Origin of the sequence: Halioglobus sp. HI00S01 (genome assembly GCF_001635445.1) — a bacterium.
Lineage (GTDB): Bacteria > Pseudomonadota > Gammaproteobacteria > Pseudomonadales > Halieaceae > Halioglobus > Halioglobus japonicus.
The window spans coordinates 1-416,294 of the sequence record NZ_LWEE01000062.1 but is presented as its reverse complement, the minus strand read 5'-3'; the positions used below and the strand labels follow the sequence as shown (position 1 = coordinate 416,294).

At 53.0% G+C, this 416,294-nt stretch carries 403 protein-coding genes, 14 tRNA genes and 1 pseudogene; 79 read left to right on the top strand and 339 right to left on the bottom strand.

The annotated features are described in order from the left end of the window. Nucleotides 1-90: 90 nt before the first annotated feature. Complete coding sequence (locus A3709_RS12470) at nt 91-471, bottom strand: hypothetical protein (RefSeq protein WP_156507742.1); 381 nt, start codon at nt 469-471, stop codon at nt 91-93. A 288-nt stretch (nt 472-759) separates the two neighbouring features. Between A3709_RS12470 and A3709_RS12465 the strand changes: the two genes are divergently transcribed. Genes A3709_RS12465 through A3709_RS12450 form a run of 4 tightly spaced genes read left to right on the top strand, consistent with a single transcriptional unit; the run spans nt 760 to nt 7,143 of the window. Then, nucleotides 760-3,099 (top strand): RND family transporter, encoded by a 2,340-nt coding sequence (locus A3709_RS12465; RefSeq protein ID WP_066054967.1) that lies wholly within the window; start codon nt 760-762, stop codon nt 3,097-3,099. A 2-nt stretch (nt 3,100-3,101) separates the two neighbouring features. Beyond that, nucleotides 3,102-5,096, top strand: a complete 1,995-nt coding sequence (locus A3709_RS12460; RefSeq protein WP_066054964.1) for an SDR family NAD(P)-dependent oxidoreductase — start codon at nt 3,102-3,104, stop codon at nt 5,094-5,096. Nucleotides 5,097-5,100: 4 nt separating this feature from the next. Next, a complete protein-coding gene (locus tag A3709_RS12455; RefSeq protein WP_197484168.1) occupies nt 5,101-5,937 on the top strand; it encodes an outer membrane lipoprotein-sorting protein in 837 nt (278 codons plus the stop codon). Between the two features lie 12 nt (nt 5,938-5,949). Continuing rightward, nucleotides 5,950-7,143: a hypothetical protein gene (locus A3709_RS12450; protein ID WP_066054961.1), complete on the top strand. Its 1,194-nt coding sequence runs from the start codon at nt 5,950-5,952 to the stop codon at nt 7,141-7,143. A 60-nt stretch (nt 7,144-7,203) separates the two neighbouring features. On the opposite strand, the gene A3709_RS12445 is transcribed toward A3709_RS12450, so the two are convergent. The 17 genes from A3709_RS12445 to A3709_RS12360 form a co-directional block, all read right to left on the bottom strand. Then, nucleotides 7,204-7,848, bottom strand: coding sequence for an SGNH/GDSL hydrolase family protein (locus A3709_RS12445; protein WP_082850090.1), 645 nt, complete (start codon nt 7,846-7,848; stop codon nt 7,204-7,206). Nucleotides 7,849-7,940: 92 nt separating this feature from the next. Then, nucleotides 7,941-8,522, bottom strand: coding sequence for a hypothetical protein (locus A3709_RS12440; protein WP_066054956.1), 582 nt, complete (start codon nt 8,520-8,522; stop codon nt 7,941-7,943). A gap of 977 nt (nt 8,523-9,499) precedes the next feature. After that, nucleotides 9,500-10,564, bottom strand: a complete 1,065-nt coding sequence (locus A3709_RS12425) for a M12 family metallo-peptidase (RefSeq protein WP_066054946.1) — start codon at nt 10,562-10,564, stop codon at nt 9,500-9,502. A gap of 185 nt (nt 10,565-10,749) precedes the next feature. Then, nucleotides 10,750-11,328, bottom strand: a complete 579-nt coding sequence (locus A3709_RS12420) for a hypothetical protein (protein ID WP_066054943.1) — start codon at nt 11,326-11,328, stop codon at nt 10,750-10,752. A gap of 10 nt (nt 11,329-11,338) precedes the next feature. Further along, entirely contained in the window at nt 11,339-11,857 is a 519-nt protein-coding gene (locus tag A3709_RS12415) for a hypothetical protein (RefSeq protein WP_066054939.1), read from the bottom strand. A gap of 75 nt (nt 11,858-11,932) precedes the next feature. Beyond that, a complete protein-coding gene (locus A3709_RS12410) occupies nt 11,933-12,115 on the bottom strand; it encodes a hypothetical protein (RefSeq protein WP_066054937.1) in 183 nt (60 codons plus the stop codon). Nucleotides 12,116-12,240: 125 nt separating this feature from the next. Next, nucleotides 12,241-12,753 carry a hypothetical protein gene (locus tag A3709_RS12405; RefSeq protein WP_066054934.1) on the bottom strand — a complete coding sequence of 171 codons (513 nt, stop codon included), beginning with the start codon at nt 12,751-12,753 and terminating at the stop codon, nt 12,241-12,243. 83 nt (nt 12,754-12,836) lie between these two features. Beyond that, entirely contained in the window at nt 12,837-13,196 is a 360-nt protein-coding gene (locus A3709_RS12400; protein WP_156507740.1) for a hypothetical protein, read from the bottom strand. Between the two features lie 11 nt (nt 13,197-13,207). Further along, nucleotides 13,208-13,843, bottom strand: coding sequence for a hypothetical protein (locus A3709_RS12395; RefSeq protein ID WP_066054929.1), 636 nt, complete (start codon nt 13,841-13,843; stop codon nt 13,208-13,210). Between the two features lie 2 nt (nt 13,844-13,845). Continuing rightward, nucleotides 13,846-14,013 (bottom strand): hypothetical protein, encoded by a 168-nt coding sequence (locus A3709_RS23300; protein ID WP_156507739.1) that lies wholly within the window; start codon nt 14,011-14,013, stop codon nt 13,846-13,848. A gap of 68 nt (nt 14,014-14,081) precedes the next feature. Beyond that, a complete protein-coding gene (locus A3709_RS12390) occupies nt 14,082-14,525 on the bottom strand; it encodes a hypothetical protein (protein ID WP_066054926.1) in 444 nt (147 codons plus the stop codon). Next, a complete protein-coding gene (locus A3709_RS12385) occupies nt 14,525-14,764 on the bottom strand; it encodes a hypothetical protein (protein ID WP_066054923.1) in 240 nt (79 codons plus the stop codon). Before A3709_RS12385 ends, A3709_RS12390 begins: the two co-directional genes overlap by 1 nt. A gap of 232 nt (nt 14,765-14,996) precedes the next feature. Further along, entirely contained in the window at nt 14,997-16,745 is a 1,749-nt protein-coding gene (locus A3709_RS12380; RefSeq protein WP_066054920.1) for a hypothetical protein, read from the bottom strand. A 227-nt stretch (nt 16,746-16,972) separates the two neighbouring features. Next, on the bottom strand, nt 16,973-18,343 hold the full coding sequence (locus A3709_RS12375; protein WP_156507738.1) for a DNA cytosine methyltransferase: 1,371 nt from the start codon (nt 18,341-18,343) through the stop codon (nt 16,973-16,975). Between the two features lie 152 nt (nt 18,344-18,495). Then, on the bottom strand, nt 18,496-19,008 hold the full coding sequence (locus A3709_RS12370; RefSeq protein WP_066054915.1) for a DUF559 domain-containing protein: 513 nt from the start codon (nt 19,006-19,008) through the stop codon (nt 18,496-18,498). Next, complete coding sequence (locus A3709_RS12365) at nt 19,005-19,709, bottom strand: hypothetical protein (RefSeq protein WP_156507737.1); 705 nt, start codon at nt 19,707-19,709, stop codon at nt 19,005-19,007. The genes A3709_RS12370 and A3709_RS12365 overlap by 4 nt, the downstream gene beginning before the upstream one ends. Nucleotides 19,710-19,730: 21 nt before the next feature. After that, complete coding sequence (locus A3709_RS12360) at nt 19,731-19,994, bottom strand: hypothetical protein (RefSeq protein ID WP_066054909.1); 264 nt, start codon at nt 19,992-19,994, stop codon at nt 19,731-19,733. Between the two features lie 111 nt (nt 19,995-20,105). On the opposite strand from A3709_RS12360, the gene A3709_RS12355 reads away from it, so the two are divergent. Further along, entirely contained in the window at nt 20,106-20,765 is a 660-nt protein-coding gene (locus A3709_RS12355; RefSeq protein WP_066054907.1) for a hypothetical protein, read from the top strand. 22 nt (nt 20,766-20,787) lie between these two features. On the opposite strand, the gene A3709_RS12350 is transcribed toward A3709_RS12355, so the two are convergent. Further along, nucleotides 20,788-22,734: a PcfJ domain-containing protein gene (locus tag A3709_RS12350; RefSeq protein WP_156507736.1), complete on the bottom strand. Its 1,947-nt coding sequence runs from the start codon at nt 22,732-22,734 to the stop codon at nt 20,788-20,790. 473 nt (nt 22,735-23,207) lie between these two features. Here A3709_RS12350 and A3709_RS23295 point away from each other — a divergent pair, with 473 nt between their 5' ends. After that, on the top strand, nt 23,208-23,657 hold the full coding sequence (locus A3709_RS23295) for a hypothetical protein (RefSeq protein WP_156507735.1): 450 nt from the start codon (nt 23,208-23,210) through the stop codon (nt 23,655-23,657). A 1-nt stretch (nt 23,658) separates the two neighbouring features. On the opposite strand, the gene A3709_RS12340 is transcribed toward A3709_RS23295, so the two are convergent. From A3709_RS12340 to A3709_RS12300, 9 genes are all read right to left on the bottom strand, one after another. Then, nucleotides 23,659-24,159 (bottom strand): thermonuclease family protein, encoded by a 501-nt coding sequence (locus A3709_RS12340; RefSeq protein WP_066054998.1) that lies wholly within the window; start codon nt 24,157-24,159, stop codon nt 23,659-23,661. A gap of 351 nt (nt 24,160-24,510) precedes the next feature. Continuing rightward, nucleotides 24,511-25,041 (bottom strand): hypothetical protein, encoded by a 531-nt coding sequence (locus tag A3709_RS12335; RefSeq protein WP_156507734.1) that lies wholly within the window; start codon nt 25,039-25,041, stop codon nt 24,511-24,513. Nucleotides 25,042-25,141: 100 nt separating this feature from the next. After that, nucleotides 25,142-25,768 carry a hypothetical protein gene (locus A3709_RS12330; RefSeq protein ID WP_066054895.1) on the bottom strand — a complete coding sequence of 209 codons (627 nt, stop codon included), beginning with the start codon at nt 25,766-25,768 and terminating at the stop codon, nt 25,142-25,144. Between the two features lie 185 nt (nt 25,769-25,953). Further along, nucleotides 25,954-26,496: a hypothetical protein gene (locus A3709_RS12325; RefSeq protein ID WP_066054892.1), complete on the bottom strand. Its 543-nt coding sequence runs from the start codon at nt 26,494-26,496 to the stop codon at nt 25,954-25,956. A 1-nt stretch (nt 26,497) separates the two neighbouring features. Further along, nucleotides 26,498-27,505: a hypothetical protein gene (locus tag A3709_RS12320; protein WP_066054890.1), complete on the bottom strand. Its 1,008-nt coding sequence runs from the start codon at nt 27,503-27,505 to the stop codon at nt 26,498-26,500. Nucleotides 27,506-27,644: 139 nt separating this feature from the next. Continuing rightward, nucleotides 27,645-27,881: a hypothetical protein gene (locus A3709_RS12315; RefSeq protein WP_066054887.1), complete on the bottom strand. Its 237-nt coding sequence runs from the start codon at nt 27,879-27,881 to the stop codon at nt 27,645-27,647. Between the two features lie 198 nt (nt 27,882-28,079). Then, nucleotides 28,080-30,206: a peptidase domain-containing ABC transporter gene (locus tag A3709_RS12310; protein WP_066054884.1), complete on the bottom strand. Its 2,127-nt coding sequence runs from the start codon at nt 30,204-30,206 to the stop codon at nt 28,080-28,082. Beyond that, nucleotides 30,206-31,438: an HlyD family secretion protein gene (locus tag A3709_RS12305; RefSeq protein WP_066054881.1), complete on the bottom strand. Its 1,233-nt coding sequence runs from the start codon at nt 31,436-31,438 to the stop codon at nt 30,206-30,208. Before A3709_RS12305 ends, A3709_RS12310 begins: the two co-directional genes overlap by 1 nt. A gap of 154 nt (nt 31,439-31,592) precedes the next feature. Continuing rightward, the gene (locus A3709_RS12300; RefSeq protein ID WP_066054878.1) at nt 31,593-32,495 is read right to left on the bottom strand and encodes a hypothetical protein; all 903 of its coding nucleotides are present in this window, start codon (nt 32,493-32,495) and stop codon (nt 31,593-31,595) included. A 523-nt stretch (nt 32,496-33,018) separates the two neighbouring features. On the opposite strand from A3709_RS12300, the gene A3709_RS12290 reads away from it, so the two are divergent. Next, the gene (locus A3709_RS12290) at nt 33,019-34,062 is read left to right on the top strand and encodes a hypothetical protein (protein ID WP_066054872.1); all 1,044 of its coding nucleotides are present in this window, start codon (nt 33,019-33,021) and stop codon (nt 34,060-34,062) included. A 1,212-nt stretch (nt 34,063-35,274) separates the two neighbouring features. Here A3709_RS12290 and A3709_RS12285 read toward each other — a convergent pair. Then, the gene (locus A3709_RS12285; RefSeq protein ID WP_082850087.1) at nt 35,275-36,384 is read right to left on the bottom strand and encodes a ParB N-terminal domain-containing protein; all 1,110 of its coding nucleotides are present in this window, start codon (nt 36,382-36,384) and stop codon (nt 35,275-35,277) included. After that, nucleotides 36,381-37,646 (bottom strand): AAA family ATPase, encoded by a 1,266-nt coding sequence (locus tag A3709_RS12280; RefSeq protein WP_066054866.1) that lies wholly within the window; start codon nt 37,644-37,646, stop codon nt 36,381-36,383. Before A3709_RS12280 ends, A3709_RS12285 begins: the two co-directional genes overlap by 4 nt. A 976-nt stretch (nt 37,647-38,622) precedes the next feature. On the opposite strand from A3709_RS12280, the gene A3709_RS12270 reads away from it, so the two are divergent. After that, nucleotides 38,623-39,975 carry a replication initiation protein gene (locus A3709_RS12270; protein ID WP_197484165.1) on the top strand — a complete coding sequence of 451 codons (1,353 nt, stop codon included), beginning with the start codon at nt 38,623-38,625 and terminating at the stop codon, nt 39,973-39,975. 139 nt (nt 39,976-40,114) lie between these two features. Here A3709_RS12270 and A3709_RS12265 read toward each other — a convergent pair whose 3' ends face one another. From A3709_RS12265 to A3709_RS12250, 4 genes are all read right to left on the bottom strand, one after another. Next, entirely contained in the window at nt 40,115-41,650 is a 1,536-nt protein-coding gene (locus tag A3709_RS12265) for a replication initiator protein A (protein ID WP_066054857.1), read from the bottom strand. 793 nt (nt 41,651-42,443) lie between these two features. Continuing rightward, nucleotides 42,444-42,863, bottom strand: a complete 420-nt coding sequence (locus A3709_RS12260; protein WP_066054854.1) for a hypothetical protein — start codon at nt 42,861-42,863, stop codon at nt 42,444-42,446. Nucleotides 42,864-43,027: 164 nt separating this feature from the next. After that, entirely contained in the window at nt 43,028-43,702 is a 675-nt protein-coding gene (locus A3709_RS12255; protein ID WP_066054851.1) for a hypothetical protein, read from the bottom strand. Then, entirely contained in the window at nt 43,699-44,337 is a 639-nt protein-coding gene (locus A3709_RS12250; protein ID WP_156507733.1) for a hypothetical protein, read from the bottom strand. The genes A3709_RS12255 and A3709_RS12250 overlap by 4 nt, the downstream gene beginning before the upstream one ends. Before the next feature lie 165 nt (nt 44,338-44,502). Here A3709_RS12250 and A3709_RS12245 point away from each other — a divergent pair, with 165 nt between their 5' ends. Beyond that, a complete protein-coding gene (locus A3709_RS12245; protein WP_066054845.1) occupies nt 44,503-45,195 on the top strand; it encodes a hypothetical protein in 693 nt (230 codons plus the stop codon). A 106-nt stretch (nt 45,196-45,301) separates the two neighbouring features. Beyond that, entirely contained in the window at nt 45,302-45,694 is a 393-nt protein-coding gene (locus tag A3709_RS12240) for a hypothetical protein (RefSeq protein WP_066054842.1), read from the top strand. Nucleotides 45,695-46,413: 719 nt separating this feature from the next. Here A3709_RS12240 and A3709_RS12235 read toward each other — a convergent pair. The 9 genes from A3709_RS12235 to A3709_RS12195 all read right to left on the bottom strand — a co-directional run bounded on the left by A3709_RS12235 (nt 46,414) and on the right by A3709_RS12195 (nt 59,721). Further along, nucleotides 46,414-46,959 (bottom strand): hypothetical protein, encoded by a 546-nt coding sequence (locus A3709_RS12235; RefSeq protein WP_066054839.1) that lies wholly within the window; start codon nt 46,957-46,959, stop codon nt 46,414-46,416. Between the two features lie 561 nt (nt 46,960-47,520). Beyond that, nucleotides 47,521-50,985 (bottom strand): exodeoxyribonuclease V subunit beta, encoded by a 3,465-nt coding sequence (locus A3709_RS12230; protein ID WP_066054836.1) that lies wholly within the window; start codon nt 50,983-50,985, stop codon nt 47,521-47,523. Nucleotides 50,986-51,120: 135 nt separating this feature from the next. Further along, a complete protein-coding gene (locus A3709_RS12225) occupies nt 51,121-52,281 on the bottom strand; it encodes a TonB family protein (RefSeq protein ID WP_197484164.1) in 1,161 nt (386 codons plus the stop codon). Between the two features lie 108 nt (nt 52,282-52,389). Beyond that, complete coding sequence (locus A3709_RS12220; RefSeq protein WP_066054830.1) at nt 52,390-55,050, bottom strand: PD-(D/E)XK nuclease family protein; 2,661 nt, start codon at nt 55,048-55,050, stop codon at nt 52,390-52,392. Nucleotides 55,051-55,121: 71 nt separating this feature from the next. Beyond that, complete coding sequence (locus A3709_RS12215; RefSeq protein ID WP_156507732.1) at nt 55,122-56,033, bottom strand: hypothetical protein; 912 nt, start codon at nt 56,031-56,033, stop codon at nt 55,122-55,124. An 87-nt stretch (nt 56,034-56,120) separates the two neighbouring features. Further along, a complete protein-coding gene (locus A3709_RS25035; protein ID WP_066054825.1) occupies nt 56,121-56,561 on the bottom strand; it encodes a DUF805 domain-containing protein in 441 nt (146 codons plus the stop codon). Nucleotides 56,562-56,817: 256 nt separating this feature from the next. Continuing rightward, a complete protein-coding gene (locus tag A3709_RS12205) occupies nt 56,818-57,141 on the bottom strand; it encodes a hypothetical protein (RefSeq protein ID WP_066054822.1) in 324 nt (107 codons plus the stop codon). Between the two features lie 120 nt (nt 57,142-57,261). Next, a complete protein-coding gene (locus A3709_RS12200; protein WP_066054819.1) occupies nt 57,262-57,594 on the bottom strand; it encodes a hypothetical protein in 333 nt (110 codons plus the stop codon). Between the two features lie 3 nt (nt 57,595-57,597). Next, the gene (locus A3709_RS12195; protein WP_066054816.1) at nt 57,598-59,721 is read right to left on the bottom strand and encodes an ATP-dependent helicase; all 2,124 of its coding nucleotides are present in this window, start codon (nt 59,719-59,721) and stop codon (nt 57,598-57,600) included. A gap of 209 nt (nt 59,722-59,930) precedes the next feature. Between A3709_RS12195 and A3709_RS12190 the strand changes: the two genes are divergently transcribed. From A3709_RS12190 to A3709_RS12180, 3 genes are read left to right on the top strand one after another with little or no spacing between them, the layout of a single operon-like run. Next, nucleotides 59,931-60,386, top strand: a complete 456-nt coding sequence (locus tag A3709_RS12190) for a hypothetical protein (protein WP_156507731.1) — start codon at nt 59,931-59,933, stop codon at nt 60,384-60,386. After that, entirely contained in the window at nt 60,370-61,122 is a 753-nt protein-coding gene (locus A3709_RS12185; RefSeq protein WP_066054810.1) for a hypothetical protein, read from the top strand. Before A3709_RS12190 ends, A3709_RS12185 begins: the two co-directional genes overlap by 17 nt. Beyond that, a complete protein-coding gene (locus A3709_RS12180; protein WP_066054807.1) occupies nt 61,115-61,780 on the top strand; it encodes a hypothetical protein in 666 nt (221 codons plus the stop codon). Before A3709_RS12185 ends, A3709_RS12180 begins: the two co-directional genes overlap by 8 nt. 12 nt (nt 61,781-61,792) lie before the next feature. Here the strand turns inward: A3709_RS12180 and A3709_RS12175 are convergent, their stop codons facing one another. After that, nucleotides 61,793-63,223, bottom strand: coding sequence for a HipA domain-containing protein (locus A3709_RS12175; protein WP_066054804.1), 1,431 nt, complete (start codon nt 63,221-63,223; stop codon nt 61,793-61,795). Beyond that, nucleotides 63,216-63,653 carry a hypothetical protein gene (locus tag A3709_RS12170; protein ID WP_066054801.1) on the bottom strand — a complete coding sequence of 146 codons (438 nt, stop codon included), beginning with the start codon at nt 63,651-63,653 and terminating at the stop codon, nt 63,216-63,218. Before A3709_RS12170 ends, A3709_RS12175 begins: the two co-directional genes overlap by 8 nt. Nucleotides 63,654-64,008: 355 nt before the next feature. Between A3709_RS12170 and A3709_RS12165 the strand changes: the two genes are divergently transcribed. From A3709_RS12165 to A3709_RS12155, 3 genes are read left to right on the top strand one after another with little or no spacing between them, the layout of a single operon-like run. Continuing rightward, nucleotides 64,009-64,860, top strand: a complete 852-nt coding sequence (locus tag A3709_RS12165; RefSeq protein WP_156507730.1) for a hypothetical protein — start codon at nt 64,009-64,011, stop codon at nt 64,858-64,860. Next, nucleotides 64,853-65,548: a hypothetical protein gene (locus tag A3709_RS12160; protein WP_156507729.1), complete on the top strand. Its 696-nt coding sequence runs from the start codon at nt 64,853-64,855 to the stop codon at nt 65,546-65,548. The genes A3709_RS12165 and A3709_RS12160 overlap by 8 nt, the downstream gene beginning before the upstream one ends. A 17-nt stretch (nt 65,549-65,565) precedes the next feature. Further along, on the top strand, nt 65,566-66,129 hold the full coding sequence (locus A3709_RS12155; RefSeq protein WP_066054792.1) for a hypothetical protein: 564 nt from the start codon (nt 65,566-65,568) through the stop codon (nt 66,127-66,129). 7 nt (nt 66,130-66,136) lie between these two features. Here A3709_RS12155 and A3709_RS12150 read toward each other — a convergent pair whose 3' ends face one another. Next, nucleotides 66,137-67,042, bottom strand: a complete 906-nt coding sequence (locus A3709_RS12150) for a chemotaxis protein CheB (RefSeq protein ID WP_066054789.1) — start codon at nt 67,040-67,042, stop codon at nt 66,137-66,139. Between the two features lie 488 nt (nt 67,043-67,530). Between A3709_RS12150 and A3709_RS12140 the strand changes: the two genes are divergently transcribed. Then, nucleotides 67,531-69,855 (top strand): TonB-dependent receptor, encoded by a 2,325-nt coding sequence (locus A3709_RS12140; RefSeq protein WP_066054783.1) that lies wholly within the window; start codon nt 67,531-67,533, stop codon nt 69,853-69,855. A 114-nt stretch (nt 69,856-69,969) separates the two neighbouring features. Here A3709_RS12140 and A3709_RS12135 read toward each other — a convergent pair whose 3' ends face one another. After that, nucleotides 69,970-71,487 (bottom strand): hypothetical protein, encoded by a 1,518-nt coding sequence (locus tag A3709_RS12135; RefSeq protein ID WP_156507728.1) that lies wholly within the window; start codon nt 71,485-71,487, stop codon nt 69,970-69,972. A gap of 178 nt (nt 71,488-71,665) precedes the next feature. On the opposite strand from A3709_RS12135, the gene A3709_RS12130 reads away from it, so the two are divergent. Then, complete coding sequence (locus A3709_RS12130; protein WP_066054777.1) at nt 71,666-72,139, top strand: hypothetical protein; 474 nt, start codon at nt 71,666-71,668, stop codon at nt 72,137-72,139. Between the two features lie 265 nt (nt 72,140-72,404). Here the strand turns inward: A3709_RS12130 and A3709_RS12125 are convergent, their stop codons facing one another. Then, nucleotides 72,405-72,611 carry a hypothetical protein gene (locus A3709_RS12125; protein ID WP_066054774.1) on the bottom strand — a complete coding sequence of 69 codons (207 nt, stop codon included), beginning with the start codon at nt 72,609-72,611 and terminating at the stop codon, nt 72,405-72,407. A 158-nt stretch (nt 72,612-72,769) separates the two neighbouring features. Here A3709_RS12125 and A3709_RS12120 point away from each other — a divergent pair, with 158 nt between their 5' ends. Then, nucleotides 72,770-73,549 (top strand): site-specific integrase, encoded by a 780-nt coding sequence (locus tag A3709_RS12120; protein WP_066054771.1) that lies wholly within the window; start codon nt 72,770-72,772, stop codon nt 73,547-73,549. Nucleotides 73,550-73,925: 376 nt separating this feature from the next. Here the strand turns inward: A3709_RS12120 and A3709_RS12110 are convergent, their stop codons facing one another. From A3709_RS12110 to A3709_RS12065, 10 genes are all read right to left on the bottom strand, one after another. Then, nucleotides 73,926-74,696 (bottom strand): PRTRC system ThiF family protein, encoded by a 771-nt coding sequence (locus A3709_RS12110; RefSeq protein ID WP_066054765.1) that lies wholly within the window; start codon nt 74,694-74,696, stop codon nt 73,926-73,928. Beyond that, nucleotides 74,693-75,370 carry a hypothetical protein gene (locus A3709_RS12105; RefSeq protein WP_156507727.1) on the bottom strand — a complete coding sequence of 226 codons (678 nt, stop codon included), beginning with the start codon at nt 75,368-75,370 and terminating at the stop codon, nt 74,693-74,695. The genes A3709_RS12110 and A3709_RS12105 overlap by 4 nt, the downstream gene beginning before the upstream one ends. A 66-nt stretch (nt 75,371-75,436) precedes the next feature. Beyond that, the gene (locus tag A3709_RS12100) at nt 75,437-76,480 is read right to left on the bottom strand and encodes a hypothetical protein (RefSeq protein ID WP_066054759.1); all 1,044 of its coding nucleotides are present in this window, start codon (nt 76,478-76,480) and stop codon (nt 75,437-75,439) included. A gap of 162 nt (nt 76,481-76,642) precedes the next feature. Beyond that, entirely contained in the window at nt 76,643-76,852 is a 210-nt protein-coding gene (locus tag A3709_RS12095) for a hypothetical protein (RefSeq protein WP_066054756.1), read from the bottom strand. Beyond that, nucleotides 76,849-77,376: a hypothetical protein gene (locus tag A3709_RS12090; RefSeq protein ID WP_066054753.1), complete on the bottom strand. Its 528-nt coding sequence runs from the start codon at nt 77,374-77,376 to the stop codon at nt 76,849-76,851. Before A3709_RS12090 ends, A3709_RS12095 begins: the two co-directional genes overlap by 4 nt. 83 nt (nt 77,377-77,459) lie before the next feature. Beyond that, nucleotides 77,460-77,834: a hypothetical protein gene (locus A3709_RS23290; RefSeq protein ID WP_156507726.1), complete on the bottom strand. Its 375-nt coding sequence runs from the start codon at nt 77,832-77,834 to the stop codon at nt 77,460-77,462. Nucleotides 77,835-78,250: 416 nt separating this feature from the next. Beyond that, the gene (locus A3709_RS12080) at nt 78,251-78,550 is read right to left on the bottom strand and encodes a hypothetical protein (RefSeq protein ID WP_156507725.1); all 300 of its coding nucleotides are present in this window, start codon (nt 78,548-78,550) and stop codon (nt 78,251-78,253) included. Nucleotides 78,551-78,555: 5 nt separating this feature from the next. Next, nucleotides 78,556-80,013: a DUF2779 domain-containing protein gene (locus A3709_RS12075; protein ID WP_197484163.1), complete on the bottom strand. Its 1,458-nt coding sequence runs from the start codon at nt 80,011-80,013 to the stop codon at nt 78,556-78,558. A 143-nt stretch (nt 80,014-80,156) separates the two neighbouring features. Beyond that, nucleotides 80,157-80,555 carry a hypothetical protein gene (locus tag A3709_RS12070; protein ID WP_066054741.1) on the bottom strand — a complete coding sequence of 133 codons (399 nt, stop codon included), beginning with the start codon at nt 80,553-80,555 and terminating at the stop codon, nt 80,157-80,159. Beyond that, on the bottom strand, nt 80,556-80,879 hold the full coding sequence (locus tag A3709_RS12065; RefSeq protein ID WP_066054738.1) for a DUF6804 family protein: 324 nt from the start codon (nt 80,877-80,879) through the stop codon (nt 80,556-80,558). Nucleotides 80,880-81,645: 766 nt separating this feature from the next. Here A3709_RS12065 and A3709_RS12055 point away from each other — a divergent pair. Next, a complete protein-coding gene (locus A3709_RS12055) occupies nt 81,646-81,897 on the top strand; it encodes a hypothetical protein (RefSeq protein WP_066054734.1) in 252 nt (83 codons plus the stop codon). A gap of 239 nt (nt 81,898-82,136) precedes the next feature. Here A3709_RS12055 and A3709_RS12050 read toward each other — a convergent pair whose 3' ends face one another. Further along, nucleotides 82,137-83,210 carry a WGR domain-containing protein gene (locus A3709_RS12050; protein ID WP_066054731.1) on the bottom strand — a complete coding sequence of 358 codons (1,074 nt, stop codon included), beginning with the start codon at nt 83,208-83,210 and terminating at the stop codon, nt 82,137-82,139. Nucleotides 83,211-83,432: 222 nt separating this feature from the next. Here A3709_RS12050 and A3709_RS12045 point away from each other — a divergent pair, with 222 nt between their 5' ends. Continuing rightward, nucleotides 83,433-84,857 (top strand): PhoH family protein, encoded by a 1,425-nt coding sequence (locus A3709_RS12045; RefSeq protein WP_066054729.1) that lies wholly within the window; start codon nt 83,433-83,435, stop codon nt 84,855-84,857. 36 nt (nt 84,858-84,893) lie between these two features. Here A3709_RS12045 and A3709_RS12040 read toward each other — a convergent pair whose 3' ends face one another. Then, complete coding sequence (locus tag A3709_RS12040) at nt 84,894-85,364, bottom strand: hypothetical protein (protein ID WP_066054727.1); 471 nt, start codon at nt 85,362-85,364, stop codon at nt 84,894-84,896. 392 nt (nt 85,365-85,756) lie between these two features. On the opposite strand from A3709_RS12040, the gene A3709_RS12035 reads away from it, so the two are divergent. Next, nucleotides 85,757-85,984, top strand: coding sequence for a hypothetical protein (locus tag A3709_RS12035; protein WP_156507724.1), 228 nt, complete (start codon nt 85,757-85,759; stop codon nt 85,982-85,984). Here A3709_RS12035 and A3709_RS12030 read toward each other — a convergent pair whose 3' ends face one another. Both A3709_RS12030 and A3709_RS12025 read right to left on the bottom strand, forming a co-directional pair. Further along, nucleotides 85,985-86,923 carry a hypothetical protein gene (locus tag A3709_RS12030; RefSeq protein ID WP_066054723.1) on the bottom strand — a complete coding sequence of 313 codons (939 nt, stop codon included), beginning with the start codon at nt 86,921-86,923 and terminating at the stop codon, nt 85,985-85,987. Between the two features lie 3 nt (nt 86,924-86,926). Beyond that, the gene (locus A3709_RS12025) at nt 86,927-87,526 is read right to left on the bottom strand and encodes a hypothetical protein (RefSeq protein ID WP_066054720.1); all 600 of its coding nucleotides are present in this window, start codon (nt 87,524-87,526) and stop codon (nt 86,927-86,929) included. A 152-nt stretch (nt 87,527-87,678) separates the two neighbouring features. Between A3709_RS12025 and A3709_RS12020 the strand changes: the two genes are divergently transcribed. Together A3709_RS12020 and A3709_RS12015 are read left to right on the top strand one after the other, a co-directional pair. Continuing rightward, on the top strand, nt 87,679-89,487 hold the full coding sequence (locus A3709_RS12020; RefSeq protein WP_066054717.1) for an EAL domain-containing protein: 1,809 nt from the start codon (nt 87,679-87,681) through the stop codon (nt 89,485-89,487). Further along, entirely contained in the window at nt 89,484-89,957 is a 474-nt protein-coding gene (locus A3709_RS12015) for a hypothetical protein (protein ID WP_066054714.1), read from the top strand. Before A3709_RS12020 ends, A3709_RS12015 begins: the two co-directional genes overlap by 4 nt. 8 nt (nt 89,958-89,965) lie before the next feature. Here the strand turns inward: A3709_RS12015 and A3709_RS12010 are convergent, their stop codons facing one another. Further along, nucleotides 89,966-91,123 (bottom strand): diguanylate cyclase, encoded by a 1,158-nt coding sequence (locus A3709_RS12010; protein ID WP_197484162.1) that lies wholly within the window; start codon nt 91,121-91,123, stop codon nt 89,966-89,968. 185 nt (nt 91,124-91,308) lie between these two features. Here A3709_RS12010 and A3709_RS12005 point away from each other — a divergent pair, with 185 nt between their 5' ends. Then, nucleotides 91,309-93,102, top strand: coding sequence for a GGDEF domain-containing response regulator (locus tag A3709_RS12005; RefSeq protein WP_066054708.1), 1,794 nt, complete (start codon nt 91,309-91,311; stop codon nt 93,100-93,102). Here the strand turns inward: A3709_RS12005 and A3709_RS12000 are convergent. Next, nucleotides 93,095-93,679, bottom strand: a complete 585-nt coding sequence (locus A3709_RS12000) for a hypothetical protein (protein ID WP_066054705.1) — start codon at nt 93,677-93,679, stop codon at nt 93,095-93,097. The two genes, A3709_RS12005 and A3709_RS12000, sit on opposite strands and share 8 nt — an antisense overlap. A gap of 196 nt (nt 93,680-93,875) precedes the next feature. Here A3709_RS12000 and A3709_RS11995 point away from each other — a divergent pair, with 196 nt between their 5' ends. Continuing rightward, nucleotides 93,876-94,820 carry a hypothetical protein gene (locus tag A3709_RS11995; protein WP_066054703.1) on the top strand — a complete coding sequence of 315 codons (945 nt, stop codon included), beginning with the start codon at nt 93,876-93,878 and terminating at the stop codon, nt 94,818-94,820. A 257-nt stretch (nt 94,821-95,077) separates the two neighbouring features. On the opposite strand, the gene recA is transcribed toward A3709_RS11995, so the two are convergent. From recA to A3709_RS23285, 12 genes are all read right to left on the bottom strand, one after another. Continuing rightward, nucleotides 95,078-96,226, bottom strand: a complete 1,149-nt coding sequence (gene recA / locus A3709_RS11990) for a recombinase RecA (RefSeq protein WP_066054701.1) — start codon at nt 96,224-96,226, stop codon at nt 95,078-95,080. A gap of 232 nt (nt 96,227-96,458) precedes the next feature. Beyond that, a complete protein-coding gene (locus A3709_RS11985) occupies nt 96,459-97,235 on the bottom strand; it encodes a hypothetical protein (protein ID WP_066054699.1) in 777 nt (258 codons plus the stop codon). A gap of 190 nt (nt 97,236-97,425) precedes the next feature. Further along, on the bottom strand, nt 97,426-97,896 hold the full coding sequence (locus tag A3709_RS11980) for a hypothetical protein (protein WP_066054696.1): 471 nt from the start codon (nt 97,894-97,896) through the stop codon (nt 97,426-97,428). Between the two features lie 42 nt (nt 97,897-97,938). Beyond that, complete coding sequence (locus A3709_RS11975; protein ID WP_066054692.1) at nt 97,939-98,160, bottom strand: DUF4314 domain-containing protein; 222 nt, start codon at nt 98,158-98,160, stop codon at nt 97,939-97,941. Beyond that, nucleotides 98,153-98,548, bottom strand: coding sequence for a hypothetical protein (locus tag A3709_RS11970; RefSeq protein ID WP_066054689.1), 396 nt, complete (start codon nt 98,546-98,548; stop codon nt 98,153-98,155). Before A3709_RS11970 ends, A3709_RS11975 begins: the two co-directional genes overlap by 8 nt. Next, nucleotides 98,541-98,918 carry a hypothetical protein gene (locus tag A3709_RS11965; RefSeq protein ID WP_156507723.1) on the bottom strand — a complete coding sequence of 126 codons (378 nt, stop codon included), beginning with the start codon at nt 98,916-98,918 and terminating at the stop codon, nt 98,541-98,543. Before A3709_RS11965 ends, A3709_RS11970 begins: the two co-directional genes overlap by 8 nt. Next, nucleotides 98,911-99,534: a hypothetical protein gene (locus tag A3709_RS11960; RefSeq protein ID WP_066054684.1), complete on the bottom strand. Its 624-nt coding sequence runs from the start codon at nt 99,532-99,534 to the stop codon at nt 98,911-98,913. The genes A3709_RS11965 and A3709_RS11960 overlap by 8 nt, the downstream gene beginning before the upstream one ends. A gap of 264 nt (nt 99,535-99,798) precedes the next feature. Further along, the gene (locus A3709_RS11955) at nt 99,799-100,758 is read right to left on the bottom strand and encodes a helicase associated domain-containing protein (RefSeq protein WP_066054680.1); all 960 of its coding nucleotides are present in this window, start codon (nt 100,756-100,758) and stop codon (nt 99,799-99,801) included. A gap of 298 nt (nt 100,759-101,056) precedes the next feature. After that, a complete protein-coding gene (locus A3709_RS11950) occupies nt 101,057-104,161 on the bottom strand; it encodes a hypothetical protein (protein ID WP_066054677.1) in 3,105 nt (1,034 codons plus the stop codon). A 150-nt stretch (nt 104,162-104,311) separates the two neighbouring features. Continuing rightward, entirely contained in the window at nt 104,312-104,512 is a 201-nt protein-coding gene (locus A3709_RS11945; protein ID WP_066054674.1) for a hypothetical protein, read from the bottom strand. Between the two features lie 38 nt (nt 104,513-104,550). Then, nucleotides 104,551-104,805, bottom strand: coding sequence for a hypothetical protein (locus A3709_RS11940; RefSeq protein ID WP_066054671.1), 255 nt, complete (start codon nt 104,803-104,805; stop codon nt 104,551-104,553). Nucleotides 104,806-104,895: 90 nt separating this feature from the next. Continuing rightward, nucleotides 104,896-105,186, bottom strand: coding sequence for a hypothetical protein (locus A3709_RS23285; RefSeq protein WP_156507722.1), 291 nt, complete (start codon nt 105,184-105,186; stop codon nt 104,896-104,898). A 108-nt stretch (nt 105,187-105,294) separates the two neighbouring features. Between A3709_RS23285 and A3709_RS11935 the strand changes: the two genes are divergently transcribed. The 7 genes from A3709_RS11935 (at nt 105,295) to A3709_RS11905 (ending at nt 109,868) form a co-directional block, all read left to right on the top strand. Then, entirely contained in the window at nt 105,295-105,552 is a 258-nt protein-coding gene (locus A3709_RS11935; protein ID WP_156507721.1) for a hypothetical protein, read from the top strand. A gap of 5 nt (nt 105,553-105,557) precedes the next feature. Continuing rightward, entirely contained in the window at nt 105,558-106,241 is a 684-nt protein-coding gene (locus tag A3709_RS11930) for a hypothetical protein (RefSeq protein ID WP_066054666.1), read from the top strand. Next, the gene (locus tag A3709_RS11925; protein ID WP_066054663.1) at nt 106,231-106,968 is read left to right on the top strand and encodes a hypothetical protein; all 738 of its coding nucleotides are present in this window, start codon (nt 106,231-106,233) and stop codon (nt 106,966-106,968) included. The genes A3709_RS11930 and A3709_RS11925 overlap by 11 nt, the downstream gene beginning before the upstream one ends. 48 nt (nt 106,969-107,016) lie before the next feature. Then, the gene (locus A3709_RS11920) at nt 107,017-107,703 is read left to right on the top strand and encodes a hypothetical protein (protein ID WP_066054661.1); all 687 of its coding nucleotides are present in this window, start codon (nt 107,017-107,019) and stop codon (nt 107,701-107,703) included. Between the two features lie 88 nt (nt 107,704-107,791). Next, nucleotides 107,792-108,613 carry a hypothetical protein gene (locus tag A3709_RS11915; RefSeq protein WP_156507720.1) on the top strand — a complete coding sequence of 274 codons (822 nt, stop codon included), beginning with the start codon at nt 107,792-107,794 and terminating at the stop codon, nt 108,611-108,613. Nucleotides 108,614-108,643: 30 nt separating this feature from the next. After that, on the top strand, nt 108,644-109,024 hold the full coding sequence (locus A3709_RS11910) for a hypothetical protein (RefSeq protein ID WP_066054655.1): 381 nt from the start codon (nt 108,644-108,646) through the stop codon (nt 109,022-109,024). Beyond that, nucleotides 109,014-109,868 (top strand): site-specific integrase, encoded by an 855-nt coding sequence (locus tag A3709_RS11905; RefSeq protein ID WP_066054650.1) that lies wholly within the window; start codon nt 109,014-109,016, stop codon nt 109,866-109,868. Before A3709_RS11910 ends, A3709_RS11905 begins: the two co-directional genes overlap by 11 nt. 34 nt (nt 109,869-109,902) lie before the next feature. Here the strand turns inward: A3709_RS11905 and A3709_RS23280 are convergent, their stop codons facing one another. From A3709_RS23280 to A3709_RS11800, 21 genes are all read right to left on the bottom strand, one after another. Then, on the bottom strand, nt 109,903-110,193 hold the full coding sequence (locus A3709_RS23280) for a hypothetical protein (RefSeq protein ID WP_156507719.1): 291 nt from the start codon (nt 110,191-110,193) through the stop codon (nt 109,903-109,905). 76 nt (nt 110,194-110,269) lie between these two features. Next, nucleotides 110,270-110,593, bottom strand: a complete 324-nt coding sequence (locus A3709_RS25030) for a helix-turn-helix domain-containing protein (RefSeq protein WP_197484161.1) — start codon at nt 110,591-110,593, stop codon at nt 110,270-110,272. A 134-nt stretch (nt 110,594-110,727) separates the two neighbouring features. Continuing rightward, a complete protein-coding gene (locus A3709_RS11895) occupies nt 110,728-110,928 on the bottom strand; it encodes a hypothetical protein (protein ID WP_066054645.1) in 201 nt (66 codons plus the stop codon). Between the two features lie 7 nt (nt 110,929-110,935). After that, nucleotides 110,936-111,430: a hypothetical protein gene (locus A3709_RS11890; RefSeq protein ID WP_066054644.1), complete on the bottom strand. Its 495-nt coding sequence runs from the start codon at nt 111,428-111,430 to the stop codon at nt 110,936-110,938. A 593-nt stretch (nt 111,431-112,023) separates the two neighbouring features. Continuing rightward, a complete protein-coding gene (locus tag A3709_RS11880) occupies nt 112,024-114,135 on the bottom strand; it encodes a hypothetical protein (protein WP_156507718.1) in 2,112 nt (703 codons plus the stop codon). Nucleotides 114,136-114,413: 278 nt separating this feature from the next. Continuing rightward, nucleotides 114,414-115,010: an HNH endonuclease gene (locus A3709_RS11875; RefSeq protein ID WP_231871165.1), complete on the bottom strand. Its 597-nt coding sequence runs from the start codon at nt 115,008-115,010 to the stop codon at nt 114,414-114,416. A 483-nt stretch (nt 115,011-115,493) separates the two neighbouring features. Further along, a tRNA-Ser gene (locus tag A3709_RS23275) sits at nt 115,494-115,585 on the bottom strand. 66 nt (nt 115,586-115,651) lie between these two features. Then, a tRNA-Gly gene (locus tag A3709_RS11865) sits at nt 115,652-115,727 on the bottom strand. Between the two features lie 73 nt (nt 115,728-115,800). Beyond that, nucleotides 115,801-117,012, bottom strand: a complete 1,212-nt coding sequence (locus A3709_RS11860) for an RtcB family protein (protein ID WP_066054995.1) — start codon at nt 117,010-117,012, stop codon at nt 115,801-115,803. Between the two features lie 104 nt (nt 117,013-117,116). Next, a tRNA-Glu gene (locus tag A3709_RS11855) sits at nt 117,117-117,191 on the bottom strand. Between the two features lie 10 nt (nt 117,192-117,201). Beyond that, nucleotides 117,202-117,275: transfer RNA gene (locus A3709_RS11850), tRNA-Glu, on the bottom strand. A 32-nt stretch (nt 117,276-117,307) separates the two neighbouring features. Continuing rightward, on the bottom strand, nt 117,308-117,520 hold the full coding sequence (locus A3709_RS11845) for a hypothetical protein (RefSeq protein WP_066054633.1): 213 nt from the start codon (nt 117,518-117,520) through the stop codon (nt 117,308-117,310). Nucleotides 117,521-117,569: 49 nt separating this feature from the next. Beyond that, nucleotides 117,570-117,655: transfer RNA gene (locus tag A3709_RS11840), tRNA-Met, on the bottom strand. An 18-nt stretch (nt 117,656-117,673) separates the two neighbouring features. Further along, a tRNA-Met gene (locus A3709_RS11835) sits at nt 117,674-117,763 on the bottom strand. A 23-nt stretch (nt 117,764-117,786) separates the two neighbouring features. After that, nucleotides 117,787-117,862: transfer RNA gene (locus A3709_RS11830), tRNA-Gly, on the bottom strand. Between the two features lie 6 nt (nt 117,863-117,868). Beyond that, nucleotides 117,869-117,944 (bottom strand) — tRNA-Val (locus A3709_RS11825). Between the two features lie 516 nt (nt 117,945-118,460). Beyond that, a tRNA-Asn gene (locus A3709_RS11815) sits at nt 118,461-118,537 on the bottom strand. A gap of 6 nt (nt 118,538-118,543) precedes the next feature. Further along, nucleotides 118,544-118,629, bottom strand: a tRNA-Tyr gene (locus A3709_RS11810). A 50-nt stretch (nt 118,630-118,679) separates the two neighbouring features. Beyond that, a tRNA-Ser gene (locus A3709_RS23270) sits at nt 118,680-118,771 on the bottom strand. Nucleotides 118,772-118,926: 155 nt separating this feature from the next. After that, nucleotides 118,927-119,001 (bottom strand) — tRNA-Phe (locus tag A3709_RS11805). A gap of 5 nt (nt 119,002-119,006) precedes the next feature. Beyond that, nucleotides 119,007-119,082 (bottom strand) — tRNA-Ile (locus tag A3709_RS11800). Nucleotides 119,083-119,853: 771 nt separating this feature from the next. On the opposite strand from A3709_RS11800, the gene A3709_RS11790 reads away from it, so the two are divergent. Beyond that, nucleotides 119,854-120,273 carry a hypothetical protein gene (locus tag A3709_RS11790; RefSeq protein ID WP_156507717.1) on the top strand — a complete coding sequence of 140 codons (420 nt, stop codon included), beginning with the start codon at nt 119,854-119,856 and terminating at the stop codon, nt 120,271-120,273. A gap of 172 nt (nt 120,274-120,445) precedes the next feature. Then, nucleotides 120,446-121,159, top strand: coding sequence for a hypothetical protein (locus A3709_RS23265; RefSeq protein ID WP_066054624.1), 714 nt, complete (start codon nt 120,446-120,448; stop codon nt 121,157-121,159). Between the two features lie 66 nt (nt 121,160-121,225). Here the strand turns inward: A3709_RS23265 and A3709_RS11780 are convergent, their stop codons facing one another. Further along, nucleotides 121,226-123,052 (bottom strand): DUF885 family protein, encoded by a 1,827-nt coding sequence (locus tag A3709_RS11780; protein ID WP_066054621.1) that lies wholly within the window; start codon nt 123,050-123,052, stop codon nt 121,226-121,228. Between the two features lie 527 nt (nt 123,053-123,579). Between A3709_RS11780 and A3709_RS11775 the strand changes: the two genes are divergently transcribed. From A3709_RS11775 to A3709_RS11760, 4 genes are all read left to right on the top strand, one after another. Beyond that, complete coding sequence (locus tag A3709_RS11775; RefSeq protein WP_066054616.1) at nt 123,580-125,919, top strand: S8 family peptidase; 2,340 nt, start codon at nt 123,580-123,582, stop codon at nt 125,917-125,919. A gap of 198 nt (nt 125,920-126,117) precedes the next feature. Continuing rightward, the gene (locus A3709_RS11770) at nt 126,118-130,689 is read left to right on the top strand and encodes a hybrid sensor histidine kinase/response regulator (protein ID WP_231871170.1); all 4,572 of its coding nucleotides are present in this window, start codon (nt 126,118-126,120) and stop codon (nt 130,687-130,689) included. A gap of 963 nt (nt 130,690-131,652) precedes the next feature. Next, complete coding sequence (locus A3709_RS11765; protein WP_156507716.1) at nt 131,653-141,324, top strand: LPD5 domain-containing protein; 9,672 nt, start codon at nt 131,653-131,655, stop codon at nt 141,322-141,324. Next, nucleotides 141,321-141,521, top strand: a complete 201-nt coding sequence (locus tag A3709_RS11760) for a hypothetical protein (RefSeq protein ID WP_066054608.1) — start codon at nt 141,321-141,323, stop codon at nt 141,519-141,521. The genes A3709_RS11765 and A3709_RS11760 overlap by 4 nt, the downstream gene beginning before the upstream one ends. Here the strand turns inward: A3709_RS11760 and A3709_RS11755 are convergent. After that, entirely contained in the window at nt 141,502-142,860 is a 1,359-nt protein-coding gene (locus A3709_RS11755; protein ID WP_066054606.1) for a bifunctional diguanylate cyclase/phosphodiesterase, read from the bottom strand. The genes A3709_RS11760 and A3709_RS11755 overlap by 20 nt on opposite strands. Nucleotides 142,861-142,871: 11 nt before the next feature. Next, entirely contained in the window at nt 142,872-143,156 is a 285-nt protein-coding gene (locus A3709_RS11750) for a hypothetical protein (protein WP_066054603.1), read from the bottom strand. Nucleotides 143,157-143,287: 131 nt separating this feature from the next. Between A3709_RS11750 and A3709_RS11745 the strand changes: the two genes are divergently transcribed. Together A3709_RS11745 and A3709_RS11740 are read left to right on the top strand one after the other, a co-directional pair. Beyond that, nucleotides 143,288-144,556 carry a GGDEF domain-containing protein gene (locus A3709_RS11745; protein WP_066054600.1) on the top strand — a complete coding sequence of 423 codons (1,269 nt, stop codon included), beginning with the start codon at nt 143,288-143,290 and terminating at the stop codon, nt 144,554-144,556. 154 nt (nt 144,557-144,710) lie between these two features. Beyond that, complete coding sequence (locus tag A3709_RS11740) at nt 144,711-148,118, top strand: ATP-binding protein (RefSeq protein ID WP_156507715.1); 3,408 nt, start codon at nt 144,711-144,713, stop codon at nt 148,116-148,118. Nucleotides 148,119-148,635: 517 nt separating this feature from the next. On the opposite strand, the gene A3709_RS25025 is transcribed toward A3709_RS11740, so the two are convergent. The 14 genes and pseudogenes from A3709_RS25025 to A3709_RS11675 all read right to left on the bottom strand — a co-directional run bounded on the left by A3709_RS25025 (nt 148,636) and on the right by A3709_RS11675 (nt 168,312). Further along, entirely contained in the window at nt 148,636-149,028 is a 393-nt protein-coding gene (locus A3709_RS25025; RefSeq protein WP_369795147.1) for a CFI-box-CTERM domain-containing protein, read from the bottom strand. Then, nucleotides 149,018-151,483, bottom strand: coding sequence for a carboxypeptidase-like regulatory domain-containing protein (locus A3709_RS11730; RefSeq protein WP_066054591.1), 2,466 nt, complete (start codon nt 151,481-151,483; stop codon nt 149,018-149,020). Before A3709_RS11730 ends, A3709_RS25025 begins: the two co-directional genes overlap by 11 nt. A gap of 14 nt (nt 151,484-151,497) precedes the next feature. Next, entirely contained in the window at nt 151,498-152,370 is an 873-nt protein-coding gene (locus tag A3709_RS11725; RefSeq protein WP_066054588.1) for a fimbria/pilus periplasmic chaperone, read from the bottom strand. A 587-nt stretch (nt 152,371-152,957) separates the two neighbouring features. Continuing rightward, on the bottom strand, nt 152,958-153,539 hold the full coding sequence (locus A3709_RS11720; protein ID WP_066054584.1) for a hypothetical protein: 582 nt from the start codon (nt 153,537-153,539) through the stop codon (nt 152,958-152,960). Nucleotides 153,540-153,992: 453 nt separating this feature from the next. Then, the gene (locus A3709_RS24540) at nt 153,993-154,337 is read right to left on the bottom strand and encodes a type IV pilin protein (RefSeq protein WP_231871169.1); all 345 of its coding nucleotides are present in this window, start codon (nt 154,335-154,337) and stop codon (nt 153,993-153,995) included. Beyond that, nucleotides 154,316-154,421 (bottom strand): annotated as a pseudogene (locus A3709_RS23670) (prepilin-type N-terminal cleavage/methylation domain-containing protein); the annotation flags it as partial. The pseudogene A3709_RS23670 and the gene A3709_RS24540, both read right to left, overlap by 22 nt. Before the next feature lies 1 nt (nt 154,422). After that, a complete protein-coding gene (locus A3709_RS11705) occupies nt 154,423-159,216 on the bottom strand; it encodes a PilC/PilY family type IV pilus protein (protein WP_066054574.1) in 4,794 nt (1,597 codons plus the stop codon). Nucleotides 159,217-159,239: 23 nt separating this feature from the next. Then, nucleotides 159,240-159,764 (bottom strand): PilX N-terminal domain-containing pilus assembly protein, encoded by a 525-nt coding sequence (locus A3709_RS11700; RefSeq protein ID WP_066054573.1) that lies wholly within the window; start codon nt 159,762-159,764, stop codon nt 159,240-159,242. 9 nt (nt 159,765-159,773) lie between these two features. Beyond that, on the bottom strand, nt 159,774-160,844 hold the full coding sequence (locus tag A3709_RS11695) for a PilW family protein (protein WP_066054571.1): 1,071 nt from the start codon (nt 160,842-160,844) through the stop codon (nt 159,774-159,776). After that, entirely contained in the window at nt 160,837-161,406 is a 570-nt protein-coding gene (pilV, locus tag A3709_RS11690; protein WP_066054570.1) for a type IV pilus modification protein PilV, read from the bottom strand. Before pilV ends, A3709_RS11695 begins: the two co-directional genes overlap by 8 nt. After that, complete coding sequence (locus tag A3709_RS25020; protein WP_156507713.1) at nt 161,397-161,978, bottom strand: GspH/FimT family pseudopilin; 582 nt, start codon at nt 161,976-161,978, stop codon at nt 161,397-161,399. The genes pilV and A3709_RS25020 overlap by 10 nt, the downstream gene beginning before the upstream one ends. A gap of 209 nt (nt 161,979-162,187) precedes the next feature. Further along, nucleotides 162,188-163,441: a TonB family protein gene (locus tag A3709_RS11685; RefSeq protein ID WP_066054568.1), complete on the bottom strand. Its 1,254-nt coding sequence runs from the start codon at nt 163,439-163,441 to the stop codon at nt 162,188-162,190. A 135-nt stretch (nt 163,442-163,576) separates the two neighbouring features. Next, nucleotides 163,577-165,802: a thrombospondin type 3 repeat-containing protein gene (locus tag A3709_RS23665; protein ID WP_066054566.1), complete on the bottom strand. Its 2,226-nt coding sequence runs from the start codon at nt 165,800-165,802 to the stop codon at nt 163,577-163,579. A gap of 149 nt (nt 165,803-165,951) precedes the next feature. Further along, entirely contained in the window at nt 165,952-168,312 is a 2,361-nt protein-coding gene (locus A3709_RS11675; protein ID WP_066054564.1) for a TonB-dependent receptor, read from the bottom strand. Between the two features lie 1,133 nt (nt 168,313-169,445). Between A3709_RS11675 and A3709_RS11665 the strand changes: the two genes are divergently transcribed. Together A3709_RS11665 and A3709_RS11660 are read left to right on the top strand one after the other, a co-directional pair. Continuing rightward, nucleotides 169,446-171,530: a DUF1631 family protein gene (locus tag A3709_RS11665; RefSeq protein WP_066054560.1), complete on the top strand. Its 2,085-nt coding sequence runs from the start codon at nt 169,446-169,448 to the stop codon at nt 171,528-171,530. Beyond that, the gene (locus A3709_RS11660) at nt 171,514-171,891 is read left to right on the top strand and encodes a PilZ domain-containing protein (protein ID WP_066054558.1); all 378 of its coding nucleotides are present in this window, start codon (nt 171,514-171,516) and stop codon (nt 171,889-171,891) included. Before A3709_RS11665 ends, A3709_RS11660 begins: the two co-directional genes overlap by 17 nt. A gap of 2 nt (nt 171,892-171,893) precedes the next feature. Here the strand turns inward: A3709_RS11660 and A3709_RS11655 are convergent, their stop codons facing one another. The 4 genes from A3709_RS11655 to A3709_RS11635 all read right to left on the bottom strand — a co-directional run bounded on the left by A3709_RS11655 (nt 171,894) and on the right by A3709_RS11635 (nt 176,863). Beyond that, nucleotides 171,894-172,952 carry a LysM peptidoglycan-binding domain-containing protein gene (locus A3709_RS11655; protein WP_066054992.1) on the bottom strand — a complete coding sequence of 353 codons (1,059 nt, stop codon included), beginning with the start codon at nt 172,950-172,952 and terminating at the stop codon, nt 171,894-171,896. Between the two features lie 49 nt (nt 172,953-173,001). Next, on the bottom strand, nt 173,002-173,655 hold the full coding sequence (locus tag A3709_RS11650) for a hypothetical protein (RefSeq protein WP_066054556.1): 654 nt from the start codon (nt 173,653-173,655) through the stop codon (nt 173,002-173,004). 1,109 nt (nt 173,656-174,764) lie between these two features. After that, entirely contained in the window at nt 174,765-175,556 is a 792-nt protein-coding gene (locus A3709_RS11640) for a hypothetical protein (RefSeq protein WP_156507712.1), read from the bottom strand. Between the two features lie 233 nt (nt 175,557-175,789). Further along, the gene (locus A3709_RS11635; RefSeq protein ID WP_066054548.1) at nt 175,790-176,863 is read right to left on the bottom strand and encodes a zinc-ribbon domain-containing protein; all 1,074 of its coding nucleotides are present in this window, start codon (nt 176,861-176,863) and stop codon (nt 175,790-175,792) included. A gap of 209 nt (nt 176,864-177,072) precedes the next feature. Here A3709_RS11635 and A3709_RS11630 point away from each other — a divergent pair, with 209 nt between their 5' ends. The 4 genes from A3709_RS11630 to A3709_RS11615 are packed head-to-tail and all read left to right on the top strand — an operon-like array spanning nt 177,073 to nt 181,933. Further along, nucleotides 177,073-180,483: a diguanylate cyclase domain-containing protein gene (locus A3709_RS11630; RefSeq protein WP_066054546.1), complete on the top strand. Its 3,411-nt coding sequence runs from the start codon at nt 177,073-177,075 to the stop codon at nt 180,481-180,483. Further along, on the top strand, nt 180,473-181,087 hold the full coding sequence (locus A3709_RS11625; protein WP_066054544.1) for a hypothetical protein: 615 nt from the start codon (nt 180,473-180,475) through the stop codon (nt 181,085-181,087). The genes A3709_RS11630 and A3709_RS11625 overlap by 11 nt, the downstream gene beginning before the upstream one ends. A 21-nt stretch (nt 181,088-181,108) precedes the next feature. Beyond that, nucleotides 181,109-181,513: a hypothetical protein gene (locus A3709_RS11620; RefSeq protein WP_066054542.1), complete on the top strand. Its 405-nt coding sequence runs from the start codon at nt 181,109-181,111 to the stop codon at nt 181,511-181,513. Between the two features lie 18 nt (nt 181,514-181,531). Then, nucleotides 181,532-181,933: a hypothetical protein gene (locus A3709_RS11615; RefSeq protein WP_066054540.1), complete on the top strand. Its 402-nt coding sequence runs from the start codon at nt 181,532-181,534 to the stop codon at nt 181,931-181,933. 43 nt (nt 181,934-181,976) lie between these two features. On the opposite strand, the gene rdgC is transcribed toward A3709_RS11615, so the two are convergent. The 4 genes from rdgC to A3709_RS11595 form a co-directional block, all read right to left on the bottom strand. Continuing rightward, a complete protein-coding gene (gene rdgC / locus A3709_RS11610; RefSeq protein WP_197484159.1) occupies nt 181,977-182,963 on the bottom strand; it encodes a recombination-associated protein RdgC in 987 nt (328 codons plus the stop codon). 198 nt (nt 182,964-183,161) lie between these two features. Continuing rightward, a complete protein-coding gene (locus tag A3709_RS11605; RefSeq protein WP_066054536.1) occupies nt 183,162-183,608 on the bottom strand; it encodes a hypothetical protein in 447 nt (148 codons plus the stop codon). A 324-nt stretch (nt 183,609-183,932) separates the two neighbouring features. Next, nucleotides 183,933-184,991, bottom strand: a complete 1,059-nt coding sequence (locus A3709_RS11600; protein WP_066054535.1) for a hypothetical protein — start codon at nt 184,989-184,991, stop codon at nt 183,933-183,935. Between the two features lie 100 nt (nt 184,992-185,091). Beyond that, nucleotides 185,092-185,532 (bottom strand): ClpXP protease specificity-enhancing factor SspB, encoded by a 441-nt coding sequence (locus A3709_RS11595; RefSeq protein WP_066054533.1) that lies wholly within the window; start codon nt 185,530-185,532, stop codon nt 185,092-185,094. A gap of 1,184 nt (nt 185,533-186,716) precedes the next feature. Between A3709_RS11595 and A3709_RS11590 the strand changes: the two genes are divergently transcribed. Further along, complete coding sequence (locus A3709_RS11590; protein WP_066054532.1) at nt 186,717-187,550, top strand: serine hydrolase; 834 nt, start codon at nt 186,717-186,719, stop codon at nt 187,548-187,550. A 24-nt stretch (nt 187,551-187,574) separates the two neighbouring features. Next, on the top strand, nt 187,575-187,967 hold the full coding sequence (locus A3709_RS11585; protein WP_156507711.1) for a FimV family protein: 393 nt from the start codon (nt 187,575-187,577) through the stop codon (nt 187,965-187,967). 25 nt (nt 187,968-187,992) lie between these two features. On the opposite strand, the gene A3709_RS11580 is transcribed toward A3709_RS11585, so the two are convergent. The 9 genes from A3709_RS11580 to A3709_RS11545 form a co-directional block, all read right to left on the bottom strand. Continuing rightward, on the bottom strand, nt 187,993-188,388 hold the full coding sequence (locus A3709_RS11580; RefSeq protein ID WP_156507710.1) for a hypothetical protein: 396 nt from the start codon (nt 188,386-188,388) through the stop codon (nt 187,993-187,995). Nucleotides 188,389-188,492: 104 nt separating this feature from the next. Further along, the gene (locus A3709_RS11575) at nt 188,493-189,113 is read right to left on the bottom strand and encodes an HD domain-containing protein (RefSeq protein ID WP_082850080.1); all 621 of its coding nucleotides are present in this window, start codon (nt 189,111-189,113) and stop codon (nt 188,493-188,495) included. 337 nt (nt 189,114-189,450) lie between these two features. Then, entirely contained in the window at nt 189,451-190,242 is a 792-nt protein-coding gene (locus A3709_RS11570; protein WP_066054528.1) for a hypothetical protein, read from the bottom strand. Between the two features lie 2 nt (nt 190,243-190,244). Further along, the gene (locus A3709_RS23255) at nt 190,245-190,499 is read right to left on the bottom strand and encodes a hypothetical protein (RefSeq protein ID WP_156507709.1); all 255 of its coding nucleotides are present in this window, start codon (nt 190,497-190,499) and stop codon (nt 190,245-190,247) included. A gap of 70 nt (nt 190,500-190,569) precedes the next feature. Further along, nucleotides 190,570-191,040: a hypothetical protein gene (locus A3709_RS23250; protein WP_156507708.1), complete on the bottom strand. Its 471-nt coding sequence runs from the start codon at nt 191,038-191,040 to the stop codon at nt 190,570-190,572. Between the two features lie 50 nt (nt 191,041-191,090). Continuing rightward, the gene (locus tag A3709_RS11560) at nt 191,091-191,600 is read right to left on the bottom strand and encodes a hypothetical protein (RefSeq protein WP_066054524.1); all 510 of its coding nucleotides are present in this window, start codon (nt 191,598-191,600) and stop codon (nt 191,091-191,093) included. 45 nt (nt 191,601-191,645) lie between these two features. Then, entirely contained in the window at nt 191,646-192,746 is a 1,101-nt protein-coding gene (locus A3709_RS11555; RefSeq protein WP_066054523.1) for a DnaT-like ssDNA-binding domain-containing protein, read from the bottom strand. Nucleotides 192,747-192,750: 4 nt separating this feature from the next. Continuing rightward, complete coding sequence (locus A3709_RS11550; protein ID WP_066054521.1) at nt 192,751-193,137, bottom strand: hypothetical protein; 387 nt, start codon at nt 193,135-193,137, stop codon at nt 192,751-192,753. A 923-nt stretch (nt 193,138-194,060) separates the two neighbouring features. Continuing rightward, nucleotides 194,061-195,569: a hypothetical protein gene (locus A3709_RS11545; RefSeq protein ID WP_066054520.1), complete on the bottom strand. Its 1,509-nt coding sequence runs from the start codon at nt 195,567-195,569 to the stop codon at nt 194,061-194,063. Nucleotides 195,570-196,766: 1,197 nt separating this feature from the next. On the opposite strand from A3709_RS11545, the gene A3709_RS11540 reads away from it, so the two are divergent. Beyond that, the gene (locus tag A3709_RS11540) at nt 196,767-197,105 is read left to right on the top strand and encodes a hypothetical protein (RefSeq protein ID WP_066054518.1); all 339 of its coding nucleotides are present in this window, start codon (nt 196,767-196,769) and stop codon (nt 197,103-197,105) included. Between the two features lie 78 nt (nt 197,106-197,183). On the opposite strand, the gene A3709_RS11535 is transcribed toward A3709_RS11540, so the two are convergent. Then, on the bottom strand, nt 197,184-198,872 hold the full coding sequence (locus A3709_RS11535) for a hypothetical protein (protein ID WP_066054517.1): 1,689 nt from the start codon (nt 198,870-198,872) through the stop codon (nt 197,184-197,186). A gap of 616 nt (nt 198,873-199,488) precedes the next feature. On the opposite strand from A3709_RS11535, the gene A3709_RS11530 reads away from it, so the two are divergent. From A3709_RS11530 to A3709_RS11520, 4 genes are all read left to right on the top strand, one after another. Next, nucleotides 199,489-199,677, top strand: a complete 189-nt coding sequence (locus tag A3709_RS11530) for a hypothetical protein (RefSeq protein WP_066054515.1) — start codon at nt 199,489-199,491, stop codon at nt 199,675-199,677. After that, on the top strand, nt 199,678-200,241 hold the full coding sequence (locus A3709_RS11525; RefSeq protein ID WP_066054514.1) for a hypothetical protein: 564 nt from the start codon (nt 199,678-199,680) through the stop codon (nt 200,239-200,241). Between the two features lie 87 nt (nt 200,242-200,328). Further along, on the top strand, nt 200,329-200,562 hold the full coding sequence (locus A3709_RS23245; protein ID WP_156507707.1) for a hypothetical protein: 234 nt from the start codon (nt 200,329-200,331) through the stop codon (nt 200,560-200,562). 13 nt (nt 200,563-200,575) lie between these two features. Next, nucleotides 200,576-200,806: a hypothetical protein gene (locus tag A3709_RS11520; protein ID WP_066054512.1), complete on the top strand. Its 231-nt coding sequence runs from the start codon at nt 200,576-200,578 to the stop codon at nt 200,804-200,806. Nucleotides 200,807-201,579: 773 nt separating this feature from the next. On the opposite strand, the gene A3709_RS11510 is transcribed toward A3709_RS11520, so the two are convergent. From A3709_RS11510 to A3709_RS11490, 4 genes are all read right to left on the bottom strand, one after another. Further along, on the bottom strand, nt 201,580-203,436 hold the full coding sequence (locus tag A3709_RS11510; RefSeq protein ID WP_066054508.1) for a BRCT domain-containing protein: 1,857 nt from the start codon (nt 203,434-203,436) through the stop codon (nt 201,580-201,582). Between the two features lie 1,193 nt (nt 203,437-204,629). Beyond that, the gene (locus A3709_RS11500; protein WP_066054505.1) at nt 204,630-204,992 is read right to left on the bottom strand and encodes a hypothetical protein; all 363 of its coding nucleotides are present in this window, start codon (nt 204,990-204,992) and stop codon (nt 204,630-204,632) included. Nucleotides 204,993-205,000: 8 nt separating this feature from the next. Next, the gene (locus A3709_RS11495) at nt 205,001-205,348 is read right to left on the bottom strand and encodes a hypothetical protein (RefSeq protein ID WP_066054503.1); all 348 of its coding nucleotides are present in this window, start codon (nt 205,346-205,348) and stop codon (nt 205,001-205,003) included. A gap of 1 nt (nt 205,349) precedes the next feature. After that, nucleotides 205,350-205,592, bottom strand: coding sequence for a hypothetical protein (locus tag A3709_RS11490; RefSeq protein WP_066054502.1), 243 nt, complete (start codon nt 205,590-205,592; stop codon nt 205,350-205,352). 350 nt (nt 205,593-205,942) lie between these two features. Here A3709_RS11490 and A3709_RS11485 point away from each other — a divergent pair, with 350 nt between their 5' ends. After that, complete coding sequence (locus A3709_RS11485; protein ID WP_066054500.1) at nt 205,943-206,134, top strand: hypothetical protein; 192 nt, start codon at nt 205,943-205,945, stop codon at nt 206,132-206,134. On the opposite strand, the gene A3709_RS11480 is transcribed toward A3709_RS11485, so the two are convergent. From A3709_RS11480 to A3709_RS11445, 8 genes are all read right to left on the bottom strand, one after another. Further along, nucleotides 206,131-206,529 (bottom strand): hypothetical protein, encoded by a 399-nt coding sequence (locus A3709_RS11480; protein WP_066054499.1) that lies wholly within the window; start codon nt 206,527-206,529, stop codon nt 206,131-206,133. The genes A3709_RS11485 and A3709_RS11480 overlap by 4 nt on opposite strands. 179 nt (nt 206,530-206,708) lie before the next feature. Next, nucleotides 206,709-207,947, bottom strand: a complete 1,239-nt coding sequence (locus A3709_RS11475) for a site-specific DNA-methyltransferase (protein ID WP_066054496.1) — start codon at nt 207,945-207,947, stop codon at nt 206,709-206,711. A 141-nt stretch (nt 207,948-208,088) separates the two neighbouring features. Beyond that, entirely contained in the window at nt 208,089-208,820 is a 732-nt protein-coding gene (locus A3709_RS23240) for a hypothetical protein (RefSeq protein ID WP_066054494.1), read from the bottom strand. Between the two features lie 52 nt (nt 208,821-208,872). Next, a complete protein-coding gene (locus A3709_RS11465; protein ID WP_066054492.1) occupies nt 208,873-209,193 on the bottom strand; it encodes a hypothetical protein in 321 nt (106 codons plus the stop codon). A gap of 214 nt (nt 209,194-209,407) precedes the next feature. After that, a complete protein-coding gene (locus tag A3709_RS11460) occupies nt 209,408-213,760 on the bottom strand; it encodes an AAA domain-containing protein (RefSeq protein ID WP_066054490.1) in 4,353 nt (1,450 codons plus the stop codon). Nucleotides 213,761-213,815: 55 nt separating this feature from the next. Next, a complete protein-coding gene (locus A3709_RS11455; protein WP_066054488.1) occupies nt 213,816-214,307 on the bottom strand; it encodes a hypothetical protein in 492 nt (163 codons plus the stop codon). Next, nucleotides 214,304-215,113 (bottom strand): hypothetical protein, encoded by an 810-nt coding sequence (locus tag A3709_RS11450; protein WP_066054484.1) that lies wholly within the window; start codon nt 215,111-215,113, stop codon nt 214,304-214,306. Before A3709_RS11450 ends, A3709_RS11455 begins: the two co-directional genes overlap by 4 nt. Nucleotides 215,114-215,168: 55 nt before the next feature. Continuing rightward, entirely contained in the window at nt 215,169-216,224 is a 1,056-nt protein-coding gene (locus tag A3709_RS11445; protein ID WP_066054482.1) for a DNA-binding protein, read from the bottom strand. A 154-nt stretch (nt 216,225-216,378) separates the two neighbouring features. On the opposite strand from A3709_RS11445, the gene A3709_RS11440 reads away from it, so the two are divergent. Further along, nucleotides 216,379-217,341 carry a tyrosine-type recombinase/integrase gene (locus A3709_RS11440; RefSeq protein ID WP_197484158.1) on the top strand — a complete coding sequence of 321 codons (963 nt, stop codon included), beginning with the start codon at nt 216,379-216,381 and terminating at the stop codon, nt 217,339-217,341. On the opposite strand, the gene A3709_RS11435 is transcribed toward A3709_RS11440, so the two are convergent. Next, nucleotides 217,338-218,018, bottom strand: coding sequence for a hypothetical protein (locus tag A3709_RS11435; protein WP_066054477.1), 681 nt, complete (start codon nt 218,016-218,018; stop codon nt 217,338-217,340). The two genes, A3709_RS11440 and A3709_RS11435, sit on opposite strands and share 4 nt — an antisense overlap. Before the next feature lie 14 nt (nt 218,019-218,032). Then, a complete protein-coding gene (locus tag A3709_RS11430) occupies nt 218,033-218,224 on the bottom strand; it encodes a hypothetical protein (protein ID WP_066054476.1) in 192 nt (63 codons plus the stop codon). 200 nt (nt 218,225-218,424) lie between these two features. Here A3709_RS11430 and A3709_RS11425 point away from each other — a divergent pair, with 200 nt between their 5' ends. Together A3709_RS11425 and A3709_RS11420 are read left to right on the top strand one after the other, a co-directional pair. Further along, entirely contained in the window at nt 218,425-219,048 is a 624-nt protein-coding gene (locus A3709_RS11425) for a hypothetical protein (protein ID WP_066054986.1), read from the top strand. A gap of 62 nt (nt 219,049-219,110) precedes the next feature. Next, entirely contained in the window at nt 219,111-220,799 is a 1,689-nt protein-coding gene (locus tag A3709_RS11420) for a DUF1631 family protein (protein WP_066054474.1), read from the top strand. Between the two features lie 25 nt (nt 220,800-220,824). Here A3709_RS11420 and A3709_RS11415 read toward each other — a convergent pair whose 3' ends face one another. The 14 genes from A3709_RS11415 to A3709_RS11345 all read right to left on the bottom strand — a co-directional run bounded on the left by A3709_RS11415 (nt 220,825) and on the right by A3709_RS11345 (nt 240,030). Continuing rightward, nucleotides 220,825-222,126: a hypothetical protein gene (locus A3709_RS11415; RefSeq protein WP_066054472.1), complete on the bottom strand. Its 1,302-nt coding sequence runs from the start codon at nt 222,124-222,126 to the stop codon at nt 220,825-220,827. Nucleotides 222,127-222,130: 4 nt separating this feature from the next. Continuing rightward, nucleotides 222,131-222,487, bottom strand: a complete 357-nt coding sequence (locus A3709_RS11410; protein WP_156507705.1) for a hypothetical protein — start codon at nt 222,485-222,487, stop codon at nt 222,131-222,133. A gap of 111 nt (nt 222,488-222,598) precedes the next feature. Continuing rightward, complete coding sequence (locus tag A3709_RS11405) at nt 222,599-223,906, bottom strand: PilT/PilU family type 4a pilus ATPase (protein ID WP_082850076.1); 1,308 nt, start codon at nt 223,904-223,906, stop codon at nt 222,599-222,601. 609 nt (nt 223,907-224,515) lie between these two features. Further along, the gene (locus tag A3709_RS11395; protein ID WP_066054467.1) at nt 224,516-225,007 is read right to left on the bottom strand and encodes a hypothetical protein; all 492 of its coding nucleotides are present in this window, start codon (nt 225,005-225,007) and stop codon (nt 224,516-224,518) included. Beyond that, complete coding sequence (locus A3709_RS11390; RefSeq protein ID WP_066054464.1) at nt 224,997-225,458, bottom strand: hypothetical protein; 462 nt, start codon at nt 225,456-225,458, stop codon at nt 224,997-224,999. Before A3709_RS11390 ends, A3709_RS11395 begins: the two co-directional genes overlap by 11 nt. 6 nt (nt 225,459-225,464) lie before the next feature. Continuing rightward, a complete protein-coding gene (locus A3709_RS11385) occupies nt 225,465-228,575 on the bottom strand; it encodes a response regulator (RefSeq protein WP_231871168.1) in 3,111 nt (1,036 codons plus the stop codon). A 1,378-nt stretch (nt 228,576-229,953) separates the two neighbouring features. Further along, a complete protein-coding gene (locus tag A3709_RS24535; RefSeq protein ID WP_066054461.1) occupies nt 229,954-231,177 on the bottom strand; it encodes a hypothetical protein in 1,224 nt (407 codons plus the stop codon). 30 nt (nt 231,178-231,207) lie between these two features. Then, nucleotides 231,208-233,580, bottom strand: coding sequence for an Hpt domain-containing protein (locus tag A3709_RS11375; RefSeq protein ID WP_066054459.1), 2,373 nt, complete (start codon nt 233,578-233,580; stop codon nt 231,208-231,210). 2 nt (nt 233,581-233,582) lie between these two features. After that, nucleotides 233,583-234,443, bottom strand: a complete 861-nt coding sequence (locus A3709_RS11370) for a protein-glutamate O-methyltransferase CheR (protein ID WP_066054457.1) — start codon at nt 234,441-234,443, stop codon at nt 233,583-233,585. Further along, complete coding sequence (locus A3709_RS11365; protein WP_066054456.1) at nt 234,440-236,584, bottom strand: methyl-accepting chemotaxis protein; 2,145 nt, start codon at nt 236,582-236,584, stop codon at nt 234,440-234,442. Before A3709_RS11365 ends, A3709_RS11370 begins: the two co-directional genes overlap by 4 nt. A gap of 9 nt (nt 236,585-236,593) precedes the next feature. Continuing rightward, nucleotides 236,594-237,145: a chemotaxis protein CheW gene (locus tag A3709_RS11360; protein ID WP_066054454.1), complete on the bottom strand. Its 552-nt coding sequence runs from the start codon at nt 237,143-237,145 to the stop codon at nt 236,594-236,596. A gap of 5 nt (nt 237,146-237,150) precedes the next feature. Then, nucleotides 237,151-237,582, bottom strand: a complete 432-nt coding sequence (locus A3709_RS11355; RefSeq protein ID WP_066054452.1) for a response regulator — start codon at nt 237,580-237,582, stop codon at nt 237,151-237,153. 169 nt (nt 237,583-237,751) lie between these two features. Further along, nucleotides 237,752-239,074: a hypothetical protein gene (locus A3709_RS11350; RefSeq protein WP_066054450.1), complete on the bottom strand. Its 1,323-nt coding sequence runs from the start codon at nt 239,072-239,074 to the stop codon at nt 237,752-237,754. A 182-nt stretch (nt 239,075-239,256) separates the two neighbouring features. Beyond that, nucleotides 239,257-240,030, bottom strand: coding sequence for a hypothetical protein (locus A3709_RS11345; RefSeq protein ID WP_066054449.1), 774 nt, complete (start codon nt 240,028-240,030; stop codon nt 239,257-239,259). 504 nt (nt 240,031-240,534) lie between these two features. Here A3709_RS11345 and A3709_RS11340 point away from each other — a divergent pair. Then, nucleotides 240,535-240,942: a hypothetical protein gene (locus tag A3709_RS11340; RefSeq protein ID WP_066054448.1), complete on the top strand. Its 408-nt coding sequence runs from the start codon at nt 240,535-240,537 to the stop codon at nt 240,940-240,942. 29 nt (nt 240,943-240,971) lie between these two features. Next, entirely contained in the window at nt 240,972-241,289 is a 318-nt protein-coding gene (locus A3709_RS11335) for a hypothetical protein (RefSeq protein WP_066054446.1), read from the top strand. 9 nt (nt 241,290-241,298) lie between these two features. Here the strand turns inward: A3709_RS11335 and A3709_RS11330 are convergent, their stop codons facing one another. The 10 genes from A3709_RS11330 to A3709_RS11285 all read right to left on the bottom strand — a co-directional run bounded on the left by A3709_RS11330 (nt 241,299) and on the right by A3709_RS11285 (nt 254,199). Further along, nucleotides 241,299-244,259, bottom strand: coding sequence for a hypothetical protein (locus tag A3709_RS11330; protein WP_156507704.1), 2,961 nt, complete (start codon nt 244,257-244,259; stop codon nt 241,299-241,301). Between the two features lie 191 nt (nt 244,260-244,450). After that, nucleotides 244,451-244,870, bottom strand: a complete 420-nt coding sequence (locus tag A3709_RS23235) for a hypothetical protein (protein WP_156507703.1) — start codon at nt 244,868-244,870, stop codon at nt 244,451-244,453. A 322-nt stretch (nt 244,871-245,192) separates the two neighbouring features. Next, a complete protein-coding gene (locus tag A3709_RS11320; RefSeq protein WP_156507702.1) occupies nt 245,193-245,612 on the bottom strand; it encodes a hypothetical protein in 420 nt (139 codons plus the stop codon). Nucleotides 245,613-245,623: 11 nt separating this feature from the next. Continuing rightward, nucleotides 245,624-246,160, bottom strand: coding sequence for a hypothetical protein (locus A3709_RS11315; protein WP_066054440.1), 537 nt, complete (start codon nt 246,158-246,160; stop codon nt 245,624-245,626). A gap of 3 nt (nt 246,161-246,163) precedes the next feature. Beyond that, nucleotides 246,164-247,594, bottom strand: a complete 1,431-nt coding sequence (locus A3709_RS11310) for a hypothetical protein (RefSeq protein ID WP_066054438.1) — start codon at nt 247,592-247,594, stop codon at nt 246,164-246,166. Nucleotides 247,595-247,678: 84 nt separating this feature from the next. Further along, the gene (locus tag A3709_RS11305) at nt 247,679-251,374 is read right to left on the bottom strand and encodes a DotG/IcmE/VirB10 family protein (RefSeq protein WP_066054437.1); all 3,696 of its coding nucleotides are present in this window, start codon (nt 251,372-251,374) and stop codon (nt 247,679-247,681) included. Between the two features lies 1 nt (nt 251,375). Further along, on the bottom strand, nt 251,376-252,434 hold the full coding sequence (locus tag A3709_RS11300) for a DotH/IcmK family type IV secretion protein (protein ID WP_082850073.1): 1,059 nt from the start codon (nt 252,432-252,434) through the stop codon (nt 251,376-251,378). Further along, on the bottom strand, nt 252,370-253,107 hold the full coding sequence (locus A3709_RS11295) for a DotI/IcmL/TraM family protein (RefSeq protein ID WP_066054431.1): 738 nt from the start codon (nt 253,105-253,107) through the stop codon (nt 252,370-252,372). Before A3709_RS11295 ends, A3709_RS11300 begins: the two co-directional genes overlap by 65 nt. Continuing rightward, the gene (locus A3709_RS11290; protein WP_066054429.1) at nt 253,107-253,751 is read right to left on the bottom strand and encodes a DotI/IcmL/TraM family protein; all 645 of its coding nucleotides are present in this window, start codon (nt 253,749-253,751) and stop codon (nt 253,107-253,109) included. The genes A3709_RS11295 and A3709_RS11290 overlap by 1 nt, the downstream gene beginning before the upstream one ends. Next, on the bottom strand, nt 253,744-254,199 hold the full coding sequence (locus tag A3709_RS11285) for a hypothetical protein (protein ID WP_156507701.1): 456 nt from the start codon (nt 254,197-254,199) through the stop codon (nt 253,744-253,746). The genes A3709_RS11290 and A3709_RS11285 overlap by 8 nt, the downstream gene beginning before the upstream one ends. A 108-nt stretch (nt 254,200-254,307) precedes the next feature. Between A3709_RS11285 and A3709_RS11280 the strand changes: the two genes are divergently transcribed. The 9 genes from A3709_RS11280 to A3709_RS11240 all read left to right on the top strand — a co-directional run bounded on the left by A3709_RS11280 (nt 254,308) and on the right by A3709_RS11240 (nt 275,326). Then, on the top strand, nt 254,308-255,231 hold the full coding sequence (locus A3709_RS11280; protein ID WP_066054426.1) for a thioredoxin domain-containing protein: 924 nt from the start codon (nt 254,308-254,310) through the stop codon (nt 255,229-255,231). A gap of 144 nt (nt 255,232-255,375) precedes the next feature. Continuing rightward, nucleotides 255,376-256,938, top strand: a complete 1,563-nt coding sequence (locus tag A3709_RS11275; protein WP_066054424.1) for a hypothetical protein — start codon at nt 255,376-255,378, stop codon at nt 256,936-256,938. 320 nt (nt 256,939-257,258) lie between these two features. Next, nucleotides 257,259-266,930, top strand: coding sequence for a hypothetical protein (locus tag A3709_RS11270; protein WP_156507700.1), 9,672 nt, complete (start codon nt 257,259-257,261; stop codon nt 266,928-266,930). Between the two features lie 70 nt (nt 266,931-267,000). Further along, nucleotides 267,001-269,166 carry a DNA topoisomerase gene (locus A3709_RS11265; protein ID WP_066054420.1) on the top strand — a complete coding sequence of 722 codons (2,166 nt, stop codon included), beginning with the start codon at nt 267,001-267,003 and terminating at the stop codon, nt 269,164-269,166. Nucleotides 269,167-269,326: 160 nt separating this feature from the next. Then, entirely contained in the window at nt 269,327-269,797 is a 471-nt protein-coding gene (locus A3709_RS11260; protein ID WP_066054418.1) for a hypothetical protein, read from the top strand. Nucleotides 269,798-269,801: 4 nt separating this feature from the next. After that, entirely contained in the window at nt 269,802-270,614 is an 813-nt protein-coding gene (locus tag A3709_RS11255; RefSeq protein WP_156507699.1) for a hypothetical protein, read from the top strand. A 2-nt stretch (nt 270,615-270,616) separates the two neighbouring features. Beyond that, a complete protein-coding gene (locus tag A3709_RS11250) occupies nt 270,617-271,264 on the top strand; it encodes a hypothetical protein (protein WP_066054414.1) in 648 nt (215 codons plus the stop codon). A gap of 3 nt (nt 271,265-271,267) precedes the next feature. Then, complete coding sequence (locus A3709_RS11245; RefSeq protein ID WP_066054411.1) at nt 271,268-272,662, top strand: hypothetical protein; 1,395 nt, start codon at nt 271,268-271,270, stop codon at nt 272,660-272,662. Nucleotides 272,663-272,887: 225 nt separating this feature from the next. After that, nucleotides 272,888-275,326 carry a type IV secretory system conjugative DNA transfer family protein gene (locus tag A3709_RS11240; RefSeq protein WP_231871167.1) on the top strand — a complete coding sequence of 813 codons (2,439 nt, stop codon included), beginning with the start codon at nt 272,888-272,890 and terminating at the stop codon, nt 275,324-275,326. Nucleotides 275,327-275,379: 53 nt separating this feature from the next. Here A3709_RS11240 and A3709_RS11235 read toward each other — a convergent pair whose 3' ends face one another. From A3709_RS11235 to A3709_RS11205, 7 genes are all read right to left on the bottom strand, one after another. Then, nucleotides 275,380-275,565, bottom strand: coding sequence for an Rmf/CrpP family protein (locus A3709_RS11235; RefSeq protein ID WP_066054408.1), 186 nt, complete (start codon nt 275,563-275,565; stop codon nt 275,380-275,382). 240 nt (nt 275,566-275,805) lie between these two features. Next, complete coding sequence (locus A3709_RS11230) at nt 275,806-277,368, bottom strand: hypothetical protein (protein ID WP_066054406.1); 1,563 nt, start codon at nt 277,366-277,368, stop codon at nt 275,806-275,808. 105 nt (nt 277,369-277,473) lie between these two features. Further along, nucleotides 277,474-278,580 carry a hypothetical protein gene (locus A3709_RS11225; protein ID WP_066054404.1) on the bottom strand — a complete coding sequence of 369 codons (1,107 nt, stop codon included), beginning with the start codon at nt 278,578-278,580 and terminating at the stop codon, nt 277,474-277,476. After that, a complete protein-coding gene (locus A3709_RS11220) occupies nt 278,577-279,278 on the bottom strand; it encodes a hypothetical protein (RefSeq protein ID WP_156507698.1) in 702 nt (233 codons plus the stop codon). Before A3709_RS11220 ends, A3709_RS11225 begins: the two co-directional genes overlap by 4 nt. Before the next feature lie 326 nt (nt 279,279-279,604). Beyond that, nucleotides 279,605-280,657: a hypothetical protein gene (locus A3709_RS11215; protein WP_066054402.1), complete on the bottom strand. Its 1,053-nt coding sequence runs from the start codon at nt 280,655-280,657 to the stop codon at nt 279,605-279,607. Further along, entirely contained in the window at nt 280,654-281,391 is a 738-nt protein-coding gene (locus A3709_RS11210) for a hypothetical protein (RefSeq protein ID WP_066054401.1), read from the bottom strand. Before A3709_RS11210 ends, A3709_RS11215 begins: the two co-directional genes overlap by 4 nt. After that, the gene (locus A3709_RS11205) at nt 281,381-281,983 is read right to left on the bottom strand and encodes a hypothetical protein (protein ID WP_156507697.1); all 603 of its coding nucleotides are present in this window, start codon (nt 281,981-281,983) and stop codon (nt 281,381-281,383) included. Before A3709_RS11205 ends, A3709_RS11210 begins: the two co-directional genes overlap by 11 nt. A gap of 112 nt (nt 281,984-282,095) precedes the next feature. On the opposite strand from A3709_RS11205, the gene A3709_RS11200 reads away from it, so the two are divergent. After that, the gene (locus A3709_RS11200) at nt 282,096-284,495 is read left to right on the top strand and encodes a DotA/TraY family protein (RefSeq protein WP_156507696.1); all 2,400 of its coding nucleotides are present in this window, start codon (nt 282,096-282,098) and stop codon (nt 284,493-284,495) included. Between the two features lie 35 nt (nt 284,496-284,530). Here A3709_RS11200 and A3709_RS11195 read toward each other — a convergent pair whose 3' ends face one another. From A3709_RS11195 to A3709_RS11160, 7 genes are all read right to left on the bottom strand, one after another. Next, on the bottom strand, nt 284,531-284,926 hold the full coding sequence (locus A3709_RS11195) for a hypothetical protein (protein ID WP_066054396.1): 396 nt from the start codon (nt 284,924-284,926) through the stop codon (nt 284,531-284,533). A 200-nt stretch (nt 284,927-285,126) separates the two neighbouring features. Further along, nucleotides 285,127-285,720, bottom strand: coding sequence for a hypothetical protein (locus tag A3709_RS11190; protein ID WP_066054394.1), 594 nt, complete (start codon nt 285,718-285,720; stop codon nt 285,127-285,129). A 591-nt stretch (nt 285,721-286,311) separates the two neighbouring features. Then, on the bottom strand, nt 286,312-287,364 hold the full coding sequence (gene parM / locus A3709_RS11180) for a ParM/StbA family protein (RefSeq protein ID WP_066054391.1): 1,053 nt from the start codon (nt 287,362-287,364) through the stop codon (nt 286,312-286,314). Beyond that, nucleotides 287,357-287,671: an IcmT/TraK family protein gene (icmT, locus tag A3709_RS11175; RefSeq protein WP_066054389.1), complete on the bottom strand. Its 315-nt coding sequence runs from the start codon at nt 287,669-287,671 to the stop codon at nt 287,357-287,359. The genes parM and icmT overlap by 8 nt, the downstream gene beginning before the upstream one ends. A gap of 2 nt (nt 287,672-287,673) precedes the next feature. Next, the gene (locus tag A3709_RS11170) at nt 287,674-288,849 is read right to left on the bottom strand and encodes a type IV pilus twitching motility protein PilT (RefSeq protein WP_066054388.1); all 1,176 of its coding nucleotides are present in this window, start codon (nt 288,847-288,849) and stop codon (nt 287,674-287,676) included. After that, nucleotides 288,846-289,709 (bottom strand): type IV secretory system conjugative DNA transfer family protein, encoded by an 864-nt coding sequence (locus A3709_RS11165; RefSeq protein ID WP_066054385.1) that lies wholly within the window; start codon nt 289,707-289,709, stop codon nt 288,846-288,848. Before A3709_RS11165 ends, A3709_RS11170 begins: the two co-directional genes overlap by 4 nt. Nucleotides 289,710-289,730: 21 nt before the next feature. Then, complete coding sequence (locus A3709_RS11160; RefSeq protein WP_156507695.1) at nt 289,731-290,276, bottom strand: DotD/TraH family lipoprotein; 546 nt, start codon at nt 290,274-290,276, stop codon at nt 289,731-289,733. A 199-nt stretch (nt 290,277-290,475) separates the two neighbouring features. On the opposite strand from A3709_RS11160, the gene A3709_RS11155 reads away from it, so the two are divergent. Beyond that, on the top strand, nt 290,476-291,390 hold the full coding sequence (locus A3709_RS11155; RefSeq protein ID WP_197484156.1) for a site-specific integrase: 915 nt from the start codon (nt 290,476-290,478) through the stop codon (nt 291,388-291,390). Nucleotides 291,391-291,443: 53 nt separating this feature from the next. Here A3709_RS11155 and A3709_RS11150 read toward each other — a convergent pair whose 3' ends face one another. The 55 genes from A3709_RS11150 to A3709_RS10885 all read right to left on the bottom strand — a co-directional run bounded on the left by A3709_RS11150 (nt 291,444) and on the right by A3709_RS10885 (nt 322,936). Beyond that, the gene (locus A3709_RS11150; RefSeq protein WP_066054378.1) at nt 291,444-291,713 is read right to left on the bottom strand and encodes a hypothetical protein; all 270 of its coding nucleotides are present in this window, start codon (nt 291,711-291,713) and stop codon (nt 291,444-291,446) included. Beyond that, entirely contained in the window at nt 291,703-291,999 is a 297-nt protein-coding gene (locus A3709_RS11145; RefSeq protein ID WP_066054376.1) for a hypothetical protein, read from the bottom strand. Before A3709_RS11145 ends, A3709_RS11150 begins: the two co-directional genes overlap by 11 nt. A gap of 489 nt (nt 292,000-292,488) precedes the next feature. Continuing rightward, on the bottom strand, nt 292,489-292,917 hold the full coding sequence (locus A3709_RS11135; RefSeq protein ID WP_156507694.1) for a hypothetical protein: 429 nt from the start codon (nt 292,915-292,917) through the stop codon (nt 292,489-292,491). Nucleotides 292,918-293,189: 272 nt separating this feature from the next. After that, nucleotides 293,190-294,668 (bottom strand): phosphoadenosine phosphosulfate reductase family protein, encoded by a 1,479-nt coding sequence (locus A3709_RS11130; protein ID WP_066054368.1) that lies wholly within the window; start codon nt 294,666-294,668, stop codon nt 293,190-293,192. A gap of 334 nt (nt 294,669-295,002) precedes the next feature. Next, nucleotides 295,003-295,374 (bottom strand): hypothetical protein, encoded by a 372-nt coding sequence (locus tag A3709_RS11125; protein ID WP_066054364.1) that lies wholly within the window; start codon nt 295,372-295,374, stop codon nt 295,003-295,005. A 171-nt stretch (nt 295,375-295,545) separates the two neighbouring features. Continuing rightward, nucleotides 295,546-295,758 (bottom strand): hypothetical protein, encoded by a 213-nt coding sequence (locus A3709_RS11120; protein WP_066054362.1) that lies wholly within the window; start codon nt 295,756-295,758, stop codon nt 295,546-295,548. A gap of 102 nt (nt 295,759-295,860) precedes the next feature. After that, nucleotides 295,861-296,232, bottom strand: coding sequence for a hypothetical protein (locus tag A3709_RS11115; protein WP_066054360.1), 372 nt, complete (start codon nt 296,230-296,232; stop codon nt 295,861-295,863). A 190-nt stretch (nt 296,233-296,422) separates the two neighbouring features. Further along, nucleotides 296,423-296,767: a hypothetical protein gene (locus A3709_RS11110; protein ID WP_066054358.1), complete on the bottom strand. Its 345-nt coding sequence runs from the start codon at nt 296,765-296,767 to the stop codon at nt 296,423-296,425. 17 nt (nt 296,768-296,784) lie between these two features. Further along, nucleotides 296,785-297,282: a hypothetical protein gene (locus A3709_RS11105; RefSeq protein ID WP_066054356.1), complete on the bottom strand. Its 498-nt coding sequence runs from the start codon at nt 297,280-297,282 to the stop codon at nt 296,785-296,787. A 154-nt stretch (nt 297,283-297,436) separates the two neighbouring features. Further along, complete coding sequence (locus A3709_RS23230) at nt 297,437-297,634, bottom strand: hypothetical protein (RefSeq protein WP_156507693.1); 198 nt, start codon at nt 297,632-297,634, stop codon at nt 297,437-297,439. A gap of 521 nt (nt 297,635-298,155) precedes the next feature. Further along, the gene (locus A3709_RS11095; protein WP_066054354.1) at nt 298,156-298,338 is read right to left on the bottom strand and encodes a hypothetical protein; all 183 of its coding nucleotides are present in this window, start codon (nt 298,336-298,338) and stop codon (nt 298,156-298,158) included. Between the two features lie 201 nt (nt 298,339-298,539). Then, nucleotides 298,540-299,025 carry an antirestriction protein gene (locus A3709_RS11090; RefSeq protein WP_066054352.1) on the bottom strand — a complete coding sequence of 162 codons (486 nt, stop codon included), beginning with the start codon at nt 299,023-299,025 and terminating at the stop codon, nt 298,540-298,542. 73 nt (nt 299,026-299,098) lie between these two features. Further along, entirely contained in the window at nt 299,099-299,278 is a 180-nt protein-coding gene (locus tag A3709_RS11085; protein ID WP_156507692.1) for a hypothetical protein, read from the bottom strand. A 49-nt stretch (nt 299,279-299,327) separates the two neighbouring features. Then, nucleotides 299,328-299,621 (bottom strand): hypothetical protein, encoded by a 294-nt coding sequence (locus tag A3709_RS11080; RefSeq protein WP_066054348.1) that lies wholly within the window; start codon nt 299,619-299,621, stop codon nt 299,328-299,330. A 97-nt stretch (nt 299,622-299,718) separates the two neighbouring features. Beyond that, the gene (locus A3709_RS11075) at nt 299,719-300,003 is read right to left on the bottom strand and encodes a hypothetical protein (RefSeq protein WP_066054346.1); all 285 of its coding nucleotides are present in this window, start codon (nt 300,001-300,003) and stop codon (nt 299,719-299,721) included. A 185-nt stretch (nt 300,004-300,188) separates the two neighbouring features. Then, nucleotides 300,189-300,617: a hypothetical protein gene (locus A3709_RS11070; protein ID WP_066054345.1), complete on the bottom strand. Its 429-nt coding sequence runs from the start codon at nt 300,615-300,617 to the stop codon at nt 300,189-300,191. A gap of 13 nt (nt 300,618-300,630) precedes the next feature. Then, a complete protein-coding gene (locus tag A3709_RS11065) occupies nt 300,631-300,960 on the bottom strand; it encodes a hypothetical protein (RefSeq protein WP_066054344.1) in 330 nt (109 codons plus the stop codon). A 6-nt stretch (nt 300,961-300,966) separates the two neighbouring features. After that, a complete protein-coding gene (locus tag A3709_RS23225) occupies nt 300,967-301,110 on the bottom strand; it encodes a hypothetical protein (RefSeq protein WP_156507691.1) in 144 nt (47 codons plus the stop codon). Between the two features lie 149 nt (nt 301,111-301,259). Further along, entirely contained in the window at nt 301,260-301,991 is a 732-nt protein-coding gene (locus tag A3709_RS11060; RefSeq protein WP_066054343.1) for a hypothetical protein, read from the bottom strand. Nucleotides 301,992-302,036: 45 nt separating this feature from the next. After that, nucleotides 302,037-303,311 (bottom strand): ribonucleotide-diphosphate reductase subunit beta, encoded by a 1,275-nt coding sequence (locus A3709_RS11055; protein ID WP_066054342.1) that lies wholly within the window; start codon nt 303,309-303,311, stop codon nt 302,037-302,039. Nucleotides 303,312-303,587: 276 nt separating this feature from the next. Further along, nucleotides 303,588-303,779: a hypothetical protein gene (locus tag A3709_RS11045; RefSeq protein ID WP_066054339.1), complete on the bottom strand. Its 192-nt coding sequence runs from the start codon at nt 303,777-303,779 to the stop codon at nt 303,588-303,590. A 409-nt stretch (nt 303,780-304,188) separates the two neighbouring features. Further along, a complete protein-coding gene (locus A3709_RS11040; RefSeq protein WP_066054338.1) occupies nt 304,189-304,491 on the bottom strand; it encodes a hypothetical protein in 303 nt (100 codons plus the stop codon). A gap of 48 nt (nt 304,492-304,539) precedes the next feature. Continuing rightward, nucleotides 304,540-304,842: a hypothetical protein gene (locus A3709_RS11035; protein ID WP_066054336.1), complete on the bottom strand. Its 303-nt coding sequence runs from the start codon at nt 304,840-304,842 to the stop codon at nt 304,540-304,542. Continuing rightward, the gene (locus A3709_RS11030; RefSeq protein ID WP_066054334.1) at nt 304,839-305,018 is read right to left on the bottom strand and encodes a hypothetical protein; all 180 of its coding nucleotides are present in this window, start codon (nt 305,016-305,018) and stop codon (nt 304,839-304,841) included. The genes A3709_RS11035 and A3709_RS11030 overlap by 4 nt, the downstream gene beginning before the upstream one ends. Continuing rightward, complete coding sequence (locus A3709_RS11025; RefSeq protein ID WP_066054333.1) at nt 305,011-305,214, bottom strand: hypothetical protein; 204 nt, start codon at nt 305,212-305,214, stop codon at nt 305,011-305,013. Before A3709_RS11025 ends, A3709_RS11030 begins: the two co-directional genes overlap by 8 nt. Next, on the bottom strand, nt 305,211-305,396 hold the full coding sequence (locus A3709_RS11020) for a hypothetical protein (RefSeq protein WP_066054331.1): 186 nt from the start codon (nt 305,394-305,396) through the stop codon (nt 305,211-305,213). The genes A3709_RS11025 and A3709_RS11020 overlap by 4 nt, the downstream gene beginning before the upstream one ends. A gap of 479 nt (nt 305,397-305,875) precedes the next feature. After that, nucleotides 305,876-306,082: a hypothetical protein gene (locus A3709_RS11015; protein ID WP_156507690.1), complete on the bottom strand. Its 207-nt coding sequence runs from the start codon at nt 306,080-306,082 to the stop codon at nt 305,876-305,878. Nucleotides 306,083-306,192: 110 nt separating this feature from the next. After that, nucleotides 306,193-306,642, bottom strand: a complete 450-nt coding sequence (locus A3709_RS11010; protein WP_066054327.1) for a hypothetical protein — start codon at nt 306,640-306,642, stop codon at nt 306,193-306,195. Between the two features lie 678 nt (nt 306,643-307,320). After that, the gene (locus A3709_RS11005; RefSeq protein ID WP_156507689.1) at nt 307,321-307,566 is read right to left on the bottom strand and encodes a hypothetical protein; all 246 of its coding nucleotides are present in this window, start codon (nt 307,564-307,566) and stop codon (nt 307,321-307,323) included. Between the two features lie 77 nt (nt 307,567-307,643). Further along, on the bottom strand, nt 307,644-307,880 hold the full coding sequence (locus tag A3709_RS11000; protein WP_066054324.1) for a hypothetical protein: 237 nt from the start codon (nt 307,878-307,880) through the stop codon (nt 307,644-307,646). A gap of 107 nt (nt 307,881-307,987) precedes the next feature. Further along, nucleotides 307,988-308,659 carry a hypothetical protein gene (locus tag A3709_RS10995; protein ID WP_066054323.1) on the bottom strand — a complete coding sequence of 224 codons (672 nt, stop codon included), beginning with the start codon at nt 308,657-308,659 and terminating at the stop codon, nt 307,988-307,990. An 84-nt stretch (nt 308,660-308,743) separates the two neighbouring features. Next, a complete protein-coding gene (locus A3709_RS10990) occupies nt 308,744-309,094 on the bottom strand; it encodes a hypothetical protein (RefSeq protein WP_066054322.1) in 351 nt (116 codons plus the stop codon). A gap of 176 nt (nt 309,095-309,270) precedes the next feature. Further along, nucleotides 309,271-309,735, bottom strand: coding sequence for a hypothetical protein (locus tag A3709_RS10985; RefSeq protein ID WP_066054319.1), 465 nt, complete (start codon nt 309,733-309,735; stop codon nt 309,271-309,273). A 137-nt stretch (nt 309,736-309,872) separates the two neighbouring features. After that, nucleotides 309,873-310,022 (bottom strand): hypothetical protein, encoded by a 150-nt coding sequence (locus A3709_RS10980; RefSeq protein ID WP_231871164.1) that lies wholly within the window; start codon nt 310,020-310,022, stop codon nt 309,873-309,875. Nucleotides 310,023-310,044: 22 nt separating this feature from the next. Further along, complete coding sequence (locus A3709_RS10975) at nt 310,045-310,512, bottom strand: hypothetical protein (protein WP_066054314.1); 468 nt, start codon at nt 310,510-310,512, stop codon at nt 310,045-310,047. Continuing rightward, nucleotides 310,505-310,777: a hypothetical protein gene (locus tag A3709_RS10970; RefSeq protein WP_066054312.1), complete on the bottom strand. Its 273-nt coding sequence runs from the start codon at nt 310,775-310,777 to the stop codon at nt 310,505-310,507. Before A3709_RS10970 ends, A3709_RS10975 begins: the two co-directional genes overlap by 8 nt. Beyond that, nucleotides 310,774-311,148, bottom strand: a complete 375-nt coding sequence (locus A3709_RS10965; RefSeq protein ID WP_066054310.1) for a DUF551 domain-containing protein — start codon at nt 311,146-311,148, stop codon at nt 310,774-310,776. Before A3709_RS10965 ends, A3709_RS10970 begins: the two co-directional genes overlap by 4 nt. Continuing rightward, complete coding sequence (locus tag A3709_RS10960; RefSeq protein ID WP_066054308.1) at nt 311,141-311,461, bottom strand: hypothetical protein; 321 nt, start codon at nt 311,459-311,461, stop codon at nt 311,141-311,143. The genes A3709_RS10965 and A3709_RS10960 overlap by 8 nt, the downstream gene beginning before the upstream one ends. Nucleotides 311,462-312,337: 876 nt before the next feature. After that, nucleotides 312,338-312,868, bottom strand: a complete 531-nt coding sequence (locus tag A3709_RS10955; RefSeq protein WP_066054307.1) for a hypothetical protein — start codon at nt 312,866-312,868, stop codon at nt 312,338-312,340. Between the two features lie 356 nt (nt 312,869-313,224). After that, entirely contained in the window at nt 313,225-313,407 is a 183-nt protein-coding gene (locus A3709_RS23220) for a hypothetical protein (protein ID WP_156507688.1), read from the bottom strand. A gap of 9 nt (nt 313,408-313,416) precedes the next feature. After that, entirely contained in the window at nt 313,417-313,764 is a 348-nt protein-coding gene (locus A3709_RS10950; RefSeq protein WP_066054305.1) for a hypothetical protein, read from the bottom strand. 37 nt (nt 313,765-313,801) lie between these two features. After that, a complete protein-coding gene (locus A3709_RS10945) occupies nt 313,802-314,152 on the bottom strand; it encodes a hypothetical protein (RefSeq protein ID WP_066054303.1) in 351 nt (116 codons plus the stop codon). A 128-nt stretch (nt 314,153-314,280) separates the two neighbouring features. Next, nucleotides 314,281-314,466: a hypothetical protein gene (locus tag A3709_RS10940; RefSeq protein WP_066054301.1), complete on the bottom strand. Its 186-nt coding sequence runs from the start codon at nt 314,464-314,466 to the stop codon at nt 314,281-314,283. A gap of 38 nt (nt 314,467-314,504) precedes the next feature. Then, nucleotides 314,505-314,696: a hypothetical protein gene (locus A3709_RS10935; RefSeq protein ID WP_066054299.1), complete on the bottom strand. Its 192-nt coding sequence runs from the start codon at nt 314,694-314,696 to the stop codon at nt 314,505-314,507. Nucleotides 314,697-314,808: 112 nt separating this feature from the next. Beyond that, complete coding sequence (locus A3709_RS10930) at nt 314,809-315,528, bottom strand: hypothetical protein (protein ID WP_156507687.1); 720 nt, start codon at nt 315,526-315,528, stop codon at nt 314,809-314,811. A 523-nt stretch (nt 315,529-316,051) separates the two neighbouring features. After that, nucleotides 316,052-317,932: a phosphoadenosine phosphosulfate reductase family protein gene (locus tag A3709_RS10925; protein ID WP_066054295.1), complete on the bottom strand. Its 1,881-nt coding sequence runs from the start codon at nt 317,930-317,932 to the stop codon at nt 316,052-316,054. 313 nt (nt 317,933-318,245) lie between these two features. Continuing rightward, nucleotides 318,246-318,674 (bottom strand): hypothetical protein, encoded by a 429-nt coding sequence (locus tag A3709_RS10920; RefSeq protein WP_066054293.1) that lies wholly within the window; start codon nt 318,672-318,674, stop codon nt 318,246-318,248. Nucleotides 318,675-318,924: 250 nt separating this feature from the next. Continuing rightward, nucleotides 318,925-319,080 (bottom strand): hypothetical protein, encoded by a 156-nt coding sequence (locus A3709_RS23215; protein ID WP_156507686.1) that lies wholly within the window; start codon nt 319,078-319,080, stop codon nt 318,925-318,927. A 55-nt stretch (nt 319,081-319,135) separates the two neighbouring features. After that, a complete protein-coding gene (locus A3709_RS10915) occupies nt 319,136-319,879 on the bottom strand; it encodes a hypothetical protein (protein WP_066054291.1) in 744 nt (247 codons plus the stop codon). Nucleotides 319,880-319,954: 75 nt separating this feature from the next. Then, on the bottom strand, nt 319,955-320,368 hold the full coding sequence (locus A3709_RS10910) for a hypothetical protein (RefSeq protein WP_066054289.1): 414 nt from the start codon (nt 320,366-320,368) through the stop codon (nt 319,955-319,957). A gap of 16 nt (nt 320,369-320,384) precedes the next feature. Further along, nucleotides 320,385-320,597, bottom strand: coding sequence for a hypothetical protein (locus A3709_RS10905; protein ID WP_066054287.1), 213 nt, complete (start codon nt 320,595-320,597; stop codon nt 320,385-320,387). Nucleotides 320,598-320,972: 375 nt separating this feature from the next. Next, complete coding sequence (locus A3709_RS10900) at nt 320,973-321,461, bottom strand: hypothetical protein (RefSeq protein WP_066054285.1); 489 nt, start codon at nt 321,459-321,461, stop codon at nt 320,973-320,975. A gap of 8 nt (nt 321,462-321,469) precedes the next feature. Beyond that, nucleotides 321,470-321,727, bottom strand: a complete 258-nt coding sequence (locus A3709_RS10895; protein ID WP_066054283.1) for a hypothetical protein — start codon at nt 321,725-321,727, stop codon at nt 321,470-321,472. A 142-nt stretch (nt 321,728-321,869) separates the two neighbouring features. Next, nucleotides 321,870-322,436, bottom strand: a complete 567-nt coding sequence (locus A3709_RS10890; protein WP_066054281.1) for a hypothetical protein — start codon at nt 322,434-322,436, stop codon at nt 321,870-321,872. A gap of 80 nt (nt 322,437-322,516) precedes the next feature. Next, nucleotides 322,517-322,936 carry a hypothetical protein gene (locus tag A3709_RS10885; protein WP_066054280.1) on the bottom strand — a complete coding sequence of 140 codons (420 nt, stop codon included), beginning with the start codon at nt 322,934-322,936 and terminating at the stop codon, nt 322,517-322,519. 411 nt (nt 322,937-323,347) lie between these two features. Between A3709_RS10885 and A3709_RS23210 the strand changes: the two genes are divergently transcribed. Further along, nucleotides 323,348-323,545, top strand: coding sequence for a hypothetical protein (locus A3709_RS23210; RefSeq protein WP_156507685.1), 198 nt, complete (start codon nt 323,348-323,350; stop codon nt 323,543-323,545). After that, nucleotides 323,538-323,960 carry a dUTP diphosphatase gene (gene dut / locus A3709_RS10880; RefSeq protein ID WP_197484155.1) on the top strand — a complete coding sequence of 141 codons (423 nt, stop codon included), beginning with the start codon at nt 323,538-323,540 and terminating at the stop codon, nt 323,958-323,960. Before A3709_RS23210 ends, dut begins: the two co-directional genes overlap by 8 nt. A gap of 174 nt (nt 323,961-324,134) precedes the next feature. On the opposite strand, the gene A3709_RS10875 is transcribed toward dut, so the two are convergent. The 48 genes from A3709_RS10875 to A3709_RS10635 form a co-directional block, all read right to left on the bottom strand. After that, on the bottom strand, nt 324,135-325,103 hold the full coding sequence (locus A3709_RS10875; RefSeq protein ID WP_066054277.1) for a hypothetical protein: 969 nt from the start codon (nt 325,101-325,103) through the stop codon (nt 324,135-324,137). A gap of 315 nt (nt 325,104-325,418) precedes the next feature. Further along, nucleotides 325,419-325,619, bottom strand: a complete 201-nt coding sequence (locus A3709_RS10870) for a hypothetical protein (RefSeq protein WP_066054275.1) — start codon at nt 325,617-325,619, stop codon at nt 325,419-325,421. Between the two features lie 5 nt (nt 325,620-325,624). Further along, the gene (locus tag A3709_RS10865) at nt 325,625-325,915 is read right to left on the bottom strand and encodes a hypothetical protein (RefSeq protein WP_066054273.1); all 291 of its coding nucleotides are present in this window, start codon (nt 325,913-325,915) and stop codon (nt 325,625-325,627) included. Between the two features lie 9 nt (nt 325,916-325,924). Beyond that, nucleotides 325,925-326,701 carry a hypothetical protein gene (locus tag A3709_RS10860; protein ID WP_066054271.1) on the bottom strand — a complete coding sequence of 259 codons (777 nt, stop codon included), beginning with the start codon at nt 326,699-326,701 and terminating at the stop codon, nt 325,925-325,927. Between the two features lie 142 nt (nt 326,702-326,843). Further along, a complete protein-coding gene (locus A3709_RS10855; RefSeq protein ID WP_156507684.1) occupies nt 326,844-327,065 on the bottom strand; it encodes a hypothetical protein in 222 nt (73 codons plus the stop codon). A gap of 361 nt (nt 327,066-327,426) precedes the next feature. After that, nucleotides 327,427-327,687: a hypothetical protein gene (locus A3709_RS10850; protein WP_156507683.1), complete on the bottom strand. Its 261-nt coding sequence runs from the start codon at nt 327,685-327,687 to the stop codon at nt 327,427-327,429. A 355-nt stretch (nt 327,688-328,042) separates the two neighbouring features. Further along, nucleotides 328,043-328,588: a hypothetical protein gene (locus A3709_RS10845; protein WP_066054264.1), complete on the bottom strand. Its 546-nt coding sequence runs from the start codon at nt 328,586-328,588 to the stop codon at nt 328,043-328,045. 459 nt (nt 328,589-329,047) lie between these two features. After that, entirely contained in the window at nt 329,048-329,536 is a 489-nt protein-coding gene (locus tag A3709_RS10840; RefSeq protein WP_156507682.1) for a hypothetical protein, read from the bottom strand. 242 nt (nt 329,537-329,778) lie between these two features. Continuing rightward, a complete protein-coding gene (locus tag A3709_RS10835) occupies nt 329,779-330,048 on the bottom strand; it encodes a hypothetical protein (protein ID WP_156507681.1) in 270 nt (89 codons plus the stop codon). A 27-nt stretch (nt 330,049-330,075) separates the two neighbouring features. Then, nucleotides 330,076-330,543: a hypothetical protein gene (locus A3709_RS10830; RefSeq protein WP_066054259.1), complete on the bottom strand. Its 468-nt coding sequence runs from the start codon at nt 330,541-330,543 to the stop codon at nt 330,076-330,078. A 217-nt stretch (nt 330,544-330,760) separates the two neighbouring features. Further along, a complete protein-coding gene (locus A3709_RS10825; RefSeq protein WP_066054257.1) occupies nt 330,761-332,575 on the bottom strand; it encodes a DNA cytosine methyltransferase in 1,815 nt (604 codons plus the stop codon). Between the two features lie 251 nt (nt 332,576-332,826). Next, nucleotides 332,827-333,351 (bottom strand): hypothetical protein, encoded by a 525-nt coding sequence (locus A3709_RS10820; protein WP_066054255.1) that lies wholly within the window; start codon nt 333,349-333,351, stop codon nt 332,827-332,829. A gap of 50 nt (nt 333,352-333,401) precedes the next feature. Next, on the bottom strand, nt 333,402-333,545 hold the full coding sequence (locus A3709_RS23205; protein ID WP_156507680.1) for a hypothetical protein: 144 nt from the start codon (nt 333,543-333,545) through the stop codon (nt 333,402-333,404). Nucleotides 333,546-333,639: 94 nt separating this feature from the next. After that, complete coding sequence (locus tag A3709_RS10815) at nt 333,640-334,401, bottom strand: hypothetical protein (protein ID WP_066054253.1); 762 nt, start codon at nt 334,399-334,401, stop codon at nt 333,640-333,642. Nucleotides 334,402-334,619: 218 nt separating this feature from the next. After that, the gene (locus A3709_RS10810; RefSeq protein WP_066054251.1) at nt 334,620-334,832 is read right to left on the bottom strand and encodes a hypothetical protein; all 213 of its coding nucleotides are present in this window, start codon (nt 334,830-334,832) and stop codon (nt 334,620-334,622) included. A gap of 282 nt (nt 334,833-335,114) precedes the next feature. Then, the gene (locus A3709_RS10805; protein WP_066054250.1) at nt 335,115-336,023 is read right to left on the bottom strand and encodes an ArdC family protein; all 909 of its coding nucleotides are present in this window, start codon (nt 336,021-336,023) and stop codon (nt 335,115-335,117) included. Nucleotides 336,024-336,266: 243 nt separating this feature from the next. Further along, nucleotides 336,267-336,440 (bottom strand): hypothetical protein, encoded by a 174-nt coding sequence (locus A3709_RS23200; RefSeq protein WP_156507679.1) that lies wholly within the window; start codon nt 336,438-336,440, stop codon nt 336,267-336,269. Between the two features lie 27 nt (nt 336,441-336,467). Next, entirely contained in the window at nt 336,468-336,914 is a 447-nt protein-coding gene (locus A3709_RS10800) for a hypothetical protein (protein WP_066054248.1), read from the bottom strand. 53 nt (nt 336,915-336,967) lie between these two features. Beyond that, nucleotides 336,968-337,321, bottom strand: a complete 354-nt coding sequence (locus A3709_RS10795) for a hypothetical protein (RefSeq protein WP_066054246.1) — start codon at nt 337,319-337,321, stop codon at nt 336,968-336,970. A 183-nt stretch (nt 337,322-337,504) separates the two neighbouring features. After that, nucleotides 337,505-342,730, bottom strand: a complete 5,226-nt coding sequence (locus A3709_RS10790) for a helicase-related protein (protein ID WP_066054244.1) — start codon at nt 342,728-342,730, stop codon at nt 337,505-337,507. 101 nt (nt 342,731-342,831) lie between these two features. Then, nucleotides 342,832-343,224 (bottom strand): hypothetical protein, encoded by a 393-nt coding sequence (locus A3709_RS23660; RefSeq protein WP_197484154.1) that lies wholly within the window; start codon nt 343,222-343,224, stop codon nt 342,832-342,834. 65 nt (nt 343,225-343,289) lie between these two features. Next, nucleotides 343,290-344,966 (bottom strand): DUF4942 domain-containing protein, encoded by a 1,677-nt coding sequence (locus tag A3709_RS10780; RefSeq protein ID WP_066054243.1) that lies wholly within the window; start codon nt 344,964-344,966, stop codon nt 343,290-343,292. Nucleotides 344,967-345,054: 88 nt separating this feature from the next. Beyond that, complete coding sequence (locus A3709_RS10775) at nt 345,055-345,621, bottom strand: hypothetical protein (RefSeq protein WP_066054241.1); 567 nt, start codon at nt 345,619-345,621, stop codon at nt 345,055-345,057. A 31-nt stretch (nt 345,622-345,652) separates the two neighbouring features. Continuing rightward, on the bottom strand, nt 345,653-346,387 hold the full coding sequence (locus A3709_RS10770; RefSeq protein ID WP_082850068.1) for an XF1762 family protein: 735 nt from the start codon (nt 346,385-346,387) through the stop codon (nt 345,653-345,655). A gap of 184 nt (nt 346,388-346,571) precedes the next feature. After that, nucleotides 346,572-346,648, bottom strand: a tRNA-Arg gene (locus tag A3709_RS10765). 142 nt (nt 346,649-346,790) lie between these two features. Continuing rightward, nucleotides 346,791-347,162, bottom strand: coding sequence for a hypothetical protein (locus A3709_RS10760; RefSeq protein WP_066054239.1), 372 nt, complete (start codon nt 347,160-347,162; stop codon nt 346,791-346,793). Then, on the bottom strand, nt 347,159-347,443 hold the full coding sequence (locus tag A3709_RS25015) for a DUF4339 domain-containing protein (RefSeq protein WP_197484153.1): 285 nt from the start codon (nt 347,441-347,443) through the stop codon (nt 347,159-347,161). Before A3709_RS25015 ends, A3709_RS10760 begins: the two co-directional genes overlap by 4 nt. Nucleotides 347,444-347,549: 106 nt before the next feature. Next, nucleotides 347,550-348,110, bottom strand: coding sequence for a hypothetical protein (locus A3709_RS10750; protein ID WP_066054235.1), 561 nt, complete (start codon nt 348,108-348,110; stop codon nt 347,550-347,552). A gap of 86 nt (nt 348,111-348,196) precedes the next feature. Next, entirely contained in the window at nt 348,197-349,165 is a 969-nt protein-coding gene (locus tag A3709_RS10745) for a hypothetical protein (RefSeq protein ID WP_066054233.1), read from the bottom strand. A 222-nt stretch (nt 349,166-349,387) separates the two neighbouring features. Beyond that, complete coding sequence (locus A3709_RS10740) at nt 349,388-350,866, bottom strand: DNA cytosine methyltransferase (protein ID WP_082850067.1); 1,479 nt, start codon at nt 350,864-350,866, stop codon at nt 349,388-349,390. Between the two features lie 183 nt (nt 350,867-351,049). Then, entirely contained in the window at nt 351,050-351,637 is a 588-nt protein-coding gene (locus tag A3709_RS10735) for a hypothetical protein (protein ID WP_156507678.1), read from the bottom strand. Between the two features lie 410 nt (nt 351,638-352,047). Next, a complete protein-coding gene (locus A3709_RS10730; RefSeq protein WP_066054229.1) occupies nt 352,048-352,563 on the bottom strand; it encodes a hypothetical protein in 516 nt (171 codons plus the stop codon). Between the two features lie 190 nt (nt 352,564-352,753). After that, entirely contained in the window at nt 352,754-353,059 is a 306-nt protein-coding gene (locus A3709_RS23195; protein WP_156507677.1) for a hypothetical protein, read from the bottom strand. Nucleotides 353,060-353,585: 526 nt separating this feature from the next. Continuing rightward, a complete protein-coding gene (locus tag A3709_RS10710) occupies nt 353,586-354,233 on the bottom strand; it encodes an OmpA family protein (protein WP_066054220.1) in 648 nt (215 codons plus the stop codon). A 438-nt stretch (nt 354,234-354,671) separates the two neighbouring features. After that, a complete protein-coding gene (locus A3709_RS23190; protein ID WP_156507676.1) occupies nt 354,672-354,926 on the bottom strand; it encodes a hypothetical protein in 255 nt (84 codons plus the stop codon). Between the two features lie 381 nt (nt 354,927-355,307). Beyond that, a complete protein-coding gene (locus A3709_RS10695; protein WP_066054215.1) occupies nt 355,308-356,786 on the bottom strand; it encodes a CCA tRNA nucleotidyltransferase in 1,479 nt (492 codons plus the stop codon). A gap of 371 nt (nt 356,787-357,157) precedes the next feature. Next, complete coding sequence (gene dnaN, locus A3709_RS10690) at nt 357,158-358,279, bottom strand: DNA polymerase III subunit beta (RefSeq protein ID WP_066054213.1); 1,122 nt, start codon at nt 358,277-358,279, stop codon at nt 357,158-357,160. Between the two features lie 335 nt (nt 358,280-358,614). Further along, nucleotides 358,615-359,868: a ribonucleotide-diphosphate reductase subunit beta gene (locus tag A3709_RS10685; RefSeq protein WP_066054211.1), complete on the bottom strand. Its 1,254-nt coding sequence runs from the start codon at nt 359,866-359,868 to the stop codon at nt 358,615-358,617. Between the two features lie 96 nt (nt 359,869-359,964). Then, nucleotides 359,965-362,787, bottom strand: a complete 2,823-nt coding sequence (locus A3709_RS10680; protein WP_066054209.1) for a ribonucleoside-diphosphate reductase subunit alpha — start codon at nt 362,785-362,787, stop codon at nt 359,965-359,967. Between the two features lie 304 nt (nt 362,788-363,091). Further along, nucleotides 363,092-363,301, bottom strand: a complete 210-nt coding sequence (gene csrA / locus A3709_RS10675) for a carbon storage regulator CsrA (RefSeq protein ID WP_066054207.1) — start codon at nt 363,299-363,301, stop codon at nt 363,092-363,094. A gap of 86 nt (nt 363,302-363,387) precedes the next feature. Continuing rightward, a complete protein-coding gene (locus A3709_RS10670) occupies nt 363,388-363,822 on the bottom strand; it encodes a hypothetical protein (RefSeq protein WP_066054206.1) in 435 nt (144 codons plus the stop codon). A gap of 285 nt (nt 363,823-364,107) precedes the next feature. Next, nucleotides 364,108-364,584 (bottom strand): single-stranded DNA-binding protein, encoded by a 477-nt coding sequence (ssb, locus tag A3709_RS10665; RefSeq protein WP_066054204.1) that lies wholly within the window; start codon nt 364,582-364,584, stop codon nt 364,108-364,110. 42 nt (nt 364,585-364,626) lie between these two features. Further along, nucleotides 364,627-366,234 carry a hypothetical protein gene (locus A3709_RS10660; protein ID WP_156507675.1) on the bottom strand — a complete coding sequence of 536 codons (1,608 nt, stop codon included), beginning with the start codon at nt 366,232-366,234 and terminating at the stop codon, nt 364,627-364,629. A gap of 99 nt (nt 366,235-366,333) precedes the next feature. Next, nucleotides 366,334-366,684: a hypothetical protein gene (locus A3709_RS10655; protein WP_156507674.1), complete on the bottom strand. Its 351-nt coding sequence runs from the start codon at nt 366,682-366,684 to the stop codon at nt 366,334-366,336. A 125-nt stretch (nt 366,685-366,809) separates the two neighbouring features. Beyond that, the gene (locus A3709_RS10650; protein ID WP_066054200.1) at nt 366,810-367,226 is read right to left on the bottom strand and encodes a stringent starvation protein B; all 417 of its coding nucleotides are present in this window, start codon (nt 367,224-367,226) and stop codon (nt 366,810-366,812) included. Between the two features lie 91 nt (nt 367,227-367,317). After that, nucleotides 367,318-369,186, bottom strand: coding sequence for an ATP-binding protein (locus A3709_RS10645; protein ID WP_066054198.1), 1,869 nt, complete (start codon nt 369,184-369,186; stop codon nt 367,318-367,320). 155 nt (nt 369,187-369,341) lie between these two features. Continuing rightward, nucleotides 369,342-369,728 carry a hypothetical protein gene (locus A3709_RS10640; protein WP_066054196.1) on the bottom strand — a complete coding sequence of 129 codons (387 nt, stop codon included), beginning with the start codon at nt 369,726-369,728 and terminating at the stop codon, nt 369,342-369,344. A gap of 270 nt (nt 369,729-369,998) precedes the next feature. Then, the gene (locus A3709_RS10635) at nt 369,999-370,352 is read right to left on the bottom strand and encodes a hypothetical protein (protein WP_156507673.1); all 354 of its coding nucleotides are present in this window, start codon (nt 370,350-370,352) and stop codon (nt 369,999-370,001) included. 315 nt (nt 370,353-370,667) lie between these two features. Between A3709_RS10635 and A3709_RS10630 the strand changes: the two genes are divergently transcribed. Next, nucleotides 370,668-371,342, top strand: coding sequence for an HNH endonuclease family protein (locus tag A3709_RS10630; protein WP_066054192.1), 675 nt, complete (start codon nt 370,668-370,670; stop codon nt 371,340-371,342). Nucleotides 371,343-371,541: 199 nt separating this feature from the next. Here the strand turns inward: A3709_RS10630 and A3709_RS23185 are convergent, their stop codons facing one another. The 22 genes from A3709_RS23185 to A3709_RS10515 all read right to left on the bottom strand — a co-directional run bounded on the left by A3709_RS23185 (nt 371,542) and on the right by A3709_RS10515 (nt 387,944). Next, nucleotides 371,542-371,856, bottom strand: coding sequence for a hypothetical protein (locus tag A3709_RS23185; protein ID WP_156507672.1), 315 nt, complete (start codon nt 371,854-371,856; stop codon nt 371,542-371,544). A gap of 486 nt (nt 371,857-372,342) precedes the next feature. Then, entirely contained in the window at nt 372,343-372,798 is a 456-nt protein-coding gene (locus A3709_RS10620; protein ID WP_066054187.1) for a hypothetical protein, read from the bottom strand. 67 nt (nt 372,799-372,865) lie between these two features. Then, nucleotides 372,866-373,195, bottom strand: a complete 330-nt coding sequence (locus A3709_RS10615; protein ID WP_066054186.1) for a hypothetical protein — start codon at nt 373,193-373,195, stop codon at nt 372,866-372,868. Beyond that, complete coding sequence (locus tag A3709_RS10610; protein ID WP_066054185.1) at nt 373,192-373,566, bottom strand: hypothetical protein; 375 nt, start codon at nt 373,564-373,566, stop codon at nt 373,192-373,194. Before A3709_RS10610 ends, A3709_RS10615 begins: the two co-directional genes overlap by 4 nt. A 74-nt stretch (nt 373,567-373,640) precedes the next feature. After that, entirely contained in the window at nt 373,641-374,237 is a 597-nt protein-coding gene (locus A3709_RS10605; RefSeq protein ID WP_066054183.1) for a hypothetical protein, read from the bottom strand. Between the two features lie 81 nt (nt 374,238-374,318). Beyond that, on the bottom strand, nt 374,319-374,792 hold the full coding sequence (locus A3709_RS10600) for a YpsA SLOG family protein (protein WP_066054977.1): 474 nt from the start codon (nt 374,790-374,792) through the stop codon (nt 374,319-374,321). Between the two features lie 17 nt (nt 374,793-374,809). Next, complete coding sequence (locus A3709_RS10595; protein WP_156507671.1) at nt 374,810-375,460, bottom strand: hypothetical protein; 651 nt, start codon at nt 375,458-375,460, stop codon at nt 374,810-374,812. A 123-nt stretch (nt 375,461-375,583) separates the two neighbouring features. Then, a complete protein-coding gene (locus A3709_RS10590) occupies nt 375,584-376,129 on the bottom strand; it encodes a hypothetical protein (RefSeq protein ID WP_066054179.1) in 546 nt (181 codons plus the stop codon). Nucleotides 376,130-376,140: 11 nt separating this feature from the next. Then, entirely contained in the window at nt 376,141-376,509 is a 369-nt protein-coding gene (locus tag A3709_RS10585; protein ID WP_066054177.1) for a helix-turn-helix domain-containing protein, read from the bottom strand. Nucleotides 376,510-376,554: 45 nt separating this feature from the next. Next, nucleotides 376,555-376,923, bottom strand: a complete 369-nt coding sequence (locus tag A3709_RS10580) for a hypothetical protein (RefSeq protein WP_066054176.1) — start codon at nt 376,921-376,923, stop codon at nt 376,555-376,557. A 3-nt stretch (nt 376,924-376,926) separates the two neighbouring features. Beyond that, nucleotides 376,927-377,169, bottom strand: coding sequence for a hypothetical protein (locus A3709_RS10575; protein WP_066054174.1), 243 nt, complete (start codon nt 377,167-377,169; stop codon nt 376,927-376,929). Between the two features lie 37 nt (nt 377,170-377,206). Next, nucleotides 377,207-377,437, bottom strand: a complete 231-nt coding sequence (locus A3709_RS10570) for a hypothetical protein (protein WP_066054172.1) — start codon at nt 377,435-377,437, stop codon at nt 377,207-377,209. Nucleotides 377,438-377,589: 152 nt separating this feature from the next. Then, entirely contained in the window at nt 377,590-378,087 is a 498-nt protein-coding gene (locus A3709_RS10565) for a hypothetical protein (RefSeq protein WP_066054170.1), read from the bottom strand. Nucleotides 378,088-378,284: 197 nt separating this feature from the next. After that, a complete protein-coding gene (locus A3709_RS10560; RefSeq protein ID WP_066054168.1) occupies nt 378,285-379,100 on the bottom strand; it encodes a hypothetical protein in 816 nt (271 codons plus the stop codon). Nucleotides 379,101-379,217: 117 nt separating this feature from the next. Then, on the bottom strand, nt 379,218-379,763 hold the full coding sequence (locus A3709_RS10555; RefSeq protein ID WP_066054166.1) for a hypothetical protein: 546 nt from the start codon (nt 379,761-379,763) through the stop codon (nt 379,218-379,220). A 360-nt stretch (nt 379,764-380,123) separates the two neighbouring features. Beyond that, nucleotides 380,124-380,312 carry a hypothetical protein gene (locus tag A3709_RS10550; protein ID WP_066054165.1) on the bottom strand — a complete coding sequence of 63 codons (189 nt, stop codon included), beginning with the start codon at nt 380,310-380,312 and terminating at the stop codon, nt 380,124-380,126. Between the two features lie 101 nt (nt 380,313-380,413). Further along, on the bottom strand, nt 380,414-380,734 hold the full coding sequence (locus A3709_RS10545; RefSeq protein WP_066054163.1) for a hypothetical protein: 321 nt from the start codon (nt 380,732-380,734) through the stop codon (nt 380,414-380,416). 56 nt (nt 380,735-380,790) lie between these two features. Next, nucleotides 380,791-381,225: a hypothetical protein gene (locus A3709_RS10540; RefSeq protein WP_066054162.1), complete on the bottom strand. Its 435-nt coding sequence runs from the start codon at nt 381,223-381,225 to the stop codon at nt 380,791-380,793. Between the two features lie 239 nt (nt 381,226-381,464). Then, the gene (locus A3709_RS10535) at nt 381,465-382,100 is read right to left on the bottom strand and encodes an RES family NAD+ phosphorylase (protein ID WP_066054160.1); all 636 of its coding nucleotides are present in this window, start codon (nt 382,098-382,100) and stop codon (nt 381,465-381,467) included. 3 nt (nt 382,101-382,103) lie between these two features. Beyond that, nucleotides 382,104-382,946 carry a hypothetical protein gene (locus A3709_RS23180; protein ID WP_156507670.1) on the bottom strand — a complete coding sequence of 281 codons (843 nt, stop codon included), beginning with the start codon at nt 382,944-382,946 and terminating at the stop codon, nt 382,104-382,106. A gap of 77 nt (nt 382,947-383,023) precedes the next feature. Further along, the gene (locus A3709_RS10525) at nt 383,024-386,302 is read right to left on the bottom strand and encodes a hypothetical protein (RefSeq protein WP_066054156.1); all 3,279 of its coding nucleotides are present in this window, start codon (nt 386,300-386,302) and stop codon (nt 383,024-383,026) included. A gap of 1,009 nt (nt 386,303-387,311) precedes the next feature. After that, nucleotides 387,312-387,944, bottom strand: coding sequence for a hypothetical protein (locus A3709_RS10515; protein WP_066054152.1), 633 nt, complete (start codon nt 387,942-387,944; stop codon nt 387,312-387,314). Nucleotides 387,945-388,272: 328 nt separating this feature from the next. On the opposite strand from A3709_RS10515, the gene A3709_RS10510 reads away from it, so the two are divergent. Then, on the top strand, nt 388,273-390,663 hold the full coding sequence (locus tag A3709_RS10510; RefSeq protein ID WP_066054150.1) for a TonB-dependent receptor: 2,391 nt from the start codon (nt 388,273-388,275) through the stop codon (nt 390,661-390,663). 57 nt (nt 390,664-390,720) lie between these two features. Here A3709_RS10510 and A3709_RS24830 read toward each other — a convergent pair whose 3' ends face one another. The 11 genes from A3709_RS24830 to A3709_RS10460 form a co-directional block, all read right to left on the bottom strand. Beyond that, the gene (locus tag A3709_RS24830) at nt 390,721-390,849 is read right to left on the bottom strand and encodes a hypothetical protein (protein WP_255359734.1); all 129 of its coding nucleotides are present in this window, start codon (nt 390,847-390,849) and stop codon (nt 390,721-390,723) included. A 23-nt stretch (nt 390,850-390,872) separates the two neighbouring features. After that, nucleotides 390,873-391,037, bottom strand: a complete 165-nt coding sequence (locus A3709_RS23175; RefSeq protein WP_156507669.1) for a hypothetical protein — start codon at nt 391,035-391,037, stop codon at nt 390,873-390,875. Beyond that, nucleotides 391,030-391,365: a hypothetical protein gene (locus A3709_RS10505; protein ID WP_156507668.1), complete on the bottom strand. Its 336-nt coding sequence runs from the start codon at nt 391,363-391,365 to the stop codon at nt 391,030-391,032. The genes A3709_RS23175 and A3709_RS10505 overlap by 8 nt, the downstream gene beginning before the upstream one ends. Beyond that, nucleotides 391,362-391,904 (bottom strand): hypothetical protein, encoded by a 543-nt coding sequence (locus A3709_RS10500; protein WP_066054147.1) that lies wholly within the window; start codon nt 391,902-391,904, stop codon nt 391,362-391,364. The genes A3709_RS10505 and A3709_RS10500 overlap by 4 nt, the downstream gene beginning before the upstream one ends. A 206-nt stretch (nt 391,905-392,110) precedes the next feature. After that, nucleotides 392,111-393,103, bottom strand: coding sequence for a DNA cytosine methyltransferase (locus A3709_RS10495; protein WP_231871163.1), 993 nt, complete (start codon nt 393,101-393,103; stop codon nt 392,111-392,113). A 244-nt stretch (nt 393,104-393,347) separates the two neighbouring features. Continuing rightward, nucleotides 393,348-393,734, bottom strand: a complete 387-nt coding sequence (locus A3709_RS10490; RefSeq protein WP_066054145.1) for a hypothetical protein — start codon at nt 393,732-393,734, stop codon at nt 393,348-393,350. 63 nt (nt 393,735-393,797) lie between these two features. Next, entirely contained in the window at nt 393,798-393,998 is a 201-nt protein-coding gene (locus A3709_RS10485; protein WP_066054144.1) for a hypothetical protein, read from the bottom strand. 123 nt (nt 393,999-394,121) lie between these two features. Next, nucleotides 394,122-394,883: a metalloprotease family protein gene (locus A3709_RS10480; protein ID WP_066054142.1), complete on the bottom strand. Its 762-nt coding sequence runs from the start codon at nt 394,881-394,883 to the stop codon at nt 394,122-394,124. A gap of 279 nt (nt 394,884-395,162) precedes the next feature. Continuing rightward, entirely contained in the window at nt 395,163-395,534 is a 372-nt protein-coding gene (locus A3709_RS10475) for a hypothetical protein (protein WP_066054141.1), read from the bottom strand. A gap of 118 nt (nt 395,535-395,652) precedes the next feature. Then, the gene (locus A3709_RS10470; protein WP_197484151.1) at nt 395,653-396,072 is read right to left on the bottom strand and encodes a hypothetical protein; all 420 of its coding nucleotides are present in this window, start codon (nt 396,070-396,072) and stop codon (nt 395,653-395,655) included. Between the two features lie 716 nt (nt 396,073-396,788). Continuing rightward, nucleotides 396,789-397,529 carry a hypothetical protein gene (locus A3709_RS10460; RefSeq protein WP_066054135.1) on the bottom strand — a complete coding sequence of 247 codons (741 nt, stop codon included), beginning with the start codon at nt 397,527-397,529 and terminating at the stop codon, nt 396,789-396,791. Nucleotides 397,530-397,682: 153 nt separating this feature from the next. On the opposite strand from A3709_RS10460, the gene A3709_RS10455 reads away from it, so the two are divergent. Beyond that, nucleotides 397,683-398,033 carry a PilZ domain-containing protein gene (locus A3709_RS10455; RefSeq protein WP_066054133.1) on the top strand — a complete coding sequence of 117 codons (351 nt, stop codon included), beginning with the start codon at nt 397,683-397,685 and terminating at the stop codon, nt 398,031-398,033. A 38-nt stretch (nt 398,034-398,071) separates the two neighbouring features. Here the strand turns inward: A3709_RS10455 and A3709_RS10450 are convergent, their stop codons facing one another. The 15 genes from A3709_RS10450 to A3709_RS10385 form a co-directional block, all read right to left on the bottom strand. Next, entirely contained in the window at nt 398,072-398,365 is a 294-nt protein-coding gene (locus A3709_RS10450) for a MarR family winged helix-turn-helix transcriptional regulator (RefSeq protein WP_197484150.1), read from the bottom strand. Nucleotides 398,366-398,637: 272 nt separating this feature from the next. Beyond that, entirely contained in the window at nt 398,638-399,063 is a 426-nt protein-coding gene (locus A3709_RS10445; protein WP_066054129.1) for a hypothetical protein, read from the bottom strand. Nucleotides 399,064-399,176: 113 nt separating this feature from the next. After that, nucleotides 399,177-399,803, bottom strand: coding sequence for a hypothetical protein (locus A3709_RS10440; RefSeq protein ID WP_156507667.1), 627 nt, complete (start codon nt 399,801-399,803; stop codon nt 399,177-399,179). 164 nt (nt 399,804-399,967) lie between these two features. Then, nucleotides 399,968-401,059 carry a KTSC domain-containing protein gene (locus A3709_RS10435; protein ID WP_066054124.1) on the bottom strand — a complete coding sequence of 364 codons (1,092 nt, stop codon included), beginning with the start codon at nt 401,057-401,059 and terminating at the stop codon, nt 399,968-399,970. A gap of 277 nt (nt 401,060-401,336) precedes the next feature. Next, nucleotides 401,337-402,185, bottom strand: a complete 849-nt coding sequence (locus A3709_RS10430) for an SAM-dependent methyltransferase (RefSeq protein ID WP_066054121.1) — start codon at nt 402,183-402,185, stop codon at nt 401,337-401,339. Between the two features lie 745 nt (nt 402,186-402,930). Further along, the gene (locus tag A3709_RS10425) at nt 402,931-403,470 is read right to left on the bottom strand and encodes a DUF262 domain-containing protein (protein WP_066054119.1); all 540 of its coding nucleotides are present in this window, start codon (nt 403,468-403,470) and stop codon (nt 402,931-402,933) included. Then, nucleotides 403,467-403,904 (bottom strand): hypothetical protein, encoded by a 438-nt coding sequence (locus A3709_RS10420; RefSeq protein ID WP_066054116.1) that lies wholly within the window; start codon nt 403,902-403,904, stop codon nt 403,467-403,469. Before A3709_RS10420 ends, A3709_RS10425 begins: the two co-directional genes overlap by 4 nt. A gap of 80 nt (nt 403,905-403,984) precedes the next feature. Beyond that, entirely contained in the window at nt 403,985-404,194 is a 210-nt protein-coding gene (locus tag A3709_RS23170) for a hypothetical protein (RefSeq protein WP_156507666.1), read from the bottom strand. A gap of 825 nt (nt 404,195-405,019) precedes the next feature. Beyond that, nucleotides 405,020-405,184, bottom strand: coding sequence for a hypothetical protein (locus tag A3709_RS23165; protein WP_156507665.1), 165 nt, complete (start codon nt 405,182-405,184; stop codon nt 405,020-405,022). Between the two features lie 66 nt (nt 405,185-405,250). After that, nucleotides 405,251-405,505 (bottom strand): hypothetical protein, encoded by a 255-nt coding sequence (locus A3709_RS10410; RefSeq protein ID WP_156507664.1) that lies wholly within the window; start codon nt 405,503-405,505, stop codon nt 405,251-405,253. Further along, nucleotides 405,493-405,765, bottom strand: a complete 273-nt coding sequence (locus tag A3709_RS10405) for a hypothetical protein (RefSeq protein ID WP_066054108.1) — start codon at nt 405,763-405,765, stop codon at nt 405,493-405,495. The genes A3709_RS10410 and A3709_RS10405 overlap by 13 nt, the downstream gene beginning before the upstream one ends. Before the next feature lie 136 nt (nt 405,766-405,901). Continuing rightward, nucleotides 405,902-406,495: a hypothetical protein gene (locus A3709_RS10400; RefSeq protein ID WP_066054105.1), complete on the bottom strand. Its 594-nt coding sequence runs from the start codon at nt 406,493-406,495 to the stop codon at nt 405,902-405,904. A 1,069-nt stretch (nt 406,496-407,564) separates the two neighbouring features. Then, a complete protein-coding gene (locus A3709_RS10395; RefSeq protein WP_066054102.1) occupies nt 407,565-408,074 on the bottom strand; it encodes a hypothetical protein in 510 nt (169 codons plus the stop codon). Between the two features lie 74 nt (nt 408,075-408,148). Beyond that, nucleotides 408,149-408,487, bottom strand: coding sequence for a hypothetical protein (locus A3709_RS10390; protein WP_066054097.1), 339 nt, complete (start codon nt 408,485-408,487; stop codon nt 408,149-408,151). Nucleotides 408,488-408,600: 113 nt separating this feature from the next. Continuing rightward, nucleotides 408,601-408,903: a hypothetical protein gene (locus tag A3709_RS10385; protein ID WP_066054095.1), complete on the bottom strand. Its 303-nt coding sequence runs from the start codon at nt 408,901-408,903 to the stop codon at nt 408,601-408,603. A gap of 153 nt (nt 408,904-409,056) precedes the next feature. Between A3709_RS10385 and A3709_RS10380 the strand changes: the two genes are divergently transcribed. After that, a complete protein-coding gene (locus A3709_RS10380; protein ID WP_066054092.1) occupies nt 409,057-409,929 on the top strand; it encodes a hypothetical protein in 873 nt (290 codons plus the stop codon). Nucleotides 409,930-409,934: 5 nt separating this feature from the next. Here the strand turns inward: A3709_RS10380 and A3709_RS10375 are convergent, their stop codons facing one another. Beyond that, on the bottom strand, nt 409,935-410,417 hold the full coding sequence (locus A3709_RS10375; protein WP_082850060.1) for a DUF4124 domain-containing protein: 483 nt from the start codon (nt 410,415-410,417) through the stop codon (nt 409,935-409,937). Between the two features lie 129 nt (nt 410,418-410,546). Here A3709_RS10375 and A3709_RS10370 point away from each other — a divergent pair, with 129 nt between their 5' ends. After that, the gene (locus A3709_RS10370) at nt 410,547-411,155 is read left to right on the top strand and encodes a hypothetical protein (RefSeq protein WP_156507663.1); all 609 of its coding nucleotides are present in this window, start codon (nt 410,547-410,549) and stop codon (nt 411,153-411,155) included. Nucleotides 411,156-411,544: 389 nt separating this feature from the next. On the opposite strand, the gene A3709_RS10360 is transcribed toward A3709_RS10370, so the two are convergent. After that, nucleotides 411,545-412,597 carry a hypothetical protein gene (locus A3709_RS10360; RefSeq protein ID WP_066054087.1) on the bottom strand — a complete coding sequence of 351 codons (1,053 nt, stop codon included), beginning with the start codon at nt 412,595-412,597 and terminating at the stop codon, nt 411,545-411,547. 99 nt (nt 412,598-412,696) lie between these two features. Further along, the gene (locus tag A3709_RS10355; RefSeq protein ID WP_066054084.1) at nt 412,697-413,215 is read right to left on the bottom strand and encodes a hypothetical protein; all 519 of its coding nucleotides are present in this window, start codon (nt 413,213-413,215) and stop codon (nt 412,697-412,699) included. A 623-nt stretch (nt 413,216-413,838) separates the two neighbouring features. Between A3709_RS10355 and A3709_RS10345 the strand changes: the two genes are divergently transcribed. Beyond that, nucleotides 413,839-415,518 (top strand): LysM domain-containing protein, encoded by a 1,680-nt coding sequence (locus A3709_RS10345; RefSeq protein WP_066054074.1) that lies wholly within the window; start codon nt 413,839-413,841, stop codon nt 415,516-415,518. A 23-nt stretch (nt 415,519-415,541) separates the two neighbouring features. Here the strand turns inward: A3709_RS10345 and tmk are convergent, their stop codons facing one another. Continuing rightward, complete coding sequence (tmk, locus tag A3709_RS10340) at nt 415,542-416,171, bottom strand: dTMP kinase (RefSeq protein WP_066054070.1); 630 nt, start codon at nt 416,169-416,171, stop codon at nt 415,542-415,544. Nucleotides 416,172-416,294: the final 123 nt, after the last annotated feature.

The following is a 416,294-nucleotide window of genomic DNA, read 5'->3' as shown; positions in this document are numbered from 1 at the left end:
CATCGACCATTGAATCGGCCAGCGTGCCCTTCCCACAGCCATCTATGCCGGTTATGACTATCCACTTACCAGCGGCTGATTCATTCCCTGTCATGATTCACCCCCATTAGCGCCAAGGACATGAAAGGATGGCATATCGAGGCACGGCGCTGTTGACGGCTTTAAAGCAAAACCGCCGGGCGCCGGTTTCGGCAGCGAAACATGGATGCTAGTGACAAGGACTCGCCCCCTAAGCAGGCGCCCCTCAATCTCAACAGTTGCTCCTGCTGAAAACCCCTCGATATCGCCGAGCAACGCGTTTTCCACTGTACAGTTGCAAACATCTATCTCTTCCCTGAGATCGCCTGATGGCTGCTGGTAACTGAACGATGTCTCTACCCCAAACTGGGTCCACCCTTCAAGCGGCTCCACCTGCTTCACGAGCCCTGACAGCGATACGGTATTTTTCCCTACAGACTTAACAATACGCACGTTCATCTCCTCTGGTATGAGCCCACCATACCTTGCATGCCCAGTAATGCTCAGAGCCCGGAAACAGCTCAATATCATATCTATCAAATGAATTTGCACAGTTACGATCTTGCCCGCAACTTATGCGCCGGCATTTAGGACTTTATTTGCTGTTTTATTGCCGCATCCCGCGTATTTTTCGCCAACGGCGACAGAAATGGCCAACGGCTATTGTTAAACAATTGCGTTGTGTTATTTTCGAAAACGTACCGTTTAGGCCAGAAACCAATTAAAGAACGAGGGCGACACGTGACTAAAGCAATTAACGGGTATGTGGATTTTGTCATCCGAAACAGGGGGGTGCTTTTGCTCGTCCTGCTTGCGGCAACGGTATTCGCATCCATGGGTCTGGGCAAGGTAGCCATCGACAACGACTACCGCAGCTGGGTGGCGCTCGACAACCATGAGCGGCTGGTGCTAAACGACCTCGAAAGAACGTTCGAACGAAACGACAACGTTATTTGGGTACTGACCGGGGCCGACTCGGCCATGGGCGACGACTTCATTGAGGCGTCCCTCTGGCTTACAGAGGAAGCCTGGAAAATCCCACACGTGATTCGTGTTGCGTCACCAACAAGCTACCAGCGCCTACTGGTGGAGGATGATGACATCTACGTGGAAGACCTTGTATCCGGGGACAGCGAGCTGCCGCCTCTGTCGGAAGAACAGCTGAAGGCTGAGCTCTTTGCAGACCCAACCGTGGCAGACAGGCTGCTGAGCCGTGACGAGCGCTCCATCGCCATTATCGCCACCGTTGGCCTACCAGACGTAGGCGAAAACAGCACACTGGAAACCACCACGCCAGCGAAGAAGCTCGCTGCGGAGTTCAAGGAAAGGTGGCCAGACATCACCATTCACACGATTGGCACGCTGATGGTCAACGCGACGTTCAGTGACACAGCATCTCACGACACCACGGTGCTGTTCCCAATCATGTACGGTCTGTTCTTCCTGGGAATCTACGCCTGGATTCGCTCTTTGAAGGTTGTTGCCCTGTGCTTCGGCGCTGTCATCTTGTCGCTCACAACCACAATGGGGATAGTAGGCTGGACGGGAATCGTGATGAACGCCGGCAATTCGTCGGCGCCCACCATCGTGTTGACGCTTGTTTTGGCCAATTGTGTTCATGTGTTCACACTGCTCGTGAAATATATGACGACGGGCGATGATCAACTCACCGCGCTGAAAAAGAGCATGGCGAGTAACTTCAAGCCGATCTTCTTGACCATGCTGACGACTGTTCTGGGCTTCCTCGCGCTGCTTGCATCAGATTCACCGCCCTACCGGACCCTGGGGTTGATGGTCGCAGCAGGGATATTCACTTCGTGGGCGTACCTTATGGTCTTCATCCCGGCCGCGACATCTCTGGTTAAGATCCAAGGCGTCAGCACTGCTCAGGGCTACGCATGGACACGGAAGATGGCAGACCTGGTGATTAAGCACTACCGCGGCTTTGGAATTGCCTTCGGTGCCGTAGCGCTCGCCCTCTCAGCGTGCATGGCCATGATCGTGATCAACGACAACCCCCTTCATTGGGTCGATAAAAAGCACGACTTCCGAAAGGGCTACGACCATGTGGCAGAAAACTTTTTTGGCACCTACGACATGAGCGCCAAGATTCCGGCTCGCGGCCCGGATGGGATCAACGACCCCGAATACATGGAAAGCCTCGAGAAGCTGTGCGCGTGGCTGCGGTCATGGGATGACGTGCGGAACGTCCAATGCGCCACTGAAATCGTCAAACGAGTGAATCAGAAAATTAATGGCGACGACCCCGCGTTCTATCGCATCCCTGAGACTCGCGAGGAAATCTCGCAGTACATACTCCTTTATGAGTTCAGCCTGCCCATTGGTCACTCACTGGACAACGTGGTATCCCTGGATAAGTCGGCAACAAAAGTCGACATCTACATCGGCGATATCGATTTTGCGACGATCCGGGATTACAAGATCCGTGTTGAAGAGTGGATAAAGGCTAACCTCCCAGAGTATATGCACACCGAGGTAGGTGGGCCATCCGTCCTGTTTGCCTACATCACGGATCGCAACATAAGCTCAATGGCAAAAAGCACGCTGCTGGTCTTCGCTGTGATCACAATTTTGATCATGGTGTCACTGCGAGACTGGCGCGCAGGCCCCTATAGCGCAATCACGAATGTGCTGCCCCTTTTGATGGCATACGGTTTCTGGGGTCTTGTCTTCAGGGAAGCAGGACTTGCGATATCTATTGTTGCTGCACTTGGCATTGGAATTATCGTTGACGACACGATTCACTTCCTAAGCAAGTATTTCCACGCCAAAAAGACCATGGGGCTGTCAGCAGAAGATAGCATCAGGTACACCTTCGAGATGGTGGGCCCAGCCTTGATAGGCACATCGCTGATCCTAATGGTTGGCTTTGGGTTCCTTCTCAATAGCAGTTTTGAAATCAACGCAGCCATGGGCGCGTTCACAGCGACAACCGTGCTGTTCGCCATCTTGTCGGACTTCATATTGCTGCCTGCTGTGCTCATCGCCTTCTCGAAGAAACCGGCACCAATAGCAGCGAAAAACTTAAAACAACATACCGAAGCAGGACAAGGAGCTTGATCATGTCTGTCACCAATCTCTACCGGAACAAAGTTGTTGTAACAGGGGCCACTGGCTTTCTCGGAACGCAAATTGTCGATCGACTGCTGACCGAGGGCGGCACCGAGCTTCACCTGGTTGTTCGAAACCAGGAGACCAAATCAGCGGTGGCTAAAATTGGACTCTGGCGCGAATCAGCAGACCGGACATCGTCCTCAATCACGCTTCACAATTTGGATCTGACGCAGGAATTTGAAATTCCAGCAGAAGCTCGTGGCGCAAAACACGTTTTTCATTGTGCCGGGCTTTATGACATGAGCGCACCAGAGGCGTTACTGTTTGATGTCAATGTTAAAGGCACCGAAAACCTCCTGAATGCGCTGTCGCGTGCTGATTTCAAGGGTGTATTCCACCACGTATCTACGCTCGCGGTTGCTGGCGACTACAGTGGGAAATTTAAGGAGGCGATGTTTGATGAAAAGCAGAACTTCAAGCATCCCTACAGCGAGTCCAAGTATGTGTCGGAGCTCCGGGTCCGCGAGGAACGGAACTTCGAAACACGCATCTATCGCCCCGCTGCGATCATGGGAGACAGCAATACGGGTTATGCGGACCGATTCGACGGCCTGTATTACATGCTAAACCCGCTCAAGTCGTTATTGGCAACGATGCCAAAGCTCCTCCCGCTGCCCCTGCCTCGAGGCCTGGCCAAGATGGCGCTTGTCACCGTTGATTTCGCTGCCAACTCCATCGTGGATATCGCGATGTCAGACACAGAGGAAAACACATTCCACATCACGGATGGAAAGAACTACGACATGGCAGACATTGTTAAGGCATATGTCGAGGAAATCGACCCACGCCGGACAATTCTGAGAATTGAATCATGGATGATCATGCCCATGATCGAGCGCTGGATTAAGCCGTTCGCGAAACTCAAGACCATTGACAACCTCCGCGCGTCTTATGAGCGCTTGTGCAACATACCAACCGGGGCGTTCGACGGATTTAATCCGAACCTTACGGTAGATGCCTCTCGTACATTGGCCATTGCTGAATCGAAAGGGAGAAACGTGCCTACCCTCAAGACATACGCAAAGACGACCATGGCCTACTTCAATAGCCAGGAAGAGAATGTTCGCCGCCTCACCAATGAGAAGTATGTTAGCGGTAGAAAGGTCGTCGTGACCGGAGCCTCATCCGGAATTGGTGAGAGCCTAGCCTATCAGCTTAGCGCCATGGGCGCGGAGATTGTGCTTGTTTCCAGAACAGAAAAAGACCTAAACCGTGTCGCGGACCAGATTCAAATTCAGGGTGGCACAGCTCACGTTGTGCAGGCCGACCTGGGTGACAGAGACTCCGTCGCCAATTTGATCGAAACCATCAAGCGCGATCACAGCGACGTAACCATGCTCTTCAACAATGCGGGCGTCTCCGTCAGAAAGAGGATTGATGAAAGGCTGGATCGCCCAGACGATCTGTATCGGACAGCAGAGGTAAATTACCTCGGGCCAGCCTGCCTGATGCTCGGCTTGATCCCTTTGTTTAAGGCAAATGGCCAAGGTCACATCATTAATAGCCTTTCCACGGTAGCCTCTTATCCCGTGCCCCGGTTTGGCGCTTATTCAGCATCGAAGGCAGCGCTGGGTGCATGGTCTCAAGTCACGGCGATTGAGTATATGGCGGACAATATCTATACCACCGATGTCTATCTCCCGCTGGTAAGAACTCGGATGATCGAAGGCACCAGCGAATATCAGGATAGCGATTACAGCTACATGATTGGCCCCGAGAAAGCGGCTAGTGACATGCTGCTCAATCTGAGCCACAAACCGCGAGAGGTAAATTTCGGTCTCAAGGCGCTGCCGGTTGTAAAAGCGGCCGCCCCAGACCTGAACACCGTTTACCTAAATGCGATCTACCGCATGTTCCCAGACGACGACAAAGACGGCGTTGGCGAATACGCGGGGGAGCGCGAAATACTCGGCGCCTACGGCATCAAAAAGATGCCGTTTTAACGGCATGAAAATCAAGGAAGGGGTGATTATGAACATGCTTAGGAAATTTATTTTGGGGGCAGCTGTATTCGGCACTCTAAGCGCCCAGCACAGCTCTGCGGCCTTCGAGGTGACTGGCGCCACCGCTGAGTCTCAGGGCCACGCCCTGGCGGTTGCCCAAAAGGAACAGGATGCGGGATGGGGCACGATGACATCTACGATGACCATGACCCTGAGAAACGGCCGCGGCGGCGAGAGCGTCAGAGTGATACGGTCTCAGGCCCTGGAAGTTCCAGACGACGGTGACCTGTCATTGATCGTCTTCGACAAGCCGGCCGATGTGTCAGGAACTGCATTCCTTACTCACTCCCACATTACTGAGCCTGACGACCAGTGGCTTTACATGACAGCGATCAAACGCGTGAAGAGGATTAACGCGCGCCGCAAATCTGGACCGTTCATGGGCAGCGAGTTTAGCTACGAGGACATGTCATCTTTTGAGGTAGAAAAATTCACCTACCGGTACGAAGGCGAAGAAGACTACCAAGGCAGGCCTCACCACATACTAGAGAGCTATCCGGCCGACCAGTATTCCGGCTACTCCAAAAAAGTGTCGTGGGTCGATGCCGACAATCTCACGGTTTCCCAAGTCCACTTCTATAACAAGGCTGGCGTGAAATTCAAAACGCTTACAGCTACAGATTACTCGCAGTATGAAGGGCGTTATTGGCGCGCAGCCCGCTACGAAATGATTAATCACCAAACGGGAAAGACCACAGAGATCGGATGGGACGACATTACGTTCGGCGTAGACCTGGATAAACGAGACTTCACTAAAAGCGCGCTCAAGCGCGCACGATAACGGGGATTGAATATGAGGGCGCTTGTACAAGGTATTATTGCAATTAGCTTGCTGTTGCTGGCAGCGGCGTCCGGCGCAAGCACTCGCGGCTACATTGCTGGTGAAGCTACGGGATTCCCTGACGAAGGCGCTTTCCCCAACCAAGGGGATGGCGGCGTTTCCGCGAGCATCGAAGTCGAGTACCAGTCTGAATGGAATAATGGTGCTGACAGCTTCACGATTAAGCCGTTTGCCCGATGGGACAGCCAGGATGGCGAGCGGAGCCATGTCGATGTTCGAGAAGCGGTTTGGCTGCATATCGAAGATAGCTGGGAGTCCCGCATAGGGGTATCCAAAGTTTTTTGGGGCGTGATTGAGTCCAATCATCTCGTAGACATCATCAACCAGACAGACCAGGTGGAGGATATACGCCTTGAGGAAAAGCTCGGCCAACCAATGCTTAACTTCACCTATACCGGTTTCGATGGTGCATTAGACTTGTTTGTTCTGCCGTACTTTAGAGAGCGCACGTACCCGGGTGAAGAGGGGCGCTTTAGGGGGCCGGTGCCGGTGAACACTGACGACCCTGTTTACGAGTCGAGCAGGGAAGAAAAACATGTCGACTACTCCGTACGGTGGGCCTCATATTTGGGTGAACTTGAGTACGCGATCGCATTTTTCGACGGCACTATACGGGAGCCGTACTTTCTACAGACTGTTGAAAATGGCAGCTTGGTGGAATTGACGCCTTACTACGTCCAAATGCAACGAGTATCCATTGAGGGAGAATACTTAGTCGGCGACTGGACCCTCAAGCTGGAGGCGCTCTACCAGGATGATGAACTGTTCGAGTACGGCGCCGTTGCAACCGGCTTCGAGTACACGTTCTATGATGTGAAATACAGCGGCGTGGATCTTGGGTTTTTGGCCGAGTATCACTACGACAGCAGGGATGAAGATTCACAGCAAATCTACCAGAACGACACATTCATTGGCGGCCGCATTGAGGTGAATGACACAGCCTCGACCCAAGTAGTTGGTGGCGTGCTTTACGACAATGAATACGGTGGTCAATATTGGACGGTCGAGGGATCGACGCGAATCGGTGAACACTGGAAGGTTTTCTTAAACGCACAGTGGGTGATCGATGCAGGCGAAGAAGACCCCTTGTTGTTCCAGGTTCGAGAAGACAGCTTCGTCCGGGCAGAAGTCCGCCTTTACTTTTAACGCGCTATCGAACCCCCCCGCATCAGACAGGCGACCCCGATGCGGGGACGAAACACAATGCTAACGAACTGTCGTAGCCTTCCCGACAAAACCGGTTGCGCGGTCGTCCTCACTTATACCAAGCTTGTTCTTCACCCACAAAAATTGCTGCCGCTGTAAAGCAAGCGTTTGATGAATTCCATCGAAAGTCATGTTACCGGGATGAGGAATGTCCCAAATTTCAACATTATCATAGCCGGCGGTAACGCCAAGAATTGTGTCACGGTAACTGGGAATAGATTCGTCAAGAGCTGGTGCCGCCTCAAATCGAGGAGGTAGAGCCATATACACAAAACACCCCCGGCCTTGTAGGATTTGTAAAGCGTCAATAAGGCGCGTCCGAAACAGTGGCATTTGAACGTTTGTAAAGGCGTCGTTCGAGCCAAGCCAAATAATTACTTCATCATTGCGGTAACCTCCCCGCCTAGAACAGCGGAGCCATCCTGGCACCTCAAGATCGACCATCCGCTTACCGCCCCGCGCTGTATTTCGAACATGCGCGTAACCCTCTATTGTCAACAAGGTCGCCCAGCTCGCGTACCCAGCGCTGAGTGAGTCGCCAAACACCCAAATACTGCGATGTGGACCTAGCCTGGGTTCTGCGGCTTGTGCCCAAGTTGAAGTTGCAAGACAAAATACGACAAGCCAACACCGAGCGATATGCATAATTTATGCTCCAAATTAAAAGAAAAAGAATAAACTATGCTGTCAACGGTAAATACTGGTTTTACACAGATAGAGCGTGTTTCGAGAGATTTTTAACTAACTGCTATATCGCCCGGCTCATGAAACGGCGATTGAGACAAGACAGCGTCAACGCCATCTGGCAAGAAAACCGTATCCCCCTCAATTTCTGGAGGAAGGAAACCAAATAGGATCGCTTGTTGAACGTGTTCGATAACGGGCTCGGGCAGCGAGTGTGACAAATCAACGAGACCTTTCCCGGTATCGATAACCCGGGCTGGGCCGGGCACACCAGGTACGTAAACGTCATACTGTGCCACGCTAGAGTTGATAGCTTCGCATTCAGCGTGACGGACGGCCTCCGAGATAACCTCGTCGATCCTCTCAAGACTGCATGGGAAGACAATCCCAAAGGTTTTTATGAGCGAGCCAAACCCGTCGCGGACACGAATAAGCACCTTTTTGCATTCATGAACCCACTGATCGGCCATATCGCCAGCCTCAATACTTTTCGCTGGTATAAGCCTGCCTGCAACGACGAATACGATATCGATAACCCCGGCCGTACTACAGGAAATGCCCTGAGCCCAACTCCCCGGTGTCCTCATTTCGCCATCCGCGGTGATCACCTGTTTCAAGTCAACCGAACTGCTCATAGCTCCGCTCCGATCCGAATACCCGACCGCTCGACTGCACACTGGAAATTGCGCGCGGCGATCACGCATCCACGCTCGTGAAGCAATTCCGTATCCAGTAAAAGAAGGCGTGCTGCACACAGCTCATGCGACAACGCATCGTATACGGCTACGTGCTTTGATTTGCGCGTCTGTACGACAGCCGTAAGCTCGTCAATCCAATCCACTTTAACGACAGGTTGCCACCCATGAACTGCTTGGCCGCATATGGCACACATAAAATGCCCTCTCTCGCGATCCTGATATGGCTATGATACGCCTTCACGACGGCTAAAATGGTGTGTCTGTAATACCAAAATTGATGTTCTAAGGCGAAAAACAGAGTTTTAGACTTAAAACCCAAAAGAATCGGAGGGCAGAGGCGGCGTCTAGTCCTGCGGTCGGCAACTTCGCTCAGGTCGGCAGGTCGCGGGTTGAAAAAGGGGGTGGCGTTTAGCAGTCGCGGCTATTCCGGGATTTACATCAGCTGCGGCGGCGAGTATATCCTCTGGCGGAGTGAGTAAATTCTGTGCCGCGCAGTAACGGTCCCTGTCATCACCTTCGCGCAGCACCTCGCCAAGGAGGGATGGAGGACAGCGCCAACTAAACAGTAGTGCATCCCTGACTGCGCGGTCTGTCTCACCGGCGATGATGTACCTTGCTTGGGATGCTGTTAGGTTGGGATTGGACGCAGCGCCCAGCCTGGTATTTGCACACTTAGATTCCAGGCAACGATCAATATCTTTAGGTGACAGAAGAAAGCTCATGGCAGCAATGCGCCTGAGCTCTTCAGAGTTCGACACAAGCGCCGAAAGCACCTCTCGTTTGATGGCGCAGCCCGCTTTAATCTTGTTCGCCACGCTGATTGGATCGCCCTTCATGTCACGCCTATGGGTGTTATTTTTGTTCTATTGTGTCAGAAAACTACAGACACGTCGCCAATTTGCAGCTTTAAACTTTCAATCGAAAATAGGCATCAATGGGGGCGGGATCTCTCGCAGCGTTTCAGATGTGGGATCCTGCTGGCCGTTTAAAGCGCCAAATGCGCCTTGGCTTGAGAAGATTCCGAATTCGCGCTCGTAATAGAGCGCAGCAGTGGCACCGACCATTCGCATCGCTTTCGCGCAGTCACCGCCGCTCTCACTCCCAAGGACCACATCCGGTCTGCTCAAATAAGCGAACGGCGAAGAAAAGACTTCTACCTCAACGTCGTTCGTCTCCTGTCGGTATGCCATGATCGAGTGATAGCCCGAGGCGTCACGGTAGCCGTGCGCAAAAGGCACAAACGAAAAATCTTCGCTCGAATCGTGTGTGCAGCCCATAAAGTGACCAAATTCATGGGGAGCCACCATGCTGTTAGTCCGATAATAATAGTCATCAGAACACAGCGTCACCGCAACAGGCGTCCAGTATTGCGCCAGGCCCAGCGAGCCCACGCCGCACACGCCATCTATACCCATGGCCTCGCTATTTGCAACTATCCAGAGGCCGTCAGAGCGATGACGACGCATCAGTTCTCGAGTTTCCTCGGTATTCGCATATTTGTTCCATACATCGCTTACGGTCGAGAATCCACTGAGGTCAACGTTTTCGATGTGGCTGACGACCACTCGCAAATTGACGCCGGACCGCTCGAGAGCGTTATTAATCTGTCGAATTTCGCGAGTCGCGCGGCGCCAGCCATTGTTAAAGTTTGGTGTTTGACGGTTGTCCACATAGACCACCATGTCAAAGATCGGTGTTCCCGCCACGCCGTAGAGCTCTGCTGGATCACGCAGAGGCGTCATACGGTCGCAGGCCTGGTAGATATTCTCCGAATTGCAGCGGAAGGGCGACGTCGCCGACGGTAACAGCTGCTCCACCAGATCGCGACGCAGTGGCGTCTGGTTATACCAGTGGATGTTGTCGGCCCCCTCGTAGTTCCCCCTGGGCGCGTCAATCGGTATCTCGGCAACAGCGTGGAATGGAGCAAGAGCCGAACATGCGACGGCCGCAGCGGTGATAAATTTTATTAAACGAGACATCGCGTGAACCTCAATATTGACTATCAACGCAATGCTAATGGGCCCCGCTCTCGAAAACTACTAATAACTAGCGATTTTAAGGAAATATGATTCCATATGCCGGGCTCCCTAATGTAGGTCGCCCAGCCGCAAACAATACGGTTTGCTGACCTGCCTTGCCAAAGGGGTGCCCTGCAGCGGGGGCATCAGCTAGCCCAGCGCTCTGGCATGCACCCAACGGTCTCACCCTTTGAATCGACGCAGTCTATCGCCAATGCCTCCGGCTTTCCTGGAGCGAAATCAACGGTAAACGTCACAGCAATCGAATCGCCACCATCTGGGTTGTCCAAGTACACACGCTGGGAGTAATAGCCTCCGGACATCTCACGTCCGCCTGTTTCTGCCACACGCAAAGGGAAGTTCCAGGCCTCAAAAGCCCGCTCCCAGGTCGCATCGCGCTCTTCCGCCAAAGAGGTCTCCGAGCTCGCAACGTCGCTCAGGACAAAAGGCTCATAGCGCACGAACTGAATGTCCGTTACCAGTTCAAGCTCGTCGAGAAAGCGCCACTTTCCAGGCTCTATGGGGCGGGCCTCGCGGATTTCGTCACCGTTGATAGTAATCGAGTGAGGTTTGCCCTGGTGATCAACCCAGCAAGCCACAATGGGACCATCACCGTCCTCGCTCATCTTGACCGTGCTGCAGGGCAGCATTGGGCTATCAGCAATCTGGAACGCATCAGCCTGCATAAAGAGTTGATGTATCAACTGCGTGGTGTGAGACGACATGATTGCTCCCCTATGCGGCCCGCAGGCCAAGCTCGTCAATAATTCGGTCCTGGTCCGCCCACGACATGGGACGCGGCCCAAACTCGTTACATCGGTCTTGTATTGCCTTCAGTGCATCCGCTGGCGCTACCCCTGCCGACAGGCTCTCCAGCGCACTCGTAACCATGCGCTCCAGTTCATAGACCGGCACTGCGGGCGTACCAACGACACATGTCTGTACCAGTTCACCCCCAGCATCGATCCGAATATGCTCATATACCTCTTCGTCACCGTACCGAGCTTCAATCCAGCGTGAAAATGGAATCCGGGCCTCTTTGAGCTTGGACTCGATACCAAACTCGCCATTGGCCAAATCATCAATACCGATCGAGGCGACCTCGCCATCTGTGAATTCGTCGATATGAAGTTTGCCAGCGATGAACATTGCATGCTCGCCGCACTCTTCCGCCCAGTTGTTGCCCAGGATCTCCGCAATGCGAGTCTCGTCTTTGCAAAGGAATGTAAGTCGCGCGTTGTAGGGATCAGCCACAAAGTTTCTCCTCTTCAGTATTGGTCGGTGTTGCTAGTATCCCAGTGTGTCGCGTTTCTGCTCCGTTACCGGAAACTAGGCACCGCGTACCCCCGAGGCGGCAATGACGGCCTCCTGCTCATCCCACGAAATGACATCCTCGTTCTCGCCACGACCAGCCTCATGGAGCAGCGGCTCGAGAACAGCCTCAATAGCCTTCTCCACGGTTTTAAACCCCACTGCCTCGACCCGGTCCTTGCCCTGAGCTACGAGCTCCAAAACGCGCCGAGATGGTGGATACTCCAAATGATGGAGACCAAATGTGGCAGGTCAGTTGAATGTTGCGGTTCGGTGAGGAAGTCGCTTTCCCACTGAATAGGCGCCGCCGCGGTAGCGGGGGTAGTTCAGGCTGATTTCACCAATGTGAGCGTTGTCTCATCGTCCACCTCAATCAGAGGGTGCAGTAATGCGGCCTCGCTGACTCGGCGTACAGGGTCATAGATCGCCTCGCTGATGTCAGCAATGGGGGTGGATAGATTCAATGCAGCGCAATAGCGGTCCTGGGTGCTGAAGTCGTTGGTCCCCCTCAGAACCCTGCCCAATAGTGATGACGGGCAATGCCAGTTCAGTAAGAGCGCCGTGCGAACCTCCTGGGCTTCTTCGTTGAGAAGGACATACAGGGACTGCTGCGGTGTGATGGTCGGATTGCTGGCTGCAGAGCGACGCACCGTCAGGTCATCACTGGACAAGCACTGCGTCAGGGATTGCTGAGATATATGGCAACTCGCCGCCGCCATCTCCCTAACACTCTCAAACTCGCTTTCTAGAGCTTCTTCGACTGTCTCCGAGGTCTCCCTGCCATCCGACAGTACGACCGCCAAATCTAGGTCTCGCTCAAAGGGCTCGGCCCCATCCATGTGTGTACCCTCGCAAATGAGGTTACTGTTATTTCACGAATTCGACCTAATTATCAATAGAAAAGCCGGGAAATACGCAAATATCAGCGATCTTTATACTTTTTCAGTATGTAATCTGGCACATGACTGCAGTGCTCCCAGAACACCTCAAAGGTCACAGGCCCTTGAAAGCGACGGTCCTGGTGGCTCTCGCTTGCAACACTCTCATGATCGCCATGCGGCTTTAGCCAATTCCACAGTTGTGCCGCTGTCTGGAACTGTGCCCCAGAGCGGTACCCCAGATCAGGGCCAACCCGAACGCCAATGACGCGCGTCCTGTCAGCGGCAGAGATCTGGGCCAGCAGGTCTATCAATGGGCTTTTCGGGTCAGCAAGGCGCGGCAGCCTACGGGTGGCCTGGTACTGCATCAGTGCTCGCGGATTGCGAGCAAGGTAGCGGCTCATTTTTCCATCCATCAGATAGATGCCTCTGTCTTGTTGATTAAGGGCAAGCTGGCGGTCATACGATCAATCGTCTCGCCAATTACAGCGCCGGGACCGCGCCCGCCGGTCGCCGGTCTTTGCTGTTCGTCTAACCAGCTCCACGAGTTCATGAAGCGAATTTCATCTCGCGTGACCCAACACGCTCCCCCACCGGCTTCGTCAGGCCGCGGCTTCGAGCAGTACGAGGCCCAGGTGAATCCGAGGGGCTCAAGATCAAAGCGGTTGATCATCCAGTGCAGAAACTCGCCCACATGGTCGACATTCACATACTCTTCACCGGAGATGTATAGCCCTGAGCTTTCCGCATTAGTATAGAAGCCGAGGCTGCCATAGTCATGATCAACCCGCTCAAACAATGTCCTGGCGTCAGCGAGCAGCCTGGGGATGGAGTGGTCTTCAGACAGCGGCAGTATCTCATCCTGCGCCTCAAGAGACCCCAGGAAGCCGGTAAACAGCGCGTCATCACTGAGCCGGTTCTCCTCATAGAATTCGCCGAGTGCACAGTCCGGCATGAACAGATCAACAATGGCGGCGACTGTCGCTGCATAGTCAGCCTGCTCCGCGGTACACGCCACAACCGTGGCAGATTCGAGATAGTAATTAGCCATGATCAGTCCTCCAGGCTCTTCAGAGTGTCGATGATTTCGTGGCCCACTTCTACCAAGCGGTCTTCCACTCGCTTGCGTGATACGCTGCCGAGCTCTTCAGGTGTCCAAATGCTGATTGCATAACCTGCAGAGCGCAGATCAGCGATTGCCTTGCGTTGTTCTTGGGTCATAACCAATGCCTCTTGTGTATGGACACCTACTGTAGCCAATGACGACATACCTGCTGAGACATCGGAAATCAGTCCAGCATAAAGCTGGGGGTGTGAACTTCAACGCCGCCGGTGATGAACGCATAGTGGAGACGGACAGCTTCAAGCCTGCCTATATGCTCATTAACCAACGCCAAAAGGTGCTTGCACCAGAACCGGCCATGAGCTGATGCACCTGGGTGCGTGTGTTCCGTCAGCAGATGGGCGAGTTCATGCAGGACATAGCTCTCATAGCGAGCGAACTTGGGTAGTGAAATAGATCTCTCCTCACTACTGGCATAGCCACGCCTGGTGCCACGACCGTCCTTCACTTTTATCCGCTTGTAGCATTTGTGCGACTGCCAGTAAGGCCCGTTGACGACGCCTTTCACCATTACTCGGATCTCCGGCAATGACATGAGCGTCTGGTCGGCTCTGGGAAACGCTATCGATTCTGCTGCATAGACTTTCTGGCGTTGAAAATCCCTGGCCATTATTTCATCTCCCATTTTAGATTTTTGCGTACACCGATCTCAGGACAACCCTGGCCGATACGGATTGAAACCACGATTTCTTCAATCACTCTTCGTCGTATTCCCTCAGAGACATTGGTGACAAGCTCGATGTCCCTGGGCTGACACAGGACGCTGTGGTGGGTTTCGTTATGGTCGATGTACTCAACCACTCCCACATCGCCGTCGTTGTAGCACTGCACTGAAACGCCTTTATTCATAGGCCCATCTCCCTATCTGACAGGTCTATTGTTGCATTTGGCATTTGCTCAAATCGGCGCAAAGCCTATAAAACAAGGCAAAAATGGCCGTAAACGCCGGGAGTTATGGAAATATCGAAGGGGGTTGACTGCTATAAATGCAGGCTCAAATCGCTATTGAAGACACCTTTCTGATGCTAAGTGAAATAAAAAGCCCCGAAAAATCAGGGCTTTAGGAACTTGAAAAAAAGTTTTAGGCGGCTTTTAGATTGCCTGACTCGTCAACGATGAGAGTAACCTTTTCGCCTGCGAACTCGGCAAGATGACCGCGATGCTCCCCCATGAAGTGGGCGATCACTTGTTCAACCCCCTTAGTCGAAATGAGCTTCCCAGACCACTCGCGCATGAAGTATTCCGTGTCGCGGTAGAGTGCAGAGTCATCGTAGTGATCGTGCTCAGTCAGGTAACTGTTAGCGAACTCGACGATCCGGTAAACGTCCCCTTTGTCGATCCGGCCACCGCGGATACGGAGGAAGTAGGTGATCTGCTCTTCAAATGCGCCGAGATCATCGACCTCGTGAATGTCGTAGGTCTTGGCTTTGAGCGCCTCACCGACGTAGGCACACAAAGGATGATCGTACTCCACGCGACCGTATTGCCCATCCAGGTGCAGGTTAGTGATCAGGGCAACGCGGCCCTCACACTTGTATTCACCGATGTCTCCGATGAAGGGTTCATCCCCGTAAAACTCGGCGTCGATCGCTACAGCAGCTTCGCTGTCATGCTTGGCCGCCAGTTTGCAGGCCCAATGGTCTTCATGCAGTTCCTTGCGGATTACCCAGGCTTCCAGCGCCTGGTGGTATGCGGCCCGCGCCATCTCGGTGTCACAGCAGTATGCGTCGCCATTCTGAACGGCGTCGAACGCTGACCGGGGTAGTACCGGAGCCCCAGAGGCCACTACATCGTTGCGGGATACGGCAGTCCGGCTCCAATTCATGTCGTAGGGCGTATAATGGATGTCACCGGTGTTCGTCATGGAGCAATTCCACAGACGTTTCACTACGCCGTCTGGTAGCCAGTCCACATCGTTGATCAGGCTTAGCAGGCCAAAGTCGCACATTGACTGGTAGTGAACACGAACCCACTCTGCGTTGTTACGTGTATCAAAGTCGCAGGAATTCAGGTAGTTAATCAGCGTCGCCTCGCGCCACGCCTTGTAGGCATCTTTCAGCTTGAGATAAGCGTCAGCCTGCAATCGGGCCCGGTCAGGCATCACAGCGGCATAGTGGCCGGGGTCGAGATGGATGACAGCTCGCAGGCCGCGGCGGGTGGAAGTCCTCGACTGAACTAACTGTCCGTTGAGGTAGATCTCGGCCTCTTCCAGATGGCCAACATCACCATTTTCAAAGACATTGTAAATACGACCAATGCCCTCCACGACCTCATAGTCTTCTGTCACACGGTGGTCATTCGCGCAGCGTTGACCATTGACACGCACCTGAACTGGGAATCCACGGAACAGTCTCTTGATCCGATCAATCTGCAGAGCGCCGTTTCGGTCTTCAAAGCTGCTCAGTTCAACGCCAGAGAGCTGGATCTGAGTGCCTTCGAAATAATGCCAGTCTCGGATGGTGAGTTCGCCGCATGTCAGGGCATGTTGTGAGTTGCCCTCAACAAGCTGGCCTGCACTGCCGACCATGAAGCGTTCTGAGTTGGCAAGGCACGACAGGAAGCCCAAACCGTATGGAATCTGCTCCTGCACGGTCTCATCTTCCCAGTGGCTCTCTGCTTTGTCGAACAGGACGTCAAGATCTGGAATCCCCGTTCCGTTGTCGGCATAGAATACGGTACCGTCTGTATCGACATTGAAGTCTATCAGCGTGGCGTTGGCCCGCATGCCGTTCTGCGCCAGTTCAGTGAAGACGCTGGTTTTACTTTCAAAAAGCAGACTGCTTTTCTCGAAGAAATTGCCCGTATTGAGGCGAAGGGATGTAGTACGCATATTGTTTTTCCGTCCGTTGTTGTCAGCGGAGGATCAGAATATGCCTTTAGGTGAGAGTCGCCGGCGGCAGGGAAACCGTTGGCGTTAATGGCGAACTACTTGAACCACCACGCGCCAGCAGGGTGGGATGCGACAATCCCGGCGGGGTAGGGTCGCCACCACTTTCACCACCCATCGTGCAGGCAGTGTGACCAGCAACTGGCCCGTGGGGAGGGCCGCCAGGGAAACTAGGCGGCCTCTTCCTTAGTCTGGGCGAACGGATGATTGGCCCGAACCAACGCCTCGATCATTGCGGGAGGCACACTGTTTCCCACGAGCCTCATCGCAGCTTTCTGCGTTACCGCATTGCCGTCTGCATCCACATCAAACTGGAATTCGTCGCTGAATCCCTGCCCCCTAAACAGCTCACGCGGTGTCAGCATCCGCATGCTTATGTCCACCAAAGCCTGCCCTTTCACCATAATGATCTCAGGCACATCACAGCCAGCATATTCGCGGATGAAATCTGCCACGGCGACAGCTCGCTGTCGTGTCTCTTCGGTCAACACCGCGACCGCATCGCATCTCGTCAAACTGTGGTGATCGACAGCGGTTATCGTTCCAAGCGGCTTGCGAAGGTCGGTGCCAACAACGCCTGTATAGTGCTTAGCGAGGCAACCCAGCACCAGAGACCCCTGATTGCTGCCAGGGACGATGGTGCCGAATGGGCGCTCAGCACTTCGGCAACGCGGCTCCTGACCTTTACGCTCACCGTAGCGCGGGACAAAATACGGGATAACATCACCGTCTGGCGTTTCTGCTACAAAGAGGTCGTTTTGCTCAAGGATGAAGCGTTTCACGCCTGTGGCGATGCGGCGCAGCGTGTTCTCCGCAAGCGGCCGGCGTACGCCAACAACGCGAGCATCATCTTTCGACATGAAGATACTGTGGGCCGGTGTTGTCCAGTCAATGCACTCAGCGGCAGTACGGTAGGGAATCAGGCCAGGGCCATGTGTCGCGCTGGGCCAGACAATCGGAAGTCCATCACGCCGTGCAACAACGAATAAACGCTTGCGGCTGGTGGGAGCGCCGAAGTCCTGGGCGTTCAGGACGCTCCACTCGACGGTATATCCAAGACTGCGCAGCTTGGCGACCCACTGCTTGAACGTCTCGCCCTTTTTATCTGGGTCGGGTACCATGACGGCATTGCCATTCTCGTCGAACAGCTTTTCGCCGTCTTTCTCAGCCTGAATCAACGGCCCCCAGTGCGACCACTCAACCACGTTCTCAACGGTAAGCAGAGGAACGCCTGTTGTCGCTGCCACACGCGCCACTACCCACGCGAGCCCACGGATTTCTTTCTTGACCGGCTTGCCAGATTTAGCGCGAGAAAAATGCCGGCAATCAGGGCTGAAGTGGATATAGCCAGCCGTACGATTTTTCAGGAGCAGGCGAGCGTCCACCGACCAAACATCACTGGTCAGGGTCTGAGTGGCGGGATGGTTAGCTTTATGCACGCTGAGCGCGACAGGATCGTGGTTGATAGCGTAGTCTGGTTCGACGCCCAATGCCGCTTTGATCCCCTGACAGGCTCCACCTCCGCCTGCGAAATAACTCATTGTAACGCCCCTGTCGAGCCAGAGACTGGATTGAGGGCTTGCTTTGCGCTGAACTGAGGTCATGTCTGTGTCCCGGTTGGTAGATACAGACAACATACCGCCTGGTACCAATGGTGATGACTGGAGGGAAACTGCCTCGCCCGGCCCGGAGGCTACACGCCACCCCCATCATCCCTATATTTATCCCAGCAACTAACGACCAGTGCTACACATTCTTTGAGCTGTTCGTCCGACACGATTTGCGCCGCATAAAAATGCAGGATTCGATAGCCGGCGTGAACGAGAATGTTGGAACGGCGGCGATCAGACTGAAACGCTTCTTTGCGGAAATGCGGGCCGTAGCCGTCCATCTCGCAGATCAACCGACTGGCGGAAGCGAAACCTATATCTGCCCGGAATTTTCGACCCGGCACTAAGTTGCTCTTTTCCCAGATCACCTCATCCTCACCCAGCACAGCCACGAGTGCGTCATACAGCTTTCGCTGGTAAAGTTCTTGTCCAGACAACGTAGCGTGCGTGACGTCTACACCATCCCTTTCGCCAGCCGCCGCTACACGCGCCTTAAAAGCCTTTTCTTGACGCTTGGCGTCCCGCTTTATGGCATCGACCTCTTTGGCCGGGAGTAGTGTTTTCAGGTCTTTGATTGACGGGCGCTTGTTTCTCAAGCTGCGTCCTCACTTGCCCGGGTGGAGGTTTTCACGGACATCGCGAGCCGCGGCGGAAGTTTACAAGGCGGCTCTGTAAACCCTGGGTACGGCCTGCGCCCAAAGGAGACACCCTCGTCGCGCATACCCCCTTCCGGGAAGAAATCTATCGCGCCGTCCTCGATCCGCGGCAGTATGTTTGCCACAACATCACCGCCAATGTTCGCGTAAATACTCGCTGCCGGTAAACCTTCTCGAATTTCAAACGCAGCGTACAGGCCGTCTCCGTCACCACCTATGGGCATTGAGACAAATAACGCCGTCGCGCGATCTTCAACGGACAAGGCAAACGGCTTCGCCTCTTCCGGAGGAAGGGTCTCCCCCTCGGACAAACGCCAGTCATATATTTGGCGATTAAGGCACTGCCGGGTGTCTAGGCTCCATTTTGCCTCGGACAAAATCACCGATCCGCCATCAAGGTGACGGTAGTAGGTGGACTTGTCGGAATCCGTTCCCGTCGGCGACGGCAAATCCCGCGTTACAGTCATCCACAAGCAAGATCTGCTGATGCGAAATTCGCGGCTTTCTTTGCCTCGCCCGAAGTTCGTAGTAAAGACCTTTTCATCCTGATAACGCTCCCCCTCACGAAGGGCAGCAAGCGTCTCGCCATCTGGGCCAATTAAAGCCACCAGGTCGGCGGAATTTCCGTGTGTCATGCTCATCTCCCCAAATACATAAACTGTTTAGCTGTCACAGCCACCTTCCGCGGCGTAAATGTCGATCTTGTCGAGGAGCGCCTGGTCGGCCCACTCGCGAACCTCTTGATTAGTCACATCCCGCCCAACCAGTTCCTCAAGCTCCTGCCACTTACTCGCAAGTGACTCGCTATGCGCGTCGCTTTCAGTTCGGCAAGGCGAGCCATCAGCAATGCCATCTCCGCTGAAAGCCTCCATCAGAAGGTAAAAAGCGCGATAAATCTTGTCATCCAATGTGAATCCGCGTGCCATAAAGCCTCCTCAATATGGAAGTACAGTACCTGCCAGCATAAAAAGTGCATATCGGCGGGAAAAGGACAGATAAACAGCGTCAGCTAAGGCTACCAGCGGTACGATGTAGATATGGACATAGTGAAACAAACGAACGTTGCCCGAAAAATAATCGCCGCATGGAAAGACCCTGCCACATACAAGGAAAAGGGTGTCTGGGCCGGATGTTGGCCGTACCTTTTCGTGGGCATCGCCTGCTTTGCGGCAAATGATGCCGTTAAGGCTGATGCTCTATTGGAGTTCACTGTTTTTACAGTAGCGATGCTTTCGTGCACATTACTCTGTGCAACAATCTACAGCCGCCTTAGCAACGAAGCCATCGACGCCTCGGAAAAGCTTCTCCCCCGCCTAAAAGCACTGTTAATAGGACTGGGGGTGTTTGCCATGAAGAGCGTGATTGTGGCTGCGGCCTCGGTGCCGCACTGGTCGGTCGCCGTGTTGATGTTCTTTCTGCTGACGCTGTATGCACCGATTGCGATTTCTCAAACAAAGCTAGTATCTAGCCTTTGGCAAAGCGCCAAGCTGGTGACTCTTAATCCCGTGGCCGTGTTGCTTCCGATCCTGACCTACCTTTTACTGGCCCTGGCGTTTGGGAGCATCTTCAGCTTGTTATCAGCGTATGCTGGCCGGGACATGGTACTTCCAATCGCGCCCATTCTAGCTGCTGCCTACTCCACCTTGATCGCCCACATCTACACCAAGACCGCGCCAGATAATCTCCGATCCAGTTGACTCGGATGGGAAAATCTCATGTCTAGAATGGTATTGATGGTTCTTCCCGCTTAACGATGCCCCATCTCGCGAGGATTCCGCGAAGCCTGAATCGACCTTTCGAGACAAAACGACGCACCCGAAACCTCCACGCGCGTTTCCGCAATATCAACGCCGCGATTCGTCGAATGTCAGCACTTTGAGAAGTCCTATTTAGCTGACCAACGAGCTTGTCGGCTACCTGCATATGCTCGTGTATGGGCGGCCTGTTGTAAGCACCACGATGCTCCCTCACCGAATAATTGCTGTTCATGCGGAGCACCTCCAGTGTAGACCGGCTACCGTCCTTACCAACCAGCGTGAAAAAGGAACTTGAGTTAAATTGCAGGAATCGGCCGCCTACACAGTGGCCCTGCCTCGAACCCTCTTCGAGATAGTCTGCCCGCGTGATGAGCTGAGTGACGCTCACACCGTCTATCTCGCAGTCATCCGCTGGGAAAACATCCTCTATGAAGGTACGGCTAGCAGTTTCTATTAACGCCTGCCAGTCCAAAAGCCACTGCCCCCGACCTGCCAAAAAATCTACCTGCCCGGACTCGACAAGCCCAATGACGCCGTGATGCTTGCGTCGCTCCAGCCACCGAATGTCGGCAAATATCTGCATCACTTGACGAACATTCAGGTCTGCATCGAGAATGCTCGACAATCCCGTGTGCCTCTGCGTCAGATGAACAAGTCGAAGGTAGTTGCTGGCCTGCCATCCCGTGACCGGATCGCCTTGTTCCGCGCGCTCTATCATCCAGCCCACCACTGACAGCACCTGATCTTCACAGCCGGCCTTATGATGCTGCAGACACTCGGTTAACAGGGCAACAAGCGCCTGTCCCCGCTTCCCTCTGGCAGCGCTACTGGCTGCGGAGGAGAAGAAGGCGCATGCTTCTTCAACCAAGATCCCCCTAACTCGAAGCAGCGCGTGGACAAATTCATCGAGCGCGCGATTGTGCGAACTACTTGACCGCGGCACAAGCTGATGCGCGCGCCGCCACGAATAAAACCCGTGCGTTTTGGTCTCTAAGGTAAAGTAGTTGCAAAAGTCAGCGGAAGCAGCGCCCGCACGCTTCGCGTATTCGTCGGTAAACGAGCATCCCGGCATCCACTGTGAAAACGCCTGTTCTCGTTGCTGCAACGCTGAAATTAGCGATCCGGCAGCGAGCAAAGACTCTTCGACGCCAGCCTCATCTAGGCCGGATAGTGTCGAGAGCTTTTCGGCGAGGCGAATCACAGAGTGCATGGGGGTGCAGAAATTCACGATTTTTAGCTGGCGGCTGCTTAAAAACTGGCAAAACGATTTCGACAGATACAAGCGTCGTGTGGCTAAATCGATACCGGCTTGCACCGCGTTCAGGTCAAAGCCATTGACCACGGTCTCCAGCGACGCATCAAATTCTTCCAAACTGATGTAATTAGTCGCACCATCAGTCCAGGAGCCAACGATTGTATATCCCCCCTTCGTGACGCTCCCGCAACAGAAAGACCCCACTCGCCGCGACGGCAGAAACACCGCAGAACGCATAGCCACGGTTTTCCACTTCCGCAAGACAGAAACATCGCGCCCCGACATAAAGACATCAGCGTCTTTAAAGCGCCCCTGCAACCCGCAGTGAGTCTGCTCAAAAATAGCACTTGCCACCGCCTGCCCGGCCAAATACCCCGTGGATGGCAAGGATGCCCCGGTCTCCCGCTCAATACGACTAAGTACCCTGTCTACGCTGATATTTAGCATTGATTCCATATCCAGAATTATAAGGCGTAGCCAGCATAATCTGGCTGGTAATACCTGCGGCTTCGCGCGGAAAAGACGTTTAACTGATGTTTTCCGGATTTTCACGCCCGCGCGCTTGCCCAATACCTTTACTTCTGTATTGTCAGGGTTGTGGAGGAGCCGGAATGCAAAAAATCGGACTAGACTCGCCATTTTCGGCAGACGCATGGGTCGTGAAGGCCCAAAGGTTGTGTGGCGTCACAAAGAGTGAGGCCCGGCAGATGCTTGCGTTAGCCTGTGGTTACAGCTGCTTCGATGACTTGGTGAAAGAGTGCGGCGAGAGTCGGACAGGTAAAAGAGATGAAGACCTTGCGAGCGCAGAGCTAGAAAAGCGCAGGAAACGCTATGAAAACGCATTTTCGCAGTTTGTCAGCAAGGAGTCAGCCAAGCAGCTAGCGCAACAACTGAGCCCGACAGCCGCCAACCATTTCGGGGCAATGCCGCGCGTCGCGGCGCCATCCCGGAGCGATAGCTTCGGGGAGTCGTTGGCAAAACAACTGGCCGTCGTGCAACCACTGCACCGACTAGGCACAGGCGAGCCTCCCCCGGCAGAAAGGCAGCCGCGACATATCCCGACGTTTGGTCTTATAAATCTGCTTCTAGCGCTGGGATGGTTTGTGACCGACCGCAGGAAGCGTCGCATGAGCGATAAAGCCGTGTTTGAGAAGCACGGGTTGACGCCGCCGCCGCTGTATACGCTCCCCGCGTTGGAGGTGACGCAAACCGGGGATCATTTCGGCATCCCCCTATTTCATGTGCCGTTGGTCTGCGCGCCTGACCAAGCGCGACCCGCACAGATCAATCGAACACTGAACGCGATACATGAAAGCGCGGCGAGAGTCGCCATCGACCATGTAATAGTCGCCTGGGCCACACCGCCTATATCGTCAGCTGATGGCAGCACACTTAACCTTGGGCTAAGGCTTAGGGATGGCGAGTGGGAGCAGGCCATAATAACGCCCGTCGCAGAGTCAGCACGCGAGGTGCAGCGTGCTGTTCAGGAAATTTATGGCGTGGAGGCAAGCACCAATCCATCACAGATTGCTACGCAGAGTATCAGCGAAGACTGGCACACACTGATTACGTCTTAGACTATTGGCGCCGCCAATCCCAAGGCGGAATTCGTTCCGAAGCCGGCAAAGACCATAAGCCAAGGCGATCCTGCCTCGCACGCCGCTCGAGAGCAATCATCCGATCGCCGGCATACCGGCTATAGGCCCAGCAATGCCCCTCCGCCACCAGGTGTTCGTTAAGATTTAGTCCGCCGGCAAAAACAGTGCCTATCGACCGGCCGTAGCGGTCGGTGTCGACAACAGTGACCGTCACGCGTTCGCCGGCCAGTCGCAGCTTCATCTTCGCTTCGTTAGTTGCCCGCTTCCCCCACGGCTGACCATGCCGACCACGCTTGCCGACCTCTGGGCAGTCAATTTCGGCAAATCGAACCTTGTGAGTCGCGCGTCCGTCTAAAACCTCAATGGTGTCTCCATCGAAGACAGAAACCACAACGCCCTCGATAGTGGTGTTGGCAATTGCAGTGGTTGATAGGGCGAGCATCGCTGCCGCAAAACCCCATTGGAAAATTTTCATCATCATCAACTCCCTTATGTGACACCCCCAGTGGGTGATCAGCACACCGTAGTCTTTATTCGAGGTTATGCACGAAGGAAGGAAACTCGCCGCTGGCGGCAAGCATCCTTGCTTACGCGCCAACAGCGACCGGTGCCGAATCTGGGGTCAGCAAAAACAGCGCCCGAGGTCGAACAGTGCCATTGCCCGCAAAGGAATACCACCAACTAGGTTTCGTGAAACCCCAAAAATATACATAAACACGGTGAACTTTAGTAAAAAAAACGACTTTCCCCGTCGCGTGTTGCACCTCGCTTATCGGACGCCGTCACCGCGTAGGCGGGAACGCCATAGCAGTGGCAGCGAACAATCGAGGAACTACAGGCCTAAAGCAGCCACTTCCGAATCGCGAATGATGTTGATTCTGCTCGTGGACGCGAAGTCAGCTGTAGTTGCGTCGATCTGCGTCCACACCCCGTCGACCCATTGATCCAGAGAAAGCGCGTCAGCCACGCACAGCGGCTCGAAGCTGCAGTACCAGTCCGCTGGCCGCTCGCCCCGCTCCTTTGCGGAACGCACCAATGCTCGCTGCAGCTTGTTCGGCATGCGGCAGATTGACTTTGCCTCCTTCCAGGGAATAATAGTGGCGCTGTCAGCGTCAAAAACTAGGCGAAACAAGCCTCCGGCCAGCGTGGCAAACTCGCGCCTCGATGGAAACCCATGAATACCCGGGCCAATGACACGCTTGATGGCTGTCGCTGGGTAGCGGTCTAGATCCCGGCTCAGCCACACCATCGGCCTTTCGCGGCGGCCCACTAGCGTTTCCGGCGACGGACTCGTGCGAATCCTGCCTTCGCTAAGAATGCTCTGCGCATGGCTACCTGGAAAATAGTGCGCGACTCTCTTCACGTGAACCTCCCAAAAACGCCAGGATCAGGCGGGCACCTGTCCCTTGTTGATAACAAAATACGCTCGTAGTAGTCCCGGTGCTTCATAATGCAAAGCAGGGTTACTCAACCGCCACGCCGCCAGTAGGGTCCAGATGCTGATAACCGCGAAGCACATAGGTATCAACCCAGGTACTGTCACAGCCCAAGCAGCGCACCGGCTGGAAGGCCATGTTTCCCTGAACCTCCAGCATGTCGCCCTCAATACTGTCTTCCCGACACACCGGGCAAACGGGCCGATTAATGGGCTCATCAGCGTAGTCGTGCGGGGTCATGTGGTCATGTTCAACAATAAGGAAAAGATAGCTAGTCCCATCAACCTCAATCACAAAAGGCTCATCGAACAGGCATGAGGCTTCGCCAACACGGTCTTCAGCGTCGTGGACAACTATACGCACACCAAAACCCTTACCCAGCTCCAGATCGGTGAGGTTCACAGAAAAGGACAGCGGCCGATCAACGCCAGGCAGGGTCAGTTCGCCTTCAGCCAGAGATCGCTCGTTAAGCCGAAACACTTCGGCGAGGTCCAGGCCGCAATCAGGGTGCAGAGCACATACCGCGTCAGCGAAACGGCGCGCATTAGGGCTAATCGTAATGTGAGTCCAGTTCTGGTCGATAAGTTGGACCTTGGCTGCGGGGTCCCACTTAGGGGCCGGGCTGCGAAACAGATCAAGTTCGTTGGTTTCCATGAGGAAGTCTCCGCGGGTGTCTTTGAGTACCTAAAGTAGCCTGCAACGATAACAATGCATATTTAGTGGAAAAGCCTAGTTTTTGGCGCCCCTATCTCGGGGATCTCCGGCATTCCTGGCAGCACAGCTATATCGCAGGATTGGTTGCAACCTAACAATCGAGGCGAAAACGCGAGGCCCATAAGCTACAAAATGAGCGCCGGCGATGCCGGATCGATAGCCGACCAACACTCACAACTTTGTGGCCACTGACTCTCACAGGTAAGAGCGCTCCACGTATAACCACACTGGTTGCAGGTTGGCCTTCCCTCTTCCTCAATGATCTCTGGCATTTCTGGCAGCACAGCTATGTCGCAGGATTGGTGTTCCGATATGAGCACGCTCTCACCACTTTCCAAGTCTATGCCCAACTGACGTACGACCCACGCCACGTCCTCGTCGCTGTTGCTGAGCGGGCTCTCAGAGTGCGCAACATACACGCTGTCACCGTGTTGGTGTGAGTGAGTCACTGTGTAGAGGTTGAGGTTAGAACCGTTCAGCGCCTCAGCCAGATAGTTCGCTTCCTCCATGCTGAGCGGGTCCACGTCACCAAAGTGGGGAAACATTGCCTTGACGAAGGCCGGGTCACGGTCCAAGACGGTATGCTGGAAGTGGCGAATCGCAGCTATCGCGAATGCGATCTGTCGGTCATCGATAACGACCATTGAACGTTTGCTTTCCGTATTCATGTTAAGCCCCTGCTCTAAATTCTGTTGATGCCAGCGCCGACCGCATCTGCTCTGGCGTGAAATGTTCGCCGGCCATGAGGTATCCGTCATCAGCGGCCTGGCAATCTTTGTCGGTAAAGGCGCTGACGATATCGGCTACCTTTTCTGGCCTTTCCTGCATCAGACGATCAATATGCAGCGGAGACAGCCGCAGGGTTGATGGGTACTGGTATTCACGATTCACATCCTCAGGCATCCCCACCATATACCAGTTCTCCGGAAACGGCCCTTCTCTGCTCGCCTCACAGCCGATCGCCGATTCGATCATTTGCGTGACGCGAGGGCTTTCCGTTAGAAGCGCATCAGCATCGATCTCTCGGGTGTCGATAACGACCTCCAGTGACCGCTTGTATCTAGCTTGCTCCTCGTAGGTGGCGGGCAGAGCGAGCCCGAGCCCGGAATGAATCAATGCGAAGTTGAAGTCGAAGCGCCGGTTATGCAGAAGATACTTTTCGATCTCTGCCGAATCGCAGTCCAACTCTAGCTCGCAATCAGATCCATCGGACTCCATGGCATCCAGCATGATAGCCGGCTGATAGACGTGCTCTCGGGCCAGAACTGCAAGATCAGTTACAAAATCGCCCCCACTCCACTCGCTCAGCAGGCCCTTCTGGATGAGAAGATGAGGCATCGCGGCCAGAATGGGCGCCATGTCAAAGTAGCAACTATGAAGCCCAGTAACCGCTTTGAGTGTCGCCGGTATCTCCGGCGCAAACGCAAGTTCGTCGTCCTCTCCCAACTCAATGAGCCCAGTATCCAACGCGCACTGAATGGCCAGCACCTTGTTCCCGCGGATGGCCTCGGGTACATCTAGCTCGCGGACATCAAACTCGTTTGACTCGTCGCCCCACGGCAGCGTTGAATACCAATAGTCTACGCGCCGCTCGAAGTTGTCATGTTTGTAGGTGTGATAAATTGCGACGCCCCTGTGGCGGGTAAACACTTCGCTTTCAACAAATTGGTAAGGCATTCCTGGTATCTCCGTATCCATGTCGACCTTGTAGCCAAGTCAGACTAACCCTATAGGCAGAGATTGCTGACTACACGGAAACAAGCATAGAGATACAAAAAAGGCCGCTCAAATGCGGCCTTGGTAGGGTCGAAGCGATTTAGTTCATGCGCCTGAAGTTCTGAACGTCCGGGCTTCCGAAGCCCATCACAATAGAGACATTGTCCTTATCTTTCACCATGTCGAGCTTTTCCTTCTCGATTTCCTGAGCGCGATAGGTGAGGTACTCACTGGAAGTAAATGCCATCTGCTCCATGTAGGCCTGGTCAGCCAGAGCCTTGTTCCTCTCGGCGCTTGCACGAGCGAGTTCTGCCGATAGGTTGCCGGGTATAGCCATAGACTGCCGTGGTAAAAACTCTCCAGTGGGACCCAGGCTCCAGCGCTACCGGCATAACACCTTGCTCGCCAAAGGACATCCATGGGTATTTGACGACAACAGCCTCCGCGCCGGCCGGCACCTCGACCTTGGATAAACATCCAGACAGACCGAATCCGATCAAGACGATGAGGACTTTTGATAGGGTGAGAAAATCGTCTATTGATTAGCGACCAACCGCAATTGTTCCCGAAACTCATCTGTTCTATCTACCAGGCCCTCTGGCTCGAAAGACACAAGACGGTCACAAGATGCAATGGTTTCCATGCGGTGGGCTACAACGATACGCGTCATGTTCATGTCCCGTATGGACTGGTTTACGTGCATTTCGTTGTGCACGTCCAAGTGTGACGTCGCTTCGTCGAGAATAATGATTTTGGCCTGACGGTAGAAAGCCCGAGCCAGAAGTATCCTCTGCTGCTGACCGCCAGAGATCATGCCCCCGCCCTCCCCTAATATGGTTTCCATCCCCATGGGCATCGCCTCGATCTCTGGCCAGATGGATGCGAGCTTCGCACACTCTATCGCCCTATCCTCATCCGGCTTCATGTCAGACAAGGTGATGTTCTCGAGGATCGAACCGTTGAATAATTGATCGTCCTGCATCACCGTCGCCACCTGGCGCCGGAGGCTGTGGGTATTGCCTGGCCGAATAGTCACGCCATCAATAAGCACGTCGCCCTCTGTTGCCTCGTATAGGCCCGCCAGAATTTTGACCATGGTGCTCTTGCCGCAACCTGACGGCCCGGCAAACGCCACGCTCTCCCCTGGGCGAATGGTCAGGTTGACACCCCTGAACAAAAACGGGGATGTGGGGGTGTGCTGGAATCCAAGCTCGTGGAGAGTGATTTCCCCATCGGTAACCGCGATCTGTTCGTCAGAGGCAGGCTCCGCACGCGTTTGAACGATGTCCCCCACGCGCTGCAAGTCCACGCTGATTAATTTAAAGGTGAACAGGTTTTCTACCAGAGTGATAATCCGTGACCTGAAGCTAACCGCGTACGCAAGGAAGGCGACCAGAACACCTACCGTTATGCTGCCATCGAGCACTGCTGTTAGTCCGAAGAAAACCACCAACACGTGAGATAGGCCGCTTAGAAGGCTTTCACCAGACACCATCCAGCCGTCCAAGAACCCGAGGCGCACCCCGCTATTGACCGCCTTCCCGTAATAGTTGCGCCAGACACTGCGACGCTCGCTGCCAATAGCGTAGAGCTTAATCGTCTGGATACCACGGATTGACTCTATGAGGTGGGTTTGCTCTTTCGCTGAATTCACGATCTGCTCTTCAGAGCGTCTTTTATATGATCCATAGAGAAAGACGCGTAATCCGACAAGCAGCACTAGCGGCACGATGACCGCCAAAGACAGCGCCGGGCTGTAGGCAATCATTGCCACAAGGACGATGACGCTGAAGGCGCCGTCGACCATGGCCTCAATCAGCGAGGTGGTCATCCGCTCGCGTATGCTGCGGAGCGAGCCAAACCGCGATATCAGGTCACCCATCTGACGACTCTGGAAGTAAGGCAAAGGCAATTTCAGTAGGTGGGTGAACAAGTTGCTCGCCATCTGGAAGTCGAGCAGCGCCGCGGCCTCAACAATAACCCGCGCCCGGATCAGGCTCACCAGGGCATTCAGCGCCGCCAGTCCCGCGAAGGCAAGCCCGAGTGAAAGCAGCAGATTGCCGTCGTCGCTGACCACCACGTGGTCCAGGCCAATCTGCATAAAATACGGCACAGCCAGAGCGCTCAGCTGGATAAATAATGACATGAGGAGAACTTTGCCGAGCGCGGATTTCCAGCCAACAAGATGGCCCCAGAGGTCCCGTATTCGCATGGCGGCTCGCGCATCGACCTTTTGGAAATCATTACCTGGCATGAGCTCCAGAAGCAGACCTGTGTAGTGATCGCTGACCTCGTCGTAAGTCATCACGCGAGTGCCATACCCAGGGTCGATGATATGGAGTTTGCCGCGCACAATCTTATCGAGCACGACGAAGTGTTTCATCTCCCAGTGAAGGATGGCCGGCAACTGGATATCCTCCAGACTCCCAATCTCAACCCGGAGCACTCTCGCTTGCATACCATGGGCATCGGCCGCCTCGCGGATGTCGTGAATCGACATCCCATGCGCGGAAGCACCTACCCTGGACCGCCACTGGTGCAGTTCGAGCTTAAGGCCATAGTGGCCGGCCACCATAGCCAACGCCGCAAGGCCGCATTCTGCGACCTCAGACTGGAGGATTACAGGCGTCTTGCTGGCGCGCAACAGATCAGAAAGCTCCATCAGGCGCGCTCACGTTGCTTCATTAGCGGCTTGACGATGTATTCCCAAAACGGCACATCACGGATCATTATGTCTGACTGCCCCGTCATACCGGGCCGAATCGGATAGCTCTTGCCTTTGTCTTCCACGGCGTATCGCGCCAATTCAGCCTTGACAACGAAATAGTCGCCCTGCGCTATCCCCATGGTGGAGTTGAAGTCTTTAGACAGCGTAACCGTCTCGTCAACATCCGAAATGGTGGCGGCAATGCTCCCGAAGGTTTCGTACGGGAACGAATCAAGCCGCATCCGCACGGTCTGCCCGGGCTCGACGAAACCTACCGCTGCGCTTGGAAGAAGCAGCGTCAGAGACATCGATGTGCCATCGGGCATCAGCGTCAAGAGCTCAGCACCAAGCGGATACACTCCACCGACGTGCCCCTTGTTCGTAAACACCGTTCCACTGATCGGCGCCCGAAGGACCAGGCTCCTCTCGGACTCCATCAGCCCGATCTCTACCTGCAGCTGCCGGGCTCGCGCGTCAATCGCAGCAAGATCAGTGTCGCGCTTTGCTGGGACCTCCAGTAATTGGGATGCCATTTCATCCAGGCTGCCCTCCAAGGTGACGACGTTCATTTTTGCCTGCTCTAGCTGGCTTTCTGCAGATAGAACCCGGGAACGCTGATTCCCAATTTCCAATTCACTAATGCCGCCACGCCCCCTCAGAGACTCGTATCGCCCCAGTACATCCCGCTCGGACGACAACTGTTTGTTATTCACCGCCACAATGCCACGCGATACTTCCACCTGCCGCTTGAGTGACTTCACACTCTCCGAGAGCGCCGCTGTGCGCTGAACATAAAATAACTGTGTGGTTTCGCGCTGTGCTAGCTCGATATCGAGGCGCTGCTGTAGGCCGCGAATCTCAAGTTCGTGCAGTTCATTTGGAATTTCCATCTCAAACAAAACATCGCCCGCCCTCACCTGACTCCCAGCCTTGGTGTGCAATGCAACAACTCGCCCTGCCCGGCTGCTGCTCACCGACACCAGCTGCTCTTCGATATCCACGTAGGCACGCACGGTGACCTTTTCCGAATACGTCCCAAACCAAAGCACGAACCCCAGCCCAATAAGAATAAGTAGCAGACACGCCACAAACAGTGTGGAGCCCTTTCCATCTCTTAGAACGACCTCGCCTTCCAGCTGCAGCGCTCGTTTTTCGAACACCTCCGGGCGAAACAATGATTTATCCATACGCGCCTATACCAACTCGATTGGAAACTTATTTGGGAGAAATGAAGTCTGTCATCCGGCGCTCAATAAATCTATAAAAAATCTGTGCAATTAGGCATAAGTAAGTCAGAGACCAGGCGAGGGCCGGTTGTACGGGAGTACCCCGTTACTTGGACTAACCCGCTAAATCCAGAGTGGTGAGCTTGCAGGCCAGATCAGCCCCGCCGAGAAGTTGCCCTCCAACAAGCCATGCCCCAGACCCGGCGGGATGTGCGGCTTCACCGCTCCGCCTCAACACGGCCGTAACGGCATCCTGCAGATCGTCCATAGCCAACGCCTCTTCAGCATGGGTGCGCGATAACCGGTACAGACCACTACCGCCCACACCAGCATAAGCACCGCGGTGGTCACTAAAAGTCCCTTCCACAGCATCACCTCGCTCTGCACGCTTTACGCCTGCCACGCGTGCAAAAATTTCATTAGCGCTCATCATGCGAGCATCAATGACCCCTACTTCGGCTCCTTCTCGCGGCCCTATCAGCGCCAAGCCGCTGCGAACCAAGCCTTCCCAAAAACACGCGGCCCGGCTCTCACGAAGTCGCTCCATAAAGAACGACACATCAAAATCAATGTTGACGTTAGCTATGCTGGTAGTGCCATCTCGGCATATTGCGGACATCAGACGTGCCGCACGATAGTCATGGAATGCCAATTGCCCGAGAATCAGCTGAGCAAAGCGATCACCACGCCAGGCGTAACTCTCGTATATCGCCAACGTTTCCGGCATAGCACTTCTGAGGAGGCGGCCGGCATCAGCGCGGAAGTTGACCGTAGGGCTGGTCACTTCCACCGGGAAGTCCATGGGACAATCGGATACATCAGCGTCGATTTGACCAGAGTCAATGCCGTACTGGATTTTGTGTATCCAACTGCAGGTCGGAGCCGGCCCGTGCAGAGAAGGGACGTCAACCACCATTCCACCTACGAAATACGTGTGTTCCGCTTCTTCGGCACCCCACTCCCTGGTACGAGTAATCTCCACTCCGCGCCACACACACAACCGTTCGTGTTTCGACATATCCAAACGCCTTGCCTATTTCAAAGTCCAAGCAACGTAGCAAGGCGTCAGCAAGCCGCCGGGAAGAGGGAAATAGGGACGCTACCTATAGAAGGAGGAGTGCACCGCCTGCTAAAGCAATCAGGATCCACCGTCTTGAGTTGGAGCCAAAAAGTGATTTCGGCGCAAGACAGGAAGCCAGGCCAAAAACACTGGCGAACATGGCGGTAGGGTGACCCTCCCCTACTTCCCGTATGTAAATAAGAAAGAAGACTGCTAGGCCTAACTGACCGAGAACCTGTAACCATCCCGGCATATTTTCTCTCCGCTCTCGCAGGTCAACATCTACGCGTATCCTGAGGACACCCACCCTAAGAAACAATAGAAATGACGGGGTTTTCTCAAAAACAGGGCATTTCCCGGAAAGGCGACTCAATTGCCCTTATTTGCGCCCTTTATAGCCCGCTGGGGGTGGTCAAAGCTGCCGAAAAACGCGTAATATGCGAGGACCGTTCCGCGCAGAACGGTCTATGAAGGAGTCTCTATGCCCATACCAACTGGACAGAAAACCCCAACTACAGCACAGAACCTTGAGAGGGCTGAGGCGCTTAGGTCCATCACATACACTATGACGGACGTGGATCCGGACCTGGTCGAGAAGGCTCCGTTCGCTATCAAGGCACACCCTACCCGCGCACAAATCGACGAGATAAAGGATGTAGCGTCAGACTTGGGGACGACCCCGGGGATTAACATAGCGCGATATATCGAAGGACCAGACGGTGAGCAGCGAGTTCAATTGCTTACAGGCATTGAGAGATACGAAGCCGGCCGCGAGGTTCAGCGATTCGCAAAGAAGATCCCACTAAGGGTCATACCTGAAATGAGCGACTCTGACGCCGTCTATTACGCGATTGAATACGCCTACCGAGACCACAAGCATGCGGAGTTCTCTGTTTCCCACGTCGACTATGCCCTCGCCGCGAGAAACGCCATCTCCCATTTCTCTCGTCCTGGCCAACAACTACCCGTCCAGGCGCTCGCAAATGCACTTTGCCTCTCACGTTCCGTCCTTTCCAACCGCCTGCGTCTGCTTACGAAGCTGGATAAAGAGGTGATCGAATTATTGAACAAAGGGCGTATCGGGGCAGATCACGCCAAGATACTCACCGGCGAGAAGAGCGCGATGAAGCAGATTTCCCTGGCCAGGCGAGTCGCAACTGGAGGCATGACGACAAGAAAGCTATATCAAGCAGTTAATCCCAACTACGAGGCGCCTCAACTCGTCAGTCGCCGCCGTAGGGTTAAGAAGACAAAGTTGGGTGACGTAGGCGCCATGGAGCGCAAGCTAGAGGAAACCTACGGCACGCAGGCTCAGATTTCCATCAATACAACTGAAGGCGTGACTGCTGTTGTTGATCTTCGGTTTGTAACATTCGCGGTACTCAAAGGTATCGTGGAGAAGCTGGATGGTGTTATCCAGGACGAAACCGTGATCGAAGGCGATCTCAGTTTCTATGCAAAGAACCCCCGGGACACTGACCGGTTACTTGAGGAACTTGGAGCCACAGAGGACAGCCTAGAGTAGTTAATCCATCTCCCTCCATTGTGGGAGACAATCGTGCAAAATTACAAGAACCCTCCCTCCTATAAACACCGCTGAATCGCCAGACGGTGAAGGCCAAACATGCCGGGACCATACAAGACTTCCCGGGCCGATCACGCAAGACTGTAAAACCCCCGAGAGCACAGGAAGACAACGACATAAAAACAGGCACATAGAACAAAATGCGTATAAATCTCCCGAGTCGGGAGATCTCTGAACGGGTTTCAGCTGGGCAGCAACCAGCCGGGTCGAGCAAAAGAAAAGGGGCGCCAGCGACCCAAATTCACTAATCTCCCGAGTCGGGAGATCTCTGAACGGGTTTCAGCTGGGCAGCAAACATCCAGGTCGAGCAAAAGAAAAGGGGCGCTCCAGCGACCCAAATTCACTAATCTCCCGAGTCGGGAGATCTCTGAACGGGTTTCTGCTGGGCAGCAACCAGCCGGGTCGAGCAAAAGAAAAGGGGCGCTCCAGCGACCCAAATTCACAAATCTCCCGAGTCGGGAGATCTCTGAACGGGTTTCTGCTGGGCAGCAACCAGCCGGGTCGAGCAAAAGAAAAGGGGCGCTCCAGCGACCCAAATTCACAAATCTCCCGAGTCGGGAGATCTCTGAACGGGTACCAGCTGGGCAGCAACCAGCCAGGTCGAGCAAAAGAAAAGGGGCGCTCCAGCGACCCAAATTCACAAATCTCCCGAGTCGGGAGATCTCTGAACGGGTTTCAGCTGGGCAGCAAACAGCCAGGTCGAGCAAAAGAAAGGGGGCGCTCCAGCGACCCAAATTCACAAATCTCCCGAGTCGGGAGTCGTGCAAAATTACAAGAACCCTCCCTCCTATAAACACCGCTGAATCGCCAGACGGTGAAGGCCAAACATGCCGGGACCATACAAGACTTCCCGGGCCGATCACGCAAGACTGTAAAACCCCCGAGAGCACAGGAATACAACGACATAAAAACAGGCACATAGAACAAAATGCGTATAAATCTCCCGAGTCGGGAGATCTCTGAACGGGTTTCAGCTGGGCAGCAACCAGCCGGGTCGAGCAAAAGAAAAGGGGCGCCAGCGACCCAAATTCACAAATCTCCCGAGTCGGGAGATCTCTGAACGGGTACCAGCTGGGCAACAACCAGCCAGGTCGAGCAAAAAAAAGGGCCGCTACAGCGACCCAAATTCCCAAATCTCCCGAGTCGGGAGATTCAGTCTTTTAGCTTGAGTGCGTCTGCCACAGCCTTTTCAACCTCAAGAAATACGTCCTCAGGAATCTCTACAAGATCGATCTTGAAGCGCATCTTGTCTTTTCGGTTTTGGCTGAAAGTGACGGTAGCTCCCCCCTTCCCTGACATCGTCTTCCTGGTGTAATTAGTTTTCGGCCGGCCGCCCTTGTTGCTTTCTGAAGCGGTTTTCTTTTCTTTGGCCTGAGCGATCCGTTCTTTGGCCTGAGCGATTCGTCTCATCAGTTTCTGAAGTTGAACGCCCTTTTCAAACTTACCACGCCCGGACTTTCCAGCATCTTTTGCAGCAGCCGCAACAACATCCTCTACGGTCACACCGAGCTTGCGGGCATGCTGCCAATGTTTGAAAGTTTCAGATCCAGGGCCAAGTCGCAGAGTCTGTGGTGAGTCCATGAGCTGCAGGAACTCGAATGGCAACTGGCCAATGCTGATATAGCGATGAATTTCAGACTCGGAAACGCCCTCCATCACACCAATCTCCTTTAGCGACTTGCCTTTGTATACTCCCTGTTCTCTTTGATATTTCAGGTCCAGACCGCGCTCATATGCGGATATGTCTCTACGATGCATGTTCTCGCCAATTGCTAAAGGACGAACATCAGCGGCAGGTATAACACCAAGCCAGGCCTTCAGTTTGAGTGGCTCTTCTCTTGATTTATTGAGAAAGCGTACAACGTAAAGGCGCGTCTTGCCGTAGATAACCTCGTACTTTGTCTCTCCGCCTTCTTGCACCAATCTTGCCAAGACAGGATCGCGTTGGCCCTCTGTCTCAATGCTTTTGATGAGCGATGCGACGAAAGGATCATTGGGGTCTAACAGTTCGTCACGTCGTGGGTTGGCACCAGAGACAAAACAATCTGCTGGATCTAATTCAGCGCCCGGGCAGTAAACACTGCCGCCGGTAACCGGCAGGGGTATCTCCGTGCCCTTAACGACCAAGGAATCTGACGCCTTAGAGCCGCCCTTACCGCCAGTCATCAAAGGACTTCTCTGTGACCTCGTTGGCTCTGAGGGAGCTGAAGTCGTGTCACCGCTCTCTGGAGCACCAGATAGCGCATCTTTTATTCCTTTCATGCGACGTCCTCCTGTGACCGCCCCTTGCTCCAGCGAGGGATGACCAACTTATCCATGATTTCCTGGGCAACAGAGGAAAAGTTCACCTCAGCCCTCTCCCACTGATCTTTCTTGATCCCCTGCTCCCCCCTCGGCGCCTGAAATACAGTGGCGCCCACCGTAACTAGCTTTCCAACTACTGCGTCGTGCTTAGTGATGATGTTTTCTAGAGCTGCTTCCTGAAAAACGGGCCTTATCATGTCCTCAAGTACCAACTCAGACGAAAGCGTGTTTACAGTCTTGCCTCCCGGCGCAAACTTCGTCGCCAGGAATGAAAGATCCGGAAAGATCATTTGCTCACCGAAGAGGTCGTTCAGTGATTCGAACTGTGTGTGCAACAGCGTCAGGAAGGATATAGTGGAGCAAAAGTCCGGATACTCGGTTGGAGTCGGTACCACCACGCAGTCGGCAGCGAATACTAGGTTAAGTGGGAGCAGGCCAAGCGTAGGGGTTCCGTCAATAACGACGATGTCGTAACGATTGCGGACCCTCGATACTACATCCTTGAGGCGAAGAAACGTTTTTGCTTGGTCGACGACGTTGCCCGTATTGCGGTTCGTGAACATGTGGTTAGCAAGCAGCCACTCCGCATCCTGCAGCGCGAGCGTTCCTGGGATCAGATCAAGGCCGGCTTGGGCAGTGTTAACAATGACGTCGGAAACATCCTCGAGCGGCCGCTCGAGCATAATGTAGGGTGCTACGGAGTTTTCCCACGAAGTATCAACATCCGGCATAATGCCCAGATTTCGAGTCAGGCTGGCCTGAGGATCAATATCGATCGCCAGCACACGATAGCCTTGAGCTGCTGCCCATGTTGTGAAATGCCAGCTGCTCGTCGTTTTCCAACAACCACCTTTAAAGTTTGTGAAAGCAAGAGTAACCGGTTCATCTTCGACGCTCCGTCTTGGGGAGGTGCCAAAGACCTGCTGAGCTTTGCGTACCTGCGCGAGTGTGTAGCCAATCCGCCGGCCTTTTTCATCTCGGTCACCAGGGGGAAGACGCCCAGCGTTCTCGGCCTGGTAGATACGGGAAAGGCTGCCTATACCGATGACCTTAAGCAGTTCATCACCCTTGTAACGCCGTTCTCTCGCGTTCTCCTGGACGTAATTCTTGACGGCTTGAATCTTAGATTCTCCACGGCTAATCCACTGGTCGATCTTCTCCAGCACTTTCTCGTTGTGCGTAGGCGCCTCGGCGCTCTCACTGTATGTATCGTTATCCATTTTTCACCTCGGTCGACATAAAATGCGCCTAGCGCGCAAAAACTTAACCGAGATTAACAAAAAACAGGTAGTGGGACCAAAAAATAAAAAAGCAATTTACCTGAGAGAGATAAAAAGTGAATATAACTGCATGAGAGCGCTAGAAAGTGCCGGCAGGGTGGGTATCAAATGCCATTCAGTTTATTAGGCGCCCATCTGGTTGATGTGTGGCTGGTTTTCCTTCGGGTCGCCGACACGTTAACACGCCCCTTTATTGAGGGCTATGAAAATACACGCCCCACAGACAAGTGGAGGCCGATCGAATACGCCCCATTATTGAGGGCTATGAGAATACACGCCCCACAGACAAGTGGAGGCCGATCGAATACGCCCCATTATTGAGGGCTATGAGAATACACGCCCCACAGACAAGTGGAGGCCGATCGAATACGCCCCATTAGTGAGGGCGAGGTAAGTGCATGCGCCCCATAGTTGAGGGAGTTCATGTGTTGCTGTGGCGAAAAACTGAGCAATATGGATCTGAAAACCTTAAATGAGGGGAGGTGCCGGACGAAATGAGGACGTACACGCGAGTGATTCCACCAATTTTCGGCCAGGGCTTACTGCAATCACTCAAGTATGGGGCGTATCTCCTCAAGTATGGGGCGCATCTCCTCAAGTATGGGGCGCATCTCCTCAAGTATGGGGCATATCTCCTCAAGTATGGGGCATATCTCCTCAAGTATGGGGCGTATTCCCTCACGAGTATGGCGTATGCACTCAGCATCGGGGCGGATGAACTAGGGAATGGGGCGAGTTCCCTAAACTTTGGGGCGAAACAACTAAGTCGTGGGGCTAAAGTGAAAATAAACACAATAAAAACAAAGGGTTGGAGTTGCCCTAAACAAGATAACCAGGGGTAATCAAGTATCAACTAATAAAACCAAGTCAATATCCAGTAGTAAGTATGTATCAATGCCAGAAAGGGGAGATGTGGATGAACGTTAAGCACAATGTTGTGTCACACAGCCAGATTGCAGGTGAGTTCAATAAGGATAATTTGGTTGCTAAATCGAACGCACTAGCACGAGCTCACTCAACACTGTCGAGAAAGGCCCAGTTGTTAACGAACGTCTGTATTAGCCGTCTCAACCCTGGCACAGAAGAGCCGCCTGAAAACACCCTATACAAAGTGGTCCTGTCTGGGCAGGAACTTGCACAGGCTATGGAAGTTAGGATTGATAACTTACATCGAAAAATACCTTTGCTCTGCAGCGAACTCTCGCAGAAGAGCATTTGTGTTAGTCGCGACGATATTTCTTACGAGTGGATTCCGATCGCCTACAAGATCAACTGGGACTCATCAGTAAAAGAGTTTGCCCTAACATTTCATCCAGATCTAAATCGAGACCTTATCGGAATCTTGAAGGGACACTTTGCCATGTGGCCTCTCAGAGAGGAGACAAAGTTTAAATCTCAGTACACAGGGAGGCTTTTCCAAGTGTTGCTGGCCAGTCGTGCCCCGTTGATGATCAAACTGTGGGACCAGGAAGAACCACGCTCGTCATTATTATGGTCGCTAGGTATACGTGACCACCAGGGAGATTACACGGTATCGTCTCTAAAAGAGTGGAGAAGGGTCAGAGAAAAGGTGCTTGAGCCGGCCATTGCAGAAATAAACAACCACAGCAGCATCAATATTTATGAGGTGGATTACTTCAAGAGAGGGCGACAGGTAGTAGCGGTTAAGTTTTCGTACAAGAAGACACAGTTAATCCCGAAAACAGGTAAAAGCGGACTAGAGCTTCTCGATCACCTTAAGATAAACGAAGATCAGAAAAAGAAGATATTGGAAGACTTCACGGAAGAGGTTATCAGAGCAAACACGAAGTACATATTGGAGAGGGTAGGGGAGGGCAACGTTAGATCGCACTATCGCTATGCGAGAAAAATCCTCGAGATTAACGCAGCTCAACTACCAACGGTTGCAAGCCCAATGGCGAAGCAGTATCGGGGAGACAGCAAAGAAGTGCAGCGTGCTTTTGTGGAGCATGTTCTAGCGGCCAATTGGTGGTCTCTAACAGAGCAGGCCAGAACAACAATCGTCGACCTGGATTTCCATCATCCAGTTGTCGAACGCTACTACACAGAATGGAAACTAAGTTGCGAAGCAATAGGCCAGAGCCACGCTATAGATGGTGTAAATCACGAGAAGTTCAGGCAAGAAACCGAGAGTCTGTTCAACGCGGATACTGTACTCGTACCCGGAAGTGCCCTAGCTGCGAAGTCCACGAGAGAAAGGACGCTTGACGAAGATATCCTAGATACGAGTTGGGCCAATGCTGAGTGAGCCAGAATAGGTATGACTTTACGTCGGCCATTACTTATAGAGAGCATGAGTTGGCCTGAGCAACCAATAAAAAGTCCGTGGAGAGTGCTCTCAGATAGGTAAGCAGACAGCTTCCTTAGGGCCGCGCCCTCAACGACACTTAGACAGCTGTGGATAAGCGCCTGTTGTGCGCAGAGCTAGATCCAATCACTGGATCTTCTGCGTCCCAGTACGCGCCGATTATAGGGGATTTACCCCTACCCGCTGCGGGCGTAACTACGACAACATATCCACACAGTGGCACTTCGTTAATTTCACCATCAATCCACGGCACTTGTGAAACGGTCTCGGACCGCTTCTTCAGTATCTTAGTTAGCCGGCGAGTGAATACCTCAGGCGACAGCCTCGGCGCAATCCTCATCCCGAGGTCCTTCATAGACAGCTCAGGCCTAACTTTGTGTGCGGGGGCGCCTGTCTTCTTCCGAGATACCGAATAACAACACCAGGAATAGAGAACGTGGAGCAGACCTTCGCTGAGCTGTAACACCTCGGGGTTATCGATAAAATATTTGACGTCCTTGTCTTTACGAATAAGATTGTTAAATGTGGATGTGCGAAGCACGAAGCGGTAGTAGCGTGGATAACGTATTCGCCTACCATCTACAAAGTCGTAGTCGGTCTGACTATCCAGCTCAACTAAGAATTTAAGGTTGATAGTATCTGGAGCTCGATTTTCAAGCTCATCGATGAGCCCGAAGAAACCGAGGAAGTTTTCCAGGTCACGCCTGGAAAGTTCCGACAGCTTAAATTCATAATTCGTGTTGTAAAGGCGCTCTAAGGCCCCCCTGACCCGAGCACGGTTACCGCCACCGGTGTCCAGATTCATTATTTTAAGCAGCCGCCGGATGTCGAGCCAGAACTCGTTTTTAATCTCCTGCCCAGCCTCTCTTCGCTCATCGATGCTATGGCACACGTAAGTAATCAGTCCCCTTAAGAATTGCTGGTCGTCGATGTGTGATATCTCTTTCGTTGATGACGTGACAACCGAAATCTTGGCGCCCTTGAACGAATACACCGTTTCGAATGAATTGGTATGCTTTTTGTCATGCGCCGACGTTCTCATCAAGGCGCAGCAAAGGTTGTTCCAAAGCGCCTCATGCTGCGCGACATCGACCTCGTCTTTCAAGAGCAGCTGTCCGCCTTGTTCGGAAATGGTGTTTTGGATCTGCTGCAGCGTCCCTTTGTGCTGTTTGTGATCAACGAAATCCGAAGGCTTGTCAGCAGGGAGGCCCATCAGCACGTGCGGCTCGGCCAGAACATAAAGGTTTGATGGCCTTTTTGCGCCTGGCCGACTATACCGGCTCTTTACTAGAACTCCTTTGGATTCCAGCGAGGCGGCCCGTTTTTTGATAACGGATATTGATCCCGGCTCATTAATCTTCTGGAGAAACTCGCTTAGTTCGGCAGCAAATACATGGATCCGTGGGTCGTCGCCAAAATTACAATTAGTGCCGTGTCGTTCAGCATCGCACGTAAGCGCACATTTCAGCACATTTTGAAGAAATATTAGGTCCGGTCCCGCTAGGCAGTCAAACGTAGGAAGCTGATCACGCCAAAAACGATTATCGGCAAACTTTTGGTCAATGAGGAATAGGGATCCGGTAGAAAAGGGCCTATCGCTTGTGATCGAGTACATTCAGTTGCACCTTATAGATTTAATATCGCAAACCAGTTGTGACAAGACATTTTGTAATAGACGACAGGCAAGCTTATCCCTTGTCGCTCAAAATACAACCTTTAAAGCGCTGAATCCTAGTATTATCACATTTAATTTTTTTTCCCGTTATCGTAACAATATGTGTTCCTGACCATTAGGTTGGGTGCTAGTTAGTTTTAATAAACAATAAACAATAAGGGCGAGAGCGATCTGAAAATAAAGCTCTAGAAAACAATCACTTGGAGTTAATTACAGTGGAGCAAACCTAATGGCTACGCCCGAATATAGAAATCGATATTCCCAAAAATGAACAACGCCTGCCTTGCCGCTCGATAAGCTTGTCCAGACCACCATAAAGGCTACGCCTTATAACGACGCTGCATTTGAAAGAGCTACGCCCAAGACTGCTTCTGTTGTAAACAAACTGATCCACAGAAAAAGCGTAAGATATCCACAGGCAAAGGTTAATTAGCCTCCTGGTAAGAGCCGGGAGAAATCCCACAAAAACCAACAGCTACGCCCTATTTGATAAGAGCTACGCCTTATTTTCTAAAAGGTACGCCCCAAAAAATAAAGCTACGCCCTATCTTGCAAATAGCTACGCCCTAACTTGCAAATAGCTACGCCCAATATCGATGCCTGCCCTGGAAATAACCGATCTCCCGGCTGCAAACTCAATATTTATCGCGAATCTCGCGCCAATTCAGCCTGTTTGTCGTCGTTCAGCCGTTTACAGTGACAATTTGGGCGAACCTGACGCAAAATTGTGGCGTTATTCACTGCCTACATTCACGGCAAACTGGGCTCCATCGGCTACTGCTGCGATGGCCTCGGCGTCAGCATGCTGGGCGGCGAACTGTTCAAGGTGAGCTATTCGCTTAGCCATACAGGGAATCGCTCCGCCTGCCTGCATGAGGCGCATAGTTCTGATAGAAATTCCGAGTCCGAACGCATCGGAATCTAAGACAAAGGTGCCGACCCGAAACGCGTCACAATCACAAGGGACCAGATATGTGCCGGCACCGGCGTGCACGATTTCCCAATCTCCACCATCAAAATCAATGCTGGCAGTCCTGGCTTGCTTACAGGCATTCCACCATAAAGCAGTTCGGTTTTTCCTTCCGCCGACAAATCCCAGGTCTTCAGATCGCGACCCTGGGTCAAGGGGGGTCCGTTTGACTTCAGTTTGCATTGCAATAATCTCCTTTTGGCTGTACACGGAATGTATATCAGGAGTGGATATATAGACCTGGTGGCGGGAAAATCTATGTGGTCGAAGGGAGCGCCCGTAAACAATAATCGACTAAAGCGAGCGCGTAATAGTCTCGGTAAAAAACCAGAGTTGGCTAGTTTTTATTAGGGGGTAATAACTTTGTTGCTGGGAAGGCGGGAGGAGCCGGCGCCTAGATCTTCGGTGGATACCAGCCTGGCCGCCCGAGACCTGATGGTTTGTGCCGCGGACAGCTCCGTAAGCTCGCGTACAACCTCGTTTTGGTTATCTGGACCGAAGTGACTGATTGTGTGATCGTAACTGTATTCAGATCGCCATGCCGCTTCGCTCTCGAAAATGTGTAGCGTTCGTGCTGCGTAAACACTGCAAGACGCATTCTTATCATCCCTAAAACGCTCGAACATTCTCTTCATCTGCGCTTCCTGCGCGATATCTATGAAGACGCTGCGAAACTGGACTCCACGCTCTACAGAATATTCTCGAATAGCTTCCATCCCGTTAGGATCTGCGACCATTAATGCGGTCTTCCCGGCGACAAAAGCTGGTGTGAATGCATCGTATTTTAGGCCGTAAAGCTCGCCTTTGATGACGTTGTGCTCGATGAATTGTCCGCGCTCCATATCGGCCGCAAAATCTTCTCGACTGCAAAAGAAGTAGTCAATACCATGGCGCTCCCCATACCTTGGCGGCCTTGTCGTTGTAGAAACCGCATCCTGGAACATGCCCGCGCCAAGTAGCGCCTTTCTTAGGTGGTCTTTCCCAGCCAGCGTCATGCCGCAGATGCAAAGGATTTGGTTCATAATGCGCCTTTTGCTCGCTTCATGGGCCGTGAATCATACGCCGCCAGCGCCTTTCTAATGTGTGGAGCTGGCCGGTTTGAAAACTGACGGCCCTCATCTAAAATCGCTGCCGTTATCGCTTGCGCGCTGTGTTCAAACGTTTCGAATAACGAGGAGGACCTCGCTTTTAACTCATCCGAAGACGATAGAAAGATCCAGCGCGCAATCCGCAGGGCGGTATTTGCATCTTCACTGTAAACAGTTTCATCACGGCCCGGTATGTCTAGAGCCACTCGCTCTCCGTTTGCAAGAGCACCGGCAAGTACGAGGAGCGCGGTGATTATGATGAGTGATTCCCGAAAATCGCTCTCAACATCCACTGTTCCTGGCTCACCGCCAATACTGCTCGCAACAAAAAGAAAATCTGATACATATAGATCAAGCTCTTCGCGAACGGGCGCTGTCTCGATCTTCGAAAGCAGGGCTTCATATATTGGGTCGCACCGGTGATCGTCCAAGCACCGCAGTCCCGCCACCACGGTATAAATAATCCCTGTATTCGCCTTCCAAATCACCATTGAGCTATCTCGATAGAAACTGTTCAGCCAAACTAACACGATAGACGCAGCAAGTTTGCAGCCGGGAAACCCTATCATCATCATAGCCTACGCTAACCAATTCATGGATGAAGTTTCGCGGAAAGGTCTTTATTTGGTGCGTCTATACACCAAAAAAACGATTTATAGGGTTTTTCGACTTACAATAAGATTCAATGGCGGTATAAAAGAAGGTGCCGCAAAAAACTAAGCATTGCTAAGAGCATGAAAAGAGTCGCAGTTTCAGGATCTACACAGACAATTGACGACGCGCTGAGGGGGCTTCTTGATTCCGCGGCTCACGCCAACTTCGATCCTGGAGAAGTTCGCGCCGCGGACGTATCGCTGGCGCTCGATCTCGCCGCGGCCGCCGAAAAGGTACAGTCTACGAGCTACGATAAGGACCACCTGGTAGAGGTGGTTGATGTGATTGCATCTGGCCGCGAGCTCACAGCGCGACTTTCCCCAAGCGAAATGGCGTTCCTTATGCAGGACGTTCAGAGAATGGCCAATAATGCAGCCTTTTCACTGAACGACAGCACCCTAACCTCATCGGTCGCCGGTATTGTGTCCAGGGTAGCGCTGGCACAACCCTTTGAGCGAACTAGCAGCGCCAATGACCCAAACCTCACTGCGGCCATGGTGCTTGCAGGGTCTGCGGCAGCCGGCGCGGGGAAAACGGTACGGTGGGGAGACGTCGTGCCGGCAGATTTATCTGCCGCCGTATCACTCTCGTCACACAATAGCGCTCCCCTTGAAAACATCGTGTCCAGTCGGCTCGCAGAGATGAATCCAATTGCAGAAACCGTGGACCGGAGGAGGGCGGCGGCCTTTGCGGAGTCTCGCGAGGCGCTGCCCGGAGCAAAGCTCGACGAAGCACCTATGACGAGTAAACCGTCTTTCGGACCGGAAATGTAGCGAAAACAACGATATACCGTAGGAAATATATCGAAAAAGCTTGTAACCAAATCGCAAAACAGTGAACATTTAACTAACGGCTACGCCTTAACTTTTCGGAGAAAACATGCAGCTAGATCTGGTGGCAAGTAAAATTGATGCCGCTCTTGGGCCGAGCCTCCCTTTCACAGATCGGCCAGTCACCCAGGCGGAAATCGATGTCTTGGACGGAGTGTTTCAGAATGACGGCTTCATCGACTTCCAGCAAGATGAAGCCAATAGGATCATCGTAAAAATGTATCTATTAAATGCCGTCACGCTGGGTATGCTTAGCGCAGAGCAGTTTGCTGGCGCGCTTGATCGACTGTCGAAAACAAATGACCTAACCGGCCTGGCTTTACGAATGGTAATGAGCAGCGTCGAAGATGCGGCTGATGTCGTATCAGAGGGATTGGAGCTCGATCGCGTCCGCCAAGGCGACGAACCCTCACACCTGAAGTTGGTTAACGCCGGCTCATAATCCATCCGGGGCGCTCCACGCGCCTCTTTTGCGTGCCTTATCACCGTTAAACTGCGGTTTTATCCGAAAAACGAAAAAAAATAACGTGCGAAAGCACAGCCCGTGGCCCTGCGCGTTCAAAAAATGGAAAGAGGCGGCCTCGAAAAAACTGGCTAGAAGCGTGGAATGGCTTAAAAAGATACAAAAAAGATGAAAAAACGGCGCATTTATAATAAACACTGAGAGAATGAGCGGAGCGCATTGAACGCTTTCGACGCCAAAGGTATAACTTTAAGACTGCGGCAAAAAAGCCGCCTTTGGTGCCTAACTAAAAAAGGCGTCAGTCTAAGCTAGCCAGGGGTCAAAAATGCCAATAAAGACACAGGAACGTAAGTCTCCAAGAAAATTCGACAACTACGCCTTAATAGAAGGGGAGAAAATCCCCGTACCAGCGGAATCGAGATACTACATGCAGGATAAGCGCGGAATGTGGTATTGCGCTACAAGGAAACCTCGCATTGCCGACAACGACTGGACGCCGAACAAATCCCCAATTATGGTGCGCAATGACAAGGGCCACCAAGTATGCGTGAAAACACCATGCGCAAAACCCTGGCAAGAAACATGGTCGGCTACCATTTCAGAAAGCTAGATTCCAGTAGCTGGACGGCGAGAAAATAGGGTCTGTGGACGGTCGTCACCGTCCATCTTAACGCATTTGGTTTGCAATACGGTGAAGGCTAAGCAGCGACCGTCTCTGGATTGTCTTGGTAGCTACGAGCCCACTCAGAAATTTCTTGCTTGGACGCGACCAAGATGTCCAGAAATCCGTCCTCAAGCGCAGAAAAAGCTCCCTGCCATTCTGCAGAATCACAAATGACTGCGACACGGTCCCTCATTGACACCTCGGCGGCATCCATATTGAGTGGGTCGAAATCTGAGTCGCGGTAACCTTCCGTGAGGACTTTGTTGACTACAAAAGTATTCGAAAGGTCCTTGAGTTCACCCTGAAAACGCCGAAGAACTCCCTCTAATTGACTGCGGATTTGAGCATCTTCGCAAAGAAAGCCCGGGTCCTGAATCACGTTGTTGATCCAGATGGGGAGCGAATCTTGGAAAGCGGCCCTTGCTTCATCGTCTGAAGACTCGACAATAGTTGGAGCCCACTCTGGCACGACTCGTTTCATCTGTAGCGCGGCTCGCGTTCTATAACCGTACGGCGCAAATGCTCCTATCCTTGCTCCACAAAGTGCAACGTGGACGAGATGAAAACCTGTTCCGTTCATACCTACCTCCTGCAGTTAGAACACATTATACGCGCCTCACGCCAACTAGAGCACAGTTTGCGCCTGAAAAAAGACAGAAAAAGAACACAAAAAAGCATCCCGCGTTAATATAAAAGATATCCGCAAAACTCGAGAGGAAGGGCACAGTTGTATGAAATTGAGGCGGACTCTATTAATGCTGATCATATTGGCAGCCACCGGTTGTCGACAAGAAGAGACCATAGTTGTGACAGACCCAATGCTGGTTCCAGGTGACGGGAGGGGGCCTTGGCTGCTCGTTACTTCTGATGGGAAAAAGGTTACGACACCGAGGGTAAGGCTCCAAAACGGAAAGGTGGTTGACGATTCCAGATCAGTCTATGTCTCGAACCAAAGCGCACTGCAGACGCGCTCCGGTAATCCGTTAAAAGACAAGAACGGCCAGGCCCTGATATGGGCTGCCGATGGCGGGATAATAAACAAACAAGGCCGAGCGATACGCGCGTACGACTACCTTAACGTTCAGAATCAAGTCATGCCACCGGGCACCACCTTCCGTATCGAACGGAAGGGGGAGTTCAGTCAGGGTTCTCGCCGCGCTTCGACGTTGAAATCTGTACGCCCAGCTGGGACCGGTATCAACTGATTGGTCGGAATGTTGTAAATAAAACCACTCGCCGGCTGATCAAAAAACTCTTTAACGGCGAAGACATAAGCGTCGAGCTGATCTTGGTGTGCCCCCACCAAGCGTTGCAAGAATTCACTATTGGACTCACCCTCATCTGGCGTTTCGGTCTTATAGTCCACCACGTGCCAAGCATCATCCTTTTGGAATATCCTATCTATCCTCAGTTGCTTCGCTTCTGTGGGCGTCTTAATGTAAAAGCATTTTTCCGAAAAACAGGCCCCTTCAGGCGCAAGCACCGACCTACCAGTGTCGGAATCTACAACACCAAGAATCCATCCTTGAATCTTTTTGACGCAATCGCGGGACACAAACCGCGGCACACCCAAACGCTCCAGCTGAGCTCTCCATGCGCCCTCAAGACTTGCAATTCTCTCCCCAGTCCAGTCATCTAGCTGCTCCATCGAAACAGTTTCTAAAATACTGTGCGTTAGTATGCCAATTGCAGCTCCGAAGCTTGTCGAATAGCTGAAGGTAGGGACCTCGTCGTTATTACCGCGGTTAACGCCCCGGTATTTTTCTAGCAGACAATCATCATCGAATCCGCGTACGACATCATACTCCGCAAGCCTCTGTTCTGAGGGGGTCGAGTCGGCTTCAGCGAAGGCATCATCAGCAACCACAGGACCAGAGACGAAATCATCTTTCACGCCATCCCAGATGACGTCCAGCAGTACGCGTGATGACGGGTCTACTGGATCACCGTCTTTGAGGTCGATCGAGCCGCTCAAATACAAACCAGTCTTGGCGCGCGTACACGCCACGTAAAGCAACCGCCGTTTTTCGAAATCTGATCGCTTTGATTCCTGCGACTTGATGAAAGCATTGAGGCCAGTGTCTGCCCCATCCACAGCCGCACTCGGGCTAAAGAGCTTGCAGGTGATGCCAGCTTTTGTTTCATAGGTATCGAGATAAAGCAGGGGTTTTGAATTTGGTCTCGGCAGCCTATTAAGGCCCGGAATGAAAACGTGATCAAACTGGAGGCCCTTCGCTTTGTGCATTGTTAAGATCTGCACAGAATTTCCCCGGCTAACTCGCTGGCGTGAAAATAGCTTCCCGATCGCCTCGTCAAAGCGAGCAATGCTGAAAGTCTTTAGCGTGAACCGCTCAAGAACGCTAAAAAAATCTTCCACATTGGCTAGCCTGAAGTGATCACCACCGAGAACAGAAGGGCCGTTTAGCGCGAGCCAAGCCCCTCGAACAAGGTCGTGTAACGACTTTCTGTCACGCTGCCCCATCGTCTGCTCCATAACCTGGACAAACACGTCAAGACGCCTTAAGGACTCAGGGTTATGATTGCCTAGTCGTGTTCTAACCGATTGAGATCTGAGTTTTGTCCAGATCGTCTTCTTCTCTACGCGATCAGCGATAATTTGAAGGTCGGCTAAACTCAGGCCAACAAGCGGGCTTCGGAGAGCCGCTAGCCACGCCGTTGTATCGCCGGGATGACAAATGGCTCGAGTCATGGAGGACATATCCTGAATTTCTCGTGCACCATCGAGTTTGTCGATTTCCACAGCAGAGTAGGGGACACCATTAGACTTAAGAGAAGAAATGACTTCTCTGAGGCTTCCCCTGGACCGGACGAGAATGGCGATAGATTCGTCTGGCTTTTCGCTCAGTAAACGTTTGGCAGAATCAGCCAACCATCGTCCTTCGTTATCATTGGCCGAGTCGCCGTCAAAAAGAGTGGTACTAACGACAGACGCATCGTCAATCGGATTAAATGCGGTCGACGGGCTATACGGAATCGCGCCCAGGTTCCGGATGCTCTGCTCCGGGAAAGCGGGTTGGAAAACTCGGTTGACCCAATTCACAATATTGGCGCTGCTCCGAAAATTGTCCGTCAGCTGAAGTGTTTCAAGACGAACATCCCCGATACCCCGGGCCTCAGCGTCTACAAAAAGACCTACTTCAGAGCCCCGGAAGCCATAAATGGATTGCATTGCATCGCCTACCAGGAATAAGGATCGTCCGTCATCCGGGACCCAGCCTTCTACCATTGACTCGAGCAGCGAGACCTGCAGTTCACTCGTATCTTGAAACTCGTCAAAAAGAATGTGCTCTAGCTGAGAGTCCAGAAGTAGCGCAAGGTCAGTTGCGTTCCCGTCAGTGACCAGGGCCTGCCTTGCTGCTGAAGCAATCTCCACGTGGTCGACCTCGCCCGCAGAGCGAAAGATTAGCGCCAGCTGGGCAGCTGCGTACGGGAGAAGCTCCAATAAGTCAGACAACAGCCCCCATTCATGGTCCGTGTACTCACACGCAGGAAGGCATGAGATCCGCCCCAACGCATCAACTGCCATAGGTTCTTCTGCTATAGACGCCAGCAGAGCGAGGAACCGGTTTTTCGCATCGGTTAAGCGCTCCTTTTCTGCTTTGTCCTTAGTAGAGCCTGGCGCGGCGTGCCCCGTTGACTTGATGTTCGCGGACTTCCTAACGGCATTGTCATTCGTTAGTATCCAAGATCTGAGCGCATCCCACTGCTCCGTTTCAGGCGAGTCGGGGGAAGGCAGGCATCCGTCTTCCAGAACAAGTCTAAGCCCATCAAGCGCGCCATGTTCAGGCAACGACGAGGCAACATCGGCTGCGCACTCAATGATACGCGCCTGGAAAGGCACCAGTTGCGCATGTATATCTTCGAGAATGTCGTGGCGGACTTGCCCCATATACGATTCCAATTCGTCACGAAGCAGCTCCTTATCGACCGTATTCATTCGAATCTGATCATGGCCTAACCACTGGTCGCGCGTCGCAAGCATGGCGACGAGCAGGTTCTCTGCCACAGGGAACAGATTGTCATTATTCCTCAGCAGCGACATGACGCACTCAGAGCGAGGACCGTCGGTCTCAAGCGCCATAAGGACTTCCCTGGCTGCAGCCCGATACAACTCGTCGATATTCTCAGCTATTCCGGCGGCACTTCCGAGACCACCGGCAAGAGGCGCTCTTTGAGCCAGAGAAGCGCAGAACCCATCAATCGTCTTAATATTCAGGCGTGCCGGATTTTGGACGAGGTTCCAGCCTAACTCTGCGTCCCGGGCCAGCGCTCCTCGAGCAAGTCGCCAGGTTGTTTTGGCGTGGTCAGAATCCGGCTCAGAATCGCTGTCTCCCGAAATAAGCGCCTCGATGATCCTCGATTTCATTTCTGCTGTGGCTTTTAGCGTAAATGTCACCGCTAAAATCGATTCCGGTTCATCAACGACGGCGAGTAGCGCCAGAAACCGCTGGGTCAAAAGCTCGGTCTTGCCGCTGCCCGCGGGCGCTTTAACCAGAAAAGACTTGGAAGGGTCGAGCGCCTTAGTCCTTTGAGCGTGGTCGGATGGCTGGATTGTCATAATCGTCTCGGTAAATGAGTAATGCATGCACTATACCGCTACCGGGCCGGGGCGCTCGACGACTGGAAAACGCGAACCGGAACGGCTTTCGGGCGGAGCTATGCCGCTAAAAGCAAAAACCCCGCATCGGTTGCCGAGTGCGGGGTTCGTAAAGAAAATGCGCTACTGGAGCTGGAAAATGATTGGGACAGGGATAATAAGGTTGTCGCCATCGCCATACTCGGCAATAACGACAGGATCGTCCACAGCGATCATGCCTTTCTTGGCCACGCTGGTAACAGCCCGAACGGCCTCTTTATTTAGGGCCTTGTACGCTGACTGGCTGACAGCCTTCACGCCTCTATACGATCCATCGCGACCGAGCGTTAAATCCATCTCAACGCGGCCTTCTTGACTCCGCCGCATCGATACTCGCGGATACTGAACTGTGGTGTAAACAGCGATCATCAAACCTTCATGAAACTTAGCCAGGCGTTCACTGTATTCAGTGATACCTATTGATGCGACCGCGTCATCCGCTGGCTTTACGGCCGGCCTTGGGCGAGGTTTGGCGGGGACCTTAGGTGCAGGCGCCTTCGGTTGCGGAGTCGCTGCCGCGACGGTTTCGCGCACTGGCTCGGGCCGGCTAACGGGCGGCTTCTCGGCCGGCGCCTCAATGACCGTTGGCTCCGGCTCCTCAGAAGGACCGAATACGGCCGCCAGCTCATCTTGCCTTGTCTGGTTCGGCGATGTTTCGTTAAACCGTGCGGCAACCGAAGCGTCGAGCGCCCCGCGAATTGCCGAAGAAAAATCCTTGGTAGGGCCCTCATCGCCGACCCATCCTCCGAGGAAGAAATCAGCGACGGATCGGCCATCCGTCTCAGCAATATCGAAGCCGTTCAAGCGGGCGATCGTATTGCCGTTCCTCGTCAAAATGACCTCAACGATGTCTCCCCGATACAAAGAACCCGGGATATTGGCGATGACCTGTGACGCAAACGCAACAACGTCTGAGGATGGCTCTGATAGCGAAGCCGCGACCTGACCTTGGAGCACAATTGCGCCCATAAGTGAGCGCGGGCTGGAGCGTCGGGCCAGAATACGAAACTCCTGGACCCGCGGTCCACCCATTGCAGACGGCGTCTGGCTTTGAGAAACGCCAGAGGCCAGTAGCAAGCCCCCAACATAAACCTCACGCCCAGTATCTGTATGTACCGCGGCGCCACGAAGCGAAACATTGTCTACGCTTGTAGCGCTCGAAGAAACAGACATGAATGCCGCCGCGACAAGCGCGAACAGCTTCCCAAGAACCATCTTCTTCAAAAATTTATTATCGTTAGACATGTGCAAAACCATTCCCCTTCTGGCTGACTAAATCGTGCGGCAGAGCTTCGTCCGGCGCAAGCAAAAAACGTCAGATTGCATCGAAAAAGTACAATTTCACGCTTTAAATTAGCGCTTTCTGCACAGGCTAGCCAGGTGACAAGTATCACAGGTGTCGTAGGCCACCGGATCGACGTCCGCCTTGCCGGATAGGAAATCGGCGGCCAGCGCCTCCAGAGAGTCTCTCCAGTCACTTACCTGATCTTGCCAATCTGGCATCAATTTGGATGATTTGGCCTTTTCGACGGCAATAATTCCCTCAGCCATGCCGCCATCGTCCGAGACCCCAAGCATCCGGACACGTCCAGCAGCAAGTTGACCAAAGGCCGCGCCTGAAACGCCTTCAGGATCGTAAGCCGCATAAAGCGGTACCTGAGGCTCGGGCAGCCGAGGTCCTGACCACGAGCCAATGCTTAATGACCGCGATGTCTTGTAATCCATTACAAGCCGCTGGCCGGTGTCACAGACTCTGTCAATCCGATCTCGACCGACCTTGAGTGGAAGGCCGGCTATATCGACCTCAACCGTGCTTTCCGTGGCCATCACCTCAAACGCTGGTCGAGAAAGCTCCATATCCAGCCACTCAATCAATATTTTGGTCATTCTCTGCGTCTCTAGCGCCACCAGTCGAGGGCCGACGTCTTCCCGTGCAGCGCCCAACCAGGCGAATGCATGCTCACATGCGTCGGCTATAAGAGTGTGACGCCCCCCCTGGCCAAGAGCGGTCAACGCCGAGTGAGTCTTGATAGAAGTCCAGATGAATTCGAGAGCTTGGTGCAGCAGGTTGCCCCTGTCCTTGTGTGACAGACCCAAGACCGGATCTTCAATCTCGCGAGCTCCCAGTCTGTACTTCGCAAAAGCCTGAAAAGGGCAGGCTGCCTGGGATTTTATGAGCCCCGTACCGCCGCGCATGCCCAGCAGTTCCTCGTGCGACACAGGCATGTCACATTCTTCATATTCTACCAGCCCAACAGCACTGAGCAGTGAATGCTCCGGTGTGCTTGAATCCGAGGAAACCACGTCATCCAAACTGACCTCGGGGACCTCATCGATAAGCCTCGAGTGCCGCAGGTCTCGATCATCTTCCTGTAGGCCGTAGCTAAAGACCACGTGGTCAGCCCCGGCCACAAACCGCTCAGCCAGCCTTAGGCAGTATTCCAGTTCACGATCAGCAGAACAGTGAGGCATCCCGAAGGACTTCTGGATGGCAATTGACAGTAGCGCATTGGGCTTAGGCGCCGGCGGGAAGATATCGTCGTTAAAATCGGCGACCCACAAGTAGTCAAAACGGAGACCCGCGGCTTCTAGCGCCCCCAAGATTTGGATCGGGCTATCTTGAGTTTCAGCCTGGAAAGGAGTTTCCCCAGCAATTTTCCTCAACAAACCAACCGCAACGTCGCGAGAGCAGTGCCCGGTAACTCCGTCCAGCGTCGACAGATTTTCCAGCATGGCGACCCACAAACCAACAGCCTGGTACTCAACCGAATCGAGAGACCTTTCTCCCGGCCACCCAACGCTAGTTAAGCATTGATGAAAGTGCTGCGCCCACTGGGATGGGCGCTGATCTCGCGGTGCGTTGGCAGCTTCAGCGGCCAGCTTGTCCAGCAAGCCTGAAAATACGGATAAGTTCCGCGCCCGCCTTGCAAGCCCGCCCAGAGATATCTCGCTTCCGATTTGACTCGTGATGCGCGCATCAAGCACCGCCCGGCCGTCAAACTCGCTAATAGAACCATTTAAGAATGTGTTTCGCAGCATCGCGGAGGCGTCTTGAGTCGACATCGGACGCCCTCCAGCCGCCGTCAGGATGTCAATTGCCGCAGTAATGATTGGGAGCGTAGCCAGCGGTATGCCTGTCGAAATATTAAACGGCTGGGTGTACCTTGCGTTATTTGGCAATATAGCGCTGGGCTCGAAGACATCATTAAACGCCCTCAGAACCTGATCCCTTTGCGTCCCGAGCTCAGGACACACAATACCAATTGTGGCATCCGGGTCCGACTCTATCACTGCCCGGGCCCATCTCGCCGCTGCTTCATATTGACCAGAACGTTCCGCAATGGGCACTCGGCGAGCGAGAGAGACTGGTTTGTGTTCACCTACTTCCCGGACAGGGCACCCGGCGTTCGTCATCGCAATAAAAAGATCGCTGTACTGCGGGGGAACATCGTCAAACTCAAGCAGGAAAACTTCGGCAGGAAGGGCAATAGCCTGATCGCGAATGGCGTCGATAATTAAGTCGACGGCCATCTCCCGTGTAACCCAGTTGTTGGCTTGTAGCGCTTCGATGAACCGCTCCCTCCAAGACAAGAAGTGTTCGAACTCGATTTTTTCTACTGTGGCTTGCGACAAGTCCGCTCGGTACAGCAGGATCCGAGAGTAGGCTTCGGACGCTGCGACCGAAAGGCTAGATGGGAGCACGAGAGAGACGTAATCGGGATCTGACGAAATAATCGATTGCCACAGAAAGTCTTCTTGGATGCCGCTGATCAGTTTCTTGCCACCGACCCCGGGCACGCCCCGCAGAACGCAAGTGTCCCAACACTGGTCTATCCACTGCGATAACGCTGTAATATTCGGCGGGCTATATGACGACTTGTTAGCAAGCGCCTTCTCGACAAGCGACACTACTAAGCGGCGCTGGATTCGCTGGTTTGGCGTAATCACCAGGGCTTCAGGTGTATCCCCCACCTCAGTTAGGAATGAGTCAAGGTTGACGAGTGTCAAAGACATTAAAATTGCTCCAATCGATTAATGTCAGCGAGAATAGCCTGATGCCGAGACGGTCGCCCGATCTCGGGAAATTAGTTATTCGGCCGCGCCGCAAGAGCTAGCGTCGAATCAAAAATTGCCCGCTGTGGCATTTCACCGCTGGAAAGGTGCTCTGCAACACCAGAGTCGATCTGGATTTCAGAATAATCGAGCTCTATGTTCCGGCATGCTGATTCGACCGATCTGAGCGCAGTATCGCGCTCACTCCCCGAGGCTGAAATCCGTCCGATAGGCAGCCAGCCTGCAAAAGAATAGGATTGGTCGTAGCTGTATCCGACACTCATCAAGACCAGTAGCGGCGCCAGGGACAGATGGTTTGAAAAATCGCCGAAGACGGCGACCGAGCGTTGGTTGACTTCAATAGATGGGGACTGCGAAATGACGTTATCGTGACGCTCGATAGCATTAGATAGCGGGAAGTCGACCTCCGGCCGAACTTCAGGATACCTTACACAGGCGACTGACTCACCTAAAAGCCACCCCTTGCTCACCCCGAACAGGGCCGTGCAAGCCTCTACAGTTCTGGGCGTGATGTTTTCGAAAAAATGGCGCTTGTTGGCCATGCAGTGGACCGAAAAATCATTGTCTCCGAAGCTGTGCAGGATGTCAGGTATATAAACGGTAGGAATGTCATGAGCATTAAAGGCCTCCAAAATCCGGAATCTCGCCAGCTCATACGACGACATCTCAGGACTTATCGTTTCAGAAACTATTGCGTTCAGGACGCTCGCGATGAGCGACTGTACAGTGATCCCGCTGCCCAGTCGTTCGGCATGGTACTGGAAGTACCTGACCGTTACGGCTGAGGGACGAATAGTGTGCGCCACTGGCTGCTCGCCTGCGCGATGAAGATCAGCTATTTCAGCCTGCGTAAGCGGCTTCCCGTTGTTATCATAAGGATAAAGAACACTGGGGGGCGTTGGGTGCGCAAACAGCCCTTGCATGATTTCGCCCAGATGTAAGCGCTTAGCCTTACGTCCCATAATCAATAAATCGCAAATTGCACAGGCGTGACATTACGCTGGACGCTGTCAGCGCTCGGCCTGGATGAGTCCAAAACCATCCCCACCATTGCCCATGCGGCCCTCATTATCTTTACCCGAAGGACCGTATTCATTCTCGAGAGACGCACTGGGAATGACAAGGAGGGGGGCGATCAAGAACAGGCCAAACCCTGGGATCAAGGACAGCAAGAGCCAACCTCCAGACCTTCCAATATCGTGAAGACGTCTCACGAAGAGGGCGATGCCGGGGGCAAGGTGAATTCCCGCCCAGAAAACAATGGTGATGCCACCCCGCCCATACACGCCGTAGGCGCTTCTGGCAAATTCTACAAAAAGGTCAAGAGCTAGCAGGCATGCGGGCGTCCACGCCAGTAAATAAATCCAGGCCTCGCGCCTTGTAGAGCGCCCTCTTACGTCGAAGACACGTGCGGCGGGTTGGAAAAATAAGGCTAGCGCCCGCAAAAACATATCAACCTCCCCGGCTGCCCGAGCACCGACATTCCGGAGCACGCAGCGCCCTGGTCAAATTGCGCCGGTTGGCGGCCTTGCGGAGTGCGGACTCAATCATGATGCAAGCGCACATACAGCCAACAGCCAGAACAGACCATGCAACAAAGAACCAATCGCCGACGTTTAAACGACTAACGATGGCAAAAGAAATCAGGAGCACCAGTAATATTTGTAATCCCCCAGGCCACGTCGAGCTAAATTGATGCGGCATAAGCTACAACTCCTCAAGGAAGTGGGTGCGAATGCGAGCTGTCCATCGCGCATGACTTCCTTCTATGTGATCAAAATAATTGACTGTCGCGAGGAACGCGCCTCCGCCCGAGTCCTTCCAGCGAGGATCTAAAGCATCTGGCCCTTCGTCTAAGTCATCGAACTCCATGTGGTCAAAACCGCTCCGCAGAAGCGCCAGCTGTCTGGCAACCTCAGCCTTCGCTTTTTTTAAACAGCAGAAGGCCTGGGGATAACTCCCGTTTTGTGTGTCTTCGGCAACGAATATTTCCAATTTACCCTCTCTGCCACCTGAGCCTGAAGCCTTCATGGATCAACCACCGGTTCGTTAATATAAACTCGAGATAATCTTACTCTAAATTATTGCCAATTTACGTCGACCCCATAGTCGCAAGTCGTCGATTTTTAACCTTTCGCGACAAAAACACCGTTACACGAGGAAGACGGCGCCACAAAGAATGGCAAACGGCACCAGCGCCATGATGGCCATTGTAGATTTGCCGCTAAACGCCAGATGGCAAATCACCGACGCCGCTGACGCCAACAAAAAATACGGGCGGAACCCGCTATCGAGGTGTCCGCCAAGAACAAAGGCTAGACCAAACAAAAATGCAAAGGGAATTGATATCAATGCCCAAAGTGCCAGCGTGTCGCCATGGTCCAGGTACCGGCCCAGCAATGTTCCCCGCACCCGCCTACGAAAAGGGTCGTCCCAGTGCGTATCCCTGCGAGCCTGGCGCTCATCGCTTTCATAGTCAGACATTCGCTAATCTCCTTTTCGCTTCAACATCAGTCCGGAATTGATTTCGGCGAAATATTTATTCGTGAGCTCCGGCGCCTCAACTGGCGGTATTGCATTAAGACGGTCGCGGTCACCCCCAACAGCCGTAGCGCATTCCATCGCCAGCTTAAGATTCGCTTCGTACAGAAACTGGCTCGCGTAGCTTCGATCACCGGAAATGAAGTTTATCGGCCTCGGGATATAGCGCTGGATGCACTTTGCAAGATCGCGGTCTTGAGGCCCAATCATGATCAGCCGCTCTTGTACACGCGTCATCGCAACATAAAACAGTCGACGTTCGCTCTCCAGATCGACGACAGACCCGTCCTTCACGTATGGAAACAGACCTTCGGAAAGCGCCGGCATCACTACAATTGGCCACTCGAGCCCCTTGCTGCGATGAATTGACGTGATCGTAATGCAATCCTCGCTCTCGTCAGGCGGCTCCTCAGAGACTCTTTCTTCGTAAAAATCAAGAACGAAGTCAGCGGTAGCGCCCTGCCGCTTACAAAACGATACGAACGATTCAATGACGGCAATGCTCTCTTTTGCATCGTTTGACCGAGCGGCCATCTTTTCTATTTGGTTAAAGCAGTCGGTGTGGTGAAGAAAGCTTCTGAATATCTTGCTCACGTCGCGCTCTTTGGCAGCGTGCAGCATCTCGAACATCTTAAGCTTCACGGCAAGCCGATCCGCGGCAAAGTCCGGTACCTGTTGGCTAACATTCCTGATACCGCCTCGAAACCCATTCTCTCGCTCACTGGCCCCGCGCTGGGCGATGTCTTCGACCATGATCTGCGCAATGCCGGGATGCGGCAGCGACAGGAAAGCTTCCAGCATTTTCACCTTCACATCATCCGGCAGTGTCCATATACGTCCGGTCACGATGTATAACACCGCGATCAACGAGCGGATCTCTGGCAACACCAATACGCCAAGCGATCCATCGATTCTAAATGGAATATTTCTTTGGAGCAGGAGCAGTTCCGTAGCGCAAGTCACTGAAAAAACGCGCGCTAGAATTGCGATGTCACTATATGAGCCGCCATTTGATACGTGATCATCCACCATGCTGATTAGCTTCTTTTCATCAGCCGGTACGTTTTCATCAGAAATGTCATCAACCCAAAGCTCTATTTTTGAAGATGGCGTGCCTGGACCTGATATACACATTTTGGGAACGCGATTGTGGTTGTTATGAATCACATTGTTGGCTGCCAGAGATACAGCATGTCCGTAACGGAAGGTTCTGGTGAGAGTGAACGTTTCCGCGTTCCTAAAGCGCTGATCGAATCCCGAAATCAAATACTCCGGGGAAGAACCCCGGAAGCCGTAGATCGTCTGATCGTCGTCCCCTACCACTGTGACAAAGGCTCGATCACCTGCCAGATACTGGATCAGCTCCTGGCTAATTGCGTTGATATCCTGGTACTCGTCTACCATAAGGTGAGACAGCCGATTCATGACCAGATCACGAGCTTTCTTGGAGGCCCTGAGAACCATGACCGGCTCATATATCTGATCGGAAAAGAAGCGAAGCTTTTCACGCTCGCAATACTGAGCCAATGCATCGTATCCCGCGATAAATGGCAAGAAGTCCTTATTCCATGACGAATTACGAAACGCATCTTCAGGATGGCTGGTGCCAGACTTAACCAGGTCGCAGAACGCGAGGAAGTCCTCAGGCACTGTTTTGCGATACGGGTTACACGGGGAGCTCTTTGGGTTAGGAACGACTTCTAGCAGAACGTCCCGCGCGATCTTGTACGCCCAACCGTCGCTGTCTATGAGGCGCTTTTTCGCCATGAGCCCGTTATTGGACAAAAGCGTACAAAGCCTATTCCCCAGCGAATTGTATGTCCGTATTTGCGGAAGCTCGTCACTGCACCCAAACTGCTGAAGCATCCTTTGCGTGAAGTCCACCTGCGCGCTTTTATTGAACATCATCACCATAGTGGCGCGCATATCAACGCCGTTCTCCCGGAGGTAGTGTAGGCGCCAACCCAGCGTCCACGACTTACCGGCGCCGGCGACGGCCGCCACCTTGATGTGTGTGTTGACCGGAGCTTCTATGATCCCGCGCTGCTCGGGCGTAGCTTTATCGTACAACCGTCAACTCTCCAATAAAAACATGTGCATATGCCTCTCAGGACTCCATCAGCGCGTAGAGTCTCAATAGTGCGCCAGTCAACGCCTAAAAACCATTTAAAAACCGTAGATTTAAAGAAAACCGCTTGCCAACTCTGTGTGATCTAAGGCCAAATCTAAAAATGAGACTGTTTTCGAGAAAAGCGGGGAAATCTGGCGAGGATGGCGATGTGGACGACGACTATCCGTACGTCTTCCTGTTTTTAAATCATGAGCTTTTGAGAGATCTCGACGCAGACGATCCGATGCATGAGCAGTATCAATTGATCAGCGCAACACATGTACCGACCACCCGGAAGCAGCGGGGAAGGGCAGAGGTCGACGCCCTCCGCATGGAGCGGAGGGTTAAGGCATGCAAGCTCCTCCATATGAACGGGTGCTACGAAGAGGTTGCCAGGGTATATGCACCTACTGTCGAGCACGCCTGCCTATTGGCTACGTCATTTGGTACGCCGTGGTGGCAATCGATAGAAAAGAATGCTGCAAAAGACGTCAAAATAGTCCATCCGGCTCATAGAGATATCGGCGACTTCGATCTTGTCAGGACATATGAAACGATGTTGCTGAAGATGCCGTTGGGATATATCGACTTAGGAGAGGGGAAGTACATTGACGGCCTACCATGAAGCTGTGCCGCCCGATGCTGCTCTTGTCGGTAGGTCGCGATTCCAAACTCTGGTTGAGAGAGGTCTGCTGTCATCGGTCACGCTAACACTGATTAGCACTGCTGACTATATCGTCAGCGGGGTCATACAGGGAGCATCCCAATCTAAAGTAGCAGTCTTGTGCAACGATCAAAAGAAACCCCGATCGTTGAGAAACGCAGATACAGCTCACAACTTGGTGCAGCAGCTAGGTGTTAAAGAATATTGGGTCATCGCACCGTCTGCGAATAGAAATCCCAAGGCTGACACCGCCGCGAGGCAGCGGGCGACAAAGGTTAGGACAGAGCGCCGGCGAGAGGCGAGGCGCGACTCTAAAACGTTTTATCAATGTGCGCTGCAGGCCTTCGGCGCCAGGCGGCACAGTGAATTCGTCGCGCGGCTGAAGGAACTGCACCCGCAAGAGCCAGGCTGGAGCGTAGCTGATTGGCAAGCACAGGCAGGATTTGTTTTGTGGCTAAGCAGCGTAGATGAAGGGAGTTTTGGGTACGGTATCCATAGCGAAAAGTCGGCCGCATATTTGTTTTTCCAGTGCTACGGTCCATTTGACACCATGGAGGACGCAGAGCTGGAGATTGCAAAATACAGCTACCTGAATACATCCGGCTTCCGCGACGCTATAGAGGATGAAATTAGGCTATTCGTCTTTCAGAAAGCGACAGGAAAGCTAAGCTACTTCGGAGGGCGCAAGAATGGGTAATTTCACTGGAGTTATCAGACGGTTTCTGGCTATTGCCACTGCTGCTAGCGTTTTTGGTTGCGGCATTGCTGTGGCGCAGGAGGACGCTATCGATGGTGCGGCGATAGAAAATGCAGAGCCATCGGCGACCGCAAGCAGTCCAAAGCGTGAAAAAGGGCTCGGACATAAGATACTTCGGACCCTGGGGGTGACGGGGCCGAAACCCAACGAAGAAGGCAGGTCTGTTTGTCTTGGTGGTTATCGCTATATTTATTCGACGGAGGGGAAAATTGTTCTGACAGGCGAAGGTGCCGCCAGATTGCGCGACCGGATGAACATCGTGCCCGTTAAAGAGAACGAAGCCCTGCGGGTATTCGGTGAAGACCGCCAAGCCATCATCGAAGACGTGACCCAAATAGACGCAGCGAAAGCGGGCAAAAGAATTCAGAGCAACCGAGTTGTGGGGACGCTGGAAGCGGGCCCGGCTAAAGCGAGCATTGAGAAAGCTCTACCAGAGGCCTCAATCCAGTGGGATGCAGTGCCAGCCGCGCTCGCCGACCCAAGGACAATCTACGCATCAGACGTCTTCGATTTTTTAGCTCAAGCGCTCGCAGGGCAGAGGCTCGTGATATCGGAAGGACCCCAACAGGGACGCTATAGAGTCACTGAGCCCAAGTAATACGGAATACAATCATAGCCCAAGGTCAGGCCTTGATTGAATTCGCATATCGCCGCCCGGGCTGTCCGACAGACCGGTCGGCAACATGACCCCCGGCTGATCGGCTAGATACGTAGCAGCCGCCGCTGACTCCTTTATTCGCACCGCTTTCTCGACTACGTCCCGGTCTCGTGCGCTCACGCCATGTTTATCAAAAAGCGTTGGCATTTGAGACACGGCGTCTAACACTTGATGTGCCATCTTAAGGCCCGCCTTTTCGTTGATGCCAATCCGGGCAGACAGTTCGCGAACAAAGTCCCCGTCCAGCGAAACCAGGCTAGCAATCGCCGCATCGGCAAGTGAAACATCAAAAGCTGCATCGTCATCCGGTGAGGGCAGGACATGGAAAAGTGGAGATAATCTCCACTTTCCTCCTCCGGAATCAAACATCTCGATATTCTGAAGGCCGTTGTTGACATGGGTAGTCGCCACATCGAACACAGACCTTCTAAACAGCTCGTGAAGATCAGAGACAGGATCATCTGAGTATGCCTTAATAGCCTCAACAACGTGGGCAATTGTTGCTCCACGCCCACGAATCGGCGGCAGACCCATTTCATCAAAAAATGTTTCGTCGGAAAGCAGCACGGACATTGAAACACGATTGTGCTTGATAATCCGGTGGGTTGGGGCGCCGCCATTGACTCGCTGATCGGATCGCGCGTAGTTTAAGGAAAAGAGAACGTCTTCGCCGCACTCAAGCGTCTTCGCAAAGGCGCCCGCTGCGCTGATGCCACCAAGCGTGGCCGCCTCAGCCAACGCAGCAGAAATACGCGCATCGTTGAATTTTCCGGTGCTATTTAATTTCACAACGTATCGCTGGGTTGCGTCACCGTCCGCGAACAAAACATCGATCTTAGGCTTTCCGCCAGGATGTAAGCAAAGCGGAGCCCGTAATTCAGAAAAGCTGGGGCTGACAGATCCGCCAGACTGCAAAGTCCTTATCGTGGTGACCAGGTGCGAAAGTGTTTTCATATCCCGGATCGGCGCGTTTCGCTGGTCGAGCTGAGCGTTAAGCTGTGGCGCCCCAAAATCACCTATAGCGAGCGTTGTCGCCCACAACCTTTCAACTTCCGCAAGCTCTTTCCAGACGGGGTCAAGTTGCGAAATCATCGCACTGGAGAAATCTCCCGGTAAAAATTGTGTGAAGTAAGCCGGCAGACCACCCGTGGAGCTTTTGCAAAGATGGTAGCCGTCATTGACTTGCGGTTTTAAATTCGCGGGATCGATAGCCGGACCGCGGTAGTGGTCATCGTAGATGAAGCCTACTGTCCACGCGTTGGTGCTACCAAGCCTCCTCTGCTCAAAAACCAGAGACCCCACGCCGTTGTAACTCTGTGTCGCGTTATTCCACATGTTCACGCGGATGAAATTCTGCGTCAGGACCTCGGCTTCGTCAGTCATCGCCCGCCATCTCGCGCGCAGCCTTCATTTCAAGCGCATGAGCCGCATCCCGCATCGCGGTTTTAGTTTCAGATGCCAGTCTATCCCCCAGCAGATGCAGGTATCTCATCGAAGTGGAGCTCCCGGCGTATGTGACGAGCGCCACTTTATCCAGCACCCCCATCCGGGCCCAGACGGCAAAGTAAACACCGGCTGCGACCTTTGTATCACCATCTTCTATACGTCTGATCCGCTGCCGATGGACAGGCTCACCCAGATAATGGCTTAGTTCTTTCGCCAGCGCGTCGCGGCTCTTCTCGTCTCTTGGCTGGGATGACCTAAAAAATCGGATGGAATCACCTATCGATTGCAGAAGGTTGGCCGGATGCCGTTCAAAAGGATCCGGCTCTTCGGCAAAAATGTTTTCAATGTCCGGGTCTTCGTTTTCCATCGTCGTAGGTTTACCTACGGAAAGCGCACGGGCAAGCAAAAAAGCCGAGATTCCAATAAGAAACGCGGAAAATGGCTCGGGACGGGGCGCGAAAGGGCCCCGCCAATCATTGCCTTGCTTGTGATATAATCAACAATATCTTGTCAGGCCATTCTAATGACCCTCCACCATGGCCTCGCAAGAAAACACAAAAGAGTTGTGTTTTCGTTGAAAGTCGCGCTAGACTGCTGGACGGAACTGGGACGGTCCGTTAACAGAACGTTAAATGCCGAAATGAGGGAGAAAAAGCCCCGATCGGTATCATGTGAAGGGAAGCGCGGAGAACCAGAGTACGATGAATAATAGGAACACACAGTTGAGTAGCAAGCGTGGCGATATGCAGCTGATACAGGCGATATCAGGACATGAACGGCCCTCGCACGAAGTTGTTGCCAACCTAAATTCTACGGATTTAAAAAGCTTGGAAGTCCTTGCGGCTGAAATAGGTATCTCAGTCGGCGAGTTGGGGTCCAAGTTATTAAGCCAAGGGATCGAAGATTTAATACCGGCTATGCCCGGAATTCTGCGGAATCCGGATAGGTACCGCGAATTCGAGCGTTCGCTCATTGACGCCGTCGGATATTTTCAGTTCCTGAAGCTCTATCCCATACTAGATTTCCAGACTGCTACGAACCTTGCAACGCACGGTGAAGTGATTGGCGAGGATGGCCGAAGTCGTTTCGGCGATTGGAATTACACAATGGGCGAGCTAAAGATCATGCATCCTGGAACTACCGATGCGATCGTTCGATTCCCGCAAAACCTTAAGCCTCGGTCAGATGCCGATGCTAGTTGGACTGTGTGGCGCGGCCGCCGAGTTCAGCTTATGTACCTCGAAGCTATCGAAGGCGATTCATTCCTTGAGTGTATCGCGTCTTCACAGATGCTGAGCGTGAACGGTCAGTTTTTCCGGAAGAACACGGTTGAAGGGAGTTCTCCGTCGCGTAAGTATATTGACGGGATCGAAGGATTTGCGAACACTGCGGCCGAGGCGATCAGTAAATCTGAATACATGCGCGTTGACGATCCCGATAGCCTGTCACCCTCAATACTCATCTTCCCAAGTGCGTTTAATCACGCGGAGAGGGATGGAGAGGAGTGGGTGGTCGGAAAGAATCGCATAAAGTTCTTCAACGCCACGGAAATTATTATGGGCATCGGTGAGTGATATGCGCCGATTCCATTCGCCTCGCCAGAAAACCCTGCATGAAGCGCTCTACGCCCACATGCAGGCGGGGCAGCCAGAGGAAGCCTCATACCAGATAACCCCGTCCGCTAACGAGATAATTCGGCTGGCTGCGCAGGCGATAGAAGAGGGGGGGACAGGCGCAGACATAAGCGTATCCGAGTTGGCATCGGAAATACTCGCTCGGCAGATACACAAGCTACGAGACAGAACGATGCGCTTCCAGATTTCACTTGAAGATCGGTCAGAGCTCTACGCAAAAATGTGCCCTAGCGAGCCTGAATTCACTCGTAAAATGGACGGGCTTGTCACAAACTTTGTCCCGCGAGCACTCTCTGAATTGTCCCACATGGATCTGTTGGAGCATGCGCGCGCGAGTCTTGGACTGCGTTATAATTCCTATAGAGCGTTCCAGCTAATGAGTTTCGTGGACCAGGCAGAGACCATTGAGGTTGTATTTTATGCCGACCGGCAGCGGGGGCCGGACCGAATACGCGCCTGGATGAGTTCTGGCAACTCTATTAAATACGTGTCAGCGGAAAGCACGAGCCTGCTCAATAAACAAGTACCAAGGCTCGGGTTGTTTGCAGGCATCGATGATGCGCGTAGTATTGAGATACTCCATGACGGCGTAAGCTACACTCAATGGGCTGCTGACCAGGTGTTGTAGGGGGTTAAGCACTAAAAATGAGCGACAACGTATTAAAACTTGCGCCGGCGTTACAAGAATGGGTTGGTGACGCACACCATCGCTGTGAGGAATGTGAGCCGGCGCACTTAACGCAGACAGAATCGGAGGCTGGGGCTCGAGAGTTCCTGTTCGAGCCGAGAAAGCGAGGCCGTACGAAAGAAGCGCCAAAATGCACCGGCTGCGGTACTTGTGGACCGCTTCTTCCGCGCCCGGGTGTCACTGCCTGCTTCCCAGTGGATTTGGATCCTTTTAATTCGTCGAATGAGACACTCCGGGGGCGCGCGGCGCTCACAGATTTCATCGTAGCGAAGCGCGTTGGCCCCCACACTTATTCGGTATTTTTAGATGAGGAAGTGCCGGTTGAAGCCTACGTTGGAGATCTGCTGTATCTCGTAACCAACAGCCAGGCGCTCGCTTTCCCAATAGATCGACCGCTTTTAAAAAAACTGATTTCAAAAGGCCGCCTAACAATCAGCCCGTGGTCCAAGTTCGATGCGGACACCGGTTCCCCGGCGCCGACAAATGGGCTGGAGATAACGCTCATTCTGGAGTATCAGTAGGTTTGACCTACCGGCCACGATTTGCACGGTCAAGGAAGGAAGATGCGAGGTTTAATGGGGTTCCCACGAAAACCGCTGATCCGTTGTCGATGACAGCCGACGGCATAGAGTCACAAATCGATGATTCAGGTAACTGTGCAAACACCGGAATTCCAGATTCCGCCGCTTTCACGCATCCTTGGGCGCCATCGTCGTCCATGCCACTGAAAATAATAACCCCCTTCCCCGGCAGGTCTGCATCAAGCCATTTATATATCATTTGATTGATGTTCGGCGTATAACCGCCGCTGTAGGCGGCGTTTGAAAGAGTGACCCTCCCGGCCAGGCCAAACTCCAGCTGAGCATGCGGCGGCGCAATCAAGACATCGTTTGGGCGCAGCTGCTTGACGCCCCTTGCAAACGATACGTTCAGTGCTGGATTGGCGTTTTGCAGGTCGCTTAGGTGAAAATGGTCACCAAGGCGCGTGTGCTGGCCGATGATGAACGCTGCGTTGTGCCCGTTTCCAATGCCGGCCAAAAAGGTTCTTAAAGCCGGTCCGCCGCCGGTGCTAGCCCCCAGTATCCAGACCGAGGATACGTCCGACCAGCTCGCGCCGGCCTGTTCATAGGCTGGCTTTTTTAGTGCGCTGTCTAACTGCCTCAACAAGCCCTCGCACCATGTATCAAAGTGGGGGTCCACGCCGGGGACGGGCAGGTTGTCGGCAGGCAGCAAATACTTATCCGATTTTGCAAGAATATCAAAAAGTTCATCATGGCCTGCGTCGAACACCCAGGCGTCAATGTTGTCGCACGCCGCCAGCTCCTGTATTACAGATTCGTGGCCTACAGTAATGCAGTCGTAATCAAATGCGCGAAGAACGTTATGTAGCGCCTCGCGACATTTCCTGTCCCCCAAAACTAGGCCTATCAGCAACGGTTACCCCCCTCTGTCAAACACGCGTGAATTTTTGACTACGCCGCGACACGCTGCCGCAAACTGCATTTGATCGCGCGCGAAACGTGAAAAGTACATATTTATTGCTTGTCATACAATTTTTAACGCGAAAAATCTAGAAAATAGCATCTTTTCAATTGCACAATGCTGGCTCGTATTTAATGATACTTGCAACCTGTACAAAGCTGCTTAGGTTTATGGCCGAAGAAATTAACAAGGTATCAAAGGGGAAGGGGAAGGCCGGAGCGTCCTCGGGCCGGGGCTATGAACCCGAGGGCGCTGCGTTGTCGAAATCTACCCTACCGCCGCAAAGTTACGGCAACAAAAGGTTTGGAGAAACCAATCAATCTGTCGCCAGGCGAATGGTTGGTGTGGCTCTTGCCAGCGGTATGCTCCCGCTCCAGATAACCCAGCTTCAACAAAAAGCTAATTAATTCTACGTCTTAGTTCATCACAGAGGACCTCTAATGAAGAAAAGCATTGCGCAACGCACAGTTTTGTCCGCGGCTGTCGCGGCGGCACTGATGCCGCAGATTTCGATGGCCCAGGAAGGCTTGTCGATCAAAGACATTATCGTCACGGCACAAAAGCGCGCCGAGTCCGTGCAGGACGTATCGGCGGTGGTGAACGTTGTTGGTGAAGAGGCTCAGCGGACGTTCAATTACCAGACGTTTGAGGACGTTGAAAAGCTGACAGCTGGTGTAACCATCGGCGTGCAAAACGCCCGTACTGGCTTTATCTCCATCCGCGGTATCTCGACAGACCCGGAGTCCGGTGCAGTTGCAGCGGTAGACAGTTACTGGAACGGCGTTGTGGTTCGTCCAGACGACGTGTTCGGTACCATGTACGATCTATCCCGTGTTGAAATTCTGCGTGGTCCGCAAGGCACACTTCAGGGTGCAACCTCACCAGGTGGTGCGATCAATGTGATCACGCAGCGCCCGGAGGTCGATGGCGGCACATTGGGCTACGTGGAGACGACAGCGACCGACGACTCAAAAATGAATGTCCGAGGCGCCGTGGAAGGCACCCCAGTAGAAGGCACATTGGCGGCACGCCTTGCGTTTAACTATTCTACCGATGCAGGTGAATTTGAGAATTTTACCACCGGCCTTGATGACATTGATCGCGAAGACATTGGCTTCCGACTCTCAGCCACTTACACGCCGACGGACGCCCTTACCGGAACGTTCATCTACGAGCACATCGACAGATCCCAATACGATCCTCAAGCCGTGACAGGCATTGATTCGCTGTCAGCGCGCCCGACATTGAATCCTGATGATCGCACAGCGCTCGCCAGCGTCGACAACGATTTGACGTTTGATGGTTTCCTGTCGTACATGGAGTGGAACTACGAGTTCGGAAATCACACAATCACTTCAGTGACGTCTTTGTCTGATACAGATAAAGAAAGCACGGACGATGTGGATTACGCTGACTACGTTGTTAATCCACTTGCGAGCACATCACAGGTCGCTATCACAGAAACGGACACCATCATCCAGGAATTCCGTTTCGCAAATCAGGACGCTCAAGTTTGGGAATACATCGTCGGTCTGTACTATCGCAAGCAGGACACGGCAACGGACTTTTTCGTGGACACCACGCTGACTCCGCCGAATCCGACCATTAGCTTCCAAAGCTTCACTGACATTCCTGTAAATACGGAAGAGTACGCAATTTTCAACTCCAACACGCTGTATATCGGCGATAACACTCAGCTTGAAATCGGCCTTCGTTACACGACGTATGATCGATTCCGAGCCGCCGATAGCGAATTCAACGGACTGACCTATGTGCCTCCGGAATTCGAAGGTATTTCGGATCTGATTGAGCAGGGTCTGGCAGCAACCTTCCCTATTGAGGGCGTTGCACCAGAGTTCCAAGAAAGCGACGATGACGCGCTGACGGGGACGGTTCGTCTACGTCACTATTTGACAGAGGACATTAACCTGTACGCGGCGTACAACCGGGGCTATCGCCCAGGTGGTATCTCGATCATCCCGTCGCCCGAGGTTGAGATTCTTCCAAACGGCCAGGCTGATCTAACGTACGACGAAGAGATTAGCGACGCTTTCGAGATCGGATTTAAGTCCCGCCTTCTCGACGGTCGAGCCGAATTGAACGGCGCGCTGTTTTACCAGCAGTTCGATGGCTATTTCGGATTCGTTCGTGGCATTCAGGTAGAGAACCCTGAGACCGGTGTCGCCAGCGACCTGGCAGGTGGTCTCGTATACAACGGCGACGCGACCGTGCTTGGTGCAGAGCTCGAAGGTCGTATAGTTCTTACCGAGAATTGGGAAGCGGCAGGTGCGCTAGCCTTTGCACAAGGTGAGTGGGACGGCGCTTCAGCGCCCTGTAACGAGCGCGCGCCTGGGGAAGTCATCGGTTCGTGTGACATCGATGGTGAGGCGCTGGGCGAAGAGCCAGAGCTGTCGCTGTCTCTGTCCACGCAGTACACCTTGCCGTTGGAAAACGGTTCCGAGGCGTACTTTGCAGGACTGTATAAATACACAGACGAACGACCAAATGCGGACGCGAGCGCCGGCTTCTTTGGTGTCCGTGAAACGTATGATGAAACGCACATCGTAGACGCGTACGTAGGCTGGCGCAGCGCCGGCGGTGAATGGGACGTGTCGTTGTGGAGCAAGAACCTTTTGGACGATGATGCCATTGATCAGGAGCTTGGCCCGGACGAATATGACCTGGCGTACAGCGGCGGATCTTACCGTCAGTCTCGTCAAATCCCAGAGCGTTCATTCGGCATCACCGCACGATACCAATTCTAAGCTTGCGGGGCGCTCCCTCTGAAGGGGAGGGCATTGACCGCTGCCGTGCACTGCAGGGCAGCGGTTTTTTTTGCGTATAAAACCTTCGGTAGGAGCTTTCTGTTCAGCCAGCTGTTAAAGATGTGACATCAGGACATTGAAAAACGGGGCGTAGCCAGAAACCGGTTGTAGGCCTGGGCCGATATTTACAGTGCCGCCGCTGGGATTGGCGTTAAACGGAATAGGCGCGGCCTCCGAGAACTCGACCTCAACATAAAAGTCGTCTCGAGAAACGTGGACCGGATTTTCGAAAAGCAGTCTATTCACGCCCGGCTGTAGCCCGACCGAGAAAGTCTCTGTTGCCAGCGGTATTGCATTGCCGTCGCCGGCCCTTACCGAAATAGTAATGGAAGACGTCGTTTCTGCCAGAGCGATATCGATGCCATCTATGCGATGAAATGCGGGGCGGTTTTCGATTTTCGCTCCTGCAGCAATCGCTGTTATCCAGCCAAAAGATAGAGATGTGGCAGACATAATGTGGCCCTTACCGGCGTCGGCTGGCGCTGTATCCCACCCAGCAAGGAAGCGGTCCCCATCCTGGATAAACACAATTTCGTCCTTTGTCGCCGAGGGGCCAGTGACTTCTATCGGTTGCAGATGTTGAAATCGCGCTGCTCGAGCAATTGCCGCGCTATTGAAAGTAATACGCCGGTCGCCTGTGTCGTAACCAAATAGGCCAATCGGGGAGCCGGATTCAAAATGCTCGGACACAAAATGGGAACTCGATACGATCGTCGATAAAATGTGCTTTCCTTCATCGCTATCAACCTCGCTGAAGGTTGCGAAAACAGTCTTGTAGGTATCCAGATAGAGTAGGGCGGGGCGGTCGAGGTAAGAGATTCCCCTCGCATGCAATAACATCGGCGCCTGTTCTAGGCCCAAAAACCATTTCGAAACGGGGTGAAGCGTATGTTTAGCGCCCGGGCGCGTAAGAGACATTAGGGTGTGCACGGTTGGTCCTTTCCGGTCCCTGTACCAGTCAGGCAGCGCGAGTACGGAATGGGCGATCTCGTGCGCGATGAGCCCCCCACGGTACTCACCGTGATTGGTGGTCGCTGCATACACTGCCGACTCAATGGTTGTCCCATCCAGCTCGAAAGCGTGGTTGGTGGCGAAGGATGGCGCAGAGCCACTATCGTCATCATAAACAACTAGCAGTCTTGCTTCGTCGGCCTCTATCGATCCGTTGTCATCGAGATCGACGCATTTTGGAAGGCAGCTTTCGGCGATCGCATTGCGCAGAGCCTCGGCGAATGCTGTATTCCATTCGGCGGAGGATGCCGGTCGCTTGGCAAGCCGCGTTGCGACAACCGAATCTAAATTTCGTCCACCCCCAATTCGAGTCAGGCGAACATGCCCGTCCGTGACAGATTCAATATGATCGCCGACACTGCCAAATACAAGATGGTCCGCTTTTGCGGCCGTCATTGGGTCGACATCGTCTTCGAATGACAAGGCGACCACAAAGAATGTACTGTGCGTTGCCGCAGGCGTCCCGTGGTGATAGCCATCGCTGGCAAGGTGTGGCGCCCCCAAGATAGCCAGATTGTCAGCGGGCGCAAAGGAGGCGAACAAAGCGCCCATCAAGAACAAAGCGATTCGTGCATGAGGTCCAGGCAAAAATCGACCCTCGAAGAATATGCGTCCTGGAAAAGTACACTAGCACCGACATAAAGACAAAAGAGTTTTATAAAAATAGAGCCTTTTTTTTGGCCGGAACCCAGATTGCTCGGTATGATCGTCTGATGCAGCTACTAGGGATATCGAGGTTATGCGGGAAAAAACTGCCGTCATTATGACTATTCTGATGCTCGCAGTGTCACAGAAATCGTCAGCACTCGGGCCCTGGAACAGCGAGACCGAGGAGGAGTGCGAGGACTCTCAAACTGCAGAATTCACGATATTCATGCCTGCAGAACCAGTGATGGCCCCGGCCGCATCGGGCGTGGATTCCAATGAAATTAACGCCAATACAGAGGTTCGTGAATCTACGCAGTGCGTGTACTCGGCGGTGCCTGGACAACGATTCGCTGATGTTGTGCGGTCCTGGGCGACCAGCGAAAAGATCACCATGAACGCCGCAGGGCCGGACTATCTTTCAGACTTTTACTGCAGCGAAGGGACTTTGTACGACGCGATTTACGGTTTGGCGGCCGGCCTCAGCACTGAGGGAAGAAATATCACAGTAGTTCGATCGATCGACCTTAGTACAGGGACCGTCTCCATCGCGATCGAAGCTGGCTAGGAACAAAACGGTGCGCGCGAGAACTAGAGAGATCTCAAAGAGAGCGAGACCAACGCCGCCAGCTGTTTAGGAAGTGGCGATCCCTTGTGGGAGATCCGCGCGGGCTCTCTTGGTTCGATCAGACGCAGATCGAAGACACCATCCAGGATTTCATAGATATTTGAATGGGCGAACGGCCATACTATGGCGCAGCAAGCAGCCCTGGATCGCGAGGCGGAGTGGCAGCGCCGTAACAGGCAGACGCTTGCAAAGCGTTGATCGAACGTTAAGCCTCGGGGCCTTCGATGAAGCGTCCCGACGTTGTCCGCAGGAGCAGATCGCCGCTTTCTTCAACGCGGTACAAGCTCACCTCCTCGCCTTGCGAAAAACTAGAAACCGTAACTGGCGTGCCAATGTGCTTGCTGTCCGTGGCGCTTTGTGCGCGAATTGCGATGTTGGTGTCGAAGAATGAAATTGGAATCAGTGTGGACATGTTCAGCCCCTGGAAGTCCTTAACGAGAACCCACGATACCTAATATCGAAGGCAGTAGCCACGGCGACGGAAAACCATCGTTTTTTAGAGTAAGGCCGAATCTATTCGGTTATAATCCGTGAAAATAACATTATTACGGATAAATAAAGGGCCCTACTATGCCGAAAACCGGCCAGGCACGTGTGCCTACAGACGAAGAATGGCAACACGTATTCGATGTCATCCAGCAGCATCGCCATCCAGAAAAAAACACAGCGATCATGCAGATAAGCGCTAAGCTCGGATTGCGCGTCCAAGAAATTGCCCTCCTTCAAATCAAGGAAGTTGCCCGGCTTAAAAAAACACCGCCCGGGTTTACGTTGTTCGAGGTGATGGCTCTGCCGGCTGCGTACACAAAAGGCGCCAATGCCATGGGCCGGTCAAAATCGACGTACGCTCGACGCACCTTAAGCTTTTCCGTTGAAGAATTTGACCGGGTTGTCGGGCAGATTGCCGATCTAGCCAAGGCCGGTGTAGACATAGATCCAGCGCGCTTTTATCCGCCTGTTAAAAATCGTTCCGGCCAGTCTCGCGACTTACCGCTGGTAGACGAAGAATTAAGAGATGCACTTTTCGCTTATCTGGCACTCAGACTGGATAAGAACCCAAGCGCCAGGCCAACGGATCCCCTTTTTATTACACAGAAAGGCGGCCCCTACTCCCCAAACACTTTGCAAGAACACATGGCGCTGATACTCAGAGACTGGGCCGGAATAGAAAAAGCGAGCTCGCACAGTGGGCGGCGCTCAGTGATGACAAACATTATCCATAAGCAGAAGAAGCCACTAAAGGTGGCTCAAAAGGTGGCTGGGCACAAGTCTGCGAGTACTACGCTCATCTACGACGAACCGCCGGAAGAAGCGATTAGCGACGCATTGGCAAATCTTACCGAAAAATGAAGCTGACATATTAAGCCGCGATCCCTCAGCGATGTGCACAAATCTTGGCGTTAACCGCCCTGGCGCGGCAGTATCCAGGTTCCTTGGCCTTTAGTCATCATCAGCACAGGGATCGGATAATCCCCCGCAGGCTCAGAATCCAAAAACACCACTCCGAATTGCTTTATTGCGGAGAAATTCGTTGCGCGCGCTTCCACCAGCAGGTCGAGCCTTAATCCGTCTACCGTCAAAACCTCATAGAGCCGCACAATCGCAAGATCTACGATATTTCCTGAGGCTCCAGGGACGGGGATTCGGCCTCTACTACGCCAGGTGTCAACGCAGTCAGTCTTGGATACGGGTTTGATGTGTGATGGGAGTACGGCCATGCCAGGTATTATGCAGCCGCCCTCCCGTCGTAACCAAATGAGGCCCACACCTCTGCGTCAATGCTGAGCGGGCTGCATTCGCCTGTCGACAGGTCAAAAAAACCTCCATGCCGGTCAGCCTGGCCAGTGACAAGCAGATCGTATAGCCACGAGCCTGTGAAGGTTGACGCCCACTGGTTGATGAACAGACTCTGCTGACTCAGCGAATTCTCGATGGAACTGCAACCTATCGGCCTCTCATTAGCTTCTGCCTTTGCCTTCTCCTTTAGAGAGGCGTGGTACAAGTCATAGACGGACGGCAGGACAATCCTGCCGTGATCCATGAGGCCAGCTACCATTTGTCCCTCAGAGCCGCCCACGCCGATATCAAGCCACAGTGAAGAGCCGTAAGAGTTGGCCCATTGCTGCCCAAGCTTCACACGGTAGGCCGCGTTGTCTACGGCGGTAATGATGATGTCATGAGTCAGCTTGCTCGGTGCCTTTTCAGGGATATCTTCCCATTCCAAACCAGCGGATATGTTGTAGCGAGTTGCGAGAGCGGTAGCCTTGTTAAGGCCAATATCACACGGCCAGAATCGTTGCTTGCCAATATTGTGCGGCTCTACCGTGTCAGGATCATACAGCGTTACCGTAAAGCCCTGGTTACCGGTCCCACGTAGAACACTGTCTATCCGGTAAAGCATATCAGCGCATTCAGAGCCAGTGGCCCCGCACCCGACCAGCGCAACACTGAGTGATTCGTCCGATGCTAGAAAGGCGGGCAAAGTAAGTTTGTTCACAGAATATCTCCCAGACGCTTCTTGGCTGCAATAAGCTCACTGTTCGGGAATTTTTGTTTGGTCTGCACGCCACGCCAAAACATCAGGAGCCCCTTATCAGAGTCATCGCCACGGACGACCTTGTGAGATCCGTTACGGTGCGAGAATTGAGCGCCGAATAGGCATTCCTCGGCCTCTTCGCAATAGTGAACGTTGAAGGTTTTTGGCAGTACAGCACCTCCCAAGCACAAGGTGCCGTCTTCATCGATATTCCAGTATGGGGCATTATAGAGTGGCGTATTCTCAGACAGCGTGGTGCTCTTTACAGCAAACACCGACAAGGATCTGCACGCCTGCCAGACAAATACCAACCGGGGCTGGGGGGCATCGATAGCCTCTTTCCGGTGCCAGCAAACTCTCCGCTCCGTCTCCCTAACCCAAACAATTAGGTCATCATTGGCGGCCAGGATTTGGCGGTTAAGCAGCTTCTTGGCCTTGGAAGCGCTGTTCTCGCCGGATCGTGAGCCCAGGTTGGACAGCATCCGACCAAATTGCCGTATAGCTCGCTTAGACAGTAGTTTCGGTGCACCAAAGATATAGCCGCCGGAAGCGTTCTGCCTCAGTCTGTGTTTGGCTATCTGGCCGTCGTCGAAGATTACGATGCCGTGCATGGGCTTGGGCGGGCTGATGTTCACGCCCTGTACTAGGGTTGTGTGTCGTCTGGGTATCACAGTGCTTCTCCGTTGATTAAGGCCAACGTATCACTGTGTCGACAAATGCTCCTGTAGAGTAGAAAGCAGTGTCCGAGCGGCAGTCATAACAGCTATCGCCTCGCCGACAGCAGTTGGGTCATATGCGTCACTAGCGCAAAGGTAGTCCCCCACTACACCGTGGTGTTCGTCACCCGTACCCATATATCCCTCGTACGAGCGTTGCATCAGGTTCTGGCTGCACTCGAATCCAAGCATAGAGCTTCCGTGCCATGCGTGGCGGTCTCCCCACCCTTCTATGATCTGCAGGAGCACGGGCTTGTCGGTGCTGTCCAACCAGGCCAAGAGTGCGGCCGTATCCCCCTCCACAGGAAACCCCATTGAGCGCCACGCATCCGAGATCGAGAAGGACTCAGGTACAGAGAAGTTGTCCCCGAGACTCCGGTAGGACTCAATTGTGTCAATTAGCTCTCCCAGAGTGGGAACGTCCAAGTCGCTAAACGAGTAAGCGAGAGTTTCGATGGAGTAGAAGCCCCAGATAAGCTCTTCGACCTGTTCATCTTGTACTGACAGCTCGGTATCAATGGACCGTACAGCATCAAGGAACTCATCGGCTTCCATAGAAATGCCGTCCAGGCCGTGCATCTCCCAGAAGCCCATGAGGCCGGATGTATCACCCAGTGCCGAAACCAACTGGCACAGTGTTTTGTTTAAGTGGACAGAGGTATAATCCAGCGGCAGAACAACATTGAAGTCGCTTTCAATTACAAGCAGAGATTCAAATTGGTCAGTATAGCGGTTCCGACTGTTGCTGATGGACAGGCCGACCTCCCCTGCGTTCAACTTCACTCCCATACGGCGTGTAATTCCACTGAAACCGCGCCATATGCCGTTTGCGCTCTGGCGGTAGATCGACAGCTCGGTAGCGGCCAACCGCCGAAGAGGCGTCCCCCGCTGAGCTGCCGGATGATTCAGTAAGGCCTCAGGCAGACCGACCACAATATCGTTTAGCACTTTCTGTTCTGCGCCAAGCAGCATCGAATGGCGCAAATCATGGGTCTCCTGACCGAGCTCGAATCGGGGATATTGCATCATACTGGCGTCAACCCGAATGCTTCTGACATTGAAGCGGACTCGTCGCCGCCAAGGGCGACATCCAAGTCACGCGTAGAAATCCTCACCGCATCACGGCCAGCCTGATGGGTGGCGGCGCTTGCCTCCGCCACCATCTCAGTAATCGTCTGAGGCTTCGCGAGATCATCCATTGGTCTTGCTCGGTGGGACCTCGAGCTCGATTTCAAGCGCGCCGTTTTTCATCACGCCTTCGTGCACGGCTGCGCGGCGTAGGTGGGGATAACGACCACGTATCTTTTCCCAGGACTCAGATGCGTCAAGCTCAGGGTGCTCGTCTTCGATTCGGAGTCGGCCAGCGACAAATACCCGCTTCATCACCACGGCGCCGCTCATGACGCTGCCCCCGCGGCCTGGCCCTTGTCATCGAACATGTCACTAACAGGTCCTTTTTCGGCAGCACCCCCATCGCCATCTTTCTTGGCAGGAGGCTTCTTGGCAGTCGTCTTCTTCGCGCTGTCGAGTGACTTCTGCAGGTTAGTCGCCACCTCTTCGGCTTTTTGGATACCCTTCTTCTTGGCCGCAGCGGACGTCTCTGACGACTTTAGAGCGAAAGCTTCAAGCACGCTGTCGAGCGTCGACTGAGACTCCTCAGTAACCGAAACGAATGATTCCATGATCGTGGCGGCGTTTGCGTCCAGGGACTCAGCGGAATCGACCAGGGAAAGTCCAGAGATGAGGTTCTGCTTGAGCGCACAGACCTCGTCACCATCCGTATTTGACACGGTCACACCGCGCAGACGAATGGAGAGCCGCATCTGACCGTCACCTGCTGTCTCAGCGACAATCTCCACCCCTTCACTTTGCTTGCTAGCCAGGAAGTCACCCAGTGCAGCAAAAAAACCTTTGGTACCAGACATAAAAATTCCTCTCTTCTCGGTTTATCTGTCCGAGTGAGTAAGGTATCTGGCCTGGGGGGATTCGCTCCTGGGAGGGAAATCGCCTAAATACGGGCGAAAATATCCGCGTTTCGCCTTGATCTCAGTATCTGGTCTGCGGACTTGCAGTATTCAGACACTATCGCAGGGTGCTTCACACGGATTCGCTCGGCAGCACCCTCTGAGTAATGCATGTCTGCCAGCGTCTGGAAGATTGTGTTGTCGACCGATGTAAGCGTATTCGGATCGCCCATCAACTCCTGTTTCTTATCAAGGTCTGATATCCACTCTGCGGGATCAATGGCATCATGCGGCTGGTCCGAGAAGACCAAAGCGGGCAGTCCATAGTCATTGATGCATTCAATTACGGACAGAGCACCACTACTTCTGGCTTCATAGAGCGCCTCTAGCCGCAGCATTGCTCCAAATGCCCTACCCATGTGGTTCGCATAGGGCTCCACGATATCCCTGCAGGTGTGGCAACATATTCCTCGCGGGCCTGACTCAGAGTCATCAGGATAGGCAAAGTACGGAGCGCCGCATTTGCATGTTCCCACTTTAACCCGATCTCTTACCAATCGTAAGGCATCTGACTCTGACGCGTCCCGAGCCATTAGGCCGGAGGATACGCGGACGACACTGGATTCATTCGCGCACTCTTTCATTCGAGCTTCGAGCGTCCAGGGCTGGTTCTGGGGGTCGAATTGGCTGAGCCGTACCGTACAGACGATATCGTGGCCGTCAATACATTCTTCAATCTGAGTCGCGTCTGAGAGCATAGGTTATGCTCCATAAAGGTCAGGTATCAGTCAGAATAGACCCCTATCATCGCGATAAACAAGAAAAACGTTGTGATTTACCGAGTAATCTGCTGGAAATCCTCGGGGTATTGAACGCGAAGGGCCACGCACCCGTCCTCGCCTACGGTAGGCGCCGCCAGCCCATCCCACTCAGTTAGAAAGCTTATCGCATCAAGCAGCGTTTCGAAACAGAACCGGTTCCGGTAGCCCGTCTCATCTATGCCCGTGCAAACTCCCCAGGTAAAGACGAGCGGTGTCAAGCCGCAGACCATGCCGTTGACCATTGTCGGCATGATATAGCCCTTGTCCTCATAGGGCTGGGTGTCAAAGTCGTCTGTGATGGCCTCTGCTGCCAATGTGGTCACTCCGTAGTTTCGCCGCGCAAACTATACCAGAGGTACACCAGCGCGAGGGTATCCAATGCACAGTAACTCAGGAGCGCTTGCCTGACCTGCTCCGTCTGCCCGTTGGTCAGGAGGTCGCGGTAGGCGGTAACAGCATCCATCCCGTTGTGAACTCCATCAAGATCAGCATAGCTCAGTTCAGGCGCAACACAGGGGAGCACATTTTTGAGGCTCCATTTGCCTCCCTGATCTGGGTGGTAGTAGAAATCCCTGGTAATCGGGAGAAGGTCGACAATACGCGGCAGCAGCGCTAGAAGCTGGTCTGCGAGTTCTGGGACCTCTTGCGCCATCTCCTTGATGCGCCCTTTCTCGAAAGTGGCGTGGTATACAAAGATCGTGCCCTCGTCCGGCAAATCACCGACAAGGCGCTCAGCCAGTTCACGCACCGGATTGTCTGCGTGGTCAGGCAGGTATTCAGCATGGGACAGCGACCCAGAAACAGGATCAACATTGTGAAGACTGTATTGAAATGGGACTTGCTGGAACGGCTTCGTGCCCACCCAAAGCGGTACGGGAGAGCTGACCGCCTCAAAGTCGAGGAAGTAAAAAGGCGCAGAACGACGAGCGAGTGAACGCCTAGCACCAGCGATGTTGTGGTACTTGCTGCCAGAAATATGGGACCACTTTACGCGCTGCTGTAGTGGGTTCAAAAGGTCGTCGGCCACGTCCTTCCAGTCGGCCTGGGGGTGCTGCGCTAGAAACTCTGACAGCGGCTTTTTCCAAGGCTTAGGGAGGCTGTGAGAAGGCGATCCGACAGCTGGCTTAGCTTGGTCTGCGTTACAGAACGCGCGGAACTCACAAGGATAAGGCGTTTCGCACTGCTGGCCCGGCTCCACATTCGGGCAGGAACGTGCTGCTAGCGTCTGACGTGCGCCTTCTATCCACGCGGGAACCTGATCCACGATCTTCTCGACTCGTTCAGTCACATCGATCAGCTTAATCAGGCCGTCGAAATTACCCTGTTTACGGTAAACCCACGTGGAGTCCACTGCACCCACTGAGCAGGACGTGACATCAACACCCGATGAACGGATAACATGGGTTTGGATCGCAGTATCTACAACATGGGAATCCTTTGCGGAAGTGGCCGACTTGATCTCTACCAACTGATGACCGGTTTTAACTTTGCTCAGGACGTCTGCACGGACGATGGCACCATTGGCGAGATAAGCGCCTTCGAATACTGTATCGGATCCGCTGGCGAGTGTGTCTGCGATAGCGGCATCCCCGTGACCTGTAATCAACTCACCATCGAAAAGCGTTCGAGCCGCCGAGCCAAGTGCATTGCCGTCGTCGATCCGAGACGCGACATTATCGTCAACAGAACCGTTCTGAGGTGCGTTCACAGACAGCCACAGACGCTTCGGGCACTGTAAGTTTGCGACTATCTGGGTCTTTGTGATGTATTTATTCATGCCAATAAGCATATCCGACACATCCAGGTGTGCGGTTTAATGGGAAACTACTTCACCTCAAGGCGGACGGTTGGCGTGATGGCACTGAGTGACCGAAATCAGTGAAAACGACTGCGATGCTCGTGCAGTCGATAGCTGCGAACCTATGGAGAGACTTCTGGTGAGTGATGTTTGAAACGGTAGGAATAGAAAAGTACAACACAGGAAATCGCACACTGCGCCAATGAATACAGCAGCTCGAGCCATTCGAACTCCACCAGAAAGACAAGGGGGAGAGTGAAAACCGCAAGAATCGCATAGATCCAGACTAATGCGTAAGAGTTCGCCCGGGGCAAAAAGCTGTCGGCTTTAAGCTGTGTAAGATGCCAGTACGGTAGGCCATAAAACGCAGCATTAGCCATTCCAAGGTTCCATATCTGCATCAAAGCACCCTCATCGCCCCCAGACCTCAAAAAAGGAAGAATGAATACTGCGGCAGCAAAAGCAATAAAAGACAGGAGAATTAATGCAATTGTTTGAATAAGTGAATACAGAAAGTTCATCTACTCCGAGGCTCCATGATTGTCTTCGACAGTAACGGCAGGCTTGGTCGCAAGCGTGTATCCAGCGAGGCCTATGGTCGCGAGATTAATGATTGTCCAAAGCTCCCTGCCAAGGTGGAGCGGGACGAAAGGATTGTAAATAGCTGCACAGAAACCAAATATCCAAGCGATACCCGAGTGTTGCTGGGTGATGCGTTTCCAGCAGATGTAGGTAAAGGAAGCCGAGACGATGATGCGCAGAAACATGTAGTACGAGTAAGGCAAAGGAAGCAGTGCCAATGCGAGTAAAACAATAGACACCACCAAAATAGATTTTTCGTTCATGCCAGCGTCCATCGGCCGATATACTTATTGAAGTCGTGCAGCGTAACATTTGTCTGTTGAAAGGCAAGGTCGATATCGGCTAGTGCCTGCTCAGGCACAAGAAAAGTCACAGCCAGACCTCTAGTACCCACTGCCAGGTAAAACGCCCATGCCAAATGCTGCCGCATGGACGCAGTTGTGCCGCGTGTTATCATGAACGCATGTTTATCAAGCGTGTATGAATTGTAGGCCGACGCAAGCCAGTGATGGCCCCCAACACGCCAAATCTGGAAATATATTGTACTAGTGACCTCCCGAGCCCATATTTTTTATCAAGAGCACGTTACCCCAACAGTAAACGATTGGCGATGTGACGAAACCTCAATACATAAGGCTCAAGCAGTGGCAGTCAACTTAGCACACCTAGCGGACTACTTTTTCTGTAGCTTCGGGGAAGCGTTGCCGCACGGATATCAGGCGAAGAATCTAAGGGATTTCAAGGCTGAGCTAGGTGAAAAGTGCCCCGCATACGGGTTGATTAGAGATGTGAGCGACTCACATAAGCACGCCAAATTAGATCGTTATTCTGCACGGGTGTCCGACGCAAGACAAACTAGCGTGGGCTCGATGGGCTATGGTGAGGCAGAATATGGGAGCGGCTGTTACGGCAGCCCCTCAGAAGTAGTAGTGATTACGGATGACGGCCAGAAGCATCACTTCTCGTCCTTGGTTATGACTGTGGACAGCATGTGGCAGAATCTTCTATCCAATTGAACGACATATAGTTATGCCCAAGAAGTTCTGGATGGGTTTTGCTGTTATCTGGCACATAGCCGTCGAGGTACTACTTTTCATATTGATTGGTGACTTTGTCGCTGATTATTTTGATTCCACTGCAATTGGGTTAATCGCTGCTTTCATTGCCGTTAGTACGCGACTAACTATGCTTATCAAAGTTCCAATTATGTTCGTTACTATAGGGATACCCAACTTACTCTTCATGCAGCTTGGGTGGATTGAAGAGGAAGACCTTCAGTAGCTCTGACACAGGTCACAAGCGCTGGTTTGCAATCGCGTTGCTAAGTGAGCCAGATGAACATAGCTTTGCGTAGTGGCCCAACTACCACCCCTATTCTTTTGATCTGACGACTTTTTTAGGAGAAAGTGGACATTGGCCCAGTAATCAGGAGTACAGCCTGATACTCCAAGTAAGATCGAAAAATTACAGCATCCGTGGAAAGCTGTATCAGGGGCGGATAAACCGCCCCGGTTCTACCTCTATGACTTGAACTTCAGTTTGGACTCGGTATCTACGGTCACGTCGTTACGTGGCCGCTTATAGACTGGCTGGCACAGTCCACCGTTGGGGTAAGCATAGAGATACTCAACGTCAACAGGGTCTCCCGCACTGGGGATGGCATGATTCGCAGGTATCGTACAGTTACCCACTGACCGGAGGCCATTCTCTGTCAGGATTGCGATCTCGACGGAGCGCTTGGTTCCATTGCGACGCAAGACCTCAAACGTGGCAGTTTCCGTGAACTTGAATTTGAGCGCGGGACCGCCGGAAGCGGGCCTGCCCGGAACGTAGGTGCTGCCAGCTTCGCAGATCACGATACCTTCGGCGCCTGCCTCACGCTGTAGCTCAGCAAATGAGGCCATATCGTCTACCTCGATAGGTACGTCGATGCGAAGTGTATCCTCCACCTGGTTGGCTATGACCTCCGTCCGAAACACCTCCAGCGCGTCTATGCGCTGCGAGAATGGCCGATCCAGCAGATCTACACCGTTGACACGAAGAATGTCGAAAACATAGACATGGTCGCCCATATCCTCGCAGTCGAGAATAGTGTCGTTCAGACCCATCTGGCTGACGGCAGCCTCAATCGTTGACGATGCTGATGTTGACAGACCATCACGGTTAGCGAATATCACGCCACCCTGGTCTGCAATGACGCCGCGGCGCTCGCCATCGCGCTTGATCTGCGCGAGATACGACCCAGACGAGAACAATGCGATTAGTTCTACGTATGAGATAGGATTGAGCAACTTCGGCCGGAAGTCGGTTACTCGGTCACCCAACTCGCCTGATATGAACGGTGCGTCGTTGGCAGACTCTGTGTAGCCTTTCTTAACCTTGGATGCTACGAGCTTGTCATAGGCTTTCTCGGCCTCCTCCAGGCTGACAGGGCCATTGGCTGTTTTCGTGCCGGACTTCAGTGCCTCGCCGCGGCGTCCGTAGGAGAAGTCAACGGTATAGCCGCCGTTTCCCTCTTTGAGATACACGTTGTATTCCTTGTCGCTACTACCAGCGCAGAAGAAAAGCGCTGCGGTACGGATGGTGTTAGTCATATTTCGTCTCCTTGTTAGTGACCAGTGCAGAGTAGCTGAACGCGACATATCTGCTGCGGCACGGGAAACAGTTAGTGGCGGTCAAACTGGACTCGAAAAAGCGTAAAAATATACATACACAGCTCGAAACCTGAAAAAACATGCGATTTATCCGGACAGTCGTTGCTTTGCTCTGACCCATGAAACACCATGAAACTGTCGTAACTGAAAAGTGAGTGCTTTATGAGCTCAGGCGCAGAAGTCAGCAAGGTAGCCTCCCTACCCTCGCAAAAGACCTTCGTTCTCGACACTAATGTGTTGCTACACGATCCGACCGCTATTACTGCATTTGCGGAACATAGGGTCGTTATTCCCATGACAGTCCTGGAAGAACTCGATCACATCAAGGATCGCCGTGATAAGGCCGTGAGCCGGGAAGCTCGGATAGCTATAAACATGATCGACAAAGTGGTTGGGAAGGCAAGCCCTCAAGAGATCAAGGATGGTGTGCAGATCCCTGGCACAGCAGTCGATGGAAGCGATTTGGGGGTGCTCGCAATTTATCCTGACCAGGTACTGTCTGATGAAGACACATCCAAGCTACTCTCGGAGACGCTGGATCACCAGAACGATAATCGAATCATCAACGTGGCGCTCCGCCTCCAGTCAGACAATCGCAACGTTTGCCTTGTTACGAAAGACATCAACATGAGATTGAAGGCCAAAGGTTGTGGCCTGAATAACGTTGAAGATTACAATCACGACAAAGTGCTCGATGACATCGATCTGTTGGCGTCTGGCTATGAGGAACTGCAGGGAGACTTCTGGGAGGGGGTCTCAGACGTGGACACGGTTCGGGAACACGATGTGACGCTGCATCGTGTTCCACTAGAAGCTGTACCTGATGCATACCCCAAGCAGTTCGTATATGACGAAAATGAGTTTATGGCCTTCGTCGAACGTGTCGACCAGGAACATGTGTATCTCCGCTGTGACAGTCGCGACAACCTGATGAACCGCAATTTCTGGGGTCTGAAACCGCGGAACCATGAGCAGGCTATGGCGATGCACTTGCTGGCAGATGATAATGTCGACATGACGGTGTTGACCGGGCCAGCTGGTTCCGGCAAGACGTTACTGGCGCTTGCCTACGGCCTGCATGCGATTCTGGAAGAGAAAAAATACAGCAAGCTAATTGTCGCAAGGTCTACACCGCCGATCGCAGAAGATATTGGGTTTCTGCCCGGGACTGAAGAGGAAAAGATGGCTCCATGGTTGGCAGCATTCGATGACAACCTGGAGATCTTACACGGTACCGATGAAAGCGCACAGGGAAGCATGGACTACGTGAAGGAGCGAGCAAACATTCAGTTTAAATCACTGAATTTTATGCGGGGCCGCTCACTGAACAACTCGTACATCATAATTGATGAGGCGCAGGGTCTAACCCAGTTCCAGCTGAAGTCAGTGATCAGCAGGGTTGGTGCAGACTCAAAAATCGTTGTACTCGGAAATCTGGCGCAAATCGACAACAAATACATTACCCCACTGACTTCAGGATTGACCTACCTCGTCGAGCGATGCAAAGGCTATGAGCACGCGGGCATCATGCACGTGAACGGCATTGTGAGGTCCCGGCTTGCTCGATTTGCTGAAGAGAATCTGTGAGATGCCTGCGCCAAACAGTTGACTGAAGAACCTCTATTATTTAAATGGGCTCTTCAGTCGCTGGAGTAGCGTTGTACGGTGAATCGCAGCGACAGTGTTGCCATCGATTTCTTGGGACAGCGTGTCGATCATGCTCGTCTTGAGCGATTCAGAGAAGTTGAAATCATATCTGGCTGTATAGCACAGGCCTGTCGTTAATTTGAACTGAATTGAGCGCGCACCCACGACGAAGATATACAGATTCTCTGAGGCATCCCTTAGGAGAAGACTCTCGTTACATCTAGTCTCTCGTCGAGCAGACCCCACACCGAAGGAGTCATAGGCCGGTTGCGCGAGTTGATCTTCGATCGTGATGCTTCCTGCTGCGCTTAGAACCTGTCGTAGTGCGTCTGTTTTTAGCCGGTTTGCTTCCAGTTCGTCGAGTGTCCGTTCCTCAGCCCCACGGGCCTGGGCGGCCTCAAGAAGAGCCGGATTGCGGACTGGAAACTGGTAGATGTTAGTTTGCACTTCAACTCCTGCGCATCAGAGGTCTTAGCATGCCATTTCGTGTGAACTACTTCGCCCTAAAAATGGGCGTAATGGCAGGTTGTTGGAGTTCGGCTCGCAAATCGGTGTCTCCAGATTTTTCATTCTCGCAAATAGCATGCAGTATTCAACGAAAAATCTCTTGAAATGTTGAAAAGCCTGCACAAAGCAAAACCTGTCTGCGTGAAAAAGACGGAATTCCAATTAATACAGCGAAAGCGATTGAGGCTCGGCTCGCAAGGTGGTTTTATTGTCTGCCCCCAATCCATAACAGAATCATGAAAATCTTCAGAATCCTAACGTTCGTCGCTTTGGTGGCATCGCAGCCGGTAGCTGGCCAGGAAACTGTGCCCAGTAGTGACCCGGACGTTGGCATGCCTGCTATTAAGGTTGGTGAAGCGGTGATTGAGGAATTTGATTTTTCCTTTGAGCCGGCGGAAAAGCAGCTACATACATTCTGGTTTGCCGAGAATTTATTTGGTGGAAAGAATTACGGACCAGTTGAGATAGCCGGCCCATCGGCAGAAACAGGTGACCCCTGGCAGGTCGTTAACATCAATACCGGCAGAACCATCGGCATCGGCTTCAAGCTGGATTTCTGATTAATCTGGGAAAGCGACTGTTCTACCGTCGATGACGGCCTCATCAATGCTCGCCCGGAAAGACAATTCTGAAGGCGGAGTGGAAAATAGCACATTCGCTTGCTCATCCGGGACGGGAACGTCAATTTCCCACACCAAGGGGCTTTGCATGCCGGCTGGCACCTGTGAAACCAGCAGAGCAAGCCTAATGACTTCTGCTCCGTCGCTGTCGGTAGCAATGACCGTAGCAGTTGCTCGATCAATCCTTCTTGTTGAATTGGCCGTGGCAGAAATTAAGACTTTGGGCTTGCCATCTTTAGTTACTGCCTGCTTGGCTATTGCAGAAAGACTCAGAGCCTCGTTGAGTTCACGCCTAATTGGCGCAAGCTGCCGCTCTCGTTCCTCAGCGCGCAAAATCGCAGCTTGTTTTAGCAAATCACTGTAATTGAGCACACGGGTAATCTTCCACAGCTGCTCGTCACCTCTCCCCTCACCCGATTCAGTTTTAATCGCAGCGGCAAAACGTAGCGTATATGACCGGCCGCCTTCGTTTTGTGTAATCGTCAGTGGGATAATCGCTTCGTTGCCGGATTTGCCTTGTTCGATTGATCCAATTTCAAGCTGATATTTGTCGATGGAGAACGCGGAATTTATGGCAAACGCGTTTGTCACTTCGGTGACAAATTCTTCAGCCAGCACAGGTGCTTTTTCAAATGCCTCCTGTTTTACTGACGGCGGCATTCCACTCACCATCGCGGCAATGGTCGCCTCCGCGACATCGACCGAAATGCTATTAATTTCAACGACGTCGAGAAAAGCAGGGAGATCCTTGGATTGCAGTGCCGAGATCGCCGCCTCGGCCGCGTCCTCCGGCGAACCAGTGCCTTCGAAACTACACGCTGATATGAATAGCGAAAAACTAACGAGCAGCCAGCGAGCCCCAAGCCTCCATGCGCTCATCGATTACATGCTCTGGTCAGCTGCTGGAAAGCCTTGATTCATCTTTGGCTTGCTGGCTTCATTTACCAGTCTACTTTCCGGGGCGGCCTGCTGCTCTATCATTTCGACCTTGGCCTCATACACGAGCAGATTGTCTTTGAAGCCTTTCGGCAGCGCGTAATCCCGCATCGTGCTTGAGAGCTGTGGCTGCTCGCCAATAGCTGAAACCTCGGCTGTCAGACCGTCGTTTCGATCAATGGCTTCGCCAGGGTTCTGCGTCTGACTGGGCGTCGGGGTCGGAAGCACGCCATGGATAAGCCCCCGGTTCGACGCTTCGTTTGCGGCCAGAGACCGGCGAGCTGCTGCCACCGGGTCGTTCGCATCGATATCGATCAACTCCAAAATGGTCTCGTCGGGCATGTTCGGATTCGCAAATGCAGCTTTCATTTCGCGTTCTGTGCCGCCGTGAGCGAACAGGCTGAGCAGATCCTGATCATCAGCACCGGCCTTAGCGGCGAATATCCAGTCCGGTGTAGCCCCAGAAGCACCTTTCGCGGCGCGGATATCTGCGATTTTGCGTCGAAGCGCTTGGGAAGCCTGTTCGGTTGTGAAATCTGGTGACATTCTGCCTGCCCTCTTAATTCCTCTGCTAGGTTCGCATAAATCGATGCAAATAGCATCGCAAAAGCAACTAAAAACGTGATTTACAGAGGATTTAAGGTTTACGAAAGAGGCGGCGATAGATAGCCTAGCTTAGTACACACTATCGGTGCTTTATGGAATTGAGCAGAACACGCAAGCCATCCGTTGTTTTAGTCGTTGACCCCGACCAAAACACGCGGCGGCTCGTTCGAACCAACCTCTCCGACTGCGGACTGCAGGTAATCGAAGCAGAGAATGCAGAGGCTGCGCTGGCTGTCTTCTTTGACAGCTTGCCGGACCTGGTGCTGCTTGACGTAGCGCTACCGGATGCCTCCGGTTTCGACGTCTGTAAAGAAATAAGGCAGTCGCCTGAGGGCACGCTCACCCCCATTCTGATAGTGACAGAATCAGACGATCCTGACTCTATCGACCTGGGTTTCGATGCAGGCGCCACGCAGTATCGGACAAAGCCTTATTCGTGGTCGCTGCTCGGTCGCGAAGTGCAGTACATGTTGCGCGCGTCGTCTGCCCTCCGCGGAGCTCACCACCAGGAAGATCGTCTGAGGTTTCTGGCGTATTACGACGCGCTAACGGAACTTCCAAATCGTCGCAGCTTCCTGGAACAGCTAGAGAACACAGTGAACTGGTCCTCAAGGACAGGCCGCAAAGCGGCCGTCATGTTTATCGATCTAGACCATTTCAAACGGATTAACGACAGTATCGGCCACGACATGGGCGACAAGCTCCTCGTCGAAATCGCAACTCGGCTGAAAACGTCGCTGCGTGAAACAGACGAGACTCGATATTCGAGCCGCGACAGCATCGACGGGGATGAGAAGATGCACGCGTCGCAAGCAGCCCGGCTGGGCGGCGACGAATTCACGGTTATCGTCAACAACCTTGACGATAAATTCCAAGCCAGGGGTATCGCCAAGCGGCTCCTAAAAACGCTGTCTGAACCGGTAACGCTGGGCGATCACTCCCCGGTTGTCACCCCGTCTATCGGCATTTCCTTCTACCCGGATGATGGTGAAGACGCCGATACGCTCGTTCGCAATGCCGATTCAGCAATGTATGTGGCTAAAGGAGAGGGTCGCGCGAATTACCAATTCTACCGTACAGGGATGAATAATCTCGCAATCGAAGAATTAATGCTGGAAGAGCAGCTTCGCTACGCCATCGTGTCCGGCGAGCTTGAAGTTCAGTATCAACCTGTGATCAACGCTATCGATGGGACGATAGAGAGCGTAGAGGCGCTCATGCGCTGGAACCATCCGGATCGGGGGATTGTGCACGCAGACCAATTCCTTCCGGTCGCGGAGCGAACCGGGATGATCGTACAGCTCGGTGAATGGGTGTTGTCAGAAATAGCAGACGCAACCAAGGGATGGGATAACACGGTCGCGTCTTCCATGCGTGTGTCGATGAATCTCAGCGCGCTCCAACTCGCTCAGCCGGAAATTACTAATTGGTTCGTGCAGTATTTCGACGGCGCCAACCTCCATCCCGAAAGGATTGGCTTGGAATTCAGCGAATCGGCAATCATGACGAATGCTGCTGACAATGTGCGCACGCTCAATTTTCTTGCACAGCTAGGGATAGAGCTGACGGTCGACAACTTCGGCACTGGCTATTCCTCGCTTCAGCACCTGCATGAATTTCCGATCCACGCCGTAAAAATTGACAAGACGTTCATCGACAACGTGGAAAAACCGGCTGGCTTGGCGATAATTCAGGGTGTTGTAGGCCTATGCCAAGGTCTCGGCATCACCCCCATAGCCAATGGCGTAGAACAGGGGTCTCAGCGGGACCTGCTGATTGCGGCCGGCTGTCATCTTTTACAAGGCTATCTCTACAGTGACGCCATGGCGGCGTCAGAGTTACCCGAGTACATCGAGTCTATTGAACCAAATGAAGGACAAGCAGCGAGTACTGTGCAATGAGCAGTGAGACGTACTTATCGAGCTTTGAGCTTGAAGCTTTTAGTCGGACTATGGGCGGTAGCATGCACCTGGCTGCAGATAGCCCGGGCCTTTATCGGTCCCTCAGAGAGCAGATAGGGACGTTCGTAGAGAACGAGACTAACGGCGAGGCAGAGATCTTTGATGAAATGGTAAGGTTGCACCCTGCAAGCCACATCGAGCTGGAAGAGTTGGGATCAGACGGTGGCGACATAGTGGCCCTGCGAGTCATATCCGCCGGGAGGCTCAGGGTCATTTACGCTGCCTCGGTCGTAGAGATTCAGACTCCCAGGCTGTTCATTCCAGATGTCGTGTGGGGGCCCAAGCTGGTTAGGGCGGGCCAAGTGGCGGTAGTCCCAATCGCGTCCGGCCGTGCTCTCCGCGACGACGAAAAAGCAATTGCACAACGCAACCGGGCCGCTCCGACAGCGCTGAGTCCAAGCATTCACTAAGGTCAGATTCACTTTGAAAAAATGCGATTTCTACCAGCTCGTTTCGCTCTATAGAGAAGGCGGTCAGCCTCTTCAATTACGGCCTCGGGCGTCGTGTGCTTATCAGATTTCGATGCCACCCCGCCACTGACTGTCACGGACACCGTATCGAAACGAGTTTTCGTCGCCCCTCTGCGCGCCTTTCCAGCTCGCTTCGATTTAGCGCGCCCCGCGGCGCGAAGCGTCATTTTGTAGTCTTCGATGGTCCGGCGCACGTCGTTTAGCGTTGGAACCACATCCTCTGCCCGCTTCCTCGAAAACACAATGCAAAATTCCTCGCCGCCGTAGCGATAGGCGGTACCAGAGCGCGCTCGAGAGAGTTTTGCTGCGACCAGTTGGAGCACTTGATCGCCGACATGGTGCCCATGCGTATCGTTGAACTTCTTGAAGTGGTCGACATCTAGCATCGCAATCGAGTAGCTGCCGGCCAATTGACGCAATCTGCGATTCAATGCTCGTCTACTGGGAAGTCCCGTAAGATCGTCTCTGAACGCCATTTTGTGAGACTCGCGTAGAAAGCACCAAATAAGGCATAGGCTTGCCGCCGCGCCTACAGCCAAGGAAATATCATCTAGGTGTAACAGACCGAGCACAAGTCCGGCGCATGCAGTAAGGGTAGCAGCCGCCGCCTCCACATGTGTGTTGCGAAAAGTCAGGAAAATCAAGGAGCAAACGATTCCAGCCCCCAGCACGATCTGAAGCGCTGCGGGCAAAACAACCCCTTCAGTGGAATACAGTGACATCGGATGACCAGCTTCTTCAGATAGAGGCAGCCAGCCAGCAACTATCCAGCAGGCGCCAGTAATGGCAGCGATAATTGCAGCGCAGGCAGCTCCCCACACCGTGGTTATTCCGCGGTCAGGTAGTGCAAGACTGGCCGGGGCCCCCGCGGCAGCGATCAGCGCCAGGAAGACGTAAACGCGGAATGTGGCTGCATCACGTAGAGACGCCTGCAGTTCTGTCTGAATAATATAGTGTGCGATCGACAGTCCGACAGCGAGCGCAAGCAGGCGAACCTTCGAAAAGAATACCGCACAGATAACACCGATAACTGCGAGGAGGTAAGGCGCAGCGATCACAATGTTCTTAAGCTCTCCCGGTGCGCTCGCGATATAGGGTCGAACCACCAGGCATATTCCTACGAGTGACGTAGGAATAATTAGCTTTGTCGCGGCTGATAACTGGAATTCCATGACAAAATAATATCTCAGAAATACACCCAAGTTGCACAAAAAAACTAGGAATCTTAATATTTCGAATATGTAGCACCGCTCAGATGCTGTAGTGTAAGAGGCTTCAAAGAGAAGATGCTATGACCGAATCAATTCCCGCAACTGTATTGGTTGCAGATGACGATCCAAACGTCAGAGAGATGACTCGCCGCGCACTGAGTGAAGCCGGGATAGAAACCGTCGAGGCCGCAGACGGCATCGAGGCGCTGTCGCAATTTAACGCCATCAATCCTGATCTGATCCTTCTGGACGTATCCATGCCTCGGATGTCAGGGCTGGAGGTGTGTCAGAAAATACGATCCTCCGCGCTCGGGAAGGACGTGCCGATTGTGATCATCACCGGCAGAGGCGATTCGTCAGCAATTGAGAACGGTTTTAGCGCCGGGGCCACGCAGTACAGGGAAAAGCCGTTGAATTGGCAGCTCCTGGCGAAGGACGTGCAGTATTGCTTGAGATCATCCGCAGCGTTCAGGAATCTGCGCCGGCAAGAAGATCGTCTCCGATACCTCGCGTACTATGATCCTCTGACCTCATTACCGAACCGTCGATGCTTTAATGAGCGATTGTCGGAAATGATTGGCAATGCCTCGCAGACAGGCGACGGCTTTAGCCTGATGTTCATCGATCTTGACCACTTCAAGCGCATCAACGACTCGGTCGGCCATGAACTCGGAGATAAGTTGCTTATTGAGATTGGTCAGCGGTTGCAAAACGAGCTCCGCAAGGACGATGTCGTCGGGATAAAGCATTCCAACCTTCCCGAGAGTATCGAAGATGGAACGAACGTATCTCGCCTTGGGGGTGACGAGTTCACCGTACTGCTCCCCTCCGTTAAGGACGAGGCTGCTGCCGCGCGAGTCGCCAGTCGAATACTGGAGAGATTGTCAGCGCCGGTAGAGCTGGATGGCGCCAACCCGGTAGTAACTCCGAGCATCGGTATTTCTATATTCCCGAATGACGGCCTCACGGCTGATGAGCTGATCCGGTCTGCTGACGTAGCAATGTTCAGTGCGAAAGAAGAAGGCCGCGCCTGCTTCAAGTTCCACAGGGCAAGCACTAGCACCGATGAGGCGCTGGATAAACTGCACCTTGAGGAGGAGCTACGGGATTCCCTGGCGAAAGACTTACTCGATATGCATTACCAGCCGCAGATTGACGCCGGCAGCGGTCGTGTCGTCGGCCTGGAAGCGCTGGTGCGATGGCCGCACCCCGAGCGCGGTATGGTAAGCCCGATGGAGTTTATTCCAGTGGCGGAGGAGTCTGGCCAGATTGTAGAGCTTGGGCAGTGGGTCATGAGGCGTGTAGTAAGCGACATGAAACGCTGGGACAAAAGTGAATGTGCCGCGGCAGGAATTAGAGTATGCATCAACGTCTCACCGCTGCAATTTAGCCAGTCGGACTTGCCTGACTGGATAGACACCTTCCTGCGAGAGGCGGGAATGCCGGCCGACAGGATTGAGCTTGAGCTGACGGAAAGCGCCATCATGGCGGATACTCATGTCAACATTGAAAAACTGACTCGGCTGAAAGACATGGGTCTTGGACTGGCCGTGGACGACTTTGGCACCGGCTATTCGTGCCTGCAGTATTTAACACGATTCCCGATAGATACGCTGAAAATTGATCGCAGCTTTGTGAACGACCTGGCAAGTGCGGAAGGTGCTGCCATAGTCGATGCAATTGTTTCGATGGCCCACGCGCTTAAGCTAAACATAGTGGCCGAAGGCGTTGAGGATGAGCAGCAGCGTGCAGTACTGGTCCGCAAAGGCGCCCATCAGCTACAAGGCTTTCACTTCGCAAGGCCCATAGAGGCGTCCGACGTGCCTGAAATTGTTAGCAAACGCTTCGAAACATCCACGGTCCGCGCTATTTAGATGTCGGCTTGACGACGTCGTCCACGTATAGCCTCGGGGCCGATCCAGACACCCTCGGGCCAAAACGCCGAATCGCGAGTTCCGGATAGCATCGAGTCATCCATCGGTAGGCCCGATTGTTCAAGTCACGTAGTTCACTGCGGCTCGTAGCGCCGCACTCGTCGATGATCATCTCCACCTCTTCTTCAAACAGGAAGCGACTGTCGCTGGTGAGGCGCCAGTGTTTTCCAAAAAGCTCGCTCCCAAGCGACTCGTAGACGTAGGATTTTCCAGTCGGTGAATTAGGATCGACCTTGACAGTGGTTAGTAGCTTGGCTGCTTGAGGTGCCCTCATTCGCAGGTCTCGCAAAGTTTTCAGCCCGGCGTCATTAACCAGTTTTCTTATCCGAACAGCATCCCACTTAAGGCCACCACCTTTTTCACCAAAGAGTTCGTCAGCAAGCTCCGGGTAACGCAGATTGATGCCACGATAAGCGCCCTGGCTGATTTTTTGGAGGTCCGATCGCGTCTCGATTTTGTGCTCAGCAACAAGCTGTCTTATTCGATCTGGCGTCCAAATTTCCCGACTTTTTTTCATGCTAAGCGGTGTCTTTGGGGGTGGTTTCTCGTTCTTCAATGGTACACCCCCACCGACCAGATATAAATATCAAAAGGGGTTGCACAAACCTTTGGCGCCAATAGCGCTCTGAAAAACAATAAAAAAGGCGAATAAAAGTGGCGTCGGTAAGAATTCCAATGCACGATAAGCGCAACAAATTGTGGGGGAGGAAATCGTGTATACAGTCTACTTCGCCGGTGGTATCCAGCCGGGCCATGATGAAAACGCCGTCAAAGCAGCATTTGCCAAAATCTTCAAGGCCGATACACAAAAACTATCCGCGCTCTTCAGCGGCGCTGAAGTGGTCATTAAGCGCGATGTTGATAAAGCGACTGCAGAAAAGTACGAAGCTGCTATCGACAGCGCCGGCGGCGTGGCGATTATCCGCCCCCCCCTGCTGGATGCCCCATTGGAGGCAGAGCCCGAGCCGACAACTATGGCCGAGCGTCTTGCATCGATAGTGGGTGATGAGCCAAACGATCCGCAACAAGGTCAAGAATCTGCACCGATCAAGGAAGTGGACAAGCCTCTCGAGTACACGACGGGTGAAGACATGGAAGAGTCCGAGGCAGCTCAGACAGACGAAACACATGAGCAGCCCGTAGAAGACAACCTTGAGGAGCCCGTTCAGGCATTCCCAAACGCGAGTTCTGAGCCTGAGACACTGGAAACCATTGACTTTGATGCGGTGTCCAGCAACGAAGAAGCCACGGAGGTACAAGCCGACATCTCCGAGGAGCAGGAACTGCCCTCTCCAGGATCGTCAAACCTGCAAGGCATCAGTGAATCGCTTCAGGATCTCGTCGGGGACCTGGAGAGGATGCCCGAGGAGCCGCAGCGGGATGATCTGCCGCAAGAGGAGGCGCAGTCTATCAGTGACCCCATTCTGGGAGAGATTGGCTTTCTCGGCGAAGATGAAAATTCAGCAACTGACACGATAGAACTTCTGCCTGTCGGCACACACGTGGGTGCGCCTGAAGGCGAGGCGACCGCGATCGAGACTGTAGACGCGCCCGATTATTCGATTGCGCCACCCGGCTCCGATGTACTCGAGGCGCAATATAAGCCAGGCGAGCCGCCTCCTCCTCCCTCGACCGACCACATTAGACTCGAGGACTAACAGGGCGCACAGTGTCAAGGACCTTCGCCCACGACCAATCGGCGGTGCTGACGCTGCAAGTAAACCTCATGGACCGGCACTTGTAGAAGCAACATAGCGCACTTTCCAAGTCCAGCAACTGGTCTTGGTCACAGTCACAATCGCTAGCGCTGATTAAGTTGCCATTAAGCGCCAACCCAAGCGCGGCACAGGGCTCTGATGCTGTCGCGATCTGAATTCGCGTTACCTCGCCGTTCCGAACCGGTCTGACCAAGGATCTATGCCTCCTTCGCAGGAGGGATTAAGCTGTCCTGCAAAACAACCGGACCACCCAACAACGAAGACTCATCGCACCCCTCACCCTCAGTATGATTGGCAGGCGGCGCGTCAGGCGCTGGGACATTGCCGGTTACGCCAGACTGCCTGGGTAGCTTGTCCAGGCGCACCGCCGCCTCAATTTCTGCTGCGATATCGGTGTTGTCGCGCAAGAACGATTTCGCATTGTCTCGGCCCTGCCCGATCTTGTTGCCCTGGTATGAGTACCACGCACCGGATTTATCAACGAGACCGCACTCGACTCCCCAGTCCAGGACCTCTCCCTCGCGGGAGCATCCTACCCCGAACATAAGATCGTACAGGCCTTCCCTAAAGGGCGGCGCTAGCTTGTTTTTAACAATCTTTGCGCAGGTACGCTTGCCGATAACTGCGTCGCCGTCCTTGATTGTCTCCTTCGCGCGAACCTCGATGCGCATAGACGCATAGAATTTTAGCGCGTTGCCCCCCGTCGTGGTCTCAGGGTTTCCGTATCCGCCAATTTTATGGCGCATCTGGTTTATGAACACCAAACAGCTGTTATTTTTTTTGATTGCACCCGTGATTTTGCGCATGGCCTGGCTCATCAAGCGAGCTTGAAGCCCGACGTGGGAAGCCCCCATCTCGCCCTCGATCTCAGCCTTGGGCGTGAGCGCCGCCACCGAATCAACGACAATCAGATCTACAGCACCTGACCGAACCAGGGTCTCGGCGACTTCGAGCGCCTCTTCGCCATTATCCGGCTGCGATAAAAGAAGCTGATCCATGTCAACACCGAGCGCCTCGGCATACACCGGATCAAGCGCGTGCTCCGCGTCAATAAACGCTGCGATCCCGCCTTCTGCTTGACAACACGCAATCGCCTGCAGCGTCAGAGTCGTTTTGCCCGCAGCCTCTTTCGGGCTGAAGACTTCTGAAATCTTTCCCTTTGGGAAACCGCCAATACCACTGGCGATGTCTACGCTTAAAGAACCAGTGCTTATGTATGGGTAAGGCCCACGGTTGTCGCTCATGCGCATGATGGTGCCGGCGCCAAACTGCTTCTCAATGCTCGCAAGGACAGTGTCCAGCGCCTTGCGTTTGCCTTCCTTAACGTTCTTTTCTGATTTCGGCATGATTCTCTCCACCCATGAAAACATAAAGTGAAGCGCGATATCTGCGCTTCTTGTGGGAAACATACACGCTGGAAGAATTCGCGCTGCGCTGCGGGAAATCATGCCGAGGCAGTTATCAATGAATCTAGTGCGCAAAAGGGAGGCGCCCGGCCATTGACCATAGAGCTAACTATTCTTGAACACAGTGAACTGGCGCCTGCTGTCACTAGGCTCAAGTTTCAGCTAGGCGGCGCTATGAACGATGCTTGTTGACAGCCTTCTTACGCGGCAGCAACTCATCCAGCAGATCGGGGAACCGCGTCCGCGCAACTTCGTATGCGCTAGGATTTTTGAGGTAGAGCTGTCCGAGTGACGTTATGCCATGCTCATCGACCACCGCCCGAATGGTGTCTTCGGTCCATTTGATAATATTTTTTGGAAACAAATCATCCAGAAGATCGGGGAACCGCGTCCGCGCAACTTCGTATGCGCTAGGATTTTCGCGGTAGAGCTGTCCGAGTGACGTTATGCCATGCTCATCGACCACCGCTCGAATGGTGTCTTCGGTCCATTTGATAATATTTTTTGGAAACAAATCATCCAGAAGATCGGGGAACCGCGTCCGCGCAACTTCGTATGCGCTAGGATTTTTGAGGTAGAGCTGTCCGAGTGACGTTATGCCATGCTCATCGACCACCGCTCGAATGGTGTCTTCGGTCCATTTGATAATATTTTTTGGAAACAAATCATCCAGAAGATCGGGGAACCGCGTCCGCGCAACTTCGTATGCGCTAGGATTTTTGAGGTAGAGCTGTCCGAGTGACGTTATGCCATGCTCATCGACCACCGCTCGAATGGTGTCTTCGGTCCATTTGATAATATTTTTTGGAAACAAATCATCCAGAAGATCGGGGAACCGCGTCCGCGCAACTTCGTATGCGCTAGGATTTTCGAGGTAGAGCTGTCCCCGTGACGTTATGCCATGCTCATCGACCAGCGCCCGAATGGTGTCTTCCGTCAACTTAGACATGCCCCATATCCCTACGATGGAGTCGGCAAATGGAGAATTCTCCCGGGGGAATGCTTTTTTCGAAATTCATATCACCCCCAAGCCGCCCACGGCAAAAGCTGTATTTTTATATAGACTACATATCTCGGCATGGAGCCGCGACATAAAAAGTGTGGAAATAGACGAAAACAGCAATAATATCCGTTCTTCATCAAGTCGATCTCACCAACGGAGTACAATTTTCCCACTGAGACCTATACGGCTCCGCCATTGACGAAGGGTCGAGAGAAAACTCTGAGTCTGGCAAGATAATCCGAAGCACGTCGCGGCCTCCTTCATGCGCCCAGCGAATAGCCACATCAGTTTCAGCGATGATCGTGTCGCAGAGCCCGGGCTCAAATACTGTGCCGGCATAGACCTGGTCGACGGCACCGAACAACAGCGTTGACGCTAAGCGAGGATCAATGTCCAACTTGATCTGGAAATCTGGGTGGCCTGCGATTTCTTCGAGGAAGTGAGTGTGGTGATTCCACGTAGATTCAGAAATTCGGTCGTCGCTAGGCATCACGTTGTGTACAACCGCGCCTTTCTTGAGCAGGATATCCCGCTGTTTGGAGTCGATTTTCGCTAGCGCCTCACGATCTAAACGCTCACTGATGCGGTCAGTAATATCGATCAACATGACGACTCGTTCCTATCATACAAACAATGCATAATAAATGTTCTAATCCTGTATAGAGAAACAATCTTTCGGATAAATAAGGCTGAGCGAGCGATTGACGCCCACCCACTCCACTTCAACTTGCCAGTCATTCGAGGCGGGGAAGTAGGTTACACCTGTCACGACGCCTTCGGTTCCCACGGGGATGGGATCTGGATCATCAGCCATTGCCAGCAGCTTAATGCGCTGCCCGACCCGAACGGGTTGCATCGGATCGTCACTCATTCGTCATTACCTCCGTAATGTCTGCGCTAGCCTCTGCGAAGGTCATCCATGTGCTTGCAAGCGAGTCCCGGTCTTTGAGGCCCGCGGCATACAGTGACACCGACACCCCTTCCCCGCCGGCAACGGACAGGTTGATACTGATCGGCCCGATATTCAGCCACAGGCTATCGCCCTCGGCGGGTACGGCAAGAAAGTCGCTGGGCTCATCGCCGCTACCATTAGGTGCGATTTCGGCACCATCACCGTTTTTGTGCGCCGTGATGTACTTCCCTTGTTCGCGCAGCTGGCGGGCAAAGTCTTTCAGTCCTTTTGCGATCATGGCCTCGGGTATCTGTACGGTTTCCAGCTCGCCAGTTCTCGCGTTGAAAATGCAATACTCCCTAAGCATGGGCTTCTCCTTCCGTGTCGTTGATGGCTAACTCCCACTGTCCATCGCGCATGACCACTTTGCGGTTGGCGATAAAGCCATCGGGGTCGCCAAACAGGTAAAGGTTGACGCCATCGCCGTCTGCAGGGCTCCAGTTGTTCTCATCCAGCGCTCCCCACATCGTCGCGTGGTAATCACTATTGGTGTGCTTGGCCTCAACGATCGCCTCGGTTTTTAGCCAGCGGTTGAGCGCCCGCAAGCCTCGCGCTGCGGATTTGTAGTTTTTGGGGAACGGGCCGGTAATTCGCCCGGAGACAGTCACAAATCGATCACCTTCGCGCAACGGCGCGCGCAATGGGGGGTGTGATGGCACCAAACACGCGCTAGTCATTGGCGGCATCCTCCCGTGAAATCGATAAGCGGGAATAGCCCGTTAGCTTGAAATCGTCATCCCACGTTGAGCCACAGTGGTTGCACGCTATTGGCTGCCACGCACCGCCGCCGTCAACTTCGATGCGTCCGCCCTCTATCTGGTCAGAGGTGCACACCGGGCAAACAGACCCTTGCCGCTGCCCATACTCGTCCTCGGTGATGGGCTCTTCGATCAACGCGATTGTCCAGCCATCCCCAAATAATGAAATCGTTATCGGCGAGTCCAGCGTGACGACGCCGCGGTGCAGCTCACCAGCGTCGCCATCAACGGCCGGATCGAAGATCGTCAGCTCAAGTTTGAACGCATTGTCCGAGGCCGCATCGCACAGAGTGAGCTCGTAGGAGACTTCGACGCCCTCGTCCAACTCCAAGCGGCCCTTCGCCAGGACCCCGCGGCCATCACGGAACGCCTCGCTGAGGTCGATCCCGCTGTCAGGATGAAAGCTACCGACCACGTTAGCCAGCGCTACGGCTGACCTGGGAAGCAAAATAAAGATGCTCCGCGCATCGCGGTCCAGTTGATGTCGGTGATCTGCCGACCAGGGGGTCAGCGGTTGGGACAGTGCGTTTGCCATACTCTAATACCTCATTAACAGTCGTGTGTGTTGCCTAGTCGTTAAACCATAGCGTCGCTGCTATAAAATGCGGGTTTTCGGGAAATTAGCGGCTACGAGGCATAAGCGTTGCCGCTGAAATCAAGGCGAGCCAGCTATCAATGTGTCTAGAGCGCAAAAGGAAGGAGCCCATTGGCCATAGAGCTAGCTATTATTGAGCACGGTGATGGCGCATGCTGCTAGCGCCAGGCTTAAGTGTCAGCGAGGCGGCGTTCTGTCAGTGTGTCAAATGGCTGGTGTGTTGACTGCCTTCTTAAGCGGCAGCAATTTATCCAGCAGATCGGGGTAGCGCGTACGCGCAGCGTGATATGCGCCAAAATGTTCGCGCTGGAGCTGGCCCCGAGAGGTAATCCCCTGCTCATCAATCAGCGCTCGAATGGTTTCTCCCGTCCACTTACTTGGCGTCCGTACTTTTACCGGCAACAAATCACCCAGCAGACCGGGGTAGCGCGTACGCGCGGCGTGATATGCGCCAGAATGTTCGCGCTTGAGCTGTCCCCGCGAGGTAATACCCAGCTCATCGACCAGCGCTCGAATGGTTTCTTCCGTCCAATCACTTAGCGCCCTTATGTCCCAAACCCAACCAGGTAAGGCTTCCAATCGCTCAACGCGCTCAGGTGCCAGCGAGTGTCTAGCGCGGCGCTGTTTGCTCACCCATTGGCCTAGCGCGTAGCCGTCGTCAGTCCTAAAGGTTTGGAGCGGGCGAGCATGGCCTTCTCGCTCCACATAGGCGCCGAGGTGGAAAAGACCTTCCTGCCAAGCGAACTCCGAAGCGCTCCACGCCCAGCCTGGGAAGGCCTCTAGCTGCGCAACGCGCTCAGGTGCCAGCGAGTCTCTAGCGCGGCGCTGGTTGCTCACCCATTGGCCCAGCGCGTAGCCGTCGTCAGCTCTAAAGGTTTGGCAGGGTCGAGCATGGCCTTCTCGCTCCACATAGGCGCCGAGGTGGGAAAGACCTTCCTGCCAAGCGAACTCCGAAGCGCTCCACGCCCAGCCTGGCAGGGCCTCTAGCCGCTCAACGCGCTCAGAAGCGAGCCTTTCTTTATTGCAGCGCTGGTTCATCACCCAGTGACCGAGCGCGTAGCCGTCGTCAGTCCTAAAGGATTGGAGCGGGCGAGCATGGCCTTCTCGCTCCGCAAAGGCGCTAAGCTGACAAAACCCTACCTCCCACAACTTATTCGCCAACATTTGCGGCCTCCCAGGGAGTAAAGGGTTGGGTCAGTGCGTTTGCCATATTCTAATAACTCATTAACAGTGTGTTGCCTAGTCGTTAAACCATAGCTTCGCTGCTATAAAATGTGGCTTAGCGGGAAATTGGCGGCTACGAGGCACAAGCCTTGTCGCTGAAATCAAGGCGAGTCAGCTATCAAGGTATCTAGAGCGCAAAAGGAAGGAGCCCATTGGCCATAGAGCTAGCTATTCTTGAGCACGGCGATGGCGCTGACGCCAGGCTTAAGTCTCAGCTAGGCGGCGTTCTGTCAGTGTGTCAACTGGCGGGTGTGTTGACAGTCTTCTTAAGCGGCAACAATTCATCCAACAGATCGGGGTAGCGCTTCCGCGCAGCCTCGTATGCGCCAGAATGTTCGCGCTGGAGCTGTCCTCGTGACGTTATCCCCTGCTTATCGACCAGTGCGCAAATGGTGTCTTCCGTCCACTTGCTTCGCCGCAACAGCTCATCTAGTAGAGCCGGGAAGTTCTCAATCGCAGCTTGGTGTGCTCTAGGATTTACTCGGTATAGCTGTCCCCGTGACGTAATGCCGTGCTCATCAACCAGTGCCCGAATGTCGCCTTCCGTCCAGATGGCAGCATTCTTCTTCGGCAACAATTCATCCAGCAGATCGGAGTAGCGCGAACGTGCGGCCGCGTATGCGCCAGGATTTGCGCGCTGGAGCTGCGTCCGTGACGTTATTCCCTGCTCATCGACCACTGCACGAATGGTATCTTCCGTCCATTTGCTTCGCCGCAACAAATCATCCAGCAGATCGGGGTAGCGCAAACACGCGGCCGCGTATGCGCCAGGATGTTCACGATCGAGCTGTCCCCGTGACGTGATGTCCTGCTCATCGACCAGTGCGCGAATGGTCTCCTCCGTCCACTTATATGGAGTCCGTATTTTTCCCGGCAAAAATTCATCCAGAAGGTCGGGGTAGCGCTTAAGCGCGGCCGCGTATGCGCCAGAATGTTCGCGCTGGAGCTGTCCCCGCGACGTAATACCCTGCTCATCGAACAGCGCTCGAATGGTGTCTTCCGTCCACTTGTTTGGCGACAGCGTCGTTTCAGGGAACAAATCATCCAGCAGACCGGGGTAGCGCTTAAGCGCAGCTCCGTATGCGCCAGGATGTTCACGATCAAGCTGCTTCCGTGACGTTATTCCCTGCTCATCGACCACTGCACGAATGGTATCTTCCGTCCATTTGCTTCGACGCAACAAATCATCCAGCAGATCGGGGTAGCGCTGAATCGCAGCTTTGTATGCGCCAGGATGTTCGCGCTGGAGCTGCTTCCGTGACGTTATGCCCTGCTCATCGACCAGTGCGCGAATGGTTTCTTCCGTCCACTTACTTGGCGTCCGTACTTTTGCCGGCAACAATTCATCCAGCAGATCGGGGTAGCGCTTAAGCGCAGTTTGGTATGCGCTAGGATTTTCGCGCTGGAGCTGGCCCCGAGAGGTAACCCCCTGCTCATCAACCAGTGCCCGAATGGCGCCTTCCGTCCAGATGGCAACATTCTTCTTCGGCAACAATTCATCCAGCAGATCGGGGTAGCGCTTAAGCGCGGTTTGGTATGCGCCAGAATGTTCGCGCTGGAGCTGTTTCCGTGACGTTATGCCCTGCTCATCGACCACTGCACGAATGGTTTCTTCCGTCCACTTACTTGGCGTCCGTACTTTTACCGGCAACAATTCATCCAGCAGATCGGGGTAGCGCTTAAGCGCAGCTTGGTATGCGCTAGGATGTTCGCGCTGGAGCTGGCCCCGAGAGGTAATCCCCTGCTTATCGACCAGTGCGCAAATGGTTTCTTCCGTCCACTTACTTGGCGTCCGTACTTTTACCGGCAACAATTCATCCAGCAGATCGGGGTAGCGAGTATGCGCAGCTTCGTATGCGCCAGGATGTTCACGATCGAGCTGTCCCCGTGACGTTATGCCCTGCTCATCGACCAGTGCGCGAATGGTTTCTTCCGTCCACTTACTTGGCGTCCGTACTTTTACCGGCAACAATTCATCCAGCAGATCGGGGTAGCGCAAACGTGCGGCCGCGTATGCGCCAAGACTTTCGCGCTGGAGCTGCGTCCGTGACGTTATGCCCTGCTCATCGACCACTGCACGAATGGTATCTTCCGTCCATTTGCTTCGCCGCAACAAATCATCCAGTAGATCGGGGTAGCGAGTATGCGCAGCTTCGTATGCGCCAGAATGTTCGCGCTGGAGCTGCTTCCGTGACGTTATGCCCTGCTCATCGACCAGTGCGCGAATGGTTTCTTCCGTCCACTTACTTGGCGTCCGTCCTTTTACCGGCAACAATTCATCCAGCAGATCGGGGTAGCGAGTATGCGCAGCTTCGTATGCGCCAGAATGTTCGCGCTGGAGCTGCTTCCGTGACGTTATGCCCTGCTCATCGACCAGTGCGCGAATGGTTTCTTCCGTCCACTTACTTGGCGTCCGTCCTTTTACCGGCAACAATTCATCCAGCAGATCGGGGTAGCGAGTATGCGCAGCTTCGTATGCGCCAGAATGTTCGCGCTGGAGCTGCTTCCGTGACGTTATGCCCTGCTCATCGACCAGTGCGCGAATGGTTTCTTCCGTCCACTTACTTGGCGTCCGTACTTTTACCGGCAACAATTCATCCAACAGATCGGGGTAGCGCTTCCGCGCAGCGTAGTATGCGCCAGAATGTTCGCGCTGGAGCTGCTTCCGTGACGTAACGCCGTGCTCATCGACCAGCGCTCGAATAGTGTCTTCGGTCCATTCGGTAATATTTTTAGGGAACAATTTATCCAGCAGATCGGGGTAGCGCTTCCGCGCAGCTCCGTATGCGCCAGGATGTTTGCGCCGAAGCTCGGCGCGCGAAGTAAGCCCCTCCTCTGCAACCACAGAGCGAACTGCATCTTCCGTCCACTTGTGTGGCGGCAGGTTTCTCGGCAACACTTCATCCAGCAGGTCGGGATAGCGCTTCCGCGCAGCGTCGTATGCGCCAGGATATTCGTGGAATAGCTGCTTCCGTGACGTTACGCCCTGCTCATTCACCACCGCACGAATGGTGTCTTCCGTCCATTCGGTAATATTTTTAGGAAACAAATCATCCAGAAGATCGGGGTAGCGCAAACGTGCGGCCGCGTATGCGCCAGGATGTTCACGATCAAGCTGCGTCCGTGACGTGATGCCCTGCTCATCGACCAGTGCGCGAATGGTTTCTTCCGTCCACTTACTTGGCGTCCGTACTTTTACCGGCAACAAATCATCCAGCAGACCGGGGTAGCGCTTCCGCGCAGCTCCGTATGCGCGAGGATATTCGTGGAATAGCTGCGTCCGTGACGTTACGCCCTGCTCATTCACCACCGCACGAATGGTGTCTTCCGTCCATTTAGGCATGAGGAATGCCTTCCTCGAAATTCATGTCACCCCAAAGCCGCCCACGGGAAAAGCTGAATATTTATAGAGACTACATATATCGTCATGGATCCGCGACATTAAAAGTGTGGAAATAGACGACAGCAGCGATGCAATCCCATGCTGGCTCAATCATTCCTTGTCTGAATCGAGATCTGTCAGTTCTGGTGCGTAGCGCGCCACAGCGTCAGCCGCCTCGTCACCACCAAAGCCGCACGCGTCCAGTTCAGCCAGTACGGTCGCCAGGGTACCGTCCACCTTCGCCGCAAAGAAATACTGCGTCGCATCGAAACTGATGTGCACAGCATGATCGTCAGTATGGGCAGTCGCCATCACGCGAGGGCCTTCAAAGACCTCAGCTTCTGGTAATATCACAGCGACCAGCTGCGCGACATCGATGGGCAGGACGTCGATGTACTCACCTCTGTGGGCTCGAAGTCGATACCTGCTCCGCTCACCACCGCGTCAAGGTCGTCATCATCGCCGGTCGGTACGCGCTCGGCAGCGCACAGGTGCGCGTCAAGTCCGTGACGATGCGAGTGCACGGCAACGAACAGTTGGGGCAGTCCGTCATCCAGCAGCGCATTCAGCGATGTCGTTTCTGCCTCAGACAGCGGGCTCGCCATGCCTGCCGCCTATGCTACCGCGATGGCGTCGCGTAAAAAGGTGCGCTGGTTGAGTGTCAGCATTGGGGTGTCCTCTTGCTTGGTTATGGGTTAAGTCAAAACCGTACCAAACGCGCCGTCGCCGGCTCGCCGTCGGGAAAGACAGGCGCCTGCCCCCGTGGTGCGATACGCCGCCGCTGGCAGCGCCGGGAGCGACACGGCCGCCCCGGGCACCGCCAGGCGGTGGGTCAAAACGGCCTGAACCATTTCGGCCACGGGCGCTGCGGGGGGAGGATTGGGTGTGAGGGATGGGCGCGACGGTGAGGCGCCCCGCCCCTGCTGCCGCGCCAGCGGCCCACAGAATACGCTGGACTGACAGGCACTTACGCGGGTTTTGGACAATTTCGGCCAAACGGTTCCTGCGCGCAAAAAACCTATTTAAACTGTGTATTAATAGATAAGTGGTCCAGCGGTGTGGGCCTGCATTAAGGGTGAGCGAGGTTGATGATGGTGAGTACGGTGATTCAGGCCAGCGGTGCTGGTGACGTGACGCTGGAGAAGGTTGCTGAGGGGCGTTATGTGGTTCGCCGCGGTGGCCTGCGCCAGGGTGAGGTGTTCGGTGGTCATGGCCGCTGGGTGGCACAGACCCTGCGGGGGCGGCACCTGGGCACGGCGAAGAATCGCCACGCTGCGGCGCGGCTCGCGCTTAGCCCTTCATCAAACAGTGACGGAAAATGTGTGCCGCAATTCAATCAGGAGAGTAATTGATACCCATGACGGATAAAACTAGAGACGATATTCAGGGCAGCCTGCCATCGCTTACGGAGATAGCGCTACAGCACGGGATGCTTGAATCCCTGAAACTGCCGCCGAATATATATCAGGATCTAGAACGGGCCCGGCGAGAATTAGAAAAGCTGACATCGATGGCAACATCGGTGCTTGAACATCGCAAGCGCAGGCCAACGCTGAGTCTAGAGGAAAACATGTCAATGGTGGCAAATCCTTATCTGGAGGATTTGGAGGGTGCCCTAGACCCACATCCGGATGGGCTTTTTAAGAGCTACGAACAGTATAAAGAGCGATGGGACAAGGAAACGGCGAAATTGAGACCTTCTGGCACAGCGCGTACGTTTCCAGGTGTAGAGTTTGATGAACGGGGATGGGAAGCGGCAAAGAAACGCGAAACGCCTGCGGAAAGACGTAAAGAGTTTGAACGAAAGTATAGAGCGTTAAAGTGCGCTCTCGCTGACATAGAGCAAGTGAAAATGGCGTTGACAGCGGTGCGTGACCACCGCGAGCCCATGCCGGAAAGCACTCAGATAACGCTCTCATCAATGGTCCCAGACATCTACTTAGACGACTTATACGCCGTGGTCTATGGGGAGACTGGGCGCTACACCACGCATAAAGAATCGCCAGGACTCGAGTCGGGTCATCCTTCCGATGAACAGTGACACGAACAAGACAGCCAAAAGTGCGCCTGGAGGGCCAGGTAGCGCGTCGCGAGATCTGGCGCAAGCGGCGCAGCAAGAGGCAGTGGCTCTCATCAGGCAAGGTGCCGGCAGTTACCTGGCCTATCAGGGCGTCCATCGTGTCGGAGAGGTCGTCCGCGCATCAGATCAGTGGATTGCCAAGCGGCGTGATGGACAGCAAGCGGGTGCCAGCGGAGTATCCCGCAAAGCGGCTGCACAGTGTCTGGCTGCCGCCTGTCTCCCGCAAATAGACGCATCGCCGCTATCTCGCAACTACAGCTTCACCACGCCGTTACAAGGCGATGAAATAACCCGATTGTCGGCTATCTGGGAACAGATACACACGTTATTGATTGGCGCGAACGAACGTTATCTGGGTGAGTACAAGCGCCAAGGCATCACGCCAAGCGGCGATGTCATCCGCTACACATTGACCATAGGCGGCTATCTACGCGGCACGCCCAGTCCTGATCGCGAAGCACCGGACATGGCGCCGGATGTCAATGAGGCGGTCGAAGAGTTGATCGACGATGCCGTGAAACTGCTTGCGCGATGCTATGAGATAAAAAGGCGCAAGGACACTCAAAGGGGAGAATTTGCGTGCGGCACACAGCTTACCCACACGTTCAAGGTCAGCGGTGTTGTCACTCGCCACGCATCTGTTACCACGGCTCCGAGTACGACTACAAACCAAGCTACCTCGCTCTGATCGGAATTGGTCCAACGAAGCACTATCAAACAATAGAGGGAACGTGAAATGGATGAAAAGGCACAAGAAGAGTTGATGAAAGCGATAAGTGGAAGTGGCGAGATCCAGAATCCTGTTTTATACGCTGAGATTGCTCAAGGAAAGGAGTTAAATGAGTCTCTGGACTCGTTGCTTGTACGCTTCCGGGGGTTTTCGGCGCCGGGCTATTCGCAAGATCAATGGTTGGCTCTTCTAGACAAAATGAAGGAATTCGAGAGCCAGTTGGTCAACTTCCCGATCCTGCATTTCATGTATGGATACATGGCCAGGACTGCGCTCAACGCGCAACTGTTCGACGAAGCGGTGATGTATGCCAACGGCGGACTGAAATTGGCACTGGCCTCCGATGATGCCGAAGGCGTCCGATCCATGAACGCTATACGGTGTGATATTTGCTGCGCGACAGACAAGTGGGACCTTGCTGCTGCGCTCTACGAAGAAATGCATCCAGGTACTACGGAGTCCTCTGACCGTACGTATGCCATGTTGTGTCGCAATGCGCGAGCGATAGATGGTCCCAGTGATGCTCTCTGCGAGAAAGCAACGCCCAAATCCCTGCGTTTTGTAGACACCTTAGAAGGCAAGAAAGAGGCATCCATTCGACTGATAATGAAATCATTGCACATCAAACGGGCAGCGGCCAAAAAGTACGTCGCTTCTGCCGAAGAAAGAGCGAATATAGGCGAATCCTGGTGAGTATCGCCGAACACTATCGGATCAAAACGCCGTGCAGCAATTGCCCGTTTAAAAAAACAGGTGTAATCGATAATGCTGAGGGGTGCCAGTGAGTAGCGATAAATTGCTAAGGAAAATGTTTTCCGCCGTGCAATCAGAGGAGCCGCTCGATTGGGCAAAATTCCGCAAAGCCCTGTTGGATAAGGAAGTAACGCCGTCAACCATCGACGCTTACTTCAAGCCGATACGCGTAGGGTCAGGCACATACACTGTAGAAGTTGTGGACTTGCAGGGGTACCAGGCGCTCGTCAACCATCTGGGCGTAGAAGTGGACAAAACCTCTCGTGCCGCCGCGGCGCTGCACGGCCGATCGCACGCGGTCCCAGTGAGTGGCAACCTGGTAATCGTACAGTCCATGCTGTCGTCGGCCCCCGTCGTTTATGAGTGTGACAGTTCGGGTCAGTGGACATATCCGGTACCGCCCGGCAAGGAGCTGGTGCTGGTGGAAAACCTGCAGAACTTTCTGGAACGAGCCGGTTTGCTCACGTTTCTCGGGGACAGGTGCGGGCTGACGCTGCCGTCCGAAGGTGTTGATATGGCGTATGCCGTAGGCAATGCAATAACAAAAACGTGCAACAAGCGATGGCTGTCGCAGTATGAGCGCATTCATTGCGTGTTCGACATTGATCCGGGGGGATTCAGGATTTACGAGTCCTTGCGACGCATGCTCGCGGCCGGAGGTACGCCTCTGACGTTTGTCGTGCCCAATGATCTGGACGCGCTGCTAGAAAAAACACACCGTTTTTTATCGGAGTCTGACCGGGAAGCCCTGGCAAAACACCTATCTGGCGAATCACCGCTGAGAAGCTTGGCCGTCACTCTTTTGAAAGCGGGTAAAACGCTGGAGCAGGAATCATATATCTATGACTGATTCACTTGAATTATTCGACGGCCATGCCGAGTGAGCATCGCCGATCACTATCGCATCAAGGCGCCGTGCAGCAACTGTCCGTTCAAAAAAGAAGGTGCTATCGATCTTGCGCCTGGTCGATTGGACGGCATTGTAGATGCGCTGTTAAGCGACGATACGACGACGTTTCTCTGCCACAAGGTTGTTCACTCCAAAGCAGGCGGTGCATGGAGCGATGATGGTGACTACCAGCAAAGCGGCAGCGAGGCGATGTGCGCGGGAGCAGCTGCTTTTTTAATGAAAATCGGGAGGCCCACTGTCGGGATGCGACTGGCTATAGCCACTGGCGACATTGCGCCTGACAGATGGTTTGACAGCTACGAGCTTGTAATAAATGAGACCAAGACGGGAGGTGGGAACGATGACGGATAAGACGCCCAAAGTTGCCCCTGGAAGACCTTCTGGAACGTCACGAGGTCGGGCGCAAGAACTGTCAACCGAAGACTGGCAGCACGTTGACACGGTGATCGGGAAGCACCGCTACCCCGCGAAGAACCGAGCGATCATTGCCCTGTTGCGTCACGGACTCCGGATTGGTGAGGTGGCGTTACTGGATGTCACCGATATCGCCGATGTCAGTGATGACCTGACGGGCTATACGCTGCGAGAGTGGATCACCGTACGAGCAGCCATTACAAAAGGAGCTAACGCGCTTAGCAGTGCTGAGGAAAGGCAAGCTAGACAGCAGATGACAATATCGGCCAGTCAACTACAAGAGATTCTCGACGACCACGGAAAACGCCTGGCAATGGGGCAGAATCCGAGCGCATCAGATTATTTTCAGCCTTTGAAGGACCGCACACCGACAACCCGCAAGGTGCCCATCGCGGAGAGCGCTGCCGCCGTTCTGAAGCAGTATCTCGATTGGCTGTTGCACGAGCATCGAGAGCAGGGTGTTTTTGAGCCATGTCCAACAGCGCTCGACGGCAATGGGATGGCGAGAGCGTCGATACCATTGATCGTCACGCAACGCGGCGGGAGATACAACGCGGCAGCGCTTACGCAGCATGCCAATAACATCCTGCAGAATTGGGCTGGGTTCCCCCAGAGCTCGACCCACAGCGGCCGCGTGAGCCTGCTGAACGACGTAGTCAGAACGCCGGGGGGCCTCATTCAGGCACAAGCCATTGCTGGGCACCGCAGCGGCGGGACGACGATGGAATATCTGCGGCCACGAGAGAACGAGCTCAGAGACACGATCGACAATTGCTTGTAGCGTTCCCTACCTGCACCACAATTGGCTTTACATTTTATGCATGAAGATCTGGCCGGTTCGCCCATGCAGCCGCTTCAGCCTGTTCACGCTTGTGCTCTCGAATTCGATCAACACGTGATAAAAGCCAATTGGAGATTACCGGGTTTTCACTTAGAAATATGGAAGACTCAACATCACGAACTTGATCAAATCGGCAAACGACACAATGCATATGCCTTGGAAGAGTCTTGTCAATCACGGCGCCGGATACTGCAGCTAGGCCGTAAGGCGCGAGTTTTTGTTTAATTGAATTCCATTTTTCAATATTTTGCTTAAAACGACTCATAGCCTGTCCTTTTGTACACCCGTTAGTTGACACACAGAAAGTCAGTACCATTTTCCAATTTCTGATCGCGCTAGTATCAAGCAGCTCGCCGGCCTCGTGGGTGCATAACCTTTGCCCGGTCAGTCCAGGGCAGCCCAAACTCAGTGCGAAACCATCTGGCAAAGGACCGCCGATCCGAGAACCCAGTGGCCCTCGCTGCGTCTGTATCACTGCTTGCACGGTTGTGTGCGGCTTGGAATAGGTAATCGAGGCATCGTCTGCGGCGCTCATCGCGCAGCAGATCCCGAAACTTAGCCCCCTCCTCGTCCAGCCTTCGGCGTAGCGATCTCTCTGATTCACGCAACGCCTCGCACACTCGGTCGTAGGTAACAGCCGACAGGTTCGGCGCTCCGGCTAGCATTGCTCGGACCTGAAACGTATAGGGGTTCGCGCCCGCCAAGCCATCATGCATTGTGATCGTAATTGTCGCCATACGGACAACATACCCACGAATCGAAATAGTGCTTGCGGGAGGGAAATACGGTTTATTGGGCATCAGCGGCTAGCCGAGATCTCGCGGGCAAAAAACCACGCCGCAGGAACGGCAAACAGGAAAAATACCGAGCCGAGTATCGCTGACAACGCGAATCCAGACAGGCCAAGCCCGAGGTTATCTTCTTCCAGACCAATCTTTAGTGGCCAGAAGCCCACCGCTATTGCGAACAGCGTGCTGCCGATAGCGGCCAGTTCAGTCATTGATCTTTTACGCCAACGTACAGGGAAGCCCGTCTTCCGCGAACGCAGCATAGGCCTGCAGGGCGCCTGGATGACGACCGAGCTCACGGCGCCGGCGAATATTATGGATATTGATCAGAGACATGAGGGCCCTGCGGGACCAAACTGTTCGATTCGGCTCACGCTCTTTGCTGTAATCACTCAGGTACCGGTCATGGTAGCGATCTACCGCAATTTCGCCGATGGGAGCTGTTTCTCGTATTTCCGGTATTGATGTGAAATGAAACTGGTTTAAATAAAATCGAATGTGGCCGCCATTAATTTTGGAGCCCGGTGGATATATCCCGGGTGTTGGCCAGAATCGTTCAAAAAGTTCAGGGCATTCAGAGAGTAACCGTTTCGACAGTCTTGGTTCAAAGGCAGCGAAATCCTCAAACGTCGCCCGCGCCAGTGGCGACGATAACTGTTCAAATTTGGCGTAGATTTCTTCAGACAGTGACGGTGCATCGATGGCAACTTGCATATTATTTTCCCCTTCGCCTGCGGCGGTAATAATACCAAAAAACCACAGTTAAGACGAAAAATAAACGAATAAATATTTGAACCTAATGGGAAAGCGGGTTGCGAAAGTACGTTTTAACGTACCGCTGTTCGGCTCCCAGGCACTAAGTCGTTGGTGGATACCGCTTCTTCAACCATAAAGCAAAGACCACAAGGCCCCCTACTAAGAGAAAACTTTGCATCAGGCTTGAGGGCGAGAGCAGGTCAGCTGGTGAGGTCATCACGCTAAGCATGTGTTCCATCCAGAAAAGGAAAGCGCTGTTCCGCAAGACCTTGGGCCAGGGCCCTGCGTAGGTGTCCCTGATATATGTGAGAGTATTGCTCACCGGCAATGTCCTTCAATTCTGCAACACTCCATTAATAACATGACTTTCAGTAGATTCAAGATGATATCCAGCGATTAACTCATAATCGCATATTCGTAATGGCGAGGCAGTCATCAAGGTTTCTAGAGCGAAAAACGGAGGAGCGTGGCCATTGGCATAGATCGTATCGTTTTCTGTTTAGCGCACAGATACCGCAAATGACCTTTTGGAGCCAAGCAAGTTGTTGCGATTAGCCGAGTGTTGGTAAAGGTTCAACGCTAGTAGTTGTCGTTTCAAGATCGGCGCCGCCCAGTGCTGTTTTGGCCTCCAGAGTTTTGATCCGTTGCTGAAAATCGGCCGCATGAGTAGTCATCTCGTGGCTGATGCTCGACGCGGCGGATAGGTCGTTTAGTCTTTTGTCGAGCACCCGGCCAGCATGCGTAAGGCCTGCTGCATGTGGCTGTACCCACGCCAGCGACTGGTTTTTGATGAACTCGAGGGTATCGTCTGCCGGCGCCGGGGCGGGAAGTTTGCCAGTGGATTTGATTGCCTGGAGTGTGTCCTTCAGTTCATGCACTGAAAATGAGTCGCCACGTACAGCCGGGTCCGGCGCGACAAATTCAACCGCTTCTTCGGTAACATAAAACCCAGCTGGGCGTGAAGCATCCTCAAGCACTTTGAGTTCTGGATCAGCGCCTGATAGATAATCCCATATGGTCTCTTGAAGCCGGTCGGTAGCAGCCTCCTCATCAAAGCCACAAAAACCGTTGTAAGGTTCATTAAGATCAGGTAGTTCAGTAAATTCTCGATCCGTTAAAAATTCCTTGATGAAGTCAATGTCGACGCGCTCGTAATCATGCTCATACTCAGTCGACGCTCTATCCATAATTTCAAGCATCTGCTGGGCCGACCCGGTCATCTCCCAGTTGAGCTCCTGGAAGTAGAACTCATCATCCATTTTCAAACCGGTCGCTTCCACCACGCCCTTAACGCAGCTCATGCCGGCTTCATACAGCTCATTGAAAGTGCCGATTTCATCGCCATCACTGAGTGCACTCTGTAGCGCCATCGCGACGCCACAATCCGAATTTTGCTCAAGCAGCTGCAGGATGTCCCGGCCGACCAGCATGTCGAGATCTTCATCCATAATTTCGTCGCCGAACTCTGCTTCCAGCTCTTGGCGAATCGCGAATCGCGTCAGTGCATCTGCTTTGTCATAAAAGCCGTCCCAGACCTCGTTGACCATGTAGTGTTCTTTGATGCCAGGGTAATAACCTTCATTTTCGTAGTGGCCATCCTTGAGCGTCGCAGCATAACGCGCAAGGTCTTTGAGTTTGAAAGTGGACGCAAAATCAAGCACATCATCGCCACTGAAAACCTTGTAATCCCCATTCTTCGTCTTCATAGACGGGGTGACATCCAGCTCCCGCTCCATCTTGGCGATAATGTCAGGATTGACCTTTTTGTCCTCATAGCGCCAGGTCTCTACGGCGCCAAATAGCTGGTTCTTGGAGTCGTAGAGATCTTTCTGCTGGTCCTTTGTCAGATCACTGAGAGAGAAGTTTGCTTGAGGCTTATACCCGCCCCCATCAATCCGTTGAACCCTGTCATCCTTAAGCAACGCGATTATGGCATCGTGATATCGCTCAGCGGGCTTATCATTGGCTCGGCCCTTCATTTCTCCGAGAGCGCCCTCCTCTACATTGAGGATAAATGTCAGGTGGGGAATCCAGTTGCCCGGCATATTGGGATCGGGCTTGCGATACGACAGCACGGTTTCGCTGTAGTCCCCGGAGCCATTACCGCAATGCCCCATCGCGTCGGCCTCCATGCGGCATCCAGAGCGTTCCAGGTCAAACCATGCTGAGCCGTCCTCGAATTCGATCATCTTCTGACCGTACTCAGCGAGCGAGCGTTTGCTATCCTCTACACGAGCTTTCCACTCATCTTCAAAACGGCCAAGTGATTGAATGATTTTGTCAAAGGATTCATCCCCGAACTGAAAGTCCTGTATTTCACGGACAGGGAGATCCATGTAGTGCTTGAGCGTGTGACTGAGGGCCGCGACACGCTGCTGTACCTCACGCAGAGTCTCTAGATGTTGTGCACCCTCGATCAGAGGGCTTCTATCCATCCATCGCTGCAGTGGCTTACTCCTGTCATCGGCAGAGATTGTGCCAGCAAGTAGTTGTTTGACGTGGCGCAAGTACCATATAGCGCGATCTTCGCGCTGCAGAGTTTTACGAGCGAAATCCAGAGCATTATTCCGAATGTCTATAATGTCTTCCGCATCCCTTCCCCCCCTGTCAATGATAGGGTCGAATACATCAAACATCTGTCGAAACCGGTGCTTACGTTGCATCGCTGCCAACCTACCCAGAAAAATACGTAATAGTAAGAATCCATAAATAAATACATCGCATTTAGAACGTGATTTGGCAACTGATTTTCACGCTAATTCCATGAATGATGTGTGTGCGCAACAAAATAGGGGAAGCAGCTTTGGCCATTTCGATGCAGGGTTAAGGGTTACCGGTACCCGCTCAGTGAGCTTTAGGGATAAGCAAATTGCTATCACATTGATTTATAGCGTAGTGCTCACTCTTCCAGGTACCGGCTTGGCCGCGCTTTCAGGGAAAGCTAAGCCGCCCAGTTTCTGTTGACGCTAAAATGCGCTGAGAGATAGTCAAAAGCGTCCCCAGTCACTCTTTCGCGTTGTAAAAACATCCACTCAAATTCATTTGGGGTGAATGGCACGGCCAGCAGCTCTAGCCCGCACTCATCGAGAAGCCGGTCGCCCTTTCGGTGCCCATTGCATCGGCCGCAAGATGTCGCCACGTTCGCCCAGGTGTCCTTACCACCTCGAGACCGCGGATGGATATGATCGCGAGTCAGTTGTGACTTGTGGAAAACATCACCACAGTACAAGCAGGTGTAACCATCACGGCGAAACAGAGCCGCATTCGTCAGGGCCGGAGTGAAATCACCGACAACCTTTCCGCGCACAGCGATCACCGGCTGCATGTTGAATTCTGACAGGATTCCGGACACACGTTGTATTCCGCCACGAATGCGGATGGAGTCTTCGCCAAGACCCCAGACCACAGAGTCCGTTGCGTACGCGTGCGCAGCAACCTCCTTGCTGATCCAGCCCTGCGGCCGTCCTGTCACATCAAGTCGAAGAATCGTTCCCATTTCCTTCACCATTGATTCACGAATTAAATCGGTCAGTAACAATGTATGCAGCTTAAACCTTGCAACCAATGCATTTGGTGCACAAACACAACGTACGCGAAATATGACGTCGCTGCTGTTAGATCAGAAAAGCCCCGTCCCCGGCACGATTTGAACGTGCAGCCGTCTGGTATGAAGCCAGAAACTCTATCCAGTTGAGCTACGGGGGCGTTGATTGGACGCGGATCAGACTCTCGTCAAGGGAGCTACCCTGTCGCCTTGCCGGCGGCGACAATCCGCGGTTGATTGGACGCGAGTGAGGCACAAACCAAGGCAGCTAACCTGTCTCCTGTCTGGCTGCTACAACCAGCGGAAACCACTCACGGTTGATTGGCGGGGTTGCCCGGCCACGATCCGGGAACCTACCTTGATATTTGGCGATGCCAGTCACGAAGAAAGGCTTATATGAGGCCGCAGCAATGCCACTCCCCTTTCCCGATACGCCACATACGGCCTGCCTCGGGAGACAGCAAGCCGCAATCGATTTGGCGGAAGCAGTAGGATTCGAACCTACGAAGCGCTTGCGCGCTTAGTGACCTAGCAAATCACCGCAATAACCCTGACTCTGCCATGCTTCCTTTATTGGTGAGCCGCCCGGGACTGGAACCCGGAAAATCGTCTGCTTTAGCTAGCGACTCGAAATTTGGAGCAGACAGCGAGCCTCGAACTCGCGACCTTTTGGTTGGAAGCCAAACGCTCTACCAGCTGAGCTATGCCTGCTTAACGTTCAAGGCCCCACCTCGCCCCGAACAATCTCCGGAGTCCATGCCTCCAGAGCCCATCAATACATCGATTAACCTTTAATGTTCAGCACCTGGTTCAAGTGGTAGACCACCTCAACCAAATCGGATTGCGCCGCCATGACGTCCTCAATGTTCTTGTAGGCCGCCGGGCTTTCATCCAAAACACCTCGATCTTTACGACATTCGATACCTGCGGTGTCGGCTTTGTGCTGCTCAACCGAGATTCGGCGTTTTGCCTCACCCCGCGACATCACACGGCCAGCACCATGCGAGCAACTGCAGAACGACTCAGCGTTGCCCAGGCCCCTTACAATGAAAGAGCCAGTTCCCATGGATCCCGGGATGATGCCCAGGTCACCTTCTCGGGCCCTAACAGCGCCTTTACGTGTCACCCAAACGTTCTCGCCGAAGTGGTTCTCCATCGTCGCGTAGTTGTGGTGACAGTTGATTGCAGTCTCAGTCACACCGAAACCTGTCAATTCCTCTGTCAGCACCTGAACAACCCTCGCAAACATGGTTTCCCTGTTTACAGCAGCGTAATCCTGCATGAGTGTCATCGCTTCGATGTAGTCATCGCGGTATTCACTACCCTCAACGAGGTAAGCGAGGTCCTGATCCGGCAACCGTATAAAGTGCCGCTCCATTTCACGCTTCGCCAACTCGATAAAGTAGTTGCCAACGATGTTCCCGGTACCACGCGACCCCGAATGCAACATAACCCAGACATCCTGATTCTCATCCAGGCAGACCTCAATGAAGTGATTACCTCCGCCGAGAGTTCCGATCTGGTGAGCCAGCTTTCCGTGCCGGGCAATTCGCTTTGCGAGATCGCCGTGTCGAGCAGTTACCCGCTCCAAGCCAGTTACATACTTGTCGTGAGCAGTCTTGCGAACCACCGGGCGGTCGTAACTTGCCTGACCCACCGGAATCGCCGCCTCAAGTCGCAAGCGAATATCTCGCAAACTGTCTGGCAACTGATCCGCCCGTATAGTGGTCTTAGCTGCCATCATTCCGCACCCAATGTCCACCCCGACAGCCGCAGGTATCACAGCACCCTTGGTGGCGAAGACTGACCCCACAGTCGCACCGCGTCCGAAGTGCACATCAGGCATTGCGGCTACGTGCTTGAACACGAACGGCATTTTCGCCAGATTGTGCAGTTGGTTATTGGCCTGTGGTTCCACGGGTACACCACCGGTCCAGCTTTTAACGCCGACAACTGAGTCCTGGCGTTTCTCGTATGTGTAGTTTTGCTTGTTCATGCTATTCCACTCCATGTTGCAGAGCGCTGGCGCAGATATAGGAGCCCCTTCCTCGCACCTACGTACCTCTGGAACTCATACCCCACCAGAGCCCTTTCGAAATTTGGTATCCCTGACCGGATTCGAACCGGTGTCTTCGGGCTGAGAACCCGAAATCCTGACCACTAGACGACAGGGACATTGAAAAGGTGGTATCCCCTACCGGACTCGAACCGGTGCTGCCAGAGCGAAAACCTGGAGTCCTGCCACTAGACGAAGGGGACATTGGGTGCCCCGGACACACCGGGGCTGTGTCTCATCCTTGAGACCGGTTAATTTGCTTGTGCGCGCGTTTGATCCACTTGAGAAAGACAGATGCTTTCTCGGTGGCTCCTACAGATGCACCCTGGAGCTCATCAACCGGTACCGCGAAGCGAAAGCCGCTTCCGCTCAGTTCGTAAAACATCGTCCCTGAATGAAATTCTACGAACCACGCGGTCTGGTCTTTGATCAGATCAGTCAACTTCATGCTTCCTCCTCCTCTAGGTTGTGGCCCGCATGTAGGGCGAAAATGAATGTGGTTGCGGGGGCGGGGCTCGAACCCGCGAAGCCGAATGGCACTGGGTTATGAGCCCAGTCGCTTTGACCACTTGCATACCCCGCGGCAATAAATGCCAGCGTTTGGTTGAGGGAGCCAGATTCGAACTGGCGATCCGCGTAACACGGGCCGGATTATGAGTCCGGTGGGTTCGGCCGCTCCCCCCATCCCTCAATAAAATCGCGTTTCTCCAAAGTTGGAGCGTGTAGCGGGGATTGAACCCGCGACCTCGACGTTGGCAACGTCGCGCTCTACCAGCTGAGCTATACACGCGTAAGTTGGTGGGTGAAGTTGGGATCGAACCAACGACCTCCTGCGTGTAAGACAGGCGCTCTCCCGATTGAGCTATTCACCCCTGTTAAACATCCGGCGGAAGCGAGCGTATCCAGCATAAGCCGCAACGCTGGCTGCTTTCCAAACCGCCTCCTCCATCAAAAACTCCATGACCTCCATGTCGGTTACTCCATTCTCATAAATTAGATCGAGGAGACGGGGCAGCTACCTCCCGCTATCGCCTTCGCCGGTCTGCAGAAAACACGGCTCTCTCCTCGAAACCTGGTGGAACCGGGGGAATCGAACCCCCAACCTCCTGCTAGCAAAAAAGGCGCTCTCCCGATTGAGCTACGGCCCCGTAATAGAGGCATTGCAACAGTCCACCCCGTTGCTTCGGGAAGACTTTCGAGGCCGTCGCCTCAAAGACACTTCCCAATCCGATTAGCCATTCCCGTTCAGCTCGGATCGACACTGAACTCGGTAAGCGGTACGCCCGAAGGCCATCCGGCTACATGGGTGGTTCCCAAAATAATCCCGGGTATTTGTAGGGCCCGGGCCCTTTCGCTCGTCATACCGCCCACCAATGGCAAACCGCGTTTGGCTCCCCCCGCAGGATTCGAACCTGCCACGTCCTGGTTAACAGCCAGGTGCCCTCACCTAGAGGGCCCGAGAGGAATTGTTTGGTGGCGAAGGGGGGATTCGAACCCGCCAATGCTGTTACGCCCCAGATTTACAGTCTGGTATCCTTCCCAGAGGTTCTCTCCGCCTACGCTAAAAGCGTTTCGTCTCCTGTAAGACTCATCAGGACGGCTAATAGTGGCGGAAGGAGGAGGAATCGAACCCCATACCATTTCAGGTATCACCTGCTTTCGAAACAGGGCCACCGGCCAACCCGGCAGTACACCTTCCACACTAAAATTGATGGACGGAGCAGGAATCGAACCTGCAACAGCTTTGCCATTCAGGACTCCAACGAGCCCAACCTTGGGGGTGCTGTCCAGAACCAATATGGGTTCCGCCCACAATTCGCTTATGTCCCCGCGCCAATGGGCGGGAACGCAATTTGGTCGGATGCCCTGGGGTCGAACCAGGATCTGTGGTGTTTCAAACCACCGCTCTGCCAGCTGAGCTAACATCCGAAAAATGGTCGTCGGCGCTGGGATCGAACCAGCGACCTTGAGGTTATCGGCCCCCTGCTCTACCAACTGAGCTAGCCGACGACACAAGCTGCATACATTGTTAAATAACTGCCTCCGGGCCAGCCGACAGGCATAAAAAAAACCCCGATTGGGATCTCCAACCGGGGTTCACTCGTACTGCGTGTACTCCCGGTTGGCCTAGCAACACGGGAATACTCCATGCTGCTATACGGGGATTGCTTCCCCCTTGGCTTGAATATCGCTATAACCACGGCATTCCAGCGCTGGCGCATCAATCGCGCCAAAATTCTTCACGTTGGGCATCCGGCTAAACGCCAGGCCGAACGAGCCCCTGCAGCGGTTTGCCACATTCGTCCGATTCCAATTTGCGTTGCCAATTATCTGCACGTTTATCTCCAATTTCCGCCGGGCATAAAAAACCCGGAGTCCAATTCGGGCCTTCCGGGTTTCCTGGTGTTCATGTCACCGCGGAAGGCCTGTTTGCCTCCCACGACTGAGAGGCGTTATGTACGGGGACCAATCCCATTGTCGAAGTTATAGCCGCCCACACCGCGCATGACGTCGCCGCGCTCTGGGAGTTGTAAAAAGCTAAAACTCGAAAAAGACATATGTGTCACCCTTGTTCAATTGCGGCGAAGAGTACGCGTAAAGAAATGGAATAGCAATACGTGATTTTAAAAAAAGCGAAAAAAAGTGGAAGCGCGGATCGTCGAAGATGAATAGAAGCACAAAACAACAAAAAAACGCGTTTTCAATAAGTATTGAATCGCTCACGATCAGTTAGAGACGTAAACTACGCTAATGAAGTTTCGGAAGCAGGACCTGGCGGCAGTGCGCACAATCGATAAAGCTCGAGAGATTGTCGAGAATGCTGCATATGCTTCTGGTGAGCAATGCAAAGCGGACCTTGCGATATTCGATGCGATAGTAGAGTTCGACCATGATAAGCGCAGGCTGTTCAGCTGGCACCTAATCGATGTTTCTAAGGGTATATGCGGCGAAAAAGAAGCTTGGGTAGTCGTGACGGATATGATCGAAGATGGCTTCCTTAAGGTTAATTATGTCTTCGAGGATGCCCAGTATGTAAAGCACGCAGTGGACGTAAGCACTGTGCGCAAATGGAAGAGAGGGGAGGCATTTCGACATCCCATAACAAGGCGCGTGATCGAAGACCCATCAGACGGACTGTTTAAGCAGATCGAGATAACCGAAATAATAAGAGATCTTTTGCGGAAGAATAAAAATAGATGACCCTGGGTTTTAAAAAATATCCGGATATTTTAAAAAACAGGATGATAGGACGCGGAAAACGGTAAAATTTACGTTAGTTGACTCGATCAGCGCTCTGTCGATCCTTGAAAAACAAAAATATGAAAAGCAAAATACTAACTTCGGCGTAACGCCACCCTCGAAAGGTAAACAGATGAACTCTGAAGTACAAAAAGGTCTGAAAGAAATCGATAAGCTAGAGAAGAATATCGACAAGCTGTATCGACTTTCTATCAGCGACGCGCGCCGAGAGGCCACAAATCATGCGAAGGCTCTTAAGGCAGCAAAGCAGAAGATTGATGCTGCCAACCGCAAGCTGGCACAGGCGAGGTCACGAGGCGAGCGAGCTACCCCTAAAATAAAAGCGTTGCTCAAGGATATTGGCCTGCTTGTGAAGGAGGCTGCAGCATCCCGCAAGGCAAAAATTAGTGCCGAAGAGACTGTGAAGGAAACAACGCGCAATTACCGACTTTTCTTGCAAAAACAGAAAGCCAGCAAGAGCGCTGCAGATGCTGTCCAGAAAAAGCATGATGCGAAAAAGAAGGCACAGGATAAAAAGAAAGCCTCTAAGGGCAGCGTGAAGAATAAAAAGGTAGCCGCCAAAAAGGCCGCACCTAAGAAGGCGGTAGCGAAGAAAAAGGTAGCCGCCAAAAAGGCCGCACCTAAGAAGGCGGTAGCGAAGAAAAAAGTAGCCGCTAAAAAGGCCGCACCTAAGAAGACGGTAGCGAAGAAAAAAGTAGCCGCCAAAAAGGCCGCACCTAAGAAGACGGTAGCGAAGAAAAAAGTAGCCGCCAAAAAGGCCGCACCTAAGAAGACGGTAGCGAAGCGTAAAGCTCAAGCCAAGCGGAAGCCTTCTAACAAACGGTAGGCTAATTCCGCATTAAAAAGAACGCACCAATGAACCCGCTTCGGCGGGTTTTTTTGTCCCCGTCTATTAAGGGTTGCCCGCCGGTGATGACGTCACTATGTGGTGGTGAACTATATCCGAAACTAACGGCAATGGAACGTTTCCATATTTTAAAAGATCAGAGTGAAAAGACTTGATATCGAAGCGCTTGCCCAATGCGTCTGTCGCTCGGCGCCTTTGGGCCTGAAATTCCATCATACCCATATAATAGCTAAGCGCTTGAGCAGGATCTGCTATGTACCTGAGCACCTCATTCTCTACGTCCTCTTTTGATAGAGCCGTATTTTCCAGCATGTAATTGACAGCTTTAGAGTAGGACCATTTTTTCGAGTGTATGCCGGTGTCTACTACTAGCCTAACGGCCCTGAAAGCGAGAGACTCTAGTCTGCCGAAATTTTGTTCCCAAGAGTTGTAGGCCCCAGCTTCCTTACCAAACCCTTCTGCATACATCGCCCACCCCTCGGTAAAGGCTACGCTGCTTTCTAGACCGTAGTACTGATCATCCCCACTCCAGGCTGGATCAGTACTGCTTTGAAGGTGATGGCCTGGAATCGTCTCGTGGAGAATCAGAGAATCTCGCTGGTGAATGGGAAGGCTGATGCTAGGGTTTAGGTAAAAAGCAGCCGTGTCAACGCCATCACTCCTATCGAAATCAGGTCTGTACACCGCAGCAGGAGCTGTCGAGCTAAATTGGGCTGGGATCAGGCTCACGTTTGGCAGAGATATATGTTCTAACACAAAGACTGATGCTAAGTTTTCGTAGTACTTTGCCATAGCTACGCGATAGTCATCGATCATTCCCTTTTCTGTCTTATAGAAGGGTAGCCTTTCGCGAGCGATGGAAATTTGCTCTATAAACTGTAGCTCACCATACTGAGCCGCCAGCAACGCAGACATTTCTGATGTTAGTCGCTTTACCTCGCTGAGACCTATGTCATGTATCTCCTGCGGGGACAGTTGTGTCCCCGTCGACGCAGCAACCAAGAAGGTATACCACCCTACTCCACCATCAACCTCACTAAGTCCGATAGATGTTCTAGTCTGCTTGATGTAGGTCGTTCTTAAATACGTAGTGAGATTGTTCACAGCCGGCATCAGCACGTCGTTGTATATCTCGGCGTATAGATCCGTTATCAACTCTCTATCGCTTAGTGAAAAGTCAGCTGGGAGGTTCAAAATCGGCATATAAAACGGGGAGTCGACGAAGTCATTAGGAAAGATAGACTCAAGCGCCTCCGTAACCTTTACGGCTACAATCTGTGGTTGCGTAATCCCCGACCCCAAGCCCAGCTTGTAGTTAGCGGTGGCCTGTTCGTACCACGAAGCCGAGAGTCTTAGGCGCTCTGCCCAGTCAATGTAGTCGTCTACAGTGCTGAATGGCTGAGCATCTGTTGTGCTTGCAAGGTGAGCGAGCTCTTGAGGCACTCCGAAGAAAAGTTGCAGTGGCATCAGGTGGTCCGGATAATTGAGTCCCTCTAGCCCCCTGCTACGATAAAAGGCGAACTCTTGTGCCCTAAAGCTATCTTCGAACGAGAGGTTTGAGTCCATGATGGCCCCCACCTCTTTAAGGTATTTCGACTCCAACACGATTGTACGTTGACGAACTTCCGGTGAGATACCTATCTCAAACTTATTGTTAAACTCTGGTTTACCTGCATAGGTTGCGTCGAGCGGCCTGAGCTCAAAAATCTCGTTCTGATAGCTCTCCACCAAATCGTCAAAGGCTTCAGCAAACCTTGTGTCAGAATGAGCGACATTCGTCGAGAGGATCGATAAAGAGAGTGCTGGCGTAAGGCTTCTTATTGTTCGAGCAAGTGCAATTATCAGTGCTTCCTGCGTTTGTGACGAGTACATTGGTAGCGTAGAAGTTCAGGCATTCATCACGATACTGCACTGAATAGGTAAAACGCACAAGAAAACCAGCTTAATTGGGCAAAAAACAGCGAGTTAACGCGCATTGACCCGAATGGGTAACAGCCAATTCTCCAGCAAGATCTGGGCTGAAGCCCCTGCCAGAAGCGTTTTTCGGAAAACTAGAAAAACACATCTATCACAGTGATGCCCAATGTGGACATCATCACGGATATAGATAGTCTCCGTAAACCATTGAGAATAAACGGTAATTTGGCGCACCAAAGATCGCGCTCTGCAAATTTCTTCTTGCCGACCAATGCCTGGCGTCAATGTAACCGCCTAAAAAAACACTTTTATATAGATTTCTCCAATACTCGCACAGACCATGCAATCACTGAGACCTAGATGCTCTTGTTGATGCCCTAGCTGGGGTATTCGTGTGCCTCCTCAGATGAAATAAAAAAAGGAGCCAGCAATACAAAGTGTCACAACGAAATTACAAAAAGCAGCAGCGCGTGGAGAGTTTTATGAAAAGAACCTGGGATAAAAAGTATATTTTCCTGACGTCGATACCCGTACTTGCCGGACTCGTTTGGGGAGGCACTAGCGCCGCCCCTAATAGCGTTCAAGTTCGGCTAAGTACCGCTATAAGTGAGGTAGAAACATCGCGGTGGCTTGTCAGGGCTAAAACATACCATGACGCGAGCGCAGCCGTGAGAAAGGTCGGCGGAGTCGTGACACACGAGCTGCCAATCGTCGACGGCGTTGGGGCCCTGCTGACACGATCGCAGGAGGGCGTGCTCCGAGACGTCGCAGGGATACGCTTATCCAAGGATGCAGAGATTGCTACAAGTGGCTCAGCTAACTGCCGCGTGGTTACCGACCAGGTGGCCAAACAAAACTCACGTAAGCTCGCATTCGACATATACAATCGCGGCTCTGTCGAGTCTACTCCGAGAACAGCCGATATCTCGTGGCCCCATGAATACGGGGAGCTCAAATCACTCAAGATTGATGGACTGCCAGTTGACGTATCAAGTCAATCCGCCGGCTACCTTGCTGCAGGTATAAGCGATGCACAGGCAATTCCTCCGTCTGCGTCTGCAAAAGTGAAGCTCAAGTTTGTCAACGAAGATATAGCGGTCACACAAGGCGATATAGGTTTTGAAATCGGGTTCGAAGAGGGCTGCGAGGCTCGATTAGTAGCTGGATACTCATCGCAGAAAGACGATACCTATTATCCCGCAGAGGTGGGCGCACAAACGCTGCATGAGCGGGGTATCACGGGGTATGGAGTCACCGTAGCCGTTGTGGATACCGGGCTTTCGACTCGTTCGTCTATCAAAAAGAACACCCGCGGTGAGCGCAGGCTGGTCGACGGGTTTAATGCGCTTACCGGTGAGTCAGGGCTGGATGTTCACGACCAGAACGGTCATGGCACACATGTTTCGTCGGTGATCGTGAACAGCAAACCTGCCGCTAGCGGCGGGTTTCAAGGTGTCGCCCCTGACGTAAATCTCATCCCGATTAAAGCATTCGATGCTGACGGAAAGGGAAGCTACTTGGACGTCTTGTCTGCCATTCAATACGTCGTAGATAACAAAGACTATCACGGCATAGATGTTCTAAATCTCTCGTTTGGTGCTGAGGTTCAGAGTCATTACTGGGAAGATCCGATAAACATCGCGGTGATGAAGGCGTGGCGTGACGGCATTGTTGTGATCACTGCGGCCGGCAACGAGGGTCCAGACAACATGACTATAGGCGTGCCCGCTAACGTCCCATATGTTATTTCGGTCGGAGCTGTGACAGACAATTACACGCCAGGTGACAAAACTGATGACGTCGTAACGACATTTTCATCTGCCGGTCCCACGCACGACGGCTTCATAAAGCCAGAAATTGTTGCTCCTGGCGGTCACATCATAGGTCTCGTCGACTCGTCCGCAAGGCTGCCGCAACAGTACCCCGAGTATCAAAACGCGGGCAAGCGATTCATTATGAGTGGCACTTCGCAGAGCTCTGCGATTGTGGCGGGGATTGCTGCACTCATTAGGCAGGAGCACCCTCACTATACGCCCGACCAAGTGAAATGCGCTATCACTAGCTCTGCTAGAACCGCGCTTACGCAAGACGGAGACATGAAATTCAGCATCTTCTCGCAAGGGTATGGATACGTCGATGCTGTAGCTGCGATCGAGGTGGAAGACCCATTTTGTGGCGAGTCAGGAATGAATATCGAGAAAGATATCAACGGAGAAGAGCACTACTACGGGCCAGCCGATATCGATGAAAACGGCAATTTTGGCTTAGTAGGGGATGGTGGCGCATATACGTGGGATCAAGAATCAGATGCAGACACTTCGGCATACTTTTGGCGGATGGCTCATTTTTGGCGCCATGGTGTAGATGATTCATTGGCCAATAGCGCCCTTGTAGGGGCTATCGGCTCAGAAGCAGACACATCGGCTTACTTCTTCAGACGCGCCTTTTTCTGGCGTAGGGACATCACGTCCTTAGAGACGGACGCTTACTTTTTCAGACGCTCTACGTTTGATGAATTAGGCGTAGAATACGAGGCGCTCGTTAGCAACTCCGGTAAGGCGATTCTGGACATTGATGAGTATATCTCGACAGATGTTTATTATGACGAAGACGCTAGCACATGGAAGTATGAGTCTAGCGGCGAGCCCGCTAGCAACGCTTACTTTTTTAAACGCGCCTACGCCCTGTCGGATTCAAGCGAGCTCGATACAAATGCTTTTTTCTTTCGTCGAGCCTTCTTTTGGAAGAGATCTGCCCCGCAGGGTAGTGTAGACATGGCAAACACGCCTATGTCAGTTTCCAAGTGGGTGATAAACGAGTAATTATGTACTGCTCATCACCAGGCCGGCTCTGCCGGCCTTTTTATTGCCCGGTGTGTTTGCTTGCCTACCTATTTTTGTGATTTCCCGCCCAGTTTAATTTTTATTACACCCATCATTTGCAGTCAAAGAGTATAAGTGGTATCCACTTAGAATGACGTAAAACCCCTTTGTATTAAATGAGAGGCAGATGTGAACTCGATGGTCAAACTATGGACGGTGAGCCGCATTGCAGTCCAAGTACTGCTCGTATTCATCGCCATGCAATCTTGGCAAGCAGCTGCTGCAAGCCACACTTATAGGTTTGTTGAAAGTGAGGTCAGCAACCAACTCAGTCAAGCAACGGTTCTGCAGTCACTCCAGGACTCTACCGGACAAATGTGGTTTGTTACTCAGGAAGGGCTTAATAGATACGACGGGTATGATGTAGAAATATTCTCGCGCACTCACGAAGCAGGCTCGCTTCAATCTAATGACATAAGCCGCATAGTTGAAGATTTCTCAGGCCGAATCTGGGTGGCTACAATTGGGGCTGGAGTTGCCCTGTTCGACGATAACACTAAAACCTTTAGAACGATCCGGGCTGACAGGCAAAGGCCGTCTCAGACACCAAAGCATGACGAAATAACCGCAATGGACATCGGTCCTGATGGTGGTATTTGGCTGGGTTATCGGGCCGGAAGTATTTCGAGATTGAACGCCGATGAAATGAAGTTCGAGCATTTTGGCGCGAAAAAAATCGTGGGTATTGAAGGGTCTCCGATTAAGAAAATAAAGGTCTCAGATGCTGGGCTGGTCTGGATAGCGACGGAGTCTGCCGGCGTCATCACCTACGACTATCAGCAAGGGACAGCAGACGCCATCAACACGACGTCAAACAATGGGCTGCCCAGCGACGAAATGCGGGATATCGATATCGCCCAGGATGGGCTAGCGTGGATCGCCACCAAGAATCATGGGTTGGCGGTATATGACCGGCAAACCGGAAAGATCAAGACTTTCCCAGAGATAGATCCAGAGGACTTCCACACTGACGCTAACGGGAATATCTGGGTGGCTGCCGATGACGGGCTTTACTATTTTCGAGACGGGTCATTAGAGGCTGACCCATTCCGAATCGATAAGACAAACAATCCAGCCATGGTCAGCGACAGATTCATCAGCATCTATCAGGACCGGGGGGGTGTATTCTGGGCTGGTTCGCCGGTTGGGCTTAACTCCGGCATTCAGTCGCAGTTCGAGATATACGATCAAAATCGCGGCCTATCCGGTAATACAATCACTTCGTTTGTTGAGATGGACGATGGCTCAGTTTGGGTAGGTGCTTTTAATGGCGGACTTAGCAGGATAGCTCCTGATGACTCGATAACGACACACACAAAGGGCGACGGCAGCGCTATAGGCTTGCCATCCAACGATATCATCTCGCTGGCGTCGATGGGGAATACGCTTTATATCGGGACACTGGAAGACGGCCTAGTTTCATATGACGTTGTCTCTAGGCAGCGCATATCGTATCAACGCGACGATCAGAATCCGCGCTCAATTAGTAGCAACCAGATTACCTCAATAATCATTGATTCAAAAAAACGCGTCGTGATCGGAACCTATGGAGGGGGGGTCAACAAGCTCGACACGAGTACGGGGGACTTCTCCATGCTCGACACCTCGCCATCTGTGAAACAGATAGCGTCCAATAAAGTCGTGTCTTTGATGGAAACGCGCTCGGGAGATCTATGGATAGGAACTGAAGAAGGTATATCCATCGAAAGAGCAACTACAGGGGAGGTCGTTAACTTCAAAAATATTCTCAAGGAAAGCTCCCCGCTATCAAGAAGCCTGGTCTTCTCAATGATGGAGGACACATCTGGCGCAGTCTGGCTGGGTACACAGGACTCAGGGATAGCGGTTCTCAGGCCAGAGGCGGAAGCATATGAATTCGAATATATAGATGATAGAAACAAATTGCCGTCACTGGCTGCCTACTCGATACAGCAAGGCCTGGAGGGATCTATTTGGGTCAGTACCAATAAAGGATTGGTGCGCATTAGTACAAAGGATGTAGAGACGCGTACCTATCGGTTTTCAGACGGACTCCAAGGCGACGAATTTAATGCCGGTGCAGGCATGAGAACAGCGTCTGGAGAGCTTTATTTTGGTGGGCTTAACGGGTTTAACAAATTTTCTCCCGGAGCGACTGCAGAAGTCTCGACAGCGCCCCAGGTCTTTATCACTGAAGTAGAGATTGACCATAGGCCGTTCTCCAGTAGCTACGCCCCAGACAATATTCAGGAAATTGTACTTCCTCACGGAACAAAATCCCTTCGTTTCGTTCTGGGCCTAACGGATTACAAAAATCCAGCGTTTAATCTATTCGAATACAGGCTTGATGGTTTCGACGAAGAGTGGGTGTCCACTTCGGGAGACAGAACTGCAGAATATACAAGCTTGCCATCTGGTGAGTACACCCTGATGTTCCGTGGCCGCAATAGTGACGGCATATGGGGAGTTCGCCCGGGCCAGATAGAAATAGTACAGGCTCCGCCTTGGTGGATGACAACCCCGGCGCTCATTTCTTATGCGATATGCGCGCTGCTCCTATTCATCTATGCGTGGCGGCATGAGAACAGGAAGATCCAGCACGAGCGTGCTCACAATCAACTATTAGAGAGGCGGGTAAGTGAGAGAACGCTTGAGTTGCAAGACGCTCTTCAGAAAGCAGAGCAGGCCGGGCGAGCGAAATCGGAATTTCTCAGTACCATGAGTCACGAGATAAGAACGCCGATGCACGGTATCGTTGGCATGTCATCCATGCTGTCAAACACTCCGCTGTCATCGAAGCAGGAAGAATATGTAGAGACGATTTCGAGCGCAGCCCACGACATGATGCAGCTTATTGAGCCAATCCTCGATTTTTCAAAGATAGAAGCGGGCAAGATCGAGGTGGAGCAAAAGCCATTTTCCTTACGCAAAACCGTCGATGAAATAATCACTCTGGAGTCATCTGTCAGCATGCAGAAGCGGCAGAAGCTAGTCGCGCTGTATGGCGGTCCCGAACTTAATAATCGGGTACCCGATCGGTTCGTCGGTGACCGAGCAAAAATCAGGCAAATGGTGCTCAACCTCGTAACAAACGCTATCAAATTCACGCCAGATGGTGGAACAGTCGAAATATCGGTCAGCTACACCGAGCAACTTGAAATTCGCGTTAACGATACGGGGATTGGCATGTCGCCCAGTGAAATTACTAGAATATTCGATGTATTTACGCAGGCCGACGCATCCACAACTCGGCGATACGGAGGGACGGGCCTTGGTTTAACAATAACGAGAGCGTATGCGGAAGCAATGGGCGGATCTGTAAGTGTAGATAGTTCTACCGGCGAAGGTTCTCGATTCAAAATCATCCTCCCTCTCAAACCCGTTAGGGAGGAAGAGCACACGCCATCCAGTAAAAGTCTAAGCGGTGTATCTGTAGTTCTAGACATCACCGATGACCTAGCTTCACGTCAAGTCCACGAGCAATTGCTTCGACTTGGCGCAAGCGTGACGCCCGCCAGAAGCCAGACGAATGATTCGGCGGCGGCTGGCGAGAGCTCGGTGTTGATCGTAGATGAAACACGCTTCGGAGAGTGGGCGTTCGGGGAGCGACCTACCATAACGTCAACTGATGCTGCCAAATTTATTCTGGGGGCAGACACGTTGCCAGTGGGGTTTTTGCGTCTGTCATTCCCCTCTACGTTGAAAACAGTTCTTGACGACGTTCAGAGCGGGCTGTGCCTGGGGCTCAACCAACGGGTGTATCCCGGCAAACATGAGGCGCTCGCAGATTTAAATACCGTCGTTCAATGCGCTCCAGCCGATCAAGACACACGACAAAATAATGCAAAAAAAATCAGAGTGCTTCTTGCTGAGGACGTAGAAACTAATCGGAAGCTCGCGACTGAAATGCTGGCCGGCATGGGCGTCCGCGTTGACACAGCGGCTAATGGCGAAGAAGCCATAAATAAGGCCATGGAAAACAACTACGACGTTATAATGATGGACTGCTCAATGCCTGAAGTAGATGGCTTTGAGGCGGCGAGATATATCGCTGAATATCAGCAGAGTACAGGATGCGTAACGACCCCCATCGTGGCAGTCACAGCGAACTCAGGAAATGACGATATCGAACGCTGCTACGATGCGGGTATGGTTGGCGTTTTAACAAAGCCGTTCACTGTGGAGCAGCTTGAGGAGACGCTGGCGACCCATAGTGGATGGGAACGCCCCACTGATCGCCGAGAACGCGCAGATGGCGTGTACCAGGAAACGCCTGCCCCCGATGCGGAGAGTGTCGACCATGATGTGCTGCGCGGGATCTTAGATATGCCCGGGCAGAATAATCTACTGGGGTCTCTTATTGGCAACTACAGCAACGACAGCACAGCGGCCATTGGCGAGATAAAGCAAGCTCTCGAAGCGACGAAGGAGCAACCTGAAGATCTGGGCGTGTGGCATAAAATGCTCGCTGAAATAGCGTTTCAAGCGCATCGTCTCAAGTCATCTTCCATAGTAATTGGAGCGGCTCACGTCCAATCACTCGCCGCAGAACTTGAGGCTGTTGCCGCTAGCGGTGTCGAGCTTCCAGCGGGCGGAGATATATGGGTAGAAAACTTGCACCGAGAAGAGGTTCTAGAAAGGATTTCCCGGCTTTCCGAGCGCGTCATCGCGAGTCGTAAGTTATATCTTGGCGCCGTCGAAAAGACTTACGGAGTGTCGATTGTCGACTGAAATAGATGTCCCCCACGGCTGGATACGCATTCAGTACAGCCCTGCTCCTGGCATTCAAGCTCCTGGCTTTATTTGGCGAGTGGAGTGCCCTGCCCCCGCTCATCTGGCCGGTTTAGTGATTGCCCCAAGAGGCGAATCATCGTCTCGTTATGACCTTGTTGTGGTACGCGCTTCCATGACTGCTATAGAGAGCGTTCCGTATGATCATCATATCGAGCTTATCCCCACAGCAAGACGCTTAGCGGGCATTCTGAGACGCTCCCCCGATGAAAAGAGCCGTGCCATTGCGGAGGGAATTGATCGCCTGACAGAGGCCCCCGAAACCCCCGATCTCTGGTCACCACGGCACATCTCTCGGCACACCATCGGCTAAAAAAGCAGAATCGCCTCCTCGTCGGTGTGTCTGTACACCAAATGTAGCAAAAAACTCTGAAAACCCGCTTTTTCAATTGAAACTCGCACCGGCAAGATCATACTCAGTTTAGGTAGAAACGGAGCATGATAATGGCCATTCGCCGCGTCGCATCGAGTCCCGCTCATTTATCACTGATACAGAGTGAGCTGAGCCGTCGTCGAAAGCAAAATGAAGCCGGCACACACGATCACACGGCCCTCCTGGTCCCAGAACACGATGGGAGCACGTCGCTGGTATTCTTCGAGCGAAGCGGCGAAGAAAAGCCGATGAAGATATTGTTCGACGCCCGAGTTACCTATCCCGAAGTAGCCGACATAGGCGTCAACGGCGCTGAAGAAATCAGCCTATCGTCAGAACTTGGGGTGGCCTCGACTCAACCGTTAGCGCCAGGCATTTATTACGATGCCGCGCTAGACGGACTGAGGGATCGAGATGGAATGCCCGCGGTATTTCATTTCGCGGACGGTGAATGGCGCGAGATCCAGCGAGGGATGCTTGGACCGGCGAGGCCCTCTCCGGAGCTGAGAGAGGGTTCTGACATTCAAAGAGTGTCTGGACCGAATCTGGATCTCAAGAAATTAGAAGATGAAGTTGTTGCCGCACCGGAAAAGCAGTCAGAGACCAATGTGTCAGAGGCATACTTTTCACGCCTGACCGACATTCTTCAATCTAAGCTGCCCGGGTCAGGAACGGGTAATCAATTTGCAGCGCTACTGGAAAAGGCCCCGCAAAAATGGGGCGCCAGCAAAGAAGAGATGGACTGGCTGTCGCTTGTTGATTTCGCTCGGCGTCACGGTCAGGCACGAATACAGAAAAAAGACGTCATCGAGTGGGCCCGCCTCCACCAGCCATCACTAAGCGAAGTCACACTTGATGGTGAAGACGTCCGATATGACTACGTCAGGCCCATGCACTCTGCCGGCAAAAATTACCGTGAGATCTTGATGACGCTCCCCGGTCTGATCGAGCCATCACGCAGCCCTGCAAGAGAAGAGTGGTCGATTACCGAGGAGGCGCGGTCTGGTGGACTGACGGCGTTCGTGCTGGAAGGTCCGGAAGGCGAGGAAATAAAACTTAGCCGGGGTGAGGCGAGCTCAGAGGATGATGCGTGGGACATTTTCCAGAAGAAGATAGTCTCCGGCGAAGTCGATCTGGGCAACCATCCCAGCTATGAATCCCCGCATTGGAAAGCGTCGAATGTGTTTCTGTCGCTCCGAATAAGCGACCTCACGGCACCAGATGGTCGTCGCATGTTATTTGCTGAGGAAGTCCAGAGTGACTGGGCCCAGAATCGCCGAAAAGACGCAGACAACATAGATCCCCTGCCCTTCGAGAGAAGCTGGCCCATGCTCGCCATCAAGCGTCTCGCGCTGGAGGCGGCAAAGGGAGACTACGATGGCTTGGCCATGAGCACCGGGCTGCAGCAGTCAATGCTTGCTACCGATGGAGCGATGGCTAAATCCATCAAATACAACGCGTTTTCACAAGAGGTGACCATCACCGACGTCGATGGCGATGTCAGCTTTATGATCCGAAGCCCTGAGCAGCTGGTCGACGAATTTGGGACCGCTGGTGAGATCATTAAGGATCGATCAGAAGCCGCGATGGTCACTATTGACGCGTTTGAGATTGTCAAAGATGACATGTCGGGCAATTACGACGTGTTTGATCCGAGCGGGAGCCACTGTTTCAATCCCTCTCATCCAGACGGTGAGTACGAAACCAGGCAGGAGGCTGATGACTACATCCAGACGCGCCTTGAATCAATGGCGGCTGAGAGCCCAATAGTCCTCGACTTCGATAGCATGCGTAAAGGGTCGGTGGAGAATCCGATGGCCAACGCGGGCCTGGAGTACTTCTACGACAAGATCGTTTATCCATCTGCACTCAAATATCTGAGGAAGGTTGATCCATCAATCAAGAGTGGTGATATCGAATTTTTCACCGGTGAGCCAGAGTCGGTAGTCCCAGTTATCGAAATCAGCGATAAGATTAAACAATCTGTCGTGGCGGGACAGCCCCTGTTCTCGTTGTCTGCAAGTGACGCACTGCCGACAAACACCGTTCCAGGAGTGGTAGATGAGCTCGTCGAAAGGTTCGGCGAGACGGCGCGAGCGCTTCTCGATACTGGCCAGCTCAAGGTTGTACAGAGTGAGAGCGACTTGCCATCACACCTGACCCCGCGAGACATTGGAAGCGCGTACCCAGAAACACTGTTTTATCGCGGTGAGCACACGCTAGACATCAGCCATCCATTTGAGACGGCTGAAAAAGGCCGTCTCCCGACCTTCACCACCGACAGGGATGTTGCATCAGCTTATGCGGTGGAACCAAACAATACATCTCATGCGGGCACTCAGCCACGTGTCCTGATGGCGAGGCTGGATGCGTCTAATCCTGCCTCGTTGACTGATGACGACGACCCGTTTGTGGAAACGGAGCGTCTAGTTTCTTTGTTTGGCGAGGACCGCACCCGAAAGATCGTAAAAGCCCATATAGAACATAACGGTGGTACCGGTATTAATCTCGACGGAGATCCGCTATTTGATGGTCTATCCGACCAGTCTGCCGACGATATGCTTTCGGAAGTCATGGTGAAGGCCCCCTACTTTGATTCCTACCAGATAGCCGACCTTGCAGAAACGGCAGACGCAGCGCGAGAAGCCGGATACGACGCTATTCAAGTATATGGTGCGTTCCAGGGCGATGCCATACTAGAAGTCCGTGTTCTTGACCCCAGCCAAGTCCTCGATGTGGCCGGACGCCAGTTTTCAATGGCTGCCCCAGCGGCAGATATTTACACCCCACAGGATTTGCTCTCGCGCAATGTCGGGAATGCCATGTCGGTGGGCGAGTATTCAGACCGGCAGGCCATACGGAGTGTCTACAAGCACGTATTGGGGCACACGCCCGTTTCCCCGCAAGAAGAGGCTGTGATACAGGCGGTACAGCCAGTTATTGAGACTTGGAATGGTACGCCTCCCAACGCAATCCTTGCACAAAAAGTCGAGAAGACCGACGCCGAAGGGCCCTACCCCGGAGGAATAAAATCAGCACTGGAGTCTGTTTTAGTCGACGCCAAGGCCGCGGCATCTGTCGATAAAGAACAGCCCGACGTTCTTGGTTGGGACGCCCCTTACAGTGAGCAGCCTGAAACCGTTCAGGCGGCCCTTGATCAACTCGGACTGAATCCCAGCAGCTTTACCGAAGTCGACACGGATTACACTGGTGGGGTAAGCATAACGTCGCAGCTAACTGGGTATGTTGCGCTAGAGTCCTCCGACGGCTCGTCACTCGATGTAATAAATCCCCGAGGCGAAATCGAGGAAACCATCCCGGGCGTCGGCCCGAGGGCTAGCGCGGATGCGAAGCGTCTACTGATAGAGCTCGAATACGGACCAGAAGGGCCTCTTGGCTCCGATTTGTTCCGCGCCGCATCCCAAAGGTATGGCAGCCCCTACCTCGCGGCAGAGCGCCTACAGAGAGCGGGGATAGGCGGCATTGAGTGCGGCGCCAGTATGACGCCCAGCACCATCGTTGTGTTCGATGACAGGAGCGATCTGTATGACCGGTCGCCTCGAGAATCACGGTCAGTGAAGCCCCAAGCACGCTCCATCCAGGGCGTTCATGACGGGAAGATATCGTATCTAGTGGCCGACAACATTTCGCCAGGGATGGCGCCAGGCGTCTTGCTTCACGAAGTAGGCGAGCACGCGGGCATGCGAGATATGCTTGGCGACCAATATGTCGAGCTCATCCAGCAATTCAAAAGGCTGCTGCGAGAGGAAGACGCGTTCGCGTGCACCGCAGATGCGCTCGTCCCTACGTCTACACCAGCCCAGAATATCGATTCAGAACGAATCGCATATCTCATTGAGCTTGTGGAAAACCGGGAGCAGCTCGCAGAGCGGTTACGGGGAGGTTCGAGCTACGAGCTCATTAACGCCCTCCCCACGATCCCCTCCAAACGATCACGACGCGTAGTCGATTCTGCGTTGTCTAAGTTGCGGGTCTGGGCGTTCCGGAATAAAGGCATCAACGCACTCAGAAAAGCGATTCCAGGCCTCCCTGCTATCCAACTACAGCCAGAGGACTTTGTAATACTCGCTCGCCAGTCGCTCGATTTCGTAGCGTCACACGAGGCGGCGGCGAAGCCGGCACCCATGTTCAGCATGGGCACGATGGACATGTTTGGCGAAGAATTCGCGCCCCCCTCCCCCGGGGAGCTCATGGACCGGATAATCGGCATAAAAGATACGCTGAAAGGAAAGGACGGGGAGCACGAACACAGGCAGTCCTTGAACGAAATCCTTGAGGCAATCGAGCTGGTAGAGGATTCGGCCACAACCGATCAGCTCGATGATTTCGGCCGTCAGCTTGATCGTATCGAGCGCATGGCTCAGACACTGCCCACGTTAGAGGAGGCCGAAGCGTTACGCGAACAAGCGGCCGAGATGGAGCGCCAGAGGCTAGAGGAGCTGAAAAGTAACGGGAACCTCTCCGGGCAGTTGTCCTCGATCACCGGGGCTGTGTCAGACAGCGTTGATGCGGCGTACGCATTATTCATCGAAGACTCAGGCGTTGATTTGAGTGAGGTCTTGAAAGCTCTGAATGTCGAACGCGAGGACCTCAACAACCAAGGAATATTCGACACCGATCAGCTGTCGAAAGCCTCCCCAGAGCCCCTCAAGCGAGACATGCTGAGCAGCCTTCTAAGAGAGACAGGCCGTCGTATCATCGGCGCTAGCCCCCTTTCTGAGTCGCCAGAAGGGATTGCATCTCGCATGGGGGTGTCGATAGGGAATTTGCCTGAGGATGTCTCCGTATCTCCGCCGGGCGCAATGGGGGGCGACGAAGTTGATGCGTATTGGGATCAAGTAGAGCGCGTTAGCCAGACTGTAGTAGACCAGTACGCTGCAGACGGCATTGTGGTCCTGCTCTCAAAAGGCGGTTTGGTTTCAATCATTCATCCTTCGGCCAAGTTAGCCGACGGCGTTCAGCTGACAAGATACGACCACGTCGGTGCGAACGACGATACTCAGCACGAGTCATTAGCGGACGCTGTACGAGAAGCTGTGCACGACTACTCAAGCCGCCCACTTCCCCGAAAAGTTGGTGAGACCGAGCTTCAGTTCGTCTCAAGCTTGGGCGCAGTGACCATCGCTAAGGTAGCTGCGCTGGCAGAAGCGGAGATGGCCAACAATGAAACTCTTCGAGAGTTCGTCTTAAGAGTGGAGCGCGACCAAGAAGTATTCGACGGTGGCATGAGCGGGGCTGGGCTTCGGTCAGCTGCCGCCGCATTGGCTTGGAGCGAGAAAGCGCAACGAGAGACAAGATCGATGCGACGAATTCTCGACAGTGCGAGTCGAGAGCAAGGCATCGATTTCCTGAGTAATCTCGTCGCGGAATGTCAGGGATTGACCAGGTTTGGGTGGTTCGAGCACGCCTCGAAAATCGCAGAGGAAATGACAGAGAAGCTTGGGCTAGCGCCCGATGCGACACCGGACCTGCTTGGGAATACCGGCCGGGTTGACGACAAGATCGTTGATTTTGGTGAAAAGTTGCACGGCGCTCGTAAGGACCTGTACGCGTTTCGTCATAACCTTGAAAGAGGCCTGCCGGACGAAAATGCCAAGATCACAAAGGGCACACACTTCCCTGAACCGAGATATGTAAAGTTACATGAGGACGGAGTCTCCATAGAGACCTTGGCACTTATGGCAACTATACGAGACGGAATTCCAGACAAGCCACGAGGAGGCAGGCGATATGAACTCGACCAGTGGCGAGAAAAATTTGAAGACGCACGTGCGCGTGCGATCCAACTACTCGATAGCGATGTCTCATTCGACGATGTAAAGAGCGAAATCGCAGACCTGAAATCCAAGGCCCGGGGTGCTGACGAACCGCAAGCGAATCTAGCGCTAAGCCAGCTGGAAGATTTGATGTTAAACGCCCAGACGCTCGTAGAAATGGGTTTCCCGGAGGTTAAGTCCCTAAAGAAGTATAAGATCCTCACAGGTGAGAAAACATATATAAACGGGTGCAGGTTCGAAACACCTCAAGAATGCTTCCAGCTCGCAGCTAAAAGTGGCCGCAGGTACCGCATTCTTGGCAACTTTCTGGACATTGATTCAGCGCGGAATGCGCTTAAAGAAAAGTTGACGGTGACAGATGTTGCCCAGCGTGATCGCGCTAAAATCAAGACGGAGCTGCATTACGACGATGATAGGCAAGTAGTGATCGTGCACCCCGTGAAAAATAAGAAGCCGTTCGTGCTTGCCGGCCCATTCGAAACGGCTCGGGAAGCGCGCGAGTATCAGAAAGCCAACGAGCAAGATCTTGCTCAGAAGTGGATGGATATAAAAAACGCTCTTATCGTGCGGCCCACTAGCAATAGAGAGCGCACGGGCGCACTGAGGCGCGAGAGCGCAAACGTGTCTCCGGAGCAGTTCGAGCAAACATTCCAGTTTCGAGGTGTTCAGTTCGGTAAGTATGTCGAGCAAAAGAAACGTCAATCCGACCTCAACCAGGCGTATGACGCGCTGATGGACCTATCCGCAGTTATGAGGTGCCGTCCGCATGAGTTGTCGTTGGACGGGAAGCTTGGCCTTGCGTTTGGTGCTCGCGGTCGCGGAGGGAAGAACGCAGCTGCAGCACACTATGAGCCAGACGGCGTCATAATCAATTTGACCAAGAATTCGGGTGCAGGGAGTCTTGCGCACGAGTGGTGGCATGCCTTGGATAACTATCTCGCGAAGCGTGAAGGCAGCACAGAATACCTCTCAGAGTTCGCGGCGGAAGGTTTTTCCCGCAACCTACCAGAGTCGACGGTTGATGCGTTTGCAAGTCTGCGATCTTCGATTACATCGACAGACCTTGTGAAGCGCTCTGTGATGGCAGATGGCACTCGGGAAAAAGATTACTGGCAGACGGAGCGTGAAATGAGTGCTCGCTCATTTGAGCGTTTTGTTAAAGATAGATTGGGAGAAGAAGGCGTTGTTAACGACTATCTCGCCAATTTTGTGTCAGATAATGGAAGAGCAGACTATCCATATCCCAATGATGAAGAAGCGCGTGTAATAAACGCAGCGTTCGACGGGGTCGTCGACGCGTTAGAGATTGCGCGTGACCCCGTGCTCGGGAGCGAACGGAAAATCGAGTCTACAGGCGTAAACCGTATTGGCAAGGTAGGTGAGTTAATTCTTGAGCACATGGAGGCGGCGCCAAAAAAAGCGTCTATGTCGGCCTTGGTCGAAACTGGCGAAACACCCGAAACGATACGCGAGGCGCTGTCAGACAGATTCGGGGACATCGTTACATCTTTGGAGGCGCGCGGCTCGCTAAAAATCGTCGCTGATGCCAGTGATCTACCGGCTCGTGCTTCTACGTTTGCAATCAGTAAAGACGATCTTCAGTGTACGTGGTCGGTCATCGGTTTAGGTGCCGAAATCGCTGGTAGCAGCCAGTACCAGGATTCCGCCACCGGGAGCGCTATTGAGAAGCCGGTGTGGCTTCAGAACGCAGCAACAGGCGCTCTTCGGCCGTTCTCCGTGAGGTCAGCTTCACTGATTGTGGGCCGAAGCCCCGCGGAACTGCTAAGCGAGGCAGAGGAGCTAGGACCAGTGACAACCAGCCACGCTCTTGCCTCAGATCCAGGCAGCGCTATAGATAACATCAGGGCGCTTGTCCCAGATATGGGCGACCGCATTGCGGTATTTAAGAAAGATGACAGGTTTATTGCAGCACCGTCAGACAGTCAGGGTGTTGCCGAGCTCCTCGAAAACGGATGGGAAGTTCACGTCGATGGCTTTGAACGTGCAGGAGCAAGATTCTCAAGCGAAATATCAAACAGCAACCACAGGGCCGGGATTCAGGGCTATTTTGACGGCAGAACTGCTTACCTCGTGGCAAATATGCTCACGCCCAAAACAGCGCCAGGAGTTCTGTTGCATGAGGTGAGCGAGCATGCATCGTTTAAGGCAATGCTCCCTGATTACAACGATCTCGTCACCCAGTACAACAGATTGCTTGCTGAAAATGATCCGTATGTGAGATTGTCGGCGCATCTCGTCCCGGAGGGAACGCCTGCCCCTGATGTGCCATCAGAAAGATTAGCCTACCTCGTCGAAATTATTGAAAACGGGGCTGACCTCCCTAGAAAATTCAGATCAGATCCGGAGCTTAGGAGCGTGGTAGCAAGACTCCCACTTCCGCGGCCTGGTGTGCTTGGTCTGGTGGACAAGGTGATCAGTAATGTAAAAACACATATCTATACCAGCCAGTTTTATCACAATAACGTAAAGCCGATTCTTGGGTCGCACGCCCTAAAATTGACGGCAGCGGACATTAGTACGCTGGCGCACAGGGCGCTGAGGGGCGCCGCACAAGGAAAGTTCCTATCGAGCAACTCCGGTATGAGTGATGCTAAGTACAGTTTCGGTGGTGAATTGTCTCTCAACGCGAACATGGAACAGCTTAATCGTGCAAAGGAAATGCATGTTGACGGCGAAAGTAGAACTGCGATTTGGCACGAGACCGGTTGGTTCAAGGACGTTGATGATCACTGGAAGTATGAGATCGATGATAGCGGTGCCGGTATTCATATGGATAACATGGTTCAAACTGAGGAGGCGTTCGACCGAGAGGCCAAAATAAGCTACGGAGATGAAGCTAGCTTCCGATCGCTTTCAGTAGAACTTCAGGAAGACATTCGTGAATCGATTGACCCTTCATACTTTGGATCTGGTCAACCAGCGGCACTTCTTGATCATCCCGAATTGCTCTCAAGTTACCCGATTAGAAATAGCTGGCTTACTGTCAGCATCGGTCCGCAACACGAAACGTTGGCAGGGATCATGCAACCCACGACAGTTCCCGATGGAAAAAATGTCCGTGTTAACGCAGCTGACATACTTGTAGAAGCCAACTCGAAGACGCTGGCCGTGAAGGGTGTATTGCACGAACTTTCACACGAGGTGCAGGACATTGAGGGATGGGCACCTGGCGGCACTCCTGCCAACGCAAAAAGGAGAGCGCTTGCAGCAATCGTGAATAAGATGGCGCCTCTTAGAAAAGCTGCATGCGACTATGAAGAAGCAACCAGGACACTTCAAATTGCTATGTCCGTAAAAGAGTATGCGCAGCTTATCGAGGTGTCACAGAGTGATAAAGCAGAAAAATATCGGACGGTTGTGACACGAAGCCCGATGTACACCCGCGTCAAAAGTAAACTAGACGGCACAATCGACTACCCTGCGTCCAGGCGTATCGGGCAGAGCGCGCTGCGTGAATTGGTGAAGAATGCAGCAGTAACTGTGGCAGATGCAACGCGGAGGCAGTTCAAGCAGCGCGAGCTAAAGGAATTTGATAACTTGGCACAAAATAGGAGCAGTCTCTCAGAAACTGTGAGATCGGCGCGCTCCATAGAACGTTCCACATGTACCGACGCGAGCACCTATCAAGAGTTGAAGGCCAAGCACGACGGCCTCAGGGCTATTTCGGATGAGCGTGTATATCATAACCTTGCAGGCGAAGTTGAAGCTAGGAATGTGGAGCGCCGGGCCAATATGAGCCTGGAAGACAGGCTTATGTCCCCCCCTTTTCAGACGCGCGATGTAGCAGAAGACCAGATTATCGTTCTTCCTAATCGACAGCGGGGTCAGGAGCGATTCGCCAAGGCACTGGTAGAGATGTCAAATTCACTATCAGAAATAGTCGACAGGCAGGGAGCGGTTCTGGGGACTGAGTCAAAACAAGAGGTCTCGGTGGATGCAAAGAAGCGAATGCACGCTACCGGAGCGTTAACTGGGGTAAACCTTGCCCGCGGAACTTCACCAACGGAAAGCATCCTCGAGCAAGTCGGTTTCAGCACGATTCCGGTCGATAACCTAAAACAAATGGATCGAATGCTCGCAAGGATAGTTGGCCAAGAGGCATATGATGCCGCGGGAGGTTCACCAGAGAGCTTTCTCAATGCCCTGCGAAACAGGACAGCAAGTCTAGATAGTATTCGCATGGCGCAGCTGGATAAGGCTGTGAACGCAATTCTTTCAGACAGTGGTGTTGGCGAACACGACCCAAAATTAAATAGAAGCATTACACAAGTGCCCATTAAATCGGCAGTGCATACCACACAACAACGTAAAAGCGAGAAAATAGAGACTGATGACCTCAGAGAGCCAGATCCAAAAGCTATGAAGACAGGATTTAGCCCATGAGCGTCGACCATACCCAAAGTATGATTTTAATCAGCGAGATGTCCGTGAAGGATAAGCGCAGCCTCTGGGATCACCTAAAAGCGCACCACCCGAGCATGTGCGAGCTACTCGAAAGCAAAGAATTTAGACAGCTCGTAAGCCGGTTTGACGGCAAAGTCTATATTGAAGAGCGTTATTTTAGCCGCCCTGCGAAATAGCTGGCGTGTCGTAAGGTTTGTCCTTCGTCGCTTTTCGCATCTTGTCGAGCCTCTGCGCGATCTGCGGCTTGCCAATTAGGTAACCTTGCGCCATGTGGCAGCCACCTTCCTTGAGTAATCCTAATTGATCTTCGCGTTCCACACCTTCTGCGACAATCCGCATGTTTAGCTTGCTGCCAAGATCGATTACAGCTTGCGTGACAATCTTTTCGTCGGGGTTTCGGCTTGTTAATCCAGCAATAAATGACTGATCGATTTTAAGTGTGTCAACGGGGAATTTTGTCAGATACCCGAGTGATGAATGGCCGGTACCGAAATCGTCTATGGCTATGCTAACACCAATGTCGCGGAGCTCATGTAAGATGGCTATCGTTTTTTCTAGATCAGCCATAATCGTGCTCTCAGTGATCTCTACCTCAAGGTATTCCGCTGATAGACCAGCCCTCATTAAGCTGTCGACAACCTGCCCCACAATATCTCCCCGAGCAAATTGCACTGGGGAAAGATTAACGCCGATTTTAGTTGGCGCAAAACCGCGCTTTATCCAAGAAGATGCTTGGGCACAGGCCTCTTGCAAAACCCACTCGCCTATTTGCAATATTTGGCCGGAAGATTCCGCCTCGCTGATAAAGGCGATTGGCGACACCACACCTCGCGTAGGATGATTCCAACGGATAAGCGCTTCAAAGCTGACAATTATCCCCGATTCCAAGCAGACCTGGGGCTGGTATACCAAAAAAAACTGCCTTTCATTGAGCGCCACTTCGATGTCGTGCTCAAGCCGTATCGCTTGCTCAGCTGCCTCTTTCATATCAGGCGTGTACTTAACCAGAGACTCGTTGACCTGAAGCTTGGCGTGCGCTAGAGCTGAATCCGCAAACTGTAGAAGCTCGGATGGTTTATTGTTCTGGCATGGGTAGGTCGAGTAGCCCATGCTCGCTGTAAGGTGAACCGGCTCGTTTTTTATTTTAAATGATCGGTCAAAACAACTGAGCAGCTCCCTACCAATATCAAAAATTATATCTGGCTGCTTGGCTTCTGTTATTAATATGACGAATTGATCAGATCCTAGCTTTTCAATCGCTTTATGTCCGAGCGCATACTTCTCAGCAATGAAGTTTAGCGTCTCAGTTATTCTCGAACACACATCGACCAGAAGCTCATCACCACGGTCATGCCCAAACGTCCTGTTGACACGCTGGAACTTATCAATATCTAAAAGGAAGACAGCGCTAGTTCCTTTAGGAGCTGCCGATGCAACAGCCACTTCGATATCCTGCATTAAGGCGTTCGAAGTGCAGATCAAACCAGGACTGGCGTTTAAGATGGTATCGCGCACTGACAACCCCTTTAAGTATTTGCGGCTTTAGACCAGCATTTGTTTTCTACGTCATAGGTATATCCGAGTATCTTCAGCCGCTGTGCTCGAATAGTCTTAAGCTTAACGTCGTCACGATCAGAGAATGAAACCGAGAGTCCATCACGCAGCCTGTTTAGCTGCCCCTGTAGAAGCAGCTTGTCGAAGCTTGTAATTGACTTGCTTCCCATCGCTCCGGCGAATGCGGAATGGGCTTTGGTCATCCATTGTTGCTTCTTTGAGTCTTGTTTTTTGGTATCAGTATGAGCTTCTGACATGGCAACTCCCTGCTAAATGCAATTCAACCAGTTAGTAGTCTCATTAACAATGAAAAACGTGTTAATACCAAGCAAATCTAACGCAATCACTGGCCGTAGGTGCTAAAATCACCGGAAAACGGAAGAAGACAATGAGCGGTGTAATCGACGAACTAAGAAACCCACTTTCTGGGACCATGACGCCGATAATCATGTATTGCGCGGCCACCGTGGCAATCGTCTTTAACCCTGGGTTTCTTGCTCCACACTTCAGCGTATTGGTAGTAATGCTATTTCTGGTTTATGCCGGAGTTGTGTGGTTGGCGAACAAGTTCCATCGCGGGCATATATTGGTTGTGGCCGTCGTAAATATCTCGGCGATCAGTTGGTACATATTTACCCCTGGTGGCCCCCCTGATAATGCCGAGGGCGCTCAGGCTATTCTGGGTCTTTCGGTATATGTTTCGTTTGCTTACCCGCTCCTACAGGCGTTCGGTGAGAGGGGAATATGGAATCGTCCATTTTATATATGTGGTGTTATCGCACTTGCGCTCATGGCCTCATGCTTCCTGGCTGCGCATTTCCATCTATTCGGCAGCCAAGGTAATCCAGCGTTTAGAATTGAAGTCGAGTACTCAGGGTTGCCGCATTTGGCAACGGTTCAAGCACTGACCCTGCTTGTTTCGATCGGATTTTTATTGATCCACCGCGCCGCCTACCCCGTCCGTTCAGAGCCGTCCGCCCTATCATCTGCTATATGCGCCGTCCTCGCTATTTCCATGGTCACTAGCCCCGAAGTGCCAGTAGCCCTAGCGCTTTTAAATGCCCTTTTCATATTCAGAGACGTACTGGACGACACCTATAAAGTCGCTTACCACGACCTGCTGACCGATATTAAAGGTAGGCGTTCGATGGAGCTGAGTTTCGAGACACTCCCAAAGGATTACACAATAGCCAACGTAGACATCGATTTTTTTAAAAAATTCAATGATAACTATGGGCACGCAGTTGGGGATGAGGTGCTGCAGCTAGTTGCCGCAGCGCTGGATCGCGTGGGTGGCGGCGGTGAAGCGTATCGCTGGGGTGGCGAAGAGTTCGCGATAGTTTTTCGTAACAAAACTCAAGACATGTCGTTTAGGCATTTGGAGGAGCTCCGATCAAGAATTGAGCTTTATGAGATGAAACTGCGCGATCGCGGAGAGCGCCCTTCTAGCAGCGAAGTAGGACGCACACTACGCGGAAATGACGACCAATTCGTCCAGACGGTGTCTGTCACGGTATCCATCGGGGCAGCAGATACCGCTTCCGCAGGAAGAGATCCTCACAAAGTCATGAAGAGAGCAGATGACGCTCTTTACGAAGCGAAGTCTCAAGGCAGAAACCGAGTGGTCCTTTATCATCCCAGCATAGCCCCCAAGTGACGGTAAAGACTGCGGCAAGGTATAGGCTGCGGTAGCCGGCAGCAACCACCTATTTGCGCGTTAGTTTTAAGCAATTGGCGCCAATGGGGGCGACATAAGAACGCACATCAGATACGATTTACACAGGAAATTCATTAAAATTGAGTGATAGACGTTGAAGGAAGGAAAAGGGATACCAGCTAGAAGACCGTCTCCACGGAGAAGCGGCGAGCCATCAGCTATATTCGTGCTCGCGTCGATCTTGCTTAGTTTATTATCGGCGAGTACTGCGAACGCTGAGGATGATCTGCTACATGCTCACCTGACGCCGAGGATAGAGATACATAACTCAGGCTTTTCCCACGTCCCGTTATACATAGCAGATAGAGTCGAGGCTGTTGCGGTTGATACGCATGGCAATATGTATGCGGGAACTTCGCGAGGCGTCCAAGTTATTACGCCGAGCGGCGAGAGGCGTCATTTCGATGAACCCGCGGCCGAAATAAAAGATATCAGATTGAATCCGGTCTCGGACACCGTTTGGTTTGCCCACTCCAAAGGCGTAGCAGTGTTCGACCGAGCTAGGATGGATTTCGTTGATCTCGGTAACACGGATTTTCGGGATTACTCCATTGAATCTGAGGCTCCTCGGCCTATATACAGGCTAGAGGTAGCCAAAAGCGGAAACACATACTTCATAACGGAGGATCAGCTCCCAAAGCTTATCAAAGTCAGTGCAGACGGCTTGGATAGTGAGCAGATCAGCGTGTCGGGACCATTGGGGGAGGCCCATGCAGACTGGGAGCCGACCTTCATCGGCATAGGCAGATCGGAGACGTATTTGCTAATTGCAGAACTTTCAGGAGAGATGTATCGGGTAAACTTGGACGACAACAACGAAGCTGTCTCTGAAAAATTTACAGCTCCTTGCGACCTCGTTGCGTATGGAATTCAGTCAGGCGACATGGCTTACTTGATATGTAGAGACTTCCCCCCCGGCCTCAAGCCTGTACATAAAATAGCAAGCTTCAACGCAGTTACAGGAGACTGGAGTGTTTTTGAAGCCCCGCCTGGAGTTGGCTTCTCGGGTCGCGCAAACTTTGGCCCTTCAGGAGAGTTAATAGTAGCGGGAGAGAATAGCGATGTGTTCAAGTTCGATCCGGCCAACAACTTTGAGTATGAGCGCTACGACCTTGATCCCGGTGGCGTGGATGTAGAGGTTACGAATGTTGCTTCCGACCGATTCGGCCGAATCTGGGCGACGCGGGACAGTGATCTCAGCTATCTAACGACATCAGACACAATATCAAAAATTCGGTACCCCGCGTCCCAAAGGAAGCCAGGCAGTACAACCGCTACAAGCTACGTCGATGGCTCCCTGGTTGTATATGATTCTGATGGTCGTTGGGAATTTGATGATTTCGAACAACAAGGTAAAACAAGTAGCCACTTCACTCGTTATAAAAAATTGTCCAGAGAGGCTGACTGCGACTCGCCAGCAACTAAGAATAAAGCGAACAAAACGTTTATGGAGGTGTGCCGGGTAGATGGAGATATCGGGTCGCACGCATCTGCCCTGGCTGGGGTTTACGTTTTCGACGATCGCTACTTATACACGTACTACAACGATTACCCTGCATTCGTGGTGCGCAATAAAACTAACGGAGAGCAAGTCCGGATAAAGCTCAAGGTCAATGTCTCAGAAGGTTTAGATGGCGAAACTCTGGAAGATCCTGAAATTGTCGATATCGTAGGACTAACTGGGATTCTACGAATCGAGCAGGATCGTTATCTAGCGTCGCTTTACCCGCGTGGTGTTGTGGAGTTGAAATTCGATTCGGGGGGAGTTATCCCCGAAATTACTCTCCTGTCCCCGACTGCGTATACACTCGGCATCCACTCCTACAGGGGCGCATATATCTGGGTCGCTGATGCAGGCATTGAGATTTTTCGAGAGGTGGGGGGGGAGTATGTGTCGGAAGTTGTCGATAACCCTGACCGTGCAAAAATCGCTTGGGAGGAGAATAAGGGAAGCGCGCTAGACCAGTTCGGTAATTTGTACGTTGCTCACGGCCATGATGTCATTAAGTTAGATTTTCACTACGATGAGGGTCGAAAAATATGGCGCTACTCGACAGAGAGCTTAGCGGACACGATGCGTCTGATGGGGTCGGTATGGACGGTAGCGGTTAGAGGAACAGATCTCATCGTAGCGAGCTCAGGCCGCATTACGGCAATGAGCATACCAACCGGGCAAATAAAAACATTTGGGGAATTGCAAGGAGTTCCGAGAAAGGAATTTGTATCGGCTGCAAAAACATACACTGAGAAGAGCCTGGTGTTGCCCATGGAAGGCGAGACGATACTGGTTGGCCCCATCGACTATGAAAGTGATCCGGGATATAAGCATATAGAGGCCGATATTGGTAGTATCGAGATTAGCGGCGTAGAAGTCCCTAAAGCCAAAATGTCGGTGGATGAAAACGGCGATTACCTATTGCAGCTAGACAGCTCGTACGCAAGGGGCGAGATACTGCACGTTGCATTTCAGGCGGATGACTACCTGAGCTTTCATGCGGGGACGCATAGTGTCCTCTACACTGATATCCAGCAAGAAACTACACCACAATCAAACGCCGGGAATGAATTCATCTTGGTTTTGAGTGAGGCAATGGAAGGTACTTCGCATGAACTCGCTTACGAGTTCAAACCGAGCGTTACGCACTGGACAAGACAATCTCAAGAACAGCCATGGAACAAGCCGTTAGTGCGAAAGCTAAATATAGTAATAGATAAGCCATGGAACAAAGTTGATTTGGGTAGCGGGCCGTTTAATCTCATACCGATATTATCATTGCTGCTCGGCGGGTTTCTTTTGGCCGTGTTGTTTTTCTGGGGACAGCGCCAGAAAGCGGAGCAAAATTTAAAAATTAAGGAGGCTATATCACACGAACGACTAGCTAATGAGAAAACACGCACCCAAGAGCAGCAGCACCGAATGGGAAATCTGCTCAATACAACGATGTCGAAAATCCATATGCTGGCATCAAATGCCGGAAAGAATAAGGAAGATTCGCTCAATGATCTCGGCCACCATCTCAAGCGACTCGTGAAGATGAACAGTACTCTCGCCAAGGATAAAGAACTAGATATGGCGACGCTGATAGAAGATGTGGTATCAGATGTTATTTATCTGTATGCAAAAACTGGCTACAAAGTGACAACAAAGGTCGACATCGATCAATACAGGCCTGGCTTCAAACACGGAGACATTATCGGTCAGATCGTGAGCGAGTTGATTGTCAACACCTGTAAGCACTGCAGAACTGAAGAATGCGAAATCACGATATCGGCCCGAGAGAGTGAATCCCACTTAACGCTAGAGTACGAGGACACCGCGGGCGGTATTCCAGAGCGCGCAATAGCACAAGCGTATGAAGACATGAAAAAGCCCGCAATGTTTGACGGTGGCCTAAACCAGGTACTGCGGTTAGCTAGCGAGCTTAAAGTCGAGGCAGAGGCAGAAATAACAAATACCGGAAAAGGAATGCGATTCAATGCGACATTTATACTCCGGCGATAGGTTCAGCCCATACACGTTTTACGGAAGCCGCAGCCTGCGCACTTCCTCTTATCGTCAGTGCGGCAGCTAATTCCACTGGCCTTGATAGATCGTATTGTATTGGCGTGTTGCCGTATACGTGAGTGCAGTTTTTTTTGTGACCGCGGGAGTGTTATGACCATGCGACTGGTCCTGGTTATGATGACTGCCTTGGTGGCTATTATTCCACTGCCTCTGGCCGCAAGACACGCAGCAGTTACCTGGGCTATGTCAGAATCATAAACTGGTCCGGACCTCGACTTTAGTTCGACAATGACAGGCCTGAAAAATGGCGGCATCCTGTATATGAAATCGGGCTTCCCTAGTATTTTGTATTTAGTATTAAAAAACGCTTTTTTATCCGCGGTGTCCGCCCATATTACGAATCCCATAAGTCCAAGTCTGTCACGGCTGAAACAGCGGACAAGTAAATACAGTGCGACAAACAGTAAAAACAAAAGTAAGAACAGCCCCGCTGAGCTCAAAAATGTTATACCGGTCACGAGGATATCCTGCGCACCAATGTGTCGGTGCAATAGCGCACCAATCTTTCCAATAGTGGAAGCCTGGTGCAAAGCGCAACGAGATATGGCGACCCGATATAGTATGAACGAACGAAGATCCGGCCGAGCGTGCTCTGTAGTAGACACGAGTCTCGAAAAGCGCGTAGTAAGTTCGTTTTCTTATCAGACGGCCCATAAAGGTAAGATGCTATAAAGCACCGCTGGTCAATCTCTTCCGTGATCTCATCGTGATATAGCGTGCCTCGCCTGAGATTCTGTTTTGCGGAACGAGACAGTTGAGAGCCCGTGTAGTATAGGTGGTATGAGCGTGGGCAAAAATCTACCTTCCCTATTTCGCTTGCGCTGACCCATTCGTCGTTATTTGGCATATAGATCATGCTCTTCAGGTAATCGGAAATCGGCATCTAAAACAAAATCCTGCAGTTCCAGAGCCTCAGTCAGTATCGTGGCACCGCTAGTGATTGTGTACGTGGCGCTAGGAAGCCTGCCAATGGTGTAATATCCGTAGTCATCAGTGATTGAGCATCGCGATACAATAACCGCACCTGATGCCTCTGCGCAGATTCTTTCACCAGCCACTGCACCTCCATCAATATCTGTAAATTGGCCCGAGACCGAGAGCAGTTTCTGTGCGCTAAATATAACGCTTGTGGAGGTCGAAGAATCTATCATAAAGGTCACGAGCCTATCCGATGGCACGAGTTCTAATGGTAGACCTGAAGCGTCGAGTGTCGCACGATAGAACCCTGGCGCAACATCAAAGATAGTAAACTCACCGTCGCTTACCATGGCAGTGCGTGGAGAACCATTAAGCACAACGGTCGCCGATGTTATCGCAGGAAAAGATTGCGCAACACCATCGACAGCAATAGTCCCTTTGAGCGTTCCAAAACGTCTATTGGATGACGTCGACGAAGCGAGGTGGGGCTTTATGCCGTCGAAGCCAAGATTTGCACGTAAGGACCATCTGAACGATAGGACGTTGGAATCTCTGCCTAACGGTGGCGTGTTACGCACCTCGAATCTCGATACGAGCCCTGGCAATAACAGCTTGTCCCAAAAAACATAACCACCAACTCGGCCGGAATCAGTTAAAACAAAACCAAGGTTGGCGCGATCAAAATTGTTGTTGTTCGATGCCCAGCGCCCTCCAAGCTCTAGTCTGCTGCCACGGTTCTCGTAGGAGTTTAAGCGACCGAAATAGGTGATATCGCTTCCATATAGGTCCACAGAAAAGTCTTGGTTACCGGCTTCGTATGAGTAACGGATTTGAGTATTGGGAACGTTATCAAGGTCTACATCAAGCCTGTAGTCACCTTCTTGGCCTCCCCATACCGAAGCGCCGTACCCGCGGCCAGAAGAAAAACTCAGCCCTGGCAGTAGAAAACTGACATTCGATCCAGAGCGATTGTCTTTTCTACCGTCAAGCCCAACAGACAGCCGCGGTGAAATCATAGCCCGGTAACGAAGATTGCTTACCTCAAATGCTTCGCTTGTAGCTGCTGAAAAACCTGCAGAATCTTTCCGGGAACTAGCTTGGAAGTACCAGTCGTCGCCCACACCTGACAGTTCCGCCAGGTATGAATGTCCATCGTTCCCGTTTACAGAGTAAGACCCAGATCCGATCAAGTATCTGCCCAGACTTCGAGAGGCGCTCAGTACAGAGAGCGGCGAGAATCCAATATCCTGGTGGCCAAGCTCAATCGTGCTCTGGTCGGACAGCCCGATCCTGAGCTGCGCGTATCCAGATGTATCAGACGGCGTAGAAATGGAAGACAAGGGATCGCCGCTGACTCCACCTCCGACTGCGGCTATAACCTCTCCTCCTCGGAGAAGTAAAGCGCTGTTCGCGAAAGACAAATCTATGTCCTCAATGATGGCCCCAGTAACTGAAGACCTAACACGAGCCACTACGTCAACTAACTGACGGCTAGGCAGAGCGACGTCGAGAAACTCAAATGCTCCGTTCAGCATTGAGCGAGTTGTCGCTACGGGCCTGCTATTAATGAATAGTTCAACAATAGAACCTGGGTCAGTGAATCCTCGGAAGTCTCGAACAGAAGACCCGAGCTGATTTGCTAAATAGTCAGTGCTGGTGGGGATGCTTGTGCTTTCTACAGCCCGATTGGAAAAGGCAACCTGGCCGCCAGTCAATCGGGCTGCCGGGAGCAGAGGATTAAGGCTGACGATATCACTGCCAATCAGGTGCGAGGTATGGCTGGTAGACTTCACCCACACATAACGCTTCGGCTGAAGACCGCTAGAAGAGTAGTAATCGCCCTCAATCTCTACGACACCCCCTGCCACGGAGCCGAAAATCGATGCAGAAAGCGACCTCTGTAGGTCGTTAGCGTTGTCGCCAATAAACGTCCCCTCCACAAACGCTGAAGTAATACCCGCAGAATCTGGAAAGTAGTCGATAGGAGCGCTGGTACTGCCAATCGATCCGCCTTCTCTTGTTTGCCAGCTAAGCCCGATTTTCAGTAGGTATTCTGAATACGAAAATTCACTTTTGATCGCAAGCACATCACGAAGGCACGCCGAGCTTATAAAGAAGGAACCATCCCATGAGGTTTTACACGTTTCGGAGAGTGTTGCGTCGCCTGCCGGGGTGGTTATTCTCAGGTGGCTTTCGTCAAACCCCAGACCCGGAATACTTGATAAAAGCGACACGGGAAGCCAAGGTTCGTCGCTAATCCAGAGAACGTCATTCGGCTGGGTATCCTTGCCGTTAACGGACAAACCTACGAAGTGAAGCCCGTCGTCTAACGCTGTTGCGCCTGATGCTACTAGCATGGAAAAAATGAGAGCAATTAGGCGCATTGCAGTCAGATGATTTATTCATTGTCTGAATCTAATGTCAGGAACTTTTCAAACGTGACGTCCCCGATAGATCCAGCCACTAAAACCATATATGAAACGCCCCTCTCGATGTCGCCTGCATGAACCTCAATGGTCCGTCGTGTTCCCGGCAATACCGGTATAGCTGGGAGTTGTGTATAGTTGATATCCGCAGCTGCAGAAGTGTTGTTCCGCGACTTAATATCTTCGAGTACATCCAGCGCTACCGCCTCTCCTGGGAACGAGTCGATTGGCCATGCGACTATCTGCCCCTTCAATCGAGAGTAAGATGATCCTGTAGAAGAAAAATCAAATAGCACCGGCGTACTGGAAGCAGCATTAGAGCCAATGGAAATGCTATGTAGAACGCCTGTCTTGGATACCGGACCTGAGTGGACGTATACAGGTAAGCCATAGTTGAATCTAACGCCAACGTCAGGAGCGCTCTCTTCCTGGTCTGCCGGCAGCTCTTTCACGAAAATCATGGCCCTGTGCTCACCGTCTATAAGCGGTTCTTTAGGGCGAATAGAAAATCGCAAGGACTGCTGACTGCCAGGTGGGATCGTGAAATAGCGGGGATTGATTATGAACGCGCGGTCTAACGAAGTTTCGGAAGGCGGCAGTAATCTTGTATTGTTCTTATCGTCAAGATCCCAGGTCCTAATGGAAACCTCAACGCCGAGACTTGAATTCGACATATTCAGAACCGCTAGCGAGTCATTAATGGGCACTCCGGCCCACTCGAATTCAAAACGAGCTGGAGACAAACCCATCCTCGGTTTTGGATTGCCCGCCTCCACAACTGCAGTGTTGATCAAACCAATCCCAAGTATGACCACGGAAAGGAATTGCGGAAGAATGCTAGCCATGTGCAGTGAGTCCTTTAATCAATTAAATGTCACGGTTATTTCAACTTGGCCGGTATGCCGGCCTCGGGCACGAACATCCGAGTAGTCAATATCAAAGAAGATGCTTCCTCTGATCCACCTGAGACTTCCATTGTTCCTGCGTCGCTCCTCTACTGCGAAAGAACCGCCAGTAAATCGCGCTACCGAGCCTGGGTCGCTTACGCTACGCAAACTGCCAGGTTCGACAGACACGGAAACCCCAAGTTGCCCGAACTCTTCGCCGTTAGCGAAGTCAAGACGCCAGACCCTGTTCGCAGTCCTTCTGATTGCCGTGTCGATCGTAGGGAAAAGTTCAGGCGGCACAGTGGTAGTGCCGCCGCCAGTGCTGGGAATGTTTACATCGGGTAGAACGCGCCGCTGTTCACGCCCGGGCAACCCCGCTACGTCCCTTCTCGTGACATTGGACAGTCGTATAGGGTTTTTAAAGGAGAGGTCGGCGGGCAGGGCCGGAGGACTCGACAAGCAGAAAAGGCATATCAGGAAGTAAGAGAAGCCTTTGGCGCTCATGCCGAGCCCTTATTATTTGCCCTCGTATAAGAGCGGGGTGGTTAGGTGCCGGTTACAGTGATTTGGTAACTCTGAGATTGGACGCCTGATACTGACAATTCATTGAGATCTATGTCAAAGGACAGACTACCGGTAGAGAGGTTTAATCCGTCGTAAGTAGGCGTCGAAACAGTCGGCGTGCCCGCGAAGACGTCGTTAGCCGTCCCCGTTTTTGTAACAGAGGCGTTATACTGGGTGTATCCGAGTGCGCGAACTCCAAAAGCGTTGTTGATCGTAACCGACACGCTGCCATCCAGAGGGACCAAGTCGCTGTCATCGAGGCCCGCGTCGATTGAACCGCTACCACCTGTTAGGTCAAGCGGTGATCCGCTTAGATCTTCACCCAGAAGCTCAACGCAGTAATCTTGATCCGTACAGTCTGAAGCCCCGGGATCGATAGCGTTTATCAGTCCAGCCTCATCGATGTCAATTTCGATGGCGTCAAACGCATAAAGAACAAGCACTTGCGGGAAATTCAGGTCAACGTCAGTGATGATGGAAGCTGAGTGCGCTCCGCTCGAGAGAAAAGTCGCAGCCATGGCGCCGGTGATTGCAGTTGCTCGGAGTGTTCGATGTAAGTTCATGGTGAGTCCCTGTAATAGCCAAAGTTGTGATTTTAGTTCATGTCCCCCAATATCTGAACCGTATAACCACTAAAAAACCGAAAAATCACATATTTGAGGCCAGATCTAGGATGCCCGCCACCCTACTCGTCCTCTTCCTCTATAGAAATGACTTGACCGTCAGTCGTCATCGTAATGATGTGTAACACGCCGTTTCTGTATCCTCGGACCAAATAAACACTGTTATCGTTACGATCGGTTAGGCGGTACCCGTTCGGTGCAACACCCAGAACATCATACGCAGCGGCGGAGACCAAGGAGGGCAAGCGTGACACGTCAGTGTCGAACCAGTTAATCGTAACGCCCTTTGGTGGAATGTCTGTTGGAATGTCAGTGCCTATTGGCTGAGCACGTGCCGAAACACTCATTACCACAGCTAAAGACAGCCATAAATGTTTTGAAGACTTCATTACATCACCTCTCCCAAGTATTCTCGGCGGCCGAAAAGATACCGTCGTTATTTCTGTCCCACCTTTTAGCGCCTAAATTAGTGAGTTCGATGATGCCGTCACCGGATTGAGACCCTGTAGGCGTTGCTCTCAAGGTATAGGTATTGGCAGTAACTGCCTGGATGCTCAAGTTGTAGAACGCTGTGTCACCGTCCGTAGGTGACGTATCGGGGTATACCGTGCCAGCCACAGCGTTGGCGTATGTGAATTTCGCCGAAAATTCTCGCTCCATCGCTTGTGCAAAACCGATCAGATCAGACTGCGCGGTCGAACGCCGCGATTTGATGACAGAATCCTGGTAGGCTGGCAACGCTATGGCAGCAAGAATTGCCACGATAGCGACCACAATCATCAGTTCGATTAGTGTGAACCCACGCTGGTTAGGCTTTTCCATTTTACCGATCCTCGCGCCAGAAAGATTTAATGATGCTGCCGCTGCTTAAGGTCTGGATTGGTGGTTTTTCCGCACCGGTGAATAGATCGCAACCAGCTCCTGTGCAAATGATGACCGGCTCATCAATAATGGCCGGCGTGTCCAAAGCAAAAGCCCGGTCGGCTTTGTCAAACCCATCAACAGTGTCCCAGGTGGGGTTGACGGGTGAGCCATCCAGAATGTTGACTTGGTACACAAAAGATGTGCCAGCTTTAGGAATGCAGCTGTCGGCTACTGCAGAGGGGGAATAGGTAGTGAAGGTAATGGTGTCCCTGAACGTAAGCGGCGTCGATAGAACTTTCTCTCCAGCCCTGGGGAGATTGAAATAGTATCCACCTGCGGCATCGAGCGCCGCAGCTGCTGTGGCAGATTCCGCTGCCGTTCCCTGCTGAATAAGATTTTCTGTTGTATCGAACAAATCGGATTCGATACGTTTAACATAGCTCGCCGGCGGTCCGAATACGGCGCCCTCGAATAGCACGTAAAACCGATCTGTGATGGAGGTTCCGAGTGGATTTGGACGCTTACCACTGCCTATGCTGATGGCCAAAGTTCGCTTGCCGTCACGCTCAATGAGCGCTACATCGGGGGAATGGAAGAACATCCTGTTATTGGCAACGTTGGTGTCTCCATCCGTACTTACATCGGCAATTACGCCACCCTGGACCATCGCAGCTGCAGTTGTGTTTCTCGCAACGTCAAATCGCCAGACTTGGCCGCCCGTATCACCTACGAAAATGATGTCGTCGATACCATCGCTGTCAGCGTCAACGACTGAAAGTTGTGCAGGGATCGAATATTTCATCTCCGCAAACTCTTTAGTTGCACCACTTCCGGTAGGGCCCGCAGAAAATATCAGCTCGCCGGTTACAGCATCAACGATATAGAAGGCTCGCCCAATGGTGTCCTCTTCTTTAACTAGGTACGAGTCCTTTGCGGGATCGTAGCCACCACCAAAGAACAGCACGTCACGTACTGATTCGCCACTATTACCTGCGAGGGTTATTCGGCCTTTTACAGGAGCTGACCACGTTTCGCCAAGTTCTCCAAAGCCTGTAGTAGAACCGCCGTTAATCTGCCACATGAACTTCGGGGAACTACGGTTAGTAGCATCGAGCGCATAGATATTCCGTCCCCCGCGGCGCATACCTGCATAAATCCTAACGAAGTCTCCTCCGCCTTCAGTAATGCCATCTGATCCGCTGTCGTTAGTCCATGCCACCACGCTACCGTCCAGGCCATAGGCGTGCTGACGACCTGAGTTGTTGGCGCGCAGGACTGTCTGCAATGGAAGAAGCTCTTTTGGAATATACGAAAAGATTTCCTCGCCAGTTGCAGCATTTATGGCGTGAAGGCGGCCTTCATTCGTAGCCATAAAGATTGAGACATCAGACGTAATCTCACCAGTGTTAGCATCTTCGGACTCTGAATAAGTGACCGCTACAGGCTTCGAATGAAGAGGATCAGCGATGGTATAGCGATTTTCGTTGGAGTCGCCGTCACCGTCCTCATCATCGACATCAACCCCGCGAATCCACGAGATTTGACTGTCACGGTCGCCTGCGGGCACGTCGAGGTCAGCAGCCGTCAAGCTTGCATTGCCCGTTACGACGAGATTGGTAGCGTCAGTGAGCGAGTTCGATAGGCCGAGCGACGTGTAGACGTTCCTTGATGAAGCACTAGGTGTCTGTTCGCCGGCACCTCCTTCGTCCACTTTCGAGCCGTCCTCATTCGTGCTCCAAAATGATTTTGATGTACCAAGAAAGAAGCCCGTCGTTTCGCTTACCGCTGGATTGTTGTTCGCATCGAGTAGCACGTTCCGTTCTCCGCCAGCCTCACCGAGCTTGTACTTCTTGAGGTTGCCGCGCCATGCTGGAACCGAATCCGGGCGGAATACCGCGAAGTAGACGTCATCCAGATTGGTAAGACGATTGAACTGATTGATTGCTGCAACAGGAGCTACGAAGCTAGTGTCAGTATCTAGAACGCCAGCAAATATCTCTTCGATTTCTTCCACCAACTCAGCAGAAGAAGATGCCTCCTTGTAAAGCCCGCCGCCGCTGGCTGCCACATCTTCAAGGAACTGCGATGAAAAGTTAAAGCCGATGGTGTGGGTCGTAACGCGTTGGGACCCTTCTAGCGGCGATATATCCGTGTCCTGCATAAGTTCGGCCAGGTCAGCAATGCATCGTTCGCTGTCATTGGAGCCGCTGCTGCAGCTAGACAGGCCGGAGATCGATTTAATCATCGCCTCAGAATTTGGCGAATTCGCCTCACCATCTGTCAATAAGATTAGGTGAGACTCGGTCTGGCAGTAGTTATCAATCGGAGACTTGTACACGGGGTTGCCCAGCAAGTACTCGCCCTTCGGCTGTCCTGAACCATTGCTATCATTGCACTCACCGTCACTCGAAGTCGTTGACGGACACCCTGGAGGCAACCTGCTGCCTTGGAACGATTCTGTGGTGATTGATCCCGGAGCAGATACACGTGTGTATGTGAACGGCCCGCTGGTTGATGTGCCAGTTGTTAATTCAACGCCCTGTGCATTATGGCCCCCCCTGTATTTCCCCCATACAACATTGGATCCGGTGTAGTACTGATACGCCTCATACATTGTGTCTTGAACAGGCGTCCATCCGGCCGTGGTGAGGGAGTTGACGGCTTGCAAAAGTTCTTCCCTGACAGTATCCGCACCCTGCGAGCCGTCGTCGACGTAATTGATAATTAGCTTCGCCGACTTAAGCTGATTAGCTTCCTCGTGGGCAAATGCGCTTCGACTGGAGCCGCTACTGTGGTCCACTCGAAGCAAGATGTCGTTACCTTCCACCCATCCACCGGAGATGGCGCTTGAAATCAGTCCTTTTATGTCAGGTGAAGCATAGCTAGACCCTTCAATCCACTGCCCTGCACTCCACGTTGTTCCTCCGGTGAAGTTGCGTGAAGAAATGGCACCGCCGGAACTGAGGCCATCTGCATTGTTGACATCCTCAATAGAAAGCCGGAGAGAGGCTGGTGTTGTGTTTGATTCAGACGACGCAACCAGTTCCAGATAAGCCGACCGAATGTCTGCAGTTCGTGGGATAGGTAGGTCAGTGAATCGAAACAGACCGAATTTTCCACTTTCTAAGGTAATAGCATTTCCAGCCGTAGCCACGGACGCACCTGCACCAGAAGAAAATCCATCGTCGGTATCAGCGATCACCCTTTTCGACGCAGTTATGGCCCGGCATGAATCGCCTGGAGTGAGTGTTGATCGGTCATATGTGACCTCGAGCCGAGGTGCAGATCCTGTAAGGCTGTCGAATGAATGTGCAATTCTTGACGCCGCGTTGCCTTCAATTTTGAAGGCGATGTCGCCACCCCCGCACCAATCGGCCCTGTCGACGTGATCATTAATGAGCGAAGTAACATCGACCTCGCCCTCGCCACCAGCAGTCCAATCATTCCCGTCTGCATTCCAGGTAATACCAGGGCCATAGCTACGTGAGGTTATGTCCCTTAATGAGCCCGTATAGGCCGCCGGGGATATAGAATCTTCAATCGAAACCGTCAGTGTCGCGTCTTGGTTCGAAGCGACCAGCGGATCGAACACCAGTCGGGCGCTAGTTACTGTTACATTCTGCGGCACGTCGACCCCTGACAAAATAAGGCCAGCAGCATGTGGTTCTATGTCGGGAGGCCCGGATGCGTACCGAATAGTCAGCTGCGCTGCCTGGTTCTCAGACCTTTCAACCGTTGCAAATCTTCGGAAGGGATCTCGACCGGAATTTGTTTGTGTTGTGCAGCGCTCACCTGGACAATCAATGATTAGGACAACGTCATCCACACTGCCCTCATCACCCTGCCAGTCGTTGTCGTCAATAATTTCTTGAACGAGGTCCTTCAGATCCGGGCTCGTGATTCGCTCCCCATCGGCGGGCACAGAGCCATCGGCTGTGCTCATCGTCCAATCAATTGAAGTAGGGACGGTACCGCGATCAGAGATGTCATTGTTATCCTCTTCCATGCCCCAAGCGGGCGGGCGGTCGCCCCTGACCCGCGCGTTCACGAATCCGCGGGCTTTCCGGACCGTCATGTCTAAACTAGCGCTTAGAATCGTAGAGCCAGGGGGTATGTCCAGTCCATTGAACCGGAGCCCAAAATTTCGGTACGTGCTCCTAAAAACATAGAGATCACGCGGGCTGCCATTGTTGTTTTCTGCAGAGAGCCGAACAGCGCCGTTAGTGAATTCTATGCCGTCCTCGTCTGGTTGATTGACTTTCGATATTAGGATCTCAGACCCACCATCACCGCCGGCGACACCACCCATACGAAGCTCAATGCCATCAGTAGTTACGACGCCCGAGCCAATGTCTTCGATGGCGTCATCCGCAGAGGCTTCCACCTGACTCACTACAGTAACCGTACCGCCAGGCTGAGAAGTTTTACCGTCGATATACGACACTGGGTAGAGAACAGGACCACCCGGATTTGAGAATCGCATGAGGCCGACATTTACGTCATTGAGATCGCCGATGATCTCGTTCATCGCCACTTTTAACCGTTGCATTCTTGTTTGGTCAGTGCCATCGAAGCCGCCCATAGAGCCGGAGGTGTCGAGGATAAAAACGACATTGGGAGCCGCGCCACCACCGCGCAGATCGCCAAAAAATATCTCGGTATCATCAGCCCAAACCGGCGAGGTCACCCACGCCGACAAAGCAACATTTATCGAAAGCCTCCTAAACATTGACAAAACAGATCTTAAGCTCATGGCTACCTCCAAAATTTTGATACCTACAGGCCAGGCGTCGGTGTGGTACCGCTGTTGCTGCGAGGCGCTTCGACGTATACGCCCTGTACATGTTCACTTTCGATATCGGAGTTTCCGACCGTAGATATCGCTGTGGTTTCGTAGTAAAAAGTCTCGATGCCCGCGCTGCCTTTGCGAATGGAATAGCCAATGGTGGCGGCATTCCCGACGTATTGAGTTTCACTTGTAGCTGCTGCGCTAACCGTCCTGTCCGCCGTGTCATACGCAGCAATAGCGTGATTGATAGTCGGCCAAGCAGGACTGGCCGGAGATACCACCGTGGCTCTAAAGGCAGATCCGAGGTTGTTAATATCGTTGCTAGCCTCTGCCAGGGCAGATTCTGCCATCTGGAACGTAATGGCTTTCTTTTCGGAAGCCGTAGCGAGCTTGACTTCAAGCGTGCTGACCTCCATCACGGCGGTAGCGATGATGGTGATGACCAGCAGCATCAGCAGCGAAACAAGGAGAATGGCGCCACGCTCATTCGATTGTGTGTAGACGATTCTCATATCTACTCCCTATAAAGTCTCGTACCGCGTATTTCGCAGGGTTGCCGTTGTAGTGAAGACTTTTCGCAAAAACGCCCCTCCAGAGTGAGCGCCTGTGCCGGTAGCAGGTATGGTGTCGCTTAATAAAATGTAGGATTCGATGTCTGGATCAGTTCTAACAAGCTCATAACCTTGCAGCAGAAACGCCATACGCAAAGTAGTCACATTCTCCCAGTTGATCGATGGATCGCTGGCAGCTACATACCTCACCTGATCACCGACCCTTTCGCCATACTCAAGGCGTAGATACTCCACGCCCTCAACCAATTCTTCAGCGACACCACCGACCGAACGGTAAAGTGCAAAAACATCACTGCCTGCAATGTCCCTTCCTGTATCAGCCACGTACCACGCCACGTTTTCGTATTTCATGAGCTCAGACGGTTCACCGTACCGGTAACCTGGCTCAACAGGGATCGGTAGATTGCCGCTGTCAGCAAACTCGAGTGTGACATCTGATGTAGGGTCAGTGCATGTTATGGCGTTTGTGACGCGGAACATGTGTGCCGATAGACAGCTAGAAACGATGACCAGGTCATTTTGCCCAACAGCGCACTCGGGGTTGGCGGTGATTGTGACATCGTCATCAGAACTACCAAGCTCCCCATCCAGTATGTTCTTACCCAGAGTTGTGGCCATCTGGATATTAAGCATGTCACTACCAGCGCGACCGTTTGTTGATGCCTCAGTCAAATCGCTGCCTGATGGTGTAGGAGTCCATGAGGAATCCGATGCGGCCCTAGAAAAGCCGCGCACGCCATTGAACTGCACCCCTGTTGCAACAATCTCAACGAGTCCATCAATGGAATTGCAGCCGGAATAGTTAGCTCTCCGGATATCAGCAGACAGCAACTCGATCGCAAGACGACCATTTTCCTGAAGCTTAGCGAGCGAGCTTTCTGAAACACTCGACGTCTTCGTCGCTAGAAAAATCTGAACCGCACCGAGAAGCAGAAATGCTGTCAGAGCGAGCGCCACCATCGTCTCTAGCAGGGTGAGGCCTTGCTGGCGTCTAACTGTAACTGCAAAATGATCAATCATTCATTCTTGTCCTGAGTTGTAAAGAACGTTCGAGCGAGCCTCGCACGGCGTTATCGTCGCCATCAGTGGCCCAGTCCCGCTGGGTCCAAAAAATCGTGACCACATACTCATTACTCGCAGCAACTTTTGTGATTGCGGCTCGTCCACCAGGGAGTGTAGGTTTATACCCAGTGGTGGTCTCGACGTCCCAGAAATGTCTTCCTAACTCATAGATATCGTTAGTTGCTAATTCGCTGCCATTACAGCCCGTGGCTTCAGTGAGACATGAATCCTTCGCGGGAACATCTCCTATGGCATCCAGGGTCACGGCGTCATATGCGCCAGCGACACGGCCTTCCCTATTGCTAAGAATGCGGTCGAGCATTCCAGACGCAAGCGCCACGGCCTGAGAACGCATATATGCGCCCTGGTTGTTCTGCATGGATTGCAGCTGCATGGTGGCAATGCCGAGGCAGCCGATAGTCAGCACGATTAGCGACACGAGGACTTCAATTAGCGTGAAACCCTGAGACCTAGATGCGAGGCTCGAAAAATGATTCCTCGATGTACACGTCACGGACATGTGATATTCGCTCCAGCGTCGTTGTCTACAGTACCGTCGCCGCCGCTATCTACGGCGAGGCGAGGCTGCCCTGATCGGTTAAGAACAACGGCTGATGAATTTGCCGCACCTAGTGATCCGCAAACGGTGAATGTACCTCTGTCAGATGCCTGGCCCGAAGCGTTGAACGCGACGGCGCCGGAATTCGTAAAATTGACAGTGCGTACTGTGATCCCGGACGGCGCGGGCCCGCTCAAAGCAGCAAGGGGCTCATTGGGATCACGAGCCATGTTTCTAGCGGTACCGCCCCCAGAGCCATCGTCTCTGAAAACAATCCAGCCATCTTCCCAAATATTTTCATCCCTACACGTCGAGCCATCTGCACTTGCGCAAATAACAGTCTCTGTGAATCCGTTGGCGGCCTCGGCCCTCGCAGAACGAACTGCTGAATAGATGTCTTCGACCGTCCCGAACCGCTTACTTCGATCAATTGATCCAGTGAATGAGGGCACGGCGAGCGCGAGCGCTATGCCTGCTATCACAAGTACTATCATGACCTCAATCAACGAAAATCCTTTCTGATATCTTGGCACGCCGGCATCTCACTAAACTATAAAACTATGGTTACGAAGAAAACACACAGAATAATGGTTATTCAAGCAACTAGCGATGTAAAGCAAATTCATGGGGAAACCATGAACGTCAAGATAAAAGGCGCTATTCCCGGATGAACGGCTAGGTGCACAACCAGGGTGTGGAAAATTGGCCGCTAGAACGGAGTGTCTTGTGGCACGTGAGCCGATTAAAACAGTCTGAAAATCACCGGTACGGTTAGGGAGAGGTTGCCTGATTCATCCTGGAATTCGGATATCGGCGACGGCCCTGCTGGCAGGTCTATCCCAGTAGACAGAGAGTCCTCAGCCGCTCTAAGCGCCTCGTTATCGAGAATCTTCTTCTTCGAAGATTCTAGTATCGATGCACGAATGAATTGACTGTCTCCGGATAAAACCACTTCCAGCAGAATAGACCCTTCAAACGACCGTTTGATTGCGCGCTTTGGGTACTTTATTTCTCGTGTGACCTGGGCAATCAGGCTGGATTGAAACATGGCGACTTCTCGCGCGTAGTCAGCAGCGCTGATGGCAAGCTCCTCGGAATCGTCTGCGGACGTAGCCGCAGCGGTGTCCGCGGAACCGGTCGGGTCACCGACGGCGTCCGTGGAATAAACAGGCTCGCGTACAGGTGCGACGGCATCCTGCGCGACAAGAACGGGGTCGTCAGGCGCTCGAATTGGCTCAGGAATACTTGCTGTCGTTGGCGCTTCTGGTACCGCCGTAGGAGCTTGAACCTGTGGCTCCGCCAACACCGTTGCCTCTCGGCGCTCCACGGTGTTGGGTGCTTCCCCTTCAGATGCACGCCAGGTTTTCACCTCGTCAATACGCGCAAATGTCAAGGCTGCTCCGGCATGCAAGGCGGCGGCATCACTATCCAGCGTTCGAGAACTAAGTTGCTCCAGAAATGCAGGCGAAGCCCCGTCTCTTCTGATCCAGGACTTGACAATGTATTCACCGGAGGTGCCAGATTCCACTTCTCCTAGTACGGTGTCATTTAGTGTGACGCGCGTGGTCGAGTCAAACACGCCAATGACCAACTCGTCGCCCCTGAACAGGGATCCGTCGATGGAATCGATAACGTCGTTAATCAGCCCGATAGTCAGTGGGTCAGGCTCCATGCCTCCGTTCGCTATTTGGGCCTGAAGCAGAACACCTCCGAGGAGGCGCCGGGCGCTTGTCCGGCGCGCAAGAATTTTGTATTCCATCGCCCAATTATTGCCGGCCACGAAGTTCTGCGCATCAAGGTTCTGTGTCGTCTCCGAAAATAGGGTCGCGACGTAAGTCTGCCTCCCCGTCTCTACATGCACAGCCATTCCCGTCTTAAAAAAGTCGTCAAGAGCGCTCTGCGCAACTGCAGTGGTCGTAAAAATGACTGAAGAAAGCGCGAGCAAGGCGCATAGAGCCCACCGCTTGTCGGGGCGTCTTTCAGTTCTGTCGCTCATGGCTTCTGCCTGGTGTGTATCCAACGAATATTGTGGACAGTAAGGGCTCCATTAACAACAGAAAAAACGTAGATAGGCAGAGAACAAGCGGTTTTCCACGACGCAATAGTCTAAAGATTAGCCTCCGCCGGGGAGCTAGAGTTTGACAAAGGGATCGAGCCGAATTTGCCCAGATAGCTGGCTAAAATCAGCGTCACACGCGTTACCTACGCCGTCAAAATCACCATCAAACTGACGAATATTGGAGTGGTTAGGACAGTTGTCACACTGGTCCCCTACTCCGTCGCCGTCAGAATCAGCTTGCCCAGGATTGGGCGTTGCGGGACAGTTATCGGAAGTTATAACGCCGGAGTAGTCACTCTCTGCAAGGAAATTTACAATGCCGTCACCATCATCGTCATCACTGACGGCATTAATAGTCGCCGCCCAGGCCGGCTTAGGCGCCCCGCCTGCTGAGTGAGGGCGCAGAAGGCCGCTAATTGTTATCGCCCACTCCGACGCAGTCCATAGATTGATATCAAATAGTGAGTCGAAAACCTCGAGCTGTGTGTCATCGAGCGGCCACTCGACGTCCTTCGTCCACCAATTGTTAATGAAGTGCATTCGGTGATGACCTGCAGTCCGACTGAACCTGAAGTTCACAAGAAAGTCTGCGTGGAGTGCTTGTTCTACCAGATAATCGGCGTACGCATGGTCCATCGAGTTTATCGGTATGCCTGTCGGATATGGCACCCAGCCCCTATACCCCGTCTCTGCAACAGCGATTGGAGTTTCCAAAAATGCGGCGTGGTATTCATCGGGCAGGAAAGACCTTGCGGCCTCGAGGAGCTTCCAGAGGTTAGAGTCACTATCACTTGTCGGTTCTGAGTAATCCTCAACCCTGTCAGATGGATACATCGAAAAGCCCACTAAGGTCGGCACCGGCCCGCTTTCGTTTTCACGATTAAGCAACCAAAATTTGGCGACAGATGAAACATATTCCTTACCGCTATTATCTTTAGCAAGGGCGCAGTTGCGCCGGTCGTCGTCGCATGTGTAGGCAGACTCCAGTATCCAAGTGGTAAAAACGCGCACTGAGGGATCTAACGCGTACACATAGGCGAGAACGTGTTTGTAGGCCATCTCGAATTTCGTCGAGACATTTCTGCCGCCGAAGCGAGAGAGACGCCCAAGCTCTCTCCATGGTACGAAGTACTGCGCATCATAGTGGGCCACTAAAAATGCTGAAAAGCGCCCAAGCGCGGCAGCGGATACCGGCATGTTGTATGTCTCTGCACCGGCAGGGCCAAGGAATCCCTGCGGATAGGTTCCATCAAGGTCTGGCGCTGGCTTCCCATTTGCTCCACAAACATTTTCTGCCGTGCACTCAACGTAATGACCGTATATGGACAAAGGCCTTCCATCGCGAACGCGATTAACCGAAGCTTTGACTTTGTCGAGATGGCACAGCCATTGCCCCGGCGTTCTAATATCAAATGGGCTTTCTACACACCTTGGTTTACCTTCGTTGACGGGATCGCTGAGCAGACGGTCTCTGTATTCCTGATATGTACAGTGCCGGTTCCCACAATCGCTGAGAAAATTTGACCAGGAGATTCTCATGTATGACCGCTCCCCGGAGTCAAAGCGGCTCAATCCGTTAATGCTCATCATGTTGAGCCCATCTTTATGGGCAAATGACTGGTCCCTAACGCCGGGCATCAGTTCAGTTGGCTTTGAATATTGGTCAAGTTCCGGCATGTCGTAGAACGTAGTGCTGATTAGTGGCTTTCCGGGCATGCTGTCCCGGGTCGAGCGCGCCACGCGGCGCTCTATATGCAAGATGTTGCCGGCTTGCGGTAACCCACCCGACGCTGGGGGTGGGGTCAAGATTTCACTCAGGGTTAATTCTCCGCCGTCACGCTCATAGCAATCATCAAACGTGGATTGATCCTGGACAAGGCATCGGAATGTCTCTGACGTGACCATGGGGATATAACCGCCTGTTAACTCAGACTTTCCAGCGACAACAAAGGTCTCAGTGATGGCGCCGTTGGGTGCAACGTCAGTCAGTACGCACGGAAGAGGCACAGGCTTGCTTAATGAGTATTGCCCGGCGCTGGATACCGTGGAGTCTCCAAAATTGATAAAGGTGCCGCGGCGCGTCTTGCAGGAAAACTGTAGCGAATCGTTCTCGATCCAAAAGCCGGAGAGGCTTAGTGGCACGGGTTCGTCCGCGTATCGAAGTGGAGCGCTGTTTGCCAGCGCCAGTCCATTGCTATCTACTCGTAACTGCTCGTTGCCGAGCTTAACAGACAGGTTACACGCACTTATTCCGCTGAGTGTAACCGCCAAAAGCAAAGCCGTTAGCGCGGTTTTCATCCCCAAAAGCCTGATTAAAAATCACAGAGGACGTAATCATCGTAGTGGGCAGTTTAGAAAACAATAAAAAAAGCGAGGAAACGCAGACAAAATGCGGTTAATGCCGTAAAGGCCCGATCATGCGAGCCTTTACGCGTGACTTTCGGGGATTAAAAGTCGTAAGAAAACCGGATACCAATCTCACGTGGTCGTAGGACATTTTTAAAATAGCGCCTAAGCTCGACGTTACCTACCGAGCCAATTGTAGAAACGTCGTCCCGGACACCGGTTTCCGCGTATTCGTCAAAAACGTTGTTCACGTAGGCAGCAAGACCTAAATCCCCGCTTTTCCAGCCAACAGTAGCGTTGTGAAGCACATAGGAATCTAACGTCTCGCCAAAGTTTCGGTTGCCCACTTTGGTATAGATGTCACCGGTATAGGCTGTTCTCCAGCTGGCCCACGCAGAACCGCCAAGGAGATCGAACGCGTAGCGAGCTGACAGAAATCCTTGGTGTTCTGGAGTGCCGGGGAGTCGGTCGCCGGAGAAGGCATCAACGCCTCCAACTAGCCCTGGCGCATCCTGGTCGAGCGTGGCATTGGTGTAGGTGTACGCCATGGAGAGAAGAACATCTTCCACAGGCATCCAGCTCGACGAAACCTCAACGCCATAGCTCTGGGCCTCACCGCCGTTTGAGGTAATCGGTACCGCTCCGTTCTCGGTTACATCCGAGATTTGGATTTGATCCCAGTCAATAAAATAAAGCGTGGCAGCGTATGTGAGCCCGGCAAGATAAGCCCCCTTAAGCCCAATCTCATAGTTTTGAGTTTCATCCGGCTCAATGAGAAGTTCGTCGTCGGTGGCGCAAACCAAGCCCGGACCATCAGGCTGCCCATCCACGCAAGCGGGGACCAAGTTGACGCCCCCGATTCTATATCCCTCGCTAAACAGGGCATAGGCGAGCAGATTGTCGGAGATGGAATACTCGGCACCAGCTTTCAGCAAAAAACCATCATCTGAGGCCTCAGAACGCTGTCGATCCAAGATGATTGAATCCGCGGGATCTCCTCCAAACGCAGTTCGGAACAGCGGCTCATCAAAAGCGCCCGCCACGTCCGACTCGAAATCATAATAGCGCCCACCGACCGTCACTTTTAGTCTGTCAGTGACGGCATATCCCAATTCACCAAAGAGAGCCATCTCGTCAACATTAGCGCTCGTTTGCGAAATGTACTCGAGATCATCTGTGCGAACCGCTACACCGCCGAATGCATCGACCAGAAACTGGCCCACACCAGGTGTGAATTCGCGAGATTCCGCCTTTGATGAGTACTCGGAATAAAAGGCACCAGCGATCCAGTTCAATGGCGCGTCATCGGTGGATACTAGCCTGAATTCCTGGCTAAAACGCTCTTCGGAGGCGGAGTCCTCCGATATACCGACGAACGGTTCGAAAAGATCGAACCCGACATCAAATAAGAGGAGCAAATCTGTTTGATCCCGACGCCCTGACTCGTCCCATTCAGAATAGCCAGTCGCTGACGTCAATTGCGCAAAGCCAAGATCAAAGGAGCCCTGGGCTGTGAAAAGCTCAGTGGTTTTATCATTCGGCTCCTCAATACGCATGCCCGACTCGTATCGACCAGTACCGAATGCGTCGCGGCTATTGATCATTCTCCCGCCAGTATCTGTGTCTTGACGCGTATATGCGACTTCAATGTCGGCGTTGCCGACTGCATACCTGATCGCCCCCCGGGCGAAAGTGATATCTTCCGTGTTGACGTCGTTGGACGCCTTAATGTTATCGGCCCTATTTGAGTTCGACGGTTGTGGCAATGAAACGCCCGGCGTGCGAACAAGCTCGACGTAGTCAATAAAGCCCGGATCTGAACGCTTGGAGAGTACGCCGCGAAAGGCCAACGCATCGTTGATGATAGGAATGTTCATAACGGCCTCGCCCTCATAACCAGCGTCGCCGGCTTCGGATACGGAATAGGCCTGAAAGCCAACATTGCCGGAAAAACGCGACAAGTCGGCACGGTTCGGGATGTAGCGAACAGCACCAGCCAGCGTTCCGGCGCCGTACAGCGTTCCTTGCGGGCCGAGCAAGAATTCAACACGGTCAATGTCAGTCAGAGCCAAGTCAATAAAAACAGGTACATCTCCCACATACGTGGCAACCGGTGAAAATCCGCCGTTTTGCTGGAATTCTGAAGCGGCCAGGGCATCTGTGTTGATGCCTCTGGCAACGACCTGTGGCGCCCCTCTGGAGCCTTGGTCAAGAACCGTAAACCCTGGCACGCGTCCAGCGATGTCAAAGAGGTCTATCAGCCCATCGCGCGCAATATCCGCACCAGAAACCACCGAGATCGACATCGGCGTTTCAAGCACGGTCGATTCCCTCCGGGACGCAGTAACGACAACTTCTTCGATGAGTGTGACCCCCTGCGCTGGGTCTTTCTCAGACGCCACGGCGACGGTAGCGTGACAGCACAGGCCAAGCAATATGGTTCTTGTGAAAATTGTTTTCAACTTACACCTCCAAAATGAACAAAGACATTTCAGATTCCTAGCCTATAGGATCGGAAAAAACAGATATACCCGCTTTGTCGCGAAACGCGAAAAATCAACAGCATTTGGAGGCTGCGTTTGACAAACTTGTCGGAAATGGACGAATCAGGTGGTGTAAAAATAGAAGAAAACTATCGCTGTCGGGCGATGTATTAGTCCGAGTAAACGTTCGCGAAGTCTGGAATGGTTACTCCCAGGTTTCTCGCAAACGCTAGATAATGGACGAATCGCTCTATCTGCCTGTGAGGCACCCCCGCTGAATCGCCCCACTTTTGTGCGGTGCTAGCGAATTGTTCTGCTGTGCCCGCCCTCAATGGTGTTAGCGAGAATCTGCCGTGGCTACCAGCGTGAGCGCAAACGGCCGGCCTACCTTGGTATGCCAGAGTGAAGGTGTTTTTAACGAGAGAGACACGAGCATACCTGCAAACATCCCAATCGTCTGAGGCGGCGACCAGTGCACTGGACGCAGCGGTGCAGTTTGCCGACTGAGCGTCGACGAACTTAAATCCCTCCCCGGTAGACCATATCATGAGACGAATGGCCCTCTTTCCACCACGCGCAACGACGCCAGGCACTTCCGTGCCTTTAGAGCGCAGCGTAAGCAGCTCCCCTTGCTTCCAACTGTTGATGACCGGGAGTTGCTCCTCTACGTCCGGTAGCACTCCCGGTATCCTGCAAACGTTTCGTTGATCTGTTTCCAATCGCACCAATCGTTCGGTGTCAGGGTCCCAGTAAGTCACGTTCACGCGCAAACCTACTCTTTTAATCACCCTGCCCTGGTAGATGCACGGAGGCACAGACACGCTGACATAATCGCCGCGCCTGACTGCCAATCCTGAGTGTGAATTAGTTCCGAAATCTACCATTCAAGTCACGTAAACAAAAAGAAGCAGTGTAAGCAGTAATTAAGCTGGTGAAAATACCTTTAAAGATAGATTTTGAGATTGTCTGCCAGTGCTGTTAAGCTTTTCCGCGCATTTGGGATGCGCCCTGCCTCGATCGCCAAAGAAATGATGGTTTTCGCACTTTTTTTGTTCGATTACTGAAGAATCCAAAATATACTATTACACCGACAAACTGCACATAGAATCTCGATGCTGACAGAAATGGATATTCCGATGCCTGCGCTACACGCAGAATTCGTGAGCAGCAAGCAGCGCCCTGAAATTTCTGCGTCATCCATCGACAGCGCAGTTGACGTTTATACATCCTCCTTGGATACATCAACCTGCGCTTCTGCGCAGGATCTGGAGCAATGCTTCGGTAACGCAGGCATAGAGGAATCAGTATCGGTATCAGAGATCGCGGCGTGGGTAACGTCTGCGTTCGCTCACTGGCAGCATGAATATCCCACTAGCAGCAACATCTCTGTCTTACTGGCAAAAGCGAGACCGGCTGCGTTTAGAGCAGCACTGTGCAGCGATGACTTTGCAGCGCCCGGTACACATCCTTTACATAAGATACTTGATGCAGCGCAACAAGTCGGTGTTGGATGGGAGTCGGCATCGTCGCCGGCCTCAAGAAACTTTGAAGAAGCGCTAACAGCATTCGTCGATGGCCTGTACTCCCCTGGGGGTGCTGATATAGATAAGCTGTACCAACAGACCAGCCCGAAAATTTTAGCAGACCAGGACAGGATAAGCGCCAGCCTTGAGCGCCTTGCTCGCTCTGTAACAGGCAAATCAAACTCGACTACAAGCAGGGATGCGGCCGCCGTTGCGCTAAACGAGTTGATAGATGCTTATCCGATGCCAGATAACATTGGCGAGTTTATCACCGGTCCGTGGTTTGATAGCGCACAGCTATTACTTATCCGTCACAGTGAGGAATCGCCCGAATGGGCAGAGTTCATTACTGTGACACAGAGGCTGCTGGAATCATTGCAACCCGCCGGAGATGGCTCCACGTCGAGGCGAAAAGAGGTGCTGGCAGAGGCGGCCAAGTTGCCCAAGATCATCAGCCGCTGTTTGGTCTCGCTAGCGCACGATCCTAGCGCCGTGAAGGCATCCCTCGACAAGATCAAGAGGGCCCATATGGCGGCGGTAAAACCGGGTGGGGTCGCCGCTCGGAAAATCGAATTGTTGCCACTTTTAAATGACACAGCGAAGACAACCCAGCAGCGAGAAGAGCTAGGTATCACCGAGGGGAAATGGTACGAGCTTTCGCTTGAAGGTCGAACATTTAGGGCTATCGCTGTGTGTGCAAACGACGCAGATAAGGAATACGTGTTCGGTAGCTTCGACGGTGAGAAGGTTGCGAACATCCCGTATGAAACGTTATTGGAGATGAAGGACGCTGGGCATGTTCGCCATCGCAGTAATCGCACCACATTCTCAATATCGCTCGCTGTCGCCGCTGGGATCGATTCCGAAGAGAAATACTTGCGCGTCACAGGCGAAGCTGCGGAACGTCAGAAGCAAAAGGAGCAGGAGGCGCGAAAACACGCAGAGGCCCAGGCAAAAATCGAGCGGGAAAAGATCGAACGAGAAGCTGCTGATCGCGCTCGAAAAGAAGAAGAAGCGGCACGCGTTCGAAGGCAACAGGCCGAGGAAGCTGCCGCCCGCGAGGAAGAAGCTCAGCGTGCAGCCGAAATAGAAATAGAGTTGCAGCTCGAGGCCGACGCAGCGAGAGAAGTCGAAGAACAGAAACGCATGGCCGAGCAGCAACGAGAAGAAGAGCGGCAGCGTCGAAAAGTAGAGGAAGAGCGAGAACGCAAAGAGGTGGAGCGCTCGGAGCTCGAAGCCAGAAGATCACTAGAGGAAGCTGAGAATGGCCGTGAACACCTGCGCCGTCGAGCGTTGCGGGAAGCCGAACTTAGAGGCGCAAGTCGGTTCTCGGATATATTCGAATTCGGTGCCGATTCTGAGCTAAATGCTAGCGAGGAAGTGACCAACGATCTGGCGGCTGGTGCCAATTCCTCTCTAGATTCTGCAACATACGCCGCGCTTCAGAACCTGCTCGAATCGCCGGCGGGAACCTGGTTCGGCTTCCACGATCTGGAGCAACCTCTCCTTGCCAGACTGGTCGTCTACAGCCGTGAAGAAGAAAAGTTTATGTTCACAGATCGAAAAGGCAACCTGCTACGCGTGTGCACCAAGATGGAGCTGGTGAGTTTGTTCGAGAATGACGAAGTACAGGTGCTGCAAATAAAGGGAATGGACAATGCAAAATATGCATGAAGGAATTGAGGCCGTAAACGACAAACGCGAGCACTTACGGTTGCCACTCGGGGCCAAGGTGAACTTGCAGACACTTAGCGAGGGGCCCAATGGAGAATCAGCAAAAATAGTCGGATGCCAGACGGTGGACGTAAGCCGAGGCGGACTCAGAGTCAAAATTGGGCAAGAGTTGGTGCCCAATTCAATACTACAAATCGGCGTACAGCTGCCCAGCGATGCCAAGGAGTACTTTTTAACCGGCGAAGTGATGTGGTGTGTTTCCGAGGGGAGCACCGACGAATGGATGGCAGGTTTTCGCCTTATAAATGGGGCGGAGACGGATTATTCGTGGTGGTACGAAGCGCTCGAAAAACGCGACTGAAATTAAGGATTCGAAACCTTATCTAGCACCGCGAGAGGACGTGACGCCTTCAAAACCAACGCATAACTCATTTTCTCGAATGCCTCAAAGACCATAAGCAGCCCCGCCCTTTCGTCAGGCAGCTTCAGAGCATCACCTGTAAGTGGGTCAGACACCGTAGCTCCTGTTTTTTCAATTGCCATTACGCTGCCGATAGAAACCCCCTCCCTCAGCCCCTTGTTCACGACAACGATGTCCATAGGGCCTATCTGCGTCACGCCACCGACAACCGAAATCATGGCACCATCCGTGATTTCCTGACTTGGGGAAGTTGGCTGAAACCTTGATCTCAGGCGCCCCTCCTCGATGGGCAGTACCCGGTCACCAATACGAACCTCTTCATTAACTCGCGTGATGTCCAGTTTAACGATGCCATCTACGTTCTCACTAGAATTCCGGCTCCCAGCTCGCACGAGGCCATTACCAACCGAAGAAAGCTCGCTGCCGAGAACCTCTCCCGTGTAAGGATCACGATACACGTTACCTTGCCGATAAATACCAAATGCCCCGTCCGCAATCTCACCCTCTCCTCGGACATAAACTGAGTCACCAGGACCCGATATAATGTTGCCCTGGTTCCCATGTACAACGTACGGCGCTCCACGAGCTTCAGAATCCTCAGCCACTCTATTGTTCTGCAAGAACGGGCCGATCTCCGTGAGATCTATTGCCGGGATTGCTAAATCAAGGTCAGCCACCCGCATAGTAGGACTTAGTCGTGTCGAGCCGTTACCCGGGCTCAGGCGAGCGCCCCGCCTCGATAGCAGTACAGCGCGCCCATCCTCATAGCCGATGTAAATTATGTCGCCCGGGAAAATTAGGTGGGGATTGGCAACATGAGGATTTCCATGCCAGATTTCCGGCCACAGCCATGGATCACTTAAGTAAAGACTGGATATCTCCCAAAGTGTGTCGCCGGCCTCAACCACGTATTCATCCGGGGCCGTTTCCAGAATATCCTGAGCCGCCGCGGAGACCGACGACAAGACACCTGCCATAAGAAGCGAAATGGTCCGAGACATCTGTACTCCGAGTATCCGCACACTAAGCATATCCAGAACCGCGTTTAGACTATTCATACTGCGCTACCAGATCTTGCCACTCACCTTCTGCCGTAGTGCGTTGCTCTACGTAAATCGGTAGCGTGATATCACACGCGTAACGTAGCTGAGCAGCTTTTTTGGATTCAAAAGACCGAAGCGCAGCGGGATCTGTTGAGCCCTCCATTTGCGTGGCTTCAAGGTTGTCGATTGGCATGGTAGCCATACGGACTAGCTGGTCAGCGTATTCAACCGAAAGCGCTTGTAGTACCTGTGGCTGAACTTCAACAGCGAAAGACCTTACGATAGAGGTCCTGATGGCCGTCGCAGATGGGTGGGGCCCTATGTCCATGTAGTCATCGCAAGCATCAGCAACCCCCTCTGCCAAAAGAGCAGACGTGTAATATTGTGACGCTGCCCGCATCGCATCCGCAGGCGGGCCAATATTGCTGCCGCTTACGTCCTGCGATCTTCCACTGAAATACCCTGGCCTTGTCTTTAATTGACTTTGGTTGCTCGGTTCATTCGCTCCCCGAGTAAAGTCGACGCCAGGCACCTTCGATTGATACCAGCCGCCTCCCTCATCTTGCGCGTGGGAAAAGGACGATAGAGACAAAATTACTGCCAGCGACCCGCCTAACCTGAGCGTGCGCCCAAACTTGGAGTCGGAAATCTTTTTGGTCATAGTCATCGCGTTAATTGTTTGGAAAGTTCTGTGGAGTCAGGATAGCTAAAAAACTGCGGATAGCCGGGGAAGCGATCACGGTACGCCCTCGGAAGGCATAACGGGAGGCGTATATCGCCGGCTCGCTTCTTTGCGTACGCTCGTCGGCTCCTTATCCCTATCTGCCTGGCGGCCATCGCCGACTCCTGCCAGCTTGCGTAGAACGGCAGGCCCGAAAAAAAATCAGCTGGTCCGGGATAGTCTGGATAAGCCCGAGACAGGCACGATGGGAGTCTTAAGTCGAGCGTTCTCAATCGGGGGTAATCGGCGAATGAGGTTATCCCAATGCTGAGGCACGCTGCCGCGGCCTCTTTCCACGTTTCGTAAGTTGCTGTGCCTAAGAATACTTTATAACCCGGAAAATCAGGATACTGAACGTCAGGAAGACCGTAAAGACGCGGGTCCCTAGATCTCATGTCACGATACTGCTTATACGTCGTGATTCCAAGATTCTGCGCCGCAGCGCTAGCCTCCTGCCAGGTCCTGTAATAGCCGTATCCTTCCCCATGCACGAACTCACGCATGCCAGGAAAATCCTTATACGTCATATAGAGACATGGAGGGAGTTTGGGGTCACGGTGCCTCAGGCTTTTATACGTAGGTGTGTCACAAATGCCGAGGGATCGTGCAGCTGAACTCGCCTCCTGCCACGTGGGATAATATTGAGATTTTCTCATAGTAGCTAAATGGCATAACACGAAGTATTACAGATACATCGAAATCTAACGTAACAGCGCGAACTGGGCTATAAAAAATACTCACAAAAATATTCTTAGGCCGAATACTCGCACAAAAAAAGGCATATATGCTCGCGCTCTCAGGTTTAGGCTGATGACAAAGGCGGTTTGAAAAAATACAATAGTGTACAAGAAACGCAGGAATATTGTTTAAATGGGGGTGGCTGTGATCGCTTTATTTTGGTGCATCGGGGCTTTGGTTACGCTTTTGCTAGTGCGTAACGGCCCGACCATACTTATTGACGGAAATGTGGATTGGGAGCGGCATAAGAACAGGCCCGCATCCGCCGAAAAGCGTTCAGGGGATAAGCTTCCGTATCGAAGCAACCAATCCTACACAGAAAGCTGAGCAGAAATTGCGTCGCAGACACGTGATAAATCAGCGCGGTCTTTTGGGGTGGCTCGTGAGGCGGTGCACCGGAGCTCCAGCGAAAAGCTATCGAAGTTGAAGGTGTAAAGCCTGGTAGACTTAAGAGGGCCTTCAGGAAATTCAATCCAGTATCCCTCCATGTTTTGAGCAGCAATAGTCCCCCACTCCGATAGTGATCGGCCGCGCGGCACAAGACCCGCGATAGTAGTTTCATTTATGACTGGTAGCCCTGGTGTGATCATGTAGTCGGTTCGAGTGGAGATGACAAACTCGAAGCCGTTATGCTGGAAGATAGTTACTGAATTAAGGCCGTCTGAACTGGTCTTTAGAGGCCAGTCCGTACCCCATGAATAAGGCAGATTGACTCGCACAGCACTTCGCAGCCCAGCCCGTTTGCGCACAATAGTGAAAGAGCGAGTAAACCCAGCATTGAGCTCCGCTGGCAGATCATCCCTGTAGCGCCTCCCTAGCAAGTACCTCTTCATTTCGGGACGGAATCTTGCATCTGCTCTAGAGCGGACCAGTTCCAGAAAATACTCAGCAGCTGGCCTTCGCAACGGGAGAACGTCTAGTGCTTGAAGAAGCAAGCGCCGATTATTTTGGAGCTCCAATTGGATATCGGTGGTCATCATGTCCTGCAGGTCTACTGCGGCCCAGCTTTTATAGAATCCTTCCTCTGCTTCGTCAGCGGCAGGCGCTAAGTCCGGATACTTCGCGCGCACATCATCGAGAACGAGGTCCTGTTGAAAAACCATGCCCAAGAACTCTCGTGCCAGGTCATCGGCTGCGAGCAGCGTTGTAGGCTGCGCACATAAAAGGAGGACAATGATGGGAAGTGCTCTTGATATCATCCAGCAAGATTGCCGGAAATTTCAGGGCTATTCCATTAAATACGGCGAGATTTAGGCATGGAGTGCAAGAAAGATAGGCTCTGCCTGCATATGGTGCAGGCAAGAGCCATAAATGCATCGGGGATACAAAATAGACGCTAGGCCGTTTTTTTCAGCTTTCCACGCTTCGCGGATTTCTTGACCGACTTCAATTTGCGCCTGTGCCTATTGATGCGAGATACAACGGTTTCAACCCAGCGCTCTCCAGTCTCTTTGTTGACCCATTTAGCTGATATCGATTCGCTGACCGTTATGTCCATGGGATCTAGGCCTCGGTTGCCTTTGTAATCCCATTCAGCGGCAATCAAGTCCTCATAAATTACGCCGATAGATTTGCATACGGTACACCCTGCTGGGTATAGCTTCCGCGTTCTAGCTGCAGGTGTCTGAGAGTATTCATGTCCATGCGGGCACACCCATAAAACCATGTCAGTTGAGCTTTTTTTAAGCTTTTCAGCCGTGATCGGACCGTTTTTCGTAGGATGAAGTTCCGCCGCAAGCTCCGGGTGAGTGTATTTCAGCGTTTTGCAATGAGGACAAGAGCGCCTCGACCTTTCGGCAGTCCGCTCACTGATTTTACAGCTCCATTCATGGCCCCTTTCACATATCCAGTGCGCCACGCGTGTGCTGCCGGGGCTGTGTTCTTCAGGTCGGAAGTTGTTTTTCCGGTAGTCCCACTCTGCGGCTATATCCGGGTGGTCATTCAGAAGATTATGGTCATCCCGCGCCGCCCTGGTGTTAATCTCAAGGCCGAGGGCCTTGCACTGTTTGCAGGTTAGTCCATACTTGATTGTGGTCACGATAGAGCGCTCGAACCTGTGTCCATGATCACACTTCCACCACCGTTTGGTGCGATCATAAACGCTCGCCGTCTCCGGCCCCATACCATTTGCTGCAGTGTCCCACCAGCGAACGAGCTCAGGGTGCTGCGTTAGCAGGGATTTTTTGCATGTAGGACATTCGGCCCCTTTCCAGCGGGCCTTCATCGTCATCTCAAAGCTATGCCCATGAAAACAGCGCCATTCGCAAACGACTGTAGAGCCACGCGAGATGTCGTCGAAAGACAAATCTGGCTTTTCGATGCACCTCACAAACTCTGCCTCAAGAGTTTGGTGGAGCATCTCTAGGTCTCCAATCCGGTCAGCCCTACGCTGCTTAAAATCGTTACTCATTTGGAACTCCCAGTGCCTTCAATGTAAAAAGCACAGAAAAATAATACACGGCGACATAATTACCCCTTGGGGCGCAGAAATCAATCAAAAGCAAAAAAAAGTACAGTCATGCGTCAAAAATTTCTTGAATTCTACGCCACAACTGCACAAAATGGCGTCGACGATTACAAAAGTTTACGAATTTCTTCTTTAAAGACTGGATTTCGAAAATGGGGAAAATGTTTCTGCAACGCCCAACCGTCAGAGCAATTGTGGTGGAGGACGATCTTGGGTTTAGGCAAAGGTTTCTGCTGGACATCCAGAACTCTAATCTCGGGATAGATGTGGTCGGCGAGGCTGGAAGCTATGACCAAGCACTCGAAATGGTCAAGACGATAGATTTCGATCTACTTATCACAGACATAAACCTCGAGGACAACGAAGGGGATCGATACAAGCTTGGCGAGCGCGACGGTTTGGCACTGGGCCGGATAGCGTTTGAACAAAAATCGGCCGCGGTCATTTATCTTACCGCGTACTGGAATCAAGAACATATTGATGAGGCGGCCAAGTCTGCTCCGATCGGCTATATACAAAAAGAACGCTATGAAGAAACGGCGTTCCAGTATCTGAAGCTTGGGGTCCAAAGGGCCGAGGCGGATCGCAAATCGAGGGAGTACAGCTCACAACTGCGCACAGTGCTCGAGCATCTCGGTTCAGCGATCCTATATATTGAAAGAAGCACGGAAAGAATCTTCGATTTTAACGAGGAAGCCGCACAACTGCTCGGTTTTGCACCCGAACTACTCGAGAAAAAACCATGGTGGATACCGCTCGGTGTAGACGATGATCACCAGCATTCCATACTGGCGCGAGCAGTAAAGGCCAACGCCAGGACATTACTGCCACCTAGCACTATCAGGAAGCAGGATGGTCAAGAGGTTGTGATAGCCGGGTTTGTCGCGCCTCAAGTACACCACCGAAAAAATTGCACAATGATGGTTCTTCGCACACTCACCAGCGAAACGGAGTACGCCCTGTCGGGCGGTATCAAAGGTACTGACACCGTTATGGCGATAGGGATAGATCAGCTACCCGGGGACAGCGATGCATGGGGAGAAAATGAACTGGCACTCATGATGGGCGAGGTTCGGATTGTTCTAAAAAGCTTGAAGAGGAAACACGATTTAGTCGGAGAACCTGAAGGATCAAATATCTACTTTGTGCTTCGCGAGACCGATGCATCTCAAGCGAAAAAAATAGCCGCAGCGTTCCACAGGCAATTAGAGAAAATCCCGAAACGACATATCGCAGAGGGTGATGCGGCCCAACATCCAGGAAGGGTGCGGATAGGCGTGTCGTGCAAAGATAATGGAGAAAGTTCGATGCGTGCACTGGTCACCGCGTCGGAGGCTCTATCGAAGGCGCAACAAAAAGATAATACGTACGTGGTATTTGCATCTGAGATAGACGCCGCTCAGTACATCGGAAATCTAGACTTAAGGGGTGAAGGCCGCCCCACTTCGCTGCACCCAAACGAGACGATAGAGTTCCTGTCGCAGATATCACGGATTAGCGAGGTCGAGCCTACGCGGGACGCGGTGCTTAGAGTGATAAGCAACTCGCTCAAAACCTTCAGCATAGTTGATGAGCATATTCTCTTATCTCCGAGCGGGGATGATGAACTCACTGTTTTTTCGGTACACCGCTATCATGATACTGGCGTAACGGAAAAGTCAGAAAATGAAATCGACCCCGAAATTACGAAGATCATGAACGACCTGTCTCGATCGAAACTGGCCCAAAAAAAGCAAGGATATGGTAAGCAGATAAGCGCCGGCGGATTGATGATACGGCCATTGATTTTAATGGATCGATGCATCGGAGCATCAATCATCGTATCGTATAGAAACCAAGATGTATTATCCAAGGCTAGAGGAAACTATAACAAGGCGGCCGCGATAGCAATCAACCAATTTTCCGCAGTAGCACCGCGCATGAAAGGGTGGCTTCCGGAGATATTCACAGAGCGTGACCCTGATTGGAAAACCCAAAACAAAGATTGCTCTGAGCACGACCTCCCCAGCGTTGACGGATGCGTATCAGACCAGCTAGACGGGGCGGTGACAAAAGCTAGAGCACTCGCTTGCCTTAACCAACCATTTGCGATCACCGGGAGCGTTGGCACGGGCAAAAAATATATCGCTAGGGTGGCTCACCTGCAAAAGACAATGCCTGGAGAATACATCCTGATACAAGGCACAAAAGCCAAGCAGCAAAACGCTGGGCTGGTGGCGATTGAGGCCGCGCTAAGACAAGACGTCCCGAGGACTATTGTAGTCGAGAGGCCCGAGCTTCTTAACAAAGAGGCTCAGAAAACGCTAGCTCGCGCCATAAACAAAGGAATGTTTGTTAGGGAGAGAGTCAAGGGTGTGCAGTTCATAGCGATCAGTCACACCCCCCTGAGCAGGCTTGCCGAAGAAGGTCAAATCATCGAGGAACTCGCAAGGCCCTTCGCAGCGGAGGCGATCATGCTGCCAGATTTGAAGGGCAGGTCTACGCTCGTATGCAGACTGGCAAAGAAAATGCTGATCGAGGAGTCCGAGCGGCAAAGCGTCGTCGTCACAGACTTCGATGAAGAAGCGCTATTGCTACTGGCCGGCCACACCTGGCCTCAGAATATCGCTGAGCTACGTATTCGCATTGAGAGAGCGGTGAAGCTATCTAACACCGCGGTGATCAATGCGCTGTCTCTCGGTATACTCGATCGGCCACGAGTCCAATCAAACAGCCTCGGCGCTCGGGCAGCCACCACAATACCAGCTGGGATGGAGGATGTGATCAAGCGAGGGGCGGTCTCGAGCTTCGATAAAATGAAGCTAGAGATCGCGCGGTGTATCCACCTTGTCCTGCAGCGCAATGAGCTATCCGACGGGAAAATCATGTCGGTTGGAAAATCCTTAGAGCACGAAATAATTGAGGCAGGAATCGACAAGCATTTTCGGATGGGTAATAAAGCAAGTACTCAGGAGAGGGTCCAATACGAAAAGTATTTTGAAGAAATCGGAAGTGCAAGCATCTCCCAATCAGAAGTTGAAGACATTCTTGATCGAGAGTACCTATGTCCGCCCGGAAGCACTGATTTCCGCACCTTGATATCCAGCGAGTCGAATGCCGCCGAATTGGCTGATACCTCACGGTGGGAGTGCCATTTTGGTCATTTAACAGAGGACTCCATAGCCAACAGGCTTGGAAGTCAAAGAATGTGTCGTATGTGCGTCAAGAAGAAGAAGCTTGTGAGCCGACTGGTTGGCAAGGAGCGGTCGGACAACTTTTACACGATGGTCGAAAACTGCGCTTCCACGCGGGAAGACAGACAATCGGGTGAATGGAAAGCAGTACGAGAGGCGGTGCGAAGCTGGGTTCGTGACCAAGACGCCGGCTCCCCCAAAGGTGTAAACGCAAAAAAATTGGTAGCACAGTTATGCGCCACCCACCTAGAGGATACAAAAAAAATCAACCGGAAAGCGAAGCAAACAAAAATCCTGGCAATGATTGCCGGCGTCGCGCCCAATACGTTTAAAACCTATATAGGCAGCGGCAGGAATAGCATTACGGAAGGAGCAACGAATGACGGATAGAAAAGTAGTCTCGCTATACAGCGCCGACACAACCAGAGTAGCCCCGTCTCCGCAAAAGCTCAGAGAAGCTTATGAGAGCTTGAGAGAGGAATTCCCCCGCAAACAAACACCGGGATTCAGCGCGAGGCTCATGCTGCTTATTCGGAGGGCTCGAATCTTCGCAGACCCGACAGACGCCCCCGCACTAAAAATTGCCCAGCTCGATGATCGCTGGACTCAAGAAGATGTTTCTGGCTGGCTTGAGCGCGACGAAGTGCCTGATATGCGCTCGCTGTTCACATTTGTAAAGGTATGCGTCGGCCTTATGGACTACCAAGACCAGAACGCTGCAGAGCATGAAACCGCCTACCTTCTCTTCGGGGATCTCGTAGCGTCCCCAAAATATGGGGATGACAGCGAGAGGCTAAAGCGTCTCAGATCGCTTGCGCTGAATCTCATTGAAGAGATCGTTCAGGAGGAAGGAATTCCCCCGGACTCGTTCGACGCATCCGAGGCAATAGATAGCGCGTGTAGCTTGCTGGTAAATCTTAACTTCCAAGGAGAAGACGGCGAGGTGCAATCTGGCCATAAAGCTATGCTCAAGCTGCGACTTTTTGAGATTTAACGACACGAATATTGACTCGCGATGAGAACCGTTGACAATATCCAAGAAACCGAATCACTCGCCCACCACATGCCGAAGCGAGGTGACAAGGGAAGGCTGCTCGGGCTGGTCTCAGTATTAATGAATCTGCCGGAGCCGAATATCGATGATTGCATGAAGCTGCTCGGATTGAGCAGGCGGGGAATTTATTATTTGTTAAGTGATGCGGACGGGTACGGCCTCAAAATAACCAACGTCCGTGGCGGTAAGATTAACCAAAAGTTTTTAGTTGTTGAAGATTTCGGTGTGTTCGCCAGAGATGGTATCTCCGGATATATGAAAAGAAACGCACCGAGTTGGAAGATGCTTCTTGACCAGGTTGCCGAAGAGCGAAAGAACATACTGGCAGGAATAGAGCTGCTGAATTGCGAAACGGAGGAAAGCTAATGAACTAGGTAAATTGCGATGACAGAGTTAAAACGCGTATCCAAGGCTGATCAGCGAGTCCGCAGCGGACAAAAATATCGTCGCCGCGGAAGCGACGAGTATCTGGGCTGGTTGGGGGCAGAATTTGTTTTGTCCGATACAGATCCAGTCGCCCAAAAAATGCGGTCGCTTTACGGAGAGTCAGGCACTACAGACCGGGTGCTGTTCGATTCATCTACAAACGGGATGTACGCAGGACTTGATTGTGATGAGTTTCTGCAACGAAAAGCAGCAGAGGCGACTGATTATATGCTGCGTGCGCTTGCGTCAGGATCGAAGGCCGGGCCCTCGGCCGCAGTTATGAAGCAGCAGATTCGTGAAAATAGAGTCAAGCTTCTGCAGGGGTTAAATCGACGCATTAAGCCAGAGCCGAAAAGATGAAACCGCTCTTTCTCTGATCGTTCTTCATAGAAAGTAACTGTGTTTATTTGCCGGCGCCATCAGACAGCAGGTAGGTTCCGTCGCCCAAAAAATCACCCTCACCGTCTTCTAAGACACACTGCTCATGGATCCAGTCGAATATTTGCTTCAACAGTTTCGCATTAAGAAACATCTCGCCTGCCAGCATTGTCGCTCTGTCTTCAGGCACGCCTCCGCTGTCTCCATCGGCGCTTCCTGTATCCTCCTCATTGAGAATGCTCAGGCGGCGCACTTCTGCCGCTTTCGTTAGCACAAATTCAGCAGCGCCTACTAAGACAATGGACAGCCGCGTGACTGTTCGGTGGTTCGCGACAAAGGTTTGGACGTCAGCCGCGGTAAGGTCCGTTGCCGACATGGTCGCTTTGCTGTCTTCATATTCCATCGCTGCCTCGCCACCGATGACGCTACCGCGAGGCATGCTAGACGGCGCATTAAGCCAGGTGGTTAAAAATGGGGATAGGTCAGTAGATACAAGTGGAGAAAGCGCGATGTCGGGGAAAATCTTCCTTAGCTCTGCTGTGAATCGTTCGACAAACGAATTCTGCGGCGCATTGAAGAACATGAGCCCTGCCCCTCTATCGAAAGCTATAGCAAGATGCTTCTCTGAGGGCTCGGCGCGTTTCAGCATATCTTCCTTGATTTTATTTTCTACTTGCTTACGCTCATCCTTAGTCAAATCTGACGTCTGAACGCCGCGCTCACGCGCAATACGCGCACATTCACTTTGACAGAGACGCTTAGCACGAGCGGAGTTGATCTTTTTCTCTTCGGCCCGGAAGAGCATAAATAAGACACCCGCCTCTTGATGTGTAAATGCCTCAGTGTCATCACCGAAAATTGGACAAAACCCAACGGACACGTCTTGTGACGGACGAATTGGCACGTGCGCGAGTGATTTCACACGAGATTCGATCTGCTCTGGGCCGGTAGGATAGTTCTCCCAGGTGCACCGTGCGCAAGTCGCAGTTTTGAAAATCGAAGGATAACTCAAAAAATGCCCCCTGATTTAAAGACAATTGTTGCTGCATTCACTCATGCCATACCAGGCTCCGCCTCGAATCAACCCAAGCCAGGCCATACCCAGAGTAAATATTGTTTCTTTCATCACCCCTACCCGCCTGGTGCCTGTGTGTAGCGCCTTGCGAGCCTCATGGCACAACTGGCAGAGCGGCTGCTCTAACGATAATTATTAGAACAGAGACTCGAGAATAGTATCGACCTCATCGGCGTCGTCTTGTGAATCCAGGGCCTGCTCCGCAGACCGTTCGCGATCTTCGATCTCACACTTGGCGACGGCAATACTGTCGTACTTTAAGCGTGCCCACATGCCCCGAAAGTTGCATCGCGCTACGGACTCCAGCTCGACAAGTTCTGTAGGCGGATACTGTGTCTGGTCAGGGCGATACTCGCCGCTTTCTACCATCGCAGCCGCCAGCGGGACCCCATCAACACTAATGGCGCCGTCATAGACCGCACCGCCCGGGCCATTGATGGCCTTCACGTCCAGATAAATACTCGCGGTCTTGTTTGCAAGATAGTCCTCAAGCTGTCCGCAGCGCCGCAGCGTGAGTTCGTCTTCTGAGGTAGCACAGGCGTGAGACTCCGCTGTATCAAACTCAACAAACCTCTGCCGCACCCATAGTGTTCGGCCGTCCGAAGCACGAAACTCAAAGACACCGGGGCTAAGTACAGTCTGAAAGTCGGCTGCTATCTCGACTTCTTGCGCAAGCGAAGCCGCAGTAGGTAGAAGCCAAGCAAGACAGCATGTTAGGAAAGTCGACGGGCGGTAAATCAGAGTTAGCAGTGTTTGCGTGGCTGGGTGCATATCCATCACCAAGGGTCTTCTATTCAGTAGTACCACACTAAATCTGCGGCGCTATACTGACAATAAAAAAAGCGAGGATTTGCGATTTAAACGTAGATAATAACGCCAAATATGAAACAAAGATGTACAGCGGTGCTACGCAGTCTTCAGCGAGTCTTTCAAACAGTGGACCTGACCTAGCGCCAAGAGCTCAGGGTCGTTCGTATCGTTCCACCGCCGACTGTTTGATAGGCGATACGTATCCCGTTCTAATGCATCCATCTCTGAATCATCCCTCACCGGAATTTTATCGAAATTAAATACTGGCAGTGCGGCACCCGGCTCGCCCGCAAATAAGATCGGCAAGTGTGCAAAGGCTTGCTTCCCCCTTGTTCCGTCGTCGAAGCTTAGGTTCGCCTTTGGCATTACAGTGCTTTTTTGCGTCCAAAGTATCGATTGGCCAGGGTCTATCTCACGCAGCTGGGCAAGCCGCTTCAAGCCTACGGCAACAGATTCCGGCGCGGGCTTGCGTTCATCCGACCTCGAAAGCACCGCCTCTAGCTGCGAAGTTGCGTCATTTAGTGACATCAACTTCATGGGTCTGTGTTTCCGCGCGTAGAAGCCAACTCCACGCAATCCAGGATGGGATACCACCTGAATGTGCCGGTAGACTTGCTTTAAGCAAATCCTGCTGATCCCAACAGTTTTTAGGGCAGTCGCTGTTTCCTGGTCTCGAGAGAAGATATTGCATGCATCAATTTGCAGTTCGAAATCATGGTTGCTCAGACGTCCAGCTTGCTTTCGCAATTCGACGACAGCTCTTTTAAAAATATCCTTGGCCACATTGACCTGACCAGCCGCATTCAGGGTCATTGAAGACGCACTGACCACTCCAGGATAGAGAATTGTTTCTCTTCGATCTTGGTCCTGCAAATACTCAAGCATATTTATCGCCTGACATACCTTCCAGTGGTCTGGAAACCGGACGCTTCTCGGCGGCGCCTGTAGGCTGGCGAGCCCCCCATCGTCATCGGATTTCCACGGGTAATCGTCGTGGGATGACCACATCTCGCGTATTGGGTGATTACTTGCTGGAATGGCTGCTAAATGGCCGTCTTCAGCATCGGCCATAATTGATTCGCTAAGCGCGCTCATAGCTTCACGTAGCGCGCGATAAGACCTCTCGAGGTCGGCGGTTTTCAGAAGATTGCTCATAATCCCACAGCCTTGTACTGTACGTATATCCAGTATAGACCATGGGGATGCCTAGTTGAACAATTTTGTTTGCGGCTGAATTAGAACGCCGTGCTTAGGCTTATCGGGGGGTCACAAGTTGTAAGCGCGGCTGGGGCACTGCTGGACGACTCTTTGTCTCACCGCTCCATATTTTATGATCAATCACTACACTGCGCCCGTCGTTACGGTCGTACACAGCTAGCACTGAGGATACAGGAATGTAAACCGGCCGGTGGACCCCATTGAATGGCAATGCAACGTGAATGCCCTCCGGCGAAAACGAGGCCATCGAGATCCTGTCTGGCGAGATGTCGATGCCCGCTGTTCCTGAGGAAAACAAGTTTTCCGGTACGCCCGCCACTCCCGCCGGGCTTATAAGCAAAAAAATTCTGTCGGTGGTGTCCAGGAAGAAGCGGATGGCCATGCGTATCTGATAAAAAACAAAACAACATTGCACATCGTCGGCCCGGTAGGTTTCGGGATACTTGGTCTCAAACAGGTTATTCTTGTATATCTCCATGACTTTCTTCGCTGACTCAACTGCTCTCTAATATCCCATGGGCAGCGCTCATACAGTACCAAAAATATATAGATAACCAATAAAAATAAAGATTTAAGCCTTTCCGCCGTGAATCACCCGGAGTCGAGCGTTAGGTCGGGGGCCCCTTGGAGCTTGAAAAAACGGAATAAATGATTTTGATACCGCGTTAAAGAAACTTCCCGTAGCGTCGGAGATAGCGATAATTCGGGTGATCGGTATTTCGCAGGTTGTGGGAGACTGGTTAAAAGATAGTGTGATGAAATCTTTATCCATCGAAAAGAAACTTACGTCATCTTCCGAAATGGGGAGGGACCAGACATCCATAGGCCCGCGCGGCGTTGACACAACCTGATGGTACCGCTTCCTGGCAGTCAGGGGCAGACGAACGCCTGCCCCCGTCATCGGCAACAATAACCGGGGGGGCTTGCCCTGCAGCAGCAAATGATCAAGGCCTATCCAAGCTTGCGTGAAGCTCCAAGATTCAAAGAAAGAGTCTTTTATAGGTGTGCGGCTCAAATGCGAAACAGGCATTCTCCCCGCTTCCCATAAGAGATGGTCGCGGTCTAGCAGCGGTCTTGGAGCATGCCTTGGTGACGCAGTGGAAGCATACTTCATTGCGGACGCCTTGTTACTCGATTGGTTGGCAACGGCAGCTATGCATCTATAAGGCACAAAACAAGGAAATGCAGGACTGTCACCGGTGGAAGCTGTTTCGAAGGAGACTCCCTCAGGATGAAAATGAAAGCCGCTGTTGGTTTTCGCCTCATCAACAGGGAGCAAGCAGTATTCAGACGCCGGCCATTTAGCCGCATAGATTGGGCCGAATTTGATGAGCGAGGTTAGCCTCGCGGGGCCAAGAAAGGACCCCTGTGGCAGGCATAAAGAATCATCGACATTCATCGTTAGGATATGAGGCGGATCACCGAAAAGCGCTCGGTAGTGTGCAATTAGCGCCCAGAAGCCGGAGTAATCGAGGCCTAAACGCTGACCCGACAAAAATTCAGTTCGGCGGCATCCGTAATCATTAAAAGTACTCACAAATATGACCCAGTAGCCTAAAAAACATTAAAAAAAAAGAATATTAGTATTTATAGATGTTGAATGCTATGCAACGTGCGAAAATTTGCTAGTGATAGTCTAGAAAGGCGTTGGCGCGAGCCAGAATGAGCAAATTACCTATAATCTGCATGGCTATGCTTTTTTTAGTTGCCGAGAGCGTATCTGCGTCTCCCAATCGGTTTGGCGGTCTTGCCGGCGAGCCAAGGATATCCTCGGCCTCTGCGATGATCGTAGACAAAGACGGCAATGTTCTATTCGAAAAAGACGCTTCCAGGGAGCGCTCGATTGCATCGATCACTAAGTTAATGACAGCAATGGTTGCTCTGGACAGCCGGCTTCCACTAGATGAGATGCTAACTGTCACGCGCGAGGACCGCGACACAATAAAATATACGAAATCAAGGCTACCAGACAATACTAGCCTCTCACGGCTCGAGCTAATATTGCTTACGTTGATGTCATCAGAAAACAAGGCGGCGATGGCGCTCGGAAGGAATCACCCAGGAGGTAAGGTCGAGTTTGTTGCTGCTATGAACAGGAAAGCTCGATACCTGGGGATGCACAGTACGAACTTTACTGACCCGGCCGGACTGTCACCAGAGAACAAGGCAACCGCACGGGATCTCGTCCTGTTACTTGCTGCGGCCAATGATTACCAGATCATCAGGGATGCCACGACCAACAGCTTCATGCGGGTGTATCTTGGAACTGAGCATGGAACGTTGGACTACCACAATACGAACCGCCTTTTGTCGTCTGCAGACTGGGCGATTAACGTTTCAAAGACCGGTTTCATCAATGAGGCCGGGCGCTGTCTTGTGATGCATGCAGAGCTGCACGGAGAGGATGTAAACATTGTTTTGCTCAACGCATCCAGTAGAAACAAAACGCTTTCAGACTCGTATGCGATCATGCGCTGGCTGTCGCGAAGTAATTAATTTTTAAAAAAAGGTTCTGATACTGTGAAGAGAATAACGAAGTGTCTTGTTGCGATCTTGGGAGTTATGGCGTCGAATGCTGTTTACTCAGTCGGCTTGGGCCAGATTGTCGTTTCGTCAGCGCTGCATGAGGAGTTTCAGGGAGAAATCGAAATACTTCTAGGCGCCACCGAAAGCCTCGACGAGGTTCGAATTGGGCTGGCGCCAAAATCAGTGTATGAAAAGCTAGACACTGATAGACCGTACTATTTAACGCGCTTCGACTTTAAAAAAGAGATCAAGGAGGCAGGTACTCCTGTTGTCAGGATAACATCACAGCAAAAAATTACAGAGCCGTTAGTTGTGCTTGTCATCGAGGCGATCTGGAAAGGCGGTCGAATCGCTCGCCAGTACACCGTAATGATAGACCCGCCATGACTGTCAATCTGTAGCGTATCAACAACTAGATAACGGGCCCGAAATGAAGGCGGGTCCCATTAACCTTGGCATCGCGCGATACGAGCAGGTTGCATTTTGGCAAGATCGCCCCCTTCGCAGCCTCCTGAAACAAACGAATAGTATCCGTTTGGAAATATTCAACCGCGAATGCGGTATCCACTGTTCCGGAGGCTGCGCCCCAGAGGCCTCGCGCGGCAGCTTCTACTGATCCAACTCTGGAGTCAGGCGTGTAGATATTTAGACATACCTCCTCGACAAAGGTGGAGCAATCAGTAATGGCGGCCTCAAGCACAGAGTCTTCCACGGCACACGTATGATGTCCGTCTGCATTGTCGATAAGGCTATTCGCGGCTGTGCACAGGTATGTGCCAACGAATGCCTGGAAATCATCGACCGGCATGCGAAAAAGGTCCGATGGCGATATCATGTGCCTAACTGGCAAGAAGGCCATCGTTCTGTCGGTATTTCGTAAAGCATGATATTTCATTTGGCTGACCCCCAAATTTAAGTTGAAAATCTGTGTTTGATGTCTTGAAGATTGCGGTGAGCCTGGTCGTTAACCACTTCGAGCTCATCGATAAGTTTGCTGTTCAGAGGTCTCGCTATCGCTTCGCGGAAGCTCGGGTACTCAGCGAGGTATCTTGCGCACTTTTTGGTCTTACCGTCCTCTAAGCTTAGCCCCCAGTTTGCGAGTCTATCGGCGGCCTTGGCACGCAAGGCAGGTTCATATATTAGGTCATCTGCCCGCGCAAACGCTGCGTTCGTAAGTGCCTTTGAGTCGTCGCGATCTAACCCAACCTTATCTGAGCAGAGCAGCACGTTGTCGGCAATGACGCTGCCGAATTCGCGAAGGATGTCGTCGTATGTCCTGCTCGTGTCCTCTATCACATCGTGGAGGTAGCCAACGATTTGTGCATTAATTTCGTCTGGATAAGAATGCTGAACGAGCGAGACGGTGTGATCTAGGTGGCGCACGTAGGGTTGGGGTTTCCATTTCCAACTGTAGGTTTGGGTGCCGTGTGCTTCGATGGCAAAAGCGCGAGCAGATTTTACGAGCGGATGCATCTCATCTAGCGAGAGGTGTATATCCCATGGTGGCGGCGATTGCATCTTGTAGAAATCCATTGCAGTCTTCATCAAATAGCTGTCAAGAGTTCATGGAGAGTAACCCGCCAAACGCTAACATTATGCCCGGTGCATAACTCCGGTAGGGGCGAGCGTTTGCCAGAGCGCTATGCCTTTCCCCCAGCATTTTCCAAGCGCCAATCATCACAAGCACTACAGCAAAGTCGTTCTCTGCAATTCCCATAACCACTGTCGAATACGCTACGATGCAACCGCTCACAAGAACGGACAATACAGAATGGGTGCATCCAAGCGTGCCTGTGCTCGGCAAAAAACGCTCGCGGAACTGTCTGGGAGAGCTTGAGTGAGTTGGTGATTTGACGCTCATCGTGCTCCTCTAGCGAAGGCTGTTGAGCCTTGTAATAAACCGCTTCGCCGTCTCGAACGTGTGATGTTTTTTTGGCGGCGAAAACAGATGCCGTAACGGCCCTATAGCTCTGCGACCTTTCAGTCGTACTGGATTTTCTACACCTAGCGACTTAAGCCACGTTTCGTCAAAGAACATTAACAGGCCGGCGAACGCGCGCGTGCGCTCGGTGATTGTCTGGTTGGGGTCAACGTGTGCCGCGCTATCTATGCGTAAAGAATCATACCTGCGATTTTCTTGGACAGGTGACCGTTCGCGGACGGGCCACTGTTTGCTTGACCAGAATTCCGCCGGGAGAGTGACGAGCAGAAACAACGAAATCGACGGCAGCTGATATGCCGAGTCATAGCCAAGAAGGCTGACAGGCAAAGGCACAATGTTCTCCGGCGCAAATGTTAGGGACGGTAAAGTATCACTTAGGTTGCCCGCGGCTCTTAAAGAAGTAGCGCTCAGGGTTCCTCGAAGATCAATATTGCGCTCTTGGTCGTACTGGGTGTCCCGAACGTCAAACCCACCTCCATGAAGCGCATCGGATTCACCGCTGCTCGAATCAATTAAAAAATATCCGCTCCCACAAAAAACCGTGAGAGGTTTGACAATGCCCAAGCCGGAATTAGCCGCGGTAACAGCCGAACACAAGATGAGGTCTTCTGCTTTTAGATTGTGCTGTAGCAAGGCCGGCTGGCCTCCAGGCTTCGATGCAGCCATCTGCTCGCTATCGAGTCCGACCCGGTCTAATGACGCAAAAAGCGAATGTGCCAAAGTTAAAGCTCCTGCGCCCTAATTAGTGCGAACCGAAAGGCCATACATCCTGCAAAAAGTGGCACAAGAACAAGCGTAGCCAGCAACGCCGGAGCAACGAAGTACTCGATCCATCCCCAATCCAGCAAGAGGTACAGTGATCCGATGGGCAGAATAGGCACAAGGCACGCGCCAAAAAATAAAACCACAGAAATGTCCGCGATGCGCCTTAAAAAAATGATTACAGCCATGGTTTCATCCCAGATATGGGTTTTCATAAATGTACCTTTGAAGTGTGTAAGCGTCAAAAAAATACACGTATTTTCAAAGAAAACATTGAAGGTGATATTACATGTCGCCCAGGCCGTAAGCGCATCTATCAGGCGCAACTGCGAGGCTAATATAATGAATTTTCGCGCTTTCGATGGCTTCCGGGCTATCACGGGCTAGCACAGAAAAGAGGCGGACGGACTCTGTATCGCCGAGTCGCTTGGCTTTTTCCCTGAAAGCAGAGAATGCGTGATCATGGCAATCAAAGGCCGTCAGGGTCACATCACCACCTGAAAACGCGACAATGTGGAATAGATTACGAACGCTGCTCGCCAAGCCAATACAAAAACACGGATTCAGGGATTCTAGCCAGTGCCAAATCTCGTACCTGTGCGTACCTTGTGGGAAGTGAAGGAATGCCTGGTCAAGGTGATCGCCTGATTCGTCTACTGGAACATCCCCTAAAAGGCGCCACAACGATAATAGCTGTAAAACCGATTGTGGACTCGAATGAGGTGCGAGTGCCTCGTTAGCCGAAAAGTGCGTCATGCGTTGTTGCCATCCTGTTTAAGAACGCACAGAGTACAGGCAGCGTTTATTTAAGAGTCCGCGTGGGAAACAGCTGATCTCTCCGCGAACACTCGCTGCCTGTGGCGCAAAGCAGTGTTGCTATTGGCTGTCATATAGGGGCCTACCGGCAAGCGAGGCATGACGTTTTGAGTACCCGCTCGAGCCACGCTTGACTGCCGCCACAGATCCGGACGCCGCAATAAGTGAGCTTTGATACTATCGACCTGAGCCGCCGCATCTTCTCGAAGCTGATAGTCTAGGATGTCAAAGGTACAGACATTGGATAAATGAGGCCTGCCAGACAGCCCGTACCCACAGCGAATATCAATAAAAATCGACGCAACATTCTCGAAATAGTCTCTCAAATGCGCTTCAATTCTATTGTGAAGCAGCGTCGAGAAAAACTCGAGGCAATTGTCTGGATCGAAGTCAGTTGATGACTCCGACTGACCCAGAGCATCTGTCAGCTCGCCTGCTAGAACCTCAACGACCACGTCAACTTTAAGACTGTTTCTATTCATTGCCATAACGCCGCCCATGAGGAAGCTCATAATACAACAAAAACACTAAAAAATAAAAGTAACCTATACCCATGACGTGTCCTCGAGGTCATCGCGTAGCGATCGCTCCCTGGTTGACAAGCCCACACTGGTGCGCTGCGTCTTAAACCTGTATTTACAGTGTGCGATAAACTTTGTATTCCAATCAGACCGAGCTGTGTTTTGGTCCGTCCAATACAAAACAAACTCAGGGAGCGCATCGGTGATCTGTTCCTCACCGATTCCGGCTTTGGCCAGTATGTCCAGAGCGTGATGTGACGGCTCCCAATCTCTGCGCATCGTTGAGGCGTGAGACGTTCGCGCACTGTGCATCTGATGTTGCGACCAGGCAGTTCTAGCGTGCCGAATAAAAGACGTTGATGGGGAGTGCTTGGCATGTGACGTCTCGGCCCAGTAAATACGAAATTCCGGGATGCAGGTTTTAAGGAAATCTGCAGGGATGCCCTGATCTTGCAGCAAGTCGGTTGCGTCGGAATCAGGCTGCCAGTCCGGCGGCAGATCGGCACTTTGCGTCGGGGTTGTCTCAGCGTGCTTGATGCGCTTGTGCCACTGGGAAAGTATCCATTGTCGGAACCGGTTTTCCCACGCATGACAGGCTGTGCCGCGTTCGCACCAGTAAAAAATGAAGTCGTCAATCCGTGACATTGCGAATTCACGCGGAATGCTGTAATTCATCGCCAGCATCTGCAATAGATCCTCGGAGGGGCGCCAGTCCTTTCGCATTGCCGTTGCCGAAGGAGCGGGTGCGAGCTTGGCTGGCGGCCTCGGTGGAGGAGCAGATTGTATATCCGCAGTGGCGCCACCTTCAATCATAGGGTGGTCGGCCTCGGGGCTGCCCGGCCGCCATGACAACACGCCCTCTTTCGAGTCAGGCGAATTAATAACGATGACACTTTGCGCAACTAGAGATCTCAGAACCCGGTTGACTGTTGCTGATTCCCACCACGGCATCGCCTTACGCACAGACGATAGCGGTATAGAGCGCCAAGGTTCAGAGCCCCCGGGCTGATCGTGCAAACTTGCGACATGCTCAAGCTGCTGTAGCATCACTGCTTCATCAAGGCCTATCTGTTTAGCGAGGGATGGGGAGAAAAGAACCTGCGGCTCGAGATCAAGGCTTTTCATGCGATCAACCCGCGTCGCCGTTCGCAAAGGTAAACGGGTCGGCCTCGTCAACACGCAGTGAACTTATAATTGTGAACAGGTCGACGTCGCATAGCGTATCAGCAAGCACAGTATCCTCAATGATTTGCGCATCGTCATCAATGACGATATCAAAGCTGAAATCGTGGTGATTACAATCAGGAACGATCTCTGCCTTGAAGCCGAATGCGACCCGCCCATCGACAGCGTCCCCCAGGTCAGTGCGCTGGGGAGGGCTAATACAAGCGCAAAACGTGTCTTTGGCATCTACGCGTGCAGCAGCATGGATTAGTTCCGAAATAGCTGCATCGCCAGATTCTTGTACGTGGATCGCCGGCGCCGAAACAACGCAGCGGTGGGTTATAGTGGTCATCGCTGTAATCCCTGTAAGGTTGATTCTGCAATATAGCGACATGTGCGGTATTTACGTCATGTCGGGAAACACCGATTGATAGCGATTCCTTGTATCAATACACAAAAGCATTTCATATGCAATTCGATTAGTTCAGAAAGATATGAAAAACGGGATTATCGTGGCAAATGTGCGCCGCTCTCCGTGTTCGGGCGAGCTACGATAGTGTTCATATACCGGGGCAACCTTAATCGTAGCGCTGCAAGTCGGTGAGTTGTATTACGAGGTATTTCGCGCGCCATTTAAGCGGCGTCGTGAAAAAGAGGCAGCCAAGCTAGACGCGGAATTTCGGCTAAGTCAGCACAGAAAATACCGTAAGATGCGCTATTGGTCTCCCGATCTGGCGCCAAACTTGTAGTTAAAACAGCATCAGCAACGCGTAAAAAAAGGGGCCCACGGGCCCCTCCTTCATATCTTATCCGCGACGAGTGCTAATACCGCGACCACTATAGCGCGGGGACACAACCGAAAAGCAACGACAAACCGCGGAAAATTCGGTCGAGCGGCATCGCCTCACGCCTGTGCACGCCACAGCAGCACTGAATATAGCATCTGTGTTACCCAAAGGCGACGCAGCTCACAACATTAAGCACGATTAATATCTGAAAAAATACCTGAGCTGTATCTTCATAGGTGGGCCTTTCCCCCGTTACCAGTGGAGACTTATATGAGAGTACGTGATGTAGATCTGTCAAAAAAGGGTGTTGTTGAGCTATCTAAGCTCAAAGCGCAACAAGTGAGCGGTGGCTCGGGCGCATGGCCCCCGGTCTGCGTCCCTATCGCGAAATAGCGCAAGTGCTAGGGTTTGTAAACAGAGGGCGAGTCTCTACGAGGCCGCCCTCGTTACGAGCGCGAAACTAAACGCACCCCCAGGCTGCGTCTAATCAGGTGCCGTACAGGATCTCGGTGTATCCATCAGCTTCCAAAAAATATCCCTCCCAACCAGGACTGAGACGGGGCCGCACCCCTCGGAGTTCACAATCAAGACGGTAAGCAGAAGAGACGAGTTTCAGCACATCTTCTATATACGCCCCATCTGGAACAACAACGCCTATTCTTCGTGGGGCGCTTCCACCTTCGGCGCCGATGTTGGTTGTGTAAATGCCGGGATCACAGCCTAAATTTAGCTTTCGCTGAATTTCAGTAGCGTAATCATGAAAACCGGGGTCAACCTCGGCACTTACTTGACTGATGTAGCTAGTTGACAGTTCAGAGTGATCCCACGACGAGTAAGTAAAAGGCATAAGTGCCTCACATGGTGGGACCCTACTTGCTTCATGTTCGTGCATCAAAAAATCGACAGTGCCTTTAAGCTCGGGATGATCCTCAAGGGCATCCTGGTGACCGTTGTCGAATAGAATCGCAGCAATGTCGTGCCCATTGTCCCTCAAGGCATTGAGTGTATTCATATCCTTATCCATTCGCGCCCTGCGAGCTACCTCGTATAAGCAGAAGTCAGAGGACGCCAAGTTCCAAACGGGGCATCCGCAATCATTCACGACGAAATCAATCCACTCGGCTGACGCATTTTTCATTAGGGTAGCCAAGTCAATATCGCCAAACATATCCAAGTCACTCATGAGCTCGAGCGCCCCAACGTGATCTACCAGATATTTTGCAACACCAACCCCATCTCCCCCATAGATGGAATCGTTATTTGCGCAAAGACGGAAGAGGTAATGCGCAGGACTGAATTCACTCAAGCCCCTGCAATATTCATCAAACTCACCAACAACCCATTGGTCCATGCGCGAGATCGCGCGCATTGCCTCCTGGTAGCGATCTGTGAGCATGACAGACTGAACCATCATGTGGCCGGCGCCGTATGGCAGGTATCTAATGACGGCATTCCCTAGCGCTTCATCGAGTCCGCACTTCGTCAAAAAGCTTAAGGCATGGCGCCAGTCATCTCTTTCTGAGCCCATTGGTTGTAGGACAAGCTGGTGTGAAGCAGGGCCGGCCGCAAGAAGGAACATCAGTTCATTTCGAGCACCTTTATCCAGCAAACGCTCGAGATGCTCATAGTCCGCCTTGAACTGCAGCTCGTGGCGCTCATGGGGCCCCTCCGCGGTGCTCGGGTCTGTAGCAATCGCGTTATCGCCAACAGCCTGAATGTAGTTGTTCATCCAACCCGTAACCACAAAGGCCGCATTTGCCTCGCTGATATTGTAGGTGGAGCAGAGGACCTTGAACCGAGAGTTCACCTTCGTGTCTAAGGTCAACACGAAGGGCACATCGGACGACATCGCCGCAAAGGTTTTGTAGTTGAGTGTGTGCGCGACAAGCTCTTTGGCTTTGTTGAGCTTGATGGATGCGCCGATTGATTTTGCGCTGGTGCGCAGGCTGGTAATGAGCTGGTTAAGGTCAGCTCGTGACCTGACATGAATATCCATGACGACTATCTCCGCGTACTGTCTGGTCCCAGTTAACAGGCAGTACGATATGAGTACGCCATGAAACAAAATGTATGGGGGGTTAGCCCCGGAGTTGTTTGTGCCGTTGAGGTGGGACACCTCGGCCTGGCAGGCCTGCCACACAAAGCATGACGGTGTTGAATATAACAGCTGGTTTTTAGATCGCAATGGTTTAGCAGCGAAAACGGTGTATTTGTTGCTTTCTACGCGATGACCTGTCGCGTACTCGCGCATGTGCCAGGCCGGTGTGGGGTGTGTCTGGGTGAGCCGCCGGCGGATGTTGGTGTCATTTCGGGGGCGCGTCCCCCTGCCCTGCGTGGGTCCGACATGCCAGGTGGATGGAGAACATCGCCCCCACGCCAACGCGCCAATGTGTAGCCCGTTATCGCACTCGGCAAGGCCGAGCTTCACCTCATCCACACCCCCAATACGCCGAATTTGTAGCCCGTTATCGCACTCGGCAAGGCCGAGCTTATCCCCAATACCATCTGATAAACCGATCTGCTCCGGCAGGGCTCGGTATGGATGCGGGCGCGCGCAAAATGAGGCGGCGAAGCCGCCAGAAAACCCTGGTACATGGAGGGGAGCCTGTGTGTGGCTGGACCTGGATAAGCAGGTAGTCCAAGGCGACAGAGGACGGTTTAGTTGCATGCGATAACGGGCTACATTTGCCTCCCTTTCCAGGGATCGAGGAGCATCGCTGGACCTGATGGGGTGCGATAACGGGCTACACCGCGATATTTCAGCGCCTTGCGGTACCTACCGCGGGCGTGTGTCGTCCTTGGCTATCAGGAGGCACCCCTATAACGCACGCGCTCAGCGGCCCTGTACCTGCTGCAAGCGCGGCCAGGCGCCCCTACCGGCTATACGAGTGGCGAGGTCTGTGTGTGGCGCGTGTGACGCGTGTGACGCGTGTGGCGTGCGCTGGGCCGGCACTCACTCAAGTGCAGCCAGAGCGCTTCATGGCCGCTTGCCGCCCTCCTGGGATACCCGGCTCGGCACCGGCCTCGCCCACCGCGATAACGGGCTACATGTGGGCTGCGTGCACTGCGCAACCGACGCGCCTTACCGGCCACCGTCGGCCAGGTAAAGGCACCGATGACTGCGGCATATCCGCAGTTTATTGGTGGTCGTGGCGCCCGGTCGTGGTAAGGTGAAACGCACTAGGAGGCTCCCATGGAACACGACAATACACACCTGCCTCAGCGTCAGCTCCGAATGGTTCGTCGCCGCCTCATCGCCGGTACAGTCCTGTGTGCCGTCATCAGCGTGTGCGCTGGATACGGCCGCGGGGCCGACTGGGAGACGTTCGCCGCGGGCACGTTAATGCAGGCAATCGGCGCGATCATCATTTGGCGCTTCTTTCATGATAACGCTCTAGGGTGGACGATTGGTGTGCTGTCCGTCTCGCGCAGTGACCACCCCATCGCCTTCAACGTAATGCTGGGGTCCTACCTCCTCTTTGGGTCCGCCATGATGCTGATAGGTGGTCTGCACAGCGCACACTTCGTTTAGCGACACATTGATCACCCCCACCTGATCGGCGGTTTGAGCACCGGAGTGATCAAAGGGCCACAAGCGCCAGACGAAAAACTATGCCGTTAGCATGCCCGGCCCGGATTTGGGGCCTCCAGTAGACGGGACGTCATCCAAGTCGGCGCCAGGCCGATCCACCTGCTTCTGAAATGCTTCACGATTTGTGATGTAGTGCTGCGACGTTCTCGCATTGGGGCTGGTGGCGACCTCATTAAGCTCCTTTCCCTTGTCTGCTGCCAGGTCACGCTCACCAAACATGACTCCATCAAATGCATGCAGTGCCCGGACCCGGTCGCCCTCGACCTTTGGGTCATACAGCTCTAGTTTGAGGCCTGTCGAACTGAGTTTATCAAGCAGGCTCTTGTCCGTGCCCCTCGGGATCAGGGCCCCTTCAAACTCATTAAGTTCTACCGCTCGCTGAGTTTTCACCTCAAAATACGCCGTCGGGGCGCTTCGGAGATTCTCGATATAGGTGTCGATCGCTTTTCGCTGGTCGTCAGTAAAATCAAATAACCAGTCACCCAGGGAATCGCCCTTCTTCATGTAATGCTTCACCATGTCAGTGATATCATCCACATACCGGAAGCTGTCTGCCTGATAACGATAGGTGCTTTTAAACTTATCCGTGAGGCTCAGTAACTCATCGTTGAGCTCCCTTCCCCGCACATCCATATCTTTTTGAGATACGATCCGGGCCATGTTGTCTTCCACATCCTGGAAGTTTCGGAATTGTTTAGCGCCAATAGCGCGTACAGATCCGGACCCATAGTTAAAGTTCTCCCCATCCCTGACCTTTCTCTTCATATATGAAGTGATGTTATCTAGGGTATAGGCCTTCTTTTGGGGGTCCTTACCATCTCGCGATATTTTGAAGTAGGCCTGACCCAATGCCGGAGTAAAGATATTGGATACAAATTCATCAAATTTTGAACGGTTCTTGTCAGTCACTGAACGAAGCCTCTTACGGATTTCATTCTCATCCAGTACCTTGCCCTCCTCGAGGGTACTTTGGTCCATTACAAGACGCGGTATGAGGTTATGAGGGGGTATCATGCCCTCCTCTGTGTCTACCATGCACTCAGTGAAGACCTTCATGTAGTGATCTATCTCTTCGTCTAGGAGCTGTCTATCGTCTACACCCTCGCATCTGGCATTCGCTATTGCTTCTGCCTGTTCGCGGAAGTAGCCGATTAGGGCTTTACCTAGAGGTAGGAGCTTAGGGTCATTATGGGACCAGTTAATGCAATCTGGGTTCTTCTTGAGGAATTTTCGCACTTCCTTGTTCTTTGAGGTCCCTTCTAGCAGATCAGGGTCTTTCATGGGTATACGTGGGTTTCTACCTAGTGACCTGGCAAAGGCTACCAGTACTACGGGATCATAGAGGGCTTCTTTAATCGCTCCCTGTATACCATCCTTTTCCAATGCGCCCTGCCATGCACCCGCATGGCATGAAGTTCCCATGTTGTGAGCAACCTCCTGGAGGGCCTCTAGGGTCGCTTCCACATCTCCGTATCTCACCTTAAAGAGCTGCCGAGGGTATCGAACACTATAGACGTCAGCATCGAATACTGGATGCTTGCGTGGATTAGCCATGTCCTTGGGAGCAATCAGCGTGATATCTCCAAATCTGTCAAAGGGAATATCGTCCCGTATGATTGCTAGAGAGGGACACGCCAGACCTCCCAGCTCGATAGCATGCCTCAGGTTTTCGCTGTCGAGGTTGTGGACTGCTATTAGCTTTGCCATAGTGAATATCATTACTCAGTGGTGAGTAATATTGTATCACGATCGGATAATTCCTCAGCGCATATTTACACCGCTGCATTGGTCGAAAGGTGTTGCGCACACACGCCATTTTCACTGGCGATAGTGGGTATCTGTAGATTTTTGCGCCATCGGTTTGGTGGGCGGGCGTCAAGCAGGCATCCCCCTTCACGGCATGTACGACACGTTCACGCTACCACTGTGCTCGTGTCCCGCTTGTCCTACCTACTCGCCTGACGCCCGCCCATTGATTGGTGCTCGAGGGGAGGATCGAACCCGCAAGCCTTGCGGCACCGGAACCTGATCGCGTCTACCTATTCAGCCACTCGAGCGAGACTTCACTCTGGCTGGCGCGTCCGGTGAAGTCAAATGAATACTGTGTAATTTCACTTTAAAAGTATATTTTTCGGTGTACAAACGGCCCGCCGGATAGGCTGTCTACCTAATAATACCGCCGTATAACCGAAGCCACGCACCAGATCGTCACCAAATGACTATTACGCAACGCCGTTTAATATCATACAATCGTAGAACCAGAGAATTGTAACTGTATGAAGCTGGATGCGGATATAAAGACCAACAAGTTGAGATAGGTTCGATGACTAAAAGATACATGACGGCAGTATTTGAATACGACGAAGGTGCAGAACTGCCAAGGCTTATCACTGAAGCTTTTTCTAGTGAGACAATGGCTTTTCACGATGCAAAGGTTACTGCTGTATCTATGGAAGACGAAATTACGCGTGTAGAAAAGCTCGAACAGCTCGAACAGCAAATAGAGGATTAGGTGAATATTAAGATAGCTGATTTCATAGCTCAGACGAACCCTGTCGATGCTATTGCTCGTTCTAGAAAACACGATATACCAAAGTCAATAAAAGAATATCTAGTTTTGGTCAACCTGCGGCCTGCTGGAATGATTTTGGCCTCTTGTATATCACCTATGAAGCCATGGCCGTGGACTGAACATTCAGTTACAGAATGGCGTTCGGAATTTGAGCGCAACAACGGACTATTCATATCAATATTTCTCCGACTTGATAGCTTCGGCAATGACGATGAATTTCTTTCGCTGTTTGATCCGGTAGAAATTGAATATAAAGCGGCCTTGAAGAGGCTTAATTGGATTGCTAAATATCTACAAAGGCCAGAAGCCCGACTCGAAAAGATACTTAGTAGTATTGAAGATGGCCTTAGTACTCTTGAAAAGGGGTTTGCAGATTGGTCTGTCAAAAACCGAGAACTGATAGAAAAGGAAGTGGACAGCCTTTTGGAAAACATTGAGCTAAGAAACGGTAACGCTTATGAAGATCTTAAGCGGTGGCAGCCTGGATGGCATTCTGGATCGTAATGAAGGTATGCGATAGAGCCGCCTCAGTTAATTTGGTATTGGGCGGGGCTGTTCTGGGATGCCTAGTGCTGATCGCCTGGGTCGCGGATGAATTTACCGGCATCATTTCTAACAAGAAGGGCTGATTGGATTGTGGCGGTCGCTTTAGGGAGTCGTATTGTGATTACTGCGGGGCCACATATTTCCGAGTATTTCCTTTTAGACAACTATGGAGGAAAAACCGTTCTTGGGATTGTCTGTAAGGATGGCAAAAGTGCGTCTTTCTTAGAGGGAACGAAAGCAATTTCTGCTGATGATCAACTGAAATCGGCTATTCAATAGTTTAGGTGGGAATATGGATAAAGTTAGTCTATTAAAATCAGCATTAGTCGCTGTAGTGATTAGTGTATTCGCCGCAGGTTTACTCGCATTTATTCTTCCTTCCGAGGGATCAGGCACCGACTTTGCTGAACTCTATACCATGCTCCCCTTGGCCAAGATATTAATTGTCGGCGCAATTGGGATGTACGCTGGAAAGTTCGCGTACTTGGAGTTTGAAAAACAGCCTATCGGAGACGGCAAGTAGCCGTATTGGACTATGGCATTCATTATTATGTTGATACAGTTTCTGGGGACTTCAGGCTCACTTTTACTCGGTATATCGGCGGTGGGTACACATTTTCAAGGCGGGAGCGAAGCGACTAGAGAATTCGCATACGCTGGAATTTTCCTTTGGGCTGCTGCACTTGGGGTAATCTTGGTTGTATTCGCTATCGCAACGATAACCAAGAAATTTAGTAAGGCTCAAAGCTGAGACCGCTGTGTATTTTCGAGTCAAACACGTAGAGGGAGTAGGATTTTTCCCGCAAGTGAAGACAGGACGGCTTAAGCCGTGGAAGACGGTGCTGAACATATCAGGCTCGTTGTCGCTGTCCTGGGAATCGTACCGAGGACTGCCGACAAAAACACTTAGCGCCGCGCTGCACGATTGCTTCAACTTCGATCGCACCAGTAAGCACATGCCTTTGCTGGATGAACAGCCCTTAAGAACACTTTCAAATTAGACATAGCGTTACCATCGGGCTCGCGACTGAAGAACAGCCGCATGCTTCACAGTGCCCACCGGAGCAGTCATGCTCCACAGAATCCTCAATGTGAGTGCAATGCTCTTCCATACAAATGCCAGGCACACTACATTCAAACGAGTATTCCTCGATCAAACCTTCGATGTCATCGTGCCCGTATGCGCCTGCCAAGTGCGCTAGTTTCTCTTGAGTGTCCATATCCTGCGTCTCCCGTTGTGCAGATCTTTAAAGTAACCGAAAAGCCCGCGGCCGCACGGGACTAGGAAAGTGCGCATCATGAGGCCAAGGCGTGATACTCCTTTTCGGTGATCACGGTAACTCCGAGCTTTTCGGCTTTGCCTAGCTTCGACGCCCCGACCTTCTCGCCAGCTACCAGGTAGTCGGTTTTCCCAGAGACTGACGATTGGACATTCGCACCTAAGGCGCGAGCCGCGGCTTGCATCTCTTCGCGGGGCAAGGACAGCTTTCCAGTGAAGACAATGCCTTTTCCATTCAGCTCGCCCTCCGAGACTGAATCACTGCTCCCGCAGGCGGTTTCTATCAGCGCGAACCCGAAGCCATGGATTTTCTCTATTTCGTCAATGCGATTTTGGAGTTCGGCCGATATGCTTTCGCTAGTGACGGCGCCAAAACCGTCAATCGCGCGTATTTGGTTCGCTGTGATCCCTCTAAGTTCGCCAATGGAATAGTGCTCAAGCAGCCTGCGCGAGTCGCCTCGACCTAAGTGGCGTATGCCAAACGCCGCTAAAAAGCGCCAATCCTCGACAGCCTCAGTGCGGCTTCTGAGTACTTCAGCCACCAAGTTCGCACATTGACCCGGGCCTAGCCCCGCCCGCCCGAAATCCGCGACAGTCGCCGTGTAAATATCCGTTAATGAAAACTCCTGGTCGGCCAGCATTTGGCAGGTACTGGGGCCAAATCCATCGGCGTTGCCCAGCGTTTTAAAGAAATGCTCTATTGCACTGCTACGAGCAGCCGCACAGTCGTCTGCGCGGCAGTAAAGGAAATCTCCGTCCCAGGTCAGGGTAGATTTGCAGCATGGGCATGTATCAGGGACAGCTACGACGTCGGCCTTTCGCGTAACACCCAGTATTTTGGGGATTACTTCGCCTGAGCGCACCAGTGTAACTTCAGCCCCCACCCCCAGACCGGATGCGATAATGTTCCCGGCGTGGTGTGCCGTGACACGGGATATCGTGGCATTGCTTAGCCGAATTGGCTCAACCTCAACCACGGGGGTGATGCGTCCGCCCCGGCCAACCTGCCAGGCGATCCCGCGAACGGTGGTTGACCCGGACTCCCCGACCTGTTTCATCGCGATCTGGTTGTTGTGGTGGTGCGACGTAGACCCCATATGATCGGCAAGGCCTTCACCGAGCGCTTCGACTACCGCTCCATCGGTAAGGTAATCAACCGCTTGAGCCGCCCAGCTGTAGAGAGAGCCGAAGTCACTGAGCAATGTCTCAGCGCTCACCGTCTGCGCAGGAATGTCGTCAAAAAGTACTAGCCGGATTGCTCCCGCTGAAAGCGCGTCAACACCCTCCTGGCCAATCTCATCAGACGATGCGATACCTGCCACGAAATTGCGCGGATGCTCCATCACCTCCGCAAGCACGCTATCGAAATATGGTTGGTGGCAAACAATCTCACCGGCCTGAAAATCGCCGGTCACAGTACCTTCGATCTGCACACCAGCGTCGAGCAGCCTGGTAATGTCCGTACCTCGAATCCCGTCACCACGCGTTGCAAGCACTCCGTTGTACAAGCCCGCAGCAATACCGTCGAGTTTTGGCGTAACTCTGAAAAATACGCTGTCGGCTGAAAGCCCCAATGCGCTCGCCGCGGACAGTACCCGCTTGACGAACCGCTGTACGCCGACGTCATCTTCTATGTAAACCTTGTCCGTACTTAGCATCGGCTTTTCGTGGGTAATTTTTGCCGTACTAGCGGACTCCGGCTCTACCGTCACCAGAAACTCGTGCTCCGGGTCGCGGTTTGCCAGTTCGGCAAGGTAAACATGGTCGTATTCGTGGTCGGACATGATCGGACTGCCTGCACGGTAGGCCGCATTTGCTTTCGTTAAGAAAGCGACAAGTTCTTCCGTGGGCATTGATTCTGGGGATAGGCTCATTTTCACTCCTGTACGCTCAATTGCTTTACATGAGTCACCGTATCGTAATTTCGATCAAAGACATCAGATCGGGGAAACCTCGACCGAAGCCCCGCTCACCCCCAACGAACCCTTACTGAGAAATAGTCGCTGATCCAGCCGTGGTGTAGTAACATCTCACTCCTCTGACACCGAAGCCTGCCTTTCGAGGCAGCAATCTGGAGCACGATATGCCAGACGTAGCGCCCTTGCCTTCGCAAGTTGCATCCGTACACACGTCCGATTTCTGGTACGCGCGGCCCAACGATGAGCTGGTGCTCTCTCCAATTCGCCTCACACGCTGGACACAGAAGCGCCGAATCCGAATTTACTGCTGCTCTGACCAAGACACTGGTTTTTACTTTGGCGAGATACAATTGGCCTCAGAACCTGTAGACATGATGGGGTTTTTGGTCAGGGCGTGGCTCGAAAAGCCCTGGCACCTCATGAAGGGAATGCCTAGCGCGGTTGGGTTTGTGCGTGATTGTTGGCACATCCCCCAGGTTGCGCAAGACACACAGTTGCTAAACGCCATCAGCGTCAAGTCCACTGTGATCGACTCTGACGAGTTCCACAGCGCCTGCCTGGACGAATATCAGAAATCGCTATCGGACGCCCTTTTGGTAAGTCGTAACGATGCTGAAACCGATACCGTGTCTTGTGAGGTGCTAGGTGCCCTCGCCAACCTATCTTGGTCAAACCTACCTCGTCCGGAGCAAAGCAAGACGGTGGTCCCGCTCCGTCGCCCCTTCCCAGAACCAGCGCTACCCATCATGGACTCTCTATACACAGAGGCAGGGGCGTGGCGACAAAGATTGTATCTTCACTGGCCCGTCATTAGCGCTGGCAGCTCACAGTCGCAGCATAAATTGCCCAGCCAGTAAGCCACTGTGATTTATAAATATACAAAAAGCGCGGAAATTCACGTAAAACGATTGATAATAAAATGAAAGCCGCTATTATTGATGGCGTGAGGTTGTCATGCGCCTTGCACTCGGCGATTCAGCGGGTCGCCAGGTAAGTGCTACATCTGGAAGACGCCACAGCCGGCAGCTTCTGGGATCGGTGTCAGAGTCGATTTGAGCAAATACCATTGCGGCGGCATTACCCCTGTACTGCCGCCGCTTTTTTATTTCAAGATACAGTTCTTGAGAGCCTACATTCCCTACTTTATGTTATTTCACGCGCTGGTCCGCGCCAAACAGCAAGGCAGGCAAGCCCTCGAACCGGCTTAAGGCTTTATACGCCCCTGGGTGTCGCTTTTGAAGATCGACGCGCCGCGTAATTCCTTCGCTGCGGACCAAGTCGCGAATAGCCTGTTCCGACCACGTTTTGCGATCTTTTTGCGGACCAAATAGCTCTACCGCCAAGTCAGGGAAATCCTTTTTCAAGGCCGTATAGGCAGGTGCACACGCTTCGGCCAGCTCTCCCCGGGCCGTAATGTGGCCCAGTCGAACAAGCTCCCTGATATCGTCTTTGCTCCACTCGTGGCCACGAGGCCTGAAGGTTTCAGGCCTGAAGCATCTCTTGATAATCATCGGCCACCTCAGACCGTATCGTGCCTAAATTGTGGACTGGTGTATTGTTGAACAATACGCCAGACGGCGCGTATCCGGCGCTTAATACCGGGCACCCAGATATCCACGCCGAAGAAGTCGCCCAAACCGCGTTCGTATACCTCTTCATCAATGCGCAAAGAAATACGATCAGTCAGCTCTGCTGTTGGTGCCCCATCATACGTGTCTGGCAGGACCACCGACTTAAATCTCGCTTCAGATGAGCCGAAGATTGAGTCGTAGCTACGCAGAGCATCTTCACGATCATAGAACCAGTCATACCCGCCTACGCTGTTCCCAGGCAATGGATTGAAGATTACCAGCCAGATAGTTCTCATCTTAATCCTCATCTCCTGTGTTGGGTACAGATAATCCCTCGTAAGGGGTGAGGAACCCTGCCCATGAGGGTATAACCTCGGTCGAGTCAGGCCCCCGCCTATCGCCACAGCGATCATCCTGCAGTGCGGTTACATTGTGTCCCGGAAAGAATGTATCGAACACCTGATCGCGGGGTGAATTCGCTGCCTTCTCGGATTCCGAGCTGCTTTGCGAGCTGTTGTCTTTGGGGTAATGAAAATTCATGGCGTCTCCTCATGCGACTTGAAAGGAGAAAGTACCGAATACTCATTGCGCCGCTCAGATGCGGGAAAATGCCGGACGCGAACGCTTTATGGCTGGAGCGAAGCCACTGCCCGCCGCGGGGTGGATGTTGGCAGGCATAACGACTGTCGAGAACCATCCGAAGAGCCATCAGAATAATTCAGGACTGGCGCTCACACAGTGTCTTGCCAAATATTAAGCTAGCGGAATGTAGAAAAGCGCTTCAATTGTTTGGGTTTGCGGGATATTCTAATTTACACAAATATCACACTGTAAAGGCGCCATTTTCGTTTTGCGATGGGAATGGAGAACTCTCGAACTGGAGAGGTAAGATGATGAAAGAACTCACCGCTGGTACGCCGGTAATGGCTCCCACAAATCAAGGCGAACTCGCTAAAGGACGAATCATGGACGTCCTTTCCATGCAATATTTTATCGAATTCGACGACGGGATTAGGACGGCGTTCGTTTTTAAAACAGAAAAGCTGGACGTGTTAAAAGAAGACGCGACAACACGGTCTTAGCGCGCGAGGAGCTTGATCAGTTTCCGATCGACTCCCTGCCGATCAAAATAAGTGCATACTTCTGGGTCAAAATACCATCTAGTATTGCTGTAGCCGATTCTAGTGACCACCTTGTATAAGCCGGCTCCAGACGTGCTGGAAGCGGGCGCCAGCTCAATGCCAGTACCATCCGTCTTCTGTACGGCCCCCCATTCACCCTCTAGCGTTTTTCCTTTAAGAGTCGTGGAGAATGTTCCATCTTTATTGAACGTCCATGTCCGTCCATCAGCCCGATGATTGGTGTAGTTGCCAAAAGCTGAGTCGGGCAGGTGTTTCGTAGAAACTTCATTGTCGCCCAATTGAAAAGCTAAAGACTGCGCGCTGATAAACGCCAAAAGGAAAATACCGAAACGCATGACAGGTCCTTGCATAGTCTGCCGATTAGGAAAAGGAATAAGAATATTAACAAATGATCGCAAGGCGTAAACTGATAACTAGAGATTCCCTGCGTTTACGTTGTTTTTCAGATCAGGTGGCTTCCAGACAGGCAGCGCGCCGTAGCTCAAGGCAAAGCATCTCGATGAACGAAACGGGATCACGCTGCAATAAGATCAGGATTCAGCCACAGGCCATCGGCATCTCGGAATCGGCTCGCTGAGCCGAGCACGTACTCCCTGTTGGCATCCGTGGTGATCCATCGACGTCCTTCCAGCTCTGCCGCCAGTGCGGACGTGCCACTCCCTCCAAAGGGATCAACAACTAGCTGGTCTGGACAGGACAGGTAGTTGACAAGGAATCGAACCAGGGCAAGCGGTTGAGGCGCACCATGTGCCGGCAGGCCAGCCGCCCGGGCAGCTCGCTTGTACCTGTTTTGGTCGCCACATGTATGTGCGTACTCCAAGACGTTGCGCGGTATTCGCCCACCCCCATGCCTACGAAAGCTGTTGTCGCCCCGCCGGTATTGCCCATCGGAAAAGGACTTAGTAGCTTTCTCTTCCGGGCGATCTAAGTAGGCCAGATACCGCTCAGTGTGGGGCTCGAGAACACGGCGGTTATCCGCGCCCCACTCTGCTGGACAAGGTGAAAGCAGGTAGATCGGCTCCCACTGCACACACAACTGCTGCCGCGTTTTCGAGGCCCACTGCGTGGGTGCTGGCGCTTTAGCTCGATTTTGCCAAACGAGTTCATCCATTTTATGCAGGCCAAGGCGGTCGAACATAGCAAGCACCAAGCGCTCTCGATACAAGGACCGCTCGGGCGAGCCCGGCACAAATATGTCGTTGCTCACATTGAGAGCGATTGAGCCGGAGCTGGTTAGATTCTTAACCACCGGCTCCAACGCCGCGCACAAGAAATCAATGTACTCAGCTTCATCGTTGATGGCGCCGTACGCTCGCTTTTGCCGTAAATAGGGTGGCGAGGTGACACATAGCGTTATGGGTGCATCCAAGTTATCGAACACGGAGTTACACAGACCCCAAACAGCCGCACCGAGTTTAGTGGAATACCCGACCAGGGACACAGTGCCAATCGACGTAGATAGATCTACCCCCGCCTCTTTCGTGAGCCGCCAGAATCCCTTCTTGCCTTCGACGCGCTCAATCACACCTGCATTTTTCAGCGTTTGCTGATGCCACCTGACCTGCCGTTTAGCCAGAGAGGTTTTATTTGCAGTTTTTCCGACAGGCGAAGTTTCCTGCATTGCAGAAGTGCTGATGCCGAGTGCTGTAGCGATATTACTGTAAAGCTGGTCGTTGCTGATTGCGCGACCGCCAGCAAGCGCATAGGCAGCTTTAACGTCAAAAAGTTCAATTTGCTGAGTAGTCGCCGGCATAGCGTGCTCCGAAAAGGGTGTTGAGCAGGCAGATTACCCTATGCGCTAGTCGGCGCTCGGGGCGCGGAAAGCGCCATCCACACTAGCTGTCGAACCAGAACACCACACGGGCCTTGGAACTGGCTTCAGGTACGTCACCCGCTACTTTGCTTTTTGGATTAAGCGCAGCAGCGTGTCGCGCTGGCGTTGCCTAGCAGCGTCTCGGGCTGCGTCTGCGGCTGCGTCTGCGGCGTCGGCTTCGGCTGCGGCTCGGGTTGCGGCTTCGGCTGCGGTTCGGGTTGCGGCGTAGGTTGCGGCGTAGGCTGCGTCTGCGGCGTAGGCTGCGGCGTAGGCTGCGGCGTAGGCTGCGTCTGCGGCTCGGGCTGCGGCTTCGGCTCGGGTTGCGTATCTGGCTGCGTAACTGGGTGCGGCGGCTCGGGCTGCGGCTCGGGCTGCGTCTGCGGCTGCGTCTGCAGAGTGTTCTGGCCATGTATCGCCCCGCGCCAAAATATCCATACCCTCAACGACCGGATCTATCACCGCCGCTATTTCGGTCGATACCTTGGGTAGCGCCCGCAACTCTTCCGCAAGGAATGCCCACACAACGCGGGTCAAGTCTTTACCGTCGCGTCCCACTGCGGCGGGGAAATCGGCAAAAAAGGCTACGGCTTCGTCGCTTGGTAGGTGCTCAAATACGTTTTCGCAGACTCTCGCGAGCATGACGGGTACGCCGTATCTGTCTTCGAGTTCTTTCGGCTCACTGCTATGCGCGAGGCACCCAATAAAACACCCCTTGAAAGCTGCTCTGTCCCAATACTCGCCCTGGGTGACGGCGTCTGCCTCAACGTGCTTTTTTACCTCGGCGGTCAATAGGTCGTGGTTTTCAGTCAACATCGTCATTCTCCTGTTTCGTCAGCGACACCAGCGCTTGCGCGTGCAGCTTTATTCAATGTTGTTTCTCTGGCGGTTTGGGAGTGCGCCAATGGTGCGGATACGAACTATCTGCTCGCCCTGGGAATCCATTGTAATCCAGCTCACCATTCGGCTTGACCGGGACGATCCATGGCCTAACAGTCTCCTCTGCATCCAAGGCAGCATCAGTCTGCGCACCTACCTCACCCCCATCAGCAACCGGGTTGGAAGTCACCTTCCCATGGGTGTCCGTCAGCTCGGTAGCGCCGTCATCGTCGTTCCCGGCATAGGCCATACACGCAGCCAGAGTAGCCGCGACCAGCGCAGCTCGTGTCGAGTTAAGATATTTCGTCATCTACTTCCTCCAAAAGGTCGAGTTGCTTCGGGTCCAACGGATTTTCGTCTATGTCCCCGGCCATCCATAATCCCAGTAATTCCCAAACAGATTGCCTGTCCTGCCTATCTGGGGGTGTATTGCGAATCATTGCCGTCACGTATCTCCTGGGCGTGACCCGCGCGCTGCCCTGTCTTGCTGTGCGCTATTGTTAAACCCATTGCTAATCCACCCGTCATCCATTTTTGCATGATCGGCAGTAGCGCCCGTACCCGGTCTTTAAGCTGCTGTCCGAGAACGCGTCTTTTTCCTTTATTTGATCACAGCGCGAGCATTTTTTGTGAGTCCCGGCAGCTAGTCCTTGGATGTTGCCAACCGTTTTTGCCTGCATTTCGGCCAGCATCTCGTGCTGACTGGCGGCGGCGTCGAATTCATCAAAGATCCTGTGAAGCCGGCGGTCGAGCTCAGTGACCGGATCGCGCCCAACGTTGAAGCGGTTTATCCTGAGAACCTTGTAACCGTATGATTCGAGGACCAATTCGCGCTCTATGTCGGCGCCTGTCAGGTAATGATCCCAGTTACTGGCATCCACGCGCTCCCGCTGTGTGAAATGATGCTCCAGACCGTCATATTCAAGCACAACCTGTGCCACGCCGGTATCCCGAGTCAGACGCAACAGGAAGTCAACCTTGTAGGCCGGGTGTTGGTACGATGGATCCAGTGCTTTTAGGTAGGTGCCCAGCTCGAACTGAGGCACGATTTCCAGTTCACCCTGGTGCGACGTAACAAACGCGCTTTCGTTCAACCACTGCAGGACCTTCCTTTCCATGGGGGAGTTGGCGTCAACTTGATCCTCGGTTGGGGCCGTCTTTGCCGCCTCGTAGGCATCACGGTAATGCATCAGCGCCTGTCGTGTGGCGCCTTTATATTCATCTATGGGTTTTGACAGCAGGAAGACCAGTTTTTCTTTGCCGCGCGAGAACCCGACGTTCAGCCGCTGGAATTTGAGCTTCCCATCCAACTCATCCTCGGACACGCGCAGGTCTTTGGGGAAGATGTAGTTCAATCGGTCCATAGACCGAGTCGCGACCATCGAGTAGAAAATCACGTCCCGTTCTTCGCCCTGGCAGGTGTCAAACGTAAAGATGGCGATCTTGAGCCGGTCTCTGAACTGTTCGTATAGCGGGTGGTCTGATATCTGCCGTGCGATCTTCTGCTGCTGCTCGCGAAAGGGGGTGATTACAGCCGCCGTTGGCGGCTCATCGAGGGTGAGCAAAGCCTCAAGACGCTCAATGATAACGTCGGCCTCCCAATCGTTTGCATTCTTGTGGATCTCGAGAGCGTCAGGCTCATCATTCTCAACAAATTCAAGCACTTGGTCGATAGGCTTACCGCGAATCTTGAGCACTTGCAGGCTTCCGTCATAGAAGAATTTAGACGAAAAACCAATAATTTCGGGGTATCCCCTAAAGTGCTTTCTTAACTGTACGCTGTAAGAGGTCGTAAGATCGAAGAAATCCATAACCGAATTTGTGATATTCAGTTTCTTGAGCCGCTCGATCGCCGATAGGTCCCCCTGCGCCACCGCCGTATCGAATGTCTCACGCACTTCTGCGAAATACGCGTTGTTGAGTGCTATAGAGGCCTGCGCCGTTTTGACGTTACCGAACTGGCGCCTATCCCCCATAACGATCATCTTTCGCGCGCGGAGAATGGCTGGCAGGGCCTGTGCGATAGAGACCTGCGATGCCTCATCAATAATGACAAGATCAAACAGTTCCGATTCCAGCGGGATGAACTCTGCATATTCGCGCAGCCCCGCGATCATGCAGGGGAAGGCCTCTTTCAGTACCTTAAACTTGTCGGCCGGGAACTTGCCTTTGCTCCGAATGATCTGCAAGAGAGTCTTGGCGTCTGCGCGTTGCTTGGTGACGAAATTGACCACGCGCTCATCAATAGTGGTGGTTAGCACCTGGGCGTTCAAATCCTCAAACTCCGTCTTGCCCGCCAGGTAATCAAAATCGGGTACCGCCGCGAACGCCTCAGACAGCTCCGCCTCATCCGCGCGTAAGCGCTCGTAATCGGAAAAGAGTTGAAGCGCCGCGGTGTCTGCACCGATCAGCTGAGAGAGCGACGCCGGCACCCCCAGATCCTCGGCCAGCCTGTCGTGCCGCACCGCCAAATAGTCCGCGATAACCTGGGCGTCGTCATCACTCAGATCGATACCGCAAGAGAGCATTTGGAACAGCAAGGCACTGCGCTGCCCCGACAGCCCTCGACTCTTCAGCAGCTTCGCTAAACCATCCGGCACCCCGGCGAGTGCTCGCAATGTATCCATATGTTGCTGGGGCTTTTCGAAATACTGCCCGCAAGTCTCCTCGATATCTCGCGCGAGCCCCTTCACGCCACTGCCTGCAAAGATATACCCGAACACTGGCATCCTTAGGTCGGCAAGGTCATTGCAGAGGCGTGCCAGTTGCGCCGCATGGGTGAGATTAAGATTCGGGAATTCCCTGGCGAGCAAACTGAGGTTCGCATCGGCGTCGCCGACCAAAGCCCGGAGCTCGTACACAAAACCCAACGATAGGAAATCATCGTCTTCCTGGCCGGCAAGGTCGGCGAAGAAGTCTCGGTGCCTGTCCAACAGGCGGTGGAAGCGGATCACCGCCTCAAGGTCGCGCTCGCTATCTTGGCTCCAATCATCGGATTGGGGGTGTGCATGGCGGAAGGCCGACTCTCTCGCGTGGAATTCACCGACCTTGCTCATGTCGATAGCGGCACAGGCATCAATGCTGTCAGTGACGCCCGTTTTCAGACCGTCACGAAGATTGTCATATTCACGCTCAAATGAGGCCCTGCTCGCGTTAAACGTGTGGAGCGCGGTCTTGATGTTTTGAATCGATGAATTCTTGACGATATTAGCGTAGTTCGAGTCGGTCTTACCCAGTCGCAGAATCGGGTTAACGTAGGCGGCCTCACCCCCACGGATGCGCTCGATCACATCGTTGAGCTTCGCCTGCACCACATCCAACGCCTCCGTTTTGTCTGACAGCACCAGGATGTTGCGCCCTTTGAGGATCTGCTCAAACGCTATGGCTGCGATGGTATGCGATTTGCCAGTACCTGGCGGGCCTTCAACGGTGATAAAGCGTCCTTTGTCGTTCCTGACCGCGCACAGTATCTTGCGCTGTTCCTCGGCCAATGGCAGCGGGCTTTCGAACACCAGCCTGTCAGGCGTACTGCACTGCTCCCACTCTTGATCAACTTCATGCTCGATGGACACTGGGTTGGTCGTCAGGAATCCTTCGAGAAGCTCGGAGAAGTGCTCCATCAGCTCCCCTCCCTCACCGATGCCCGTCATCAGGGCCTCGTAGTCGTTGACGATAGACTCATCCGACTGGTCGCTCAGAGAGAAGGTGATGTCATTGGTGATTTTATAAGTAGGGCCCCGCGCCACTGTTTGGCCTTTCGCCTTGAGATCGACCTCGCCCTCGGCTTGCAGCCCAATCAACACCTTATAAAGTGTCTCCTCGGCGAGTGAAATAAAGGACTGGTCTTCCTGTTTGTAGAAAATGCGCTCAGACAGAGGGCTGGGTATGGTGGACTTGGTTGCAGCCGCCAGCTCGCCCACGACAAAGTCGATAGCACGCTTGTTCGCAAACAGGTGCGCCTGGAACTCCAAGCGGATATCCGGCCCTTCGGTCGTTGCGGTCACCGGTATGAAATACAAGGGGAAGGTGGCCTTGTCTGCCCGCACCTCGCCAATGTTGAGGTAGATCACCGTGTTATCGAGAATCTGCCGAGAGGACAGCATCTCTCGCAGTTCTGTGTACACATCTGAGGCACCGAAGTCAGCGAAGTAGCGCGTCAATATGGCGGTAATACGTTCTTTGTCACAGAAACGCTCCGCTAAGGCGTCCCATGCCGCCCGGTCCTTGGTGATAATCAATTCACTGATGGCGGTCGGGATAGCATCGCGGGCCTCTTCGCAGATCAGGCCCACAATCTCGGCATCAAAGGTATTAAGCTGGTCAGCGGCCGTAGCCACAGACGCCTGGCCTTCAAAAATGGGGCCCAGCAGGTCCAGCACTGGTGCAACGACTTGCGAGTGAGCGTAGCTCTCAATGTCGTTACCCACGCGCTCGGCAATCAATTCGAGATCCGGTGTTCCGTCGACTGACGCTAAAAATGCCCGGCTGGCATCCAGCAGGCCAGGCAGCTCGCTCGTGTCTGTCTTGGCGATTGATGCGGCGATACCGGACGACAGCGCAGCAGGAAGTGCTGATCGATACTTGTTCGGTGAAACCTTAAAACTGGCGACGGTCTTTTGCGTGAGCTTCCCGACGAGCAGTGTTCGGAATGCCGTGTAGCGCTCTGTTCTAATGCCTACTCGGTTGTTCTGCCTATCCCGTGTCGCGTATTGCCGCTTGGGGAGCCTCGCTTTGTGGAAGGACGTCTCCAGGAAATTGGCGTAGTAACCGGATAGCGACTGTAGGAAGCGCTGCAAGCCGGACGCCTCAGCTGCCTGCGGCTCAGTGCTAACCTCGGCCGGCTCGATATCATCCGTCTGTTCATGCGTTCTATTCATGCTCCTGCCTCCATGCCACAAGCCAAAGACCGCCTGTGAAACCATCGTATATCGGTCATTCTTCCGCCTCCGCACCGCTATGGGGGTGACTGTCGCTGTCGCCCCGCCCGTCTTGCTTACGCCGCTGCTGTCCTAGTGCCCGTGATAGCTCCGCAATCGTCTTGCGTTGCTCCACTTCTCGCGCTTCTGCAGCGCCTAGCTGGTCCTCGAGAAGCTTCCGCGCCTGTGCTGCCTCTTCCCGTACCGCGATGACTTCAGCTTGCCGGACCTGGTCATTCTTCTCCAGCGCGGCCCTCGTCTGTTGTTTTGCCGCGCGAGAACCCACGTTCAGCCGCTGGAATTTGAGCTTCCCATCCAATTCATCCTCGGACACGCGAAGGTCTTTGGGGAAGATGTAGTTCAATCGATCCATTGACCGAGTCGCGACCATTGAGTAGAAAACCACGTCCCGCTCTTCGCCTTGGCAAGTGTCAAACGTAAAGATGTGGGCGAGGGGACGGTGATAGCTGTGCTTGCTGGCATTGGTTTTGAGTATTGCTACTGTCATGTGCCTGCCAGCTCGCTATAGGCAACGAAGGGCGCAGCATCGCCGAGTTTTTCTAATACAAGATCTTTTGCTTCGTTGGCGTGATTCGGAAAATATTGATCTAGGACTTTCTTGAGCACGGGGCGGGCCGACCAGTTTTCAGGGTAGATGACGCTAACATCGCTTGGGTAAACGTATGACGCCAATGTCATTTCGTAGGCAATGTCCCGAAGGGCAAGTTTAACTCTCGGGCGAGAGGGGGTGCACGGCCTATTTGGGTTCACTGTAGACAGGAAGCGATCGACCCTTGAGGGCGTTAGAATTTCGATGAGAGCTGAAGCAAGCTCATCGTCTTTGTACCACTTGAGGGGTAGAGTCACACTAGAGGCAGGAGGCTCTTCTTTGGATAGCATGCCTATGGCCCCATCTGGCTGAGGAAGCCCCTGGATAACGTTATTGAAAAAAGCCACTGCGATTTCGTCATGTTTGTTTCCACGGAGACCCTGGGGCATGTGCTTCGATAGCGAGGGCTGGATTTCGGGATCATTCCACCAGTCTGCAAGATAAGTCACTATATCTTCATCATCGGATTGAAAATCCTTTGCTCTCAAAAGCGCACGAGCGTGAATTTGACTGAGAATCTTTTGCAGAGAATGCCAGGTGGGATCTTTCTCTACACAGAAAAACGGATCACAGTAGCGAGCTGGCTCCCGACTGGGGAGATAAAGCCAATTCATGAAGAGCAGCAGGGCTGTCTCTGATTTGTACCAATCAGCAGGATAGGTCACAAGCTCGATATCATCCGTCTGTCCATGCGTTCTATTCATGCACCTGCCTCCATGCCACAGGCCAAAGACCACCTATGACACCATCGTATATCGGTCATTCTTCCGCCTCCGCACCGCTATGGGGGTGACTGTCGCTGTCGCCCTGCCCGTCTTGCTTACGCCGCTGCTGTCCTAGTGCCCGTGATAGTTCCGCAATCGTCTTACGTTGCTCCTTCTCTCGCGCCGCACCGGCGGCGAGCTGATCCTCCAGTAGCTTCCGGGCCTGTACTCCCTCGTCCCGCACCGTAGTGATCTCAGCCTGCCGGGCCTCCTGCGCCTTCTTTAGAGCGGTCCTCGCCACTGTTTCAGCGGATTCCAGGCGGTGTTTGTCGTCCTGCAAAGCCCCAAGGCGCCTCTCGGAATCCTCCAGCGCCAGGCGAGTGACCGCAAGCTCTCCCTTCGCGTTGCTGACCTCCTCGGCTGATTGGCGCAAGTCGATATTGAGCTGATCAATCCGCTCGTCCCGGGTATCAAGCTGGGACTGAAACTCCTTGCGGATGGTCGGACCCAACTCAATGAGCTGGTCATACAGCCGTGCCTTTTCTCGCGTGGCCTCGCGCGCCACCTGACGCGCCTCCTCCAGCGCCTGCCCACGCTCGTGGGATTCGGCCTCGGTAGCCGCCAGGGATTCATTGGCCGCCTGCAGCGCGTCCTGCGCGGCCTTCAGCTCATCCGTCTTGCACTTGATAATCTCTCGGCAGTCGGCCAGTTCCGCTGAGAGAGAGGCGATCTCGGCGGCCGCAGCCTGCGCTGCGGTTTCCGACGCCGCTACTGTCTCCGCCAGTTGCGTTTCAGCCACCTCCAATTGTTGTTCTGCGCGATCAACCATCCCATGGGCAACGTCTGCGTACCTGTCCTTGATTAAATCGACGGCCGCCACAAGCCCGCCCAGTAGCGCTTCTTGCGCCGGCGCCGGCAAAGCATCAAGTCCGGACTCTTTGGTGATGCCCGACTGGGACTGCCAGGTCTCAAGGTGCTTGGTAATGGTGGTCAGGGAGCCCTCGCCAAGCGCCGCATGAACCAGCCGCGCTGTGGGCGTCTTTCCCTCTGACACCAGCTTTCTGGCGACCTTGTCGACCTTCAGGAAGGTTGCGAGCTCTCTTCGGGGCATTGCTCACCTCAAACATAACGTAACGCGTTACAGTACGTTACGATAACGAGCATAGAAATGCAAAACAAAGCCACATATAAGAACGTGTAAACAATACATTTACACGGATAACGGCATCTATTAGACTGAGGGCCCGCCACCGAAGGACCTGCTCGTGCCTGTGACACGTCAATTAACTCGCGCCGCGCCGCGGCAAAACACGGTCAGGGAATCCACCGCCCGGGTGTATCGCACCTGGATTGATAAGTACCGATCCCAGGGGCACGCGATCCCTGCCAGCAGCAGCTCTGTGGTTGCGTTTGTCACCCAAAACCAACACCTCTCTCGCAGTTCCTTGAATACCGCCATCTCGGCGCTGTCCTGGCTTCACGCGCAATTAGGATTACCAGACCCCTCTCGCGCACAGGCCGTGCAAGACGCACTCCTGCATACGCCCGCGGCAAGCTCCAGTGCGCGCGGCAAGGCGCCCCCACTATTACTGCAGGAGCTGGAGCTGATCTTGCAAAGCCTGGGGGACAGCCTGAGTGAAGTCCGTGACGCGGCGCTCCTCAGCACAATGTGGTTTGGAGCGTTGAGGCGCTCAGAAGTAGCACTTCTTGAACGAGGCAACATTACAGCTCACAGCGATAGAACGCTGATCACGCTGATGGGATCAAAGACAGATAAAGGTAACGAGGGGCACACCATTGCCCTGCAAGCCACCGAGCGCGCAGTGTGCCCGCACGAATTGCTCGGCCAGTGGCTAAGCCTGTGCCCTGACACTAATAACCCGACACAACGCGTTTTTCGCCACGTGACCGCGTCTAATCAGATCACCGACAAACCACTGCATAAGGAGTACGTGCAAACCATACTGCGACGAAGGGCTGCCGCCGCTGGTGTTACGCAAGCAGAATCCCTCACCGGTCACTCGTGCCGCCGTGGATTCATTTTTTCGTGCTTAGAAGTTGGAGTGTCACCGGAGCTGATTATGCTAACGACGCGGCAGTCACCAGCAACATTCGCTACCTACATCGCTGATTTCGGATTGAAAAACGAATCTACCGCCGGTTACTTGCTGAGCACCTCGCCGAGGCCCAGCGGACATACAAAGCCGCCCAAAGCGCCGGCCTCTTAATTCATCCCCAAGGAAACTGAAGCCACCCGCCTACTGCCATCCAGACTCGCACCTTCCTTAGCGCTCGCTCTGCGCTCAAACTCCGCGGGATCAGCAGATAACTTGGGGTGCACATCATTCACATAGAAAATCTGTGTCTTAGCAAGACCGGTAGAAATCCGGTCGCACTGATCGTGAATAAACCCCGCAATCCGTTCCTTTGGCGTAATATCCCGATCCGTTGCAGCTGGCCTCAAATCCCTGGGGAGGGACGCGTCCACGTCCTGTGCGATATTTGCAAAGACTTCTTCCGCCTGGACGGTAATGCCCTGATCGGCGTAAGCACCCGAAACCTCGTCCCACAGGGGCTGCATCGAAGGTTCACTCTGCATATCGATAATCTGAGACAGGACATTCGCCTTTTGCTCAGGCGTCAACGTATTGATGAGATAGTGACCTTGAACCTCGTGGCGCAATGTCCTTAGCAGGGCCTCGGCTGTAGAGTGGTTGTAACATGCCACCGCGACTTCAGTGCGATCCCCAGGCCTTGCGCCTGGCCTGTAGATGCCCCCGTAGGAGCCAGACTCGCCAGTAATTTCTTTCCAGTGTCCGAAGACGCTGATTTGAACATCGTTAGGTAGGTTCAGTGGGGCACTAAAATCAGCGAGGACTCTTAGCGCATCCTGCATCCTGACCATGACGGCCCCGATCGCTACTTAGCAGGAGTGATAGATACGCCAGGCAGCGAGGGATCAATCAAGTCGCCCGGTTCGCGAACCGCAAGATTGAGCTCTTCCCGCAAATCAGGAGGCGTAGCATCGAATACATCCTGGGCCACATAGGTAATGGCTCTAGGGGCGCTGTCCGTCGATACCTCAGGTCGTTCTGTACTGGTTTGGTGCATATCAACCTCGCCAATTGCTTTATAAACAGGATGCTGCCGATAGACCGCTAGCGTGTGCAGCCCTATTACCAGCCTCCCACAAGCAGACCGTGATGGCAAAATAAAATCACCAAATAATCTCTCCAATGTACCACCAGTACACCACGCAAGAAGGCGTGATCGAATATCCTATACAGACTGTGGGAGAGGAAAAACCATCGATGAAATCGAATCTTATGTTATTGGCGGCGGCTATAGTGTTAAGTGGATATTTCTATACGGCAGACGTTAGATCCTTGTCCCCCAGGATCAATACGGACAATGCATGCGAGATGATGGTGAGTCAGCCGAGTTGGTACGCTTATGCAAAGTCAGCAGAGCAACGCTGGGGGACGCCCGTTGCCTCAGCACTCGCGATCATTGATCACGAATCAAGCTTTGAGGCCTACGCCAGACCGCCCAGAACGCTGCTCTATGGCTTTTTACCGGGCAAGCGCCGGTCATCTGCTTATGGATATTCACAAGCGCTAGATGGCACGTGGAGTGATTATAAGGCGAGCGTGCGCAATCAGTGGGCGAAGCGAACCAGCTTCAGAGACTCAGTCGACTTCATAGGTTGGTACAACCACCAAAGCAAGCAACGATCCGAAATACACCATCACGACGCCTATAACCAGTACCTTGCTTACCATGAGGGGCATGCTGGGTACAACAGACGCAGTTACAAAGACAAAGAATGGCTTGTACGCGTGGCGACCGAGCTTGAACAGCGAAGGAACTTATACCACGAGCAGCTCGAAAACTGCCGGGAACTGCGAGAGACACCCCAAGAAAGGCTCGGATAAACTGCCATTACCTGGGCTATAAGGATATTATTGCCGAATAGACACTGTTAGTCCGAAGGCGAATGGAAAGATCCGACTTACTCCCACAGATCAAGCGTGTTGCGCTGCTGGTCGAAGAATTTAAACGTACCAATCAACCACATGCCCTGGGGGTGACTAAGCGGCGCGAACTAGCACAGACGCTGCTAAAGACCCTTCCGCATACCCCAACGTCTAGACAGGTTGCTGGTGTTCCTGAAATTTCGAGCACGCAATCGGCGCTTATTGCAACAATCGACAAGATATTCGATTCAATCATAGACAACGGTAACGATTATGTATCACATGCTTACTTAGCACGGCCACTCACGCAGGCTATTGCAAGCTTTGACTACGAACAGTTTTTTGTAAAGACGTTTTCATCAAGCCCCAATTTTATCGATGAGCTTATAAAAATTGCATTGTTGCCCGGGAACCGCGCTGAGATCGACATCATAGGAAAAGCAGCCAGCTCATACTTGAGCTCAGAAAGCGGAAATTTCCAAGGGCTTGCAGAGACACTAGAAGCTGAGATTAAGCGCCGCGCTCGCCGATCCTCCCTAATTATCGCAAGAGCCCGCGACGCTGAGAACGGGCGACAGCAAGCATTGATGGCCTCACAGGCAGCAAGTGTAGTTGTTAACGAAGCAATCGCCGGATTTAAGATCCCAGCGAGGGTAGCCGATTTTTTAAAGGGCCCATGGTACAGAAGCTTGCAGCTTTGCTACCTAAAACTTGGGAATGGTTCGAATGAGTGGGCAAGCAGCATCGCAGCGACACAAATGCTGTGTGATTCAATGCGGCCGAAAGATGCCAGCAGCGAAGACCCAAGTCCATCCCAAGACCCCGAGAGTAATGAGATCCTGGCGACAATTGACAGTTTGTTGCTGTTTTACATGCACGACGAAAGCGCCAAGAGTAGTGAGATCGAAATACTCCGCTGGCACCTTTTGAAAGCGGCCAGTGGTTCAACGTCTGGCCTTGAGTTTCACCAGCCTATAGAGTCACCGCCGTACGCCTATGATAGCGCCCATGACCCTTTGGCATCTGGTTTATTGGTGAATGGCCAATGGTATTATGCGCTCAATGGCGGTCCGCTTGAATGCGGGATACACCTGCTACTCACAAACAGACTGTCAACGTCAGAAATCATATTTTGTGACGCCACCGGTAAGGAGACCGGTGCCGTTGGCTACCGAAATTGCGCAGATCTTATTCATTCCAAGTGCCTTATAAAGGCTGAGCTCGACGAGCTTTATAGCTCCAATTTAGAGGCCATAACTAGCGGCGCGTCCGAGTTAACAACGGTTGAATATGCTCGAGCGTCGGCAGAGTTCGGCTCACAAGGTTCGGCAACGGGATCTGAACTAGATAGCGAACTTGAGCTTGACCTTGATCTTGACCTCGATCTCTCTCGTGACCTCGGTGGGAGCGCAATAATGGACACTGGGGGCACGAGAGGTGGGGATTTTGCGTCGCAGAGGGACATCCTTGAAACTGGCGTGTGGATAGGCTTTCACGACACCGCGCCGCCTCTACTGGCAAGAATGGCAGTGTACGATGAAACCGCAAAAACTTATGCGTTCACGAACCGCGATGGCATATTGGTTCGCAAATTGACTCGGGAGGAGTTCCTCGCCTTGGAGGAACGTGACGACGTTGTGCATTTTGAAACGCACAACAATTTCAAGGCAAAGGCGCGTGCAATAACCTCAATTGACTCTATATCGTAGAAGTATGGCAGGGTACCTGGCAGCCCTAGTCAGCCCCAACTACTCCTCGCTCAACATTCTCATGCGTAAGCCAAAAGATGTGTTGTGCCGGGCCAAAAAAAGGTCTTCTGCAGCCAGGCGATAGATCGCTGTCGAGATAGCTAGCACCGACTGTAGAAATCATCGGCGCAGTTGCTAATTTCGCCATATCCGCGCCGTAACAAAGATTATTGTCGTCTTGAAAGCACACTATGTCTGTTATGACATGCAACGTGTTGGATGTCCCTTCTTTCGTCAGCGGAGCGCCTTTCGGTCGGACAATGGGCGACGGTGTCAATGCATTGAAAAACTCGGCCTCAAAGCGCCCAAAGGTTTCCCCAAATCGTCTCCCATGTATCGCTGCCATCCCTTCTGGCGATATCACAGTAGATACGTACGGTTTTGGATTCAACCAGATAGTCGCCATAGAAACTGAGGCGCACTCTGACCAAGACCAAGAATCTGTGCACCAGCGATACACATGCGTCACTTGGTCAAACATCGCCGCGCCTGCCTCCCAGTGCTCTTGCCAGCTTAATCCAGCGGTATCAACAAGTTTATATTGCCTAACGACAGCTACGAGATTGTGGTAACTCGTAACCGAATTCGACAAAAAAGTCACTCCATCAGAACCAGAAGGGCAAACAGTGTAAAAGGTGTAGTCCGTTTGCGCTCCGTCGCGCAAGAACTTGGTGTATGGGTCATCGCGAATTTCGATCAGATCTATGATGTCCTCGACCACGGATGGATGCTGTCGTTCAAATGCCTTGACTTCTGCTTGGGTCATTGATGACCTACGATAGTTGTCTCGGAGCACACGAAGTGCCACGCTGATAGAGGCCTTTCGGATTGATGTTGGAATGATCGTGTCACGTAGGCTAGGGAAAAGCGACTGCAATTCGCTTCCCGAAATCAGCTGATCCCATTGCTCGCTTCGCACGCTGCCCTGCAAATATTCATCGTTGGGTCCAGAGGGCGGCCCAGGGATCATTGAAGTCGGCAGGGATTCGAGAAAAAGACCAATCCGGCGCTGACACTCCTCTTTTGAAATATAGCATGGGCCAGTGATGAAGCGCATAGACTCGTATATAGCAGAGATATTTGGCTTGAGAACTACGGGGCCAGCTTCCAGCGACAGCCCAATGTTCGCGAGCCTGGTGTGAAGCGCGTTATAGCTCGGATAGCCAGCAACATTAGCCACAAATGCATTGCTACAATATCTACCAGGCAACACATCGAATGAGAGAAGTAAGAATCCTTCAATCGCTGCGCGCAAACCTTCTAGGTCATCTGTAGAAAACAGGCGCATTCAATCAGTGGCCTATAGCAGCCTCAGCCTGCTTGGAATGATACTCGCGCAACTCAGTATTAAACTCGTCGCCAAGTTCATTCACTATCACAATCAAACGATTCTCAATAAGCGTGTCAAAATTCAAAGTCTTAACGGAATGACAATTCAGCCACTTCTCACTCTTCTCAATGAATGCGGTGACCTGAGCTCTCGCAGAAAGCATTTCGGACTCGGAGGCCGTAGAACCGTCCGGCACAGTAGGTGCTGACAAGCTTGGCGACTTTCTGCAATGCGGTTGTGCCTCGGCACTTGTTGGAAGTGCCGAGACCAGAACGCAAAGCGCAGCACCAATGGCTGTGGTACGTTGAACATTCAGCATCAAAACCCCCTCTCTAATAGGTACGGCGAGCTTAATTATCTGTTATTAATACTGTCTTATCGACGAAATAAGTCGAAATAACTGACGTAACCAGCTGATTACTGAGCCGCGCTACGTATCTTCATCCATCAGAGATAATCCTCCTGGATTAGAAGCTTTCTTCCTCTCTTCCGGCGTGCCAAATATGGCCCGCGAACTCGGTGGACCCGACCGTGATTTCTCGCCCTCCGATATAATGGCGTCGACCCTATCTTTATCCATCTGCACGGGGACAGTCTCAGAAGGTTCCAGGCCCCGCTTCTGGTTAATCATCTTGATCTTGAGGCGAACATCATTTTGTGAGTCAGCATTTTTAACTGCCTCCGCCTCAGAGATAAGTCCTTCTTCGTAGAGCTTTGTAACAGCGTCGTCAAATGTAACCATGCCGTTATCGGAGTTCTTCATCATCGCTTCTTTTATCTCTCCAATAGCCCCCTTCTTGATGAGATCCCTGATATAGCTTGTGCCTAACATAACCTCGATAGCCGCGACGCGCTTTTGGTCAATGGTAGGTATGAGTCGCTGCGAAACGAAGGCTTGAATGTTAAGTGATAGGTCAAGCAATAGTTGCGCTCGCCGATCTTCGGGGAAGAAATTAATGATGCGATCGAGAGCTTGGTTCGCGTTGTTAGCGTGTAATGTGGATATGCAAAGGTGCCCAGTTTCGGCGAAGGCAATCGCGTGTTCCATTGTCTCCCGGTCACGGATTTCTCCGATTAGGATAACGTCAGGCGCTTGGCGTAGGGTGTTCTTCAACGCATTGTGCCAGTTTCGAGTGTCAACTCCCACCTCGCGTTGGTTGACGATAGATTTTTTATGGTTGTGAACGTACTCGACTGGGTCTTCAATCGTGATGATATGACCCTGTTGTGTTTCATTTCGGTGATCAATAAGCGCCGCCAATGAAGTCGATTTTCCGCTGCCTGTTGCACCAACGAAGAGAATGAGACCGCGCTTACGCAGCATGATTTCAGGAAGTACTTTTGGGAGACGGAGTGACTGCCACGTTGGGATGTTGGTCACAATATTCCTGCATACCATCGCTACCTCGTTACGCTGGACAAAGCAATTAATTCGAAACCGACCGACGCCCTGCATACTGTATGCGAGGTTTGCCTCGAGTGTTTCCTCAAACTCGTCACGTTGCACCCTATCAAGGATAGATTGCGCTATGCCTGCGACCTGACCCGGCAAAAGCTTTCGGTCTGACATCTTCTTAAAAACGCCGTCAAACTTGCCCGTGGGCTGGTTACCCGTGGTCAGGAATAGATCTGATCCACCCTTGCTCGCTAAAAGCGTAAGTAATCCGTCTAAAAAACTCTTGTAATCCAGTAAAGTGTCTTCTGAAGCACTCGATTCCACGTTTGCCTGGTCGCCCATAATCGATCCCCTAAATACTACTGTTAAATTTTACATCGGTATGTCTTCGGAAGTATCCGTTTTTATACAAATAGAAGGGGATTTCGCATATTTATATCGAACAGCCGCGAGGCTAGTAGCGATTCAGGAGAGAGCTTGTTTCAGACAGGGCGAGACGCAATTTTCGATAGGATACGCTTAACGCGACGGTGTACATTAAGAAAAGCGCAGATACCGCAGCTAGTGCGATAGGGGAGTTTACAATAAGGCAAACACCGAGGATTAAACACGCGACACTCAAAAGCTTCAACCGGGCGCGCTGCAATTCCGATTCTAATTGAGTCGATAAAAAATCATTCGACCCGCATGCGGCGTGTATGTTGGTACCAATAATGATCGGTGTGCGCGAACCTAGCTTGAGTATCGCTATGCTAAGATGCTGGCCAACCGCCATTTTCGCTAAGGTATTTACATCTCCGGCTAGCCAAATATGTTTTTCAACACCTTCGGCCTCATGTCCGAGAGTTACGAGTAGTGCCCCTCCCTCCACCTCAGGCCGGAAAGCATCAATAGCGTCGATTCTCGTTTTGAATGGGATTATCTCCCATGTCAGAGGTCGCAGCACAGGTGCTAGCCTGGCAAATCAATCGCAAGTAGGTCATAGCAACCGGCCTTGTTCCGAATCCGAACAAACGTCTCTTCTACAGGTCGACCACTCGTCTCAGCGACACCATTGACGTAACCGAATTGTCGATGAACAAGAAGATCAGCGACTAAATACGAAACAGCCCGGTTAGATGCAGAATCATGCTCCGAAGAGTTAGCAGCACCTGACCTGAGAATGTACGGTAAAACTGATTCGGCCGCCAATCGCGTAAAGTATTCGATTTCGGGCTCTTTTTGGTATTGCATAGCGAGCGCAGCGCAGGTGGCAATCAGCTGCGCCGCCTCTTTCCCATCCGGGGAAGTTAGTACAGCGTTAAATCCCATCGCCACTCGGTAGGCCACAACCTCCGCAGCAGACTGGTCTTCTGCAGACACATTGCCAGCAAAAGTCAAAATAATGAGAAAACGCCTTAAGAAAGTGCTCGATAGGAATGTCCGAACCCTATCAGGCGCCATCAATTGCGTCCTGAATAGACATCAGGTCAGGTATGTGGCATAGCGCCCCATCCATCATAAATGACGACAACGCATATTCGCTTTCCACACTTTCGTCACATGGCGTAAAAGAATCGAAATCTATGCTTTTGATCTGTGCTGGCTGCCCCCGAACAGGTATTGCGTAGTGTGTCGTTGACTCTACTGCGTCATCATCACCCCGGAGGCAGACTATAATCGCCAGCAAGCCTGCATTAAGCTGCTTCTGGTTCCAGGGCGCATGTGATTTCCGATCGAGATCAATAACAATCAGATTCATTCCTCGCCACTCGTACGAGTCTGGCGGATTCGCGCCAGCGTTAGGCACGGCTACGATCTCTGCTACAGTATTGAACGGTAATAACCAGGTGTCCTTCTCACTGACCGGCAAAACGACACCCCCTGGCGACGAAGCTACTTCGGAGTCCTTCATGATTGATTACACCATCTCTATTTCTTGGTTCGTTAGCTTGCCTAACGTTTCGACCAAAAGCGTGAAGTTAAATGGCTTACCGAGGAAGGCATTTGCCCCAGCGTCCTCGGCAAGCTTCCGATGCTTCTCTCCCGTCCGTGATGTGACCATAATGACGGGGATTTCAGAGAACCGTTGAGACCGTCTTATTTCAGCAAGACATTCCAGCCCATCCATCACAGGCATTTCAATATCTAACAGGATGGCATCTGGCAATCTCGGCATATCGGCCAGGGTGTTCAGTGCTACTCGTCCATTTTCCGCGGTGCAGGTCTCAATGCCAACCGACTTCAGTCGGGTTGTTGCAACTGTTCGCTGAGTTCGTGAGTCGTCTACCACCAGCACAGTAACTGCATTGTTTGCTGCCTCTTCTTGCTCTGCGAAGGTCGTTGTGACAGCCCCAAGACTTCTAACCATAGAGTTCAGGTCGAGTGCGATCATAACCTCTCCCGAACCACCGGTTGCTGCTCCAGCTACTCCTGGTACTGCGTTGTACTGAGCGCCAAGGCTACGGACCACCAAGTCCAAGGCCTCCTCAATTTCATCTACAGAAATTGCTAGCCTGCGTCCGTCTGTTCCAGCGACTAGGCAAGGAATCGTTTGCCCCCAGCTTGATCGTTCTGGCGGGCGCGTCCCGTGACAGATCGTCCCAAGATACGCTGCCTCGCAAGCATGACCGCTTACGGTAATTTCACTACCTTCCTGCATCGCCTTGAAATAGGCGTCAGCGGGGACCTCACCAACGAGCAGGAGCCCTTCGAGTGGTACTGCATACTTATCAGCACCTGCGGTGACAAGCAAAGCTCCGTTGAAGCTGATATTCGATGGGATGGTGAAAGTGAACACAGTGCCTTCGTTGGGTGTCGACTGGATATCGATGTGTCCGCCCATCTTGCTGACTTCGTCGATGACAATGTCCATGCCCACGCCTCGGCCGCTAACCTGGGTTACCTCTGTGGCAGTGGAGAACTTCTTCCTGAAGATGAGCCGCAACGCTTCGTCATCAGTGACCTCATCAAAAGAAGAGATTAGCCCCTTCTTAATGCCCTCCTCACGCATGACGTCAGGGCTAATCCCCTTCCCGTCGTCCGCAAGCTTAAAGATAAAGTCTCCGCCGACTTTCCTTGCACTGATCTTGATTACGCCAGCAGCAGGCTTGCCGTATGACGCACGAACCTCGGGCCTCTCAATACCATGGTCAAGCGCGTTTCTAACCATGTGCTCTAGCACGACCCTCACGCGATCATAGAAGTCTCGGTCAAGCGCACCAGATTCGCTCTCAATTTCGAATCGAACATTCTTCCCAAGGTCATTGCCAGTTGTCCGAACAATCCTTTTGAGACCAGGCATAAGCCGGCTCACTGGTACCATCCTCGTGGACCGAAGTGACGCATTCATCGAGCTTGTCGAAAACGCTTGCTTCAGGAGCGACTGTTCTGCACCAGATATGCTTGCTGTCGCTGCCTGGATCATATCGTCGAGGTCGGAGACACCCTCCAGAAGGATATTTATGTATTCCTGCGTCGCAGAGTAACGATCCATTTCAAGCGCATCCATTCCCCCATCAGACATGTTAGATGCAGATGTTGCTCTCATCGTTTCCGCAGACATCCGCTGCAATTGCGACCTAAATTGACGTAGCCGGCCAAGGGCATCCGTGGACGCAGCCCTGGCCATAGCGATCTGGGTTTGCCCGCCTACCCCTAGCTGTGCGATCTGATTACACCGGTTCAGCAGCTGGTCAACATCCCCAACAGATAGCTTCACAGATTGCTGCTGAGTTATTTGTCGCATGCCCTCAGCGGCGAGAGCCTGCTCCTCGGAATCATCCTGCCCGATCGTGGAAGGAATCAAACTATCAACGGCTGAAGTGACGCCATCGTCAGCAGCAGTATCGGACACGGTGTTTTCATCGTATAACGCGTCGATAATCGACTGCGTAACTACCACCCCGGACACTATAGGAAATTCGGACTCAACGTCACGCAGTGTTGATTCGACAGCCTCAGAACCTGAAACCAGCGACTCAGTCCACACGCTAAGAACTTTGAAAAAATGCCTCTCTCCAACCGTTGACGGTGAGGGGACAGCCTCAAGAAGACTTTCAAAGTTATGGCACAAAGTGCCAAGAACAGACAGCTCAAGGCCGCGGGCTACGCCCTTCAGGTTGTGAAGGCATCGCAAAACAGAGTCACGAGCAGCCATGCCTTCTGTTGGAGCTTCTTCCCAGTGATCAACTGCGGATTGAAGTGTTTCCAGGGTCGAATCCGTATCAGATTTGAAGTCCGGTAGAAAATCGGGTGAAAGCTCGGTTCCCCGTTGCGCGTCATCGACGAAATCAAAATCCACGTTGCGCGGGATGAACCAGCCTACACCATTATCTTGATGATCAGAGTTTCCAGCACCATCATGCGCAGGCTCTTGATCAATCTCTTCCGGGGTATCGGAGCGCGACGGGATGGAATAGTCGATATCGGCCGTTGTTTCCTTGATTCGATCAAAAGCGCCAACGGCAGAATCCAGCCAAATATTTATGATCGCAAAAAATGACTCCGCTCCAACATCGCCTAGATCAAGGCTGTCGAGGAGTGTCTCGAAATTGTGTATCAACGTTCCGTAAACGTTCAGACCTACTGCGTTGGACATCCCCTTTAGGTTATGGAGCACTCGCCGGAGATCGTTGATATGCTCCGGATCTGATGGGGCTGCCTCCCAGTGCGACACAGCGTCCTCAATACGCTCTATCTGGATATCCGCCTCTGAATAAAAATCTTCGAGGAACTCCGTCAGTATCGAGGCCTGCTGCTCCGGAACATCGTCGAAAGCTATGTTTTCTGGGGCATGGTCAATTTGTATTTCAGAAAGCTGTGACGTGGTAGCGGCAGAAGGAAGCGGGTCAAAAACTACAGCCGTTGATCTTTCAACTTGAGGTATGGTCACATCACTCAGATGATCTGCTTCATGTTCGCCCGGCACAGCCTCTGCAAAAGTCTTGTCGATATCAACATCGTCTGGGGTCAAGCCAGCAACACCAGAGGCAGCTGGTTCAATCTCATCCTCGTCGCTGTCTTCATCCATCAGTGAAAGGACATCTATCGATCCGTCTTCCGAGGCCCCGCCAAATAACTCATCGAACCCTTCAGGATCGCCCGCAAGTACGGACATTGCACCACCCGGCAATTGATCTACGGCACTTCCCTCTTCATCGTCATCATCAGCGCTAAGATAATCGTCAATTAGATCAGGTACCGGATCATCGTAGGTATCACCTTTAATCGCCGCCTCTGTGTCGGCATTGCCACTCAGCACATCCAGTTCGCCAGATTGTCCGTCAAGCACGGTATCAAATCCGTCAGCCGCAGCGCTTACATCCAGATCGGTCGCATCGTCAAATACTGCGTCGAGGCCATCAGCCGCATCGTCAAATACTGCGTCGAGGCCATCAGCCGCATCGTCAAATACTGCGTCGAGGCCATCAGCCGCATCTTCAAATACGGCATCGAGGCCATCAGCCGCATCTTCAAATACGGCATCGAGGTCGTCAGCCGCATCATCAAATACGTCATCGAGGTCATCAGCCGCAGCGCTTACATCCATAATATCGGACCGATTATCATCTCCTGCAACCTGGCCGTCAGCCACCTCCTGGTAAGTTTCAGCGGCGACCTTCACCGGAATATTCAGCGAGGAAATTGAGTCTGCAGTAACGTTGTCAAAGGCGTGTACACGAAAGTAATGAGCCTGTAGTTGGCGCACAGTAAAGCCGGGAGCTTCGCCCAATACGTCAGACGCACGCAGCCATCCAGTCAAACCGGTCTCGGAACTCTCCATCACTTCAACCTTGAACGAAACCTGAAGCTCAATGCGTCCTGCATCGACATCTGTACCATGAGCGGCCTCTAGGGGCTCCCCGCCCCCGCCCACGAGTTCCGCAATACGGTTTCGGAGGAGAATGGGCAAAACAGACGATTCGGCACCTGGAATCCAGCCCAACAGATCGTCGTCCACAGTTTCTGAAGACTTAGCCTCTAACAAAGCATCGAAGGACTCGTTATCCAGCGTAGAAAAGTCAGCGCCATCCGCCACGTCCTCATGCGAGCAGGAAACATCCGGATCATGCTGCGAGGCGTCGCTTTGATTAACGCGACGCCAATCAGCGATCACATCGTCGGGTGGTGAATCCAACTGCCCAGAGATGAATGACTTGATATTTGTGCACCCATCATCTGTATCGATCGAGGCGCCAGAGGATGTAACCGCATGCTCAAGATAATCTAGCGCGTTCCTAATCAAATCCCCGTCGAGATCAAAATGATCGTCGATTGCGTCGAACAAAGAGAGTGATTCCAGAATTGCAGAGAAGAAGCGCGCCCCGTCGCTACCCGTCGTCCGGTATAAATCGCGTAGCCCAGGATGATCGAGTATCCAGTAAGCCAACAACTTTTCTTGATTAATACTATCCACGACGCCACCACTTTCTTTTAATTTTTCCTGAAACACGTTTCGATCGATAAATACCCATCTTCCGGAGCACACGTTGCAGCCAGGGCAAATCACTGACGTCATCTTGAGCATCAGCATCAGCATCAGCATCAGCATCAGCGCCAGTCTCTCTGGCAGGCAACGAATCTCCGTCTGGGCGCAAAGCTACGTCATCCGATGTATTTGGCTCTGCGCTCGGTGGTGGCGAGACATCGTCCGGGCTGGGTACTTGGCTGGCAGCAGTGGCGCTGGGCAGATCCAATTCAATCACCTCGTCATCCTCTTCCGAAGCCCCAGATGATCCTTCCAGAGCGGCCTCGTCCTGCTGCGCCCAATCACCACCACTGCCTTTCCTTTGTTGCTGAGCCGCGCGCACTTCTTCCTCAGCCATACGCTGGAGTTCGTTAACCTCATCTTCGGAAAGTTCATTTGCAACGGACCGCGCAGCCGAAGGAGCTGCGTCATTGAGATTGGTATCCGACCCAGACTCCCCCGGCTGGGCGGGAGCAGACGTACGCTGATTAGCTGCCGCTTCCTTAATCTGTCTGGCGAACGCAATATCGTCATCATCAAGGGGTAGCAGTTCCACGGGGCCTTTTGGTGGTGGCTCTGCCTCCCTCTGCGCCTTGGTGTCTTCGAAAAGAAATTCAGCCTTATTCTGAGTATCGCTCTCGTGTCTAGGTGCAGGGGAATCACTCTCGGCTTCTGAGGCCCGCTCTCTGCGCTGCGCGTCAAGCCGCTTACGATGCGCTTCTTCTGCCGCTGCCCTTATGGCGCGATTCACGGCGATCAAATCCGCTTTCGTAGGACAGTCGTCATCTGCGAATTTGAAAATATCTTCGCCATCCTGAACCGGAACAATCGGGTGCATCAGCTGCCGCTTCGAGACGTAGCCGAGATCCACACTAATTCCCTGGGGCTCTGTGATTTTGTTCGTCTCAGGCGGCCTGGAGGTCGCCGTTACATCGAAGCTGATCGCCTCCGTTTCACCAATCGACGGCTCTACATTAGGTTTATCTGACGACGACATGTGCTGGCGACCAACCAGCTTCTCTCCATCAGTGAGGTCATTGTTGATTGTCGAGGGGTCAGGTTCGATATCGAAAGCGCCTGCCGGCTTTTTGTCCTGATCTTCGCGCTGCCCCCAGGCATCAGGCAGAATATCGCCTTCGCGCTTGCCATCGTGATTCTCATCCATTCCTAACGCCTCACCGATAGTGCGTACGATTTATTCCATGGCCTGTGAGAAATCCGACAGCCCAGCTTGTGCCTGTTGCTTGCAGCGATTCGTTAACGCGCGCGCCCCCGACGCATCGAAACTTGCTTCATCCTCAAACGACTTAACCAGTCCCGGAAGGGCATCAATTACATCAGACACCAACGAAAACGTTTCTTCGTCCAAATCTATTCTTTTGTCGATAACTGCGTCTAACATGTCCTGAGCACGCCACCCCAACTCACCAAGGACCAGAGCACCAACAGCGCGCCCGTTTCCTTTAAATGTATGAAAGTTTCGCCGAATATCGATTAGCGAAGAATCCTCGACCACGGGATTCGCCTTCCACTGCTGGAAGCAGTTGGTCAGGTCGTCGATAATCTCATAGCTTTCCTCGATGAATATCTCTCGAATTTCATCAGGACACGAATCTTCGATTTCGGCGGCACCGGTTTCGGTACTAAGGCCATCACTCGATACCTTGCCCAGATCGCCAACGAGCTCAAGCAGCTTTTCCGAGTCGACTATTGCAGACTGAAGGTGGCTATCGTCGCCTTCTAGTGGATCTGCTATGGAACGCTCCAGGTATACAGTTAGGTGCGCAAAACAGTCAGCCAAAAGACGCAATGCATCATTTTCGCGGACTTCACCGGCTTCTCCCGCCGCCTCAAGCCATGCTGCGCAATTTTTTATAACCTGCTCTTCCTGGGTCATTTCTGCGTAGCCTGCCGAGTACGCCACCTCGGTCAACGTATGCACGCACATCTGGATACACTTCTTTTCAGATTGCTCAGGCAACGCTTTCAGGAAACCCTCTGAAAGCTCGAAAAGCCTCCTCGCGTCTTCAGCTTCATATTCCCCGCTATCTATGGTCGACAGCAGTTCACGAAGCTCAGGGAACTCATCTTGCACCTCGGGCTTGTTCAGGAAGCGATGCAGTGCCAAAGAAAGTTGCTCTGCACTGCCTGCGTCTGACTTCCGCGCAAGCGTGTTGGTCAGGTTTTTGCGTCGAAATACGCTGTGCAGGATGTCCTGAACGCCGCCCAATTGAGAGAACATTGCCTTTACAACGCTCTGCCTGAGCTCAAATGCTTGGCCGGCGTAAGGAACTCCAACCCCGTTTTTGATCTTGTAGTCTAGGTCAGCTTTGACCTGTATAAGATCTTCTGCAAAGTTGGCCACAATGAATGACTTGGTCGCCTCTTCATCGCCAGCATGAATCGCCTCTAGGCGCCCCATCAGCTCTTCGACCCGCTCAGCCTGGTTGAACATGCCGGCGCCAATAAGACGCTCTCCAGCCTCCTGAAGATTTCGGATTCCCTCCATCTGCAGGCGCGTATCATCCACAGCGATGCGATCAGCATGACTATGAACGAAGTCAATAACATCGTTCATGTAGTTGAGCGCCGACGTCATTGCTTTTAGTAGAGCGTCGGTGTGCACGAGGCCTTCATTGGCCTCGGCAAACATATCCTCATGCAGATCGAACGTGGTTTTAACCTGCTTTATATAGCGGCTGTTAGCTGCACTGTTAAGGATGTAATAGAGCATCTGGCGGGTGAAACCGTCATAATCCAGGTCGGGATTGACATCCGCACCCCGCTCGAATGCATGCTTTATAATGACGGCACCTTGCTTGAAAATACCCGCAACGCATTCGTCGGGAATAACCGTTCCAAGAGCAACGCCTTCACAGAAGGCGATCATGACAGTCCAGAACCGTTCCGCTACAGTTCCCGCAAAGAGTTTGCGCATCTTGTTCGCGCATCGCGCGACCAAAATCACGTTCTCTCTTCGGTGCTGCTGCTTTTTGAGGACAGCTTTTGCCGCCTCTACGTAGACAACCACCATACCTTGTGCTGCTGACTTGATGTTCTCATCAGAATCAGGGTTTGACGATTCAGTGATTGCTACCGAGTCAGGATAATGCGGGTAGAAGAATACCGCTTCTGGGACGGGCTTTTTGTCTGTGTACCGACTTAAATCATTAACGTACTGGCACAAACCCTTACCGGTGTCTTCGCGAACCTCATGTACGTGATTTAGGTAGGCAGGTAATACTGCAATGGCTTGATGAATGCCGCCCATCGTCAAAGCGCGCCGCTCGCCAATCACCTTATTCTGTGCAAGGAGCGTTATCGAATACTCAACAATTTCGACAAGCAGAATCCCCTTATTCAAACCAAGAATGCTGTACGCTGATCCAATGTGATACACCGCGATAAGGCATTTCTTGAGCAGATCGTCGCACAGCTGAGCATCCGCCTGATCATTCCTGTTTACTTCCGCGTTGTATTCCATCAACGCCTTTTTCGCGATCTCTGCCTGGCTTTCAATCTGCTTTCGGAGGCTTTGTACTGCTACGATATCTACATCAGCACCCACGGTTATCTCCCTAATTCGGTTTGAAAGGCGCGCACATTATCGTGTTCGATAGGGCGCACATATTTGTTATTCCAGCCCTGAGGATCGGTGCCGGAGACAATTAACAGGCCGCCAGGGGCCAGCGAATCTACTAAAGCATCTAGCACAGAAAACCGAAGCTCATCGTCGAAATAAACTAAAACATTCTGGCAGTAGATAAGATGCAACTTCGCGAACGGTCCGCGGACGGTGTCCTTGATGTTCCCAGTAAAGAAAGCTGTATTTGCTCTTAGTCGCTCGTTTACCTCGTAAACACCTGCCGCTCGCTCATTGAAAAATGCACGTCGAAAGTCGCGCGACACATTTCTCATGAGGCGCTCGATATATACTCCGCGCTTTGCCTCTTCCACAGACGTTGTACTGATGTCAGAGCCAAACCCCAGAAAGGGTGAATGGCCCGCAGCATCCCGCATGACGCTTTCACAAAGCATGGCTAGCGAGTAGACCTCGGCGCCCGTTGAACAACCAAGGCTCCAAAAGTAATATCGACCACTGCCACCCCTGCGGGAAAATTCCACCATGTGATCTTTTGCAACACGCATTGCGTTGGAGTCGCGAAAGAATCGAGTATCATTAACCGTTATTTCGTCAATTAGGCAGTGCCACTCTAGCCGCTTGTCATAGCTAGAAGCTCTGGCAGAGCCCAGCATAAGGTCTACATAATCAGCCAACTCCATGCCGCGATTGGCGGCGCGGTGTTGCACCGCAGACTCCACGGCACCCTCTATCCGCTGATAACTGATGCCTGAATAATGCTGGACCCTTTCGCAGAGGTCGAACATGCCATTAATGCCGATATTACGATCTGTAACAGCGTCTATCACGCACTGCGTCCCTGCTGCGTAAGCTCGTTAAGCTCCTCCAGGTCTTCGTCTGAGAAGCCTTCAGGCTCATTGCCATTGCTTTCGCGCTCCAGTTCCGCCTCCAATGCCTCAGCCTCAGCCTGCGTCAGCGGCGCTTCCAGCTCATCAATGTCGTCGCTGTCAACAGACATTTCCTCAGCAGCCTCACCAATGTTGAACTGCGTCACTTCCTGCTGCATCGCCAGGGAACTCTGCACAACGCCTTGCACTTCCATTCTCGTTGCTTGCGCCATCTCAGTCATGTCGGTGTTTGCCTTCTGCATATCCCGGAACTGATCGAGCATATGGTTCGACGCTTCTCGGGACTGCTCTGCAGATGATGCCACGTTGTTAGCAGACTCCTTGAGGTTGTCGGTAAATGCATAAATACTTGAAAGGTTTTCGTTCACCCTATCAAGGTTAGAAGACTGCGAGACCACCGCCTCAACCATCCGCTCTGACAGGTTGATTACCTCAGCCGCTGCGGTCTCTACCTTCTTAGACTTGGATTCAAGTGACGCAATAACGTCCGCCGCCGTGTCGTTCAGCTTCGCAATCTCGTTCGCAATCGCAGTAAAGGGGAGGCCCGCCTCACCCGCCTTTGTAGCCTCGATGCGAGCGTTGATCGCAATTACGCCTACTTTTCCAATAAGCTCCGTAACCTTAGAAAGCGCTGCGATAATTCCTGCAGTTTCTTCCCCTGAGAACTTCGCTTGCTTGTTCGATGCTTGTACTGTTTGTCGCAGCTCATCCTGACCTTTTAGCGTTTGTTGAATGGTCTCCCGACCAGCGTTTACTGCGTTAACAGCATCAGCCACAACCTCTTGCTGCGCTTTAGCTGCTGACGAAATCTGCTGCGAGTTTTGTACCATCTCAGTCGCTGTAGCGGTCGACTCCGAAATTCTGCTCGACAAAGTGTTGGCGCGCTCGACCTGGGCCTCCATCATCCTTGTTGACTCGACTGAAGATTTCACAACCTCGAGCGTTTTGGCCACCATACTGCCGAGCGTACCTTTGAGCGTCTGCGCCGCGCTGTTCAGAGACGAGGCGATTGCGGCCGTACCCTCATTGTCCGTGCTGGCCTTGACGGTAAAGTCGCCATCTGCGAATTCTTTCAGCGTCCCGGTAACCTCGTCTACACCAGCTTTCTGGTATCGCTGCCTCCGGTTGGAGCCCTGAAGCAGGAAAAACGCGAGCAAGGCGATGAAGAAGCCGGCTCCAACAACACCTATCTGTGTGCTCCGCTCGTTTGCCTGCTTGTCACTATTAAGGGACTCAATGGAGTCGGGGAGACTCACCAACAGCTCGCCGATTGGCGCTTGAGCCGCAGCAATTACATCGCGGGCCAGCGCAGCGTTTCGTAGCTCCGGCGCGGACTGGTAGATTGTCTCGATCTGTTCTGATACAGGACTAAAGAGTTCAACCGCTTCATTGAGGCTCGCTTTGGCATCAGGGTCAGTGATGGGCTCTACGCCGATAAGCGAGTTACCCTTCCGTAACGCATCAACCGTGCGCTGGAACGCTGCGGCGTCCTTGTTGAATATATCAGCAGAAGCCTGAGAGCCTTGACCACCTGCCAGAATCTTTTCGATGTTCGCGGCGATACGCTCCGTCGTCCAGAGCATATTCTGTGCCGACAGCAGCGTTTCTGTGCTGTCGGTTGTATCCCTTAGAATGTCAACGATTGCGACAAATTGAGCCTGAATTGGCTCAATTGCCAGCTCAAGCTGCCTCGAAACGTCATTGATGGCAGCAATCCTCGGCTCAGCATCGCTCAACGTACCAGCAGCAGACTGCAGTTCATTGGTCTCTGCTCGAATTTTCCGCACATCAGCTGTGAGCCCCGCATTATTCAGCGTGTCCAGTGACTGAGAAATGCGTCCTACGCCGGCATTCATCGTAGCGAAGGCGCTCTCATCACCAGAGACCGTAAGTCGCGCGGCAGATGACGACTCGTTGAGCGCCAGACGCAGGTTCGCAACCTCACGCAGCAACCGCTCATCTTGCTGAGACGCGCGCTCCGCTTCTAGCCAGTTATAGCCGGCCGTACCAAGGCAAACGACAAGGCCAATCACGCCGACGCCAACCCCGAGCTTCGAGGTACTTTTTTTCATGTTGCTCATTTCAATCCCCTATGGTTTCGAAGTACTTGCGGCGGCGCTGCCAAAGTCAGCGTCAGCGACGAGTTTGTCGAGATCCAGCACCGGCAAAAAGGCGTCATCGCGCTCGTACCCGCCAACGCAAAACCGGTGTATCCCAGCGGGGGCGACAGCCTTCGGAATACTGTCAACCCGTTTTTCCAAAAGAAGTTCACGGCCGCCCATGACTTTGGATAATGTCAAAGCGAAGTGATACCCGGGCCGCGACACGACGAGGGCATATTCTCTGCGCTTGCCTCGCCCCGCCTCACCGTGCAGGAAGATGTCGCCATCAACGAATGGCAAGACAGCGCCTTTATGTGAAGCAACGCCAGATGCCCAAGGCTTTGTTCCAGGCACCGGAGTCAGAGACGGTATCTCGATCACCTCATCAAAGCTCATCCCATCGACCAGTATGGGCGTGCCAGCGATGGCAATCTCTGTGCCGTACCAGGTCAATTCTGGCGGTTTGCCCTTCGGAGAGGGCGCCGCTCCTGTCTCGTAAAAAGAAGACAGAAGCTCAAATTGATCTCTTGCGACATCCATCGTTACTAGCCAGACGCCTCAGACTGCCCCTTATTGACCGCCCACTTCATAACAGTCTCTCGGAGCACTTCGTCTGTCGGCACCTTCGTGACATGACCGTTTGCACCCCTAACGGTGCCTTGCGCGATATCAAAAACGCCGTCGGCTGACGACAGCATGACCACTGGAACGTTCCTATCCTGGTTTCTGATCAGCGTGCAACACTCATACCCGTCGATGTCAGGCATCTGAATATCGAGAAAAATGAGGTCAAACGGCTGCTTGGCTATTTTCTGCTTTCGCAGAACCGCAAGCGCCTTAAATCCATCAGTCGCGAGACTGACTTCGCATCCAAGCTGGGTCAGCTTGTGTTGCATGAGACGTCGAATGGTTTTCGCATCGTCTACAACAAGTATCCGTTTTCCCGCGCAAGGATTGGCTTCTTGTGTTTCTGGCATAGCTCGTGCCCCTGTGACTGTCTGGCCGTTGAAAAATGTCTTAATGACAGGCGACAGTATGCGCAACGGGGCGCGATAACCTCAAGTCGAAAAACAACAATAAACATGTTTTTCGCAATATTTCGTTATTTTTTGGACACTCTGAGTCTAAATGCCTCTGTCAGAGCCTCTACGGGACGAATCCGGCTTTTGTCGGAGCGCTTGCCAAGCCAGCTCCGACAGAGGGGCCGTCCGGAGACGGGGGGACTGATAGAGTCTCACTCAGCTGGAAATCGACAGGGGGCGGTAGGACATAGGAGCTATTAGCGCCAGACACGCCGGCTACTACGTTAGATTTAGACATTATATCAGCAACGACAGAGCCTGACGCGGCTCCCCCTGCGATGCTATCTGCGTATGCGGACGCAACGTCTTCAATCGGCCATGCGGCAGAGACGGAGATGGCGTTGTCGCTATTCAGCGCAGCTTCGTACCCGGAAAAGAACCCGTGGAAAATACTCTGATCGGGGTTCGGGGTGGGGTCTACTGTCGAACTGAGGAAATCAGCGATCCCGACTGGACCAATCTCGCAGCCCTTCACTCGCAGCGAGTCCTCAACCCAGCTAGACAGTGAAAACTTGCTGAAAAAACTGATAGGTCGTGACGCCTCTGTTGCTGACGTCTCGAGCAAATCAACTACATTCTCTCGGAGAAAATTGTAGGCGTCAGCGATTAAGGAGCCAGCCTCCCTTAATGCGTCAGCCGTTTTACTGACAAACTCAGCTCCATCGAGTGCACTCGACAGTATGGGGATCAATAAAACAGTGCTCAACTTGCCGACCTTCGTGCCCGTTGCCTTTTCCCACAGCTCATCTATCGGCTTCTTAAGCTTGTCAACAAGATCAGGCTCATATCCTCTCGCGCACAAGAAGGACCGAGTGTTTTTATCGATAGCCTCACACACTCGTTTACCGTGCTTGGTTCGCAGAAGTTTTTGCGCAAGGGATACGGAGGGTACGATCGCCCCAGCACCAGTAGCAATACTAACCCCTAGCACCACGCTCGTAACAGCAAGTTGCGCCTTGGGCGTTTGTATCCCTTCTCGAAAAGCAGATCTGACAGAGGCCAGACCCCGCCGAACAGAAGCAAGCCCCTCTGACCCGCCTATTTCTCTGGCGTATGTCTTGCACACTTTCAGGGTTTCGACCATATCCTGGTCGACTTGATCAGAAACTATTCCTGCATCATGAAGATCACGGTCTATAGACGAGCGCCCAATGTCCTCAAGTACGCTCCCATATACTTCTGGGGCAGATGACTGTATCAGGTAATAACCTGTACTCGCATCCAGCTGAAGCTGGATGAATTCCTCTACGTCTTGCTCTGAGGTAATGCCATCGGGCATCAGCCGGAGCACACTCGTTAAAAATTGCTCCCTTTCAAGGAAATGCTTCTTTGATTGTATCCGCGCGAGCATGGCCATGTAGGTCATTTCCCGCTGTAAAAGCGCCACAACCGGCTCCGCCTGGGCGCAAGTGCAACGATCACCGAGGCAGTAATCGAGGGTTTTGCGTTCTTCGCGAAGTTTTTTTGAATCTGGTCGTTGGATAGCCGCGTCCTCCCGAAGCTATAATGCCATAGCAGACACAAGCATGGACCATAGACGTGGTGTGTAGGCACACCAAATGCCAGATTTTATCGCGTTTTCAGTGCTTTTTTGGTTTCATCAACGACCGACTGGGCGTGAGCTAGGTAGTCGACTTCAGCAGAAGCGCCACTACAGGCGTCTTGAATGGCAGATAACGGCGCAGCGGCTGACAAGACCTCTCGCACTCTGTGATCCGGCATCGCGTAGAAAACATCTGCAAATTCTGGGAATGAGGCGGCCAAGATATAGCGGGCGTCCTGCTCCCACAAGCTGTCGCAAAGCAATCCGGCGAAGATGACTCCGATCTCTTTTCGCGTCGATGCGCGCAATGCCCCTCCCAGATTGAAATTGAATGCCTCCAGCATGCCAATGAAGTCGGGGAATCGTCGCTTCCAACCAACCAGGAATGCGAAGTATGCTGTAGCTTGGATTAAATTCCTGTAACGGTCGATATCTTCAAGAGCACCTAGTTCTAGACCGGTCTCGAGCGCAGCAGTAAGAGATGATGCGGAAGCGTCGCTGCCGTAATTCCAGATAGGCAACATACGATCCAGTGTGGCTGCAGTGTTTCTGTTGAGAGCCATCCCGCCAACTGCCCAGTCAAGGCCAATCGACTTCACCGACTTTATCATTGACATTCCAGGAGCTCCCCCGGACAGCGGCGAAACACACTTCACATAGTCTACACAAAACTGGATCAGGAACTGCCTGTAGGACAGAGCCTCAATAGAGGCGCATGACCGGAGTGAATGACCGGCCAGAAATTCGTCCACGAGCGAAGGCAGAAGATCGAGGTCCATTGAACACACAACCATACCCATGGGCATCTCCACCACGTCTGGGCGCCAGCGACTCAGAACGATTTCGTCGTCTTGTAGTAGATTGGCTGTTGTCATCCAGAACGAGCATAGGCCAAAAGTGCAGCAAGCTGAATGCCTCACGTCGAAAAATAGGCGTAAAACCGCCGATTATGCAGTCAATGCGAGAAAAGCAGTGGCAACGCGGCGCGATCAGACATACCATTCGATAAAGTATGAAACTACGACGTTGAGAACGCTCAGGATTTTGCTTGAAGGCGATTACCCACAAAGAGGCCGTAAGGTTGCATGCGCGCGGACATTTGTATGCCCCATGCTTCAACGTTAACGCCGACACGATCCACATTTCAGCGTTAACAGAGGGTGATAACGGCTCTGTGCAAGAATGTGTCCTGCATACCGAAAAAGGGAAAGTACGCCAATTCCGCACGTATGAAGCGGCAAGTACAGAGATGCATCGTATTGGCGTAGAGCGTTGGGTCACGCGTGTATATGGAACCTGATGATATGCCACAGCTGACCAAAGAAGAAAAAGTAGAGATGTACGCGGCGATATGCGCGCTGGTTTTTGTGTGCAAAATGAACCCACGCATGAATGGCTCCTCTGTACCTGAAACCTATCTCGATCCAGATATACCTACAGTCGTTGGTCTTCTGGATATCGACAACGCGAAATCGCGAGCAGAAGTTGTGCGAAGGACTGAAAGCCTTTTAGGCCGGCTTGATACTGATTATGCACTTGGTCGACTCTTCGTTGTAAACAGGCTGAGGCAATACCAAGTAAGCGGCCACGATCCTCAAGCAAAATTCCGGGACCTTTCGCAGAAAGTGTACGCGGAGACGTCCGCCGATGATGTTGCTATCGCAACAGCAAGCCGAATCGCAGATCGTATCCGCCTGGCTGCAGGGAACTAAGGAGCAATGCTGCAGATCGCTCAACTCCTATGACCATTAACACTATTACCCTGCTTGAAACAATTGTCGACATTAGGCGTGAGGTTGCTACCGACATTACCACGAAGCAAATAATGGCGCTCTTTGCGGTGGCTTCGTACCCCGGGTCGACGTGCTCGCAAATTTCGGAAAAAGTTGAATCGTCTTACTCTGCGACGAACAAGGTTTTGAACTCGTTATTGCTCTTGCGTAGCGAGGGAACGCCGGGCTTGAATCTCGTGGAGGTTTTTGCAGAGAACAAGATTGAGCGCACCTACTTCCTCAGCCAAAAAGGTCGCGCGTTGGTCAAACGCGCGATCACAAGGTGAGGCTATTGATTACAAGACATCTAAATCCGAATCCGATGATGGCATGAAACCTGACCTAGAGTCAGCGTATTCCTCGACCAATTCCATAACTATCCCATCCAGTAGAGGTTTACTATCATCCTCAGTAGATCCGTCTAAAGAGTCAGTATCAATGCCCAGGGCGGCCTTTCGCTGAGCAACAAGTGCACCAAGCGTGCCGGAAGGAAACTTATTCACAAGCAGTGTACGCGCCTGCAAAAGCCCAATCCTATTGGACAGCTCTATTCGCACGTACCTGTCATCAGCGTTCGAGTTGGTCGCCCATATAAACCGCGGACCCTGGGTTGAGTACAGTAGATGCTCGTAAGTACCCTCTTCGGTCTCAAATATTGACAATACAGTTGCGCCCTCGGGACTGGGCTTTCGCATATTATTCTTCAGCTCGTATGCCATTGCGGGCGAAAGATTGAACGTATCGATCAACTCTTTCTGCATGGATGCATTCGCCGTCCCCACTACGCTGATCTGTGTGGCAAGATTAAGCTGTGCTTGGGTCCAATCTGTAGCTAATTGTGAGGCAAAACAGACATCTAATTTCAGCTTGCGACCTTCACGTATGGCAACGTCAAACTGGTTTTCGACCATAGTAATTCCCTTCACCCGATGTTTCTCATCTACTACGATGCGTTTGGGTAGCCGGCGAATGGCCTTGATCTGCTCGCGGTGGTAAGTTCTGTAATCAAACGTTTGATTGTCCTTCGTCTGTATCTCAAGCAGGTGCTCCTCGGTAAGAAAGTAGCGCGCCGTAAGAACTTGAAAAGACAGTAGATACATCACGCCCGTACGCCTTTTCCCAGCACCAGAGGAGCCCCCCTTGGCTACTTCGTCGAGATCGAAAGACACAATTCGAGCCTCACCAAGATCAAATTGGGTCATTCCGCTTAGTATTGGATACTGATTCATGGCGTCGGTGAGCCGACGATACATGTATCTGGGAAGGGTCTCGTTTGTGTCTGCTACAGTATTCCCGCCGTACATCTCGAGTATATTTTCATCATTGCAGAGCATAACAAGATCGCCGAGTGTCGGGACGGCGTATCTCTGCGCGATTGTCGCCGAGTGCGTCTCGCCTGCCTGAGCGAGATGGTCAACAACTTCCCACCACATCACCTTCGCATGGTCTGGGCTGAAATTCAGATCATCTAAAGCGGAGTCAATAACGCGATTGATCCCTCGCTCATATTTGTTTTCGGTCCCGAAGGTGGATTTTTGACGGTAGGCCTGATCTATAAGCGCAGATACAAAACCAGAAGTGCCCTCTAGCGCATCTTCTTGAGAATCAGGGGTCACCAGCAGGGTAATAAAGGCGATAAGCTGGTTACGCTGCATGGACAAAGGCACGCGTAGCCCAAGCGGCGTATCCAATACATTTATCGATGAATCCGCGGTGTTGGTCAGCCGCTTGTACAGGGCTAGGTGGTGCATGCTCTGGGGGAAAGCAGAGTGGATCAGATCGATTAAGCCCTTGGAGTTTGGCCCAACGTCAATAATCCCGATAAAAGGGAGCTCCCGAAGATCAGATTTCAGTATCAGAGACAGGTTACAGGAATTTAGATAAACACTTTTACCTCCGCCCATGCTCCCCGTGACTAAGTGAACCCACGACTGCTGCTTAGTGCTATAAGGTTCAAAGTGTATCAGTTTCCCGTCTTTTGTCCGGAGCGGCTGGCTTCCGTCTTCCCATGCCGTGGTCGGGCGCGTCAGTGGCGCCATCCTCAAGACATCATATAAAGGCGCCGCAGCAGGCGAACCAACGGAACCAATGTTGTTTCCGGGCAAGGTGCAACAAAAAGACTCGAGACTGTCACCTTCCACAAGTTCTACTTCCGCATTGCCCCACGCCTGTATGCATCGAACCAGTGTCGCGCGCCTCTCTTCAACAATGAGGGGATCGGATGCAGGGCCCCATGTGCAGAAGACTGTTTGGAGCTGTACGAGAGGAATCCCGTCCTCCCGCGCCATTGTTAAAGCCTTCTTCGCTTCGACAATCCGTACGTTTTCGCGTGGTCCAGACCATCGTAACATTTGCGCTATGACTGACTTCAGCCCGAACACTGCCAGAGCGTCCCCGCGCGCCAACTGATGGACCCGCCAAGGTATATTGCTACGGTTTAGCCTCGCAAATAATGCTTGAAAAAACTCTGGTGATTCCGGCTGTAGCGCAATAGAAACTGGTGCGTAAATGCGCCCTCCAATCTCGCAAGTGGAGTGATTGGCGACAGCTTCCACCGGAAAGAGCTGCTTCGCTATCTGCGGCCAAAACACTTGTGAGTAGTCCCAGTTCTGTTCTTCTGGGACCCTCAGCGGTGGTGGGCGCACTCCGGTATTCGTAATGCTGCCGGGCACCCTCGGCTCCCACTCGTCTGCCGTATATTCCGGAGTGACACCTGAGCGTATGAGTTTTAGTAACTCTACTGAGCTTAAGGGTTGAGTCTCAATGTCCTTGACGCCTAGATCAGACACCGTTTGAGCTACAAATGAGCTATGCGACGGCAGAAGGTTTATCGAAAAAGATGTCAGCGGCTGTGCGTCCCCCAAATACGGCGTCCCTTCTGAAGCAGCGTCGTGTCGCTTGGCAAGTAATGAACGTTCATCCTTACTGAGGCCATTCGCCGTTGTATAAAGCAGTAGAACTGCGGTTTCGCGGGAGCACATGCTAAGGACATCGATTTGTTCGTCGATAATGTCTGAAAAATCTGCGCCCATGGCGGCCGTTGAAGCTCGACACTTACCATAGGTGCGCTCCAACTCGTCTCGCACGGTGTCGCTCTCATCTCGCTCAAACCAGGTTGAAAAATAGTGTGCCCCGTCTTTTGTATATGAGCCAAATTTGCCGGTTAGAAAGTCTAGCAAAACGGCCATCTCGCCGGCTCTAGCAGCGTGGCGCATCCCTCGAATCTTTACAGCAGTTACCAAGGTGCCGTCGATCATAACGAGCGTATTTGCGTCTGCTATCATTTGGATGTCGCAGAAATCTCTGGAGGAAGACTTGAAGAGCCTGCCCAGACGTTGAGCTACGACATCATATGCATACCATATTTTGTCAGAGAAAGAGCTGTGATGGATATAGCGCACGTCGCACCCCGCATTGAATATAATTGGTCGAACTACAACAGACGCCGTTACTTATCCGACAAGGCGCTCTTGATCGAACCACTGTGTTCTGCCCAGTATTGAAGTTGTTTCCCGAAGTCTTTCAGGGGGAGGTAGCGCAGATTTCGAAATAATTTAGATCGTCCCGATTTACATTTTGGCGACATGCTTTTTTGCAGTTTGAGAAACATCGGCACGGTTAGCCCTTCGTGAGACAGATCTTCAGGTACAAGAACTTCAGCCAGAGCAAGCCTCGCGCCTTCGTCCGCAAGAGCACTGACAAATTTGCCAAGCCCCACCGCGGCGGGATTATCAAACTCTTTTGCCGCCCCCAACACCTGGGCTAAGTTGCAGATATCACCCTGGCTGAACGCAGGGCAATAGACAATCGTACCGTGATCGAGCCGCCTGTTATCTCTAACAATGCGACCAACGTGCTGCGATTGCATACACATCACACATAGCAATTTACAATCACTGAAGTCTGCCGGCCTCGGAGTCTCAACATGAGGCTCCCGAAATATCTCCATGTATCCCGATGGGACCGCATCCGAAGGCGCCGAGTCTATGCCGCAACAGTCGCACCGGTAGCCTCGGCTTGCTAAAAACTTGGTGTCTTCGTCATTAGGATGCCAATTAAAGTCATCCGTGACATCCACATCGTTTGTATGGGGATCACGGTAAGGCTCAAAGGCTAAGTTGTCCGGAAGAAAATGCATCCGCTATGAAGAACGTCAGGGGGCACTGATGCGCCCCCTGACGATCCGATATCTACTCGGTGAGAAGATCCAAGCGGTTTAGGTCTCCGCCACCGCCTTGTTCCCCAAAGAACGAACTGTTAACAACCAGGATAACTCCAGAGATACCAATTAGGAGTGCGCCCGCTATAAAGTATTTGGCCGCCTCAGCAGGGCTCTCTCCTCGATCCTTCCCCCTCAGCAACTTAAAAATGCCCATGAGCATCACTATGATGCCGGCAGCCACTCCTGCCGTCAGCCCGAGCCGACCAATATTGTCTAGTTGGTCCTCAAGCCTGTCGGCAACTTGCCCCGCATTATCTTGCGCAAAGGACTGACCCGCGCTTCCCAGTAGGGCCGTCAGGACAGCGGTCTTTGCAATCTGACCTCTTACATACATGCCAACGCACAAGTTGTTGGCCCCTTTTACACACGCTTGATAAACAGTATCCACTGTATGCCCCCCTATGGAACGACTAAAAGCGCGTCACTCGACGCAGTAAATGTCCTAGATATCACGTTTGTCGCGGGCACGATGTTGACCAATCCAACCCCCGCGAAATACTTGGCCAACGCCTTTTTTTTGTAGGGCCCACTGTTCTCGCTGCCAGTGGCTCCAGCCCAAAGAGCTGACAGCTGAAAGCACCAACCAAGCAGTGCCAGATAGAAAATGATCGCAGTCCGCCATATCTCTATGGACGCTGCCCCACCTGCCGTGGCAGTCACACCTTCTGTGACAACCCGATTATCAGTTTCAATACCAAAGAACGAGGTGCCTACAACCTCGCTGACAAACACCATTGATGTGAGAAACATGCCGAAAATGAATTTGGCCGCTATTCGTGTGTTATCACCTTTGCGCTTCATTGACTTGGGCGTGATCAGATCAAGCATCGCTGATAGCGAAATCCATAGACCCAAAGCCACCGCCAGCGTAAATAAGAGTGAGAGCAGGTTGGGGATGACTGCCGTCCCATTTACGAGAAAATCCTGCGCGTTCATCGCTTATTGCCCCAGCGTCTTTAAATTGCCACAACCTTTTGTAGCAATTGTGTTTTGCCTGGCGTTGATGGCCGTGACAGCGCCGCAGCCTGGCAGGTCTTCGCCTACCCTGACGCTCCTGCCTTCGCTTGTAGCCGCATTCTGCAGGAATGCCATATGTGGCGTCACTGCTCTAACTGTCCATGGGATGGAGAGCCTCGCTGCGGCCGCAGATTCACTAGAACGAGAACTTCGACCGGCGTAATCAACGGCATTGCGCCCCGGAGCCGCTTCAGAAACCATTGCGGCAACTCGAGTGATACCCTCTGCCAGTGCGCCAACCTGCGCATTACGCTCGATATCCCGTGAAGATAAGTCGGCGATCGCTGCAGCATTACGCGATATCAATGCACCCTGCTCCGCACCAGTTTTTTCGAGCTCGTCAAGTCTGGCGAGGATTTCCCTAACCTGTTGCGGCGCTAAGTCCAGAGCAGCTATTTGTTCTGCCATGGCGGCCTCCATCTCCGCTTTCGTCACATAGTTTTCTAACAGCGCGCTGGCAATTTCGTCACGATATCCGTTTAGAGCAACATCGCCGGTTGCGTCATCTGACTTGATATCAATGGAGGTTGCTTCTGGGTCAAGCTCAAGTACCGTCTGGGCCGCACCGACCGGAGGGAGTGCACTGTACTCGGCACTTACCTCAGCTCTATAAGCGTCGAGGTCGTCCTCTGGCATGGAGTAGTCAGGCGACGTAACCTCAACTGACAAGCCGAGATCAATAGCATCGGGGGGCCCTGGTGCTTCTACCTCGATCTGGACAGGAGGCTCACTGAAACCAGCGTAGGGCTCCGGAGCAGTAGAATCTTGAGAGCTGGATACCTCTTTCGGCGCCTGGTCAGTGCCCCCAGCCAAAATATAGATCCCGATTCCAACTGCGCACAACACCGCGGCGACACCTGCGAACTTCGGCCACCGCGCAGCTGTGGCGTTACTTGAGTCAGCTGGAACAGAAAAGACTTCGCTATCATTCTCGGAGACCGCTGAGACCACTTCAGAGTCTGGATTCGTTTTTTCTGCCGTGGGGCTTAATTCCTCTCCCACTCCAGACGGCGCTCGACCTTTACGTTTGACGCCCCTAGTATCGTCATCAAAAGTACTGCCCGGATCAACGGGAGGCGCAGCGATAGTATCTGCTTGTGATGTTTTGTTACGAGGGCTAGAGGGAGGAACGATATCGACCGAACCGCCGTCCGCTTTCCCTCTCTCAGCCTCAAACCGACGGGTTTTGATTTCCTGGCCCCGCGCCGCTTCTTGAGAATCAGGAAGTATGGGCGTCCCCGCGCGCTCGTTCAGCGCTTCCTCGAGCGGCGAGCTCCGCTGTATATTCTTCAAGTGGTCGGGATTGCCCTCGACATCCCAACCGTCACTATCTGCGCTATCGTTACCTGACACCGGCGTACTCAACCCAATAAATCATGCAATAAGGTTCGACTGTGCTGGTGCAAAAAACAAGCTAAAACGCGGGATTTTTTAGTTTTATTGCATATTTTCCTGGAAAACCGGTTCGAAGAGGATGACTCCCATTTCAGATCCGACGGGTAGAGAGACAGTGATAGGCCGGTTGATGTTTTGCGAAAACGCTTGTGCTACGTTCTGGCCGAGCGGCTCCAATGAGCGAATGGCAAGCTCCGTCCCATCGAGCCCCTCCGTTTGGAACCGATCCGATGCACCGGTCGATATTTCGACGGTGTCGCGCGTTTCACCTGCAGCGATCGCAGCGCCCTGGATGATCGAGCCAACGAATAGCCCCCCATACCTATAGAGGAGATGACGGTCGACGTCACCACCCACTGCCGCCTCTAGGTTGTTAGTGTTAAGGGCAACTCCATCAATACCAATTGCAGTGCCATCTTTTAAATAGAGCGAGTTATACTCAATGACCATCTGGTCATATTTCAGAGCTAGCTGGCCGGTAAGCCTCGCCCCATAAAGCGGATGCTTGGGAGTAAAACGTTTTGCCCCCGGCAATGCAACGAGATCTGCTACCACCTGGGTGCCGAGATCAGTATTTAGGCCAGTAGAGGTTGTAACGTAGAGAGCGTCGCCTGCATTAAGTAACATTTCTCTAGCGCTCTCGCGCGACGCACCACCGCCGACTGACCCACCATGCCGGCCCGAGCCCGGGGCAGCCTCCTCATACTGATAGCCCACGCCTCCAGAACTGAATCCCGCAGCGCGAGCCTGACGCAACTGGTCAAGGGTCGCTATCGCGTTACCTTGTATTTTCTCTGCTCGCCGGTACAGTCGCTCGGTTTGCTCGGCATCGAGGTTTCGCAAATTCACAGCTGGTCTGGCTGGCTGCTCCACTTCTTCCGTGGGTGTGGAAACGGCTGCATCCGGCCGCGTTGTTTGTACAGCGCTACGCGGTATATCCGCGACCATCACGTTTTTGGGCGTCTCGTCAGCCCCCAGCGCAAATCCTGCATCATCATAAATACCCTCACCGCGTAGTGATAACGCTCGCCCGCTTGGTGCAAGCACTTGATCGGCTGAGCTATCTAAAAGGATGCCATCGCGCTGTAGGAAAACACCTCGGCCAGCCACGCGTAGCATTTGTCCAAGGGCATCGACAACTGCATTCTCTTCGTTAACAAAAGCCGCATCATCATCAATAAGAACCGGTACACCAGAGGAAGACACGAGCTGGCGTTCCTCAGATCGAAATACCCCGGAAGAAGTCACTCTGGTTAGGAGGCCGCCGCGATTCAACAGCCGCCCCTTCTTGTCATAGAGGACGCCTTCTTGATTAGTGATACGCAGGTATTTTGGCCTATCACCACCCTTCCTGGTAAACAACCCATTTCGGCTTATAAAAAGTGTCTCGCCGTCGATATCTCGGAGCGGCAGCCCCTCAACGTAAACAACACGACCTGACCTGTCATCACGCTTTAACTCCCCTTCAGGCCCGCGAATTGCGCGCCCCTCAGCGTCGAAAAGCCTGTCAGTACCAGACGTATAAATGTCTGATTCTCCGAGCCTGAGAGTCGAGTTCGATACAGGCTGGCCGTCCAATCCGAGGTAGGCGCCATCGTGGAACTTCACGACTTCCAGTGATAGCGCAGTAGCCTTGTCGTCTCGAGTCAAAATGCCGGTATCTGACAAGAAAATGTCGCCGCCCTCAAAATCACGCACGTTCACAGATTTCTGTCCCGGTATGTACAACCTTCCTGTGTTTTCGTCGACCGAAACTGGCCATCCGCGGTATGTAAACCCTTTGCCCTCAAGATCAGCAAGCGCACCGTCTCTTGTAATTGTGATCGCGCTTGATCCCATCCTCACAGTCCGAACAGCATCGTTTATATCGTAAGGGCCACTTACAGGACTGCCTGTTTGAGCAAGAAGTTCGAAATCAGACAGCGGCATTCCCGCTTGATCGACCAGGTTGCCATTCTCTAACAGCGTTATCTCACCGCCCGCCGGCGCATAAAACGGTGTTAATCGATCGTCCACCAGGACACCAGAGTCGTCTCGAAAGACCTGCTCACCGCTGTAGTAGACTTTTCGCCCATCTGCGCCAAGCACCTCTTTGATAAGCCTCGGGTCAGCCGCCAACCGCCCGTCTGCTGATAGCAAAATACCGCCATAAGTTGTCAAAATGCCTGACTGCCGGGCTACATCTCCGCCTACCTTTCGGAAAACACCGTTAGCCATTAGCTCGATGGGGTCTGCATCGAAATCAAGTACGGGGAGCCCATCAAACGTAAAAATACGGTCGGAACCATCTTCACTCGTTGCGCCTTCGACAATGAAAACATGCTTTCCGTCATGGAGAGTCGGCCTGCCTTGGCTGTCTGTTAACAAGCCGTCTCCGGCCTCATAAAGGTCTGATGAACCTCGTTTATCAATCATCTGGGCGCGCGAAAGGAGTCGACCGTTGCGCGCAAAAGCGACGCCGCTGTCGTCGACTAAACCGCCCGATTGAAACACCCCCTTCCCCATAGCGGTGCGAAGTACACCTTGCATCGTGAGCGTAACAGGAGCTCCGTTACGCGACACAAGCTGGTGTCCGCTGCTAAGCATGACGCGCCCATTTGTGGCCCGCTTCACCATTACCCCATAGTGATTTACTGGCTTCCCGTTACTGCCCGCTATGAAATTGTCTGACCGTAGATAAAGATCGGATTCCCCGAGGCGGTCGAAATCAATCGCGCGCTCCTTCAAATATCCGCGATTATCAATAATCGTGCCGCGCGTTGAGATCAATAGACCTTCGCTAGAAAATGCCTTGCCGTCTGGGTCGGTAATGGCGCCCTGGCTTGTGATGTAAACTGGCTGTCCTTCCCAGTTAATGAAATCACCTGCGACTGACAGCAATCTGTTTTCATCATCCGCTACTACCGACCGTCCCTGCACTTTGATGGCTAGGCCGTCGACTGTTACCAGCTGGTTCTCCAGCGTTCGCCATATATCGGAAGATCCCCACTGGCTCATGTTCCCTGTACGAGTTACGAGCTGCCCATTAGGCAAGAATATGATGCCTGATTCTGTGGTTAGGCGCCCGAGAAGAACCACTTCAGAAGCCTCTGGATCGTATATCGCGCCAGAGGTTCCGACGTACATAGGAAGTCCGCGTGCATCCAGTATCGGCTGATTACGGTTATCAACTAGCTCGTTCTGAGCGCCGACAAACGCAATAACACCATCAAACAATACCGGCCCGCCATCGCACGTAATAAGCTGCCCCCCGGCCTTCAGACAAAGATCGCTCTCACCGAGCGACTTAAAGTCTCGGTAGGCTCCATCTACAGGTAACCCCAGCCTCTCCATAGCGACTAGCAGTTCGGCATCGGTCATCCCTTGCAAAGAGCCAGTTATCTCCTCACTGGAGACTCCTTCGGGCAAATCGAACGTGTATGGCATAGCGAAGCCGCTACCCTTCTCGGCTGCACGGTACTTCTCATCGTTGACCGCCGCTTGCGCTTCTTTGTAATACTCACTCGGTGCTGAATCATTTCCCTCTCGTGATTTAGGCTCGGCGCTGGCAACAGAACTTACTCTGGCCACCTCGTCATCTGAGCCTGATGTTGCAAATAGAACAACACAAACAATTACAACCAGGACAAGAAACGACCCTAACAACAAAAGAAACGTGCGATTGTGAGGTGTAACCTCGATGCCAAGCTTCGCCAGCAGCGAAACGACACGAGACGACTTTTTGTCAGCGTCGGCCATCTCAAAACTCCTCTTCTTGAAGGAAAACCTTCTTAATCGCACCGCTCGCATCAGACATGGTCAGGACAGGGGTTTGACTCATGCGAACGGCCCTCCAGCCAGCAGCCCCAAAATGGTATGCCCTGCCGATAGGCGCAACTGGCGTGTATTTAGTACGGATATAAAGATGGTCGCCCAGCGTCCATGCTTCTACGTTGCGGTCGCTGCTAGTTAACTTCTGGGCGCCATCAGGCGGGATGCCAACCACAATCTCTTTCATGATCTCATCATCTTCGAGCTGGTCCTCTCCAACTGTGGAGACCACCTTGGCATTGGGCCCCTCTCTGTCTATTTGAATCACTGGCGACGGATGATATTTGCCGCCGTCACTTCGTATGCGAAGCGGGACAACTGCAGGTAGTTCGTGCAGCATAAGAGTGAGGTTCGTTTCGCCAGCCCTATAAAGCGTTTGAAGAGTTAAGAGGTTTTTGAATGCATGCTGCTCCACTTGAGCCACTTCGTAATTCGCAGTATTCCCAGGCTGAGCATACGCTATGGGCCATGGCTCTCCGGTGCTATCAATGACAGACATAGCAGAAATGCGACCCGGGGTGACATAGATCACTTCTGGCTGCGCCCCGGGCCGTGTGGAAACCGTTATAATCTCTGTTAGCTCCACAACGGGCTGCTGCTCAAACAGGGCCTCCTCTTGCTTATCCTGCCAGGCCCTCTGCTCACGAATCTCTTCAGGCGCCATCGTCGCGTCTCGCATTCGTTCCAGCAACCTGCGAGTCAACTCGCGATCATCCACATCATTAATCGGATTAGATGGGTCCGTATAAATCAACAAATCCTCTCCACGAGGATCTATCTGGACCTTCTGTTGAGCCTGCCCTCCACGATCTTGTGCGATGACACTCACCGAAAACGCCGTTAGCGCTCCGATAAGTACTGCAGAAAGAGCAGACTGTCGTTGGTGCACTGTCCGAAACAGCCTAATAGAACCAGAGCGCATCCTAATCACCTCCGCCTTGCTTAACGAGATATGAAACGATTTGAAGTCCAGCCGGGTTGCTTTCATTCCTCGGCGCTCTTTTGACCAAAAGCGTGGCTTGGAGAGGCGGCGTTCGCCGTGATATTGCCCCGCCCTCAAAAAACTGGACGTATTTGTAGAGGATCTCGTAACCAAGAGCGCCCTGGATAGGCCCGCGCTTCAATATCCTCGGAGCCTCTAAAGGTTCAAGCCAGGTAGTGAGACGCTCTTTCATAAGCTTTGGCTTCAACTGAGAGTCAGCCAGTGCTCGCTGATAGGATTTCCAGCCTGACCCGTTGAAATACACGTAATTGGCTTTCAGCTGACTATCAAAGTTTGAAAAAGAATAAGCTTGTGTTTTGTCCATCGTATCAGCTGCCCATTCTAGGACTTGAGCATCTGTCAGCGTGGGCAAATTGGTTGGCGTATAATCAATCAACTTACCGTCACTGTCAGTCATATAAGTTAGAGTTACAGGCGGCTGTGATGTCACGATTGTGAGCGCCCACCCCAAAGCCCCGACCGCCGTGAGCAGTACCAAGCAAATGAGCGCCATTTTCTGATTCATGGATCTATAGTGCTCGCCGGTCATAAGGACGAATGTTTGCGGTAGCGGGGTATTCAGCAAAGACATGCCAGGAACACTGTCAAGCTTTACATTCTCATTAGCCGCAGAATTTTCGCGTTCATGCCTATCTCTCATCATGGTGCTATCACCCATCACGTCTCGGTACCGTAAAGATTAATAATCTCGAGCGGATGGTGACCTGCGCCTCTCGGAAGTTCACGCATATCGATTACCATGTACTTCGATGATGTGCTCGGCTCACCAGCCCCGTATACAGTTGTCAAAACTTGTGCCCGGAACTTGAAAAACCCGTAACTGCCTGGCTGCCTGTAGGCGTGCAACAGCTCAAATGGCCGCTTCGTTATTGTCGTGACAATGCCTCCGCGGTTTTTGAGCGACTCGATAGTTCCGTTACGCTCTAGATTTTCTACGTAGCTTCTGTAGCCGCTTTTGGAAAAGCGGGACTTCGCCTCACCAAATGTCTTCTCGACATCCCTGAAGTGAAAAGAAAGTATATTTACCAATGAGTCAGCCGCCCATTGTTCAGCCTCTTCGGGACTTACTAGCTGTTGTAATTCTGGGATGACGCGCGAATACGTCACGTAGCCGTCGCCACTGTGGGCGAGTATTTTCGGCGGCAAAACGGCCGCGACAGATACAAAAATGGCTAAAAGGCAAGTGCTGAAAACTAGGGGTAGCGCCACCTTCACGCCAAAATTAAAGGATGTAAAGTGACGTAGCTGCTTCTGTACGTGCCGCTCTACCGAAGCAACCTCACCCGCTCCTAGATTATTCATGGCGGACACCACCTCGCCCGATCCACACCCCCGCTTGCCTGAGCTGATGTGCTATCGCAAGCAATAGGGACTGTCTGCCTCTTTGAGAGATAGTAGACCACTGTCCGGGCCAGGTGATATTCACCGCAGCCTGCCATCCTGCTGCGGTGCGCGTGACGAGCGCACCGATCCCAAACACCATCGAAGCACTCTCTACGAGGTCGTGATGTATCGCAGCGCTATTTCCTTCTGTGCTGCTACATCCACCCTCCAGATGATCCGCAAGGTCGAAAAGTATCGCCATTTGCCTGACGATCGGCATCGCAAGCATTTCCTCCGGCACCTCCATACTCACTTCGGCACCATGATCTTTAACAATGACGCGCGTCGGTATTGCGATGGCTACATACGTGTTGCTCATAAAAGCACGTTTTAGAATCTCCGTGATTAGTATTAATTCTTTACTCAAACGCCGTGAAATACTAGAAAAAATGTTGCTATTTCGAAAATATGTTCTCAGTATCAGAAACGGAGTTGTACAATGTTTCATGAAACGATTTAAATTATTGGAGTAACAATGGGTCGAGCAATAGATGGTGGCACAGCCGGATTCCTTTTAGCGCTCCTTGCGATATCTGTGTGGCTAGTTATTTACGCCATAGTTATTGAAGAAAAAGGCCTTGATCCGATCAGAACACCTGCCGGCACTGAGCACCTGTTTACTACCAACAGGAACGTTCACATTCTTAAGACTGTCGATGATGTATTGATAGAGGGTTACCAGGCCGCAGATGGGCGTTGGGTCATAACGGGGCCCGCAATCCCGCGCGTTATCAGCCATAGCTCGAAGCAAGAACAGCAAAAGGACATGGCACTTTATAATCACGACGTCACACAGCAGCCTGGGGTTGCGCTACCGCCGCTAGTACTCGGCCTCAATCCTGATGGGGGCTCAGCGCCTGACATGGCAAGTGGCAAAAACGACGCTCGATCGTTTAGGGAGCTTGACGCCGTTCAAATCGCTGCGGTCCAGGCGGCGCACTACGTTTCAGTAGGGTCCGGTGATCAGCTGGTATACGTCTTCTTCGACATGAAATGTCCAGGTTGCAAGGCATTCCATTCTGACGCATTGAGTCTCGCTGATTCGATGAATGTAACGTTTCGGTATTTGCCAGTCGCCATACTGGGCCCCGATTCTCTCGAGTTGGCCGCAATGGTGCTGGGAACGGAAACTCAATCCGAACGTCTTGAGGCATTCGATAGGGTCTACACAAAGCACCAGAGAAACTTAGGCGAGGGTTTGAGCGATGAATTCAGGGCCGGCACAGAGCGCGCACTACTGAACTGGGACGCCATGGTGAAAGTAGGAGCGCTTGGAACCCCTTCCATTGTGTTCCCCGCCAGCGAGAATGGCGACGCTCCGATTCTGATGATCGGCGCAACGAAAGATAGGTTCATTGAGATGGCCAGATTCAGGCAGCGTGTTCTTGATAATGAATAAATAGTGCGTACCGACAGAAAATGATCGGTCGGGCATATAGTGTCGCTTCTATACACCAAATTTAGGATTTCCACAGATTTTCGCTGTATTTGATTTCACATTGTAGATATTTTCTGTTCATGCCAATGTATACCGGTACGTGTAATGCCGCAGACAAAGAACAGAGACCACCTGTCAAGCAGCGTTGATGTAGTCATCGATGACTACGAAGTTCGCCCAGATTCGAGAAACACTTTTGACTCTTTGCGGGGGCACTTAGCGGAATTGCCTCAGGTTGCAGCTGGTGCTGTGAGCATGGAAGAGGCAGATCGTTGGTTGCATGCAGCATCGAAAGTATGGTCGACAGGTGGTGTCTACCAGTTACTGCAGCAGTCTAAAGGTTTCGGCGCGCTCGATATGAGAGCGCTCTACGCAGATGCCTCCGGCGAATATTACCCGGGCTACTCTGCCTCTGAAGTCATTGATCAAAAACTGCTGCGAAGAGTCGCCCTCCCAGCAACGCAGAGGTATTCTGGCGAGAAGCTTCTCGAGCGCATAGCAAAGACGGTCGTCATAGAACAGCACGGACTAGAGAGATCTCTCGAGGCAGAGGGTTTCATAGCGAAACACGATACGACTACCGGTGTTCCGTGGATGATTGGTCGCGCCCCCCTTATCGGTGTCACCGGTGATAGCAAGACTCTCTTTGATATACAGGTCGCGACAGAGGGAAATCGACTGTTACACGACGAAACAACGTTAAGTTACCTCAGCTTGTGTGCAGCAAACAAAGGCGTCGCTCTTGATGGCCTAATAATGATCACCGTCGAGGCGGAGCCTGGCTTCAGCGCAACCATCCAGTCAATCGCGCAAGTCTCGCAAAACGCTAAAGACATGGTCGGCGAACTTGCCTCAGAGTTCGCCCTTAATATGCCAGATGGACTTAGGGTGTCTCTTGCTGGCGTTACGCCAAATCCCCAGCTAATGCAGGAACTCGCGGACCTGGGCATGGCGCGCTGGGAAGGCGCGGTAATGTCTGGTGCTGGCCTAACGGTAGAACAACAAAAACCGGCGCCACTCCCGGTCGCTGGGTACGATGAAGTCGCAGACGCGCAAAGGCGCTATCTCGGAGCCCAGGCGGTGGAGCAGGCAGCAAAAAGTGAGCGACAAAAAGCCAAAATTCAGTATGAGAATGTAGTTCGTGCTCTCGAAGAAACACACGGGGATTTTGAGCTCCCGCTTAAGTATCCCGCCATCCAAACACGGATAACCACAGATTGGGGAGCGGCCGCAGAATATATTGAAGAGGTAGCTAACGTTCCGAAATCGCGCCTGTATGAAACGGAAGTTGATGCTAGGCGCCTTTCGTTGGCCTATGAAGCTGGCTCAAACGAGCCAGTGAGCAAATTCGAGATCGTCGGCAAGCCAGACCCTGACAAGATTACGGATATCGCAAAGCAACTGGGCATATCGCTTGAGCCCTTTGCTGCTGTGCAAAAGACTGCCATATCGCCAACGACAACCCGCGGAGAAGAGTTCAGCGTTCTAACCGAGCACAGAGCCGCCGCTCATGAGGCAGTTTCGGCTCTAGTAACGCAGTCCGCAAATTCGCCCACCTTACGTGATGGAACGCTTTATAAAAGTCCTCCAGGGCCTGCGAAGACAGCCGGTGTAGATCTTGAGCCCGCGCGAGAACACGGTCCTAGCAAAATGAACATGGGAGTATAGATGTGGCTAATACATCAGGCCGCCATGAATGGCTCGTTGGGACAGTATCAGACGTAGACAGTAAGCGCGGATATCTGACCGTAATAGATAACCAGACGGGCGCTAAGGTGGTTGCCGCTGCCAAGAGTCAGGGCAAAGCCTCGTGGCTCGCCAGGGAACTTGGCAAGTCCCCTCAGATTGGCCCCGGCGCCGTAGTCGCGCTCTACGGTCTGCAAAAGGCAGGCAAGACGGCGGAATTTTACACTGCTGAATACGGGGCAACGATCGCGCTACCTGATGATAACGCCGAAATACTTCTAGTTCCGGCCACGCAGAAAATAATGAAGCCGAAAGGCTCAGACAACAGATACATTCAGGCAACCGTGCTTGACGGTAGCCCGCGGCGACTGAGTTCAGCCTCTGCTATTGAGGAAGCGGTTATCGAGTCGCTAGGTAACGCCATTGGTCTGCCTAACGAGCGACGCGGGTTCATGGTAAGACTTAACGGGCTTTCTCGCGCAGGTCGGGTTAGCACCAAAGCAAAAATGTTCTACGGTCAGAAGAATGCACGCCCGGAGGATACTTGGCAGTATCACCGAAGCAAGGGTGCTGTTTCGGAATATTTGCAGGAAATAAAAAAGTACATATCAGGTTCAACGAGTGGCGGTTCATCGACATGGGTCGACATAGTCGGCTTCACAACAGCAAGCGTACGCACGCACCCTTCCTATATTGATCAGGCCGCGAATAGGCCTAGCTTCTCTGAGCGCGACCAGCAAACAGGAAGGACGACCGACGCCTATTCACTTGCTGCTGTTGTTATTAAGGATGGGGCGCGCGGCAAAGAATTGACTCGTCTCCAGCCTTTGCCGAAAGCAAAAAAGGTCGTTCAACGTCACGGGCTGCTCGGTCCTCATCTGCCGGGGTCAGACTTAGCGACAAGAGTTTCGAAGAGTATGGAAGCCGCACCTGGTGTCTACCTCGACGCACCCGCACCGGCAACAAGTCGTCCACGGCAAGCCGAGGCGCCAACAGTGGGACAAGAACGCCGCTCCGCAGCACCTAGCGCGGCGAAATCTTCCCGTCACACCTACCCATTGCAACTTGTAGACAGTAAAAATACAGCCACCGGTAGAATAGACTCTTTTACCGTTACGGGCTCGCCTGCCGCGCTTGACAAATACGCAGATAGAATATTGTCAGGTTCTTCACACAACCAGCCAATAGTTCTGCCGGATCAGCGAGGCTACAACTTTCCTATACAGGTTAAGTCAGAGGTGGGCGCTTCATTATCAGATCTCGCAGGTACGCCCCCGCTTTATCTCGAGAAGATATCGACCAATGACGGTGGTGTCATTCTTGTGCGTGGGCGTATCGATGACGCTGAAATAGCAGCCAGAGTTTCAAAAATAATACCCGGCTATGAGCCGAAAGTGGACAGCGATTTTGGCGGCCTCGCGTTCAAGACAGAGCATTTGGTTCGGTTGAATGCGGGGCTTAATCGTATCAACAGCCCTGCGTCAACGTCGCCGCCCTCTATGGCGCCCGCCAGCGTAGCCCCCACGACCGACACCCAGGCCGCAGCGCCAGCAGCCGCTCCCAGGCAGCAAACAACACGGCGTACTGCAACAAGCACTGGCACTCCAAAGCGGCAGCGGAATACAGGCAAGCCAAAGATAAGCTACGGCGCATGGATGGAGTCAGAGTTCTCGGGGCCAGAGGCCGTCCTGCAAGCTATCGATAGCGATTTTATTGCACATTGTGAGGCTTGGAGTATCAATGGTAATCAAGCGCTCAGCGCGGCGCGATTCGGCTCGGATGGTGGTGAAGCCGTTATGGTCGCGGGAGAGCACCTGCCAGGAAGCGATAAAGAAAAGGTAATAAAGAATTCCGTGCGGGTTTATTTCTCGTGGCGGACTGTGCCTGACAAAAGGGAGCCTGATCGGCGAATCACTCAAGTCATGGTCGGATTTTCGAATCTGGCAGAATACCGTGACAAAGAAGTGCCAGTGTTCACAAGTGGCGAATTCACGTGGGACCTCTTTCAACAGGCGCGCTCATCTGGCTACAAACTGCGGAGCGATGCAGAAAGGTTAAAAAAAGAGCAGGAAGCGGCACGCAAGCGCGAGGAGTATCGAAAGGCCGCTGAAGCAGAAGCTGCAAAGATCTGGGCTGAAGAAGAACGGTTTAGAGAGAAGTGGCTGTCAGATCATCACCGCAACCCTCGCGCTGGCGAGGCGGATAGCTACTTAGCGAAGAAGTCAGTGTCAGCGATTCTCTCGACCGCAATCGGGGGCGGAGATGGCGGGCCGGCAATTGATATAAGAGTGGGCAGTAATCCCGAGCGAGGCGCCTATCGTTTTTCTCCGCTTTACTCCGTCGAAAAGGATGGATCGGGCCGCGTTGTCGGCGCCCAGGTTATTTACGATGTCCCGTTCGACGAATCAAAATCGGGCAAGCCAATAAACAAATGGACGGTCAAAGGTAGTCGGTTCCGCGACAAAAATGACGATCCTACAGGTGCCCACCTTAGGGCTGGCAGGCTCGTCGATGGGGAGCCGATATTTGTTGGCGAAGGGTTGGCTGACATATCAACGATTCACCTCGCGTCCCAGGGCGCCGCGGCAGTAGGCTCGACCGGGACAAGTACAATGCGCTTCCTGGTACAGAAGCTTAAAGCGGCATACCCAAATAGCAGAATTGTGTTGGTTGCTGACAACGACTTCTATGACCAGCGCAAGGGCAACCCGGGCGTTTTTGCAGCTATCACTGCATCGTTTGAAAATGGCGTGGACTACGTCATACCTTCGTTTGATGGCGTGGATTTAGAGACAAAGCCTACAGACATCAATGACCTACATGGCTTGGTAGGCCTTGACGCCGTTGCACAGCAAATAGCACAGCCCGTCGGCGCACCTGCTGATATCGTGTCGTATTCGATGATGGTAGCTAAGGTACGCGGAGTGGAATCACTCCAATCGTTCATCGATAGTCAGACAAAGGCAATCATTGACGCTGAATTATCAATCAAGTCAGATTCAGTGGCGAGGCAGGTTTTGCTAGACGCGTGCATAGACGCTTATTCTATCGCCGATCTGCGTGAGAGCCTTGGCGACAATGAGAATAAGATTATTGACAAGGTTTTGGAGGAGCGGGCAAAAAAAGCAATCAGGAATGAACCCGAGGGCGGCGGCGGTAATGGCGGCGAAGATGCTCGCCGAATCACTAAAAGCACATGGCCGGTTGAAGTCCGAACTGGTGAGGGTGAAGCTGGTAATAAACATGCTGTCGTGTCCCTGTCCCCTGAAAACCTTCCGGGGAATATGAGGGAAACAGACGCCATTGAGGCAATTGAGTCAGTTCTTGATCGGATACATCCATCCAGGCGCCCCTCTCCAAAAGCAGGACCCTGGTATCTCCCATCAATAATGGTAAAGAAGGCTAACGCATACCTGTCAGATCTGACCGGGGCGGCTCCCCTATACATTGGACGCTCACGAGGCAACCCATTCGTAATGGGTGATTTCCGCGACCTCGAAAGAAAACAGGCCGTAGAAGACAGCCTGAGGTATACAGACGTTGACTTTGTTGATTCAGTTGGTGGTTTTAAAGTAGCTAACGAAAAAGAGCTACCATACATCGAGGAGAGTCTCGGATCGCTTCTAAAAAGAACGCCCGCCCCTCCTGACATTGAGGACGTTGAGCTGGATCTTCCAGAAGACCGTGAGCTGCTCCGTGCAGCGCGACTTTTTTCTGTGACAGCGACAGATGTGCACCGTGCTAGCCTGGCGCTCGCGTACTCACCCGAAAGCGGGATATTTAACTCAAATGATGTTGCATTCTTGGCTGCGTACGCGTCTGCTCGCAAAATCGTTGAGTCCAATTCGACCGATAAGGCAAAGCTTCACGAAGAGGCTCTACGTACGACATTTGCACGAATTGAAAGTGTATTCGCTATAGAGGCGAATCGTCTGGTCTTAGGTGACGACAAGGTCGCTAGAACTGAAGAAATATGCCGTCACATCAGCGCGTATAAAGATATGCAAAAGGGCTCTGGCGAGGCCGTTGAGCAGAATCGCAGCATTGCTTTAGACAAGGTATGCAAAAAATTTGGGATAAACCGAGCTGATGCAGCAGCATTGATTAACGAAGAGAAAGAGCATTTTGCGAATGTCACCGTAGAGCCTGCAGAGCCCGGTCGATTGAAAATGGAAGGGTCGGGTTCAGCTGAACACCTTCTGGTAGCAAAGGTAATCGATCCGTCGGAAGTAGATTGTGGAAAGACGCCTTATCGCGAAGAGCGCGTTGCCGAGATTATTGCTGAGATTGGCTCTGCGCGCGAGACAGATTCAGAAACGACGCCTTCAAAAGCACGGATCATTGTCCGCTCAGATCAAACGATGGCTTCACAGGACGTCGATGAGATTGAGGCACTCAGGAGAACTGGAGGGTTAGCGCTAGCGTGGGTCAATCCCTATAGCTACTCACGCGACCAAGGCATGAAGCCGACAGATGTGGCGCAGTTTTATCGGCGCTCAATGATTAGTCTCACACAGGCGCCGGCAGCGCAAGGTTATGGGCAGATCGCAGAGGAGTGGGCAGGTTCATTTAAGGACCCGAGCCAGGTCGACGACGTCATTATGTATGACCGAGCAGCCGAAGAACGAATAGACCAGCTGCTGCAAATGTATGCGTTTGGTATTTTAGAAGGTTATAACGACGAAGAAATATACGACGGGTTTTATACATCTCCAAGCAGTCCTTATTTCGGGGACCTGGTGGACGGTCACAGTGCGCAGTTTACCTTAGACATGCGCTATGCGAAGGAATCAAAACGCTACCCAAACGTGCCTAAGATCGCTGGACTAAGCGCTGTTTATGACCTCATGTATCCGAAGCTGAGTGAGCAACGGATTAAAGACCTAGATGCATATATCGACTGGTACCTGAGCCCAGCGTTCGGTGACAAAGGTGGCGGGCAGACCTTCAAAAGTTTTTATAAAACCTGGAGAGAACCCAATAAAAGAGGTCAAACCAACCTACTGATCAGTGACGACGCTCCAAAGAACCCCTACGGAGTCGAAGCAGAAGATGCCGATGAATCTGATAGCGAAAAGATACTTGACTGGTCCAAGAACGACCTTTTAAAGAAGGAGCTTCTTCTATACCGCGGCACGGATAGCTTGAGAGTCTATTTCGATCGAAAAGTAAAGCAATACAATGAAGATCTGAAGAGAGACTCAGAGCAGATGAATGGTGATCTTTTCGCAGAGCCTGCTCTGGCTGAAGACGCTTCCCCTCCTCCCATTGACGCCCAGGTGCCAGTTAAAGACGATCCCGTTGAGATACGGACAAGGACCGTAGACCAGCCTGCAGAGTGCAACGAGATCGACGTACAAAACACCGTAAGCGGGAAGTTAACGATTGCCGAGCACTTCCACGGCCAGACAACCATATACGAGCTGAAAAGCGAAGTAGAAGCCGCTGGCGGCGAATACGCGACAAAGTTTCATCGCTTTGCGACGGGGCACGATCACGCAGAACGATTGTTCGAGAGTCTTGGTCGGGTTGATCTTGCAACTGCAAATGACATGGCCGATAGGACATGTATGCAGATGGATGTTAAAGAACAGGCAACATCGGGGTACCGCACCTTTGTTAGAGCGGAGCTGACAGACCCAGCAAATCCAGAGTCGGCCCCTGTCCACATCGTAGCGCGCATTACTGAAATGGAAGACGGCGCCAACATAGAAACCGAGGCGGTTTTCGTCGACTCCGAAGCAGCGCAAAAGCATTACCAATCTATTTATAATGCTGCTGTCAGTCAGGCCGCCGCAATGGAGCAGAGAAAGCCAAAGAAAGGCTCACAGATAGTAGATCGATTAATGCGTGACTCGGTGGCTAAAGGACTTACGCCCGATCAATTTATAAAAAGTTTAACGGTAGACCGTAATATCCAAATACCCAAGAATCGGGAAGCGGCCCTACAGGAACTATACAAGCAGGTCTATCAATCTGAAAACCCTGAAGGATTCTCGCAGTGGGTGGCTGGCGATGCCGCAGGAACTATACAGACTGAAAACGTAGCGAGCGGTGCGTCGGTAGTCGCCGACACGCCTTCGAGGATCGAACGCTTCGAGAAGCACCTGGAAGCGTTCGTGCGCGACGAGCACCCCTACTCGTATTTTGCAAAAGAATACTGCGGGGCAGCCGGCGAAGAGCTTCACCGGAATCCTTACTTTGACACGGAAAGTGGCAAGCTGAATAGAAAGGCTCTTTTGAGGGACATCAATGAATCCGGATACTCGGACGTTAGGTCATTCTACGACACAAGATTCGAGGCTGCGCATAATCGTCGAAGCGATGAGATCAATGTCTCCCGACAGGGTGGTTTCGTACCTAGCGAGATAGATGAAGCTGTCCCCTTAAGTATCCAATTTGAGCAGCTCAATTCCGTGATCGATGTCGACTTATTCGAGCCTGCCGGAAGCCTTTCTTTCTCGGAGCATATTGATGGCTCTGACTTCCCGGACATTTTTCACCCGATATTCGCAGAAGATCTACTAACCGCGAATGCAGCGGACATTATTGAAAAGTATGATTCAAACGATATCCGGCTGCTATCGGACGTGCACGGCATCCACCCTTTGCGCACCAACGCGGCAATGAGTTCAATGGATGAGAAGCTCGTTTTCGTCAATGGGCTGATCGAGCAGTACCGTGCTAGACATGAAATTGCTGGGCTAAGCGCTGATGAAATAGGTGCTTTGGACAGTTCGGTGCTAGCAGACATTGCCGGGCAGATGGGCCTATCTCCGCTCGGCAGCAGTGATGAGATAGCGCTTCGCGTAAACAAAAACCGATCCACCCTTGAGGGATTGTCTGCGACCCGTCTGTACGAGATAGAGTATCTCGCTCGTTGTCTAGCTTCAGAAAAGCAAGGCAATACGCTCAACCCCGAGCAACTCAGGGATATACACCGTATTACAAAGGGTGCCGGCGAGTTTCAGGCGTTGGTGCGCGAAAAAGCTCAAGAGACTAGCGAGATAGGACAGGTAGTACGCATCAGGGAGATGCAGGACTATTTGTCTGGTTTTACGACAGGGATACTCGCACCGGGCGATCATAACGGTCAGGCCCTTGAAATACTAGGGACACCTGACGGTAACAAGCACGCGTTTAAAGACTATAGTCAAGGCGATATAGATCATCGTAAGCAGCTGTCAAATGTATATATCCCATCATCAAAGCACATCGGTATAGATGACCTGCCATCCCACATCACATACATGGGGCGGTTCGAATCTGGCGCGATAGCGCTGCCAACCGCCCTTTCGTCTGAATACGTGAAATCGAACATGCTGATACCAGCAAGTGAGCCTGCCGTAAAGGCTGCTCTATCAGGAATGACTGACCTGATGAATGCTAATGGGTATCTGATATTCGGCAACGCGTCAGAAAACAGTCTCACCGTATTGACTCCTGGGAAAAAGGACGGCGTTAGTGTAGAGCAGTATATCGACGGGCAGTTGAGTTCTACAGGCACAGCAAAAAGTCCTGAAATCTGGGCTGCTACAAACGCACAAACAGCAGGCAAGGTATGTAGTTATTCAGAGGTGCTGACGTCACATATCGAAGCGATCGTAAGCGCCGACCAGCACGTTATGGATGCCAGGACAGCCCTTGCAAGTGTTAGCACAATTGATCCAAATGCCTTGGGAAATATTCTCGGCAAAGCCGAGGAATTACCCGAGCTCTACACCGTCATGCTCCGGCATGAGGGACAGGCGGAGCGCTTTATCGTCGAGAAAGTAATAGATAGGATTGTTTCTGAGGAGAATAGCCGCACTCTGTCGGAGGTCGTCAGGCAGCAAAGTCCGGAGAGCGAAAATCTGATCGCTGGGATGCGAGAAATAGTGTCAGATGTTGGCAGATATAAAGTTATCGAACACCATGCCGAGACAGAGGCAGAGCTGCCGTTTTGGGGCCTTGATCCCGAAGCTGCGGCACGTGAGTACACGAAATACCTGTCGGGCAACGCCTCGGCACACATGCGGGACAGCCTTGACGCAATAACAAACAGTCAGGATAAGGGGGATGTCTACGCGCGCGTAGCCGGCGGAGAATTTGACAATGAGGCCAGCTACTATCACGCGATGATTGTCGAACAAAAATGCGCCGACGGCAATCAGTTGGCGCAGCAGATCGCTGCGGAATACTATCCGGAGATTGCACAGGCAACCTCGGCCGATGCGCGGATGTCCATATCAAACAAGTCGCCGAGCGCTGGAGATTATGTGTATGCGGAGAACGGCGACGCTCGAATTCTTGGAAGATACATCGCCGAAAATTCTGGATTCGCGATTATCGACATTCACGGGACGCCGGATACAAAGCGCATCCCCGACACAGACAAAAGTATTTTATACACAGAATCCGGCGCCCCACTATTCGGTTTAACGGCAGCGGAGTTCTCCAAAACAGAAGGGGCGGATCGCTGCCCGGGTGATCACTTCCGTATTAATCCAGAAACCAGCAACGGAAAAGAGGCGCTTAGTCGCCTGTCAAAAACACACCTAGACGAGCTATGCGCCTACATGTCGGTCGATATGAACACTCCTCGCAGTCGGCTCGTCGACGCATACATCACAAACTGGAAAGTAACGGCGGCACTTGCATCTGTAAGTGTGAGCGAGATTGACGACACATATCTCGACGCAGAAATAAACGATCTTTGCAAAGCGGTTGGCTTGAAGGAGCATTCAGCCGAGTCACTCCATCGGTTCGCAGAAACGACACATGCTGCTGCAATGACGTATGTCTCATCGCTAAACCAGGCCAAGGTGGAGTCAGTCGCAGCGAAGTATCCTGCTCTCATGTCAAGAGCCGACCAAGCTGAAGAAAACCACGTTAAGGCCCGGGTAGAGAATGTGTACACGCTTGATAGTGCTGAAAAACCGGCCAGGTATGCGGCTGACTACGACAACCTCGCAGAGGTGATAGCTGAACACAGTAGCGGCCGGACACTTGGTTCGCGGGGTAAGGCATACTTTTTGCTGGCCTTTTCGGGTGAAGACTCATATCAGTACTTAATTGATAATGCCCCGGTGCTATCCTCCAACGTAGAGATTGTGCCGAAGATAGACGGTGGGGCGTTGACGTGGTCTCTTGTAGAGCCGGGTGGAGAAACAAAAATCGACAGCATGGCAGACCCGGCAAGCGCGGTTAAGGCAGCGCTGAATGCCGGTCTCACTATACAAGAAGATCCTGTCATAAGGGTTATAGAGGCCGGGGAGCAAGTTGCCTGGGTAGTTCCTGCGGCCGGTGACACGCATGAGCTGGTTACCGGCGACTTGCAGACTACTGTATGCATAACCCAGTCAAATGTTGAGTCGTTTGACAGATCGGTAAGTGTAGAGACCGTCAATGGAGAAATCGCTGCTCCCTGCATAGACCTCGTCCCGTGCGACGCTCCGGAGATAGGTGAGATAATAACGTCTATGGTGCACAAGCATGACGGCTCGCTGTCTGAACTCGTCCGAAATATAAAAGCGCTGGGGCAAGACCAGGCAGAAAACGGGCTCTTTTATGACGCTGCGCACTCTTTCTTAGCCACAGAAAAAATCAAAGCAGATTTTAATACGCTTAACCTGGAGCAAGACGCTTTCCTTGTAGATGAAAACGCGTTTACCGTGACCAATAAAGATACAGGCGCGGTGTATCGTATGGACATACATCTAAACAGATATCAAATCAATATGGTCGATGGCAGTGACGCCTACTCATCAGAAAGCCTTCTGAAGCTCGTAGCAGAGATCGGACAAGGCGGCGCAAACCAGCTAACGAAAGACGGTTTCAACACGCGGAAGATACAGGCCGTAGCTGGTGAAATTACCCCGACCACGAAGAACATAGAAAAGGGGGCGGATGTAGACGAGACCGTAGGGGAAGTCTTAATTGACAACATCGATGATGATGCCAAAGCAACTATAAGCCCCGGGTTTATTTTCTAGATTTTCACGCTTTTTTTGATGATCTTTAGGCTCCCACACGATACCGTAATAAAGCGGCATCGAGGAGCCTATGGATTTATACATTGCTGAAAAACCGAAGCTGGGCAAACTAATAGCAAGACACCTCTCCGATATGACTGGCGAGGCTGCTAAATCACAAGCCGGTTTTATACAAGGGAGAACATGGACCGTTTCGTGGTGCTTTGGCCATCTGTTCGAACTTTCGCCACCAGAAGATTATAACGACGAGTGGAAAGAATGGAGCATCGCCACTCTCCCAATCGTCCCGGGTTCGTTCTCACATCGTCTAATCCCTGGAAAAGAAAAGCAGTTTCAAACTATCAAGAAATTGGCGTCCAAGGCTTCTACGATATTTCACTGTGGTGACCCTGACAAGGAGGGCCAGTATCTCGTCGATATCGTTATCGAAAAGCTCGGGGGATCTCGAGACGTAAAACGGATTTGGTTGAACGACCTAAGTGATGAGGGATTGCCTCGGCTATTGAGTAGTCCGGAGATCAACTCCGACTACCTTGCGATACGTCACTCAGCCGAGGAAAGAGCCATAGCAAACTGGCTCGTAGGTTTAAACTTCACACGAGCTTACACTGTATACGCTCAGGAACAGGGTCATCAAAAGGTTATCTCGCAAGGTAGTGTGCAGTCGCCAACGCTTGGGCTGATACACAACCGTTGTAAGGAGATTGAACAGTTTAAAGCCGAAGAGCATTACGGCGTGAAAACGCTCATAGAAACTCAAGACAGCGCTCAGTTCGTGGCGAGATGGGTTCCTGGAGAGAATCTCGTCGATGACAACGGCAGGGTCTTAAATAAGCGCTCCGCGGCTAGCGTTTTATCCAAGCTTCAGCATGCGCCAATGATGGTTGTAGACACAACCTCTGAAGAAAAAAGTGAAAGCGCCCCATTGCCACATAGTCTTCCATCTCTTCAGGTAGAAGCAGGCAAGCGCCTTAAGATAGGCGTCAAGAAAACATTACAAATAACGCAGTATCTTTATGAAACACTCGGATTGGTCACATATCCGAGGACGCAGTGCACGTATCTGTTTGAAGGCGACTTTGCGCTATCTCCCTCCATAATCGCCAACATCAGTGAATTCTTGTCAATAGCGCCCGATACACTAGCGGACATTTCTATTATGCCGCGTTGTTATTCTGACAAGCGTTCAAAAGATGCCGCGCACACTGCGATTGTACCCACCGTGAGAAAGCCGTCGAGCGATATATTTGACTCAATTAACAGTACAGACCTGACCGCCATCAAGGCCACTAAGGATGAGGTGCGAGGTGTCTATGAGTTGGTCGCAATGCGTTTTCTGCGGAACTTTATGCCCGCACACAGGTACCGTGCGAAGACGGTTTTCCTTGAGTGCGAAGGCGAGAGCTTTAAAGGTACTGGGCGAGACGTAGATACTGAAGGGTGGAAAAGATTTGGCTTGAATCAAGCGGACGAAGATATAAGTAAAGACGATGCTGCTGAAGAGTCCTCGTTTATACCCGACTTAACGCCGGGAGAGTCTGTAACAGCGAAGGAAACAGAATTAACGTCAAACTTAACGAGCCCCCCCCAGTATTACACAGAACACAGTCTCATTGAGGCAATGAACAATATTGCTAAATATGTAACGGATGAGCGACTAAAGCAGGTCTTGCAGGAAAACGATGGTATAGGAACGCCAGCTTCGCAGGCAGATATTATTGAGAAGCTGTTCCTCCGTGACTACGTCGAAAAGCGTAAAGGCAAGATACATATCACCGATCTTGGCATCGAAACCTACGCAGAAACCCGGCCACAGCTACAGGATGCGACTCTTGCTGCTACATGGGAGCTCGCCCTTACGCGCATGCAATCGGGGGATTACAGCCCCGAGCAATTCCGCCGCAATGTGATCAGCTGGCTCCAACAAGAGTTACAAGCCATTAAGGCCTCGCCGCCAAAGTTCAATATCAAAGTCCTGCCAGAGCAACACTGTTCCTGTGGTGGCATATTTCACCAACGAAAACGCAAGGCGGGTAAAGGGGTTTATTGGGTATGTGCCCAATGTCGCATGTTTAGGCCCGATGACCATGGAAAGCCTGTGCAACCGATCCAACGGGATGGCGAAGCGTGTCCGAAGTGTGGCGAGGGCAAATTAGTCACCTTCAAAAAGCGTAAAGGCAAGGATCCGTACTATTTGCGGTGCAACGCGAAGGATTGTGACCACGTGGAGTGGTGAGAGGGAGAACGAAATGAAGAGAATACAGCCTCTGGCAGTGATTTCGTACTGCCCTAACTGTGAAGCAGAGTTGCGAATAGAACCGGTAAGTAGCCAGACCCACTCCTCGTGTAGTACGCCTGGGTGTCGGTATATCGAGCCCCCAGGCAATGCCCACGCAATGACAATACTGGCGCGATGCATCCATGAATTCTGCAACGACCACAAAATACAGCAGATCAATTTCCAGCAAGAACACGGCCTTGAAGCAAAGCTGCTCGCCTATCCAAACGGGCTGATGCCTTTGCTCGCAGATTACGCGAGTGATCGGTTATACCAGCTTGGGTTCGAGACCAGCACCGGACTTCGCAATATAAATGATCGAGAGGGTCTGCTTAGCAGGCGTACTGTTTTTGAATCCCCACAAGCGATTTCTAATCTTATGCTAACAGTAAACCTAGTAGTCGGTGCGGTTGATTGTGCGCTTACAGTATCTCGCGACCGAGGACTTGAAAACGGGAGGATTAGCCTGGACTACCTTGCAACGCAGCCAACCAATCCCGCCGGCGGTCAGTTCATAGACGCATCCACAGATCTCGTTCAGGCAATGTTCAACGCTGCGACACAAAAAAACCGCCAAAAAATGGGCTGACAGTATGGACCCAGCAGCACAAATAATTGCTCAAATGTCAGGCGGCTCTCCATCCAGCAGTATGGGGCAGGAGAACCAACAGCCTCAAGACGGCCGTCTTATCAACGGGGTAAAAACACTTACCCCATTCTACGCCGCAGTCACAGCGACAGGAACACCGCGCGTAGGGCAACATCTGAAGGAGCTTATTGATACGGCGAGGGATATCAATCGCGAGGTGCTGAAAAAATTCGCGGACACAGGAATCGACCTTAACGCGATTGAGAGAGCTTCCATGGTGGGCCTGGTCAACAGGTCTATTTGTGAAATGTGGGTAGAAGACGAAGATTTAAGTCCTGGCCTAGCCGATACGTTTTTCGACGCTGGCATGGCTATCGGTATCGCCGGCGAAACAATTACGTGTCCAGAAATGATGCTGTCAAGTGTTGATATTGCTCTGGATGCATATATCTGTTCATCGCTTTTCGCGCCAATGCTGCTTCGCCTCGGTCGGGAAGAACTACAATATACCGTCACAGATTCGGTCAGGACGATACGTGGTGCCGTGAGCGAGGCCCTTGAATGCCTTATTCCGGCTGTCGCAGATGAGGTCGATCAGGCCGAGGTTGAATATGCGTTGCTGCTCGCATCTGCTGACATTTACCGTGCCTGTTGGGACGCGATGGATAAGGAGTTTGCACGAGAAGCCAGGCTTGCGGTTGCAGACAACCGCGAGCCAGCCGCGGCAGACTATTCACAAATAAGCCACCGATATGCGGAGACGTTTAACGCATTCATAAACGTGTTGCTCATTACTGTCAAAACGGAGGCATCTTAGGGATGTTGCAAGATTACGATGTGACAGTTGTCGACCATGACGAGAGCGGTAAAGCTACAAACACTGAAGTTGTTCACGTTCGCGCAAGCAGCCTTGAGGAGGCTGAGCGAAAGGCGCTGAGCGTGCGTGCGCTTCAGGCTGATAGGAAAGCTGTAGTCTCAGAAATGCGCGACCTCGCACGCGGTAAGGGGTGGCGGATACTTCCGCGGCTCCCGACACTACGATCACGTTACTACAAGCCGTTCCAGCTCACCAGACAGTGGCTCACTGAGCTTCGCGATACAGCGGATAACAAAAGTCAGGGTTTGGGCAGTTCAGAAATCTCTTCACACTACACTTCAGATCAACTCTCCAAGTTCCAGTCCGTCGCCTTGATGACGATGACGCTGACGGCGTCGCTCGTTCCGGTTGGCGTGTTGATACTTGCCATTGGGTTGCGTGAGATTTCAGTAGATACATCTCCTTTAGGATATTTTAATCCCTACGTCGGGACCGGATTATTTTTTATCGCGATTGGCGTTACCCGCACACTAACAACTATCAGACACCAGAAGTTAATGAAACGGCTAAAAACAACGCCTGCGGTCGGGGCTGATCAGGAAAACACTCAAGCCAAAACGCCCAACGCAAGCCAAGAAAAGGGGCAGTAACAGGTGGCAGGCGCAGGCAATAACGACAATTATGATCCCATAATGGCGGGTGCAGTATGGGCCGGGGCCGTCGGGCTTTTGCTTGTACTAATTTGGTTTTTAGGACACACATTCTTGTCGTCTATTGCGCTCGATATCGTACGCTGGCTAGATCCAGTGATTGGCAAAGTCTCAACGACCTTATACTTCGCAATGCGGGACTACACAGGGGTATATACAGGCCGCATCCTCAATGTGATCATTCCGGTGGATTATTACAACTGGAATGAGCTTGAGGAGTATCGCAGATGGTTATACACAGTCCCCGCGGAGGACGTGACCTTTGGCCAATTCCTCACCCTAAACGGAACTGCCGTTATATTATTCCGCCCCCTACTTCCGTTTCTGTTCATTTATCTTTGGGTTCGCGTTGGAACGTACACTACAGGCCATCAGTATCGAAGAAGGCTGGACGTACATGACTTGATTGCTATTGCAAAAGAGAACAACCCCGTGATAAAGCCCGCATTCCGGCAAGATCTCTTGCGCGCTCATCCAGATGAAGGCCCTTTCGCGCGCGAAGCCAGCCCCATCCGAACATGCATAATCAATCATCTAATCACTGCGCGAGAGAAAAACATTCTAGGGAATTTCAAAAAGGAGACGTTCGTACCGACGTTTTCTGCTGAATTAAATGGCATGCAGGTGCCAGGAGAGGACGGGCTCAAGTACCGGTACATCAGAGATAACCTTCGCAAGGACATTTCAAAGCTCCACGGGTGTTGCGAATACAGGCCGGAGGCTGCGAATGAGTTATGGCTGAGACAATTGGGGCCTCTGTGGACCGGAATCGAAAACCTTGAAGAACACGAGGCTGCGCTTTTCATAATTTGGTGCGCGTTCGGGTTAATGATGGATCGCACGGCTAAGCGGTTCATCGACCAGTTTGCGGGAAGCTGGATGCCTCGTGAATCAGATGCTTCGGGGGGTGCGAATATCGATACAACCGGAATATGGGAGCTTTGGGAAGAGATACGGCATCACGAAGAAATAATTGAGCTGCAGCAGAAGCACGCATATGTCTCAACAATGTTGGTCGGCGCCCTTGTTTTTGGAAGAAGCAAGGGAAAGCTACCCCCAGCAGAATTCTTGTGGTTGAAGCCAGAGAATAGAGTCGTCTGGTACGCATTACACCAGGAAGGGGGCGAGTGCACGTGGTCTGAGGCAAACGGAATAAGATCCCACTATGTGGCGGAAGTTAACGCGCAAGGAGCGGTGTACGAACCGTATGTGACCTCTGCCCAGGAGGCAATGTTGAAGTACATTCGCGACGAAGAGGGCTGGATACACATGGTCGAGGATGAATATGAAACAGAGAGTGATGCAGGTCAATCTAGCGATCAATACGACTTGGCCTAGAAAAACATGACTGCACAGCAAAGAGCACCGGACAAGCAACACCAGGTCGAACGAAGGTTCCTCTATCAGGATCCGAGATCGTCCTGGTCGCAATTTATGTCCACGCTTCCAGATCCGATTGTCGCTAGAATCATCATCGGACTGCTGACCGCTGTGGCAATAGTATACCCACCGATAACGCTCTCGTGCCTATTTCTCGTTGCGATAGTGTGTCTGTACGTGAAAATGGCAAAGATAAATAAGATATTGCCATTGCGCCTTCCGGTCGAGTTAGCGCCCAGCCCCGACTACAACACGAGGGACCCAGTAGGGAAACCGGAAAAGGCTGCGGGCACGATATTCTTAGGGAACACACAGCGCGAGAAACAAGAACTCTGGTGTAGTGGCAGCGATATATTAACGCACGGCTTGGTTATCGGGAAAAGTGGTAGTGGTAAGACTGAGACGCTTTTGAGCATTGCCGTCTCCACTGCTTTCTGCAACGGGGCACCCTTGCTCTACGTTGATGCAAAGGCCGCCGTAGGGTTGCTTCTACAGTTTCAGACGTTCGCTCAATATTTTGGGAGGTCAGATGACGTTCGAATAATCAATTATCAGCTCGGAGGCAGGAAAACAAGAGAGCGGCATTGGGAGCGGACATCGAACTCAACAAACCCGTTTGCTCAGGGTACACCCATACAGGCGTCTAACACACTTTTAGGTCTGCTCCCGGCTGCAGGCGGTGACGCACAATACTTCAAAGACAGAGCGATCAGCATATTAAGCGTCTTAATGCCTGCATTGTGCGAGCTTAGAGATAAAGGCGTTCTTAATCTTTATCCAAGCTTACTCTCAGATTTTATTAATCTGAAAAAGACCATAGAGCTCTCAAAGAACATCATCATTGTTCCGGGAGATGACACGGACTATAGCCACGTTACCCTGTCCAAGGGTGTCGTGAAGAGCATCAGCATGTTCCTTAGTGCACTGCCAGGATATGATCCGGACAGGCCCGCTGGAGAGCAGCCGGAAGAAGTTACCAAGCAGTTTGGCTTCGCTGAGGGGTATTTCAGTCGCTCCTTAACAAACTTATCAGGCCAGTACGGACATATATTCCAAACCGAACTCGGAGAAGCAGATTTCCGCGACGTCATAATGAACAACCGTATTCTCATCGTTGCGATCCCCGGTTCAGAGACGATGCCAGAGGAAACGGCTGCGCTAGGTAAGGTGGTGCTAGCTGCGATTAGGACTGCATGCGCGATTGGGTTAGGCGCCAAATCAGAAGGAGAGATTAGTACAATTCTTGGGGCGCTCCCGATCGACTTGGCCAGACCCTCAACGATCATTGTCGACGAAATGGCCGAGGTGGCTGTGGAGGGGTTCAGTACAATTTTAACCCAGGGGCGCGGTTTGGGCGTGAGTTGCTACATCGGCAATCAGGATCTCGCAGGCTTAAAAAAGGCTTCTGAGATTGAAGCCCAACAGATGTTCGGAAACACCAATTATAAGTATCTCATGACCCTGAGTGATGCGGAAGAAACATTCGAGGCATTCAGGAAATATGCCGGGCAAATTGAGGTAACTCAGTCGAGCGGGTGGGAGCACGCATCAGACAGCGTAGTTGATGTCCACAAACATACTTTCAACGCGAGCATTACAAGAGTAGACGCTATCGACGTCAATGATCTCAAAGCGCAAGGCAAGGGCGAAGCTCATCTCTTCCAGGCAGACAATATCCACAGGATAAATACCTTCTACCATGGACTGTCGGACAAGGAGTACATCAAGGACTATAGATACAATAGAATGCTGAAGCTGCGCCCTCCTCCTCAGCAAGATATTGACAGAATGAAATTGCAAGTAATGCTAGCGCAGTCGTTGGAGTGGGCGCTTAGAGGAAATAAGTACGACTGCGTTGAAAAGCCAGCCGGGCTCGCTGATTTCAGTGATAGTGTCCAGGAATTCTTTGCCGCCTCTGTAGAGAACGGCGACTCTGAACGATGGGCCATTCTAGCGGCGGCGAAAATTGCCGACGACAACGTGGGAGATGTTTGCGGTTCTAAAGGAAGCGAAGATGCAGTAAAGGACGAATCTCAGCAGCAAGAAGCATCAGGGCATGCCACCAACACTGCAATCCAGACGAAAAACTCGCCCCTCACGAAAAGCGAAAGTCGTGCGGCCGGCGACACCTCAACGCATATTACGGATATGCTGGATTCGATGTTTAGCACAGATATCGAAAACGATACCGAGAAAGAAGCGGCATACACAGACAGCGATACTCAATCAGACTCTCGCTCTAAACACGACGGGAACTTCGCTGCTTCGGGTGCCGCTGGACAATCAACAGAAACGACGGTCGGGGAAGATCGGCCGCACAAGCATCCTGATGCGCAAGGGACGGCGCCCGTAGGCGCATCTGATGCTTCGTGGATTTTTTCTCATTCGACCAGTAACAAACCTATCGGTGAACCTCGAAGGCTTTATGAATCACTGGTGAGTGGAGGCTCGCGTGCGGGGCTGACTACTGAAGAGGCGTCAGCGACGTCTCAACGTATTATGTCGGACATTGAAAGTTCGATGACATACCCCACAAAGCCGGTCGCCAAAACAACAGAGCGAGAGGTAGATAAGCTTTTGTCGCTCATCAGAAAGGCGCACGATGCGAGTTTGGAAGATTGATAGAAGCTTGTGGTTGAGTAATAAAGTTGTTAACTGAGTAATAAAGTAGTTAATTACATTGGTATGCCAAGCAAGTTGCACGTAACTCTCTCTGTATGTTCTTCTTCAGCCTGCTGATACCCGTTAACCCAATCTATTCTGGCCTGACACCCTTCATTATATGGACAGTCAGAGTCTTTTAAGTCATTCTCAAACGCTAAAAAACCTTCGCTATAAGCGATTCCCTTAGCCTCATTCATAATGTTCATCTCCGAAGTTAACTACTTTATTACTCAAAACCACTTAGATTCTTTGGCCTCAATACCAATAAGTCCATCGAGTTAACTACTTTATTTTTTTAGCTGGTATTGGATCATCAGTCTTTCAGTAGCTTAGCCATTCTGTAGTTAACAACTTTGTTCCACTCCCACAAAGCTAGCAGCCTGCGCTGTTAGAGACCGCCCACCAATATAGCTAATTGAGCGGCGTGTTAAGAGGTGTTAGCCGGGCGCCATATCTTTTGTTTTCCTAGAAAAGAATCCGGAAATGATATTGCCAAACCCTGTCTTGAATCGTTCTGTCCATTGTAGCAGGCTGTTCTTGACCTCTTCGGCAGCGTCTCCTTTGATGCCAGAGGTATCGATTATTCGTCCCATTTTTTCATCCATACCTGCCCCCCACCGACCGATCATTTCGTCAATCTTGGCCTGGGTATCGGAAAGATGACCAAAATCCTGTGACAGATCATCAAGACGAGATTTTAATCCGACAAACTCGTTCGAGCGCTTCATGTTGTCAACAGAGGCGGCCAACGACCTCTCTAGCATCCCAACTGCTTTATCAGGCGCATTTATCATTACTTCAGAAGAATGCATGTCATTGATCGTGTTGAGAGCGTCATCCAACCGCTTGTCCGAGCAGGCCGTCATATCAGCCTCAATACGGGCGATCATCCGGTCCCGCATTGCACCATCGAACTCATGCACCTCTTTGCTCGTTACCGTCCGGTAGATGCGCGCCAACCCAGATCCCAGCGCCCGTATACCATCAGCTATCGTTTCAACAAACGCAGCGCCACCTGTTAGCTGCTGCTGTTCAGGCTGCGTCTCCCTGGGAGGTTTCGCAGCATCAGGTGGGTCAGATTGAGGCAGCTGGTTTTCAAGATCTTCTAAGCTACTGGCCTCCTCTTCCTCTACATCTGGGAACATATCCTGCTCAGGTGCATTTGGATGTTCTTCATCCGAGAGGATGGCCGAGTCATCGAGACCACGCTCCTCCTCCCATTGAGGCAAAGGTTCGTGCTGCTCGTATGGAGGGACATCGTCGTATGCTGGGCCGATAAAAGCCTTGTCCTCTGAGGTGATATCGTTCTCTAAGGTAGGACCTAGCGGGTCCCACTGATCATTCGCTGCCACACTTGACGCGTTAACGCCGTCTTGCACATCAGCAGCGAGATTCGGCTCGCTTGTCCTGTGGTCATTAATATCTACAACGTTCGCGGTCGGAGGTTCCGTATTTGCGAACTCGTCCTGAGTCTCTCCCATTTGAAAATCAGGAATCTCAGCATTCATCAGCGCGTCATCGCCAAATGAAGAGGTATCCAGCTCGAAATCATCACCCTTCAGCTCAGCAATCTTGCTGCCTACGAGGTCTCTCTGTTCGTTGGGAAGATTCTGTGTCTCTAAAACCTTGGAAAGAACATCGCCCCCTAGCAATGGGTTCTTTAACAATGCATCGGTGATCGAGGCGTGGTCACGCCCCAGGGCGAGAGACACCAAAGCGGGATCATTGCCTACAAGCGGATGCTTAGCTGCCGCAGCAGCGATATCGATGTCATCGCTTTGAAGACATTCCAGCACCGCTACGCTATCAGTGACTCTATCCAGCACCGCCGCCACATCAGAAGAGCTAAAGTCATCAGACAAAATCATTGCTCGAAGCTCGTCAGCCTCAATTGGCGTGTCAACCTCGGCAAAAAGATCCGCGCTTTCGCCTACGTGCGCAGAAACGCTTCGCTCGGCACTTTTTTCTTTGATGTCAGTATCTATGTCCTGTTCATCCATGGTGAACACCCAATAAAATCTTCATAGGATATTATCACGCGGCAGCTGAAGTATTGGTGTACACATACACTAAATACGTGAATATGGCTCTTTATTTATACTTTTTCAGTCTGCCGCCGCTAATTGCAGGGCCTTCATAGAAAGCCTCATAGTCAGCAGGTTGTAGCTATGCTCTCTCAGAGCCAATTCCTCAGCCTGGAGTAGCACTTGCTCTCTCCACAGTCCGGTCAGGTTGCTGGCGTATATGCGGTGGGACCAGAACGGGCCATACAGCCTCGTTCTGGGAGTCCCGTACAAAATATAAGCGTACGAACTCGTATACATCGAAGGCCGGGCATTCATCTCTTGAACCACCCCCCCCGGTCCTTCTTGCAAGTAAAGGATGCTGTCAGGGAGATACTGGAAGTCAACATAGGTTGAAAATATATCTATTAAGGTGCGCGCGGCAACCCTCCGTACAGCGAGTGCGTTTTTATCCGCAACGTAGTCCGCGGTCGAGCCTATCGCAGATTGGGGCGAAGCGGGGCTCGTGAGAAGGCGAACTGTATCCTTTAAGCGACTGAACACATCACCTTGCCAACAATCAGAGTCGCACTGGAAATCTACTGACAGCCTCGTTTCACCCTCAACAGCAGATGTAGAGAAAAATGCATTGGCAATCTCTGACGCACTCAACGGGTCTGTAACACTAAGAAGGTCTTCAGAACTGCTAGTTTGCGACCGGTTTCTTGATTCATCAAAACCGTCACTAACATAGCGATAAATTCCGTCAGCGAACCATTCCGTGTCATACTCGTGGTATCGCCTGTACCAATCGTCGGGCGTGACCACTGCAGACGGCCCGTACGATGTATGCCGATAATCCCTGTCAATGTAAAGTAGATCATTTCTGCTCAGCGGGTTCATCTGTAGGGCATTGATTACTGTTGCGCCGAATGCCTTCCACAGCTCTAATTCTTCGACGGAAAGAACGTTTACATCATCTGAAATAGGTGCTGCGAAACCTGTCAGAGTGTCTCGTCTCTTCTGTTCCTCAGCAAGTCTGGTACGTTGCAGTTCGCCGAGTTCCTCGACCCACGTCGCGCCGTAGGCGACAAAGGCTCTTCCGGAACAACCGGCGTCACACGTTGGCTGGCATGACTCCCAAGCCAAAGCCCCCCTACTGCTAAACAAAAGCAGCACAGCCAAAGTCAGTATACCCAGTGATTTCATCTACGCGCCGTGGCAGCGGCCATGAGTACAGCTTGTAGCTCTCGTTGTTCGGCAACCTGAGCTTCAAGCGATGCAGCCTCGCTGTCTAAGTAAGCGATTTCAGACAATGCAAATCGTTTATTCCCGGTCTTAATGCGCCTTATAAAGTCGACTTTGCCAAGACGGTCGATGGCTGGATTAGTAAAGTAGGTACGGTTCGCCACGATTTTTGATATCACCGAATACGCCAATGGGGTAAAGAGTGACCCTCCAAGCTCCGCCCGCGGATCATTAGGAGAAATCATCAGCGTCATCATCTTCATATAGTCAATGGCACCATTCAAGGAAAGCAGCCCTGCAATAGGGTCAGTGTTGTTTGATCGTGTCAGCTGAAAAACCTGCTCCGTGTCGGCAAGCAATTGCTCGCGCCAACGCGTCTCTCCACCACTTTTCCTTTTATTGTCTCGGTCGAAATACAAGGTGTTGAATCTTTCAGTCCACTCCTGGGCAACTTCTTCAGCTTGCTGGGCTACAATTTTTAGATCTCGTGCGCGGCTCTCCGCATAAGGGCAATTGCAACTGAACCCCTGGCCTGCAGCGCTGTATTCATAATCGATCATCAGAGAATTTTCAGCGAGAGCACTATTAAATATTGCATCGACCGTGAGCGAAGCAAACTGCTGAATTAGAGAAGACTCTTGAGCGAGTGAAAGTTGCAAGCCCGTGGTGACGCTTTTTGCTATCCCACTAATGCCCGAAGAGTAAGAAGCCCCGTAACCGGCAATAGAGTCTCGCGGAGGCCGAAGGGGAGGTATAACAACGCCGTTATAGGCTGTCAGCCCGAAGACGGTGCTAAGCTGGAAACGAAAAACTGCAGGCGCTGCGCACGTTGCGTCGCACGGCGGGCCAACCGTTTCATTTGGGCAAGGGCACGGCGAACCTGAACAGATGCAGCATCCACCAGGCCGAGCTGCTATTTCTATCTGCGAATAGGCTAATCCCGGGGAAAGGAAAGCGATAAGCAGTAAAATCGCTCGCGCAAACTTCATTGCGTGTCCCGAGCCAAATCCATGGCCATCATCATAGTCATCTGCTCTTCGCGCTGAACCTGCCTTGCGAGCATTGCGTTCCTAACGGCGCTTAGGATGACCGATTCGCGCATTAACCCAGTACGATTGAGAATCCTTAGATCGTTGTACCATGAGTTAGAAACAAGGCGACCATGAGCTTCATCATGAAGAAAAGCGCGCCAGCTGATTTTCCCATCCTCCACCGGAGGCGTATTTGCATACGTATGCGGCCAATTCGTGTTGTCGCGCTGTATTGATGGCTGGCTTTCGGCTAAGGTTTCGGCTAAAACGCCAAACGCAAACATTTTCGCAGCCACATCCCTTCGTCTCTGCAGTTCGTAATTTGCTGCAGCGTCAGACGTTTTCCATTCTTCGTCGAGCATTGGGGTTTTCGGATCAGGCTCTATGGCAATCATCAATTGATCCATAACGCTCTTTGACTCGCCCAGCGTTAATTGCCGCTTGGTAATCATGCTAGAAATGTCAACGCCATCATTGTCGTACGCCAGGGCCGCCTCTAAGAGAGAAGTTGCGCTTCGCGAACTCGATGCATTTATGTGGTCGCGCATCTTCCGCTGTGCCTCTGCAAGCACCTCGCGCTGCTCTGCCCACGCGGTCTTCAGGTAAGGAGCCCTTTCAGCATGCACATTCAATGACAAGGGTTGTGCGTTTTCTCCATAGTCGTATTCAACACGGTGAGCGTCTAGCTGCAGAGGCTGCTTGTCGATAGCATCAATTATCTTAAGCGTCAGGTCTTTAAAGAGCGCCTCCCGTGCAATCCCAGTCTTCTCGAATTCGGTCGCAATTGATATGGCCGCAGAGCCGATTGTTTGCTCTAATAAAGTGGTTTGTATCAGGAGGTTATTCCGCGTAGCTGTTAATGCGGCACTGATTGCGTCATTCGCGCTATCGACGGCGCCCTCTATGCATCTGTCACAGCCAGTTTGTGCTGCCGAATGGTGAGGAGCAAATGCCGCACAAACAAGTACAGCAGTAGTCGCGATTGTCTTACCTAATATGTTTCTCATGGGGTATCTCCATCGGCTTCAGCATCGCGCTCGGTACCGCTGTTGCCAGGCTCGAAATAATTTGAAATTCCTCGGAACATTCCCGGCTTAGGCGTAACAGGCTGGTCGTCTGCGAAGTCGCCAGGTCCTCCCGTCTGTTGTAGCGGCTGACTTGCGCCGATGTCCCCGGCCTGCGGCGTGGGATCGACGCTTTCGTAAGGAGAAGGCCCGGCCCGGTTTTCAAGAACAGATGGAGGTAGGGGCTGCACGGGCACGCGATCAATGTAATCTTGAGCATTGATATTCAAATCAAGCAGATACTGTTCAACGATATTGCTGGGTCGCTGCAGTAGGTTATTAAGCTGCCGGGTTTGATCGTTCACCCAATCTGTGGCAGCGGTACAAGCGAAATCAAGTATTTCATCCTTAATGCGTTCGATCGCTCCCGCAATAAGTCCAGACAGATCAAACGTCAGTATTGACGTGTCTATTGAGCGCAAACGGCTCAGACAATCATCTATGTAAGAAAAATCAACGTCCGTCTGGTATGGCTCTGCCACATCCTGAGCGCGCAGCCTTAGATTGCGTTTAAGCTCCAAGATCATTTCCTGCTGCTGAATCGTAATATTCCCGCAACCGACCTCAGAGCAACGCTGTGCGCTCGCAGGCTGGATGATGAACATCAGTATCCAACAAAACATGAGTAACGCTTTGCGTGACAGAATCGTGCCACTGCAACCATTTTCAAGCTTCACGCAAACCTCCGTGTGCTTCTGTTACCCTGGCGAGTATGGAAGCAAAGTATTCGATTTTATCTTGGTGGAAAAGCTCAGATATGATCGAGAATCGGTACAACATCACGATCCGATCTCTATATATCCTCCCATCATCATCAGCATCACCGTCCTCAGAAACATTCTGCACTGCTCGTACGAAAGCATTCAGCATTGAACCCGGCCGCCTTTCTTCGAGTTGCGTACAAAGATAGATAGCGGTTGGCGCTGGCAGCCTAGAGGTTAATGATAGGAAATCATCTGTATTAGCCAGAAGCGTGTCGATGCCCCGGTCATCTAGAACGCGACCCATTCTGATCAGTTCATCCTGGACGAGCTCATCATCATGAATCGACCATGGTTCTCGCTCACCCAAAGCCTGGAGAAAATTCATAATCCATGGAGCGCGAGCTTCCCAAGATTCTTCGACTGCGGTTGGCCTGAGATCAATCATTTTGGATGCTATAAATTGTGTTCCGTAATGATTCCACTGCGCCCGCTGATAGACAACGATTATCGTCGCTTTTGCATTTTTTCTCCGGATCAGTCGTGGATATTTTGTTGAGCGGCTCATAAATTAACGTATACACAGAAAAACAAGCGGTTTGCGGTTACTTTCCCAAAAGCTGCGATTTCTCTTCATCTGAGTCCCGAAACTATATAAATTTGTTACAGGGAGCCTGTACGTGGATCGAGAAATGCTTCGTTTATTACAGTTTATTACGCTAGTTCTGGTGCTAGGATGCGGCTGCAGCTTTAACGCTTTTGCTCAGCCGGCAACACCTCCTCAAGACCCACAGCCTACAGCCCAAGAAATGACGGAAGTAGCTCCCGACGATCTTTCCGTTGAACTACTCACTCGCATGTTTGGCTCAGTAACCAACATCGGTTTAGATGTCGGGGCAATTCCTGAGACGCCGGACTCTCTTATTGGCACGTTACTGGAGATCGTCTCAACACTTTGCCTTTATTTCGTATTTATCATCGTGACATGGCTTTCCGTAGTCGGCCTAGTCAATACCGGCGCTGATGGTGAGGTGCTCGGCAAGTCTTACTCGACGGAGTGGATACCGCTAAGGTTGCTGACGTCTGTCGCGCTGCTTTTCCCTGTGGCCGGTGGATTTAATTCGATCCAAATCGCGATTCTTTGGATAGCTATGCAGGGTGTTGGTGGCGCAAATTATGTATGGAACGCTGCCCTAGAATATACGCAAGAGAACAGAGTACTTGTTGCGGCGTCCACGGCGGACGATGCAGAAGAGGCCGCTGCCACGATGTTTCGCGGCTCTATGTGTGCACACGGGATAAATGTTTCTCATGGAATGACAGATTGTGCAAACGGTCCAGGCGAAGACTGCGCTATTGCGATAGACAAGATCAATCGCGACTCAACGAAGAATATACGCCGCCAGGGGAATGGCAGAGTAAATTACACTCCCGCTAACCTCTTTGACACGTGGGGAGCCAACTATTCCGGAGAGGACCGGGGTTTTGCTGCAGTCGCCGCGAGCGGCTTTCTTTCCACGTTTGGGTTCGGCACCAGGCGAGTAAACTACCCGTCCACAGCCTGTGGAGGTTGGACAGTCGAAACATACAAGCCCGAGGAGGGCCCAGAGCGTGGGCCAGCCGAAGACTATTATAAGTCTCTCCAAGACGGGCTTTTCGAAATGCAAGAGGAGATGGATACCATTGCGAAAGGTGTCGTCAATAGCTCAAACAATAGGGGCAGTATTAATCCTGAGCTCACCGCTGGAGAGATCTATGACTCGATTGCGGCCTACAAAACAAAACACCTCGCTGCACAAGAAGCATTGCGGGTAGCGCTGAGCGACATAGACATCTCAGCAGAAACCAAGACTAATCCTCGCGCTGGCGGGTGGATTACTGCCGGTGCCTATTACAATATATTCGCCAGGGCGTCTAAACAATACTACAGAATAGCCGAGATAGATGTAGCAACCGAAAAACCACGAGGCGTCGAAGATAATGACGATTATGCTGACAAGTACGCACCACTGAGCCGCGCAGTACTTAACGCAGCAGCGTCATCTGACCTGATGCGGTCCAGGGTGGCCGAGGGGCAGTCGATGGTGTTATTTACAGACTCCGAGACAACAGACAGCGAGGCGGTGCTAGAGACTGGCCTGAGCTTTCTTATGGATGCGCTCAATGAAACCGAAAACTCCCCCGACCCTGTTGCAGCAGCCTCGTCATGGGCAAGAGCAGGCATCAACTGGGGCTCATGGATGTGGCTCGCTCTCAAAGGAATAGAAGGGGCATTAGAAGTCGCCACCGCAGCAAAAGAGACAATAGCCGGGGACGTGGCAAATAAAATCACGGGCTGGGGCATGGTTGTAGCAGGGTTGCAGGCCGCTCTTGATACAGCACTTACTTGGTTTACAGCTATCGCGTTATTTAGCCTGCCTTTTCTTGGCGCGTTGGCATATTACCTACCGCTTATACCCTTCATATACTGGACTATTGCAGTCGTTGGTTGGGTAACGATGCTGTTTGAGAGCCTGGTGGCAGGCTCATTCTGGGCGGTTACATTTGCAACGCCTGATGGCACTGGGCCTATCTCAGAGAGAGCTAAAGCCGGCTTTTTGATAATACTCACTGTCTTCCTGAAGCCAATCACCATGATAATTGCGCTCATCGGCACGATTTATATTATGCAGTTCGCTATGTCCATTTATTTTCTTGCGTTCATCCCTGCGCTGCGCGACTCGATCGGGACATCATTTTCATCTTTCTTCCAACTGGCGGCTACGATCGCGATATTTGCGATCGTTGTTGTCACAACTGCACACAGAGTATATGAGCTGATACCCGAATCGGCAGATCGAGTATTCAGGTTTGTTGGCAACTCCAGAGAGATGCTAGGGGAGCAACAAGTCGAGGGCGCCTCCAGAACAGCGTTTGGAGCGGCTGCTGGTGCCGGAGCAGCGGCCGCTGGTGCCGACCAGGGGTCTATGCGACTGAGAAATAACAATCGGAGACGTGGCCCTAAAGGGGGAAGCGAGGGGGCCGGAGATGGGGCGGCTGGCAAAGGAAAATCCAATTCGGATCAACAACTGGACAGTTGATAAGCAGAGCCTTGTTGCTGCTAGCGTAAAAAGAATCAAAAATACATCGCGATTCCGTGAATCGTTGCGGTGTAGTACAGCGTATTTTGAATCACCAACAGGACGTGCTCCGGAAGGAACAGAGACAACGCCACTCCTACTGGCCCTCCGAATGCATAGTGCGTAACGAGCGAACCAAGCCACAAACTCAAGCCAAGTCCCGCTATTCCGTATTTTAGCTCCCCGCGGAACAGAAAAGACCAAGAGGCCAGGTAGATAGATATGTGAAGGGCCAATCCAATTAGCCCAGCTGTACCATGGAAGACGGTGGTGATGTTAAACCATCCATAAGTAGCTAGAAAGCTATCCCAAGGTAGGCCATCAACGGCGTTCAGGGGGAACACCATAGTGTCCAAAGGATTGGACGTAAGAATATAGTCGACTGTACTCATTGCAAATTCCTCTCTGCGTGAATACAGACTACCACCAAAAAACGGCGCCGCTGCTTTAAGGGAAAATTACTTTTCGCGTCCCGGCGCGAAGCGCCCCTGCAGCTTTGACCTGTTAAGTGGCCGGTTCATTTGTAGAACTCTGCCGATAGCAACCTTGAAGTATAGTCGTGCGGTGAAGCCAATTGACAGGGCCGGCAAGCTCATTCCTGAATCTCGATGGTTATGGCTCCGCCGTCTTTTAGCAGGACGCCACCGGTACTGATCTCCCCCTCAGGATCCTCTGTTAGTATGAAGACGTCACCGGAATCTGGCGAACTCAGCCTTACTGGATCGGCGCCTCGCTGAGCTGCAAAATTGTTATTAGATCTCGCCTGAATCACTTTCTTGTCCCAATCAACAACAAATCTTATAGCGCTGAGATGGCCCAGCGAAGTAAGCGCGTCTACCCAAGTGCCAGAAGACACCTCCCAGGAAACCAGCATAATCTCTGGCGCGTCGTCAGAAACGTAGCACACCCAGGCCTCGGGCATAATCATGTTCATAGCATTCGCGAATGGTATCTGACTGCCGCGGCTGGGCGACACGATCAATCCCTCGGGTCGATCGCCAATCTCATACACAACCCCCACTTCGTTGTCGGTGAGAACTCGAAAGCCCTCAGGAGCGACGCCGCTAATACGCTTCTCAGCCTCCAGCCGCGCGGCCCTCTCTTCATCAAGACCCTCGTAATCTACACTAAACCCTGCGTGCGCTGCGCTACATACGAAAAACACGGGAATCAAAATCTTTTTCATAAAGCACTACCTCTTTATTAGTCAGTTGAAGGCATAATTCCAGCAATAGCCGTTAATTTCTGCCCGGTTTTTCGCTTAGAAGTGCGTAGTACGCTAGGACCTAGCTGACTGTCAGAACTATCGTCCCGGCGACAGTCAAGATCGACCACTGAGGTTGTGGTTCCGCCAGTCCCCGGCATAGTCAACCATGCGATGTCAGACATATTGCCCGGCAACCGATCATACCAATAGCCATAGACAAGGTACTTCCGCAGCAAAAACCGCTTCTGATTTTGTGATCTTCCGTCAGCCACATTGTTCCAGTATGCGTACTCGGGAAGTGAAACGGCTGTAGGCCTGATTATCCGAAATACAAAAGACTCAGTGGCATATGCCGCTTCAACGCATACTGTTTCGTGGTGATAACCGGGAAGCGTCCTCCCCTGTGAGTCTAAGAGTCGCGCTAACACGTACCCCTGACCAGCAAGTCTACGCGCATATTCATTCGCAGACTTCCTCATATCCTGGCGATTCAAGATGGCTATAAGGTCAGCCTCAAGCGCTCCAGACTGATACAGAGGTATCGTTACCCTTGATTCCTGCGTGTCCATTTCACCTGAGAAAAGTCATCTGCTTTAAGAATCCGCGGGCGTTAGCGAACTCTGGGTTATCGACAAGTGATCCGTTCTTGTATTGCTTCTTTAAAACCGGGGCTAATATCGAGCTGCCCCCGCCGACAAATAAGACACAGTCGAGATCACTGCCGTCGCCCACCTTCTGCCCTATGAAATTAAGCACGCGCTGAGCTGTCAATGTCCGAGCCTCAACAACCATCTCTCGCATGTCTTGCATGGTGCCTCCGATGCTGCAGCATCCTGTTCGAAGCGCCTGGTCTAGCTGAATATCGCGGATATTCTCCACGCCTAATTCGGCCGTCACGATGTTCTTCAAAGCGTTTCGGATCTCCAGTGCACCCATATTTTCAGCAGAGCCAGATCGATTTGCATCGATGCTATTGTCGGCGCCTATAACACTCACGTCAGTGGTGTAGCCGCCGACATCGCACACAGCTACACCAAGCTGGATTTCTTGCGTAGCCTCGCCATCCTCATTGACCATCCAGTCAATGACAGCTCCGACCGACTCCGGATAAATCTCATGCCGCTTTATTTCCGCCGCCCCAGGTCCCTTACGCGCGTGAACAGAGACTGGCCGCTTTAGGGAGCGCTTAATTTTGTCGAGCAGCTTTTTATTCAGAGCTCCACCAACGTAAAAGTGCGAAATCGGAACGCCAGTTGCCAATCTAACTGCTTGACCACCGAATCCAGCGGTCATTAAGGAGTGATTCACAAGAACAGTGTTTACGTTGGAGTACGCATATCCCTTCCCCGCGCTCATGTCGGCTTGCGAAATATCGACGTTCACAGTCCAGTCTTCACCGTCTACCGTGTATGCATTGACGTGCTCACCCGACTCCCCTATCCGCGTTATCCCCAGTTGCGCGCGGGACGGCAGCAGCAAGGACTGGATCTTCTGGTCACCCCGACCATCTTCGACCCAGAAGCAAATCTTCTGATTTGCATGGCCATTGTCAATTGCAACCGGCGTCATGCCGTCACCAAGGATGATTCGTTGTTCATTATTGTTAGTTGCGGCTTCAGCCATACGCCAATCTCCGTCGTCTTAATTTAATATCGGTAGTACCGCGACGTTTTCCAGCGATAAACCCTCTTAGTTTTTTTGCAGCAACCGGCAGCGTGTACCCGAGATACTCAAGCCCAGCAAGCACAGCAAAAATCGAAAGTGATGTGTAAAAGGTTGTTTCGGATGGGAAAAAGCCAAGTAACAAAAAAGCACTGAACGCTGACGCGTCAACCTGAATAGATCCTTCTGGCGCGAGGCCGAGCTTCGGTTTTGCGCCAGAGTTGTGCCACCTCAAATACGAATAATCCTGCAGCTCCACATCACTCATCTTTAGATTTCCCCAGCGTCAATACGTTTCACAAATTCAATGTCACCGCTGTTGGTCGCAACACGCCTCAGCTGATCCACATTGAGTACCCCTTGCTTATGAAGCTCTTTAGCGTCATCGAGGAATGATCTACCGTGGGAGCGCACTAGCTCGCGCACGGCGGCACCGATATCGTCGCCAGAGCCCACAACGTTACGATTCAACGTCCGCCGGATGTCGTCCGTGAACTCAATATACTCTCTGACAGCGACCCTGCCCCCACCTACCGCGGGCAGGAGTATCTGGTTCATAAGCACACGGGTTTCATTTATGAGTAGATTGCGGACTGCAGTCCTGTCGCTGGAGGGGCATAGGTCTACCATGCGCGGTATAATCGCCGCACAGTCATTTGCGTGCAATGTAGATAGCATAAGATGACCGGAAGCTGACGCCTGCCCTGCAGCCATAATTGTTTCAGCGCTACGGAGCTCCCCCAGGTATATGATGTCGGGCGCTCGCCGCATAGCGTTTTTGATCGCCTCAACAAACCCTTCGATCTGAGTCGGGACCTCTGACTGCGCAATGAGAGAGGTCCTGGCATCAAGCGCAGAGAAGTCATATTCCACTGGGTCCTCGTAAGTAACAATATGTTTGCTAGTTTCTTCTACCGCCTTCCGTATAAGGGATGAGCATGTGGTTGTTTTGCCAGAACCAGTCGGCCCAGCTATTAGGAACAGGCCACTGTCATAGTCTATTCCGCGCACGACCGTGGGGGGCAAGCCAAGCTCATCTGTAGTTGGGGGATCGGCAGGTATAACCCGGCAAACAAGATGTATCTCACTACCAGAAGCGTTTGCCCCTTTCACGGCTGTACCGCACAGCCTGAACCTATTGGATGTTTTATTCTCGCCTTCTACGTTATAAGCTGCCTCCAAAGGGTGGCCAGAATTAATATTCGCTTCCACGCTTTTGTTACGAATTTCCTGAAGGATAGGTCTAAGCACGTTAAGGTTCAGGGTCGTAGCTGTGACCCGCAGAATAGCGCCATCCTTTTTAACGGCCACCTTTTCAGACGTCTTGAATATGACATCGTTTGCACCGATAGACTTCGCCCATAAAAGCAACCGGTCGAATTGCTCTTTCTTGAACTTATTGGGGTCCCATTCAGGCCAGTGAATATCTGGCTGTTCGTTGCTCACCGTGATTCGGCTCCAGTCGTGACAGGATTCCACGATTCACCCGGCCTAAAAAAGGCGTCTTCACTGATTGTGGTAATAACGTCATCAACATGCATCTTTTGCCCATCTTCCATACGCAATATGTCATACCGATTGCTTTGGACAACCGGCATCGAGACTATGCCCTGGGCCACCAGCATACGGAACAAGTACATCCCTTCTATCACAGACGTTAGGCGACGTATTTCATACTTTGCTATATCGTCAGCTTGCTCGAGACCGGCGGCCCACCCTTCCGATACGGCGTCCTCCCAAACCTCAGCCTCTTGATCGTTTTGTGGGAGCAGGACTCGCGACGGCATCACGGGCTCATCCACATAAGGAGTAATATAATCTCGCCAGTTAGGTGCAGTCGGAACGAGTCTCGCTGGTTTTTTCAGGTGGTATGAGACACCTACTGTTCGAGACGCCCTTTCAGACTGCTGTTCATAAATTTGTTCAGTCACTGCTACCACCGGCATCAGCATCTTGCCGTCGATCAAGAATTTGGAGAAATCGAACCAGACGTCCATACTTGTAGCGTCTCGTTCGAATATTTCCAGAATCTGTCCATATCGCCAATACAGTCCCTCCTGAGCACCGTAGCTATAAGCCGCTTGGCGAACCACGTTATTGCGACTGAGCTGCGCCTTCAGGTCGTCTGGATCACTCTCATCATCTGTGTTCCGCGCCGCCTGACTCCCGATATCTTTCAGCTCACCCAGCCGGGCCGGCTCATTTGTAACAGTAGGCAGGCTCGAGAATGATTCTTGGCCGGCAACTGAAGTAGGCACAACGGCAAGCCAAAAGATTGCTGATCGCAGCAAACGGAAGTGTCCCATTAGTGGCTCCTATTGCGAGGCTTATAATGCCGGATATTCAATCTGCAGCACGCGCTGTCGCGACATGACATGCAGTTGCGCTCTGGAGCCTGCCTGGGTGCCTGCATCCTGCAATATATCGATGATCCGGCGGTAATCAGTGTTCACATGAACGATGACCCCCGCTGATGGTCGAATACCAATTGAGGGAGCCATATCCCAGCCTCCGTCAGCAACCGCCGCAAGCTTCTTTACGAGAGCATCAAGAGGGCCGTGCCAATCCGCACCAAGGCTTACGTGTTTTTCGAGCCCTGGCACGAGAGACGAATCTACAAGAGTAGCTTCTTTACCGGTTTCGTCTCTATATCGAGCCTGTTCAACAGCTGCTAGCCGATTAGCTGAGTCCTGAATCGCTGTTACCGATTCCTGGAGGTGCAAATAGACAGGGTCCTGGTAGATTGCTGCTACATCCGTTTGGTCTCTCTTTACGGGACTCGTGCAACCGGCCACCATTGTGAGGCATGCAAGTGTAATCAGTGATGTACTAATTGGTTTAAGCATACAAAACGCCCTTTCGGAAAAATCCAAGTGTCCCGACCAATATATCGAATCGCTAATCGCAGTCCTATCAAATTTATATGGTTTCTCCGCTTTTTAGATGTTTTCTAGGCTCTTTCGGCACTATCCTGATCCAATGAAGCGAGATATCTCACCTACTAGGACGCCGGAAACGGAAGCGCAGTATCGCAAGCGAGCCCTGGGCCTTATCGCGCGGTATGAAAAAGCAGTGCCGGACGGTTCTGTTCCTTTAGATAAATGGCTGTCTGAACTAGCGGAAGACCTTGATAGAGACACGCTCAATCAATATAAAGCGAGCCTTGTATTTTATCTCGGCGAGAATGATCTCGGTGGCGCAGCTGACGCAGTTGCACAGATAGATCCACAGGACTGCCAAAAGAAAACATATCGATCTGGGAACAAACGAACTTCAGCCCTTAAATTGAAGTGTGTTCCAGAAGAGTTCGAACGCGAACTGACGGATAAGTATCTTGCCGGGAGCTACAAGGGCCACTGGGGGGTCCGCTGTCTTGTCTTTTTTAAGGCCACCATCCTGACTGGCTTAAGACCCAGCGAGTGGAAAACAGCCAAGCTTGTAACCTGGTCTGAGGCATTTGGAGCTGACGGTCCAGTGCTCGTCGTACGAAATGGTAAAAACAGCAATGGCAGATCACACGGCGAAAAACGACACCTCTTACTCTCCAGCCTGGATGAACAAGAGCTCCAATACGTTAAGTTACAACTACTGTTTTTATCTAAGACAGATGATGGTCTAGTCGATGCGAGGGGCCACGAGCTAGGCTTCGATCAGTATTATAAGCAGATACAAAAACGACTTTACGAGTTCAATAAGAAGTATCGTAGGTCAAAGACTAAAACCGTGACGATTTACTCTTGCCGCCATCAATTTATCGCAAATCTAAAGAGGGCTGGGTATTCTAGGCCAGAGATAGCGGCACTATGTGGTCATGCAAATGATAGGACCGCCTCGGAAACCTACGGCCGGAGGCGGTTCGGTAATACAAAAAAGGGGTTGCCAAAACCGAGCCAGCTTGAGGTTGAAAAAATAAAGCTTGTGATTGATAGCCGGCGCCGACTCTCTCAGACGCTAGTCGCAGATCGAAGCGAGCGAGCGCCAAGCTGATTCGTCGCCATACCCAGGTCAGCTAACCGTCCACGACTGGGATGATATGCACCTTACAGCGAGAGCATTTCAGTAAAAGCTGCCTTTTCGGAGTCATCCCAAGGCATGCAGTCCATCACATCCAACAGTTTCCTCTCCTCATCCGACATGAGACCCAAACCTACCAGTCCGTCGCGGATATCGCGGGTAACTTGATCGACGCCAACCCAAAAATCCCCACCAGTCCTTCCTAGAGAAACTGCGCGCTGGGTGGCTTCAAAGCCGAACATCATGGCGGCTTCGTTTCCCCGCGCTACCGTCTGAATTTGTTCGTTAAATCGCATTGCCAAACCCTCTTGTTTTTTCTATTAGCCTTTCACGCTGCTCATCAGTGAAAGGCATCATCCTAAGAACATCGAATATGTGCTTTTCGTTTTCATTCAACATCAGAGACGATTTCACAACGTCTGTCGCCCTTTGGGCCTCTGCGGACGGCGCCATGAAAATCTCTGATTTCTGATGCGCCGCCTCCAAGAACCCAACCGCCTCCGCGGTCACTTCGCTACCGAAAGCCCCGAACACGTCTTTCAGAAGCTGCTCTGCCATCTCCCATGTGCCCTGCTGTTCCATCTATCCCCCCATCAACCCGGCCGGTTTAGTCGCCGTGCGAACCTGCAAATACACTTTACTAGAGTAAAATACCGCAAATCGGAAAAAATGGGTAGAAGCTACGAGTACCGGTAAAAGAACCGCGCTCCAGCTCTCACGGCTGACAGCGCATTTCGACTGGGCGACCGTAAAGCGGAGATATCGCGTCATGGCAACCGCAAACCGGAAGTACAGACCGGCGCCGCCGAACCGCTCGCAAACCTGGCCCAAAAACCCGTCACCGAGGGCGCACCTGCACGCAACCAGGGCAATCCGCAGACCTGAATTCTGTTGCGAAACCGCTCGTCGCCACGCCCAAGAAAATGGGATGTAAGCGCCGGCAGGCCTTGGGATGTAAGCGATCCAAAAATTGGGATGTAACGAGGACAATAGGCGAAAAAAACAAGGAACAACATTGCCCATTTATTCCTGCTAGTGAATCTGTAAAACGAGCTCTCACCGTACCCCCCTCTAAAACAAAATGCTGCTCGCAACGAACCTCGCGGTAGTCGCTAACAGCACGAATACAGCCGCCCCAACGATTCCCTTAAGCAAGGCCTCAACACCTACCAGGAGCTTCTCCCTTGCATCGCGGCAAGACAGGATCAGCAACCCCGATGAAGCCAACCAAACGCATAAGCCCACAACTTCGCCATCAACGAAAAACCCTCCATATTGGACACTTGATGCCGGGTAAGCCACGTGAGCTGCTTCAGCTCCAAACCAGTATCCCCTCTCAAACGCCAAAAGGACCGGGATATCAAAGCCCCGTTCAAACCCCCAAATCCTGGCAACTACCCAAGCGGCTACAAAAGGAATCGCCAATGCACTGAGGAAAAAGCCGAGATTGCCATCTCGCTTATCTAGATCCCCCACTAAAGCTTTAACTGAAAAAGCCATCATTCTTCTCCCGCTTCTGCGTTTCCACGATATGATACATGCCTTCCTTTCGCGTTTCTGCTTCCTGTCGCCAAATCCCAAAAAGACGCAACATACGAACTGGTTGAGCAGCGTTAGCTGCCAACCAAAGCAATGAAACTGTCTGCCGTGGCCCCCTATTAGTAGAAATGCTAAGCATCATTATCATTGCAAGCTCCAGTTGAAGAGGCTTGACTGGCAAGCGACAGCTTCCAGTCAGCGTTCAGCAATTGCCCCACCAGCGAAAGCTACCCTCATCGAGAGCAGCTCAAGCAAGGCTCCGGCGCTTCCTTTATATCGATATCCTCGTACAGGTCACTTTCTGTAGGGCGCTCGAACATCCCACACCACACAACCTCTCCGCCAGCATCGACGGTCTTCCCATCAATTGCCTGAAGCAAATCGCGATCCCAGCGTGGAAGCTTCTCACTGGTGTTGCGCAAGCGGTCGATCTCGCTGCCAAGCAGAATGTTTTCCAGTACAGCGGTTGTCTTGCGGATCAGCAGCAGCGGAGTGCCGTCTGACTGCCATGTGTAACTGCCCTCCATATCGACATCCAGATCAGATGCGTCGTCCACAATCACCTCGAAGATGCCTACATGCAGGTCATTACGAAGATCATCTTCTGTGTAGCAACCCTGAACCTCACGTGTGTCAACACGGTGCTTCCAGAAGTGCTTCAAAGACGTCTTCAGGCCACCCAGGCTTGAGCTATAAGTGATCAGTGTCTGGAAGGCTTGCTCCCACTTGGAGCCGCCCCAAAAGCGGGAGAACTCAACAGCAACGAACATCCGTACGCTTTCGTCACCGCCAAACAGGTCACCGGTCTGGCGATCAGCCTTACGCTTTGCGTCACGGACGCGCTCCCATGGTAGGACATCCTGCTCGTACACGCCGCCGGGCATCGGGAAGCTCAGGTGATTACGACCAACACCCAACTGGGCAGCCACGGAAGTGGGCAGGGCCATCAGCTTAGATTCAGTAGAATCGGCGAGCTTCTCCAGATCGGAAGCGCGCTTGACTGTCTCCGGGTCGCGAGCCCATTGGTCGATGATCTCACTGCGGCGGCTGAAAATGCATACTGAGCAACCGCTGCGGCTCTTGTTCTGGTAGAAATCAGGGATACCGATAGTGGCGTTAAGTATCTTGAATACTTCGCGCTTGCCTACACCCAGGTCCTTCAGAGGCATGTGCGTCTGAGCTTCATTGCCGAAGTCAGCAGCGCTTCTGTGACCTTCGTCAGCACGAATACCTACGTAGGTAGCGATCTTTGCGTCCTTGCCGTACTTCCCGGTGACCGCACCCATGAATGCCTTGAAAGGAGCGATCTTCGCCATGCGCGTGCAGTACCGGACTCGACCGCTCGGCAGGAATGAACCGAAATCGTCGATGATTTCAAAGAGGTTCTGCTTTGCACTGGCGCGGATAACATTTTGACCAGTGGCCTTCTCGATGCGCTCGATCGCTTCGTACGTGCCAATGGTCTCAACGCCGGTGTCAGAGAAGACATACAAGAAGTGCTGGTCAGGGAACAACGCCTTCATAACCAGGGCAACTACACTGCTGTCTACGCCGCCTGATACTGGAACAATGTGTACGTCAGCTTCGGGAAGCTCGTACTGACGACACCCGATGACAGAGTAGACCGCGTGCTGAACAACACTGAGATCAATGACCTCACTTGAGTTGATCAAGTCTGACTTGCCCGGATTGTACTGTGCGACTGCGTTCATAGGTGTTCTCCCTTGCGATGGGTACAAAGTAACTCTACCGGGCTAAAGTGCCGACTGCAGGGAAACCCACCCAGCGCGGTCCGCCAGACACATCTGCCCAATAAATATCAGTCCGAAGGACTGAAAATGTTGGCCCCTTGCGTACTGGGTGGGGCCAGCCCTTCGCTTAGCGATATCCGGGATCACCTCCTTGGGTTTGACGTCTTACTGAATTCAACATATCAGTCTGACCCTTAATTACTCATTACACAGAAATCCGATATGTATTCCCATTGACTGGACCTGGACACACCAACCGCGATAGCGGTTGAGTGATGGCCGAAGCCACCTCCATTTAGGACTCCTTGTCTCTAATGAACGCTTCACGCGTCTGGATAATAATGTCTTGGTACACTGCGGCAGCGTCCATAGCCTGCTCATGCTTCAATTCGTATGTACGGGTATTGAAGTCTTCACCCACGGTTTTGAGGTATCCACCGTAGACGCAGGAATCATGCACCCCTACACGCAGTATCAGTGTGACCTTCGGTGTAACAGTAACCATTACAGGGATATGGCTCATCGCAGCATAAGTTTGGCGGTGAGGATTCAGTGCCTCCAGTATCGGAGCGGTACCGCCATCTGCCATCTGACGCTTAGCAATGGTGAATGCTCGCGCAATGAATTCGGGGCTTTGCGCTGGGCTGATGTTCTGTGCATGGGTCATGTTTGTATCCCTATCGGCTGTGCCTGTCGATGGGTTTAAAGTACCCCTCCCCTGCTAATCTGCCTGTCCGATGGAACGTAGCAACTGCCACCCCCATGTACACTAATTATCGGGCTTGCCGCGTTAGCGGTAAGCCTGGCGCTAGTGGGGTTATATCTCCTGTTTGAGTCTCTATGTGGCTACAACAACTGCCGGCCTCTCGAAGCCAACAATTTCGTCGGGGGCAACTGGATAAATATCAATTCCCCCGAACTCAACGGTGGGCCACTGCTCGTCGCCCCAGTATCCAGTCACGACCCCCTTGCCAAATTCGCCCCCCTCTTGGTTCAGCGCTGCGGACTTCCTGAAGGTGATGCTGTCGCCAATCTCTATATGAATACCCATAGGCTCTATCTCCCGTCTAGAAAGACAAACGTATCCTGCTAAGACCATTCGTCGTCACTCAGGGAAATGCTTGCTGCCCCAAGAGCTTCCCTTAGAAATCCCCTATGCGCGGAGCAAAGGCGACAGTTTGATACGCATTTCGCCATTACCGTGGCGGGTTACGTTCCGAGCCTGCCACTCTGCGAAATCCCTTTCCTCACGCTCGCGATCAGACAGCAGCGCGTCATCGATCTCGACAGCGATACGATCTGCCATTGCAGTCAGGCGTTCTACAGAGAGCTCCTCGAGGTTGTACCCGCGAGGACGAAACCCGTAGTGGGATTCGTGCAGGCACACGAAGTGCTCTACAGCCATGTAGTGCTGGTACTGCTCTACGGTGGTGATGCCGTAATCCGCCCAATGGGCGGGATCAGTAGTGACGGTACTGCCGAACTGTGCATTCTCTGCTTCGATGTGCGCTATCAGTGCCCGCATGACTAAATCCCTGTGGTGTTCGTCGCTATGTATCTAGACTATCGATTGCACCTAATCTGTTGTTGGCGCCGGAAACGATTCAGCCAGGCCCCAACATCGAATTGCGATCCAGCGTTAGCTGGACGCCCGGGCAGGCATAAAAAAGGCCCCTTTCGGGGCCAGGCACAGGGTTGTTCGTTAGTTCAGGTGGCTAGTCGTGACCATAATAGCGCGTCGGCCATACTGGACGCTCAATGGACTCCCGAACCACACGGCCTATCCGGCGGCGGGTATCCAGATAGCGGATATCGTCAGCCAGCTTAAAGAATGCTCGTTGGTCGGGGATATGGTCCGTCTCAAAATGAAGGATCATCCCACCGGTGATAGCCTCAGAGTCGGCAAGATTCCAGGTCTTATCCTCATGGGTAAAGTGACCACGGACCCCCATCATAAATTCTGTTTCGTCCTTCTTGAGCCAGTCCCACAGGGCGCCATGGGTCTTCTGGGTGATCGTTACGGTCGTTTTGACCTGGCCGACGTGTGCAATTTCGCTCATTACGGTGTCTCCTTGTCTTAGCAGCGGCTTGAGCGCTGAACGTTGCTCGGGATGACTGTCACTCGATTAGGAGTTAGTGGGTGCGGCTGATGACCCGGTAAAACCGTATCAGTAACGGTGAACGGGTGGGTATTCGCAACCAAAGGCGCAGCAATCTTGCCCGTCACGACATCATCGTGGTGCTGGGTAACCTCACGGACATCCTGGCCGACCAAACTTTTAGGGTCGGTACCAGGCAATATGAAAACGTCACCAACCTTGACGGACCGATAGTTAAACTCCGCCTCCTTACCTGCCTCTTTGGCTTGAAGGAAGTCGCGGTCGTGCTTTCTGAAGTAGCTCGCCGCGGCCTCATCGGCTTGGGTAGCTGTGTTGTAAAGGCCGATGATCTCCCCCGTGCCGGCGTAATACATTACAGGCAAGCGTCTCCACTGGTGCACCTGGATCGGCATCATGTAAGTGTTTTCGTCGTTCACATAAGCCACTACGTCAGCTTCGCTTACCGGTGAGTGCATGATTCTTTCCGTGTGTTGTTGGTGGGTATGTGTCTAAGGTACAGAGCGCTGCAAATCTGTTGTTGGCGCAGGAAACTGGCTCACCACCCCATTCACACCCCGCGTAACGGTGGGTGATCAGGCGCCGGCGCTAGCCGTGTGCCTGGCGATGCAATTACACCGCTCTGAGGTTATCGCAGGCGTAGAGTCTTACCTCGCCACTGGGTCGCTTACACTCCACAGCAGGCTTGATGACACCGGCATGGCTATATGTATGGCCAGTCGATACCACTGTCAGGCCACCGTTGGGATATTGCAGCCCGATCAGGGTAGCGACTTCATCGCCTACAGCGAAGTTGTGTTGCTCTGACATGTGGTGGTATCCAGTGAGAGGGTTAAGCCCCCTTGCGGGGGCTGCGGGCGGGATGCCCTATTTCACTCTTGGGTAGTCTCCCTTTTGTGGTTATTAGGTTGCCCCCTTGCGGGGGCATGGGCTTGTCGGGTAAGTAGCCTCTCGGCACTTTGCTATCACACTGCCCGGTGCGATTTGGTATCAGGCGGCGCTCTTGGCTGCCTGGGTCTGATTCTTTTCCGGTGGCTTAAATGCAGCCGCCATTTCCTTGACCAACTGAGGGTGTCCGTACATGTGAGTATCCTTCGTCTCGTTGCTGTTGAACTAAAAGTACAGGACTTGCTTATCCATGCTGCCCTTGCAGAAACCGGCTGGGTTTTGGGCTATTCAGGATGTTCGCTACCGTGGTTGCCGATACCCTCACAGATCGCGCTATTTGGACCTCGTTCTGAGCAGTATTGAGGTGCCTAGACCAGACTTCATCAACCAGCTCTTCCCGTGTATCGAACCGCCCTGTTGTCGCTTTCCGACCCATTTAGAGATCAGTCATTCTCACTGCGGCGAGCGCGATCAATGTGCTCTGCACGGTTGCCTTCGCAGCCACACCAGCAATCATTGTCCGGTGTCCAGCGCTGGCGGCGGTGGCCTTCAGCTACGTTGGTCACGCGACCTCCACGGGCCAAGAATTCCTCTACTGATTCAACCTGTTGTGCTGCCTGTGCCATGAGTCGCCGCCTCTTGCTCTGTGTCTCTATGCAACCAAGGTACACGGCAGAGACTTCGCTGCGCATTGGAGGGAATACTTTATCCACATCACCCCCATCAAAGTCGGGCTACCATGGCGCCGGCGTTAGCCGGTGGCCAGGCACAAAAAAGGGCCGACAAAAGGCCCTGTGATCCCACAGGGACGTGGAGTTGTTAGGTGATTAGTCGTCGGCTTGAGCGATCAGGTTTCGCTCGGGGTGACCGTCACCGGAGTAGACGGCGTCCCGCAGTAGGTGGTACTGGGCAGAAAGCCACTCCATAAGCGCTGTATGACCCTTTTCCTCTGCCCAGAAGGCCATGTTGGAGTAGACAAAAAGACAGACAATGATTCCAAAGGCATCGGCCGATACGGTGATGCCCTCTGGCACATAAATCACATCACCATCGCCCGTCAGTTCAAAGGACCGATCAGACGCAGGCACGAAACAGATCGCGCCGTTGCTGTAGGTTTTGTGAGTCCACGAACCACCGCTGTAGGCATGCTCAGTGTATTTACGGTTGGAATAGCGCTCTGCATTGGCGAAGACCGTATTTTCAAAAACCATGGCCAGCCGCGGTGCAAACTTTTCCCAGACAATTCCCATGCCGGGCTGCTCGTTAATCACAGTGTGGGTCGGTTCGATGTATTCGGGCTCTGGCTGTGACATGTCGAAATCTCGTTATCAGTTGTTGATGGGTTTAAAGTATATCGGCTTTGACTTTATGCTTCCCGTAAGGGAATCAGAGGTCAGCCTGCAAGTACGCTGCGACCTGCCCAGTCTCAATATCCTCAATGGCGGTCAACTCAAACGGCCGGCCATCGCCCCTTCGCTCGTACTGGGTCGCCGGAGCCAACTTGTCCCGGGTCAGCCCGATCATGATGTCAATCATGGTCGGGTAGTCCGGGTGGTTCGCGATCATCAAAGAGGCCTTTGACTCGGGGAACTCGAGGAGCTGGCAAGGAACGGAATTAGTCATTGAGTTCAATAACATCTTCATAGTAGGTTTCGCCGTCATGGGGCTCTTTGGTAGCGATGAAGCCAATCAGGTTGACGAAGTGGCGGGACGGGCCGTAGCAAAATACGGAGTTACCATCATCGTCCTCGTTGTCGGTCACCGACCAGATGTGGTTCTCACCCAGACCGGTGGCTTCCATCGCTGCTTCAGCAGACTCGAAATAGTCACCATCGTTGATGGAGGTTTCGCCCGGGTTTGCACCCATGCGTATCTCGTCGAAGGGGAATTCGCCGATTACCTGTGACATGCTGGTTAGCTCCTTTGGAATTGCGATTCGTTGTGAATCGTTATGAGTTAAGATTACATCAAGCCGTGAGTGACACCCGGAGATGGGAAACGGTGCCCTAAAAGCGAACCCCATCTACCGTAGGGGTCGTTCTGGTACGGTACCCTTCGGCCTGATAGCGGAACATAAACTCGCCATGGTCCAGCACCATCTCGTAGTCGCTATCCAGCTCGAACCCGAAGTCGTCCATTTCGTAGAACGTGGTGTCGGCTTCGATGCCTTCTGCGCGTACACGGATGGTCAGTGTTTCGTCATTCGGGGCGAAGTATTCCACACCGTCAATTTCGTTGACTTTGATGTACTTTTCACCATTGCTCAGTACTACCCAAGCATTGTTGCTCATAGCGCGTCTCCCTGTGACGTTGTTTTCTGCTATGGGTCTAAAGTACCCCTCTCGAGCAAGTCTGCATTTTCTTCGGAACGCAGGCACCCGCCCCACCAAATCGGGGGTTCCTGGCGCACCGGTGTTAACCGGTCGCCCGCGGCAAAAAAAAGCCCCCTCTCGGGGGCCAGGCACAGGGTTGTTCGTTAGGCGGCTTCATCCTCCTCGTCGTTGTCATCGATGAAGTGCATATAGGCAATGTCGACACGGCGCTGCCACTCAAAGCCACGCGATTCAGCGAAGGCCTTCACGGCCTGGGTCGCGTTGCTGATGATGGGATCAACGGCTTCACTGGACTCAGTACCGGTATCCACCCCCAGCGATTGGAAGTAAGCGTCCGTACACTGGCCTTCTTCGTCACAGTAGTGGCCCAGATCGCACAGGAAGTCGGTAACCAGATCCTGCAGGTCTTCGTCGTTCTCGCCGTAGATCATCCGGGTATCGCCGCCATGGGCGGTTTCAGCATCAAATGCTTTCACGATGGCTGCGCCAGCAGCTACATCGGTGTCCTCGGCCGCGCCTATGGCGTTCTCAGCCCAGATCGCGCGGTCTTCATTGTTGGTATCGCCGTACATGGTTGTCTCAGTATTAGGCCGCTACCGGGGCCAGTGCATACTGGACCCGGCGCATGTGTGTGAGTCCACTGCGCTGATAGGCATCAAAACGCTGTGATTCGTACTGGTTGATCAGGTCAATGGCGCCTCTCAGTGCATCTTCGACCTTCTCGGTGTCAAAACAGATCGCGTGCGATAACGCCAGCGAGGCGCGCACTAACTGATCACCAAAGCTATCGGGATCTTTCGAGCAGGTTTTGGCGCAGGCTCGCTTCAGCGAGTCGCGGAGGCTGGAAATCCCGGCCCAGTCATCAACTGCGACCGGGCGGGTCACCTGGGTGTCAGTTACTTGGTTCTCGAGCATCGTCCCCTACTCCGCCAGTGTGTTGATTTTGTCTTCCGCCGCCTTGGCGTCCGCTTCGGTATATCCGAGTGCCTGGGCTGCTTGATAGACCCAGCACTGGTTCTCGAAGCAATAATTGATGATTGAATCGATTTTAGTTTTCATCGTCATAGCTGCGCGCCCCTCTGGCTGATGTAAAAACAATACAGCCTGGGGCGAGTATCGCTCTTTGCGGGGAAACGCTGAGACACGGATGCACCCCCCATTTATACCGAAAAAGGGCATGAGCCCTTTGGTCCGGGCGGCTGTTGTTATTCCAGTTATCGCCCGGCAAAGTTCTCAAGTCTAAATTGGGTATCGAAAATAGCGTTAACGGCATCCAAAAACGACTGAGACTCTGGCGCTGTGACATCTACCCAATCGCCAGGCGTCCAATCTTTATCGACCGCGGCTGCCTGCAATGCCCCGGCCTGTAGTCGAACAAGCGTTGCGTACTCACTGAGGTAGGCGATCCCATTGTGTTTAGGGCCGTCAAGGAATGAGGCAGCGTCATCGGTGAAGTTACACCGCCTGCATATCATCGGGCTATCGTTATCCCAGCCATGAGAGCCATTCTGCGGCTCCTCTCCGCCCGTTTCTATGTCACCGCTACCACTCTGGCGTACCTGCGCCCAAACCTCGGCGACAACCTCAAGATGATTCGGAGACCCACAGTTTGGACATCTGTAAGTAAAAGCACCCTCCTGGATCTCAGTGGCACCCGTGGAAGGCATCGGGATACCCAGCGTGACTGCCTGCCCGTCGGTGTTGTGCAGCGTCCAGGACAGGCAGTCATTTTCGTCCTCGATAGCAGCCAAGAGTGCGTCCTCGTTGAACACGCTGATCACCTCGCGGGTTTCCTCATCCGACAGGGTGAGAAGGCGCTCTGCGGCGTCATAATCGCCCCTCGCCCACCCGCTAATGCGGTCATTGCCAACGGCCATCAGTCGTATTCCGGTGATCCCATCGCAGGCTGCGGTGAGCCGAATCAGTGAATTGGTGTACTGGTGCATGGTGTCGATATCCTTGTGTAAGAATTTGTAAGTTTCGGTCGGCGCTCAGTCCCAGCTCAGGGATCCGCCGGTTTGGTATTCGGTAACGCGCGATTCAAAGAAGTTCTTCTCTTTGCGCAGGTCCATGATTTCGCTCATCCACGGGAACGGGTTAGTAGCACCGACAAACTGCTCTGGCAGTCCCAGCTGCGTTAAACGCCGATTTGCGATGAAATGCAAGTATTCTTCCATTGTCTGGGCGTTCATCCCGAGCACTCCCCGAGGCATGGTGTCGCGGGCATACTCGATCTCGATCTGGGTGCCTTCCAGGATCATCTGGATCACTTCTTGCTGGAACTCTTCGCTCCACAGACCGGGGTTTTCCAGTTTGATTTGATTGATCACATCAATACCGAAATTTAGGTGCATCGACTCGTCACGCAGGATGTACTGGAACTGCTCGGCAACGCCGGTCATCAGGTTGCGACGACCCATAGATAAGATTTGCGTAAATCCACAGTAGAAGAAGATGCCTTCCGTAACAGCGTAGAAACCGATTAAATTCCTCAAGAGCTCCTGATCCGTTTCTGGGGTTCCGGTCGTGAATGACGGGTCTGACAAGCTTTGTGTTTTGGCAAGACTCCAGGATGCCTTCTTAGCAACAGAGGGAATCTCGCGGTACATGTTGAATACTTCGCCCTCGTCCATGCCCAGCGACTCGATGCAATACTGGTAGGCGTGGGTGTGGATGGCTTCCTCGAACGCCTGGCGCAGCAGGTACTGGCGGCACTCAGGATTGGTGATCAGTCGGTATACGGCCAACACAAGATTATTAGCCACGAGTGAATCCGCCGTTGAGAAGTATCCGAGGTTGCGCATCACAATTCGGCGCTCATCATCGGTCAATCCGTTCGGGTCCTTCCACGTTGCCACATCAGCCGTCATATTGACTTCCTGCGGCATCCAGTGGTTTGCGCAGCCGTCAATGTATTTCTGCCACGCCCAGTCGTATTTGAAAGGCACTAGCTGGTTGAGGTCTGCCCGGCAGTTAATCATGGCCTTTTCGTCCACAGAGACGCGAGCGGCACCCATCTCAAGATCTTCCAGCCCTGGCTGCACATCAATGTCCTTCACCGCGGCCTTAGCTGCCTCAACAGCGCTCATCGCTTCCGGGACAGGTACGGTTCCGATATCCATCGGCTTCACAAGATTCTGGATCTCTGGTGGCGCTGTCTCATCCGAAGGTGCTACCGGCTCTGGAGTATTCGCCGCCACAGGTGCTGATGCAGTTTCCTCGGCCACTGAATTATCGTCGTCGTTGTAGTCTTCCCAGCTAAGCATTAGTCAATCCGCCTATGTATTCCCGTTGAGCACTTAAAGTACCGAACTAACCGGGTTGTATATGGTGATAGGGAAATCAAATTAGCTTCCCAATACAGTGTTATTCCTCGAACAGCGGGGGATACCACGTTGCACACGTGTTTAAGACATCCGCCAGGTAAAAGCACTCGGCCCTGGCATCCTCAGCGGTCTTTTTGAGGTATGTTTGCCCGGCCTGCGGGCCGCTAAGCACCTTGACCGTAAATAGAGACTTATGGCGCTTCGTCCGACTCCTGCTCATGGCGCAGTCACCTCCGCGGCAGGTACCTCGGTGATACGCGAACAGCTTGCTGCAAAGGAATCCCGCTCTACACTGTCGCCGTTCTCGTGAGCTATCTTCGCCGCGGCAGCGGCGTCAGACCGACGCGGCACGTCCACCTCGACTTCGTAGACAACGGTTTCACGGAGTTCCACCAAATACTTGGGCATGACCAATTCCTTATTGAGGGACTATTTAAACCGCGGGCTGCACTCACTCGTCGCCCGCTCGGTGTTTGATGTATCCGCGCTTAAGTGCGGACTTCCTGCAAACATAGGTCGCGGGACGATTGAACGTTTCCATGGTTCGCGCGACGGGGTTTTTAACCCGCCGAGATTTCTTGTTATGAGATTTTTTTGCCATGTCAGCGTCCCCCGTTTGAAGGGACACTATATGCAAAGTGACACGGGGCGCTTGTGATCAGGAAAGGAATCTGGCCCCAATACGAACGAACAGTCGCGGTAGCGACGACCGCCCCAGACTTAGGGGTGTCCAGGGCCGGTTTAGGTACGCTGGCGAATAGTCAGCCTCGAGCAAGATTGCATATCAATTTCGAGTAGTTCGACGTCTGCGTTTTTGTCAGATATCGCTGTTTGCGTCCTGCTCTAGTGCTTTCAAATCTGCTCGATAGCATTTTATTTTGTGGCGAACTTCCTCGGCCGCATCGTCGTGGCCCATATCCAATAAATCCTGCTCAATTCCCTCTGCGCAGGCGAGCATCGCAGTAATCTCAATTTCGTCTATCTCTGTCTTCAAGCGGGTCCATTCGTCCGAGGAAATAACAGCGCGTTCTACGGGGACACTGTTCCCGCTTGTAAACTTCAACCGGATGCTGGCTAAAACGCGGTAAGCGCGTCCAGCCGTAACGTTTATACTTTCCATGCTCACTATCTCCGTTTTGAAGGCAATCCTGTTAATGGTGCCGGGCGCTTATTGCTTTGCAAAAAACGCCCGGGCGCGAGACAGCGCCGTAGATTCGAGTGTGTCAATCGCAGCGTGGTAGGTAGCGTCGTTATACGGCAAGCCGGCAAAGTAATGTGTAAACGTTGATTTATAGGTTTCCGCCATACTCTCGCGAGTGGTGAGGTGCGGGACTATGGCCCGTGCATGCTCCCAGTCTCGGATTGGAAACACACCCTCCCAGTTCTCGATATCGGGCTGGCTGTCGGTGACTCGCTCCAGGCCGATCAAGTAGTTTTGGTTGAAAAACGCCAAAAATTCTTCTCCTGTCATTGCAGCCTCCTTTGCTGCTCCGCGTGACAGTAATGGATGGTGTCCTGATACTGGCCGCACTTCGGGTTATCCGGGTTCGCGGCAATGGCCTCTCGACAATCATTGATAGTGAACGCGAGAGCGTTGTCACACAGCTTTGAAACACGGTCTATTTCCGTGGTATGCCAGTTACTCATTCGCTGCACTCCTTTGGTCGTACTCGAGGAGCACGGCCCCCTCGGGGTTGATGAGGCGAAGACGGACCCGATGCCCGGAGCGCTTAATAACTCTACGGCACCGCCCGAACTCCTCGCGTGCGTGGTCTTCCCAGGAGCCGATAACCTTCTCGCGCTCAGAGCGCGAATTGTCATCGATAATTATCTTGAAGCTCATGAGTTGAGCCACTCATCGTAGGACTTAAGCGGCTTCCCGGTGGTGGAATCCAGCCCGGTGATGGGGCACCGGGCGCAGCTCAGATAAATGTCATATTCGGCACTGTTTTCGCCGCGAGCCTGCGTCTGCCAATCGTGGCGGACCGTCTGAAGAGCATTGCCTTCGTGGTGTAGCGTGGACATAAATCTCTCCTTCCCTGAATTAGCGAACAGCGCGAGTGATTGCCGCGGCACCGGCGCGGCGGGACTTTTTGTTTACCTGGCGCTTGCCATACGGACGTAGGTGCTTGTTACGGTTTGGGGTTTTTACGCCGCCGCTTCGATCACTGCTCCTGGCCATGATTTTCTCCGTGAACCTCGTCTGATGTGCCCAATGTACCGGGCCTGATCATCTATGCTGACCGCGAGGAAAGGAGTCCGGACGCAGTCACCCCCAATACCGATGATCGACTACGAGCGATAGCGAGGCGTCGTTTATGCTGAACGCCCACGCCCACCATAGGATGTTGCCGGAGTTCAGATAGTGGACTGTGTTATGGCTAACCTGGAGTTCTTCGCGGTGCGATTAATCGTGCGCCAAAGGCGATGCCGGCGCCTCTACCCAAGCACAATCACCAATCACGCAGGTGATGCAATTAACCACAGATGCAGCGGGGTGCCTTTCAATGGCTAACTGGGCCGCTTATGCGGCGCAGATCAAACCTGTCGCCACAGATAAGCGACTTCATGTAGTTTTGCTCACTTAGGCTGAGCGTATATCTGTTGGCCTCGATATCCCCTTCCCAGTCCTCAATAGCCCGCTCAAGCGGCACCCCTTCTATTTTGGCGGAGCTCTCACAATCACGCGCCACGCGTTCAATTAAGCTCATGTACATCATCATCTCCGTTATTTTATAAGGGCAAGCAGAGTAGCTCGCGCCGCATATCTGTTCAGACGAAACATCCGCACTCTGTCACGGCATCAATCGCCCGACGGAAGCTAGCTTTCGAGCTCTTCTCTAAGGGCTGCCCGGGCCTCGATGCCCTGGTGACATTTCCATGCTGAATCGTTATCCAACGCTGCCTGCGCCTCCTCATCAGTCATGAATACCATCTGCCTGCTCAGGTCGTGGCCATTCCAATCGAGGTATGTGGCCCACTGGTCGATAGGATCGGACCCATATTCATCCTCTGGGAAGCCTCTGTAGAATGTCGCGGTCGCCCCTCTTTTATCGATCTGGTCAGCGAGCCCGAGCAGGGATTCATTGTCTGAGCGCATTTCGTCTGTCGACGTGTAGCCAAACGTGTCCAACAAATCAGCGCCGGTGGCCGCGTCATAAACAACGCAACCGTTGGCGGCCAAGTCGATAGCCTCCATGATTGCTTCTTTAGTTGAACGTGACCAGGCCTTAGGCGGCATCTGGTGAGGAATTTCAACGATATAAATCAATGCAACTCTCCTTGTGACTACTTATGCGCGGATGATAGCGACGTTAAGTCTGCGGTTTGGTTTCTCGATGATCTGCCCAGCTTTAAATTCCATACAAGAATCCTGTACGTTCATTGTGTCGACGCTCCAGCAACAATACACCGGTATACCCAAGAGCCTTCCTTCGCGGGAAACGACAGATTTCACCCCCAATACCGAAGTTCGACCAGGGTCGATAGCTGACGGCAAGCTTATCACGGCAAGTAGTAAAGCCCCCTTCGGAAGGGGGCTGTGAGCGGCATGTCTTGAGTTATTGTTATATACCGCTTTAGTTATTGTTAGTAGCCCCCGTTGCGAGGGCGAGTTCTCCACTGGCCGACTGTATCGCGCACTCCCCGGTGCGCTCCCCTAGCCCGCTACGCTGGCAGGCTGGTTTGATGGCTCCTGTGGCTTCAAGATTTCTGCCATTATTTTCACCATCGCTGAATCCCCGTACACGTTCAAACCCCCGTTGTTGTCGTTTGAATAACCATAAGTGATTGATATAAATGATTATTGCGTCAGGAAAGCGAGAACTCACCGCCAATAGAGTCGGGTTGTCCAGATAGCGATAGCGGTTATGTATCGCGCGAGTGCAGAGCGTGCTGGGTTTACGGTGGGAGGGTTGCTGGTGGTGACTGGTTAATGCGGGTACTGGCGTTAGAACGGATCGCACGGGACTGGGCGACCTATAGCATCCCGTAGTACCGCAATGGTTGTTTGCACGCCGGTGTCTGTGGCCAAGTGCCAGCGCAAGCTGTCGTGATCGTCAGCGATAGCGGCGGCCAGGTGTCCTTCTGGGTATACCGCGATGAGCTCATTGTCCTCGGGTCGCTCCATGAGCGCGAGCACGTACAGCTCGCGTAACTGTGCGTCGAAGGATGTCACAAGGTATGAGCCTGGCATAATCGGTATGCCCATAAGCGCGACCTGGTGGCCGCGTGTGCCCCTAACAATAGCGTCGAGAGAGCCCACTGTGGCGACTATAGATCGGTCTCGTCCTTGAAGGCCTTAAAGTGACCGTCAATGTCGCTCTGGCTGGTGAGGTCGGTATCGACGGCGAAATAATCGACGCATTCGTCTTTGTCCGCCGCGGCCCACATTTCGCGGTTCTCACCGTTATCGTCCCAGCGGCAGAATTCTCGCAGCGTGTAGATGTCGAGACGTTCTAAATAGCACCGCACTGGGCTGGCAGATTGGTGCTGGTCTGCAGCGTTCATATTGTACCCCTTGGTACCATTGGCTTGACTTCGACACTAGCGCGAGAAAATCCACAAATCGACAAAAAAAACGCAATCTATAAGAAAATCTACGGATTATTTTCGGTTTATTCGGCTAGCGCCAAGTGCGCGTTGCGGCTGGCACGTTCATAAGCGTAGGTTGTAAAGTTCGTGCGGGCGCACTGTCGCCCGTCCATACCATTACGCAGGGCCGTGCTGACGATCTGGCGCATCGTTTCGGCGTTGTCGGCAGTGATCGTCAACCGGGTGTAGCGGTACACATCGTCGTAGCGTTCATCTCGAAGCTCCTCTACCCCCTCCGTCTCCTCGAGCAGCGAAACAAATTCTTGATACTCTTGTGTTTTAGTATCTCGAAGCGCGGGGTTACTAATTCGTCGTACGTCCTCGTAGTAGGCGCTACGGAGACAGCGGAGTGTCAAAGAGAGGTTGGAGTAATCCAGGTAGTCTGAGAGGTCAACAGGACACTCATAGGCTTTGCGCCAGGCGCGGATATACCCCTCTGGCTTGCAATGGCGGCCGTTGAGCTTCAGCATTCCGCTCTCGCAGTCTGCTGAGAGCTCAACCATCCGTTGCATGAAAACGCAGTCAAAGTCGATGCAGTAGAGAGAGAGCGATCTTGCGATGCGCCCCTCATCATCTACAACGTTAGATTCCCCCACCTCATGGATACCAAGAAAAAGATTGCGCCATTCGTACGAGTCGTTGGGAGTCGGTGCCCAGCGCAAAACCCAGCGTTGGAAATCTATATTAGAACTCATATTTGAATACCCTGTCGGTTAGCGTTTAAGTGAGAGTACCGGGCGATCCAGGACCTGCTCGTTGTGGGGAAACTGGCCCCGGTATCAATCGAATCTGACCGGCCAGGTTGACTTCTCGACGGAGTCACGCACGACGCGAATCATGCTCCGTCGGCGCTGGTCAAGCGCGTCCACAGCGCGATTGAGTGAATTAAGGTTACGCCTGGGAATGCCGGACTCGGCGACAAACGCCAGGCTCAGCTCACCGTTTGTGCCTCCGGAGGCGGCCGTGAATGACCAATCGGCAATTCTCAGAAAATGCCCGCGCAGCACCATGGCGAATTCTTGCGGATCCGCGGCGTAATGGTCCCAAAGTGCCGCGTGAGACTTGGGGGTAATGACGATGCTGGCCGTACGGTCGCTGAACTGGTTGAACAATTGGCGGAGGAATTTCACGGTGTGAGCCCTAAGTGGTCGGTGATTGGGACCACCTTAGCGGACGGACGGGAGGCCGCCCGGGTCAGGGAAACCGGTGTGGGCCGCTCGCCAATGATGTCGGGGGTATGCGGTGAAGCGAGGCAGAGCGATAGCGAATGCCTCGCGCGGGTTGGCGGCCAAAGGCCGCACCCCCATCAAAAGTTATAGTCGTAGAATTTGTAGGGCTCTTCGGACAAAAAGAAGCTGCGGCGCTTGTACGCCCACTTGCCGCGCTTGTTGAGGCGGATTCGAAGCGTCTGGGCCTCGGGCATGCTCTCGTAAGAATACTCCTGGCATCGCTGGTTAGAGCAATGAGCGGCGAACCCTCCAACATGGAAGTTCAGGTCATCTGCGTTCAGCAGTGTCGCTTTGAGAGGCCGGATCTCTATGCACTTATCCGACACGATCCTAGTGATTTCGAAAGGGTGGACGTCGGTGTAGCCGGATTCGCTCATATACGCGCAATCCGTTGCAGTGATCTTAAGATTATCGGCCAGGCAACCAAAACCCCTGGAGATGTACTCTTGGGTTTGACGCTCTATGAATGCCTCCGCGTCCTGTATGTTATAGAAGTGATTTTCGCCGTTTGCCTTCACAGTGTACTGGGTGATGCTTGTCATAACGTGCTCCTCGCCTTGGCCGTGAAAACAAAGTACGTGAGCTACATAAATCCGCTATGGATACGGAAATAGCCACTGCCCTCCCCCAATAGTACTAGCGGTTCAATCGGCGGTAGCCGATTGGGAGGCGCCCGCGTCTATTCATCTTTCCCCTCCAGTGCTGCCATTACTGCGTCATCGTCTACGTCCGACGCTGCGCACAAATCGACGAGCCGGCCTATAACAGCCGCCTGCCGCTCAACCTCCGCTTTTAGCTCTGCCATCTCCCTGCCTTGCTGTACCGACATTTCGTGCATCCGAGTCATTTCACTACTCGCCGTGACACTCATCTTTCCCCTCCAGTGCTACAAGCAGAGCATGTCTTCGAGTGTCTGTAGCTAAATCGTTACCTGTTGATTGTTTTAAGACTTCCTTGGCCTCCTCCAAGAGTCTTTTATGAGACATATATAGATCGTAGATAGCAGTAGTTCCTGCCCGCACCTGTGCCTCTAGCTCGCTGTAGGAAGGCATACCGCCAGAACCCTCCCACGCATTATCGCGGTGCTCCTGTAGTTCTAGGACCTGCTCTTTCAGCCGCTCCACCTCGTGCATCACCTTGGAGTATTCCTCGGCCAGTTCCTGATAACTCAGGCAATCACCACCGGGCGAGTATGCGAGCTTTGCATTTAGCTCGGTGATGTGAGTGCGTTGTGCGGATATAACCTGCCTCGCTGACAGCTCATCGGAGCAGGCAAGCTCCAGTGGCATGGCCAATATTCCCTCTGTTACGTCAACCATCTTTTCCCTCCAGTGCCTGGGCCTGCTCAAGTGGAGTGGAAAAATCAAAGTGGCTGGGAATCATGTTGCTCGGGCAATGCTGCGCCATCACATACAAATCTTTGGCCAGCTTCTCCAGACGCTCCACCTCTTTCTCCAGATCGGTGATGCTGTCAATCCCTTGCTGGCAGGCGTTTGCTGTTTCGAGGTGGCGCAGCGATGAAGCCCTTTCTTGCGCATCTGCTAGTGCTTTCCTGGCGTCCTTGAAGCGTTGTGTGGTGTTCATTCTTTCCCCTCCAGTGCTGCTTTGCTGGGTGGTATCGGCATATGCATCCAGTGAGTAATGTTGGAAAGCTCGGCACCATAAGGGTCAAACCAAGTACCATCGCTGTAGTAATGCGCTGAGCTGTGGCCTGAACTCTCCATCCATACCCAAACCTCGTCGCTCTGACTAATTTGGTCGTATGCAACGTGCTCTGTAAGCTCAGGGAGCGCCTGTCCCACAGGAATCCACGGGTCCTGCAGCCGCTTGTTATCTGCCTCTAACTTGGCATATGCTTCGGGCAGTCCTGACAACGAATCGCGTATTAGCTGCCCATGCTTAGGTCTCTCTCCGGTGACCCTCTCTATAAAATCAGCAAGCTCTTCATCACTCATCTTTCCCCTCCTTTATGCCTTGCTGGGGTTTCGTTGGGTGTGTTTTGACATAGGGTGGAATTGGGAGGCCGCTTTTGAGCGCAGGTATCAGGACATTGTGGACGTAATAGCCAGTCCAGATATTCGGATCAAATGCTACCGAGTGTTTTGGCCGGTTTTTTATCTCCCGCCAGCCGTCCAAAACAAAGACAAAACCGACGGCTCCGTTAGGGTCGTTTATCTCCATCATGCGCTCAAGCCAGCCCAAAAATTCGCTTTTCGGGAGGGACCAATATCTACCCATGAACTTTAGGTGTACACGCAGATTGTTCATATCTACTCTCATCTCCAATTTGGGTCCGTTATAGCGTAGCGCGCTTTACGCTTTTCCTTGAGAGCGCGCTGCTTTATCAATTCTTTGAAGTAATCTACCGGGCGGCTTTCAGCGTAGAAAACCTCTCTATAGCATGGTTCGCAGATAGGTCTATTTAATAGGGCTCTATCCGCGATACTTCCGCACCGGCAGCACGCAGGCAACGACAAGCCTATGGTGTAAAATGTCGGCGATACATTAGCTGCTCTAGCGCGGCTTGGTTGTATGCCTTCCACTGATTGTAGGCGTGCCATTAACACCAGTAGCACCATTGAAGATCAATCATCTTTCCCCTCCAGTGCTGCCTTTCGCTGTCCGCTCCGTCGAATCACTCGCGGGAGTCACCTCCACATTACAGTCTAAAACCCCGAACTCCTCACCGTTGTCCCACCGAACCACCAGGCGCCGGGGGCCGTTATCAGGCAGCGGATCACCGGCCTCGACGACCCGCCCTCGCGCCCAGGGGCCGCTGCAGGTAGGTGCTGGCTCACCAGCGAACTGACCTGTATTTCTTAAGAATTGTTTTGTGTAACGGACTCGAGAGTCAACGCCAACCTTTTGCTTCGCCATAATTGGCACCTGTGTTCATTGGTATCGAGGTATAAAAGTAGCGTCTGGCAAGATCATTACTGTAGCGACGGAAAGGCAGCTTTCCCCAACAGTGCGCGGCCGCCGAGATAGCGGCGTGAGCCGCTTATTAAAGCAGCGCCAAGGGCATGGAGGCACTGCTGGTCTAAGCGGCCCAGGAGCAAGTAGCGAGGGAGCAAGCCCCCGTAATTGGGGGCTAGAAGTGTTTGCCGTTCGACCCTTTTGCGAGGTCGTATCAGCGGAGAGTTGTCAGCCCGGAGACACGTTGAGGGCGATCAATTGGTTGCAGACTTCGTTGAACTGCTGGGTGTGCAAGCTTGGCGATAGGTAGTCGTTCGTGTACAGGCTCGACCACACATATTCGTCGGTCCATGTAGAAAGCATGACTAAATCGTTCATTATCAAGCGTCTGTCGTAGTCTGGCGCATCGCCGATATAGTCTTGGAGGTTCCTGATGAGCTCGCCGCGCTCGACCAGTTTGTACTCGATCGAATTGTGTTCAAGTGTGCCGTCGTCAATCGCGGTGTCATTGATGTAAACAGTCCGGTCGTCAGAGATGTACGCAGGTAGTGGGTCTAACTTCTCCTCGATTTGCGCAAGGAACGCTTGGTACCCGCCGTCGAAGCCCGCGAGCAGGCATACCATGTCCCTGAGTTTGTTTTTCTTGCGGCCGTCGAACGAAGGAGCGGGTGAAAATGACCGATCCCAGGCGGCGACCAGTGCTTTGGCAGCCTGGTCGACGTCCTCGGTGGAAGTGAGTGATTGCTTTGCGTAAAACATAATTATTACCTGCCTGGTTGACTCCGATTGTGTCCACGTTAAGCAATCCGAGTCCCTAAAAGGCTCAATTATGCTTAGTTAGGTGTTGCCATTGAGTTTCTAGCGCATCAAATGCTGTGGACCGCCAAGGCTTCAAAGTAGCCCCAGTACAAGTGGTCGCCTGCCGTAAAGCTGCGGCACCTGCCCCGTTGAAAAGAAGCGTATCACAGTGCTCGGACAGTCAGTAGCCGTGGGAAATTGGTATAAATCCAAAGTACCGACCGGGTGCCCTCGCCGCTCAGCAGCCGATCACCGTGTTTCAAGAGATCGTGCTCAACCATATGACTGGTGGTCTGACTCGCGGTCCGCATGCCATCCTAGACGCTATCGACGCCCGGCAGGTGTGTCACAAAAAGCATAACTTCATCAAGTAGCGCCGGGTGCGCGTCCCGATCGGCCTCGACGACCGCATACAGCTCTGCTGCGTTTTCGAAGCTAGCCAGGAGGTCCATGCGCCGGTATGGCGGATGATTACCTGTGGCCTCAAGCATCCGTACCACTAAATCGAACTACTTCTCAGGGCGTTTATCCAGCAAAGGTCCTTGCTCGGGGTTCGTAGCGGCATCGTACTCATCGTAGTAAATGGCAAAGTGCACCGCACAGAAAAGCAGAACCGATGCCGCAACTGACAGTCCGACGATGTTGTAAATATTATACGGTGCTAATAAGACCATATACCCGCGAGAAAGTACGGTATACATCATGAATACAGAGAATAGGAACCACCCCCAGCTGGGCGATTTTGTAAACATCAGGTAAGGCGATCCAGAGCGAACAGCTTTTGCGCACCCAACAATGTGAGGGCCAAACCAGGTCGCGGTGACCGCTAGAAAAAGATAGAAAGAAAATGTTTGCATTGTTGGTCCTTTGATAAAAGTGAGAAAATCCAGTAAATCAAGTAAGCACTACCTTCCAGGCCGCGTATTTTTCGAGCTGATCGAGGTCATTGTAGGCCCGAGTCACTTCGAAGTTAGGACCGTTTTCACCGTGGTGGTCGATACGGCGATGTGCATCCTCCGTGAGTCGAGCAACGCTCTCACTGGGCCCGCATTCTTCGAGCATGCCTCGGGTCGATAGCGAGTTAAAAATCGCCTTCTCGCCGAACTCGCCTGAAGGCGGACCAACGCGCTCACCACTGGAATTGCGAAGCTCCAGGCTGCCAGAGTCGTCGTCGTGAAAAGTGACGACATGAATGCTCTGTACGTCGTTGTCTTTCAACCAACCATCCAAAACTGCTTGTTTCATTGCCGCCTCCTAGAAAAGGCCTGTATTGAGCGAATAAATTAACAAAATATTACACAAACGCACGCTTTCGGGAAAAGAATCACTCGCAGTAAGGCACCTTCAAGGATGTCGGCAACGATGTTCATGGGCTAATCCTTGTCCCCGGCGGCTTTGAGAAACTGGTTGTCGACCTTGCGCCCGCCGATGGCCGCACCAAGGCTGTGCATGAAGCCTGCGTACTGGTGATTGTCGCCCGCCTGTTCAGCGAGACCCTTGCTAATTGGCTCGAACACACCAGGCCGAATCTCGACCGTTTCAGCTGCTTTTTCAGACATGAAAACCTCTACGTTTTGTTGGTGAGAATTGTACTTCGTTACGAATACAAGTGTTGGATTGTGGGTAGCTGGGAGAACTCAAACAGGACGGCCTCGACGTACTCACTCGGCTGCGTGCCGGCGGCCTGCTCCTGATACTCGGCGGCAGTGAATCCGCGTCGAACCAGGCTCATGGCGTAGTCGAAGGGGGATGAAACGAAGGACCCGGTCATGTCTGTGCTCATTCTCATTGTTGTAGCTCCTTGATGCTGTTGAGGTAAAAGTACAGGAAACTGGGGGGGTGGTGCTCACCCCCGAGAAATCTCACGCCACGTCGGCGAACAGGGCCGCAGTGATGACAGGTCAGTCGGTTATATCTTCTACGGCCTCGCGAATACTGTTGGAGAGTGGCTCGCAAATAACATCCAACTGCTTAACGGTAAGCGGAAGCTCACTGCCGTATCCGAATCCACGTGAAACCAAAGTACCTGACAGAACGTCGTGCGTGCTGACATCTACCATCAGTTTTAACGAAGTAGCACTACCAATAATCATGCTGACCTGGACGACATCCACTTCAGTACCATAAATGTAGGCATCAGGGTCAATGTCATCCCCGGCTTCGTATGCATTCCCGCTATTGAGAAGGTCTTCAAGCGCGCTGACATTGAGGCGGTTACACTTCTCAATACCCTCCTGATCCGGATTAGTGTTAAGGCGTCCGCGGTGTGTATCATTCGATACACGAGGAATACCAGCGTCACGGCAGTAGTTGTCAGCAAAGTATGCCCCCGTGAGCGTGTTCAGGTCGCGTGGAATCTCCACAGAGCCCCAAGCATGCGATGCAAACTCTGAAGCCTGAGCGTATTCCTCGACCATCCGGTTGATAAACTCCAACTTCAGAAGGTCGATACGCATCTGGTGGTAGCTATCGTAGCCGCAAGCCTCAGATGCAATATGAAGAGCCTTGCCATGCTTGACTGATCGTAGGTCGATATTACGGTGCTTAAGGGTCATAGCCAGGCTGTGTATGAATCCAGTGAAACCTACAACGCTGGAGAAAGGTTGAGTGTGATTAGACATGATCTATCCTCTATTCATGGGCCTAACAGGTGTGTCACGGTTCCACCGCAGCCCAATAAAAAGGGATGTGGTCAAAACTTGCTTGAAGAGTATCTGGCGTTTACCCGTCCTGAGACGTCGTGACCGTTGGCCGCCAAAGCCAGCCCGTATCCTGCACGTTTTCAGTACGAGGATCATCACAGGCACAATTACAGTACCACAGTGACCGAGCTGCGATTTATCAATGGAAAGAAGGAGGAGGATGCCAATAGGATATGGGCGAGCCGTAGGTGGGCCAACCTACTCGCCGCCGTGTGCCAAAGGCAATGCTGCAGCGTCGACCCAAGCGCCATCACGAATCACGTAGGTGATGACCTTGAGGACCGTTGCTGCTGGGTATTGCTCAAGGGCTAACTGGGCGGCGCCCGAGCACAAGTTGCTACGGCGGAATTTCGGGACCTCAACCCACCCATAGCCCCAGGCACATAGCGATAGCGCCGTGCCGGTTGCGCCACAGGCGCGTATTACGCGCTTAGCGCGGCCCTCAGGCCGCGTCAGTGGCGATGATGATCGGCTCGTTGATCCCGCCGAACAGGTCCATGTTGGGGCCTTCCTCGGGCTTGTCGGCGATCTGGAGCAGCGCCTTGTGCTCAGCCTCGGAGATGGTCTCACCCCCATTGATCAGCTGCTGGGCCAGTTCGATCCGGTTCATGCAGTTGCGGTCGTAGACCATCTGCTCCCAGTACTGGCCACGGCGTGCTGCGTAGTCCATCTCGTACATCTTGCCGCGACCGACGCGGATCACTCCACGCTCCAGCATGAAGCATGCGCCGGCCCGTGCTGAGTGCTGTGCAGTCGCGACCTGGATTTCAGGATCGAGGTACCAGTCGAGGAACAGCAGTGCCTCGGTAGCGTCGACTTCCATCGCCTGTGCCTCAATGAAGGGCACCACGTTGCGGCGACGATCCAGATCGGGCGCATTCACGCTCATGTAGGTGATCCCGTCATCGCGGAAGCCCTTGGCCGCCACTTCCAGCCACGGGTCACGCAGGCCGTCAGTGTCGATCCCGTTGGTGAAAGCGTCGACCTTGTAGAATCGCTTGGCCGGCAGCGGCTGCGGGCGCTCAGCGGCCACGTAATCAGCGCTGGGGTAGTGGCGGCGACCGCGCTTGATATCCGCATACAAGCCATAGGCCACGAAGGCGTCTTGGAAGGCGTTCTCCAGCGACCACGCGAAGTCGATCGCGGCCAGCATGACAGGCGTCACGTACTCGAACTGCGGGTCACACAGGCGTTCGTTTGCAGGGGTGCGCTCGATCTCACCGGCGATCAGCTTGGCGGTGTGCTCTTCGGCACGGTCCTGCTCATCCAGATCCATCGTGATCAGGTACGACAGCAGCTCACGGCGGAACGCGGGCGAGTAGCCGTCGGGTCCGATCTGGGCGTAGCCTGCCTTGGAGACCCTACGGCCGACCCAATTACGCTTGGACATGTCCCACTGCGTGGCGATCAGGTAGTCCCTGAAGGCGTTCACAGGGCGCAGGTATTCGTACTGAGGATCGGACTCGATCATGGCGCTCAGGCTCTTGTCAGACGCACCTGCGGGGGTGCAAAACGCGCAGCCAAAACGGGCACCACACGCTGCCTTGTTACCACCGTCACCGGTGATGATGGCGCAGACGCCTTCGTTCGCGTCCTTGTACAGCTGCAGGGTCCAGTCGAAGCTATCAACGAACGTCTCAAACAGGCCGCCAGCGGAGCGCTTGGAGTCACAGGCCATCAGCAGGGCCCACACGTCAGTCATCGCCCAGTCGGCAATACAGGCGCAGCTCAGTACGCCCTGCCCATCACGTGTCAGAGAGTCGGCGGCATCACCGCGCTCAGCCATGCGCCTGGCACGATCGGCAGACTCATCGAACCGCGTACCCACGAGGCTCACAAGCTCCTCTTTGTACTGGCCTTCGGTCTCAGCAACGATGCGCTTCAGGGCGCGCTGTTGTGGCAGGACCTTCCAATCAACCGAGCAATCACGGCTACCTGAGTTCACGAAGCGGGGCAGCTTGCCCTTACCGATCACGGTGTACATGAACGTTGATGACAGCAGCGGCTCTACCTCCACCACTTCCACGGGTAGCTCCTGCTGCTCGATGTACTCACGCAGTGTCTCGATCTGGACTTGGGTGTAGTAGTCCATGCTCGGAGTTTCGATACCGGTGTTGCTGTGGGTAACGTACACGGTGGGGATGTGCTGACCTTCGGCCTTCAGGCGCTTGACCGCTTCCAGTGCCAGAACCAGGACCACGGAGCTGTCCTTACCAAAGGAGCAGGCCACGGCCAGCGGATGACCTTTCAAGATCAAACCCTTGATGCGATCGATCACCTTCTCGGCTTTGTCTTCGATGTTGGTGTGTGCCTGAACTGTCATTGCTCTGTCCTGCGAGTGTTTTTGTTTCCGTTGAGAAGAAACATATCGTGGACGCAAATGTCCGCAGCGGCGCAGGAAAGCACCAGCACGTCGGCAAAGAAAACCTGGTTGACGGCATCGGGTGAATCTTCTGCTTCACCCCCCCATTCACAGACCTCAGCCCCAGGGGAGATGATTGTTGAAGAAGGCGGAAATCACGCATCCATGGCAAAAAGGATTGTTCGAGGCGCCAACCAGCCCCTTCAAATCCTGAAGAGGCTAGTCGGCACAGGACCTATTGCATCGGAAGAATCGTCGCAGAGAGCTTCAGATACTAGAGGCCAAGCACCTTTTCAATTTTCAATACCTGGGCTGCGGTTATCGCGGGCACTCTTGTATCTAGGTTGGGCAGGTTGCAATTGTCCCGAAAGTATTCAACGAGGTCGTCCTTTATGTTTGGAACAATAAACTCTTCGACGAAGGCATCACATGAATATGCTGCCTCGTCTTCGTCGTCAAACGACCACTCTTCATAGTCAGGGTCGTAGCGCTGCGAGCTGCAAAAGTCGACCTCAGCGCCATTGATAAGCAACGTCAATGCGAAGGAATAGCACTGATCGCCATCCTCGTTGCAGGTATCCCTGTTGAAGAAACCACTTGTCTCAACCAACACGCATTCAGAATCCTTGGTAAGGCCGACAAACCAGTCAGGCGCATCATCACCGGCGGCGTCGAGAACTGAGTCCCGATCAGCTCCGTGCACGAATCGATCAATAATAGCGTCTTTGAAATCAGCTGCTATAGCGTCCGGGCTCGATCCTGAGTCGTCGGAACAGTTCTTTTCGAGGACTGAAATGATAGATTGAATCCTCTCTGGGAGTGTTTTTTTTCGTCATACCGTATACCTAGTTATGTGGAAAGAAAAATAGAGGCTAAGCGCCGCCTATGAACTTCAACATACGTCAGTGGGCATGACTTGCTGCTCTATAGGAAAATTTAGTCCGCACTCGAATTCAGGCACTACTCTCTACCTGCATGGGGGTGCCATTGGCAAATCGCAGTACAGTGATTGTGGTCATTGATCCTTCATAATCAACGATGTCCCAGCTCAGGTTGTCGTGCTTATCCTGGATGGCCAGTGACGATGACAACCACGAGGAAAGGTACAACTCAGCTGGAAGATGGCGCCGGGAGGGAAGTCACCTCCCCTCCCACCGGTGTCATTCAGGCCAGGCTGGCACGCTTCGGGATAAATCCGGACACATCGCACTCGAACTGGGATTCAGGGTCGATGGAGTCACTCCAAGCCATGCTGGCATTTTCTTTGGCTTGCTCCGCGTCAGTGGCGTACACAGAGACCGTGTAACGAACAACTTCCTCGCCCTCGACCTCGTAGAGTTGTTCGCCATCCTCCGGTTCGTATTCATCGTCATTATCGGCCGTCTGCTCGGCCATGATGTTGTGAATGCGCCTCAACTGGTCCTCGCTGAGAGGTGTGATCTCCGGGTCATACATCACCTCGTCGCGCGCCAGGCCAATAATGAAGTCATGTGCATAGTCAAACGTGGACTCAAGCAGGCAGCCTTCAGGACAAGTGATCGTGTGCTCATCGACCTCATAACCATCGCCTGCGGCATAGTTCACCATGGCATTGATGGTGATAATTCCGCCATTGTTGACATCAAGAACAGCAGTCACCTTATAGGTGCAGTAATCGCCGTCCTCAGTCCACGGGTTCTCACAGTCACGAATAGACACAATCCGCACTGGTGACTCATGTGTAAGGGTAGCGACCCACTCCGGCAGATCGCCCTCAAGGCCTTCAATCATGTCAGCCTGGGCTTCAGAATCGAGGATATTCACGATCACATCGTTGCGAAACTCCTCTTCCAGGGTTGCTTTGTTGGCTGGGCTCAGCTGCATGGCGTCACGAACGCGCAGCGCATGGATGATCTGTTCAGTGTTCATGGGCGATCTATGTCCTATCCGTGTTTGATGGGGTTAACGTATCGGGTTGAGGGGGTGACGCCCACCCCCGGGAAATCAGGCGATCTCGACCAGAATCTGGACCTCTGAGGCGCCGTTTGGGCGCTCGGCCTCGAAGGGGCCCACCTTAGAGATATCCCCGAGGAATAACTCCATCAGCTGGTGCATATCGAAATGGGTCACATCGCCCATATAACCCATGAGGTGCCAGAAAGGCATCACATTGGGTACCCACTCGCCGATATTCTCAGCAACCATCATGGTGTCAGAGCGGGTATAGGCCCGACCACCATCGACGATCAGGCTCAGGAAGACCTCGCGCTCTACCTCAGCGTTGTGGTGCTGTGCCAGCACCGACGGCAGGGAAGCCAGGATGCCTGAAAAGATGTTGCCGGCGGCCTCTGAGTCGACCACCACGTAGCGGGTGGCGCTGGCGGTGAAGGTGGGGTTTTCGGGGGCTTGAGTGCTCATATAACTCTCTCTGGTATTAAGCGAGGCTGCAATTGCGCGCTGATAGTGTGTAGGTGTCACGACGGCCAATGTAGTTACCACAGAAGCCATCCTCGGGCGCCTCTACGGTGATATCAGCGTCAACACCCTCCCCTTCGATCTCAATGATCCGGGCCGTTTGCTCAACGTCAGCCTTGAAAAAGACCTCGTCGCCGATGTTCACTTCCTGATTCTCTACGATGGCACTCATAACTCTATATTCCGCTGAATTCGTTGTTGATGTGCTCAATGTACGGTATCTCAGCGTACCCGCACGTGGCTGGGAATTTAACGGTCAGGCGATCTTGCGCAGTGCAAGTGCTTCATCGCGGTCAATGTGCTCAATAGCGATATCGACGCCGGGGAAAGCATCGCCCAAGCACACCTTCCCCATTAAGTTCGTATTTGTGTCTTATTCCGGGTCTATTTCCTCAATTTCCAGTGTCTGGCCATAGTAGTAATCGTCATTGAAAGCCTGCTCAAAGGCATCAAGTGAATCTTCTGCTTAACCCTCCCATTCACAGACCTCAGTCCCAGTCTTGTTATCCGTATACCTGACTCGAAAGCGCTTCTTCTCGCTCATGACCTACGCCTTAAATCCGTCGTAATAAGACTTGCCGACCTGAATCTCGCGCACCCCGCCGCCGAAGTGCTCAACGGCACGCTCAAATGTCATATCAAGGGTGCTGTTATCGCGCCACGCGAAGTAGGCCTTTTTCAGGCGACGGCGGGCAGAATCCTCGTCCGTATCAATCAGATTGATGCCGTAACCAAAGATGTCAGGAATTTCTGCAAAGTACATGACCTCGCCGGAGGGTTCCTCACCCCCAATGCGCTCAGTCACCCAGTCACAGGCCTCGGGGGTGGTAGCCTTCAGCAAATAACGATCTTCATCGTACTTAGTCTCAGCGTCCTCCTCGGCGATACCAAGATATTCCATGGCCGCAAAGTGCATGCCATTGGTCATATCGATCAGCAGGCACACCATACCGTGATTGGTCTCACCGGATTCGACAAGGTCGGCATCCATGCGGCGCACGGCTCGAACCAGAGAGAGTACAGTTTCCTTTTTCATGTTGGCTCCTAGTGCCCGTAGTTACAGCCAATGAACCACTTCTGGCCATTGATCATAGTCGTGGTGTTAAAACTCCCGCAGCAGCCGGATTCAGCCGCTTCGTTATAGGCGATCTCGCCTTCTTCATCACCCTCCTGGTACCACCGGAAATTATCCGCGTACTCAAGATCATGGCGGTCGATTTCATACTGAATATCTTCCAGTGCCTGCTTCTCATCAGCGGTCAGCTGATCAGAACTGATCTTGTCGTAAAAGTGGCTGGACATGTGTGAATCCTGTGTAAGTCGCTTTCAATTAATGTAACAAGCTCGCCAAACCGGGCAGCGGACGCGGAAACTGGCACCAGAGTGTCACCCAGCATAAGGAGACCATGCTACCGGTCGTTATCACCAAACCCAGTCTCGGTGCTTATTCGCCATACGGCACCAAACAGTCATCAGGCAGGGACACAGTGGCGACCTGCCCATCAGGCATTTTCACATCAATATCACTCCACTCCGACGACGGAGCATTGATGCGCGGGCGACGCACCACAGCCACCCTTTGCCCTGTCGACTCAAGGATCACGGTATCTGTCAGCAGCTCGAAGCCATATGAGAGCTTGTACCCTTCTCCCATATCGGCCTCGAAGTCGATATAGCTAGTGGTATCCTCGTCTGCCGCTGCCGTGAGCGACACGAGGTAGGCAAAGACCTTGGCCTTCGTCTCTGGTGAGGCCCAGTGGTACCCCACAGAGCTTTTTCGTGCACTCTGATAGCTCAGCAGGGCAAACTCACCATCAAGGTAAAAAGCCTTCATGCCCACCCAGGTGTCAGTGCACAGGGATTTGGAGACCCAAGCCTCGGAAATCCGGCTGGATTCTACACAGAAGCGGCCACCATAGAGGCCGAGCTCAGAGGCGATTTCTTCCAGATCCACCCAGTCGTTGCTGGCCGTCGCCGGGTCAATCATGTTGATGACTTCACGAAGATTCATAGGTAATTCACTACTTCCGCTGTTGATTGGCTATGGAAACACAGTACGCGTCTGATCTGGCTGCTCCCGGCGACGGGAAACTAGCTGGCGGCAAGGCTGATCACCTCTTGATGCAGACCTTTCTCAGCGACAATCTCGCCCCAAAATATGGGGTGAAACGCCCGCAATGTGCCTGAGACATAGTAGACGGCATCATTGGCTGCCCAACCTTTCTCGTGCCAGCACCTCAGAACCGGATTCTCAATAACCACAATATGACCGGTCCGGAGGTGCGGAGGGCAGCGTTGCCCCTCCTCCTCTATCGACATGAATACGTCATCTGGCCAATCCCCGGTGTCGTTGATGTGATGGGTCCTGGCGAGGTCATCGATCACTGAGCGATGCGACGTGTAGTGGTCAAGGACCGTACTGCCTTTTTCAAGGCAACCGGCCACCACATACATTTCACCAGAGTCGTGATTTACGAAGATGTAACTTTGATTGGCCAACGAGATGTTCAATGTCGGTCTCCTTCGTTGGTACCAACCAGAAACGCATCCAGCGCCCGTACCGCTTCAACTAGCTTGATAACGGTCTTCTTGTCCATATCGCGCCTCCTTGGGCGGTGTTAACATCGCGAGCAGATGCTCGTTGTAAGTTAAAAACGTGTCGTGGGTCGCTCTGGCGAGATTCCAGCCTCGCCTCAGTTAGGGCTTTTAAGCCTCGGCTCCCCTTTAATGACTACTGCATTGGCCCCACCCTCCCTCTCGAAAAACAAAAGTACCAAACGATCTCCGCAGGCGAACCTCATTGGGAAAGCCCGGAGCACCCCCAATACGGAAAATCAGCTCTATAAAGCTGTAAAACCGCACGTTTCTGGTTGATTTAAACCCTTATGTCGGTAGGATAGCGCCGGCCTGGGGTCTGCCGAAGTGGAGCAGATTAAAAATTTCCTAGAGGCCCTGCCGAGCTACACGACAGTGTTCGACCCGGCGTACAGCCATTACGCAACGCCTGAGACGCTATCGGAGATGAACGCGCTTTTCGAATTTACGGGGCGGATGTGTTTTGGTGGTGAAGATATCAACGCGATCAGCGGACGTTATTATGGGAGGCCGATTGATGGTTAAGTTCAAGCGACTGGGTGGCCATGAAAGGCCCATACCGAAAAGAGGCTCTGAGCATGCGGCAGGGTTCGATCTACAGGCGGCACACGCCGCCGAAATACCGCCGGGCGGGCGATGCCTCATTAAGACCGGCTTTGCCGTTAGGCTGCCAGACGGCCATTATGGCCGGATAGCGCCCCGCTCCGGCTTGGCGCTCAAGCATGGCCTGGACGTAATGGCTGGCGTGATCGACATTGACTACATCGGTGATATTGGTGTCCTCCTATACAATACCACCGCTGACCCATTCGAAATTGGCGAAGGCGATCGTATCGCCCAGCTGATTGTGGAGCGCTGCAGTTATATGGACGCTGAAGAGGTAGCCGACCTGGAGGACACTACCCGCGGGGCGGACGGATACGGAAGCACCGGCGTCTAGCGCCAAATATGACGGGCCGGCTAAAGAGTCCGGCTGGCAAATCTACAGACGCTGCGGGCCAAAAACTGCTCAACTGATTCGATCATAGCCTGACTCCGTAATGGGTGATGTCTGTAGATTACCCAGATGCCGTACATTTACAGCAGGCAGGGAAACCCGCAGACACCCATTCAATTACAACTGGGCGAAATACGCCTCCAATGCAGATTTGACATCCGTCTTCCACTCACCGCCACCCTTAGAGGAATCCGCGTAGTAGATGTTGAAGATGTCCCCACGCTGGATATCCGTCCGCAACACCACACGCCGCACGCTGCCAATTCCAGTAATATCGATATCGAGCATACCGGAAGTACCGCTCAAGTCCTGGGACACTTCAACCTCTAAACCAGTGCCCACGAACCAGCTAGCGACGGCGTCATACACTGATAGCTCATCACTCAGTGCGTCATCAATGAACGCCGGAGATACATCAGCGCCACGGTCAATCAGCCGAACAATGCTCGCCACCAGATCCGCGTAGGCGTCAGTATACCAACCCTTACTAGCAGACCAGATGCGCGGTGAATTGGGCCCTATGCCACCGTCAACGCTGATCAGGGTGTCCGTACCAGCATTACTCTGGCTAAAGGCATGAGGTGTACAGGGAAACGTCCGACCAAACGACGTCACCTGGAAGGAATATTCAACACAGGGATCAAGGTTGCGGGTAATGTCGAACGTTTCCTCTGTCTTGTCGTCGAAGTCATTAAACAGCGGCTTGATCAGGGCGTAATCGTAGTCAACAACGCCTGACAGCAGGAGCACCAAGGCGCGAGCCAGATTACGGCCAGCCATGCAGCCCTTATACTCTTCCTCGGGATCTTCATCACCACAGGACAGGTAGGAGTTGATGATATAGTCGCCGTCATCGTCACCTTCATAGTGATACAGCTTGTCGCCACTGTCCGGATCGCCATAGTACTGTCCACTGAAGCAATCAAGTTCTCCAGGCACAGTCACTACGCCACTCACCACGGCCATAGCAAGAACGGTCAATGTTTCGGTTTCAAAATAGCCAACCCACTGGCCATCCTGGGTCAAAGTCCAGTCGATATCTTCGCCGCCGGCGCCTTTGCTGTACTTGTATTCAATCTTGCTCATGTATCTTCTCCGAGGTGGGAGTGCTTATGTATAGGGAGCTTCACCATAACAACCACGGCCCGCACGGCCAGGCGGCCGGAAAATGGCCCTATGCTTCCGCTGCCACCGGTACCGCGCAGTCTATGAACGCCTGACGGGCGTAATCGAGGTAACCGCCACCGTCCTGATCATCGATATCAGCAGCCACGCGGTGTCGTGAGCTGTGAAACACAGTGACACGTATCGTGAGGATCAGACCGCCAACCGTAACCGAGCCACTTCATAACTACCTTCTGGGGATCGGTGAATACGCTCTTTCGTGCCATATGCATTCCTTTATGCTCTCTCTGCGTTATGCAGCTTGCTCTCGAGGGTCAACTTGCCCGTTTTCTCGAAGTAGGCGACAGCGGCCTCCACATTGCCGTGGCGCGGGCAGGTAAAACCATCCTGAAGGTGGAAATAACAGCGGCCCACCACCTCGCCATTCGCAGTTTGCTCATTCACCGGGCAGTTCACTGTCTTACGGTCACCTGCCATACGAATCAGACCTGCTCAAAGTGGAAGTCAATTCGTGGCTCATAGGTCCATTCCTCCCGGCTACGGAGCTTCCAGCGACCCTTGGTACCGGACTTCAGACGAGCCACCTTGAGGATTTCTCGCTCGGTCGGCTCTCGCAGACCGTCTCGAAGGTCAACGCGGCAGTACAGGCCGTCACTGTCGGGGAGGAAGTCAACCACACGCGCGTGCTTGCCAAAACCGGTGACAACAGAATCAATATCCAGTGTGTAGGTATTGAGCTGGCCGGGGACATTGTGGGGCCGTGCTGTATCCACATTCACCTCCTATACGGCGTCGTTGAAAGTAAGAAGATCGTAGTCGTAAGGAACGACGCCTGAAAGGAGCAGGACCAGGCTCTGGGCCAGAACGCGAGAGGCGGTATTAGCCTTGCGCTCATAAGTATATTCTTCCTCTGCACCATCCAGAACCAGAAAGGACTCAACGAAATATTTTACCCCATCATCGACATCACGTCCGTGAAAGGCATACGGCTTATCAACGCCGTTGGCCTCGCCATAGTACTTGCCCATCTCAGCTTCGACGCCGTCCGGAATCACAACTACGCCAGTCAACACAGCAACAGAAAGGGCCGCTACGGTTTCAGTCTCGACATCAGCAACCCAATTGCCATCTTGCGTGATGGTCCAATCGATATCGTCGCCGCCGGCGCTTTTTTTGTACTTGTACACAACCCCACTCTCCTCGAGCCAGGAATAGAAAAAACCCTGCGCTTCGCAAGACGGAGAGTTCGGAAGGTCTGCCCAAGATGTTTTGCAATTCAGCGTGACGAGCTTTGGAAGCTTTAAAGCTGGGTCATGGTCACCGTTATTACCGAAGCACAGATCAATCCCACGTTCACGGTCGCCTGAACCGCCATTCATGATGTCGACCAAACTGTAGTAGTCGACGCCACCAAAGATGCCATAGCCGTTGTACGCGTGCTCCTCGTAGCGATTCCCCTTATCATCCAGCATGGCAACCGGGAATGTAGCCCGTTCCGTGCAGTGACAGTTCGGAATGCTGCGGTTGGTATCGCTGGTCCGGAAACTAAAAAAACCCATGTCTGTTACTCGCTCTGTTAATGGCTGATGAAACCAAAATACCAAAAAGACAGCGCCTGTCCGCTACGCGAGAAAGACCCTCGCATGCAGCTCTCGCCCAACTATATAGGTCCCCGGTTCGTAGGTGACCGCCCGGCCGCCTTCACAGTTCGGATTCGATGTTTCGGATTCGCTTCAGCGCATCTTTCGCTGAGATGAATTCATCGATTGAACGACCTCCGACCAGAACTCGCTTAATCCTCAGCACCTTGAACACGCGTTCCGCGAATTCGGCCATGTTGGCGGGTAACAGCTCGTACTTGGCCATGTCATTGGCAATGGCCGTGAGTGTCTTGGCAATGGCAGTCATTCGACCAGCAGACATGCTGTGGACATCCTTCACGATTACTTCCGCATTGCAACCAGTCCAACTTCTATCGAAGTAGCAGCCATGGGCGACGATATGGTCAAAATTCGAATACGATATTGAGTCGAACCTACCTTCGTCGGTGCTGCTCGAATAGACCTCGTGAACCGACAAGCCCCACGCAAGATAGTCGCTGTTACAACCGGGCGGTGTATGTGGCTCTCTTAGGATGACGACAATTTCAGAGGGATCGTTTGCTGGGGCCGACAAGTAGGACGTTAATCGCATTTTTACTTCTCCTTCCGGTTGATATGCAAAAAATACACTAGAAGAAAAAAGATTGTAGAACTTGGGAAAACTCTGACTAACACCGGAACCATTATGCCGGCCGGGGATTCAGCGCCAAGCAGCCATCTTCGAAAAGATAGACAGCATCTGCAACATCGATAGCGATTGCTCCCGCACATTCATCCGCTGCCGGAAGGTGTGGCTCGGCGTTGGGGCAGATGACGAAGCTATCGGTCTTAAAAGGATCAAAGCTGATCCACTGGGCGCCACGTGATATCCATTGATCGAGGATGCCGTGGTGTTCGGTGTCGTCGATGGCGGTTCGGATCTCTGGTGATTGCACGTACGCCATCGGCGTTTTCTTCCCTGCAGAGACTACCTTAGCGAGCGTTTTGGCGTCGACCGGGAACGTCGATGACCCCATCATCACTCTGGGCGCGTGCTCCTGGTAGCGAAATTTCTTGGTCCCTTCTGGCGCGCAGTGAATGGCATGCACGCGGCTAATTATTTCAGAGCGCCCCGTTGCTGGGCACTTACGAGTAGGCGACTTGTTAAGACAAACCTTCGACCGGAACATATATGACATATTCAACAAAAGGCCCCGCAGTTAGTGTATTGCCATCATGGCGGGAATGCTGATTCGTAGGNGACAGCCCGGCCGCCTTCGTGGCCTCTCCTGTAGTAATCGAGGGTGGTGGAAAGCGCGATTACTCGCGCTCAAAATCAAAGGTGACCTGAATGGAGTCGTCCCAGTGGTCAAACAAAGCGGCTACCTGCCCACGCTTCTCATGGAGGACCACGCGGCGCTCGCTCTCGTCGTATCCATCAAGGTCCAGACCAAGGCCTTTCAGGGTCGTGGACGATGACTGGATGCCGACACTGGGGTCGCCAGCGGCGAATACATCGATCTCGTCAACAATGCCACCGGGTGAGGCCTTGGCCCACGTCGCTGATGGCATGTGCCGGGCGACAGACGCAGGGTCGGTATCAACGGTGTACTCGACGCCCTGATGGTCAGGAGTGAAGTAACCATCGGGGTGCGCCTCAGGCGACCAAATCCGGCCGTCGTAAGACAGGACGGCGATGCAGTGACCGTCGTTGTTGTAGATTGCACCACAACCACCTTCCATGGCTGACGCACCGAAGCCCGCATCGAGAAAATCTCGATTCCAGGCCGCCTTGGCCTCAGCAAAATCTGCGATGTCGACGAAGATCGGCGGGTTGAGATGGGTCAGGATGTGTAACTTGTACATGCTAATTGTCCGCTGTGGGTTGATGTAGCTAAAGTACCTCAGATCCAAAAGCGGTCACGTGTATGGGAAAGTCCCGGCAAGCGCCCATAAAAAAGGGGCACGAGGCCCCTTGAACACAATCGCTATACAATCAAATAACGAAACCCACCTAAATGTAGAATAGTAGGTTGGAGCGCGTTTTGCGCGGAAGGTTAGCGCGGTAGCGCTAATGATGGCGTTCGTGTTGGTCGCCCCTGCGCTTGCTGTGCTGCACAGCTCTCTGGCCTTTGTGTACCCCTCGAGAGAGGCCTCCCGGCCGTGGTCTGCTCGGGAGGCCTGAATGCCGCTGCCATCTGGGCGTAGAGCTTAGGGTGTGAGTACATGGTTAACCTCATCAACACTGGTAAATCCAGCGTAACCTAGCCCCCGAAAAAAAAGCGTGTACCCATACACCAAAGTGGCACTGGAGTGTAAATACGGTCAGTTTTCGCGCGAATTCGGCCCCGCCTGGACTTCCACTGCCCAGCCTTGTGCTGAAAGACCATGGAACGCTGCCTTGATCTTCGCAACAAGTTCAGCATCGGTTTCTGCAGAAAACCCCTCGGGCGGGCGCACGGCGATGCTCAGTGCCGTACCATCATCCAGCACAGACAGAGACGCATTCATGAACTCCGACATCTGTTCGTCGCCAGTTATACTTGTGGCCACCGTCACATAGCCGGTAGTGGGCGGCGTCGAGAAGACCTTCTGCTGCTGAGTCGTTGAGATCTGGGGGTGAGTCGTTGCTGCGAACCGATCAACCTCCCGGCGAGTATCCACCGGCACATCATCGGCATACCATGTCACGTCACGCTGAGCGCTAATATGGGCGACTTTTTCGTAATCACCAGCAACCTCGCGCGCTTTATTGGCCACTGAAATACCATTACCGAGGTGGCAAAACATTAAGTTGAAAAGTCTCTGACGCATTGTGAATCTCCTCTATTTTCGTGTTGTGAGACAATAATACCAGCCACAGCAAGGCGAACATCCCCGAGAGGAAACGCGACGACACAGCTACAGTGGCTGGTATGCAGCAGCTAGCGCGAGTGATACGGCGAGCGGACTAACCCCCGATCTTGATCGCGGGCGAGGCTCCTTTCTCACAGACGCTTTCTTTGAATACTCAGCGTTGTGAAGCTCTGCGGCTGCGCGCTTCTTTTTCGAATTGCTCATGTGAGATTTCGGGTCCAGTCAATAAAGGATCTGAGGCTGAATTTTGCAACCGCTTTCTCGGCAATTTCGATTGCCAGGGCCTTGTCGCCACCGCAGTCTATGAAGCACTCCTTCCCGCGCCCCTTACCGCGGATCCACACATGAAAATGTGGGGCGCTGGTCTTTACCGAAGGGTCACTGCGAACGTAATTCAGCACCACGCTGTCCACAGCGAAATGTATGCTCGGCAGTGATGCGGCGATGGCCATGTTGTTATTCGTGCTCATACTTTAGAACCTCGTGGGCATTACTGATTAATCTAACGAAGGTAAAGGCAGGCGATCCCGAAGGCTATTTGCCAAGGCGTCAACCTCTCGGTCAAACTGCTGTTGATTCAGCGCCTGTTCAGCGTCAAGACAGCGAACGATGTTCGCCCTCATGCTTTCCGACAATTCAAGATCGATGTGTATGTCGTAGTACCAATCGCCGTCAAAAACCGTGCGCAGGGTGTTGTCAGACACAAAGGACGAAGAAAATGCCTGAAAAGAAGCTGCTTTCAGAAATAATTCGGCCGGCACGAGGCGCAACCCCGACTTACCATCTCCAGATCGCTGGATAACCCAGTCAGCATAGCCAACCACCATTTCTGCCGCCGCAGTTGCTCGCCTTGTCTGAACTGGCGCAGACAGTGCGTCAGTGACCATGGTTGAGGCTGCGTCTAACGCTTTACGTCCTTCCTGGGTGGCGCTGAAGGGAAATGCTACAACATTAAAATCTGACACGGCTGTTCTCCTCGCTGATATGGACAACAATACGGTAAATCCCGACGACTACCGCCGCGCCGGAAAATGAATCACCCCCAACAAGAGCGAGTAACCCGCAAGCGATGCCCTAGTCGGGCAGATCAGGTCTGCTCCCATGAACTTAACCGTGCGCGCGCGGTAGCGCGGCGCCAGGCGAAAAAGGCAACGATCTGATGCCTTCCTGAGAGAGCACGGTTTAAAACAGCGCCATCTGCTCTTCCATGGGTTTGATCATGTCGTTAGCGGCCTTCAGCGGCGCCGTGACGACCTCTTTAACAAAACCCCTGACGCCCTGCGCGTAATCCGTCAGGTGTTTCTTAATTGCGCCGTAGAGCGCGCTGTGGAGCTTCAGGCACACGGACTGGCCGATGATCTCGGAGGCAAGTTCCTGATTGACTGCGCTTAAATCGAACGTCGAGGGCATGGCCATCATTTGCATCATCATGGGGACGCTCGGCAGATAGTAGCGGTCACCAATCTGGCAATACACACTGTCTTTCGTCTGTCTTGGCTGGTTCTTGGTGAGCGTTGGGCCGGTTGCATCGCCTTCTCGGATCAGGCGGATGCGCCCAGTCTCCACGCCTTTGTGAACGCTCTTGCAGTGCGTGACGTCACGCAGCTGTTCTAGGTTCGGCGCAATAATGTCGTTCCACAGGTGCGTGGTACGCGCCACCGGCTCTGGGAACGCAAAAGGAGTATCCAGCAAGGTCGCAAAGACGAAGCAGCGGTTGCGCTTCGTGTAGCCATCAAAGTCACCAGCGTTCAGTACCGCGCTATAGACTTGGTAGCCAAGCTGCTCCAAGCGCGCCACGAACAGGTCATGCTCGACGGACTGGGCAAACGAGGCCACGTTCTCCACGCACAGCGAAGGAATCCGAGTCTGCTCGACGATCTCCAGTGCCGGGAAGATCATGTCCCGGGTGCTGTCGAGGCTGTCGATGGCTTTCTGCCTATCCTTTTTATTTTTAAGGCTTGAAAAGCAATCACACTGCAAGCTGATCGAGAAGTGCGTCTCGTTGGCCAGCAGTGCCTTCACGCGCTCGGCGCTGAACTGGTAAATATCTTCGTTGAACACGGCGGAAGCGCCAGCGGCATTCAGTGCCGCGCAAATCGCACCAGATTCGGTTTTGTCGTTGTGGGCAATCACCTCGCCGGTCTCACGGTCTTTCTTGAAGTCGCGGCTCTCGGGTGGGCGCCACTCCAGAATGGACGATACCGCGAAGCCATCCTGCTCGAGGCCGGTAATATCCACCCCCGACGTACAGGCGGCAAAGGTGCTCAACGGCGACTGTGCGTTAAAGGCCACGCCTTCCCCGTTGTGGGGCGTAGTGACTCGCAGGTCGACATCACGCATCGGCACCGGTTCCTCGCTCAGAGAGGCTTTCATGCGGCCCTGATCGTCCTTGGATAGCGCATAACCCAGACGACGCAGCTGCATCGCGAGAAGCACCGCTTCCTGCGAGTTATCGAAGTCCCCTTCGGCGTCGACGGTCACAGTGCTGAACGCGTGTTCCTTCACCAGTGCCACCACATCGAAGATCGCGCCATATAGGCCATTCGCATCGGTAATCGCCACATTGACGCCCTCTGCGCTCGCACGCGAGGACAGAGGATCAATTGGGACAATGGTCAGTTCGCCTTGGCGGAAGGTGATGTGGACGCATCTGGCGCTGCCGAAGGCATCCTTGAGCTTGCTCTGGTGGCGGATATCCATAAGGGTTTCGCGCTCACGGTTGGCGTAGCCGCGTGAGTAGACACGCTTGCCTTCGTCGCTCTTGGCGAGTGAGACGGTCATGCCCTGCTGCTGACCAATTACGGACTCTTCAACAGGGCTGCCCGGAGCAAAACCGAACAAGTTAAGCCAGTTGGTTGAGATAACGAGCTTACGCTTATCGCTGGCCTTGCCCACGTTCTGGATCTTGAGCACCTTGGTCACCGCATTAAGCGTATCCAGTGCGCCGGCCAGTTTCGCGGACAGTGGTTTGTGTTCGAATTCGGTCAAAGTCTGCATCGTCATACTCACAGGTGATTGGATTTAGAGCCCCAAGGTAGCAGCACCGAATGCTGCCGCTTGGCGGAAGGAAACGTTCGACAGCGCCGCCAATACCATTTTGACCAGCACCCCCACGCGCTGGAGTCACGTGGTTCCGAGGGGATAAAGCGCACCATAGCCTCGCATCTAAACAGGGGTTTCTCGACGCCGGCGGTAGCCGGTGGCCAGGACGGAAAAAGGGCCCGAAGGCCCGTGAGGGTTGTACTGGGTTAAATGGCAGTCAGATTGTTCAGATAGCGGGGTATGTCAGCGAGCACATTGTCAGCAGTGCAACCCTTTGCGTCCTGCGAAACGGCCCACTCGCCGTTGATGCAGAAGTAGCGGAGCACCTTGTGCTCCCAGTCATCCTCTGCACGGACGATCACGATAAAGCAGGTGTCCTTGTCACCGAGCTCACAGACGGTTTCACAGCCCTTCTCCCAAGTCTTACGCAGTGCCATGAGCGAGGTATCGACCGTCTCGCCCAAGACCATCTGGCGCACGACAGTGGTGATCATGGTGTCGTCCATCTCCGACCCTACGGGGAAGTGCTCCATAAGCACCGGCACGATATCGTTATCGAAACAGGCCTCGTTGGCGTCCTGCTCTTCCTGAGACAGGGCATCATAGCCAGCGTCATAGGCGGTGGCGGCCTGATCGATCGCCTCGCGCAGATCAGGATCGAAGTAGCTCACATCGCCTTTGACCATCAGTTCGCTGGCTATTACCAGCGCGGTATCAGTGTTACTTGTCATTGTTTGAGTCCTTGTTGGGTTCGACGTAAGGCGTGGTCACCGCAGCGGCGTTAAGCCGTGCAAGGGTGACCGAGGCCCCTGTTGTGCATGAGGTTTGCCAGTGCCAAGGCGTCGATGCTCTGGCCGTAGTACGGGTTGCGCGGATCGCACAGGTAAAACCACTGGCGAGTCATTGGACAAAAGTAATAGAGCATGGGTATTTCCCTCCTGCACTGTGTTTGTGTGATGTGTTCAACATACCGTTTCCGGTGGGGGTGACATCCTCAGCGGAAACTCAGGGTCTGGCGCTTAATAGCGCCGAGCCCCCCGCGTGTTGTAGCCAGCGTAGGGGTTGTAGCCACCCCCATAGCCATAGGAGTTGCGCTGGCGCTTCTGGCGCTCGACCTCTTCCTTGTACTTCTTGAAGGTAAGATGCTTCTTGGCTTCTTTTTCGCTGTACATCGGGCGGCGTTCTTCACACCAGCCGATATAGCCAAAGGATTTGGAAATGCGGTCCTCGTACTGGTAACCGTTCTCATCACACGAATCCATGTCGTATTCAGAGCGGCTGTAAAACACACCACCTTCGGCGCGTTTCCAGTCGTACTTATTGAGCACTTCAATAACCATTGGCGCGATTTTGGCGTCATAGGCGCTATCCACGGCGTTCTTGCCGTAGCCGATTCTCCACCGCAGGGTGAGCGTCTCGGCGTCCATGACGAACGAGAAGTAGCTCTGACATGCATTGTGACCACCACCAATAGTGCCGGTGTTACCGATACGCTTGTAGGTGGTACGGCGAGGCTTGCAGGGGCTGTTTGGGTTCTTTCCGCGAAAGACCTCCTGCTTGGCCTTCTTCATTTCCTCACGGTCTTCGTAGGAATACTGGTCTTCGAACCATTCCCGACGATCTTTCGCGGGGATTTTCTTGGCCTGCTCAGCCAGTTTGGTCGCGCGCTCGAAGGCCGCATCAGTGATCTTATTCAGGCCCTCGACGATTGCCTTGCGAACCTTGTTAAATCCAACGTGTTGGAACGTAAGAATGCCGCGCTCTCCGGTGTTCTGACCCATGGCCTGCGCCTCCTGTGGTTATGGGGACAAGGTACAGGTCTGATTGATATGGGCTGGCCGACCGGAAACATAGAGACTCATCCCCCATTAACCACTTGGCGAGAGGCCGCGATAGCGGGCCTCAGCCGCTTGTCGTCAACATTAACCCCCAGGCGCCGGAATAGCGGCGGTGTGGGGGTGGCGACCGCCACGGGCGGTCATGTGGTGTGTCGTGCTGGCTAGCCCAGTTGTAAACCGGTGTAGGTATCGACGTTGATAGAGGTCCCTGCATCAACATCTACTGGGAAAAGTCCGTCACACAGGTCGCCATCGTCGGCCTGGCGATGATTGCGCGCGGCATTGTCCCGCGTCTCGGCGCTCTCGAAGGGCCCCCGAAGTTCCGGCTCCACATCACCGTGGAGAATTAGGAGATAATAGTCTCGCTTAGCCATAGTTAAATACACTCATTAGTGTGTTGTGTGCCTAAATGTCACGCTGCTCTCTTGCAGCACTCTCAATGCGGGCCTGCAGCGTATTGATACTGTCATTGCTCTCGAGTGTTGTCCCGTCCATCATATGTATAAACGTCGTTTCGCCATTCTCGTGTTTTGATAATCAAACGATCTTGTCGATCATCACCGTTGCAATGTATGCACTTTCCACCGGGTCGTAATCAATCATCACTGCCATGATGAATCTCCTTGTTGTTCTCGCCTACAGGGTTAAAGTACCGGTTACGCAGCTGCCCTACCGTCATTCAGGGTCAGCGTACCGCCGTCGTGCCCCATACTCTCGGGGCCGGGGCGCGGGTGCGCAGCCGCTGACTCTGGGATGATCATATCCACCGCTTTCTGGGCGAGCCTAGCCGCCTTGAAGATCAGCTGATGATTATTAGCCAAGGCTGGAAGCCATTCAGCGATATACTCCTCGTGCTGCAACCCCTCATACTGTATTCCGAGGATCGCCCCGGCCATCGCAGCACCAATTTCTGCGACCAGCTCTTCTTCAGCCAAAGAATGATGTGCGATGCGGTCTAAGCGCGAGCCAGCGCCAGTCCAGTGCACCAACTCGTGCAGCAATGTCGCCTCGTGGTCCGCCACGGTATTAAATGCATCCATCGAAGGCATGCGTATCTGATCAAGACTGGGGATAAAAACCGCCTCGTTGCCTGTGTAGATCACCTTTGCATTTAGGCGTTCGGCCAACTCAATCACGCCTCGTTCAGGCCGCTTGGGCGGCTCCCAGGCTGCGAGTTTTGCGCCATCAATGCCATCACACTGAGAAACGTTAAACACGGTGAAACACTTCAGGACCGGGTACGCGATGACCTCATCATCTTGATCGCTCACTTGCCGCGAGTGCGATTTCCAAAGGACAACACGGGTGCCCGACTCACCTTTTCGAACATTTCCTCCAAGGCCGCGCGCCTGGTTGTAGGTCAACCACTGAGGCGAGTCATAGGCGCCTCCCAGAAGCGTGAGGATTAGGAGGTTGATACCGGAATAACTGCGCCCAGTAAGGGCATTGTGCGGCAGCTGGCCCGACAATGATTTCCACGGCTTGCTCCATGCCTCAGCGCCGTCGAGATTTTCAAGTATACGCTCAGTGACGCTTGTGTATATTTCGTTCCGCGTGGATGCCATCGCATATTCTCCATTGTGCTGTCTGTCGGTACACGCTAACCATAGCGTGTGCGTCACCCGCTGCGTAAAGTGAGGAAAGGCCGGCGCAAACGCCGATTAACACCCCCACAGCCTGCGACGCGCGCTCATATTCCGTCTTCGGGGCGAACGTCCATAACACGGACTCCAGCGCGGCGTGAGACCCGGTCCATGATGCGGATGTAGTCGGCATAGGTTCGCTTTTTCATGGCGTCAGTCCCTCGGTTAGTGGCCTGGCTTGCAATACACAATCTCGCCATTGATGATTCGGTAGTACCTACCGCCGTTGAGTTCCACGACCTCGGGGTTGTCCTTTAACCACTGGCGTATGAATTCACGCTTGTACTGCTCGTGCATGCACTGGTTAAACTCACGATCTTCGATCTGTGCCTGGGTCATGGCGGCTCCCCTCCTGGGGTCAGTTCCCTATGGGTGTAAAGTACTCCCTTGATTGCGTAGTGACTGGGATTGAGAAAGCCCGGGAACCGCCCCATCACTGAGGGGCACCCCTTCTGCCTCAGCGCTGTAGCGAGCACGGGCACCTGCAAGAAGGTCGCTGATGCTGATATAAGACCAGCTCTGCACGTAGAAGCCGCCGATGCCAATTCCATCTTCGTTCTCAGAAACCGATACGACAGCGTTATCGTCGAACTCCAGGACACCTTCTTCGCCTTTGAGGTCGTCGATAATATCGACAACATCGCGCATCGCAGACTGCTCTTTGGCGTCTTCAACCACGCTATTGATGGCGCTCTGCGCCTCGGTGCGCAGGTCCTCGGGCAGGTGCTCCAGCGCCCGGCCCAAAAGGTGAATCAGGGGTTCAACAGTGCCGGTGGTCAGCACTGGGTTGTCAAAGTCTTTGAGCAAATCCATGGGTTAATCCTGCTATTGAGGTATGGGGGCCACACCCCCAGAGTCGGTGATCGTTAACCGGCGAGCGCCATCGTGGGGGTGATTTGGCGCGCAGCCAGCCGCTCAGTCTCTGCTTGCTCTACTTCCGCGATAATCCGGTGAACCATCGCCTCATCTTTCACCATGAGCGGCCGGAGCATGGCATCAATCACGTCCATCTCGGACTGGTGACGCGCCAAAATGGCCCGCGCGCTTTCGTCAGGCAAAGCGGCATCAACCTGGGCGAGGGATTTGGTAGCCAGCCGGACATAGCGGCCAGAAGTCATGCGCTGAAGCGCGAGCTCAGCAATGAATTCTTCAATGCGGTGGTTGCGGTCATGTGCCATAACCTGAATCGCTGCGACCAGCGACATACCTTTTGCGCCCATTTTCGGCTCCTTCGATGCCTTGTGAGTGACACCTAGAAAGTACCGAAGTAGCTAAGACTCGCCCAAGTGAGGGAAAGATCGGCCAGCGATTCTCCCAACACAAGACACCGAGAAGCGATAGCTTGCTCGGTGCCAAACCCGCCGCTGGCGGGGAAAATCAGCGATCAGGCCGCGCCACAGTGGTCAGGCAGCCAGCCCACCAAACAGATCGCCTTGCTGAGCGCTGTTCATCGGAGTAACGGGTGTGAAATCAACCTCCTCTTCTACCGCTACCATAACGTTTTCAATGACAGGCTCGCTGTCGTTGGCTGGCGGTTGGAGCAGGGCCAAGTTGTCTTCGTTGATCTGTCGAATCAGGTCGTCGTAGTCCTCCTCGGCGTCCTCTACAGTGGGTATAGCCATCGCCTCGGCGTCTGTGACCGCCTGAGAGAGCAACGCCGCCCACTGATCCTCGTCGCCGTGAATCGCGGTACCCAGTGCCTTCCGGCGTATGTCGCTAACCTCACTCGCGTACGCAGCGTTCAATAGGTTCTCGATGGTCATTTCCCGGGGGTCCGACACTTTCCCCCATGCGTCGGAGACAAGTTGGCTCAGCGTTTTGTAAGCGTCCATCTGAGTCATTTCTTCCGGAAGGTCATCCAGCGAACCCAGTTCCGCATCCAATTGTGACAGGCGCGTTTGAGCCTCCAGCAGCGGCGCTGTGTGGGGGCTTTCGCGGTCGATGACGGCCTGTGCGTTCACGATTTCGCCAGGGATAATAGCAAGGTTGCGCTGTGCAGACTTCAGATCGGCATCCATATCAAGCACTGCGCCCCGCATCCGTCCGAACAGTCCGCCAAAGCGGATGTCTCCAAGATCGCGCGCCTGCAAAATCTCGGTGTCAGACTCGCCGAGAGTAAATGCGACGCCGAAGCGGGAGTAATCCACCTTCACCGGCAGTCGGAGGAAGTAACCGATAGTAGCTGCCTCAGCCTCTGAGGCCGCGCGAGTCATTGCCGCCTTTAGGTCACTCAGGGCGTCGGCGCGTTTTTCAAACGCACGGCCTTCTATACTGCGCCAGCAGGAAAACTGTTTGCTATCGGTCACCGGATCGGCGGCGGCAATATCGCGCCCTAGTCGGGCGATGTGTTCAGGCAGTGCGTCAAGACGTGCTTCCAGTGAGCGCTTGAACTGCACTTGCCTCGCCTTGTTGCGAGCGATGCCACGCTCCGCCGACTCAAGCTCCTTGACGGTCTGCGTGAGTTCGACGTGTTCCAAAACGCGCGGATCACCGGAGCTTAAGGCCTTCATCATGGGCGCGTTGGCCGCCTCAAGGTTCACATCATCGATGGTGCGCAGGCTGTCGCTGCCCGCGCGCAACTGCTCGATAAACTGGGCCTTGGTTTCGATCAGCGACCACATACTGGCGTCAAAGCTACCTTCCGTAGAATAGCAGTAGATCTCANCCTCGAAATCCTTAACCGCCTCAAGCAGAGTATTCCCCTGGCGGATAATGCGCCCGTGGCGTTGTTCTAACTCTGAAGGTTTCCACGGGGCGTCGATGTTGTGGAGGGCAACCAATCGCTGCTGGACGTTCATCCCGGTGCCCATTTTCGATGTAGAGCCAATCAGGACGCGCACCTTACCTGCGTTCATCGCGTCGTAGCAGTCCGTGCGCTGCTTGTCGGTCTTAAGGTGTTGGGCATAGGCAATTTCATGCTCCGGGATTCCCCCGGCCACCAGCAGATCGCGAAGGTCGTCATACAGCGACACATCAGATTCCAGCGAATCAATCTCATCCTGTGACAGCGACGGCAGCAAGGCCTCAAGCTTCTCCCGCGCCCGCGCAGACCAGGCGGCGTCTGCCCGTAACGCTTTCGCTTTGGCAACTGTCGAGGAGGCGTGTGGCACCCCCAGATCACAGAACACCAGCTGTGTGCCTTTCACCGCCGCGTTTGCGCGGTAGGTACGGACGATGTTCAAGGCACAGCGCACGATTTTCGAGTTACGCGAGCGCGGGGCATCAGCGACCAGTAAGCGCATGTCCGCCGCGGCCTTTCGTGCATCGGTGATTGCCGCCAGCGCATTGTCGTTATCTTCGAAGTTATCGAAGCGCAGGTTTATCAAGGCGGTCATACCGTTTTGTAGGGCTGATGAGGGCACCACTTCTTGCAGGTAGCCATTGTTGCGCAGTGGCGGAACGGGCAAGGCGACGCCTTTCTCGCGCTGCTGGCGCTCCATCCCACCCTTGCCGAGATAGCTTACGGCATGGCCCCAAAGCGCCGACATTTCGGGCAGGTTATGGAAGCTCGCAAGGCGAGTCACGGGGGCGTGTACGCCCGTAGGCTTACGCTCAATGCGTGTTTCAATCCGACCAAACTGGTTACACCAGGCATCAAAGGTGGCGATACCCAAAGCATCCAGACGATCCGGCACCAGATACCGCTGGAAGGTGAACGCTTCCGCCACTGAATTTGAGATGGGGGTGCCTGTTGCCAGCACGACCCGCCCACCGCGGCGGCGCACACTCTCGATCTTCATCAAGGTATCCATTGCCCGGTTAGAGCCATTTGGGTTGATGCCGCGAATGTCGCTAAGCTGGGTAAAAAATGAAAGGTTCTTGAAGAAATGCGCTTCGTCCAACACGATCATGTCAATGCCAAGATCGCTCAGTGACAACCCCGCATCCTTGGTGGTGTTGTTGTTGGCATACTCATCGATCTTGTTACGCATGTTTTCCAGACGGGCTTTCACGTAGTAGCTCTGCCTTCCGCCCTTTCCGCCCATGATTTTCATTGCCGCCGCCACCTGGGCCTTTTGACGCGCTGCAAACCCTTCCACCGCCACACGGTCCATCGGCAGCTTGCCGAAGCCGGAATGACCAACCACCAGCAGATCAATGTCGGTCGTGGCGATCTGGGCAAACAGGTGCGCCCGACGCCAGCCATAGAACGACGTGTTCTCCGGCGCAAGGATGGTGGCCGAGGGGAAGTGGCGCTGGGCCTCTGCTGCAATCTGGCCCACCAGGTGGTCAGGAACAGCCAGTACGGGCTTGTTAACCAGTCGCATGCTCTTGGCGGTAATCGCGCAAGCAGCCTGTGCAAGCGTCTTACCTGCACCAACCACGTGATCCAGCAGCAGCGCCGGTTCAACCATGGCCTGCCGGATGGCGTTTAGCTGGTAGTCATAGGGGGTGGTAGCGCTCGAGAGGCCCTTCACCGTCACGGGTACGTTGGCATAGTCGCGCTTTACGAAGCGGATAAAGCGCTCGTTATAGATGGTCTCGATGCGCTCTCGCACGTCCGAGTCATTGAAGGCCCACTCATAGAAGCCGGAGACAATTTGGCGACCGAGCATGTTGGCCTGGTTGGTCGCCTCGGTATCAAGGATGCGGCCCGTTCCGTAAGAAAAACGTCGGTACACCTTCAAGGGCTTGTTATTAGCGACCCGGCTAAACACCTCCCACGCTTCGTACGTATCTGCCACCGCCCACTCACTGTATTGCGCCGGGGATGTGGCCATCTGGGCAGGCTCGATAAACCACTCACCTGTCGCGCTCAGATAGGTCGCAGTAATGGCCGCGCTGGTGCACAGGTTGTAGTAGTCCTCGATAATATCGGCAGGCAGCCACGGTGCGCCCAGATTCAAACCAATATCTTCAATGCCCACATGGGCAGGGCGGATATCGTCCAGCATCTGCACAAGGTCGGTGCGGCCTGCGCGCTCGGCAATCTCACGCTTGGTGAGAACATCGCCGGACAGGTACGCATCGCGAGTGATGTATTGCTGAGTCTGAGGGTCACAGATCACCGTGTCTGGCAGCGCAGCAATCACGGCACCTTCCGCCAGTCCCAAGTGACTAGCGATGTAGTCGATGTCGATGTGTGCCCGCGTGGACAGTGAGGCGGTAATCCCCTCTTCCACCGTTGAGAAAACGGGTGATAGGTGGGGGTGCGAGACCCGGCGGGTAAGAACGGTTGCCATCTCGACAGACTCAGGGCGCGGATCGCACTCAAGGCGTGCCGCCGTTGCCTTGGTGATGGGCTTTATGTAATTCGTTTCCAGCGACAGCAGCAGCGGACCCCGAGTGATATCGAGCAGCGCCAGACGCTTATTGGCCGGGCGCGAAAGCGGCCCATGCGCTTTCACCAGCGCTTCGTAGTTGCTTCGCAGTGAGTCTCTGGCCGCCTCGATATCACCGCTTTTCGCGCCAGCAGACAGCTCAAGGTCGATCAGCGCTTTGGCCTCGATGCCCAGAGGCACCATTTTCATGAGCTTGGTCCGCTCGGTAGGTTTAATCGGCACCAGCTCGCCTTTCGCGTTGGCGCGGGTTATGACGCGCTCTGCCAGATCGACAGTATCGGCCACGTCTTCAGCTCGAAACAGCTTACGCCAGAGATCGCCGTTGTGGATAAACAGCCCACCCACCGCCACGGCGTCAAAGTCATCGCCAAAATCGCGCAATGGCTCACGCTCCACACACACAGGCACTGCGCCAACCTGCGCGCCTTTAAGCAGTTGTGCCAAACGGCCCTCGATGTCATTTCCGGTGCCGTTGACCTTCAGTACCGCTCGGTCACCGCGATCCACGTACTCCATATCACCCAACACGCAATGCGAGCGCCCGGAAAACCAGAGGTTCGCATGCCCCTTGATGTTGCCGGCCGAATCTTTGACGGGGGTCGTGGCAGATAACCACTCATAACCCATGCTGGGCGAGTCTGTGCGCTGAAACACGAGAACATCTACCGGAATGTCAGTGCCGCTGAATAGGCCAGAAGGCAGCCGGACGGCTTGCTTGAGATCAGCATAGCGAGCGACCAGGGAACGCCCGCGTATATCTTTGCGGTCAAGGAAGCGTGTCGAAACCACCCAGACAGCAACACCCCCCACCGCAAGCGCCTTCAGGCCGCGCAGCATAAAATAATCAATCACATTCAACCCAGAGAAGTCGGGGTGATGAACGTCAGACATGCGCCAGTTGCCGTAAGGGGGATTGCCTACCGCCACATTGTAGTAATCGCTCGGCAAGACCAGCTTTGACAGGTCTCGCGTCTGAATATCGGCATGGGGCAAAACGCTGCGCGCTACCTGGGCTGACAATGGCTCCATTTCGACGCCAGTCAGTTCGACGTTGGCACCGTCAAAGTGCTTCAGGAAGCGCCCTGTGCCACAACCCAGGTCAAGAACCCGGCCGCCCTCGATGCCCAGTTCAAGCGTGTAGTCAACGATGCACTTTGCGAGCCAATCCGGCGTGTAGTAAGCCGACAGCGAAGCGCGCTCCGCCAGTTCTGTATCGATATCGCCACGCTCGACCGCGGCTTCAAGTGCCGCCTTTGCGTCAGGGTGTGACCAGCCCGGAAAGCCCGAGAACTGTGTAAGGTCTGTCGTGGTGTTGGCGTTCAGAAATTCGTTAAATTGATCAAGCATGATAATTATCCCTCCGGTCTTGCGAACAACATAGCGAGGCTGTAGTTATTTGCATGTTGCTGGGAAAGTGCGCGAACAGCGTGCTAAGCGAGTTCTCGCACCTATTCAGTAAGGCCGCGGAAAACGACCTCGTGACCGATTTCGGCATAAGTTGAACCGTTGGCGAACAACTTCCGCGCGAGCGCAATTCCGTCAGCGGTGGGGTCGCCATTCCCGTGCGAGGCGATATAATCGGCCGCCTGCGTCTCATCAAACGCCCCACGATCCGCTGGGCGGTAGTCTGAGATCCAGAGGCTGGCATCTTCTATGGCCTCCTTAAAGCCATCACATGCGTCGATGGCGTCCTTCAGCCCGCTAATAAGATTTTCGTCACCGTTGATGGCCGGGATATCGCAAACTCCTGCCAGAGCCGGGATCACCGTCTCGTCGAAGTTTTCCGGCACAATGACTTGCAGTGTCGCTGGGATAAAAATAGCTTTGGTGGAATTGCTCATGGTGGTTCTCGCTCTAGGGCTGGTTGCTGTCGATGGACAAAACGTACCAGGCCCAACATTCCCCGCTAGTAGGTCGGAAACACCTGATCAGTACCTAGTTTCAGGGTTGAGTCGAGTCGCAGGTTTGCGCCAAAGGCCTCGCTGGCTGCTTCCGGGCTCACGCCCAATTCCTCGGCGGCCTCAGCGGCGGATTGCACCCATCCTTTCAGGCGGCCAAATTCGACGTTCATGCGGAGTATGCAGTCCTGATTGAACTTGATGTGCAGATTGCCATTTTTAAAGGCCTTGGCCTCAAAGATGACTTCGACATCACCGGTGCGGCCGTTCGTACACATGAACTCGACCTTCTTGTTGCTCTCCCACCAGTGATCGACGGCGCCGGGGTGGCAGCTGGTGTCAAATCCCAGGTTGCTTGCGATGGTGCGCAGGTCATCCAGCAGGTCAATAGCGTGTTCAGTCAGGTTGCACTGCTTTACGCGTCCCGTAGGGTACGGATCGGTGCAAATGCCACTCCAGCCAGAGGCATAGACGATACGGTAGTCGAGCTTGAACCGGTCCAGCCCTTCAGGTTTGCAGTTGTAGCGCCATTCAGAAGCCCCAAAGGTGCGCTGGTTCGACTTGTACAGCTCGATGTTAGATTCGCTCACCAAGCGCTCCATGGCTTCGGTTAACTGGGAGTCGAAGTAGCTGTTGGCATTCTTGATACACCAGATAATGATCGCGTAGGCGTTTGATATGGTGAAGTCGACGTGAGTGTTTGCCATCACCTTGTCCAGCATCTTCTGGCGACCCTGGGCAGTCAATCGAGAAGTGATGCGATCGAGGCCGGAGAACAGGCGACCCCAATAGCGGTCCTTGAGGCTCTCGTACTTCTGTCGCAGCGCTTCACGGACACCTTTGAGGTTAATGTCCATTTCTTGAAGCAGGTCCGCGTCCAGTGTTTCAAGCTGCTTGTAGGTATTCACCAACTTTGCAGACTCAGCGATGTAGAGCTTCTCAAGTACAACGGCCAGGTCAGCACCGGGCACCAGTTCGCCGGCAAGGGCTTCTTCCAGTTTTTGTTTGTTGGACGTGGCGTCCTCCCAGCTGCTGCGCTTGGACTGGCTGGCGGCAATATCGAAGTTCTCGTCGAACCACAAATCAAACGGGTCTACCCGCTGCGATCCGAGGCCATGAAAGCCTCGCCCACGAGAACGAAGGCTGATTTTCACAATATTGACGTGGGCGCGCGCTTGGCGATCGGCGTTGTGGAAGTCGAACTCCCCAATAACTTCAGCCACTGCGTTCCGGGCCTCTATAGCGCCCTGAATGGTCTTTGAATCGGACCAACGAGACGGGATAACCAGGTAAACAAGCGCGGCGTTTGCTTCGCGAATGATCCGGGTCGCCCAGGCGTCAAATTCAGAATACGGCGGGTTGCTGAAGACAGTGTTCACCTTCTTATCGATCAAGGTCTGTTGGCTAAACTCTGTACCGACAATGAAAATGTCCGGGTCCATGCTATCCAGCAGAGGACGGGACTTCTCAATGGCGTACTTGGCACCGCCCAAGGCTTTGAGCACCCGGCCATCGCCGGCGCCAACGTCCAGCATGGAGGGTTTCTCCATGAACTCGACCTCGCTCAGGTCATAGGCAATGGTCTCGATGATCTCGGTAGTGGTCGGGTACCACTCGAAGTCCTGGTCGGTCCCGGCAACGCTCTGGATCATCTGGCGGCTGCTAATTTTCTGTTCTGCTCCCATGGGGGTGTCTTCCTCAACGTGTTTTCAGTTGATCCAGGTTACCTGCTGGAGCCCGACCCGCTTCCGCATGGGAAACGGCTGAACTTGCTTAGTCCTTCTCGATATCCTCAGATTTGTACGGTGTCATTGTTGAGCCGCAATCATTACATCTGTCGTCGCATTGTGCGCTCCAATCATCGTGCCACTCGTGGCCGCACTGGGTGCACTTGTAGTGATTGCGGAACCAACCTTCAGGTTCTTCCCCATCAACCGGCGCAAGCCCTGTGGAAAGAACCACACCGCCGGCGCCAAGTGTCTGGATTTCGCTCTCGATAACAACATCAATAGAGAAGCCGGGCTCATCAGCCTCGGCGGCGTCCAGCGGCAGTTCGCCGGCCTCTACTGCAATCGAGGGCCAATAGAAGATAGTTCCCAGGCCCATGCTGTCGGAATCTGCAGCCTGGATCGTCTCGATCACCTCGCGATAGGCTGAGCCTGAGGCGGAGAAGGCCTTCGAGGCCAACCCGGCCCCAAAGTTGACCGGGGATACATCCCCACCCACAGCCACCCCCACACACTGGCTGCCATACATGGAGCGGCCGCTGTACTGTACAGGCACAAGACCCATGCTCAGGATGGATTTAATCAGGCGAGGTTTAACAGTATCGGTATTCATATTGCTTCCTTGTCGTGTTGTCATGCCGGGACTAACTGGCCGCGGCGAAAAAGATATCTTGCTGCCCGGTGCGAGCGTTCTTCGGCTGCCTCAGGGTCTTGCCGTAGCGCCTTTTGGCGCAGGTCGGGGCCTTGTCTTCGCGCGGCCTTGAGGGTGAATTCCATGAGCCGCCCTGCGTGATTCGCTCAAGGTCCCATCCCGCGGCCTTTAGCGTGGCCCCCTGCTCCGATTCCAGTATGTAGGTGATTATCCGCTCATAGCCCCGCTTCTTGGCTTCCTTAGCGGCTTCGGCATACAGCTTCGAACAGGCATTCCACGTCAGCCTGCCCATATCGCGCCGCACCGCCAGACGATTGATCTCGACAGTGGTTTCCCCGGAAATCATGCGGGCTACCGGACGGCCCACAGTCGCAACGCCGATTAAATCGCTACCGTTATAGATCGCATGGCCCCATCGCCAACCTCTTGGCGGCTGGTGGTGTTCATGGTGCTTGGCTATGAATTCGCAGGCGGTGGAAAAATCGACCGACCCGACCGACAGTCCGTGATCGAGCACCACCTGCCCTTCAACGTCGACAACGCTACGTGCCGAAATGCCCATCCGTGCAAATGCTTCGCGTATCCAGGGGTCTCGACACCGCCCCTGCATAAGCGCCACAGCTTCTGCGTGTAGGTGCTCGCAGCATGTATCGAGCATAAACTCGCGACCCCACACCTCTAAGATTTCGAGATGCTGCTCCCCTGCGCAATATTCACATGTGGCCATGGCGGGTCCCGCCCGTGTCTAACTTGACTCTTAAGGTACGCCTACGCGAGGACAATTCTGGCCGACTGGAAAGTAGGCGCGGCGGGGTTCACCTCTGATGCTGATGCATCTAATAGGGGGGGGTTGTGGAACTTGATATGTGCTGTCGAGAAGCGCCCGCGGCGATCAATCGTCAACGAGATGTTGGCCCGCCTGGTGCGATTCGAACGCACGACCTGCCGCTTAGGAGGCGGCTGCTCTATCCAACTGAGCTACAGGCGGAGTTATGACCTTCAATCGGCGTCAGGGAAAAACTTCCCCTGCCCCGAACAAATCCAGCGGAGCTGCGTTTGAACGCCGTTGGCTAACGTAGCAGTGTCCGAAATGTGTTGTGCGGCAAGCGGAAAAGCTTGCGGATAATACGCTAACGCGGGCCTTCTACCCAACAACGCATTTCCGCCAAAAATCGCTCCCGCCGTTGCTGCTCAATAGCGCATTCCAGCGGCGGCGCCTCCGACGCTTTTTTAATCGCCGCTGAAACTATGCCGCGATAGTAGTCAGACCGTTTAGCCCGAAGGCGACGCGCGTAGTCGTAACTCATGTAATTTGGCAACACCATCAACACTGTGGCGACAGCAAAGGCAACAACCCAAGGCTCTACAATTGCCAATTCCAGGCACAGGCCTGCCGCGGCCGCAAAAGCCACGGAAAGCACAAGATGGTAGGCAAGGTAGTTAACCCAATCTCGGCTGCTTAACGAAAAATCAGTCCGCACCATTGTTTCAGCCTGCCTCATTGCCTCGCGGTCCTTTTCCAGCGATCCAGTAGTTTACGTTGTAACGCGTTTTGTGACCGCGTAGGGCGAGCTTGTTGGGCCGAGGACTCATCGGGCACTGCAAGCGCCGCTATCGCGGCAAGTTCAGGCACAGTCCCTAAAGGCCGCCAGTCTTCGTCAATCGCACGCTTCACAGGCGTGCTAGACCGTATGACACCCTTCTTCGCAAGCGCGGTCAAAATCACCAGGTCCGCCGGGCCGCCAACTTGCCCCCCACGGCGCTTATACTGCCATTCATCCATAAAGCCACCTTCGAAAAGTACTGGTATAGATGGTTGGTTTTCTTTGATTTTACCATCGTTTATATACCTAAACAAAACGTAATTGTGAAATCGCCGTCCGCCCGTGTTAGCTACGGGGAATGCCAAGAATATCAGCCATGGCATCTATCTGGGTCTGGACAAGTGGCCTGGCCGTCGGGTCGTAGTGGTCGTTGTTGAGAAACAGATCGTCGATAATTGCAGACTCACACACTAAGTCGTGGAAATCGTCGCTCGCCACTTCTTCATTTACGCAAACAGAAGCGCCCGGTGAAAAGTCCCAGCCATCAACCTCTGTATATGTGGCGCCGGCTTCAATCGATATCAGGACACCATCCAGCGCAAACCGCGCATATCCAGTGAAATGCTGGGATACACAGCCATAACTCTTTTTCTCGTGGTCTACCTCGTCAAACCCAATCAAAGAAAGCACCGATACCACACCTCCATTTCCAGCCTCAAGCAACGCCTCTCCCAGATTGTCACTGCCATCTTCGACAACTGAAAAAAGATTGCCATGCGTCGACTTAAAAGCCTCTACTACCGCCTGGCTGAACTTCTCGGACACCGCCTTAAGCCGCTCTGCAGAACACTGGATTTTGGTACGTGAGTCAATGTTGCTAATGATCTGCCCAATGGCTACAGTCATCTTCCACCTCGATAAGTTGTTGTCGATGGTGGAACCATAGCAAGCGTTCCGGTAACAGCGCCGAGCAGGGAAATACAGCCAGGCGATCAAATAAATGTTTGCGCGAGCGTGTCCGAAAGCTGTATGGCATCTGCGATGGAGGTCGGACCGTCCGGCATATCCAGCAGTATCACGCGCCAGAAATGTTCGCCCACCGCAAAAATACGAATGGACATCTCTCCCTCAGACTCACTGGTCAGGCCCACGCCGTCCCAGCGAGACCCATTAGCAGAATAAACGCCATTGTCGGTAATCCGCGCGTTTGAGGCGCTTATCGCAGCGACGTATTCCGATAGCGTCTTCCCGTCGTCGTTTGTCTCGACGCCCAGCACGACGACCGTATTGTCGCCTGACGCCATAAACTCGTAGGTCGCGTAGGTCGACGATTGCTCGATGACATTAACGTTCCAAAGCTCAGGAATAGCTGCTGCCATGCCAGTAAACGAGTTTTCCCACTTGATTTCGGGTGGGGTCGCCATGGCCGGATCGGGGATAACGCGCTGAGCCTCTACGACGACCGCTGTCAACAGTGCCGGGGCCTCGCCATTTATGCTTAGATCAGGCGTTGGATCGCTGCCGGCGGGGATTATGTCGGCGTCCGACGCTGACGATTGCCCGTACTCTGCTGCGGCGTCCACAATCTCGCCAAGATCGGAGTACTGCGCGAGCCAGGCAATTGACGCGGTCATGCACAAGCCGACGACGGCGAACGCCGCGACACGCAGCGGCAGCCTCTCTACAAGGCGTTTCGGGGCTGCGAGATCATCTGCCAGGTCAGCTGGGGGTGACGCCGGCGCCACTGATTCAACGCACAGGGGCTCTGTGCCCACGTGCAGTGTAAAATCCGACACTGACGAAATGGTACGCCAGCCGTCCGTTGGCCAGCCCTCACGCAGGACCTGGGCCTCGCTACCCAGAATACCTCGCTCGATCAGAGCCTCAACAAGGTCAACCGGGACAGGGCCGCGCTGAAACCCACCGGGGCTGTTGCGGTACCACCAAATATCGCTTTTCATAACCTATGATAGTCGCGCGTAACGACACTGAATTGAATAAAAAACGCGATGTTTTTGCAAAATATGAATATTTTGCTTCCGTTCATCCGCTGACCGTAGCTTAGTGATGCTATCGGGGCGTCGCCCGCGCAATGGCGCCACCGCCATCATTTCCATCCTGGCCGTTGCGATAGCGGCGGCCCAGGCGAAGGAGCCGGCAACCAACGGTCACCGGCTCGTTGATCAGCTAAACATGCTGAGCTGGCCCACTGAGGCGTTCTCGTCGCCCGTCTCTGGGATGTTGTTAGCGGGCTGGACGAGTCCACCCAGTGCGTCAGCCGCGACACTGGCCACATCGGTCACGGCCTCCGCAATAACGTTGCCAGTGCCTCGAATAATATCGCGTACAATGGCGAGTCCGATACCGCGACACTGGTTCATGTCGACACCCTGCCCCAGCCCTTCAATTGCTCGGGTTTGCGAGCATCCATCGACCAGCGACTCGGGACATGCCATGCTGCGGGCGATTTCGTTCGCGGTCAGCAGGCGCTCCATGCCGTCCTCCCGCTGCCACATTGGAGGTGTGCTCTGCTTTCGGGCGTAGGTGCGATTTATCGTGCCAAACTCTGTTGTTGACTCGTTGATCAGGTTGCGCTGGAAGTACTTGCCGGCTTCTTTATCACGAATCGCTTTGTCCTTAAGGTACTGGTTTTGTGACCACGCGGGACTGTCTGCCGGCACGTCGTCCATTAACTCGCGCAGTTCTCCGTATTCCCGAGCGAACTTTGGAACGTTGTTCAGATCAATAGAACCGAGCCCTTTCGACACTGCCACAAACCAGTAACGCGGACGCTTCTGAAAGCAGCCTGACTGCTCATTGTCGAGATTTACCTCAAACACATTGTACCCAAGGACGTACAGGTACGACTTAATGAGAGTGTAAGTCGCAGACGTTTGAGCGGGCTTCACATTTTCGCTAACGATGATGCTGGGATTCACGCCTTCGACGATCTTCATAAATCCAAATACTGCAGTGGCATCGGTCGCGTGCTCCTCAGGGTGAGCGATTTTGTTCTTCGACCTACCCGAAACTGAGAATCCGGTGCATGGGAGACTCGCGTTAAGGACGCTGACCGGTCCCAGCAGCTCAGGCTCGATCTGCTCAAGCGATGCAGTAAAAATTGTCGTCGCGTCGGTCACCGCAGGATTATTATCCCACGCGATCTGGTTGTACTTGCCTTCGCGATCTACAACCCACTTCTGCTGCGCAATAAGGCCAGACACTGTGAAAGCATCGCTCAGCGCCAAGGTGCTCATCCCAATACCGCTGCACACTGTGCCCTTGGTAATACGGCCTTCAGCTATCTCGCTGTGAAAGCGCTCTTCGCGCTCACGCTGCTTCCGCGTCAGCGACTCAACCGAAATTCGAATAACGTTTTGCGCAGCATCAATACGCAGCTCTTCCGCACCGTCCGTAACAGGCGCGATGGCGCGGTTATTGATTTCGATGATGGGCATGTTCTTGCTTTTGCGCTCAGAAACCACCAAGTTTCCAGTGTCACAAATACGCAGCTCGATGAAACGATTCTGTGCGTCAATCGTACGCTCGTAACGTACTCCGGGATTAAAGCCTGCACGCTCCAGTATACGGCCTTCCATCCAAACTCGAGGGGCGCCTTTGGCTTCTTGAACGCGGGTGTAGACGTGTTCTAAATATTCCATGATCTGTTCTCGCTCGTAGTGTCTAGGCTTATAGAGACAAGGTACGTGATAAAAATAAAAGCGAGATCTAACGGGAAATCCCGGTGAGCGCCCATCGACATTTGTGTTGCTGTGCCGTCGCGGTAGCGGCGGCAGATCCAAGCGAAGCCAGGGCCACACAGGCTCTGGATCACGTGATAGATTTTAGTGGATAGGATCCACTTCCCTGGCACTTGATTTACGATAAGCGTCCTCAATGCCTCTTGTAGTGAAACGCTCGAGCCACTCGTCGTCGTTCTCGGGCTCGATGCCTATATCAAGGACTGAAGTACCGTCAGAGTGTTTTATCGACAGGGTCAGATGCTCATCGCTGTCTACAACTCCCTTCACATGCCAACGCCCCGCCTTCGCATCGACTCGTCCACTGGAAACGCGTCCAGCATCAGCTAGCGTAATAAACAGATCAGCAATTACGCGCACTCGTTCGGGGAGAGTCGGCATATAATCATCTAATTGAACCACTTTTTCTTCACAGCCGTCGCTGTCGAAAGTCGCGAATTCACCTGGATAGCCTCCTAAGTGCAGCGCGTGATCTAAAACCCAGTCAGAGAGGTCAACCAGTTCCGGATGATCCTCCGACACCGCTGTGAGTGTTACCTCTTTAATTATTTCAAGCTGGTCTGTGGTCATGGTGTCGCGATCCTTGATATCGTATTTGAACGTTGCAGGCCGCCAGCGCCGCGATAGCGGCGCGATGCCGGCCAAAAACTGTTTAGGCTTTTGCCCCAGCACAGACTGTCGAATCAGAATTAGCAGCTTTGTCTCGATACACCCAAAGCAGGTAGAGATACAGACTGTTCGCGCAAGCAACGCCTACGCTGGCGACGACAGAAAACGGCTGCGCTAGATCGGAGTAGTAAAAAATATTCCAGAAGCCCCACAAGCAAAACCCAAGCGATACAGATGGACTGAGGCCCGCCCATCGCTTATCCCGAAATACCGCTCGACAGTTAACGAGCACTCCAACAGTGCCAAAAACCTCAAAACCTGCGTTTATCATGTCGGGATTAATCATGGTCTAGCCTCACTCGTTGAAAAGGCTACAGTACCCAAATCCCTGTAAACTGCTTTGATTCGAGAATGCCGCGCGCAGTCGCCCAATATAAAATCAGCGCAGATTGCAGTAGCAATTCTGCGTGAAGTCACTCGACGGGTACCAACCGCGCAACGCGCTGGTAATCGACACCCAACGCCTGGCGTTCATGACTCATAAAGCTGAGGCAGTGAATTGAGGGCCGATTGAAAGCCACGATCTCTCGAGCAACGCACCCAGGGTACGTCACGACCAGACCATCATGGCCGGCATTACGCATAGCGGCAGTGAGACACCAGTCGAAATACAGGCCATCATTACCAAGCTGACGCTCTATAAACGCTTCAGCGTCATCAATAAAAGTCTGAGCCAAGTTGATTGCAAACGACTCGTAGGGCAGGTCATGCACATCGTCAGCGGCGTAGTAAAAAGGTCGGCGCAAGGATAACCGTGCCCTGATCACACATCCGGTATCGCAGCCGTAATCAGCCGCCACATCGAGAGACTCGCTGAAATACCAACCACCTCCGTACTGCCCTTCACTGGTCGACCTAAAATCGGCGAGGTCGAAAATCCTCGATAGGCCGTGATACACAGTACCGACGAAGGCGGCATTGACGCTCACGAAACAGTCGCAGACTGACTTCGTGCAGCCTGTAGGATTTGTGCGTCCGTCCATCCTTGCTGGCGTAAAAACCGAATCTGTGCGTCAAGCCCAGAATTATTCGTGCGACACGCGAGCTCTTCCGAGACTTCATACACCAAATCATCAAGCAGATCGCAGCCACGCCCAATAAGCTTCTGTTCCAAATCACTCATAGGGTGGCCTCGCTGGGCACTGCTAGCCCGGGAATCATTCTAGCGATCATCTCTGCTTCCACAGCGCCGAGGCGCTCAGCATGCGCGAGATTAAGAAGCGCATCTTCGATACGGTGATGTTGATAGAGCTCTTTCTGGCAAGGGATGTTGCGATCAGAAAGACCTGCGTGAGGGAACGTGTGCCGTACCAGCTCAAGGGCGCGTACAACCAGCTTGCAGCAGGCTTCGGCAGCGTGACTGTCTCCAGAAAAAATTCGGTATCGATAGCCGTTATCTTCAAGATAGGCAAGTGTTTCTGACATTGCTCTGTCTCCCTGTGTGTATGAAGAAAACATAACAATACTTGTAGTCGACGGCAGGAAGCCGAGAAAGAAAGGTTAGTCTAGCCGTCGACATCGGCAGTTACTTGCTTAGCCTGGTGGCAAATTCAGATCGATAACAATGTAGCGCTGGCTCGCACGACTCCATACTCGTGCGCAGGAGGTCTCCTGCTTCCCGAAGTTTGAGTTGGTGCTCACGAGCGAAATCAGACAGTGCGATAGGATCGACAAAGATAGCCGTCATTTCTGACAAATGACTCAAAAGCGCCTCTATTTTATCCATAAGCTGGTCCTGAGACAGGGACGATACTTCGTGTTTAGTAGGGACTATAAAAACTGGCGCTGGGTTTGGCATACGTGTGGATTTCGGCTAGCAACCGATCAAAACAGTAAAGCAATAGGATATGTAGGTCGCCGCGACTAATCCACCATAAATATACGAATACCACGCATATCCGAGGTTATGCACTCTAGTGGCTACCACAAAGGAGGGCCAAAGAAGTGGCACTTACCCCGACATCGGGATAATCGAAATCTCCACTCGACGGTTCTTAGCTCGGCCTACAGCAGTGGCGTTAGAAGCTATCGGCCGATCAAAAGCCGCACCAATGACATCCAGCCGGGACTCGTCGACGCCTTGCGTCACCAGATACACTGCAACACTGACGGCTCTCTCGACCGATAAATCAAAGTTGTAATCACGCCCGCCCACATTGTCCGTATGGCCCACAACGCTGACACGCGTCTCATCAAATTCGGCAAGGACCAAGCTTACCGAGCTAAGCGTACGGTAGAAACTGGGGTCTAACTCTTTTGAGTCGAAATCAAATACAACGTGTCCCGGCATAACTAAAGTGATCCGATCACCATCACGAGAGACGCGAACTCCAGTGCCTCTTAATGTCGCACGAAGCTCCGCTTCTTGAGCGTCCACGTACGCACCATAACCTGCTGCCACCAGCCCACAAGCAGCAGCTGAAATCAGTGCGGTCTCACTTGAGTCGATTGCACCAGCCAGCCCGCACACTGTTGCAGCAATTCCCCCATACTTCGCGGTCTTCGCGACCTGCTTGTCGTCGGTATACGGGTTAGCGGTGCAACCAGCCACCAGCAGTGAAAGCAAAATGGCAGGCAGTCGGGAATAAATGTTCCGCATATCAAAGCTCCTCAATGTTGACGTCAGGTGACCGTAACTCAACGTCAAAGCGAAGCGCGAATCATGGAAATTAGCCAGGCCCAGGACCATTTGGAACGAGATTCTCGGCGGTTATCAGCGAGCCGCCGCTACCAAGAACCGCGTCGATACTGTCTATCGCCTGCCTTTTAGACATCCCCTGCTCTATCGCGTTGTCGATCGCGCACAGCCTGGCTCTCTCAGGATCAAACGACGACAACCGATAAAACTGCCGATAATATATCCCGCCACTGCCATCGGCGCCAGGCGCCACCGAATACCATATGAGCCGCTTAGATCTCTCGGTGTCTGGTCTCATGTCAACGCAAATCACTGCGATTAGCCCATGCTCTAGCGCTGCCTCGGTGCGGAGATTTTCTGGCATTAGGTGTCGAATGGGTCGGAACGATGGGATTAACGTCACGCGGGAATCCTAAGGCCATCTTCTGCTGGAACCGGCAAAACGCTGACCTTCCCTACAGTTTTGACGTCAGCTATCGCTATAGATCGCTCCCTAAACGCCACGATCTGTGCGGGAGATCCGGACGAAAGAATTATAAGCCCATCGTGATTCAGGGTTTCCAGATGATGGAGAAGGTAGTCACCGAATATGAGCTCACCCTCTTTCTCCGAGAGCGTAAGGAAAAGATCGGCGTCAGGAACATAGTCAAGCACTAGCTGGACCCCTGGGCCGCTAATGGGCCGCCCATGCGCCGACGAAGGCTCATACCAGACAGGATTTCGAAGCGTCACTTTCGCAACCAGGGCGAATGTGGAATCGATCAAAAAATCGTCGGCATGCTCCGCCACGTCAAAATAGAAGCCAGCGCCGAAGCACCCTTTCCGCGTGTAAAAACACTCAGCAGACCCGTCCAACACCCCTTGCTCAGCGGCTATCTGATAACCACTAAAACACGCAGGCTTGACTGAAGTCCGTTTCAAAAGTAGACCGATACACAATATAATTGCAGAAATGAGGTTTCAGAAAAAAAGAAACCGCCTCCCCAATTATGCTGCAAATTGCGGGCAACCTCAATTCATTTACGGAATCAATAGCTAAGGAGCGACCTTCGGCGAGGCGACCGCTTCACTTGTCGCAGCCAGATCGTCGCCTCTTGCTTTAAGGGCGTCAGAAAAGCGCATCCGAGCAGCAGCCGAAAGGGAGTCGGCATCTTCTAGGGCCTTCGTAATTAGGCGATCTGCATCTGTTATCCCAGTCTGATCTTCGATGTCACGAATCAATCGAAGCATCTCACCCATCTCCGGTCCAGGCTCAAAACCACGCTTAATAAGGTCCTTACCGGAGACTGAGTCCAGCGGCTTGTCATTGTCTGGGCCAACATGCAGCGCCATTTCATCCAAAAATCGCTGCTGCCTGGTAGTATCCCGCGCTAACGCCGCCGGAGTGGTCCGACCTAAGCAATCAGCGGTTGAAAGGCGTGCTAGCAGCGCTGGGCTCACGCCGGCAGCAGAGAGCTCCCGCGCCAAGTTGCGGTATCCTTTACGCCCTGCCACCCCCGCAAAAGTCTGTGGTTTTAAATGGTGTTCGACCAAAGCGCACACCATTTTGACGGTGGTATTAGGCGCCTTTATACGCCGGAGGAACTCGCGCGTAGGCTCGACGCCCCCTTTCTCGTGCCCGTGACTCTTTATTCTGTCACCGTCAATCTGGGTGAACGCAGGCTTGCCAAGATCGTGGCACAGCGCCCCCAGCATGAGGGCCATATCCTCGTCTTGATTCCCCGTCCGTAGCTTCGCTGCCTCGTCGATCACCATCATCACATGCTCGAACACCGGACCTTCCGGGTGGTGCTTGGCGTCTTGAGGGACGCCTTGCATGGCCGCAACTTCAGGGAAAAAGTGCAATAGACCGGACCGGTCAAGAACTTCGAATCCGCTTGACGGCTTCGCGCCTTTCAGTAGAAGCTTCTGGAACTCAGCGTAGACACGCTCGCCAGGGAGTTCGTCTAAGGGCTGGTCGGCGATAATGCGTAAAGTCCCCTCATCGACATCGAAGTCGAAACGACTCGCAAACTGGGCCGCCCTAAGAGCCCTCAAAGGATCATCACCGAACGTAGTAGCATCGCAAGCCACTAAAAGACGCCTTTCTATATCGCGCTGCCCCTGCAATGGATCGATAATCTCGCCAGTCAAAGGATCGCGGGCTATCGCGTTTATCGTGAAATCTCGCCGCCGACACGCCTGCTCGACAGTCATCGAAGGCTCCGGCTGCACATCGAATCCTCTGTGCCCGGCCCCGGTCTTAAGCTCTCGCCGCGGGAGGGCGACATCCCAGTCGAGCCCTTCGACAATGTAAACTCCGAACTGTTGTCCCACCTCCTTCACGCGACCGAACTGCTCTAAACAGCGGCACAGCGTGTCAGGACTTATGCCAAAGACCTCCATATCAACATCTTTCGATGCTAGGCCAAGCAGCTCGTCCCTGACCATGCCGCCAACAAGCAACGCCCGCCCGCCTTCAGATTTGACGCTAGCTGCGAACTCCAAAATAGCCCGATCGTAGTTGGTATTCATAAGGTGATTGTATGCCAAAATTGCGACATTATGTGTCGCACACACACACCAAATGAAGTTGCGATAAAAAACCCCGCGATAGCGGGGTAAAAAATTGTGATCTGCTGAATCACGAAACGGAGAGCAACGCGACATGCGTTAGCAGCGCCAATGATGACATCGCCGCCGCCACGGTCAACAGATTATTGCCTCGTTGTCGCCATTTCCCAAAAATACGCACCTTACGAGGCGCGGTCAGTAGTCCATTTGCGAGAGCGAATAGGTGAACGGCAAAGCCGGCGCCGTCAATTTGCATCAAACGTTGAAAGATGCAGCCCGCCGTGAGTTGTACGGCGGGCTGCTGGTTGGGCCGGAACCCAGCCGAGGAGGCGTTAGCTACCGATCCGCATTGGCATCACAACGCTGAGGTGCGTATCGCTACCTGGATCGGTAATTACAACCGGAGAATTCCCATCTTTGAAGCACATAGCCACGACTCCGCTCTTTGACGCCCGCATCGCGCTCAGCATGTACTCGCCGTTCAAGCCGATACCCAGCTCCCCCTCTCCACTGTCGGATTCAACGCCAACTGTTTCGAGCGCCGTTTCTTCCTGCGGGTTTGTTGCGTCCACCTTGATTGTGCCTTCACCGAGGCTCAGGGATACGCCCCGATACTGCTCGTTCGCAAGTATCAGAGACCGCCGCAGCGCACCCGAGAATTCAGATGCATCCACCGTAACGGAGCGCGGGTGGTCCTTCGGAATAACACGCTCGTAGTCAGGGAACTTTCCGTCTATTAACTTAGTGCGGAATACATATCGCCCCACCGAAACCTCCGCGGAGAGCTCGCCGAGCGCAATATTTACGTCCGAGTCAGCCCCCTTCAAAAGCGACTCCATAACTTCAACCGCTTCGCGGGGCAATATCACCTGCAACGATACATCCGCATCGCACTGTACGTCCGCGTAGTCTTTGGCAAGGCGGTGCCCATCGGTAGCAACCACTGAAAGAACGGAGTTCTTTATGTCGAGCAGCAAGCCGTTCAGGAAAAAACGAACATCGTTACGCGCCATAGCGTAAGAAGTAGCCATCAGCATTTCAGCCATCCGCGATGCCTCGACCGAAACCGATGCAGGAGTGCCAACCAGCGCTTCCATTTTTGGGAAGTTCGTAAAATCAATGGTCGCCAACTTGTAACGACTTTTACCAGCCGTCAATGTCACAGATGACCCGTCCTTACTCATTGTGAACGAAAGTTCGCTGTCATTGTCCAGCGCGTGAAGAATCGCACTCAGCTTTTTAGCAGGAACAGTGACTACACCATCACCCGCGCCGACAACCTCTAACGTGTTGGTCAACTGCCGTGAGTTGTCTGTTCCGGTGATGGTGAGAGCATTGCCAGAAAGCTCAAGCGCCAGATTGCCCAGGATATCAAGAGTTTGTTTACGATCTACGACAGCCGATATCCGAGAAACCACTGGGTAGATAACCGATTTGTTTACTTTGAATTTCATGTGTCTGTCCTCCTCGACGTGACAAACACAAAGTACCGGACCACGAAATTTGCGCTGCTGGATGGGAAACCGGCTAGATCCATCCCCAATACAGCTTATCGGCGGAGGGATACCGACGACGATCGGTTTAAATCGACCACAGTTGCGGTTTCCAGAAGATAGCGACCCTCGCCAAGCGCACATTGAACGGCAACGTCAGTCACCGCAATTTCCATATCTATCATTTCAGGGATTGTACAACAGAGGTGGCGCAGGTCCCTTTATGGAGCCGCCGGCATAAAAAGCCCTCGCACATTTTGCAACAATATCCTGAGTTTGGTAGTAACGATTCGCGCTCAGTCCCAGCTCAGAGACCCACCGGTTTGGTATTCTGTGACGCGGGTTTCGAAGAAATTCTTCTCTTTGCGAAGGTCCATGATTTCGCTCATCCACGGGAAGGGGTTGTCTGCCCCTGGGAATTGCTCAGGCAGGCCAAGTTGAACGAGGCGGCGGTTTGCAATGAACTGCAAGTATGTTGTCATACTCGCTGCGTTCATCCCGAGCACGCCTCGGGGCATCGTGTCCCGCGCGTAAGCGATTTCTAGCTCAGTCCCCTCGAGTATCATCTGGGTGATTTCGCCTTGAAACTCCTCTGTCCATAAGTGCGGATTTTCAAGCTTGATCTGGTTGATAATGTCGATACCAAAGTTCAGATGCATCGACTCGTCACGCAGGATGTACTGGAACTGTTCGGCGACGCCAGTCATCTTGTTGCGCCGGCCCATGGAGAGAATCTGGGTGAAGCCACAGTAGAAGAAGATGCCTTCGGTGACGGCGTAAAATCCGATTAGGTTGCGGAGAAGCTCTTGGTCCGTTTCAGGAGTGCCTGTCGTAAAAGATGGATCTGACAGGCTCTTCGTTTTCGCCAGGCTCCACGACGCCTTGGCTGCAACCGAAGGGACCTCGCGGTACATATTAAAGACCTCGCCCTCGTCCATGCCCAGCGACTCAATGCAATACTGGTAGGCGTGGGTGTGGATGGCTTCCTCGAACGCCTGGCGCAGCAGGTACTGGCGGCACTCAGGATTGGTAATCAGCCTGTAAACCGCAAGCACCAGGTTGTTGGCAACAAGAGAGTCGGCGGTAGAGAAGTATCCGAGACTGCGCATAACGATCCGTCGCTCGTCCTCGGTGAGACCATCCTCGCTTTTCCACGTCGCGACGTCAGCGGTCATATTCACTTCCTGCGGCATCCAGTGGTTCGCGCAACCGTCAATGTATTTCTGCCAGGCCCAGTCGTATTTGAAAGGCACCAGCTGGTTCAGGTCTGCCCGGCAGTTAATCATGGCCTTTTCGTCGACCGTGATACGAGCGGCACCCATTTCGAGTTCCTCAATGCCCGGGGCCGTGTCAATGTTCTTAACTGCCTCCTTGGCAGCAGTTACAGCATCGGTCTGGTCACCAGCAGGAACGACGTTGTTCACCGCCGCTGGCGGCTCATCGATCACCACGGCAGCTCCGCTTTGGGCGACGTTTGTTACCGACGGCTCAGCTTTATCCTCAGTTGCAACGATTTCGTCGCTTTCGTTGTAATCACTCCAATCCAACATAACTAATCTCCAAACTAACCTTTGTTGATACGTTTGGCACGCCTGTTGCGCGCCAAACGAAAATGAACGAAACCAGGACCTAAATTCAGGCCCATGTTACTGGCATGCTTCACAGTCAGGATCGTCTAACGAGCAGGCCTGCGGCACGGGTGCCGGGGCCGCTTCGGTTTTGTTTGAAACAGCGTTAAGAGCTCCCGTGTCAATCGTCGACTTCTCCGTTGAGGTTGCCGCAAGGGAACGCAGGTAATAAGTCGTTTTCAGACCGGTCAGCCACGCCATTTTGTAAACAAAGTCGAGCTTCTTGCCGTTCGCGTTGTTGATGTAAAGGTTCAGCGATTGCGCCTGATCTATCCACTTTTGACGGCGACTGGCGGCCTCGACAATCCACTTCGCATCGACTTCAAATGCGGTTTTGTATTGCTCTCGCAGGTGCTCTGGGATTCGCTCGATCGCCTGGACACTGCCGTCGTAATACTTCAGGTCGTTGACCATCACTTCATCCCAAAGCCCGGCGTTCTGCAAATCTCGCGCCATATGTGGATTGACCACTGTGAACTCGCCAGACAGGTTAGACTTCACGTAGAGGTTCTGGTACGTCGGCTCGATGGACTGCGACACGCCCGTGATGTTTGCAATGGTCGCGGTCGGCGCAATCGCCATCACGTTCGAATTGCGCATGCCGCTGTTCGCGATCTTCTTCCGGACGACGTCCCAATCCATTGTTGTCGAAAGGTCTACCTTTAAGTAGTCGGCTCCACGCTCCTCGGCCAACAAACCAAGAGAGTCAATCGGGAGCACCCCTTGCGCCCAGAGAGAACCGGGATAGGACTCATAAGCGCCGCGCTCTTCCGCCAGCTCGCTGGAAGCCTCAATGGCGTAATAGCTGATAGCTTCCATGGAGCGGTCCGCGAACTCCACAGCCGCATCAGACGCGTAGCCGATCCCTTGAACGTAAAGCGCGTCCTGGAAGCCCATCAGACCCAGACCGACTGGGCGGTGCTTGAGATTTGAGTTGCGTGCTTGATCAACAGAGTAGTAGTTAATGTCGATGACGTTATCAAGCATGCGCACCGCGGTACGCACCGTCCGGCGAAGCTTTTCGTGGTCAATGCCACTCTCGGTTGTGTGTCTTGGCAGGTTGACGCTGCCCAGGTTGCATACAGCAATCTCGTCATCACTGGTATTTAGGGTGATCTCTGTACACAAATTTGACGAATGAACCACGCCAACGTGCTGCTGTGGCGACCTGATATTGCACGGATCCTTAAAAGTGACCCATGGGTGGCCGGTCTCAAACAGCATGCCCAGCATCTTGCGCCACAAGTCTTCGGCTTTAACCGTCTTGGACAACTTGAGTTCCCCGGCCTGAGCCAGCGCCTCGTAATGCTCGTAACGCTCTTGAAAAGCCTTCCCGTACAGATCGTGAAGATCAGGCGCATCGCTCGGAGAAAAGAGTGTCCAGTCACCCCCATCAAATACCCGCTTCATAAACAAGTCGGGAATCCAATTAGCGGTATTCATGTCGTGCGTACGTCGGCGATCATCCCCTGTGTTTTTACGCAGATCGAGAAACTCTTCAATGTCCAGATGCCATGTCTCCAGATAAGCACACACAGCGCCTTTACGCTTGCCGCCTTGGTTCACGGCCACGGCTGTGTCGTTAACAACCTTCAGGAACGGTACTACGCCCTGGCTCTTGCCATTTGTGCCTTTGATACGTGAGCCAAGCGAGCGAACATTGGTCCAATCGTTACCGAGACCACCGGCAAACTTTGAGAGCATTGCGTTATCGCGGATCGCGCCATAAATGCCATGTAGATCATCAGGGACCGTTGTTAAGTAACAAGAAGACAGCTGCGGTCTCAGGGTGCCGGCATTGAACAGTGTCGGCGTCGACGTCATGTAATCGAACGAGCTAATGAGATTGTAAAACTCAATAGCACGCTGATTGATATCGTCCTCATTGATGGCCAGGCCCATAGCGACGCGCATAAAGAATATCTGGGGCAGTTCGAAGCGGACATCATCGCTGTGGATGAAATAGCGGTCATACAGCGTTTGTAGCCCAAGGTAGGTGAACTCTTCGTCACGCTCCGCCTGAATGGCCTGTCCCAATTGCTGCAGATCAAACTGCTTCAAGGCCGGCGAGAGCAGCTCAAGCTCCACGCCCGCCGCGATGTACTTCTCAAAAGCAATCGGGTACACATCCGCGGGAGCCCCGTCACCGCCATCCCAATCGACGCCTAGAAAACCCAGCGCCTCTTCCCGAAGATTCTCGGCGAGTAGCCCCGCGGCGACATACGAATAGTCTGGCTCCTTCTCGATCAGCGTGCGCGCGGCAATAATCAGCGCAGTCTTGACCTCTTCATAGGTCACCCCGTCATATAGACCTTTAAGAGCCTCATTCACCACAATCTCAGACGATACACGCTCGTGCTTTCCAGTAGCCCGCTCTACGATAGCGAAAATGCTGTCAATGTTGAGGTCCTGCATGCCACCATCGGTGGCGACCTTAATGCCGCTCGCTGCTTGACGCGTCTCCGTAGAAATGCTCGCGCGCTTGGCTGCCTGCTGTTCCCGGTACAGGACATAATCACGAGCAACTTTGTGCTCACCGGCGCGCATCAGTTCGAGCTCGACCTGGTCCTGTATCTCTTCGATGTGGACCGTGCCGCCGCTCGGAGCGCGACGCTTAAAGGTGGACACAACGCGCTGCGTTAGGGCATCCGCGAATTCGGTAACTCGCGAAGAGCTGCCGGCAGCCTCGCCTTCGGTTGCCAAATACGCCTTCTTGATGGCCCAAAGGATTTTGTCATCGTCGAATCGCACGACAGAACCGTCGCGCTTGATAACTTTAAGCATGCCTGGAGCGGTCGCCTCTACAGGACTGCCGGTTGATATGGGTTGTGCTGAGTTCATTTCAATGCCTCATAAATTCTGTCAGGACGACCAGACTACTGCCCCGGCGATAAATATCCGCCGTCAGGGAAACCGCCGCTGAACCCCAATTAAATACAAATACACCGTGTTTTCCATCAAATATCAGCAGATTAGTGAAAGATGTCGTGCCTGTACGACAAAACGGGGGCTAAAAGAGTGAAAACCACAAGATGTGGTGCGGGCAAGGAGAGCAGGACGCCTATATAGTGGTTGAAGATGGCTACGGCCTGGGAGGCAAAAAAAAGGCGCCGTGGGCGCCTCGATATACGGACTGTGAGCGGTGCTACCTGTTACCGCCGGATCTCTGGCTGCGATTTCCCGAGTGGGCGCTACCGTCGCGCAGCCTGTTGTAAATTTCTTCGCGGTGCACGTCCATATCCTTCGGCGCATCAATGCCAATTCGCATCTGGTTTCCTCTGATCCCCAGTACTGTAACCGTGATCTCGTCTCCAACCTTCAGCGATTCGCCAACACGCCTGGTTAAAATAAGCATCTTCAACTTCCTGTCTAGTGGTTGCTTTTGCGTAGGATACCTGCGCTTAGCGTAGATTCGTACTGTAAAATTGACATTCCGCTGATTTATTCAGAGACAGAGGCCTCCCGTATAAGTCGGTCAAACTCTGAGACCTCGCTCGTGAGTTGCGCACGGTTTTTGCGCGTTTCCGCGTGCAGCGCGCGGAGCATCTCTGCCCTGTCGCCAGCCGAGAGATCCTGGGCCATCAGGAAGTGGAGCCAATGGCCATTATCAAAAGAGATCAGCAGCCGGGGGCCGATAAAGCCCGCCTGATAGCAGGATTGTTCGGCAGTGGCGCGAACCTCATCAATGCTCACAACGGCAGGATGGTCGCCACTACCGTGCAAGATCTTACGAGCGGCGTTCGCCGCACGCAGCAAGGCGCTGGTATCGAACATGCTGACTTTCAACTCTTCAACAAAGGCTAGTATCTCCGCCGCCTCTCCTTGGTGGGCGGGAGTGCGCGTTCGTTCAACAGGAAATCGAATTACATTTTTCATTTCGGGACTCCGTTTGTGTTTAGCGAACGATCTCACCAAACAGAGCCAAGCGTGGGAGCCAGGGAAAAAGCCGTTTTTGGATATAAGTTGGGGCCAATTACAACAAAGCGCGTCTCGATCGATAGAGAGAACGCGCTCGCGCGCAGGTCGACCTGGGCCGCGCCGCGTGTCGGCGACTGAACGCAAAAAAAAGGCCAGCGTAATGCGCTGGCCTTGGCGTTGGGACTGGAGGGCTGCTAGAAAGAAATATCGTAAGTCCTTGAATTATATAGCTTTTCTAAACCCTCAGAACGGTATGTCCTCTTCAAACCCACCGCCGTCACCTGCAGGCGGCTGCCCCTGAGGCGGCTGCTGCGCCTCACTGTTCTGCGGTTCGGCGTAACCACCCCCAGCGCTGTTGTCCATGCCATTGCGGCTGTCGAGCATCTGCATTTCGTTGACGACGATTTCGGTGGTGTAACGGTCCTGGCCGGACTGATCCTGCCATTTTCTGGTTTGTAGAGAACCCTCCACATACACCTTGGAGCCCTTTTTCAGGTACTCACCGGCAATTTGGCCCAGGCGATAGTTGCCCCGATCGCGGAACACGACCCGGTGCCACTCGGTGCGCTCTTTCTGTTGGCCGGTCTGGCGATCCTTCCAGGTCTCACTGGTGGCGATGCTGGCGTTGGTCACTGCCCCGCCCTCCGGGAAGAAGCGGGTCTCAGGGTCGGCACCCAGATTGCCGACGATGATCACTTTATTTATGCCGCGGCTGGCCATAATGGCTCTCCTTTTGCTTGTGCATGTTTGTTGTTCGAGTGATTACTGTACTGCCTCGCTGGATTTGCGCTCGCGTGTGGGAAACGGCTTTTTTATCCCCAAGAAGGCTTCGTCTATCGAGTGCTTGCCGCGCGAAAGCCGTCCTTTAATCGACTTGAAGGTGACCTTCGGCCGGATCTCGTCGTAGGCCTTTCGAAGTGACGGATACGGTTTCCCGAATACAGTCACCGCTTTCGGTCCTGTTTTTTTCCGCGGCGTTAACAGTGCGGCTTCTGGCGCTATCCCCGCGTAAATCCGATACCAAACGGTAGTGATAGGCACCGGTGAATTGACAGCAGCATGCGCCTTGGTAAGGGATGGATAGCGTACGCCATTGACCGTTACTGGCCTTCCCATGCCTTGCTCACGCTGCCATTGATCCGGCGTTTCCTCCAGACCGAGTGCCTGCTCCGGCGTTAATCCCTTATTAAGACGCACAGCAACAGCACCGGGCTGCAACGACAGGTCGAAATGGCGGATCGCAGCCGGGATGCTTGGGAAATCAATACCCCGGGCTGTAATTGGACGACCCCTCACTACAGGAGATTTCGCCCTGGGTTTTAGTTCCAACGCCTGCTCTATTGTCCATCCAAGCTTGCGGTACCGAGCGATAACCGTAGCCGTTTTAAGGTGAGGCGCGAGGCTCGAGCAAGCAGCGGCCAGGCTGGAATACCTGACCCCCTTGACTTCAACCGACTTCGCTTTCGAGTTGGTTTTGGGCCTCTCCTCGATTTCAAACACCTGCTCAAGCGTCCATCCTCTGGCGAGGCGGCTCTGCATGGTGTTACTTTTAAGATTCGGGCAAAGCGCTCTTCGAGCGGCCTCAAAACTATCAAACTGACGCTGGTCAACAGTGATGCTGACCTTCGGTCTATCCACCAGGCCAAGCGCCTCTTCGATGCTCCAACCATCGGACTTCCAACGCCGCCAGACTGTGCCGGGGGAGAGGTCAGGAGCGAGCGTCGCAGCCGCAGCTGCCAATGACGGATACTCTTTGCCGGCGACCTCGACCTTTGTGCACCGAGGCACTCGTTCTGTTAGGTCGAGCGCCTCCTCTAGGGACCAGTGCATGGTGTGAATTCTCGCACGGACTGTAGAAATGGTCAGATGTGAAGCGTGCGCCTGTCGTGCGGCGTCCAGTGACGGATAGGCAAACGTTTGCCCACTGATGTTAAGCACGACGCTTGGTGTTCGGACACGTTCCTCTAATTCGAGTGCTGCCTCTATAGACCAGCCTCTGGAGAGCCTGCCGTAAATCGTACTGTGTTTGACGCTGGGGCTAAGCTCTCTGCCCGCATGGAGGACGGACTGAAACAAACGCTCTTGCCCATCAACACTGACTATAACGTTAGTCACTGGGGGTGGCGCCGCCACGCCCAAGGCCTCGTCATGAGACCACCCTCGCCTTAGCCGCTTACGAACCAGCTCTGGCTCGATATCGAGACCCAGATACTCGATCGCCTTGAGTACGCAGTCATATTGATCGTCGGTGCAAGGAACGCCAGCGGCGGTCATCGCCGCGTGCCAAAAATGCATTGCCGACTTATAGCGCGCTCCCGCAATGATCACGTATGGCGGTGCCTCGCCGGGCTCCAGTTCCATGTCAGACAAGGGCTCAGCCTTTTCTACCAAAATAGGTAGCGTAACGTCTGCAGGCTTAGCTGAATATGTTTTACCGTGGATTTGCTGCTTTTTTGTTGTTTTTAAGGGCTACAACTTGATGGAGCAGGGCTGCCCTTCGTCATCAACCGCGATATAGCACATCGGACTGCCTTGATCTTGCCTCGTCGCCGTCGATAAATTTAAAAAGATGCTGGTCGCATTGTTTGCGTGTGATCCAGCGGCGAGCTTTCGTGAAACGCACGTAAGCTCTACGTAATCCCCGCCCTGTTCTGCAGAAATGATTGTGTAGACGTTGTCATTGTGGCGACGGATAGACGGAACTCGCTGAGCTTCGATAGAGGCCTGGACATCATCTAAAAACTGGATCGCGTTGGAAAATGACATAGCTACCGCCGTTTTTGATATTTTTTGACCGCATAACCAGCTGATCCTGGTCATGCCCCCGTGCTAATAATAGGTTTTGCGGCCTAGTTATTGGAGAGGTGAACCTTGTGTCGACTGCCGATGCCCTGGCTGCCAGCGGCGGATATATCTGCAAGGGCCACCTCGTAGAGGTCTTCAGATTACTGAACAATTCGCAGTTGCGGACGCGCCACAGGCGTTTTCCCCGGTACGCTTGCCGCGGAGTCACGCCCTGTTCCATCGGGATACTCGTCGTCGACGTCAGCAAACGCTTGGCCTTTGCCGTTCTCGCGCGCGTAAATGCCACGCACGCAAGCCATGGAGACATAGACATCCAACAGCTCATTATCAAAAAAACCTTTGAACGCGATCCCTTCATTCGAGATCTCAAGGTCTCGCACTGCGCTAGTTGAGATATTAAGTATGATATCGCCAGCGTCGTTCGTGTGTCCTGGTGGTATCTGACAGCCAGGGCCGTCCTTACACCAGACGTACGGCGTCAAATCGCAATCAACAAGCCACTCATAGATGCCGCGCACCAGGTATGGCCTACTCGGCGGGTGGTTTCCGTCGGACACTGGACTATCCCTATTCGCTTCGAGAGGGCACAGAGTGCCCGTAAATATTTTGATATTTATACAGCGAATAGAATTATTTTTGAAGCCCCAACTAAAAGTTCATCGCCGTCTGCGAAATAGTCACTGCTTCGTGATTACGAGCAGCCCGAGACTCCCGTTTAGCGGAAGAAATTGGCGATTGATCGCTATCAGTGGTCATGGATCCGCCATCAGGCGGCGCTGTCGTATCTTCGCTGGCGACAAATGCGAGCTCTGCCAAGTCTATTTCTGCCCTGAGTGCCGCATCGACCTGAGCCATTTCAGTTTTGATCGCAGCAGTTGAAAGTTTTGCTTTCTTCCGCTCGAACTCGTAGTTATTGAGGATGGCAACTGTCCAATCCCAAACTCTGCAAGCGCTCGTCGTACAAAAAGCCTCGAATCGCTCATAAAATTCGACGCCATGTGTATGCTCGTCACGCGAATCGCAGTCGTGGGCGCACTCATGGATCAGGACATGTATGAGTCTGCCAAGCGCGCATGGATCGTAGAAAGATCGACGCAATAGGCGTCGCTCGATGGCGACATAGCGCCGCCCGTCTGTCCACGCTTCGGCTGACCTAGACTCACCGACGACGACAGATCGGCTCTGCGGATCCAGTCCTTCGAGGTTCCGCATTGCCCCTAAGATTTCATTCAGGACGGGCGAAAGTGCCTGAACCTGCGCCCGCTCGGTCCTTGTAAGTTTATCTGTGTCTATAATCGAGGACCTGCCTTCGAACGATGATGCCAAAGCATGGTAGTCAACAAGCTGTGGAGGTTTGCTGCTGTAACCGGCGCACGACGCGCACAAATCCGCAAATACGGCAAACGCTTCCTCAGCGGACCCCGCGTTAAGCCATGACACCATTCGGCGACAGAACACAAACGCCGCGCCTGAACTGTGAACCGATTCGGCGACCTGCCGCGACCCTGAGTCTGGCGTGAAGGCCACGTTACCCTCTGCATATTTTAAAATCATGTTGATACTGGCGGAGCGTCCGCGAGCATCGAGAAAAATGCGCGCTTTGCGAAGCTGATCGCGCGACATCCTCGTACCGGTCAGCTGATCCTGCAGCAGTGCTTCACGGTCAGACGCCGACATCGAGTTGTTGTTCCGCTGCTGGTACAGGGCGAAAATCGCTTCTGCCTTCGGGAAAAGCGTGTCGGTTGCCCGCATGATGTCATTACGTGCCGTGTTCAGCTCGAATGCCGCTTTAGACACCAATACACCGCTGACGCCCTTGCAATTCGACTGCGCAACGGTCTTGACATACATGCCAAGGTTGTACACATCGACACCCCTGTTACTGCTAGGACGATGCAGAAAAACGAAATTTTCATCCTCATACGTCCAATCTGTCGCGTTGTACTCGGAAATCAGCTCTCCGTCCAAATACACGTCTTGGGGAACATACTTGACCATATCGCGAAGCTCTCTACGCAGCTGCTCGATCTGCCAGCGCTGAGCTGGCTCATACAACACAGCGTCGACGTGACAGCCGCGGTGTACGCACACATCATGTTCTTCCAAGTCGAGCGTAAAATCCTTGGTGACGCCCCGCAGATCAACATTCATGGTGAACTTATTTGTCCGATAACAGACTCGCGCATGGGCCCACATTTGTGCACGCCCAAGACCGAACCGGCCCCACCGTCGTCCCTTAGCGGCCTCAGCCTCGGTCTCATGATCAAAACAAAGCGTAGCGAAGCAGTCATTGATTTCCTGCTTGGACGTAAAACCTGATCCATTGTCGTCGACAACGATGGACGTACAGGCGTTGGCCGCGTCCATGCCCAGCTTGACATGAACGTCGGTCGCGCCGGCGTCGATACTGTTCGAAACCAATTCCGAGCACGCCCGACTCAGTGAACCGCTCTGGTTAAAAATGAGCTGTCGAATCGCAGCTGTTTGGTCGACACGGATATCTAAAGTTTCGCTCATCTTATTGTCCTGCTTGTGATTGGACAGATAAGGTATCTCTCCCACGCAAAAGCGGCTACTCGGCCGGAAACTGGCAGTAAGCCAATATTTTATACGAGAGGTTTTGTAACTACATACCAGCGGACGTGCGAACAATGCCGCCCAGCCCGGCCCATCTACGTGAGAGTTACGAGGCGCTGTACGCCATCGTCGATGTGGTCGCCAACCGCTAGCGGCCCACCTTCCGCGAACAACACCTTGCCGGAAGGCGCCAGGATATGTACCTCCCGCAGGAGCTTGCCGCCCCGGAAGATCCTGCCCGCCACCAGCCCGGCCCTCGTACGCAAACGAACCAGGTCGCCCTTGCGCCACTTTCTGGTCGGAGAGTTGCGCCTGGCCCACTCTTCAGTGCACTCCGGAACCCGCTCGACTTCCTCGAAGCCGGCCCAGAGCCACGCTAAGCCACCCCCATCATCCCACCTGCTCCAATATCGAATTGTGAGACGTTCGGCCGCTTTGTCGACGCGGACAACAACACCCTCCTGGGGCTGCCCGTTATGCACGAAGCCAACTGGATCTCCACAAGAAAAGAACTGCCGTGTTGAACCCACTATCGATTTTATCCTTGAGGCAGTAGCATTTGGCAGGCGTGTATTTACACTCTACCGCCGTTTTTTTTCAGTTTAATGGCATTTTTCGGGCAAACGAGTTAATCTGAATGGGCTTTCGTGGCAATGACGTCACTAAAGCGGTGGCAATCCCGCCACACAATAAATGTCTTTACAGATATAACCGGGCCCATCCCCAAAGCTTTAACCGGGCCCTTTTTTTTACTAGGCCTGGCCGGCATCACCCTCGCCCACGGCAGCTGTATTAGCTAAGCGATCCAGCAAAGCAATCCCGTGTCGTTCCATCAGTTCTTCCATCGCCTTTTCAGTCTCGGAAATGACGTTCATAGCACGCTCCTTCCCCAAACTGATCGGCTCCGCCACCATGTTATCGAGGCTGATACCGGAATCGGCTGCTCTGATATACGCGGCATCTAAGTCGGATCGAGAAGGATGCTCGACATGGAGATAAACTCGCGCTTCAGCTCCACGCGCCATGCCAGACAGAAAGGATACGGCGCCCCGGCGCTGCGCTTCCATAAAGCACGACACTCGCATCTTCGCAACGTGGCGTGACATCAAGTGCTCTCGGTATGCAACGACTGCCTGGCTGAGGCTGCCATCGTTGACGTCTTCGCTATTGGATCGACACTCCATACTACTGACTCCGGCTAAGGATCATAAAACCTACATTTGCAATATCCGTTTGGCAAGATATAAACAACGAATTTTCGCTTGTTTAATATATTTTTGAACGGTTTTTAGATTAAGACCGGCGCCTGCTCTCGCCAAGCGCAAATGTCATAAAAATGAAAACGTGGTGTGTCTATACACCAACCCGCTATCAGATTAGTGTCACAATAGAGTGGTTTGCTTAACAACGGAGACGTACGGATGCGGTACCTACGAAGACTAGCGATACGCAAGCTTAAATACGTTGTAATCGGCGCGATCGGCGTTGGTGCCGCTTCAATGTTTCGTGGCGGTTTGCCAGAGATTCCACCCCTTGATCGAAATCAATCAAAAAGCTCGGCCAGTGTTTTAGAGCATGGATCGTACTCGGCCTTGTATAATCGAGAGGACTGGCGCCATTGGATTGACGATGATGGCGACTGCCAGGACGCTCGCGCGGAAACCCTTATTGCCGCATCGATAACCCCCGTCCAGTTCAATAATCCATCCCGTAGTTGCACCGTTAGATCCGGACGGTGGGCTGACCCATATTCGGGGCAGATCCTAAGCGACGCCCGCGGAATAGATATTGATCACGTAGTTCCCTTGGCGTGGGCTTCTGGGCATGGGGGTGGCCAGTGGAGCAAGAGCATGAAAGCCCGCTTCGCAAACGACCCAGACAATTTGCTAGCGGTTCTCGCCAAGGAAAACCGCGCAAAGGGCGCAAAATCGCCGGACGAGTGGCTGCCATCGAACACCGGCTATCGGTGTGACTACATACGGCACTTCGACGCCGTTGTGGTCAAATACGGCCTGGCCTACGCCCCAAGTGAACAGGCGTTCATCAATCAGGCCTTGCAGTTGTGCTCAGGCGCGAGGCCTATTGCCAAGCTATGAGGGCCGGCGGGCTATTCGAGCCCGGCGAGTATATCCGGGTGGCAAAGGCGGGCTCGCTCATGGGCTCCCGGGAACCGCACTCTCAGCGCCTTGCGCGTACAAATACGGTTTTCCCTGATCGTTTCTCGAATCAGCTCTTCCGTCCACTTGACTCTGAGCTGCCTGTTTTTGCCTGCTTTGTTCGACATCCCTATCCCCTCTATGCCCGCTTTTTGGTTAAGCGCCGGTCATCCCCAAACACAATGTCGAGCAGCTCCGGACATTGACTGCGAACATAGGCGTAAGCACCCGGCAGCATGGTGCCGAAATCGGTACGGTTCTGCACATTGCCATCTTCGATAGCCTGAAGCACTGTGTCTTCGGTCCAGATTGGGTCACCGGACCTTCCCGCCCCAAATGCCTCGTCAAAGAGCGACGGGTCAAAGCTTCTTGCCCACTCGTAGCACCCGCTGTTTCGTGCCCTGAGCTCCATCCTCGTCGTGATATTCTCTTCCCGCACAAAGGTGCGAAACACGGCAGGGGTCCACTTTTGCTTCCGGCCACACGTGTTGCGGGGACCAAGAATCTCCTCGATCACCGCTGTATGCTCTCGTTGGGTTCCCGCATAGTCACTTTTCAGCGCTCTTCGCAGGCCAGTATGGGTGGTGACGCGCTGGGCAGCTATCAGCCGCCGAAGCGCGTCTTCAGTCAACGGCTTCCGTCTCGGCCTTGCTGAGGTTGTCTTCCGCGCCATATATGCCCCCGTTTGTTGCGGCCGGGCACGCCCCAAAGCCGCCATATCAAACGTAATAGGGAAATGTGCGGAATTCAAATTTATTAGTATATTTTTGAAATTCCTAATGCAAAGACCGAACAGTCAACCCCTCGGCCAATGCCCGAGTTGCAAGTGCATGCCCCCGCATTAAAATGTCGCTTTGCGGTCAAGGCGGCGCCCATCCCGTGGCGGCCCGCGAGATTCGAGCCGAAAACGAAGATGAAGTCGCTGTGGGATATTCGGCAGCTACGCTGCGTCAGTGCTGACACCTGAATTCGCCCTAGCCAAAGCCGCCTCTACAAGTTTTACCGCACTTGGCTCTGGCTGTTGCATTCGCTGCAACGCGTTCGCCGCTTCAGACAGAACCGCCGCTTCAGTGCATTGACTGGCACTCATTGACGGATTGTCCAGCGCGTACCGGACCGCTGCTTCCGTATCATGGAAACGGCACTCAAAAGCCATAGTAAACTGAACTCCGCCCTTCACAGCAGCCGGCAATGCCCCCCACTCGGCCAGCGTGTACATCTTCGGCGTTTGACTGCCATCAACGGTCAGCAGCCCCTCTTGTCGCCATGCATCTCGGGTAAGCGAATGATATTCACACGCGTCCTCAACCCATGTCACCGCTGCCTCGAGAGACAGAGGGCCATCCACCTTGCCTGTGGTTGGGTCTCGCACGTAATAGTCATCTGAGTAGCTCATGACAGCCAGTCTACTGCCCCTTTACGAACAGCAACACGGAAAAAGTACAGAAATAATTCTAAAGAATTCACAGATTCATAAGCGCGATGAGGTGGCCATTCGGCCCCTCCTCCACGCCATCAAAATAACGATACAAGTCGTTTTTGTGATGCACGCAGCCCTCATCCAGTAAAAGGTAGAATTCTCGCCAAGTGGCACCGGAGTGCAGCTGGCGAACCAGCGGCTCGCTCCCGGAAAGCCCACGCTGCGAGATCATACGCCCGGCATGCGGGCACGGGCTGTCCACGGAGATCGGTACTTCCTTTGTCTGAATCTCAAGATGCTTGGCACCGATCTCGTCGATAATCGCCTCTGCCCTTCTTCGAGACCACGGCTCGTAAACCACATCAGTAATCATAGATTCTCCCTGCCTTGCATCTTATCGCTCACATCGTGAAGGCCAAATGTAGCAACCATCAAAAATGTACCGGAGCCAACCTCTCGGATGATGTCCCCGACGCACAAGGACCGCGCTGCCCACCCGCCAGGATGCTCTGTATTCAGTATCCGAAAGGCGTCCTCGGGGCTGACCGCGGCTACCCGCCCGACGCGCAGATAATATGGTGCGTCAGCCACGCGCATTGCTTGACCACCTTCGCCGCCAACAGCCAGTCGTAAATAAGCCTCCACCGCCGGATGCTTCTCTGCTGCGGCAGACCATCCAATGGCGTTAACGCACGCACGGAGGTCGTCGCCCAAGAGATTCATGAAAACCTCGTACTGCTTCATGGTTCGGTCCTTACTTCGTGGAGATGGGACCATTGTATCCAAGTCGCGTACTTCCGATGTTCGTCGGGAAATCGTCATCGAGCCTGAGCATAGGCACGCTTCAAAGCCTGCCTAAGGCTCCGTGGCAAATGTTTGTCTCTCCGCGCCTTCGAGGCAATTGAGTTGGCCGACTGCTGTGCAGCCCTTTCCATCTCACCGGGCAACGTGTAGTCGGCTGGTGAAAAGGGATCGGCGAACAAGCCGTGGGTCTTGCCATCATACGCTTGCTTGGCATCAAACGTCAGGTCACTTGCGTCGCCAGGCACCGCTGCGTTGCTCTCATCGCGGCCAACGGTAAAGTGCATATGGGCCTGGAGGCTAGCGTCGGCGTAAATGAGCATGATCGCCTCGACACGGTCAGATGCGGGCGCAACGCCCCTAATGAAGGTGTCAAGTACGGTCACGACAGACCGCGCCTCAAGCTTGGCAACGAGGCGCCTAACAACTGCATCGGAGAAAATCTTAGTTTCCGGAGACATATCCAGATGCACAACTACGAAACCTTGCACCTTCGCGGAGTCGAAAATGACTAGCGAGGGGAAAAGATTAGAACTCCGCACCCCCACAACTTCGTCCATGGCGGTCTTGTAGGCCTCATTCAACATTTCTTTGGCGTTAGCTGAGCTCAGCATTCTAAAGTACTCATTTTGAAGTAAGTTCGCATACCGTAGCAATCGCAACGAACGCCGCTTTGGCACAGGAAACGAGCGGATCTAGGCCTCCGTATCAGCCCTGAACGCCGCTGAAATGATGCCCGCCACCGCCGCAGCGATGCCGGGCGACACCGTTTCCCGGTTTCCTGCGATGTTGAGTGTGTCGGGGCGGTACTGATCGAAAAATGCCCGGACCTCGGCTACTGCGCTATCCGATCTGGGATCGATGACAGTATACGGACGTACGTGCTTGGAACAGAACTCAATAGTCATCCGAGTGCCGGCGCTAGCTTTCGCAGTGCAGAATATGAGCGTAGCGTCACTGTGTCGGACATTATCCTCAGTACGAGGGGGGTACGCGGCGCTCGCGTGAGGCACTAGGCCAAATTGCCGCAACGCCGCTTCTTGTGGGCCGCGCTCAGTGCGATACCCTCCGGCCGCAAAGCCACCCGTAGGGATGCCGGCTCTTCGCGCGCCAACAAGCCCACCCAAATCTGCACCCGTCTGACCGCCAGAGATTATCTTCCTGGGCATACATGCGGCATCGTCGTTCAAGCCGGGTCCTCGATGTCAAAAACTGCCGTATTGATCAACGGAAGTCCGTACGGGCACGGGACGTACGCCTCGTAAGGATGAAAGCCAACGGCCTTGATGCCATCGCCAGCTAGAAAGTAGTCACCTCGCCGACTCCCTTGCGAATTATTTGATGACAACCGCGTGCCCATCGGGACCTCGACGCTTCGTGGTTGACTCAAGCAGTTGTCGGCACCCCGCAGGTCCGTCTTTGCAACAAGCACCTGGCCGGGCTTATACATCGGGCGGTGGCTGAAGTGCTCGGTGATCTGTTCCTCAATAGCGAGATACTTCATGCCCTTGGACCCGATGCGAAGGTTGTGCAGCACGTACTGATACTGCGGGTGTGGAGCAGGCATGCCTCTTTCGATCAACGATGACAACAGATCCTCGCCTGCCTGATCTTCAGGGAAGCTGACGTAGAAACCTCGTGGGTTGTCGCCAAAGTGCGCTTCTGCCAGTTCTGGCGTAGAAGGCTTCATCATGCCCCAAGGTGAGAGAAACGTCGGCGTAAACCGACCTTGTGGATGCTTCTCCTGCAGCCAGCGCATGTCGGTTGGCGTCAGCAGGCCGTGGATGCTTGTCCAGCCTACCGTGCATATATTATCTGGCCACCGCAGTCGACGCATAAATAACTAATTCCCTTTTCCATCTAAAACGTAAATGTCAGTTTTAGAAAAAAAAGTCGCGGTATGGCGAGCATATGACTCTGCTGCAGTCGCCTTGCCGAGAACTATCATGCACGTATCTCCTCAAGCACCCGCCGGCAAGATCTCATAGATACGCGGATCAACGACCGGCAATGCATAAGGGTGTGGCGAGATTGCGCCAGTATGAAGGTCGATACACCCCCCGTCCTGCAGGCGGAAGTAATAGGTGCCGATCCGCGTGCCTTCAGAGTTATCACTGCTTAACCGCGTACCTGCAGCAACAGTTACCTGTGCGGGCTGGTTATAGCAATTGTCACGACCAGTCACATCGGTTTTGGTGACCAGCACCTCACCTGGTGCGTACTGGTGGTAGCGTACGAAGGCGCTGTCCAATTGCTCGTCACACACAAGATAGTGGCGCGAGCAGTCCGAAAGCTGGAAATCCAACACGATGTATTGGTACTGCGGGTGTGGCTCCGGCAGGGCGGTCGGTACGACATCCTCTATGCGGAACAGTGTATTCTTCTTGCTTTCACCAAAGCCTTCATGCCGAGGCAGGTCATCTTTGTTCGCACGGCTGTCTGAACGGGCAAGCGATACACTGCCCTCCAATACGAAATAATCATTCACTTGATACTTAGTCTTCATAGTTGCTCCAATCAGGCAGGTTGATGACGGACCAGTTGCTTACGATGACGCCAATTCATGTCAAACGCATCACTGAACCACCGACGTACAGCGCCCTCAGCTTCAAAGCCAAGAACGTCCATTGCTTGTGACACGGTCAAATCTGGTTGGGTGGCCAGCGCAAGCAAGCACCGCTGCTGTCGCTCGCGCTCAAGCAGGTCACCAAACGAGACACCCTCTGCCGACAGCTTGCGGTGCAGCGACCGAAGCGACAGATCGAGTGCGTCACCCACCACCGCCGCTTTCGCAAGACCCAGGTCACAACCGCCCAGCACCGCTTTGACATCAGCTACAATGCCGTGCGTTGCGGTCAGTGTCGCGGGAATAATCTGCTTGGCCATCGCTGTTTACTCGTTGTCTCTCAGAGATATAAACGTATCAGCCAGTCACACAAGCGACCGGCTGGCAGGAAACTCAATAGGCTTCTCTACATGACGGTACCGCCAGAGCAGGTACAGGTAGATACTGTTTGTCCCCACCAAGGCAACACTGGCGAGCATAGAGAACGTCTGATCAAGGCTTCCATAGAAGTACAGATTCCACACGCCCCACAGCCAGAAGAACACGCTAGACATCGGAGACACACCCGCCCACATCCGCGCGCGGTATACGGCACGGCAATTGTTCAGGCCAGCAAACGCACCAAACAACTCAAATCCAGCATTGCGAGTTCTGCCCGGGGCAGGACCGCAGCAGGGGCAGCCAATGCCTCCGGGGCCAAAGTTGTGGACTTTCTTATATGCTGCCTTTGCCATCGTCTATTCCTTAATCAGAAAGCGCTCACCGCGCCTTCGCTGGCTTTCAATTAGCCGTTTCCTGTCTTGGTCAGCCTCGCCGCCCGGCAGGCTCTCCTTGTAGGCGACTACCAGATCGTCAACGTGCCACGTGCCGACCGTGTGAACGCCAGTGCTGGTATCGCTCTCCGAGATCCCGAACTTTGCCCGAATCCTCTCTGACGCACAGAATTTGCTGAACTTCCGCTGGTCTAGGAACCGTGACATGGCCACTTCTTGAAGTGTGTGAAGCACGTATCCAGACCTAGTCTCGGATGACGATAGAAACGGGGCCGTTTTTGCCCACAACAGTGAGGCGACCTTCGATACCGGCCTGCTTCAATGCCTCGTCCTTCGCGTCGCCCTCAAGGCCTGCGTGGTGGGCAAAGAGCTCGAAGCTACCCTTGGCTGCAACTGACTCGCCAATCACGGGGTCAACGTAGGACACGGTGTAGTTACCCAGATTTTCCGGCATCTCGTTGCTCAATCCGGCCATGTTCAATACTCCTGAAATCTGTCTCGCGTGTTGTTGGGATAACTATAGCGCCCAGGGGGATGACCTCAACCCCGACGGAAAATGCACATCACCACCCCACAAACACTACCCGTGCCGACGGGATACCGTCGGAAATCCCTGAGAGGCCCGCGCTAGGCGGGCTGGCTCTGCAGATGAGCGTTGGCGGACACCGCCTCGTGCTCGGTGACAAAGCAGAAGTCACGCGCCATCAGCGCCCGGCGTGAGATCTGGTACATCCAGCCATCCCGCGGATCCATGAATCGCAGCTTGCGACCAAACTTCTTCACCTGGAAGGCTACTAACCGCATCCCATTGGTGAAAAGCACCGGATCAGACAACTCGATGAAGGCGCCATCTTGGAGTGATCTGATTGAGGCTCGTTTCATAGCCGTGCTGCGGCATCGCTCACGCCACATATTCGTGGCCTCGTCATCCGTGGGGGTGAGCAGGTCCAGAATGCTCTCTGGGCAGTCATACAAATAGGGACCCATAGACTCACACATGTCTTTGTAGCCAAAGGTATAGCCGTCAGCGCGCTTCGGTACGAATTGAATCGAGTATACAGCTGCCCAAACCTCGATCTCACCGGAGGCGTGCGTCCGCTCGACCGCGGCATAGTATTCATGCATGTTCTTTATGGCGCTCTTCAGAACACGGTTGGTGTGCCCTGGTTCGTCCTCGCTACCTGCAGAATCCCAGGTCAGCGTATGTCGAGGTACTGCTTTACATTTTCCGGCTTTGCAGTGAATGTCCAGCCCATAGTGGTATCTCCCTTCAGTTCACGGACAGAATACCGGGCGAGCAAATACTTGCTTGGCGTCGGGAATTAGTGAATGCGCTCCTCAATGGTGATCAAGGAATCATCGAACACGACGTAGTTCCTGGTACCATCGGGCGAATTGTCATCTCGAGATACGCCATCCAGATAACGAATGCCGTGAATACCGTTCTCCAGCAGGTATGTGGATGTTGACGCCTGCGATGACGGGCCATCGTAGACGTCGTTGCCGCCAATTTTGGCGAGACACTGGTACAACTGCCTCCCGGTCCAATCCTTAAGGAAAGGCACAGGGCCAATCGCGGGCTCCAGCGCGGACAATGCGGCCTGCACGTATACCGATTGCGCGCTTAAGGGCTTATCCCAATCGAGAAGCTTGTCCTCACCCCCAGCGATCGACACGCGATACAGGGAGCCGTTATAGCCCTGTAGGTATTCAACAGAGGACTCTAAAAGTTCATAGAATCGGGCCTCAATGGCGTCCCACTTGCTCCAGTAGAACGCGCCAGCCATGTAAAGCGAGCCAGACTGGCTCTCAAGCCATGCCTCAATGCCGCCTGCCTCATCATCGATGTCTGACCGGTATTCCTTGGCCATCCACGCCAACTTGGCCGGTGTATAGTCAGGATGCCCCTTTTCGACCGGATTACCGTCCACGCTGTACCAGACAGGGCCCATGTAACCATTACGCCGGTGTTCATGGCTCAATTTGTCACGATAGAACTCCGCCACCGCCCTAGCTTCCGCGAAGTACAGACCAGCACCGAAAGTAGCCATACCTTCACCGCTACCGATACGCTCAGCTTTGAAATGATTAAACCCACCAACAGTGCCGTGCCATGCGGAGATGGAATCCATGTTCATGACTCACCCCCTACAATGAAATTCTTACAGGAAGCCGGATTGCGGCCGGTCATGCCCCGGGCCAAGGCTCGGTAGAGCCGTGAGAGTGGGCACCCAGTAGGCGCCCTGGAGCGGGGCTTACTCGAAGCTGAGTGCAATTTTCCCAAGCCTCGAGGTCATGCGACCGTAATCATCAAAGAAATACAGTGGCGCATCGCTGTTTTCGTCGTAGGGAAGGTAAACGGTCACACCAGGCGAGGGCACGGCGTGTACCTCGAAATCAAAGTCATCCAGAACCTTGACGGGTACATTATGGTGGAAGACGTCCAGAGCAACATCTCGCCGGAGCGACCCAGGTACTCGGCTGTTCAACTCAATCTGGTATGTGCCCTCGACCTCCTGATCCTCTGGGTGGAGGTTGTCATCGCGGGAGCATGCCGAGACGTAGAAGGTCAGGGTCTCACCACCTTCATCAGCCTCAGGTGTTTCCTCAGCGTGGGTCTGCGCCGCCTCCATGTCAGCGCGCATAGCCTGCCAGGTCGAAAAACCTGAAGCCTTGGCGATCGCGTTCATGAGCGTAGACTGCTTGATACTCACCCCCATGTCCTCGCGGAGGATACGGGCGGTTTTGTTTGCAAATCCGGACAAATTGTCCGGCTTGGACATTACTTCTCGGTACGACATATCTCTTTCCTCATCCATCAGCACTGCTATACGTGATGCCCCCGTTTCACCTCAATGCCGAATCACAAGGAATCGTCATTACGTTGTAAAAACAGCTATTCACCATACCGTTGCCGGCGGGGTGCGGTGCGGCGCTACCGCAGTCCAGGAAGTGTGGTGACTGCCACGCCCCTCTGTAAGACATAGGTCTAATATGCCAGGGAGTCAGTCAAGGTGCACGGCGTCAGGAAAGCACCCATCGCTTTTTCAAGCAGGCGCCGCCTGCCCAGTGCTGAGTTAAGGCAGTATCGGGAAAAAACGTAATTTAAGAATTCACTTACACCACCCGCAAGTGCTGCCGTGCGGAGATGGAATCCATGTTCATGACTCACGCCCTACAATGAAATTCTTACAGGAAGCCGGATTGCGGCCGGTCATGCCCCGGGCCAACTGAGGGTCCTTACGCAAACACGGCCTGGGACACGAATTGGCCTGATCGCAGCCCGCCAGGCCGGTAGTTTTGCCATCGACAATGGCTTGGTAGGCACTAATAACGCGATTCTTGCTCATGTTGAATCCCTGTATTTGGTATAGGGATAAGGTGCCATGCTGAGAGGAATGATCCGGCCTAACGGAAAACCGTCAGACCGGAAATGTAAGGTCATCGCTTGTCAGACGTATTGCTCTGTCACAGTCAGAAGGAAAGCATCTTCCATCGACCCGCGGCAGACATATTCGACCAAGGCACGTGGCTCGGCCTTTTCGCTGAGAATTTCATAGCGCTCACATTGGTCGTCAGGCAGTCTGGCCACTTCCAGGGCGTCTAAATGTAATTCATCGAGCAAAATATCGTTAACGACGTCTTCACGGTTGTCGGCAATATCGCGGCACCATCCACGGAGCCATTCATCGAGATCGTCAGAATTTCTGAATGCATGATGCGAAACATGCCTATCTGAAGGAGAATCACCCCACTCAGTCACGGATGCCATAAAGAGCGACTGCGGTGACGAAGGCTCAAAACTTGGGGGTGATGATTGATCCTTTGCTATCGAGTCGTGCCATCGCGCTCTCTGCACAAATTTTCATAGATCGCATCCCCATTAACGACGTTCAAATCGTCGTCATAGGTAACCACCTCGTCATGGCTACCGCCCGCAGCCGGGAGCAGACTTATAGACGCCTGTATAGGTGTACCCTGAGCAAACGGATTTATTGTGTTCGAGGTCCGCTCCCAATGCCGCTCTCTTGTTTTCCTGCCTCCGAGCTGATAATTGATTATCCAGACGTCATCTGACCTCCCGAAATATTGCGCGAACTCCGGTAGGCCGTGCCAGTTGCGTACGCCCAGCGTACGGGCAAAAGCATCGCGCATGGTGGATTGCTTGACGCGCACACCACTGTCATTGCGCAAGGTTTTGGCAAGGCCTGTTATAAAGCCAGAAAGGGCTTCTTTAGAATCAAAGTGAGACTGAATAGACATAGTCATTCCTCAAACGGCAATCACGTCAGTTGGTGGGCCTCGGTTTCACCGACGTTGCGCCGTAAAAGGTCAATGTCGATTCAAAAGTATTTGGTCAGCCGATTTACCGAACCTGAAATCAGGCCGAGGCAGTGCGGGGCCACCGCGAGCATGAAGGCAGAGGGCGTTCACCGTGCGTTCTATAGCTGCTCTGAGAGTCAGTATAGGGAATTTTCGCCATGTGGCAATTACGAGAGAAATCAGTAGGGCTCAGGCGTCAGCCGATAACGAGAGACCAGCGCCATGTATTCATGGCTATACGCTCTACCGCGCAGCGGCTGATGATCCACGATCTCAAACTCGCCACCCCAGCGATCAAATAGCGCGAGGCTGATACAGCTGGGATTTGCTTTGCACCGGTAGAAAATGCCGTCCACCTTGGCGGGATGATCATGGAACCGCTGAGACCACGCCTGCGTGTTGCGGTACTGATTGCCGAGTATGTCACCCGTTGCCGCAGCATCGGTAATATCCATGTTCACCCGGGCCAGCCCGTGCTCAGTCAGATCTAAGGCGCGAATCGGGGTGTCATTGACCCACTCAATTACAGCGCGCTCTCGATCAAGCTCCATATCGATCGTCTTGCGACGCCGGTGAGCGTTTCGGCCGCAGACTTCAAGGAAGGCCGCCTCGAAGTCAGTGCCAAGGTACATAATCCCGTATCGATCAGTCTCCGCTACCTCCTTCGGGCAGTCCCATCTGTTGGTGGCCTGGGCCCCGAAATAGTGCGGGCCATGGGTCGTTTGGTGTATGCGAAACAGGGGCGTGCCCGCCGGCACATCGGTTATGACCAAGTCGATCGCGTCAAATTCTGTCTGGGCAGGAGGGGATCGCAAGCGCTAGCCGTCCATTTCAGCTTCGTAGCGCCAGAGATCCAGCAGGTCCTCATCATTTCCGGCTCTAAGCAGATCGATTGGACGTACATCCTCAGCCAGCGCCTCGTGGTCCCGCAAAAAGAATGACACCATCTTGAAGAGATTTTCAGGCTTGTACTGGGAGAGCATCTGAGCAATTACTGGGTACGGGATATTCTCGTCGCTGAACTGCCAGCGTGGATAGAGCCGCTGACCGTTGTCAGTGACCGAAAACACCCTTCCGGCCTTCTCCTGCCCTCGAATGCCACTAGCAGAGACGCCAATTTGATCACTCAGCTGGCGGACGTTGAAGCAGCCACCCTCTTCCTGCAGAAGCGCAGCCCTCAAGGCGCGACCACGATTAGCCAGCGCCAGCCGCTGTGCTGTATCCCAGTCGCGCTCCGCATAAGCGAAGTCAATCATCTGTCCGATATCGTCCGAACCCACTAGTCCGGACATCACCTCAAGCGCATCAATGGGTGCCTCGGAAGGCTCTGAACCAACTGCAAAGGGCTGCAACCAGCTACCGTCAGCCAGTTCCTCCCAAGAAACAGGTCTTCCTGCCAAGGGGGCCCTGGGCCCGAGACGCGTTGATGCCGACTGTGGAGCAGATAAACCGACCGCAAAGTCTGACCTTGCGGGTGAGGCTATCGCACGGGTAGCAACACCTACAGCCAGATCAACACCCTCAGCCAAACCGAATTCAGACTCGATCGATTCAATGCCCCGCTCAATAATGCGACCTAATAGTCTTTCACGGGCATTATGGTCAAGACGTCCGGAGAGAATAAGCTGTACTAGACGTCCGGTAAGAATTTTAGCGGACATATCGTAGCCTCATATGTGCCTTTATATCGGCATTATAGCACAAAACGCACAAGTGAGCCAAGAGTGTTAAATGTGTGCTAATCGGGCTTTTTGGAACTCCATGTGCTGCGCAAACCCGGAGTGTTCGATATAGGGTCGATCTGGCGGAAGGGTTTGCCGCGGTAGCCACGTTTCTTAACGTATCGAACACCCTCTTCTTCAGTGTCAAAGTGCACCGTGTTGCCATAATTGCGAACCTGAGATGCGGACTCAAGATCCCCAAAACTGATGATTTCGTAGTAATCAGAGAAACCCATATGGTGACCGAAACCACACACAGCAACAGGATCATAATTGTCGGGCTCAGCTATGCCGAAATATGCATCCACGTCACCCCCAATGAGAGGGTCAATGTAGCTGTACTCAACCTCGTCAATACGGGCTTGGAGCGAATACTGGCGACCAGGCGCAGTAGGCAGCGCCCGCGCTTCAGTCGCAGTGCCCTCGTAACCAGTCATGAATACCGAAGCCGGACCACGAGTTGCCCCTTTTAGCTTGAATAGAGTCCATTCCATAGGCTCACGAACAGCCTCATCGAAACCTTCTTCATGCTTCTCGGGATACCGATAGATGCCAAGGAAGGACTCACGCACAGCCTTGCGCAGCTCGTCAGTGGGAGCCAAGTGGTAAAGTGCGACCTCTGCCCGGTGAGCGCCGATAGCCACATGACCAATATCGAGCCCATCTCGGCGATTGGCTACAAAGGCGCCTATAGGGACAGCCATACGAGGGTTCTCTACATTACCGTCCGTCACATCATGGCGAACGCGCTCCCACTCAGCCAAAATATCCACGAATTCATCTGCCGGCAGAGAGCCAGCCGCAATAGCAGCAATCAGACCTGCATGCCCATTGCTGGCCTCAAGCAGTTTCGATTTTTGTGCACGTGACGCCAGAATGTTTGCGCTAGGACTGAAATGGCTCTCCGCATCATCCGCCTCAATGATGGTCTTCTCGCCAAGTGTCGACTCACCGAATATCGCATCACGAATCTTCCCTAAACTGAAACCGCTGCCACTTTGAGTGAGCTCGATGCGTGACACCCAGCCCTGGGGGTGCAGGCGGTCATCGCGCTCATCATCCAGTGGCACACAGTATGCCGCCCAAGTACCACTCGCAGTAATGACCAACCTCAACGGGGCTCTACCCTCCTCTTGAAGCGTTCGCCACGCCAGATCTCCTTTATCTGCACTTGTCGTTGCCAGCTGGTAAGCAAGATTTAGTAGCTTCTTCCATCCTGACCCATCGTTAGAGATACCAGCAATCGGAGCGCCACGCTTAGCGCAGCGATAATTGGCGAAAGCCTCAGCTACAATAGTCGGGATAGACTGCTCATCTGCGACCGCCCCTTCAAGCAAGGCGCTTGCCAGGGCTTCGCGATCAGCTTGTTCACTTTGGATGTCCGCCTCAAGCATCGCCAGAGCACGCTTGAAAAGACGGATGTGGGTTACATTCATCTCACGCGTCTGGCGGTCATGGATATACCAACGCAGATCATCTGGGTCGACATTATCAAGGCAAAGAGCGCTCGTGGAAGCACCTTCACGAACAGCAAGGCCTAAATCAACCTTCCCTTGGAATTCCCGATGTTCATAGGAGCCAACTGTAGTGCCAGCAACGAGCACGCTAGTCACCAAGCGGTCCTTTTCGCGTTTTGCAACAACGACCTCGCTTGGGTTGACCGGCTTATACTGCAGCATGGGGCCACTACGGTAATCCTGTCGATGAGAGCTTTCCCGCTCATACAGACCTGGCGCAACATCCTGGTTCAACAGGCCGCTCCATAAACACACGACACGCGAACCAGACTGCATGAGTTTATTGCGTCCAGCCAGCCACTCTCTAAACGGCTGGCGCCGATCTCCAGCAATAAGCCCAGTGCCATCATCGTCATGAATGAAACTGAAGTAATCCTCTTGAAATCTCATGGAGACGAAATCCAAGCTGGGCTCTCCAGGGTAGAATCGACCAAACAGCTGGTCCCGATGGTCAAGCCCGCAAAGCAGGATCAGTAGACGCTTGTAGCCTAGCGCTATCGCCTCATACTCATCGAGTGCATCGGTATAGCGGATGTCAGAATACGTGATACGCGTGCCATCAATGCCGCGGAACACGTCATCGCCTTCTGTTGTTGATGGGAACAAGCGTTTTGCGAAACGGTGGCGCACCTCAGGCGACGACACCACATGGATGTTGCCGCCATTGCGAACCAACAGGAAAACCTCCTTATTGGCCTCCTCTAGCGCCGCAGCGGCCAGCGCGTGATAGCCGCGTTCCGTGTAATTCTGGACCCTTCGACTGGTGGCCACACAGACAACGCACCGCTCAGTCGCAAATATCTGGTCGACCAGGCTCTGGTGAAGATTGAGTGCGTCAAAGAATTGATCGCGATCATTACAGTCAAAAGTCTCATCGACCTCTTCCCAGACAGCCAGCTCCTCATCCATGTAGAGCTTGCTTTGCATCAGGGTCAATGGAATATCTTCAACAGCGTCAGCGCCGGAGGTGATCTGCACCACCTCCACGTCTTTGCCCACGTACAGGTCAAGCGAACCAATCCCCTTCATCAGCTCGTCGATGTGATCACGAATGTCCTCTGTTCGCGCCAGAGCAACTGCAGCTTGCTCCTGGTAATAGGGAGTCATAGACTCCACCAGTGACGCGATTTCCGTGGTCTTGGACGATATCCAGTCCGCCCGAGCGACAGCGAGATCACGCTCAGCATCCATGGCGTTGCGAATCTGATCCACCCCTTTCTCGGTCAACCCGGGGGACATCAGGGCGGTCACTTGCTGGCTTTGAACAGCATTCACGACGGTCTCTGGCAGAGCCTCGCGAGTCATGGGCAGCTGCGCCTTAGGCTCCGAGTTATCCTGCAGGGCCTCTCTCGCCTTTTCCTCCAGCGCCGCAGGATCAGCCAGGACCGAATTGAGATCTTGCTGGGCCTGCGTAACACGTCCTTGCGCAGCGTCAAGCTCGCCATGGCGAACCTGATCAGCTTCTTCACGGGACAGGTACTCAAACTGCGCCACAAACTCATCAACAAGCAACCGGTATTCCTTGAAGCTCCGTGATCGCTGATCGCCACCACCCGTCGTGACTTTCACGTAAGTGTCGTACTGCGACGGATGAGGGCGTAAGACGACCGTGTGGGGCGCATTATCAACGTGACGGACACTGGTGATAAGCAGAACCTGGCCCTCAGGGACGCCAAACTGATCCAGCGACGTCGTAGAGCGCCAGTATTCACCAGCGCCAATCGAGTGAAACCGCTCTATACGCTCTATGCGTTCGTTATCAGATGCCTTCAAAGTCATTACGCTTCATATCCATCACCTCGTTCTATGGTTCTAACGTACCACCGGGCAAACAGGTAGTGATCATTCAGGGAAACTGAGAAAAACAACAAAGCCGCCCGAAGGCGGCTCGTCGACTTTTCAAGCAGGCGCGGCCTGCCCAGTGCTGAGTTAAGGCAGCATCAAGAAAAACGGAATTCAAGAATTCACTTACACCACCCGCAAGTGCTGCCGTGCGGCCGATGACGTAGTGAGAATGGCAGGGGCTGGTGTTATTGGCATCACCACAGGGGTGCAGAAGCCCTATGGTAGCGCCCTCTGGTTAGAGGGCGCCTCACTGGCCTTGGAGCGTGTAAAAGGTGTCGTTAGCCAATCGTCGTAAGATCAGTGGCACTTCCACTTAAAATTAGGATCGAGGATGCAGTTGCCGTGGCCACCGTGACCCCCAGTGACGTTTTTAGCGCGGTCCTTGTTGATCGGCTGGATGCCGGTCGGTTGTAACTATGAATTTAAGTATTCGCGTAATTTTCTGTACACAGGGCAATTCAGCCAGGGGAAAAGCAACCCGCAGCCGCTTCAATGGTTATTCTGGGGGTGGTGGTTAACGTAAACGGAGGCGTCGTTCTGCGCAAAAAGACTCAGCATCTGATACCGATGAAAAACGGCCTAGCTCAAGTCCCGAATAAGCGGCATTCAGTGAGTACGGCCTCCCCTTCGTCCGCAAGACCAGTATCACTGGCCATTCAAAACGAGCGAGAGAATCGACGGCACTCTCTATGAAATCGTCAGCCGACTCTCCCCCGAAATGCTCCTCGAGGAAAGTGTCAAGTGGCTGCAATGCAGAGGCACGGCAGATCATTTGCTTGCCTTTACTTGGCCCGCTGTGCCGCTGAACTTCCCAATCGGTCTCAGTGATCTGGTCACCAAGGAGTACCGGATTCATGGATTTTGTGAAGATTCTGAGTTCGCCTCGCATCGCTTTAACCTCTCACGCTCAAAACTGATCAACAATGAAAAGGTTAACCTGGGCTCAAACTTCGTCCAGATCGACTGTGAGCTGCAGTGGGTAGCCATCGCTGTCCATAGTGACCGTCACGGGATACAGGCCATCACCGCGCGTTGTCGAGGCCACGGCCACAGGAAAGCCGTTGCGCCCCATCAACTGCCCACCGTCCTTGTCACTCGTCAACCGGGCGATGTCGTTGTAGTTAAATCCCTGGCCGGACTTAACAGGCACTTTGGTGGCCTTCTTTTCGTCTACCAACTGGTTCACAGTGCGTCCCCCAAAGTCGGACAACGGTTGCTCATAGTGATCGAAATCGACGCGATACTGGATTCGCTTCACGCCTTCGTCGGTCGCTACGTCATAAAGCCGCACATCTTCGAATTCCACATTACTCCATTCTGTGTCCACATAGCATGGATCGCAGATCATGAGCTGTCCTGAGTCAACTGCGGTGGAGCCGAGCAGCTCAACGGTACCGCCCTTCATGCGCCCATAGAGCCTGTCAGCGCGCTCTAGGACCGCATCGACCGCACCCATAGACATACCGGCAGACTCTCCCAGAAACGCATACAGTTCCTCAGACACGCCGTGTGCTCGCAGTTCGCCAAGGACTCGCGCGAACTGTACCAGCGCATCTGTTTTGATTACGTCACTCATTATCTTACGCTCCGTTGCTTTTTATGAGGGGATGCCCCTCTCGACCTGATCAATATAGCAATCTGGTCGAAGTCTGGCGAATAAGTGAGAAACCGCCTGCTGGACGATATTCTGCCGCCTAACTCGCTTCTGAAAGGCTAAGTCCTACAATATTTGCTCGATCTCTTTGCCTATAAGTTGATGTGCGGTGTAGCGTTTCAATAAAATACACTTAAGTTGCATATATGTGGTTTTTTCATAGCAATCAAAGCATGGGTACGTTACAAAAGATATGAAATCTACCAGGGGAAGTTTCAAGATGCCGATACCGTTCAAGAAGAAAATATTGATGCTGTCCGTCCTTGCGACCACGCCGCTCACGGCACTGCAAACGCCAACCACGTTTGCTGCTGGCGCCATTGAGGAAGTAATCGTTGTGGCGCGGAAGCGCGAGGAAAGCTTGCAGGAAACCCCGGTTGCGGTCACGGCGCTCACCGCGGACGGACTCAAAGAAGCTCGTATCCAGAACATCGGCGATCTTACTCAACAAGTGCCCGGGCTGACTCGGCAGGAAGGTCAGAAGTTCGCTGGATTTGCAATTCGCGGTGTAGGCTCTCGAACGTCTATCGTGACCACCGAACCTGGTGTTGGCGTGTACGTGGATGACATCTTCATCCCAAGGAATGACGTTCAACTCGTAGACATTATTGATCCTGAGACTGTACAGGTACTTCGGGGGCCTCAGGGCACGCTCTTTGGTAAAAACACCGTCGGCGGCGCGCTGTTGATCACTACTAGAAAACCTGATCTAGAGACGGTGGCTGGCTCGGTCTCTGCGGAAATTGGATCACAGGGCAGGCAGAAGTACGAGGCAGGCATTAGCGGGCCGCTGGTTAACGATGTACTCGCCGGTTCGATATTCGTGTCCACCGAATCACAAGACGGTTACCGCGAGGACGCTGACACCGGCCGGGATTACGGCAACATCGACCGACAGGGTGTCCTTGGGCAGCTGCGAGCACAAACCGGCGAGTTCTTTACAGCAGATATCATGGGGTTTTACGGTGAAGTGGACGAAAACGCGGCCCCGGTTAACTGTCTGCAGGCGAACCCTGAGTCAGTAGCGCAAGGTCTCACGGCGCCCAACGCCCCCGACACTTTCGCCGCAAACTGTGACCGAAGCCAGGCTCTCATTGATGACGAAAAAGTCATCATGGACCGAAAGCCGTTGCGCTACACCGTCGATACCGCGATGGGTGGCCTGACACTGGCCTGGGATACTGAAAACCTGACCATCAAATCCATCACCGGTTATTTGCTACAAGATAACATCGAGACGTCAGCAGACGTCGATGGAGCATCCGTGTATACGGTGCGAAACGAGTCGATCCCCAAAAACCAGCTAGACGCAAACGGTATCGATGCTTTCGATCAGACGCGAACATTCGTTTCTCAAGAATTCCAGATTACGGGTGATTTGTTTGATGACAACCTTGCGTATACCGTTGGCGTGTTCGCGAGCAAGGAAGACATCGATGGTGAGGCAGGTGGCATCGCGCTCGGCGAAGGTGGCTGGGTCGGTCAACCTCTACCAGATGGGTCCATTTTCACACTGACGCCAACCATTGGGCTAAGAGAAGCGTACAACCGCTCTCTGTCCAACGAGTCCGCCGCCATATTTGGGCAGGTCATCTATGACATCAACGATACCTGGCAGGCGACGCTCGGCGCCCGTTACACCTGGGAAGAAAAGGAGATATCGCAGAGCAACTATGTCTCAACGGCTGACAACCTTGGGTTGATCACTCTGGACGCGTTTAACGAACTGGACTCGTTTATCCAGCCATTGGCGCCAAACCCTGAGAATCCGTTCCAAGACGCGCAACAAGACTGGACCGTGTTCTCTCCGGCAGCAACAATCAGCGCGAACTTGGCTCCCGGCACGCTGACGGACAAGCTCGATAGCGGCCTGCTGTACCTCTCGCTATCAGAGGGCTTTAAGGCAGGCGGCTTTAGCCCCTACGGTGAGGTTTTCGAAGCATTCGAGCCGGAGATCGTGCTCACTACCGAGATAGGCTACAAGCTAGATTTCCTTGACGGCTCGGTACGAGTAAACGGCGCGCTCTATCACTCATCCTACGATGACATACAGATCGACGTGACGCGTACACCGCCAACGGACAATCCCGACGAGCCGAGCATTCCGATCAACCTCATTACCAACGCCGGTAAGGCCACGATATACGGCGGTGAGCTAGAGCTGTCAGTGGCGCCGACCGAAAACCTATTCCTCGGCTTAAACGCGAGCTACACGAAAGCAGAATATGATGAATTTATCGATGAAGATGGCGCGGGAAATCCCGTCGACCGCAGCGCCGAGGATTTCGCATTCATCCCCGAAACCACACTGTCTGCCGTAGCCAGCTATAACCTGATCACCGACCTCGGCGTATTTGTACCTCGACTGAGTGCGCTTTATATGGACAGTATCTTTATCGGCCTCGATCCGCTTTCGTCACAGGCACCGCAAGCTTATGTTGACGATTACGTGCTGATGAACCTGCGTGTGGCCTGGTTCAATCCCGCATCGGATGGTCTTGAGGTTGCAGCGTTCGTTAACAATCTCGCCGACGAAGAATATTTTGGGTCTGGCACCGCTTCTGTCGATGGGATCGGTTCAGTGGCGATTATTCCAGGCCGGCAGCGTACCTATGGCATCGAGGTGAACTACAACTTCTAGCAAGAACCTGCTTACTAGGCCCGCCGCAATGCGGGCTCTTTTCTTTCGTGAAGCTCATTACTCCGCATCCTCCTCGATCAAGCACGGAGAGATGTCTTCAGCTTCAATGGTCTCCACCCCAGACCTGACAGCGTCCCTGACCTGATCGATAACCTGCTGATCGCTACCGCGACGAAACTCAGGCATACGCTGCTTCGCCTGAAGGTAGCTCAGACAACGAGAGTAGCTGTCCGAGCCAACTTACCATTACCGCTACGGTAGCCATGGGTCACGAACTTACCCAGCAATCGGCCACCAAACAGGATGGCGCCCGCTCCAAAGTGGCCCTTCGCTGAGATGAAGTCCTTGCACACGGCAACTGTGAGCTTAGCCATTCATTTTTTCCGGATTCGCTGCTTTCCAGTCTGCAACTGCATTCACAGCCAGCGGCCAGTCCGCGGGGGACACAGTAGCCCCCTCCTGTTCATAGAATTCCAGTAACTCGATCGCGCGCGAAAGGGCCGCCGCGCTGGGGGCTTTCCGAGCGATCTTTACCACCATGTCAATTACGCTGTCATCTCGGCCGGGGGGTGTTTCAGCGCCATCCTGCGCCAGACGGTCAATCGTGTCGGCGGCGAGGATCATCGTGTCTCCCTCATACCCGTCGCCATACTCTTTCGCTAGCGCACGAACAATGGCTGATACCTGAGTTGGGGATTTCACTTCGCCCTCACAACACGAACTTGCTCACCGGGCATGCCATCCATGCCTGCAAGGTGGGTGCCAAGCGGTTCGAGCGATCTAATCGCGGCGATATCAGCTACACTGAAACCATTGCCGTCGTTGAAAAAGTGGTAGTCGCGCTTGCCACTATCATGGATCGAGAGCTCAGAATAAGCATCACCCCAGAAACAGTGGTAGACCCTGTCGTAGTTGGCGCAAAGGTCCATCTCCAGCATGCGGGCGACCATGTCCTTGGCTGGCTTGTTGATCATGACCTCCTCGCCACACTCACCGTCTGCGCCCCAGCCCTCACTGTCGTAGGGATAGGCCACCAGAGCCGTGCAGTCGTCCTGATTGGGGTGTTCGGGCGCCACGCAGTCCGAAGTCAGGACAACCCATCCTCCGTTTGCGAGGCGCGCAACCAGTGCTGAGCAGCCACCACCAGTACCAACAAATTCGAGCTGGGGGTGCGAATCGCACAACTCGTTCGCGTAGAGCTCCCCGTCCAGTTCATCCTTCTCTTCGACTTGCTTGCCCATCGACAAATCCTTACCAATTAATTGCTGTTTAATAACGATACACCGAATTCAGGAGCCGGTTGTAACGGGGAATCCTCGACTTTAAGTGCCAAACCCATGCCGCGCGCCGCTTCTACCCAGTCCATGGCATCCGGCAGGTCAAGACCTCGGCGTGAATGTACTTAACAGCCCGCCCGCCGGGCAATATTTGGCTCATATCTGTCTCCTTATGCGGCCTTGAGTACGGCAGTCAGCACTTCAGTAACAACCTTCGGACAGGTCGCGTTACCGAGGCCGTGAACTGCATCGGCCTTCTTGGAGGGCAAAATCATATCTGCAGGGAAGCCCATGGCGCGGCGATACTCTGGGACTGACACCATGCGCATCTGGTCGCCATTGATGATGGACCAACGATCTTTGCACGTCACCGTGCCGAGCGGCCGATTGATGTCGCGGCCAGTCAGACCTGAGCCTGAGCTGTAGTACGGCGCTAAAAAGAAATCGCCAAACCTGGCGCGACCGTTCTCGATGCGCCTCAGTGTCTTCTTGGAGCGACCGGGCTTGTTGATCGGGCTCCAGGCCGCGGAATCTTCCTCATAGATATCTATAAAGCCAACATGATCCTGCTTTGCAAAAGTTAATTCGATAGGATTTTTAGAGCGGGTGCAGATAATGTAGACACGCTCACGGTGCTGGGGGACACCAAAGTCTGCGGCATCCAGCAGAAAGGTAGCCACTGAATAGCCCAGAGCCTCCCACATGTCGACCCACTGCGGGAAGAGCGTCCAGTCGAGGAGCTCAGGCACGCATTCCAAATATACTATTTCACTCGAATGGTACTCCGCACAGCTCAATGGCGCGAAGGCAGTGCTCCGAGACCGGTGATAGTGCGCCTTGCGGTCACCTTCGCGGCCTCTCGCATTAGTGAAACCCTGGCAACAAGGTGAGGCTAAGAGGACGTGATGGTCTGGCACCAACGCCCAGTCCATTTGCTGCAGATCCTGGCAGGCATGAATGGTTTCCGGATGGTTCGCGGTGTGGACGTCAACGACCATAGGATCATGGTTGGCCGCAAATACAACATTCAACCCGCAGTTTTTGGCCCCTTCTGCGTTGCCACCGAACCCCGCAAAAAGATCGACCGAATCCAGCCCGGCTCCCACGGTGTTGGTGGGAATATGGGTTGATCTACCCTCGAACAGTGAAATCGTTTGCATCATAGACTCTCTCCCGTAACGTGATACCAGGTTACGGGATCTGAGCGAAATGCCAGGGGCGCAGGAAAGCTTCGGAGACAGATCAGGAAGGAATAGGCTCCGCGGCCATTATGGCATCTCAATAGGAAGTTAAAAATTATATTCATCGCGGTGGCGCAGGTGCATGTCAGCGCGGCGCTGCTTTTGATACCTTACAGACGGCTCTGGTATCAGTTCGCCAGCCAAGCCAGGATCACAACCAGCGAGACTAACGAGGGAGGGAGCTCTCAGATTGTCCCCATTCAACGGTCACGCCCTTCCTTTCCGACTGCAAATCTCTGCAGGCTTTCGTGGACTCCCTGGCGTCGTAATACATCTTCTCGCGAAAATAGACAGAGTCACGTGCAGCGCGACGTCTTTCAGCAGACAGGATATCGATGGCACTCTCTGAATTAATGCGATCAATGCGCTCTTTTATTACCTGCTCCTCAGAGACGGGCCGGAACAAACGCCAAATCAACCACCCAAAAAAAACCGTGGCTGTCAGCCCCATCATCAAAAAGCCAAATTCATCACTTATCGAAATATAGAAACCAACGAACCACCCCGTATAGAGGAATATCTTTGCAGACTCGATGAAGAAATTTCTAATCATAGGCCCTGGATTGTACCAAAAAAAAAGCTGCCATGCGGCAGCTCTCTTTTTTTGTCCGCCCCGTTACTCTTGTTTAGTACTGGGCTTACGCTTGCTGTTGAGACCGCCGCCACCGGAAGCGCCTGTCGCCACGCCAGTGGCAAATGTTGACAGACTTGCTGCTGCTGCTGCAGAAATCAAAACATAGGCGGCATAAGCCAGTGGGTGACCACCAGTAACTTGTTGAGCCTGTTCCTGCGTGACTTTCTGAATGCCTTTACGCATATGCATACTCCTTTAAGATAGAAAACTCGGTCAACCGCCGAGGCATCTCAATTAAACTCATTTATCACGACTCAATGCAACTTTTATTTTATTAAACATGTTAAACGTTGTTTTCTAAGATGCTTATAGACTGCCTTCCTTGATAAAGGTTTTGGCTCCAGACTGATACAGCAGGTGCTCGGAAGATGACCTTGAAAGCAGCCTTATAAGGCCTAATAAATCACCACCGCATAGTAAACCGTGGCCGATTGAAATAGCCGCAAGAGGGCTCGCAATGTCAGGCAGCAATATGGCCATAACCATCGGTATAATCGAAAGTGTGATAAATGGAAGCAACAGCAACCATACGTAACGTGCCCGGCTGATTGGGCCGTCGAACATTAAGTACCAGCCAAAATACGTCAGATTCAGACCAATTTCAGCGGTTCGACGAATTGAGCCTGGCAGTGCGGCCTTATGAGCGTACTCATGAACCATTGAGAATACTGTGGCCCATGCGAAACCAATCCATATGCAGTGCGTAACACTTGGTGCAAAGCCCATAGAGTAAGAAAAGCCGTAAAGCAGCCAGAAAATAAACAGGGATGATCCCCCCTGTAAGGAAATCAACACTCCCTTGCTGTAGGCGGGCAGCTCCACCCAGCTATTGTCAGGCGGGCTGCTATCTGGGAACGCAACGAGTCTGTCAGGCCATGGTATCTTCTCTTTAAATACGAAGAGCGCCACGAGCAGGCAGGCAAGGTTAATAGCCAGCATTCGCAGCCAGAATTCAAACCGCGGGCCAATGATTTCCCCGCCATTCATAAGCTGATAGTAAGCAGTGATCTGAATAGCCATGAGGTAAAGAGCCCACATCACCGCCAGGACTTTAAGATGCTTTGTCATCGATGCACAGCGCCATCACGTTGATTCATTAGTACATACAATATACATACTGCATCTAGCCCGTGAAAGAATCTTCCCTTCATTTGACGTAACCGGCCTTCCATTCCAATCCTGGAGCTCAGTCCAATGAACAATACATTCTTTCGGGACGAACCCCACTCTCGGGTGTTTTTAGGAAGCGTGAAGAGGTGTGAGGCAACGATAGCGTCGGCGGACTACACGTGCCGCTAGACTGGGCGCCAAAGGACATCCCAGCCATCAGAATAACCGGTAGAAACCTCAACGGGTAACAGCCACCAAAGCCATCGAAACGTGTCGGTATGATTCGTTAAGCTCAAAATTAGCCGGGATCGCCAACCAATCCCTGAGCTGAGCATTGTAGTTGTCTACGGTCTCATGGAGCAGGTGCTCTGCACGATTCCAATACACGATATTTCGATTTACATGGCAGCTAGGCTCCATGTAAACCCACATGTCATCGTGGTATTGGACAACAGCCATCCTGGCGTCACGCATCTCTTCGTAGCTCGCTGTAGCGCCAACTACTTCTTGCGGAACAACCGGCATTCTGCTTTTACACGCAGGACGCGCAAACGCTGAAGGGGCAGCCAAGAGGCTGACGAGTGACGCAACAACAAAAAGCTTCTTCATAATATTCTTCTTCCCACATTCGCTGCAGGTTTTGGTGTCTGGATGTTCATTTTTCCATCTTTAAGGTGTATTTCAAGGTAAATCAGAAGGTATTCTCGGAAACCTCGACATTTTCAGTTCACCTTGAGCTCCGGCGCCGCCTTTTATTTCGAGGTTTTTTGGGGCGGAACCTGTGGATTTCGGTGTGACTCGCCATAACGATTTCATATGACTCACCGTCGATATCTTGGCCCTTGAATCCGCCGCCCGGCGTAATCTCAGCAGGATTCTCATCGCGAAAGTCCAGCGTAACATCCAGCCTCCGCCCTGGAGCGGAGTTATGCAGGTAGTTCATGACCACCCAGTTAGTGTTGTCGTGATCAACGCCAACCACCTCAAAGGGGCCACCTTCAGGTAATAATATCGCCACTACCTGATCTTTCGAGTCCAGCAACGCCTTGACGGCTCTGACGAACTCAAGCGCCAAGGCGTGGTGGCTAGAAGCAGCTTCGGCCAGCATCGCTATGCCCTCTTCTTTCGCAGTAAGTGTCCGGTGCACATTGCCCGATCCCCCTCCGACATTCGTAACGAAGCCTGGTAGGGCCCACTGTGGTTTTGTATAAAGTCTGCGTAAGAAGTAATCCCGTTCGCACGGACATAGTCCAAAATGAGAGCGGGGGTCCACCGCATCATCTTTGCCAGTCCGTGCAGAGCGTAGTTCCTTTCTTCGGCGCTTAGCGTACGGCTGGCGTCATAGACCGCCCTATGTTGCTGGCTAAGCTCCCGTACACTCGATATGTTATTCTGACGAATGTACTCTCTAATTCGCTCGGCAGGCCATTTCCTTCGGCGAGTGCGAGTAGGGGACAGCATAGACTTGCACGCATCACGCTCCCCCTCCTCCATCCTGTAGATCGCCGAATATGCTGACGGAGATGCAGCTTTCAGTTCCGCCATTGTCCGAACGCCCAGCTCACGTATCTGACGCTGAACGAATTCGACCGTGTATTTCCTGCGCCTCCGGGATGTTCCCTGATTCGCTGCCAAAGAACTGTTGGCCGGTGGACTCGATCGCGTCAACATTGGAAGCTTCGCTCGGATCAGCGCCTTCCCGGCGTCGTCAAGCTTATCTATTGCCGCGATAATATGGCGATGCCCACGCAGCATCTGTTGATGCGTCGTGATGCTGTTGCGCTCCACGTAGGATATAATCCGATTTGCGTCCAGCGTACGGATTTTTGTCATTGATCAGTCCTCTAGTTAAAATCCAACATGTCACAAACAGCGGCCGTATGCTTCTTCTTGGGAAACAGCGAGATGGAACGTTAACCGCGATAGATTCGTTGCTCGATATCCACCATCCAGGGGATAGCCCTGACCTAGCGTTTTCCACCTCGGAGCCACCGGTACGCTGTCTTCGTTGAGCCATGTAGTCATTATGAAGTCGCCACCTTCTACGAGAATGGATGCACAGCCTTGACGCGTCTTGACAAAGAGTCGGCTTGACCTTGATTCCACCACTGAAAGTGACAGCAACGCTGGCGCCAATTCACATTTAATCGCTTCGATATCGATTGTCTTTAGCCGTTCAGAAACTCTTTCCAGCGCTTTGTTTGTCACGAAAATGGAGTGCTTCGGCGAGATACGGCCCCTGGTATCACAAACAAGGACATCGCCACGACACCGGTTTTTCGAGCAAGTCCATTTCACCAACACGCCGAACCGGCGCTTCCTGTATTTTTGGTGATAAAGAAACACGCCGCCGACAAGGACGCCGTGCCGATCCATTTCGGACATCAACGCGCGAGTCACCCTGTCAACCTTTTTCCTGGATGCCGGCGTCCTGAAGCGGGCCTGCATACTTTCTGAGACACCAGATATGCCAACGGCCCACGAGTATTCCGCGTTCGCGATACTTTTCTTGAATGAATCGCGCACGAGCCTGGCAACAACAGGCGAGACTGCTGCTTCGTCATTACCAGCGTCCGATTCACGTACCTTGCTTACAAAAGTCACAATCCAAGCAGCAACAAGAATGAATAGGGACGATTAAAATTACCCAAATTGCCCTGATGACTCTAGCGTTTTTCATTTTATCTACATTTTTTTTGTATCTTTCTGATTCATTGCTCGCGAAAATATAATTGTTAAAACAGAACCGAGCCCGCCATGGCGAAGAATGCCCAAAAATCTGTAAAATTCGAAAACGCTGACCAGCTTGCTATGTCGTACATGCCGTTCATGGACCGAGGCGGGCTTTTTCTTCCCCTCCAAAACCCAGGCGAGTACAAGCTCGGCGATGCAGTATTTTTGATGGTTAACCTGCCGGATGACACTGAAGACTATGCGGTGGCCGGGACAATTGTTTGGATCACACCCAAGGGCGCGCAAAACAATCGGACGCCAGGCATAGGAGTCCAATTCTCGGACGAGCCCGATGACGCCATGTTGAACGCAAAGATAGAGATTTTGGTCGCCACGAATATCAGCAAACCCGACCTCAAGTCGTTCTCAATGTAAGCGGAAGCGGATCACTCCCACAGATACTTAAGCGCCTGTCACGCCTCCAAAGGTTCGCCCTCGTCTTCTTCGGAGCTATCGCTGACGCCCTCCTCTTCGGGGCTATCGTTGTCGTCCTCCGTGGCGCTCATTGCATCAGACACCAAGGCCACGGCCTCCGCTCCCAGTTCGGTTAGCCTGGCCTGGCGAGCTCTTCCGTCGACTGCGTCCTTCGTGATAACCACCAGCTCAGCGATTTCCATGTTCTTAAGTAGCTTCCCAGCGGCCTGCTGAGTAACGGCGAGGCGTTCAGCCAGCGTTCCGACTCGCAATCCCTTGCAGCGGTCCAACATAAGGATGGCCGGCATAAACCCGGGATTGACTGTGATCCCTGCTTTAGAACAAATGAGCGCCCACGTTGTCTGGATGCTTCGCGCTTTCAGACAAACATCTAAGGCGTTAGCAGTATTCGCCACGAGCATGGTTTTTAGTCCCGAAAAAGTATCGTAATTACACTACATGAGCGCCATAACCCCTTCAACAATAAAGAGTTCTTTTTCTTTTTGTTTTTGGGTTTTGTGTTGTTTTTTGGTGGGCCTTCCGGAAAACGTAAAAGATACCGGCACTAAACTCGACTTTGCCTCGCCACCGCCGCTTCCGGCTTATCGCCAGATCTCTCCATTCTTTGCCACTCGCGTACGAGCAATACCATGGCGGAGATCAGGTTTTCCGCGCTACCTCCCGGGCACCACTCGGAGTCAAGATTTGGCCAAAAAGCTGGGGGCGAGGGAGGTGTTTCGTCTTGCATCGCATGGTTCAGAGCTGCCCGCTGAGGGGCCCATACACCATCGTACTCTGGCAGGTCATCGTTGGGATGTCGCGAGAAAAACCCGTGACGCCCGAGACCTTCTGCGTCGAGGCCCGCCTGCAGCGCGAAAGCTGCAGCGCTTTTAGCCAGGTCGCCGAAAAGGAGTGAATCGTCTTCCGCTAAACCAGCTTCTGGAATATTCGCCAGCTCAGCCTCAATCAACTCGAAAATCTGCCTCATCATCATTGCCTCCAAATCTACAACATGGATTGGACGATGCAATAAGGCCAATAGCAATTGTATTTAAAGTGATAATCAGGTTTTTTGTATATTTTTGAGGTCGCTCATTACGGCTATCACTGACCGTCTTCAACAAAGTCGCTTGCTTCGACACCGTTAACGTTTTTCACGAGTTCGAACAGCGCTAGCTCAAGGCAGACGCGCTGACAGTCCTCTGACTTGAGCCCCTTTCTCGGCATTGTCTGGATCAGAGCTCGCAGTTGCTCCACCAGGCCCTCGGCCTGAAGCTTGAAGCGGGTAGCGTCGCCCAGCGCCACATCACCAGCCGCAGGCGGCTCTGTAGCGCCCTTAGCGGTTGACCAAATGACATCGGCCCGCTCGAACAGCTCATCGATCTCTACGGGAGTTAGATTGGTTGACTCCATGAGCGCATGAAGCGCCTCGTCCTCCGGATAGGCGGTGGCACGAATTTCCGCGAGTAGGCGCGGGAACTGGATTCGATTGTCGTCCCATAGGTTTGTATCGCGGGCTTGCCCCTGCAGTACAGCGATGTTCGCCTCCCAGCGATCCAGGGTGGCGCCACTGACCAAAAATGCGTACGCAACGCCCTCCCCGCCATCGTCACCATCCGCGTGTGCTTGCGCGGCATCGAAGCTCGGGAACTGCCCGAGACGCCTGATGGACCAATCCGGATAATCCGAGGCTTCGCTGATGTAGTAGTAGTCGTCTTTTGACATTGCCATAATTCCTCCTCGAGTTGTGCGTGTACAGCGCCCACGATAGCGTACTGCCCACAACGTGCCGCCATTTAGGAAACGCGACTCGCCACGCGGTGCCGCGCGCCCCTGACTCGATGCGCCAAGCTCAATTAGACACCCGCCATCGTGTTGTATTCCCTACAATCGCGTCAGGCACAGTCTCTATCAGCCGACGCAAGGTGCGGGGCGTCCTCAAAACCGCTCGAAACTAAGTGAGCGTCATAGTCAGGTTTGATTTGCGTAGAAAAGAAGCTACCTCTGGAGGCCGCAGTCACAAATTCCTCGTACACATCCATAGATACACCGGCGTATGCGTAACAGTTACCGTTCCCGAATAGCACATACAATGAGTCATCAAACCAGCGGTAGCCCCGAATAAAGCTGTTGTCGACAACAATAAAATCTTCTGTGGCTTCAGGCGGTCGCAGGATGTGCTCACGCAAGAGGCAAATCACCTCATCAGGTACGACGCTGTTACCCACACCCCTGGCCTCAATAATGGCATGGCGGTGAAACTGGACGCCGTAAACTGCGCGCTGGGCCCGACAGATCGACACAACCGAGTAGAGGCCCTTCGCGACTCCCTCTGAATACTCGCCGTCGCCGAGGCAAAAGCGTGCATGCGCCCCAATGGCCACCATGTCGTAGTGTGACTTGGGTACGCGAACCGTTAGTTCTTCGGTCAGACGCAACCCGTCCAGGCCCACTACGTCCTCTCTCTGGTTGAGATCAAAGTCATCTCGTTCAATATGTGCTAGACAGACCGAAAGGGATTCGTGGAGCTGGTTGAATGACTTGGGCTTTTTCGGGAGCGCCGATTTCACCTCCGCCACCAATTCCTCAATCTGCCTGAGCTGGTAGCTAAGGTCTTCCCAGTAGCGAAAGTCCAGAGCGAAAAACATACGCAGCAAACGCCGATCTGTGTAGTGCTGCCTAAGACTCTCCGCAGTCGTAGCTGAAAACCGAGCAGCGGCATTGGTCTCATACATTGACAGCTCATCGCCTAAAGGAGCGCGCTGATAGGCAGACAGGTATTCCAGCAAGATGTCTCGATTGAAGCCGGCATGGCTAAGCCTGAACGCCAGAATCACGAAATTGGGATCAAAACCACCATGGGGCTCTGTACAAGACAGCCATCCCGCTATGAGCTTTCTCGATTGCGGCGTTGAATAACCAAGTATGGTCTTAGAAGCATGGCCTACGTCAACATCAGGGTAGCCTGCCAGGGCTATAGCCAGCATCCTTGCCTCAACAACCGGAAGGAGGTGAGAACAGAACACTAGAGAGTCTAATGCTTGAGCATTTGGCGAATCTGAGTTAGTTGGCATCAGAGCGTTCCGGCGTTCGTTGCTAAAAAACCAGAATAACGGCAGTAGAAATATAGGCTGTGTGGCTGGAAACTATGGTTTTACACTAGCAACGAGCGCCCTGGTGAACACAGTAGCGGTGTACGCCCGCAATTAGCAGGCGCAACGTCGCGAGAATCGGGAAACAGCTGGCTCCGATCGCAGGCCTTTATCATGCGGCAAATAAGCCTAGCTGGGAATCATCACCAGGCAATGCCGCCGACCGTTCAAGTGCATAACGCCCAGGCTCAACTCGCCGGAAGTGCTTTGCACAGATTTTCCGAACTTGCTCCTTCCACCATGGGTTGGGGGTGGGTGTCTTGCCCTCTATGACACGGTAGATATCACTAAGCGACCCCTCCCCGCCGAGTGAAATTAGGGCCATCTCTACGGCTTCCCCCCAGGCACTGGCACTGCTCTCATTGCCGACAAACAGGCACCGGAAACGTTTAGCGAAGCGGAGCACAGCATCAGCCTCGTGGTACAGGAATAGCCCTGAAAGCACAGTTTGCTTCTCTTTCTCAAATCGAGCCCATATCAAGGGCTGCTTCATGTTCTGAAAGATGTTGCGTGGAATCATCGTCTGGCTCACTGACCATTTCCTGTTGATCTCAACAACGGTCGCTGCGGTTTGGAGAAAGTAGGCCGGAAGTAGCAGTCCGACTTGGCCACCATACTCTTGAATCTCGTAGGCCCGGTCCAGCAGAGAGCGGACGAATTCAGATGAAAATGGCGGGTTACCACAGATCAGGTCAGGTCGGAATGGCCACTCTACAGTAAGGGCATCGCCAGTGATGATCTCGTGGTGCGTGTTGCGGCGTGCTACCGCTGCCCAGGCCTCATCCAGTTCAATGCCGGCAGCTTCAATACCGTCAGGGAGCGCCATAAGCCAGCGACCGTCACCTGCAGTCGGTTCAAGCACCTTCATACCCTCGGCTAACCGAGGATAGAAGTTGGCCAGAATAGCTTCAATTATCCATGAAGGCGTGAAGTGCTGCGCTAATTCAACCTTGCGTCTCATGTCTGCTCCAAATCTTTCTTTGTAGACCAATAACGTACAGAGAAAGCGAGAGATCACTCGGAAACGGGAAACCTATTGCCTATAAATTGATGAAGCAGGTGGCTCTCAGCCTGAAATGTGGAGCGCACTTTGGAAACATCCAGAGCAGCGAAGTCTACACGGGACATGTCTGGGCTCCAGTACTTATGGACTGGGCTTCTGTAAGTGTCTGGCCGGGGTATGCGTTGAAGCTGGGAAAGGAAAGTTAGCTCGAAGGGAAGGAATGAGCTTTACTGAATGATTGCAGAAAGGTGTTGAGGGGGCAGACCGCGCCTGCCCCCTCACTGGATCACTGCTGCTTAATCGGCTTCCCAGTGCACCACTTGTTGGCCGGACAGCTGCCGCCCCGTACCTGCCGGGCTTCCTGCTCCGTAACTACCCTGATCCCTTTGCTTTTCTGTGCTTTTCGCTTCATCGTAAATCCTCATAGACTAAGAAAAGCGCCCTGTTGGCGCGTTACTACAATAGGACAAAAGCTAGTGTGAAATCATTATTTTTTATCTTTTTTTGTCGCTTTTGTGTATTTATACGCCATTCAGGCACACTCTAAAAGCATGTGAACCTCCAGCGAGCGGCCAAGCTGTGGTTCAACGCAAGCTTTTGAATTGCGCACTACGCATTTGAGACTCACTCCGCTCTCGCCTGGCACGGTCACCTGCTTGGCGATCCGCGTCAGAACCCCGCCAAGGTATTGATATATAACACGTTATGCTCTCTGCTCGGGGGTGTGGGGCACACCACCGAATGCCAGGCGGTTGTATAGGTCGCGAATCCGGCTTTCATCCCAAAGTGCAACCTCAAAGTGGGGTAGTCGGATATTCTTGAAACGCCGCTGCTCGACAAGGTCGAGATCACTCCAATAGGCGCCAAAGACGCGGAACTCATCAGTCCAATACCTCTGGAGAGAAGTCAGTCGCTGTTGGCCATCTATGAGCCAGCCGCTGAAAGGTTTGGCTACCCCGCCCTGGCCCCACTCCATAATGTGATGGGAGAACGAGCCTAAAGACAGACCGAGCCAGGCACTCTCAACGAACGCGACCTCCTGCGACTGGTCCCAGCAAAGGGGTCGCTGAAACGTGGGTAGTGGGAATCCGCAGGCGTAGCGATCCTCCTCGACTGTGAGTAATTGCCTGCCCTCTCTAACCATCTCCTGATGCTCGCGCCAGTTGGTCCAGAGATAGGAAATGGCTGTGTCGAAGTGCCTTCCCAGATCAATGGCAGGCGGGATACGAGCAGCAGTTGTCATGATGCGGCTTGGGCATCCTGCAAGCCGATCAAAACGAGCGGTCCGGCGGATTTAGCGTCATCCCATTGTTGAAGGATAGCCCCAAACCGCTCGTCAGTAATACCTTCGACACCCTCGCTCGACATACAAATATCGATCTCAAAGTCGAATTTAGTCAGGCGAGGTATGCCAAATTGATGCTCAGCGCCTTCGAATCCACCGTTAGAGTCAGTAGGGAGATATGCTCGCACCTCCTGAAAGAACTCAATAAGATCAATATCAAGTACACGGCCAGACATGCTGGTCAGCAATAGTCCCATGTTTACAACATCGATTTTTGCGCGGTCATCATCGAAAGGATCGTCGTCTAGGCAGTCATCCGGAAACCGACCCTCCACCCACTCCCAGAATTCATCTCGGGGAAAGTAAACTGTACCCGCCATTGTGAATGCCATACCTTCAAATCCTTCTTGTCTTTAGTGTAGTGAGCGTACCAAACCGCCGCCTGCTAACCGAACACTGGGAAATCGGTTGATCAACTGATCTCAGGTTCAGGGGTCAGTTCAATACCGAGAAGCTTGGCGATCTGAGTTACGGTCACGGGATCTGGCCTGGTGCCGTAGCCCTTCAAGGCATCGAGAATTTTGCAGCGAGCCTCTTCTGCTTGACGGCACAGGATGGCTGAATGCTCGCAGTCGTAAAGATCACACCCACTGTTATCGCACTCCCTACCGCGACGGGTCACTTTGAGCTCCCTACCTTCGCCCTCGGGTCAGCAGATCCTTATACCTTGGCTAGTTTTCGATTACCCCACTGCTTGGCCCCCACCTCGGCGTAGCGCCAAGCCGATCTCCGTAAGTGAGCAAATACAGCGCCACGCCTCGCTCGAAGGGTATCCCGCCTCGGCCCATGAATCTTTGTAGCCGTAACACTTATCACCATGTGCAACGATGACTCCAGCGCAGCGGGAGTCGACCATGTTCTTCCCAAACACTTTGATCCAGAATTCATCCAGATGCTTTTCGAGTCATTTATAGTGAGGCATGGTTAGAACATCCCGTCTCGCTGAATATCAGCCATCAGCCGTGCGATTGAAGACGTGCTGGTACCATGGACAATATCCTTATGATACGCCTCGACCTCCCGCCGCGCGAAACGCGCATCGCCAGTGAGGCTTCGGATGACTGATAGAAGCGACTCTTTGTCGACAGTAACGCGCTCCCTTGTTAGCAGTAGCGAATCGGGCGTGAGAGGGCGAACGGGGCCGATCTCTAACAACGCTTTTTCGGCTGCGCGCTGGTTTGCCCTCAGAGCGGTCTCACGGCATCGCTCCCATATGTCAACGCCAGTGCCCGTACCTCGGTCCGATGTGTACTGTGGAGTCGACTCCGCGCATTCCTTTGCATCCAAGAGAAACTGCCTCGTGTTGCATTCGGGACAAGCCTTTGAGATCGCAAGGTCACTTGAGACCTCAGGACTATCCAGATCAGCAAGCCCAATTGATAGCATGAGGCCTTCGCCACGGCACTGAAAAGATCCTCGCATGAAGCCGCAGCGGCCATTACCCATATCACCCACTGCGCTGATCCTCGTCGAGAGCGTCGACAGGCGAATACCCCTCAAGCCAGTACTGCTGCCAATCGGTCTGATCTTCCGGCAGGATCGTGAACCCATAGCTAAGTTCAGCTGCTGCGCGCAATTCCAAGAACCAGGTTTCTAGAGTAGCGTGAGTCATGCCAAGCGTGACCTAAGGAGCAAGGAGTTATGCGGCCCAGTTTAAGGCCGCTGAGCCGTGGCGCGACTAGGCGCTTTTCTGTATAGATAAGTCAACCGGCGCGACCTCGACCGACCAACGACCGCGTAGGTCCTTACGGCCAAAATATTCGCACAGGCGATGGTACTCGCCACCAGGAGCATCCTCGCCCTCTTTGATAGCTGAAAATATCGCTTCAATGCGATCCTTGTCACCACTGGCGACCTTCTCGCCATCGCAATACAAAAACCGCTCCACCCAGTTTATGGGGCCGGACTTGTTAATCTCGTTCAAAACGGGCATCTCTCTTCTCTCTCTGACTCTTGAAGTAGCAAAAAATGAACCAGTCGGTGCTGCATATCGGTTTCCATCCGAGCATGTACGTCCACCATAAGCTCCATATCGTGCTCTGACAGGCCATCGACAGAGGCAACGAGCTCCTCATCGGCGATCATGCCATATTTTGTCCGGAACGACTTAACGGGCAGCAGCCACGCCTCTTTGGGCAAGCCGTCTACCAGGCGTGTTGCCAATGAGTCGGCAGTAAGGTCCGTGTCATTCATATGGAAGCCCCTCGCCTCTATAAAGGAGAGACCATACACACAATATTGATACGCGCGCTGAGGCCGGGAAAGTTAAAAACGAAAAACCCGGCACAGCTGCCGGGTTTTGGAGATAGCGCAGAACTGGACTACCCGTCTAAGGGAGTTTGCCTTGCGCATATAAACCATAAGCTTGGTCCGACGGCAGGGCCTTCACCTTCGATATACAGCCAGGCTTAGCACCAGCACTGGCGCCAGCACACACAGCTTCTGCCCTGTCTTCGGCAGAGATATTGTCGAACTTGAAGAACGACATAAGTCGTCGCTTGGGTTTTGCAGGCGCCGGCTTTGCGACCGCAACTTCGGCGGCGTTAGGCGCGCTGGGCTTGGAAGCAACAGCAGCTGGCGCTTGATCGGGCTTGGCGACATCAGGCGTCGATCCCATTGAAACAGATTCGGAAGTCGGGTTGTCGGCATCCTCGCCAGACACTTCCGCACTGCCCAAAGTTGCGTCAGGCGTAGTGACAACAGCGTCCAACTCAGCCTCTTCGCTCACAACAGCAACCGCTTCAGGGACCTCTTCCGGGAACTCCTCTGCCTCATATACATCGAACGCAGTATCGTCGATTGGCGCAGTGGTTTCTTCTGCATATTGATCGGGATAGTTCATTCGATTAACGCTTTCAATAGCAGAACAGCCTGATAAAGAAATCGCGAAAGCGACGAGCGCTGGCACAAATTTCGAATTCATTGTAACTCCTCAGTGCGACGGTTAGTGGAATAATATGGGTCGGAAATTTCGATTGCGAGAAAAACTGCTCAATTATTTATGATCTAGTGGAATTTTCACAGGTTTATCTCATGGTTCTTTACTGCCAATATATAGGCTGTACGCATCATCGCCTGAAATCGTAGACACGCTGGACAGACAGCTCCTGGTGGCCGCCTGATGTGCGTTGCTTTGCTCCGTAAGAATCTCCCGGACAGTTCCTAGCGAGTTTCTGGCGTTCGACAGGTTTACTTTCTGAGACCAACCCGAAGCGCATTCCTGCACCAGCGAGTCCTCTGATTTGCACCAAACATGCGCATAATCTGATTTTTGTGAGCACGCTATCTTAGTAGACACTACAGCATCATCGCCACACGAATAACGAAGCATAGTGACGCGATCAACCATCTGGAATTGGTCTCTGTAAGCATCTCGTGTCGAGTCCAGACTCTCTTGTCTGCTTCTGTATAAGTCGGATGACATGCAGACAGCCTCAGCGCGGGAATAGGGGGATAGCGCCAAGAACGCTGGCTTCTCCATACGCAGGGGAGCGCTATTGTTCAGGCTTTCCGCTGCGGCACTGATATCAGCCGTTTCAGCAACAGGCTCCGGGCAGGCGGCAGGCTCTACCACAGGACATGTCACCGGCGTTGGGCATTTCGGCGAGATAGGCTCTGGACATGACTTCTGTTCACAAACTGGGCACGAAGGAGCGTTCGCGGCTTCCGCAACCTCGGCAGGAGGCGTCGTAGGCTTGAGAACACGTCCGTCAATAAGAATGGCGCCAGTTCTAGCTGGAGGAGCAACAGGTACTATTTCGGTTTCGACCGGCTTTCCCTGATCTCTCGGTTCGAAAACAGTCCCACCGATAGTGCCGCAGGCCGCGACAAAAGATGTGGTCAGCAAGCAAGCGATGACCCGCAGCTGCCTAATACACGTAGCAAATCTCATGCTTATCGAATCTGTCCCGCTAAATATTTTTGAAAATGCTAGGACAGAGCCGCTTCAAATACCACCAATAACAAAGGATTTTTTATATTTTTAAAGTTTTTTAAAGGTCCATACCCTTCCGGAGCTTCTCATAACCGCGATCGACGTCGATTCTTTGTCCGACCTCGCTAGCCTCCCTACTGTGGCAGCGCTCCATGTACCTCGAGAGATTCATGCCTGCTGGCGTATGGTTACCAGAAGAGGCCATGGGTGTCACATGACCACTCTCCACCCTGCCAGCGTTGAGGCTCAATGCCTTTTCTCGAACATCTTGTCCGGAATTTGGATTACCGGCCACAGCGCTAACAACTCTGGCGTCGCCGCTCTCAGCGAGCTCGCTGAGCACATTAGTAGGGGTCTTGGGGTTCTTCGAAAGCTCCAGATCGATTTCAGGGTCTTTCAGATCTGCCAACGCTCTTAGAAACTCAGGATTGATATCCCTACGAGCCGCCATGTCTAACTGCTCATTTACCGTCAGGCCAGAAACATCAAACTCGCGCCCTGGCTCTTCGGCTGGCTTTGCATCGACACTCTCATCCAAACTCACTCTTTGCTCGGGCAACTCGGACATAACTGCTCCCGGTGATGGCTCGTAAAATAACTATACGCCTAAATTCGGCGCCGTACGACAACGAGATTGAGTATTTACCGCGTCTGCCACGCGCCACCGAAGAGATCCTGCGCGAGCTTCGGATAGCGTTTGAGAGCCTTATAAGCACCGGGCGCGGAGCCAGCGAGCGCCGTCCGCGACATAATTTCGTTTTCCTCCACATACTCCCGTATCCGCTCCGCCGACCACTTAGTTTCTGCCCGGATCGGTCCAAACAGATCGAGCATGAGACCCTCAAACTCGTTGGCCGCGTAATACGCAGCTTGGCTGCGGTGGAATAGTTCTGTCCGAGTAGATATATCATGCGTCGTAACAAAACTACGAATGGTCTCCTCTGTCCATTTCTTTGCTTTATCCGCTCGATCGCTGGCCATAGCCCTGCCTCGTAATATTTGTATTCACCAAGCACATAATCCCTTTATCAGTAACAAATACAACGACCTTGTCGCCAAATACCAAAAAGCGACAACCTGCCGACAAACAGTTGCTACAAGAGCTCCGCCATAACGCCGTGCATGAAGTCTTTGCCGCTGGTTGAAACATTGCTCACGTAGCTATCCCGTAGCATTGCTGACAACAGGGCGTGTGCTTCCTCGCTGATCTGTCGTTTCGCCAATAATAGATCAACAGCCTCCATCATAAGCACCTGTTTTTGCACGAGGTCTCCACGGGTAGTGCCGACCACTGTCATCCCGTTTACCGGCAGATCACCCTGCAAACTTGGAAAGACTTCACGAAGAACCACGCGGGGATCCTCATACCGGAGCGACACTGTCACGAAATATTCCATGTTAAAGCCCAAAAATATGTGTTTCCTCGTTATACCGCGCTATACGTAAAAAACATCTGATTTTCGTCGATTCGATGTGTTTCTGGAGTTTTAGACTTGTCAATGGAAAGAAAAGGGCGAAATATTGTTTAACAGCAGCCAAGCGGAGGCTACATGACTTATCCAAGATATTTTGGGCACAAGCAACAACCGCTTCTCCGTATCCGGATATTGACCGTACTGGCAGCCATCTCGAGCATGGCGACGCTATCGAGCACGAATGCGCAGTCATCAGGCATAGAAATCGGGTCTATAGAGGCCTCAGAATACCCGCATACTACGCTAGCAGTTTCGCTATTGGAGTTTAAAGACGCGCTACCGGAAGCAACAAAAAAAGGCCAGTGCACCATGATAGGAATGGTGCCAGACATTATGTTCAGGGCTGCGGTTACTTCTAAATACAACTCCCGAATGAAATCTGAATTCGGTCAAGAGTACGAACTCGCAGATCCCGCAGGGCTTCTCAGCGGTATGTTAGATGGCGACACGTCTGACACAACGTTGATTCGGTGCTCCGTTGGCAATCCTGAGCACGGGGATATAGCCAATACAAGATGGGCAGCCCTTCCGGCGTTCAAAGACACAAGACTTCGCGACATCGCTAAAGCAGCGACCAGGCAAGAGCCGGACGTAATCTTCACAAATTTCGTATTTGACCAAGATACGGGCAAGATGCAGCGCATTGAGCTTGTATATGGACCACCGAGTAGTGGAACCCTATCAATCGCAAGCCTAGAAAGCATTTATGATCGAAAATGGGGTGAGGCAACGTCTAAATACTTCCGCTCTGCCAAATCCAAGCAATATGATTTCCAGCCGTGGGAGTGCTCTTGGAGGAGCAGCGCCTCTCCATATCAAACAGCCGGCCAGCTAGTAACAATAGCCTGCAGAAAACCTGAGCCGGAATTTTGGCTATCCCTAAAAGACGGACGCGAACGGGCGGCGACCCAAGAGGCCCAGCGGCAGTTCAACCTGGCCGTGGAATAAGTTCGCTAACAGCTTTCCTCTATGGCAGCCTCAGCCCGAGCAATCTGGGTTTCTCGCTCTTCATCGCTGATAAATCGCAGCTCTCCATCAGCGCCCCTAAGGCGTATCCGGGGGGAGGTCTGCAGTTTTTGCAAGTTGTTCGTAGCTATCTCGCAGACCTCAAGATTTTTCAAGCTAGCCTTCACGCGTTGTGTGGCCTCGCTACTTACGCTCTTAGCACCAGGGGCTTCTCCCGCAACGACCGGTGTGCTCGCCGGTTTTTTGTTCATACCCTTCAACACAGTGACTCCGGCTCGATCGCTAGGGGGCCTATCTGAAATAACGACGACGCCAGTATCGTCTGTCCACTGATAAAGGTCGTTAGAAAAAGCATCAACGGAGCGACCCGCCAGAAATCCGAGCAGCAACATGGCCCCGATGGAAATGCTTTTTCTGGAAAAAGGAAGGCTTTTTGAACAATTATCCGCTGAAGGTACAAAAACACGCATACGATATTCGGCCTATGGATATTGAGTTGTGCTTAATAGTATATTCTTAACGTGCTTTTCTGCATATTTTTTATTGTTTTATTACGAGCCCAAATTAGACTTGATTGAAAATTCCATGGGGCAACTGATGTGGCACTCTCAAGCCAGCCAAGAAATCGCGAGAATATGCTTGGAGACATGGCAGCCAGAGCCATAGAAAACGGCCGGGCTAGAAAGCCAGGTGCTGATATGCTGACGCTATCAAAGACGGCCACGAGCGCCCTAGTTTTGTCGTCCCTGGTGTCAGAGGTAATCACCCTTCATAATCTTGCGTTTGAGCAGTCTTCGCGCTTTTGCAGACACTATGACCTGACGCGGATCGCTCTTGAGCTAAGCATAACCAGCCACCTTTGCCGCGACGACGCGGATGTGACGGACTCTTTAACTGCGTGGGCTGCTCCGAACGTTAGGCGACTGCTCACGGGCCGGACAATCAGCGGAGGGGCGTGCGTCCCTCATGCCGTAGAAGAATCGTATTTAAACGCCATGAGGCTTGTCACTCGTCGACAACACGAGCGGCTGCTTATTTATAGTGAGGCCTACATCTTTGGCGTCTGCGGCCGGCCAGGTTTTTTCTCTATCGTCAATGATGACGACGACAAAGAAAGCGTTATAGACAATCTGGTAGAGGGATTCAGGGGGCTATCGATGTACTCGCCGCTGGCCACCAGGATGCACCTTGCGATGCCCATTCACTAAGTGGGATGCTGGTCATTGGCCCTGAGCACCCAAAAGTCCCAAGCCCCTGGTTTTTCTGTATCTGAATCTGCGGGGAAAGAACCGTCGAGGCGTCTCTTTGGGAACATGCTAGAAAGCGTTTTTATAGCCTCGAAACCCTCCCCGGGGCGAGCGAACTGGCTGATCTGAGTCCAACTAAGGAATCGGATTTCATCCGGACCGATATCAACCATCCCTTCTACCGAACCGATAGCGAAAGACAGTATCTTTGACGTCTCGTCAGATCCAGGATACGTGAGCAAGTCTGAGCGCGTCATGATTTCAAATTAATTGCCAAATCTTCAAAAGCAGAATAACAGCCGGCCAGAAAATCGCAAAGCAGAATGCTTCTCAAACCAAGGAAACCGGACCTATAACGATAGTGCCACCTGGTCCGTGTAGTGATCCACGCTGTCGTCTAGCCGGCGACGACGCGCCTCACGCGCAACGCCTTCGGCCACCTCCCCCTCTCGGACAAATATAGGGCCCTCCTCACAATTGGATGAATTGCCAGTCCAGGCCAGGGGTGAGTCTGTACTCGGAGGGACATGATTTTCAAGCCTTGCCGCAGCCCTGTTGGGTCTGCGCTCGCACGAGCAATCGACAAGCGCCCCATATCCTTCGCTCGCGACAAGCCGGAAGAACGATGACGAAGCCTTAGGTTTCGACTTCTTCGACTCCGGTTTCTGCACGAAAAGCCTTTCGATGGAGTTATGTGCCACGTTATCCATGGAGCGGATTAAAACCTTGCCGCCGGTATCCGGGATCACCACCGCGCCAAGTTCCTCTAGCTCCTGAACTCGCTTGCGCGCCTTCATATAACGAAGGAATCCGATTGGCGCTGTCGAATTACGCTGCATCTCGGCAAGCCCACCCGGCCCCCACCACATGACAGCCTCGCCCGTGGCCGCATCACGAACGACTCCCCCATCACCTCCTTTTGTCCCCCATTCGAAACGGTCCAAGGCGTACAAAAGCGATCTTCCATAGACTGAACGGCTGAGCTCAGCATACGTGCCGAACTGCGTTTCCCAGGATACGGTGAATGCTTCTGAATTGAAGTCGATAGAAAAGCCAAGAATCGGGTCCTTAAAAGTCCTACTTTTACAGGTCATCCCGGTGGCCTCAACCTGATGGAAAGTGCGCTTTCTGGGCGAGCAAATGCGACCGCTGAGCCTTCTGCCCAACGATCCTCGCGAAAGCTCCCCCCAAACAAATTCACGGCTTTGCTCATCTGGGATTACGGCGCAAATAAACGGCCACCGAGCTGATCGGTCGAGGGAATAGTATTGCTCGTGAATCAAGAGCGCCGCTTTGTACAAAGCGCGCATCTCTCTCTGGGCAGCTATTGCAAAATGACGCCTGAAGGCACCGAACTTGCTGCGTGAAAATTGTAAAAACCCTGCGTCCGCTTTCGTAAGCATTGTCATCGTGACCTCACGTACTAAAATCTACATGAGGAAAACGTCGCACATCTAGCCAGCCCTTGCTGTCAGCCGGGAAACTGACCCGGCGCCTATGGGTTATATGTCATCTCTCTCCAGGCCTATGCCCCGCCGTGCCGAAAAAGTGACCTTAAACACAAGATCGATGCTGAAATCCCTTCCCAACGCCGGCCGCTCCTCGCCAATCATGCCTGGAACGTCCCGCAAGAACTTATCCTTGGCCTCGGCAGACCCTCTGCCGCTGGCGATATAGCACTCCGGATCGTTCTCCGGGAGCGACCAGATTACCCCCCAAGAAGAGCCCTCCACGAAAACGCGAAGCAAGTCGCCGGGAATATCGCTCCCTGGCCGATTAGCCACAACATGAAATCTTGCATTCGGCGACAAGCCAAGCTTTAAGACCCAGCATCTGTTGTCATCGCAAACCGACCAAATGGTCTTGCTATGCATTGCGGCAAGACCTTCCGTCTCTGGCGCTGGTGCGCCAGCCTCTCCGGCCGCCATCAAGCAACTAAGGATGCTGTCCCCCTTGCTTCCGCCGCTCGTTATAGGTTCGAGTTCGGCGACGAACTCATCTTCGCTGATCGTAAGCTGCATTTTTTATACCCCATAATCACGTGCTGTAATTGTGCTTCAATCGGCATCGCAAATCTGCAAGATAAATTAGAAAAGAGTAATTTTTCGCGTCTTATGGATTGAAATGTACTGACAACGGATCAGCACACCCCCAAGCTTATAGCTTCAGCCATGTCTCCATCGGCAAAGTACTCATCATTAATAGGCTCGCCGAGCTCGCACTCAACCGAGAGCTCCCCAGGGGCGACCAGGCAGTCAGAATGGAGGCGCATGAAAACGTCGAGCGCGGCCCTGGCCGCGTTCGTATCTGACAATGCAGATGAAACCCTTACGGGATACCTGCCGGGGCTGATCCGCCTCAAAGGAATGACCAACCCATCGCCCAGGCCTGTTGGCTCGCACACCACCGTGAGCGTCCTCAACAAAGAGTCAGAGTTTTCCATAAAAACAACCGCGTTGTGTACATGCTCTGAGCCTCGCCTCTACGGGCAGTTGAGTCAAGCTGCCGGTCGCCATTTGCAAGAAATCAACAGGTAAATATGTTTTTCTGGCCGTAAAACGAGCATTTGTCGTGCCTGTGCACCTGTTGTTCCCACAGAAGGGCGTACAATGTACTGGTAAATGTTGTTTGTGAGGAGCGGGTAATGGAAAACGAGAACCAGTCATCAGGGACGCCGTGGGACGATGAGACTCCTGCCGTGCAAGAGCCTTCACTTCGGCATGCGTCGGACGCGCTGGCGGCAGCGCAAGTACTAAAGATTGCGGCAGATGTGACAAACGACTCTGACGAGGCCCTTCAAATAAGGTCTGGTCTCGGACGCATCATACTGCCAGACGCTGCTCAAGATGATCGGAGTGATTATGACATAGCAGATGAGGCTGCAGAGATTGAGTTCCAGCTCCAGGCGCTGCAACAAACTGGTGGCCTGATCAAGATAGGCAATCAGACCAGTGATGACTCGCAAGACCTCGTCGACGCGATTCTGAGTCTTCCCGAAGCTGAAGGTGCAATCCGCAGGGCCAAGATTCAGATTGACGAGGAAGGCGATGCTGTTATGGAGGCCGCCCGAGACGCCGGAGTCGATCTATCCGGCCCCGACGGCGATATTGATCCTGCGGTAAGGAGAGAGGTAGCCGCAGCCAACAAACTCATTAAAGAGTATGGTCCTGATGACTGCTTAAGCCTGGAAGAATTATTTATCCAGATGAAACAGGAGCAGGGCCCTGCTGATAACGCGCCCAAGGACCCGAGGGCGCAAGCATTGGAGGCCGCGGCCAAGATGGGCAATACGTCTGTCATGTCAACTATCGCGCTAGCGTGTACAGCGGTAAGCGACATCGACAAGAAAAAGCTTGCCCGTGATGCCATCGGTCTTATGGTGGCCACAGGCACTGGTACCGCGGGGCTGTATTTTGCTAAAAAAGCGGCTATGGCGACCGGCCAGGCGCTGATGAAAAATAAAGCGTTTGCTGGCGGAGTCTCGTACCTGGCGGAACGCGCTGCTGAAAAGTTAAAAGCTGCGGGGCTGGATCGTGAGGGCATGGAACGCGGCCTGCAGAAGACCAGAGATGCGGTTGAAAGCAGAACCGGACCCGGCTTCATGAAAGCCGCCGCAAAAGTAGCGACGGTCGCGTCCGTTGGAGTGATGGTTGGGTACGCGCTGGCAAGTGATGACCCCATCGGCGACCTTAAAAGTACAACGGAAAAATTCCTCGGCGACGACCCTGTGTCGTCCCTGGCAGCAATGAAGGATGCCGCTGTTCAAACCATATCGAACACCTACGAGTCGGTAGTGGGGACAGTGGGTGCTGCCGCGGCGGACCCTCTAGGAGGTGCTCAAGCTGCGCGCGACGCTGCCGCTACTGCATTTGCCCAAGCCGCCGACTCGGCCCAAGACGCTCTCACCCCCAAAATGGACGCCCTCAACGGAGCCGTGGAAAGCCCGCTAGCTGCCGTTGATCCGAGTGAGTTTTCCACAGTGGTCCATGAGGTGGGGCCAGACGACAACCTCTGGAGTATCAGTGAGGATATTATGAAACAGAGCGGAATTGAGGAGCCGACGCCTCAGCAAATAGCCATGCTGGTTGAACAGATAGCAGCTGACAATGGCATTTCTGATGCCAATAGCATCACACCGGGACAAGAGCTGGCTGTGGATATCACCGCACTACCAGACGCCGACGCGCGGCTGGCGCAATCCCCGGAATGGATGAAGTCGGATATGGCAGATCCCGGCGAGTATTCTAAAAACATGGCTGCAAAAGAAGGGCCTGGCCTTGAGGAAGATCGAGCGCCCACTATGCCTGTGACCTTTAACGCCTGATTCGCTTGCAGGCAGCGCTCGCGCTATGACCACACCCGCGACAGGGCGTCGTCCAAAACGGCCTCTTTAGCCTGCGATGCATCGACAACAATGCAGTTATGGGCAGGATCAGATGCATAGCGGATAAACCCATTTCTGGCTTTGGTGTGAAAATCAAGGCTCTCCTGCTCAAACCGATCAAGAGCGCCCCTTTTCCCCGCTCTCATAAGCCCAATCTCTGGCGCGATATCTAAGAGCACCATTTTATCAGGTAGAGCGCTTCGAGCCGCCATGTCGTGAAGAGCCAAAAGATGATCCAGATCACAGCCTTTGCACAGGTGTTGGTAGACGAACGAACTCTCGAACCACCGCTCACAGATGACCACGCTACCGGCATCCAGTGCCGGCCGAATTACGTTATGGTAATGCTGAGCTCGTGCAGCGAAAATCAGTAACAACTCGGTAATCGGCTGTACCTGCTCATGCCTCGGCGCAAGAAGCGCAGCCCTAATTTCTTCTGCCATCTCTGTCCCGCCAGGCTCTCGCGTATGAATCACGCTGAGGCCTTCTCGACTTAGCACATCGACCATTGAATCGGCCAGCGTGCCCTTCCCACAGCCATCTATGCCGGTTATGACTATCCACTTACCAGCGGCTGATTCATTCCCTGTCATGATTCACCCCCATTAGCGCCAAGGACATGAAAGGATGGCATATCGAGGCACGGCGCTGTTGACGGCTTTAAAGCAAAACCGCCGGGCGCCGGTTTCGGCAGCGAAACATGGATGNCGCTAATG

Bases quoted from the DNA above. Each gene is read 5' to 3' on its own strand.
- A3709_RS12260 (WP_066054854.1), bottom strand. From the start codon at position 42,863: ATGCAAACTGAAGTCAAACGGACCCCCCTTGACCCAGGGTCGCGATCT.
- A3709_RS11085 (WP_156507692.1), bottom strand. From the start codon at position 299,278: ATGATCGCGAACCACCCGGACTACCCGACCATGATTGACATCATGATC.
- A3709_RS11960 (WP_066054684.1), bottom strand. From the start codon at position 99,534: ATGGCAAACGCACTGTCCCAACCGCTGACCCCCTGGTCGGCAGATCAC.
- A3709_RS11630 (WP_066054546.1), top strand. From the start codon at position 177,073: ATGGGGAAAATGTTTCTGCAACGCCCAACCGTCAGAGCAATTGTGGTG.
- A3709_RS12395 (WP_066054929.1), bottom strand. From the start codon at position 13,843: ATGGCTAATTACTATCTCGAATCTGCCACGGTTGTGGCGTGTACCGCG.
- A3709_RS11500 (WP_066054505.1), bottom strand. From the start codon at position 204,992: ATGATTATCAAGAGATGCTTCAGGCCTGAAACCTTCAGGCCTCGTGGC.
- A3709_RS10645 (WP_066054198.1), bottom strand. From the start codon at position 369,186: ATGAGCGAAACTTTAGATATCCGTGTCGACCAAACAGCTGCGATTCGA.
- A3709_RS11615 (WP_066054540.1), top strand. From the start codon at position 181,532: ATGACAGAGTTAAAACGCGTATCCAAGGCTGATCAGCGAGTCCGCAGC.
- A3709_RS10890 (WP_066054281.1), bottom strand. From the start codon at position 322,436: ATGAATCTTCGTGAAGTCATCAACATGATTGACCCGGCGACGGCCAGC.
- A3709_RS10560 (WP_066054168.1), bottom strand. From the start codon at position 379,100: ATGAACATGGATTCCATCTCCGCATGGCACGGCACTGTTGGTGGGTTT.
- A3709_RS10495 (WP_231871163.1), bottom strand. From the start codon at position 393,103: ATGATGCAAACGATTTCACTGTTCGAGGGTAGATCAACCCATATTCCC.
- A3709_RS11625 (WP_066054544.1), top strand. From the start codon at position 180,473: ATGACGGATAGAAAAGTAGTCTCGCTATACAGCGCCGACACAACCAGA.
- A3709_RS23265 (WP_066054624.1), top strand. From the start codon at position 120,446: ATGAACTCTGAAGTACAAAAAGGTCTGAAAGAAATCGATAAGCTAGAG.
- A3709_RS11315 (WP_066054440.1), bottom strand. From the start codon at position 246,160: ATGAACGCGCAGGATTTTCTCGTAAATGGGACGGCAGTCATCCCCAAC.
- A3709_RS10420 (WP_066054116.1), bottom strand. From the start codon at position 403,904: ATGGCATTCACAATGGCGGGTACAGTTTACTTTCCCCGAGATGAATTC.
- A3709_RS11260 (WP_066054418.1), top strand. From the start codon at position 269,327: ATGACAATACTGGCGCGATGCATCCATGAATTCTGCAACGACCACAAA.
- A3709_RS11660 (WP_066054558.1), top strand. From the start codon at position 171,514: ATGCAAAATATGCATGAAGGAATTGAGGCCGTAAACGACAAACGCGAG.
- A3709_RS10380 (WP_066054092.1), top strand. From the start codon at position 409,057: ATGACTTATCCAAGATATTTTGGGCACAAGCAACAACCGCTTCTCCGT.
- A3709_RS11065 (WP_066054344.1), bottom strand. From the start codon at position 300,960: ATGCTCGAGAACCAAGTAACTGACACCCAGGTGACCCGCCCGGTCGCA.
- A3709_RS23165 (WP_156507665.1), bottom strand. From the start codon at position 405,184: ATGACTCACGCTACTCTAGAAACCTGGTTCTTGGAATTGCGCGCAGCA.
- A3709_RS12305 (WP_066054881.1), bottom strand. From the start codon at position 31,438: ATGGATAAATCATTGTTTCGCCCGGAGGTGTTCGAAAAACGAGCGCTG.
- A3709_RS10710 (WP_066054220.1), bottom strand. From the start codon at position 354,233: ATGCGGAACATTTATTCCCGACTGCCTGCCATTTTGCTTTCACTGCTG.
- A3709_RS11270 (WP_156507700.1), top strand. From the start codon at position 257,259: ATGAAGCCGAAAGGCTCAGACAACAGATACATTCAGGCAACCGTGCTT.
- A3709_RS12270 (WP_197484165.1), top strand. From the start codon at position 38,623: ATGAACGTTAAGCACAATGTTGTGTCACACAGCCAGATTGCAGGTGAG.
- A3709_RS11705 (WP_066054574.1), bottom strand. From the start codon at position 159,216: ATGAGCTTAAGATCTGTTTTGTCAATGTTTAGGAGGCTTTCGATAAAT.
- A3709_RS10850 (WP_156507683.1), bottom strand. From the start codon at position 327,687: ATGGCGTACGTGCAATCACCAGAGATCCGAACCGCCATCGACGACACC.
- A3709_RS11105 (WP_066054356.1), bottom strand. From the start codon at position 297,282: ATGCACTCACCGGTAAGCGAAGCTGACGTAGTGGCTTATGTGAACGAC.
- A3709_RS12120 (WP_066054771.1), top strand. From the start codon at position 72,770: ATGCCGAAAACCGGCCAGGCACGTGTGCCTACAGACGAAGAATGGCAA.
- A3709_RS10955 (WP_066054307.1), bottom strand. From the start codon at position 312,868: ATGTTTTACGCAAAGCAATCACTCACTTCCACCGAGGACGTCGACCAG.
- A3709_RS11700 (WP_066054573.1), bottom strand. From the start codon at position 159,764: ATGAGAATCGTCTACACACAATCGAATGAGCGTGGCGCCATTCTCCTT.
- A3709_RS10620 (WP_066054187.1), bottom strand. From the start codon at position 372,798: ATGAGCTACTCAGATGACTATTACGTGCGAGACCCAACCACAGGCAAG.
- A3709_RS10480 (WP_066054142.1), bottom strand. From the start codon at position 394,883: ATGACAAAGCATCTTAAAGTCCTGGCGGTGATGTGGGCTCTTTACCTC.
- A3709_RS11860 (WP_066054995.1), bottom strand. From the start codon at position 117,012: ATGAACAAGCAAAACTACACATACGAGAAACGCCAGGACTCAGTTGTC.
- A3709_RS10655 (WP_156507674.1), bottom strand. From the start codon at position 366,684: ATGACCAGGATCAGCTGGTTATGCGGTCAAAAAATATCAAAAACGGCG.
- A3709_RS12420 (WP_066054943.1), bottom strand. From the start codon at position 11,328: ATGTCGTCTCACACCACGCAGTTGATACATCAACTCTTTATGCAGGCT.
- A3709_RS11275 (WP_066054424.1), top strand. From the start codon at position 255,376: ATGCCGCAGACAAAGAACAGAGACCACCTGTCAAGCAGCGTTGATGTA.
- A3709_RS11895 (WP_066054645.1), bottom strand. From the start codon at position 110,928: ATGACTGAACTGGCCGCTATCGGCAGCACGCTGTTCGCAATAGCGGTG.
- A3709_RS11510 (WP_066054508.1), bottom strand. From the start codon at position 203,436: ATGAGCCTATCCCCAGAATCAATGCCCACGGAAGAACTTGTCGCTTTC.
- A3709_RS12175 (WP_066054804.1), bottom strand. From the start codon at position 63,223: ATGACTGACGAAGCCGAGGTCCTGACGCAGAATTTCATCCGCGTGAAC.
- A3709_RS23280 (WP_156507719.1), bottom strand. From the start codon at position 110,193: ATGAGTCGTTTTAAGCAAAATATTGAAAAATGGAATTCAATTAAACAA.
- A3709_RS11945 (WP_066054674.1), bottom strand. From the start codon at position 104,512: ATGGCGACTGCCCATACTGACGATCATGCTGTGCACATCAGTTTCGAT.
- A3709_RS11965 (WP_156507723.1), bottom strand. From the start codon at position 98,918: ATGACTAGCGCGTGTTTGGTGCCATCACACCCCCCATTGCGCGCGCCG.
- A3709_RS10835 (WP_156507681.1), bottom strand. From the start codon at position 330,048: ATGAGCACGAATAACAACATGGCCATCGCCGCATCACTGCCGAGCATA.
- A3709_RS10555 (WP_066054166.1), bottom strand. From the start codon at position 379,763: ATGTCGTACCGAGAAGTAATGTCCAAGCCGGACAATTTGTCCGGATTT.
- A3709_RS23200 (WP_156507679.1), bottom strand. From the start codon at position 336,440: ATGACCCAGGCACAGATCGAAGATCGTGAGTTTAACCAGTGCATGCAC.
- A3709_RS11880 (WP_156507718.1), bottom strand. From the start codon at position 114,135: ATGCAACGTAAGCACCGGTTTCGACAGATGTTTGATGTATTCGACCCT.
- A3709_RS10940 (WP_066054301.1), bottom strand. From the start codon at position 314,466: ATGTCTGAAAAAGCAGCTGAAACGGTCGAGATTCGGCCTGGTGTGTTC.
- A3709_RS12375 (WP_156507738.1), bottom strand. From the start codon at position 18,343: ATGAGTTATTTCGCAGGCGGAGGTGGAGCCTGTCAGGGGATCAAAGCG.
- A3709_RS11950 (WP_066054677.1), bottom strand. From the start codon at position 104,161: ATGCCTAAATGGACGGAAGACACCATTCGTGCGGTGGTGAATGAGCAG.
- A3709_RS23250 (WP_156507708.1), bottom strand. From the start codon at position 191,040: ATGACGCACTTTTCGGCTAACGAGGCACTCGCACCTCATTCGAGTCCA.
- A3709_RS10375 (WP_082850060.1), bottom strand. From the start codon at position 410,417: ATGCGTGTTTTTGTACCTTCAGCGGATAATTGTTCAAAAAGCCTTCCT.
- A3709_RS12380 (WP_066054920.1), bottom strand. From the start codon at position 16,745: ATGCGTACTACATCCCTTCGCCTCAATACGGGCAATTTCTTCGAGAAA.
- A3709_RS23290 (WP_156507726.1), bottom strand. From the start codon at position 77,834: ATGGGTAGGGCATTTGGAGCAATGCTGCGGCTAGAGGCGCTCTATGAA.
- A3709_RS10680 (WP_066054209.1), bottom strand. From the start codon at position 362,787: ATGAACTCAGCACAACCCATATCAACCGGCAGTCCTGTAGAGGCGACC.
- A3709_RS11415 (WP_066054472.1), bottom strand. From the start codon at position 222,126: ATGCGCCTGTTTTCTACAGATGACCTAGAAGGTTTGCGCGCAGCGATT.
- A3709_RS10615 (WP_066054186.1), bottom strand. From the start codon at position 373,195: ATGATTACTGATGTGGTTTACGAGCCGTGGTCTCGAAGAAGGGCAGAG.
- A3709_RS11985 (WP_066054699.1), bottom strand. From the start codon at position 97,235: ATGTCTAAGTTGACGGAAGACACCATTCGGGCGCTGGTCGATGAGCAT.
- A3709_RS12155 (WP_066054792.1), top strand. From the start codon at position 65,566: ATGAGCGACAACGTATTAAAACTTGCGCCGGCGTTACAAGAATGGGTT.
- A3709_RS10875 (WP_066054277.1), bottom strand. From the start codon at position 325,103: ATGAGCAAGATTGAATACAAGTACAGCAAAGGCGCCGGCGGCGAAGAT.
- A3709_RS23175 (WP_156507669.1), bottom strand. From the start codon at position 391,037: ATGGCTAAGCTCACAGTTGCCGTGTGCAAGGACTTCATCTCAGCGAAG.
- A3709_RS10825 (WP_066054257.1), bottom strand. From the start codon at position 332,575: ATGCAGACTTTGACCGAATTCGAACACAAACCACTGTCCGCGAAACTG.
- A3709_RS10630 (WP_066054192.1), top strand. From the start codon at position 370,668: ATGCGGTACCTACGAAGACTAGCGATACGCAAGCTTAAATACGTTGTA.
- A3709_RS23660 (WP_197484154.1), bottom strand. From the start codon at position 343,224: ATGAGCAATTCCACCAAAGCTATTTTTATCCCAGCGACACTGCAAGTC.
- A3709_RS11520 (WP_066054512.1), top strand. From the start codon at position 200,576: ATGGATAAAGTTAGTCTATTAAAATCAGCATTAGTCGCTGTAGTGATT.
- A3709_RS12215 (WP_156507732.1), bottom strand. From the start codon at position 56,033: ATGCAAGGGCTGTTTGCGCACCCAACGCCCCCCAGTGTTCTTTATCCT.
- A3709_RS11845 (WP_066054633.1), bottom strand. From the start codon at position 117,520: ATGAAGTTGACTGATCTGATCAAAGACCAGACCGCGTGGTTCGTAGAA.
- A3709_RS11975 (WP_066054692.1), bottom strand. From the start codon at position 98,160: ATGAGTGACGATCCGATGCAACCCGTTCGGGTCGGGCAGCGCATTAAG.
- A3709_RS10970 (WP_066054312.1), bottom strand. From the start codon at position 310,777: ATGAACACCACACAACGCTTCAAGGACGCCAGGAAAGCACTAGCAGAT.
- A3709_RS11075 (WP_066054346.1), bottom strand. From the start codon at position 300,003: ATGAGCAACAATGCTTGGGTAGTACTGAGCAATGGTGAAAAGTACATC.
- A3709_RS10515 (WP_066054152.1), bottom strand. From the start codon at position 387,944: ATGAGTGACGTAATCAAAACAGATGCGCTGGTACAGTTCGCGCGAGTC.
- A3709_RS11545 (WP_066054520.1), bottom strand. From the start codon at position 195,569: ATGGATATTCATGTCAGGTCACGAGCTGACCTTAACCAGCTCATTACC.
- A3709_RS10960 (WP_066054308.1), bottom strand. From the start codon at position 311,461: ATGAACAATCTGCGTGTACACCTAAAGTTCATGGGTAGATATTGGTCC.
- A3709_RS10975 (WP_066054314.1), bottom strand. From the start codon at position 310,512: ATGGTTGACGTAACAGAGGGAATATTGGCCATGCCACTGGAGCTTGCC.
- A3709_RS10590 (WP_066054179.1), bottom strand. From the start codon at position 376,129: ATGAAGACTAAGTATCAAGTGAATGATTATTTCGTATTGGAGGGCAGT.
- dut (WP_197484155.1), top strand. From the start codon at position 323,538: ATGGTTAAGTTCAAGCGACTGGGTGGCCATGAAAGGCCCATACCGAAA.
- A3709_RS11535 (WP_066054517.1), bottom strand. From the start codon at position 198,872: ATGGCAAAGCTAATAGCAGTCCACAACCTCGACAGCGAAAACCTGAGG.
- A3709_RS12355 (WP_066054907.1), top strand. From the start codon at position 20,106: ATGGACATAGTGAAACAAACGAACGTTGCCCGAAAAATAATCGCCGCA.
- A3709_RS23255 (WP_156507709.1), bottom strand. From the start codon at position 190,499: ATGAAAACCCATATCTGGGATGAAACCATGGCTGTAATCATTTTTTTA.
- A3709_RS11595 (WP_066054533.1), bottom strand. From the start codon at position 185,532: ATGGAGATATACAAGAATAACCTGTTTGAGACCAAGTATCCCGAAACC.
- A3709_RS12005 (WP_066054708.1), top strand. From the start codon at position 91,309: ATGACCGAATCAATTCCCGCAACTGTATTGGTTGCAGATGACGATCCA.
- A3709_RS12445 (WP_082850090.1), bottom strand. From the start codon at position 7,848: ATGCATATCGCTCGGTGTTGGCTTGTCGTATTTTGTCTTGCAACTTCA.
- A3709_RS11025 (WP_066054333.1), bottom strand. From the start codon at position 305,214: ATGAGCTTCAAGATAATTATCGATGACAATTCGCGCTCTGAGCGCGAG.
- A3709_RS12130 (WP_066054777.1), top strand. From the start codon at position 71,666: ATGCGGGAAAAAACTGCCGTCATTATGACTATTCTGATGCTCGCAGTG.
- A3709_RS12365 (WP_156507737.1), bottom strand. From the start codon at position 19,709: ATGAGCATGACACACGGAAATTCCGCCGACCTGGTGGCTTTAATTGGC.
- A3709_RS10355 (WP_066054084.1), bottom strand. From the start codon at position 413,215: ATGCAGCTTACGATCAGCGAAGATGAGTTCGTCGCCGAACTCGAACCT.
- A3709_RS12340 (WP_066054998.1), bottom strand. From the start codon at position 24,159: ATGATGATGAAAATTTTCCAATGGGGTTTTGCGGCAGCGATGCTCGCC.
- A3709_RS10485 (WP_066054144.1), bottom strand. From the start codon at position 393,998: ATGCGTAAAGGCATTCAGAAAGTCACGCAGGAACAGGCTCAACAAGTT.
- A3709_RS11265 (WP_066054420.1), top strand. From the start codon at position 267,001: ATGGATTTATACATTGCTGAAAAACCGAAGCTGGGCAAACTAATAGCA.
- A3709_RS11385 (WP_231871168.1), bottom strand. From the start codon at position 228,575: ATGGATGAAGACAGCGACGAGGATGAGATTGAACCAGCTGCCTCTGGT.
- A3709_RS10670 (WP_066054206.1), bottom strand. From the start codon at position 363,822: ATGAAAAATGTAATTCGATTTCCTGTTGAACGAACGCGCACTCCCGCC.
- A3709_RS10360 (WP_066054087.1), bottom strand. From the start codon at position 412,597: ATGCTTACGAAAGCGGACGCAGGGTTTTTACAATTTTCACGCAGCAAG.
- A3709_RS10980 (WP_231871164.1), bottom strand. From the start codon at position 310,022: ATGTCGGTACAGCAAGGCAGGGAGATGGCAGAGCTAAAAGCGGAGGTT.
- A3709_RS11640 (WP_156507712.1), bottom strand. From the start codon at position 175,556: ATGGTTTTTCAACAGGACCTCGTTCTCGATGATGTGCGCGCGAAGTAT.
- A3709_RS11090 (WP_066054352.1), bottom strand. From the start codon at position 299,025: ATGTCACAGCCAGAGCCCGAATACATCGAACCGACCCACACTGTGATT.
- A3709_RS11560 (WP_066054524.1), bottom strand. From the start codon at position 191,600: ATGGGCGGCGTTATGGCAATGAATAGAAACAGTCTTAAAGTTGACGTG.
- A3709_RS25030 (WP_197484161.1), bottom strand. From the start codon at position 110,593: ATGCTAGCCGGAGCGCCGAACCTGTCGGCTGTTACCTACGACCGAGTG.
- A3709_RS10600 (WP_066054977.1), bottom strand. From the start codon at position 374,792: ATGCCCAGGAAGATAATCTCTGGCGGTCAGACGGGTGCAGATTTGGGT.
- A3709_RS11235 (WP_066054408.1), bottom strand. From the start codon at position 275,565: ATGAATGAGGCTAAGGGAATCGCTTATAGCGAAGGTTTTTTAGCGTTT.
- A3709_RS11405 (WP_082850076.1), bottom strand. From the start codon at position 223,906: ATGGGCGACCAGGCAAACGTGGAATCGAGTGCTTCAGAAGACACTTTA.
- A3709_RS12320 (WP_066054890.1), bottom strand. From the start codon at position 27,505: ATGCCTTACCAATTTGTTGAAAGCGAAGTGTTTACCCGCCACAGGGGC.
- A3709_RS11685 (WP_066054568.1), bottom strand. From the start codon at position 163,441: ATGAGCGACAGAACTGAAAGACGCCCCGACAAGCGGTGGGCTCTATGC.
- A3709_RS12460 (WP_066054964.1), top strand. From the start codon at position 3,102: ATGTCTGTCACCAATCTCTACCGGAACAAAGTTGTTGTAACAGGGGCC.
- A3709_RS11590 (WP_066054532.1), top strand. From the start codon at position 186,717: ATGAGCAAATTACCTATAATCTGCATGGCTATGCTTTTTTTAGTTGCC.
- A3709_RS11255 (WP_156507699.1), top strand. From the start codon at position 269,802: ATGGACCCAGCAGCACAAATAATTGCTCAAATGTCAGGCGGCTCTCCA.
- A3709_RS11550 (WP_066054521.1), bottom strand. From the start codon at position 193,137: ATGACCACTATAACCCACCGCTGCGTTGTTTCGGCGCCGGCGATCCAC.
- A3709_RS10595 (WP_156507671.1), bottom strand. From the start codon at position 375,460: ATGCGTCGACTGCGGTGGCCAGATAATATATGCACGGTAGGCTGGACA.
- A3709_RS23235 (WP_156507703.1), bottom strand. From the start codon at position 244,870: ATGCAATCGCAGCACGTTGGTCGCATTGTTAGAGATAACAGGCGGCTC.
- A3709_RS12035 (WP_156507724.1), top strand. From the start codon at position 85,757: ATGCCTGCTATTAAGGTTGGTGAAGCGGTGATTGAGGAATTTGATTTT.
- A3709_RS11190 (WP_066054394.1), bottom strand. From the start codon at position 285,720: ATGAAAAAGATTTTGATTCCCGTGTTTTTCGTATGTAGCGCAGCGCAC.
- A3709_RS11165 (WP_066054385.1), bottom strand. From the start codon at position 289,709: ATGGGACACTTCCGTTTGCTGCGATCAGCAATCTTTTGGCTTGCCGTT.
- A3709_RS10430 (WP_066054121.1), bottom strand. From the start codon at position 402,185: ATGAGACGCAAGGTTGAATTAGCGCAGCACTTCACGCCTTCATGGATA.
- parM (WP_066054391.1), bottom strand. From the start codon at position 287,364: ATGGCTGAAGCCGCAACTAACAATAATGAACAACGAATCATCCTTGGT.
- A3709_RS23300 (WP_156507739.1), bottom strand. From the start codon at position 14,013: ATGACCCAAGAACAACGCAAGGCAATCGCTGATCTGCGCTCTGCAGGT.
- A3709_RS10435 (WP_066054124.1), bottom strand. From the start codon at position 401,059: ATGCTGGCTATAGCCCTGGCAGGCTACCCTGATGTTGACGTAGGCCAT.
- A3709_RS10750 (WP_066054235.1), bottom strand. From the start codon at position 348,110: ATGACTGTAGCCATTGGGCAGATCATTAGCAACATTGACTCACGTACC.
- A3709_RS11445 (WP_066054482.1), bottom strand. From the start codon at position 216,224: ATGCCCCGAAGAGAGCTCGCAACCTTCCTGAAGGTCGACAAGGTCGCC.
- A3709_RS10410 (WP_156507664.1), bottom strand. From the start codon at position 405,505: ATGCCCGTTTTGAACGAGATTAACAAGTCCGGCCCCATAAACTGGGTG.
- A3709_RS10915 (WP_066054291.1), bottom strand. From the start codon at position 319,879: ATGAACACTGAACAGATCATCCATGCGCTGCGCGTTCGTGACGCCATG.
- A3709_RS10870 (WP_066054275.1), bottom strand. From the start codon at position 325,619: ATGGCAGGTGACCGTAAGACAGTGAACTGCCCGGTGAATGAGCAAACT.
- A3709_RS12265 (WP_066054857.1), bottom strand. From the start codon at position 41,650: ATGTACTCGATCACAAGCGATAGGCCCTTTTCTACCGGATCCCTATTC.
- A3709_RS10695 (WP_066054215.1), bottom strand. From the start codon at position 356,786: ATGAATACCAACTACGATCGGGCTATTTTGGAGTTCGCAGCTAGCGTC.
- A3709_RS11035 (WP_066054336.1), bottom strand. From the start codon at position 304,842: ATGACAGGAGAAGAATTTTTGGCGTTTTTCAACCAAAACTACTTGATC.
- recA (WP_066054701.1), bottom strand. From the start codon at position 96,226: ATGCCGAAATCAGAAAAGAACGTTAAGGAAGGCAAACGCAAGGCGCTG.
- A3709_RS11600 (WP_066054535.1), bottom strand. From the start codon at position 184,991: ATGAGCAATCTTCTGAAAACCGCCGACCTCGAGAGGTCTTATCGCGCG.
- A3709_RS11250 (WP_066054414.1), top strand. From the start codon at position 270,617: ATGTTGCAAGATTACGATGTGACAGTTGTCGACCATGACGAGAGCGGT.
- A3709_RS11720 (WP_066054584.1), bottom strand. From the start codon at position 153,539: ATGAACTTACATCGAACACTCCGAGCAACTGCAATCACCGGCGCCATG.
- A3709_RS10860 (WP_066054271.1), bottom strand. From the start codon at position 326,701: ATGGGTTTTTTTAGTTTCCGGACCAGCGATACCAACCGCAGCATTCCG.
- A3709_RS10575 (WP_066054174.1), bottom strand. From the start codon at position 377,169: ATGTCACGGTTCCTAGACCAGCGGAAGTTCAGCAAATTCTGTGCGTCA.
- A3709_RS10405 (WP_066054108.1), bottom strand. From the start codon at position 405,765: ATGAATGACACGGACCTTACTGCCGACTCATTGGCAACACGCCTGGTA.
- A3709_RS12250 (WP_156507733.1), bottom strand. From the start codon at position 44,337: ATGATAGGGTTTCCCGGCTGCAAACTTGCTGCGTCTATCGTGTTAGTT.
- A3709_RS25035 (WP_066054825.1), bottom strand. From the start codon at position 56,561: ATGTTTTTGCGGGCGCTAGCCTTATTTTTCCAACCCGCCGCACGTGTC.
- A3709_RS11390 (WP_066054464.1), bottom strand. From the start codon at position 225,458: ATGAAGGACTCCGAAGTAGCTTCGTCGCCAGGGGGTGTCGTTTTGCCG.
- A3709_RS10580 (WP_066054176.1), bottom strand. From the start codon at position 376,923: ATGGCAAAGGCAGCATATAAGAAAGTCCACAACTTTGGCCCCGGAGGC.
- A3709_RS11355 (WP_066054452.1), bottom strand. From the start codon at position 237,582: ATGCCAGAAACACAAGAAGCCAATCCTTGCGCGGGAAAACGGATACTT.
- A3709_RS11555 (WP_066054523.1), bottom strand. From the start codon at position 192,746: ATGAAAAGCCTTGATCTCGAGCCGCAGGTTCTTTTCTCCCCATCCCTC.
- A3709_RS10935 (WP_066054299.1), bottom strand. From the start codon at position 314,696: ATGAGAATGAGCACAGACATGACCGGGTCCTTCGTTTCATCCCCCTTC.
- A3709_RS11425 (WP_066054986.1), top strand. From the start codon at position 218,425: ATGAAATCGAATCTTATGTTATTGGCGGCGGCTATAGTGTTAAGTGGA.
- A3709_RS10770 (WP_082850068.1), bottom strand. From the start codon at position 346,387: ATGGCCACATGTGAATATTGCGCAGGGGAGCAGCATCTCGAAATCTTA.
- A3709_RS23225 (WP_156507691.1), bottom strand. From the start codon at position 301,110: ATGACGATGAAAACTAAAATCGATTCAATCATCAATTATTGCTTCGAG.
- A3709_RS10570 (WP_066054172.1), bottom strand. From the start codon at position 377,437: ATGGCCGGATTGAGCAACGAGATGCCGGAAAATCTGGGTAACTACACC.
- A3709_RS11420 (WP_066054474.1), top strand. From the start codon at position 219,111: ATGGAAAGATCCGACTTACTCCCACAGATCAAGCGTGTTGCGCTGCTG.
- A3709_RS10820 (WP_066054255.1), bottom strand. From the start codon at position 333,351: ATGACAAGTAACACTGATACCGCGCTGGTAATAGCCAGCGAACTGATG.
- A3709_RS10685 (WP_066054211.1), bottom strand. From the start codon at position 359,868: ATGTTGGATTGGAGTGATTACAACGAAAGCGACGAAATCGTTGCAACT.
- A3709_RS10540 (WP_066054162.1), bottom strand. From the start codon at position 381,225: ATGTCTATTCAGTCTCACTTTGATTCTAAAGAAGCCCTTTCTGGCTTT.
- A3709_RS11060 (WP_066054343.1), bottom strand. From the start codon at position 301,991: ATGCACCAGTACACCAATTCACTGATTCGGCTCACCGCAGCCTGCGAT.
- A3709_RS10925 (WP_066054295.1), bottom strand. From the start codon at position 317,932: ATGACAGTTCAGGCACACACCAACATCGAAGACAAAGCCGAGAAGGTG.
- A3709_RS11135 (WP_156507694.1), bottom strand. From the start codon at position 292,917: ATGGCTTTTTCAGTTAAAGCTTTAGTGGGGGATCTAGATAAGCGAGAT.
- A3709_RS11095 (WP_066054354.1), bottom strand. From the start codon at position 298,338: ATGGCACAGGCAGCACAACAGGTTGAATCAGTAGAGGAATTCTTGGCC.
- A3709_RS12230 (WP_066054836.1), bottom strand. From the start codon at position 50,985: ATGCATTACTCATTTACCGAGACGATTATGACAATCCAGCCATCCGAC.
- A3709_RS11000 (WP_066054324.1), bottom strand. From the start codon at position 307,880: ATGAACGCTGCAGACCAGCACCAATCTGCCAGCCCAGTGCGGTGCTAT.
- A3709_RS12440 (WP_066054956.1), bottom strand. From the start codon at position 8,522: ATGAGCAGTTCGGTTGACTTGAAACAGGTGATCACCGCGGATGGCGAA.
- A3709_RS10440 (WP_156507667.1), bottom strand. From the start codon at position 399,803: ATGGCAATGTCAAAAGACGACTACTACTACATCAGCGAAGCCTCGGAT.
- A3709_RS11455 (WP_066054488.1), bottom strand. From the start codon at position 214,307: ATGACAGTAGCAATACTCAAAACCAATGCCAGCAAGCACAGCTATCAC.
- A3709_RS12290 (WP_066054872.1), top strand. From the start codon at position 33,019: ATGCCCATACCAACTGGACAGAAAACCCCAACTACAGCACAGAACCTT.
- A3709_RS11330 (WP_156507704.1), bottom strand. From the start codon at position 244,259: ATGATCGACGGCACCTTGGTAACTGCTGTAAAGATTCGAGGGATGCGC.
- A3709_RS10995 (WP_066054323.1), bottom strand. From the start codon at position 308,659: ATGAGTTCTAATATAGATTTCCAACGCTGGGTTTTGCGCTGGGCACCG.
- A3709_RS11110 (WP_066054358.1), bottom strand. From the start codon at position 296,767: ATGAGCGAAATTGCACACGTCGGCCAGGTCAAAACGACCGTAACGATC.
- A3709_RS10945 (WP_066054303.1), bottom strand. From the start codon at position 314,152: ATGAAACAAGCAGTTTTGGATGGTTGGTTGAAAGACAACGACGTACAG.
- A3709_RS23245 (WP_156507707.1), top strand. From the start codon at position 200,329: ATGAATTTACCGGCATCATTTCTAACAAGAAGGGCTGATTGGATTGTG.
- A3709_RS12455 (WP_197484168.1), top strand. From the start codon at position 5,101: ATGAAAATCAAGGAAGGGGTGATTATGAACATGCTTAGGAAATTTATT.
- icmT (WP_066054389.1), bottom strand. From the start codon at position 287,671: ATGAGTGATGTGGAGCTGCAGGATTATTCGTATTTGAGGTGGCACAAC.
- A3709_RS10500 (WP_066054147.1), bottom strand. From the start codon at position 391,904: ATGGGCAAGCAAGTCGAAGAGAAGGATGAACTGGACGGGGAGCTCTAC.
- A3709_RS11650 (WP_066054556.1), bottom strand. From the start codon at position 173,655: ATGACCAAAAAGATTTCCGACTCCAAGTTTGGGCGCACGCTCAGGTTA.
- A3709_RS11665 (WP_066054560.1), top strand. From the start codon at position 169,446: ATGCTGACAGAAATGGATATTCCGATGCCTGCGCTACACGCAGAATTC.
- A3709_RS11530 (WP_066054515.1), top strand. From the start codon at position 199,489: ATGACTAAAAGATACATGACGGCAGTATTTGAATACGACGAAGGTGCA.
- A3709_RS11335 (WP_066054446.1), top strand. From the start codon at position 240,972: ATGACCATTAACACTATTACCCTGCTTGAAACAATTGTCGACATTAGG.
- A3709_RS11225 (WP_066054404.1), bottom strand. From the start codon at position 278,580: ATGAAATCACTGGGTATACTGACTTTGGCTGTGCTGCTTTTGTTTAGC.
- A3709_RS10390 (WP_066054097.1), bottom strand. From the start codon at position 408,487: ATGGCCAGCGATCGAGCGGATAAAGCAAAGAAATGGACAGAGGAGACC.
- A3709_RS11015 (WP_156507690.1), bottom strand. From the start codon at position 306,082: ATGAGCTTAATTGAACGCGTGGCGCGTGATTGTGAGAGCTCCGCCAAA.
- A3709_RS11925 (WP_066054663.1), top strand. From the start codon at position 106,231: ATGAACAGTGACACGAACAAGACAGCCAAAAGTGCGCCTGGAGGGCCA.
- A3709_RS11890 (WP_066054644.1), bottom strand. From the start codon at position 111,430: ATGCAAGTTGCCATCGATGCACCGTCACTGTCTGAAGAAATCTACGCC.
- A3709_RS12315 (WP_066054887.1), bottom strand. From the start codon at position 27,881: ATGGCTATACCCGGCAACCTATCGGCAGAACTCGCTCGTGCAAGCGCC.
- A3709_RS11040 (WP_066054338.1), bottom strand. From the start codon at position 304,491: ATGGAAAGTATAAACGTTACGGCTGGACGCGCTTACCGCGTTTTAGCC.
- A3709_RS12025 (WP_066054720.1), bottom strand. From the start codon at position 87,526: ATGTCACCAGATTTCACAACCGAACAGGCTTCCCAAGCGCTTCGACGC.
- pilV (WP_066054570.1), bottom strand. From the start codon at position 161,406: ATGTCCGTGACGTGTACATCGAGGAATCATTTTTCGAGCCTCGCATCT.
- A3709_RS11760 (WP_066054608.1), top strand. From the start codon at position 141,321: ATGAGCGTCGACCATACCCAAAGTATGATTTTAATCAGCGAGATGTCC.
- A3709_RS12235 (WP_066054839.1), bottom strand. From the start codon at position 46,959: ATGAACGGAACAGGTTTTCATCTCGTCCACGTTGCACTTTGTGGAGCA.
- A3709_RS11580 (WP_156507710.1), bottom strand. From the start codon at position 188,388: ATGCCGGTCGATGATTTCCAGGCATTCGTTGGCACATACCTGTGCACA.
- A3709_RS12200 (WP_066054819.1), bottom strand. From the start codon at position 57,594: ATGTCTGACTATGAAAGCGATGAGCGCCAGGCTCGCAGGGATACGCAC.
- A3709_RS11745 (WP_066054600.1), top strand. From the start codon at position 143,288: ATGAGCGGTGTAATCGACGAACTAAGAAACCCACTTTCTGGGACCATG.
- A3709_RS25025 (WP_369795147.1), bottom strand. From the start codon at position 149,028: ATGCCAAATAACGACGAATGGGTCAGCGCAAGCGAAATAGGGAAGGTA.
- A3709_RS10985 (WP_066054319.1), bottom strand. From the start codon at position 309,735: ATGACAAGCATCACCCAGTACACTGTGAAGGCAAACGGCGAAAATCAC.
- A3709_RS10775 (WP_066054241.1), bottom strand. From the start codon at position 345,621: ATGAATACCGATACTGTTAAACCTCGCCTGATTAAATCCATCCTGAGC.
- A3709_RS10900 (WP_066054285.1), bottom strand. From the start codon at position 321,461: ATGAAAAAGGAAACTGTACTCTCTCTGGTTCGAGCCGTGCGCCGCATG.
- A3709_RS12075 (WP_197484163.1), bottom strand. From the start codon at position 80,013: ATGAATAAATACATCACAAAGACCCAGATAGTCGCAAACTTACAGTGC.
- A3709_RS11115 (WP_066054360.1), bottom strand. From the start codon at position 296,232: ATGCGGGCACTGATAGCGCACATCGAAGCAGAGAATGCACAGTTCGGC.
- A3709_RS12450 (WP_066054961.1), top strand. From the start codon at position 5,950: ATGAGGGCGCTTGTACAAGGTATTATTGCAATTAGCTTGCTGTTGCTG.
- A3709_RS11490 (WP_066054502.1), bottom strand. From the start codon at position 205,592: ATGAATTTTCATTACCCCAAAGACAACAGCTCGCAAAGCAGCTCGGAA.
- A3709_RS10840 (WP_156507682.1), bottom strand. From the start codon at position 329,536: ATGCGTCAGAGACTTTTCAACTTAATGTTTTGCCACCTCGGTAATGGT.
- A3709_RS11770 (WP_231871170.1), top strand. From the start codon at position 126,118: ATGGTCAAACTATGGACGGTGAGCCGCATTGCAGTCCAAGTACTGCTC.
- A3709_RS23230 (WP_156507693.1), bottom strand. From the start codon at position 297,634: ATGTCAGAGCAACACAACTTCGCTGTAGGCGATGAAGTCGCTACCCTG.
- dnaN (WP_066054213.1), bottom strand. From the start codon at position 358,279: ATGAAATTCAAAGTAAACAAATCGGTTATCTACCCAGTGGTTTCTCGG.
- A3709_RS11205 (WP_156507697.1), bottom strand. From the start codon at position 281,983: ATGAGCCGCTCAACAAAATATCCACGACTGATCCGGAGAAAAAATGCA.
- A3709_RS12055 (WP_066054734.1), top strand. From the start codon at position 81,646: ATGCCCAAGAAGTTCTGGATGGGTTTTGCTGTTATCTGGCACATAGCC.
- A3709_RS23295 (WP_156507735.1), top strand. From the start codon at position 23,208: ATGAGCGATAAAGCCGTGTTTGAGAAGCACGGGTTGACGCCGCCGCCG.
- A3709_RS11295 (WP_066054431.1), bottom strand. From the start codon at position 253,107: ATGGGTGATAGCACCATGATGAGAGATAGGCATGAACGCGAAAATTCT.
- A3709_RS12205 (WP_066054822.1), bottom strand. From the start codon at position 57,141: ATGAAGGCTTCAGGCTCAGGTGGCAGAGAGGGTAAATTGGAAATATTC.
- A3709_RS10845 (WP_066054264.1), bottom strand. From the start codon at position 328,588: ATGTACAAGTTACACATCCTGACCCATCTCAACCCGCCGATCTTCGTC.
- A3709_RS12180 (WP_066054807.1), top strand. From the start codon at position 61,115: ATGGGTAATTTCACTGGAGTTATCAGACGGTTTCTGGCTATTGCCACT.
- A3709_RS11655 (WP_066054992.1), bottom strand. From the start codon at position 172,952: ATGTCTCGGACCATTTCGCTTCTTATGGCAGGTGTCTTGTCGTCGGTC.
- A3709_RS10930 (WP_156507687.1), bottom strand. From the start codon at position 315,528: ATGTCTAATCACACTCAACCTTTCTCCAGCGTTGTAGGTTTCACTGGA.
- A3709_RS12405 (WP_066054934.1), bottom strand. From the start codon at position 12,753: ATGGATGGGGCCGAGCCCTTTGAGCGAGACCTAGATTTGGCGGTCGTA.
- A3709_RS10745 (WP_066054233.1), bottom strand. From the start codon at position 349,165: ATGAAAAGCGATATTTGGTGGTACCGCAACAGCCCCGGTGGGTTTCAG.
- A3709_RS10605 (WP_066054183.1), bottom strand. From the start codon at position 374,237: ATGCTGAGCTCAGCTAACGCCAAAGAAATGTTGAATGAGGCCTACAAG.
- A3709_RS11695 (WP_066054571.1), bottom strand. From the start codon at position 160,844: ATGATTGATCATTTTGCAGTTACAGTTAGACGCCAGCAAGGCCTCACC.
- A3709_RS10610 (WP_066054185.1), bottom strand. From the start codon at position 373,566: ATGAAGCAGTACGAGGTTTTCATGAATCTCTTGGGCGACGACCTCCGT.
- A3709_RS12360 (WP_066054909.1), bottom strand. From the start codon at position 19,994: ATGGCACGCGGATTCACATTGGATGACAAGATTTATCGCGCTTTTTAC.
- A3709_RS12030 (WP_066054723.1), bottom strand. From the start codon at position 86,923: ATGAGCGCATGGAGGCTTGGGGCTCGCTGGCTGCTCGTTAGTTTTTCG.
- A3709_RS11575 (WP_082850080.1), bottom strand. From the start codon at position 189,113: ATGGATTTCTACAAGATGCAATCGCCGCCACCATGGGATATACACCTC.
- A3709_RS11215 (WP_066054402.1), bottom strand. From the start codon at position 280,657: ATGAGAAACATATTAGGTAAGACAATCGCGACTACTGCTGTACTTGTT.
- A3709_RS10910 (WP_066054289.1), bottom strand. From the start codon at position 320,368: ATGAGCACTCAAGCCCCCGAAAACCCCACCTTCACCGCCAGCGCCACC.
- A3709_RS11980 (WP_066054696.1), bottom strand. From the start codon at position 97,896: ATGTTGATCGATATTACTGACCGCATCAGTGAGCGTTTAGATCGTGAG.
- A3709_RS10400 (WP_066054105.1), bottom strand. From the start codon at position 406,495: ATGAATTCGAAATTTGTGCCAGCGCTCGTCGCTTTCGCGATTTCTTTA.
- A3709_RS10780 (WP_066054243.1), bottom strand. From the start codon at position 344,966: ATGGGAGCAGAACAGAAAATTAGCAGCCGCCAGATGATCCAGAGCGTT.
- A3709_RS11305 (WP_066054437.1), bottom strand. From the start codon at position 251,374: ATGGCCGACGCTGACAAAAAGTCGTCTCGTGTCGTTTCGCTGCTGGCG.
- A3709_RS11130 (WP_066054368.1), bottom strand. From the start codon at position 294,668: ATGAACGCAGTCGCACAGTACAATCCGGGCAAGTCAGACTTGATCAAC.
- A3709_RS10395 (WP_066054102.1), bottom strand. From the start codon at position 408,074: ATGTCCGAGTTGCCCGAGCAAAGAGTGAGTTTGGATGAGAGTGTCGAT.
- A3709_RS11280 (WP_066054426.1), top strand. From the start codon at position 254,308: ATGGGTCGAGCAATAGATGGTGGCACAGCCGGATTCCTTTTAGCGCTC.
- A3709_RS11475 (WP_066054496.1), bottom strand. From the start codon at position 207,947: ATGCCGGCGACTACTCAGCAAATTGAACTTTTTGACGTTAAAGCTGCC.
- A3709_RS12170 (WP_066054801.1), bottom strand. From the start codon at position 63,653: ATGGAAAACGAAGACCCGGACATTGAAAACATTTTTGCCGAAGAGCCG.
- A3709_RS11290 (WP_066054429.1), bottom strand. From the start codon at position 253,751: ATGAATAATCTAGGAGCGGGTGAGGTTGCTTCGGTAGAGCGGCACGTA.
- A3709_RS11485 (WP_066054500.1), top strand. From the start codon at position 205,943: ATGATGAAAGAACTCACCGCTGGTACGCCGGTAATGGCTCCCACAAAT.
- A3709_RS11150 (WP_066054378.1), bottom strand. From the start codon at position 291,713: ATGCGATTTAACGAACAAATTCAGACGGTAGCGCGGGGAAACGAAGCC.
- A3709_RS12325 (WP_066054892.1), bottom strand. From the start codon at position 26,496: ATGAATACGGAAAGCAAACGTTCAATGGTCGTTATCGATGACCGACAG.
- A3709_RS11125 (WP_066054364.1), bottom strand. From the start codon at position 295,374: ATGACCCATGCACAGAACATCAGCCCAGCGCAAAGCCCCGAATTCATT.
- A3709_RS10565 (WP_066054170.1), bottom strand. From the start codon at position 378,087: ATGCATGAATACTATGCCGCGGTCGAGCGGACGCACGCCTCCGGTGAG.
- A3709_RS10965 (WP_066054310.1), bottom strand. From the start codon at position 311,148: ATGAGTGATGAAGAGCTTGCTGATTTTATAGAGAGGGTCACCGGAGAG.
- A3709_RS12285 (WP_082850087.1), bottom strand. From the start codon at position 36,384: ATGAAAGGAATAAAAGATGCGCTATCTGGTGCTCCAGAGAGCGGTGAC.
- A3709_RS11070 (WP_066054345.1), bottom strand. From the start codon at position 300,617: ATGTACGGCGATACCAACAATGAAGACCGCGCGATCTGGGCTGAGAAC.
- A3709_RS12095 (WP_066054756.1), bottom strand. From the start codon at position 76,852: ATGAGCGGCGCCGTGGTGATGAAGCGGGTATTTGTCGCTGGCCGACTC.
- A3709_RS11005 (WP_156507689.1), bottom strand. From the start codon at position 307,566: ATGCCAGGCTCATACCTTGTGACATCCTTCGACGCACAGTTACGCGAG.
- A3709_RS11775 (WP_066054616.1), top strand. From the start codon at position 123,580: ATGAAAAGAACCTGGGATAAAAAGTATATTTTCCTGACGTCGATACCC.
- A3709_RS11750 (WP_066054603.1), bottom strand. From the start codon at position 143,156: ATGTCAGAAGCTCATACTGATACCAAAAAACAAGACTCAAAGAAGCAA.
- A3709_RS12225 (WP_197484164.1), bottom strand. From the start codon at position 52,281: ATGTCTAACGATAATAAATTTTTGAAGAAGATGGTTCTTGGGAAGCTG.
- A3709_RS10490 (WP_066054145.1), bottom strand. From the start codon at position 393,734: ATGATTAGAAATTTCTTCATCGAGTCTGCAAAGATATTCCTCTATACG.
- A3709_RS11725 (WP_066054588.1), bottom strand. From the start codon at position 152,370: ATGGCTAGCATTCTTCCGCAATTCCTTTCCGTGGTCATACTTGGGATT.
- A3709_RS12140 (WP_066054783.1), top strand. From the start codon at position 67,531: ATGAAGAAAAGCATTGCGCAACGCACAGTTTTGTCCGCGGCTGTCGCG.
- tmk (WP_066054070.1), bottom strand. From the start codon at position 416,171: ATGACAGGGAATGAATCAGCCGCTGGTAAGTGGATAGTCATAACCGGC.
- A3709_RS12125 (WP_066054774.1), bottom strand. From the start codon at position 72,611: ATGTCCACACTGATTCCAATTTCATTCTTCGACACCAACATCGCAATT.
- A3709_RS12280 (WP_066054866.1), bottom strand. From the start codon at position 37,646: ATGGATAACGATACATACAGTGAGAGCGCCGAGGCGCCTACGCACAAC.
- A3709_RS11465 (WP_066054492.1), bottom strand. From the start codon at position 209,193: ATGACGAAATATCTTAACTCGACACGAGCTGCGCTGGTCGCGGCTACT.
- A3709_RS11080 (WP_066054348.1), bottom strand. From the start codon at position 299,621: ATGTCACAGGTAATCGGCGAATTCCCCTTCGACGAGATACGCATGGGT.
- A3709_RS10810 (WP_066054251.1), bottom strand. From the start codon at position 334,832: ATGGCTAAGCGAGACTATTATCTCCTAATTCTCCACGGTGATGTGGAG.
- A3709_RS10795 (WP_066054246.1), bottom strand. From the start codon at position 337,321: ATGGGCGCAAAAGGTATGTCGCTGGTCGCAGCGATTCAGGTTATGGCA.
- A3709_RS12330 (WP_066054895.1), bottom strand. From the start codon at position 25,768: ATGGAAACCAACGAACTTGATCTGTTTCGCAGCCCGGCCCCTAAGTGG.
- A3709_RS11145 (WP_066054376.1), bottom strand. From the start codon at position 291,999: ATGGAACAGCAGGGCACATGGGAGATGGCAGAGCAGCTTCTGAAAGAC.
- A3709_RS11020 (WP_066054331.1), bottom strand. From the start codon at position 305,396: ATGTCCACGCTACACCACGAAGGCAATGCTCTTCAGACGGTCCGCCAC.
- A3709_RS12390 (WP_066054926.1), bottom strand. From the start codon at position 14,525: ATGGCCAGGGATTTTCAACGCCAGAAAGTCTATGCAGCAGAATCGATA.
- A3709_RS10585 (WP_066054177.1), bottom strand. From the start codon at position 376,509: ATGGCCAAGCAGATTATTCCCGCGACACTGACCGCAACGCACGGCATT.
- A3709_RS23180 (WP_156507670.1), bottom strand. From the start codon at position 382,946: ATGTCCGCTAAAATTCTTACCGGACGTCTAGTACAGCTTATTCTCTCC.
- A3709_RS12050 (WP_066054731.1), bottom strand. From the start codon at position 83,210: ATGACTAACACCATCCGTACCGCAGCGCTTTTCTTCTGCGCTGGTAGT.
- A3709_RS11905 (WP_066054650.1), top strand. From the start codon at position 109,014: ATGACGGATAAGACGCCCAAAGTTGCCCCTGGAAGACCTTCTGGAACG.
- A3709_RS10815 (WP_066054253.1), bottom strand. From the start codon at position 334,401: ATGGGTCAGAACACCGGAGAGCGCGGCATTCTTACGTTCCAACACGTT.
- A3709_RS11435 (WP_066054477.1), bottom strand. From the start codon at position 218,018: ATGGTCAGGATGCAGGATGCGCTAAGAGTCCTCGCTGATTTTAGTGCC.
- A3709_RS12385 (WP_066054923.1), bottom strand. From the start codon at position 14,764: ATGAATAAAGGCGTTTCAGTGCAGTGCTACAACGACGGCGATGTGGGA.
- A3709_RS10905 (WP_066054287.1), bottom strand. From the start codon at position 320,597: ATGAGTGCCATCGTAGAGAATCAGGAAGTGAACATCGGCGACGAGGTC.
- A3709_RS10760 (WP_066054239.1), bottom strand. From the start codon at position 347,162: ATGAGGCAGGCTGAAACAATGGTGCGGACTGATTTTTCGTTAAGCAGC.
- A3709_RS10450 (WP_197484150.1), bottom strand. From the start codon at position 398,365: ATGTTGGACCGCTGCAAGGGATTGCGAGTCGGAACGCTGGCTGAACGC.
- A3709_RS12000 (WP_066054705.1), bottom strand. From the start codon at position 93,679: ATGAAAAAAAGTCGGGAAATTTGGACGCCAGATCGAATAAGACAGCTT.
- A3709_RS11430 (WP_066054476.1), bottom strand. From the start codon at position 218,224: ATGCACCAAACCAGTACAGAACGACCTGAGGTATCGACGGACAGCGCC.
- A3709_RS11540 (WP_066054518.1), top strand. From the start codon at position 196,767: ATGGAACACGACAATACACACCTGCCTCAGCGTCAGCTCCGAATGGTT.
- A3709_RS11780 (WP_066054621.1), bottom strand. From the start codon at position 123,052: ATGTACTCGTCACAAACGCAGGAAGCACTGATAATTGCACTTGCTCGA.
- A3709_RS11940 (WP_066054671.1), bottom strand. From the start codon at position 104,805: ATGGCGAGCCCGCTGTCTGAGGCAGAAACGACATCGCTGAATGCGCTG.
- A3709_RS12240 (WP_066054842.1), top strand. From the start codon at position 45,302: ATGCAGCTAGATCTGGTGGCAAGTAAAATTGATGCCGCTCTTGGGCCG.
- A3709_RS23205 (WP_156507680.1), bottom strand. From the start codon at position 333,545: ATGCTCTATTACTTTTGTCCAATGACTCGCCAGTGGTTTTACCTGTGC.
- A3709_RS12310 (WP_066054884.1), bottom strand. From the start codon at position 30,206: ATGGAGCTTTCTGATCTGTTGCGCGCCAGCAAGACGCCTGTAATCCTC.
- A3709_RS12020 (WP_066054717.1), top strand. From the start codon at position 87,679: ATGGAATTGAGCAGAACACGCAAGCCATCCGTTGTTTTAGTCGTTGAC.
- A3709_RS24535 (WP_066054461.1), bottom strand. From the start codon at position 231,177: ATGGATGAGAATCACGATGGCAAGCGCGAAGGCGATATTCTGCCTGAT.
- A3709_RS11195 (WP_066054396.1), bottom strand. From the start codon at position 284,926: ATGAGTACAGTCGACTATATTCTTACGTCCAATCCTTTGGACACTATG.
- A3709_RS10805 (WP_066054250.1), bottom strand. From the start codon at position 336,023: ATGGCATCCACGCGGAACGAAATATACACAAGCGTCACTGAGCGTATA.
- A3709_RS11030 (WP_066054334.1), bottom strand. From the start codon at position 305,018: ATGAGTAACTGGCATACCACGGAAATAGACCGTGTTTCAAAGCTGTGT.
- A3709_RS12100 (WP_066054759.1), bottom strand. From the start codon at position 76,480: ATGATGCAATATCCCCGATTCGAGCTCGGTCAGGAGACCCATGATTTG.
- A3709_RS11635 (WP_066054548.1), bottom strand. From the start codon at position 176,863: ATGAGTAACGATTTTAAGCAGCGTAGGGCTGACCGGATTGGAGACCTA.
- A3709_RS10475 (WP_066054141.1), bottom strand. From the start codon at position 395,534: ATGAAGAAGCTTTTTGTTGTTGCGTCACTCGTCAGCCTCTTGGCTGCC.
- A3709_RS12300 (WP_066054878.1), bottom strand. From the start codon at position 32,495: ATGTCGAAACACGAACGGTTGTGTGTGTGGCGCGGAGTGGAGATTACT.
- A3709_RS10895 (WP_066054283.1), bottom strand. From the start codon at position 321,727: ATGTCCAGCCACTTTTACGACAAGATCAGTTCTGATCAGCTGACCGCT.
- A3709_RS11360 (WP_066054454.1), bottom strand. From the start codon at position 237,145: ATGGATGTCGCAAGAGATCAATTTGAGCTTCTGTCTTCTTTTTACGAG.
- A3709_RS11460 (WP_066054490.1), bottom strand. From the start codon at position 213,760: ATGAATAGAACGCATGAACAGACGGATGATATCGAGCCGGCCGAGGTT.
- A3709_RS10425 (WP_066054119.1), bottom strand. From the start codon at position 403,470: ATGACAACTGCTGCTCGTATCCCGCCTGCCATTGATCTGGGAAGGCAC.
- A3709_RS11410 (WP_156507705.1), bottom strand. From the start codon at position 222,487: ATGCTGAATGTTCAACGTACCACAGCCATTGGTGCTGCGCTTTGCGTT.
- A3709_RS11300 (WP_082850073.1), bottom strand. From the start codon at position 252,434: ATGAAAGCAACCCGGCTGGACTTCAAATCGTTTCATATCTCGTTAAGC.
- A3709_RS11365 (WP_066054456.1), bottom strand. From the start codon at position 236,584: ATGAGCAACATGAAAAAAAGTACCTCGAAGCTCGGGGTTGGCGTCGGC.
- A3709_RS23195 (WP_156507677.1), bottom strand. From the start codon at position 353,059: ATGTCAGAAACACTTGCCTATCTTGAAGATAACGGCTATCGATACCGA.
- A3709_RS11620 (WP_066054542.1), top strand. From the start codon at position 181,109: ATGAGAACCGTTGACAATATCCAAGAAACCGAATCACTCGCCCACCAC.
- A3709_RS11045 (WP_066054339.1), bottom strand. From the start codon at position 303,779: ATGCCCAAGTATTTGGTGGAACTCCGTGAAACCGTTGTCTACGAAGTC.
- A3709_RS11970 (WP_066054689.1), bottom strand. From the start codon at position 98,548: ATGCTTAGGGAGTATTGCATTTTCAACGCGAGAACTGGCGAGCTGGAA.
- A3709_RS10550 (WP_066054165.1), bottom strand. From the start codon at position 380,312: ATGAGCAAGAATCGCGTTATTAGTGCCTACCAAGCCATTGTCGATGGC.
- A3709_RS11240 (WP_231871167.1), top strand. From the start codon at position 272,888: ATGGCAAAGATAAATAAGATATTGCCATTGCGCCTTCCGGTCGAGTTA.
- A3709_RS10635 (WP_156507673.1), bottom strand. From the start codon at position 370,352: ATGTCACGCCACGTTGCGAAGATGCGAGTGTCGTGCTTTATGGAAGCG.
- A3709_RS12070 (WP_066054741.1), bottom strand. From the start codon at position 80,555: ATGAACTTTCTGTATTCACTTATTCAAACAATTGCATTAATTCTCCTG.
- A3709_RS11730 (WP_066054591.1), bottom strand. From the start codon at position 151,483: ATGCGCCTAATTGCTCTCATTTTTTCCATGCTAGTAGCATCAGGCGCA.
- A3709_RS12425 (WP_066054946.1), bottom strand. From the start codon at position 10,564: ATGTCTCGTTTAATAAAATTTATCACCGCTGCGGCCGTCGCATGTTCG.
- A3709_RS23665 (WP_066054566.1), bottom strand. From the start codon at position 165,802: ATGAAAACCGCGCTAACGGCTTTGCTTTTGGCGGTTACACTCAGCGGA.
- A3709_RS10510 (WP_066054150.1), top strand. From the start codon at position 388,273: ATGCTGTCCGTCCTTGCGACCACGCCGCTCACGGCACTGCAAACGCCA.
- A3709_RS10385 (WP_066054095.1), bottom strand. From the start codon at position 408,903: ATGGAATATTTCGTGACAGTGTCGCTCCGGTATGAGGATCCCCGCGTG.
- A3709_RS10800 (WP_066054248.1), bottom strand. From the start codon at position 336,914: ATGGATTTGCTCAAAGACTTTGACAACCCAGTGCTGACCACCGGCACT.
- A3709_RS24830 (WP_255359734.1), bottom strand. From the start codon at position 390,849: ATGCCTGAGTTTCGTCGCGGTAGCGATCAGCAGGTTATCGATCAGGTC.
- A3709_RS12045 (WP_066054729.1), top strand. From the start codon at position 83,433: ATGAGCTCAGGCGCAGAAGTCAGCAAGGTAGCCTCCCTACCCTCGCAA.
- A3709_RS12350 (WP_156507736.1), bottom strand. From the start codon at position 22,734: ATGCGTCTGCCGAAAATGGCGAGTCTAGTCCGATTTTTTGCATTCCGG.
- A3709_RS12255 (WP_066054851.1), bottom strand. From the start codon at position 43,702: ATGAACCAAATCCTTTGCATCTGCGGCATGACGCTGGCTGGGAAAGAC.
- ssb (WP_066054204.1), bottom strand. From the start codon at position 364,584: ATGGCCAGCCGCGGCATAAATAAAGTGATCATCGTCGGCAATCTGGGT.
- A3709_RS11345 (WP_066054449.1), bottom strand. From the start codon at position 240,030: ATGGGTATGGTTGTGTGTTCAATGGACCTCGATCTTCTGCCTTCGCTC.
- A3709_RS12245 (WP_066054845.1), top strand. From the start codon at position 44,503: ATGAAAAGAGTCGCAGTTTCAGGATCTACACAGACAATTGACGACGCG.
- A3709_RS10525 (WP_066054156.1), bottom strand. From the start codon at position 386,302: ATGACTTTGAAGGCATCTGATAACGAACGCATAGAGCGTATAGAGCGG.
- A3709_RS11120 (WP_066054362.1), bottom strand. From the start codon at position 295,758: ATGGGTATTCATATAGAGATTGGCGACAGCATCACCTTCAGGAAGTCC.
- A3709_RS11055 (WP_066054342.1), bottom strand. From the start codon at position 303,311: ATGCTTAGCTGGGAAGACTACAACGACGACGATAATTCAGTGGCCGAG.
- csrA (WP_066054207.1), bottom strand. From the start codon at position 363,301: ATGCTTATTTTAACCAGGCGTGTTGGCGAATCGCTGAAGGTTGGAGAC.
- A3709_RS10455 (WP_066054133.1), top strand. From the start codon at position 397,683: ATGGCGAAGAATGCCCAAAAATCTGTAAAATTCGAAAACGCTGACCAG.
- A3709_RS25015 (WP_197484153.1), bottom strand. From the start codon at position 347,443: ATGGATGAATGGCAGTATAAGCGCCGTGGGGGGCAAGTTGGCGGCCCG.
- A3709_RS12400 (WP_156507740.1), bottom strand. From the start codon at position 13,196: ATGAGCCGCTACCTTGCTCGCAATCCGCGAGCACTGATGCAGTACCAG.
- A3709_RS10855 (WP_156507684.1), bottom strand. From the start codon at position 327,065: ATGTCTGCTGGTCGAATGACTGCCATTGCCAAGACACTCACGGCCATT.
- A3709_RS10345 (WP_066054074.1), top strand. From the start codon at position 413,839: ATGGAAAACGAGAACCAGTCATCAGGGACGCCGTGGGACGATGAGACT.
- A3709_RS11230 (WP_066054406.1), bottom strand. From the start codon at position 277,368: ATGGATGAACAGGACATAGATACTGACATCAAAGAAAAAAGTGCCGAG.
- A3709_RS11480 (WP_066054499.1), bottom strand. From the start codon at position 206,529: ATGCGTTTCGGTATTTTCCTTTTGGCGTTTATCAGCGCGCAGTCTTTA.
- A3709_RS10740 (WP_082850067.1), bottom strand. From the start codon at position 350,866: ATGGAATATTTAGAACACGTCTACACCCGCGTTCAAGAAGCCAAAGGC.
- A3709_RS11340 (WP_066054448.1), top strand. From the start codon at position 240,535: ATGCCACAGCTGACCAAAGAAGAAAAAGTAGAGATGTACGCGGCGATA.
- A3709_RS12090 (WP_066054753.1), bottom strand. From the start codon at position 77,376: ATGTCTGGTACCAAAGGTTTTTTTGCTGCACTGGGTGACTTCCTGGCT.
- A3709_RS11920 (WP_066054661.1), top strand. From the start codon at position 107,017: ATGGATGAAAAGGCACAAGAAGAGTTGATGAAAGCGATAAGTGGAAGT.
- A3709_RS10445 (WP_066054129.1), bottom strand. From the start codon at position 399,063: ATGATGAGGCAGATTTTCGAGTTGATTGAGGCTGAGCTGGCGAATATT.
- A3709_RS11450 (WP_066054484.1), bottom strand. From the start codon at position 215,113: ATGAATAGAACGCATGGACAGACGGATGATATCGAGCTTGTGACCTAT.
- A3709_RS11495 (WP_066054503.1), bottom strand. From the start codon at position 205,348: ATGAGAACTATCTGGCTGGTAATCTTCAATCCATTGCCTGGGAACAGC.
- A3709_RS11395 (WP_066054467.1), bottom strand. From the start codon at position 225,007: ATGGCGCCTGATAGGGTTCGGACATTCCTATCGAGCACTTTCTTAAGG.
- A3709_RS11930 (WP_066054666.1), top strand. From the start codon at position 105,558: ATGACGGATAAAACTAGAGACGATATTCAGGGCAGCCTGCCATCGCTT.
- A3709_RS10545 (WP_066054163.1), bottom strand. From the start codon at position 380,734: ATGGCATCCGTGACTGAGTGGGGTGATTCTCCTTCAGATAGGCATGTT.
- A3709_RS12065 (WP_066054738.1), bottom strand. From the start codon at position 80,879: ATGAACGAAAAATCTATTTTGGTGGTGTCTATTGTTTTACTCGCATTG.
- A3709_RS12015 (WP_066054714.1), top strand. From the start codon at position 89,484: ATGAGCAGTGAGACGTACTTATCGAGCTTTGAGCTTGAAGCTTTTAGT.
- A3709_RS10950 (WP_066054305.1), bottom strand. From the start codon at position 313,764: ATGCAAACATTTTCTTTCTATCTTTTTCTAGCGGTCACCGCGACCTGG.
- A3709_RS23240 (WP_066054494.1), bottom strand. From the start codon at position 208,820: ATGTTGACTGAAAACCACGACCTATTGACCGCCGAGGTAAAAAAGCAC.
- A3709_RS12220 (WP_066054830.1), bottom strand. From the start codon at position 55,050: ATGTCTTTGACACTCGTCAACCTTGACTCATTCCTAACTGAGGTGGGG.
- A3709_RS11955 (WP_066054680.1), bottom strand. From the start codon at position 100,758: ATGTTGGCGAATAAGTTGTGGGAGGTAGGGTTTTGTCAGCTTAGCGCC.